The sequence below is a fragment of the Streptomyces sp. NBC_01171 genome, assembly GCF_045039805.1.
GTDB lineage: Bacteria > Actinomycetota > Actinomycetes > Streptomycetales > Streptomycetaceae > Streptomyces.
The window spans coordinates 1,882,386-2,343,758 of record NZ_CP108609.1 but is presented as its reverse complement, the minus strand read 5'-3'; the positions used below and the strand labels follow the sequence as shown (position 1 = coordinate 2,343,758).

The following is a 461,373-nucleotide window of genomic DNA, read 5'->3' as shown; positions in this document are numbered from 1 at the left end:
CACCCAGGAGGTCTTCGTCCGGGTCTTCCGCTCGCTGTCGACGTACTCGCCGGGCACCTTCGAGGGCTGGCTGCACCGCATCACCACCAACCTGTTCCTGGACATGGTCCGCCGCAAGCAGCGCATCCGCTTCGACGCCCTGGGCGACGACGCGGCCGAGCGCCTGCCCAGCCGCGAGCCGTCCCCGCAGCAGGTCTTCAACGACGCCCACTTCGACGCCGACGTCCAGCAGGCGCTGGACACCCTGGCGCCGGAGTTCCGCGCGGCCGTGGTGCTGTGCGACATCGAGGGGCTGTCGTACGAGGAGATCGCCGCGACCCTCGGGGTCAAGCTGGGCACCGTCCGCTCCCGTATCCACCGGGGCCGTTCGCAGCTCCGCAAGGCCCTCGCCCACCGTTCTCCCGAGGCCCGCAAGGCCGAGCGCCGCTCGTTCATGCCTCGGGTGCCCGCGCTGGGGGGAGGGGGCACGCCCGCGTGAGTGGAACCGGACCCAACCCCGCGGAGGCGCACCTCGCGGAACAGCATCTGGGAGACCGGCTCTCCGCCCTGGTGGACGGAGAACTGGGTCATGACTCGCGCGACCGCGTCCTCGCCCACCTGGCCACCTGTTGCCGGTGCCGGGCGGAGGCCGACGCGCAGCGCCGGCTGAAGAACGTGTTCGCGGAGGCCGCACCGCCGCCGCCCTCCGAGTCCTTCCTCGCCCGTCTCCAGGGCCTCCCCGGCGGCGACGCCGACGGGCCCGGCGAGCGGTTCGCCTTCAGCTACGTCCCGGCCGACTCCGTGCACGCCTCCGAGCAGCGCGGCTTCCGCGTCCATCCCGTCGCCGACCGGCCCTCCTCGCGCGGGCTGCGGTTCGCGGCCGCCGCCGCCGGAGCGGTGTCCCTCGCGGCCGTCGCCCTCGGCGGAGTCACCACCGCCCTCCCGGGCGACCTCGCGGCCGACGCCCGCAGTGGTCCGGGCAACGGGAGCAACGTGGCGCCGTCGCGCTCGGCGGGTACGGGTACGGCCGCCCCGGACACCCAGCGGCGCCGTTCGGCCGCCCCGCTGCTCGCGCCGGGCGGGGGCGCGCTCAACCGCACCCCGGCCGCGCAGGTCTCCGCCTCCGCGCCGCTGCTGCCGGGCATCCCGGCGCCGGTCGACGCCCGGGTCCAGGACACCGCGCGGGACCTCGCCATGCCGGTGATGGCCGGCGCGGCCGCTGTCTCCCCCCTGATACGCCCCCTCGGCGAGACCACCCCCTTCTCCCTGGACTCCTGGCCCCTGGCACCCCCCTCCGCCGAAACCACCACGGCGGCCGCCCCCACCAACTCCCCCTCATCCTCGGCCCCCTGACCCCCCGATCCCTGGTTGAATCCTGTAAGGCCGTCCCCGCACGGCCTCCACACCGCGACTGGGGAGAGCATGAACGAGGGTCACCCGAACCCGGCCGGCCCGAACGACGACTTCGAACTGGCCAAGCCGGCGGCTGCCGCCGGTCTTGACGGCTCCGGCCCGGACCGCGCGGCCGAGGCCGGCGACCGGGGCCCTGTCGGCGGCGACCGCCCCGCCGCGCGAGACGCTGCCCCGTCCGTGACCACGCCGGGGCGTGGGGACGGGGACGCCGACCGCCCGGCCGCGCCCATCAGCGGCGGCAGCGCTCCGGAGCCGCCGCACGGGGACGGCTCCGACGGCGTGCCGTCGATCCCTTCGACGGCTGGGCACGCGCCCGGCGATGACAGCCCTGCCGAGCCGCCGCACAGCAACACCCCGGGTCCTCGGGACGAGACGTCAGGCGGGCTGTCCCGCGAGACCGCCGACGCCCGCCCAGCCGACCCGCGTACGGGCGACGCCGTCACCGCCCGCCCCAAGCCGTTGCACGACCCCGACCCCTACAGCACCCCTCCCTACGGCGGGCCGGGTCCCTGGGCCCCCGCGCCGCCCGTTCAGCACCCCATGGCGACCCCGGCCCACGGCACGGCCGTGACGGCCCCGCCGAGCCCGCACGGAGCCGTATCCCCGGTCGAGCCGAGCGTCTCCGCCCATCAGGACCCGGCGCCCTATCAGGGCGCCCCGGTGCCGCCCCACGGCGAGCCGGGCCCCTGGGCCTCCGCCCCGTCCGTCCAGCACCCGACGGCGACCCCGGCCGACAGCGCGCCCCAGGCGGACGCGCCCGCGTCGGCCCCCACCGTCCCGGCGCCCACTCAGTCCCCGGAAGCCGCCCCCGGCCGGAACCCCGCCCCCCGCTACGACCCCTGGAACCCCGCACTCCCCTCCCACCAGGCCGCCCCCCTCCAGCACTCCGGTGCGCCCCTCGCCGACATGCAGCGGAAGTGGCCGGGATGGAAAAAGGTCATCGGGGTCTTCCTGGGCGTCACACTGCTGGCCGGTGGCGTCGGCGGGTTCGTCGGGGCCTGGGTCGAGCGGGAGGGCACGACCACCGTGACGTTGCCGGAGGCCGGGGCGGTGCCCGGTGGGCGGGAGCGGGACAGTGTGGCGGGGATAGCCGCGCGGGCGCTCCCCGGGGTCGTGACGTTGCATGTGCGGGGTGGGGACGAGGCCGGGACCGGGACGGGGTTCGTGCTGGACGGGCGGGGGCACATCCTCACCAACAACCACGTCGTGGCACCCGCGTCCGACGGTGGCGACATCACCGTGACGTTCAGCAGCGGCGAGACCGCCGAGGCGGAGGTCGTCGGGCGGGACAGCGGTTACGACCTGGCCGTCGTCCAGGTGAAGGGCGTGCGGGGGCTCACCCCGCTGACCCTCGGCGACTCCGACGGCGTACGTGTAGGGGACCCGGTCGTGGCGATCGGCGCCCCCTTCGACCTGGCCAACACCGTCACCTCCGGCATCGTCAGCGCCAAGGACCGCCCCATCACGGCGGGCGGCGAGAAGGGCGACGGCACCGACGTCAGCTATGTCGACGCGCTCCAGACCGACGCGCCGATCAACCCCGGCAACTCCGGCGGCCCCCTCCTCGACGCCCACGCCCGCGTGATCGGCGTCAACTCCGCCATCCGCTCCGCCGACCGGGACTCCGACTCCACCGAGAGCCGGTCCGGCTCGATCGGCCTCGGCTTCGCCATCCCGGCCAACCAGGCCCGCCGGGTCGCCGAGGAACTGATCAACACCGGGCACGCCACCCACCCCGTGATCGGCGTGACCCTCGACATGGACTACGCCGGAGACGGCGCCCGTATCGACACCGAGGGCGGCGCGGGCGGCCCGGCTGTGCTGAAGGGTGGACCGGGTGACCGGGCCGGACTGAAGCCCGGCGACCTGATCACCGGGGTCGACGGGCACCCCGTCCACTCGGGTGAGGAGCTGATCGTCAAGATCCGCGCCCACCGCCCCGGCGACCGCCTCCGGCTGACCGTGGGACGCCCCGGCGCCGGGCGGACCGTCACGCTGCGGCTGGGGGCGTCCGGCCGGAACTGACGCAAGTCTCACCTCGGGGCGGTACCGGTCCGGCGGGTGCGCCGGGTACCGTGGGGCGACCGAGGACACGCAAGGAGCTTTCAGGTGTTCAATGACATAGGGCCGCTTGAGCTGGTCACGCTCATCGTCCTCGCCGTGCTCGTCTTCGGTCCGGACAAGCTCCCCAAGTTCATCCAGGACGTCATGCGTACGCTCCGGAAGATCCGGGAGTTCTCGGACAACGCCAAGAACGACATCCGCAGCGAGCTGGGCCCGGAGTTCAAGGACTTCGAGTTCGAGGACCTCAACCCCAAGGCGTTCCTGCGCAAGCAGCTCGACAACGACGAGCTGGGGCTCAAGGACATCCGCAGCACCTTCGACCTGAAGCGCGAGATGGCCGAGCTGACGGACTCCGTGAACGGCCACGACACCGCCTCCGCGCTGCCCGCGCCCACCTCCTCGGCCCCCACCTCCTCCGCCGCGTCCGGCGGCCGGGTCGACATGACGAAGAAGCCCGAGGCCCCGAAGGACGACCGCCCGCCCTTCGACGCCGACGCCACCTGACGCCCCGACCGGACGGCATCACCCGGTCGGCCCCGCGCCCCCCGAACAGATCACGACACGCCACGAAACCCGCCTCACCGGGCGGGTTTCCTCGCGTGTACCAGCCGGACATCCCGCGTTCGGCCGTCCCCGGGGTCCCATGCGCCCGCCGCATTCCGGGCAGTCCTCAGCGGTGTGGATATGCTGCCGAGTTGTTGTGCGGACCGGGCGCGTACGCCCGAAGGGGGGCGGGCACTTGTCCCGGTCCGACGAGAACGAGGAGGCGTCCGGGCAGATGGAGACCACAAGTCGGGTAAGCGCGCAGACGCCGGCCACCGAGAGCGGCCGGCGGGGCCACCTCGGCGGCCGGACGGTCGACGGCTATCTGCGCGCGCCCTTCCCCTGGTACGGCCTCGACGAGGCGTTCACGGGCCACCGCTGGCTGCTCCAGGTCGGCCTGGCCGCCGACGGCGCGGTGGAGCACGGTTCGATCGGACACGGCGACGAGCCCTCCGTGCGCAACGAGCACAGCGCGAACTCCTCGGACGAGCCGAGGGAGAAGTTCGCCGTCGTCGTCACCGTGCCGGTGAACCCCTCCCGCCGCAGCGCGGACGGTACCGGGCTGCTGGAGGCCACCTCGGTCTCCTCGGCGGCCTGGCTGGCCGGGGTGGGCCTGCTGTCCGTCACCTGGCCCGGCCAGATGGACCACACCCTGCGCGACGACTGGCTGGACCAGCAGACCGAGACCGCCTGGGCGCTGGCCGACGATCTCGACGGGTCGGAGTGGGCGAAGCTCTCCCTCCCGGTGGACGGTGTGGCCACGCCCTTCCACTACCGGGAGTCGGAGTTCGGCTGGGTGCTCGCCGGCGCCACCGAGGCGGGCGTCCACGTCGGCGCGTACGGCCGGGGCATGAGCGCCTACGGGCTCGGCTTCGCCGCCGTCAAGGACATCGGCGCCTACGCCTGACACACGACGAGAGGGGGCGCCGGCGGAATCCGCCGGCGCCCCCTCTCGTCGTGTGCGGGCTCAGAACTTGTTGCGCGGGGTGATGCCCAGCGACAGCCCCGACAGGCCGCGCTGACGGCCGCCCAGCTTGCCCGCGATGGCACGCAGGGCCGAGCCGGCCGGGGAGTCCGGGTCGGTCAGCACGACCGGCTTGCCCTCGTCGCCGCCCTCGCGCAGCCGTACATCGATCGGGATGCTGCCCAGCACCGGGACGGTCGTACCCGTGGTGCGGGTCAGGCCGTCCGCGACGAGCTGGCCGCCGCCGGTGCCGAAGATGTCCACCATCTCGTCGCAGTGCGGGCAGGGCATGCCCGACATGTTCTCGACCACGCCGACGATCTTCTGGTGGGTCTGCACCGCGATCGAGCCCGCGCGCTCGGCGACCTCGGCCGCGGCCTGCTGCGGGGTGGTGACGACCAGGATCTCCGCGTTCGGGACCAACTGGGCCACCGAGATGGCGATGTCACCGGTGCCCGGCGGCAGGTCCAGCAGCAGCACGTCCAGGTCGCCCCAGTACACGTCCGCCAGGAACTGCTGGAGCGCCCGGTGCAGCATCGGGCCGCGCCAGACGACCGGCGCGTTGCCCGGGGTGAACATGCCGATGGAGATGACCTTCACGCCGTTCGCCGACGGCGGCATGATCATGTTCTCGACCTGGGTGGGCTTGCCGTCCGCGCCCAGCATGCGCGGCACGCTGTGCCCGTAGATGTCGGCGTCCACCACACCGACCTTCAGGCCGTCGGCGGCCAGCGCGGCCGCCAGGTTCACCGTCACCGAGGACTTGCCGACGCCGCCCTTGCCGGAGGCGACCGCGTAGACGCGGGTGAGGCTGCCGGGCTTGGCGAACGGGACCTCGCGCTCGGCCTGCCCGCCGCGCAGCGCGTTGGCCAGCTCCTTGCGCTGCTCGTCGCTCATCACGTCCAGCGTGACGTCCACCCGGGTGACGCCCTCGACGCGGGAGACCGCGTCGGTCACCCGCTGGGTGATCGTCTCGCGCATGGGGCAGCCGGAGACCGTCAGGTAGACCGTGACCGCGACCGCTCCGTCCGCGCCGATCTCCACCGATTTGACCATCCCGAGTTCGGTGATGGGGCGGTTGATCTCGGGGTCGTTCACCGTCGCCAGTGCCTCGCGCACCGCGTCTTCCGTAGCCATAAGGACGATGGTACGGCGCCGCCGGGGGCCTTCGGGTAGCCCCTCAGCGGTCGTCTGCGTCACGCCCCGGCGGGCGGTTCGCGCGTTCCGCCGGGAATGCGTACTGCCCGGGCCGGCCCGCGCCGTCCTGGCGCCGCTCCAGCTCCAGCTCCCGGACGAGATCCTGCAGCTCCGACCTGATCCAGTCGCGGGTGGCGACCTCGCCTAGACCCGCGCGCAGGGCGGCGATCTCGCGGGTCAGGTACTCGGTGTCCGCGATGGAGCGCTCGTTCTGCTTGCGGTCCTGCTCCAGGTTCACCCGGTCGCGGTCGTCCTGCCGGTTCTGCGCGAGCAGGATCAGCGGAGCCGCGTAGGACGCCTGGAGGGACAGCATCAGGGTCAGGAAGATGAACGGGTAGGAGTCGAACCGCACCACGTCCGGCGCGGCGATGTTCCACACCACCCACACGATGATGACGACCGTCATCCAGACGATGAAGCGTCCCGTGCCCAGGAACCGGGCGATCTTCTCCGACAGCCGGCCGAACGCCTCCGGGTCCCACTCCGGCAGCACCCTGCGGCGCGGCGGGCGCGGCTGGTCCAGCCGGAATCCGCGCGGCCGGGACGCCGTGGCGCCCGCGGGGGAAGAACGGTCGCGGCCCTCGCGGCCGCCCTCGCGCTCAGCCATGCGTGCCCGCTTCGCGCCCCGCGCCGGTCTCCGGCAGCTCGTCCAGGTGGAACTCCGTCTCGCGCCAGTCGTCGGGCAGCATGTGGTCCAGGACGTCGTCCACGGTCACCGCGCCCAGCAGCGACCCGGACTCGTCCACCACGGGGGCCGCGACCATGTCGTACGTGGCGAAGAACCCGGCGATGACGGGCAGCGTGGCGTCCGGGGCGAGCGGCAGCAGGTCGTCGTCGACCAGCGAGCTGACCAGGGTGTACGGCGGGTCGCGCAGCAGCCGCTGGAAGTGCACGGTGCCCAGGTACTTGCCCGTCGGCGTCTCGTCCGGCGGGCGGCAGACGTAGACCTGGGCGGCGAGTGCGGGGGAGAGGTCGGGGTTGCGGACCCGGGCGAGCGCGTCGGCGACCGTGGCGTCCGGGCGCAGCACGATCGGCTCGGTGGTCATCAGCCCGCCCGCGGTGTGCTCCTCGTACGACATCAGGCGCCGCATGTCGGCCGCGTCCTCGGGCTCCATCAGGCTCAGCAGGCGTTCCTTGTCGTCCTCCGGCAGCTCGCTCAGCAGGTCGGCGGCGTCGTCGGGGTCCATGGCCTCCAGGACGTCGGCGGCGCGCTCCTCCTTCAGCTTGCCGAGGATCTCGATCTGGTCGTCCTCCGGCAGCTCCTCCAGCACGTCCGCGAGCCGGTCGTCGTCCAGGGCGGCGGCCACCTCCGCGCGCCGCTTGGGGGAGAGGTGGTGGAGGACGTTGGCGAGGTCGGCGGGGCGCAATTGCTCGAAGGTGGCGAGCAGGTTCTCCGCGCCCTGCCCGTGCTCCTCCAGGGAGAACCCGGTGACGGCCGACCACTCCACGGTCAGGGTCTCGCCCTTGGCCCGCCGGAAGGCGCCGCCCTTCCTGCCCTTGCGGACGTAGACCCGGTCCACCTCCCACTCACGGCGCGCGGGCAACTGCTGAAGGGAGAGGTCGAGGACCGTGACCTCCTCGCCGGTCTCCACCAGCGTCACCCGGCGGTCCAGCAGCTCCCCGAAGACCAGGCGCTCGGTGGGCCGCTGCTCGAAGCGGCGGACGTTGACCACACCGGTGGAGATGACCTGGCCGGAGTCGATGCCGGTCACGCGGGTCATCGGCAGGAAGATGCGGCGCCGGGTGGACAGCTCCACGACCAGCCCGAGCACGCGGGGCGGGCGGCGGCCGACGCGCAGCATGACGACGATGTCGCGGACCCGGCCTACCTGGTCGCCCGCCGGGTCGAAGACGGGGACCCCGGCGAGGTGCGAGACGAAGATCCGGGGGACACCGGCTGCCATCTGTGCTTCCTTTGCCGTGCTCGGGACGCGTACGGATTGGTGCATATTCGCTCTTATATGTCCACGCTTGTGCGCTTCAGGCTAGCCCGTACCGATCGGAAACGCCCCGGTGGGGGGTCCGGACGGACGGGCTCCGCTGGGGGCGCGTGCCCCCGGTACGCTGCCGTACGCCCATTCGGCACCGGCAGAGAGGCAGCCCCACCTGTGACTGCGATTCCCCAGGCACGCATCCGGAGAACCGCGCGGGTGACCGCGCTGTGCGTGCTGGCCGTGTCGGCGCTGACGATGCTGACGGGATGCGGCGAGGAGGACCCGGACGCCGGGACCAACGGGGTGGGCAGACTGCCCGCGCAGAAGATCCAGACACAGAGCCGGGCGGCGGCCGACGCGGCACCGGCGGTGCACCTGGCCGGGACCGTCGTCACCGGCGGCGTCGCCTTCAAGCTGGACATGCGGCTGAAGTCCGGCGGCGGCAGCGGCTCGGTGACCTCCAAGGGCTCCACCTTCCAACTGCTGCGCGTCGGCGACGAGCTGTACGTGAAGGCCGACGCCGCCTTCTGGAACCACGGCGGGGACACCTCCGCCGCGGGCAAGCTGGACGGCAAGTACGTGAAGGTCCCCCAGAAGGACCCGGCGTACCAGAAGTTCAGCGGCCTCACCGAGAAGGACGTACTGCTGCCCGCCCTGCTCACCCTGCACGGCAAGCTCGCCACGGCCGGCCACCACCAGCAGGCCGGCACCCGCACGATCCGGGTCACCGGCGACGGCGGCCCCGGCGGCACCCTCGACGTCTCCCTGGAGGGCAAGCCGTACCCGCTGCGCCTGGTGCGCGGCGGCGGCGCCGGCACGCTCACCTTCTCCGAGTGGGGCAAGGACTTCCCCGCCGCCGAGCCCGCCAAGTCCGAGACGGTCGACTACGGCGGCCAACTGCCCGACTCCTGAAGCCGGTTGCCCTAGCCCCGCTTGCGCCGCCGGGCCAGCAGCCTGGGCAGCGCGGCCGGTACGGGGACGCGGGTGGTCGCCGGGGTGGGCAGCGGGGGCTCGGCCAGGCTGCCGGTGGGCGGCGGCTCCACCGCCCCGGTCGGGACCAGGCGCAGCACCGTGCAGTCGCGGGCCCAGCGGGCCGGGATCTCCTCGGCGCCGGGGGCGTTGAGCCGCTTGCCCTTCAACTCCGCGACGGCCGACTCCCATTCGGGCGAGGCCGGGTCCAGCCGGTGCGCGGTGGCCCGCCAGGTGACGAGCCGGCCGCCCTTGTCCTTGCTGCGCACCGCGACCTCGGCCGCGCCGCCGTCGGTGAGACCGGGCAGCGGCTGCTCGCCGGGACCGTCACCGACCAGCAGGGCCGCTCCCTCGTGCCAGACGTGCCACAACGGGCGCGCGGCGGGCGCGTCCGCGCCCCGGACCCAGATCAGGCCGGACTTCTTGGTGGCCTCCTCGATGAGGGCCTGGTCGAAAAGGGCCCGGGCGGGCGGCTCGCTGGTCATGCGCCCAGCCTATCCAGCGGCGCTCAGAGCCAGCCGTTGCGCTTCAGCGTGCGGTGGATGCCCAGACAGAGGGCGACCGTGACGCACATGATCACCGGGTAGCCGTACTTCCAGTGCAGCTCGGGCATGTGGTCGAAGTTCATGCCGTAGACCCCGCACACCATGGTGGGCACGGCGATGATCGCGGCCCAGGCGGTGATCTTGCGCATGTCCTCGTTCTGTGCGACGGATGCCTGCGCCAGGTTGGCCTGCAGGATGGAGTTCAGCAGCTCGTCGAAGCCCATGACCTGCTCGTGCACCCGGGCCACGTGGTCGGCGACGTCGCGGAAGTACTTCTGGATGTCCGGGTCGACCAGCCGCATCGGCCGCTCGCTCAGCAACTGCATCGGGCGCAGCAGCGGGGCGACCGCGCGCTTGAACTCCAGTACCTCGCGCTTGAGCTGGTAGATCCGGGCCGAGTCGACACCGCGCGAGACACCGCCGTTGCGGCCGGGGGAGAAGACCTCGGTCTCCACCTCGTCGATGTCGTCCTGCACCGAGTCCGCGACCGCGATGTAGCCGTCCACCACATGGTCGGCGATGGCGTGCAGCACCGCCGAGGGGCCCTTGGCGAGCAGCTCGGGGTCCTCCTGGAGCCGGTGGCGCAGCGCCCTGAGCGAACCCTGGCCGCCGTGCCGGACGGTGATGAAGAAGTCCCGGCCGGTGAAGCACATGACCTCGCCGGTGTCGATGACCTCGCTGTTGGCGGTGAGCTGGTCGTGCTCGACGTAGTGGACGGTCTTGAACACGGTGAACAGCGAGTCGTCGTACCGCTCCAGCTTCGGTCGCTGGTGGGCCTGGACCGCGTCCTCCACGGCCAGCGGGTGCAGTCCGAAGGCGCTCGCGATACCGGCGAACTCGGCCTCGGTCGGCTCGTGCAGGCCGATCCAGACGAAGCCGCCGTCCCGGCGCACCTCGCGCATCGCTTCCTGCGGGCTGAGGGGGCGTCCGTTCTGCACCCGGGCGCCGTCACGGTAGACGGCGCAGTCGACCACGGCCGAGGACGTGGTGGTGTCGGGCTCGAAGGGAGCGGCCGCCTCCTTGTGCGGGACCGGGCGGGCGGACGGTCGGACCACGGCTCGCAGGTCGCGGATCATCGACATGGGCAGGCTCCTTCGCGGGCGGGCAACGAGAGTGCGCCTGCGACGGGTGGAACTACCCGGAATGGGGACGTTCGGACTGCATACGTTTGGCACGTCCACAAAGCGGGGAGCACCGCACCGTCGCGGTGGCGACTTCGCTACTGATGCAGGACTGAGTCAGATCAGGCAGATCAGGCAAAGCGAAACGAAGTGCTCTTCCGGACGGCGAAGCGAACGAAAAGGTGGCGGTCAGCCAGGAATGACATCAACAGCCGGAAGAGCGAGTGGTACTGCACGGTCGACTTCGATCCATGACAGCCCCACCTCCTCCGGCCGGTCCCTCGTAAGGGAGTCTCATCGGCGTCGGGGACTCGACGGCGAGCATGTGCACGCGGCCCCGAACCACCGGCTCAGCGTAGCAGCAGCCCATCGTGTCAAGGTGCAGCTTTGCCTGCCGCTGACGAGTTCTATGCTCACCACATGGTTGATGTTCTTCCTCTGGTCGAGGCGCGGCTGAACTCGGCGCTCGGTGAACCGGACGCGCGTGCCTCGGTCACCTTCCTCGGCGCCGACCGCATCGAGGTGCTGCGCTTCCAGGAGGGGGACGTGGTCCGCTACGCCACGCTGGGTATGTCGGCGCACCCCATGAGCGACCCCACGGCCATGGTCGCCGACCCCATCGAGGGGCCGCGTGCCGAGCTGGTCCTCTCCGTCCGCGCGGGCATCACCGACACCGGCCCCGTGCTCCGGCCGCTCGCCGTGCTCGCCGCGTCCCCGCAGGTCGAGGGCGTGGTCGTGGCACCCGGTGCCTCGCTGGACGTGGGGGAGCCGCTGTGGCCCGGCGCGCCCTTCACCTCGGTACTGGTGGGGGAGCCGGGCGGGCTGGTGGAGGACCTGGAGCTGGACGCCCCGCTGGACCCGGTGCGCTTCCTGCCACTGCTGCCGATGACGCCCAACGAGGCCGCGTGGAAGCGGGTGCACGGTGCGGGGGCGCTCCAGGAGAGGTGGCTCAGCCACGGTACGGATCTGCGCGACCCGAACCGTGCCTCTGTTCCGCTGGGGCCGGCGCCGGAGTGAGGCCGGGGTGAGGCCGGGGTGAGCAAGCTCACCAAGTGCCTTGTGGCGGCGCGGAGTTGGCCGCACCTCGGAATCGGGCCGGGGCCGTACGGGTGATCGTCCTTGACGTGCGGCGGCCGGGGTAGGACCGTGGGGCTCTATGAGGGGCGAACCCAGTTGCCCGAGGTGTGGTGGCCGGGTCCGGGCTCCCGGCCTATTCGCCGATACGTGGCAGTGCGACGCGCACGGCGCGGTGTACCCGCTGCAGCCCGTGATCCCGCCCAGCGTCGAGGCCCTCACCGCCGTGGTGCAGCGCACGCGGGTCCCGCTGTGGATGCCGTGGCCGCTGCCGGTCGGCTGGCTGTTCACCGGCGTCGCCTACGCGGGCGACGCCCCCGGCGGCGGCCGGGCCACCGTCGTGGCGTGCTCGGGACCCGGCCCGCTCGGCGGTCCGGGCGAGCTGATCCTCGTCGCCGAGGAACTGGGCGTCGGCCTCGGCGCGCGGTACGCGGGCCTCGACGGTCCCGACCCCGGCCCCTACCTGGACGTGGAGAAACCCCCGCAGGTCAAGGTGCTGGCCGCCGGCCGCCCCACCCCGCTCTGGCACGTCGACGGCACCCCGGACGACCGCGCCGTCTTCGCAGGCGAGGCGCTCGGCGTCTGGCTGTGGGCGGTCACCTGGCCCGCGCAGTCCGGTCTGCTGATGTACGACGAGCTGGTGCTGACCGACCTGCGGGACGCCGGCCCCGAGGTGGACCTGGTGCCCTGCGGGGCGCTCTCGCCCCGGCTGATGCGGCCCGACCTGTAGGGGGTGCCTCCGGGGAGCGGGGGTGACAGGGCATGCGGTTCGCGCGGCTATCCTTAGGTGTCCTCACCGTCCCCCGAGCCGTCCGGAGCAGCCGTGCGCATCGACCTGCACTGCCACTCCACCGCCTCCGACGGCACGGACACCCCGGCCGAGCTGATGCGCGCGGCCGCCGGTGCCGGACTGGACGTGGTCGCGCTGACCGACCACGACACCACCCGCGGGTACGCGGAGGCGCTGGCCGCGCTGGCCGCACTGCCTGAGGGATTCACCCTCGTCACCGGCGCCGAACTCTCCTGCCGGATCGACGGCGTCTCCCTGCATCTGCTGGCCTACCTCTTCGACCCCGAGGAGCCCGCCCTGCTCGCCGAGCGTGAGCTGGTCCGGGACGACCGGGTGCCACGCGCCCACGCGATGATCGCCAAGCTGAACGCGCTCGGCGTACCGGTCACCTGGGAGCAGGTCGAGCGGATCGCCGCCGGAGGCACGGTGGGCCGGCCGCACCTGGCGTCCGCGCTGGTGGAGCTGGGTGTCGTCCCGACCGTGAGCGACGCGTTCACGGCCGACTGGCTGGCCGACGGCGGGCGGGCCTTCGTCGACAAGCACGAGACCGATCCGCTGGAGGCGATCCGGCTGGTGAAGAGCGCGGGCGGCGTGACCGTCCTCGCCCACCCGGCCGCCGCCAAGCGCGGCCGCACGGTGCCGCCGGACGCGATCGCCGCGATGGCCGCCGCCGGACTCGACGGGCTCGAAGCCGACCACACCGAGCACGACCAGGCCACCCGGACCCGGCTGCGCGGCCTCGCCGGGGACCTGGACCTGCTGGTCACCGGCTCCTCGGACTACCACGGCACCCGCAAGACCGTCGCGCTCGGTGAGAACACCACCGACCCCGAGGTCTACGGGGAGATCATCCGCCGGGCGACCGGCGCGTTCCCCGTTCCGGGGACCGGCGGGGCCTGAGCCCCTCAGCGCCACCCTTCTGCTTTCCCCTCACCCGATCACCCGCACGTCCGCCGTGCGCGCCTTCGCTTCCTGCCCCTAGGGGGCTCAGGGCGTCCTCGGCGGTGGCTCCATCATGCAAGGCACACGATGTTCGACCTCGCCGTCTTCGGCTCCCTGTTCCTGACCCTCTTCGTCATCATGGACCCGCCGGGGATCACCCCGATCTTCCTCGCCCTCACCGCGGGGCGGCCCGCCAAGGTCCAGAAGCGTATGGCCTTCCAGGCCGTCTGTGTGGCGGGCGGGGTCATCGCCGTCTTCGGCGTCCTCGGCCACCAGATCCTCGACTACCTGCACGTCTCGGTCCCGGCGCTGATGATCGCGGGCGGACTGCTGCTCCTGCTGATCGCGCTCGATCTGCTCACCGGCAAGACCGACGAGCCCAAGCAGACCAAGGACGTCAATGTCGCCCTGGTTCCGCTGGGCATGCCGCTGCTCGCCGGGCCCGGCGCGATCGTCTCGGTGATCCTGGCCGTACAGAAGGCCGGAAGTGTCGCCACGCAGGTCTCGGTGTGGGCGGCGATCCTCGCCATCCATGTCGTGCTGTGGCTGGTGATGCGTTACTCGCTGCTGGTCATCAAGGTCATCAAGGACGGCGGTGTCGTCCTGGTGACACGGCTCGCGGGCATGATGCTCTCCGCGATCGCCGTGCAGCAGATCATCAACGGGGTCACTCAGGTGATCCGGGGGAGCTGAGACTCGGTCTCGGCTCCCCCGGAAAGCTTGAGTGTGTCGTGCGCCCTACGAGGCCGGGCAGCCTTCTGCGGGGCGGATCCACAGGCGCTGGCCGATGGCGGCCGCCTGTTGCACGATCCGGTTGACGGAGGCGGCGTCCACGACGGTGCTGTCCACGGTGCTGCCGTCGACCTCGTCGAGTCGCCTGATTTCGAAGCGCATGAAGGCTTCTCCCTTCGTCTGGTCATCCTCCAGTGGAGAACTACTGGTGTGCGACGTGTTGTCGCGGTGTCACATGTCTAGACAACGAACGGCCCACCGCAAACATTCCCTACGCTAAGGAAATTTTTTCACGGGCTAATTACTGTCCGGTAAAAACACTTCGCCACGGGACTGACGGGGACCGGTTGTGTTCGCAGCGTGACGGCCGGGACAATGGACTCGATGAACGAAGACCTGGCGGCTCTGGGTGCCCGCATCGACCACACCAACGAACTGCTACAACGCATGCTCGCTGAGGTGGCGAAAACACCCTCCACCCACGCGATCTTCGTCGACGCGGGCTATCTCTACGCGGCCGCCGGCCGGCTGGTGGCCGGCACCGAGGACCGCCGCGCCTTCGACCTGGACGCCGAGGGCCTGATCGACGCGCTCATCGACAAGGCCCGCTCGATCTTCGCCGACAGCCGCCTGCTGCGCGTGTACTGGTACGACGGCGCCCGGCGCCGCATCCACACCGCCGAGCAGCAGTCGATCGCCGAACTGCCCGACGTCAAGGTCCGCCTCGGCAACCTCAACGCCCACAACCAGCAGAAGGGCGTCGACTCCCTGATCCGCTCCGACCTGGAGTCCCTCGCCCGCCACCGCGCCATCAGCGACGCGGCACTCCTCGGCGGCGACGAGGACCTGGTCTCGGCGGTCGAGGCGGCGCAGGGGTACGGCGCGCGGGTCCACCTGTGGGGCATCGAGGCGCCCGAGGGCCGCAACCAGGCCGAGCCGCTGCTGTGGGAGGTCGACAGCCAGCGCACCTTCGACCTGGAGTTCTGCAAGCCGTACGTCTCCCGCCGCACGGCCGCCGCCTACGAGGCCACGGGCAACCGGCCCACCCGCGAGGACGTGCGCTTCGTCGGCGCCCAGATCGCGGCGAAGTGGCTGGTCTCGCGGGGCCGGGACAGCCTGATGGAACTCCTCCCCGGCCACCCGTACCTGCCCGGCTCGGTCGACCAGGACCTCCTGGTGGAGGCGGAGGGCCTGCTCCAGTACTCCCTGCGCGGCCAGGCCGACCTCCGCCGGTCCCTGCGGGACGGCTTCTGGGAGCACCTGCAGACGCAGTACTGACATCAGTGAGGCCCGGCCCCTTCGACAGGGGCCGGGCCTCACTTGGTGGTGCTTACGCGTCGCTGGGCTCCACGGCCGCGACCTTGCGGGTACGGCGGCGCGGCTTGGCCTCCGGCTCCTCGGTCGCCTGCGCCGGGATCTCCGACGCGACGGCCTTGGTGGCGGCGGTCTTGCGCGTGCGGCGGGGCTTGGTCTCGGCCTCGGGGGCGTCGACCGGCTCCGTGGCGGCGGCCTTGCGGGTCCGGCGCGGCTTGGCCTCCGCGACCTCGGCCGTCTCGACGGCCTTGGTGGCGGCGGTCTTCCGCGTACGGCGGGGCTTGGTCTCGGCCTCGGCCGCCTCGACCGGCTCCGTGGCGGCGGCCTTGCGGGTGCGCCGCGGCTTGGCCTCCGCGACCTCGGCCGTCTCGACGGCCTTGGTGGCGGCGGTCTTGCGAGTGCGGCGCGGCTTGGTCTCGGCCTCGGGGGCCTCGACGGTGTCCACGACGGCCTCGGCGGCGACAGCCGCCTTGCGGGTGCGGCGCTTCGGCGCCTCGGCGACCGGCGCCTCGGCGACGGCCTCGGCCACCGGAGCCGCCTCCGCGCGCTTGCGGGTGCGGCGACGCGGCTGCTCCGGGGCGTCGAGCACGGCGGCTTCGGCCACCGGCGCCTCCACCACGGCCTCGGCCACCGGCGCCTCCACCACGGCCTCGGCCGCGGGAGCCGCCTCGGCGCGCTTGCGGGTGCGGCGACGCGGCTGGGCCGGAGCCTCCAGTGCCTCGGCGTCCTGGACGACGGCCTCCGGCGTCACCACCGTCTCCACGGCGGCGGCCGCCGCCGCCTCGCCCGACGACCCGCCGCGCGTACGGCGACGGCGACGCGGGGTGCGGGGAGCCTGCGGCTCCTCGACGGCACCGGCCTCCACCGGGGCGGCACCGGCCTCCACCGGGGCGGCACCGGCCTCCACCGGGGCGGCACCGGCCTCCACCGGGGCACCGCCGCGCATACGGCGGCGACGACGCGGAGTGCGCTCGGCATGCTCCGAGCGCTCCGAGCGCTCCCGATCCGGCGCGGCCTCGGGACGGCCGCCACGGCCGGACCGGCCGCCACCGCGCGCACCACGGCCGCCGGTCTCGCCGAGGTCCTCCACGTCCTCCGCGTCCAGACCGGCGCGCGTGCGCTCCGAGCGCGGCAGGACACCCTTGGTGCCCGCCGGGATGTTGAGGTCGGAGAAGAGGTGCGGGGACGTCGAGTACGTCTCCACCGGCTCGTGGAAGTCCAGCTCCAGCGCCTTGTTGATGAGCTGCCAGCGCGGGATGTCGTCCCAGTCGACGAACGTGACGGCCGTGCCCTTGTTGCCGGCGCGGCCGGTGCGGCCGACGCGGTGCAGGTAGGTCTTCTCGTCCTCGGGGGACTGGTAGTTGATGACGTGGGTCACGCCACTGACGTCGATGCCGCGCGCGGCCACGTCGGTGCAGACCAGCACGTCTACCTTGCCGTTGCGGAAGGCGCGCAGCGCCTGCTCGCGGGCGCCCTGGCCGAGGTCGCCGTGGACCGCGCCGGAGGCGAAGCCGCGCTTCTGGAGCTGCTCGGCGATGTCGGCGGCGGTGCGCTTGGTGCGGCAGAAGATCATCGCGAGACCGCGGCCCTCGGCCTGCAGTATGCGCGCGATCATCTCCGGCTTGTCCATGGAGTGGCCGCGGTAGATGAACTGCTTGATGTTGGCGACCGTGGCGCCCTCGTCGTCCGGCGCGGTGGCGCGGATGTGCGTGGGGCGGGACATGTAGCGGCGGGCGAGACCGATGACCGCGCCCGGCATGGTGGCCGAGAACAGCATGGTCTGGCGCTTGGCCGGCAACATGTTGACGATCTTCTCGACGTCGGGCAGGAAGCCCAGGTCGAGCATCTCGTCGGCCTCGTCCAGCACCAGGCACTTGACGTGGCTGAGGTCCAGCTTCTTCTGGCCCGCGAGGTCCAGCAGCCGGCCGGGGGTGCCGACGACCACGTCGACGCCCTTGTTCAGGGCCTCGACCTGCGGCTCGTAGGCACGGCCGCCGTAGATGGCGAGGACGCGCACGTTGCGCACCTTGCCGGCGGTCAGCAGGTCGTTGGTGACCTGGGTGCACAGCTCGCGGGTGGGCACGACGATGAGCGCCTGCGGCGCGCTGGTCAGCGCCTCCGGGGCGGCACGGCCGGCCTCGACGTCCGCGGGGACGACGACGCGTTCCAGCAGCGGCAGGCCGAAACCGAGGGTCTTGCCCGTGCCGGTCTTGGCCTGGCCGATGACGTCGTTGCCCGCGAGGGCGACCGGGAGCGTCAGCTCCTGGATCGGAAAGGGGTTGATGATGCCGACGGCTTCCAGCGCCTCGGCGGTCTCGGAAAGAATGCCGAGGTCACGAAATGTCGTAGTCAGGGTTTTGCCTCTTCTTGTGTGTGCGGCGCGAGGCGAGCGCGGGGATCATGTCTGACCGTGCCGGGCACGTCGGCCGCCGTACAGGCGAACCAACTGGGGCAAGCCGTAAGACACGGGACCTCTGCCGACGCTCTAGCGCTCGAACCGCTAAGGATGTCCCTCCGCTCGCCGTACGCGCGGTGCCGTACGGCCCAGGAGGGCTGTCAGGTCGGAGCCGATCGGGCCACCGACCGGGCATCCTCATACGTGCGCCACTGCCAGAAGGCGCCGAACACACCGAACACCGTCGGCGCACTCAGCGGGCGCAATACCACCATACCCCGGATTGCCGCACACGCGATGGCCGAATTGGTCACGTAGTCGTGGTCACAGTGGTTGACCAGGGGCTTCCAGGAGGGGGTGAGCGGGCTATTGTGCGCCTCATGACTAGCTCTGACAAGCCTGAGAACCCCGAGAACGCAGGCGCCGCCACCGGTGTCGCCGCCCAGGACTGGGCGACGGCCGCGGCGGACCCGCAGTACCGCGCCGCGGTCGTGGACCTGCTCGGCGCGCTCGCGTACGGCGAGCTGGCCGCGTTCGAGCGGCTCGCGGAGGACGCCAAGCTGGCGCCGACCCTCGCGGACAAGGCGGAGCTGGCCAAGATGGCCTCGGCGGAGTTCCACCACTTCGAGCGACTGCGCAACCGGCTGACCGAGATCGGCGCCGAGCCCACCGCCGCGATGGACCCCTTCGTCGCCGCACTGGAGAGCTTCCACAAGCAGACGGCGCCCTCGGACTGGCTGGAGGGCCTGGTCAAGGCGTACGTCGGCGACTCGATCGCCAGCGACTTCTACCGCGAGGTCGCGGCCCGCCTCGACGCCGACACCCGCGAACTCGTCCTCGCCGTGCTGGACGACACCGGGCACGCGGAGTTCGCGGTGGAGAAGGTCCGCGCGGCCATCGACGCCGACCCCCGCGTGGGCGGGCGGCTCGCGCTGTGGGCGCGGCGGCTGATGGGCGAGGCGCTGTCGCAGTCGCAGCGGGTCGTCGCGGACCGGGACGCGCTGTCCACCATGCTGGTCGGCGGGGTCGCGGACGGCTTCGATCTCGCGGAGGTCGGCCGGATGTTCACCCGGATCACCGAGGCGCACACCAAGCGGATGGCCGCACTGGGCCTCGCGGCCTGACCGTCCGTCAGGGGCGGCTACGCGGGCGCGGATCGCCGGCGGAGCCGCCCGGCCGGGCGCAACAGCAGCGACAGGGACGCGGCGGACACGACGGCCGCGCCGAGCAGGCTGAGCAGAACCGGGGCCGGGCCCAGGGCGCTGTGTGTGACGAAGTCCCCGAAGAGCGCACCCGCCACCGCAGTGGCGAAGACCAGCGGGCGGGTGGGCAGCCGGTGCGGCAGGCGGTGCGCCGCCGCGAAGGCGAGGACGAGTCCGAGCGCAGCCGAACCGAGCACTTCCAGGATCATCGAGGGGTCCCTCCCACGTCTGCGTGCTCATGCGGTCACAGCCCGACATACCCGTGACCTGCGCGTTGCAATCCTCCCCTGTGGCCGTGGTGTGCGCGAGCTGTGCGCGCCGGGCACAGCCGGCGGACAGCGAAAAGGGCCCGGTGGCGAGTGCCACCGGGCCCTTCACGGGTGTCGCGCCTACAGCGTGCCGAAACCGACCTTGCGCGCGGTCGGCGCGCCGATCTCGACGTACGCCAGACGGTCCGCGGGGATTACGACCTTGCGGCCGCGCTCGTCCTCCAGGCTCAGCAGCGGCGACTTGCCGGCCAGGGCGTCGGCCACGACGCGCTCGACCTCCTCGGCGCTCTGACCGCTCTCCAGAACGATCTCGCGGGGCGCGTGCTGCACGCCGATCTTGACCTCCACGGCTATGTCCCTCCGACGGTCAGTGATGTGCGCGTTCTGCCGCGCCGTACGCAGCACACATTAGCCCGGTGAGGGGACGCGCATGCTTCTGGCGGGAACGCCATCAGCGAACACGCCCCGCCGCGCGTCAGTGGTGGTCGGTGCCGTGCAGCGGGAAACCGGCGATGCCGCGCCACGCCAGCGAGGCGAGCAACTGCACCGCCTGGTCGCGGGGCACGCTGCGGTCGCTGTGCAGCCAGGAACGCGCCACCACCTGGGCGAGGCCGCCGAGCCCGGAGGCCAGCAGCATCGACTCCGCGCGGGACAGGCCGGTGTCCTCCGCGATGACCTCGCAGATCGCCTCGGCGCACTCGGTGGTTACCTTGTCGACGCGCTCGCGCACGGCCGGCTCGTTCGTCAGGTCCGACTCGAAGACCAGACGGAAGGCGCCGCCGTCGTGCTCGATGTACGCGAAATAGGCGTCCATGGTCGCCCGTACGCGCTGCTTGTTGTCGGTCGTCGAGGCGAGCGCGGCGCGCACGGCCTGGATCAGCGCCTCGCAGTGCTGGTCCAGCAGGGCCAGGTAGAGGTCGAGCTTGCCGGGGAAGTGCTGGTAGAGCACCGGCTTGCTGACTCCGGCGCGCTCGGCGATGTCGTCCATCGCGGCCGCGTGATAGCCCTGGGCGACGAATACCTCCTGGGCAGCGCCCAGCAACTGGTTGCGCCGGGCTCGGCGCGGCAGACGGGTGCCGCGCGGGCGTGCTGCCTCTGTTTGCTCGATGGCTGTCACGCCGCCTCCCAATGTCGTCCTCATGCGGGTGTCGGCCGCGCGGCCATCGTACTTTTCGGTAACCCTGGCGTGCGCGGTGCGAGCGCAGAATTTCACGTACCGGACGACGGCGAAAGCCGTGGCCTCGGCCCCGGTGCGCGCTCGGTCAGCGGTAGTCCTCCTCGTCGATCTCGACCACGCGGGCCTGCTCGATGAGATCGCCCTCGCTGCCCCGGTCCGGGTCCACCTCGGTCAGCGGCTCGTCCCGCTCCTCCGTGAGGGGGGTGCGCTGCTCGGCGGCGTCGTGCTCGGGGGCCTCGACGTCGACGGTCCCGGACTCGGTGTCGTCGTGGCTCTCGATCTCGTCCGGCTCGGTGGGGTCGTGGGCCATGACGGCCTCCCTTTCTTCAAGCTTCCGTCCGGAAATCTCTTCCGGACCCTCCGGCTCGGGCGGGTACCCCGCGGCTGCGCTGTCATACGAGCCTAGGAGACCGCCCACGGCCACGCCACGCCGTCGGCGATACCGGACCGGGGCCTGGGGGCCCCTCTCTGTGAGGGCGAACACACGAGGTGCGGTGTGATCGTCTCGTAACATTGCCGCATGTCTTCGACCGAGTCACCTTCCGTGCCGGCCGCGAGCGTGCTCCCCCGGGTCGCACCCGTAAGGGTGGGCGAGGGCGAGCGGATGAGGTCGGTGCGGCTGCCGGGGGTCACCCTGACGGTGCGGTCCCGGCCGCCCGCGCGGGAGGGTCTGGAGCCCGCGCTGTTCGTGCACGGGCTCGGCGGTTCCTCGCAGAACTGGTCTCTGCTGATGGCCGAGTTGGACGGTGTCGTCGACTCCGAGGCCGTCGACCTGCCGGGCTTCGGCGACTCCCCGCCGCCGGACGACGGCGACTACTCCGTCACCGGGCACGCGCGCGCGGTCATCCGCCACCTGGACGCGGCCGGACGCGGCCCGGTCCACCTTTTGGGCAACTCGCTCGGCGGCGCGGTCTCCACGCGCGTGGCCGCCGTCCGCCCGGACCTGGTGCGCACCCTGACGCTGGTCTCGCCCGCCCTGCCGGAGCTGCGCATCCAGCGCAGCGCGGTCCCCACCGCCCTGCTGGGCGTGCCCGGCGTGGCCACGCTGTTCACCCGGTTCACCCGGGAGTGGACCGCCGAGCAGCGGGTGCGCGGAGTGACGGCCCTCTGCTACGGCGATCCCGCGAGCGTGTCGCCGGAGGCGTTCGGGTACGCGGTGGAGGAGCTGGAACGGCGCCTGAGGCTCCCCTACTTCTGGGACGCGATGACCCGCTCCGCGCGCGGGATCGTGGACGCGTACACCCTGGGCGGGCAGCAGGGGCTGTGGCGGCAGGCCGAGCGGGTACTCGCGCCGACCCTCCTGGTCTACGGTGGCCGTGACCAACTCGTCGGCTTCCGTATGGCCGCCAAGGCCGCCCGCTCCTTCAGGGACTCCCGTCTGCTGTCCCTGCCGGACGCCGGGCACGTGGCGATGATGGAATACCCGGAGCTGGTGGCCAGGGCGTTCCGCGAACTTCTCGCGGAGAGCGCCGCATCGGGCGCCACGGACGCGGAGAACTGAGGGCAGGGGTGGGACGACACAGTCGCCGAGGACCGGCTCCCAAGGGGGACGCCTCGGCCATAGAGGGCACCGACCCGGCGGCCGGGGGCATCGAGGGCGTCACCGGGACGGGTGACTTCGCCGCACGCCCGCGTCCACGGGGCGGTGAGTCTTGGGGTGCCGGATCCCAGGGCGCCTCCGGCGCGACCGTCAGCGGGGCCGGGCGCCATGTCCCGTCGGACCGGGGTGAGGGTGACCGGGCGCCGGGTGCCTTCGGGCCGGCGCGTGGCGGTCACCCCGAGCAGCGTGAAGTGGGCGGCGGCTGGGGGGAGTTCGAGAACCGGCGCGCCACCCCGACCCCCTTCCCCCGGCAGCGGCGCGCGGAGCCGGCGGACGCGGGTCCCGGCCCGCGCCGGGAGTACCTGGACGCCTTCGCCGAGGGCGCCGCACCCCAGGCGCCCCGGCGGGCCGAGGTGCCCGAGCCGAGGAGCGCGCCGGGCGAGGGCGGGGCGCCTCCGGCGGCCGTGCCCGCGGCCCGGCACGGCGGCAAGGGGCGGGCCTTCACCGGGGTCGCGGCCGCCGCCGTGACCACCGTGCTCGCCATCGTCGTCGCCGGGCAGGTGGCCGACGGCCGTGCCCAGGGCGAGTCGCGGGCCCAGGCCGCCGGCGGCGGGCTGCCGCCCGGTGCCCAGGCCGTCCCCTCCAGCGCGCCGAGCGCCGTCCCGCTGACGTACGCCCAGAAGATGGGCCGGCTCTATCCCCTGGGGGCGACCCTCAAGGGTTCCGGCAAGTTCGACACCGTGCCCGGCTCGGCCAAGGCGCCCGGCAAGGGTCCCAAGATGACCTACCGGGTCGACGTCGAGCAGGGCCTCGGCCTGGACGGGGCGCTGTTCGCCGACGCCGTGCAGCGCACCCTCAACGACGACCGGAGCTGGGCGCACGGCGGGGAGCGCACCTTCGAGCGGGTCTCCACCGGCAAGCCGGACTTCGTGATCACGCTGGCCAGCCCCGGCACGACCGCCGAGTGGTGCGCCAAGTCGGGCCTGGACACCACCGAGGACAACGTCTCCTGCGACTCGGCGGCCACCGAGCGCGTGATGATCAACGCCTACCGCTGGGCGCAGGGCAGCGTCACCTACGGGGACGCCGAGATCTACGCCTACCGCCAGATGCTGATCAACCACGAGGTCGGCCACCGGCTCGGGCACGGGCACGTCACCTGCCAGAAGGACGGCGCGATCGCCCCGGTGATGCAGCAGCAGACCAAGTTCCTCGACCACGACGGAATCCACTGCCTGCCCAACGCCTGGCCGTATCCCAAGAGTTGACGCAGCAGACGCCGCAGGAGTCGACGGGGGCCGACTCATGTCACATTGACATGAGTCGCAAGTTCGTTCATATTTCTGCGCATGTGGTCCCGTCACGCCGTCTTCCGCAGCGCCGCCATCGAGCTGGCGCTCATCGGTGTGACCGCCCTCTGCGTGGCCGACATCGACTGTCGCTGACGCCGCCCTCCTGGCGTCCGCGTCGATGCGTGCCCTTTTCTCCCTGCCGCCCGTGACCTTCCTCGCGGGATCTCTCGACGACTGACGCCGGGGCCGGCACCTGTCCGCAGGTGTCTCATTTCTCGTTCCCATGTCTCACCCCTCGGACAATCCGGGGGGTTCCCCCGAGAGGTCGTCAATTCCGATGCGTCAACCGTCCGTCATAGCGCGCCGCGTGGCAGCGGCATCCGTCAGCCTGGTCGTGGCAGCGGGCGCCGCCGCCTGCGGCCCGGAGGACAACGATGCCAAGGGCGCCGGTGGCGACTCCACGCCCCACAAGGGCGGCACCCTCACCGTGCTGAACGCCGAGGCCCAGACCGACTTCGACCCGGCCCGCCTCTACACCTCGGGCGGCGGCAACGTCCCCTCGCTGGTCTTCCGCACCCTCACCACGCGCAACCGCGAGAACGGCGCCGAGGGCGCCAAGGTGGTCCCCGACCTCGCCACCGACACCGGCCGCCCCAACAAGGACGCGACCGTGTGGACGTACACCCTGAAGAAGGGGCTGAAGTACGAGGACGGCACGCCGATCACCTCGGCCGACATCAAGTACGGCATCGAGCGGTCCTTCGCCCCCGAACTCTCCGGTGGCGCGCCCTACTTGCGGGACTGGCTGAGCGGCGCCGCCGACTACCAGGGCCCGTACAAGGACAAGAAGGGCCTCTCCGCGATCGGGACGCCGGACGACCGCACGATCGTCTTCCATCTGAACAAGCCCGAGGGCGAGTTCCCGTTCCTCGCCACCCAGACGCAGTTCGCGCCGGTGCCGAAGAGCAAGGACACCGGCACCAAGTACGAGCAGCACCCGGTCTCCTCCGGCCCGTACAAGGTGGTCAAGAACCAGAACGACGGCGAGCGCGTGCTGCTGGAGCGCAACCCGCACTGGAGCGGTGACGACGAGCGCAAGGCGTACCCGGACAAGGTCGACGTGCGCTCCGGGCTCGACTCCTCCGTCATCAACCAGCGGCTCGCCGCCTCACAGGGCGCCGACAAGGCCGCCGTCACCACCGACACCAACCTCGGCCCGGCCGAACTCGCCCGCGTCAGCGGCGACAAGAGCCTCGCCGCCCGCGTCGGCACCGGCCACTTCGGCTACACGGACTACATCGCCTTCAACCCGAAGGTGAAGCCGTTCGACGACCCCAAGGTGCGCCAGGCGATCTCGTACGCCGTCGACCGCTCCTCGGTGATCAACGCGGCCGGCGGTTCCGCGCTCGCCGAGCCCGCCACCACCTTCCTGCCCGACCAGAAGTCCTTCGGGTACACCCCGCACGACCTCTTCCCGGCGGGCAGGTCCGGCAACGCGGCCAAGGCGAGGGAACTGCTCAAGGAGGCCGGGCACCCGAACGGGCTGACCGTCACCCTCACGCATTCCAACAGCAAGGACTTCGAGACCAGCCCGGAGATCGCCACCGCCCTCCAGGACGCCCTCAAGAAGGCCGGGATCACGGTCAAGCTCCAGGGCCTCGAGGACAACGACTACCGGGACAAGATCCACAGCATCAAGACCGAGCCCGGCTTCTTCCTCGCCCACTGGGGTGCCGACTGGCCCTCCGGCGGTCCCTTCCTCGCCCCGATCTTCGACGGCCGCCAGATCGTCAGGGACGGCGCGAACTTCAACACCGGCCTGCTGGACGACAAGTCGGTCAACACCGAGATCGACGCCATCAACAAGCTCACCGACCTGAACGCCGCCGCGAAGCGCTGGGGCGCCCTGGACAAGAAGATCGCCGGACAGGCCCTCGTCGTCCCGCTGTTCCACCCCGTCTACAAGCGCCTGTACGGCTCGGACGTCAAGAACATCGTGATCAGCGACTGGACCGGCGTGCTGGACATCTCCCAGGTCGCGGTGAAGTGACCCGGTGAGCGAAGCACTCGTCGCCGTCGAGGCCGCCGGGGCGGACATCACCGCCCCGGCGGCCTCGGGGGCCCGTCAGTTCTGGCGGCGGCTGCGCGCGCAGCGGGCCGCCCTGGTCGCCGCGGCCGTCGTCGCGCTCCTCGTCCTGGTCGCGCTCGCCGCGCCGCTCCTCACCGCCATCGAGGGCCAGGACCCCACCACGTACCACCCCGGCCTCGTCGACTCCGCGCGCGGCGGCGTGCCCATTGGATCGCTCGGCGGGATCAGCGCCGAGCACTGGCTGGGCGTCGAACCGCAGACCGGCCGCGACCTGTTCGCCCGGCTGGTGGAGGGCGCCCGCGTCTCGCTGGGCGTCGCCTTCGCGGCCACGCTCATCCAGGTGCTCATCGGCGTCACCGTCGGCGTGGCCGCCGCCATGGGCAGCCGCTGGCTGGACCAGGTCCTCAGCCGGATCACCGACATCATCGTGGCGCTGCCGCTCATGATCATGGCGCTGGCGCTGCTGGCCATCGTGCCCGCGAGCTTCCCTCGCCCGGTGCTGGTCGCGCTCGTCATCGGGCTGATCGCCTGGGGCAACGTCGCCAAGATCGTGCGCGCCCAGACCCTCACCCTCAAGGGGCTCGACTACGTGGCCGCCGCCCGGCTCAGCGGATGGGGCGCCGTGCGGGTGGCCCGCCGCGAGCTGCTGCCCGGCCTCGCCGCGCCCGTCATCACCTACGCCGCGCTGCTGGTGCCCACCAACATCTCCGCCGAGGCCGCCCTGTCCTTCCTCGGCGTCGGGGTGAAGCCGCCGACGCCCTCGTGGGGGCAGATGATCACCGCCGCCGACGTCTGGTACCAGGCCGCGCCGCAGTACCTGCTGTTCCCGGCCGGCGCCCTGTTCACCACCGTGCTCGCCCTCACCGTCCTCGGCGACGGCGTACGCACCGCACTCGACCCCCGCGCCGCCTCCCGGCTGCGCATCGGGACCGGCCGCGCCCGGAAGGAGGACGCCGCGTGAACGGCTTCGGCGGATTCCTGCTGCGCCGCGCGGCGGGCACGCTCATCACCCTGCTCGCCGTCTCGGTTCTCGTCTACGTGGTCTTCTACGCCACCCCCGGCAACGTCGCCCAGATCACCTGCGGCCCGCGCTGCTCCCCGGAGCAGGTGCACCAGGTCGCGGCCCAGCTCCGGCTCGACGACCCGCTGTACCTGCGCTACCTCCACTTCCTCCAGGGCCTGTTCGTGGGCCAGGACTACTCCACCGGCACCTCGGTCGAGCACTGCGCGGCACCCTGCCTCGGGCTCTCCTACCAGAGCGACCAGCAGGTGCTCACGCTGCTGCTCGCCAAGCTGCCGGTCAGCCTCTCGCTGGTGGCCGGCGCGATGGTGCTCTGGCTGGTCATCGGCGTCGGCACCGGCGTCCTCTCCGCCTGGCGGCGCGGCCGGCTCTCCGAGCGGGTGCTCACCGTGCTCACCCTGGCCGGCTGGGCCACGCCCGTGTTCGTGCTCGGTCTGGTGCTGATGATCGTGGTCTGCGGCGAGCTCCGACTACTGCCCTTCCCGCAGTACGTGCGCTTCGCCGACGACCCCGAGCAGTGGGCGTGGAACCTGCTGCTGCCCTGGCTGTCGCTGGCCCTGATCGAGGCGGCCGCGTTCGCCCGGCTCACCCGCTCGGCCATGCTGGAGACCCTCGCCGAGGATCACATCCGCACCTTCCGCGCCTACGGGGTCGGCGAGCGGGCCATCGTCGGACGGCACGCCCTGCGCGGCGCGCTCGCCCCCGTCATCGCCCTCAACGCCAACAACGTCGGCTCCGCCATCGGCGGCGCGGTCCTCACCGAGACGCTGTTCGGGCTGCCCGGCATCGGCCAGGAGCTGGTGCACGCGGTCAAGGTCGTGGACCTGCCCGTGGTCGTCGGCATGGTCCTGGTCGTCGCCTTCTTCGTCGTCATCGCCAACGCCGTCGCGGACATCCTGTACGCGCTGGCCGACCGCCGGGTGGTCCTCGCATGAGCCTGGTCGAAGTCACCGATCTCACCGTCGAGTTCGGCGCCCTGCGCGCCGTGGACGGACTCTCCTTCACGCTGGAGAAGGGGGCCGCGCTGGCCCTCGTGGGGGAGTCCGGCTCCGGCAAGTCCACCGTCGCCGGCGCCCTGCTGGGCCTGCACCGGGACACCGGGGCACGGGTCGGCGGCTCGGTCCTGGTGGCCGGCACCGACGTGGCCGCCGCCTCCGACGCCGAACTGCGGAAGCTGCGTGGGGCCAAGGCCGCCATGGTCTTCCAGGACCCGCTCTCCTCCCTCGACCCGTACTACGCGGTGGGCGACCAGATCGCCGAGGTGTATCGCGTGCACACCCGCGCGGCCCGGCGGGCCGCACGCGCGCGTGCCGTCGAGGTGCTGGACCGGGTCGGCATCCCGGACGCCGCCCGCCGGGCCCGGTCCCGGCCGCACGAGTTCAGCGGCGGCATGCGCCAACGCGCGCTGATCGCCATGGCGTTGGCGTGCGAGCCCGAGCTGCTCATCGCTGACGAGCCGACCACCGCGCTCGACGTCACCGTGCAGGCCCAGATCCTCGACCTGCTGCACACCCTGCGCCAGGAGAACGGGCTCGGCCTGCTGCTCGTCACCCATGACGTGGGCGTCGCCGCCGAGAGCGCCGACGACGTGCTCGTCATGCGGCACGGCCGCGCCGTCGAACACGGTTCGCTGCGGCAGGTGTTGGCCGCTCCCGAGCAGCCGTACACCCGTGAACTCCTCGCCGCCGTGCCGCGCGTGGACGCGGCCCGTACCGCGCCCGCCGAGGAGGCGGGGGAGACCGTGCTCGAAGCGGCCGGGCTGCGGCGGGAGTTCGGGCGCGGACGAGGGGCGTTCACCGCCGTGGACGACGTCTCGCTGACCCTGCGCCGGGGCGAGACCCTGGGGATCGTGGGGGAGAGTGGCAGCGGCAAGACAACCCTGGGCCGCATGCTGGTCGGCCTGCTGGAGCCCACCGCGGGCACCATCCGGTACGCCGGACGCGCGCACAGCGGGGTCGACCCGGCCGTGCAGATGGTGTTCCAGGACCCGGCCTCCTCCCTCAACCCCCGCCGCACAGTGGGCGACTCGATCGCCGACCCGCTGCGCGCGAAGGGGATGGGGGTCCCCCCGCTCGAGCGAAGCCGAGGGTGGGGGAGGGACGACAAGGCCGTCCGGGAGCGCGTGACCGGACTGCTGGAGCGGGTCGGGCTGGAAGCGGCCCACCACGACCGCTACCCGCACGAGTTCAGCGGGGGCCAGCGCCAGCGCATCGGCATCGCGCGGGCCCTCGCGGCGGATCCGCGCGTCATCGTCTGCGACGAACCGGTCTCCGCGCTCGACGTCACCACGCAGGCCCAAGTGGTCGCGTTGCTGGACGAGTTGCGCCGGGAACTCGGGCTCGCGCTCGTCTTCATCGCGCACGACCTCGCCGTGGTCCGCCAGGTCAGCGACCGGGTCGCCGTCATGCGCCGGGGACAGGTCGTCGAGACCGGCCCGGCCGACGAGGTGTACGAGAACCCGCGCGACCCGTACACCCGCCAACTCCTGGCCGCCGTACCGGCGCTGGACCCGGAGGTGGCCGCCCGGCGCCGAGCGGCCCGGCGGGAGCCCGCTCCGGCGTGACGTGTCGCGTGCGGAACGTCACCGCACGGTCTCTTAGCGTGTCGGAACGCGGCTCGCCCGCGAAAGTTACGACTCTTCACCCCTTTTGGTGGTGCGACGGACAACCGTCCGTCGCGCCACCGCCCCCTCCGCGTACGTTCGTCCCGCTGCGAGCCGCCGGGACGACGGCGGCTCCCACACACGGGAGATCGGGGGTGCACGCGTGCGCATCGGACTGCTTACCGAGAGTGGCTATCCGTATGTCGGCGGTGACACCGGGCTCTGGTGCGACCGGCTCGTGCGCGGGCTCGGGCAGCACGAGTTCGACGTCTACGCGCTCAGCCGCGGCCGACGGCAGGAGGCCGACGGCTGGATGCCGATCCCGCCGCAGGTCAGGCGGGTGCGCACCGCCGCGCTCTGGGCGGCCGGGGACGACGGCGCCGAGCTGGGCCGCCGCGCCCGCAAGCGGTTCACCGAGCACTACGGCGAGCTGCTCGGCGCGGTCTGCGCCCCGCAGAAAGGCTCCGCCGCCGAAGTGGCGGACCGTTTCGGCAACGCGCTGTACGGCCTCGCCGAACTCGCCCGCGACACCGGCGCCCTGACCGGAGCCCTCCGCTCCGACCACGCCGTGACCGCCCTGGAGCGCGCCTGCCGGGCCCCCGGCGCGCCGCGCGCGGCGCACGAAGCGCGCGTCCCCGACCTGCTGGCCGTCGCCGACCACTTCGCCCGTGCCCTGCGCCCCCTCTCCCTCGACTGGTACGGCGAGGACGCGCTCGCCGCCGTCGATCTCTGCCACGCCACCTCCGGCGGCTCCGCCGCCCTGCCCGGCCTGCTCGCCCGGCACTTCTCCGGCGTGCCCCTGCTGGTCACCGAGTACGGCGTCCAGCTCCGCGCGCACTACCTCGCGCTCGGTCCCGACAGCGCCGCCCCGGCCGTCCGCGCGCTGCTCGCCGCCTTCCACGGCCGGCTCGCCGCTGAGGTCTACCGCCGCGCCGAGATCCTCACCCCCGGCAGCAGCCACGCCCGCCGCTGGCAGGAGCGGTGCGGCGCGGACCGGTCCCGCATCCGCACCGTCCATCCGGGCATGGACGCCGACCGGTTCGCCGAGGTCGGCGAGGCGCCCGACCGCGCCGACGCCGACACGCTGGTGTGGGTCGGCCGGATCGAGCCCGGCCGGGACCTGGTCTCGCTGCTGCACGCCTTCGCCGAGGTCCGCAAGGAGGAGCCGCACGCGCGGCTGCGCATCGTGGGCGTGCCCGTGGGGGCCGAGGGGGAGGCGTACCTCGCGCAGTGCCGGGCGCTGGCCGCCCAGCTCTTCCCGGACGAGGCGGAGGGGCTGCACGCCGTGGGGGACAACCCCGTGTCGTTCACCGAGGTGGGGGCGCCCGAGGCGCCGACGCTGCCCGAGGCGTACGCCGCCGGGGCCGTGGTCGTGCTGTCCAGCGTGGTCGAGGGGTTCCCGGTCAGCCTCGCCGAGGCGATGTTCTGCGGCCGGGCCACGGTGTCCACGGACGTGGGCGCGGTGGTGGAGGTCATCGGGGGCACCGGGCTCGTCGTACCGCCGCGCAACCCGCGGGCGCTCGCGGAGGCGTGCGTGGCGCTGCTGCGCGACCCCGAGCGCCGGGCGCGGCTGGGGGCGGCGGCCCGGGCGCGGGCGCTGGAGCTGTTCGGCGTCGAACAGAACATCACGGCATTTCACGGCATTTACCTGGAGATCATGTCGCACTGTCCGGTGCGGCGGGCCGCCGTCGACGAGGCGGGCGAGCCCCTGCCGTTCGCCGTCCCCGCCGAGGCCCACGTAGCCGGTCGCTGGACCGTCCCCACCGTGCTGCGGGGCTCACCGGCGCCGGTCCGCGCCGGGGCGGAGGGGGCGCGATGAGGGGCGTGGACAGGACGGGGCCGGGTGCGGTGGCGGCGTCCGGGGCCGACGCCGCCCCCCGCAGGGGTGCCGTCGACCCGGTGAAGGCCCTGCTGCACCAGCACCGGGAGCTGTGCGAGCGGGCCGTGGACCCGCTGGAGATCGCGGCCGGGCTGGAGTCGCACGGCTTCACCGACCGCTCCGCCGCCCGCTACCGGCACCGGGACGTGTTCTCGCTCGCCGAGGAGCTGTACGCGCGCGTCCCCCGCGACGCCGACCCGGCCCCCGAGCCCACGCCCGGCCCCGCCCCGCGCATCCGCACCGGCTGGGTACTGCTCAGCCTGCTGCCCGGCGCGGTCGCCTCCGGCACCGTGGCGGGGCTGCGGCTCGGCCACGGCACCGCCCGCCCCCTGGTGGCCCTCGGCGGCCTCCTCGCGGTGGCCCTCGCCGTCCGCGTCGCCCTCGGCCGGGGCCCCCTCGCGGCCCGCCCCGGCGCGGCCCCCAGGCCCTCCGCCCCCCTGTGGACCGTCTGCCTGCTCGGGTACGCCCTCCTCGGCGACGGCCTGCTGGACGCCGTGGTGAGCGGCGGCCCCGACGCGCTGCCCACCGGCGCCCCGGACGGCCCCTGGCCCGCCGCCACCGCGCCCGTACTGGCCCTCGCCCTGGCCTGCGCCCCCGCCGCCTGGTGCGCCCACCTGCTCGACCTCGGCGCTCGCCGACGGCTCGCCGGCAGCCGGGGACTGGAGGACTTCACCTCCGGCGCGCGCCCCCTGCTGCTCGGCGTCCTCGCGCTGTACCTGGCCGCCCTGACCGGCCTGCTCGCCCTGACCGGCGCCGTACTGGACGAGGACCCGGCCTACCCGCAGGCCCTCACCCTGGGCGCCCTGCTGTTCCTCGCCCGCCTCCTCACCGCCCACCGGCACCGGCACGCGCCGGCCGTGATCCTGGGCGCGGCGGCGGCCGCCGAGGTGGCCGCCCCGGCGCTGGTGCTGAGCGGGCGGCTCCCCGACTGCGGGTTCCTCGCCGTGCCGGTGACCGCGCTGGTCGATCCCCTGGGGGTGGCGGTGATCCCGACCCTGAGCTGTGGCTGCGCGGCCCTGATCCTCCTGGCCCACGCCCTGCGCACCCTCACGCGCGCCTCGGCCCACGCGCCCGTGGGGGGCCCGGAGTGAGGCACGCGCGCCCCGGCACCCCCGCCTTTCCCCCACGGCACCGGCGCCCCACCGCCGTCCCGCTCTCTCCCCCCTCCATCCCTGAGACCTTCATCCCTGAGAAGGAGAACACCAGATGACCACCTCCCGACACGGAGTCACCCAAGTGGCCGGGTCCGTGGGAGCAGCCGCGGCGCACACCTCGGGGGCCGCCCTATGAGGGTCCTGCTGATCGGAGCCAACGGGTACATCGGCCGCTTCGTCGCCGACCGCCTCCTCGCCGACCCCGCCGTGCAGCTCACCGCGCTCGGCCGGGGCGACGACGCCGACGTCCGCTTCGACCTCGCCACCGGCAGCCCCGGCGCGCTCACCAGGTTCCTGGACGCCGTGCACCCCGGTGTCGTCGTCAACTGCGCCGGTGCCACCCGGGGCGGCGCCCGCGATCTCACCCGGCACAACACCGTCGCCGTGGCCACCGTCTGCGAGGCGCTGCGCCGCAGCGGCTGCGGGGCCCGGCTGGTGCAGATCGGCTGCGGCTCCGAGTACGGGCCGAGCCAGCCCGGCTCCTCCACGGCCGAGGACGCCGTACCCCGGCCGGGCGGCCCCTACGGGGTCAGCAAGCTCGCCGCGACCGAACTGGTCCTCGGCTCCGGGCTGGACGCGGTGGTGCTGCGGGTCTTCTCGCCCGCCGGGCCCGGTACCCCGGCAGGGTCACCCCTGGGGAGACTGGCGGAGGCCATGCGCCGGGCCATGCAGGCGGGCGACGGCGAACTCAAGCTCGCCGGGCTCGGCGTCCAGCGCGACTTCGTCGACGTACGCGACGTCGCCCGTGCCGTGCACGCCGCCTCGCTGTCCGCCGCGCAGGGCGTGATCAACATCGGCTCCGGCCGTGCCGTACGCCTGCGTGACGCCGCCACCGTCCTCGCGCGGGTCGCCGGGTACGGCGGGGCGCTCAACGAACTCGACGCGCCGCCCGGCCCGTTGCGCGGGCCGATCGGGCATCCACGCGGCGATCTGGACCACGCGGTGCCGGTCGCGTACCCCTACCCGGACGGCTGCGGAAGCTGGCAGCAGGCCGACGTGCGCACCGCCCGCGACCGGCTCGGCTGGCGGCCCCGGATCAACCTCGAGGAGTCTCTCGCGGACATCTGGATGGAGGCGGCATGCCGCATCTGACCAGCGCGCCTGCCATCACCGGCATACGCACCGCGATCGGCGTCCCCGACTACGCGCACCCCCTGACCGCTCCCGCCCAGTGGGCCGAACTGACGCGCCCGGGAACGCCGTTGGACTGGGTGGTGCTCAATGTCGCCGCCGGACCGGGCACCCGTCCCGACCCGCACTGCCTGGAGGCGGCGGGCCGGCTGCGGGACGGCGGGGTCCGCGTGCTGGGCCACCTGGACCTCGCGCACGGCATGCGCCCCTTCGCCGACCTGGTCACCGACGCGCACCGCCACCTCGACTGGTACCGCGTCGACGGCTTCCTGCTGGAACGCTGTCCCGGTGACCGGACGGAACTGCCCGAGGTCCGCCGGGTGATCACCACGCTCCGCGCGCTCGCCGGGGACACCCACATCGTGCTCGGCCACGGGGACCACCCCTGTCCGGGGTACGCGGAGAACGCCGACCAGTTGGTGACCTTCCGCGGCTCCTGGGCCGACTACCGCTGGTCGCAGGTGGCCGAGTGGACCGCCGACTATCCGGCCGACCGCTTCTGCCACTTCGTGCACGGGGTGCCGCGCGGCCATCTGGAGGAGGCGCTGCGCATCGCGCGCTGGCAGGGCGCCGGGACGATCTACTTCACCGACCGCACGGACCACGGCGGCCGGGCCAACCCCTGGGAGACCATGCCCGGCCACTGGGACGAATTCGTCTCGCGGGTCGGAACGGGTGTCTCGGAATGAAGAAGGCCGTGGCAGTGTTACGGGAAGAACAACCCGTAGTGATCGACCGACCAACGGAGTCCCCGTGTCGCTGCCACCCCTGGTCGAGCCCGCTTCCGAGCTCACCGTAGACGAGGTCCGCCGGTACTCCCGCCACCTGATCATCCCGGATGTGGGGATGGAAGGGCAGAAGCGGCTGAAGAACGCCAAGGTGCTCTGTGTGGGCGCCGGCGGGCTGGGTTCACCCGCGCTGATGTACCTCGCGGCGGCCGGTGTCGGCACGCTCGGCATCGTGGAGTTCGACGAGGTCGACGAGTCCAACCTCCAGCGGCAGATCATCCACAGCCAGGCGGACATCGGCCGCTCGAAGGCCGAGTCCGCGCGGGACACGGTCAAGGGCATCAACCCGTACGTGGACGTGGTCCTGCACGAGGAACGGCTCGAGGCCGAGAACGTGATGGAGATCTTCGGCCAGTACGACCTGATCGTCGACGGCACGGACAACTTCGCCACCCGGTACCTGGTCAACGACGCGTGCGTGCTGCTGAACAAGCCGTACGTGTGGGGCTCGATCTACCGCTTCGACGGCCAGGCGTCCGTCTTCTGGTCCGAGCACGGCCCCTGCTACCGCTGCCTCTACCCGGAGCCCCCGCCGCCCGGCATGGTCCCCTCCTGCGCCGAGGGCGGCGTGCTCGGCGTGCTGTGCGCCTCGATCGGCTCGATCCAGGTCAACGAGGCGATCAAGCTGCTCGCGGGCATCGGTGACCCGCTGGTCGGCCGCCTGATGATCTACGACGCCCTGGAGATGCAGTACCGCCAGGTCAAGGTCCGCAAGGACCCCGACTGCGCGGTGTGCGGCGAGAACCCCACGGTCACGGAGCTCATCGACTACGAGGCGTTCTGCGGCGTCGTCTCCGAGGAGGCCCAGGAGGCCGCGGCCGGCTCCACGATCACTCCCAAGCAGCTCAAGGAGTGGATCGACGACGGCGAGAACATCGAGATCATCGACGTCCGCGAGCCGAACGAGTACGAGATCGTCTCCATCCCCGGCGCCAAGCTCATCCCCAAGAACGACTTCCTCATGGGCACCGCCCTCGAATCCCTCCCCCACGACAAGCGCATCGTCCTGCACTGCAAGACGGGCGTCCGCAGCGCGGAGGTCCTGGCGGTCCTGAAGGCGGCGGGCTTCGCGGACGCGGTCCACGTGGGCGGCGGCGTGATCGGCTGGGTCAACCAGATCGAGCCGAGCAAGCCGGTGTACTGAGCCCTTCCGGCCCCGGAGGCCCACCGCGCCGCTTCGCGTCGGCGCGGTGGGCCTCCGTCGTTTGCTGGTGACGGCGGGTGGGCAGCCCTGGACCGGCGTTGTCGGGCGAGTGGGGGAGCTTCGCGGTGGACGGTGAGAGTACGTCGGTCGTCATCTCGGTTGCCGCTGTGGTCATCAGTGTGCTGTCCGCTCTATGTGGCCCGTCGGAAGGACCGCAGGGACGCCCTGCTCAAGCTGCATGAGTCGCTGATCAGTCCTGAGCTGCAGCACGGCAGGCGGACGGTGTTCCTGATGCGGGAGCGGGGGGTGCGGGTGGAGGAGTGGAGCGGGGAGGAGTACGCCGTCTCTACTGCCACAAGGGGTACGTGAGCGAGAAGGACGTCCTTGAGCTGTCGGCGGTGCCGCTGGTCAGGCTGAAGTACGCCGGCGGGGCGTTCCTCGAGTACCGGGATTCGCAGGTGGCGGGAATCCCGACCTGGCCGCGCTTTCGGCGGCTGGCCGACCATGCGGAGGCGTATCTGCGGGCGCGGGGTGTCGACGTCGCCCGGCTCACCGGGGCCACGCCGGCCGTGCCGGAGAGCCGTAGCGAGCCGTCGTAGGCCGCCCGTCAGGTGCACACCGTGTTCGGCACAGGGGTCCTGCCGGTCAACAGGTAGTCGTTGACCGCCTTCTGGACGCACCTGTTCCTGCTGTCGTACGCCCCGTGCCCCTGACCCTTGTAGGTGAGTTCGACGGCTACTCCCTTGCCGAGGGCGTCGACCATGGCGCGGGCGCCTTCGTAGGGGGTCGCGGGGTCGCCGGTGTTGCCGACGACGAGGATGGGGGCGGAACCGGGGGCGTGGACGTCGGGGTGGTCGGCGGCGCCGGGGACGGCCCAGTCGGTGCAGCCGGCCATGCCCCAGGCGAGGTAGTCGCCGAAGACGGGGGAGGCCCCGCGGAAGTCGGGGAGCTTGGACTGGATGTAGGCCGGGGAGTAACGGGGCTTCTCGTCCGAGCAGTTGATGGCGATGTTGGCCGGGGTGATGTTGCTGTACTCGCCGTTCTGGCTACGTCCGTTCATCGAGTCGGACAGCAGCATCAGCACCCTGCCGTCCCCGTCGTACGCCTGCTCCAGACCCTCGGTGAGGTACTCCCAGAAGTCCTTGGAGTACAGCGACTGCGCGATGCCGTTGGTCGCCGCGGTCTGTGTCAACTGGCGTGGATAGATACCGGGGATGGGCTTCTTCTCCAGGTCCTTCAGCAGCTTGGCGATACGGTTCTTCACGTCGTCCGCGGTGTCCCCGAGGGGGCAGTCCTCAACCTTGGACGTGCAGTCCTCGGCGAAGTTGTCCAGCGCGAGCTGGAACCCGCGCGCCTGGCTGAGCGCCCCCTCCTCCGGCGTCTGGGTGGGGTCCACCACCGCGTCGAAGACGGCCCGCCCCACGTGCCCCGGGAACAAGTGCGCGTACACACCGCCGAGTTCGGTGCCGTACGAGATGCCGAAGTAGTGCAGCTTGGCGTCACCGAGCACCTGCCGCATCAGGTCCATGTCGCGGGCCGCGTCGGTGGTGCGCACATGGGGCAGGATCTTCTTGGAGCGCTGCTCGCACGCGTCGTTGAACTTCTCGGTGCGGGCGATGAGTTGCCTCTGCTCGGCGGTGTTCTCGGGCGTCGCGTCCTGCTGGAAGAACGTGTCGAGCTGGGAGTCGCTCTCACACAGCACGGGCGCGCTGCGGCCGACCCCGCGCGGGTCGAAGCTGACCAGGTCGTACCGGGTGCGCAGTGCCGCGTAGTCCTCGGCGAAGGCGGGCAGCGTGGTGACACCGCTGCCGCCGGGCCCGCCGAAGTTGAACACCAGCGAGCCGATCCGGTCCTTCGCCGGCCCGTCCGCCTTGGCGCGGATCAGGGCGATGCCGATGGTGTCGCCCTTGGGCCTGGCCCAGTCCAGCGGCGCCAGCATGGTGGCGCAACTCCACTTCGCGCCGCCGGGCAGCGGGGACGGTGACGGGCCGCCGCCCTCCGCCTCGGACGGGGCCGGACAGTCCTTCCACTCCAGCTTCTGCTTCGTCAGGTCCCCGTGCCCCGAACCGCCGCCGCAGCCGGCCAGCAGGGCTGCCATCAGCACGGCACTGGTCGTCAGGGCGGCGGCGCGCGGCCGGGAAGGGTTCGGCATACAGCCATCCTCACGGCGCGCCCGTGACTCCGCGCGGGGCACGGGCCGTAAGGAGTACGGGGGCGACAGCCCTTACGGGGTCCCGTAAGGGCGCGCCGACCGGCCCAGCGCTCCCTACAGGGCTCCCTTACGGGTCAGATGATTGAACGCCAGCCACCCCGGCAGCACCGGCAGCCACAGCGTCAGCAGCCGGAACAGCAGCACCGCCGGAGCCGCCACCTCCTTGGGCAGCCCGACCGCGATCAGACCCACGGTCAGCGTCGCCTCCACGGCCCCGACCCCACCCGGCGTCGGCGCGGCGGAGCCGAGCGCGTTGCCCGCGAGGAAGACGACCGCGACGCTGGCGATGCTGATGTGCGCCGACTCGTCGCCGAACGCCCGGATCGAGGCGTCCAGGCACATCACGAAGCACCCGGTGAGCAGCAGCATGCCGCCGATGCCGGTGACCAGCTTCTGCGGCCGCTGGAGCACGTCCAGCATGCGCGGCACCACCCCGGCGAACAGCGACCGCACGCGCGTGACGACGAACTTCCGCAGCAGCGGCACCGACGTCACCACCAGCACCAGCACCGCGACCGTCAGCAGACCCGCGATGACCGTCCGGGACGGCGACAGCGACGGCGTCTTCTCGGTGCCGGTGAGGTAGCCGAAGGACAGCAGCATCAGGATGTGGCAGCCCAGGCCGAACAACTGCGACGCGCCGACACTCGCCACCGCGAGCCCCGGCCGCACCCCCTGCCGCTGGAGGAACCGCGTGTTCAGCGCGACACCGCCGACCGCCGCCGGAGCGACGATCTTCACGAAGGACCCGGCGACCTGCGCCGCCACCGTCCGCACGAACGGCACCCGCTCCGGCACGAACCCGAGCAGCGCCATCGCGGCGGCCACGTAACTGAGCGCGGAGAACGCCACGGCGGCCGCCACCCAGCCCCACTGGGCCTGTGCGAACAGCGTGCCGAACTCGATGTGGGTGAGCTGGGTGAGCAGGAAGTACCCGCCGATCGCGCCCGCGATGAAGCTGATCAGGGTGCGCGGCCGGATGCGCTCCAGCCGGGCCGGCTCCACCGGGGCCTGCGGCCTGATCCGCAGCACCTGGTGCCGGATCTGGGTGAGCAGGTCCTCCTCGCGGGCCTCGTCGATCGCCTCGTCGATGGCCCGTTTCTCGGCCCGCTGCTCGGCGCGGACGGTCTTCTTGTCGGGCTTGCCCGGAGGGGCCGCGCCCTCCTCGGAGGCCGCCTCCAGCCGGGCCTGCTTGGCCAGCCGGGACGACTCCAGCACCGCCTCCCGCTCCCGCTCCGCGCGCTCGCGGCCCAGCTTGCGCAGGGTGGAGCGGGTGGAGCGGGTCAGCGCGATGGGCTGGAGCATCGGCAGGCAGTCGGCCACCGCGTCCGGGCCGAGCACCGCGACCGCCGTGGCCACGGCCCGCTCGGCGCCGACCCGCAGGCCGAGCGTGGTGAGCATCTGGGCCACGTCCATGCGCAGCAGCAGATCGCCCGCCGCGATCTCCCCGCCGCGCAGCTCGGCGAGGATCACCTTGCCGGAACGATCCACCAGTACGGCGTCGCCCGCGAGCCTGCGGTGCGCGATGCGCCGGGACTGCAGCGCGCGCACCTGGTGCCAGACCTTGTGCAGCAGCTCGTCGGTGATCTCGTCGTCGTCCAGCGAGTCCAGCGTGCGGCCGCCGGTGTGCTCGTAGACCAGCATGACGGCGTCCGGACCCAGCTCGGAGGTGGCGATCAGCTTGGGGGCGTTGGCACCGGCCGCGATGGCCGCGTACGCGAGGAGCGCCTCCTGCTCCAGGGCCTGTCTGAGCGACTGGAGGCTGGAGCGGGTGGCGAAGCCGCGCAGGGTGAGGTTGCGCCAGGCCCGGTAGAAGAAGCCTTGGGCCTGCTGCTCCCGGTCGACGACGGTCACGTCCAGCGGTGGACCGTCCTCCAGGGTGACGAAGTAACGCCGCCCCCGGTCGCCGTTCTCCGCCTCCGGGCCCTCCTCGCGGACCGCGCTGACCGGGTGGAAGCCGACGTGGCGCAGGCCCGCCATCAGGGTGCGGCCGGTGGGGCGGACATTGGGGGAACCGACGGCGTAGAGGGTGCCGTAGGCGATGGTCCAGCCGATGAGCACCGTCAGGATGATGGCGAACGGCGTGGTGTAGCCGGTGACCAGCATGGAGAACGCGTCGAGCAGCAGCACGATCCACAGCACCGCGCGCCAGCGGGGTCTGCGGGACATGCCGACGGCCGTCATATAGGCGATGACGGGCGCCAGATAGCCGTGCACCGGGTCGGTCAGCGCGTGGATGTCGCCGGGCGCGGGCTGGGTCAGCGCCTCCTGGATGGAGTCGGGCGCCGCGCGGGCGACCCAGAGGTCCGTGGCGAGCGTGACGCCGTGCGCGAGGACAGCGGCGAGGACGCCGTCCGCGATGCGGAGCCCGTCGCGTTTGATCAGCCGCTCGATGGCGAACGCGACCGGGACCAGCAGGATGGCGATGCTGGACGCCAGCCCCGCGATCTTGATCAGCAGGTCGGGTGCCTGGCCGGTGCCCTTGTTGATGTCCTGTTCGAGCCCCGAGGTGGTGCCGTGCGCGAACGCGGCGATGGCGAGCAGCAGTGCGATCGCCAGCACGCCCACCAGGAGCCGCATGAGGTCGGAGGGGCGGTGCACGCGCGCGGGGAGCAGCGGTTCGTCGCCCTCGACCTCGTCCAGGACGTCGTCGGACGGACGCCTGGGGGCGTACGCCCGCGCGGGGACGCCCGCTTCGCCGCCCTCACGCGCGCGTGGGCCCGCGTTCTTGGCGGGGCCGTCGGTGGCTTCGCGGGAGGCGCCGGGGCGCGCGGACGCGCCGGAGGTGCCCTCCGCGTCGTCGGGGTGCACACCCTGCTGCTTCATGATCTCTTCTTGGTCTCGTATCACCAGTCACCGCCCGCACGATGGTGGCACGACTGAGGGGCACGAGGGGGCATCAGGGTGCGGATGGGGTGCGAAAAGTGCGATTGGGCGGAGTGCGGGCCCGTCCGGACACCCCTGGCCGGCCTCGTCCCATTGTCGTAGGCGTACGGCAGGATGGGGTGGATGAGCGAGCAGAGCCCTGCCGGGGAGGGGCGCCCGGACGAACTTCCGGAGTACGCCGAGCGCGTGCTCGACGTGACCGAGCGGATTCCTCCGGGCCGGGTGATGACCTACGGCGATGTCGCGGAGTGGCTGGAGGAGGGCGGCCCGCGCCAGGTGGGCCGGGTGATGGCGCTGTACGGGGGTGCGGTGCCGTGGTGGCGCGTGGTGCGGGCCGACGGGGCGCTGCTGCCCGGCCATGAGCTGCGCGCCCTCGACCGGTACCGGGCCGAGGGCACCCCGCTGAAGCAGGCGTCCCGCAGCGCGGACGGGCATCTGCCGCGTCTCGACATGAGACGGGCCCGCTGGGACGGGGGCCCGGCGGACCATAGCTGAGGGCCTCCGGCAAGGGGGCGCGGCTCAGATCCGCTCGTACGGGGGACACCGGGCACGTCCTCGACATGACGTACGTTCGTCGGGACGGGAAGCCCCCGAGGCGCCCGCCTCTGTACACCCCTACGACCACCCCGCACCACCACCAGGACCGGCGAACCACGTGAGCACCACCTCCTCCACCGGACGCCTGCCGCACCCCCCGGGTCGGCAGGCGCCTCGGGGTGCCTACCGGCTGCTCCGCACCCCGCCTGTCCAGGCGCCGCCGCCCCGCCCGGACGCCGCCCAGCGCGCGGTGATCGAGCACGAAAGCGGCCCGCTGCTCGTCCTGGCGGGGCCCGGCACCGGCAAGACCACGACCCTGGTGGAGTCCGTCGCCGCGCGCGTGGCGCGGGGCGGCGACCCCGAGCGCATCCTGGTGCTGACCTTCAGCCGCAAGGCCGCCGTCGAGCTGCGCGACCGGATGGCCCGGCGCATGGGCGCCGCCCGCGCGCCCCGCGCCACCACCTTCCACTCCTACTGCTACGCCCTGGTCCGTGCCCACCAGGACAGCGACCGCTTCGCCGAGCCGCTGCGGCTGCTCTCCGGCCCCGAGCAGGACGTCACCGTGCGCGAGCTGCTCGCCGGGCAGCCCGAACTGGAGCGGCTCGGGCTCACGCACGTGCGCTGGCCCGACGACCTGCGCGCCTGCCTGACCACGCGCGGCTTCGCCGACGAGGTCCGCGCGGTCCTGGCGCGCAGCCGCGAGCTGGGGCTCGCGCCCGGCGCGCTGGACGCCTTCGCGCGCCGCATCGGGCGCCCCGACTGGCGCGCGGCCGCCGCCTTCCTCGCCGAGTACCTCGACGTGATCGACCTCCAGGGCGTCATCGACTACGCCGAACTCGTGCACCGCGCGGTGCTCCTCGCCCACCGTCCCGAGGTCGCCGAGCGCCTCGCCGCGTCCTACGACGCCGTGTACGTCGACGAGTACCAGGACACCGACCCCGCGCAGGTACGGCTGCTGCACGCGCTCGCCGGGGGCGGGCGCACCCTGGTCGCCCTCGGCGACCCCGACCAGTCGATCTACACCTTCCGGGGCGCCGACGTGAACGGCATCCTCGACTTCCCGGCCGCCTTCCCGCGCGCGGACGGCCGCCCCGCACCCGTCGAGGTGCTGCGCACCTCCCGCCGCTCCGGGTCGGATCTGCTGGCCGCGACCCGCCGGATCACCCAGCGGATGCCGCTGTCCCAGCTCCCCGCCGAGAAACTCCGCGTCCACCGCGAGCCGGCGGCGGTCCGCGACGGCGGCCAGGTGGAGGTGTACACCTACCCGACCCCGGGCACCGAGCTGGACAACATCGCCGACATCGTCCGCCGCGCCCACCTCGAGGACGGCGTTCCGTGGAACGAGATGGCGATCCTCGTCCGCGCGGGCTCCCTCACCATCCCGACCCTCCGCCGCGCCCTCACGGCTGCGGGCGTCCCCCTGGACATCGACGGCGACGACCTGCCCCTGCGCCACGAACCGGCCGTCGCGCCCCTGCTGACGGCGCTGCGGGCGGTGGCACTGGCGGAGGCGGGAGCTGCTGGGGAAGCCGACGACGCTGAAGGCCCGGAAACTCCCTGGCTGGACGCCGAGACCGCCATAACGCTCCTCTCCTCCCCCCTCGGCGGCATGGACGCCGCCGACCTCCGCAGGCTCGGCCGGGCCCTGCGCGAGGAGGAGCGGGCCGCGGGTGAGGCGCTGCCCGCCCCCTCCGACGTGCTGCTCGCCCGGGCGCTCGCGGAGCCCGAGCGGCTCGTCGCGCACGACCCGGCGTACGCGCGCGGGGCGCAGCGGCTGGGGGCGCTGCTGCGGAAGGCGCGCGCGTGCCTGGCCGAGGGCGGCACCGCCGAGGAGGCGCTGTGGGCGCTGTGGAACGGCACCCCCTGGCCCAGCAGGCTGGAGCGGTCCGCGCGGCGCGGGGGAGCGGCGGGCCGTAACGCCGACCGCGACCTGGACGCCGTCTGCGCGCTGTTCGCCACCGCCGCCCGCGCGGAGGAGCGCACCGGCGGACGCGGCACCCTGAACTTCCTGGAGGAGATCGACGCCGAGGACATCGCCGCCGACACCCTCACCCGCCGCGCCGTACGCCCCGACGCCGTGCGCCTGATGACCGCGCACCGCTCCAAGGGACTGGAGTGGCGGCTGGTCGTCGTCGCGGGCGTGCAGGAGGGGCTCTGGCCCGACCTGCGCCGCCGGGGCTCCCTCCTGGAGGCCGACCGGATCGGCCGGGACGGCCTCGCCGAGCCGCTGACCCCGGGCGCCCTGCTCGCGGAGGAGCGCAGGCTGTTCTACGTGGCCGCCACGCGCGCGCGGGACCGGCTCGTCGTCACCGCCGTGAAGGCACCGGCCGACGACGGCGACCAGCCGTCCCGCTTCCTGACCGAGCTGGGCGTCGAGCCCCGCGACGTCACCGGCCGCCCGCGCCGCCCGCTGGCGGTCGCCGCGCTCGTGGCGGAGCTGCGCGCCACGACCGTCGACCCGGCCGTCTCGGAGGGGCTGCGGGACGCGGCCGCGCGCCGGCTGGCCCGGCTCGCCGCGCTCGCCGACGAGGACGGCCGCCCGCTGGTGCCCGCCGCCCACCCCGACCGCTGGTGGGGGATCTACGAGCCCACCGCGAGCAAGGTGCCGCTGCGCGACCGAGACCAGCCCGTGGTGCTCTCCGGCAGCGCGCTGGACCAGCTCGCCAACACCTGCGCCCTCCAGTGGTTCCTGGGCCGCGAGGTGAAGGCCGACGCGCCCGCCACGGCCGCCCAGGGCTTCGGCAACGTCGTCCACGTCCTGGCCGACGAGGTCGCCTCCGGCCGTACCCCCGCCGACCTCGACGTCCTGATGGAGCGCCTGGACTCGGTGTGGAACGCACTCGCCTTCGACGCGCCCTGGAAGTCCGCCCAGGAGAAGGAGACCGCCCGCGCGGCGCTCGAACGCTTCCTGAACTGGCACGTCCTGGACCGCGCCACCCGTACGCCCATAGCCAGCGAGCGGGACTTCGACGTGACCCTGGAGGCCGGCGAGTACCAGGTGCGCATCCGGGGCCAGATGGACCGCGTCGAGACGGACGGCGACGGCCGGGCCTACGTCGTGGACTTCAAGACCGGCAAGAACGCCCCCACCGCCGCCGAGGTGGCCCGCCACCCCCAGCTCGCCGTCTACCAGCTCGCGGTGGCCGAGGGCGCGGTGGACGACGCCTTCGACGGCGAGCGCCTGCGGCCCGGCGGCGCCGAACTCGTCCAGCTCCGGCAGGGCGCGGCGAAGAAGGACGGCGGCGAGGCGCTGCCCAAGGTGCAGGCCCAGGAACCGCTGGACGGGGAGTGGGTCGGGGACCTGCTGGCCACCGCGGCCGGAAAGGTGCTGGACGAGCGGTTCACCCCCACCACCGGCCAGCACTGCACGCACTGCTCCTTCCGCGCCTCCTGCAGCGCCCGCCCCGAGGGACGGCACGTGGTCGAGTGACGTGCGGCACCACAGCACCCCGCTGACCTGCGCTTTCCACAGCCTGGGCGCCCGCTTGTCGGCGGTCGCCGCTAGCCTTCCCCGCATGCCCGCGCACCTCACCGACCCCGAGCAGCTCAAAGAGCTGCTCGGCATCCCGTTCACCCCGGAGCAGACGGCCTGCATCATCGCGCCGCCCGCGCCGCAGGTGATCGTGGCCGGAGCCGGTTCGGGCAAGACCACCGTGATGGCCGCGCGCGTGGTCTGGCTGGTCGGCACCGGCCAGGTCGCCCCCGAGCAGGTGCTCGGCCTGACCTTCACCAACAAGGCGGCCGGCGAACTCGCCGAACGTGTCCGCAAGGCGCTGATCAAGGCCGGGATCACCGACCCGGACGCGATCGACCCGGACAACCCGCCCGGCGAGCCCGTCATCTCGACGTACCACGCCTTCGCCGGACGGCTGCTCACCGACCACGGTCTGCGCCTCGGTCTGGAGCCCAGTTCCCGGCTGCTCGCGGACGCCACCCGCTTCCAGCTCGCCGCCCGGGTGCTGCGCGAGGCGCCGGGCCCGTACCCGGCGCTGACCCGCTCCTTCGCGGACCTCGTCACCGACCTGCTCGCGCTCGACTCCGAGCTGTCCGAGCACCTGGTCGACCCCGAGGAACTGCGGGTCTGGGACGCCGACCTGCTGACCACCCTCGACGGCGTCAAGCTCAGCAACGCCGACCTGCGCAAGGTCCCGGAGACGCTCGCCGCGCGCGGGGAACTCGCCGGGCTCGTCCAGCGCTACCGGGCCGCCAAACGCGCCCGCGACCTGCTCGACTTCGGCGACCAGATCGCCCTGTCGGCCCGCCTCGCCCGCATCCCCGAGGTGGGCCGCCTGCTGCGCGAGGAGTTCCGGGTCGTCCTGCTGGACGAGTACCAGGACACCTCCGTCGCCCAGCGCGTCCTGCTCGCGGGCCTCTTCGGGCACGGCACCGGCCACCCCGTCACCGCCGTGGGCGACCCCTGCCAGGCCATCTACGGCTGGCGCGGCGCGTCCGTCGCCAACCTGGACGACTTCCCCGACCACTTCGCCCGCCCCGACGGCAGCCCCGCCACCCGGCAGGCGCTCAGCGAGAACCGGCGCAGCGGCGGCCGCCTCCTCGACCTCGCCAACGGCCTCGCGGAGCCCCTGCGCGCCATGCACGCGGGCGTGGAGGCGCTGCGCCCCGCCCCCGGCGCCGAACGCGACGGCCTGGTCCGCTGCGCCCTGCTGCCCACCCACGCCGAGGAGATCGACTGGCTGGCCGACTCCCTCGCCCACCTGGTGCGCACCGGCACCCCGCCCGGCGAGATCGCCGTCCTGTGCCGCACCGCGACCGACTTCGCCGAGATCCAGGGCGCGCTGGTCGCCCGGGACGTGCCCGTGGAGGTCGTCGGACTGTCCGGGCTGCTGCACCTGCCCGAGGTCGCTGACCTCGTCGCCGTCTGCGAGGTGCTCCAGGACCCCGGCGCGAACGCCTCCCTGGTCCGGCTGCTCACCGGCCCGCGCTGGCGCATCGGCCCGCGCGACCTGGCCCTGCTCGGCCGCCGCGCCCGGCTGCTCGTCGCCCACGCGCGCGTGGACGCCGCCGACGACCCCGACCGCAGGCTCGCCGAGGCCGTCGAGGGCGTCGACCCCTCCGAGGTCACCTCGCTGGCGGACGCCCTGGACACCTTCCTGGAGACCTCCTTCGGCACCGAGGGCTACGAGGACGACCTGCCGTTCTCCCCGGACGCGCGCGTGCGCTTCGCCCGCCTCGCCGCCGAACTGCGCGACCTGCGCCGCAGCCTCTCCGACCCGCTGATGGACGTGCTGCACCGGGTGCTCGCCGTCACCGGCCTGGAGGTCGAGCTGTCGGCGTCCCCGCACGCGCTGGCCGCCCGCCGCCGCGAGACCCTGTCCAACTTCCTCGACGTGGCCGCGTCCTTCGCGGCCGGCGACGGGGAGGCCACCCTGCTCGCCTTCCTCGCCTTCCTGCGCACCGCCGCCCAGTACGAGAAGGGCCTCGACAACGCGCTGCCCGGCGGCGAGAACACCGTCAAGGTGCTCACCGCGCACAAGTCCAAGGGGCTGGAGTGGGACGTGGTCGCCGTCCCCGGCCTGGTCAAGGGCACGTTCCCCAGCGCCCAGGGGCGCGAGAAGTGGACCGCGCAGGCCAAGGTGCTCCCACACGCCCTGCGCGGCGACACCGCCACCCTGCCGGACGTGGACTCCTGGGACGCCAAGGGCATCAAGGGCTTCCACGAGGCCATGAAGGAGCACCAGCACACCGAGGAACTCCGCCTCGGCTACGTCACCTTCACCCGCCCCCGCTCCCTCCTGCTCGGCTCCGGCCACTGGTGGGGGCCCAGCCAGAAGAAGCCGCGCGGGCCCTCCGACTTCCTCCTGGCCCTGCACGACCACTGCGCCGCCGGGTACGGCGAGACCGAGGTGTGGGCGGAGGCCCCCGAGGAGGGTGACGAGAACCCCGCCCTGCACACCGCCGGCGCCGACCAGGCATGGCCGCTGCCCCTGGACGCCACCGCCTTCGAACGCCGCCGGCGGGCCGCCCACACCGTCCGCGCCCACCTCCAGGCGCCGTCCACCGCCGCCCCGGTCCCGTACGACGACCCCGAGTGGCCCACCGTGCCACCGGAGGACGAGGAGCCGTACGACGCCTTCGAGGAGCTGGAGCCCTTCGACGAGCCCGGCGACTGGGACTCCTGGAGCGACGACCGCCCCGCCCTCCCCGTCCCGCACCAGGCGTCCGCCCCCGAGGCGCAGCCCCGCCTCACCCCGGAGGAGGCCCGCGCGGTCGCCTCCTGGGACCGCGACCTGGACGCGCTCACCGGGGAGCTGATGCGCGCCCGGCGCGGTGTCATCGACGTACCGCTGCCCGCCGTCCTCACCGCCACCCAGATGCTCCGGCTGGCCGAGGATCCCGACGGGCTCGCGCAGGAACTCGCGCGCCCCATGCCGCGCCCCCCGCAGCCCGCCGCGCGCCGGGGCACCCGCTTCCACGCCTGGGTCGAGTCCCGCTACGAGGAGCTGATGCTGCCCCTGCTGGAACCGGACGACCTGCCCGGCAGCGACGCCGAGATCGCCGACGAGGCCGACCTCGAAGCGCTCAAGGAAGCCTTCGAACGCACCGAGTACGCCCGGCGCACGCCGTACCGCGTCGAGGTCCCCGTACAGCTCACCCTCGCCGGCCGGGTCGTACGCGGCCGGATCGACGCCGTCTACAAGGAGGGCGAGGGCGCGGACGCCACGTACGAGATCCTCGACTGGAAGACCGGCCGCACGCGCGGCGCCGACCCGCTCCAGCTCGCCGTCTACCGGCTGGCCTGGGCGGAGCAGCAGGGCATCCCGCCCGAATCGGTCACGGCGGCGTTCCTGTACGTGCGCACCGGCGAGGTCGACCGTCCGGACCCGCTGCCCGGCCGGGAGGAGCTGGCGCGACTGCTCGAAGGGGAGCGAACCGGGGCGACGGGGACGCCCGAGTGTGACGAACCGCCCGCCGAGGATGTCCGTGCGGGCCGATAGGCTCGTGAGCATGAGCCAGACCCCGGACAGCGCCGTCCACGCGTACATCGAACGACACCGCGCCGCCTTCCTCGACGACCTCGCCGCGTGGCTGCGCATCCCGTCCGTGTCCGCCCAGCCGGAACACGCCTCCGATGTCCGCCGCAGCGCCGACTGGCTCGCCGTGAAACTCACCGGGACGGGCTTCCCGGTGGCCGAGGTCTGGCCCACCGCCGGTGCCCCGGCCGTCTACGCCGAATGGCCCTCGGACGACCCCGAGGCCCCCACCGTGCTGGTCTACGGCCACCACGACGTCCAGCCCGCCGCCCGCGAGGACGGCTGGGACACCGACCCCTTCGAGCCCGTCGTACGCGGCGACCGGCTCCACGCCCGCGGTGCCGCCGATGACAAGGGCCAGGTGTTCTTCCACACACTCGGCGTCCGCGCCCACCTCGCCGCGACCGGCCGTACCGCGCCGGCCGTCAACCTCAAGCTGCTGATCGAGGGCGAGGAGGAGTCCGGCTCCCCGAACTTCCGCGCCCTTGTCGAGGAGCACGCCGACCGGCTCGCCGCCGACGCCGTGATCGTCTCCGACACCGGCATGTGGTCCGAGGACACCCCCACGGTGTGCACGGGCATGCGCGGTCTCGCCGAGTGCGAGATCCGGCTGTACGGCCCCGACCAGGACATCCACTCCGGCTCCTTCGGCGGCGCCGTGCCCAACCCGGCCACCGCCGCCGCCCGCCTGGTCGCCGCCCTGCACGACGAGCACGGGCGCGTGGCCGTCCCCGGCTTCTACGACGGCGTCGTGGAGCTGACCGAGCGCGAGCGCGCACTCTTCGCCGAGCTGCCCTTCGACGAGGCCGAGTGGCTGCGCACCGCCAAGTCGCACGCGGCGCACGGCGAGGCCGGATACAGCACCCTGGAGCGCATCTGGGCCCGCCCGACCGCCGAGGTCAACGGCATCGGCGGTGGCTACCAGGGCGCCGGCAGCAAGACGATCATCCCTTCCTCGGCCGTGGTGAAGCTGTCCTTCCGGCTGGTCGCCGGGCAGGACCTCGGCGCCGTCGAGAAGGCCGTGCACGACTGGGCCGAGCGGCAGGCGCCCGCCGGAATCCGGCTGGAGATCGAGTTCAGCCCGGGTACGCGCCCGTGCCTCACCCCGCTCGACCACCCCGCCCTTCAGTCCGTCGCCCGCGCGATGGGCCGCGCCTTCCAGAAGCCGGTGCGGTTCACCCGGGAAGGCGGCTCCGGCCCCGCCGCCGACCTCCAGGAGGTGCTCGGCGCCCCGGTCCTCTTCCTCGGCATCTCCGTCCCCTCCGACGGCTGGCACGCCCCGAACGAGAAGGTCGAGCTGGACCTGCTCTTCAAGGGCGTCGAGACCAGCGCCCACCTGTGGAGCGACCTCGCCGAGAACTGGCGCCCCGCCCCCTGACGCCCGCTGCCGAGAAGCCGTCGTTGGGGAACGGCACCGCGCGCCGGGCACACTGGAAGGACCGCCCGGCCCGGCCGCCCCCGCCCGGCCGCGGTGCCCCTGACCCGTGTCCCACCGAACCGCCCGCCGAACCGACCGTTCCATTGGGGGAGTTGGAAGCACCAGTGACCACCCGGACCGACCACACCGCTGACCGACCCATCTCGCTCACCGCCCCGAGCGGCATCGACCGAGCCGCCCACCACCGGCTCGACGAAGCCTGGCTCGCGGCGGCGTGGAGCCACCCCACGACCCGCTGCTTCGTGGTCTCCGGCGGCCAGGTGCTCATCGACGAGACGCCCGACGGGCGCACCGAACTCGTCATGACCCCCTCCTTCGAGGCCCCCCTCACCGAGGCCCACCGCTACTTCCTGGGCGAGGACGAGGACGGCGTCAGCTACTTCGCGCTCCAGAAGGACTCCCTGCCCGGCCGCATCGACCAGTCCGCACGCCCCGCCGGACTGCGCGAGGCGGGCCTGCTGCTCTCCCCGCGCGACGCCGGGCTGATGGTGCACGCGGTCGGCCTGGAGAACTGGCAGCGCACCCACCGCTTCTGCTCCCGCTGCGGCGAGCGCACCGTCATCGCCGCCGCCGGGCACATCCGGCGCTGCCCGGCCTGCGGCGCCGAGCACTACCCGCGCACCGACCCGGCGGTGATCATGGCGGTCACCGACGGGCAGGACCGCATCCTGCTCGGCCGCCAGGTGCACTGGCCCGAGGGCCGCTTCTCCACGCTGGCCGGCTTCGTCGAGCCCGGCGAGTCCATCGAGCAGTCGGTGCGCCGCGAGGTCTTCGAGGAGGCGGGCATCACGGTCGGCGAGGTCGAGTACGTCGCCAGCCAGCCCTGGCCGTTCCCGTCCAGTCTGATGCTGGGCTTCTTCGCCCACGCCACCTCCACCGAGATCGACGCCGACGGTGAGGAGATCGAGGAGGCCCGCTGGTTCTCCCGCGACGAGTTGGGCGCCGCCTTCGAGTCCGGCGAGGTGCTGCCGCCCTACGGCATCTCCATCGCCGCCCGGCTGATCGAGATGTGGTACGGCAAGCCGCTGCCGACCCGGAGCGCCTTCTAGACGCCGAACCCGGCCGTGGACGCGAGAACCCCGGCCGCCCTGTTCACGGGCGGCCGGGGTTCCGGCGGTTCTGGGGGTCAGGCGCCGAGCGCCTGCTTCACCTGGGCGAGGCTCGGGTTGGTCATGACGACCTCGGAGCCACCCGTGGCGGGCACGACGCGGACGGTCGGCACCGTCTGGTTGCCCTCGTTCGCCTTCTCCACGAACGCGGCGGACTCCGGGTCGTGCTCGATGTTGATCTCGGTGAAGGGGATGCCCTCCCGGTCGAGCTGGCCCTTCAGCCGGCGGCAGTAACCGCACCAAGTCGTGCTGTACATCGTCACAGTGCCCTGCATGTCTCGCGCTCCTCAGGCGGCCGGGGGTACGTCCTACGTCGTGCACAGGGCAAACGTGCGGAGCCCGGCATGCATTCCCGCGGGTGTGACGCCGGTGTGACCCCCGCCGCACCGGCCGCTGTGACACCCGCCGCATTAAAACGACTATCGGGGCCCGCCTGTGGACAACCGACGCGATGGTCCCGGCCGACCTGGCAGCATGGCCATGTGACAGCAGCAACGCCCTCCCCTCTCTTCCCGCGGACCCCGGACTCGGCCGACGCGGTGCTCGAAGGGCTCGACCCCGAGCAGCGCGAGGTCGCCACCGCCCTGCACGGGCCGGTGTGCGTCCTGGCCGGAGCGGGCACGGGCAAGACCCGCGCGATCACCCACCGCATCGCGTACGGGGTGCGCTCAGGCCTCCTGACGCCCTCCAGCGTGCTCGCCGTCACCTTCACCAACCGCGCCGCGGGTGAGATGCGCGGCCGGCTCCGCCAGCTCGGCGCCCAGGGCGTGCAGGCCCGCACCTTCCACTCCGCCGCGCTCCGCCAGCTCCAGTACTTCTGGCCGAAAGCGATCGGCGGCGGGCTGCCCCGGCTGGTCGACCGCAAGATCCAGTTGGTCGCCGACGCGGCCGCCGCCTGCGGTCTCCGCCTGGACCGGGGTGAGCTGCGGGACGCCACCGCCGAGATCGAGTGGTGCAAGGTCACCCAGACCGTTCCCGCCGACTACCCGTACGCGGCCGTGAAGGCGGGCCGCGAGACCCCGCGCGACCCGGCCGAGATCTCCCACATCTACGCGGCCTACGAGAACCTCAAGCGCGACCGCGCCGTCATCGACTTCGAGGACGTGCTGCTGCTCACCGTCGCCGTCCTCCAGGACCGGCAGGACATCGCCGACCAGGTGCGCGCCCAGTACCAGCACTTCGTCGTGGACGAGTACCAGGACGTCAGCCCGCTCCAGCAGCGGCTGCTCGAACTCTGGCTCGGCGACCGCGACAGCCTGTGCGTCGTCGGAGACGCCAGCCAGACCATCTACTCGTTCACGGGCGCAACCCCCGACCATCTCCTCGACTTCCGGCTCCGTCACCCCGGCGCCACCGTGGTCAAGCTGGTCCGGGACTACCGCTCCACCCCCCAGGTGGTCCGCCTCGCCAACGGCCTGCTCGCCCAGGCCCACGGCCGCGCCGCCGACCACCGGCTGGAACTGGTCTCCCAGCGCGCCCAGGGCCCCGAACCCGTCTACACCGAGTACACCGACGAGCCCGCCGAGGCAGAGGGCGCGGCCCGCCGCATCCGCGAGCTGATCGCCGCCGGGACCCCGGCCTCCGAGATCGCCGTCCTGTTCCGCACCAACTCCCAGTCCGAGACCTATGAACAGGCGCTCGCCGACGCCGGCGTCCCCTACCAGTTGCGCGGCGCCGAGCGCTTCTTCGACCGGCCCGAGGTGCGCAAGGCGGGCATCGCCCTGCGGGCCGCCGCCCGCTTCGGCGGCAACGACTCCCTGCTGGACGAGGCGGTCGACCTCCCCTCCCAGGTCCGCGCGGTGCTCTCCGGCGAGGGCTGGAGCAGCGAGCCCCCGGCGGGCTCCGGCGCCGTCCGCGAACGCTGGGAGTCGCTGGCCGCGCTGGTCGCCCTCGCCCACGACTTCGCAGCCGTCCACCCCGAGGCCACCCTGAGCGACCTGGTCGCGGAACTGGACGAGCGGGCCACCGCCCAGCACGCCCCGACCGTGCAGGGCGTCACCCTCGCCTCGCTGCACGCCGCCAAGGGCCTGGAGTGGGACGCCGTCTTCCTGGTCGGCGTCGCCGAGGGCATGCTGCCGATCACCTACGCCAAGACCGACGAACAGATCGAGGAGGAGCGCCGCCTCCTCTACGTCGGCGTCACCCGCGCGCGGGAACGGCTCCACCTCTCCTGGTCGCTCGCCCGCTCGCCCGGCGGACGGGCGGGCCGCAAGCCGAGCCGCTTCCTCGACGGACTGCGTCCCGGCTCCACCGCCACCGTGGGCCGCGCCGCGACCGGCACCGGCGGCGTCGAGCGCGGCACCCTGGGCGGCCTTCCTGCGGCGCCTCGGCGCGCCCAGCGCACCCCGGCCCGCTGCCGGGTCTGCGGGCGCACCCTCACCGACGCCGGCGAGATGAAACTGATGCGCTGCGAGGACTGCCCCTCCGACATGGACGAGGGCCTGTACGAGCGGCTGCGGGAGTGGCGGGCGGTGGAGGCGGGACAGAGCGGCCAGCCGGACTTCTGCGTCTTCACCGACCGCACCCTGATGGCCATCGCCGAGACCCGCCCCGACTGCGCGACCGAACTCTCCCGCATCCCTGGCGTCCTGGACCGCAAGCTGCGCCGCTACGGCACCGATGTACTGGCCATCTGCGCAGGCCAGGAGGTCGGCACCGACCCCGCGAACGCGGCTTCGACAACTGATCGGAACTCGTCGCAAAAATAGTTTGCGCCCGCGCCAGGAATCCCCATAGGTTCTAGGCACGGAAACGGCGGCCTTCTCGAAGGCTGTGATTCCGTGCTGTACTTCCATATCCGAGGACCGATTCACACCGGTCCCCAAGACGCCGAGAGGAGGCGAGCCCAATGATCAGCATCGAGACCATCATCACCAGCCCGGTCAAACTGACCGATCGTCCGGCCGTCTCCCTGTGCACTCTCGGCGCGCCCTCCCAGGGCACCGGTCTGTCCGGCATTCGTGCCGCCCGTCCGGCCTCCTCGCTGCTCTCCGCGGACCTCCCTGTCCGCGAGCGCAATGAGCGACCGACCAAGGCACTGGCAGCGGTAGAGGCACAGGCGCAGGGCGCCTATGCCTTCTCGGCGGCCGGTGCCGGATTCCGGAACCAGACGCAGCACCACCAGATGTGGGCCTTCCGTGGGCCAGAACCCTGGAGTGATCCAGCCTGATCGACGATCAGGCAGGCGCCTTCAGGGCCGCGGAACCCCATCCGGGAACCGCGGCCCTTCTGTTTTCCCCGAACAGGGAGAACACCCCCGAAGGCGCCTCGGGACAACAAAAGAACCCGGTACCCAGCCGACACCCGGCCCACCGGCCGGAACGACCAGACGAGGAAAACACCCCGTGCAACTCGAAGCGCACGCCCCGTCAGTACCGCCTTCACAAGCGATCACTCAGCTCGGCTCCACGGAGGACCCCGCCTTGCTCCCCCTCACCGCGCTCACCGCGCTCGACGACGCCATCGAGAACCTCGGCGTGCCCGTCCCCTGCCGTTCCTACGACCCGGAGGTCTTCTTCGCCGAGTCGCCGGCCGATGTCGAGTACGCCAAGTCGCTCTGCCGCACCTGCCCGCTGGTCGAGGCATGCCTCGCCGGGGCCAAGGAGCGCCGGGAGCCCTGGGGCGTCTGGGGCGGGGAGCTGTTCGTCCAGGGCGTCGTCGTCGCCCGGAAGCGGCCCCGCGGCCGCCCGCGCAAGAACCCGGTCACGGCATGAACGTCGCACGCACGCACATCGCAGGAACGATCGACCGTCCCCTCACGCACGACCCCAAGAAGCAGGCCCCGATGAAGCCGTCCACCAGCGAGCCCACCGGCTCGGCGACCCCAGACCTCGATACCCGTGGCGTGACAGGCTCGCGCCAGACGAACAGGACCCGCGAAATGCAACTCATCCCAGAAGCCCTGGCTCGTGCGCATATGCACGAGCGCCTGCACGACGCCCAGCGGGAGCGCCGGGCCATGAGCCTGGCCACCGCCCGGCGGATGCAGCGCCGGGCGGAGCGCGCCTCCCTGCGTGCCCGCCGTGCGCTCGCCGTCGCCGTCATGCAGTAGGCGCCGCCCTCGACGCGCACTGAGCGCACCCACCCGAAGCGGTGGCCTCCCGGCTCCGGGAGGCGAAGTCTTCCCCTCGGGGGCCGGTCCGGCCGAAACGGACCGGCCCCCGAGGCATGTCCGCCCCCGCCGGACCTACGCCTCTGCGCGACCTACGCCTCCGCCGCGGGCACCTCCGGCAGGTCCTCCTCCGCTTCCTCGGTCTCCAGCGCCTCGGGCTCCAGCTCCGGGTCCGGGCCGAAGCCGGGCAGCCACTCCTCCAGCTCCTCCCGGAGCCGTACCGTCGCGCCCAACTGGCACAGCACCCCGATGGTGCTCAGCGTGACCCGGTGGATCAGCAGATAGGACGGCGGCAGATTGAGCTGCTTGCCGAGCTGGTACGCGGGGGAGCGCGGGTCGGCGACCCGGGCCGCCTGGCCGCGCATCCACGACCGGGTGAAGGTGAAGGTGTCCACCTGCGCGGGCTCGATGATCGGCAGCAGGTAGTCGAGGACCGCGTCGGGGTCGAGGTCCATGGACTCCTTGATGAACCCCTCCTCGCACAGCATCTCGTAGACCGGCTCGGCGTCCCCGTCCAGCGTCATCCGCAGCGCCACCCCGATGGTCGGGGGCAGTCCGCCGGGGAGCCGGTCGACCGTGCCGAAGTCCAGCACGCCCAGGCGCCAGCCGTCCTCACCGTCGGGGCCCACCGGCAGCAGCCGGAAATTGCCCGGATGCGGGTCGGCGTGCAGCAGACCGGTGCGGGCCGGGCCGGAGAAGAGGAAACGCGCCAGCAGTTGCCCGGCCCGGTCCCGCTGCTCGTCGGTGCCGCCGGAGATGATCTCCGACAGCGGGATGCCGTCGATCCACTCGGTCACCAGCACCTGGTCGCACTGGTGCACCACCGCCGGGACCAGTACGTCCGGGTCGTCCGCGAACTCCGCAGCGTGCGCGGCCTGCGCCTGCGCCTCCAGCTCGTAGTCCAGCTCCTCGGAGACCCGGTCCTTCAACTCCGCGATCAGCGGCTTGATGTCCATGCCGGGGATCAGCGGGCCCAACAAGCGCACGAAGCGGCTCAGTTGACCGAGGTCCGAGAGCAGTGCCTCGCCGGCGCCCGGGTACTGGACCTTGACCGCCACCTCCCGGCCGTCGTGCCACACCGCCCGGTGCACCTGGCCGATCGAGGCTGCCGCCGACGGCTTGTCCTCGAACTCCAGGAACAGCTCCCGCCAGTCCTCGCCCATCCGCTCCTCCAGCACGGCGTGCACCGTGCGGGTCGGCATCGGGGGCGCCGCTTCCTGGAGCTTGGTCAGCGCGGCACGGTAGGGCCCGGCGACCTCCTCGGGGAGCGCGGACTCGAAGACGGACAGGGCCTGCCCGAACTTCATCGCACCGCCCTTCAGCTCACCGAGGACCTTGAAGAGCTGCTCGGCCGTCCGCTGCTGAAGCTCCCGCCCCACGAGCTCGGCCGACTCGCCCACGATCCGCTTGCCCAGCCCCCAGGTGGCCCGGCCGGCAAAGCCGAGCGGGAGCGCGGCGAGCTTCGCGGTCCGGGTGACCGCCTTCCGGGGAAGATCAGACATGCGCCCTCCAAGTCCCTGCCGGCCGCGCCGCGCCGGTCTCGCGTCGCCGCTCGGCCGACGGCCGTTGCACCGCCATTGTCGCGCGTGGCAGCCCTCGCGTTGAGGAGTGCTCCCCCTCGGCTTTCTCCCCGGCCCGCGCCGGGGTGCTTCCCCTCCTCCTCTCCTTCGCCCCGCAACCGCATGCCGGATGCGGAGCGATGGGATGAGCGTCCCAGGTCAGAGCGGGTAGGGCTGCCTCCCAGCGGGTGCCGGTGGCCGCCGGCTCGGCCCCGTCGAGGAAGCTCAGGGCGTGCGCCGCGGCGAGCCCCGCGACCGCCGTGGCGAGGGTCAGATCACACGCGCCCACCCGGCGCGCCCGGCCCGAACGCCACTGGGTGATCAGCCGGGGCCACGCCGCGTCCTCGTCGGTGCGGTGCTGCTGGAGACAGCCCGCACACCCCGTCCGGCCCGGCAGCACCAGCGGTCCGACGACACCGGTGCCCTCCACCACACCCGCGTAGAGATGCGGAGTGCCGGAGATCATGAGCGGCTCGGCGAGGAACGGGTCCGGGGCGTGCACCGCCACCTCGTCGCGTGGAGCGAGGACCACCAGTGACAGTCCTGGCTCGTCCTCCGGGCCGGGACCGGAGAGCCTGCCGTGGCGGGTCCGGCGCGGTGGGCGGTCCGGTGCCGCACGGCGCACCGCTGTTCTCGCGGCCTCGTCCCGCCGCTCGCCCACGGCTTCCGCAGGCAGTCCGCCCGGCGCCACGTCCCACGGCTGCACCCGGCCCACGTCGCGCACGTCGACCTCCCCGACCCCCGCCCCGGACAGCAGCGCCGCCAGCACGGACCCCACCCGGCCCGCACCCAGCACCCGCACGCGCAGGGCACGCCGGGCGGCGAGGCGGGTGAGCGCGCCGCCCGGCTCCGCCGTGGTCAGCGACAGCGAGGCGAGGTCGGGACGCAGCCGTTCCAGCGCCTCCCCTCTCTCCCGCAGCGCGGTCGCGGCCGGGGAGCAGTCCCGCGTGTCGTCGAGCAGCCCCGCCCGGCCCAGCCGGCCGACCAGCCGGTCGGCATGGCCGTCGGGCAGGTCCATCCGCCGGGCCTCCTCCCGTAGTAACGCCACGTCACGGGTGCCGTCGAGCAGTTCCAGGAAGCTGCCCGTGGCCAGGTCCACCGGACCCAGAGTGATCGCGTGCGCGGGAGTCATCCCGAACTGCACGGTGCCGAGATCGCGCCAGCCTCGCCGCAGCGCCGGCTTCACCATCGGATGCATGACGGGCCCCCGTCTCCCAGGTCTCGCGCACACCCCGGCCGGGCGTGCGTCCTTCTGCCTCTCGTACGTCGGCCGAGCCGGTCCTGCTCGCTCCGACGACTGCCAGCATGGCCGGGCTCCGGAATCTGTGCCGAAAGTTGTCCACAGGCACGGGGTGATCGTCGTACAAGCTGTTCACGAGCGGGTTTCGCTGTCCACAGGCCCGGCCCGCTGTCCGCGCCGACGGGTACCTTCGAGACGTGCCCACCGAACCGACCGAACAGCAGCCGCCCGCCGCACACGGCCCCGTCGAGGTCAGGCGGAGCGACCGGCGCCGCCGGACCGTCTCCGCCTACCGCGAGGGCGACCGCACCATCGTGCTGATCCCCGCCCGCATGTCCAAGGCGGAGGAGCGGCGCTGGGTCACCGCCATGCTCGACCGGCTCGCCGCCAAGGAGGCGAGGCGGAGCGTGCCCGGCGGTGACGCCGAACTGGCCGAGCGAGCCGGGCGGCTGTCGGAGCAATACTTCGCGGGCCGGGCGCGGCCCAGTTCGGTGCGCTGGGTGACCAACCAGAACACCCGCTGGGGCTCATGCACCCCGGCGGAGGGCACCATCCGGCTCTCGCACCGGCTGCGGGGGATGCCGGAGTACGTGGTCGACTACGTGCTCTGCCACGAGCTGGCGCATCTGCTGGTGCCCGGTCACGGTCCGGACTTCTGGCGGCTGTTGGAGTCGTACCCGCGCACCGAGCGGGCGCGAGGCTATCTGGAGGGCGTGGCCGCCGCCGCGCGGCGGCCGGACGTGCCGCCGGACGTCACGGACGACGAGGAGGTGTGAGGTCCGGGCCGCGGTTCTGTACCGGGTCTGTACCGGCTGAGGCCGATGTCGGTATTTGCGGTTAGCCTGACGCGACGTACTAGCTTTCGGGACGGGGGACGGACGTAACGCATGTCCAGGGAATTCCAACGCGGCCACAAGGCCCGGATCAGTGACCTCACCGCGGGTACGGATCTGTACGTGGGCGTGCAGATCTCCGCTCCCGGACTGACCTTCGACATAAGCTGCTTCGGCCTCGACGCCGACGAACGGCTCTCCGACGACAGGTACTTCGTCTTCTTCAACCAGCCGAAGTCGCCCGAGGAGTCCATCCAACTGCTGGGCTCCCAGGCGGGCGACACCGAGTCGTTCCGGGTCACGCTGGACCGGATTCCGGCCGGCATCCACAAGCTGTCCTTCACCGCGACCATCGACGGCGACGGGCAGATGTCCCGGATCGCGCCCGGCTATCTGCGGATCGTGGCAGGCGGTGAGGAGGTCGCGCGGTATTCCTTCACGGGCGCGGAGTTCACCACCGAGCGCGCCGTCATGCTCGGCGACCTCTATCTCAAGGACGTCTGGCGGTTCGCCGCGGTCGGGCAGGGCTTCGACGGCGGTCTGGAGGCGCTGCTGAAGAACTTCGGCGGCGAGGTCGCCGAGGAGGAGGCGCCCGCCCCGGCCCAGCCGGAGACCGCCGCGCCGCCCGCCGCCCCCGGCTTCGCCCCGCCCGCCTTCTCCGTTCCCGCGGGACCGGCCACACCTCCCGCGTCCCAGGCGTTCACCCCGCCCCCGGCGCCCCGGCCGGATGTGCACGCGGCTCCCACCCTGGTCGAACCCCTGACCCCGCCCCACGGCACCGTCCCGCCGCCCGGCCCGGCCCCCGCCGCCTTCGGCCACCCCGCCCCGCCGAGCGCGCCCCTGCCACCGGGCTACGGCCAGGCACCGGCCGCGCCGGCCCCGCCCGGCTACGGCCAGGCCCCGGGCCAGCCCCCGTCGGCCCCCGCACCCCCCGGCTACAACTCCCCGCCCTCCCACGGCGGCCAGCCGACCGCCCCCATGCCCCCCGGCTACGGCCAGGTCCCCGGCCAGGGCACCCCCTCCTACGGCGTCCCGCAAGGCGCGCCCCAGGGAGCGGCCGGAGTCGGCGCCGCGCTCCAGAAGTTCAAGGAAGCGCCCACCGGGCAGCGCTGGACCCAGCAGAACCACAAGCTGATCCGTGTCGACCTCGGCGCCGGCGGCCAGCCGGTACTGGCCCGGCAGGGCAGCATGGTGCTCTATCAGGGCAAGGTCGACTTCAACTACAAGGGCGCCGGATTCGCCGGCCGGCTCGCGGGCAACGCCACCGGCCAGGAGATGCAGTTGATGCGCTGCACCGGCCAGGGCCAGGTGTTCCTCGCCGACAACTCCACCCACCTCCACCCGATAGAGCTGCAGGGCGACGCGATCTGCGTCTCCGCCGAGAACGTGCTCGCCTTCGACGAGAGCCTCCAGTACGAGGTCCGCCGTATCGAGGGCCACGGCATTCCCGGCGGCGCGCTGTTCACCATGCAGTTCCAGGGCACCGGCACGCTCGTCGTCAAGACGCACGGCACGCCCGTCGTCCTGCCGGTGACGCCGACGACCTTCGCCGACTGCCACGCGGTGGTCGCCTGGTCGGCCGCCTCGCAGGTGATCGTCTCCAGCCAGGTCCGGATGCGCCGCAACGCCTACGCGGGCGACACGGGGGAGAGCGTGAACCTCCAGTTCCGGGGCGCGCCCGGCAACTTCATCGTCGTCCAGCCGTACGAGGTCTGAGGGAGCCCGTCATGAACCAGCCGCTCGCGGGCTTCGCCCCCGCACCCGTCACCGCCCGCATGGAGAACCACGGCAGCCACATGCTGAAGGTCGCCATGCAGACCGGCAACGACCTCCTCGCGCGCGTGGGCTCGATGATCGCCTACGAGGGCTTCATCCAGTACGAGCCCAACCCGCCCGCCGTCCGCCAGATCGCCCGCGACTGGATGACCGGCGAGGGCGCCCCGCTGATGAAGTGCTCCGGCGACGGCCTGCTCTACCTCGCCGACTACGGCGCCGACGTGGTCGTGATCAACCTGAACGGCGACGGCATCTCCGTCAACGCCACCAACCTGCTCGCCTTCGACGCGGGCCTCACCTGGGGCGTGGAACGGGTGAAGGGGCTCGCCAAGTTCGCCGGGCAGGGCCTGTGGAACACCAAGATCTCCGGACAGGGCTGGGTCGCGCTGACCTCGCGCGGCACCCCGATCGTGGTGGACTGCGGGGGCGGCGAGGACGAGACGTACGTCGACCCGGACGCGCTCGTGGCGTGGTCCCCGAACCTCAAGGTGAAGGGCAAGCGCAGCTTCAAGGCGCAGTCGCTGATCGGCCGGGGCAGCGGCGAGGCGTACCAGATGGCCTTCTCCGGGCAGGGCATCGTCGTCGTCCAGCCCAGCGAGGACAGCACCGACCGCCTCCGGTTCCGGGGCTGAGGGGGAGCACAGACACCATGCAGAGCCCGCTTTTCGCGCACAACGACCTCCAGACGCAGGAGCGTTGGAGCCTGCAGAACGCGCAGATGCTCCGCGTCAGCCTGGAGGGCCACGACGACCTGCTGGCCCGCAAGGGCGCCATGGTCGCCTACCAGGGCATGGTCGAGTTCGACGCCGAGTACCGCAGCCAGGGCCAGCGCCGGGCGCGCGCCCACACCGGCGAGGGCCTGGACCTGATGCGCTGTCACGGCCAGGGCACCGTCTACCTCGCCAACCTCGCCCAGCATGTCCACCTGCTGGACGTGGAGCAGGAGGGCCTGACCGTCGACAGTTCCTACGTCCTCGCCATGGACTCCTCGCTGCACCACGAGGTCATCGCGGTGGACAGCCTCTACGGCATCTCCGGCTCCGGGAAATACCAGCTCAACATCACCGGCCGCGGCAAGGTCGCCCTGATGACCTCCGGTACGCCCCTGCTGATGCAGGTCACGCCGGACAGGTACGTCAACTGCGACGCGGACGCCATCGTCGCCTGGTCCACCTCGCTGCGGGTGCAGATGCAGGCCCAGACCCACTCCTCCGGGGTCTGGCGGCGGCGCGGCAGTACCGGGGAGGGCTGGGAGCTGAGCTTCATGGGTTCCGGCTTCGCCCTGGTCCAGCCCAGCGAACTGCTGCCGCCCCAGCATGCGCAGATAGGCGGCGGGGTCGCGGCCCAGTTCGGCATGGGCCAGCAGGGCGCGCGCGGACAGAACCAGGGCAACGTCTGGAGCTGACGGCGCGTGCGGCGGACGTAACACGGCGGACGTAGCAAGGCGAACGTAAGGGGCGCCCACAGTTGGCGGGCGCCCCTTACACGTTCAGAGCCGGACCACGTGCGGCGCCGGACCCCGTTCAGATCCGGGTCATCCGCACCGCACCCCGCCTCACAGCCGCGCCCGTGTCGCCTCCAGCAGCCGTACGACCGACTCGTCCGCCACGGACGCGACCTCGTCGTAGCCGAACCAGCGCAGGTCCAGCGACTCGTCGCTGATCGCCTGTTCGGCGCCGCGCGGAGCCAGTACCGCGTACTGCACGTCGAGGTGCCAGTGGCAGGGAGCAGGGATCGGGTGCCGGTCCAGGCGGACCGGGCCGCCGGGGAGCAGGGTCAGCCCGGCGATGCCGGACTCCTCCGTCGCCTCGCGCAGGGCCGCGCCCGCCATGGAGATGTCGCCCGGCTCGCAGTGGCCGCCCATCTGGAGCCACATCCGCAGCTTCTTGTGCAGGGTGAGCAGCACACGGCCGTGCTCCGGGTCGATCACCAGGGCGCTGGCCGTGAGGTGACCCGCCTCGCAGGACCGCCAGATGCCGTCCGGGTGGGCCGCCAGGTGGGCCTGGTAGGCGTCACGCAGCTCGGGCTGGCCCTCGTACCCCTTGAGCACGAGGACCGCGTCGTCGTACAGGCTCACTCGCTCTTGTCGCCCTTGCCCTCGTCGCCCTTGTCGCCCTCGTCCTTCTTCAGGTCGGGCTTCTGCGCGCCGCCGCCCGCGGCCTCGCCGAGCATCTTGTCCAGCTCGGAGAAGTCCATCTGCTCGCGGTGGACGAAGCCGTCCGGGTCGTCCAGGTCGGTGGCCGTCGGCAGCATGTCCGGGTGATGCCACAGGTCGTCCCGGCCGTCGACCCCGCGCGCGTCGGTGAGCGAGGCCCACAGGCGGGAGGCGTCGCGCAGCCGGCGCGGGCGCAGCTCCAGACCGATCAGCGTGGCGAAGGTCTGCTCCGCCGGACCGCCGCTCGCGCGACGGCGGCGCAGCGTCTCGCGCAGCGCGTCGGCGGAGGACAGGCGCGGCTTCGCGGCCGCGTGGACCACGGCGTCCACCCAGCCCTCGACCAGCGCGAGCGCGGTCTCCAGCCGGGCCAGGGCCGCCTTCTGCTCGGGCGTGTCCTCGGGCTGGAACATGCCCTGCTGAAGCGCGTCCTGAAGCTGCTCGGGGTTCTGCGGGTCGAACTGGCCGACCACGTCCTCGAGCTTGGCGGTGTCGACCTTGATGCCGCGCGCGTACCCCTCGACCGCCCCGAACAGGTGCGAGCGCAGCCACGGCACGTGGGCGAAGAGGCGCTGGTGGGCCGCCTCGCGCAGAGCGAGGTACAGCCGCACCTCCTCCATGGGGACGCCCAGGTCCTTGCCGAACGCCTCCATGTTGATCGGGAGCAGCGCGGCCTTGCCCGCCGGGCCCAGCGGCAGGCCGATGTCGGTGGAGCCGACGACCTCGCCCGCGAGCACGCCGACGGCCTGCCCGATCTGGGTGCCGAACATGGCGCCGCCCATCGAGCGCATCATGCCGATCAGCGGGCCCGCCATGGCCTGCATCTCCTCCGGCAGGACATCGCCCATGGCCGCGCCGACCCGCTCGGCGACCGGGTCGACCAGTTCCTTCCAGGCCGGGAGCGTCGCCTCGACCCACTCCGCGCGCGACCAGGCCACGGAGGTGTTGGCGCCGGAGGGCAGCGAGGTGGCGTCGTCCAGCCACAGGTCGGCCAGGCGCACGGCCTCCTGGACCGCGGAGCGCTCGGCCGGGCCGACGCTCGCGTCCTTGACGCCGTCCTGGGTGCCCTGGGCGACCGTCTGGCGGGCGATCTGCTTGGCCATGTCCCAGTTCACCGGGCCGCCCTCGTAGGAGAGCATCTGGCCGAGCTGCTGGAACGCCGCGCCCAGGTCGTTGGGGTTCAGGGAGCCGAACATCGCGGCGAGCGGATTGTCGGCACCGGGACCGCCGAAGCCCCCGGCTCCCGGCAGACCGCCGAACCCGAAGGGGTCCGGTCCCTGCCCACCGCCGCTCTGCTGGTCCTTCTTCTTGCCCTCGTCGCCGTCGTCCGGCTCCTCCGGCGGAAGGCCGAATCCGAATGGGGTGTCACTCACGGGGTTCCTCGGCTGGTAAGGCCACCGGTTCTCTCCGGCGGCGCGGCTGCCCGACTTCACCACCCAGCGTAGACACCCGGACCGGATAGGGCCTCGGTGCTTCGCCCACAGATGGGCTGCGGCAGGATGGATGCACCTGGTACGGGCGCGTCGTCCGCGCTCGTACTGAAGACAACCGCTGGAGACGCCCGGTGAGTTCCCCAGATCCGCAGGTTCGCGCAGCGCGAAACCCCTCATCTCCGCCCGCATCGCCCTCGCCCGCCGTGCGCGGGCCCGTCGTCGCGGTCACCGGCGCCGCCGGCGGGATCGGCGCGCTGCTCACCGAGCGGCTCGCGGCCTCCGAGGAGATCCGGCAGGTCGTGGCCATCGACGAGCGGCGCGGGGAGTGCGCCGAGGCCGAGTGGCACATCCTCGACGTGCGGGACCCGGCCATCGCGGAGAAGCTGCGCGGCGCCGACGTCGTCGTGCACCTCGCGCTCGACCTGGACCTGGGCAGCGACGCGGCCGCGCGCACCGCCTACAACGTGCGCGGCACCCAGACCGTGCTCACCGCAGCGGCCGCCGCCGGGGTGCACCGGGTCGTGCTGTGCACGTCGGCGATGGTCTACGGTGCGCTGCCCGACAACGAGCTGCCCCTGTCGGAGGACGCCGAGCTGCGTGCCACCGCCGAGGCCACCGGGGTCGCCGACCTGCTGGAGATCGAGCGCCTGGCCCGCCGCGCGCCCCGCGCGCACCCCGGCCTGAACGTCACCGTGGTGCGCCCCGCCCTGCTGGTCGGCGGCACGGACACCGCGCTGACCCGGTACTTCGAGTCGCCCCGGCTGCTCGTGGTCGCGGACTCCCGCCCCGCCTGGCAGTTCTGCCACGTCGACGACCTGTGCACGGCGCTGGAGTACGCCGTGCTGGAGAAGGTCGACGGGGAACTCGCCGTCGGCTGCGACGGCTGGCTGGAGCAGGAGGAGGTCGAGGAGCTGAGCGGTATCCGGCGCATGGAGCTGCCCTCCGCGGTCGCTCTCGGCGCCGCCGCCCGGCTGCACCGGATCGGGCTCACCCCGTCCCCGGCGGGCGACCTGGCGTACACGATGTACCCCTGGGTGGTCAGCGGGAGCCGGTTGCACTCGGCCGGGTGGCGGCCCCGCTGGACGAACGAGGAAGTCCTCGCGGAGCTGTTGGCGGAGGTCTCCGGCCGGCACACCGTCGCCGGGCGCAGGCTCGGCCGCAAGGACGCCACGGCGGCCGGCGCGGCGGGCGCGACGGTGGCTCTGCTCGGCGCGGCCGCGGTGGTCCGCCGGGCCCGCAAGGCACGGCGCCGCATCTGAGCCGTCCAGCCCGGCACGGCCACCCGGCCGAACGTCGCATTCCGCGTCCCGGGCGGTGTGCGGCACCATGGAGACATGGCACTCACGAGCGAACACCCCGGTGAGCAGGCGGCTCCCAGCCCCATCCGGCTGATCGGCATCCGGGACACGCCCCTCTCGGTGGACGAGGTGTTCGCCGCGCTCGGGGACGAGGCGGCGGGCGGGATCTCGCTGTTCGTGGGCACCGTGCGCAACCACGACGGGGGCGCGGACGTCGACGCCCTCGGCTACTCCTGCCACCCCTCCGCCGCCGACGAGATGCGGCGGGTCGCGGAGAAGGTCGTCGCGGAGTACCCGGTGCGGGCCCTGGCGGCCGTCCACCGGGTGGGTGACCTGGCCGTGGGCGACCTCGCCGTCGTCGTCGGCGTGTCGTGCCCGCACCGGGCCGAGGCGTTCGCGGCCTGCCGGAAGCTCATCGACGACATCAAGCACGAGGTGCCGGTCTGGAAGCACCAGCGCTTCTCCGACGGCACCGAGGAATGGGTCGGCGCCTGCTGAAGGGCGTGACGTTCGGCCCATCGGGTGCTCCGGTTGCGTAACCGCCCCCCGCGCGTGAGCGTTGTCCCTGCGAATGGTTAATCTGCTGATCACTCAGTTCGCAGCGGACACTCATGGGGTTGGGAGGTCGGCATGGCGGTGCTCGTCTGGTTGCTGATTCCGTTCATCGCCGCGGTCGCGGCCGGTCTGTGGGGAAGCTGGGCCAACCGGACCCGCCGAACCCGCGGGGACGGGCCGGAACTCGACGGTTACGCGCGCTTCCGCGAGGCCATGGAGAAGTCCCACACGGGCGCTCCCGGCGCCTGACGGGGGTGCCCTGACGGGGCGCTGACACACGTGTCCCGTACTGTCGTGCCATGCCACGCCGTACCGCGACGATGCTCGCGTCCACCCTGATGCTGATCGCGCTGCTCTGCGCGGGAGTGCTCATCCCCGTGCCGTACGCGGAGATGTCGCCGGGGCCGACCGTGAACACGCTCGGGGAGCACGACGGCGAGCCGGTGCTCCAGGTGTCGGGCCACCGCACCTATCCGGCCGACGGGCACCTGAACATGACCACCGTCCGGGTGACCAGCGCGGACTTCCGGATGAACCTGGTCGAGGCGGTCTACGGCTGGCTGGCGCACGACACCAAGGTCGTCCCGCACGACACGCTCTACCCGGACGGCAAGACCGAGGAACAGTCCACCCAGGAGAACGCCGAGGAGTTCAGCCAGTCCCAGGAGAGCGCCAAGGTCGCCGCCCTGAAGGAGCTGCACATCCCGGTGACGTCCTGGGTGATCGTCTCCACGGTGATCAAGGACTCCCCGGCCGAGGGCCGGCTGCACGCGGGCGACGTGATCAAGGCCGTGGACGGCACACCGGTCAAGCAGCCCTCCGACGTGGCCAAGCTGGTGACCAAGCACAAGCCGGGCCAGAAGGTCGTCTTCACCGTCGTCCCCGCCAAGGAGCAGGCGGCCGCCGAGAAGGCGCACCGGACGGCGACCAGGACCCAGGACGTGACGATCACGACCACCGACTCCGACGACAAGGGTGCCCACCGGGCCATCGTCGGGATCTCCGCAGGGACCGACCACACCTTCCCGTTCACCGTCGACATCAAGCTCGCCGACGTCGGCGGCCCCAGCGCCGGCCTGATGTTCTCGCTCGGCATCTACGACAAGCTCACCCCGGGCAGCCTCACCGGCGGCAAGTTCATCGCGGGCACCGGCACCATCGACGACGACGGCACGGTCGGCCCCATCGGCGGCATCGAGATGAAGACGGTCGGCGCGCGCGCCAAGGGCGCCCAGTACTTCCTGACCCCGGCCGACAACTGCGCCTCCGCCGCCAAGGACACCCCGAGCGGCCTTACCCTGGTCAAGGTGAAGAAGATCGGCGACGCCCTGGACGCCCTCAAGGACATCCGCGAGGGCCGCACCGCCGACCTGCCGAAGTGCACCACCAAGGGCTGAGACACCCACCGACACACCCGCTCACGCGCGCGGGGGCGCCCCCGGAGATCCAGTGGGCGCCCCCGCGCGCGTGAGCGGTACGAAGGTCAGTCGTCGAAGGTCGCCGCCAGCGCCTCGGCCAGCCCCGGCACCAGGTCGGGACCGGTCAGCACCTCGGTCGCCGCGTCCTTCTCCCGCAGCCTGATCGCCGACTCGCGGTTGCCGTCGCGCAGCACCGCCACCGTCATCCGCACCTCCTGGCGCTCCGGGCGCGCGGCCACCCACTTGGCCAGCTCGGCGTCGCTGAGCCCCTGCGGGACCTGCGTGTCGACGGACGAGGGCAGCATCAGGCGCTCCACGGTGAGCGCGCAGCCGACCACCGCGTCCGGCCAGGCGATGGTGGCGAGGAACTCGTCGAGCGCCTTGTCGGCAGGCACCTCGTCCTGCTCGATCGGGGTGAAGCCGGTGGCACCGGTCTCCTCGTCCAGGCCGAGCTGGGCCGCGAGGGAGGGTTCCTGGGTGCGCAGACGCGCGGTGTCGACGAGGGCGAAGAGGCGGGCCGGCTGGTCCCAGCCGAGGCCGGACGCGTACTCGTCGATCTCGAGTACGGCCCGGGTGAGCGGGCTCGCCGCCATGGGAGTGTTGGACATGGTCACAATCCTGCCTCGTTCCTGGCCGAAATCGGGAACCGAGTAAACCGTGAGTAAGTTGCATAGGTGGGGGCCCGCGATCACAGGGGGCCACCAAGGGCCCGCGAACACGAGGGTCTGACGGATCGACAGCGACTTCGAGGTGCGCACCTTGGCTTTCCAGATGCCGGACCGCGGCGGAGGCCCGACGGGGCCACGGATCAGGGCGGGCCGTCCGTCCCGGCGGGTGAGGACCCTGCTCGTGACCCTGGGCGTCCTGGCCGCCCTCGGTATGGCCTTCACCATGTTCGCCGGCTTCTGGACGGACTGGCTCTGGTACCGGTCGGTGCACTACTCGTCGGTCTTCACCACCACCCTGTGGACGAAGATCGGGCTGTTCTTCGTCTTCGGTCTGCTGATGGCCCTCGCGGTGGGCTTCAACATCTGGCTCGCGCACCGGATGCGGCCCCCGCTGAGCGCCATGTCGATGGAGCAGCAGAGCCTCGACCGGTACCGGATGGGGATCGCGCCGTACAAGACCTGGCTGCTGCTCGCCGTCACCGCGCTGGTCGGCCTCATCGCCGGCGCCTCGGCGGCCGGCCAGTGGCGGGTCTGGCTGATGTGGGTCAACGGCGTGCCGTTCCACCAGAAGGACCCCCAGTTCCACCGGGACGTCTCCTTCTACGCCTTCGACCTGCCCTGGTACCGCTTCCTGCTGGCCTTCGGCTTCGCCACGGCCATCCTGTCGCTGATCGCCGCCGCGCTCACCCACTACCTGTACGGCGGACTGCGCGTCACCAGCCCCGGCTCGCGCGCCTCGGCCGCCGCGACCGGCCATCTCTCGGTGCTGCTCGGCGTCTTCGTCTCCCTGAAGGCCGTCGCCTACTGGCTCGACCGGTACGGCCTCGCGGTGAAGTCCAGCGACTTCCGGGCGACCGGCAACTGGACGGGTCTGCGCTATGTGGACGCCAACGCCTATCTGCCCGCCAAGAACATCCTGTTCTTCATCGCCGTCATCTGCGCGCTGCTGTTCTTCGCCACCCTGTGGCGGCGCACCTGGCAGCTCCCCGTCATCGGCTTCGGCCTGATGGTGCTCTCCGCGGTCCTGATCGGCGGCCTCTACCCGGCCATCGTGCAGAAGTTCCAGGTCCAGCCCAACGAGCAGGCCAAGGAAGCCCCGTACGTCCAGAAGAACCTCAAGGCGACCCGCGAGGCGTACGGCATCGACCACACCCAGGTCAGCGAGTACTCCGGCAAGGCCACGACGGACGACAAGACCAAGCTGCGCGACCAGGTCGGCCAGACCGCCAGCATCCGCATCATGGACCCGAACGTGGTCTCGCCCACCTTCCAGCAGCTCCAGCAGATCCGGAACTACTACGGCTTCCCGACCAACCTGGACGTCGACCGGTACCCCACCAAGGACGGCAAGGAGCAGGACACCGTCCTCGGCCTGCGTGAGCTGAACCTCGACGGCATCCCGAAGAACAACTGGATCAACGACCACTTCCGCTACACCCACGGCTACGGCGTGGTCGCCGCCAAGGGCACCGAGTCCGACGACAAGGGCCGCCCGGTCTTCACCGAGAAGAACCTGCCCTCCAAGGGCGACCTCGGCGAGTATCAGCAGCAGGTGTACTACGGCGAGAAGACCACCACGTACTCCATCGTCGGTGGTCCCCAGAAGGAGATCGACTACTCCGACGACGAGGGTGAGAAGACCACCAGCTACCAGGGCAAGAGCGGCGTCAACCTCGACAACCCGCTCAACCGGGCCGCGTACGCGGTGGCGTTCAACGAGCCGCAGATCCTCTACTCCGGGGCGATCGGCGACGGTTCGCGCATCCTGTACAACCGCACCCCCAAGGACCGCGTCGAGGCCGTCGCGCCCTGGCTGACCATCGACGGCGACGCCTACCCGGCCGTGGTGGACGGGCGCATCCAGTGGATCGTCGACGCCTACACGACCAGCAACGGCTACCCGTACGCCTCGCGCACCACGCTCGGGGACACCACGGCCGACTCGCTGACCGCGACCAACAACTCCCGTGCGGTGGTGGCCCAGCAGAACCAGGTCAACTACATCCGCAACTCCGTCAAGGCGACCGTCGACGCCTACACCGGTGACGTCAAGCTCTACCAGTGGGACTCGGCCGACCCGGTGCTCAAGACGTGGATGAAGGCGTTCCCGCACACGGTGAAGCCCCGCGCGGAGATCAGCCCGGAGCTGATGGCCCATCTGCGGTACCCGCAGGACCTGTTCAAGGTCCAGCGTGAGCTGCTCACCCGCTACCACGTGACCAACGCGCAGACCTTCCTCAGCGGCAGCGAGGTGTGGCAGGTACCGGACGACCCGTCCAACGACTCCCGCGACTCGGTCCCGCCGTACTACCTGAGCATGAAGATGCCGGACCAGAAGCAGCAGGTCTTCTCGCTGACGACGACCTTCACGCCGAACGGCCGGGACAACCTGAGCGCGTTCATGGCCGTCGACTCCGATCCGCGCGCCAGCGACTACGGCAAGATCAGAATCCTGAAGCTGCCGACGAGCACCACGGTCGACGGCCCCAAGCAGGTGCAGAGCCAGTTCAACTCCGAACCGTCCATCGCGGAGACGATCAGCCTGCTGAGCCGGGGTCACTCCCAGGTGGAGTACGGCAACCTGCTCACCGTCCCGCTGGACGGCGGCCTGCTGTACGCGGAGCCGGTGTACGTGCGCGGCGGCACGCTGAAGTACCCGCTGCTGCGCAAGGTGCTGGTGACCTACGAGGGCCGGACCGCCTTCGAGAACACCCTGGACCAGGCGCTGGACAAGGTCTTCGGGGTCAAGGGCGCCGAGCCGCCGGAGTCCGGCACCACCGAACCGCCGGCATCCACCAACCCGACGGTCCGCCAGGCGCTTCAGGACGCCCAGAAGGCGTACGACGCGGGCCAGGAGGCCCTGAAGTCCGGCCCGGACTGGGACGCCTACGCCAAGGCGCAGAAGGACCTCCAGGAGGCCCTCCGGAAGGCCGAGGACGCCCAGTCCAAGACCGACAAGCCCCGGACCAGCGGCGACTGACCGGACCTGCCCCCGCGCCGTGCTAGAGTTGTGAACACAACGGCGCGGGGTGGAGCAGCTCGGTAGCTCGCTGGGCTCATAACCCAGAGGTCGCAGGTTCAAATCCTGTCCCCGCTACTGAAAACGAAGGCCCGGATCTCATCGAGATCCGGGCCTTCGTGATGTGCGAACTCATGTGCTGGGTGTTTCATCGGCCGCGCCGCCGCCCGGAGTTGGGCCAACTGTGTTTGACTTGTCTCTCTGTGGGCATGTCGACAAAACGCTGAAGTGACCTCACGGGCTGCGGTACACCGGGTGTACCCAGGTTGCAGGTGGTGCGACGATGGACGTTATGGGGGACAAGGCAACTCTGTTCGAGACAGGGCGATTTGTGCAGCCTTCGGGTGAGGAACCGTCCCGCGACGTGGACGAGATGGGGGAGGACGCCGAGGAGGTGCGCCTCGGGATGGCGGCGCGCACCGGCGACGCCGAGGCCGCCAGCGTCCTCGGGGCCATGCTGCTGCGCCGCGGCGACCTCGACGCGGCCGAACCCCAGCTCCGTGCCGCCGCGTCCGCCGGTGACCGGCCCGCCGCCAACAACCTGGGCGTCCTGCTGCACCAGCGCGGGTACGCCGACGAGGCCGCCGACTGGTGGCGGATCGCCGCCGTCGCCGGCTCGGCCGCCGCCGCGCACGCGCTCGGCCGCCACCACCGCGAGCGCGGCGACGAACCCGCCGCCGAGTACTGGCTGCGCCAGTCCGCCGAGCAGGGCCATGTGCTCGGCGCCTACGCCCTCGCCGACCTGCTGGAGCACCGCGGCGACTCCCGCTCCGCCTACTGGATGCGCGCCGCCGCCGAGCGCGGCCACCGCGAGGCCGCCTACCGGCTCGCCCGCTCCCTGGACGGAGGCGACCCCGAGCCCGGCGCGGGGCGCGAGGAGGAGCCCGGCACCACGGAGGCGTCGGCCGAGGCCGAGCAGTGGTACCGCCAGGCCGCCGCACGCGGCCACCGCCGGGCCGCGCTGCACCTCGGCGCCATCCTGGAGAAGCGCGGCGAGCTGAAGGAGGCCGGGCGCTGGTATCTCACCTCGGCCAAGGACGGCGAGGCCCGCGCCGCCTGCGCCCTCGGCTTCCTGTTGCGCGATGCCGGGGACACCGAGAGCGCCGCCGTGTGGTGGCTGCGCGCCGCCCAGGACGGCGACGGCAACGCGGCCAACGCGCTGGGCGCCCTGCACGCCGAGCGCGGCGAGACCCAGACCGCCGAGCGCTGGTACCGGGCCGCGCTGGACGCCGGGGACGACAACGGCGCGTACAACCTCGGGCTGCTCTGCGCCGAGCAGGGCCGCACCGCCCAGGCCGAGCAGTGGTACCGGCGCGCCGCCTACGCCGGACACCGGGAGGCGGCGAACGCGCTGGCCATCCTGCTGCTGCGGGGCGGCGACACCAGCGGCGCCGAGCCCTGGTTCTCCAAGGCCGCCGAGGCCGGCAGCGTGGACGCCGCGTTCAACCTCGGCATCCTGCACGCGGGCCGCGACACCGAGCGGGACGCCGAGGCCGCGGTGCGCTGGTACGAGCGGGCGGCCGCCGCCGGGCACACCGAGGCCGCCCTCCAGGTCGGCATCGCCCGGCTGCGTGAGGGCGACGAGCAGACCGCCGAGCGCCACCTGCGGTGCGCGGCCGGCGGCGGCAGCGCGGAGGCCGCGTACCGGCTGGCCACCGTGCTGGACGCGCGCCGCCCGCCGGAGCCCGCGCACGAGCTGGGCGAGAGCGCGCACGACAAGACCGAGTGCGAGGAGTGGTACGAGCGCGCGGCCGGCCAGGGCCACCGGCGCGCGCAGGTGCGGGTCGGCATGCTCGCGGCGGCGCGCGGCGACGTGGTCGAGGCGGCGCGCTGGTACCGGGCGGCCGCGGAGGCCGGGTCCCGCAACGGCGCCTTCAACCTGGGGCTGCTGCTGGCCCGCGAGGGCAGCGAGCCCGAGGCCGCCGTGTGGTGGACCCGTGCCGCCGACGCCGGGCACGGTCGGGCCGCGCTGCGCCTGGCCCTGGTGTACGCGCGCCGGGGCGAGCTGGCCGAGGGGCAGCGCTGGGCGGCCCGCGCGGTGGAGCTGGGTCCGAAGGAGGTCGGCGAGCGGGCGGCGCGGCTGCGGGACGCGCTGCGCGAGGAGCTGTCGGCCTGAGCTGGGCCGATGGGGCGCGGAGGAACGGATTTGCCTCCGTGGCCTTAGGTCCCGTAGTGTCGTGTTCACCGACGCGGGGTGGAGCAGCTCGGTAGCTCGCTGGGCTCATAACCCAGAGGTCGCAGGTTCAAATCCTGTCCCCGCTACTGAAGGCCGAGGGCCGGAATCCGATGGGATTCCGGCCCTCAGTCGTATGCGGGCGCTTTCCTCAGGCGGCGGCGCACTCCGGGCACAGGCCCCGGTAGGTCACCTCGACATCCGAGACGGCGAAGCCGAAGCGCTCGGTGTCGGGGAGGTCGGTGAGCGGGTCGCCGGTGGGGTGCACGTCACGGATCGCTCCGCAGCGGGAGCAGACCAGGTGATGGTGCGGGTGGTGTGCGTTCGGGTCGTACCGCTTGGCGCGGTGGTCCGTGCTGACTTCCAGCACCTCGCCGAGCGAGACGAGCTCACCCAGGGTGTTGTAGACGGTCGCGCGCGAGATCTCGGGCAGCTTCACCACGGCGCGCGCGTGGACCTCGTCGGCCGTGAGGTGGACGTGCTCGCCGTCCAGCACCTCGGCCACCACTCGGCGCTGCGAGGTCAGTCGCCATCCGCGTCCACGCAGCCGGTCCAGAAGGTCACTCATGGCAGCCAGCGTAACAGCAGGCTGAACAGATCCCGAACGGGTGTGACTTTGGAATCGAAGCAGGGTTGGACTCAGTCCAACCCTGCTGAAGAGGTCAGACGACCGGTTCGGGGGCGCGGTCCGGGGCCCAGCAGCGGATGATGTCGCGGACCGAGACGATGCCCGCGGGCTCGCCCCGGTCCAGCACGACCAGGTGCCGGAAGCCGCCGTGCGTCATGGCGCTCGCGGCCTCGCGCAGGGTCCAGGCCGGGGCGGCGAAGACCACGGACGTGGTGGTGTGGGCCTGGGCGGACTCCGCGTCCGGGTCCTGGCCGAGGCCGACGGAGTTGAGGATGTCCCGTTCGGTGAGGATGCCGATGCCGCCCGCGTCCGGGTCGAGCACCACGGCGGCGCCGACCCGGCGGGCGGACATCAGGGCGGCGGCCTGGCGGAGGGTGTGGGCGGGGCCGATGGTGAGGACCACCGTGCTCATGGCGTCTCGGACGAGCGTGGGGGGTGATGCGGGGGCGGGAACGAGCATGGGCTTCAGCCACCTCCTGCGGAACCCGCGCCGCACAAGCACGGATTCACGAATTCACAAATGAGGGAGGCTTCAGAGTGACAGGTAAAAGGGAGGTCAACAAGGGGGCGCGCGAGGCGGGTTGAGGGCGCGCGGGCCGGACGGGTGCGCTCAGTCGCCGAGGCGCCCCAGCAGCGCGTCGTGCAGCAGGCCGTTGGAGGCCGCCGCGTTGCCGCTGTGCGGGCCGGGACGGCCGTCGAGGCCGGTGAAGGTGCCGCCCGCCTCGGTGACGATGATCGCGTTGGCCGCCATGTCCCACAGCGACAGCTCCGGTTCCGCGCACATGTCCACCGAGCCCTCCGCCACCATCATGTAGGGCCAGAAGTCGCCGTACGCACGCGTGCGCCACACCTCGCGGGACAGTTCCAGGAAGCCGTCGAGCCGGTCCCGTTCCTCCCAGCCGGTGAGCGAGGAGTAGGCGAAGGACGCGTCGGCCAGGTCGCTCACCCCGGAGGCGTGGATACGGTTCGCCGAGGTCAGGCTGCGGCCGGTGAAGGCGCCGTGGTCCTTCGCGGCCCACCAGCGGCGGCCCAGCGCGGGCGCCGAGACCAGGCCCACGACCGGGTGGAACCCGCCCGGGCCCGCCTCCATCAGCGAGATCAGGGTCGCCCACACCGGGACCCCGCGCACGTAGTTCTTGGTGCCGTCGATCGGGTCGATGACCCAGCGGCGCGGGCCGGAGCCCTCGGCGCCGTACTCCTCGCCGAGCACCGAGTCACGGGGGCGGGCGCGCTGGAGGTGGTTGCGGATCAGCTCCTCGGCGGCCTTGTCCGCCTCGCTGACCGGCGTCATGTCCGGTTTCGTCTCGACCTTCAGGTCGAGGGCCTTGAAGCGCTCCATGGTGGTCGCGTCGGCGGCGTCCGCGAGGACATGGGCGAGGCGCAGATCGTCGAGATAGTCCGGCATGTGACGACCGTATCGGCCACGGGCGTCCGGAAGCCACCAGGGGGAGCGCGGGCGCGGCGCACGGCGCGCCGGACGAACCACGCCCCCGGCACGCTCCCGGACCCTTGACAGCGCCGGTGCGCGAGTCAAATCTAAGCGCCACAGCTCGCCCCAGGGAGGCGAAGATGCCCGCAGCCCGCGAATCGCTGCTGGACGCCGCAGGCAGAGCGCTCGCCCACCGGCCGTGGTCGACGGTACGGATGGTCGACGTGGCCGCGGCCGCCGGAGTGTCCCGGCAGACGCTCTACAACGAGTTCGGCAGCAAGGACGGCCTGGCCAGGGCCCTGATGCGGCGCGAGGCCGACGGCTACCTCGCCGGGGTGGAACGCGCCCTCGCCACCCACGCCGACCCCCGCGACCGGCTCGCCGCCACCGCCGAGTGGACCGCCACCGCCGCCCGCGGCAACGCGCTGGTACGGGCCATGCTCACCGGAAGCTGGACCGAGCGGCTCCCCGAGCCCGCCCGCCCCGGTCTGCCCTCCACCTCCACCGTGCCCGCGCAGCGGCGGGCCGACGGGCCACTGCCCGCACCCGGGGACTTCCTGCGGATGGTGCGCGACCGGGCCGTGGCCGTCCTCGCCGCACCCGGCACCCCCGCGTCCGACACCGCGAGGCTGGCCTTCGCCTGCGAACTCGCCCTCCGCCTCGGCCTGTCCTGCGTGGCGGCACCGGCGGGCGAGGGCGGCACGGCGGCGCTGGTCCACCACGCCCTGCACCGGGAGCAGCTCTGACGGTCCGGCAACTCGGAGCAGCTCAGTGCGCCGACCCCGAGAGCTGGAGGCCGATCACCCCGACGATCACCAGGGAGATGGAGACGATCTTCAGGGTGGAGACCAGGTCACCGAGGAAGACCATGCCGTAGATCGCCGTGCCCGCCGCGCCGATGCCGGTCCACACCGCGTAGGCCGGACCGACGTCGAGCTTCCTCAGGGCCAGGGTCAGCAGGCCGAAGCTGCCGAGCGCGAAGGAGGCGAAGGCGATGGTCGGCCAGAGCCGGGTGAACCCGTGGGACAGCTTCAGGCACACGGCGAAACCGGTCTCCAGAAGCCCGGCGACGATGACCAGCAGCCACGCCATGCGCTGTCCTCCCGTAGGTCCGGATCCCCGGCTCGGTGCGATTATGCACTTACCGAGCCCGCGCCCCGGCAAACCACGCGAGCCTCAGTCGCCCTCCCGGCGCTCCCTCGTCGCCAGCAGCCGCCGCAGCGAGTACAGCCGGGCCTGGCGCGCGTGCCCCTCGGCCACCCAGGCGTCCAGCGCGCAGTCCGGCTCGTCGTGGCTGCACGCGCGCGGGCAGTCGGCCGTCCCCGGCACCAGGTCCGGGAAGGCGTTGATCACCCGCGAGGGGTCGATGTGCGCCAGCCCGAAGGACCGTACGCCCGGTGTGTCGACCACCCAGCCGGTGCCGTCGCCGAGGGGGAGCGCCAGCGCGGAGGTCGTGGTGTGCCGGCCCCGGCCGGTCACCGCGTTGACGTGTCCCGTCGTACGCCGGAGGTCCTTCGGCACCAGCGCGTTGACCAGGGTGGTCTTGCCGACGCCGGAGTGGCCGACGAACGCCGTTATCTTCCCGTCCAGTTGCTCGCGGACCCGGTCGGCCGCGTCGCCGTTCTCCAGCTCCTCGCGGCTGGTCACCACGTAGGGGATGTCCAGGTCGCCGTACAGCTCCAGCAGCTTGTCCGGGGAGGCCAGGTCCGACTTGGTCATGACCAGCAGGGGTTCCAGGCCGCCGTCGAAGGCCGCGACCAGGCAGCGGTCGATCAGCCGGGGGCGGGGCTCGGGGTCCGCCAGGGCGGTCACGATGGCGAGCTGGTCGGCGTTGGCCACCACGACCCGCTCGTAGGGGTCGTCGTCGTCGGCGGTGCGGCGCAGCAGGGAGGAGCGCTCCCCGATACGCACGATCCGCGCGAGGGTGTCCTTCTGGCCCGACAGGTCACCGACGATCGAGACCCGGTCGCCCACCACGGCCGCCTTGCGGCCCAGCTCGCGGGCCTTCATCGCGGTGATGGTCCGCCCGTCGACCAGGCAGGTCAGCCGGCCCCGGTCGACGGTGAGGACCATGCCCTCCGTCGCGTCCTCGTGCTTGGGCCGGATGTTGGTCCGCGGCCGGTTGCCCTTGCGGTTGGGACGCGTGCGGATGTCGTCCTCATCGGTGTGCTTGCCATAGCGGCGCATGATCGTCAGTCCGCCCGTCAGTTTCCGAGCATCCCGGCCCACAGCTCGGGGAAGTCCGGGAGGGTCTTCGCCGTCGTCGCCACGTTCTCGATCCGCACCCCCGGCACGGCCAGGCCGATGATCGCGCCCGCCGTCGCCATCCGGTGGTCGTCGTAGGTGTGGAACACGCCGCCGCGCAGCGGGCGCGGACGGATGTGCAGGCCGTCGGCGGTCTCGGTGACGTCGCCGCCGAGTTCGTTGATCTCCTTGGTGAGCGCGGCCAGCCGGTCCGTCTCGTGCAGCCGGAGGTGGGCCACGCCCCGCAGGGTCGACGGGGAGTCGGCGAGAGCCGCGACCGCGGCGATGCCGGGGGTCAGCTCGCCCACGTCACCCAGGTCCACGTCGATGCCGTGCACCGCGCCGGAACCGGAGAAGACCAGCCCGTACTCGGTCAGCTCGCAGGAGCCACCCATCTCGGTGAAGATCTCCCGCAGCCGGTCACCCGGCTGGGTGGTGCGCTCCGGCCAGTCCGGGATCGTCACCTTGCCGCCGGTGACCAGGGCGGCCGCCAGGAACGGCTGGGCGTTGGACAGGTCCGGCTCGATCGTCAGGTCCCGGCCCAGCAGCGCGCCCGGCGTCACCCGCCACACGTTCGGCTCACCGCCCGACTCCGGGGTGTCCACCTGGGCGCCGACCGCGCGCAGCATGTCCACCGTCATCCGGATGTGGGGGAGCGAGGGCAGGGTCGCGCCGGTGTGGCGGACCTCCACGCCCTGGTTGAAGCGCGGCGCGGACAGCAGCAGCGCGGAGACGAACTGGGACGACGAGGACGCGTCGACCGCCACCGGCCCGCCCTCAAGCGCCCCGCCCCCGTGCACGGTCAGCGGGAGCGCGCCCCGGCCGTCGTCGTCGATCCGGGCGCCCAGCACGCGCAGCGCGTCGATCACGCCGTGCAGCGGGCGCTCGTAGGAGCGGGGGTCGCCGTCGAAGCGGACCGGGCCGTCGGCCAGCGCGGCGACCGGCGGCAGGAAGCGCATGACCGTGCCCGCGTTGCCGACGTCCACCGTGGCCGGACCGCGCAGCCCCGTCGGCAGCACCCGCCACGCCTCGCCGGAGCCGTCCGGGCCGACGCCCTCCTCGATCTCCACGCCCATCGCGCGCAGCGCCCCGGCCATCAGCAAGGTGTCCCGCGACCGCAGCGGACGGCGCAGCCAGCCCGGCTCGGAGGCGAGGGTGGCGAGCACCAGGGCCCGGTTGGTGACCGATTTGGAACCGGGCACGTGGACCGTCGCGTCGACGGCTCCGGTCGCGTGCGGGGCGGGCCAGAGGGCGGTATGAGCGGGGTTCACGGTCATGCGCCCCACTTTAGTGGCTGGGACCGCACCCAGATCTTGATCGAACCCGCCCGAGGCGGCTCAGAGCCGCAGCAGCCACTGCCCGCCGCCGATCAGCGAGCACAGCGACACCGCGTGGAACAGGAACAGCCACAGCCCGGCCGGCACATGGGTGAGCCGGGACAACTGGTCCGCGTCCGAGTCCCCGGCGCCGCCGCGCCTGCGCTTGGCCTGCAGCTCGAAGGGCGGACGCACCCCGCCCAGCAGCAGGAACCACACCACCGCGTACGCGAACGCCGCCTGCACCTGCGGTCCCGCCAGCCAGGACACCAGCAGGAAGGCCCCGCCGGTCAGCACCACGGTCAGCACCCCGTACGCGTTGCGGATCATCACCAGCATCGCCAGCAGCAGGGCGGTCGCCACCCACAGCAGCAGGGTGATGCGCCCGGCGGCCAGCAGCGCGGCCCCGCCGAGCCCGAGCAGCGAGGGCGCGGTGTAGCCCGCGGCGGCCGTCAGGATCATGCCGAGCCCGTACGGCTTGCCCCGGCTGACCGTGAGGCCGCTGGTGTCGGAGTGCAGCCGTATCCCGGTCAGCTTCCGGCCGGTCACGAGCGCGATCAGCCCGTGGCCGCCCTCGTGCGCGATGGTGATCGCGTTCCGGGCCACCCGCCACACCGGGTGCGGGGCGACCACGGCGAGCGCGGCGGCCAGGGTGGCGAGGACCACCCACAGGTCGGGACCGGGCTGGGTGCCGCTGAGCCGGCCCCAGAGGTCGGGCAGCGCGGTGGTCGTGTTGCTGTCCATGTCTGCGGGTGGCTCCCTGTCGTCGGACGGACTCTGGCACTGTGGCTGGTATGTGCGGACGGTATGCGGCCAGTCGTAGCCCAGAGGATCTCGCGGGAGTCTTCGGGATCGAGGTGGGGGTCCCCCCTGCCCCGGCGGAAGGGGGCGACCGGGCCCCGGAACCCGAGGAGACCCTGGCGCCGGACTACAACGTGGCCCCGACCAAGGAGGTCTACGCGGTCCTGGACCGTCCGCTGAAAGACGCCGCCGACCGACGTCCGGTTCGCCAGTTGCGCCGGCTGAAATGGGGACTGGTGCCGTCCTGGGCCAAGACCCCCGAGGGCGCCGCCCGGATGATCAACGCCCGCGCCGAGACCGTGCACGAGAAGCCGGCCTACCGCCGCGCCTTCGCCGCCCGCCGCTGCATCCTGCCCGCCGACGGCTACTACGAGTGGGTCACCGGCGAGCAGGAGCGCGACCTGGAGGTCGAGGGCAAGAAGAAGCGGCCGCGCAAGCAGCCGTACTTCGTGCTCCCCGCCGACGGCTCGGTGTTCGCCATGGCCGGGCTGTACGAGTTCTGGCGCGACCGCACCCTGCCCGACGACCACCCCGGCGCCTGGTGGGCGACCTGCTCGGTGATCACCACCGAGGCCGAGCAGGGCCCGCTGGCCGTCGCCCCCGCCGAGGGCCCCGGCTCGCTCGCCGACATCCACCCCCGGATGCCCCTGATGCTCACCCCGGACCGCTGGGACGCCTGGCTGGACCCCGCGCGCACCGACCCCGAGGAGCTGCGGGAGCTGCTGGCCCCGCCGCCCGAGGGCCTGATGCGGGCCTACCCGGTGCCGACGGCAGTCAGCAACGTCCGCAACAACGGACCGGAGCTGCTGAAGGAGCTGGAGGGGCCCGAGGAGGGCACACTGTTCTGACGTGACCTCCAGCATGATCGAGACCGTCGAGACCGAGGCCGGGACCGCCCGCGTCACCTGGCACCCCGCCGAGAACCCCCGCCTGGTCCTGGCCGTGAGCCACGGTGCCGGAGGCGGCATCGATGCCCGCGACCTCCAGGCGCTCGCCGCCGCCCTGCCCGCGCACGGGGTGAGCGTCGCCCTGGTCGAACAGCCCTGGCGGGTGGCCGGGCGCAAGGTCGCCCCCGCGCCGAAGACGCTGGACACCGGCTGGCGGGGGCTGTGGCCGGCGCTGACCCGGCCCGGCCTGCCGGTGATCTCCGGCGGCCGCAGCGCGGGCGCCCGTGTCGCCTGCCGCACCGCCACCGAACTCGGCGCCCGGGCGGTGCTCGCGCTGAGCTTCCCGCTGCACCCGCCGGGCAAGCCCGAGAAGTCCCGGGCCGCCGAGCTGCTCGGCGCCGGGGTGCCCACACTCGTCGTCCAGGGCGGGAACGACCCCTTCGGCCGTCCCGGGGAGTTCCCCGAGGACGGCTTCGAACTCGTCGAGGTGCCCTACGGCGACCACTCCTTCGCGGTGCCCAAGCGGGCCGCCGTGACCCAGGAGGCCGCGCTTCGGACCGTGACGGACGCCGTCACCAGGTGGGCCGCGTCACTCGGGTGACCCTCGGGAATGCCGGACGGGGCACCGCTGTTGTGGCGGACAGAAGTACTGGAGCGCCGGGAGGCGTCGTCGCGGGAGAGGAAGTCAGCCGCATGGGTTCGACCGCATGTCCGAGTCGCAGCAGCCGTACTGACCTGGACTGGACGGTGCTGCACGCGGCCAAGACCGCTCCGATTCGAGCGGCGGCGGGTACGGGTCGTGTTCTATCCTCCGAAACGAGTGGGGCCGGTTTCGGCCTCGCGCGGGAACTTGAGGAGGTGGGTCCGGTCACTGGGACCGACGCAGGGGCCGGCAGCGGCCAGGCGGAGCAGCCCGAGGGCCAGGGCGCGAGCGCGGGGACGGGCGCTGAGAGCAGCACGGAGCGCAGCGCGCGCTTCGAGCGGGACGCGCTCGAATTCCTCGACCAGATGTATTCGGCCGCGCTGCGCATGACGCGCAACCCGGCCGACGCCGAGGACCTGGTGCAGGAGACGTATGCCAAGGCGTACGCCTCGTTCCACCAGTTCCGTGAAGGCACCAACCTCAAGGCGTGGCTGTACCGGATTCTCACCAACACCTTCATCAACTCGTACCGCAAGAAGCAGCGCGAACCCCAGCGCAGCGCGGCCGAGGAGATCGAGGACTGGCAGCTCGCGCGTGCCGAGTCGCACATGTCGACGGGGCTGCGCTCCGCCGAGTCCCAGGCGCTGGACCACCTGCCGGACTCGGACGTGAAGTCGGCGCTCCAGTCGATCCCCGAGGAGTTCCGCATCGCCGTCTACCTCGCGGACGTAGAGGGCTTTGCGTACAAGGAGATCGCGGACATCATGGGGACACCCATCGGTACGGTGATGTCCCGGCTGCACCGGGGCCGCCGTCAACTGCGCGGCATGCTGGAGGACTACGCGCGCGAGCGCGGACTGGTCCCCGCGGGCGCCGGAGAGTCGAACGAAGCGAAAGGCTCGGGCTCATGAGCTGCGGAGAGCCGCACGAGACGGACTGCAGTGAGGTCCTCGACCATCTGTACGAGTTCCTCGACAGCGAGATGCCGGACGTCGACCGCGACAAGTTCCAGCACCACTTCGAGGAATGCCACCCGTGCCTGGAGAAGTACGGTCTGGAGCAGGCCGTCAAGAAGCTGGTCAAGCGGTGCTGCGGACATGACGACGTCCCCGCCGACCTGCGTGCCAAGGTCATGGGCCGGATCGAGCTGATCCGCTCCGGCGGTACCGTCCCCGAGCATGACGTGACCGCGGCCGCCCGCGAGAGCTGACCGCCGCTTCCGTCACCCGAACGTGCTAATCCCACCGGACCAGCCCCCGCTCTCCCCGTGTCCCGTCCTACGCTCCACCCGGACGGGGCACGGTCGGGGAGGGCGTCATGGAGGCGGTTCCGGCAAGGGCACGGGTCTGTGTGGCCGGCGCCGCCCTGCTCGCCGCGCTCTGCGCACTGCCCGCCCTCACCGGCCACACGACGTGGGGCGCCCTCGGACTCGTCGCGGCGCTCTACGCGCTCTGTGACCAGGTCGTCCGCCGCCGGTTCGGCGGCACCTTCTACCCCGTCCTGCTCGCCGGCGCCTTCCTGCTGACCCCGGCCGCCGCAGCGCTGGTCCCGCTGCCCGCCGCCCTGCTCTCCCCGGTCGAGCACGCGCCGTCCCTCCCGCGCCGCGTCTGGCGCGCCGCCCGGCCCGCGCTCGCCGTCTGGGCCGCCGCCCAGGTGCACCACGCGCTCGACGGCAGCGCCGCCGTCGCCGCCTCCGTCTTCCCGTACGCGCTGCTGCCCGCCGGGGCCGCCGTGCTCGCCTTCTGCCTGGTGCTCACCCTGCTCGACGGCGCCATGCACGCCGCCGCCGACCGCGTCCCGCTGCGCCGGGCCTGGCGCGGGCTGTTCACCCGCTCCCTCGCCCCCGTCGCCGTGCACGGCCTGGCCGGACTGATGACCGCCGTGCTGTGGCGCAGCCCCTACGGGCCGGTCGCCGCCCTGCTGGTGCTGCTGCCGATGGGCGTCTCCTGCTGGGTGTTCGCCCAGTACCACCGCGAACGCGCCGCCCACCAGGCCACCATCCGCGCCCTCGTCCAGGCCGTCGACATCAAGGACGGCTACACCCGGGGCCACAGCGAGCGCGTCGGGCGGGCGTCGGTGATGATCGCCCGGCAGCTCGGCCTGGACGACGAGCGCGTGGAGGTGCTGCGCTTCGCGGGCATCCTGCACGACGTCGGCAAGCTCGGCGTCCCCACCCGGCTGCTGCGCAAGGACGGCCCGCTCACCCCCGAGGAACGCCGGATCATCGAACTCCACCCCGAGTACGGCCACGAGATGACGCGCGGCATCTCCTTCCTCGGGGAGGCCCGCGCGGCGATCCTGCACCACCACGAACGCCTCGACGGCAGCGGCTACCCCTACGGGCTCGCCGGTACCCAGATCCCCGAGTGCGCCCGCGTGGTCGCCGTCGCCGACGCCTTCGACGCCATGACCTCCACCCGCTCCTACAGCCGGGCCCGCCCGGTCGAGGTCGCCGTCGCCGAGCTGGAGCGGTGCGCGGGCGCCCAGTTCGACCCCCGGATGGTCGGCGCGCTCGCCGCCGCCCTGCGCCTCCACGGCTGGCGGCCCGAGGTCACCGCCGACGAACCCGCCCCCGGCGCCCCGCCCCGCCAGCGCACCCACGGCCGCACCACCGGAGCCCATCGGTGACCGCCCGCCGCCTGATCCACGGCGCCGCCGCCCTCGTCGCCGTGATCGCGTTCGGCGCCACCCTCTGGACCGGCGTCGACGGCCGGGGCACCGCGCTCGCCTTCGGTGTCCTCATAGCCGTCGGCGAACTCACCCGCTGGAAGGGCGGCGGCTCCCGCCGCGCCGCACCGCTCGGCACCGCGGGCTCCCTCTCGTACGCCCTGCTCGGCGCCGACGCCGGACACCCCGCCCGGCACGGCGCCGGCCAGATCGTCACCGTGGTGCTCGTCGCCTCCCTGCTCGGTGGCGTTCCCCACATCTGGCGCGGAAGCAGCCCCACGCTCGACCACCTCGCCCGCCGCGTCCTCACCGTCGGCTTCGCCGCCGTCTGCTTCCAGCCCCTGTACAGCCGGGGCGTGTTCGAGCAGTGGGACGGCTCCGCCTACGCCCTGCTGCTCGTCGCGCTGCTCGTCCTGACCGCGCTGTGCGACGCCGTACTGGCCGCCGCGCTCGCCCGCTCCCGCACCGCCTGGCCCTTCGGCCCGCTGCTGCGCGAGGAGCTGCGCGGGCTGCTCGGCATCGGCTCCGCCGTCTGCGCCACCGGCGCGGTGATGGCGCTCGCGGTCGCCGTCGCCGGCCTCTGGGCGCTGCCGGTGTTCTGCCTCCCGCTGCTGCTCACCCAGTTGTCGCTGCGCCGGTACGCGGCCGTGCGCGCCACCTACCGGCAGACCATCACCTCCCTGGCCCGCGCCACCGAGATCGCCGGGTACACCCCGGCCGGCCACGCTCGCCGGGTCGCCGCCCTCAGCCTCGCGGTGGGCCGGGACCTCGGGCTCACCGGCACCGAGCTGACCGTGCTGGAGCACGCGGCGCTGATGCACGACATCGGCCAGCTCAGCCTGGTCGACCCGGTCCACGCGGGCGCCACCGCCGGGCTGCCCGGCGAGGAGCAGCGCCGCATCGCCCTGCTCGGCGGGGCCGTGGTCCGGCAGACCGGGGTGGCCGCCGCCGTCGCCGTGGTCGTGGAGCGGCAGGCCGACCCCTACCGGGACCAGCCGGTCGCCGCCCGCATCGTGCGCGCGGTCAACGCCTACGAGGAGAAGTCCCGCGACGCCGGGGTCGAGGGCCCGCTGCGCGCGCTGGAGGAACTGCGGCTGGCCACGGCCGGGGACTACGCCCCCGAGGTGGTGGAATCACTGGCGCGGGTGCTGTCCCGCGACTGTCTGACCTTGCCGGTTGCTGGGTAACCGATGGGTAATGAGCGCCTCTCCCACGTGACGTGGTTGGATGCGAGGGAGAGGCAGTCCGGGGGCAAAAGCCAGCCCACTGAGCGGAACGGAACTGGCAGGCGGGAATCGTGAGGATCTTCGGCAAGGTACGGAACCGGCCCTCCGCCTCCTGGCGGCAGGCCACCGACCGGGCGTTCACGCTCATCGGCGACGGCCGGTACGAGGACGCGGGCGAACTGCTGACCCGCGCCGCCGATCTGGAGCCCTGGCTCGCCGAGTCCTGGTTCAACCTGGCCCTGCTGCACAAGTTCCGGCACGACTGGGAACAGGCCCGCGCCGCCGGGCTGCGCGCGGTGGCCCTGCTGGACCGGGAGACCGGCGCGCCCGACTGGTGGAACGTCGGCATCGCCGCCACCGCCCTCCAGGACTGGCCGCTGGCCCGTCGTGCCTGGCAGGCGTACGGGCTGAAGGTGCCCGGCGGCGCCACCGCGCTCGGCGAGCCGCTCGGCATGGAGCTGGGCAGCGCCGCCGTACGGCTTTCGCCGGAGGGCGAGGCCGAGGTGGTCTGGGGCCGTCGGCTGGACCCGGCGCGGATCGAGGTGCTGTCCATCCCGCTGCCCTCCTCCGGGCGGCGCTGGGGCGAGGTCGTCCTGCACGACGGGGTCCCGCACGGCGAGCGCACCACGTCCACCGGGCACTCCTATCCGGTCTTCGACGAGATCGAGCTGTGGGCGCCCTCACCCGTGCCGACCTGGGTGGTGCTGCTGGAGGCGGCGACCGAGGCGGACCGGGACGCGCTGGAGCAGTTGGCCGCCGACGCGGGGTTCGCGGCGGAGGACTGGTCCTCTTCCGTGCGGCTGCTGTGCCGGATGTGTTCGGAGTCGCGGATGCCGTCCGACGAGGGGGAGGGTGTGCATCTCGATCCCCACGATCACAGTGAGCCCGGTCATCCCGGTCCGCTGGGGCACCGGACGGACGGGCAGCTCTGGGTGCCCGAGCGGGAGTGCGGGATCGCCGCGCCGGCTTCGCTGGTCCGGGGGTTGCTGGACGGGTGGGTCGCCGACAGCCCGGACTCGCGGGACTGGCGGGATCTCGAAGAGGTGTGTTGATCGCCGCTGACCGGTGCCGGCCCGTCGTGGCTGGTCGTGCCCACGCGCGGCGGAGCCGCATGAAGGACACGGACCCGCGCCCCTACAGGGCGCGCCCACGTACCCTGTATCCGCTAGTCCCCCCATGTTTGTTTTGAGGAAGGCGTCACTCGGTCATGGCTCAGCAGGACACCGATCAGCAGCACGTGGGCGTGCTCCCCGTCGATGACGAGGGCTATGTCGTCGACACGGAGGACTGCGAGGAGCGCGAGACCGGCTGGCGCGAGCGCGGGACCTCGCGGCCGATCACGGTCGTCGGGAACCCGGTGCTGCACAAGGAGTGCGCGGACGTCACCGAGTTCGGCCCCGAGCTGGAGCGACTGGTCGCGGACATGTTCGCCAGCCAGCGCACCGCCGAGGGTGTGGGCCTGGCCGCCAACCAGATCGGCGTGAGCCAGAAGGTCTTCGTCTACGACTGCCCGGACGACGACGGCGTGCGCCACACCGGCGTGGTCTGCAACCCCAAGCTGGTCGAACTGCCCGCCGCCGCCCGCCGCCTGGACGACAGCAACGAGGGCTGCCTGTCCGTGCCCACCGCGTACGCGCCGCTCGCGCGCCCCGATTACGCCGAGGTGACCGGGCAGGACGAGAAGGGCAACCCCATCAAGGTGCGCGGCACCGGCTACTTCGCCCGCTGCCTCCAGCACGAGACCGACCACCTGTACGGCTACCTCTACATCGACCGCCTCTCCAAGCGGGACCGCAAGGACGCGCTGCGGCAGATGGCCGAGAACGAACCGCGCTACGACGTGGTCGCCAACGACTGACGGGCCCGCGCGGAACCAGCGCCACCGCACCGAACAGCCACGACGCCCGGCCGGAGACCATTCCGGCCGGGCGTCGTGGCTGTTCGTTCATCTGTTCGCCGAAAGAATCCCGGCGACTTGGGGTAGTGAAAGGAGCAAATCCGTTCCCCAGACGGTCAGTTGTAGTGCTGAATAGGGGTGCGGGGATACGCAACGGCGCACGCCCGGCACGGCAAGGAGGGGCGTGTGCTCCTGGCGGTCGAGAGGGGACTGTTCGTGCATGCTTTCTCACGCGGCACCACATCGGCGACAGCGGTCGCGGTTCCACCGTCCCTCGCGCTCCCGGTGATCGAGGACGCCTTTCCCCGGCGGCTGCACCCGTATTGGCCGAGGCTCCAGGAGAACACCCGGCGGTGGCTGCTGGAAAAACGGCTGATGTCCCCGGACAAGGTCCGCGAGTACGCCGACAACCTGTGCTACACGGATCTGATGGCCGGCTACTACCTGGGCGCCCCCGACGACGTCCTCCAGGCCATAGCCGACTACAGCGCGTGGTTCTTCGTCTGGGACGACCGGCACGACCGTGACATCGTGCACGGCCGGCCCGGGGACTGGCGGCGGCTGCGGCAGCGTCTCCATACGGCGCTCGACGCACCCGAGGACCATCTGCACCACCCGGACGCGCTGGTGGCCGCTTTCGCGGACAGCGTGCTGCGGCTCTACGCGTTCCTGCCGCCCGCCTGGAACCAGCGGTTCGCCCGGCACTTCCACGAGGTGATCGAGGCGTACGACCGTGAGTTCTGCAACCGTGTGGCGGGCCGGGTGCCCGGTGTCGAGGAGTACCTCGCGCTCAGGCGGCTCACCTTCGCGCACTGGATATGGACCGACCTCCTGGAACCGAGTGCCGGATGCCAACTCCCGGACGCGGTAAGGAAGAACCCGGCATTTCGGCGCGCGGCTCTGCTGAGCCAGGAATTCGCCGCCTGGTACAACGACCTGTGCTCGCTGCCGAAGGAGATAGCGGGCGACGAGGTGCACAATCTCGGAATAAGTCTCATCACCCATTCCGGGCTCACCCTCGAAGAAGCCGTCGAGGAACTCAGGCGGCGCATCGAGAAATGCATCGCTGAATTCATCGAAGCCGAGCGCGAGGCAATGGACTTCGCCGGAGAACTCGACGACGGCACCGTGCGCGGAAAGGAACTGAGCGCCGCCGTGCGGACCTGCGTCGGCAATATGCGGAACTGGTTCAGCACCGTCTACTGGTTCCACCACGAGTCAGGCCGCTACATGGTCGACACCTGGGAGGACCGGTCCACACCCCCGTACGTCAACAACGAAGCGGCAGGTGAGAAATGACCGTCGACGCCGTCAATCCCGAGACGCGGGAAGTGGCCGATCTGGAGGAGCCGCCCCTAGCCGGGGGCGGCGTTCCGGTGCTCGGGCACGGCCTGAAACTGGCCCGCGACCCGCTCGCGTTCATGTCCCAACTGCGCGACCACGGCGACGTGGTGCGCCTGAAGCTCGGCCCCAAGACGGTGTACGCCGTCACCGCGCCGGCGCTCACCGGCGCACTCGCGCTGAGCCCCGACTACAAGATCGACGGACCGGTGTGGGAGTCGCTGGAGGGGCTCCTCGGCAAGCAGGGCGTGGCCACCGCCAACGGCCCGCTGCACCGGCGGCAGCGGCGCACCATCCAGCCCGCGTTCCGGCTCGCCGCGATCCCCGCCTACGGGCCGATCATGGAGGAGGAGGCGCACGCCCTCACCGAGCGCTGGCGGCCCGGCGAGCCCATCGACGCCACCTCCGAGTCCTTCCGGGTCGCGGTGCGCATCGCGGCCCGCTGCCTGCTGCGCGGCCAGTACATGGACGAGTGCGCGGAACGGCTCAGCACCGACCTCGCCACCGTCTTCCGGGGCATGTACCGGCGCATGGTGCTGCCGCTGGGACCGCTGTACCGGCTGCCGTTCCCGTCCAACCGCGAATTCAACCGGGCACTGGCCGATCTGCATCTGCTGGTGGACGAGATCGTCACCGAGCGGAGGGCATCCGGTCAAAAGCCGGACGATTTGCTGACGGCTTTGCTGGAGGCGAAGGACGACAATGGCGACCCCATCAGCGAACAGGAGATCCACGACCAGGTCGTCGCCATACTCACCCCCGGAAGCGAGACAATCGCCTCCACGATCATGTGGCTCCTGCAGATCCTCGCGGACCATCCCGAGCACGCGGAGAAGGTGCGCGCGGAAGTTGAATCGGTAACCGGCGGCGCGCCGATCGCATTCGAGCACGTGCGCAAGCTGAGTCACACCAACAATGTCGTCGTCGAGGCCCTCCGACTGCGCCCCGCCGTATGGATATTGACGCGCCGCGCGCTCACCGACACGGCACTCGGCGCCTATCGCATTCCGGCCGGGGCGGACATCATCTACAGCCCCTACGCGATTCAGCGCGATGCCCGCTCCTACGCCCGCCACCTCGACTTCGACCCCGACCGGTGGCTGCCGGAGCGGGCCGAGGAGGTGCCGAAATACGCCATGAGCCCCTTCAGCGTCGGCAACCGCAAATGCCCCAGTGATCACTTCTCCATGGCCCAACTGAGCCTGATCGTGGCGGCGATATCCGCGAAGTACCGGTTCCGTCAGGTCGAGGACTCGGACGCGGCCACCCGCGTGGGCATCACCCTGCGCCCGCACCGGCTGCTGGTCGAGCCCCTGGAGTGGTGAGGAGCAGCGTGCCCGGACCGGCGTGCGTTCAGGCGGCCTGCGGGCCCCGGAACGCGCGCCGGTAGGCGTTCGGGGTGGTGCCGAGCGCCCGGACGAACTGGTGGCGCAGCGCGGCCGCGTTGCCGAACCCGGTCCGCCAGGCGATCGAGTCCACCGTCTCGTCCGTCCCCTCCAGCAACCGCTGGGCCAGCAGCACCCGTTGGCGCAGAATCCAGCGGTACGGGGTGGTGCCGGTCTCCTGCTGGAAGCGGCGGGCGAAGGTGCGCGGGGACATGTGGGCGCGGGCGGCGAGCTGCTCGACGGTGACCTCCTGGTCGAGGTGCTCCTCCATCCACACCAGCACCTCGCCCACGGTGTCGCAGGGGCCCTTGGGCAACGGGCGCTCGATGTACTGGGCCTGGCCGCCGTCCCGGTGCGGGGGCACCACCATCCGGCGGGCGATCTTGTTGGCGACCTCGGGGCCCTGCTCCTTGCGGACCAGGTGCAGACAGGCGTCGATACCGGCCGCCGTACCGGCTGAGGTGATCACCGGGTCCTCGTCGATGTAGAGCACGTCCGGCTCGACCGTGACGCCCGGATGGCGCCGGCTCAGCTCCTCGGCGTTGTGCCAGTGCACCGTGCACCGGCGCCCGTCCAGCAGCCCGGCCTCGGCCAGCACGAACACCCCCGTGCACACGCTGAGTACCCGCGCGCCGCGGGCCACGGCCCGGCGCAGGGCGTCCAGCAGTTCGGGGGGATAGTCGCGGGAGGCGTAGGACTCGCCGGCCGGGACGGCGATCAGATCGGCCTCCTCCAGCCGCTCCAGACCGTGCGGGGTGGAGACGGTGAAGCCGCAGTGGGTGCGCAGGGTGGGACCCTCCGCCGAAGCCACCGCGAAGTCGTACACCGGGAGCCCGTCCTCGCTGCGGTCGATGCCGAACACCTCGCACACCACCCCCAGCTCGAAGGGGTGCACCCCGTCCAGCAGGACCGCGACCACGTTCTTCAGCATGCTGCCAGTGTGCCTCGATGCTGGCAGGAATTCGAGGGCCCACGGCAGTCCTGCCAGTGTTCGACAGGAGCGTTCAGCGCGAGGCTGATGACATGAACGGAAACCAGATCGAAGGTCTCATCGGAATGGTCGCCACCCTCGGCATCCTGGTCCTCCTGGTCCTGCCCTCGGTGATCGGCATCGTGCGCGACCGGCGCGTCGACCGACAGCTCGGGCAGGCCCAGAAGGACCGCGGACGTCAGGGTTCAGCCAGGGAGAAGGAGGCTCGGAAGACTCAGAAGTCTTCGTCCAGGTCCACGGTGCCCTCCACCGCGACCTGGTACGCCGACGGGCGGCGCTCGAAGAAGTTCGTCAGCTCCTGAACACCCTGCAGCTCCATGAAGGAGAACGGGTTCTCCGAGCCGTACACCGGGGCGAAGCCGAGGCGCGTGAGGCGCTGGTCGGCGACGCACTCCAGGTACTGCCGCATCGACTCGGTGTTCATGCCCGGCAGGCCGTCACCGCACAGGTCGCGCGCGAACTGCAGCTCGGCCTCGACGGCCTCCCGGAGCATGTCCGTGACCTGCTGCTCGAGCTGGTCGTCGAAGAGCTCCGGCTCCTCCTTGCGGACGGTGTCGACCACGTCGAAGGCGAACGACATGTGCATCGTCTCGTCGCGGAACACCCAGTTGGTGCCGGTCGCAAGGCCGTGCAGCAGGCCACGGCTGCGGAACCAGTAGACGTACGCGAAGGCGCCGTAGAAGAACAGGCCCTCGATGCACGCGGCGAAGCAGATCAGGTTCAGCAGGAACTTGCGGCGGTCCGCCTTGGTCTCCAGCCGGTCCAGCTTGTCGACCGAGTCGATCCACTTGAAGCAGAACTCGGCCTTCTCGCGGATGGAGGGGATGTTCTCCACCGCCGCGAACGCGGCCGTGCGGTCCTCCGGGTCGGGCAGGTAGGTGTCGAGCAGCGTCAGATAGAACTGGACGTGCACGGCCTCCTCGAAGAGCTGCCGGCTCAGGTAGAGCCGCGCCTCGGGGGAGTTGATGTGCTTGTACAGCGTCAGCACCAAGTTGTTCGCCACGATCGAGTCACCCGTGGCGAAGAACGCCACCAGGCGGCCGATCAGGTGCTGCTCCTCGGGGGAGAGCTTCGCGAGGTCGGCGACGTCCGAGTGGAGGTCGACCTCCTCGACGGTCCAGGTGTTCTTGATCGCGTCCCGGTAGCGCTCGTAGAAGTCCGGGTAGCGCATCGGACGCAGGGTCAGCTCGAAGCCGGGGTCCAGAAGGTTCTTGTCGGTCATTACTGGCAGGCCTCGCAGGACTCGGGGTTCTCAAGGGAGCAGGCGACGGCGTCGGGGTCGGCCGCCTGCTGGACGGGGATGGTCTTGGGCTCCTGGGCGCGGCCCTGGGCGGCACGGGCGATCCGGGTCGCCGGGCGCGAACGCAGGTAGTACGTGGTCTTCAGACCCGACTTCCAGGCGTAGGAGTACATCGAGGAGAGCTTGCCGATGGTCGGCGTCTCCAGGAACAGGTTCAGCGACTGCGCCTGGTCGAGGAACGGGGTACGGGCGGCGGCCATGTCGATCAGACCGCGCTGCGGGATCTCCCACGCCGTGCGGTACAGCTTCCGCACGTCCTCGGGAATCCAGGCGAAGCCCTGCACCGAGCCGTTGGCCTCGCGCAGCTCCTCACGGGTGCGGGCGTCCCACACGCCGAGGTTCTTCAGCTCCTGCACCAGGTACGCGTTGACCTGGAGGAACTCGCCCGACAGCGTCTCGCGCTTGAACAGGTTGGACACCTGCGGCTCGATGCACTCGTACACGCCCGCGATGGAGGCGATGGTGGCCGTCGGCGCGATCGCCAGCAGCAGCGAGTTGCGCATGCCGACCTCGGCGATCCGGGCGCGCAGCGCGGCCCAGCGCTCCGGCCAGGTCAGCTCGACACCATAGTGGTCGGGGTGCAGCACGCCCTGCGCGGTACGGGTCTGCTCCCAGGCGGGGAGCGGGCCGTTGCGCTCGGCGAGGTCGGCGGACGCCTCGTAGGAAGCCAGCATGATCCGCTCGGCGATCCGCGTGGACAGCGCCTTCGCCTCGGGGGAGTCGAAGGGGATGCGCAGCTTGAAGAAGACGTCCTGGAGGCCCATCGCGCCCAGGCCCACCGGGCGCCACTTGGCGTTGGAGCGGCCCGCCTGCTCGGTCGGGTAGAAGTTGATGTCCACGACCCGGTCGAGGAAGGTCACGGCCGTGCGGACGGTCTCGTCCAGCCGCGCCCAGTCGATGTCACCGTCCACCACGAAGGCGCCCAGGTTCACCGAGCCGAGGTTGCAGACCGCGGTCTCCCCGTCGTCGGTGACCTCCAGGATCTCCGTGCACAGGTTGGAGGAGTGGACCACGTTGCCCGGCAGCGCCGTCTGGTTGGCGGTGCGGTTGGCGGCGTCCTTGAAGGTCATCCAGCCGTTGCCGGTCTGCGCGAGGGTGCGCATCATGCGGCCGTACAGCTCGCGGGCCGGCATGGACTTCTTGGCCAGGCCCGCCTCCTCGGCCTTGCGGTAGGCCGCGTCGAACTCCGGGCCCCACAGGTCGACCAGCTCGGGCACGTCCGCCGGGGAGAACAGCGACCAGGGCTCGTCGGCGTTGACCCGGCGCATGAACTCGTCCGGAATCCAGTGCGCGAGGTTCAGGTTGTGCGTACGGCGCGCGTCCTCACCGGTGTTGTCGCGCAGCTCCAGGAACTCCTCGATGTCGGAGTGCCAGGTCTCCAGGTACACCGCGGCCGCGCCCTTGCGCCGCCCGCCCTGGTTCACCGCGGCCACCGAGGCGTCCAGCGTCTTCAGGAACGGCACGATGCCGTTGGAGTGCCCGTTGGTGCCCCGGATCAGCGAACCCCGGCTGCGGATGCGGGAGTAGGACAGGCCGATGCCGCCGGCGTGCTTGGAGAGACGGGCGACCTGGTGGTAGCGGTCGTAGATCGAGTCCAGCTCGTCCAGCGGGGAGTCCAGCAGGTAGCAGGACGACATCTGGGGGTGCCGTGTACCGGAGTTGAACAGGGTGGGGGAGGACGGCAGGTAGTCCAGGCGGCTCATCAGGCCGTACAGCGCGGCGACCTCGTCCACGGCCGGGGCGCTGTCGTTCTCCGCCAGGCCGCTCGCCACGCGCAGCATGAAGTGCTGGGGGGTCTCGATCACCTTGCGGGTGATGGGGTGGCGCAGCAGGTAGCGGCTGTGCAGCGTGCGCAGGCCGAAGTAGCCGAACCGGTCGTCGGCGCCGGTGTCGATCAGGGCGTCCAGCCGGGCGGCGTGCAGCGCCACGAAGTCGGCGGTGCGGTCGGCGACCAGGCCCTCGCGGTGGCCCACGGTCACCGACTCGGTGAAGCAGGTCACGCCCTGCGAGGCGGCCTCGGCGCGGATGGAGAGCGTGAGCAGCCGGGCGGCCAGCCGGGAGTACGCGGGGTCCTCCGAGATCAGACCGGCGGCGGCCTCGGTGGCCAGCTCGCGCAGCTCCGCCTCGTCGGCGCGCGCCGACCGGCCGCGCAGCGCGGCGGCCGCGACCCGGCCGGGGTCCGCGTCGGGGAGGTCGGCGGTCAGCTCGGTCAGGGTCCGCAGCAGCGCGGCACCGGGGCCGTCGTTCTCCACAGGGGCCTCGGTCGCCGGGGTGGCTGAAGCCGGATCGGCAGGCGCGATGGTCACGTGGGGCTCTCCCTCGCTGGGCACGGGGGCCTGGCGGAGGGTAGGGGGAGGCACGAGCGCACACGGCGTCGCGTCCACCGGCCCACTCCACGAGGCCCGGACGTCTTCGAGCACCCGGACCGGACGGCCGGGCGCCGCTGTCGACAGGTCCTCGGACTGACGCTGGCGTGCACGAAGCACGCGAGTACACCGTTGCGGGACAGTTCCGGATTCGCACCGGATTCCCCTGCGACGACAGCGAGCACGAGCATACATCTAGTGCCGCCCTGTCACGTCACCCCCAGATGTTGTGTCTGTTGTGTGTCGCGGCGGCTTCAGAGGGTCAACTCGTAGGTGAGCAGAGTGAGGTCCAGGACGCCCGGCAGGGGGTTCCAGTCGCGGTGCGGGGTGCGGTGGAAACCGAGGCGTTCGTAGACGCGATGGGCGGCGTGCATCGTGGGCTGGGTGGAGAGGACGAGGCTGTGGCAGCCCGCCAGGGCCCGTGCCCGGTCCGCACAGGTCCGTACGAGCGCTTCCCCGGCTCCCTGGCCCCGGCCGGTCCGGGCGACCGCCAGCATCCGGATCTCGGCCTCGCCGGGGCCCGCGATGTCGGCCATGGGGCCGCCGGCCGGGACGAAGGTGACCCCGCCCAGGAGGACACCCCCGCGCACGGCCACCAGGATCTCCGCGTCCGCCGCCCGCCGGGCCACGTCCCGCAGCTCACCCAGGTACGCGTCGCTCTCGCCGAAGTCCAGCAGCCCGTCCTGGAGATACGCCTGCGCGGTGATCTCGCCCAGGGCGGTGTACTCGGCCGGTTCGGCGGCTCTGATGAGGAGGTCCATGCCCGGCAGTGTGTACGACGACGGGCCGCCGTCGCTCTCGCTTTACGGCGGCCCGCGGCCGGATTCACACAGGGACGGCTAGTGGGTGCTGCCCGCCGTCGCCGGGGGGAGTTCGACCTCGACGCCGGGGTCGCCCGCGTCGGCCGTGTAGTCGCCGGGATTGGTCTCGTCGATGCCGTCGGGGGCCTTCAGGGCCTTGAGGACGAAGGTGAGGACCACGGTGACCACGACGTTCAGGACGAAGGCCGTCAGGCCGATGTAGCCGATCTCGCCGATGCCGGGGATCTCCTTGGCGGAGCCGCCGAAGTGCTTCTGGGTGGGGGAGGCGACCCCGTAGGCGGCGAGGGTGCCGTAGACCATGCCGACCGCCCAGCCGGCCAGCAGGGCCCAGCGGTGGAACCAGCGGGTGAACAGGCCGCCGACCAGGGCCGGGAAGGTCTGGAGAATCCAGATGCCGCCCAGGAGCTGGAAGTTGATGGCCACCGTCTTGTCCATGGTGAGGACGAAGACCAGCGCGCCCACCTTCACCAGCAGCGAGACCAGCTTGGAGATCTTGGTCTCCTGCTCGGGCGTCGCGTCGGGCTTGATGAAGTCCTTGTAGATGTTGCGGGTGAAGAGGTTCGCGGCCGCGATGGACATGATCGCCGCAGGGACGAGGGCCCCGATACCGATCGCCGCGAAGGCCACGCCCGCGAACCAGTCCGGGAACATGTCCTCGAACAACTGCGGGATGGCGAGCTGCCCGTTGGTGACCTTCACCCCGGCCGCGATCGCCATGAAGCCCAGCAGTGCCAACAGCCCGAGCATCAGGGAGTACAGCGGCAGGATCGTGGTGTTGCGCCGGATGACCTCGCGGCTCTTGGAGGACAGCGTCGCGGTGATCGAGTGCGGGTACATGAAGAGCGCGAGCGCCGATCCCAACGCCAGCGTGGCGTACGTCCACTGGCCCGCCGGGGCCGGGACGAGTCCACCCGCACCGGCGGCGGTGTACTTGTCGCCCGCCTTGGCGAAGATCTCGTCGAACCCGCCCAGCTTGATCGGGATGTAGATGATCGCCACCGCGATGACGATGTAGATCAGTGCGTCCTTCACGAACGCGATCATCGCGGGCGCGCGTAGACCCGAGGAATACGTGTACGCCGCCAGCACGCCGAAGGCGATCAGCAGCGGCAGGTCCTTCACGAACCAGTTGGTGTCCTCACCGCCGCCCACGCCCATCACGTCCAGCACCGCCTGGATGCCGACCAGTTGGAGCGCGATGTACGGCATCGTCGCCAGGATTCCGGTGACCGCCACCGCCAGCGACAGGCCCTTGGAGCCGAACCGCCCGCGCACGAAGTCGGAGGTCGTGACGTACCCGTGCCGGTGCGAGACCGACCACAGCCGGGGCAGGAAGGTGAAGATCAGCGGGTACACCAGGATCGTGTACGGCACCGCGAAGAACCCGGAAGCGCCGGCCGCGTAGATGGCCGCCGGCACCGCGACGAAGGTGTACGCCGTGTACAGGTCGCCGCCGAGCAGGAACCAGGTGATCCAGGTGCCGAACGACCGGCCGCCCAGGCCCCATTCGTCCAGCGAGTGCTCGTTCTCGGCCTTGCGCCAGCGCGAGGCGAGGAAGCCCAGGACCGTGACCGCGAGGAAGAAGAAGACGAAGACGCCGAGCGCCACGCCGTTGACGCCGTCGTTCACCGGGACGCACCCCCGCTCCGGGTCTTGCGGGAGCGCTGGTCGCGCTGCCAGAGCTGGTACGCGGTCATGGTGAGCGAGGTGGAGACCAGCACCCACAGCATCTGGTACCAGTAGAAGAACGGGATGCCGATGAACGTGGGGTCCACCTTGGAGAACGAACCCACCCACAGCATCGCCACGAACGGCGCCACGAGACACAGCCCGATGACCACACGGACCGGTGTCACCACCGGTTGCCTCACTTCAGAATCTTCGGGCATGCCGGACTCCGTCCCCTCGTTGATCACTGCGTAATGCGCACGCAATCTAGGTGACGGTACGGCGGAGCGGAAGCCCTCGTCCGGGTATCGATATGGCGATGTGAGCTGGTGGGGCGGTGGAAACGGAGCCGGTCAGTCCTGCGGACGCCTGAGCCGCGCCACGAACTTGTACCGGTCGCCCCGGTACACCGAGCGCACCCACTCCACCGGGCGGCCCTCCCGGTCCACCGAGTGCCGGGACAGCAGCAGCATCGGCAGGCCCACGTCGGTGCCGAGCAGGCTCGCCTCGCGCGGGGTGGCCAGCGACGTCTCGATGGTCTCCTCGGCCTCGGCCAGGTGGACGTCGTAGACCTCGGCGAGCGCGGTGTACAGCGAGGTGTACTTCACCAGCGAACGGCGCAGCGCGGGAAAGCGCTTGGCGGAGAGGTGGGTGGTCTCTATGGCCATCGGCTCGGCGTTGGCCATGCGCAGCCGCTCGATGCGCAGCACCCGGCCCCCGGCGCTTATGTCCAGCAGCCCGGCCAGCCGGTCGTCGGCCGTGATGTAGCCGATGTCCAGCAGTTGCGAGGTGGGTTCGAGCCCCTGGGCCCGCATGTCCTCGGTGTAGGAAGTGAGTTGGAGCGCCTGGGCGACCTTGGGCTTGGCGACGAAGGTGCCCTTGCCCTGGATGCGCTCCAGCCGCCCCTCGACCACCAGCTCCTGGAGGGCCTGGCGGACGGTGGTGCGGGAGGTGTCGAACTCCGCGGCCAGCGTGCGCTCGGGCGGCACCGGCGTGCCCGGCGGAAGCGTCTCCGTCATCTCCTGGAGGTGCTTCTTCAGGCGGTAGTACTTCGGCACGCGCGCGGTACGGACGGTCGCGCCGGCCTCGTTCTCCGCCCTGCTGACGTCGGTGCTCATGGCTGCCTTCCCGGCTCCGGATGCCGATGGCGACCGACATCGCCATCGGTCACGGCTCACATCGTGGCACGGCCGCGCGCGGCCGGTTCACCCGCACGCTCCGTGATCTCCCTGTATACCGCCGCACCCCCGGTTGGTCTAGTCCACCCGTGCGGAGCGGGCCAGTGGTCCACCGGAACTGGTCCGTCCGATCTGTCGGTTGCGCAATGAAAGTTCCCTGCATATCTCGGTCGCGTCACGGACGCCCGGACCCCACCTGAACACCCTTGACAGCCCTTTTGGTCTGGGCCAAGCTCCCCGTGCTGGTCTACACCATTGGTCCAGTCCCGGCTCCGAGGGCGGTACGACGCGCAAGTGTGACACCGCGGGGAGGCAGGGGGGTTGTGGGCATCCCTGAGGAGGATGGCGTGAAGCGCAGACTGATAGCCGCGATCGGCGTCGCGGGCATGATCGTCTCCATCGCCGCGTGCGGCAGCGACGACGGCGAGGGCAAGGGGGGCGACAGTGACGCGCTGACCGTCTGGCTCACCGTCGACGCGCAGAACAACTGGCCGAACCTGGTCAAGGCCGCCGACGCCGCCGTGGTGAAGAAGCACCCGGGCCTGAAGATCAAGCACGAGTACTACGGCTGGCCGGACAAGAACACCAAGCTGGACGCCGTCCTCGCCACCGACAAGGCCCCCGACGTGGTCGAGATGGGCAACACCGAGATGCTCGGCTACATGGTCAAGGGCGCCTTCGCCCCCCTGGAGCCCGGCAAGTTCGAGGGCTCGGACGCCTGGCTCGACGGCCTCAAGGCATCGGTCACCTACGACGGCAAGACCTACGGGGTGCCGTACTACGCCGGTGGCCGCGTCGCCAACTGGCGCAAGGACGTGGCCGCTTCGGTCGGCGTCAAGACCCCGCCGAAGACCTACCCCGAGCTGACCTCCGCGCTGGACAAGATCCAGAAGAAGGAGGGCGACAAGTTCAACGCCTGGTACCAGCCCACCCGTGACTGGTACGCGGCCATGTCCTTCGTCTACGACGCGGGCGGCGCCATCGCCAAGGAGGAGGGCGGCCAGTGGAAGGCGACCCTCTCCTCCCCGGAGTCGGTCAAGGGCCTCACCGCCTTCAAGCAGGTCGTCGACAAGTACATGCACGGCGACAAGACCAAGGACGAGTCCGACCGTTACCTCGTGTACGGCCAGGGCAAGTCGGCCATGATCTTCGGCGCGGCCTGGGAGGGCGCGACCTCCGCCGACCCGAAGAACGACAAGACCGGCAAGCTCAAGGACAACCTCGAGAACTTCGTGATGCCCGGTCCGTCCGGCAAGAACATGCCGGTGTTCCTGGGCGGTTCCGACCTCGCCGTGCCGGTGAAGTCGCACAACCAGGACATCGCCGCCGAGTGGATCAACGCCTTCACCGGTCCCGGGGGCCAGAAGGGCCTGATCGCCAAGGGCAACCTGCCCAACAACAAGACCGACCTCGCCACCCTGAAGAACGACCCGGCGACCGCAGTGCCGGCCACCGCGGCCGAGTCCAACTGGTTCGTGCCGATGGCGCCCGGCTGGGGCCAGGTGGAGAAGGCACAGGTCCTCCAGACCATGCTCCAGCAGATCGGCACCGGCAAGAAGTCGGTCCAGGACGCCGCCAAGGAGGCGGACGCCGCGATCGACAAGGTCATCAACACCAAGTGACCCCGGTGCGCCGCGCGGGCTTCCCGGCCCGCGCGGCGCCCGCCGTACCGCTCGCACAGGACTTCAGGGATCGCCGAGGAGCGCGATGAGTGCCGCAGACACGACCACGCCTGCAAAGGTGCCGCCGCAGCGGCAGGCGCCCCCGCCCGGCCCACCGCCCCGGCCCCGCCGCCCGGCCTCCGCCAAGGGCGGCGCCACCACTCCCTGGCTGCTGCTCGCGCCCTGTCTGCTGATCCTCGCCGGTGTCATGGGTTACCCCCTGGTCCGGCTGGTCACCCTGTCCTTCCAGAAGTTCGGCCAGTCCCAGCTCTGGGGCTTCCAGGAGCCCGAGTCCGTCGGCTTCGACAACTTCTCCAAGGTGCTGAGCGACGGCGACTTCTGGCAGGTCGTGCTGCGCACCATCGGCTTCACCGCCGGCGCCGTCGTCTTCACGATGGTCCTCGGCATGCTGATCGCCCTGCTGCTCCAGCGGGTCTCCGGCTGGGTGAAGACCCTGATCAACATCGCGCTGGTGGCGAGCTGGGGCATGCCCGTCATCGTCGCCACCACCGTCTTCAAGTGGCTCTTCGACGCCGACTACGGCATCCTCAACGCCCTCATCAGCAAGCTGCCCGGCGTCGACCTGATCGGCCACAACTGGTTCGCCAGCGGTCCCGAGGGCCTCGCGGTGATCATGCTGCTGGTGGTCTGGGGCGCGGTGCCGTTCGTGGTCATCACCCTCAGCGCCGGACTCACCCAGGTCCCCGCCGAGCTGGAGGAGGCCGCCCGGCTGGACGGCGCGGGCTCCTGGGGCGTCTTCCGGTACGTCACCCTGCCGGTGCTCAAGCCGGTGATCGTCATGCTGACGACCCTCTCGGTCATCTGGGACATGGGTGTCTTCCCGCAGGTCTTCGTGATGCGCAACGGCCATCCCGAGGCCCAGTTCCAGCTCCTCACCACCTACTCCTACGACCGCGCCTTCGTGGTCAACGACTACGCCCAGGGCTCCGCCATCGCCCTCATCACCGTGGTGCTGCTGCTCGGCGTCGTCGCCGTCTACATGCGCCAGATGCTCAAGATCGGAGAGGTCGAGTGACCAGCACGGCTTCCCCCGCCCGCCGGACCTCCAAGGCCGGCTGGAACATCCTCGGCCTCCTCGTCTTCGTCACCGCGGGCTTCCCCGTCTACTGGATGCTCGACACCGCGATCAAGCCGGCCAAGGACGCCATCGACCCCGACCCGAGCCTGCTGCCCACCGGCTTCACCCTGGACAACTTCAGCCGGGCCTTCGACATCGCCGACTTCTGGGGGCCGGTCGGCCGCAGCCTGGTCGTCTCGCTGTCCGTCGTCCTCATCGGTGTCGTCGTCGGCATGCTCGCCGCGCTCGCCATCTCCCGGTTCGCCTTCCGGGGCCGGAAGATCGTGATCGTCGGCATCCTCGCGGTGCAGATGGTCCCACTCGTCGCCATGATCATCCCGGTCTTCCTGCTGCTGAACGACCTGCATCAGTACGACAAGCTCACCGGGCTGATCATCACCTATCTGACCTTCATCCTGCCGTTCACGGTGTGGACCCTGCGCGGCTTCATCGTCAACATCCCGCGCGAGCTGGAGGAGGCGGCCATGGTCGACGGCTGCTCCCGCACCGGCGCCTTCATCCGCGTGGTCTTCCCGCTGCTCGCCCCCGGCATGGTCGCCACCTCCGTCTACGGCTTCATCCAGGCGTGGAACGAGTACCTCTACGCGCTGATGCTGCTCAGCCAGGAGAACCAGACGGCCACCGTCTGGCTCGGCAACTTCACCACCAAGCACGGCACCGAATACGCCCCGATGATGGCCGGCGCCACCATGATGGCCGTGCCGATCGTCGTGCTGTTCCTCCTCGTCCAGCGCAAGATGGCCGCGGGGCTGACCGCGGGCGCCGTGAAGGGATAACGCCACCCGATGACGACAATCGCCCGCGGTACGGACACCCTGACGCGCGACGCGCTCACCGTCCTCCAGCCCGGCTTCACCGGCACCACCGCCCCCGACTGGCTGCTGCGCCGGCTCGGCGAGGGCCTCGCCTCGGTCGGCCTGTTCGGCCGCAACATCGTCTCGCCCGAACAACTGGCCGCGCTCACCGCCCAGTTGCGCGCCGAGCGCCCCGACGTGCTGGTGGCCATAGACGAGGAGGGCGGCGACGTCACCCGCCTGGAGGCCCGTACCGGCTCCTCCTTCCCCGGCAACCACGCCCTCGGCGCGGTGGACGACGTGGAGCTGACCCACGCGGTCGCCCGGGAACTCGGCCGGCGTCTCGCCGCCTGCGGGGTGCACCTCAACTGGGCGCCGTCCGCCGACGTCAACTCCAACCCCGACAACCCGGTCATCGGTGTCCGCTCCTTCGGCGCCGACACCGACCTGGTCGCCCGGCACACCGCCGCCTATGTCACCGGCCTGCAGTCCGCCGGGGTGGCGGCCTGCACCAAGCACTTCCCGGGCCACGGCGACACCGCCGTCGACTCCCACCACGCGCTGCCCCGCATCGACGTGGCCGCCGACGTGCTCCAGGCCCGCGAACTCGCGCCCTTCCGGGCCGCGCTCGCGGCGGGCACCCGCGCGGTGATGAGCGCCCACATCCTGGTCCCCGCCCTGGACCCGGACCGCCCCGCGACCCTCTCCCGGCCGGTCCTCACCGACCTGCTGCGCGGTGAACTCGGCTACCAGGGGCTGATCGTCACCGACGGCATGGAGATGCGCGCCGTCTCCGGCACCTACGGCATCGAGCACGGCAGCGTCCTGGCCGTCGCGGCCGGCGCCGACGCGATCTGCGTGGGCGGCGGCCTCGCCGACGACGAGACGGTACGGCGGCTGCGCGACGCCCTGGTGGCCGCCGTGCGCTCCGGCGAACTGCCCGAGGAACGCCTCGCGGACGCGGCCCGCCGGGTGCGCGAACTGGCCGCCTGGACGGCGAACGGCACCACCGGGGACACCGTCCCCGACACCGAGGCCGGTCTCCGCGCCGCCCGCCGGGCCCTGACGGTGACCGGCGGCGAGTCCTTCACCCCGCTCACCGAGGCGCCCTATGTCGCCGCCTTCACCCCGGTCGCCAACATCGCGGTGGGCGACGAGACCCCCTGGGGCGTCGCCGCCGAGCTGTCGGCGCTGCTGCCGGGCACGCTCACGGGAAGCTTCACCGGCGACTCGGCCGGCTCCGACGCCCTCACGGCGGCGGGGGAGCGCCGGGTGGTCGCGGTGGTCCGGGACGAACACCGGCACCCCTGGATGGCCAAGGCCCTGACCACCCTCCTGACCGCCCGCCCGGACACCGTGGTCGTCGAGATGGGCGTCCCCCAGTCCCCGCCCCGCGGCCACCTCCACCTGGCCACCCATGGCGCGGCCCGCGTCTGCGGCCGGGCTGCGGCGGAGGTCATCGCGGGGGCGTGAGCCCACGCTCGGTCCCCGTGGTGCGCCCGCGGGGACCGAGACGTCTCTACAGGCCCTGCCACTCCGGCTTGTGGGTGTAGGTGTGACGGAAGTAGTCCGCGAGCTTCAGCTTGGAGGCGGCGGCCTCATCGGCGACCACCGTGGCGTGCGGGTGGAGCTGGAGGGCGGAGGCGGGGCAGATCGCCGCGACCGGGCCCTCGACGGTGGCCGCGACCGCGTCCGCCTTGCCCTCGCCGGTGGCGAGCAGCACCAGGTGCCGGGCCTCCAGGATGGTGCCGATGCCCTGGGTGATCACGTGGTGCGGGACCTGGTCGATGTCGCCGTCGAAGAAGCGGGCGTTGTCGATCCGGGTCTGCTCGGTCAGCGTCTTGATCCGGGTGCGCGAGGCGAGCGAGGAGCACGGTTCGTTGAACCCGATGTGCCCGTCGGTGCCGATGCCGAGGAGCTGGAGGTCCACGCCCCCGGCCGCGGCGAGCGCCCGGTCGTACTCCTCGCACGCCGCCTGGACGTCGTCGGCGGTGCCGTCCGGGCCGGTGAACGCGTCCATGGGGATGCCGAGCGGCTCCAGCACCTCGCGGCGCAGCACCGAGCGGTAGGACTCGGGGTGGTCGGCGGGCAGTCCCACGTACTCGTCGAGCTGGGCGATCCTGGCCCGCTGGGTGTCCATCGCGCCCGCGCGCACCTTGGCCGCGAGGGCCTGGTAGACGGGCAGCGGGGTGGAGCCGGTGGCCACCCCCAGCAGGGCGTCGGGTTTGCGGCGAAGCAACTGGGCCATGGATTCGGCTATCAGCTCGCCGCCCGCCGCGGCGTCCGGGACGATGACAACTTCCACGCTGGGCCTGCCGATCTGGAAGAGGGCCGACGGTCGCTGGGGACCGGAGGAGCGTTGGCTATGTGGTTTAGACCAATCTAGCAGAGCGGCCCCCGCCGTACGTGGTGGAAATCGCCAGGCGGACGACCCCCACGCGCCCGCCCGCCGGGCTAGGCTGCCGGTACGGTGCGGCGCCGCCGCCCACGGGTTCAGGCCCCCCGGGCCATGGACACGCCCGCGTGGTCTAGTCCAGAATGCGGGAGAGGCTCCACGCAGGACGACAAGCTGACAAGCCTCCGTCTTCCCCGCACAGGAAGGCGGATCGAGGAACCGGCGCTCTCTGCCCTGACTGCTCCGGCTCCTCGGCCTTCGGCCGACCGGGACCGCACACCCCACGGCCGATGATGCTCCGGGCTGCGGCGCGGGGAGGGCTGAGGGTCCCTCTCAGGCGCCGCGGCCCGCGGGTGTCTTTTCGGCCAGTGACGCGCCCCCGGTACGCTCGCAGCGTGCCCTCCATGAACGAACTCGTCCGCCAGCACACCGCCCTCGGGGACACCGACCTCGAGTGGCTCCATCTGCTGGTCTCGGAGTGGCAACTGCTCTCCGACCTCTCCTTCGCCGACCTCGTCCTGTGGGTCCCCACCAGCGACGGCACCCGGTACGTCTCGGTCGCCCAGATGCGCCCGAACACCGGCCCGACCTCCTACCAGGACGACATGGTCGGCCACCTGGTCCCGCGCGGCCGCCGCCCCATGCTGGACGCGGCCCTGGACGAGGGCCGGATCGTGCGCGAGGGCGACCCGGAATGGCGCGAAGAGGTCCCCGTACGGGTCGAGTCCATCCCCGTACGGCGGGAGGGCCGCGTCCTCGGGGTGATCGCCCGCAACACCAACCTGCTGACCGTGCGCACCCCGAGCCGGCTGGAACTCACCTACCTCCAGAGCGCCTCGGACCTCGCGCAGATGATCGCGGCCGGTTCCTTCCCCTTCCCCGACCAGCAGGTCGACATGGACGCCTCCCCGCGCGCGGGCGACGGCCTGATCCGGGTGGACGCCGACGGCATCGTCCAGTACGCCTCCCCGAACGCGCTCTCCGCCTACCACCGCCTCGGTCTCGCCGCCGACCTGGTCGGCCACCACCTCGGCCGCACCACCGCCGAGCTCGCCCCGACGAGGGGCCCGGTGGACGAGGCGCTCGCCAAGGCGGCCAGCGGCTACGCGCCCCGCGAGTTCGAGATCGAGGCGAACGACGGGGTCATCCAGTTCCGGTCCATCCCGCTCAAGCCCAAGGGCACGCGCATCGGTTCCCTGGTGCTCTGCCGGGACGTCACCGAACTCCGGCGCCGTGAGCGGGAGTTGATTACCAAGGACGCCACCATCCGGGAGATCCACCACCGGGTGAAGAACAACCTCCAGACCGTGGCCGCCCTGCTGCGGCTCCAGGCCCGCCGCATCGACTCCGAGCGCGGCCGGGAGGCGCTGGAGGAGGCGGTGCGCCGGGTCGGCTCCATCGCCATCGTGCACGAGACGCTGTCTCAGAACCTGGACGAGCGCGTGGAGTTCGACGACATCGCCGACCGGGTGCTGGCGATGGTCGCGGAGATCTCGCCGGGCAAGGTGACCGGCCGGCGCAGTGGCCGCTTCGGCTGGCTGGACGCCGAGGTCGCCACCCCGCTGTCGATGGTGCTGACCGAAGTGCTGCAGAACGCCCTGGAACACGGCTTCCGCGAGGGCGACACCGGCACGGTCGAGGTCTCGGCGGTGCGCGGCGGCACCACCAAGGAGGCCCGGCTGCTGGTCACCGTCCAGGACGACGGGGTCGGTCTGCCCGAGGGCTTCGACCCGCACACCGCGGGCAACCTCGGCCTCCAGATCGTGCGGACCCTGGTCGAGGGGGAGTTGGGCGGCACCTTCGACATGGTCCCGGCACCGGAGCGCGGCACCCGGGTCATTCTCGACATCCCGGTGCGCCCGCAGAAGTGAAGCCGGCCCAGGTGGGGGTGGGCAAGGTGGGGCGGGCAAGCGAAAAGCCCCGGACCGGTGAAGGTCCGAGGCTGGTGCTCGTTGCTGAGCTGCTCCGCTTTAGGCGGAGCCCCCCGGGTCCGGCAGGGCCGGGACCTGGGGAAAGCATCGGGGGTACTGCGCGCTGCGGCTCGGGGGCGGGAGAAGCGTGGTGCCCGGTACGGGAGTTCCCGTCGGGCCCACGCGCCGCCAAGCTCAGGCTGTCAGCAGGGGTGGCTCGTCAGGCAGAAGCCTGGCGAGCACGGTTGCGGGCGGCGCGGCGCTTCATCGCGCGACGCTCGTCCTCGCTCAGACCACCCCAGACGCCGGAGTCCTGACCGGACTCGAGCGCCCACTGCAGACACTGCTCGATCACCGGGCAGCGACGGCAGACGGCCTTGGCTTCCTCGATCTGCAGCAGCGCGGGACCGGTGTTGCCGATGGGGAAGAACAGCTCGGGGTCTTCCTCGCGGCAAACGGCGTTGTGACGCCAGTCCATGGCTGCTACCTCTCCTTGGTATTACGTGCAGATTGCTTGTGAATGTGAACGCTTTCACGAGTCCCTCAACAAGTGAAGGGCCGATCACCGGGTCTCCCCGGCGTGGACCTGTGTTTGAAGAGGGGTTCTGGCGATCAATGGAAGCCGGTCTTGCGGGCCGTCCCGATCGCCATGTAGAGACTCGCAAACCTCGGCGACGGATACAACCCCTTCCCGAAGATTTTTTTTGATTCCTCGGTGTCGACTAGGTCACAGCCGTACTTCCATGGGGTGGACAGTGGCCTAAACGTTCGAGTGAAAGGACTTTGGCCCGTTCCGCTCACACAATCACACGCAGTGCACGGCGAACGCCTGTGAACGTCACGCTCGTCCGCAGCCCCAGGTGGTCACCGTCCATCTGAAGGGGTAGAGGGACCTTCGAATGCAAGGTGAAGCGGTCCAGGTCGTGCAGCGAGACCGCGTGTCTCCCATGGGGTCCACGCTCGGGGGACGAAGTGAGCAACTGGGTCGCATACCGGGCAACCGCGGCCGTGGAGAGCCGCTTCAGCCCGAGCACGTCGATGCCTTTATCGAACGACGCCTTAGGTGATGTGTACATCGGGCGATTGCCGAGATACGTCCACGGCGATGTGTTCGAGACTATGGCCACGGCGAGATCCGACACCGGTTCCGCACCCGGCCGTTCCAGGGTGACGGTGCCGTGTCTGCGATTCGGTTCTCCCATGAACTGCCTTGCTACTTGGCGGACATAGAGCGCGTGCGTCGACTTCTTGCCGCGCTCCCGTTCCCTTTCCACCCTGCCCACGACTCCGGCATCGAAGCCGAGTCCGGCATTGAAAGTGAACCAGCGTTCCGGCACCGCCTCGTCCGCCGTACCCGGCGTACCCGAGGTGAGTCCGAGGCCCACCACGCGTTCCCGGCGCTCGCGCAGCGCGTCCAGCAGGGCGCCCGTCGCCTCGACGGGATCGTTGGGCAGGCCGAGCGCGCGGGCGAAGACATTGGTCGAGCCGCCGGGGACCACCGCGAGACCGGGCAGCCGCTCGGGGTTCGGGCCGGCGTGCAGCAGGCCGTTGACCACCTCGTTCACGGTGCCGTCGCCGCCAAGGGCCACCACCATGTCGATGTCGTCACTCTCCGCAGCCGACCGCCCCAGATCGCGCGCGTGACCGCGGTACTCGGTGTTGACGACCTCCAGCTTCATCTCGCTGGCGAGCGCGTGGATCAGTACGTCGCGTCTGCGGGCGCTTGTGGTGGTTGCCGCCGGATTGACCACGAGAAGTGCACGCATGCATCGAAGCGTACCTACTGGGGGGTATCCGGCCCAGGGAGAGCCGGAGATCCATGGACGAGGAGGGCGTGAGCCTCACCACGCGGCCTCCGGGGCCCGTCACACACGGGGCTACCCTTCTCGGGTGAGCAGTGAGCAGACCCCCGCGCAGACCTCCGTGCCGGAGAGCGCCGACACCGCCCCGGCCGCCGGAGAGCGCCCGCGCCGCCTGACGTACGCCGCCGCGCTGGCCGCGCTGGAGGGGATCGCCCTCGTCGTGGCGGGCGGCTGGATTCTCGCGCTCGGTCTGGCCGGCACCCCCGACGACCGCCAGCAGGCCGTCACCGGGGGGATCACCCTGCTGGTGCTCGCCCTGCTGCCGCTGCTCGCCGCGCGCGGGCTGTGGCGGGTGCGCCGCTGGAGCCGGGGCCCCGCCGTCATCACCCAGATCCTCGCGCTGCCGGTCGCCTACAACCTGCTCCAGGCCGACAGCATCGCCATCGGGGCGGGCATCGCCCTCGCGGTCGTCTCGGTGGCCGCGCTGTTCCTGCTGGTCAACCCGGCCACGACCCGCGCCCTCGGGATCACCGGGCCGGGCCGCGCCGAATAACGCCCCGCTCGGGCGGTCCTACTCCTCCACCAGGAGCTTCTCCCGCAACTGGGCCAGGGTGCGGGCCAGCAGCCGGGAGACGTGCATCTGCGAGATGCCGACCTCCTGCGCGATCTGCGACTGGGTCATGTTGCCGAAGAACCGCAGCAGCAGGATGCGCTTCTCGCGCGGCGGGAGGTCCTCCAGCAGCGGCTTGAGCGACTCCCGGTACTCCACCCCCTCCAGCGCCTCGTCCTCCGCGCCGAGGGTGTCGGCGACCGCCGGGGACTCGTCGTCGGTGTCGGGGACGTCCAGCGACAGCGTGGAGTACGCGTTCGCCGACTCCAGCCCCTCCAGCACCTCCTCCTCGGAGATCGCCAGCTTCTGGGCCAGCTCGTGCACCGTGGGGGAGCGGCCGTGCAACTGCGACAGCTCGGCCGTCGCCGTGGTCAGCGCGAGCCGCAGCTCCTGGAGCCGGCGAGGCACCCGGACCGCCCAGCCCTTGTCGCGGAAGTGCCGCTTGATCTCGCCGACGACCGTGGGAGTGGCGTACGTGGAGAACTCCACGCCCCGCTCCGGGTCGAACCGGTCCACCGACTTGATCAGACCGATCGTGGCGACCTGGGTGAGGTCGTCCAGCGGCTCGCCCCGGTTGCGGAAGCGGCGCGCCAGATGTTCGACGAGCGGCAGATGCATGCGGACCAGCCGGTTGCGCAGCTCCGCGTACTCCGGGCTGCCGTCCTTCAGGCCGCGCAGCTCCACGAAGAGCGCCCGCGCCCCGCTGCGGTCGTGCGGGTCGTGCCGTGCCGCCCGGACGGTCTCCGCGCCCGGCGCGGTGTCCTCGGCGTATCGCTCGTGCTCGCTCATCGTCCCGCCCGTAGCCCTTCCCCGAGCCCTCGCCCCCGCGCGGTCGGCGGTCTGCTCACCGCCGCGCTCCCCCGGAGGCGCGCTCCGCACGGCACCCTCGCCGCCGGCCTGCGCGGAGTCGTCCTCCGGGTGGGGCCGGGCCTGCTCGGGGATGCCGTCGACGCCGTCGGCCATGTGCCGGGGGCCGTCCTGGGGGACCGCCCGCAGGCTCTCGGCCTTCTTGGCCGGCAGTTCTCGCGCGCCGCGCTCTTCGTCCCGCACCGGACCGTCCCCGTTCCTCACGCCGGGCCGGGGCCCGCGCCGCGCTGTTTGTAGAGACTGATCGACACGGTCCGGTCCTCGTCGACGGCGGAGGACACCTTGCCCGCCAGGGCCGACAGCACGGTCCAGGCGAACGTGTCGCGCGACGGGGCGTGGCCGTCGGTGGTCGGAGCCGACACCGTGACCTCCAGCGAGTCGTCGACGAGGCGGAAGACGCAGCTCAGCACGGAGCCCGGCACGGCCTGCTGGAGCAGGATCGCGCAAGCCTCGTCGACCGCGATGCGCAGGTCCTCGATCTCGTCCAGGGTGAAGTCCAAGCGGGCCGCCAGACCGGCCGTGGCCGTCCGCAGCACCGACAGGTAGGCACCCGCAGCCGGAAGCCGGACTTCCACGAAGTCCTGGTTCGCCGTGGGCTCGCCTGCGATCTGGGACACCCTCACCTCCATGGTGGTACAAGCTTCACGGGGCCGAGGGTCGCCCCCCGGGGTAACGCGTACGTGGTTCCGCGGTGACGCTATCGCGCCCGGAACGTTCCTGTCCCCGCGCCCCCGGCCCCCTGGCGTTACTCACAGTAAAGCTCCGTATACGCTCCGTGTCTAGGGGGTGGGGCGGATTCAAATGGGAAGAGCGCGCGCCGGGTTGACGTACCCAGGCATCGGGCCCTCGAACCACCGGGAACACCGCCGTGCCGTCCACTCTCACACGAGTACGTGGTCCACGAAACACCACCGCCAGTCGTCTCCGGGTTCGAACGTCCGCATCACCGGATGACCCGAGTCCGCGTGGTGCTTCGTCGCGTGCCGGTTCGGCGAGGAGTCGCAGCAGGCGACATGGCCACAGCTGAGGCAGAGCCGCAACTGCACCGGGTCGGTCCCCTCCGCGAGACACTCCAGGCACGTCTCGCTCTGCGGGCCGGGTTCCGGGAGCGGCAGCGCGCCAACGTGCGTGCACTGTTTCATGATTGCCAGATTACGTCGGTTGCGCGGAGATCCGCGCGGAGAACGAGGGTGGGCTGACATGGACGTGATGCCGCTCCTGCTGCTGGTCGCGGGGAGCGCCGCTGTCGCGGGGATCGCCCGGCGCGGGCCGGTGCCCGCGCCACTGCTGCTGGTCGGTGTCGGCCTGGTCGCGTCCTACGTGCCCGGCGTGCCCGACTACACCCTCGACCCCGAGGTCGTCCTCCCGCTGCTGCTGCCCCCGCTGCTGTACACCTCGGCGAGCGACAGCTCGTATCTCGACCTGCGCGCCCAGATGCGGCCGGTGGCACTGCTGTCGGTCGGGTACGTCCTCTTCGCCACCGTCGTGGTCGGCTGGGTCGCGCATCTGATCATCCCCGGCCTGCCGCTGACCGCCGCGCTGGTGCTCGGCGCGGTGGTGGCGCCGCCCGACGCGGTCGCGGCCACCGCGGTCGCCCGCCGGCTCGGGCTGCCGTCCCGGATCACCACGATCCTCCAGGGCGAGTCCCTCCTGAACGACGCCACCGCCATCACGGCGTACAAGGTCGCGCTCGCCGCCGCCATCGGGGAGGGCGCCACCTGGGCGGGCGGGCTGCTGGAATTCCTCATCGCCGCGGTCGGTGGCGTCGGTGTCGGCCTGGTCCTGATGGCACCCCTGCACTGGCTGCGTACCCATCTGCGTGAGCCCCTGCTCCTGAACACCCTGTCCCTGCTCATCCCGTTCGTCGCGTACAGCGTCGCCGAGCAGTTCCACGCCTCCGGGGTGCTCGCGGTCGTGGTCGTCGCGCTCTACCTCGGGCACCGCGCGTGGGAGGTCGATTTCGCCACCCGGCTCCAGGAGGAGGCGGTGTGGAAGATGGTCGCCTTCATCCTGGAGTCCGCCGTCTTCGCCCTGATCGGCCTCCAGCTCCGCGTCGTCGTGGAGGGGCTCGGCGCGATCGATGGCGCGCGGGCCGCCGGGTACGCCGCGATCATCTTCGCGGTCGTCGTCGTCGCCCGGCTCGTCTGGGTCTACCCGGCCGCCTTCCTGCCCCGCCTGCTCTCCGCCCGCATCCGGGAACGTGAGGAGAACCCCACCTGGCGGGGCGCCCTGGTCACCGGCTGGGCCGGGATGCGCGGCGTGGTCTCGCTCGCCATCGCCTTCTCCATCCCGCTCACCGTGCACGGCGGGCACCCCTTCCCGCAGCGCAACCTGATCCTCTTCCTGACCTTCACCACCGTCATCGGCACCCTGGTCATCCAGGGCCTGAGCCTGCCCCCGCTGATCCGTGCCCTGCGCTTCCCGGGCCGCGACCCGCGTGCGGACACCCTCGCCGAGGCCAACGCCCAGGCCCAGGCGTCCCGCGCGGCCGAGAGCCGGCTCGACGAACTCCTCACCGACGAGCGCAACGCCCTGCCCACCCCGCTCGCCGACCGGCTCCGCGCGGTCATGGAGCGCCGCCGCGACGCCGTCTGGGAGCGCCTCGGCCAGGCGAACCCGGTCACCGGCGAGTCCGTGGACGACACCTACCGCCGGCTGTCCCGCGAGATGATCAGCGCCGAGCGCGATGTCTTCGTACGCCTGCGCGACCACCGCTACATCGACGACGAGATGCTCCGCGCCCTGCTGCGCCGGCTCGACCTGGAGGAGGCGGCCGCGTACCGGGAAGTGGCCTAAAACGTACTGTCCGGGAAGGGCCGCCCGGTGATCACCGCGGCCACGGCGGTCCCGCGCGGGAACGCGCCCTCCTCGGCCAGCGCGGTGAGCGCGTACAGCAACTTGGCGACATACAGCCGCTCCACGGGCACCCCGTGCCGGTCCTCGAACTCCGCCGCGAAGGCGTCCAGTTCGGGGGTCGTACGGGCGTAGCCGCCGAAGTGGAAGCGCTCCTCCAGCGACCAGTCGCCGGTGCGGGCGCCGAAGGCCCGCTCCTGGAGCGCGCGTACCTCGGCCTCCAGGAAGCCGCCCTTGAGCACGGGCACGCCGAGCGCGCGCTGTCCGGGGGCGAGTCCGGCGGCCAGTCCGGCGAGCGTGCCACCGGTGCCGCAGGCCACCGCGACGACCTCCGCGCGGCCCGCCAGCTCTTCGCCCAGCGCCACGCAGCCGCGTACCGCCTCGGCGTTGCTGCCGCCCTCCGGGACGACGTACGCGCCCTCCGCGCGGGCCGCGCGCAGAAGTGCGGCCAGGGTCTCCGGCTCGCCCTTGCGCCGGTACGCCGCCCGGTCGGTGAAGTGCAGCCGCATGCCGTCGGCCGCGCATCTGGCCAGGGACGGGTTCAGCGGGCGGCCGGCCAGTTCGTCGCCGCGCACCACGCCGATGGTGGGCAGCCCGAGCAGTCGTCCGGCGGCCGCGGTGGCGCGCAGATGATTGGAGTACGCGCCACCGAAGGTGACCAGTGCCCGGCCCCGTGCCGCCTCGATGTTGGGCACGAGCTTGCGCCACTTGTTGCCGATCAGCTCCGGGTGGACCAGATCGTCCCGCTTGAGCAGCAGCCGTACGCCGTGCCGGGAGAAACGGTTGTCCCGCACCTCCGCGAGGGGGGAGGGGAGTGCCGGGGCGAGGGGGTCGGCGCTGGTCATCCGGCCATTGTCGCCCGGCCCCGGCCCGTCGTGGCGGGTGGCTAGCCCTTCAGTTGCGCCTTGATCCGCGCACGCAGCGACGCCATGGTGAATCCGCGCGGGTCCACCTTGCCGGGCTGCCATTCGAGGTGGCCGATGACCGAACGTTCCGTCCAGCCGTGGTGGCGGCAGATCGCGGCGGCGGCCCGCACGATCGCCTCCATCTGGGCCTCCGGCCAAGGGTCCTTGCCGTCGCCGAGGTTCTCGCACTCGAAGCCGTAGAAGTACCGGTTGCCGTCGGTGTTGGCCTCGTTGTCGGGCGGCAGGCCCTTCTCCGCGATGACCGCGCGCAGTACCTCGTCGTCACCGAGACCGGCGTGGTTGGCGCGGCCGTAGCCGACCAGATGGACCTTGCCGTCCTTGGTGATCACGCCGTGGCAGAGCGGGCCGGGAAGCTCGTCGTAGCCCTCGCGGCACAGCTCCACGGTGCGGGCGCTGCCGCTGGTCACCGTGTGGTGGATCATGACGCCGTGCATCGGGCCCCAGGGGCCCTTGTGGTTGCGGTTGTGGGTCCGCCAACTGCCGACCTCCACGACCTTGAGGCCCTCGGCCTTCAGCGCGCTCAGAAAACCGCTCGCGGACATGGGTGGGGACATGGCCGCCTCCTTCGTGCCGTTGGGGAAGTTTTGGACGGACCGGCCGTCTCGGCCCACCCGTCACGGTGCTTGTACCGACGCAGGGGGGTGGGAACCACATCGTCCGCTCGGTGTGCGAGTCGATTCGGCCATTTCCCGGCCGGGATCGTGCCGTTCGGGTGGCGGCGGGCGACCGCGGGGTCGACAAGGTCGCCCGGTCTGCCCAGTAGTCCGATGATCCATTCCCCTTCTTTCGGGTAATGGTGCGGGCACGCTCCGTGATGAAAGGCTCAGCCGTGAGATCGGTGCCCGGCGAGATTCGACACGGGCATTCATGGGAGGGCAATTCCTTATGTCGGTAGGCGAAGAGGTCCGTACGGAACAGGGCAAGCCGCAACAGTCCCTGGGCACGGCGGCCGCGCGGAACCTGGCCACCACCACCAAGTCCGTACCCCAGATGCAGGAGATCAGCTCCCGCTGGCTGCTGCGCAACCTGCCCTGGGTGGACGTCCAGGGCGGCGCGTACCGGGTGAACCGGAGGCTGACGTACGCCGTGGGGGACGGCCGCATCACCTTCGTGAAGACGGGGGACCAGGTCGAGGTCATCCCGGCCGAGCTGGGCGAACTGCCCGCGCTGCGCTCGTACGAGGACGAAGAGGTGCTCACCGAGCTGGCCCGGCGCTGCCGGCAGCGTGACATCGCCGCGGGCGAGGTGATCAGCTCCTTCGGCACCCGCACCAAGGAGGTCTACCTGCTCGCCCACGGCCGCGTCGAGAAGGTCGGCACGGGCCCGTACGGGGACGACGCGGTACTCGAAGTCCTCGCCGACGGCGCCTACTTCGGGGAGGCGGCGCTGCTCGACCCCGACGCCATCTGGGAGTACACCGCCCGTGCCGCCACCGCGTGCACGGTGCTCGTGCTCAGCCGCTCGGACTTCGAGCAGGTCGCCGAGCGCTCCGACTCCCTGAGCGAGCACGTCGGCCGGCTGCGCGCGCTCCCGGACCAGCGGACCAACAAGTACGGCGAGAAGGAGGTCGAGCTGGCGGCCGGCCACTCCGGCGAGCCCGACATCCCGCACACGTTCGTCGACTACGAGGCGCGTCCGCGCGAGTACGAACTCAGCATCGCCCAGACCGTGCTGCGCATCCACTCCCGTGTGGCCGACCTCTACAACCAGCCGATGAACCAGACCGAGCAGCAGTTGCGGCTCACGGTCGAGGCGCTGAAGGAGCGCCAGGAGCACGAGCTGGTCAACAACCGCGAGTTCGGCCTCCTGCACAACTGCGAGTACGACCAGCGGCTCCAGCCGCACGACGGCGTCCCCGGCCCGGACGACCTGGACGAGCTGCTCAGCCGCCGCCGGGGCACCAAGTTCCTGCTCGCCCACCCGCGCGCCATCGCGGCGATCGGGCGCGAGCTGAACAAGCGCGGACTGGTCCCGGAGACCATCGACGTGGGCGGCAACCGCATCCCCACCTGGCGCGGGGTGCCGATCTACCCGTGCAACAAGATCCCGGTCAGCGAGGCCCGGACCACCTCGATCATCGCGCTGCGCACCGGCGAGGCCGAGCAGGGCGTGATCGGCCTCCGCCAGTCCGGCCTCCCGGACGAGATCGAGCCCAGCCTGTCGGTGCGCTTCATGGGCATCAACGAGCAGGCCGTCATCAACTACCTGGTGACCGCCTACTACTCGGCCGCCGTGCTGGTGCCGGACGCGCTGGGCGTACTGGAGAACGTGGAGATCGGCCGGTGGCGGTGACCCGATCACCTGCTTCCCGTCCCGGCGTTCGACGCCGGGGCGGGGGTCCCACCGTGTTCGCCGGCGAGGGGGAACCATGAGCGAATCCATCGTGGAGACCGGGGCGTGTCCGGCGCCGGTCTCGTCGGACGGGGTGCCCAGGCCGCGACAGGCGGCGGACGATACGCCGGGGCACGAGGCGGTCGTCCTGCTGGAGCGCACACGGGGCGTCGTGGACCCCGAACTGCGCGCCGCCGTCGAGTCGTTGCCGGTGCAGTTGCGCCGGATCGCGCTCTACCACTTCGGCTGGAGCCACGCGGACGGCACCCCGGCGGCGGGCAACGCGGGCAAGGCGATCCGGCCGGCCCTCGTCCTCGCGGCGGCGTCCGCGCTGGGCGGCGCGGAGGCGCGGGCGGCGGCCGTGCGGGCCGCGGCGGCGGTCGAACTGGTCCACAACTTCACGCTGTTGCACGACGACGTGATGGACCGCGACACCACCCGCAGACACCGCCCCACTGCCTGGACCGTGTTCGGCGACCCCGACGCGATCCTCGCCGGGGACGCCCTCCAAGCCCTGGCGCTGCGACTGCTCGCCGACGACCGGCACCCGGCCTCGGGCCGGGCGGCGGCCCGGCTCGCGGAGTGCGTGATCGAACTGTGCGCCGGACAGCAGACCGACACGGCCCTGGAACACCGCGCACCCGGCGAGGTCGCCCTCGACGAGGTGCTCGCCATGGCCGAGGCGAAGACCGGCGCCCTGCTGGGCTGTGCCTGCGCCCTGGGCGCGCTGTACGCGGGCGCGGAGGACGAGGTGGTGGCGGCGCTGGACACCTTCGGCCGGCAGGCCGGGCTGGCGTTCCAGCTCATCGACGACGTGATCGGCATATGGGGCGACCCCCGCCGGACGGGCAAGCCGGCCGGTGCCGACCTCGCCGTCCGCAAGAAATCCCTGCCCGTGGTCGCCGCGCTGACCTCCGGCACCCCGGCGGGTGCCGAACTGGCCACGCTGTACGCCCGCCCGCACACGGCGGGCGACAGCGCCGAGATCACCCGGGCGACGGTCGCGGTGGAGCAGGCGGGGGGCCGGGACTGGGCCCAGGCGGAGGCGGCGGACCGGATGGCCCGCGCGGTCCAGGAACTGGCCCGGGCGGTCCCGGCCCCGGAGGCGGCGGGCGGCCTGCTGGCCCTGGCGGAGTTCGTCACCCGGCGCAGTAGCTGAGCCCCCTTGCCCCTTTGGGCCCCGCGCAGCCCCACGGTGCGCGGGGCCCACCCGTCCTATTCTGGGCATATGGACAGGGAAGCCCACGTCTGCCCCACCTGCGGCCGGTCCGTCGACACGGTCGTCGGCCGCCGCAAGACCCTGGGCGCGTGGGTCCCGGTATGGAAGCCGGGCCCGTGCCACAACCCGGCGTGCGCCTCGGCCCCGGCCCGTACCGTGACCCCCATGCCCCAGCAGCCCGAGGCCCAGCACGCCGAGATCCTCCACCTCACCGAACGCGCCCTCTGGGACGCGGCCCGCGAACACGGCTCGTACGAGATCTCCACCCGAGGCCGCACCCTCCAGGAGGTCGGCTACATCCACTTCTCCACCCGCGCCCAACTTCCGCGCGTGGCCGCCTTCCTGTACGGCGAGGACCCCGACCGGGACGACCTGGTGGTCCTGGTGGTCGATCCGGCACTGCTGGACGCCCCACTGAGGTACGAGGCGATGCCACCGGCGGGGGAGGAGTTCCCGCATGTGTACGGGGCGGTACCGGTGTCGGCGGTGGTGGACGTGGAGCAGTGGAAGGCGCCCCGCTAAGGCCCGCGGGTCAGGCCCCGAGGCGCTTGCGGTCCTCCTCGTCCCACGTGCGGGTGTCGCGGGGCTCGACGTAGGGCTCCTCGTCGGCCGGGTGACCGCCGGCGATGGCGCGGTGGCGGCTCATCTCCGCGTCGAACTCCAGGCCGAGCAGGATGGCCAGGTTGGTGAGCCACAGCCACACCAGGAAGACGATCACGCCCGCGATGGCGCCGTAGGTCTTGTTGTAGGAGGAGAAGTTCGCCACGTACAGCGCGAAGGCCGCCGAGGCGATCAGCCAGACGACCAGGGCGAGAAAGCTGCCCGGGGTGATCCAGCGGATGCTGCGGATCTTGGCGTTCGGGGTCGCCCAGAACAGGATCGCGATCATGATCGTGACCAGTACGGCGAGCACGGGCCACTTGGCGATCGACCACACCTTCAGGAACGTGTCGCCGATGCCCAGCGTGGTGCCCACCTGCCGGGCCACACTGCCGGTGAGGACGACGATCAGCGCGCTGATCACGGCGATGACCATGAGCATCACGGTCACCCCGAGCCGTACCGGCAGCAGCTTCCACACCGGACGCCCCTCGGGCACGTCGTACACGGCGTTCGCGCTTCGGATGAAGGCGGCCACGTAACCGGAGGCCGACCACACGGCGAGCGCCAGACCCACGAGCGCCATGACCGAGCCGATCCCGCCCTTGCCCTGCATCTGCTGCACCGCGGCGCGCAGGACGTCGCGGGCGGGGCCGGGGGCGAGCTGCTGGATGTTGGTCAGCACCTTCTGGGTCGTCGACCGGCCGGCGAGACCCAGCAAGGAGACCAGCGCCAGCAGCGCCGGGAACAGCGCCAGGACGCCGTAGTAGGTCAGCGACGCCGCCCGGTCGACCAGCTCGTCCTTCTGGAATTCCTTCAGGGTGCCCTTCAGCACCGCACCCCAGGAATGCGCGGGCAGATCCGTCGGCGAGGCCGGCGCACGCCGCTCCACCTGCTCCGACGGACCGACGCCCGTGTCCTGCCCGGCCGACGCGTCTTCGTCGCGGGCCCCGAATCCCCTCAGCGATTTCTCCATGCCTGCCGGATGTCCCGTGAGCGGCCGCCTATGTCGACGCCGTCCATGTCCCCGGCCGGGGCACCCGGACCCCCCAAAAGACCGCACCCGGCTCCTCGAAGGCGCCGGGTGCGGTCGGGGACGCTGCAAAATCAGGCAAGTTGCAGGTCGGAAGGGATGACCCAGGGGATCAAGCCTTCTTCGTCTCCCAGAAGATCTTGTCGATCTGGGCGATGTAGTCCAGGGCCTTCTGGCCCGTCGCCGGGTCCGTGGAGGCCTTGGCGGCGGAGAGGGACTTGACGGCCTCGTTGATGAGGGTGTGCAGCTCGGGGTAGCTCTCGAAGTGCGGCGGCTTGAAGTAGTCGCTCCAGAGCACGTCCAGGTGGTGCTTGGCCAGCTCGGCGCGCTGCTCCTTGATCACCGTGGCACGGATCTGGAAGTGCAGATCGTCGTTGGCGGCCATCTTCTCCTGGATGGCCTTGACCGACTCCGCCTCGATGCGGGCCTGAGCCGGGTCGTACACACCGCAGGGCAGGTCGCAGTGGGCGCTGACCTTGACCTTGGGGGCAAACAGGCGGGAAAGCATGGAGCGTTCCTTCCTCGTGATCGTCTTCTCAGGTGGGACATTACTCCCTGAGGGACTGGTTTTCCCGAGTGCCCCCCAGGGCTTAGGACAAAAGTCCGGGGTCAAACTGGGACTGTGGAGGAACGGACCGGGGAGGTGCCGGGGATGCCGGAGCTGTCGCAGGAGACCGAGCGGGGCAGAGCGCTGCCGCCCTTCGGTATCGCCGAGGTCACGGGCCCCTCCATGGTGCCCACGCTCCACCACGGGGACCGCCTGCTGCTGCGGTACGGCGCTCCGGTCCGGCCGGGCGAGATCATCGTCCTGCGCCACCCCTTCCAGCAGGACCTGCTGGTCGTCAAACGTGCGGTGGAGCAACGCGAGGGCGGCTGGTGGGTGCTCGGCGACAATCCGTACGCCGGCGGGGACAGCACCGACTACGGGGTCGTGCCCGACGAACTGATCCTCGGGCGGGCCTGGCTGCGCTACCGCCCGCTGGCCGGCCGGCGCTCGCCGCTGGCGGTGGTGCGCTGGGCGCTCTGCGCGGCCAGACCGCTGCTGTCGGACCGGTCGGCGGCCAGGCGTTTCCGGGCGCGGTAGGCGGCGACGTTCGCCCGGGTCGCGCAGCGGTCGGAGCAGTAGCGGCGGGAGCGGTTGGTGGAGGTGTCCAGGTAGGCGTTCCGGCAGGGGGCGGCCTGGCACAGGCCCAGCCGGTCGACGCCGTACTCGGTCAGATGGAACGCCAGCCCCATCGCGGCGATGGCCGCGTAGCCCGCGGTCGCGTTCGACGGGTGGTCGGCCAGGTGCATGTGCCACAGCGGGCGGCCGTCGTCGTCGCGGAAGTCGTGGCCCGAGATCTGCGGGCTGACCGGGAACTCCAGCAGCAGGGAGTTCAGCAGGTCAACCGCCAGCGTCTCGTCCCCCTCGTCCGCCGCCTCGAACACCGCGCGCAGTCTGCCGCGGACCGAACGGAAGCGGGTGACATCGGCGTCGGTGGCGCGGCGGGCCGCCGACGCGTTCACGCCGAAGAGGTCGCGTACGGCCTCCACCGAGGTCAGGGAGTCCTTGCCCTGGCCCGGCTCCTCGCTGTTGACGAGGCGTACGGCGTAGTCCGAGTAATGGGCCAGTTCCACTTGTAGTCCTTACGGGGGCGCTCTATGGTCGTGTCTGCGGTCGGGGTAACAGCCGGGCGCGCTTCCAGGGTATTACGCGGGCGCGGAAGGGGATGGGGATTCGTGACCACCATAGGTACGGGGACGGACTGGGCCGCCTGGCAGGAGAGCTGGGACCGGCAGCAGGAGTGGTACATGCCCGACCGCGAGGAGCGGTTCCGGGTCATGCTCGACATGGTGGAGGCGTTCGCCGGTACGGCCCCGCGCGTGCTCGACCTCGCGTGCGGCACGGGCACGATCACCGCGCGGCTGCTGGCGCGGTTCCCGGAGGCGACCAGTACCGGGGTCGACCTCGATCCGGCCCTGCTCGCCATCGCGCGCGGCACTTTCGCGGGCGACGACCGGGTGACCTTCGTGGAGGCCGACCTCAAGGACGCCGGCTGGCCGGCGGCGCTGCCGTACGACTCCTACGACGCCGTTCTCACGGCGACCGCCCTGCACTGGCTGCACACCGAGCCGCTCACCGCGCTGTACGGGCAGCTCGCGGGGCTGGTGCGGGAGGGCGGGGTGTTCATGAACGCCGACCACATGACCGACGAGTCCACGCCCCGGATCAACGCCGCCGAGCGCGCGCAGCGGCACGCCCAGATGGACCGGGCCAAGCGGGACGGCGCGCTCGACTGGGCCGAGTGGTGGCAGCTCGCCGCCCAGGACCCGGTGCTCGCCGGCCCCACCGCCCGCCGCTTCGAGATCTACGGCGAACACGCCGACGGCGACACCCCGTCCGCCTCCTGGCACGCGTCCGCCCTCTGCGAGAAGGGGTTCGGGGAGGCGCGCGCGGTGTGGTGCTCGCCCTCGGACACGCTGCTGCTCGCGCTGAAGTGACGCACGGACGAGGGGCGGTACGGGGTCACCCCGTACCGCCCCTCGGTCTGTCCGCCTACAGCACCTTCGACAGGAACGACTGGGTGCGTTCGTGCTGGGGGTTGGTGAGGACGTCGCGGGGGTGGCCGGATTCGACGACCACTCCGCCGTCCATGAAGACCAGGCTGTCGCCCACCTCGCGGGCGAAGCCCATCTCGTGGGTGACGACGACCATCGTCATGCCGGACTCGGCGAGGTCACGCATGACGTCGAGGACGTCACCGACCAGCTCCGGGTCGAGCGCCGACGTCGGCTCGTCGAACAGCATCAGCTTGGGCTCCATGGCGAGCGCCCGCGCGATCGCCACGCGCTGCTGCTGGCCGCCGGAGAGCTGCGAGGGGTAGTTGCCCGCCTTGTCGCCGAGGCCCACCCGCTCCAGGAGCTGCATCGCCTGCTCCTGCGCCGCTCGCCTGGAGACGCCCTTGACCTGCACGGGTGCCTCGGCGACGTTCTCCGCGGCCGTCATGTGCGGGAAGAGGTTGAAGCGCTGGAAGACCATGCCGATGTCCCGGCGCTTCAGCGCGACCTCGCTGTCCCGCAGCTCGTACAGCTTGTCGCCCTTCTGGCGGTAGCCGACCAGCTCACCGTCGACGTACAGGCGGCCCGCGTTGACCTTCTCCAGGTGGTTGATGCACCGGAGGAACGTCGACTTGCCGGAACCGGAGGGGCCGATGAGGCAGAACACCTCGCCCGGCTTCACCTCCAGGTCGATGCCCTTGAGGACCTCCACCGCGCCGAAGGACTTGTGCACGCCCTCGGACTTCACCATCGGCACGATCGCCTTCGGCGGGGTGTCGTTCTTGCTCAGCTTGTCGCTCATGCCGTGCCTCCCTTCGGACGGCCCAGGGAGAACACGTTCGCCTTAACCTTCTGCCAGGGAGTGGCGGGCAGTTGACGGCTGGAGCCTCGGGCGTAGTAGCGCTCGATGTAGTACTGGCCGACGCTCAGGATCGAGGTCATGATCAGGTACCAGGCGGCGGCGAGGAAGTACATCTCCACCGGTGCGCCGGAGTTCTGGCCGATGTCCTGGGCGTAGCGGAAGAGTTCGGGATACTGGACGGCCGCCACGAGCGAGGTCGTCTTCAGCATGTTGATCACTTCGTTGCCCGTGGGCGGCACGATCACGCGCATCGCCTGCGGGATCACGACCCGGCGCAGCGTCTTGGCGTGGCTCATGCCCAGCGCGTGGGACGCCTCGGTCTGGCCCTCGTCCACCGCGAGCAGACCGGCGCGGCAGATCTCCGCCATGTACGCGGCCTCGTTGAGGCCGAGGCCGAGCAGCGCCGTCAGCAGCGGCGTCATGAAGTCCGACCAGTAGTTCTTGTAGATCGGGCCCAGGTTGATGTACTCGAAGACGAGGCCCAGGTTGAACCACAGGAACAACTGCACCAGCACCGGGGTGCCGCGGAAGAACCAGATGTAGAACCAGGCGATGGACGAGGTCACCGGGTTCTTCGACAGCCGCATCACCGCGAGGACGATGCCGCCCACGATGCCGATCACCATCGACAGGACCGTCAACAGCAGTGTCTTGCCGACGCCGGTCAGGATGCGGTCGTCGAAGAAGTAGTCGGGGATCGCATGCCAGTTGATCTTGCCCTGGCTGAAGGCGTACACGATCGCCGCGAGCAGGGCGATGGCGATGACGGCGGACACGTAACGTCCGTAGTGCTTGACCGGGATGGCCTTGATGGCCTCCGGCGCGGCCGGGGGAGCGCCCTTGCCCCCGGCCGTCTTCTCGATGTCAGTCACAGGTATTGCCTCTCGGTGGCCGCTGAGGTTCCGCGGATCACTTGCCGCCGTTGATCGCGGCTTCCTTGACGGCGCCGTCCTGCGCGCCCCACTTCTGGAGGATCTTCGCGTACTCGCCGTTCTTGATGATCGCGTTCAGCGCGGCCTTGAGGGCGTCACGCAACTGCGTGTCCTTCTTGGCGACGGCGATGCCGTACGGGGCCGCCTCGACCTGGTTGCCCACGACCTCGAAGTCCTTGCCGCCGCCGGAGGTCTTCACCGCGTAGGCGGCGACCGGGAAGTCGGAGGAGGCGGCGTCCACACCGCCGGAGCGCAGCCGGGTCTGGGACTGCTGGTCGTCGTCGAACGGCTCGATGCTGATCTTCTTGCCGGCCGGGCACTTCTTGGTCTCCTGCTTGGCCAGGTCCTCGGAGACCGTGCCGCGCTGGACGGCGAGCTTCTTGCCGCACAGGTCCGACCAGTCGGTGATGCCCTTGGTGTCGCCCTTGCGCGTGTAGATGGAGACGCCGGCCGTCAGGTAGTCGACGAAGTCGACGCCCTCGCCGACCTTCTTGCCCGTGTCGGGGTCGACGCCCTCCTGGCGGTTCTTGTTGTCCGTCATCGCGGACATGGCCATCTGGAAGCGGCCGGAACGCAGACCGGTGAGCAGACCGTCGAACGTGCCGTCCTCGAAGCTGAACTTCACGCCGAGCTGGTCGCCGAGGGCCGTGGCGAGGTCCGGGTCGATGCCGACGACCTTGCCGGAGGAGTCCTTGAACTCGACCGGGGCGTAGTGGATGTCGGAGCCGACCTTGATCTCGCCCTTGTCCCGGATGTCACCGGGGAGCAGGTTGGCGAGGGGGGCGCTGCTGTCGGAGGCGCTGCCGGAGTCCTTGCCCTTGGTCTGGTCGCCGCAGCCGGTGAGGAGCAGGGTGCCTGCGACCGCGATCGCACCGGCCGCTGCGATCCGGGACCGTGCGGTCGTACGACGGGTGGAGCTTGCGGTCATCGTGGTTCCTCCGGCGGATGGGAAGAGAAGACGTACCGATGGGGTCGACGAGAACACACACCTTCGGGTGCCGCGACCTCGTGGGTTTACGGCATCCTGCCATTCGGACTACGCCATTCAGGCCCGTCACAATGTCAAAATCGGATAACGGGTGAGCGAGAACCGCATCAGGTCGGTACATCCGCGCTCCATTCGCGCCGGACGATCTGCGGAAATACGCTGTTCACACCGGAAGATCCACAGCGGGTCTCACGATCCGGACGGGCGGTGTGCGGGGTTTCAGGGGATTCGCGGGGCGTTTGAGGTTCCTCTGAGGTGCGCCCGCGGGCCCTCCGTGCGAGGGGTGCGGGGAGGGCCGGGAGGGCCGGCCGGCATTCCGGGGCGACATGTGACCTTGCGCCTAATGGACTCGTGGTCCGCCCGTCCGTCCGGTATGAAGGTTCTTTACACCCCTCATCCGGGGCTCAGGGCGCGTGTGCGGCGCGCCCGTCGCGTATGTGCTCGTACGTATCCGTCAATCGAGCCGTGCGCGGTGCCCGCCCACTCCTCACCCGGAGTGGTCGACCCTCAACCATGCATACCTAAGGGGTAAGACAAAGTGGCAGCGGAGATCGTCAATCCTCGCAGCGACAGCGGTGCCGGACCGGAGGGCGGGGCCGAGCCCCTGGACTCCTTCGACCCCGCTTTCGCGCTGCACCGCGGCGGCAAGATGGCCGTGCGGGCCACCGTGCCGATCCGGGACACGGAAGACCTTTCCCTCGCGTACACCCCCGGCGTCGCGCGCGTGTGCACCGCGATCGCGGAAACGCCGGAGCTGGTCAACGACTACACCTGGAAGTCCTCGGTCGTCGCCGTCGTCACCGACGGCACGGCCGTGCTCGGTCTCGGGGACATCGGTCCCGAGGCGTCCCTCCCCGTGATGGAGGGCAAGGCGATCCTGTTCAAGCAGTTCGGCGGGGTCGACGCGGTGCCGATCGCCCTCGACTGCACCGGAGTCGACGAGATCGTGGAGACCGTCGTCCGGCTCGCCCCCTCCTTCGGCGGGGTGAACCTGGAGGACATCTCCGCGCCGCGCTGCTTCGAGATCGAGCGGCGCCTCCAGGAGCGGCTGGACATCCCGGTCTTCCATGACGACCAGCACGGCACCGCCGTCGTCACGCTGGCGGCGCTGCGCAACGCGGCCCGGCTCAGCGGGCGGCACATCGGGCAGCTCCGTGTCGTCATCTCCGGCGCCGGGGCGGCCGGGGTCGCCATCGCCCGGATGCTGATCGAGGCCGGTATCGGGGACGTGGCGGTCGCCGACCGCAAGGGCGTCGTCTCCGCCGACCGGACCGACCTGACCGACGTCAAGCGGGAGTTGGCCTCCTTCACCAACAAGGCGAAGCTCACCGGCACGCTGGAGGACGCCCTGGCCGGCGCCGACGTGTTCATCGGTGTCTCCGGCGGCACGGTCGCGGAGGAGGCGGTCGCCTCCATGGCTAAGGGCGCCTTCGTCTTCGCCATGGCCAACCCGAACCCCGAGGTGCACCCGGAGGTCGCGCACAAGTACGCGGCCGTCGTCGCCACCGGGCGCTCCGACTTCCCGAACCAGATCAACAACGTGCTCGCCTTCCCCGGCATCTTCGCCGGTGCGCTCCAGGTGCGGGCCTCCCGGATCACCGAGGGCATGAAGATCGCCGCGGCCGAGGCGCTCGCCGCCGTCGTCGGCGACGACCTCTCCGCCGACTACGTGATCCCCTCCCCGTTCGACGAGCGCGTCGCCCCCGCGGTCACGGCCGCCGTGGCGGCCGCGGCCCGTGCGGAGGGCGTCGCCCGGCGCTGACGCCCGCGCGCAAGCGTTCGACGGGAACGGCCTCGCCCCTTGAGGGGCGGGGCCGTTCGTGTGTCCCGTGGGCTCGTCCCGCTGGGCTCGGTGAGTGGTCTCGCGCAAGAGGGTGTGTGTCACACCGGTGGGCGGTTCCGTCCGGGCGGGGCGGAATCTATCGTCGACGGCATGTTCGCCGCCTATGCCGCCCGGATCGACCGTGATCAGCCGCTCACCGGCCTGGAGTTGGGGGAGCGTCCGGCCCCTGAGGCCCGGCCCGGCTGGAGCACCGTCGATGTCCGCGCCGCCTCCCTCAACCACCACGACCTCTGGTCCCTGCGGGGCGTCGGACTCCCCGAGGACCGGCTGCCGATGATCCTCGGCTGTGACGCCGCCGGGATCGACGAGGACGGCAACGAGGTCGTCCTGCACTCCGTCATCGGCCAGAGCGGCCACGGGGTCGGCCCCCGCGAGCCCCGCTCCATCCTCACCGAGCGCTATCAGGGCACCTTCGCCGAACAGGTCGCCGTGCCCACCTGGAACGTGCTGCCCAAGCCGAAGGAACTCTCCTTCGCCGAGGCCGCCTGTCTGCCCACCGCCTGGCTGACCGCGTACCGGATGCTGTTCACCAACGCCGGGGTACGGCCCGGTGACTCGGTGCTGGTGCAGGGCGCGGGCGGGGGCGTCGCCACGGCCGCCATCGTGCTCGGCCGGGCCGCCGGGCTGCGGGTCTTCGCGACCAGCCGGGACGAGGCCAAGCGGAAGCGAGCGCTGGAACTGGGTGCCGTCGAGGCCGTGGAGCCGGGGGCGAGGCTGCCGCAGCGGGTGGACGCCGTCATCGAGACCGTGGGCGCCGCGACCTGGTCGCACTCCATCAAGTCCCTGCGTCCCGGTGGCACCGTCGTGATCTCCGGCGCCACCAGCGGCGACCGGCCCTCGCACGCCGAGCTGACCCGGATCTTCTTCCTCGAACTCAAGGTCGTCGGCTCCACCATGGGCACCAAGGACGAGCTGGAGGACCTGCTCGCCTTCTGTGCCACGACCGGGGTACGTCCCGTCATCGACGAGATTCTCCCGCTGGACCGCGCTCGCGAGGGCTTCCAACGGCTGGAGTCCGGCGAGCACTTCGGGAAGATCGTGCTCAGCAACTCCTGAACTCCCTTGTAAAGCAGGCGGGTCCGGGGTGCCGGGCCCGCCTTTTCTTGCACCCTCTTGTCAACCTAGGTTGACATGAAGCGAGCGTCAACCTAGGTTGACACCATGACGGATGCAACGGATCTCGCCCAGCGGGCCGGTGACCGCGATCCGCGGGTCGGGCTGCGGGCCGTGGCCGCACTGCGCAGGCTGCTGGAGCAGTTGGAGGCGGTGCAGGTGCGCGGGGCGCGCAATCAGGGCTGGTCGTGGCAGGAGATCGCCGCTGAGCTGGGTGTCAGCAGGCAGGCCGTGCACAAGAAATACGGGAGGCAGTGATGTTCGAACGCTTCACCAAGGACGCCCGTGAGGTCGTCCAGGGCGCGGTCGCGCACGCGGAACGGGCGGGCGTACGGTCCATCGGCGCCGAACATCTGCTGCTCGCCCTCCTCGACCGCGAGGGCAGCCGGGCCTCCTTCGCCTTCGCCGCGCTCGGCCTCGCCGAACGCAAGGACTCCCTGCGCGAGGCGCTGGCCGAGGCGCGGCGCCGGGCGGGCCTGACCCGCGCGGACGCGGACGCCCTCGCCGGACTCGGGATCGACGTCACGGAGATCGTCGCGAAGGTCGAGGAGGCGCACGGTGCCGGTGCCCTGTCCGGCGACCGCCGTGACACGGGCGGCTGGTCGGGGCGCCGGACCTTCGAGCAGGACGCCAAGGACGTGCTGGAGGGGGCGCTGCGCGCCGCCGTCGGCCGCCGTGGCCGACGCATCGGCGACGAGCACCTCCTGCTCGCCCTCACCGTGCGGCCCGGAGTCCCCGCCGAGGTGCTCGCCGACCACGGAGTGACCCAGGAGTCGCTGCGACGGGTCCTCTACGGCGAGGGGACCGCGCAGGCGGGCTGACGCGAAGCCCTCTTCCCTTGCCCTGGGCGGCTCAGACCTTCGGGCCGTCGAGTATCGCGCCGATGCGGGCCGCCGCCGTCGACAGATGGCGGCGGACGTCCTGGAGCTGGTCCTCGGTGACGCCGTGGTCGCGGGCCGCGTCCCGGACGCCGTCCCGGAAGCGGTCCAGCAGACGGTCCAGGTCGCGGGCCGGGTCGCCGGTGGGGGGCTCGTGGGTCCAGGCCGGCTCGTACTCCATCGGGAAGTCCGGTGGGGTGTCGGAGTACTCCGGGCCGGTCTCGGCCTTGGCGCTGCCGGCGCCCGCCGTGCCCGTCCGCCTGGCGTGCTCCGTGCCGAAGTCGCCGAAGTTGCCGAACTCCCGCGCCAGTTCGGCCAGGCCCTCGCGGACACCGGTCGGCCAGTCGCCGCGGGTGAAGTGGTCCTGCACCCGCTCCTGGACCCGGCCGGCGAGGCGGCGCATCTCCTCCTGGGCCTGGGCGTTGGCGCGCGACTGCGCCTCCTGGGCCTGGCGCCGGGCCTGCTGGGCGTCCTCGCGGGCGCGGCGGCTCTCGTCCTTGGCGCGCCGGGCCTGCTCCTTCCACTCCTGCTTGGCGCGGCGCATCTCCTCCTTGGCGGTCCGCCACGCCTCGGCGTCACTCCGGGCGCCCGGCTCGTCGTAGGGACCCGGGCCGGTGGTGCCCGCCTTGCCGGCGCGGGTACGGGAGGCGGCCGCGCGCATCTCGCGCCGCAGGTCGCCCGCGGCGCCACGGACGTCGGCCTTGATCTCGGCGGCGAGTTCCGCGACGGACTCGCGGATCTCCAGCTCCAGGTCGGCCAGTTCACCGCTGCGGTCGGCCAGTTCGGCGCGACCCGCGTCGGTGATCGAGTAGACCTTGCGGCCGCCCTCGGTGGTGTGGGTGACCAGGCCCTCCGCCTCCAGCTTGGCCAGGCGCGGGTAGACCGTGCCGGCCGAGGGGGCGTACAGGCCCTGGAAGCGTTCTTCGAGGAGCCGGATCACCTCGTAGCCGTGGCGCGGGGCCTCGTCGAGCAGTTTGAGGAGGTACAGGCGGAGGCGGCCGTGGGCGAAGACGGGGGGCATGTCAGAGCACCTTCTTGTCGGTCGTGCCGTCCGTGGGGGAGGCGGAGGCGGGGCCGGACTCCCAGGCGGTGTCGTCGTCCTCCTCGGCCGGGCGGCGCAGCAGGGCGATCGAGCCGGAGACGGTGGTGGCCCGGAGCTTGCCGCTGCCCGAGCCGAGGCGGCCGGTGATCTTGTGGGCGCCCCACTGACCCTGGACGCGCAGGCCGTCGAAGGCGTTGGAGATCGAGCCGCTCGCGGTGTTCGCCTCCACGTCGGTGTCCGCCGGGTGCGGGAGCCGTATGGCGATCTCGCCGGAGACGCTGGTCAGCCGTACGTCGGTGGGGCCCTCCGGGTCCAGGTCGATGATCATGGAGCCGCTGACCGAGTCGGCGCGGACGGAGGGGCCCGCCCCCTCGACCACCGTCAGGTCGCCGGAGACCGACTTGAACCGCAGGTCACCGCTGACGGCCTGGGCCTCCACGCTGCCCGAGACGGTGTCCGCGCGGACCGGGCCGGAGACCCCGACCAGGGTGGTGTCGCCGGTGACGCCCTTGACCACGGACGGACCCCGTACACCGGAGACGACCGCGGCGGCGCCCACGACTCCCACCTCGACGCGGGTGCTCGCGGGGACGGCCAGGGTGACCACCGCGCTGCGGCGCCAGCCCTCGCGGTCCAGCCACTTCAGGAAGCCCTTCCAGGGCAGGTCCTCGTACGCCACCGTCAGGGTGCCGTGCCGGTGCGTGACGATCAGGGGTGGGCCCTCGATGTCCGAGATCTCCAGGCGGGCGGAACTCTCCTCGGTGCCCACGACGTTCACCGTGCCGTTGACCACGCGGACGTTCAGCTCGGTCACGGGGGCGTCGAAGCTCAGCTTCTGGGGTTCGGCGACGGTCCACTCGGACACGGGTCCTCCTCGGGCGGGACGCGGGCAAGTAGGCGGAGCGGGGCGATGCGCGGTGGGCGAGCACGCCCACCCGTCACGCCATATCGCGTCTCCTCCCATTCACGATATATCGTGGCCGTCGGAAGTCAAGACACCCTTTCGAGGGACGAGTGCCGGGCGGTGTCCGGGCATGGCGGTGCGGGCCCTGCCCCTCTGGGCGGGCCCGCGGTCGAAGTGGGCGAGGGCGGCCGACGGCCCCCAGGAATGCCGCGAGTGCCTACTCGTCGTCCTCGTCGTCCAGGCGCGCCAGCCAGGTGGCCAGGCGTTCCACCGGGACCTCGAAGTCGGGGTTCAGGTCGACGAACGTGCGCAGTTGCTCGGCGAGCCACTCGAAGGTGACCTCTTCCTCGCCGCGCCGCTTCTCCAGTTCTTCGATGCCTCGGTCGGTGAAGTACATGGATGACGCTCCGTCGGTCGGTGCAGGGGTAGGGCCGGTCCCGGGCGGGAAGAACCCCCATTCGCGGACGTGACCGCGAGGGAAGAGGGCGCCGCCTGTTCCGGCTGGGGAGCCGGGAGAGGACAGGAAAAGCATAGGCAGCCCCCGGGCACGGTGGGCAGCCGGTGCCGTGCGGGCGCCGGTCACGGCCGGTGACGGGGGACGAGTGGGGAGAGGACGGGGGTCCGATGAACGGGGACTCGACGCGGGTGGCGCGGATCGAGCTGCCGGACGGTACACCGGTGTGGGCCCGGATCTCGGGCGCGGAGGAGCTGGCGTACGCGGAGGAGCTGTCGTACACCGACACCGGCTTCCACGACCGGGTGGAGGCCAGCGTGGAGAGCCTGCACTCGCTGATCACCGGGGTCGCGCGCTCGCTCTCCGGCCCACTGAGCGCGGTACGGCCCGACGAGGTCAGCGTGGAGTTCGGCATCGAGCTGACCGCGAAGGCCGGCAAGGTCGTCGGTCTCCTCGCGGACGGCGAGGCCAAGGCGGCGCTCACGGTCACGCTGACCTGGAGCGGAGGGCCGTCGGAGCCGGGTCCCGTGCCGGGGGCTGCGCCGGGCGGAGGTGGGCCGGAGGCGGGGCCCCTGCCCGGCGGGCCTGCTCCGGGGCCGCCGAGAGCGGGGTCCGGCCCCGCCTCAGGGATACCGGCACCCGGTCCTCGGACGGGGCCCGGCGGTGCGCCTGATGCGGGGCTCGTACGGAGTGGCGCAGTGACGGGAGTACGAGCCGCCGACCCCATGCGTGCTCCCGAGCCAGGGATACCGGCGCCCGGTCGCCACGCGGGGCCCGGCCACGTACCGGCCGCCGCACCAGCACCGGGGCCGGAGCCTTCGTCCCGCTCCGCGCCCGACGGGCCGACCGCCGGTGCGCACCCGGAATCGGGCCCCCGCACGCCCCCGCCGCAGGCACCCCCTCCGCCCGCACCCGAACCTTCCCCGACCCCCCGACCCGAAGCGTTGCTCGGCGTGTGGGGGCATCCGGGATGAGCGCGGGGTACGGCGGGGGCGCACCGGAGGGGGACGGTGCTGCGGAGCTTGCGCTGCGTGACCTCGTTCTGGGGGCCACCGTGCGCATTCATCGCGCGGGGGCCGGGTATGCCCACGACGAGCCCGTCAGCTTCCTCGGCAGTGGTTTCTTCGTCGCGCCGAACTGGGTTCTGACCTGCGCACACGTGGTTCACGCCGGGGAGGGGGGCGAGGTCACCGTGGTGTACCGGAACAGCCCCTACGACGACCCGCGCCCGGTGCCCGGACGGGTGGCCGCGATGCTCCCGGAGCAGACCGGGCGCCCGGTGCCGGGCAGTTGGCCCGCGCCCGACCTCGCCCTGGTCCGGCTGCGCGAACCGGTCGGCCACACCTGTGTGTACGTGTCGGAGCGCCCCAACCCGCACTTCGGCGGCACCAGCGTGTTCTACGCGGGCTGGACCGCCCCTCGGGGCAGGCTCCAGATCCTGGACGGCCGGCTCACCGTGCAGGGCACCATCAGCGCCTGGTCGCCCGAGGAGCAGGTCCGGCTCGGCCGGAACGACCTGCCCCCCGGCGTCTCCGGCGGGCCCGTGGTCGACCCCGTACGCGGAGAGGTCGTCGGCGTGCTCAAGTCCCGCGCCGACCACGGGGGCGGCGGCACCTCCATCGGCGTGGAGCGCCTGCGCACGCTGCGGCTCCCCGCCGACGGCGACGACGTCTACCAGTCCGTCTTCCACGCCCACGACCGCTACCACCGCGACCGCCAGCAGAGCGCCGACTCGCCCGACCCCACCTGGGCCGACATCCAGGGCGAACTCGGCGCCCGCCCCGGCCGCACCCTCACCCCGCAGCAGCGGAGCGAGTTGCTCGGGCTGCTCGCCGACCTGCCCCCGCCGGTGAGCACCCGGGGCCTGCTCGACGTCCTCCGCGCGCTGCCCGACTTCCGCGTACCGACGCTGGTGCCCGCCCCGCGCGGCTGGCGGGACGGGCTCGGGCTGCTCTACGAACACGCCCGGCAGGACGGCGCCCTGAAGCTGGTGCTCGACTACGCGATGGGTGTGCTCGCCGCCGAACGCCCGCCCGCCCCCAGCGCCCTCGCCGCCGAACGCGCCCTGTGGGAGTGGGTGCGGCACACGGCGACCGGCCTGGACAGCGGTTACCGGCACGCCCTGGCTCAGCGGCGCACCGAGCTGCTCGGCCGGGCCCAAGCGGCTCACCGGCAGGCCGCGTTCGGCGGCACCGGCCGGGACACGGCGGTACCGGAGCCGGTGCGCCCCCTGCTCACCACGTACCCCGAACCCTCCGTGCTGCTGGTGGTGCTGCGCCGGGGCTGGGAGCCGGACCACTGCGACTGGTCGGTCTCCGTGGGTGGCGGCCCCGACCAGGAGCCGGCCCGGCTGTACGAGGGCGAACGCGCCCCGCTGGACGGCCTGGCCGACCACGTGGCCGCGCCCCTCGCCGAGGCGTTCCGGCACTGTGACGAGCCCGGCCGGCCCGCCACCCTGTACGCGGCCCTGCCGCATCTGCACCTCGGCCTGCCCGTGGACGACTGGCGCCTCGCCCCCGACGGCCTCCCCCTCGGCGCCGAACGCCCGGTCCTGGTCCGCTGCTCGGACCGCGACCAGCTCCCCGACGAGACACCGGCCTGGGAGGCGTACGAGGACCCGGACGCCGAGCGCCGGGACCGCTGGCGGCGGCTGCATCTGCGCCCTGCGCACGCCGAGGTGCTGGACTGCGACGACGGCGTGCGCAGACCCGTACCGGACATGGCGGTGCTGCGCGGGCTCGCGCAGCAGACCGTGCCGGTGCTGTGCCGCCCCGGCGATCCGCGTTCGCCGGACGGGCCCGCCGCGCTCGGCCGGGTGGTGCGGGCCGGGTTCGGGGTGGTGCTGTGGCGGCGGCGGCCGGACGGCGTGTGCGGGGAGTTCCACCGGGGCGTGAAGACGGCCGTGGACGACGGCGAGGGCGCCCTGTCCCTGCCCGGCGTGCTGCACACCCTGCGCGAGCAGGTGCACGCCGGGCTCACCGAGTCGTACTGGGCGCACGGCACGACCCTGCTGTACGACGATCCGCACCGCCCCCTGCCCGGCATCGGAGACCTGCTGGAGGCCCCGTGATCCGGGGCCCCGGTTCCTCCCTGATCCCCTTACCAGGCGTCCGGCGGGTCGATACCGTGAGGGACGTCCACGGCTGCCCCTGGCGACGAGTGACGAGCGACGAGGACCGGACATGACCGAATCCAGCGAGTGGCTCATCTACCGAGGTGCCGGGGAACCCCACGACGGGATGAGCCGGCTGCCCCCGCCCCCGCCCTGGCGCGACTTCTCCGCACGCGGCGCCGAGACCTCCTCCGGGCCGGGCGAGGACGGCGACGGTTCCCGCGACCGCAGGCTCGGCGCGCACCGGCACCTGGCCGAACTGCACCGGCCCGGCGCCGAGGAGCTGGAGATGATCAACGCGGCGCTGTATCTGCGCCGTCCGCTCCTGGTCACCGGCAGCCCCGGCGCGGGCAAGAGCACGCTCGCGCACTCGGTGGCGTACGAACTGGGGCTGGGCGAGGTGCTGCGCTGGTCCATCGTGAGCCGTTCGGCCCTCCAGGACGGGCTCTACCACTACGACGCCATCGCCCGCCTCCAGGACGTGCAGATCGCCGCGCAGGGCGGGTACGGCAGCGCGGCCGGGAGCCCAGGTTCCGTCGAGGCCATCGGCGGCTACATCCGGCTCGGCCCGCTCGGCACCGCCCTGCTGCCCTCGGACACCCCGCGCGTGCTGCTCATCGACGAACTCGACAAGAGCGACATCGACCTGCCCAACGACCTGCTGAACGTGCTGGAGGAGGGCGAGTTCGAGATACCCGAGCTGCGCCGCCTCGCCGACCGCCTGCCGGACGGCGAGGCCGAGGTGCTCACCGCCGACGGCACCAAGGTGCGGGTGCGCGACGGCCGGGTGCGCTGCACCTCCTTCCCGTTCGTGGTGCTCACCAGCAACGGCGAACGGGACTTCCCCGCCCCGCTGATGCGCCGCTGCATCCACCTGGAGCTGGGCCGCCCCGACCACAACCGGCTCGCCACCTTCGTCCGCGCCCACCTCGGGGACGAGGCCGCGCGGGCCGGTGACGATCTCATCGCCCGCTTCCTGGAGCGCTCGCGCAGCGAACTCCTCGCCACCGACCAGTTGTTGAACGCCCTCTACCTCACCGACGCGGCCGCCCCGCCGAGCCGGGAGCGCCTGGCCGACCTGCTCATCCAGCGACTCGACCGCCCGAGGTGAGGAGCCGATGCCCGACGCACCGGCACGACACGGCCCCGACACCCCCGACCCGCTCGCCGAGCTCGTGCTCCAGTTGCGGGGGGCCGGCCTCGAACCGGACGTGGAGGGGCTGAGCGACGCCCTGTGGCTGGCCCGGTGGACGGGCGAACGCGAGCCGACCGGCGCGGTCGAGCGGGCCCGTGAGATCCCTCCGCCTCCGCCTGTCTCCCCGCCCAAACCTCAACTCCCGCCCGCACCGAAGGAACCCGAGGTCCCGACCCCCGGCCCCGACCGGAGCGTCCCCCTCTACCCGGCACCCCGCGACGGCCGGACCCGCGTCGGGACCGGCGCACAGCTCACCGCACTTCCGGTCGGCGTCCCGGCCGCGCCCGCGCTGCCCTCCACCCTCGAACTCCAGCGCGCTCTCAGGCCCTTGCAGACCTATCGCAGCGCGGCGCCCCCGCTCCACCGCGAGCTGGACGAGACCGCTACCGCCGAACTCAGCGCCCAGGCAGGGGGTTTGATCCTCCCCGTGTACCGCGAGGTGCGGCGCGGGGACGCCCGGCTGCAACTGGTGCTGGACGCCGCGCCCTCGATGCGGGTGTGGGACCGCCTCTTCGTCGAACTGCAAGAGATGTTCACGCAGTTGGGTGCCTTCGGGGACATCCGGATCGCCCATCTGCACACCGGTCCCGACGGTGAGGCCACGGTCAGCGCCAGCGCCGATCCGAGCGGGGCGCCGCAGCACACCGTGGACCGGCTCAGTGACCCCACCGGGCGCCGGATCACCCTGCTGGTCAGCGACTGCGCGGGCCCGCTGTGGCGGTCCGGCGGCGCGCACCGGCTGCTGCACCGGCTGGCCCGGCTCGCCCCCGTCGCCGTGCTCCAGCCGCTCCCGCAGCGCCTGTGGAGCCGCACCCGGCTGCCGGTCACGTACGGCGAACTGACCCGCGGTGACACCCCAGGCGGCACCGCGCTGCGCGTCCGCACCCCCGACGGCGCGCCCCTCGTGCCGCCGCCGGGCGTGCTGCCCGTGCCGGTGCTGCCACCCGAACCCGTGGCGCTCGGGGCGTGGGCGCGGCTGCTCGCCGGGGCCGGTGCCGGGCCGGTGCCCGGCGCGGTGGGCTGGGTGCGGGCCGACCAGCCGGCCGTACCGCCGGCGCGCGGTGGGCGCAGGGTGACCCCGGTGGAGCGGGTCAGCCGGTTCCGCTCCGCCGCCTCACCGGCCGCGGGACGCCTCGCCGTCTACCTCGCCGCGGCCCCGCTCTGCCTGCCGGTGATGCGGCTGGTGCAGCGCACCATGCTGCCCGGCTCCGGCCCCGCCGAACTCGCCGAGGTGCTGCTCGGGGGCCTCGTCCAGCGGGCGGGGGAGGACCACGGGCCGGACGCCGGGCAGTGGTACGAGATGGAGCCGGAGGTGCGGGAGGCACTGCTGTCCACGCTCGGCCGGGACGAGGCCCTGCTCGTTCTCAAGCACTGCTCCGAGTACATCGAGCAGCGCTTCGGCAAGGGCGGCGCCAACTTCCCGGCCCTCGCCCTCGCCCAGCTCGGCGGCACCGCCCACCCGGCGCGCGGGGAGGAAGGCCCGGCGGGCGCCCGCCTGTTCGGCGCGTACCCCGGTGACAGCGGTGACGCCACCCTCGTCCCCCAGCCCTTCGCCGAGGTCGCCGCGCGGGTGCTGGAGCGCTTCATGCCGCTGCCGGAACAGTTCCGGCTCTACGGCACCCGGCCCGGCACCGCCGCCGGACCGAGGCCCACGCATCCGGCGGTGGTCCGGGCCCGCACGCTGCTCGCCCGGTTCGACGCCGACGGCATGGTGCAGGACGTGATCGACGCCGTACAACTGCTGCGCGGCGCCACCGAGAACGAGCGGCCCGCCGGGGCCGACCCGGGACTGTGGGCCGAGTACGCGCACGCCACGCTGCGGCTGTGGGAGGTGCAGGGCGGTTCCGCGCTGCTTGCCGAGGCGGAGGCCGCCGCCGAGCGGGCGGTGGCGCACCCGCACGCCCAGCGGGAGCGGGCCGCGCTGGCCCGGGTGCTGCGCGCGGCCGCCACCGACCGCAGACGGCGCGGCGACCGGCCCGCCGCGCTGGACCTGCTGCGCCGCGCCGACCGGGAGTACGCCGTCGCCTGCGCCGCCCCCGACCTGGAGCCCGCGCAGGCGCTGCGGCTGACGCTGGAGCGGGTCGGCGCGCTGGAGGCGCAGTGGCGGCTCGGCGGGGACAGCGCGCTGCTCCAGGGCGCGGTCGGCATGCTGGAGGCGTTCGCCGACCTCTGGCCCGACCGCCGGCACCGCCCGCCCGAACTTCCCCTCGCCCACGGCAGACTGCTGCTGCGCCTGGCCGACGCCACCAACGACCCCGTACAGGCGCGGGGTTACGCGGCACAGGCGGCCGGCTCGCTGCGTGACGCGCTGGCGGCCGGCGAGGACGGGGGACGTGAACTCGTCCTCATCCGGCTGGACCTGGTCGATGCCCTCCTCCGGTCCGGCGGTGATCTCGCCGAGGCCCAGGAACGGGTCGACGCCGCGCTCGCCGCGACCACCGGACGCGCCCTGCGCGCCCAACTCCACGTCAGGGCGGGCCGGATCGGGGTCGCCCGGTACGCCGAGACGGGTGACCCGCGCGAACTCCGCGATGCGGCAGAGGCGTTCGCCCGCGCCGCCGCCGACACCTCCAGGGAAGCCGCCGATTACCCCGACGTCCTCGCCGAGTGGGGCGAGGTACTGCTGCGCCGGGCGGACGCCGAGAGCGGGGAGCGGGCCTGGGAGGCCCTGGCTCACGCGATCCGCGTCCTGCGGGACTGCCGACGCGAGACCCACACCGGCAGCCCGCACACCGCGCACCGCCTGCTGATGCTGGGCCGCGCCCTGATCCGGCGCTACCGGCTGCGCGGCGACCGGGTGGACCTGCGCGAGGCGGAGCACCTCTTCGGGCTGGCGGCGGCCGAGGCGGACGACCCGCTGCTGGCGGCGCGCTGCTCGCTGGAACTGGGGCAGGCGCAGTACGAGGCGTACCGGAGCCTGGCCCGGCCGACCCGGCTGGACGACGCCGTGGACGCCTTCCGGGCGGCGGCCGAGTCGGCGCGGGAGGCCGAGGCGGCGGCCGAGTCGGACCGCGACCGCCGGATCGCCGTCGAACTGGGCGCGCAGGCGCACCACTGGCGGGGTATGTCCTATGAGGCGGCGTCCCGGCCGCGCGCGGCCCGGGACGCGTACCGCGCGGCCCGCGCCGAGTGGGCGCGGCTGCCCGAGGACAGCCTCGGCACCGGCGCCCCGACCGCCGAGGACACCGCCGGCCGGCTCGCCGGACTCGGCTGACCGGCACCGCATCCAGGAACACGGCACCGCACCGAGGAACACCACGGGAGGCAGCGATGACGAGCGCGGGGGACGAGACGGCCGTACCGGAGCACGGCGACCCGCTACCGGACCTGCTCACACTCGACCTGGAGGAACTGCGCACCCTGGACCACCCCGTGCTGCGCGAGGTCCTGGACACCCTCACCGAACGCGCCGGGAAACCCGCCGAGATGCTCTGGGGCTTCAACAACTGCCTCTGATCCGCTGGCTCTTGGTCACCCGACGGCGGAAACCGGCAAGTTCCGCCGCCTTGCGTTTGGCTCCGGGCCGCGACCGGGAACGCACCCGCACACACGGGCGAACGAGCCGCGCCCGCATCGCGGTACGGGGGTACGGGATGTCCGGGACGACCGCCGCCCCGACGCGGGCGCGACCGCGCCCCTTCCGCCAGTTCATCGTCAAGGCGCACGGCCGCTGCAACCTCGCCTGCCGCTACTGCTACCTCTACGAGGGCCCCGACCACACCTGGCGCACCCGTCCCGCCGCCGCCCCCGCCGAGGTGCTCGACCGCACCGCCGACCGCATCGCCCGGCACGCCCGCGACCACGCCCTGACCGCGCTCTCCCTCGTCCTGCACGGCGGCGAACCCCTGCTGGCCGGCGCCGACACCCTGACGCGCTTCACCGACACCGTCCGCACCCGCGTGCCCGACGGCTGCGCCGTCCACGCCACCGTGCAGACCAACGCCACCCTGCTCACCCAGGACCGGGTGGCCCTCCTGGCCCGGCACGGCATCCGCATCGGCATCAGCCTCGACGGCGGCAGCGCCGCGCTCAACCACCGGCGCGTCGACCATGCCGGACGCCCCTCCTGGCCCGCCGCCGCGCGCGGCGCCCGCCTGGTCGCCGACCACTTCCCCGAGGCGTACGCGGGCGTCCTCACCGTCGTCGACCCCACCACCGACCCCGTCGGAACGTACGAGTCCCTGCTCACCCTCCGCCCGCCCGCGCTCGACCTGCTGCTGCCCCACGCCAACTGGTCGGCCCCGCCCCCGCACCGGGGCGAGGAGCGGTACGGCGACTGGCTGTGCCGCGTCTTCGACCGGTGGTGGTCGGCCGGGCGGCGCGAGACGCGGGTGCGGCTCTTCGAGGAGTGCCTCGCCCTGCTGCTCGGCCTGCCCGCCGCCACCGAGTCCCTCGGGCTCGCCCCCTTCGACGCCGTCGTCATCGAGACCGACGGCTCCATCGAACAGGTCGACTCGCTGAAATCGGCGTACGACGGCGCCGCCGAGACCGGGCTCGACGTGTTCCGGCACGACTTCGACGAGGCCCTCGCCCACCCCGGCGTCGCCGCCCGGCAGGCCGGGCTCGCGGGGCTGGCCGGGCGCTGCCGGGCCTGCCCGTTGGTCGCGGTGTGCGGGGGCGGCCATTACGCGCACCGGTACCGCGCCGGACACGGCTTCCGCAATCCGTCGGTGTACTGCGCCGACCTGCAGCGCTTCATCCGGCACGTGGCCGCACGGCTCGCCGAAGAAGGAGGCACCCCGTGACGGCACCGCTGGACCGCGCCCTCGCCGAACTCAGCCGCACCGAGGGCGGCCCCGACACCCTCGCCCTCCTCGTCCACGACCAGGACACCCGGCGCATGCTGCTGCTGCGCACCGTCCTCGACGCCGCCGAGGGGGCCGCCCCCGCCGACTGCCCGCCCGCCGCCAAGCGCCGGCTGCGCGAGGACTGGGCCCTGCTGGCGGCGGCCGACCGGGCCACCGACGGACCCCGCTCGCCCGCCCGGACCCGGCTCACCTACCCCTTCACCGGCCCCTGGGCCCGCCGCTGCCTGACCGCGCTCACCGCACCCGATGGCACCGGTGAACTCCCGCTGGAACTGGCCTACTTCAGCGCCCTCGCCGCAGCCGCCGCCGCCCGCGCGGGCCTGCCGTTCACCACCGAACTCACCGCCCGCGACGGCCTGCTCTGCCTGCCCTCCCTCGGCGTCCTGCGCACCGGCCGTACCGGCTCCGCCGCGATCGAGGTGCGGCACAAGAACGGCCGCCTGACCCTGCGCCGACGCGGCGCCTCCGACGTGCACGTCCGGCTGGAGCAGGGCGTCGGCGCCTGGTCCGGCGCCCCCGCGTGGACCCCCGCCCACGCCCTGCCCGGCCTGCTGCCCGGCACCGCCCCCGTCCCGCTGGACGACCTCGACCCGTACCGCACCCCGCCCCGCGACCCCGGACGGTTCGCGTTCAGCGGGCCCAGCGGGCCCGACCACGCCGAGCGCAAGCACTGGCTGCACGCCTGGTCCGGCACGGCGCAGGCACTGCGCACCGGCGGCGAACAGCGGCTCACCGAGACGATCGCCCTGCTGCGCTGCCTCGTCCCGCTCGCGCCCCCGCCCGGCTCGGACGGCCGGGGCAGCTCCAGCGGTACCCGGCGCGAGGCGTTCGGCGCCCTGCTCAGCACCACCCCCGCCACCCCGACCGCGCTGGCCGCGACCCTCGTCCACGAGATGCAGCACACCAAGCTCGCCGCCCTCGGCGAACTGGTGGAACTGCACCGTGCCGGACCCGAGGCCCGCTACTTCGCCCCCTGGCGCCCCGACCCCCGCCCCTACGACGGGCTCCTGCACGGCACCTACGCCCATCTCGCCCTGGCCGACCACTTCCAGCGCACCGCCCTCGCCGAACCCGCCCGCCGCGAGACAGCCTGGGCCGAACACGCCCGCTACCACGCCCAGGTCGCCGCCGCCCTGCCCGCGCTGGTCGCCTCACCCGACCTCACCCCGGCCGGACGCCGCTTCGTCGACGGTATGGCCGCCGCCCACGAACGGCTCTCCGCCCGCCCCGCACCACGGGGGCACACGGCGCGCGCGCAGGCGTACGTCAAGGCGGTGCGCACCCTCTGGGCGCAGCGGCAGCCCCCGGCACCGCCGATCCCGAACCGGTGAAATGCCGACTTCGCACCCCGCGCTGCGCGAAGATCGGCGCACCGAGGCGTTGGTCTCCGGCGGTCGCCGTACTCCCCAGAGCCGCGCCGAGGTTCTACGATTTCCTGTCTACGTGCTGGAGGCCGCCGCATGTCTGAAGCCCGTACGCCGGCACCGAACGGGAACGGGGCCGCGAGGCAGACCGTCACCATCAGCTTCGCCGGGTTCAACCGGGCCTGGGCGGCCTGGATCGGGGACCGGCTGGAGCGGCGCGGCCTCAGAGTGGTCTACCTGCGCTGGGACGCGCCCCCGGACCAGTCCCTCACCGACCTGCTGCGCGACCTGACCCTCGCCGAGGGCCGCACCCTGATCGTGGTCAGCGAGTGGTACTTCCAGCTCGGCCCGCGCGGCCACGACGAGTGGAACGCGGCCCTGCGCGAGGTCGTCGGCGCCGACCCCGGCCGGTTCGCCGCCGTCTCCGTCACCAACGCCTCGCTGCCCTCCGCCGTCGCCGCGCTCGCCCCCGTCGACCTCACCAACATGGGCGCCGACGAGGCCGAACGCCGCCTGCTGGACCGCCTCGACCTGCCCCACGACGCCCGCCCGGCCGACGACCCGGCCCGCCCCGCGCCCCGCTTCCCGGCCGCCATGCCCGACGTGTGGGGCGGGGTGCCGCGCCGCAACACCCGCTTCACCGGCCGCGAACCGCTGCTCAACGACGCCTATCACCTGCTCCAGGGCAGCGACCCCGGCGCGGGCGTCCTCACCCTGCACGGCATGTCCGGCGTCGGCAAGACCCAGCTCGCCGCCGAGTACGTCTACCGCTTCGGCTCCGAGTACGACGTGGTGTGGTGGGTCAACGCCGAGAAACGCGTCAGCTACCGCCGCCTCCTCGCCGAACTCGCCCCCAAACTCGGCCTGTCCACCGGCGCCGAGTACGGCGAGCGGCTGCGCGCGGTCCGGGACGCGCTGCGCCGGGGCACCCCGTACTCCCGCTGGCTGCTCGTGCTGGACGGCGCCGACGAACCCGACCAGATCTGGGACCTCGTCCCCACCGGCCCCGGCCACGTCCTCATCACCTCCCGCAACCCCGAGTGGGGGGAGCACAACAGCAAGCTCCTCGAAGTCCCCGTCTACAGCCGCGACGAGTCGGTCGCCTTCATCCGCCGCCGCGCGCCCCGGCTCACCGAGCCCGACGCCGACCAGCTCGCCCAGGCGCTGGAGAACCTGCCGCTGCTGCTCGACCAGACCGCGGGCTGGCTCAACGACTCCGACCTCTCGGTGGAGGAGTACATCGCCCTGCTGGACGGCGGGATCGACCAGGACGTGGTCAAGGTGTCCGCGGACTTCCCGCTCGCCTTCCAGACCGCCTGGTCGATACTGCTGAACAAGCTCCGCGAGACCGTCCCCGAGTCCGTCGACCTGCTGAGGCTGTGCACCTTCTTCGCCCCCGGCTTCATCCCGGTCAGGCTGCTGAAGGAGATGAACCACGACGACCTGCCCGAACAGCTCGCCGGGCTGCTGGACGACCCGCTGCTGTGGAACAAGGCCGTCAACCAGTTGCGCCAGTACTCCGTGGTCCGGCTGGAGTCGCACGAGGCCATGCTGGACGAGGCCGTCGCATCCGGCGAGTCGGTCTACCTGCACCGGATGGTCCACCAGATCGTGCACAAGGACATGCCCGAGGCCGACCGGAGAGAGTTCATCGAGGTGGTCCGCCGCGCCCTCGCCGAGGCCGACCCCGGCCGCCCCACCGACACCCGCAACTGGGACGCGTACGCCGAGATCGTCCCGCACCTCAAGTACGCCGACGTGCTGCGCAGCAAGGACCGCCGGGTGCAGGGGCTGGTGCTCAACTGCCTGCGGTACATGCTGTTCGCGGGGGAGTACACCGCCGGCGTCAACCTCGGCGGCCGCGCCCTCGCCACCTGGCGCGAGCTGCTCGGCGAGTCCCACCCCCGGGTCTGGGAGGTGACCTACCACTACGCCAACCTGCTGCGCTCGGCCGGCCGCTTCCAGGAGACCGAGGCCATCGACCGGGCGGCCCGCGAGCAACTGCTCGCCGAACGCGGTGAACACGACCTCGACCACCTCAGGATGGCCGGCGGACTCGCCGCCGACCTGCGCGAACTCGGTCAGTACGACGCCGCCCTCGAACTCGACGAATGGCTCTACCCCACCTACCGCGAGCTGTTCGGCGAGCACGACTCGCGCACCCTCAACGCCCAGAACAACCTCGGCTTCACCCTGCGCCTCCTCGGCCGGTACGAGCAGGCCCGCGGCTTCGACACCCGCACCCTGGAGGCCCGCCGCCAGCTCCTCAAGGGCCGTCACCCCTGGACCCTGTTCTCCGAGGTCTCCTACGCGGTCGACCTGCGCCTGCTGGGCCGCTACTCCGAGGCCGAGTCCATCCAGACCAAGAACGTCCGCGAGTACCGCATCGTCATGGGCCCGGACAACCAGAACACCCTGCGCGCCGAGCACAACCTCGCCCTGTGCCGGCTGCGCGGCGGCGACCGGGCCGGGGCGGGCGAACTGCTCACCCGCGTACTGGAGGGGCTGGAGCGCAAGCTCGGGGACAGCCACACGCACACCCTGGCCGCCGCCGTCAGCCAGAGCTGCTTCGCCCGCGAGCACGGCGACATCGACCAGGCCCGCGAGGCCAGCGAATCGGTCCTCGCCCGCTACGAACTGCTGCTGCCCGAGGGCCACCCCTTCATCATCGGCGCCCGCGCCAACCACGCCCTGGTGCTGCGCAGCGTCGGCGAACGCGACCACGCCCACGTACTGATCGAGCAGAGCCTCGCCGACATGACCGCAGCGCTGGGGGAGACCCACCCGTATGCGCTGGGCTGCGCCGTCAACGCGGCCGCGCTGCGCAACCTCGTCGGGGACACCGAGTCCGCCGCCGACCTCAGCCAGATCACCATCCTGCGCGCCACCGACACCCTCGGCCGCACCCACCCCCTCACCCTGACCGCGCGCGTCGCCTACGCGGCCGACCTGCGCGCCCTGCGCGACCGCCAGCAGGCGGAGAAGGTCGAACAGGAGGCCCTGGCCGACCTCGCCGCCACCCTCGGCCCCCAGCACGTCCACACCATCTCCGCCCGCTCCCGCAACAGGCCCTACTGGGACTTCGAGCCGCAGGCGAGCTGAGGCGCTCCGCGCGGGGCGGGGCCACGGGCGGAGCGGTGCCCCGGCCCGGAAGCGGTGCCACTTCCGGGCCGGGGCGAGCACGACGGCGAGATGGGTCGAGCCGCTGCCCGCCCGCGGCCGTGGCAGGGCGAGAGGTGGCTGGGCGCCGCCGGGACAGCGAAGGGCCCGGCCCTCCGGATCAGATCCAGAGGGCCGGGCCCTTGTGCACTGCTCAGCGGGCGGAGGTCACGCCTCGAAGACCTCGTTCACCAACTGCTCCTGCTCCGCCTGGTGGCGCTTGGCGGAGCCCACCGCCGGGGAGGAACCGTGCGCGCGCGAGATGCGGCGCAGGCGCTCGCCAGCCGGGACGTCGGCACCGACGGCCAGGTCCAGGTGGTCGATCAGGTTGAGCGCGATGAACGGCCACGCACCCTGGTTCGCCGGCTCCTCCTGCACCCACAGGTACTTCTCGGCGTTCGGGTACTTGTTGACCTCGGCCTGGACCTCGGCGCCGGGCAGCGGGTACAGCCGCTCGATGCGGATGATCGCCGTGTCCGTGGCGCCGCGCTTCTGCCGGCCGGCCTCCAGGTCGTAGTAGACCTTGCCGGAGCAGAACACGACCTTGCGGACGGCGGCCGGGTCGACCGTGTCGTCGCCGATGACCGGGCGGAACTCGCCGGAGGTGAACTCCTCCGCCTTCGAGGCCGCCGCCTTCAGACGCAGCATCGACTTCGGGGTGAAGACGATCAGCGGCTTGTGGTCCGGGTTGTGGACCTGCCAGCGCAGCAGGTGGAAGTAGTTCGCCGGCGAGGTCGGCATGGCGACCGTCATGTTGTTCTGCGCGCAGAGCTGCAGGAACCGCTCCGGACGGGCCGAGGAGTGGTCCGGGCCCTGGCCCTCGTAACCGTGCGGCAGCAGCAGGACCACACCGGAGGTCTGGTTCCACTTCTGCTCGGCCGAGGAGATGAACTCGTCGACGACCGTCTGCGCGCCGTTGACGAAGTCGCCGAACTGCGCCTCCCACATCACCAGCGCGTCCGGGCGGGCCAGCGAGTAGCCGTACTCGAAGCCCATGGCCGCGTACTCGGAGAGCAGGGAGTTGTAGACGTTCAGCCGCGCCTGGTCCTCGGAGAGGTACTGCAGCGGGGTGTACTCCTCGCCGGTCTCCCGGTCGATGAGCACCGCGTGGCGCTGGCCGAAGGTGCCGCGCTGGGAGTCCTGGCCCGCGAGACGGACCGGGGTGCCCTCCAGCAGCAGCGAGCCGACGGCCAGGGTCTCGCCCATGCCCCAGTCGATCGTGCCGTCCTCGACCATCGCCGCGCGGCGCTGGAGCTGCGGCTGGAGCCGCGGGTGGACGGTGATGTTGTCCGGGACGTTGACCTGGGACTCGGCGATCCGCTTGACGACCTCCGCGGAGATCGCGGTCGGGACCGCCGCCGGGAAGCCGTCCTTGGGCGGCTGGGACTCGCCCTGCGCCGGCTGCGAGGTGACCTCGCGGACCTCGGTGAAGACCTTCTCGAGCTGGCCCTGGTAGTCCTGGAGCGCCTGCTCGGCCTCCTCCAGGGTGATGTCACCGCGACCGATCAGGGACTCGGTGTACAGCTTGCGCACCGAGCGCTTCTTGTCGATCAGGTCGTACATCAGCGGCTGGGTGAAGGCCGGGTTGTCCGACTCGTTGTGACCGCGGCGGCGGTAGCAGATGAGGTCGATCACCACGTCCTTGTTGAACGCCTGGCGGAACTCGAAGGCGAGCCGCGCCACGCGCACGACGGCCTCCGGGTCGTCGCCGTTCACGTGGAAGATCGGGGCCTCGATCATGCGGGCCACGTCGGTGGCGTACATCGAGGAGCGCGAGGACTCGGGCGCCGCGGTGAAGCCGACCTGGTTGTTGATGACGATGTGGACCGTGCCGCCGGTGCGGTAGCCGCGGAGCTGCGACATGTTCAGGGTCTCGGCCACCACGCCCTGGCCCGCGAAGGCCGCGTCGCCGTGGATCGCCACCGGCAGCACGGTGAAGTCCGTGCCGCCCTTGTTGATGATGTCCTGCTTGGCGCGGGCGACGCCCTCCAGGACCGGGTCGACCGCCTCCAGGTGCGAGGGGTTGGCGACCAGGGAGACCGCGATCTGCTCGCCGTCCAGCCCGGTGAAGGTGCCCTCGGCGCCCAGGTGGTACTTCACGTCACCGGAGCCGTGCATCGACTTCGGGTCGAGGTTGCCCTCGAACTCCCGGAAGATCTGCGCGTACGACTTGCCGACGATGTTGGCGAGCACGTTCAGCCGGCCGCGGTGGGCCATGCCGATGACGACCTCGTCCAGGCGCGACTCGGCGGCCGAGTCGATGACCGCGTCCAGCAGCGGGATGACGGACTCGCCGCCCTCCAGGGAGAACCGCTTCTGGCCGACGTACTTGGTCTGCAGGAACGTCTCGAACGCCTCGGCGGCGTTCAGGCGGCGCAGGATGCGAAGCTGCTCCTCGCGCTCCGGCTTGGAGTGCGGGCGCTCGACGCGGTCCTGGATCCACTTGCGCTGCTTGGGGTCCTGGATGTGCATGAACTCGATGCCGGTGGTGCGGCAGTACGAGTCGCGCAGCACGCCCAGGATGTCGCGCAGCTTCATCATCGACTTGCCGGCGAAGCCGCCGACGGCGAACTCGCGCTCCAGGTCCCACAGGGTGAGCCCGTGCTCGGTGATGTCCAGGTCGGGGTGCTTGCGCTGCTGGTACTCCAGCGGGTCGGTGTCGGCCATGACGTGGCCGCGGACCCGGTAGGAGTGGATCAGCTCGAAGACACGGGCGGCCTTGGTGACGTCGTCGTCGTGGCTGGCGTCGATGTCCTTGAGCCAGCGGACCGGCTCGTAGGGGATGCGCAGCGCCTCGAAGATGTCGTCGTAGAAGCCGTTCTCGCCGAGGAGCAGGTTGGCGACCTGGCGCAGGAACTCGCCGGAGGCGGCGCCCTGGATGACCCGGTGGTCGTAGGTCGACGTGAGCGTCATGACCTTGGAGACGCCGAGCTTGTTCAGGGTGTCCTGGCTGGTGCCCTGGAACTCCGCCGGGTAGTCCATGGAGCCGACGCCCATGATCACGGACTGGCCGGGCATCAGGCGCGGCACGGAGTGCACGGTGCCGAGGCCGCCGGGGTTGGTCAGGGAGACCGTGACACCGGTGAAGTCGTCCATCGTGAGCTTGCCCTCGCGGGCGCGGCGGACGATGTCCTCGTAGGCCTGCCAGAACTCGAAGAAGTTCAGCGTCTCGGCCTTCTTGATGGCCGCGACGACGAGCTGGCGGTCGCCGTTGGGCTTCACCAGGTCGATGGCCAGACCGAGGTTCACGTGCGGCGGCTTGACCAGGGTCGGCTTGCCGTCCTTCTCGCCGAACGAGTAGTTCATCGCCGGCATGGCCTTGATGGCCTGCACCATGGCGAACCCGATGAGGTGCGTGAAGGAGATCTTCCCGCCGCGGGCGCGCTTGAGGTGGTTGTTGATGACGATGCGGTTGTCGAACAGCAGCTTCACCGGGACCGCGCGGACCGAGGTGGCGGTCGGCAGCTCCAGCGAGGCGTTCATGTTCTTCACCACGGCGGCGGACGGACCGCGCAGCGTCACGTACTCGGGGCCCTCGGGGGCCTCCGTGGCGGGCGCGGCGGCGGCCTTCGGCTTGGCGGCGGGCGCCGGGGCCGGCTTCGCCGGGGCCTGCGCGGCCGGGGCGGCCTTGGCCGCGGGTGCCTGCGCCGGTGCCTGGGCGGGCTTGGCGGCCGGAGCCGGGGCCTGCGCCGGTGCCTGGGCGGGCGCGGCCGGAGCCGGTGCGGCCTGGGCAGGGGGAGCGGTGGGGGTGGTGCCCGCGGCCCCCGCGGCCGCGGTACCCGCCGGAGCCGAGGCGGCGGGCGCCCCCGGCTTGTAATCGGCGAAGAAGTCCCACCAGGCACGGTCTACCGAATTCGGGTCCTGGAGGTACTGCTGATAGATCTCGTCGACGAGCCACTCGTTCGGGCCGAACGCCGCAGCGGCGTTCTTCCCGGCTTGGTCGTCGGTGGAGACGTTCGAGTTACTGGGGGACTGTGGCGACACGGCGGTAACCGCCCTCTTCCGCTTCACAAGGTGATGGACAGCGGGAATAAAGGCTACGCCTCCCGGAGGGGGAAGGTCAGGTCGGGCCCGTTCATCGTCGTGCAAGTCACATCGGGAACCGCGTTTCGGGCTGCGAAATGGCGGGAAACAAGCGGGGTTCCGGATACGGGTGGGGAGTCGCGGGCACGCCTGATCGGGGCCCTGAGCGTCCTCGCTCGGCGCATCGCGCTGGCCCGTGCCTGATCACACGTGTCCGCCTCGGCGAACGTATGTGATCTTGATCATTCGACTGAACCCCATGCGGGCCCGGAGCGTCAACTCGACGCCGGAGCGACTCCCGGAAGGGTGACGATGATCCGGCAGCCCCGCTCGGATTCGGCCACACCGATCCGGCCGCCGTGCAGATCCACCGCCCAGCGGGCGATGGCCAGCCCCAGACCGGTGCCGCCGTCGCTGCCCGGACCGTGCGGGCGGGTCACCTGGCCCCGGTTGAACCGTTCGAACACGCGGTGCCACTCCGAGCGGGGGATGCCCGGACCCTCGTCCAGCACCTCCAGCTCCAGCGACTCCGGACGCGGGCCGCGCCGGGCCTTCACCGTCACCCGGCCGTGCGGCGGGCTGTGCTTGACCGCGTTGTCTATGAGGTTCGCCACGACCTGGTGGATGCGCTCCGGGTCGGCGTGCGCGGTCAGCTCCGGCGGGGACACGTCCAGGTGCAGATGCACGTCGGTACGGGTGTGGCTGCCGGAGCCGGAGGCGATGCCGGCGCGCGCGGAGGCGACCATGTTGGCCTCCTTGAGCACCCCGGACAGGTACGGCCAGACCTCGAAGCGGCGGGCCTTCAGCGGGACCACGCCGTTGTCGAGGCGGGAGAGGTCGAGCAGGGTCTCCACCAGCCGGCCGAGCCGGTCGGTCTGGCGCAGCGCGGTGCGCATGGTCTCCGGGTCGGCCTCGGTGACTCCGTCGACGATGTTCTCCAGCACGGCGCGCAGGCCCGCGATGGGGGTGCGCAGCTCGTGCGAGACGTTCGCCACCAGCTCCTTGCGCTGGAGGTCCTGTGCCTCCAGCTCGTCCGCCATGACGTTGATCGTCACGGCGAGGTCGCCGAGTTCGTCGCGGCGGCCCTCGCTCACCCGGCGCGTGTAGTCGCCGTGCGAGATGGAGCGGGCCACCGCGTTCATCTCGTCCAGCGGCGCGGTGAGCGAGTGGGCCACGAACTGGGTGATCAGCAGCGTGGCGATCATCGAGAAGACCGTGATGAAGCGCAGCTCGGTCTTGGTGTGCACCGCGATCATGGAGAGACCGGTGGTGATCAGCACCGAGATGACGACCAGCGCGCCCAGCTTGGTCTTGATCGAGAAGGGGCGTACGCCGCCCCAGGGTCCGTCCCCGGAGTGCCGGCGCCCCGTTTCCCGTCCGAGGCTCACGGCGTCGGCGTCTCCAGCGCGTAACCGACCCCGTGCACCGTGCGGATGCGCTCGGCGCCGATCTTCCGGCGCAGGGCCTTGATGTGGCTGTCCACGGTCCGGGTGCCGGAGGCGTCGGCCCAGTCCCAGACCTCGGCGAGCAGTTGCTCGCGGGAGAGCACCGCGCGCGGGGTGTTGGCCAGGCACACCAGCAGGTCGAACTCGGTGGGCGTCAGGTGGACGTCGTCCGACTTCACCCGCACCCGGCGCTGGGCGTGGTCGATCTCCAGCTCACCGAGGCGGAGTATCCCGGAGCGGGGCGTGGTCGCGGCGAGCGCGGCGCGCTCCATGCGGCGCAACAGGACGTGCACGCGCGCGGCCAGCTCCCGCATGGAGAACGGCTTGGTCATGTAGTCGTCGGCGCCGACCCCGAGACCCACCAGCATGTCGGTCTCGTCGTCGCGCGCGGTGAGCATCATCACCGGCACCGGGCGGGACGCCTGCACGCGGCGGCAGACCTCCAGGCCGTCGAAGCCGGGCAGCATGATGTCGAGGATCAGCAGGTCGGGCTGCCAGGCCTCGGCCGTGTCCACCGCCGACGGACCGTCACCGGCGGTCTGCACGAGGAATCCCTCGGCGCGGAGCCGGGCCGCGATGGCGTCGACGATCGTGGGGTCGTCCTCGACGACCAGTACCCGGCGCTGCGCGCCCTGTGACGTCGTCGCCGCACCGGTCTGGGAGGTGTGTGTCTGCTCCATCGCCCGCCCCTGTTGCTTTCCGGAATCCGTGGGGTGATCCCATGACTGCGATTGACGCTTGAATGATCCGCGTCACGCTGCACATTACGGGGACACGCCGGGCCGTCGCTATCCAGGTCGGACGGCGAGATGGACCACGTCGGGAACGCCACGGGCAACGGGGACCTCTTCGGTACGCACCTGTCGGAACCCGGCATTCCGCAAGGTTCCTTCAAATTCCGGAGAGGGTTGCGCCGACCACGTCGCCAGTACCCCGCCGGGCCTCAACACCCTTGCGCACGCGGCGAGTCCGCGTGGTGTGTAGAGCCCTTCGTTGCCCTCCGTGACGGTCCAGCCGGGACCGTTGTCGATGTCGAGGCACACCGCGTCGAACGTGTCGGATGTCTCATTGACGAAATCGACGAGATCCGCCTCCACGACGCGCGTGCGCGGGTCGGCCAGTGCCTCGGCGGAGATCTCGGCCAGCGGGCCGGTGCGGTGCCAGTCGATGACGGCGGGCTCGCGCTCGATCACGGTGATGCGTCCCCAGCGGGGGTCGGCGGCCGCGTGCGCCAGGGAGAAGCCGACGCCGAGCCCGCCGATCAGCACCTCCGGCGCCGGGCGGTCGTCCAGCGCGTCCCGCGCCGCGTCCACCAGCAGCCGCTCCGAGCGGCCGTCGGAGGTGTCCATCAGGAAGCACCCGTTGGCGATGATCTGGAGCAGCGCCCCGCTGCGGCGCAGCGCCACCTCCCCGTACGGTCCCTCGCGCCGGTCCAGGACCACCGTGTCCGCGGCGCTGTCGTGCGTGGCAGTCATGCCCGACATCCTGCCCCGCCCGTCCGGCGAGTCTTCGTTCGCCCAGAGCGAACGACGTTCGGGGAACATTGAACCACTCAGGAGCATTGAGTCAGTGTTACTCAAGTTGACTGCCGAAGGGGAGATCATGGCTGCTGAGTCGGGTGAGTCCATGGAGTTCACGCTCGTCCTGCCCGTGCTGCCGCTCGACGGTGAGGTCGTGCTGCCCGGCATGGTCGTTCCGCTGGATCTGAGCGACGCCGAGATCCGGGCCGCCGTGGAGGCCGCCCAGTCCGCCGCGCGTGCGGAGTCCGGCAAGCCCAAGGTGCTGCTGGTCCCGCGCATCGACGGCACCTACGCGAAGACCGGCGTGCTCGGCACCGTCGAGCAGGTCGGCAGACTCGCCGACGGCGACCCCGGCGCCCTGGTCAAGGGCCGCCACCGGGTGCGCATCGGCGCGGGCACCACCGGCCCCGGCGCCGCGCTGTGGGTCGAGGGCGCCCAGGTCGAGGAGACGGTGCCCGACCCGCTGCCCGGCCAGGTGACCGACCTGGTCAAGGAGTACAAGGCGCTGGCCACCACCTGGCTCCGCAAGCGCGGCGCCTGGCAGGTCGTGGACCGGGTCCAGGCCATCGACGACGTCTCCGCGCTCGCCGACAACTCCGGTTACTCGCCGTTCCTCACCACCGACCAGAAGACCGAGCTGCTGGAGACCACCGACCCGGTGGCCCGCCTGAAGCTGGCCACCCAGCAGCTCCGCGACCACCTCGCCGAGCAGGACGTGGCCGAGACCATCGCCAAGGACGTCCAGGAGGGCGTCGACAAGCAGCAGCGCGAGTTCCTGCTGCGCCGCCAGCTCGAGGCGGTCCGCAAGGAGCTGCGCGAGCTGAACGGCGACGGCCCGGACGCGGCCGAGGAGTCCGACGACTACCGCGCCCGCGTGGAGTCCGCCGACCTGCCCGAACACGTCCGCGAGGCCGCGCTCAAGGAAGTGGAGAAGCTGGAGCGCTCCTCCGACCAGTCGCCCGAGGGCTCCTGGATCCGCACCTGGCTGGACACCGTCCTGGAGATGCCGTGGAACGAGCGGACCGAGGACGCGTACGACATCCAGGGCGCCAAGGAGATCCTGGACGCCGAGCACGCCGGTCTGGACGACGTGAAGGCGCGCATCACCGAGTACCTCGCGGTGCGCAAGCGACGCGGTGAGCGCGGCCTCGGTGTGATCGGCGGACGGCGCGGCGGTGCCGTGCTGGCGCTGGTCGGGCCGCCCGGTGTCGGAAAGACGAGCCTTGGCGAATCGGTGGCGCACGCGATGGGCCGCAAGTTCGTCCGGGTCGCCCTCGGCGGTGTCCGCGACGAGGCGGAGATCCGGGGCCACCGGCGCACCTACGTCGGCGCTCTGCCCGGCCGTATCGTCCGCGCGGTCAAGGAGGCCGGGTCGATGAACCCGGTCGTGCTGCTCGACGAGATCGACAAGGTCGGCTCGGACTTCCGGGGCGACCCGGCCGCGGCCCTGCTCGAAGTGCTGGACCCGGCACAGAACCACACCTTCCGGGACCACTACCTGGAGGTCGAACTCGACCTGTCCGACGTGGTCTTCCTCGCCACCGCCAATGTGCTGGAGGCGATCCCGGAGGCGCTGGCCGACCGGATGGAGATCGTCCGGCTCGACGGCTACACCGAGGACGAGAAGGTCGTCATCGCCCGCGACCACCTGCTCCCGCGCCAGTTGGAGCGGGCCGGTCTCACCGGCGACGAGGTCGCGCTGGAGGAGGGCGCGCTGCGCAAGCTCGCCGGGGAGTACACCCGCGAGGCGGGCGTGCGCACCCTGGAGCGGACCGTGGCGCGGCTGCTGCGCAAGGTCGCGGCCCAGCACGAACTGGGCGAGCGGGAACTGCCGTTCACCGTCCGCGAGGAGGACCTGCGCGCTCTGGTGGGCCGTCCGCACCACGTGCCCGAGTCCGCGCAGGACCCGGCCGAGCGCCGTACCGCCGTGCCTGGTGTGGCGACCGGGCTCGCGGTCACCGGCGCCGGCGGCGACGTGCTGTACGTCGAGGCGTCGCTCGCCGACCCGGAGACGGGCGCGGCGGGGCTGACCCTGACCGGTCAGCTCGGTGACGTGATGAAGGAGTCGGCGCAGATCGCGCTGAGCTTCCTGCGCAGCCGGGGCGCCGAGCTGGAGCTGCCGGTGGCCGACCTGAAGGACCGGGGTGTGCACATCCACTTCCCGGCGGGTGCGGTCCCCAAGGACGGGCCGAGCGCGGGCGTCACCATGACCACCGCGCTGGCCTCCCTGCTCTCCGGCCGGCTGGTCCGCACGGACGTGGCGATGACCGGCGAGGTCTCGCTCACCGGGCGGGTGCTGCCGATCGGCGGGGTGAAGCAGAAGCTGCTCGCCGCGCACCGCGCCGGGGTGACCACCGTGATCATCCCCAAGCGCAACGAGGCCGACCTGGACGACGTCCCGGCCGAGGTGCTGGAGAAGCTCGACGTGCACGCGGTGACCGACGTCCGCCAGGTGCTGGAGCTGGCCCTCGCGCCCGCCGGCGTGGCGGAGGTGCCGGTCGCGGCCTGAGAAGGGCGAAGGCCCGAGTCCCCTGTGCGAAGGGGGCTCGGGCCTTTCGCGTGCGCGGAGGGCTCAGCCGTTGGCCAGCGCCTGCACCCGGTCCAGGGCGCCGTTGAACTTGTCGTGGTCCCCGACCGTCGGGCCGGAGGAGGTGTACTGCCACATCGTCTGCACGCCCCAGCCGGCGGGCAGCGTGCCCGGCGCGGTGGCGTACCGGGCGATCCACAGCGGGTTGACCGCGCCGAAGGCGGGGGTGTTGCCCGTGCACTGGGTCCACCAGCTCGTCGCCGTGTAGATCACCGCGTCGCGGCCGGTGCGCGCCCGGTAGGTGTTGAGGAAATCCGCGATCCAGTTGGTCATCGCGGCCCCGGCCATGCCGTAGCAGGCGTCGCCGTACGGGTTCCACTCGATGTCCAGCACGCCGGGCAGCGTCCGCCCGTCCCGCGACCAGCCGCCGCCGTGGTCCACGAAGTAGTTCGCCTGCACCGCGCCGCTCGTGGTGTCCGGGGTGGCGAAGTGGTACGCGCCCCGGATCATGCCCACGTTGTACGAGCCGTTGTACTGCTGGGCGAAGTACGGGTTGGTGTAGTACGTGCCCTCCGTGGCCTTGGTGTAGGCCCAGCGGACTCCGCTGTTCCACAGCGTGGCCCAGTCGACGTTGCCCTGGTGGCCGGAGACGTCGACGCCCTCGGTCTGGGCGACCCTGGTGCCGGCCGGGGTGCCGGAGCGGCCGTCGTGGGAGAGGACGCCCATGCCGAGGTAGGCGTCGCCGCGGTGGGGCGCGGCCTGGGCGGGGGCGGCGCCGAGGACGCCGAGGACGAGGCTGAGCGCGCCGAGCAGGGCCGTGACCAGGACGGCGGACGTGCGCGGGCGGGCGGGACCGGGTCTGTGCACGGGCATGGCGTGGCCTTTCGGGGTGAAAGTGGGGGACCGGAAATGACCGACGAGCCTGTTGCGCCGGGCCGCCGCGAGGGGCCCGTCCAAGAAGCTACGCACGTAGATGCGGGGGTGGGAAGAGGGTCCGGATGCCGCCGTTGGTCTACGCCTGCGAAATACTGACGGAGCTGCGGCGATGACGGGGTCCGGCAGAAAATTTCAGACGGCGAAACCGGGCAGGGGTACTGAGGTGCACGAGGACGGGAACAACGGTACGGGCGAGGGCACCGCACCCGTGGCGCCGCGCTGTGTCGACCAGGAATTCCTGGCACTGGAGCGTGAACTGACCGTGCTGCTGCGGCGGGCGCGGGCCAATCAGGGGGAGATGGCGCGCGAGGTCCACCCCGACCTGGAACCGGCCGCGTACGGGCTGCTCATCCGGCTCGACGAGCAGGGCGCCCAGCGGGCCACCGATCTGGCCGCCTACATCGGCGTCGGCAAGGCCACCATGTCCCGCCAGTTGCGCGCCCTGGAGGACCTCGGCCTGATCGCCCGCGAGCCCGACCCGGCCGACGGCCGCGCCTGGCTGGTCACCCTCACCGGCGACGGCCGGGGCCGGGTGGGCCAGGTCAGGGAGGCCCGCCGTGCCCGCTACGTCAGCCAGCTCGCCCACTGGGACCGCCGCGAGGTCGCCGAACTCGCACGGCTGCTGCACGAGTTGAACGGCATCGCGGAGAAGTAGCCGTTTGTCCGGCGGCCCTTCACAGCTCCACGTGGACGGCCGTCGCGTCGTCGTGGGTCTTGCTGCGGCCCAGGAACGCCCGATCCTCGCGGTCCGCCAGCTCCAGTTCCCGCACCCGGTCCACCAGGGCACGGGTGCCCTCCTTGGCGACCAGGTCGAACAGGGCCGTCCAGTCGCCCTCGTGGAACTTCTCCGTCCAGCGGGCCGCGCCGTCCGTCAGCGCCACCAGCGAACGCACCGAGTCGCGCGGCACCGTGCCGGTGACCGCGTGCCGGGCCACGGCGGGGTCGGCGGCGGCCGTGAAGAAGCCGCCCTCCTTGTTGCGCAGCTCGGCGTCCACCCGTTCCGCGCTCGCCAGCGCCCCGCGCGGCAGCCTGGCCAGCCGGTCGTCCAGCACCGGGGTCACGGTGCCGTCCGGGGCGCGCAGCAGCAGCGCGGAGTCCGAGAGCACCAGGTACTCGACCGTCCGTGCCGACCAGCGGACCAGCACCACCGTCGCCTGGGGCGTACGCGGGTGAGAAAGGTCACAGGTGGTCAGATGGGCCTTCGATGTTTGGGTGATCGCCCGGCCGAGAATCTCGACCAGCGTCAGATCTCGGTGGGAAACGGTCAGTTCGGTCAGCGCGCCACCCAGCCGGGCGGTGAACCAGGGCACCGGGTGCGAGCAGCCCGGCGCGTACGGAGGCGGTGTCACTCCGTCCAGCAAGATCACGCAACCGCCCTGACCGCAGGCGGGTAGTCCGACCCCCGCGAAGTCCTCGTTGGGCCGGCCGGCGGTGCCGGGTTCCGAGACGAGATCAGTACGCACCCCGCCAGTCTGCACGAACCCTTCACGAGACGGGGCAACGGCCGGAGTGCGCACCCGGATCGGCGTGACCGCCCAGCTCAGACGCCGGAATTGGCGGCAATTGGCATGGTCCGGGAATGCGTGGCGGCGAATATTGCCAAAGCCTGCTTCCCGCGTCCAACCGGCCCGCCGCGCAAGGGCGTCCGGCGCGCCGTCACGACTTGCCCGCCAACTCCCCTCCGATGTTCACTCCTTCGGGTGGCGGGTCAGGTGATGCGCGGCCACTGCCCACCGGCGCTGGGAGGGTCGGGAACCACGAACCGGGTGTCCGCACCACTTGGCACCGAGACGAGGGGGCGCCGCCCGGCCCTTCCGTAGACGAGTTCAGGATTGCGAGCACCGGTGCAGATGAAGCGGCCTCGGCGCACAGGCAGGCAGACGGCCCCCGAGGGGACCGCCGAGCAGAACCCCGTGGGCGCTGGACGCCCCACCCATGTGCGCAACCGGCTGATCGTCGCCGTGGCCGTGGTGGCCGCCGCCATAGCCGCGGCAGGCGCCCCCGCCCTGCTCACCGCCTCCGGGGACCTCCATGAGTCCCAGAAGCTGGTGACGCTCGCGGACGAGACGCAGGACGCCCTCGCGCTCGCCCACTCGCTGGCCGACGAGCGCGACGAGGTCACCTCCTACGTGGCCGCCGGACGCCCCAAGACCAAGGCGCCCTCCGAGCAGCGCGGCACCCGCGTCGACCGCCAGGTCGAGGACCTGCGCACGGACACCGACCTGCCGTCCCGGCTGCGTACCGCGCTGGACGGCATCGCCACCGTCCGCCGCGCGGCCCTGACCGGCAAGACCGACGCGCTGCGCACCCACCAGGCGTACTCGGCCACCATCACCGAGCTGCACCGGCTCGCCGAGGAGCTGGCCGACCGGACGCCCCCGCGCGCGGGCTCCGGGGCCTACGCGCTCGCCGGTCTGGACACCGCCGTCCAGCAGTCCGCCGCCGCGCGCGGTCTGCTGCTGGCCGCGCTGAGCGTCCCGTCCACACCCAGCACCTCGATCAGCCCGGTCACCGGCCTGCCCGTCACCACCAGTGGCAGCTCCCAGGCCGACACCGCCCGCCGCGACGCGCTCACCGCCGCCGCCCAGCGGGCCCGGCTGCGCGCCGACGCCGGCCTCGCCACCTTCCGCGAGACCGCGCCCCAGGCGGCCGTCACCTCCTACGACTCCACGGTCACCGGCCCGGAGGTCAACTCCGCCGACAAGTACCTGGACTTCCTCACCGGCCAGCCCACCTTCGGCGACCGGCAGCTCGCCGTCAGCCCCAAGAAGCTGGACGCCGCGCTCTCCGCCCGCGTCGACCTGATGCGCGGCGCCGAGTCCGCCCTCTACGAGCGCCAGGGGCAGAGCCTCGCCACCCTGCGGGACGACGACGTCACCGGCCTGGAGATCCGGATCGCGGTGCTCGGCGCCCTGATGCTGGTCGCCGTCGGCGTCGCCACCGCCATGGCCCGCACCCTGACCCGCCCGCTCTCCGTGCTGCGCCGGGGCTCGGCCCGCCTGGCCGGCGCCGAGGACCCCGCCGGGCAGGAGCCGATCGCCTTCACCGGGCGCAACGACGAGTTCGCCCAGGTCGTCCGCTCCGTGAACGCCCTGCACGCGCACGCCGTCGCCCTGCACGAGCGCGTCGCCACCCTGGAGGCCGACCGCAAGCACCTGGTCGGCCAGCGCCAGAAGATGGCCGACGCCCGCGAGGAGCTGCGCGCCGAACTGAGCGAATCCAGCGCCCAGCTGGAGCGGCTGCGGGAGAGCATCGGCGGCACCTTCGTCAACCTCGCGCTGCGCACCCTCGGCCTGGTCGAGCGCCAGCTCTCCGTGATCGAGGGGCTGGAGGAGCGTGAGCAGGACCCGGAGCGCCTGGCCACCCTGTTCAAGCTGGACCACTTCGCCACGGTCATGCGGCGCCACAGCGAGAACCTCCTGGTCCTCTCCGGCACCGAGCACATCCAGCCCGCGCACGGCCCGGTCCCGCTGGTCGACGTGGTCCGCGCGGCCGTCAGCGAGATCGAGCGGTACGAGCGCGTCCGTATCGCCGCGCTGCCCCCGCACGCCCATGTGGCCGGCTTCGCCGCCGACGACCTCTCCCACCTGCTGGCGGAACTGATGGAGAACGCCAGCTCGTTCTCCCCGCCCGACCTGCCCGTCGAGGTCTCCGCCTGGCTGCTGGAGTCCGGCGAGGTCATGCTGTCGGTGCAGGACGAGGGCATCGGCATGGCCGCCGAGCGCATGGAGCGGCTCAACGGCCGCCTCGCCGACTTCGACCCCGAGTCGCCGTACGAGCAGGAGGGCGAGGACGGTCTCGGCCTCGGGCTGTACGTCGTCGCCCGGCTCGCCCACCGGCACGGCATCCGCGTCCAGTTGCGCGAGCAGAAGCAGGGCGGGGTCGCCGCCGTCGTCGTGCTGCCGCAGTCGCTGCTCACGGAGACCCCGGCCGGCGCGGTCCCGCACCACGCCACCCGTACCGACGCCACGCAGAGCTTCTCCCTGCCCGGCGCCGACGCCGAGGCCAACTCCAACGTGCTGCGCGGCCGTCCCAAGGGCACCGACCCGCTCGTCGCCCTCGCCGAGAAGGCCGTGGCGGACAACGCCGCTTCCGGGAAGGCCGAGAAGACCGACGCCGACGCGGTGATCCCGCGCCAGGCCACCCGCGAACTGCCGCCCGAGACGGTGCCCGCCGCACCGCCGGAGTCGGCCCCCGAGACCACGATGGAGCTGCTGCTCCCGCCGGCCGCCCCCGCCGACGGGAACACGGCCGCCACCCCCGAGCCCGCAGCCACTCTCCCCGCCGAGGCCACGCACGACCGCGCCCCGGACGAGACGGAGGAGAAGCTGACGAGCAAGGGCCTGCCCAAGCGCACCCCGAAGATCACCGCGCCCGAGGCCCCGGTCCGCCCGCGCGCCACCGGCGTCGACGCCGAAGCCCTGCGCCGCAGGCTCGGCGGCTTCCGCCAGGGCGCGCAGGCCGGGTACCGCGACGTCGAAGCGGAGATCGCCGAGCACACGGCGCAGAACCAGCGGCCCGCCACCAGCGCGAACGCCGAAGAGTCCACGGGGGGACACGCCGAGGAGGCAAGCAGTTGACCACGCCCAGTACCTACGGACTGAGCAGTGAAGCCCGCAACCTGCATTGGCTGCTGACCAACCTGGTCGAGGAAGTACCCGGTATCCAGTCGGTCGCGGTCGTCTCCTCCGACGGCCTGCTCCTGCTGTCGTCCGACCCGAGCCGCGCCGAGGCGGAGCGGCAGGACCGGCCGGTCACCAAGGGCCCCCGGGGCTCGGCCGCCGACCTCGCCACCATCGTCTCCGGCATCGGCAGCCTCACCGTGGGCGCCGCCAAGCTGATGGACTACGGCTCGGTCAAGCACACCATGGTCGCCATGGACGAGGGCAGCCTCTTCGTCATGTCGATCAGTGACGGCTCGCTGCTCGGTGTGCACGGCTCCGCCGAGTGCGACATGAGCGTGATCGCGTACCACATGGCGCTCTTCGTCGGCCGGGCCGGGCACGTGCTCACCCCGGAGCTCCGCAGCGAGCTGCGGAAATCCATGGAGTCCGAACCGAGCGGGAGCGTCCGATGAGCGCCATCGCCAAGAAGACGCAGCTCCCCACGCGCGGCGGCGACCGCAAGGCCGCCCGCGTGCGCCCCTACTCGCTCACCGGCGGCCGCACCCGCTTCGGCCACGTCCTCCTGGTGGAGACGTTCGTGGCCAGCACCGCGGCGCTCGACGCCCCGGAGGAGCGCAAGGAACTGGCGAACGGCCCCGCTCCGCGCGTCATGCCGGAGATGGTCGCCATCGTCGAACTGTGCCGCCGTATGCGCACGGTGGCCGAGATCGCCGCGCTGCTGAGAATGCCGCTCGGCGTGGTCCGGGTGCTCCTCAGTGACCTCGCGGACCAGGGAAAGATCCGTGTTTACGGCACCGGGACCGGTCACGGCACCGGCCGTCCGGACCGCGCGCTGCTGGAAAGGGTGCTGAGTGGACTCCGCCGTCTCTGACGCGACCGCCCCCGTCGGGAATCCCCTCGTCGACGGCCCGGCCGAGCCCGTCGAGGAACTGAAGTCCTGGCAGCAGGACCGCAGCCGGGCACCCGTCGCCACGAAGATCGTGGTGGCGGGCGGCTTCGGCGTCGGCAAGACCACCCTGGTCACCGCGGTCTCGGAGATCACCCCGCTCCAGACCGAGGCGCTGATGACCCAGGCGAGCGAGGAGACCGACGACCTCACCGCCACGCCGGACAAGACCTCCACGACCGTGGCCATGGACTTCGGCCGCATCACGCTCGACGACGACCTGGTGCTCTACCTGTTCGGCACGCCGGGCCAGCAGCGGTTCTGGTTCATGTGGGACGACCTGGTGCGCGGCGCGATAGGCGCCGTGGTCCTGGCCGACACCCGCCGGCTCAAGGACTGCTTCCCGGCGCTGGACTACTTCGAGAGCTGCGGCCTGCCCTACGTGGTCGCGGTCAACCACTTCGACGGCAGCGAGATGTTCGGGCCGGAGGACGTGCGGGAGGCACTGACCATACCGGCACACATCCCTGTCATGATCATGGATGCGCGGCGCCGGATCTCAGCGATCGAGACCCTCTTGGCCCTGGTGGGCCACGCGCTCGACGTAACCCCCGAGTAGCCCAGAGCCCCCCGTAGGAGACACCCCCGCATGCGGAAGATACTCGTCGTCGGAGCCGGCCAGTCCGGTCTCCAGCTCGCCCTCGGCCTCCAGTCGCACGGCTACGAGGTCACCCTGATGTCCAACCGGACCGCGGACGAGATCCGTTCCGGCCGGGTCATGTCGACGCAGTGCATGTTCGACACCGCCCTCCAGCACGAGCGTGACCTCCAGCTCAACTTCTGGGAGTCCCAGGCCCCGAAGATCGAGGGGCTCGGCGTCTCGGTCGCCGCCCCCGGCTCCTTCGACCCCGGCCCCTCCCAGCGGGCCATCGACTGGGTCGGCAGGCTGGACGGCTACGCGCAGTCGGTGGACCAGCGGGTCAAGATGGCCGGCTGGATGGAGACCTTCGCCCAGCGCGGCGGCCAGCTCGTCATCCACGGCGCGGCCGTCGGTGACCTCGACTACTTCTCCCGCACCTACGACCTGGTGCTGGTCTCGGCCGGCAAGGGCGAGCTGGTGTCGATGTTCGCCCGCGACCCGGAGCGCTCCCCGTACACCGAGCCGCAGCGCGCGCTCGCGGTGGCGTACGTGCACGGGCTCGGCCCGCGGCCGGAGCACCCGGAGTTCGACGCGGTCCGCTGCAACCTGGTGCCCGGTGTCGGCGAGATGTTCGTGATGCCGACCCTGACCACCTCCGGCCGCGCCGACATCCTGTTCTGGGAGGGCATACCCGGCGGCCCGCTGGACGTGTTCAACGGCGTCAAGGACCCCGCCGAGCACCTCTCCCTGACCCTGGAACTCATGGAGAAGTTCCTGCCCTGGGAGTACGCGCGCGCCACCAAGGTCGAACTCACCGACGCCGGCGGCACCCTGGCGGGCCGCTACGCGCCGACCGTGCGCAACCCCATCGGCCGGCTCCCCGGCGGCGGCCTGGTCCTCGGCGTGGCCGACGTGGTCGTGGCCAACGACCCGATCACCGGCCAGGGCTCCAACTCGGCGTCCAAGTGCGCCGCCGCCTACCTCGCCTCCATCCTGGAGCGCGGCGACCAGCCCTTCGACGAGGACTGGATGAAGGCCACCTTCGACCGCTACTGGGACACCGCCCAGCACGTCACCAAGTGGACCAACGCCATGCTCGCCCCGCCGCCGGAGCACATCCTCAACCTCATCGGCGCCGCCGGCCAGCTCCAGCCGGTCGCCGACCGCTTCGCCAACGGCTTCAACGACCCGGCCGACTTCGAGAACTTCTTCTACGACCCCGCGAAGACGGAGGCGTACGTCGGCTCGGTGGCCGCCGGCGCCTGACGCGCTCGAGTCCCGACGACCCCCGGCCCCGTGCCCGCCTGTCACAGGCGGCGCGGGGCCGCGTCGGGTCGTACGGCGCCCAGGACCGGGTTGGCCGCGATGGGGGAGATCTTGATCGTCTCGCCGGTCCGGGGTGCCTGGACCACCTTGCCGTCGCCGAGGTAGAGGGCGACGTGGGTGGCCTCGGGGAAGTAGATCACCAGGTCGCCGGGGCGCAGGGAGTTCAGCGGGACGTGGGGGAGCCGGGCCCACTGTTCCTGGCTGGTGCGGGGGATCGGGGTGCCCGCGCGGGCCCAGGCGCGGGAGGTCAGGCCCGAGCAGTCGAAGGACGCCGGGCCCACCGCGCCCCAGCGGTACGGCTTGCCGATCTGGGCCAGGGCGTAGCGGACCGCCTGGCCGCCCTCCACCGAGGCGGGCCGGTCGTCGTCCCCGAGGGTGCCGGCGTCGGTGAGGCGCCGCTGTGCCTCGGCCACCCCGTCCTGCTCCAGTCGGGACAACTCGGTCTGCTGCTCCGGGGTGAGCGAGGCGAGCAGACGCTCCACCTCGGACAGGCGCTTCATCACGTCGTCGCGCTGCTTCTTCTGCCGCTCGGCCAGGGTGAGCTGGGTGTCCAGCGCCTTGCGGGCCGCTCTGGCGAGCGTGTCCGCGCGCTTCTCGGCGCCGGTCAGCCGGTCCAGGGTGGCGGCGCGTTCACCGGCGACGCGGCCGATGACATGGCCCTCGTCGAGCGCCTGCTGCGGGTCTCGGGCGAGGAGCACGCGGACGTATACGGAGAAGTTCGAGCTGTTCTGGTACTGCTGGCGGGCCAGCCGTCCGGCGTCACTCCGGCTGCCTTGCAACGCCAGCCTGGCGCTTGCCAGTTCACGGTCCAGCCGCTTCACCTCGGCGCGCTGCGCGGTCAGCTTCTCGGCGGTGGCGTTGTAGGTCTCGGTGGCCTGCTCGGTCTGGCGGTACAACCCCTGAAGGTCCGTCAGGAGTTTGGACACTGAGCGTCCCGGTTCCGGCGCGGCCGCCGCCGACGTGGGGGCGAGGGCGACCTGCGCCGCCATCGTTGCCGTACAGGCCAGGCGCAGCAGCCTTCCTGACATGTCATCACCTCCGGTGCGGGGCGGCGGGGACCTCCCGCCTGCCTCCGTACCGTGAGCTTGTGACCTGTCCTGCCTGGTGCGCACGCCCACTGTGGGCGGTCCGGCGCAACCTTGTCACCCGGCCGGGTCGTCCGGCTTGCCGTCCGGCGTGGTGTCTGGATCGCTCCCCGCGGCGGGCTTCGGCCTCGCCTTCGACCAGGGCCAGCGGAGCCGGTCGGCGTCGCCGAGGCCCTCGGGGTCGTGCACGTACTTCCACCCGCGCACCAGCCCCAGCCGTCTGGTGTGCCCGCGGGGGGTGCGGCGGTAGACCAGCACGGTGGGCGGGCCGCCGGCCGCGTCGGGGACGGGGATGCGGTACGTCTTCGGGGGGTGGCCGGTCGGGCCGAGCAGCACGGGCAGCACCCGGCCGTCCATCGGTCCGCCCTCGAAGGGGGTGTCCTGACTCTTCACACGCTCAAGTCTCGGTCATCCCCGCTGATCGCGGCGACGACCGCCGCCGTCTGCGGGTCGCGCCCGGCGGTCACCACCAGGACGGCGGTGAACTGCTCGACCAGCCAGTCCCGCAGCTCGTCCCTGGGCGGCCGCTTGTCCTCGTCCAGCCAGATCAGCGACGACGCCTCGACCGCCGCGATCCACATGCGCACCGTCATCCGCAGCCGTGGCCCCGGGTCGGCCACCCCGAGGTGGCTGTAGAGGTGCTCGGCGGCGGCCCGGCGCACCCCGTCCACGATGGCCGTGGTCCGGGAGGTCCCCACCACGCTGCCGCCCTGGAGCAGGGCGCTGAACCCGGTGTCGTGCTCGTCCACGAAGGCCAGGTAGCGGTCCAGGACCCGGGCGAGCCGCGCCGCCGTCGGCCCCTCGTGGGGCTCGTCGAAACAGAGCCGCAGCGCCTCGGCGGCCGACGTCAGCGCGGCCTCGTAGAGCTGCTGCTTGCCGCCGGGGAAGTAGCGGTAGACCAGCGGGCGGGAGACCCCGGCCGCCTCCGCCACGTCGTCCAGCGAGACGTCCTCGGGGGCGCGGTGCGCGAAGAGGGCCAGCGCCGATTCCAGAAGCTGGCTGCGGCGCTGTTCCACGCTGAGGCGTCGATAGGCGGGGGTGGCGGCCTGCGGGGTCATGACTGGCAGCGTAATCGCTTCCCTCCAGGCCGCCCCCTCCCGGTGGCCCTCCGCTACGCCAGCAGTCCCGACGCCTTCCACAGCCGCCGTCCGGCACCGCGCAGGACGCCGATCTCGTCCAGGAAGTCGGTGAGCCTGCTCGCGCCGGTCTGCATCACCTCGCGCCGGTGCCCGCTGGCCTTCACCTGGGCCAGCGCCTCGCGCTTGTCGAGGCCGACGTTGGTGTACACCTCCGGGTTGATGAAGGCGATGGAGAAGATCCGCGCGAACTCGCCGGAGGTGACGCGGGTGAACTCCCGCGACCACTTCGGCGCCGTCACCATCTGGCGGCGCAGCTCCTCACGGGCGTACCGGACGTGCCGGGCCTCCTCCACCACGTGGATGCGCGTGACGCCCCGGATCAGGGGCTGCACCCGCTCGTCGGGGAAGGTGAGCCGCTGCATCCAGTCCAGCACCTCCTCGCCGAGCAGGGTGGCGGTGAAGGAACCGGGCGTGGTGGAGATGGTCTTGAACAGCCGCCCGAGGTTCTGGTGGGCCCGGCTCACCGGGTACCAGGGGGTGCCGCCGCGAGTGACCACGCGGGCGAACATCTTGGAGTGCCGGCACTCGTCCTCGATCTCGGTGAGCGCGTACCGCACATGGGCGCTGGTGGCCGGCTTGTCGTAGATGTGCCGGACCAGCAACTGCATCAGGATCAGCTCGAACCAGATGCCCAGCGAGGCGAGCGCGGCCGCCTCGTGCCGGGAGAGGTCGATGCGCTGCTCCTCGCTCATCCTGTGCCACAGCGGCGTGCCGTACAGCGACACCAGCTCCGGGGGCCAGAACCACTTGCCCTCCTCGAAGGGGGCGTCCCAGTCCAGCTCCTTGTCCGGGTCGAAGGAGTGCTTGGCGGAGGAGACGAGCAGTCGCTCGGCCACCTGCTCCCGGTCCTTGAGCGCGCCCAGCGCGTCGCGCAGTCCGTCGAGCGCGTCCGGTTCCGTCAGGGTCGTCATGGCCTCTAGTCACCTCGTCCAGCCAGGGGTACGTCGTCGTCCGCCTCTTATGAGACTGCGTGTCAGCAAGGGCGTCAATCCCTCGCGCACGACTTTTACCGACGAGGAACCCCCTTTCCGCCGCGCGGGGTTCAGGACCCGAGCACCGCCCGCATCACGTCACGGGCGATCGGCGCCGCGTCCCCGCCCCCGCTGATCTCCCCCCGGTCCGCCGAGGCGTCCTCCACGACCACCGCGACCGCCACCGCCGGCTCCGGCGCGCCGTCCGCCTGCGCCCAGGAGACGAACCAGGCGTACGGCAGCCCGGTGTTGCCGACCCCGTGCTGCGCGGTGCCCGTCTTGCCGCCGACCGTGGCACCCCGGATCGCCGCGTTGCCGCCGGTGCCGCGCTCCACCGCGTCCCGCATCAGCTCCTTCAGCCGGGACGCCGTCGACGACCGCATGACCTGCGTCAGCGGATGCGCGCCCCCGCCCGCGACCGTCTCGCCCCCGGACCGGGTGGTCCGCTCCACCAGGTACGGCGCCCGCGCCTGCCCGCCGTTCGCCACCGCCGCCGACACCATCGCCATCTGGAGCGGGGTGGCCCGCGTGTTGTACTGCCCGATGGAGGACAGCCCGAGCTGCGCCTTGTCCACCACCGTGTCGAAGGTGGACTCCGCCACCGCGAACGGCACCCGCAGCTTCGTGTCGTTGAAGCCGAAGGCCCCCGCGGTCGCCGCCATGTCCCTGAGCCCCACGTCCACGCCCAGCTTGGCGAACACCGTGTTGCAGGACCACGCGAACGCCTCCCGCAGCGAGGCGTCCCGGCACCCGTCGGCCTCGTTGGTCAGCCGGGTCGTGGTGCCCGGCAGCCGATACGGGTCGGGGGAGTCGGTGGGCGCGTCCAGGTCCGTGATCACCCCGGCGTCCAGCGCGGCCGCCGCCGTGACCACCTTGAACGTCGACCCCGGCGGATACGTCTGCCGCACCGCCCGGTTGAGCATCGGCTTGTCCGGATCGGCGTTCAGCCGCTCCCACGCCGCCGACGTGCCCGTACCGTTCCCCGACAGCCGCGCCGGGTCGTACGACGGGGTCGACACCAGCGCCAGCACCTTGCCCGTGGCCGGCTCGATCGCGGCCACCGCCCCCTTGCGGCCGCCCAGTCCCCGGAACGCGGCCCGCTGCGCCTTCGCGTTCAGCGTGGTGACGACGTTCCCGCCGGGCGCGGCCTCGCTCGCCGAGTCGTGCCACACCGGGAACGCCGACAGCAGCGGATCGGTGCCGGACAGCAGCCGGTCCTCCGCGTGCTCCAGGAACGTCGAGCCGAACCGCTGCGAGGCGAAGCCGGTCACCGGGGCGTACAACGGGCCGTCCAGGTAGGTGCGTTCGTAGCGCAACTGCTCCCCGGTGTCGCGGGAGCCGGTCACCGGCGCCCCGCCGACCAGGATGTTCCCGCGCGGCTGCTGGTAACGGGCGATGGCCGAGCGCCGGTTGGCCGGGTTGTCGCCGTACGCGCCCGCCTCGACCACCTGCACCCGGGCCGCGTTCGCCAGCAGCGCCAGCAGGAGGAGGCCGCAGAAGACCAGGGCGTGCCGGATGTACGGGGCCATCGGGCGATTGGCGGGGGTGTCGCCGTACTCGCCGGGTCCGCTCACGGGGCCTCCTCGCCGTCGTACTGGCTGCGCGCCGAGTCGCTCACCCGGATCAGCAGGGCCACGATCGCCCAGTTGGTGACCACCGAGGAGCCGCCCTGGGCGAGGAACGGCATCGCCATGCCGGTCAGCGGGATCAGCCCGGTCACCCCGCCCGCGATCACGAACACCTGGAGCGCCAGGATCGACGCCAGACCCACCGCCAGCAGCCGCCCGAACGGCTCCCGCAGGGCGAGCGCGGCCCGGAAACCCCGCTCCACCAGCAGGGCGTACAGCAGGAAGACGGCCGCGAGTCCGGCGAGGCCCAGTTCCTCACCGGCCGTCGCCAGGATGAAGTCCGACTTGGTGGCGAAGCCGATCAGCGTGGAGTGGCCGAGCCCCAGCCCGGTGCCGGTCATGCCGCCCGCCGCGAAGGCGAACAGCGACTGGGCGAGCTGGTTGGGTCCCTGCCCCGCGTCGATGGTGGCGAAGGGGTGCAGCCAGTCCTCGATCCGGCCGTGCACATGCGGCTCCAGATGCCCCACCGCCCACGCGCCGAGCACCGCCAGCACCAGCCCCACCGCGATCCAGCCGGTCCGCCCGGTCGCCACGTACAGCAGCACCACGAACAGGCCGAAGAACAGCAGCGAGGTGCCGAGGTCCCGCTCCAGCACCAGCACGCCGACGCTCAGCAGCCAGATCGTCACGATCGGCCCGAGCACCCGCCCGGTCGGGAACTGCAGGCGCCAGAGCCGGCGCCCGGTGTACGCGAGCGCGCTGCGGTTGGCGGCCAGGTACGCAGCGAAGAACACCGCGAGGAGCACCTTGGCGAACTCGCCCGGCTGGATGGAGAACCCGGCGATCCTGATCCAGATCCGGGCGCCGTTGACCGCCGGGAACAGGATCGGCAGCAGCAACAGCACCAGCGCCGCCGCCACGCACACGTACGAGTACCGCTGGAGCAACCGGTGGTCGCGCAGCACCAGCACCACCACGATGAACAGCCCCACCCCGAGCGTCGACCACACCAACTGCGCCGGGGCCGCCCGGTCGGCCGGGGTCTGGAGGTCCAGGCGGTAGATCAGCACCAGCCCGAGCCCGTTCAGCAGCACCGCGATGGGCAGCGGCAGCGGATCGGCGTACGGCGCCCGCAGCCGCACCGCGAGATGCGCGAGCAGCGCCAGACCGCCGAGCCCGGCCCCGTACCCCGCCGCGCCGGGCGGTACGGCGCCGGTGCGGGCCAGACCGACCGCGCAGTAGCCGTACACCGACAGCAGCACGGCCAGCACGATCAGGGCCAGCTCGACCCCGCGCCGCCGGGGCAGCCGGGGGCGCGGGGTGGCGGTGCGGGAGGCGGGCGGCGCGGTCCCGGCCTGGGTCATCGGCGGGTGTTCCGCTGGCGGGATCTCAGCACCAGCGGGGGACGGGCCCCACGTTGCCGATGTACCGGGCCGAGGCCCACGCCCAGGTGCCGTCGGTGAGCAGGTACCAGAGGGGGTTGCCGCCCACCCGGTCGCCGTTCACCTTGCAGTAGATGGACACGTGCTCGCCCTGCTCCGCGAAGCGGACGCGGCGGGTGCCGCGGTCGGGGCGGTCGTGCAGCCAGATGCCGCCCTTGGCGGTGACCACGCCTTCGTACCGGCGCGGGTCGCGGTCGCCCCGGCCGCCCGCGTGCCCGTCGGGGCCCCCGGCGCCGTCCTCCGCCTGAGCGGCCGGCGCACCCCCGGCCGGGCCGTCCGCGGCACCGGCGGGCACGGCCCCGCCGAGCAGTACGCCCGTCACGGCCGCCAGAGCCAGGCCGTGGAAGAGGACGGAACGCAGGGACATGGAAGACCTCCGAAAGCGGGCGTAATTGACTAACCGCCACATTAGGAGTCCCGGGGTGCGTCTGCGCGCCGCAGTGGGCCATCGGGGAGGGCGTGCTTGCTCCCTTCGTGGGGGGCTGGTCCCATGGGTGGGGGTGATGGTGCGATGAGCGGACTGCGGGTGGTGCCGAGCCGGGGGCGGCTGTACGTGTGCGACGCGGGCGGGGGCGGTGTCGCCTGGTACGACCGGGGGAGCGGCCGGGTCAGCCTGCTCGTCGCGGAGCGCGAGCGGGACGTGCTGGACGTGCTGAAGCCCTTCCTCACCGGCCCGGTGACCCTCGGCCCGCCCCCGGTCCCCGACGCCGCCGAACTCGCCCGGCTGACCCTGCCCCCGGACGACGATCTCGCCCCGAACCGCCCCGGCGAAGCCCTGCTGGTCGCCCTCGACCGCGACCCCGCCCCCAGGTTCCGTGCCGACCCGCGCCGCCGCGCCCTCCTCGCGGAACAGACCGTCGGTGCCGCCCTGGACCGGCTGGAGGAGGCGGGCTGTCACACCCTGCACTCCGTACCGCTCCCCGGCGGCGGCCGCATCCCGCACCTGCTCATCGGCCCCGCCGGCCTCTTCGTCCTCGGCGCGCTGTACGCCCGCGGGCGGCGGGTACGGGTCTCCGGCCCGCTGGCCGCGATCGGCCGCCGCCCGCCCGAGCCGCTCCCGCGCCGGCTGCGCGCCGACGCCGACCGGGCCACGTACGCCCTGACGGCCGGGGTACGCCCGGTGCTGGTCCTGGTCGACCCGGCCGAGGTGAGCGTCGAGGCCGCGCCCGGTCTGAGGGTGCTGCGGGACACGGAACTGCCGGGACTCGCCCGGCCGGGTGCCGTGCTGCGCCCGGCGGACGTGGAGGCGTTGTACGCGCGGGCCCGGGACCGGCGGACGTGGGTGTGAGCCTCAGGGCAGCCGGGCCGCCCGCTCGGGGTCCAGCAGGCCCGCGAGGAGATCCCCGTACCGCTCCACCCGGGGCGCGACGTCCTCGGCGAGGAACGTCAGCTCGGCCGGTGCGCGGCAGTTCTCGACCTCGTCCCAGGTGATGGGCGTGGAGACGGTGGGGGTGCTGCGGGCACGCACGGTGTAGGGGGCGGCGGTGGTCTTGCGGGCGGCGTTCTGGCTCCAGTCGACGAACACCTTGCCGGGCCGGAGGCTGCGCGTCATCCGGTGCAGCACCAGCCCCGGCATCGCCCGTTCCGCCTCCACCGCGAGCGCCTTGGCGTACTCGCTCGCCTCCGCCGAGGACCCGCCCCGCACCGGCGCCAGCAGGTGCAGCCCCTTGGACCCGGCGGTCTTGGCGTACGCCTCGATCCCGTCCGCCGCGAGCCGCTCCCGCAGCCACAGGGCGACCTCGCAGCAGTGGACGACCGTCGCGGGCGCGCCGGGGTCGAGGTCGAACACCAGCCGGTCGGCCTCGTCCGGGGTCTGGACCAGCCACTGGTGGGTGTGGAACTCGGTCACCAGGTTCGCCGCCCACATCAGGCTCGGCAGGTCCTGGACCACCACCATCCGGGCCGCGCCCGCCGAACGGGGGACCTCGGCGGTCGTGACCCAGTCGGGGGTACCCGGCGGCACGTTCTTGGCGAAGAACACCTCACCGTCGGGGCCGTCCGGATAGCGCAGGAAGGACACCGCCCGGTCCCGCAGATGCGGCAGCAGCACCCTCGCGGCGGTGGCGTAGTAGTGCAGCAGCTCGCCCTTGGTGAAGCCGGTCTCCGGGTACAGCACCTTCTCCAGATTGCTGAGCGAGACCCGCCGCCCCTCCACCTCCGTCACTGGCGTCATAGGATGACAATCGCAGAAACGGGACGAATCGGATAAATCGAAACCGTACGGAAGGGACCCGGCACGTGCGATCCATCTGGAACGGCGCCATCTCCTTCGGCCTCGTCAGCATCCCCATCAAGCTGGTGAACGCCACCGAGAGCCACGCGGTCTCCTTCCGCCAGGTCCACACCGAGGACAACGGCCGCATCCGCTACCGCAAGGTCTGCGAACTGGAGGACCGCGAGGTCACCCAGTCCGAGATCGGCAAGGCGTACGAGGGCGCCGACGGCGAGATGATCCCGATCACCGAGGAGGACCTCTCCCACCTCCCGCTGCCCACCGCCCGCACGATCGAGATCGTCGCCTTCGTACCGGCCGAACGCATCGACCCGCTCCAGATGGACGCGGCGTACTACATCGCCGCCGCCGGAGCGCCGGCCGCCAAGCCGTACACCCTGCTGCGCGAGGCCCTCAAGCGCAGCCACAAGGTCGCCATCGCCAAGTTCGCGCTGCGCGGGCGGGAGCGGCTGGGGATGCTGCGCGTGGTCGGCGACGTCATCGTCCTGCACGGCCTGCTCTGGCCGGACGAGGTACGCGCCCCCGAGGGCGTCGCCCCCGACGTGGACGTCACCGTCCGCGACAAGGAGCTGGACCTCGCCGACGCCCTCATGGACACCCTCGGCGAGGTCGACCTCGCCGACCTGCACGACGAGTACCGCGAGGCCGTGGAGGAGGTCATCGCCGCCAAGGCCGCCGGCGAGACCCCGCCCGAGACCCCCGCCCCGGCCGACGGCGGCAAGGTCCTCGACCTCATGGCGGCCCTCGAGAAGAGCGTCCGCGAGGCCCGCGAGTCGCGGGGCGCGGAGGGCGCGGGGGAGGTCCGCAACCTCCACGGCCGCGGCACCCCCAAGGAGACGGGCGCGAAGAAGTCGACGTCCACCACGGGGAAGACGGCGGCGAAGAAGACGGCGAGCGCGCGGAAGTCGACGTCCAAGGCGGAGGAGCCGAAGGGGGCCGCGAAGAAGGCGACGGCGAAGTCGACGTCCAAGGCGGGGGAGAAGAAGGCTGCGGCGGCGAAGAAGGCGCCGGCGAAGAAGAAGGCGGCTTCGGGGAAGCGGTCGGCTTGAGGGGCGGGGCTGGGGTTGGTGGTGCGGGTGGGGGTGGAGGCGAGGACGTCGTCCCATGCCAGCCCGTGCCGCATGAGGTAGGGCAGTGGGCCTGACCTGGAGCGGTGGCCTGGGACGGCCAGGACCAGCGTCAGCCACGTACGCCGGGTCACCGCCCGCGCACGCCCTCGCGTCCCGTACCTCGGATTCCCCTCCCCGAACGCCGCGCACTCAGGCACGATGAACAGGTGACATACGTGGTGACCGTGGCGATGGCCCCGCCCCAGGGGGCTCCGGAACTCGACGCGCTGCGCCGGGAGGGAGTGGTCTTCCTGCTGCGCAAGGGCTTCGACTCGCTGGAGGCGGTCGAGGGCCCGGACGGCATGGAGGTCGACCTGCTGGACGACGTGATAGCCGCCCACCCCGGCGGGGCCCTGCTGAAGCTGTTCGTGGACGCCCCGGCGCTGGAGTTCGCGGAGGACGCGGCGCGGGAGGTGGTGACGGAGCTGATGGAACGTACCGAGGCGCTGTCCGACTGGCGCCTGACCCGCTGCGCGGTGGAGCTGAACTCCGAGCTGCTCCAGGAGAGCCTGGACGCGGCCGACGGCCCGGACGCCCCGCCGTCCGACCCGGCGGAACGGGCCCGGCGCCACGCGGCGGGCACGACCCCCGCGCCCCCGGACACCCCCGGCCACTCCGAGAGCCAGGCGATGCGGACGAGGCTGCGCGAACTGGCGCCGAGCCTCACGGCGTTCACCCTGGAGGCGTTCGGCCACGACGAGTCGGTGCCGGAGTGCGAGGTCGGCAGAGAGGCGGCGGAGATAGCGGCGGGCGCCGTGGTCTACGCGATCGACCTCCTGGTGGACGAACTCTTCACCGACCTGGCCGCCTTGGAGGACGACGGCCCCACGGTCGCCCGCAGCAACGCCACGTTCATGATTCTGGACGACCTGCCCCCGCACCTGGCGGACGCCTACACGGTCCTCTTCACCCGTCGCCTCACGGTCACCGCGATCACCCTGACGGGCCGCCTCACCCGCCCCCCGTTCGACCACCCCACCTGCCTGGCCGAGGAACTCCTCCTGAAGTCGTTGTTGAACCAGGCCGAGGTAACAGCCGACCTCTACAGTCTGTTGTCGGACGAGGTGACCCAGGCCCTGGAAACCTTCGCCACGACCCTCCACCCCCCGACCTCCCCCCACCCGGCGACCCCGGAGGACCCGGACACGTGGTTCACCCCGTACACACCGGTCTCGCCTGTGCATCCGTACGCGGCGAATGAGAACGAGGAGACGGTGGTGGAGTTGCCGGAGTGACGGCGACCGGCGCACGTGCGGCCTGGCTCCGTGGCGAACGCGAGCGGCTGCATGGGTAGTTGAGAGTTGAATTATCACAACTCGGTCACCGTCTTCACGAGTTCCTCACGCGCGACGTGCCGGCGTAGATAGCTTCATCCCTCACGTACTCGCACGGGGGGATCTCTTATGAGCTACTACCAGCCTCAGCCGCCGTTCCAGCCTCCGCCCGGACCGCCGCCGGCCCGTCTCGCACCCAAGTGGGCCCGCAAGCGCTTCGTGCTGCCCGCCCTGGGCCTCGCGTTCATCCTGGGCATAGGCAGCGCCGGCGCCGACGGCCAGAACCCGAACACGACGAAGTCGGTGGCCAACACCAAGGCCCTCCCGACGGCCACGGCCACGGTCACCGCGACAGCCACGGCAACGGCAACGGCGACGGAGACCGCGAAGCCGGAGCCCGCGCCGACGGTGACCAAGACGGTCAAGGTCAAGGTCCGGGTGACGGTCACCGCCCACGCGGCCGCGGCGGGGTCGGGAAGTTCGACGTCGGGCGGCTCGTCGTCCGGCGGCGGTTCCAGCTCGTCCGGCGGATCGAGTTCGTCAGGGGGCTCCAGCTCGGGGGGCGGCGGCGCGACGGCCCTGTGCAACGACGGCTCGTATTCGTATGCCGCTCACCACCAGGGGGCTTGCTCGCATCATGGGGGCGTCGCCGTCTTTTATCGGTAGTCCTCGTATTGGGTGGGTGCTTCGGCGCCTGTTCCGGGCCACCCACTCGCTCATATACGAAACCTGGGTCTCGCACTTCTGGTGTCGACGGGACCTCTGGGCATCTCGCGGTGGGTGCCGCCAACAGGACCCGCACCTGTACACGCGGCTCCGGAGACACCCTGCGAATCGCCTATTACTCCTGGTCAGCGGGTTGTACGGCTCCTCACTAGCCGTCCTTGTCCACGTATAGTCCGCAGTCCGCAAGAAGTGGTCGAACTGTGTCCTCTTCCGTCGGCCTACGGCCCGCTTCGTGTCCAGGGCCGCTGTGTGTGGAAATTGGGAAGGTGGCGTGTACCTTCAGGGCGCTATCGTCGGCCTATGAGATCAACCACCCGTCACCGCCTGTCCGTTCGCATGGGCACGGCTCCTGTGCCTGCTCTCATGGAGGGCATGCCAGCGTCCCTCGAACCTGCGCTCCGCGCTTGGATCCAGGAGACGGCGGCACTGGATCCCGACGAGGCACACCATGTGACGGTGCGGTTGGATCTCGTCCTACCGCAGGCGGATTGGGATAGATACGAACGCCAGCTGCGAAACCGCGAGTTGGAGCAGGCACGGCTCGACCGGCGCTGGGAGGCGGAGCAGGCAACGAGGACGGAGACCACTCGTGCCGTCCTAGCGCCAGTTGTGCCACTGCCTCCTGACCCATACGTGCTCTTCCTGGCCTGGGGAACGGAGCGGGAAGTCCTTTGGGACGTCGTTGACGACTTGCTCTGCTTGCTGTGCACCGAACCGCCGGCCCCGGAGAAGTCGCCGTTTGTTACCTGGTTCAGCGGCAGTGTCAGACGGACCAAGCGTATTGTCGAGCCGCTGAACCGCTTGCTGGTTGAGTCACGGTCGGTATACGAGGTGACCCCGGATCAGCGCGGCCTCCAACGGAGGATGGAGGCGGGTCTCAGCGAGGCGCTGGGCGTGGCAGCGAATGCCGCTGAGAGCAGCGGCTACCTTGCGGCTCGGCAGTACCTTGAGCGGGCGCGCGACAAGCTGATGGCGGTGCACACCGACCCCAGCGGTGCCTACGTTGACTTGATCCGCGCGGTTGAGGCTGTTGCTTGTCCGATGTTCCTGCCACGTGACCAGCTGCCCACGCTCGGCAAGGTCCGCGATCACCTCCGGAACGCGGACGCGAGGTACGAATACGTGCTGACGGACAAGTCCGGGAAGCCGGGCAACACCGGCGGGGTGGTCGCCATGCTTACGGACCTGTGGGAAGGACACAGTGACCGGCACGCAGGCGGTCCGCAGGAGGTCCCCGTGTCCCAGGAGGCGGCCGAGGCCGCGCTGACAACCGCCACCGCCTTGGTGACCCTGTTGAGTAGGAGGGCGGTGCGGCCGCGTATCAACGCACCGGCACAGCGCCAGGAGGCCCGATGACGCTGAAGATCCCGGCGGTCTTGTGGGATCGGCAATACGTTGCTGGCCTGCTGCGTCGTTACTGGGCGGTCCTCCCCAACGGTGCGCCGGCTTATACCGGTGCGCGGTTCGAGCGGTTGACAGGCGGCGGAGACCAGCCGGAGGATGCCACTTCACGCTGGCGGACTTCATTGCCGTTGCCACGTTGAGTGTTGACGTGCCAGTACGGGCAGTCCTCCAGGTGCTAGAGCCGACGGGTCGCAACCCTTATGGCCGTCTACTCTCACAGATTCCCGTGGACCTTGAGCTCGCGGCAGCGGAGGAGCGGCACGTTGCCATGGACAGTCCAGCGTGGAACCTGTGGCAGAGCCTGCGCGATGTTGACGGCATAGGCTCAGTCGGCGCTGGGAAACTACTTGCTCGCAAGCGCCCTCGCTTGCTGCCTGTCTACGATTCGGTGATCAAGAAGGTCTTCGAGCGCCCCCCAACTGACTTGAGCTTTTGGTCTGACGTGCGCCGCGCACTTCGCGCTGACGACCGCACGTTGGTAGCCCATCTCGAAGACGTCCGCGGCCTGGCAGGCATCGGTGAGGACATCGGTGTGCTTAGGGTCCTCGACACAGCTGCATGGCTCCATGGCAGGGACGAGCAGTTCAGCTGAGAGGCAGCTTCTGTGCGGCCCGACGCTATGGCAGCCCCGACAGACACCGCCTACACAATCGGATAGCGTGCCTGAAAGATGAAGAGATCTTCCTGGAGGACTGCGACGGGCGCGTCCTCCCTCGGACCAAGCCGCAGGGAGCACCCGCACCACTGACGACCGGCAGGGTGCAGTTCGGTCAAGCTATGCGGGTGGTTGCTAGACGCCGCAGAGGATTGACTCCCTCTGTACCGCGTCCTCCGTACTGCGCAGGAGGAGGCGCGAAGCCGGCTGCGCTGATTGCGCAGCCCAACCTGACCGCGACCAGCCGCTGACAGTCCTGAGTCCCGAGTCCTGGCACGGCGAGCGCGCCGCCCGCTACGAGACCCAGTGCGACCGGGAGACTGCCCCCGTGCCGCAGCGAGCGCGATGCTCTTCGCTATGCCGCATGCCGTGAGTCGTTCCGTGATCCGGTGGGTGGGAACGGGGGCGCACAAGGGGCGCACTGCCTCGGTGGTGTGCCCCACTGGTCTACGCCGATTCGGCAAAACTGCTTCCGCTTCCTGAGCGGTTCCTGAAAGCTTGAACAGCGCACAAACGCGTGGATTTGTGAAGATCGATTCATGCGCCACCGAGGTGTGGCGCTAGGAAGCGGTCGCCGTTGAGGCGGGCCGGTTGGGTCGGTCGAGGCGGCTCCGGGTGTGAGGCATTTTGCCTGGCAGGCAGACTTCCTGATGGCGTGACGTCTCTGTCGTGGCGCACCGGATGTCGCACGTAGATTGCGAATCGGTAACAGGGGTTCCCTGTCGTGACGTTTTATTGAACGCTTAAGCTCCATGAATGAGGGGGACTCGTGAGGGTTGTTGAGTATGCCTGGCGGGGGGCCAGGCGGTGGGCTCGGGCGCTGCATTGACCCCGCAGTCACACACGAGGAGACCCGGCTGCACCCCGCTGGGGCTGGCAGTGCCACTCCCGCAGCGCGGTGCACCCAGGGTCGATGTCGAAGGCTTCCGCTTTCAGGGCAGTCGGCCGTGCCTCAGCGGCTTCAGGTCTGGGTCCACCCTGAATATCGGTGCGTTGGGGCAGGGATACGCCCGGCTGATCCCGGCAACGAATGTGCGATGCCAGCCTGCAACCCCGATCGCTGGCATCGGGATGCGCTGGTTGCAGAGAAAGTTAGGGCCCTAACTCCGCCGACTCGCTGCAAGTTGGGCGTTCGAACGCCGGATGACCACGGCTCGTCCGCCACGGCCACAAAAACCGACCTGATACAGGTGGCTGTTCTTACTGTCCGCAGCAGGTCCGGCAGTGTGCGATTTACGCATGAGTGAAAAACAGGGCGATCGTAGTTCAGGAGCCACGTAGATGCGGGGCTGTCAGCCTGCGTCGTGGTGACAGCAGTTGAGGCGGTGTAGTCGTGATGAACAAACGTGCCGATTGGGTCCCCGACGCCGGGTTGGTCCGGGAGGTTGATGACCTCTTCGGGCGGGCGATTGATTCGTATCGTGCGAATCCGAACCTGATCACGGAGCACGCCAACCAGGAGGAGTCCATCCGGGTCGGGGGCTACTCGAACCGCACGCTTCTGGAACTCGTGCAGAACGCGGCTGACGCCATGTCGGGGGCTGCCGAACACGAGGAGGGAGCGGGGCGGGTCGAGATCGTCCTCGACCTTGACCGCCAGACACTGTACTGCGCGAACGCCGGCCGTCCGTTCTCCCGAAGCGGCCTCACCACGCTCGCCCATGCGCATCTCAGTGGTAAACGAGGCGACGAGATCGGGCGGTTCGGGCTCGGTTTCAAGTCGGTGCTCGCGGTCACCGACACTCCACAGGTGTTCAGCCGATCGGTCGCCTTCGAGTTCAACTCGTCGAAGGCGAAGGCGGCGATCGCGACGATCGCGCCCGCCTCCAAGAGACTCCCGGTCCTGAGGACCCTGACCCGGATCGACGCGGAGGCCGAGTTCGTCAAAGACGCGATCCTGGCCGAGCTGGCGGAGTGGGCGGTGACGATAGTCAGATTGCCGCATGCGACGAGGCTGGAAAATCTCAAGAAGGAGATCGAGGAATTCCGATCCGAGTTCCTCCTCTTCGTCAACTCGGTGCGTGAGATCCGGCTCCGGGTAATCGGAGCCGACGCGAACTTCGTGACGAGTCACGTGTCGTGGGAGCTGGGCGACGGCAGGTTTCGGATCGAGCGTCCAGACGGTGACCACGAAGAGTGGTACGTCGACAACCGAATGCATGCACCCAGCCCCGAGGCTCGGATCGAAGTCGGCGAAGCGGTGTCTCGTGACCGAATGAAGGTCACGGTCGCGATGCCGGCACGCTTCGCACAACTGAGGACGGGCGAGTTCTGGTCGTATTTCCCGCTCCAGGACAGGACATCGGCATCCGCCCTTTTCAACGCCCCCTGGAGCGTCAACGACGACCGCACCACCCTGCTTTCGAACACGTACAACCGAGAGATCCTCGTGACTCTCTCGGGGATGTTCCTGGACATGCTGCCGAAGGTGTCGTCCGTCGACGATCCGGCAGCACACCTGGACTACATGCCGGCGCGTGGCCGTGAAACCCATTCGTTCGGCGACGAGATTCTCTGCGCCCATGTTCCGCAGCTCGGCTGTGAGAAGGCTCTGATCCCCGACGCGACCGGCGTGCTACGCACGCCGCTAGAGCTCCGCCCCCTCGACTTCGGCGTCAGTGAGGCGTCCGAACGTGACCACGAAGAGTGGATCAAATCGCCCCACACCGAGGACGCCGTGCCGCACTGGCGTTGTTACGCCAACGGTCAGCAGCGTGTGACTCGCTTGAGGGCGCTCTACGTGTGCAGCGTCTCCACCGCCTTCGCCGACTCACGCCCCAGAGATGATTTGAAGGCGTTGGAGAAGATCTCCAAGAGAGGTGTCCTGTCTTGGCTGCGTGAGTGGACGGAGGGGCCGGATGTGGCCTCTGCAGCGAAGGCGCTCGATTTCGTGCTGCGCAATCCCAACGGCTTCGGTCCTGCGAAGGTCATACCGACGACCGGCGGCATGTTGTCCATCAAGGACCGTGACCGGGTCTTCCTACATCGTGCGGAGGATGTCGACATCGAAGGAGCGTGCTTCGTCGATCCGGACTTCCTGGCTGTTCCCGGCGTCGAGAAGAAGCTCGGGGACAGAGGCTTTCGGGATCTCGATCCTCTCTCGATGTTCGAGGCCAGGATGGCCAGGCTGTCGCCCGAGGCCGAGGCCGATGAACTCCCGAAGTTCTGGGACGCTGCCACCGATGTGCCGATGGCACAGGCACAGAAGGTCGTGGCGGGCAACAAGGCAGGTGCTCTCAAGGTTCCGACACGCGACGGTGGTTGGGCTCCACCCACGTACGTGCTGGACATCGACGGTCTTGGCGACAGCGCACCCGATCGAGTTCTGGACCGGACGAAGTGTGTTCCCCAGCTCGCACACGCGGCAGGCGTCATCACCGAGCCGGTCGGCTCGTACTCGCTCGAGGACGAGGTCCACTTCGATGACTACTGCCAGTACGTGCTGGACGAGGTGAACCGGAGGCTCGGGCCCGGAGAACGCCCCGTCGAGCAGGTGGAGTTCGACAGGGGGGACGGTCCCGGCCCGTTCTCGGTACTCCTGATGTTGGAAGACGCGGGCGCGTCCGAACTCGTACGCGAGCGGTGGACGGAAGGACTGCTCAGACTCGACCAGGCAGGTCACTGGCTCTGCACGGACATCGACACAGGGCTCAGCCACAGGGTTCGGTCTCCTGTTCGATGGGCGGCTGGCCGAGCCGGCCTGCTGAAGTCGGCTCGCGGCTACCGGACTCCCGACCGCGTAGTCTCCGCGTCGCTCGTCGAGTACGAGGCCCTGCTGCCTCTCTTCCGAGGACCGCGCCACGTCGAGGACGCCCTGCAGCTGCCCAAGGACCTGGGCGAAGTCCCTGCAGAGGTCCTGCGTGAAGCGCTCGATGCGGAGGCCACCTCGCAGATCAGCAACGTGGCCCTGACGGGTTTCGTCCTCACCGCGAGTCGGTTCGCATTCCCGGAGGGGCATCCCAGGTTCATCCCCGCCCGGGTGGGCCGCGTCATCGAGAGGAGGCGGCCCGATGCGGTGTACTTGGCGACGACCGAAGAGGAACGCGAGTTCCTCAACCTGAGGCAGAAGCCGTACCTCAAGGTGGATGAGGACGAAGCGGACGAGTTCGTCGACCTGGTCGGATGCCGACGGTTCGAGGACAGTTTCTCCTTCTCGCTCCTGGTCGACGGTCGGCAGGTCGAGGAGCGCGTCCTCGATTTGTACACCGGACTGCGTTCGACGTTCGTCGAGGACAAGGTCACGAACGCGACCGTGGCGAAGGCCGTCCAGATCACGAAGCGTGTGACCACGGAGGACGGCGTCGAGGACCAGTCGCTCGAGTGGCACCGCCAGGGAATGACCCTCGTGGTGCAGGCAGAACTCGACGAGCGTCGTGTCCTGCAGATAGTCAACGAAGCGTTCGACATGCGCCTGTCGAATGCCGAGTTGAGCGACATCCTCCAGGCACGCGTCGATCAACACCTGGAGATGCAACGGCAAGACGCCCGGGCCGCGTCCAGTGACGTGGAGCGGCTGGCGATCTACATCGGTGACGACACGCTGATGGAGAACCTGCCTAAAGGACTTTGGCAGGCACTTGAGGGCCAAGGTTTGGTGGATGGCTCCACGTCCGTCGCTGAGCTCTTCCTGACCGTCTACGGCAGCGATTCGATCAAGCTTCTCGCAGAGGAGTTCAGCGCCGAGGGGTACACGGACGTTCCCGAGAAGTGGGCGGGGGGAGCGTTGACCGTCGCCTGGCTTCGCAAGATGGGATTCGGCGCCAAGTACGCCGGGCGTCGCACCCGACACCAGGACGATGAGTTCGTCGTGCCCGGTGCCGTAAAGCTCAAGCCCTTGCACGACTTCCAGGAGAAGATCAGGGAGGAACTGGAGGAGGTCCTGACGTCCCGGGGCCGGGACGGTCGTGCGCTCAAGGGCATGGTGGAGCTCCCGACGGGAGCCGGGAAGACCCGGGTGGCCACCGAAACCGTGCTGCGGCTGTTCGTCGAGGGCGAGATGAGCGGAACCGTGCTTTGGATCGCGCAGTCGGAGGAGCTCTGCGAGCAGGCGGTGCAAACGTTCGGCACCGTCTGGCGTTGGCTCGGGGACGAGCGTCCGTTGACGATCGGCCGGCTCTGGAACACCAATGTCGTCCACGAACCGGACACCGAGTTCAGTGTGGTCGTGGCCACCGACGCCAAGCTCGACCGGTTGGCCGACACTCCTGAGTACGAGTGGCTGAGCAGGGCCTCCGCGGTGTTCATCGACGAGGCGCACCGGGCCGGCGGGTCGAAGATGTACACGAAGATCCTCAGATGGCTCGGGGTCGACGGTCGCAGCTGGGAACGGCCTCTGGTGGGCATTTCGGCGACGCCGTTCAAGGGCAGCGGCGACGTCACCGAGCCGACGAAGGAACTGGCGGCCCGCTTCGGTCACCACAAGATGAGCGCCTTCGACGGCAACGCCTACCCGGAGCTGTCGAAGAGAGGTGTCCTCGCCAGGGTCCGACATGAAGTGCTGAAAGGTGTACAGGTCGCGCTGGGGCCGGATGAACTCGCACAAGTGCGTTCCCTGCGCAAACTCGAACCCCAGGTCCTCGACCGCATCGGTCGGGACCAAGCCCGCATGAAGATCCTCGTGGACGACATTCTGAAGCGGGATCCGGAATGGCCGATCCTCGTGTTCACGCCGAACGTCCTGTCCGCCCAGGTCCTCGCCGCGACACTGCGTTACCGGAATGTCGCGGCCGAGGCGGTCAGCGGCCAGACCGGACGGCAGACGCGCCGTGACGTCATCGAGAGGTTCAAGAGGAACGAGATCAGGGTTCTGGCCAACTGCGACCTGCTGATCCAGGGATTCGACGCGCCCGGCGTCCGGGCGCTGTACATCGCGAGGCCCACGTTCAGTCCCAGCGCCTACATCCAGATGGCCGGCCGCGGTCTGCGTGGTCCTGAGAACGGCGGCAAGGAGGAGTGCCTCATCGTGGACGTCGCCGACAACTTCGGCGCGGTCAGCGACTTCCTCGGATTCCGTGCCTACGAGGGCCTCTGGCGAAAGCAGGGATCATGATCCTCATACCGGATCTCGCCGACATCGAGGCGACCACCACCAGCAACGCCGAACGGCGGGTGGCCCGACTGCTGCGAGCGATCGACGGTCCCCCCGACGCCGTCGCCTTCCACTCTGTGAAGCTGCGGAGCCACGCGGTCAAGCAGCAGGGGGAAGCGGACTTCGTCGTGCTCTGGAACGGCGTAGTTATCATCGTCGAGGTCAAGGGCGGGGGCGTCAGGAAGTACGACGGTGTCTGGTACTCCATCGACCGCCACGGTGACTGGAAGAAGCTGCGCGAGTCGCCGATGGACCAGGCGCAGTCGGCGATGTACGCGCTGCGCGACATCCTCCAGGAGGAAGGCGTCGGTTGGTTCGCGACCGAGGCCGTTGCCCTCACTCCCGACATTGACGCGCCTCCGGCAGCCGTGGAGTGGAAGGGGAGCCACTGGTGGGCCAAGGAGCAGATGAGCATTGCCGCATTGACGGAAGCCTTCGAGAAGGTCGCCGGCGAAGCGAGGACCGCTCCCCACGGAATCAGAGTCGCCCGGTCCGAGACGCTCCGGGCGCGTCTCTTCGGTGAGTTCACCAGGATGCCCGTCATCGACGCGCAGCGTGGCGCCGTGCTGGAGGAGCAGAATCGAGCGACCGAGGGCCAGGCCAGGGTCTTGGCCGCGCTCTCCCGGAACCCGAGGATGCTCGTCTTCGGTGGCGCGGGCACCGGGAAATCCCTGGTGCTGGCGGAGGGCGCGAAGCAGGAGGCGGGCGAAGGGAAGTCGGTGCTCATCACCTTCCACTCGCCCGCCCTGGTCGATTTCTTCGGCCCGCGGATCGAGGGCAGAGACATCGATCTCCTTCCGTTCGCGGACCTGTCCGGTGACAAGCAGTACGACGTCGTCTTCGTCGACGAGGCACAGGACCTCATGAACGCCGGCGGCATGGACGCCTTGGACGCCGTGATCCGCGGGGGTCGAGAAGGCGGCCGGTGGAGGATGTTCCTCGACCCCAACAACCAGGCACGCGTCGACGGCGAATTCGACCCGGAGGTCTGCGAGTTGGTCCAGCAGGAGGCGCTCCAGTACGACCTGGACCGGAACGTGCGCAACACCCGTGCGATCGTCCATGTCGTGCAGGAGTACCTAGGCGCCGACGTCGGGGACCCGGGCATCGTCCATGGCGACCGAGTGGAATGGCGGTGGTCCGACGGGACGGCCGGTGTCTCCGCGGCCGAGACCGTGGCTCGCGACCTCGTCGCGAACGGGGCCCGCCGCCAGGACATCTGGATCATCAGTGTGTCCGAGGACGCCGAGCCGCGCAGGAGCGAGGCCGGATTCCTTGTGACCAACCCCCGCTACGCCAAGGGGCTGGAGGCAGAGCACGTCATCGTCTGCGACCTGCCCCAGGAATACAACGACCGGGGACTCGCCGCCTTCTACGTGGCCGTCACGCGGGCGCGGGTCACGCTCCACGTGGTCGCATCCAAGCACGACAAGAAGCGGCTCCAGGATCTTCTTCGAAAGCAGGTTAGGAAGTGAACCTCACAGCAGCCCAGAAGGAGGCCCTTCACCATCTCCGATCCTCCTACGTGGGGCCCGAGGCCGGAGACGAGGAGGTCACGGCGAACCTGCCTCACCGGCAGTACGCCGTCGGCATGCTGTTCCCGGTCGAAGCCGAGGCACGAGGCTCTCACGGGGACGGCAACACGGACGAAGAGGTATCGGCGGATGTCCCCGATGGTGAGGTCGAGGAGAGCGGGGCCGCTGTCCCTCTGGCCGAGGACTGGAAGCCCTCATCCGTCGCGCTCTCCTTCGTCACCGACGGCGACTCCGTCGACGTCGACTTCTCGTGCGGTACGTACGCCGCTGTCGCGGGAGACGGGCCGCCCAGGTGGCGGCGTACCCCGTTCTCCGTCAACGGCCTCGACCTCCGGCGGGACAAGGGGCCCGAGCGCCTTTCCGTGGGTGGAGTCTCGGTCGAGATCGGCTCGCGTTGGCGCGACTTCCAGGGCGACTCGTTGGTCACCGTCCACGTACGGGTCCTGACCGAATCAACAGGCGACGACCGACACGACATCCCTCGGACGCTGTTCCAGGTCCACCTGGCCGCCGCTCCCTCCGCCGGGGCGGAGATCCTGGAGTACGACACGACGCGCTCGATCGACACCGACCCGGAAGCCGCTGAGCTGCGCCTGCGATATCGCAACCGAAGGGTCTACGCGGTCGGGCATGGAATGGCCGCGGACTGGGAGTTCGCGGAGGGCCGTTGTGCCAAGGTCTTCCTCGAGCCCGTGCCGGCCTTCGTGGTGCCCGCCGTCGAGACCACGGGTTTCGACGAAGGGACGGCCGAAGCCGAGGCCTTGGAGCTGGGGCACCTCCAGCAGATCGACAAGGATCCCGAAGCGGTCCTTCGATCGTTGGACGCCTTCCTCGAGGCGTTCGCCGACTGGGCCTCCCGCCAGATGGAACGGGCGGAGGCGTTCAGCGACGAGAGGGCCGTGGCCGTCCGCATCGCCGGGCGTTCGCAGGACGCCGTCGACAGGATGAGGGAAGGCATAGACCTCCTCCGGGCGCCGGGACAACAGGACCTTCGAACGGCCTTCTCACTCGGCATGGCCGCCATGCGTCTTCAGATGCGGCAGGCGTCCATCAACCACGGGAAGCCGGAGGAGCAGGTGCCGGAGCCGCGGTGGCGGCCCTTCCAGCTCGGCTTCCTACTCGTGTCGCTGGCCTCCACCGTCGATGAGGGGCACAAGGATCGGGACCTCGTCGACCTCATCTGGTTCCCGACCGGTGGCGGCAAGACCGAGGCCTACCTGGGTCTCGCCGCGATCGAGGTGTTCCGCCGACGGCTCGCTCACGGCACGGCCGGCGGGGGAACCGCCGTCATCACCCGCTACACCCTGCGGCTCCTGACCTCTCAACAGTTCCAACGGGCCGCGGCACTGGTCTGCGCGATGGAGCGGCTGCGGGCCACGGACGACCGCGCGAAGGGCATGGCGCCGTTCTCGATCGGTCTGTGGGTGGGCAACGAAGTCACCCCCGGCACGCGAGTCGAGGCGCGTGAAGCACTCAAGCGGCTTCAGAAGGCCGCGCGCCCGGAAGAGGCGAACGAATTCCAGGTCGAGAGCTGCCCATGGTGTCTGACGCCCTTGGTGCCGAGACTCAGGAGCGACAAGCCAGAGGACTACGGCATGCGCCTGGACGGCGTGGACGTCGTGCTCCACTGTGTCGACGCGTCGTGCGACTTCGCCGGCGAGCTCCCGCTCGCGGTCGTCGACGAGGTGCTGTACAAGGAACCGCCCACCATCCTCCTTGCCACCGTCGACAAGTTCGCGCGTCTGCAGTTCAAGCCGGAAGCGGGCAGGCTGCTCGGTCTCGGGACCACCTTCAGACAACCATCCGTGATCATCCAGGACGAGCTGCACCTGCTCTCCGGGCCGCTCGGAACCACCGTCGCCGTCTTCGACGCGGTGATCCAGCTCCTGGTGAGCCGGTCGGGCTCCAGTCCCAAGATCGTGGCCTCGACAGCCACCATCCGCGCGTCCGAGGAGCAGGTGGAGGGACTGTACGGGCGTGAGGTCGCCCTGTATCCGCCATCGGGACTCGACGACGACCGGACCTTCTTCTCCCGCCCGGTGGAAAACGGAGAAGGACGTCTCTACATCGGCCTGATGCCACAGTCGGTCTCGCAGCCGTCGGCCGTCATCGCAGCCGTCACCCCCATGGTGGAGATGCCGGAGGCGCTGGCCGCCCGCGCCCCGTCCGCCGCGTCACGGGACGCGTACTGGACGCTGGTCATGTACCACAACAGTCTTCGTGAGCTCGGACGTACCGGGACGCTGGTCGTCGACGACGTCAACGGTCGTCTGGAGCCCCGAGCCGAGAGGCTCGGCTTCCCCCTGCGGCCCGTCAGAGCGGGGAAGGTCCTGGAACTGACGAGCCGTCGCGGAGCCGAGGAACTGCCGAACGATCTCCGCGCGCTCAGGGTCAGGGCTGACGAGTCGCCGGAGGCTGTCGACGTGGTCCTCTCGTCGAACATGCTCTCCGTGGGCATCGATATTCCGCGGCTCGCGCTGATGCTCATGGTGGGGCAGCCGAAGACCACGGCCGAGTACGTCCAGGCCACGAGCCGTGTCGGACGTGGAGACACGAAGGGCGTCGTCGTCACGCTGTTCCGGTCGGGAAGGGCCCGTGATCGCTCGCACTTCGAGACCTTCCGTGGCTACCACGAGGCCCTCTACCGGAGCGTGGAGCCCACCAGCGTCACACCGTGGTCGCTGGCCTCGCGCGAGCGATCGCTCGCCGGCGCGCTCGTGGCACTGCTGCGGCAGTCGTTCACTGCTCTCGCCCCGAACGAAGCGGCGGGTCGGTTCGACCTCGGGGACGACAGGATCCGCGAAGCGGTCGATCGACTCGTGGAACGGTTCCTCGGCTACGTGACGCGCGCCGACGGCCTCGAAGCCCCGGAAACACGCTCCGCCGTATGGGGCCTCCTGAGGGACTGGGACCGACGGGCAGGCCAGGCACGGGAGTCGGGCGAGCCTCTGTACTACCAGCGGACGAAGAAAGACCAGGCAGCTTTGTTGAAGAAGTTCGGCCAGCCCGGCGAAGGGTGGCTCGTCGCAGACTCGATGAGGTCCGTGGAGCCCAACGTGGCGGTCGAGGTCCAGGAACCGCAGGAGGAGGTGCACCATGGAGAAGATCAGGCATGACCTGCGCCTCTCCGAGACGATCTCACCGTTCGGTGTGGGAGCGATCGTCGACGTGCGAGGCGAGTCGCTCATGGCGCCGGACACGTCCTGGTGGGACAAGAAGTTCGCTCATGAGATCAGCTGTGAGCGTCTGATGGCCCGCCTCGGTGCCGGTGTCCTGAGACAACCGCCGGCACACGCGAGCCGAGCCGCAAAGGAAACCCCCGCGTTGCCGTACTGGCGCTTTCCCGCTTGGCGGTTTTGCGAGCGTTGCGACAAGCTCTCGAAGCTGACCGGTAGGAAAAAAGGCAAGTGGAGCAACACCTGTGACTGCGGCGGCGCGCTCGTACCGATGCGATATGTCGCAGTCTGCGAAAAAGGCAGCCACATACAGGACATCAACTGGTTCCAGTGGGCACACCGTGGGCGCGCGGCGAGCGTCAACGAAGCGGTCCGCTTCTGCCGTGACTACAAGGCGCTCAGGTTCCGCAAGCTGGCCACTCGTGGCGAAGGCCTCGCGGCCCTCGTGGTGAAGTGCCACGGGTGCGGGAATGAGCGCAGTCTCGCTGAACTCGTGACGACGGGGGCCCTGCACCGCGACGGGATTCGTTGCGCGGGACGGCAGCCCTGGGAGCCGGAGGCCTCCGTCAAGAAGCTTTGCCCGTACGAGCTGGTTGCGGTGCAGCGTGGTGCCACGGGCAACTACATCGTCGAGAGGATCTCGGCTCTCGACATCCCGGAGGAACGCCCGCAGTCCGCGGAGACGGCCGACAAGATCCGTGGTCACGTGCTCTTCGGGAAAGTCGTGACCGACAACGGCGGACCCCAGTCGGAAGTGTTGGCGCAGCTGATCGCCGACGATCTCGGAGTGACGGCGGAAACCGTCCTCGGCGTCGCGGCGGGGGAGGAAAACCCCGCAGGCGAGCTGCTGCTAGACCTGAAGGACGGTGAGTGGGCGGCGTTCCTGAAGAAACTCGACGAAGGACGCGACCGCACGGGAAGCGACTTCGTCGTCGACGGGAGAAGCCTCGAAGAGCTCGCGGGACCGCAGAGCCTCCTCGCCAAGATCAGCGGCATCGGGCAGGTATGCCGGGTGCGGGAGGTCCGTGCCCTGCGGGGGTTCCGACGCCACGACGCGGAAGCGGCACTGATCAACGCCGATCTGGGGGCTGACAAGTCGTATCGGCCCACCTACCCGGCGATCGAACTGTTCGGGGAAGGCATCTTCCTGCGGTTTGACGAGGAGAAGCTCGCCGCATGGGAGGCACAGCCGGAGGTGCAGGCACGCGCCGGCATCCTCAAGACGCGAAGGGCCGACTCTCCTTGGGCCGGTCGCCTCGACGTGCCGGAACCCAGGTACATCGCCCTGCACACGCTGGCGCACCTGCTCATCCGGCGGCTGGCGTTCGCCAGCGGCTACGCGTCTGCCTCGCTGCAGGAAAGGATTTACGCGAACTCCGACCGCACGGACAAGACCGCCGGGATCCTGATCTATACCGCGGCAGGGGACGCTCAGGGGACTCTCGGCGGTCTCGTTAGGCTCGGGGATCCCAAAAAGCTGATCCCACTCCTGGTGGAAGCCCTGGACGACGCGGACTTCTGCTCCAACGACCCGGTCTGCATCGAAAGCGACCGTCAGGGAGCCTCACAGCTGAACCTCTCGGCCTGCCACGGGTGTTCCCTGGTAAGTGAGACCTCCTGCGAGACCGGAAACCGGCTGCTGGATCGACAGCTGGTCCTGGGCGGAAGCGACGTGAGAGGACTGTTGGACGACGTTCTGACGGACGTCCGACGACCCAGGTGACTACCCTGCGGCCCCGTAGCTGCATGCTTGGGGCCGTAGAGCAGCCATCCTCGGTCACTGCCGGGCGGGATCTGTAACCGTCGCTCCGGACCTCGAGGTGCCGATCAGCCTGTCCACGGCGGACTCTATGGATTTCGCCGGCCGACGGGTTCGGATCTGCTGCGCTGCACTGCTGCGACAGCTCCGGAGGCCCCTTGCGGACTGAACAATGCGGCAGGTCACGGCCCCAACCGCAGTTGATCGGGCGGGCCCAGTCCACGGGTAGTCCACGGGTTGCTGAACATCGCTTAGATGTGAGACGTCAGGCATGGGACTGACTGATGCCGACCCTTGCATCTGGGCTGCGACCCTGTGATATGCGCGGTGGATCTATGGCTCAGGACTCGTCAAGACCGTGCAGCCCTTTGCTCTGGCGCTTGCCGCAGTGGAGTCACTTCGTACGAGCGAAGTGGCCTCAGATGAGGCCCAACTGCTGCCAGTGGTTCATAACTCGGATCCTGGACTCCTGGGCGGTGTACTGGCTGGGCTTCGGCATCCTCTCCGGGGTCGACCACGAGCGCCCAGGGTGAAGATCGTCCCACGGAGGTCGCGCCTGGCTAGTCCGGCCACTACCCGGTGCATGGTTCCCGAAGCCGTCAACAATGGCGTTCCACACGGGTCTGAACTGCCGAAGCATGAGCTGCTCGGCGAGGGAGACGAAGAAGTCAACGGCGACCAGGTACCTCACTCGGAAGTCCGCCACGTCGAGATCGTAAGCTTGTTCGATGGAACGTCGATGGTCTCGGAGGCGATCCCACAGGGCGTCCTCATCGTCAGCGGCTCCAGGCCCAGTCCCCTTACGTCCACCCTCCGGAGTGGCCTTACCCACATAGATGGGGGTCTGGCAGTACGGCTCCGCGATGGGCGCGTACAGCTCATGGGAGCCGACGTAGTAGAGAGCGTAGATTCCGGCTCCTATCATCAGAGGCACGTCGGTGAGCGGGGCTGGCTCCATCTCCAGCATCCGCATCTCGATGCTGCGCCCGAGGTTCTCCAGCGTCAGGGGGTCGTAAGGATCCGGACGAAGCGCTGTTTCACGCCAGTTGCGCGACCTGCGGCCGCCATTCATAGGTGATGCCTCCGACATGTGGTGCAGTCCCCCTCCTTGATCGATGCCTGCCGATGCGGCGATCACTCTAGTCGTGCGTTCCCCCTGGTGAATCAGTACTTTCGTAGGTCTCTGCCCATGATCAACAGCTCCGCGGTACGCTTTGGTCATGTCTGATCAGGAGAAACACAAGTCCACCGACAGGACGTCTGTTGAGCTATTCGCGGGCGGAGGCGGCCTGGCGATGGCCGTGCACAACGCGGGCTTTCGGCCACTCCTGGTCAACGAGTTCGCCAAACGGGCCTTGGAGACGCTGACTGAGAACGGGGCGCTTCCCCGGGACCCCGACGACGCGTCCATGCCCGAGCCGGGGAAGGGCCACCCTGGGCGGCGTGCCGCCGGCTGGCCTTTGGTACCCGGGGACGTACGGCAGATCCCGTCCTTCGAGTTCCTGCGGGATGCGGAGGTAGACGTCCTTGCTGGTGGGCCGCCCTGCCAGCCGTTCAGTCTCGGAGGGGTGGCCAAGGGCACCGAGGACGAGCGGAACATGTTCCCCGAAATGTTCCGAGCGATTCGCGAAATGCGCCCCAAGGCCGTGATCTGCGAGAACGTACGCGGCCTGCTCAGGAAATCATTCGCCCCGTATTTTGAGTACATCATTCGGGAAATGAGCCTTCCTTTCGTCCAGCGGGCCGAAGGCGCCACATGGGATGAACACGACGAGGTTCTTCGGAAGGTGCTGCGGGATGGGGCCGGCGATCCGTCGGAGCGCTACGACGTCACGTATATGCCAGTCAACGCTGCAGACTACGGTGTCCCTCAGATCCGGCAACGCGTCATCATCGTCGCCTTCCGCTCGGACCTGGGGGTGACCTGGGACAGGTTCAGGCCCGAGCCCGAGTATTCCGAGGCCGCACTGATTCACTCCATGCATGACGGGACGTACTGGAAACGGTACAACGACGTTCCGGGCATCGATGAAGTACGCGGGAAAGTCATGGCAAACCTGCCGCCAATGTCCCTCATGCCGGATGGTAAGAAGCCGTGGCGCACGCTCCGTGACGCCATCACGGGTATTGATGAAAACGAAGGAAAGCCACTGCCTCCGGTACCACTGGAGGCTGTCCACGGCAGACTCATGGTCGAGGAAATCCCTGATCACACCGGCTGGCCCGGTGCCCGTATCTATGCTGGTCATACTCCCAACGAACTTGACCGCCCTGCCAAGACGGTCAAGGCCGGTGTGCACGGTGTTCCCGGCGGTGAGTCCGTAGTGCGCCTAGATGATCCCACCTTCGATGGCACTGGGTGCCGATACATGACTGTCCGCGAGACTGCGCGAGTGATGACTTTCCCTGATGACTGGGTCCTTGCCGGCCCTCGCGGTGAGCGGATGCGCCAGCTCGGCAACGCTGTTCCTGTCAGGTTGGGAGAAGTTTTCGCTACCGCTGTGCGTGCGGCACTGGACGATGCTGAGGGGCGGGTGTGACCCAACGCGGCTGGAGCGACCAACTTCCCCCGGACCGGGCCTGGAAGCCACGTCCGGGGATGCCCCGCGCAGCTCGCTCAGGGGAGCAGGATCGTGCGGCTGGGGGCCGGCATCGCCGTGTTGTTGTCCTAGACGATGACAAGCGAGCCACGGGTTCCGTTGCCCTACGGGTTTATCGTCGAACGCGTCGTGTCCGCGCCTATCTTCGATGGTCTGAGGGGGGACGCACTCGCGAGAAATACATAGGTGAAGTCGACGCTGCTACTCGAGCGGCCAATCTGCTTCAAGCTTGGGCGATGGCCCGTGCGGCGGGCCTGGCCCGAGACGAAGTCTTGCCCAGTGACTCCAAGGCATCCTCGACAGCTGTTCGCGCTGTGATGAGCGCGAACAGGAGTCGCGATACCAAGCCGGAACGTCAGCTTCGATCACTGCTCCACCGGCAAGGGCTACGCTACCGAGTCGATACTCGGCCGATTCCAACTCTCCGTCGCACGGCGGATCTTGTATTCCCCAAGGCGCGTGTCGCCGTATTCGTGGACGGTTGCTACTGGCATGGCTGCCCCGAGCACTACCGCCCAGCTGTGAAACGCTCGCGCTGGTGGCAAGACAAGATCGAAGGAAACCGGGCACGCGATACCGATACCAACGCGCGTCTTCGCGAGCAGGGCTGGACAGTTGTCCGCGTCTGGGAGCACGAGGCTCCTGAGGTGGCGGCTGCGAAGGTCATCTCCGTACTCGAACGTTGCTCGGCTACATCCGGGAGTTCCGCTACGACAGGCTCGCCGAAAGCTTCGGGAGCTGGCCTCTAGCCGTGCTTAGCACCGGTGAGTCACGGTTAAGCCCGGCGCAGCCAGACAAGCAACGGTCGCAGTTGAGCGGTATGCCGGGTCGGAACTCTGGGCCCAAGGCGGCGCTGAGTTCTGCCGTCGTCCCCGCCGGGATGCTGGCGAACCTGGTGACCAGCTGCCGCGGTGGGCCACGATGGCCACGGCCGTTGCCTGGGCTTTGGTGATGACGCTCATACACTCTCGGCCGTCGTACATCTCACCAGGCAGGTGATCGCGGTCCTCCGGGTCGAGGTTGCAGATCGAACACCCGGACTCCAGCACTCGTATCTAAGGGCTGAGGCCACTCGCAGATGGGCGAGATCCACCGAACACTCGCGGTAGTAGACGCCGTCACGGTAGGGCAAAGTGCAGGATTCGGAGTAGTGACGACGGAGAAGCGTTCAGACCTCATTCACGAGTTCATGGGCTGACTCGAAGAGGGCTGGATCGCGGAATTCCAAGCGATCCATGACCTCCTGGAACTGGCTACGCACGAGCAGGGCCGCCTTAGAAGTCATCTCATTTGGCGGCTCCGTGTGGGGAATCTGCGACAAGTCGAGCCATCTCGTGCAGGCGGTGCCAGTACTCAGGGTCGTCCGCATCGCTGAGTACAGGTATGACGCGGTCCAGGCGGGCGATGCAGCGAAGCAGACCGCTTCGACCTCGCACTTCGAGCTCGCCGCCGTTCTTGATCCAGATGGAAACCCAGGCTGCGGTTATCCGAGTCCAGCATCACCAGGTCGAAGCCAGCCCGGTCCGCGCCACCCAATCTGGGAGGAAAGGGCAACTTCATAAACTCTTGGTACAGGCGTGACACGGTGTCAAACGCAGTTTCTTCGCTCACATGGGCCATCATGGCCAGCTTTCACAGCGCATGGAGCCGTCTTGAGTCTGCGGTAGCAGATGAAGGTGCACGCGAGGCTGGTGAAGGCGAGGAAGTGCTCAGCCTTGCGTTCGTAGCGGCGGTGGAGTCGGCGGCAGCCGGCGAGCCAGGCCATGGTCCGTTCGATGGTCCAGCGGTGTCGTCCGAGCCGCTGTGACGTCTCAACGCCCTTGCGGGCGATGCGATGCCGGATCCCTCGCTGCGCAAGCCATTGCCGCAGATGGCGGTAGTCGTAGCCCTTGTCGGCGTGGAGCTTGCCGGGCTTGCGTCGGCGAGGTCCTCGGCGGGACCGGATCGGAGCTATGCCCTTCACGAGCGGGATCAGGGCCTGGCTGTCGTGGACGTTGGCGCCGGAGATGCCGACAGACAGGGGCAGACCGGTCCGCTCGGTGATCAGATGGATCTTCGAGCCGTATTTGCCCCGGTCGACAGGATTCGGACCTGCCAGGTCCCCCTTTTCAGGGCCCGCATGTTCACCGAGTCGATCGCGCAACGGGACCAGTCCAGGTCGCCGTGGGCACCGAGTTCGTCGAGGACCAGGCGGTGGAGCTTGGCCCACACCCTGGCCTTCGTCCACTCGGTGAACCGGCGGTGGGCCGTCGCGCCGGACGGCCCGAACGACGCCGCAGGCAGCTGCTGCCACGTGCAGCCTGACGTCGCTACGAACACGATCGCCGCCAGAACCTCCCGATCGCCATGCCGACGTCGCCCACCACCCTGCGGCCGCGACGGCGCCTCCGGCACCACCCGCTGGAACAACTCCCATAATTCGTCGGGCACCAGCCGCTCAACAATCCCTACCACGGCGAACAGCCTACCCAGCCAAATGAGATGACCTCTTAGCTACTGCATCGGGATGTTGAGCTGTCCGCGCGTTTCCCAGGTTGGCGACACAGCGCTCGTACAGTTCCTGCTCAGTCCCCGGAGAACTGACCACGCTCGTTCCCTCTGTGCCAGTCGATCTCCTCGATCGCCTTCAGGACGGCCTCGGGCGGTCCGTCGAGCCACAGGTTGGTCCGGTCGCCTTCCCTGATGACCTCAAGGTGCAGGATTACCAGCGGAGGAGTGACCTCCTCGGGGAGCTGGTGGGTTGGCCCCGTCCTGTCGCTTCAAGATGTAGCGGGTGATCATCGCAGTCACTGTTGCGACGACCAGGTCCTTGCCTACATCCATGGCGAACTCGGTGACGGGCAACCAGATGTCCGCCGAGTCGTGGGTGTGGTAATCCCGCTCCGGCTTAAGCGTCTTCGAACTCGACAGTCATGCCAGCAGCCCGAAGGACCTTGGCCACGGTGATTGCCTCGTACGGGTAATTCCCTCGGTCACCCTGGCGGGGAACGCTTGGAAGCATCGAGATCCCCCGTCTGATCAGTACATCGGCCATCATGACCCCTCCCATTATCATCGCTGAGAGTCATGCTCGCATGGCGCTGGGTGGCCGTGATCGCGGCTGCTTAGCCGACAGGTCGCGCCTAGGCCTCAATCGCCGGTCGCCAGGTTGCCTCTCCTACTTGTGCCGGCCAACCTGAAGCCCTGTGGAACCCTGGCCGCCTGTCCGCAGGGCCGCAGACGTGACCCTCCTTGGACACGAGGGGGCCTACACCGGCTTCGTCAGCTTGCGGAACGTGGTTGGGCGGCAGGGGGGCCAACGCCCTGGCGGACTGAAGTAGAACGATGAGGGCCGAAAGGCCTGCGCATGAGGCTTGTGCACCGCTAGCATAATCGGGCCTGAGGAGACCCCGGGCCTCGATAGATGTCAGGAGTTTGCTTAAGTGGCCAACTTTCGTACCTCGGCCCGGACCGTTGACATGCTCGGCCGGCAACAGATTGCGGGTATCCCCACGGCAATCAACGAGCTGTTCAAAAATTCCTATGATGCTTACGCGAAAACCGTCGTTGTTGATTGGCTAAAGGACCGAAACGTACTGATTCTTCGTGATGACGGTGTTGGAATGAGCCTGGAAGACTTTTCGGAGCGATGGCTCACGATTGGCACCGACAGTAAGGCGTCCGGCGGGAGTCTTGCACCACCGCCAATCCCTCAAGGTTTTGTTAGACGTCCGGTCATGGGAGAGAAGGGAATCGGACGTCTTGCTATCGCTGCGCTAGGACCTCTGGCCCTCATCCTGACGCGACAACGTCCCCAGCAATTGGTTGAGGAGAACTCGGCACCCGTTGTCGCCGCTTTGGTGCCGTGGACTCTCTTCAGTACACCTGGCGTAACACTGGAGGACATTGACGTCCCCGTGCTGTCGGTCGACGGCACCGTTGACCGATCGGTGATCGAATCCCTTGCTGGGAAGATTCGCATGAATCTTCACCGCATTTCTCACCGGCTAGATGACGCGACAGTAGTAACCATTCGCGACCAACTGGAGAAACTGGAGCTAATTGACCCCAGTATTCTTGAGCGGCTTCCCGGCCCGCATATCACCAGTCGCGCCGGCTTCGGCACAGCTTTTGTCGTCACACCTGTGGATGACTCGCTGCAGGGAGAAGTTGAGGGCGACAGTGCAAATAAGGGGCAAGCGTCCCGCCTATTCAAGCTGCTTGCTGGCTTTTCGAATACGATGGCCACAGATGCCCGAGAGCCCGAGATGAGGACATCGTTCGTGGTCCGCACCGATGACGGTGTTGCCACGAACATCCTCGATGGAGATGAGTTCTTCGACCGGTCCGACTTTAAGAAGGCAGATCACGAGTTCTCTGGAACATTCGATGAGTATGGGACGTTTCATGGGCAGGTCTCTATCTATCGAGCAGATCCCATAGACCACGTTATTCCTTGGAAGGCGGGGCGAGGCGCTCCAACGCAATGTGGTCCATTTAGGATTCACTTCGGCTACGTCCACGCTAGCCCGTCACAGAGCAGCCTCACGCCTCAGGAGCACGCCGAGATCTCTGCGAAGTTGCAGAGAATCGCGGGGCTGTATGTATACAAAGACGGCATTAGGATGCTCCCCTACGGGCAGAGTGACGTTGACTACCTTCAAATCGAGGAGCGACGCAGTCGGAATCAAGGTTACTACTTCTTCTCGTATCGAAGGATGTTCGGGGCAATTGAGCTGTCCTCCACGCTAAACCCTGCTCTACAGGAGAAGGCCGGACGAGAAGGCTTTCGCGAGAACATCGCGTATCGACAAATGAGAAACATCCTCGAGAACTTCCTGGTTCAGCTTGCTGCCGACTTTTTTAGAGCCAGCAGTCAGCAAGGTCAGGAATTTCAAACAAAACGCGATGAGCTTGAGCGAACGGAAAAAGTCCGACGTGCGCGTGCTCGTACTACGGATGGGCAACGCGATAACTTCCGTATCCAACTGCAACGAGTCATCGGTGACTTTTCGGAGGCGCGACCAGTTTCTCTGGTCGAGAAAACTATTATCCGCGTCGAACGCGAACTAGCCAGTATCAGTGACGCGGCGCCTGATGCTCTGGAAGCCGCGCTCGAGTTGGATGAAGCAGCTCGGCGAGATCTGGAAAATGTGATTCGCCATTACACGGTACATAAGCCTGCGGGGGTGGGCCTTGATCGAGAAACAAGCAGAGATTGGAACCTGTACGAGAAACTCCGCGATGAATTGGTAAGCTCCGTTGTTCCTGGGGCAGCCGTCAGGATTAGTGAGATGACGGCTCATAGGGCCAGTCGTTTGGCGCCGATGGCACTCCTGCATGAACGAATCCGGGAAGATTTCGAGGAGTCTGCTAGTCGGGAGCTTGACGACTGGTCCCGAGACGTCAATAAGATTCGTGCGCGATCCGAGCAAATCGCTGACGACGTCTCAGGACGCGTTCGTTCGGCTGTGCAAAGTTCTTCAGACTTCGCCAGGGCTCTCACGCGCCGGCTCACGGACCTTCCGTCATCGTCCACCGAGGATGATCTTTTTGACTTGCGGCGACAACTGCTAGAGGAACTCGAAGAAGAGCTCCAACGCCAAAAAGAATCGCTGGAACCGATCCGACGATTCTTGGCTGGCTTTGAAAGTGTTTCCGGTGGCCTGGGCTTGGAGGACCAACTCGAGGCTGTGGAAGAGGAAGTGATTGCACTTCGAGCGCAGGTTGACACGGACCTTGAACTCACTCAGCTAGGCCGAGCCGTAGAACTTATCAACCATGAGTTCTCTTCGAGCATTAAGACGGTGAGGAGGAACTTGCGTGCCTTGCGTCCGTGGGGTCAACGTAATGAGAAACTGGGCAACATCGAGCGGGAACTCGCAACCGCATTTGAACACCTGGACAATTACCTGACATTGTTCACGCCGCTCCAGAGGAGGTTGTACCGGAAGCCTGCCAACATCAGAGGTGCTCAGGTAGCGCAATTCATCAGTGACCTTTTCGGGGAGCGTTTTCGGCGCCATTCTGTCGATCTACAGGTAACTTCGGCATTCGAGGATTTCTCGTTCGTAGGTTACCCTTCTACTTTCTATCCTGTATTTGTGAACCTGGTGGATAATGCGATCTTTTGGCTGTCGGACAGGCCAACTCCGCGGATAATTCGGTTGAGTCAGCGGAACGGGGTATTGTTTGTGGAAGACAATGGCCCTGGTATCTCGCTGCGAGACCGTGAGGCAATTTTTGAGCATGGGTTCTCTCGGAAGCCGGGAGGTAGGGGACTCGGCTTGAAAATCAGTAGAGACGTGCTGCAGAGGAGCGGATGGTCGCTGGATGTCGTCCCTGATGGCGGTCTGCCATGGCCGGACGCTGCGGCGTCCTTGCCAGTTTCCGGGGGGCAGGGGGTTGGCGCGTGCTTCTCGATCAACCCGCCAAGTGAAAACGAAGAACATGAGCTGGGGGAAGCGGAATGACTGGGGAGCTCGAAAACTGGTCTGTAGGTGCGGCCAGGCATTATCTACAAACTGTGGTCGTCGTCGATGACCAGGTGGCCATCGAATCATCGGAGGATGCGGCAGCTCCAGAAGCTGACGAAGTTCTGAGGGACATCGACCCGTTCGCGGTTGCCGCAGAACCGGAATCAGGACCAGCGGGCGAGCATGCGCCTTTGGGGACCCTCCCTAGGGGTAGGAAAGCGAGGGTCGAACCAGACCTGGACGGCGCTGCTCTTTCTGAGGCGTTCGCGGGCTACGGGCTGGTCTGCGGGTACTTGCGCCCGACCACCGTCGAGCAGCTGAATGCACTCACTCAAGGTACCTACGACCGTCTGTTCATGCGCTCCGATGTCCTTGTGCTTGATTGGTCGTTGAACGGTGACACAGGTCAAACAACGTCCCGACTTGTTTCTCGACTGGTGCGAACTGAGCAAGGCAAGCTTGGCCGGCTGCGCCTAATTTGCATCTATACCAACGATCCCGACCTGTACGGTGTTCGGGACGTTATTGGGCGCATGTTGCGCAATGAAGGTCATGACCTGCACGATTCCGAAAATGGTGACGGGCTGGGTCTAGCGGCGCGGGACTTCCGCATTTCGGTTCTAGGGAAAGCTGGGGTGAGTCGTCCTTCGGTCACTGAAGCGCTGTCAGTTCCCGTAGCGGATCTTCCCGAAAGGATTGTTAGGGAATTTGCCCAAGCTGTCCATGGAATCCTGCCGGGCTTTGCTTTGAAGAGTCTGAGCTTGTTGCGTGATAACGCGCCAACACTCTTGCAGAGGTTCCGGAGCGACTTGGATCCAGCGTTCGTGAGTCACGATCTCCTCACTGGTGAAGGAAGACGTTTCGCCATTCAGCTAATAGCGCGCGAGGTTCAGTCGCTCCTGGAATCGGCTGGTGCGGGGGACATGATTTCCCGTGAGCGCATTGAATCGTGGGCGAAAGGACAGCTCTCTGACACTTCGTTCGTACCAACTGTGCAGGGTAAAAAGTCCGCCATCAAAAACGTGTCTCCTGACAGTGTTGCGGAACTCTTGTCGCAGGATCCCATCGACTTTTCCAATCTTCTCGATGAGAATGGCGGGAAGCTGGGAGTAAGTAACATGGCTACTGTGGCGTCGCTCTTCACCACTCCTGAGCGAGCTCAAGCCTCGGAGGAGGAATTGGGGCGGCTATCATGCCTTTCAAGGGACCTCCACAGTGGGTACAGCTCGGAGCTTGAACCCACTCTGCAGCTTGGGACTATATTGGTGCGCGGTGAGGGGGTGTCTGCGGAGGAATCTGCTGATGATCTGCTGGAGGAGTTTGAGCGGGGGGATTCTATGCATGAATTCTTGCTCTGTCTGCAGCCGCTCTGTGACTCCGAAAGATTGGATATGAATAAGCCTCGCGGGTTCCCCATGATCCCTCTCTCCGAGGTGAGCCTGGGAAAGGAGTTTCACTTTCTTGCGCTTGACCACCGTAAGAGAAAGCGTGTCCTCGCCAGCAAGGCCAAGCCGTACGACATGATCATGGTGCCGTTCCGTAGAACGGGTGAGGAGAGGGTGGTAAGGGCCGTTAAGAGACGTGGCGTCCCAAGCTTCACCAGCGACACTGGTGAGGAGTTCTTGTGGATAGGCGAGCTCCGTCCCGAACATGCGTTGCGGGTATCTCATGAAATGGGTCGCCTGATCAGTCGAGTGGGTCTGGACGAATCTGAGTGGCTAAGGAATGACGGTCTCAACCGGTAGTCCCCTGACGGAATTACAGCCGTCAGGTCGGTAAAGCGGCTTTGGGCTGGAGTTTCAATGACCGAGTCAAGGGTGCGGCCGCCCTCCACCCTGGACGGCGGCCCCTCGTCCCGGAGGTCGTCTGTGCCTCAGCCGACGAAAGTCAGCCACGACGGCGGGCGCGCCGACCGAGCAGGTGCGCGTGTGTCTCGCTGCAGCCCCGCCGGCCCCAGCCGCGCTGCCGGCTTTGTGGCCCTGCTCAAGCCGTCTGCGCGATGGGCCGGTGTGGGGGGTGAAGTCCCGGTCGTCGCGTAGGAGAGCCCACAACACACTGGTGCGGCGTCGTGCGAGGGCGATCACGGCCTGGACGTGTTTGCAGCCCTCACCGCGCTTCTTGAGGTAGTACTCCCGGTTGCGAGCGCGGCACGGGCGCCGGCCGGGCTGGAGCGGGGCGAAGACAGGAGCGCAGGCCCGGCCGGGGGCCGGGCCGCGCGCGGGGAGCGGAGCGAGCCGCCTTGAACCCGTGAAGAAGGTTGTTACTCAGTCGGATGCCTGGGGCGCCCGGGCTTTGAATGCGTACGCGCAGGCTGGTAGTTCAGCGTTCTGGCGATGTGCGAGCGGCAGGAAGATCACTGGTCGGATCATCCATGTGATGCGGGTCTGCTCGTGGGTGACTGACACCGTGCTGGGCTCGGAGCGCAAGAGGGCTCGTCTGGTCTCGATGCGGCCGTCGTAGAGCCCCTCCCATGCTGCGTCCGAAGCATCCGGGTCGAGAGCCGGGGAGATTGTGCGGAGCGCGACTGAGACCCATCGGTCTGCCTGGGGCGCTGTGTAGGCATTGAACGACGCCAAGAGCGCTGGCTGTTGCTGCCTGGTGAGATCTTCTGTCCAGCACTCGCACCAGTAGCCGCGGCGAGAACCCTTCATCAGCACGGGTGACCTCCCTGGTGGCCGACTGTGTGGAGCTCCGCAGTGACCGTGCGGCCGGAGTCGTCGCCCTGGACGGTGACGCTGTGTGCGAGGGCGGCCACCATGCCGAGTCCCCGGCCGTGCGTGGCATTAAGGGGCAGGTGTTGGATGGCGGGGGTGGTCTTGGCGTGCCCGGAGTCGGTCACCGCGATCGTGGTGGTGAGCTCGGAGACGGTGAGCGTGACGTGGAAAGTGCCGGCGCCGCATCCGCTGGCCGTGTAGGTGAGGGCGTTGGTGCCGAGTTCCGTGACGATCAGCGCGGCGTCGTCGGAGTGGGGGTGACCATTCAGGGCGGCGTGGATCCAGTTGCGCGCGCTGTGGAGCGCTCGGGGGTCCCCGGGGAACGTGCGTTGGTGAGTGCGCATGGTGTCCTCCATGGCGGTGACCTGCTGCTTTCTGTGTCCGCCAGACGGACCGGCTGACACGGACCATGTAGAGCCGTACAATTAATACTAGCACCGTACCGAATGTGCGCGTACCAGGAGTGCGGGTTCGCACTTTTCGTGCGGGCGGGTGGGCGCATAGCGTTCGCCGCATGGTCTGGTGCTGACCTGATGCCGAGAGAGGAAGGACTCCGCATGTTCGGGCTGTTTGTGCGCTTCACGTGCAAGGACGACGTGGCGGCGGCTGCGTTCGATGACCTGGTGGCGCGGACAGGGGAGCTGATCCGGGCGAACGAACCCGGAACGGTGGTCTACGCCGTGCACCGCGTTGACGGGCGTCCGCTGGAGCGCGTCTTCTATGAGCTCTACCGGGACAAGGAGGCCTTCGAAGAGCACGAGTCGAAGGACTACGTGCGCGCTTTCCTCTCCCAGCGGGATCAGTACCTGTCCGCCGTCGAGGTGGACCGCTTGGACTTCGTGTCCGGCAAGGGCGTGGACGTTGAGCGCTGAGTATCAGAAGGCGCTTGGTCGCAAGATCGCCTTCAACCGCAAACGCCGGGGGTTGTCGCAGAAGGAGTTCGCCGGCCTTCTGGGGCGCTCGGAAGCCTGGGTCTCCCAGGTCGAGCGGGGCGTACGGCGCATCGACCGAATGACCGTGCTCGAGAAAGTCGCCGACGTCCTGGAAGTGCCGATCGCTGAGCTGGCAGCAGAGGCACCGCTCGTCGCGTCGGTGACCGAAGGAGAGCCGCCTGGTGCGAGTCGCCTGCGGATGGTGCTGAGCGCGGCTCATTCACTCAAAGCGGTCCTCGGTCGGCAGGACGCTTCCCCTGACGTGCCGGCACTGCGCGCCGAAGTCGACGAGGCCTGGTCGCTCACCCACCAGGGGAACTATGCCGACCTCGCCGAACTGCTCGAAGGGCTGGTGCCCCGGCTGGAGTCGGCTACCCGGTCAGTCTCCGAGTCGGAACGGCCCGAGATGTTCCGGCTCCTGGCAGTCATGTACCACACGTGCAGCGGCGCCCTGGCGAACATGGGTGAGCCGGAAGCGGCGTGGATCGCCGTGGACCGGGCCGTGGTTGCTGCCGAGCGGGCGAATGATCCGCTGCTGATGGCGGCCGGTGAGTTCCGTCTGTCGCTGGTCTTCCTTGGCGCGCGTCATTTCGATCAGGCGGCCCAGGTGTCCGGGAGCGCGGCTGATGCCTTGCGGCCCCTGGCCGAGTCCGGGCAGGTTGAGGCAGTCGCCCTGCGCGGTGCGCTGACCTTGCAACGCGCGGTGGCCGCGGCTCGATTGAACCTTGCCGATGACGCTTACGGGTACCTCCGTGAGGCCCGAGATTTGGGCGAACAGGTTGGTGACGGGCGCAACGACTACAACACCGAGTTCGGGCCCACTAATGTCGCCTTGCATGAGGTGGCCGTCGCGGTAGATCTAGGGGATGCCGGAGTCGCCCTGCGGGCTGCGCAGACCGTCGATGCCTCCGGGCTGTCGGCGGAACGGCAGACGCGCTTCCAAATCGACCTTGCCCGGGCGTATGCCCAGCGGCGCCAGGTCGCTGACGCCGTTTCAGCGCTGCAGGCGGCCCGTGAGCTGTCACCGGAGCTGGTGCGGGCCTTGCCGATGGTGAAGCAGCTCATCGCCGATCTGCTGACAATGAGCCAGCCGCCCTCTGAGGAACTGCGCGCCCTGGCGGGAGAGCTGGGCGTACACGAAGTGCGGACTGGTACCTGAAGTAATAGACAGTACTTCGAGTACGGATTACTGTGGTTCTTGTCGGCACGCCCCTTCGCGTCCAGCGGAGTTGGTGATGCGGGCATGCGAACGCGCCGGAGCAGGAAGGCAGACCTGCGCCGGCACGTGAGCGGATAAGGCCACGGGAAGCAGATGTGGCCTGAGCGGGAGGCAGCCCACTCAGGCCGGGTGCGTCGTTGGCATCAACGCTCTTGGAGCGTATCGCGCCCAGTCGGTATGCGGTCAACCTCCCGTTGCGTAGTCATTCCTCACTAATTGCACCGTCGTGCATGCGTGCGGTGCGGCGCAAGGGAGATCAGTTCTGTGCGTGTAATCCGTCTGGAAACCTCGTCGGCCACCGTCCTCCTGACCGAGGCACCGGAACCGAAGGTTCGGGACCGGCAGACCGGGGAGATCGCCAAGGACGCCAACAGCGGCGAAGCGCTGATGACGATCGGCGTCGTCTACATCGAGGACGGCGAGTCCTCGCTAATCAAGGTCACTGTTCCGGAAAGCGGCGTCACCGAAGGTCTGACGCTGGGCGCTCCGGTCTCGCTGGTGGGCCTGGTGGCACGGCCTTGGGAGAGCGTGTTCAACGGCCAGCAGCGGCATGGCATCGCCTTCCGCGCCGCTGCGGTCGCGCCGGCCGCCTTCCCGGCCGCCGTCGGGGCATCGGCCTGATGTCGGACTGGATGACACTGCTGGAGGTGGGTGGTCCCCTCGCCGCGTTCGGCGGCGGGGCCGCCTACACCCGGGCTCGTCACCCGGGCGTCTACTGGTCCACGGTCGGACTGCCGTTATCGACGGTCCGGCTCCTGGGCTCGTACGGCTCCGTGATGGAAGCATGCGGCCTGACGGTGCAGCCTTCCCGGCTGCGCGCTTTCGCCGTCAAGGCGACGACTCGACGTGGGGTCCGGCCGGTTCCCCCGCGGCGGGGCATCATCCGGCCCACCTCGACCGGCCTGCGGCTTCGGCTGCGCCTCGCTCCTGGGCAGGAACCGGCGGACGTCGCCGCCTCAGCCGAGCGGCTGCGGCATGCCTGGGGCGTCCACGCCGTGTACGTGAAGGACGTGAAGCCGGGAGTGGTCGAGCTGCGGCTCGTCGGCTTCGACGTGCTGCGCAACGTGCGGATGCCAAGGAAAGCGGGCGGTGGACTCCTCAAGGTGCCAGTGGCGCTGAGGGAGGACGCGACGGCCTTCATCCGGGACTATCGCGCCGTACCGCATCAGCTCACACTCGGCGCCACGCTGTCGGGCAAGTCGATGTACTTGCGGCACCTGGTCACCGGACTGGCGCGGCAACCGCTCGCACTGGTCGGGATCGACTGCAAACGGGGAGTGGAGCTGGCGCCGTTCGCCCCACGTCTGCCGGCACTGGCGACCGATCCGCAGCAGGCGGCCGAACTGCTGCCGGTCCTCATACGCGAGATGGAAGACCGGTACGACCTGATCAAGGCCCGGCAGGGCATCGCCCCCGGTACCCCCGACGAGGAAATCACCTCCGATATCTGGGGGCTGCCGGAGCACCAACGGCCCGTACCCGTCGTGCTGTTCGTTGATGAGGTCGCCGAGCTCTTCCTCGTCGCCACGAAGAAGGACGAGGAGCGGCGGGACGAGATGGTCACCCAGCTCATCCGGCTCGCCCAGCTCGGCCGTGCGGCCGGCATCTACCTGGAGGTATGTGGGCAGCGCTTCGGCGCCGAGCTGGGCAAGGGCGCCACCATGCTCCGTGCTCAGCTGACCGGCCGGGTCTGTCACAGAGTGAACGACGAAGCCTCCGCCAAGATGGCGCTCGGCGACATCGCCCCCGAAGCGGTCGACGCCGCCTGCGCCATCGCCCCCGAACTACCTGGTCTCGCCGTGGCTGGAGACACGTCGGGCGGCTGGTCCCGCATTCGCACCCCGTTCCTGTCCCTCGCCGACGCGGCCGCGGTCTGCCGAGAGTCGGCGCACATGGTCCCCGACCTGCCCGCACTCGCACCGATCCGGCCCGCAGTCCCGGTCCAGCCGGTCGAGGGACCGGCATCACCGCTCAACCCGGTACCGGTCACCGAGTAGGTCACTCACCGCCCCAACGCCCGGCATGTCCGCATCGTGCCGAGTCCTTACCCCGGCACGCCCAGAAACCGAGGGAGCCCTCTGTGTCTCGCCCATCCATTTCCGAAATCAGCTCGCTCCTGGCCGACTTGGTCGACCACCGCAAGTTCGGAGTCGGCGACTACGCCGACCTGATGTGCCGTAAGGCCGATCTGCTGGAACGCATCGCGGCCGACCGGCCTGACGACAGGGAAACGGCCGATGTCGCCGCCCTCGCCCGCGCACGGGCCGACGTACTCAAGCCCACCGACTGACCGCACCGGAAGGAACCCGACCGTGCGCGCCCACCTGGTCCGCGTCGACGCGGTGCTCGTTCAGGCGGTCATCGCCGCCGCGCTGTCCTTCGCCCATCTGCACGACCTTGCCGTGGCCGCCGGTCAGGACGGGTGGAAGGCATGGGCCTACCCGGTCTCCGTCGACCTGTTGTTGGTGGCGGCCTGGCGGCGGCTGCGCTCCGGCGGCCCCAAGGCGGCTGGGTGGTGCTGGTTCCTCGTCGCGCTGACCGCGTCGCTCGGCGCCAACGTCGCCACCGCCGGCCTCCTCGACCTCGGAGCCGTACCCGCCTGGCTGCGCATCCTCGTCGCCGGATGGCCTGCCGTCGCCTTCCTCGGCGGCACCCTCCTCGCCCACACCAGACACGAGACGGCCGAAGAGTCCGCACCGGCAGCTCCGGAACAGACCGCGACGGCCCCGGAGCCCGAACAGCGACCGGCCGTCGCCCCTCGCCCGGTACCGGTCCCGGCCGCGCTCGTCGCTCACGCCCGCAAGGTCGCCGACGAACACCACGCCCGGACCGGATCGGCCATCGACGCCTCAACCCTTCGCGCTCGGCTCGGCGTCCCCGCACCACTGGCCGAAGCCATCGCCGCACAGCTCTGAGAGGAGCACACATGCCTGCCAACCGCCGATTCCGTCGAGTCATCCGCATCGGTCCCGTCCAGGTCGGCACGTACTACGACGGCCGGGGCCGTGAGAAGCACGCCGCCGTCTGTACAGCCCCGCGCTGCGGCTTCTCCGCCGACTACGACGGCCGTGCAGCCGCCGAACTGGCTGCCCGCACCCATCGCTGCCACGTCCGCTGATCCGCCCAGGGAGCTCCCGTGACCGTCTCTCTGCCGCTCGTCTTCGTCCTGGGCGTCATCGCTTGGGCCGCGATCAAGTTTCTCGGCGTCCGGCTTTGGGTCGCCGTAGTGATCGCGCTGTTCGGCTTCTTGCTCTCGCACACCGTCCTCGCTCCCGCCATCGAATCCGGCACCCGTTCCGGGGTCGGCGTCGTCAATGGCACCCACAAGTGAGAAGGAGGCCCGCAGTGTTCCGTCCCAAGCTGGCCGACATCCCGACTCTGCCGACGACAGCCGTCACGCCTCAGCAGACGCAGTCTCCGGTTCCCTCGGCCGGTCGTCCGGTCGCTCCGTACGTGGGCATCGGTGCCAGCGCGGTCGCCGCCGTGGTCGTCGTCGTGATCGTGCTCACCGCCCTCCTGGCGGCGGTCGCCGTCGCGGCCGTGTCCGTGGCCGTCGCCGCCGTGGTCCTGCGCTCCCTCCTCAGCAGCGCGCACAAGCGCTGACCGGCCGCCGGGGCGGCAAACGCCGCCAAGCATCCCGCCGCCCCGGGGCCGTCCCTTCCGAACTGTCACGACAGCCGAAAGGAACTGCCATCATTACCCGGCAGACTTCGCCCCCGCTGGCGGAACTCTCGATGCTGGCCTCCCTCGGCACTATGCCCGAGCTGGCTCACTGTCCGGCCTGGGCGGCTGCACCCGCCCGGTCCGCCTCGACGGCCACCGCACCGAATACGCGGTGGACCAGGCGACCGGCGAGATCGGCCGCGTCCTACACCACCTGGACTCCTCGGCTCTGCCCGCCGGTCAGCTCCTCGTCCGCTGCAACAACCGCCGCGCCACCCGGTGCGCGGCCTGCGCCGAGACATACCGTCGCGACACCTACCACTTGATCACCGCCGGACTCCGTGGCGGCAAAGGCACCCCTGAGAGGGTCGGCACACACCCGCGCATCTTCGCCACCTTCACCGCCCCGAGCTTCGGCCCGGTCCACAACCGACCCTCTGGCGGCCGGAACTGCCGTTGCAGCGTCCGGCACGAGGAAGGTGACGCTGTCCTGGGGACGCCCCTCGACCCGGACTCCTACGACTATGAAGCGGCCGTCCTGTGGAACGCGCACGCTGGGGCGTTGTGGCGGCGCTTCTCGATCTATCTCCGCCGCGAGGTCGCCAAGCGGGCCGGCCTCACTCAGCGAGCATTCCGGCACCACGCCCGGATCTCCTTCGCGAAGGTGGGCGAGTACCAGAAGCGGGGTGCCGTCCACTTCCACGCAGTGATCCGCCTCGACGGCCCCGAGGGTGGCGACTCCGCTCCTCCCTCCTGGGCCACCGCCGAGTTGCTGACCGATGCTGTTCGGGCAGCTGCCACTGCGGCGCGTGTCGGCGGACCGGTGATCGACGGGCGGCCCCACACCTTCGTTTTCGGTCGTCAGCTCGACGTCCGCACGATCCGATCCGCTGACTTCGACGACGGCCAGGAGCTGACCGAGCGGGCCGTAGCCGCGTACATCGCCAAGTACGCCACCAAGGGAGCAGAGACCGCGACCGGCACCCTGGACCGGCCTATCAAGTTCCTCGCCGAACTGGCACAGGTCCAGATCAGCGAACACGCCCGGCGCATGATCCGCACCGCCTGGACCCTGGGCGCCCGTGCCGAACTGGCAGACCTCCGCCTGCGGGCCTGGGCGCACATGCTCGGCTTCCGCGGCCACTTCTCCACCAAGTCCCGCCGCTACTCCACCACCCTGGGCGCCCTCCGTGACGCTCGCGCCGATTGGCGCCGGGCCCAAACCGCGCCGCCCGTCCCGCAGGACGGTGAGACCACGCTCGTCCTCGCTCACTGGATCTTCGCCGGCACCGGCCTGTCGAGCGCTGAAGCCTGGCTTGCCCAGACCCTCGAACCCGCTCCGGGAACGGAAGGAGAACCGACATGGACGCCCGCCGCGACGAACTGATGACTGTTCGCCAAGTCCTGGCCGAGCTGGGCGGCGTTTCCCGACGGACGTTTTACCGCTGGCGCGAGCTGGGACAGGGGCCGGCCGCGTTCAAGCTCCCCAACGGCGAGCTTCGGGTCTGGCGTAGTGACTTCGCCTCGTGGCTCCGGAAGCTGGAGGAGGCTGCGTGAAATCTCTCGACGTCAAGGTCTGGGGCGTGCGTAAGCGGGACACCAAGACACCCTCGTACGGGGTGCGCTGGTCCGTCGCGGGCAACGTCTTCTCTGACTCGTTCCGCACCAAGGCACTCGCCGATCACTACCGCGCGAACCTCATGAGTGCTATGCGGGGCGGCGAAGAATTCGATACGGAGACTGGTCTTCCGGCTTCGATGGAACAGAAGAAGTCGCCCTTGTCCTGGTACGACTTCGCCCTCAAGTACCTCGCAATAAAGTGGCCCCACGCTGCGCCCAATACGCGCGACGGCATCAACGAATCTCTTACGAGCGTGACTATGGAACTCCTCCTGGAGCGGCCAGGGCGGCCGTCCGACGAGGAGATCCGTAAGGCCTTACGCAACTGGGCATTCGTGCTGCCAGGGCCCAACGAGCGGGAGGTCCCGGATAACGTTCGGAACGTTCTGCACTGGGTGGCAAAGGCCTGCCGACCGCTTGCGGATCTCGCTGAACCGGCAACGGCACGTGCGGTGCTCGACGGGCTGAAGCTGAAGCTCGACGGCACTGCGGCGGCGGCCGAGACCGTGCGGCGGAAGCGGCGGACTCTCGTCAACGCCGCTAACTACGCGGTCGACCTGGGGGAGCTGCGCGAGAATCCGATCACGGTGGTTCGCTGGCAGAAGCCGAAGGTCTCGAACCAGGTAGATCCGCGCGTTGTTGCCAACCCGGAGCAGGCACGCAACCTCCTGGCGGCGGTGTCCTACGTGGGCGGCTACCGGCGGGCTCGCGGCCGGCGCCTCGTCGGGTTGTTCGCGGCGATGTACTTCGGTGGCCTCCGGCCCGCTGAGGCGGTCGGCCTGGTCGAGACTGACCTCGTCCTGCCCGAGCAAGGCTGGGGATCGGCGCTGCTCCACCGAACCCGTCCTTCGGTCGGCAAGCAGTGGACGGACTCGGGGGAGACCCACGACGACCGTGGACTCAAGAATCGACCGGCCGAGGACGTTCGGCGTGTGCCCATCCCGCCCCAGCTCGTCGCCGTGCTGCGCGAGCACCTGGCCACGTTCGGCACGGCGGAAGACGGGCGGCTCTTCTTCAGTGAGAAGGGCTCAGTCGTCCCGTCCTCGACCTACTACCGCGTGTGGCAAGAGGCTCGGCTCCTGGCGCTTCCGCCGACCGTCGCGGCCACGCTGCTCGCGAGTAGACCGTACGACCTCCGGCACTCGGCGCTGTCGACGTGGCTGAATGCGGGTGTGGACCCGACGGAGGTAGCCGAGCGCGCCGGCAACAGTGTTGAGGTCCTGCTGACCCGCTACGCGAAGTGCCTCGATGGACGGCAAGACGTCGCCAACCGACGCATCGAGGATCTACTCCGAGAGTACGACTGAAACCACCAGACTGTGTTCGAGGCTCCTGGCATCGTGTCCAGGGGCCTCGTCGTTTTCCAGAAGGCGCGCACCGCTCGACTGCCTTAGTTTTCGGTAGCTTTTGTGGGTGCTCGGGATGACGAACTGGCGACGGTTTCAGTTCTATATCCCGCTCCGATATATGTACGACACTGCGGTTAGGCTTTCATCGTCGATGAACCAAGGGGATATGCACTCAAGTGTGCCACCTGTAGCCACGGCTGGCTCCACTGTCCGGTCAAGGGTAATCGAGTGAACGATCACCAAGGCGTTGCTAGGGGCGAATTCTCGCTGATGTTCTACCTCCGATCGGGTCAAGATGACCTGGGACCCGTCCGACGTTGTTCCCTTGACCTCGACCCGCAAGGTCTCTTGACCTCGACACAAATGGAGATCATATGGTCTTTTGGCTCCTACGTCCTGGACCGACCATCCTTGAGCCTTGAAGTACTCACTGGCCATGTACACGCTGCGGGCCTCGACAGCACGACGTTCGTCAACAGCGAGAAGAAAACCTTGATTAGGGTAACGGGCGCAGCGCCGGCCGGCCGCTTTGGCCGCGCTGTGCTCGGCCTCCACAACCTCTGGGGCAATGTCATCGGTCAAATAAGGCGCTGCGCTCTCGGCCCTATACACGGTGTCCAGCAATGAAGCCATGTAGAGCAGGTCCTCGCCCAGCACCTCCGGGTCCGGCAACGCCTCTCGCGTGTACTCGATGGCCGTGACGTTGCCTAGCGGATAGCTTCGTCCCACCTTCGTGTGCGCATTGAGTTTGATCTCGCTTTTCAGGTGCTCACGTCCCGCTGTTTGTGTTGCAATTAGGGAATGAGCCCAGTCGACGCGCCTCTTGAGTACCGCCGGCTCCCGGGGCTTGAACTCGCCGCCGTTCCAGATCCTCGTTGCTTGGTTGAGCGAGAGGTAGACGCGATCTCCTGAAGCGCTGAAAAGGTAAACGATGTACCAGCCTTGCGTCGACTTTGGAGACTGGTCGAAGGAGTACACCCGCGCCCATGGGATCCGAGAATAGCGTCCGGTGGCATTTCGACCTTCTATCCCAACCTTTTCAGGTGAGAGGCCGAGGGCCTGAGCTACGGCCTCTCGGTACACCCCCAGCCAGCCAGGGATGTCGCTGCAGATGAGCTCGCCTCGACGCTCCATCTCTTCGCTGTCATGACTCCGCCAAACCTTCTGGAGGTCGAGCACCTCCCCCAAGAGTTCTCTCACGCCCGCAGCGTAGCCACCACCGTGCACAGCGTCGCACTTGGTCGTCACGTCCGCTGACAGAAGCTAGTCGACGATCCGCGGGAACAGATAGCTCATGAGGTCAGTAGGCCTGAGTGACTGCGGGTCGCAACGGCGGCTCAGCTTCGAGGCCACCAGCTGACCAGTCGCTCCTGCGGCTTCTCGCGGAGATACGCACCGAGGGGCCTGAGCGGGCCAGTAACGGTGTCGAGGCGCTGCTGACTTGCTAGGTGAAGTGTCCCTGCGGGGCCACGCAGTCGCTGGCCGACGCGTCGAGCACGTAACCCCGCGAGGACAAGTCGCGTACTCGGCTGGCCCAGACGGTGCCGGCGGAGCATCGGTGGATCGAGCTCTCCGACGGTCGCGTCACCGTCTGCGGCGTGTGTCCCCCAGATCCCTTTCAACGGTGCCGTATCGAGCACCGGCTGGCCTCCTCGGCACAACGGCTACCGGACCGTTGGCCGTGGTTGACGATGCTGCGAGGGGAGAACGGTCGGCACGCGAAGCGGCAGTTGCAGGCGGACCCGGAACTGCCGGAGTCTCCGGAGGAATGGCCAGATGCGGAGTAACGGTCACTTGGGGCGGACGTGCAGCTGGCGGGCATCGACTTCCAGGTGCCCCCAGCCTCTCGTCGTGTGACCCCCTCAGGTCAAAACTGTCCGCGCTTCCATAAAACAGCTCATCGAGCGGGGAAGGTGAGACGCAGAACGATCTCGCCGTCGTCGATTTCCCCGGTGGGCTCGAACCCGAACTTCTGGTAGAAGGGCCACGGCTCGCCGTCGCCGGGCTCGTAGCTGGTCAGCAGCTCGGTGGCGCCGTCCGCGCGCACCAGGGTGGCGACCTGCGTGAGCGCTTCTCGGCCGATCCCTCGCCCCTGGTAGCGCTTGTCGACGAGGAGGCGCCAGAGGAAGTGACGCCCCTTGTAAGGACCGGCCGGCGGTTTCCACGACAGCATCACGAAGCCGACTGGCTCATCGCCGCGGTACCAGGGATTGGCCTCCGGTTTCTTCGCCGCCTCCTTGAGGGAGTGGGACACGGAGGCGACGAACTGCTTCTGGTCACGCCGGACGCGGAGGGCACGGACGGCATCCCGGTCGTCGTCGGTGATCTCCCGTAGGTGCACGCTCGGGGATCTCATGCCACGCCCCTTCCGCATTCGGCAGCTGTGCCGTCCCGGCCTACGTGAAGAGCCGCTACCGGGCGGCATTCCCGCGCATCTGCGTTGTCGAGGCCGCCAGGTCGGACATCTTCGCAGCGTATTCGGCACAGGCGATCTGGAGCGGGACTGGCACGCCGCTGTGACCGCGCTCAAGGCGGCTGCTAGGAGAGCAGCCTGGCCTGACGCGGCCATGCGCATGCGCAGGCCCCTTCGTCAGTCAGATGGGCTGACCTGGGTAATCGCTCGCCCGCGACCGGCTCCCCGTCGACCTGCGGACAAGCCGGGTGTCGCAGTCGCAGGTGATCGCGAGAGGTTTTCTTCGAAACTTACCGAAAGACTATTGACTTATGGCGCCTAGTGAGCATCGTAGTTAGTAGCCCATAACACCGAAAGAGTTGCAAAGTCGATCAAGACGTCTAGTCGGCGAAGTGACTTGGACAGGATATGGTTCAGGCCCCCAGCAAGCCGGCGCGATACCGAGACGACAGTGACGACTGAAGTTTCAGGACACGCGCAGTACTACTGGGGACTGTTTTTTGCCCTCAGGGCGCGGCCACTGCACTGTGCTCTACCGCGACGGTCGGCCGATCGAGATCGGCTACGGCAGGGCACCGCCGATGAACCGATCGTCAGGCCCCTGGCCTTGTCCGGGGGCCTTGCCGTTTGCCGGCGCTGACCTGGGCAGACGCGTCAAGATCCCGTCCACGCCTCGTCCACAGACCCTGGCATACGGCCGCTCCGGGCGGCACACGCCTGCACATACGCGAAGACCCCGGCCTCAGCGTTTCCGCTGGTGACGGGGTCTTGGGCGCACTTACACAGTGTGCCCCCGGCAGGATTCGAACCTGCGCACACGGCTCCGGAGGCCGTTGCTCTATCCCCTGAGCTACGGGGGCGTGTCGGGCGTTGCGCTGGGCGCTTGCGGCGACGGGTAGAACCCTAGCAGGTCTTGCGGGGTGATCAGGAACGGGTTTGCCCAGGCGGGGTCGGCTTGCGGGGGCCACCGTGGGGAGGGTTCTTTTCTGGAGCTTGGTCGGAGCCCGGCTGCGTGCGAGATGTACGTCCGGCACCCGTGGTTCAGCAGGGTTTCCCCGCTGCGTCTCTCCGTATCCACAGGTTCGCCCCAGGGCTGGTCCGGCCGCCGCCGTGGCTGGTCTCCATTCGAGACTCACCGTGTCCGTGGTCTGGTCCCGGCCTGGCCCCGGCCGGCATCCACCCCTACGGCGTCCCACCGTGTCCGTGGTCCCCGCCCCGCACCCACCCCCCCACAGCGGAGCGACCCCGCGTCCACCCAAATCCCACCACCACCCGTCAGAGCGAGAACTCCGGAAAACCGGGACGCCACCCCCCGCCCCGACCTACTCTCGAGTTGTGTCAGGCGCGTCCGGCCGGGTGCTTGTTGTGGATGACAGCAAGGGCATCCGGCAGCTGATCAAGGTCAACCTCGAGCTGGAAGGGCTTGAGGTGGTGACCGCGGTCGATGGTGCCGAGTGTCTCGACGTGGTGCACCATGTGCGCCCCCACGTGATCACGCTCGACGTCGTCATGCCCCGTCTCGACGGGCTCAGTACCGCCGCCCGCCTCCGGGCCGACCCCCGTACCCGCGACCTCCCGCTCGCCATCATCAGCGCGTGCACGCAGTACGAGGTGGAGAGCGGGCTCGACGCCGGCGTCGACGCGTTCCTGCCCAAGCCCTTCGAGCCCGACGAGCTGGTTCGCCTGGTCAAGGGGCTGCTGGAGCGGAGCGACCGGCGCGACGGGGTCTGCTTCGGCGGCTAGCCACCCGTCTCCGCCCGCCGTCCCGCCTCCCCTAGGCTTGTCCCGTGACCCCCGCCGAGCTGTCCCGTACCGTCCTGGACGCGGTGTGCCGTGCCGTGGACGCGGGGGAGCTGGACGTGGCTCCGCCGGAGCGGGTCACCCTCACCGAGCCCGGCCCCGGCGGCTGCGGTGACTTCGCCACCAACGTCGCCCTCCGCCTCGCCCGCCCCGCCGCCCAGCCCCCGCTGCGCGTCGCCGACATCCTGCGCGCGCGGCTCCTCGGCGCCGAGGGGGTACGCGACGTCGTCGTCACCGGGCCGGGGTTCCTCAACATCAGCCTCCGTGCCCGCGACGACCTGCTCACCGGGCTCGTCCGCGAGATCCGCGCGCGCGGTACGGAGTACGGGCACGGGGACGCCCTCGCCGGGCAGACCGTCGTACTGCGCGTGCCGTACGAGGTGCGCGCCGAGGTCGTCGCCGACGCCGTCGCGCGGATCGTCGCCACCCAGGGCGGCCGGGCGGAGATCGAGCACGGCGAGCCCGTCACGCTGCGGCCCGTGCCCGTGCCCGCGCCCGAGGACCCCGCGCCGCTCGGTCCCGACGCCGCCCGCTGGGCCCTGCTCCACCCCGCCCCGCACGACCGGCCGCGGATCACCGCCGACCACCTCGTCCAGCGCGAGATCAACCCCCTCTTCCGTATCCGTTACGCCCACGCCCGCGTACGCGCCCTCGTCCGCAACGCCCACGACCTGGGCTTCACGGCGGAACCGGGGGAGCTGGGCCCGGCCGGACACGTGGGTACGGCGAGTTCCGGTGCCCACGACCCGAGCCGCCCCCACCCCCTCCAGACCCCCCTGGCCGACCACCCCCGCATCCTCCGAGCCGCCGCCACCACCCACGCCCCCGACCGCCTCGCCCGGCACCTCCTCACCGTCGCCGACGCGCTCCTCCCCCTCCTGCCGGAGGTTCTCCCCGTCGGGGAGGAGAAACCCACGGCCGCCCATCGCGCCCGGCTGGCGCTTGCCGAAGCCGCCGGAGTGGTGCTTGCCGGTGGCCTGTCCCTGCTCGGCATCGACGCACCCGAACACCTCTGAGAACAGAGAGCCACTCATGAGCCGTTCCGCCCACCCCGCCGGGCCCCGTCACGCCGATGTGCTGCCCGAGGGGCACTACTCGGCCCCGCCGGCCGACCTCAACGCCCTCGACCCCAAGGTGTGGGCCCGGACCGTGAACCGGGACGGGGACGGTGTCCTCACCGTCGGCGGCCGCACCGTGACCGAGCTCGCGGAGGAGTTCGGCACGCCCGCGTACATCCTCGACGAGTCCGACTTCCGGGCCCGGGCCCGCGCCTGGCGCACCGCGTTCGGCAGCGACGCCGACGTGTTCTACGCGGGCAAGGCGTTCCTCTCCCGCGCCGTCGTGCGCTGGCTCGACGAGGAGGGGCTCAACCTCGACGTCTGCTCCGGCGGCGAACTGGCCACCGCGCTGTCCGCCGGGATGGACCCCGCCCGCATCGCCTTCCACGGCAACAACAAGTCCGTCGAGGAGATCACCCGCGCCGTCGAGGCCGGCGTCGGCCGGATCGTGCTCGACTCCTTCCAGGAGATCGCCCGTGTCGCGCACATCGCGCAGGGGCTCGGCAAGCGGCAGAAGGCGCAGATCCGCATCACCGTCGGCGTCGAGGCGCACACCCACGAGTTCATCGCCACCGCGCACGAGGACCAGAAGTTCGGCATCCCGCTCGCGGGCGGCCAGGCCGCGGAGGCCGTACGGCGCGCCCTCACCCTCGACGGGCTCGAACTCATCGGCATCCACAGCCACATCGGCTCGCAGATCTTCGACATGTCCGGCTTCGAGGTCGCCGCGCACCGCGTGGTCGGCCTGCTGAAGGACATCCGCGACGAGCACGGAGTCGAGCTGCCCGAGATCGACCTCGGCGGCGGCCTCGGCATCGCCTACACCAGCTCCGACGACCCCCGCGAGCCGCACGAGATCGCCAAGTCGCTCACCGAGATCGTCACCCGTGAGTGCGAGGCGGCCCGGCTGCGCGTCCCCCGTATCTCCGTCGAGCCCGGCCGCGCCATCGTGGGACCGACCGCGTTCACGCTGTACGAGGTCGGCACCGTCAAGCCGCTCGACGGGCTGCGCACCTACGTCTCCGTGGACGGCGGGATGTCGGACAACATCCGCACCGCGCTGTACGACGCCGAGTACAGCGTCGCCCTCGTCTCGCGGACCAGCGACGCCGAGCCCATGCTCACCCGCGTCGTCGGCAAGCACTGCGAGAGCGGGGACATCGTGGTCAAGGACGCCTTCCTCCCCGCCGACCTGGCGCCGGGCGACCTGATCGCCGTACCGGCCACGGGCGCCTACTGCCGGTCCATGGCGAGCAACTACAACCACGTCCTGCGTCCGCCGGTCGTCGCGGTCGGCGACGGCGAGGCGCGGGTGATCGTCCGGCGCGAGACGGAGGAGGACCTGCTCCGGCTCGACGTCGGCTGAGCCCCGCGGGGCCGCCCGCGGCCCCGTTCCGGGAACACGAAACAGATGTCTCACGATCCGGACGAAAGGCGGAAAGCCCCATCCGGTGAGTGAGACTGGTCAGACCGTAGACGGTGAGAGGAAACGAGGTCGGATGATGCGTACGCGTCCGCTGAAGGTGGCGCTGCTGGGCTGTGGAGTGGTCGGCTCCGAGGTGGCGCGCATCATGACGACGCACGCCGACGACCTCGCCGCCCGCATCGGCGCCCCGGTCGAACTGGCCGGGGTCGCCGTACGGCGCCCCTCGAAGGTGCGCGCCGGGATCGACCCCGCGCTCGTCACCACCGACGCGACCGCCCTGGTCAAACGCGGTGACATCGACGTGGTGGTGGAGGTCATCGGCGGCATCGAGCCCGCCCGCACCCTCATCACCACCGCGCTGGAGCACGGCGCGTCCGTCGTCTCGGCCAACAAGGCCCTGCTCGCCCAGGACGGCGCCGCCCTGCACGCCGCCGCCGAGGAGCACGGCCGGGACCTCTACTACGAGGCCGCCGTCGCCGGTGCCATCCCGCTGATCCGCCCGCTGCGCGAGTCCCTCGCCGGCGACAAGGTCAACCGCGTGCTCGGCATCGTCAACGGCACCACCAACTTCATCCTCGACAAGATGGACTCCACCGGCGCCGGCTACCAGGAGGCCCTGGACGAGGCCACCGTGCTCGGGTACGCCGAGGCCGACCCCACCGCCGACGTCGAGGGCTTCGACGCCGCCGCCAAGGCCGCCATCCTGGCCGGGATCGCCTTCCACACCCGCGTCCGCCTCGACGACGTGCACCGCGAGGGCATGACCGAGGTCACCGCGTCCGACTTCCGCTCGGCGCGGGAGATGGGCTGCACCATCAAGCTGCTCGCCATCTGCGAGCGGGCCAAGGACGGCGCCTCGGTCACCGCCCGCGTCCACCCCGCGATGATCCCGCTGAGCCACCCGCTGGCCTCGGTGCGCGGCGCGTACAACGCGGTGTTCGTGGAGTCCGACGCGGCCGGGCAGCTCATGTTCTACGGCCCCGGCGCCGGTGGCGCGCCCACCGCCTCCGCGGTCCTCGGCGACCTCGTCGCCGTGTGCCGCAACCGCCTGGGCGGCGCGACGGGGCCCGGCGAATCGGCGTACGCGGCGCTGCCCGTCTCGCCGATGGGGGACGTCGTCACGCGGTACCACATCAGCCTCGACGTCGCCGACAAACCGGGTGTCCTCGCCCAGGTCGCCACGGTCTTCGCCGAGCACGGGGTGTCCATCGATACGGTCAGGCAGCAGGGGAAGGACGGCGAGGCGTCTCTCGTCGTCGTCACCCACCGGGCCTCCGACGCGTCCCTCACCGGGACCGTGGAGGCGCTGCGCAAGCTCGACACCGTGCGGGGTGTCGCCAGCATCATGCGGGTTGAAGGGGAGTAAGCGGCAATGACCCACCAGTGGCGCGGAATCATCGAGGAGTACCGGGACCGGCTGCCGGTCACCGACAGCACGCCGGTCGTGTCGCTCCGCGAGGGCGGCACGCCTCTCGTGCCCGCGCAGGTGCTCTCCGAGCGCACGGGCTGCGCGGTCCACCTCAAGGTGGAGGGGGCCAACCCCACCGGCTCCTTCAAGGACCGGGGCATGACCATGGCCATCACGCGGGCCAAGGAGGAGGGCGCCAAGGCGGTCATCTGCGCCTCCACCGGCAACACCTCCGCCTCGGCCGCCGCCTACGCGGTGCGCGCGGGCATGGTCTCGGCGGTGCTCGTCCCGCAGGGCAAGATCGCGCTCGGCAAGATGGGCCAGGCCCTCGTGCACGGCGCGAAGATCCTCCAGGTCGCCGGGAACTTCGACGACTGTCTCGACCTCGCGCGTGCCCTGAGCGACAACTACCCGGTGGCGCTGGTCAATTCGGTCAACCCGGTGCGCATCGAGGGCCAGAAGACGGCCGCCTTCGAGATCGTGGACATGCTGGGCGACGCCCCCGACATCCACGTCCTCCCGGTCGGCAACGCGGGCAACATCACGGCCTACTGGAAGGGCTACCGGGAGTACGCCGCCGACGGCCCGGCCACCCGTACCCCGCGCATGTGGGGCTACCAGGCGTCGGGCAGCGCGCCCATCGTGCGCGGCGAGATCGTCAAGGACCCCTCCACCGTGGCCACCGCCATCCGGATCGGCAACCCCGCCTCCTGGAGCTACGCGCTGGCCGCGCGGGACGAATCCGGCGGTCACATCGACGAGGTGACGGACCGTGAGATCCTGCGCGCCTACCGGCTGTTGGCCGCGCAGGAGGGCGTCTTCGTGGAGCCCGCCTCCGCCGCCTCGGTGGCCGGACTGCTCAAGGCCGCCGAGCAGGGCAAGGTCGACCCCGGCCAGACCATCGTGTGCACCGTCACCGGCAACGGCCTGAAGGACCCCGACTGGGCCGTGGCCGGCGCCCCGCAGCCGGTCACCGTGCCGGTCGACTCGGCCGTCGCGGCCGAGCGGCTCGGCCTCGCCTGACGCCCGGCCCGAGAGGGTGCACAGGGGGCTTGCGACACGCATCGTGCGCCTCCTGTGCGCCCTATGTCGCGGCGGAACCTTCCTTCGATAGGCTGGGGGCAACCCGCCCACCGCACATGCCCACGCGTGTGGCACGGTGCCGCCGACTCAGGCGGCCCGACGGGTTTCCGTACGTCATCGAGTGTCCGCACCGGATGCCCCTCGCGGGCCATTCGGCAGTCACGTCCGTCACGCAGCTCAAGGAGAGACTTCGAGCGATGGCCGGTCCCGCCTTCCGCGCCGCCGCCGTCCGGGTGCGCACCCCCGCCACCAGCGCCAACCTCGGTCCGGGCTTCGACGCCCTGGGCCTCGCGCTGGGGCTGTACGACGACGTGGTCGTCCGGGTCGCCGACTCCGGGCTGCACATCGACATCGCCGGTGAGGGCGGCGAGACACTCCCGCGCGACGAGCGCCATCTGCTCGTACGCGCCCTGCGCACCGCCTTCGACCTGCTGGGCGGACAGCCGCGCGGGCTGGAGATCGTCTGCGCCAACCGCATCCCGCACGGCCGGGGCCTCGGTTCGTCGTCCGCCGCCATCTGCGCCGGGATCGTCGCCGCGCGCGCGGTGACCATAGGCGGCGAGTCCCGCCTCGACGACACCGCGCTGCTGGAGCTGGCCACCGAGATCGAGGGCCACCCGGACAACGTCGCGGCCTGTCTGCTCGGCGGATTCACCTTGTCCTGGCTGGAGTCGGGCGCCGCCCGCGCCATCCGGACGGAGCCCCACCCCTCCATCGTCCCGGTGGTCTTCGTGCCCGCGAAGCCCGTGCTCACCGAGACCGCGCGCGGACTGCTCCCGCGCACCGTCCCGCACGTCGACGCCGCCGCCAACGCGGGCCGTGCCGCACTGCTCGTCGAGGCCCTCACCCGGCGCCCCGAGCTGCTGCTGCCCGCCACCGAGGACCGGCTGCACCAGGAGTACCGCGCCCCCGCCATGCCGGAGAGCGCCGCACTGGTGGAGCGGCTGCGCGCGGACGGCGTGGCCGCCGTCATCTCCGGTGCCGGGCCCACCGTCATGGCGCTCACCGACGAGGCCACCGCCGACAAGGTGCAGGCCCTCGCGGGCGCCGACTGGGCGGCCAACCGGCTGAGCCTCGACACACAGGGAGCGAGCGTGCTGCCGCTTGCGCCCTGACACCCGGTTGCCGGATTTGGAGAGGGGGAATGTTTGTTGCATCCGGTAGTGTTAATCTCAAGTCTGCACCCGACCCCACCATGGCGCGGTGCTTCGTGTCCCCGTCAGGGACAGACATTCTTCCGGGAGCCTCCCAAGCCACTCCGTGTTCCGTGCGCCGTACCTGGGCAGTACGTCGTGGGGCAGCACTGAGCGAGTCAGCGGGCACGCTCCGGAATCGGCGCCGCCGCGCCATGTGACACCAGGTGTCACGGCTCGCGGGAGCGCCATCACCAGAAATCCTCTTCCGCCGCTTCATGGCGGACCACCGCCCCGGCTCGGTACTTCCGAATGGCACCGATGCCGGACAGCACAACCGGTCGCCGAGCCAGACAGGCCGACGTCCGCTCCAGGGAAGGACCCTTCGTGAGCGACACCACCGATCTGATGGGCGCACGTGTCGAGGAGACCGCTGCCGCGCCCGCCACGGACTCCGCGCCTGCCACCGGTGCCGGCTCCCGGCGGCGCCGTGGTACCGGCCTCGAGGGCATGGTGCTGGCCGAGCTCCAGCAGGTCGCCTCGGGCCTCGGCATCAGGGGCACCGCGCGGATGCGCAAGAGCCAGTTGATCGAGGTCATCAAGGAGGCCCAGGCCGGGGGAAGCGCCCCCAAGGCCGAGGCCGCCGAGGAGACCAAGCCCAAGCGCCGCGCCACCTCCAAGGCCCGTACGGGTGAGGCCGCCGGTGAGGCGAAGGCGGAGAAGGCCGCGCAGCCGGCCGCCGAGAAGGCCGCCCAGATCGACATCCCCGGCCAGCCGGCCGGCGGCCCCGCCCGCTCGGGCGAGGGCGAGCGCGAGGACGCGCCGAACGAGCGCCGCCGCCGTCGTGCCACCGCCGACGCGGGCAGCCCGGCCGCCGCCGAGTCCACCGAGACCAAGGTCGAGAAGAGCGAGCCGAAGGGCGACGCCCAGCAGCAGCCGCAGGCCGACGGCAAGGCCGACGACGTCGAGGGCCGCGGTCGCCGCGACCGCCGGGACCGCGACCGTGACCGGGGCGGCCGTGACCGCGACCGCCGTGGCAAGGGCGACGACCAGCAGGGCGGCGGTCGTCAGGACCGCCAGCAGGGCCAGCAGCAGGGCGGTCGCCAGGACCGGCAGGACCGCGACCGTCAGCAGCAGGACGACGACGACTTCGAGGGCGGCCGCCGGGGCCGTCGCGGCCGCTACCGCGACCGCCGGGGCCGCCGTGGCCGCGACGAGATCGCCGAGCCGCAGGTCAACGAGGACGACGTCCTGATCCCCGTCGCGGGCATCCTGGACATCCTCGACAGCTACGCGTTCATCCGCACCTCCGGCTACCTGCCGGGCCCGAACGACGTGTACGTCTCCCTCGCCCAGGTCCGCAAGAACGGTCTGCGCAAGGGCGACCACATCACCGGCGCGGTCCGCCAGCCGAAGGAGGGTGAGCGCCGCGAGAAGTTCAACGCGCTGGTCCGCCTCGACTCCGTCAACGGCATGGCGCCCGAACACGGCCGTGGGCGGCCGGAGTTCAACAAGCTGACGCCGCTGTACCCGCAGGACCGGCTCCGTCTGGAGTCCGAGTCCGGCGTGCTGACAACCCGGATCATCGACCTCGTGTCGCCGATCGGCAAGGGCCAGCGCGGTCTGATCGTGGCCCCGCCGAAGACCGGTAAGACCATGATCATGCAGGCGGTCGCCAACGCGATCACGCACAACAACCCCGAGTGCCACCTGATGGTCGTCCTGGTCGACGAGCGTCCGGAAGAGGTCACCGACATGCAGCGGTCGGTGAAGGGCGAGGTCATCTCCTCCACCTTCGACCGCCCGGCCGAGGACCACACCACCGTCGCCGAGCTGGCCATCGAGCGCGCCAAGCGCCTGGTGGAGCTGGGTCACGACGTGGTCGTGCTGCTCGACTCGATCACGCGTCTGGGCCGTGCGTACAACCTCGCCGCCCCGGCGTCGGGCCGCATCCTCTCCGGTGGTGTCGACTCCACGGCGCTCTACCCGCCCAAGCGCTTCTTCGGTGCCGCGCGCAACATCGAGGACGGCGGCTCGCTGACCATCCTCGCCACCGCGCTCGTCGACACCGGGTCCCGCATGGACGAGGTGATCTTCGAGGAGTTCAAGGGCACCGGCAACATGGAGCTCAAGCTCGACCGGAAGCTCGCCGACAAGCGCATCTTCCCGGCGGTGGACGTCGACGCGTCCGGTACCCGTAAGGAAGAGATCCTGCTCGGCAGCGAGGAGCTGGCGATCACCTGGAAGCTGCGTCGCGTGCTGCACGCGCTCGACCAGCAGCAGGCGATCGAGCTGCTGCTCGACAAGATGAAGCAGACCAAGTCGAACATCGAGTTCCTCACCCAGATCCAGAAGACGACGCCGGCTCCCGGCAACGGTGACTGAGCCCCGCTGAGCCACCCGCTTCGGACCTTCGGGCCGCCCCCGCCGCACACGCGACGGGGGCGGCCCCTTTTGCGCGCCGATTGCGCGCCGGGCACTCCCGCGAGACCTTTGCCACAGGTGTGACGTTCGGTACCGACTTGGCGTGGTACGGCCCCTTACGAGAAAGCGCAGGTGAACGGGGAGACGGCCCGGTGTCTCGATGACGGAGGGTGACCACTGCCCCACCAGGCGGCGCAGCGCTTTGTGCGAGCCTGTCCCGAGTTTCCCTGTCCTACCAGGTGGAGCGACGATGGAGTGGTGATGACCGCTCCCGACCCTGAACGCAGGGGGTAACCGAACGGACGAGACCTAGGAGCGCAGTGTCCACCGAGAGCACGCCGGAGCCCGGCATACCGGAGACCGGAGACGGCCCCCGTCCCCGGGGCAAGGGGCGCCGCCGCAAGCCCCGCAGCACGGGCCGCAAGGCCCTGCTCGCCACGGCATGGACGGCCGCGGGCGTGGTCGTGCTGGCCGGTGCCGGCGCCGGGTACGTCTACTTCAAGCTGAACGGCAACATCCGCAGCATCGACATCAACCAGGTCCTCGGCCGCGACCGGCCCGCCAAGGCCGACAACGGCTCCCAGAACATTCTGGTCCTCGGCTCCGACACCCGGGACGGCGCCAACCGGAAGATCGGCGGCGGCGCGGCCGACAGCGGCGCCCGCTCCGACACCGCGATGATCGTCCACCTCTACAAGGGCCACAAGAAGGCGTCCGTGGTCTCCATTCCGCGCGACACCCTCATCGACCGCCCCGCCTGCGCCGACACCAAGGGTCACACGTATCCGGCGGCGAAGAACGTCATGTTCAACTCGGCCTACGCCACCGGCGGCGCGCCCTGCGCGGTCAGAACCGTCGAGTCGCTCAGCGGCATCCGCATGGACCACTACCTGGAGGTCGACTTCGCGGGCTTCCAGCGCCTCGTCGACGACCTCGGCGGCGTACGCGTCACCACCACCCGCGCCATCAAGGACCCGGACAGCCATCTGAACCTGACGGCCGGCACGCACACCCTCGACGGCGCGCAGGCGCTCGGCCTGGTGCGCACCCGGCACGGCGTCGGCGACGGCTCCGACCTCGGCCGCATCCAGCTCCAGCAGGCGTTCGTGAAGGCCCTCATCGCCCAGACCAAGCAGGTCGGCGCGCTGAGCAACCCCAAGAAGCTGTACGACCTCGCCGACACCGCGACCCGGACCGTCACCACCGACTCCGACCTCGGCTCGGTCAACTCCCTCGCGGACTTCGCGGGCGGCCTCAAGGGCATCAGCGCCTCCGGGATGCACATGGTCACCATGCCCGTGCAGTACGACCCCGCCGACCCCAACCGGGTGCTGCTGGAGCGGAGCAAGGCCCGGCAGATCTGGACGGCGCTGAAGAACGACCAGCCGGTCCCGGACTCCGCGACCGCGGACTCGGCCACCGGCGGAGCCAAGGGCATCGTCGCCCCCTGAAGCCACCCTGCGGGCTCATGGGAATAGAACAGCCCCACCCCCGGTTTTGGGGGATGGCGCCAGTCCTGGCAGACTGGTACGTCGGCTCCGGTTCACGCACCCGCATTCCCGCGGTGGCGACCCGGCGCCCTCCCGGAACCTAGGAGACACCTTGAAGCGCGACATCCACCCCGAGTACTTCGAGACCCAGGTGAGCTGCACCTGTGGCGCCTCGTTCACCACGCGGAGCACCATCGACTCCGGCACCATCCGTGCCGAGGTCTGCTCCGAGTGCCACCCGTTCTACACGGGCAAGCAGAAGATCCTCGACACCGGTGGCCGCGTGGCCCGCTTCGAGGCCCGCTTCGGCAAGGCTTCCGGCTCCAAGAAGTAGCGAGCCCCCGAACCGCCGGTCCACGGTCGCGCCCCGCGAGGGGCGTGACCACGGACCGGCGTTTTTGGTCGCCCGCCAGCCCTTCACCCGCAGTACAGGAGCCGAAAGATGTTCGAGGCAGTCGAGGAACTCGTCGCCGAGCACGCCGATCTGGAGCACAAGCTCGCCGACCCGTCGGTCCACGCCGACCAGGCACACGCCCGCAAGCTGAACAAGCGCTATGCCGAGCTGTCCCCGATCGTGGCCACCTTCCGCTCCTGGAAGCAGTCCGGGGACGACATCGAGACCGCCCGTGAACTGGCGGCCGACGACCCCGACTTCGTCGCCGAGGTCAAGGAGCTGGAGAAGCAGCGCGAGGAGCTCACCGAGAAGCTCCGGCTGCTGCTGGTCCCGCGCGACCCGAACGACGACAAGGACGTCATCCTGGAGATCAAGGCCGGCGCGGGCGGCGACGAGTCCGCCCTGTTCGCCGGTGACCTCCTGCGCATGTACCTGCGCTACGCCGAGCGGGTCGGCTGGAAGACCGAGATCATCGACGCCACCGAGTCCGAGCTGGGCGGCTACAAGGACGTCCAGGTCGCCGTGAAGACCAAGGGTGGCCAGGGCGCGACCGAGCCCGGCCAGGGCGTGTGGGCCCGTCTGAAGTACGAGGGCGGGGTGCACCGCGTGCAGCGCGTGCCCGCCACCGAGTCCCAGGGCCGCATCCACACCTCCGCCGCCGGTGTCCTCGTCACCCCCGAGGCCGAGGAGGTCGACGTCGAGATCAACCCCAGCGACCTGCGGATCGACGTCTACCGGTCCTCCGGCCCCGGCGGTCAGTCGGTCAACACCACCGACTCCGCCGTGCGCATCACCCACCTGCCCACCGGTGTGGTCGCCTCCTGCCAGAACGAGAAGAGCCAGCTCCAGAACAAGGAGCAGGCCCTGCGCATCCTGCGCTCCCGGCTGCTCGCCGCCGCCCAGGAGAAGGCCGAGGCGGAGGCCGCCGACGCCCGCCGCAGCCAGGTGCGCACCGTGGACCGCTCCGAGAAGATCCGCACGTACAACTTCCCGGAGAACCGCATCTCCGACCACCGCGTCGGCTTCAAGGCGTACAACTTGGACCAGGTGCTCGACGGCGAGCTGAGCGCGCTGATCCAGGCGTGCGTCGACGCCGACTCGGCGGCGAAGCTCGCGAACGCGTAGGACGCGTCAGCAAGCGGCACCGCCCAGCAAGGCCAGGCAGGACCACGCACGAGGACCGGAGGAGAAGCGTGCAGCAAGACTTCGGGGGGCGACCCCCGAGCCCCCGCAGCGTGCTGCTCGCGGAGGTGGCCCAGGCCACCCAGCGGCTGGCCGACGCCGGAGTGCCCTCCCCGCGCACCGACGCCGAGGAGCTGGCCGCCTTCGTGCACGCCGTCAAGCGCGGCGCCCTGCACACCGTGAAGGACTCCGACTTCGACGCCCGGTACTGGGAGGTCATCGCCCGCCGCGAGCAGCGCGAGCCGCTCCAGCACATCACCGGGCGGGCCTACTTCCGCTATCTGGAGCTCCAGGTGGGCCCCGGGGTCTTCGTGCCCCGGCCGGAGACCGAGTCGGTGGTCGGCTGGGCGATAGACGCGGTACGCGCCATGGACGTCGTCGAGCCCAGCATCGTCGACCTGTGCACCGGCTCCGGCGCCATCGCGCTGGCCCTCGCCCAGGAGGTGCCGCGCTCGCGGGTGCACGCCGTGGAGCTGTCCGAGGACGCCCTGCGGTGGACCCGCAAGAACGTCGAGGGCTCCCGCGTCGACCTGCGCCAGGGCGACGCCCTGTCCGCCTTCCCGGACCTGGACGGCCAGGTCGACCTGGTCATCTCCAACCCGCCGTACATCCCGCTCACCGAGTGGGAGTACGTCGCGCCCGAGGCCCGCGACTACGACCCCGAGCTGGCGCTGTTCTCCGGCGAGGACGGGCTCGACCTGATCCGGGGCATCGAGCGCACCGCGCACCGGCTGCTGCGCCCCGGGGGGGTCGTCGTCATCGAGCACGCCGACACCCAGGGCGGCCAGGTGCCGTGGATCTTCACCGAGGAGCGGGGCTGGGCCGACGCGGCCGACCACCCCGACCTCAACAACCGCCCCCGGTTCGCCACGGCCCGCAAGGCGACGCTGTGACCACCGCGCAGAACCACTTCCAGAGTTACGTGTACGAGGAGGCCCGCTAGACATGGCACGGCGATACGACACCAATGACGCCACCGACCGCGTGACGGGCCTGCGCGAGGCAGCCGCCGCCGTGCGCCGGGGCGAACTGGTGGTGCTGCCGACCGACACGGTCTACGGCATCGGCGCCGACGCGTTCTCCTCGGAAGCCGTCGCCGACCTGCTCGCCGCCAAGGGCCGGGGCCGCAACATGCCCACCCCCGTGCTCATCGGCTCCCCGAACACCCTGCACGGCCTGGTCACCGACTTCTCCGAGCTGGCCTGGGAACTCGTCGACGCCTTCTGGCCCGGCGCCCTCACCCTGGTCGCCCGGCACCAGCCGTCCCTCCAGTGGGACCTCGGCGACACCCGCGGCACGGTCGCCGTGCGCATGCCGCTGCACCCGGTCGCCATCGAGCTGCTCACCGAGGTCGGCCCGATGGCCGTCTCCTCCGGCAACCTCACCGGCCACCCCGCCCCGGAGACCTGCGACGACGCCCAGGGCATGCTCGGCGACTCCGTCTCCGTCTACCTCGACGGCGGCCCCACCCCGGGCAACGTGCCCTCGTCCATCGTGGACGTCTCCGGCCCGGTGCCGGTGCTGCTGCGCCAGGGCGCCATCTCCCCGGAGGAGCTGCGCAAGGTCGTACCCGACCTCGAGGTGGCGAATTGACGGCCCCCGACCGGTACGTCCCGCCCGAGCGCTCCGGGCAGGGGGTCACCCCATGCGCGGCATAGGCGGCGCGGACCGCCCGGCGGAGCAGACCACGACGTTCGGGTTCCCGCGCGACACCTTCCGCATCCTCCACGTCAGCACCGGCAACGTCTGCCGCTCGCCCATCACCGAGCGGCTGACCCGGCATTTCGTGGCGGAACGGCTGGGTGTGCTCGGCGGCGGCCTGATCGTGGAGAGCGCCGGCACCTGGGGCCACGAGGGCGCCCGGATGGAGGAGAACGCGGAGACCGTGCTCTCCGAGTTCGGCGCGGACGCGGCCGGGTTCACCGGCCGGGAGCTGCTGGACGAGCACGTCATCATGGCCGACCTGGTGCTGACCGCCACCCGCGACCACCGCGCCCAGGTCATCTCCATGGGCCACTCGGCGGGCCTGCGTACCTTCACCCTGAAGGAGTTCACCCGCCTGGTCCGCGCGATAGACCCGGCGACCCTGCCGCCCCTGGAGGACGGCGTGGTGCTGCGCGCCCGCGCCCTGGTCCGCGCGGCCGCCGCGCTGCGCGGCTGGCTGCTCGCCCCCACCGCCGAGGCGGACGAGGTGTACGACCCCTACGGGGCCCCGCTGCCCTTCTTCCGTTCCATCGGCGACGAGATACGCGACGCCCTCGACCCGGTCGTCACCGCGCTGACGGGCGTGCCCGCCCGCATGTGACGCGCGCCGGGCTCCGGCGTCGGGACGGGTCCGGCGGCCGCGCGGCCGCCCCCGGCACGGCCTACATTGGAGACTTGGGGCCTCTCCCCACGTCGCCGTCGACCGTCCGGAGCCCGTCATGTCGGTCACACCCGTGCTGGAAGCGGACGCACTGAGCCGGCAGGACCCGGAGCTGGCCGAGATCCTGCGTGGGGAGCTGGACCGGCAGTCGACGACCCTCCAGCTCACCGCGGCCGAGAACTTCGCCTCGCCCGCCGTGCTCGCCACCCTCGGCTCCGCGCTGGCGAACAAGTACGCCGAGGGCTACCCCGGCTCCCGGTACCACGGGGGCTGCGCGCTGGCCGACACCGCCGAACGCATCGCTGTCGAGCGCGCCAAGGCGCTGTTCGGCGCCGAACACGCCAACGTCCAGCCCACGACCGGCTCCTCGGCCATCCTGGCCGCCTACGCGGCCGTGCTGCGCCCCGGTGACACCGTCCTCGCCCTGAGCCTCGACGACGGCGGCCATCTCACCCACGGCTCGCCCGCGAACTTCTCCGGCCGCTGGTTCGACTTCACCGGCTACGGCCTGGACCCGGAGACCGGACTGGTCGACCACGACGAGGTGCGCCGGCTGGCACGCGAGCACCGGCCCAAGGCGATCGTGTGCGGCTCCATCGCCTACCCCCGCCACTTCGACCACGCCTTCTTCCGCGAGATCGCCGACGAGGTCGGGGCGTATCTCATCGTGACCCTCACCCACTCCGCCGGGCTGGTCGCCGGGGGAGCGGCGCCGAATCCGGTGCCGTACGCCGACCTCGTGTGCGCCACCACGCACAAGACGCTGCGGGGGCCGCGCGGCGGGCTGATCCTGTGTGGGGCCGAGCTGGCCCAGCGGGTCGACCGGGCGGTGTTCCCCTTCACCCAGGGCGGCGCCCAGATGAACAGCGTCGCCGCCAAGGCCGTCGCGTTCGGCGAGGCGGCCACCCCCGCGTTCGCGGCCTACGCCCACCAGACGGTCGCCAACGCGCACGCGCTCGCCGGGTACCTGGCCGACGCCGGGTTCACGGTCTCCACCGGCGGCACCGACACCGCCCTCATCGTGGCCGACCCCGCCCCCCTCGGCATGGACGGCCGCACCGCGCGCGGCCGGCTCGCGGCCGCCGGACTGGTCCTGGACTGCTGTGCGCTTGCGCACACCGGCGGCCGGGCGCTGCGGCTCGGCACCGCCGCCGTCACCACCCAGGGCATGGGGGAGCCGGCCATGGCCCGGATCGCCGCACTGCTGGTCGGCGTGGTCGGCGGCGCCCTGGATCCGGCGACCGCGCGGGCCGAGGTGCGCGAGCTGACCGCCGACTTTCCGCCGTACCCGGAGTGAGAAGGGGTGGCATACGGGTACGGAACGCCCCCGTCGGAACCATCCCCGTCCCCCGCCGGTCCTTAACCGTACGTGTCCCTCGCTAGGGTGTGGGGCTGTGATGGCCAGCGAACTCTGTGGGGATGCCCGTGCGTGAATACCTGCTGACGCTTCTCATCACGGCCGCGGTGACGTACCTGCTGACAGGACCGGTACGGAAATTCGCGATCGTGGCGGGAGCGATGCCGGAGATCCGGGCACGGGACGTGCACCGGGAGCCCACTCCGCGGCTCGGCGGTATCGCCATGTTCTTCGGACTGTGCGCGGGCCTGCTCGTCGCGGACCACCTGGAGAACCTCAACGAGGTCTTCGCCAAGTCCAACGAGCCCCGCGCCCTGCTGTCCGGGGCCGCGCTGATCTGGCTGATCGGCGTGCTGGACGACAAGTTCGAGATCGACGCCCTGATCAAGCTGGGCGGCCAGATGATCGCCGCCGGTGTGATGGTGGTGCAGGGTCTGACGATCCTGTGGCTGCCGGTGCCCGGTGTTGGCCTGGTCGCCGTCACCCAGTGGCAGGGCACCCTGCTGACCGTCGCCCTGGTCGTCATCACCATCAACGCGGTCAACTTCGTCGACGGCCTCGACGGTCTCGCCGCCGGCATGGTCTGCATCGCCACCGCCGCGTTCTTCATGTACGCCTACCGCATCTGGTACGGCTACGGCATCGAGGCGGCCGCGCCCGCGACCCTGTTCGCGGCGATCCTGATGGGCATGTGTCTGGGCTTCCTGCCGCACAACATGCATCCGGCGCGCATCTTCATGGGCGACTCCGGCTCGATGCTGATCGGCCTGGTGCTGGCCGGCAGCGCCATCTCCGTCACCGGCCAGATCGACCCGGACCGGCTGAACCTGTTCTCCGGTTCCGAGCGCAGCACCGTCCACCAGATGGTGCCCGCGTACATCCCGCTGCTGCTGCCGCTGTCGATCATCGCCATCCCGGCCGCCGACCTCGTGCTGGCCATCGTGCGGCGCACCTGGCGCGGCCAGTCGCCGTTCGCGGCGGACCGCGGGCATCTGCACCACCGGCTGCTGGAGATCGGGCACTCGCACAGCCGGGCGGTGCTCATCATGTACTTCTGGTCGGCGCTCATCGGCTTCGGCGTGCTCGCCTACTCGGTCAACTCGGCGTCGATGTGGATCGTGCTCGGGGTGGTCTTCCTCAGCGCCATCGGTCTGGTGATGCTCCTCCTGCCCCGCTTCACCCCCCACGCCCCGCGCTGGGCCCAGCACTTCGTACCGCCGCGCTACCGCCGCTATGCGGAACCGTCGGAAGACGGTGAGAACGGCGAGCACGAGCCCGGCGAGGCAGCCACCGCGGCCCTGGCCGAGCCGGCGCCCGTGGCGGCCGTGCCGGGGGTCAACGGGGCGACCGCGATCGGCGCCCGTACGCGTTCCACCAAGGGCCGCAAGGTAAGAATCTGACTAGAGCATTGCCCATTCATGGGGGAGCCGTGGGGGAGTGGGGTGGGGGCAAAGTCCCCCAATACCAGACAACTGGGCGCGGCTTCGGCACAGACGCGCACCGTCACCCTCATGTGTGACAGCAGGCACACCCGGCAGGTAAAGACCTCATCAAATAGTTTGTGATACGGTTCACGAGAACCCCGGACAGAGCCGAAGGGCCCTAGTGCAACGGTCCATTGGTGCGCGGTAACGATCACCCGGTCCGGGACTACGCTCGTCCATGACGACACCTGCCCCCTGTGAAAGCGGAGTTGCCGCCATGCCGTCCAATGACGTCCGGATTCTTGCCCAGGCCGCGGTGCCCACGGCTGCCGTCGGCGCGATCGCTGCCGTCGTCAGCGGTGTGGTCGCCGGCGGCAAGGGCGCGATCGGGGCCGTCGTGGGCACACTGATCGTCATCCTCTTCATGGGGATCGGTCTTTACGTCCTGCAGCGCACCGCCAGGTCGTTCCCGCAGCTCTTCCAGATGATGGGCCTCATGCTCTACGCGGCCCAACTCCTGCTGCTGGTCGTCTTCGTGGCCGTGTTCAAGAACACGAACCTGTTCAATCCCCGTGCCTTCGCCATCGTCTTGGTCGTCACCACTCTGACGTGGATCGCCGCCCAGGCGCGCGCCCACATGAAGGCCAAGATCCTCTACGTCGATCCCGATACTCCGTCGAAGGAAGACAAGTCCCACAAGACGGACCGTTCGTCGTGAGGGGTAGGGCCGGGATAAAGGCACGGGGAAGATCCTGCTATCGTCCGGTGCCAACTGCGGCATCGCGGGCGCGGGCATCCGAGCTGACGCCTGTTCCACTGCGAGGCGAGATGCCCCTCAGCCGCCCCCACATCCGTAACACCAGTCCCGTGCCGAACCGCGGCCGCACGCCGCGCCGACACAACGAGGTTGCCGTACCCATGCGCCACGATGAAGGAGCCCGCGGTGAGTGCTGACCCGACGCAGACGCTCGCTTTCGACACGAGCTGTCACCTGTTCACCGGGTGCGGCTTCCCGGCTCCGGGCCTGCACTCGTTCCTGTTCAAGCCCCTCTGGGGCGACGCGGACAGCAACCTGTACTTCAACAAGACGATGCTGCTGGCCCTGATCGGCTCCATCGTCGTCGTGGCCTTCTTCTGGGCCGCCTTCGCGCGCCCGAAGGTCGTCCCCGGCAAGCTCCAGATGATCGCCGAGTCCGGCTACGACTTCATCCGGCGCGGCGTCGTCTACGAGACCATCGGCAAGAAGGAGGGCGAGAAGTACGTACCTCTGGTCGTCTCGCTGTTCTTCTTCGTCTGGATGATGAACCTCTGGTCGATCATCCCGGTCGCGCAGTTCCCGGTGACGGCGATCATTTCGTACCCGGCCATCCTGGCCGCGATCGTCTACGTCCTCTGGGTCGGTCTGACCTTCAAGCGCCAGGGCTTCGTCGGCGCCTTCAAGAACTTCACCGGTTACGACAAGTCGCTCGGCGCGGTGCTCCCGCTGTCGATGACGATCGAACTGTTCTCGAACCTGCTGGTGCGGCCGTTCACGCACGCCGTGCGACTGTTCGCCAACATGTTCGCCGGTCACACGCTGCTGCTGCTCTTCACGATCGCCAGCTGGTACATGCTGAACGGCATCGGCATCGCCTACTCCGGTGTCTCGTTCGTCATGGTCATCGTGATGACCGCCTTCGAGCTCTTCATCCAGGCTGTCCAGGCGTACGTCTTCGTGCTCCTCACGTGCAGCTTCATCCAGGGCGCGCTCGCCGAGCACCACTGAGCCCGCTCAGCCACACCCATCCAGACATCCGGTGGCCATCCCCCACCGGTCATTGAAAGAGAAGGAAGAACCGGCATGTCCGCTCTCGAAACCCTTGCCGCCGGTGTCCAGATCAAGGGCAACCTCGGCTCCATCGGTTACGGTCTCGCCGCCATCGGTCCGGGCGTCGGCGTCGGCATCATCTTCGGTAACGGCACGCAGGCCCTCGCCCGCCAGCCCGAGGCGGCCGGCCTGATCCGCGCCAACCAGATCCTCGGCTTCGCCTTCTGTGAGGCGCTCGCCCTCATCGGTCTGGTCATGCCGTTCGTCTACCCGGCCTCCTGACCCGACCGCCGCGTTACCCATAGACGAAAGGCACTGATATGAGCCCCCTGGTTCAGCTTGCGGCTGAGGAGGCCGAGAACCCCCTCATCCCGCCGATCCCAGAGCTCGTCATCGGCCTGATCGCCTTTGTCATCGTCTTCGGCTTCCTCGCCTGGAAGCTCCTCCCGAACATCAACAAGGTTCTGGAGGAGCGCCGCGAAGCGATCGAGGGCGGGATCGAGAAGGCCGAGGCCGCGCAGACCGAGGCGCAGAGCGTCCTCGAGCAGTACAAGGCGCAGCTCGCCGAGGCTCGTCACGAGGCCGCCCGGCTTCGCCAGGAGGCTCAGGAGCAGGGTGCGACGCTCATCGCGGAGATGCGGGCCGAAGGCCAGCGTCAGCGCGAGGAGATCGTCGCCGCCGGTCACGCCCAGATCGCGGCCGACCGCAAGGCCGCTTCGGCCTCGCTCCGCCAGGACGTCGGCAAGCTCGCCACCGAACTGGCCGGCAAGCTCGTCGGTGAGTCCCTCGAGGACCACGCCCGGCAGAGCCGTGTGATCGACCGCTTCCTCGACGAGCTCGACGAGAAGGCCGAGGCCACGCGATGAACGGAGCGAGCCGCGAGGCCCTGGCAGCCGCACGGGAGCGTCTCGACGCGCTGACGGACTCCACCCCGGTGGATGCCGCGCAGCTCGCCGACGAGCTGGCGGCCGTCACCGCGCTGCTCGACCGCGAGGCCGGCCTGCGCCGGGTCCTCACCGACCCGGCGCAGCCCGCCGAGGCCAAGGCCGAGCTGGTGCAGCGCCTGATCGGCGGCCAGGTGAGCGGTCCGACCGCCGACCTGGTGGCCGGACTCGCCCGGTCCCGCTGGTCGCAGCCCCGCGACCTGGTGGACGCGCTGGAGGAGCTGGCGGACATCGCCGACCTCACCGCCGCGGAGAAGTCGGGCACGCTGGACGACGTCGAGGACGAGCTGTTCCGGTTCGGCCGGATCGTCGCCTCCGACCCGGCCCTGCGGGCCGCGCTGACCGACCGGTCGGCGTCCACCGCGGCCAAGACCGAGCTGGTGCACCGGCTGCTGGGCGGACGGGCCAAGCCCGTCACCGAGCGTCTGGTCACCCGGCTGGTCACCGCGCCGCGTGGACGTAGCCTGGAAGCGGGACTCGAGTCCCTGTCCAAGCTGGCCGCCGAGCGCCGGGACCGGCTGGTGGCGACCGTCACCTCGGCGGTGCCGCTGAGCGAAGCGCAGAAGCGTCGCCTGGGTGACGCCCTGGCGAAGCTCTACGGCCGCCGGATGCACCTCAACCTGGACGTGGACCCCGATGTGATCGGCGGAATCCGGGTGCAGGTCGGCGACGAGGTCATCAACGGCTCCCTGGCGGACCGGCTGGACGACGTCGCCCGCCGCATGGCGAGCTAGAACTCAACACGTAGTACGTAATTACGGCCCTGGTTGGGCCGTGCAGAGGATTCACCTCGTTCAGGGGGGAGTCCGGAGTCAGACATCCCCCCAAAGTGAAACTTCGGGCCCAACAAGGAGAGCAGGGAACCCAGATGGCGGAGCTCACGATCCGGCCGGAGGAGATCCGGGACGCACTGGAGAACTTCGTCCAGTCGTACAAGCCGGACGCGGCCTCGCGCGAGGAGGTCGGTACGGTCACCGTCGCCGGCGACGGCGTCGCGAAGGTCGAGGGTCTGCCCTCGGCCATGGCCAACGAGCTGCTGAAGTTCGAGGACGGCACCCTCGGTCTCGCCCTCAACCTCGAGGAGCGCGAGATCGGTGCCATCGTTCTCGGTGAATTCAGCGGCATCGAGGAGGGCCAGCCGGTGCACCGCACCGGAGAGGTCCTCTCGGTCGCCGTCGGCGACGGCTACCTCGGCCGTGTCGTCGACCCGCTGGGCCAGCCGATCGACGGCCTCGGCGAGGTCGAGACCGACGGCCGCCGCGCCCTCGAACTGCAGGCCCCCACGGTCATGGAGCGCCAGTCGGTGCACCAGCCGATGGAGACGGGCTACATGGCGGTCGACGCCATGACCCCGATCGGCCGCGGCCAGCGCCAGCTCATCATCGGTGACCGCCAGACCGGCAAGACCGCCCTGGCCGTCGACACGATCATCAACCAGCGCGACAACTGGCGCACCGGTGACCCGAACAAGCAGGTTCGCTGCATCTACGTCGCCATCGGCCAGAAGGGCTCCACCATCGCCGGCGTGCGCCGCGCGCTGGAGGAGAACGGCGCGCTGGAGTACACGACCATCGTCGCCGCCCCGGCGTCGGACCCGGCCGGCTTCAAGTACCTGGCGCCGTACACCGGTTCCGCCATCGGTCAGCACTGGATGTACCAGGGCAAGCACGTCCTGATCGTCTTCGACGACCTGTCGAAGCAGGCCGACGCCTACCGCGCCGTGTCCCTGCTGCTGCGCCGTCCGCCGGGCCGCGAGGCGTACCCCGGTGACGTCTTCTACCTGCACTCCCGTCTGCTGGAGCGCTGCGCGAAGCTCTCCGACGACATGGGCGCCGGCTCGATGACCGGTCTGCCGATCGTCGAGACGAAGGCCAACGACGTCTCGGCGTTCATCCCGACCAACGTCATCTCCATCACCGACGGCCAGTGCTTCCTGGAGTCGGACCTCTTCAACGCCGGTCAGCGTCCCGCGCTGAACGTCGGTATCTCCGTCTCCCGAGTCGGTGGTTCCGCCCAGCACAAGGCGATGAAGCAGGTCTCCGGCCGACTGCGCGTGGACCTCGCCCAGTTCCGTGAGCTGGAGGCGTTCGCCGCCTTCGGTTCCGACCTGGACCAGGCGTCCAAGAACCAGCTCGACCGCGGTCAGCGGATGACCGAGCTGCTGAAGCAGAACCAGTACCAGCCGATGTCCACCGAGGACCAGGTCGTCTCGATCTGGGCCGGTGGTACGGGCCGCATGGACGACGTGCCGGTCGAGGACGTCCGTCGCTTCGACAAGGAGCTGCTGGAGTTCCTGCACCGCAAGCACCAGGGCCTGATGACCTCCATCCGGGAGGGCGGCAAGATGTCGGACGACACCCTGCAGGCCATCGGTGACGCTATCGCGGAGTTCAAGAAGCAGTTCGAGACCTCGGACGGCAAGCTCCTCGGCGACGACACCCCGGCCTCTCCCGCCAAGTGACGTAAGGAAGGGACCTGACTCATGGGAGCCCAGCTCCGGGTCTACAAGCGTCGCATCCGATCCGTCACCGCGACCAAGAAGATCACCAAGGCGATGGAGATGATCGCCGCCTCGCGTGTCGTCAAGGCGCAGCGCAAGGTGACGGCCTCCAAGCCGTACGCGGACGAGCTGACCCGCGCGGTCAAGTCGGTCGCCACCGGCTCGAACACCAAGCATCCGCTCACCACGGAGGCCGAGAACCCGACCCGTGCCGCGGTCCTGCTCCTCACGAGCGACCGCGGTCTGGCCGGCGCCTTCAACTCCAACGCCATCAAGGCGGGCGAGCAGCTCACCGAGCGCCTCGAGCGCGAGGGCAAGCAGGTGGAGACGTTCATCGTCGGCCGCCGCGGTGTCGCGCACTACAACTTCCGTGAGCGCAAGATCGCGGAGTCGTACACGGGCTTCACCGACGAGCCGACGTACGCGGACGCCAAGAAGGTCGCGGCGCCCCTGATCGAGGCCATCGAGACGCCCGACACCGACGGCGGCGTGGACGAGCTGTACATCGTCTTCACCGAGTTCGTCTCGATGATGACGCAGACGGCGGTCGCCGAGCGGCTGCTCCCGCTGCGCCTCGAGGAGGTGGCGGAGGAGAAGACCGGCGACGGTGAGATCCTTCCGCTGTACGACTTCGAGCCCTCGGCGGAGGACGTCCTGGACGCCCTGCTGCCGCGGTACGTCGAGAGCCGGATCTACAACGCGCTGCTCCAGTCGGCCGCTTCGAAGCACGCCGCCACGCGGCGCGCGATGAAGTCGGCCACCGACAACGCGGGCGAGCTGATCAACACGCTCTCCCGTCTTGCCAACGCGGCCCGCCAGGCCGAAATCACCCAGGAAATCAGCGAGATCGTCGGTGGCGCCAGCGCCCTGGCCGACGCGACCGCGGGGAGTGACCGATAAATGACCACCACTGTTGAGACCGCGGCGGCCACGGGTCGCGTCGCCCGCGTCATCGGCCCGGTCGTCGACGTGGAGTTCCCCGTCGACGCGATGCCGGAGATCTACAACGCCCTGACCGTCGAGGTCTCCGACCCGGCGAAGCAGGGCGAGAAGAAGACGCTGACCCTGGAGGTCGCCCAGCACCTGGGTGACGGCCTGGTCCGCACCATCTCCATGCAGCCCACCGACGGTCTGGTCCGCCAGTCCGTCGTGACGGACAGCGGCGCCGCCATCTCCGTCCCGGTCGGCGACTTCACCAAGGGCAAGGTGTTCAACACCCTCGGCGAGGTGCTGAACGTCGACGAGAAGCACACCGGTGAGCGCTGGCCGATCCACCGCAAGGCCCCGAACTTCGACGAGCTCGAGTCGAAGACCGAGATGTTCGAGACGGGCGTCAAGGTCATCGACCTGCTCACCCCGTACGTCAAGGGCGGCAAGATCGGCCTGTTCGGCGGTGCCGGTGTCGGCAAGACGGTGCTCATCCAGGAGATGATCTACCGCGTCGCCAACAACCACGACGGTGTCTCCGTGTTCGCCGGTGTCGGTGAGCGCACGCGTGAGGGCAACGACCTCATCGCGGAGATGACCGAGTCGGGCGTCATCGACAAGACCGCGCTCGTCTTCGGTCAGATGGACGAGCCGCCGGGCACCCGTCTGCGCGTCGCGCTGGCCGGCCTCACCATGGCCGAGTACTTCCGTGACGTCCAGAAGCAGGACGTGCTGTTCTTCATCGACAACATCTTCCGCTTCACGCAGGCCGGTTCCGAGGTCTCCACGCTGCTCGGCCGCATGCCGTCCGCCGTGGGTTACCAGCCGAACCTGGCCGACGAGATGGGCCTCCTCCAGGAGCGCATCACCTCGACGCGCGGTCACTCGATCACCTCGATGCAGGCGATCTACGTCCCCGCGGACGACCTGACCGACCCGGCCCCGGCCACCACGTTCGCCCACCTCGACGCGACGACGGTTCTGTCCCGTCCGATCTCGGAGAAGGGCATCTACCCGGCCGTGGACCCGCTGGACTCCACGTCCCGCATCCTGGACCCGCGGTACATCGCGCAGGACCACTACGACTGCGCCATGCGCGTCAAGAACATCCTGCAGAAGTACAAGGACCTCCAGGACATCATCGCGATCCTCGGTATCGACGAGCTGGGCGAGGAGGACAAGCTCGTCGTCCACCGTGCCCGTCGCGTGGAGCGCTTCCTGTCCCAGAACACCCACGTCGCCAAGCAGTTCACCGGCGTGGACGGTTCGGACGTTCCGGTGGAGGAGACCATCGCCGCGTTCAACGCGATCTGCGACGGTGAGTACGACCACTTCCCGGAGCAGGCGTTCTTCATGTGCGGTGGTATCGAGGACCTGAAGAAGAACGCGAAGGAGCTGGGCGTCTCCTGACACCCGCGCTCCTGGCCGGGGGGCGGGCACGCCCCGCCCCCTCGGCCACGCCCCCTAGAATTGACCCCAACACCCGGCACAACGGCCGGGTGGTGATCCGAGGAGCCAACCTTGGCTGCTGAGCTGCACGTCGAGCTGGTCGCCGCCGACCGCCAGGTCTGGTCCGGCGAGGCCACCCTGGTCGTCGCGCGCACCACGTCCGGCGACATCGGCGTCATGCCCGGTCACCAGCCGCTGCTCGGTGTGCTGGAGTCGGGCCCCGTGACCATCCGCACCAGCGACGGCGGGACCGTCATCGCCGCGGTGCACGGCGGTTTCATCTCGTTCGCGGACGACAAGCTGTCGCTGCTGGCCGAGGTCGCCGAGCTGGCGGAGGAGATCGACGTCCAGCGCGTCGAGCGCGAGCTGGAGCGAGCGAAGGCGGAGGACGACGAGGACGCCCAGCGTCGCGCCGACGTCCGTCTGCGGGCGGCGACCTCCGCGCGCTGATCCATCGCGCCGTGTGACCCATCATTCAGCCGCGGCCGGCCCGGAACATTCCGGTGCCGGTCGCGGCTGAGGTGAATCCGGGTGTTTTTCCGGTTCCATTACCTGGCTCTGCGGTTTCATTACCCTGAGCCGAAAGCAGTTCCACTACTGGGAGACGAGGAGGTCGGTGTCGATGGTCCTCGCTCTGACTGTGTGCGGAATCGTGGTCGCGCTCGTGGTGGTGGGTCTGTTCCTGTTCGGCCTGCGCCGCAGGCTGATCCAGCGTTCCGGCGGCACCTTCGACTGTTCGCTGCGCTGGGACGTGGCCGAGCACGGCGACCAGGCGAGCGTGAACGGCAAGGGCTGGAGCTACGGCGTGGCCCGCTACAACGGCGACCGCATCGAGTGGTTCCGGGTGTTCTCCTACGCCCTGCGCCCGCGCCGGGTGCTGGAGCGCTCGCGGATCGAGGTGGCCGGCCGCCGGCTGCCCGAGGGCGAGGAGGAACTGGCGCTGCTGTCCGACGCGGTGATCCTCGCCTGTGTCCACCAGGGCACGCGCCTCGAACTCGCCATGAGCGAAGACGCGCTGACCGGATTTCTCGCGTGGCTGGAAGCAGCCCCGCCCGGTCAGCGAGTGAATGTGGCGTAGCCACATTCACTCGCCGGGTGGGGGTCCCCCGGACGAAGTCCGGGGGAGTGTCAACGTCGCTCAGGGGCTAGGCCCCTCGAATTCTCTTACGACAGGCCGTTGCTGAGGGCCGTCACGAGTTCACCGTTGCTGGTGTCCCCGGTGAAGTCCCAGAAGAACGCGCCGCCCAGGCCCTGGTTCTTGGCCCAGCTCATCTTGCCGGCGATGGTCGACGGGGTGTCGTAGGACCACCAGTTGCTGCCGCAGTGGGCGTACGCGGTGCCCGCGACGGTGCCGGTGACCGGGCAGGAGCCCTTGAGCACCTTGTAGTCCTCGATGCCCGCCTCGTAGGTGCCCGGAGCGGCTCCGGTGGCGGTGCCGCCGGGGGCGTCCTGGGTGACACCGGTCCAGCCGCGGCCGTAGAAGCCGATGCCGATGAGCAGCTTGTTCGCCGGGACGCCGACCGCCTTGTACTTGGCCATCGCGTCGGCGGTGGTGAAGCCCGCCTTCGGGATGCCGCTGTACGAGGTGAGCGGGGAGTGCGGGGCGGTCGGACCCTTGGCGTCGAAGGCGCCGAAGAAGTCGTACGTCATCACGTTGTACCAGTTGAGGTACTGCGACGCGCCCGCGTAGTCGGCGGCCTCGATCTTGCCGCCGCCGGAGCCGTCCGCGGTGACCGCGGCGGTGACCAGGTAGTTGGCACCGAACTTGGCACGCAGCGCGGAGGCCACGTTCTTGAAGGCCGCGGAGCCGCTGGTGTCGCAGGACAGACCGCAGGCGTTGGGGTACTCCCAGTCGATGTCGATGCCGTCGAAGACATCGGCCCAGCGGGGGTCCTCCACCAGGTCGTAGCAGGACTGGGCGAACGCGGCCGGGTTCTTGGCCGCCTCGCCGAAGCCGCCGGACCACGTCCAGCCGCCGAAGGACCACAGCACCTTGATGTTCGGGTACTTGGCCTTGAGCTGGCGGAGCTGGTTGAAGTTGCCGCGCAGCGGCTGGTCCCAGGTGTCGGCGGCGCCGCTGACGGACTGGTCGGCGGTGAACGCCTTGTCGTAGTCGGCGTAGGAGTCGCCGATCGCGCACTTGCCGCCGGTGACGTTGCCGAAGGCGTAGTTGATGTGCGTGATCTTGGAGGCGGAGCCGGACGTCACGATGTTCTTGACGTTGTAGTTCCGGCCGTAGATGCCCCACTCGGTGAAGTAGCCGAGCTTGACCTTGTCGCCGGTGGCGGGCGGCGGGTTGGTGCCGCCACCGGTGGTGTGCACGGCCGTCGAGGCGCTGGCCGGACCGGTCTGGTCGGCGGTGTCCCGGGCGCGCACGCTGTAGGAGTAGTCGGTGCCGGCGGTGAGACCGGTGTCCGTGTACGTGGTGGTGGTGACGGTGGCGACCTTGGCGCCGTCGCGCAGGACGTCGTAGTTCTTGACGCCCTTGTCGTCGGTGGCGGCCGACCAGCTCAGCTTGACCGAGGTGTCGGTCACGGAGGAGGCGGTGGGCTTGCCGGGGGCGGAGGGCGCCGCGTCACCGGGGACCGTGGTGCCGTCACAACTGTCGCCGTTCAGCTTGCAGTTGCTCGGGGAGCCGGAGCCCGCGCCGTTGAAGGCGAAGGAGATGGAGGAGCCGGGGGCGACCGAGCCGTTGTACGACTTGTTCTTCGCCGTCCAGTGGGTGCCGGAGGAGGTGACGTCGGCGTCCCACGCGGAGGAGACGGACGTGCCCGAGGGGAAGTCCCACTCGATCGTCCACGAGCTGATGGCGGTGGTGCCGGTGTTCTTGACGGTCCACTTGCCTTCGAAACCGCTGCCCCAGTCCTGGGACTTCACATAGGTCGCGGTGACGTCGGTGGCGGCCTGGGCGGGAGCGGCCAGGCCGACGAGGCCGGCCAGGGGGAGCAGCAGGGTCACGGCACCCGCCGCGACTCTGTGTCTGAAGCGCATGTGCGCCTCCCTCGATGTCGGGGGGAACTTCCAGAGGCATGGGGGGCATGACTGAGCCTTCACGCCCATGCTGCCGCGAGAATAGGAAAGGTCTGGACCAGAGGTCAATAGGTCTGGACCATTTGTTCCGCAATTCGACTTAACCTCAACTCCTCTGCTGCGGTAGGGGTTTGACGGCCCGCGAGGAGGACGCGTGAGTGACTCGGCAAGCCCCGGAACCGTCCTGGTGGTGGACGACGACGCGGCGATCCGCCGCTCCCTGGAGCGCGGCCTGAGGCTGAACGGCTTCACGGTGCGCACCGCCGCCGACGGGGACGAGGCGCTCGCCGCCCTCGGCCAGGAGCCGCCGGACGTGCTGGTGCTGGACGTGTCGATGCCCGGCCTCACCGGCATCCAGGTGTGCGCCCGGCTGCGCGAGGAGGGTCGCGAGCTGCCCGTGCTGATGCTGTCCGCGCTGGACGAGACCGCCGACCGGATCGCCGGGCTCCAGGCGGGCGGCGACGACTACCTCGTCAAGCCCTTCGCCCTCCAGGAACTCGTGCTGCGGCTGCGCGCCCTGCTGCGCCGCAGCCCGCCCACCGGCCGGGAGGTGCTGCGCGAGGCCGGGGTCGAGATCGACCCCGGTGCCCGCACCGCCCTGCGCGACGGCCGCGTACTCGACCTGACCCGGCGGGAGTTCCAGCTCCTGGAGGTGCTGATGCGCAACGCCGGGCTCGTCCTCACCCGCGACCAGCTCCTGGAACGCGTCTGGGGCTACGACTTCGAGGTCCGCACCGACGCCGTCGACACCTTCGTCAGCTATCTGCGCCGGAAACTGGAGGCGGACGGCGCCCCGAGGCTGGTCCACACCGTGCGTGGAGTCGGCTTCGTGTTCCGGGAGGCGCGGTGAGGCTCTCCGCCCGCGTCGGCCTCGCCGTCGGCTGCACCGTCCCGCTGCTGGTGCTGGCCTCCGGCTGGCTGCTGACCCACCTGATCGCCCGCGACCTGCACCGGGCCGGCGACCAGCACCTGCGCGAGCGCGCCGCCGCCATCGCCCCGGACGCCCGCGCCCTGCTGCGCGCCTCGGCGGGCAATCACCCCCGCGTCGCCGACCAGCGCGAACGGCACCTGTTCAGCGCCGCCCTCGACGTCGGCGTACGCGTCCAGGGGCCGGGCGGCGTCTTCAGCGGTGGCCCGCAGCCCGGCCCCTCGGCCCGGCTGCCCGAGCGGACCACCGGGCCGGTGACCATCCGCGACGGCGCCCGGAGCTGGCGCGGGCTGGCCCGGCCGGTGCGCGGCGGCACCCTGTGGGTCTTCGCCCCCGACACCGCCGACCGGGCCCAAGTCCTGCTGGTCCGGCGCCGGGTCGTGTTCACCGCGCTGCTCGCCGCGCCCGCCTCCGGCGCCCTCGCGTGGGCGCTGGCCGCCGGCGCGAGCGCCCCGCTGCGCCGCCTCACCCGGCGCACCGCCGGTCTCGACCCGCGCACCAGCGGCGTACGGCTGGAGCCGGAGCGGACCGGGGTCACCGAGGTCGACGAACTCAGCTCCACCCTGCGCACCGTCCTCGCCCGCTACGACGAGCAGGCCGCCCGCACCGCCGAGGCGCTCGACACCGCCCGCTCCTTCTCCTCGGCCGCCGCGCACGAACTGCGCACCCCGCTGATGAGCATGGGCACCAACCTGGACGTCCTCGGCCTCCCCGGCCTGCCCGACCCGGACCGGGACGAGGCACTGGCCGACCTGCGGCTCGAACACGCCCGGCTGCTCCACCTGCTGGTGATGCTCCGGGAGCTGGGCCGGGGTGACCTGGTGGAGGCCGAGACCTTCGCCGCCGTGGACCTGGCGGACCTCGCCGACGCCGCCGTGGCCGAGGTACGGCGCCGGGACCGGGGCGCCGACATCGCCCTGGACGCCGAGCCGGGGGTCACCGTGCCGGGCTGGGAGCCGGGGTTGCGGCTGCTGCTGGACAACCTGCTGGCCAACGCGCTCGCCCACGGCCGCGATCCGGCGGGCGTCGCGCGGATACGGGTGGCCGTGCGGTGCGCCGGTGAGCAGGCGGTCCTGGTCGTGGCCGACCAGGGGCCCGGCATACCGCCCGCGTCCCGGCAGCGGCTCTTCGAGCGGTTCCAGCGGGGCCCGCACAGCACCGGCTCGGGGCTCGGGCTCACCCTCGTCGCCCAGCAGGCCGCGCTGCACCGGGGCAGCGTCGGCGTCACCGACGGCCCGCACGGCACCGGGGCCCGCTTCGAGGTGCGCCTGCCGCTGGACGGCACCGGGGCGCCGGGACGGCGGGACTGGCTGATCGGGACGGCCGGGGCGAAGCGGTCACAGAGTTTCCCCAAGGACGCCTCCTAGCCTCCGGGACGACGGACGGGCACCGACGGCCCGTCCCGGACGTGAACGGAGACGCACATGGACGCACGACGAAGCACCCGCACCCTCCTCGCGGGCCTCGCCACCGCGGCGCTGCTGGCGGGCTCGGCCGGTGCCGCGTCCGCCGCCGACGCCTCTCCCGGCGCGAAGCCCGCCGGGGACGGTGCGCGGGCCCTGTGCAAGCGGGCGCCGAAGATCGACCAGCGCATCGACCGCGCCCTGAAGCGACTCGACGCGGGCAAGGCCCGGCGCGGCTCCGTGGCCCGGCTCCAGCAGCGCGTGGACCACGCCAAGAAGGCCGGCCACACCGAGATCGCCACCTTCCTCCAGGGCCGCCTCGACACCCGCGAGTCGCTGAAGAGGGACCTGGAGCAGCGCAAGAAGGACCTCGCCGGGGTCAAGACCTGGTGCGCGAAGAACGACGGCGGCAAGGCGGACAAGTGATGCGCGGTCCCTGGCGCGCGGCGGCGGCCGTCACCCTGGCCGCCCTCGCGGCCCTCACCACGGCCTGCGGCCACGACAAGGCCGCCACCCCCTCCAGCACCCCTTCGGGCTACGCGGACATGAAGAAGAAGGTCGACGCGGCGGAGTCGGCGGCCGCCGCGGCCGACCGCGACGCCAGGAGCGACGCGGACCGGTAGGGGAGGGGGCGTCTCGCGGAGGCGCCCCCCACTCCTGTGTCCGGGCTAGCGCTCGCCGCCCGGCACCCACAGCACGTCGCCGGTCTCCTTGTTCGCGGTGCGGGCCAGGATGAAGAGCAGGTCGGAGAGGCGGTTGAGGTAGGTCGCGGTGAGCGGGTTCATCGTCTCGCCATGCACCTCCAACGCCGCCCAGGTGGAGCGCTCGGCCCGCCGGACCACCGTGCACGCCTGGTGCAGCAGGGCCGCGCCGGGGGTGCCGCCGGGCAGGATGAACGAGCGCAGCTTCTCCAGCCGCTCGTTGAACCGGTCGCAGTCCGCCTCCAGTCGGTCCACGTAGAACTGCTCGACCCTCAGCGGCGGGTACTCCGGGTTCTCCACCACCGGCGTCGACAGGTCGGCGCCCACGTCGAAGAGGTCGTTCTGCACCCGGGTGAGGACCGTGACGACCTCCTCCGCCAGGCCGCCCAGCGCGACGGCGGTGCCGATCACCGCGTTCGCCTCGTTGGCGTCCGCGTACGCGGAGATCCTCAGGTCGGTCTTGGCGGTCCGGCTCATGTCGCCGAGGGCGGTGGTGCCCTGGTCGCCGGTCCTGGTGTAGATGCGCGTCAGATTGACCATGCGGCCAGCGTAGTTGCCCCAAAGGGCGCGAAGCGGTGCGGATTTGACGGACCGGAGCGACGGAACCGGAACGTGACGGGTGTCTCACGCCCTGAGACCGTGACACGCATTACTTACGGTCCTCAACGCGTCGCCCGAGCGCTAATGTCCGCCGAGAGGAACCATAAACAGCGCGTAAGGGGAGTCGGAGTGGCAGGGAAGCTCGCCGTCATCGGGGCCGGTCTCATGGGGTCCGGCATCGCCCAGGTCGCCGCACAGGCCGGCTGGGACGTGGTCCTGCGCGACGTCACCGACGAGGCGCTGAAGCGCGGTACCGACGGCATCCGGGCCTCCTACGACAAGTTCGTCGCCAAGGGCAAGCTGGACGCGGCCGACGCCGAGGCCGCCCTCGCCCGGATCACCCCGACCACCGACCTGGACGACGTCGCGGACGCGGACATCGTGATCGAGGCCGTCTTCGAGAAGCTGGAGGTCAAGCACGAGATCTTCCGCGCGCTCGACAAGATCGTGCGCCCGGACGCCGTGCTCGCCTCCAACACCTCCGCCATCCCGATCACCAAGATCGCGGCCGTCACCGAGCATCCCGAGCGCGTGGTCGGCGTGCACTTCTTCTCGCCGGTGCCGATGATGCAGCTCGTCGAGCTGGTCCGGGGTTACAAGACCAGCGACGAAACCCTCGCCACCGCGCGGGAGTTCGCCGAGTCGGTCGGCAAGACGTGCATCGTCGTCAACCGCGATGTCGCCGGCTTCGTCACCACGCGCCTGATCTCGGCCCTCGTGGTCGAGGCCACCAAGCTCTACGAGTCGGGCGTGGCCACCGCCGAGGACATCGACCTCGCCTGCAAGCTGGGCTTCGGGCACGCCATGGGCCCGCTGGCCACCGCCGACCTCACCGGGGTCGACATCCTGCTGCACGCCACCGGCAACATCTACACCGAGAGCCAGGACGAGAAGTTCGCCCCGCCGGAGCTGATGCGCCGGATGGTGGACGCCGGTGACATCGGCCGCAAGAGCGGGCAGGGCTTCTACACGTACTGATCGCGTCCGGGTCACACGCCGATCCCGTGCGCGTCCGTACAACCGCTCAGGGGGATCACCCCCGCGGGTGAATTCGGTATCGGTTCGCTTACAACCAGCAACCGGACCGACACCCACACAGTCAGACGTTGCACAGCACCGTCACGGAGAACGCCACTCGCACTCAACGGGGAGCGCATATGTACATCAGGGGCGACCACGCCGAGCTGGTCGTCGGGGGGCGCCTCGACGTCCGCAGCGCGGCGGACGCCCGTACGGCCCTCCACGCGGCGGTCGACGACGGGATCGGCGATCTGGTGCTGGACCTGTCCGAACTGGACTCCTGGGACGCCACCGGACTCGGCGTCATCATGGGCGCACACCGGCGCGCGGGCCGCTGCGGGCGGCGCCTGGTGCTGCGCCGGGTGCCGCCGCAGATGCAGCGACTGCTCGTGGCCACCCGGCTGCACCGCATTCTCGCCATCGAGGGCGGAGTCGGCGTGGAGTCGCTGCCCCGCGTGTGAGGTTCCGGAGTCGGGGCAGGCTCCAAGTCGTCCTGAACGGCGCGTCGCGCGCATACCTCACCGGAAGGTGATCTCCCGGATCTCTCGGGCCGTCCGGCACCCCGCCCTGTCGTGGACCCCGGCCGACGGTTTAGGGTTCGGTCGCCCGCCGCCTCGTGTATTTCGCGAGCGGGCCCGGACCAGAAGCGACAGCGCGACGTGCGGCAGGCCGGGAGGGGTCGAGATCGGCACACGACGCTTTTGGGGGCTTTGAACCCATGGACCCGATACTTCCGGGAACCGAGGACCACGGTCAGGCACTGAGCCGCCGTCCGCCGCGGGACCCCCTCACCGCCGACTTCGCCCCGAGCGGCCCCGTGCCCGCCCGCACCACCCGGCTGGTCTGCGGCGACTTCCTGCTCACCGTCAACCCCGTCGACGGCAGCGAGATAGAACCCTGCCCGCCGCACCAGCGCCCGGACGCCCCCGCCAAGCGCACCCCCGCCGCCCGTGCCGAGTACGAGCGGGCCGCCCTGCCGCCCGCCCCGCCCGGACACCGGGTGCCGGAGAACGAGCTGCTGGAGCGTCAGGAGATACGCGAGCGGCTGGTCCGGCTGCTCACCCACGGCCGTACCGTCCGCCTCACCGGCCCCGGCGGCTCCGGCCGCACCGCCCTGCTCGACCTCGTAGCGGAGGACTGCGCCGACCTCGCCCCCGACGGCGTGGTCCGGCTCGACGGCCTCCACCGCACCCCCGACGACCTGCTGCGCGACCTCTTCCACACCGTCTACGACGCCCCCCGCCACCGCCTCCAGCAGGACGAACTGCGCGAGACCGTCAAGGAGATCGGCGCGGTCGTCCTGATCGACGACCTGGAGTTCGGCGGCGCCGCCCTCACCGAACTGCTCGAAGCCGCCCCCGAGTGCGCCTTCCTCCTCGCCGCCACCCCGGACACCCCCGCGGCCGCCGGTGACATCGAGGACGTCGACCTGCCCGGACTCGACCGCGCCGCCGGGGTGGAGATCCTGGAGCGGTCGGTGGGCCGCGACCTCACCGAGGAGGAGGCCGTCTGGGCGGGCGACCTCTGGTTCGAGTCCGAGGGCCTGCCGCTGCGCTTCGTCCAGGCCGGCGCCCTGCTCCGGCAGCGCGAGCAACTGCGGGCCAGCGGCGGTGTGGTGGACGAGTACGGCGTCTTCGAGGACGTACGCGTCCCCGCCGACGCGGTGCTCGACCTGCCGCTGGAGGACGAGGAGGCCGAGGAGGTGCCGCTGCCCTCCCTCGCGGAGGCCGCCGCGCCCGCCCCGCTGCTCGCCTCCCGCCTCAGCACCTCCGCCCGCGCCGCCCTGCGCATCGCCGTCGCCCTGGACGGCGAGTTGCCGCACCCGGCGCATCTGCCGGCCCTGGTCGGCGACACCCACGCCGACGCCGCGCTCGGCGAACTCCTCGGTTGCGGGCTGGTCTCCCCGGCCGGCCCCCGCTACCGCCTCGCGGCCGGGGTGCGCGCCCAGTTGGAGGCCGCCGGATACGGCGAGGACGCCCCCGCCGAGGCCCGTACCGCCGCCCGGCACTACGCCTGGTGGGCCGCCCACCCCTCCGTCACCCCGGGGCGGGTGTGCGCGGAGGCCGCGGCGGTGCTGACCGCGCTGGAGACCGTCCTGCCCGGCACCGAGCCGGCCGCCGAGGGCGAGGACGAGCAGGCGACCGCCGTCCGGCTCGCCCACGCGGCCGCCGCCGCCTTCGCCGCCGGACTGCACTGGACCGCGTGGGAACAGGCCCTGCACGCCGGGTCCGAGGCCGCCCGCCTCGCCCAGGACGTCCCGGAGCGCGCCTACTTCCACCACGAGCTGGGCATCCTCGCCCTGATCGACGGCCAACTGGACCGCGCGCGCTCGGAGTTGGAGGTCTCGCACGGGATGCGCACCGCGCTCTCCGACATGCGGGGCACCGTCGCGGGCCGCCGCGCGCTCGCCCTGGTCGCGGACCGCAGCGGCGATCTGCCGGGCCTCGCCGCCCTGATGGCCGAGGAACCCCCGGCCGCCCGGACGGCACCGCTCGCCCCGGCCCCGGCCGCGTTCACCCCGTCGTACGGCTACGGCCAGGAGACCGTCGTCGCCCGGCAGCCCGGCGCGGCGAAGGGGCGCGGCGGGGTACGGGCCATCGCCCGGCGCAATCTGGTGGCCGCCGGGTCCGGCGCGCTGCTGGTCGCGGTGCTCGGCACCGTCGTCACCCTCGGCATGACCTCCGACGAGGGCGCCGGACGCAACCCGGCGAGCAATGGGGGCGGCAACCCGACCGCTACCCAGGACCTGGACGACGGCACGCTGGGCGCGGTCCCGAAGCGGGACGAACCGGCGCCCGCCCGTGCCACCACCATGCGCCCCGTGGGCCCCGGCCCGGACGGCACCCCCGGCACCTCGGACGACCCCACGCCGTCCGCCACCACCGGCAGCCCGAGCGCCGACCCGACGGGCACGCAGGGCACCGGCGGCGAGACGAGCCCCGAGCCGACACACGGCGGCGGCGGCTCCACCGGGCCCACGGGCAAGCCGACCAAGACGGGCAAGCCGTCGACGCCCCCGAGCGGCACCGACGAACCGACGACCCCAGGAGAGCCGACCGACACCGGCGAGCCGAGCACGCCCGACGACCCCACCACGCCCCCGACGACCTCGACCTCGGCCGGCGGCCCGGCCGACGGCGCCACGGCGTCCGCGTCCACCTCCGGCGAGACCACGGAGAGCGCGAGCACCGAACCGCCGGTGATCTGAGGGTCGAGGAGACTCAGAACAGGCGCAGCTTGTCGTCCTCGATGCCGCGCATGGCGTCGTAGTCGAGGACCTGGCAGCCGATGCCCCGGTCCGTGGCCAGCACGCGGGCCTGGGGCTTGATCTCCTGGGCCGCGAACACCCCGCGCACCGGGGCGAGATGGGGATCGCGGTTGAGCAGCTCCAGATAGCGGGTGAGCTGCTCCACGCCGTCGATCTCGCCGCGCCGCTTGATCTCGACGGCGACCGTGCCGCCGTTGGCGTCCCGGCACAGGATGTCGACCGGGCCGATCGCCGTCATGTACTCGCGGCGGATCAGGGTGTAGCCCTCGCCGAGCGTCTCGATGCGGTCGGCGAGCAGCTCCTGGAGGTGCGCTTCCACGCCGTCCTTGATCAGACCGGGGTCCACGCCCAGTTCGTGGGACGAGTCGTGGAGGACTTCCTCCATCGTGATGATCAGTTTCTCGCCCGCTTTGTTGATGACGGTCCACACGCCCGCCTCGTCACCCACGCCCTCCTTCAGGGTGCAGGGCGGCGACATCCAGTTGAGGGGCTTGTAGGCCCGGTCGTCCGCGTGGATGGAGACGCTGCCGTCCGCCTTGACCAGGATCAGGCGGGGGGCCGAGGGCAGGTGGGCGGTGAGCCGGCCGGCGTAGTCGACCGAGCACCGGGCAATGACGAGACGCATGGTCGGCAACGCTACTCGACGCGCACCCGTGCACGCGATTCGCCCGCTCCCCACCACCTGCCCGCCGCCCCGCCCGTCCGGCGGGCCACCCCAATTGTCCCTGGAAACTCTTGTTCATCCCTGGCCGATTGTGACCGCAGGACGACCGTTCCATATACGCATTCTGCTGGTGTGGTCACCGACGGTTGCCTACCGTAGGAGCAGGGAGGCCGCGTGGGGGTACGGAGCGTCTCCGCTGTCGCGCACTCCCTTATCTGTCCGGCAACCCCTGTCCATCGGGGGTGCGAGAGGAGAACCCATGTCGCTCGACGTCTCACCGGCCCTACTGGAACAGGCCGAGCGAGGCGAGGTCGACGAAGCAGAATTCGTCGACTGCGTCCGGACCTCCCTGCCCTTTGCGTGGGAGATGATCAGCTCCCTGGTGGCCCAGCTGAAGGTGGACGGCGGACCCTTCGCCGACAACCAGACGCCCCCGCCGGACGAGCAGGCGCGCGGCCAGTTGCTGCGCGCGCTCGCCAGTGACGCCATACGCGGCGCACTCCAGCGCCACTTCGGCGTACGCCTGGCCTTCCAGAACTGCCACCGGGTGGCGGTGTTCCCGCTGGACTCGTCGGTGGACGAGAGGCTGGCCCGCTTCACCTCGGTGCGCGCCCAGCTCCTCAACCAGTCCCCGGAGCTGCGGGACTGCTGACGCACACGCGCGACGCCGGCTCCGGCGGTCAGCGCAACTGGGGCAGCACCTCGGCGCCCAGGCGCCGCAGGTTCTCCTCGGTCGCGTCCAGATCGCCGGAGCCCTCGACCAGCAGGGCGAAGCGGGAGATCCCGGTGCGCTCCGCGGTGGCCGCGAGACGATCCGCGGCCAACCGGGGCGTGCCCACCGGGTGCAGCCCGCAGAGCAGTTCGGTGTAGGCGTACGGGTCGCGCATCGCGCGCGCCCGGCCGTCCACCGTCACATGCGCCTCCAGGCCCCATTTCAGCCAGCCCGGCATCGCCTTCAGCAGCGTCTCCACCGCGTCGCTGCGGCCGTCCGCGAGCTGGCACACTCCGGCCGAGACATGGCCGGCGGCCGCGACCTCCTCGGGCGAGCGGCCCGACTCGCGGGCGTGGCGCCGCCAGAGAGCGACCATCTCGGCCTTCTCCTCGTCCCCGACGTGCATCCCCAGCAGCATCGGCAGACCCCGCTCCGCCGCCAGCCGCACGCTCCCCGGCGAGGTGCAGGCCACCACCACCTCCGGGCCCGGCGTCTCGGTCAGCGCGTCCGCCGGGCGCGGCACCACCGGCACCTCGCGGAACGCGTACCGCTCGCCCGAGGCGCCGACCGACGGCTCCCGCAGCCAGCGCAGCAGCAGGTCCAGCGACTCCGGGAAGCCCCGCTCGTACGCCCCGAGCCCGGCGCCGAACACCTCCAGGTCCACCCAGGGCCCGCCCCGGCCCACGCCCAGGGTGAACCGGCCGCCGCTGGTGACGTGCAGCAGCGCGGCCTGCTCGCCGAGTGCCACCGGGTGGGCGGTGGGCAGCACGCTGACCGCGGTGCCGACCCGGACGCGGCGGGTGCGGCCCAGCAGCAGGGCGGCCAGGGTGACGGCCGACGGACAGGTGCCGTACGGCACGAAGTGGTGCTCGGCCAGCCACACCGTGTCCAGGCCGGCCTCGTCGGCCACCTCGGCGGAGCGCACCGCCCGGTGCAGGGCCTCTCCGGCGCCCTGGCCCGGATACTGGGCCGCCAGCACAAAACTTCCAACGCGCATCGCATTTCCCGCTTCCTTGGCTCCGACCGGGAGCTCCCCCGACCGGCATAACCACATGACACGTGCCCAGGACACGGCTTGGTGGAGGGATTTGCGGATTGTCTGCAGAATGGTCGCTTCTCTGCTGGAATGGATCGGCCTGGAAGGGGACTTGTACGGGTTGGCGCCCTACGTGTACCCCGGCCGGTGCCGCGTACGCTGGACGCGGCCCGCGCTCCCTGTATAGCCCCAAGAGGTGTCCCGTGTCCCCGCGTCGCAACCGACCCAAGGCGGCAGACTCGTCCGGCCGAGGCGCCGAGGACGACCGGTCGGGCCGGTACGGCGGCTGGCAGTCCACCGAGAGCTGGCAGGGCGAGGAGTGGAGCGTCCGCCATGTCGCCGGGGCGAGCGCCGACGGCAAGACCTACCGCTGCCCCGGCTGCGACCAGCTGATCCCCTCCGGTGTCCCGCACGTGGTGGCCTGGCCGGAGCACGCGGGCGTCGACGACCGGCGGCACTGGCACAAGGCGTGCTGGAACGCACGGGACCGCCGCACCACACGGGTACGGCGGTCCGGAAACGCGCCCAGGTTCTGAAAAGCCGGTGCGCGGGGTTACACGTCCCGGCTCTGCAGCAGCGCGTACGCCCCGGCGAACGCCGCCGCCGTCACGCCCAGCATGATCCACAGCGGCTCCCAGCCCGAGGGCCCGGAGTGGCTGAGGGTGTTGTCGTAGAACACGCCCATCTGGCTCGGGATCGAGTACTCCAGCAGCGCCTGCTGCACCTTCTCCAGCGAGCCGGCGTTCATGAACAGCGCGATCACCAGCGGCGCCAGTACCGCGCCGATCATGATGGTGATGGCCCCGGCGGAGTGCCGGATCATCGAGCCCACCAGCAGCGACAGCAGGCCGAGCAGCGCGATGTAGAGGCTGATGCCGAGCGTGGCCTTCAGCCATTCCGCGCCGGACGGGGTCCGGGTGCCGTTGCCCTCCAGCATCGAGGTCTGGATCAGCGCCACCAGGGACACCGTCGCCAGCGTCACCACGAAGGCGACCACGAAGAACACGATCGACTTGGCCGCCAGCACCCGGCCCCGGCTCGGGCACGCGGTCATCGTCGTACGGATCATGCCCGTGCCGTACTCCGACGCCGTGGTCAGCACGCCCAGCGTCATCACGCACATCATGCCGAGCAGCAGCCCGAAGAAGCCGAGGGTCAGCGGGTTCTGGCCGTCCAGCTCACCGGCGCTCCGGACCGCCACCGCGGCCAGCAGGCCGATGCCGACCACGAGAGCCACGAACACGCCGAGCGTCCACACCGTGGAGCGCACCGACTTCATCTTCGTCCACTCCGAGGCCAGCGCGTGCCCGAGGTGCGTGGGCGTGACCGGGATCGGTGAGCTGTAGCCGGGCTGGAGACCGCCGGACGCGTGGGGCGCCTCGGGCATCGGGGGCTGCTTGGTGCTCATCGGGAGTCCTCGGGCTTCGTCGGTTCGGCGGGCGCGGCGTACGGGTTCGGGGTCCCCGGGCCGGGAGCGGTCGGCGCCGGCGGGGCGTACGGGACGCCCGGCTGGGGCGGCGGCGGGGCGTACCAGCCCGGCTGGCCCTGGCCCGGCACCGGCATCGGAGGCTGCACACCGGGCGGCAGCGGCTGCTGGAGCCCGGAGCGCTGGTCCACGGTGGAGCGGTAGTCGACGACGCCCTGCGTCATCCGCATGTACGCCTCCTCCAGCGACGCCTGGTGCGGCGACAGCTCCCACAGCCGTACGTCGGCCTCGTGCGCCAGGTCGCTGATGCGGGGGAGCGCCAGCCCGGTCACCCGGAGCGCGCCGTCCAGCTCGGGCAGCACATGGCCGCCCGCCTCGGTCAGCGCCGAGGTCAGCTTCTCCCGCTGCTGCGGCTCGGTGTCCGGGGTGCGCACCCGCGCGAAGTCGGCGGAGTTGGCGGAGATGAAGTCGGTCACGCTCATGTCGGCGAGCAACTGACCCCGCCCGATCACGATCAGATGGTCGGCGGTCAGCGCCATCTCGCTCATCAGGTGCGAGGAGACGAAGACCGTACGGCCCTCCGCGGCGAGCGCCTTCATCAGGTTGCGGACCCAGAGGATGCCCTCGGGGTCGAGGCCGTTGACCGGCTCGTCGAACAGCAGCACCTGTGGGTCGCCCAGCAGGGCGGCGGCGATGCCGAGGCGCTGGCCCATGCCGAGCGAGAAGCCCTTGGAACGCTTGCGGGCCACTTCCTGCAGGCCCACGACCCCGAGCACCTCGTCCACCCGGCGGGCCGGGATGCCGGAGAGCTGGGCGAGGCTCAGCAGATGGTTGCGGGCACTGCGGCCGCCGTGCACCGCCTTGGCGTCGAGCAGCGCGCCGACCTGACGGGGCGCGTTGGGCAGCTTGCGGTACGGGAACCCGCCGATGGTCACCGAGCCCGAGGTGGGGTTGTCCAGCCCGAGGATCATCCGCATGGTCGTCGACTTGCCGGAGCCGTTGGGCCCGAGGAAGCCGGTCACCGCCCCGGGGCGCACCTGGAAGGAGAGGTCGTGCACGGCGGTCTTGTCGCCGTACCGCTTGGTCAGGCCAACAGCCTCGATCATGCTCCGCACCCATCGGAAGGTTCAGGACAGCGGGGCACGTGCCCCCGTAAGGGTTAGGAGGATAACCGGGCCGGAGCGGTTCCGCTCAAGAGAAAGTAAAGCCAAAGGCTGACGGCGCGTGTCCGATCACCGTCGAGAGCGGCCGAAGCCCCCTGCCGCGCCGGCGGCAGAGGGCTTCGCCCGCGCTCAGCGGGAACGCGCCCGTGGCGTTACCGGGTCTGCTGCGCCGGCACGCCGCGGGTGGCCGTCTCGTCCTCCACCGGGGAACCGGCGGCGGCGACCGCGGCACCCGTCAGCGTGGCGAGCATCTCGCGGACGTTGGTGAGCTGGGCGTTGATGCTGTCGCGGCGGTTGGTCAGCGCCGCCAGCTCCCGCTCGGACTCCGAACGGATGCGGTCCGCCTTGGCGTTGGCGTCGGCCACGATGTCCTCGGCCTGACGCTGCGCCGTCTCCACCGTCTGGCGCGCACGGCGGTCGGCGTCGGTGCGCAGCTTCTCCGCCTCCAGGCGGAGCTGCTCGGCGCGGTGCTCGATCTCCGCGAGCCGCTTCTCCGCCTTCTGCTGACGCGACGCCAGGTCCCGCTCGGACTGCTCGCGGCGCTTGGCGAGGTTGGTCTCGAAGTCGGCGGCGGCCTGCGCGGCCTTGGCGCGGGTCTCCTCGAAGAGGGCGTCCGCCTCCTCGCGCTTGGACTGCGCGTCCTTCTGCGCGTCAGCGCGGAGCTGCGACGCCTCGCCCTTGGCCTTCTCGACGATCCGGACGCCCTCGTCCTCGGACTTCGCCTTGCGCTCGGCGGCGAACGACTCCGCGTCGTTGCGCACCTGCTGGGCGGCCGACTCGGCCAGCTCACGGTGCTGTTCGGAGGCGCGCCGCGCCTCCTCGCGCAGGTCCTTCGCCTCCTCCTCGGCAAGGCGCAGGATCTTCTCGACCCGCGCGCCCAGACCCGCGTACGACGGCTCGGCGTCGGTGATCTGGGCCTGGGCGTTCTGCGTTTCGAGGTGGAGCTCCTCGATGCGCTTCTCCAGAGCGGTGATCCGGGAGAGCGCGCTGTCACGGTCGGAGACGAGCTTGGAGATGCGTTCGTCCACCTGAGCGCGGTCGTATCCACGCCGCACTAGCTCGAAGCCGTAGGGGGAAGTGTCGCTCATGGGGTTCCTGTCGAATGAGACCGGTGAGGTGATAGAGGGAATCCTAGGCGCCGAAGCGGTGTGTCATCGAGCGGATACGTGTTTGGTCTGGAGAATGACACCTCTTTCGGGTGGCTGACCGCCCGACAGCTTGCCATGCACCGGTCCCTAACCGTCGGAGTTCTTGCCACCCGACCGGGGCGGACCCACCGTCGCTCCCGCCTTCACACCGCTGTCCTTGCCCGCCGGACCCTCGAACGACTCCAACGCCTCCAGCACGTCCTGGACGCGCGAGATCTCGGTGTTGATGTCCTCGCGGCGGCGCACCAGGATCTCCAGCTCCCGCTTGCCCTCCTCGACCGTGCGCCGCGCCTCGCGGATCGCCTCGGCCTTCAGGTCCTCGGCCTCCTTGACGAGTCTGGTCTTCTTCTGCTCGGCCTCCTTGAGCAGACCCTCCGCCTTCTTCACGGCGGCGATCCGCACCTTGCCCGCCTCGGAGTTGGCCTCCGACACCAGCTCCTTGGCCTTCGCCTGCGCCTCGGCCAACTGCTCCTCGGCCGCCTTGATCAGCGCGTCGCAGCGGTCGCCCGTCGACTTCATCGTCTCGGCCGCCTCCCGGCGGGCCCGCTCGTGCAGCTCCTCGATCTCCGAGGTGACCCGCTCGCGCAGCTCCTCCGCCCGCTCCCGGATCGCGGTCGCGTCCCGGCGCGCGCCGACCAGCAGCTCGTCGGCGTCCGTACGGGCCTTCTCCACACGGGAGTTGCCCTGCACCGTCGCCTCGGACACGATCCGCTCGGCCTCGGTGCGGGCCGCGCCCACCATCGAGTCGGCCTGGCCCTCCGCGTCCGCGGTGGTCTTCTGCGCCTGCTGCCGCGCCTCCGCGAGCAGCTTGTCCGCCTCGGCCGCCGTCTCCGAGATCAGGGTGTCGACCTGCTCGGCCGCCTCCGAGCGCCGCTTGTTGGCCTCGCTGCGCGCCTCGTCCAGCGTCCGGTCGGCCTCCGCGCGCGCGGAGTTGGCCAGCCGCTCGGCCTCCGCCTCCGCCTCGGACCGCACCCGGTCGGCCTCGGCGCGCATCCGCTCCGCGTGCCGCTGCGCCGTACCGACCGTCTCTGCCGCCTCGGCCCGCAGCCGCTCGGCGTCGTCGGTCGCGTCCGCGATCAACTGCTCGGCGTTGGCCACCGCTTCGGCACGGACCCGCTCCGCCTCCGCGGCCGTCTCGTTCTGGAGCCGCTCCGCCTCGGAACTCGCCTCGGTGATCAGGGTGTCGGCCTGCGTCGCCGCGTCCGACCGGATGCGGTTGGCGTCCTCGCGGGCGTCCGCCCGGGTCCGGGACGCGGCCTGGTCGGCCTCCGCCAGCTTGTCCGACGCCTCGGTGCGCACCCGCTGCGCGTACTCGGCGGCGTCCGAGCGCAGCCGCTCCGACTCCTCGGCCGCCTCGGCGACCGTGTGCTCCGCGAGCGCCTTGGCCGCCTCGGACTCCTCGTTGGCCTGCCGGCGCAGCCGCGTCGCGTCCTCGCTGGCCCGCTCCCGCTCGGCGTAGGCGTCGGTGCGGACCCGGTCCGCCTCCTCCTCGGCCTCGCGCCGGGTACGGTCCGCCGCGTGCTCGGCGGCCGAACGCAGCCCGGCGATCTCCTCCTGCGCCTGCTCGTGCAGCCCGCTGACGGAGTCCCGTACCTGCGCCGCGTGGGTCTCGGCGGCGGACACCATCTCGGTGGCCCGGCGGTCCGCCTCCTCCACCAGCCGGGTCGCCTCGGCCTGCGCCTCCTCCACGCGGGTGCGCGCCGAGGCCAGCAGCTCCTCGCTCTGCTCGCGGGCCCGCTCGCGCTCCTGGTCCGCCTCCTCGCGGGCGGCACCGAGCAGCTCCTCCGCCTCGCGGCGGCGCCGGGCGGCCTCCTCCTGGGCGGCGGCCAGCGTCTCGGACGCCTCCGTGCCCAGCCGCTCGGCGGCGGCCTGCGCCTCCGCGCGGACCCGGTCGGCACTCTCCTGCGCCTCGGTCTTGAGCCGCTCGGCCTCGGCCGCGGCCTCCGACCGGAGCCGCACGGCCACCGACTCGCCCTCGGCACGCGAGGCGGACGCGTCCGCCGCCGCCTCGTCGCGCAGCCGCTCGGCCTCGGTCGTGGCCTGCTGCTGGAGCGTACGGATGCGCTCGGCGGCCTCCGAACGCAGCCGCTCGGCCTCCTCACCGGCCTCGCGCCGGATACGGGACGCCTCCTCGCGGGCCTCGGTCAGCGCCTGCTCCGCCGCGTCGAGCCGCTCCTGGGCCTCGGTCTGGAGCCGGGTCAGCTCACCGGCGGCCTCCTCGCGGCGGGCCTCGGCGGCCTTCTCGGCCTCCTCGCGCAGCTCACGCGCGGCCTTCTCGGCGTCCGCGCCGACCGTCTCCGCCCGCTCCTCGGCCTCGGCCTTGAGCCGCTCGGCCTCCTTGCGGGTGCGCTCCAGCGTCTCCTCGGCCTGCCGGCGCAGCGCGGTCGCGCGCTCGATGGCCTCGGTGCGGACCTTCTCGCTGTCGGTGGTGGCGGTCTTGCGCAGCTCGTCCGCGTCCGCCTTGGCCTTGGCGAGGAGTTCCTCGGCGGACTTGGCCGCCTCCTCGATCTGGGTGACCGCCTCCCGGCGGGCCTCGGCGCGGATGGAGTCGCCCTCGGCGACCGCGTCGGCGCGGAGCTGCTCGGCCTCGCCGCGCAGGCGCCGGGCCTCCTCCTGCAGCTCGACCGTCTTGGCCCGGTACTCCTTGGTGTCGTCCTTCGCCGTGCCCTTGAGCTCCTCGGCGATGTCGTGCGCCTCGGCACGCAGCCGGTCCGCCTCCGCCTCGGCCTCCGAGCGGATGCGCTCGGCCTCCTCGGTGGCGGCCTTGGTGGTCTTGCGGGCGTCCTCGGCGGCCTTGTTCAGGACTTCCTCGGCCGTCCGGGCCGCCTTGGAGAGCTGGCTCGCGGTCTCCTCGGCGGTGGCGCTGCGGGCGTTCTCCCCGGCCTCGGCGAGGATCTTCTCCGCCTCGGCGCGGGCGTCCGCGACGAGTTGCTCGGCGTCCGCCTTGGTGGTCTCGGCCTCCTTGGTCGCCTCGCTGACCAGCCGGGCGACCTGCTCCTTGGCGGTGCGCGTCCGGGTCTCGTTGGCGGCCTCGGCGCCTGCCAGCGCCTTGGCGGCGGCCTCCTTCGCCTCGGTGACCAGCTTCTCCGCCTCGGACCGGGCGCTGCGCAGGGCGCGCTCGGCCTCCGCCATCCGCTCCTCGGCGGTGCGGCTCAGCTCGGCGGCCTGCCGGCGCGCGGCGTCCGACTCGCTGGCGGTGGAGGTACGGAGCTGCTCGGCGTGGTCGGTGGCCTCCTGCGCCTGGGAGGAGGCGGCGTTCAGCAGCCGCTCGGCGTCGGCGCGGGCCCGGCGCAGGATCTGCTCGGCCTCGCTGCGGGCCGCCTCCGCGTCGGTGCGCAGCCGCTCACGGGCCTCGTGGGTCAGCCGCTCGGCCTCCGCGCGGGCGGCGGCCATGGCCTGCTCGGCCTCGGCGCGCGACTCGTCCAGCAGCCGGCGGGCCTGCTGCTCGGTACGGGCGCGGAGCTGCTCGGCCCAGGCCACGTTCTCGTTGACGTGGGACTCGACGGTCTGGCGGCGCTCGGCCAGCTCCTGGTCCAACTGCTGGCGGCGGGTGACCGCCTCCTGGTGCAGCTCCGCCTGGAGCCGGGCGGAGTGCTCGGCGTGCTCCTGGAGGATGCGCTGGGTCTGCGCGCGGGCCTGGCTCAGCTCGCGCTCGGCGTCCTGCCGCAACTGGTCGGCCTGCACCTGGGCGTTGCGGAGCAACTGTTCGGCCTGGTAGCCGATGTCACCGCCGTCGTAGGCGGGACGGGTCATCAGGGTGCGGCGCGCCTCGTGCAGCTTGGCGCGCAGCACCTCGACCTGGTAGCCGAGGTCCTCGGCGTGCTGGATCGCCTTTTCCCGCTCGGTCTTCAGCCGCTTCATCTCGGCCTCGAACCGAGAGAGGTGGTCGACGTCAGCCGCCGGCTCTCGCTCCTGGCTCTCGTAGCCCCGCACTGCGCGGTCCCATCCGTCCCCTGGTGAATTTCTCCGACGAGCACCGTCCATCCGCCGGACGGGGCCCTCCGGGGAATGGTGTCAGATCAACGGCGGAGCACGGGCTGCTGCCCCGACGCTCGTCCCCCGAAACCCGGACCCCGGCATCGGTCGTCCCCCGTGTTCGGGGACGACCGCCCCCAACCCTACCGGCCCTTATGTACGAGGGTCAGTGCTCAGGTGACTCAACTGCCGCCGAAGTGACCAGTTCTGTCAGGACTCCATGGCAATCCTTGGGGTGCAGGAAGGTGATCCGGGACCCCATGGAACCGACTCGGGGCTCGTCGTACAGCACGCGTACGCCCTTGTCGCGGATGTCCGCGGCGTCCGCGTCCACGTCCGCGGTGCCGAAGGCGATGTGGTGGACGCCCTCGCCGTTCTTGGCCAGCCATTTGCCGACCGCGGAGTCCTCCCGCGTCGGCTCCAGCAACTGGAGGTAGGAGGCGCCGCCGTCCGAGGTCTCGTTGATCTTGAGCATGGCCTCCCGCACGCCCTGCTCCTCGTTCACCTCGGTGTGGAACACCTCGAAGCCGTAGGTCGTCCGGTAGAACTCGACGGTGGTGTCGAGGTCGTGGCAGGCGATCCCGATGTGGTCGATTCGCGTCAGCATGTTTTCAGTGCAGCGCTCCGGCGGTGGTTACGCAACGTGCGCGCGATCACACCGTAAGGGCGATGACGCGCTCCGGTACCGGTCAGTACATTCGAAGTAAACCCTCGTTCACTCCTCGGCTGTGCAGGCCGGTAAGGGGATCGCAGCTCATGTCTTCTGGAAAGACCACCTCTGTGATCGTCGCGGGCGCGCGGACGCCCATGGGACGGTTGCTCGGTTCGCTGAAGTCCTTCTCGGGTGCCGACCTGGGCGGCTTCGCCATCAAGGCGGCCCTCGACCGCGCCGGGATCAGCGGCGACCAGGTCCAGTACGTGATCATGGGCCAGGTGCTCCAGGCGGGTGCCGGTCAGATCCCGGCCCGCCAGGCGGCGGTCAAGGCCGGCATCCCCATGAACGTCCCGGCGCTCACGATCAACAAGGTCTGCCTCTCCGGCCTCGACGCGATCGCGCTGGCCGACCAGCTCATCCGTGCGGGTGAGTTCGACATCGTGGTCGCGGGCGGCCAGGAGTCGATGACCAACGCCCCGCACCTGCTGCCGAAGTCCCGCGAGGGCTTCAAGTACGGCGCGATCGAGATGCTGGACTCGATGGCCCACGACGGGCTGACCGACTCCTTCGAGAACATCGCCATGGGCGAGTCCACGGAGAAGCACAACACCCGCCTCGGCATCGGCCGGGCGGCGCAGGACGAGATCGCCGCGCTGTCCCACCAGCGGGCCGCCGCCGCGCAGAAGAACGGCCTGTTCGAGGCCGAGATCACCCCGGTGGAGATCCCGCAGCGCAAGGGCGACCCGGTGCTGTTCAGCAAGGACGAGGGCATCCGCGGGGACACCACCGCCGAGTCGCTCGGCCGGCTCCGGCCCGCCTTCACCAAGGACGGCACCATCACCGCCGGGTCCTCCTCGCAGATCTCCGACGGCGCGGCCGCGGTGGTCGTGATGAGCAAGGCCAAGGCCGAGGAACTGGGCCTTCAGTGGCTGGCGGAGATCGGCGCGCACGGCAATGTCGCAGGTCCCGACAACTCCCTCCAGTCGCAGCCGTCCAACGCCATCCAGCACGCGCTCGGCAAGGAGGGGCTCGAGGTCTCCGACCTGGACCTCATCGAGATCAACGAGGCGTTCGCGGCGGTCGCCGTGCAGTCAATGGGCGACCTCGGGGTGTCCACGGAAAAGGTGAACGTCAACGGCGGTGCCATCGCCCTCGGCCACCCGATCGGCATGTCCGGCGCCCGGCTGGTGCTGCACCTGGCGCTGGAGCTGAAGCGCCGGGGCGGCGGGGTGGGCGCGGCCGCCCTGTGCGGTGGCGGCGGCCAGGGTGACGCGCTGATCGTGCGGGTACCCAAGGGCTGAGATCTGCTTTTCCGGCGGTGTGAGTGAGTGGTGCGAGTGAACGGAGCTGTTTGATGCGGGACGTCTCCTCTCTGGTGGCCGAGGCCAGGGAAGGCCGGCCTCGGGCCGTGGCCCGGCTGATCTCCCTGGTCGAGGGGGCGTCCCCGCAGCTCCGGGAGGTGATGGCGGCGCTGGCCCCGCTGACCGGCAACGCCTACGTGGTCGGTCTGACCGGCTCGCCCGGCGTCGGCAAGTCCACCTCCACCTCCGCGCTGGTCACCGCGTACCGCAAGCAGGGCAAGCGGGTCGGCGTCCTCGCCGTCGACCCGTCCTCGCCGTTCTCCGGGGGCGCGCTCCTCGGGGACCGGGTCCGGATGTCCGACCACGCCTCCGACCCCGGCGTCTACATCCGCTCCATGGCCACCCGTGGCCACCTGGGCGGGCTCGCCTGGGCCGCGCCGCAGGCGATCCGGGTGCTGGACGCGGCCGGCTGCGACGTGATCCTGGTCGAGACGGTCGGCGTCGGCCAGTCCGAGGTGGAGATCGCCTCCCAGGCCGACACCAGCGTGGTCCTGCTCGCGCCGGGCATGGGCGACGGCATCCAGGCGGCCAAGGCCGGAATCCTGGAGATCGGTGACGTCTACGTCGTCAACAAGGCCGACCGCGACGGCGCCGACGCCACCGCCCGCGAGCTGAACCACATGCTCGGCCTCGGCGAGGCCCGCGGTCCCGGCGACTGGCGCCCCCCGATCGTCAAGACGGTCGCCGCCCGCGCCGAGGGCATCGACGAGGTCGTGGAAGCCCTGGAAAAGCACCGGGCCTGGATGGAAGAACACGCCGTCCTCACCGAACGCCGCCGAGCCCGAGCGGCCCGTGAGGTGGAGACCATCGCGGTCACCACCCTCCGAGAACGCATCGGCGACCTCCACGGCGACCGCCGCCTCTCCGCCCTGGCCGACCGCATCGTCACGGGCGACCTGGACCCGTACCGCGCGGCGGACGAACTGGTCGAGGGGCTTACCCAGGGCTGAGGCCCGCTGCTAACTTGACCGGCATGTTCCTCCTCATGGCATAGAGAGCACCCCTCGCGCCCGCGCGGCCGTCCGGCTCCTCGCCGGGGCCCCGTGTGGCGCACCGGTGCCCTCGTCCCGCCTCCCGTGAGGAACCCCGCGCATGTCCGCGCCCGCTTCCGCGCGCCCCGCCGCGCCGTCCTACGCCGCCGTCCTCCGCGTCCCGCACGCCCGCCGCACCTTCACCACCGCCCTGGTGGGCCGCCTGTCCTACGGGGCGGTCCCGCTGTCCCTGCTGCTCGCCACCCAGCGGGCGACGGGCTCGTACACGGCCTCCGGCGCCGTGCTTTCCCTGTACGGCGCCGCCGTGGTCTTCCTGACCCCGACGCGCGCCTCCCTGGTGGACCGGCACGGCGCCCGGCGCGCCCTGCTGCCGCTGGCCGTCGCCCACGGGAGCCTGCTCTGCGCGCTCGCGGCCCTCACCTGGCGGCCCGGCGCACCGGTGCCACTGATCGGAGGCGCCGCCGTTCTCGCGGGCGCCTGTGCTCCGCCGCTGGGGCCGAGCATGCGCGCGGTGTGGTCCGAACTCCTCGCCGACCGGGATCTGCTGCGGCGGGCTTACAGCCTCGACGGGGTCGCCGAGGAGCTGCTGTTCGTGTCCGGTCCCGCTCTGGTGGGCGTTCTTGTCGCCTGGACCGTCCCGGCCTCCGGGTTGCTGCTCGGGGCGCTGCTCATGGTCGGGGGGACCGCTGCCTTCGTCACCTCCCCGGCGATGACGAGGCCCCGGCCCCGGACCGAGGGCGGTGGCCGTCGGGGCGGCGTCCGGGGGCTCTTGGCGCCGGTCGCGGTGGCGGCCGGGACGGGGCTCGCCATCAGCGGGGTGGAGCTGCTGGTGCTGGCCCATGTCGGCGGAGACTCCGGCGACACCGACCTCGTCCCCTGGGTGCTGGGCGCCCTCTCGGTGGGCAGCGCGCTGGGCGGGCTGGCCAACGGGGCGATCGACTGGCGCGGACCCGCCCGGTCCCGTCTCACCGGCTTCGCGGTGGCCCTCGGTCTGACGATCGCGGTGGCGGGACTGGCGCCCGGCGTGCTGACGCTCACGGTGGCCATGACCTGTGCGGGTGCCTTCATCGCCCCGGCGCTCACCACGGCCTACCTGCTGGCGGACGAGTCGGCCCCCGCGAGCGACCGCACCCGTGCCGGCGCCTGGGTGAACATGGCGGTCAACGCGGGCAGTTCGGCCGGCGGCCTGACCACCGGCGCCCTCCTCGCCCACCTCTCCCTGCCCCTGTGCTTCGCCCTGACGGGAGCCACCGCGCTGGCGTCGGCCGGGGTGGCCCTGGTGAGCGGGCGGCAGAGGGAGCCCGCGCGGGTGTGAGCCGCGGATGCCTCTCCGCGACCCCGGACAGCAGAGCGCCCCACCCTCCCTCGCGCCTGTGCGGTGCGTCGGGTGGGCGGGGCGTCCGGCCTCAGGGGTGGCCGAGGCGCAGGCTCGGGCTGCGCCCGGCGCGGGGTTGCCGCTCGGCGGGCGCGGAACCGCTAAGTACCCGTGGAGCCGACCGGGCTACGGGCGGCCGCGTTGGTCTCTGAGGTGTTCTGCGATGGGCTTGAGGGACTTGTCCAGGTCCTGGAGGGCGTCGGGGGAGAGGAGGTCGATGAAGTGGCGGCGGACGGAGGCCACGTGGTGCGGGGCCACCTTCCGCATCGTCTCCAGCCCGTGCTCGGTCAGAACGGCGAAGAGGCCGCGCCGGTCCGACTCGCAGTTCTCCCGGCGGACCAGGTCCGCGTTCTCCATGCGCGTGATCTGATGCGAGAGGCGGCTCTTGGACTGCATGGTCGCGCCCGCCAGGTCGCTCATCCGCATCCGCATGTCTTCCGACTCGGACAGATTGACGAGGATCTCGTAGTCGTTCATCGTCAGGCCGAACGGCTGTAGATCCTTTTCTAGCTGGTACGTCAACAGCCTGTTGACCTCCAGGTGGGTGCGCCAGGCGCACTGCTCCGCATCGGTCAGCCAGTGCGTGGCCGTCTCGGTCTCCATGAATGAAGTCTACCTAAGAAGTTGAATGGCGAACTACTCTGGGTGATGTGACTGTGCGCACGCGTTCGACGTCACACTCCGCAGACTACCGCTCACAGCCCGAAGCGACGCTGGAGGTCTCCCAGCTGTCCGGGAAGGCGCGGTACCCCGGAAGCCCCCGTTCCGGGCCCCATCGGCCCGGCTGCGCCCCCTCCGGGTACCCCTTGCTCGGGCGGAACAGCACCCGTGGACCGCTCGGGCATCAGGGTCTCGCTGGACTGGAGCAGCACCGTCCCCGCGCCCGTGAACTCGAACTGGTGCTCCTCGCCGGAAGCCCCGCCGATCCCTGTCATCGCACGTAGGCCGCCCATCACGCCGGTGAGGTAGGAGTGGTCGTAATGGTGGCAGGGGGAGGGGCAGTCGGCCCAGCCGACCAGCGCCTGCGGGTCCGCCCGGATCGGCGGTTCCATGAAGACCACCGGCCCGTTGGAAGCGGCGACGAACTTTCCGGTTCCGATGAGGGTCAGAAAGCCCGGCACGATCGACTGTTTGAGTGCCAAGCTTGGCTGAAAAGCGATCAAGTTGCCCGCGCGAACGGTCAGGTTCCCCTGATCCAGGTCGTACGAATTCACATCGAAGGCCCGGTCCGCGAGGAGCATCTTGCCCGAGCCCTCCGCCACCACCCAGTCGCTCGCGTGCAGTGGCGAATGGAAGGAAGTACGCACCAACCGGTCCAGGCGGCCGTGCCCGATGCCGTTGAAGTCGATCGACCCGTAGTAGGCGATCATCTTCCCCTTCTGCAGGAACCACTGGCTCCCCTTGAGCTCCACGCAGAAGGTGTACGGGTTCACGTTGTCGTCGGCGGGGAGCGTCACCGGGTCGAAGACCACCGGCCCGCCCGCGCTCGCGTAACCACTCACAGCTTCTCCTCCGACGCCTGGACGTACACCGTGCCGTTGCCGCTCAGCTCCAGTTGGAACGCCTCGCCGGAGCCGCGCCCCACCATGTCGCGCCAGCCCAGCGCGGTGGACAGCTTGTTGCGCACCTCGCCGTGATGGGCGACGTACGCCTGGGGGTCCACGTGGACCGGGCGCTGCGGGGTGATCGGCAACTCGAAGATCCCGCCGTGCGCCATCACCGCGACCGCGCCATGGCCCTGGAGGGTGGTGGTGAACAGGCCCTGCCCGGTCGCCTGGCCGCGCACCAGCCCCATCACCCCGCCCTGCGAGCCGAGGAACATCGTGCCCTGCCGGAGCGAGCCCTCGAAGGCGAGCAGCCGGTCCGCCTCCACGTACAGGGTGTCGCCGGTGAGGGTGATGACATGGACGTGATGGCCGCCGTGCCCGAACAGGACCGTGCCGCTGCCTTCCACCGTCATCAGCGGAGCCGCCTCCCCGGCGACCCGGCGCCCGAGCATCGACATCACCCCGCCCTGGCCGCTCTGCATGTTCGGGGTGAAGGACACCTCGCCGGTGTACGCCAGCATCGCCCCGCGCTGGCTGAACAGCCGCTGCCCCGGCGCCACCCGGGCCTCGACCATCTTGGAGTTGATCTCCCGGAAGCTCATCTCACAGATCCCCCGCGATCGTGTTCCGCTCGCTGGGCTGCACATAGACCAGCCCGTCGCCCTCGAAGCGGATCTGGAACGCCTCCCCGCCGCCCTCGCCCATCAGGGTGCGGAAGGTGACGCCGGACTGGAAGGACTGCCGCACATTCCCCTGGTGCGCGATGTAGGCGCCCGGGTCGACGGTCAGCGGGTACTGCGGGCTGACCCGGAGCACCACCGCCGGGCCGTCGGACAGGATCGCGGCCTGGCCGGTGCCCTCCACGGTCGTGGTGAACAGCCCGTTGCCCTGCGAGGCACCGCGCAGCCCGGTGAAGGTGGTGCCCGTGCGCAGCCCCGCGTCGGTCGCCAGCAGGTTGCTCGACTCCACGTACAGCGTGTCGCCGCGCAGGGCGACGAGATTGATCTCGGACGCCCGGTCGGCGAACCAGCAGGTCCCCTGTCCTCTCACCTCCATCACCGTCATCTGCTCGCCGGTGATGCGCCGCGTCACCATCCCGCGCAGCCCCTCACCGCCGCCGCTCAGCTTCTTGAAGGCCATCTGCCCGTCGTACGCGACCATCGAGCCGTTCTTCGCCTTCACGGCGTCCCCGGTCACGTCGACGGCGAGGACCTTGCTTCCCTGCAGTCGGAACATCGCCACACCGCGAAAGTAGCCGCCGGCCGGGTGGAGAGAACAGGGCCCACGGGTGGAGAGCGACCCTGAGCACGCCCCTAGGGGCGTCGTTTGCCACAATGGGGGGACGCTTGTGCTTCCGTTCACAAAGCGGATCACGGCCCGGCCCCTCCACCGGCCGGACCCCGCACCCCAGCACCCCCGCCCAAGTTCCCCCGAAGGTGACCCGTGGACCTCAAGACCGCATCCGCCATCCGCCGCCTCCGCCTGGTCTCGGCGCCGGAGGCCGTGTCCTTCCTCGTCCTGCTGCTGTGCTCGGTGCTGAAGCGGACCACGGACTTCAACGCGGTCCCCGTGATGGGCGCGATCCACGGCGTGCTCTTCGTCCTGTACGTGATCTTCTGGCTGGACGCCTGGAACCGCACCAAGTGGAGCTTCGGCACCGCCGCCCTCTACTTCGTCCTCTCGGTCCTGCCCACCGGCGGCTTCTTCGCCGAGCGCAAGCTGCGCCGGGAGTCCGAGAACGCCGTCATCGCGGCCCGCGCCCGCGAGGAAGGAATCGTGAACGCATGATCGTCGCCTTCTCCGTGACGCCCCTGGGCGTCGGCGAGGACGTGGGGGAGTACGTCGCCGACGCCGTCCGCGTGGTCCGCGAGTCCGGGCTGCCCAACCGCACCGACGCCATGTTCACCTCCGTCGAGGGCGAGTGGGACGAGGTCATGGACGTCGTCAAGCGCGCCGTCGCCGCCGTCGAGGCCCGCGCGCCGCGCGTCTCCCTGGTCCTCAAGGCCGACATCCGCCCCGGCGTCACCGACGGCCTCACCTCCAAGGTCGAGACCGTGGAACGGCACCTGGGCGCCTAGCCGCCCCGCAACTCGCCCGCACCCCGGCCCCGTTGGGTCCGGGGTGCGGGTGTGCCCGGCGGTTGAGCGGTCGCGCGCGGCCGGTGTACCTTCCCTCCCGGATCTTTGAGCGTCGCTCAGAAACCACTCCGACCTGGGAGAACGCCATGGGTCTCGTCATCGAGACGCATATCCGCGCCGATCTTGACGAGCTGTGGGCGCGCACCCAGGACCCCGCCCGGCGCCAGCGCTGGGACGCGCGCTTCACCCGGCTCCACCACCTGCCGGGGCCGCCCGGCGAGGCCGCCGTGCCGTTCCGCTACGCCACCCGCGTGCTCCCCTTCCTCACCGTCCTCGGTACCGGGGTCACCGCCGCCGAACCCGAGCGCCCCGACGGCACCCGCGCCGCCGCCCACCGATTCGCCGCCTCGCACCCGCTCTGCCCGTTCGCCGAGACCACCTGCCACTGGCGCTACCTGCCCGACGCGCACGGCGTACGCCTCCGCGTCCGCTACGACCACCGGCACCGTGGGGGCGCGCCCGGCGCCCTCGCGGACCGGCTGCTGGTGCGGCCGCTCGCGGGCTGGGCCGCCGCCTGGTCGGTGGACCGGCTGCGGCTCTGGCTGGAGCACGGCATCACCCCCGAGCGGGCCCGGCGCACCTGGCTCACCGAGCTGGCCGTCCGCGCGCTGGTCCTGCTCTGCTGTCTGCTCGGCCTCGGCCTGGAACCGTTCGCCGGACTGGGCCCGCTCTCGGCGGCGGGCGCCTTCCTGTGCCCGCTGCTGCTCCTGGCCGTGGCCTCGGCCGCGCTGTTCAAGACCCCCTCGCGCGGAGCCCCCGCCGCCCGGCGTTGCGTCCGCACCCCGCTCGCCGTCACCGGCACGCCCCGGCTGCTGGACAGCCTTCCGTCAGCCCCCTGAGGCCAGCGCCATCCCCAACGGCGTTCGTTCGTAGAGCACTTGGTGCCCGTACCGGCGGGCCGTCAGCAGGCCGCTCTCTCGCAGGACGGACAGGTGGGACGAGACCGAGGACGCGGCGAGGCCGAGGCGGTGGGCCAGGGCGGTGGTGGACGCCGGGTCGTCCAGCGCCGCCAGCACGGCCGCGCGGTTGCGGCCCAGCAGGCGCACCAGCGCCTCCGGGGTCCGGGTGCCCGGCTCGGCCCACAGACCGCCGACACCGCGCGCCGGATAGACGAGGGTGGGCTGCCACGGCGGGTCGAAGCCGGTGACCACGTCCGGCCAGCAGAACACGCTCGGCATCAGCACCAGCCCCCGCCCGCCGAGCCGGCGCTCGTACACCCCACCCGGCAGGGTCAGTGTGCGGCCGTCCCAGCTCAGCCGGGGGTCCAGCTCGGGCAGCAGGGTGCCGAGCCCGACCTCGGCCAGGCGGCGCGAGTGGAAGGCCACGTCCGCCTCCAGCAGCGCCCGCAGCCGGGGCCACTCCGGTTCCACCAGCACCCGCCAGGCCAGTTCCAGGGCGTCCGCCAGCTCCCGCACCATCCGCACCGGGTTCGCCAGCCAGGTCCGGCCCTGCTCCGAGGTGAGCGCGCCCGGAGTGCAGGCCAGTGAGCGGGCGGTGTCCTCGCGGGCCGCCTCCGGATCGGCCGCCCGTACCGCCGCGATCTCCTCCTCGAAGGTGGCCGCCGGGCCGATCGGCGGCGCCCCGAGCCAGTCCGGGGAGTGGCCCCGGCGGGGCATCAGCAGCCACAGCGGCGCGAGGTCGAGACCGGCCGCCGCCGTACGGATGCGGCGCAGCCACGGCACGTGGTAGCCCTGGCGGTCCGGGCGCCGCAGCGTGCGCACCGCGTCCTGCGTCTCCCACAGCGGGGAGACGGCGAACCGGCAGTTCAGGAAGTCGTCCTCACCGAAGTGCAGGTGCGAGGCCACGGCTGCTCCCCCTGACATTCGGCTGGAGCCGAAACTCTACGTCGCCCGGCACGGCCCCCGGCAGGCTGCCCGGCATGTCCGCACCGCCCACGGCCCCCGTGGCTCCCCGTACCGGATACCGCCACGTCCTCGCCGTCCCCGAGTTCCGCGCCCTCTTCGCCGCCCATGTGCTGTCGCTGCTCGGGACGGTCGTCAGCGAGATCGCGCTGTCCGTCCTGGTCTACGACCTCACCGCGTCGCCCCTGATGAGCGCGCTCGCCTTCGCGGTCGGCTTCCTTCCCTACGCCCTCGGCGGCGCCCTGCTCGCCCCGGTCGCCGACCGTTTCCCGGCCCGGCGGGTGCTGGTGGTCTGCGATCTGGTGTGCGCCGCGTGCGTGGCGGCGATGGTGGTGCCGGGGACGGGCGTCGCGGTGCTGCTGGTGCTGCGCTGCGCGGTCGCCGTCGTCTCGCCGGTGTTCTCCGGTACCCGGATGGCGACGCTCGCGGACGTCCTCGGGGACGGGGACGCCTTCGTGCTCGGGCGGTCCCTGATCCGGATCGTCTCGCAGAGCGCGCTGCTCGTCGGGTACGGGACCGGTGGGTTGCTGCTGACCGTCGTCAGCCCCCGGCACGCGCTGCTGATCACGGTCGGCACTTTCCTCGCCTCGGCCACGCTGCTGCGCTTCGGCACCCGGCGCCGGCCGGCCCGGAGGCGGCCGGAGCGGGCGCAGGGGGGCGGCGGGACCCGCGCACTCCTGGGCAACCGGCGGGTGCTGGTGCTGCTGCTCGTGTTCTGGGTGCCCGCGATGTTCTGCGTCTTCCCCGAGGCGCTCGCCGCCCCCTACTCCCACACGCTCGGTTCGGGCTCCGCCGGGCTCGGGCTGCTGATGTGCGCGCTGCCCGTCGGCACGATCGCCGGTGAGCTGTTCGCGGGGGCGCGGCTCGGGCAGGCGACGCGTGAGCGGATCGTGCTGCCGCTGCTCTGCCTCGCCGTGGTGCCGTACCTCGGTTACGCCCTCGCCCCCGGACTCTGGCCGTCGCTGCTGCTCCTGGTGCTCGCCGGTGCGTGCTCGGCGTACACCCTCGGGCTCGACCAGTGGTTCGTGCGGGCGGTGCCGGAGGAACTGCGGGGGCGGGCGATGACGCTGCTGAGCGCCGGGCTGATGACGATCCAGGGGGTCGGCATGGCGCTGGCGGGGGTGGTGGCCGAGGTCATGGGCGTGCGGGCGGCCGTGGTGGCCGCCGGGGTGGCGGGCACGGTGTGCTGTGCGGCGCTCGCCCTGGCGTGCCGGGTGACCGAAAGCCGAGACAGGGCTGCCCGCGATATGACCGGCCGGTAGGGTCTGATGACGTGCCCAAGCCTCTCAGTCTCCCCTTCGACCCCATCGCCCGTGCGGACGAGCTCTGGAAGCAGCGCTGGGGAAGCGTGCCCTCGATGGCCGCGATCACCTCGATCATGCGGGCCCAGCAGATCCTGCTGGCCGAGGTCGACGCCGTGGTCAAACCGTACGGGCTGACCTTCGCGCGCTACGAGGCGCTGGTGCTGCTCACCTTCTCCAAGGAGGGGGAGCTGCCCATGTCCAAGATCGGCGAACGGCTGATGGTCCACCCCACCTCGGTCACCAACACCGTCGACCGCCTGGTCAGGACCGGCCTGGTCGCCAAACGCCCCAACCCCAAGGACGGCCGCGGCACCCTCGCCGTCATCACCGACAAGGGCCGCGAGGTCGTCGACGCCGCCACCCGCGACCTGATGGCCATGGACTTCGGCCTCGGCGCCTACGACGCGGAGAGCTGCGGCGACATCTTCACCCTGCTGCGGCCCCTGCGGGTGGCGGCCGGGGACTTCGAGGACGCCTGACCTGCTGGTCCCTACGGGAGCCACCCTGGGGCAAGATCTCCCGGAACGCGTGGTTACGCTCTTACCCATGAAGAAGAGCGTGCTGACCCGCTACCGGGTGATGTCCTACGTCACCGGTGTGCTGCTGGTCCTGCTGACCCTGGGCGTGATCGCCAAGTACCTGCTCCACCTGGACGGCGCCGGCGACTTCACCCGGATCATCGGCATCGCCCACGGGTGGCTGTACGTGGTCTACCTGGTCTTCGCCTTCGACCTGGGCTCCAAGGCGAAGTGGCCGGTCGGCAAGCAGCTCTGGGTACTGATCGCGGGCACCATCCCGACCGCCGCCTTCTTCGTCGAGCGGAAGATCAGCCACGAGCTGGAGGCCAAGGTCGCGCAGCCGTCCCCGACGGTCGTCAAGGCGTAACCGGAACCGCCGTACGCACCCGTACGGCGGTTTCCCATCGACATTTACTAGGACGTCCAAGTAAATTCGATGGTATGGACGCTCACGCGATCGAAGAAGGCCGCCGACGGTGGCAGGACCGGTATGACCGCGCGCGAAAGCGCGACGCGGATTTCACCACGTTGTCCGGGGATGCGGTCGAGCCGGTGTACGGGCCCCGGGACGGGGACGTGTACGAGGGGTTCGAGCGGATCGGGTGGCCGGGGGAGTACCCGTTCACGCGGGGGCTGCACGCGACCGGGTACCGGGGACGGACCTGGACCATCCGCCAGTTCGCCGGGTTCGGTAACGCGGAGCAGACCAACGAGCGGTACAAGATGATCCTCGCGGCGGGCGGCGGCGGCCTGTCCGTGGCGTTCGACATGCCGACCCTGATGGGCCGCGACTCCGACGACCCGCGCGCGCTGGGCGAGGTCGGCCACTGTGGGGTGGCCATCGACTCGGCCGCCGACATGGAGGTCCTGTTCGGGGACATCCCGCTCGGCGACGTCACCACCTCGATGACGATCAGCGGCCCCGCCGTCCCCGTCTTCTGCATGTACCTGGTCGCCGCCGAGCGCCAGGGCGTCGACCCGGCGGTGCTGAACGGCACGCTCCAGACCGACATCTTCAAGGAGTACATCGCCCAGAAGGAGTGGCTCTTCCAGCCCGAGCCGCACCTGCGCCTCATCGGCGACCTGATGGAGCACTGCGCGGCCGGCATCCCCGCGTACAAGCCGCTCTCCGTCTCCGGTTACCACATCCGCGAGGCCGGGGCCACGGCCGCGCAGGAGCTGGCGTACACCCTCGCGGACGGCTTCGGGTACGTCGAGCTGGGCCTCTCCCGCGGCCTCGACGTGGACGTCTTCGCGCCCGGCCTCAGCTTCTTCTTCGACGCCCATGTGGACTTCTTCGAGGAGATCGCCAAGTTCCGCGCCGCCCGCCGCATCTGGGCCCGCTGGATGCGGGAGGTGTACGGGGCGAAGACCGACAAGGCGCAGTGGCTCCGCTTCCACACCCAGACCGCCGGGGTCTCGCTGACGGCGCAGCAGCCGTACAACAACGTCGTCCGCACCGCCGTGGAGGCGCTCGCGGCCGTGCTCGGCGGCACCAACTCGCTGCACACCAACGCCCTGGACGAGACCCTCGCCCTGCCCAGCGAGCAGGCGGCGGAGATCGCGCTGCGCACGCAGCAGGTGCTGATGGAGGAGACCGGCGTCGCCAACGTCGCGGACCCGCTGGGCGGTTCCTGGTACATCGAGCAGCTCACCGACCGCATCGAGGCGGACGCCGAGAAGATCTTCGAGCAGATCAGGGAGCGGGGCCTCAGGGCCCACCCCGACGGGCAGCACCCCATCGGCCCCATCACCTCCGGCATCCTGCGCGGCATCGAGGACGGCTGGTTCACCGGCGAGATCGCCGAGTCCGCCTTCCGCTACCAGCAGTCGCTGGAGAAGGGGGAGAAGCGGGTCGTCGGCGTCAACGTCGCCACCGGTTCCGTCACCGGCGACCTGGAGATCCTCCGGGTCAGCCACGAGGTCGAGCGCGAGCAGGTCCGCGTCCTGGCCGACCGCAAGGCCGCCCGCGACGACACGGCCGTGCGCAAGGCGCTGGACGCCATGCTGGGCGCTGCCCGCTCCGGCGCCAACATGATCGAGCCGATGCTGGAGGCGGTACGCGCGGAGGCCACCCTCGGCGAGATCTGCGGGGTGCTGCGCGACGAGTGGGGGGTGTACACCGAGCCGGCCGGGTTCTAGGGCTCGTCGGGAAAACGCCGGGCCGCGTCAACTCACCGGTTCACCCGGCGGGGTGAGGTTCGGGGCCGGGGTGGTGAGGCCCAGCAGGAGGATGTGGGTGAAGCCCCGCGCCCACTCCTCGTCCGCCGGTTTGCCGCTGACCAGGGTGCGGTGCACCACCGCGCCCGCCGCCATGTCGAAGATCAGGTCGACCATGCGCGCGGACTCCTCCGGGTCGGCCTCCGCCGGGAGTTCGCCCCGCTCCTGGGCCCGCGCCCGCCCGGCCAGCACCAGCCGCTTCTGCCGCTCCACGATCGAGGTGCGCACCCGCTCGCGCAGCGCGTCGTCGCGCGTCGACTCCGCGACCACGCCCATCAGTCCGCACTTGGCCTCCGGGCGGTCGAGGATCGCCGCGAACTGGAGCACCACGCCCTCGATGTCGGCCGCCAGCGAGCCCCGGTCGGGCAGCACCAGCTCGTCGAACAGCTCCGCCACCGCGTCCACCACCAGCTCGTGCTTGCCCGACCAGCGGCGGTAGAGCGTCGTCTTCGCCACCCCGGCCCGCGCGGCCACGTCCGACAAGGTGAGCCCGGACCAGCCCAGTTCCACCAGCCCCTCCCGCGTCGCGGCCAGGATCGCGGCATCCGCGGCGGCGCTGCGCGGGCGCCCGGTACGGCTGGCGGGGGTGCGGGTCTGCATGAACACGACCCTAGCCGGGCACCTCGACATGTCGTGAGGGAGATCACCGGAAAGCGGTGTCGCTCAGTGGGGTGCTGGTATTACGCTACGACTCGTAGCGAAAGCTCGTGACGGACGTACACGGGCGACGACCACTGGCGCGGGTGGGGACCCGGCGCCGACCGCGATCGCCGACCACGATCGTTTTTTTCCTTCATGCGCCGGAACGGGGGAGGATAGACGCATGCAGCCACGGAACATGTCCATGAGCGGCGTCGTCGACCTCGCCGCGGTGAAGGCGGCCCAGGAGGCCAAGGCCAAGGCGGAGCAGGCGCGCGCCGAAGCCGCCCGCCACGGCGGCGCGGGCGCGGTGTCGCCGGCCGACCTCGTCATCGACGTCGATGAGGCGGGCTTCGAGCGCGAAGTCCTCCAGCGCTCCGCCGAAGTCCCGGTCGTCATCGACTTCTGGGCCGAATGGTGTCAGCCCTGCAAGCAGCTCAGCCCGCTGCTGGAGCGGCTGGCCGTCGAGTACAACGGGCGCTTCCTGCTCGCCAAGATCGACGTCGACGCCAACCAGATGCTGATGCAGCAGTTCGGGGTCCAGGGGATTCCCGCCGTCTTCGCGGTCGTCGCGGGACAGGCGCTGCCCCTCTTCCAGGGCGCGGCCGACGAGCAGCAGATCCGGGAGACCCTCGACCAGTTGATCCAGGTCGCCGAGCAGCGCTTCGGCCTGACCGGTCTGACCGTCGACCCGGACGCCGCTGCGGGTGCCGCCCCCGCCGCCGAGGTGCCGGAGGGGCCGTACGACGCCCTGCTGGCCGCCGCGGTGGAGGCGCTGGACGCGGGCGACCTCGGCGGCGCCGTCCAGGCGTACCGCAATGTGCTGACCGACGACCCGGCCAACACCGAGGCCAAACTCGGTCTCGCGCAGGCCGAGTTGCTCCAGCGCGTGCAGGACATGGACCCGCAGCGGGTGCGCAAGGACGCGGCCGAGAAGCCCGGTGACGCGGAGGCCCAGATCGCCGCCGCCGACCTGGATCTGGTGGGCGGTCATGTCGAGGACGCCTTCGGCCGGCTCACCGACACCGTGAGCCGTACCGCCGGCGACGACCGGGACGCGGTGCGCCGCCGGCTGCTGGAGCTCTTCGAGGTCGTGGGCGCCGACGACCCGAGGGTGGTGGCCGCGCGCAGGGCCCTGGCACGGGCGCTGTTCTGACGGCGCGTCGGGGCGCGGGGTGCGTGATGACGGGCTCGCCGGATGGCCGATCTGATGCATGAGTGATCACGCTTTACCAAAACTTGGTAAACCTGCCTGCTGTTACTGCGAGTAAGTCACAGCCGTTGATCTGTCCGGCTTCGCCCGGGGATCAACGGCTTTGCTCTGCCCACTGATGGCACGGTCTGTCGCGCTCCGAGACCACTGGGTCGTTGTTCGGTTATCGCGCCGTTACTAGCCGGTAACGGCGCCCCTTGTGCGGGCGGCGAGAATGCACCACGATCGGCCACGCTCGGTCCATTTCCGCACCCCGGCAGCCGGCCGGGAAGCGGAGACTCTGGGTCCCCACCGAGCAGAGCCGGCGGCAGTGGCGCCGGCTCTGGGACAGGGGGGTCTTCACCTTCCGGTGGAGCCTGTCCCGAAGGTTGTGCGTGATGTGCGTCAGGCGCGACCAGTGGTTGTCGCTCGGGGGTGAACGCCGGTTGTTCGGGCGCGGGTTCGTGCCGTCGAGCGCGGGCGCTCCCCTTCCCGAGGACGTAGCACTTCTCCCATCCCTGCCCGGCCGAGCCGCCCGATGGGGCGATTCCGGGACAGGAGATGTACGTCCGAGAAGGAGGAAATATGGAGTCCCAGGTGCGTGGCGGGACCAGATGGAAGCGCTTCGCTGTGGTCATGGTGCCCAGCGTCGCCGCTACGGCCGTGATAGGCGTCGCCCTCGCGCAGGGTGCTCTCGCCGCGTCGTTCAGCGTCTCCGGTCAGTCGTTCAAGGTGACCGCCAAGTCGCTCAACGGCACCGGCTTCTCGCAGTACGGCGCGATCGACTCGGGTTACACCCTGACCGGCGAGAAGACGGCGCATCCGGTGGCGGTCTCGGCGTTCTCCAACGCCAAGATCAACAAGATGTGCCAGTCGGTCGTCACCCCCGGCATCCCGGGGATCGGCTCCGTCACGCTGCGGCTGACGGCGGGCGACAGCAGCGACCCGAACAAGCAGGTCGCCGCCGAGAACCTGTACATCGACGTCGAGGACCTGGGCGCCGACGCCACGTTCCACGACATCAACATCGGTGTCGCGGGCAAGGACCTGAAGGGTCCTGGCATCAAGAGCGGCGAGATCGCCAACAAGCAGGTCAACCCTTACGGGTTCGCCCAGGAGGCGTCCTCGGCCGAGCTGACCGACGTGAAGCAGACGGCGTGGGCCACCACCGCCGGAACCTTCAAGCTCAACGGTCTGCACATGGCCCTGTCCACGGGCACCAAGGCCGAGTGCTACTAGGCACTGCCTGATGGGCGGGGGAGTGAAGGCTCCCCCGCCCGTCCACTCTCCGGTCGCTGCTTCACCCGCGGCCCACATCTCCACCACAGCAATGCCGCACCAGGGAGCTGTTTTCCATGAGCGCCGAGACTCCTGCCGCCGCACCCGGCCAGTTCACCCGCCGGAGGCTGCAGTTCCGCGCCTGGCGGGGCGCCCGGCCTTTCTGGGCCGGTCTGTTCGTCTTGCTCGGCGGCTTTCCGATCATGTACTTCCCGTACGCCCATCTTCAGATCGGTCATCTGACGGTGGCGATGGCCACCACCGCCGGAGCCGGTTCGCTGATCATCGGCGTGCTGCTCATCGTGCTGGGCATCAGCCTCTGGTTCCAGAAGCATGTACGGGTGTTCGCGGGCGTCGCGGCGATCCTGCTCGCGCTGGTGTCCATCCCCGTGTCCAACTTCGGCGGTTTCGTCATCGGCTTCCTCCTCTCCATGGTGGGCGGCGCGATGGGCATCGCCTGGTCGCCCGGTCCGGCGGCGAAGGCGGAAGGGTCCGGCCGGTACGGCGTCCAGGCCCCGCGCGGCGAGGAGCCGGTGAGCGCGCCGATGGACCTGTCAGGAACAAGCCCGGCCAACGAGGCGAACGGGAGGCACAGTGCCGGCTGACGAGGTGACCCACGGGCCCGATGTGGACGGGTCCCGTGCGAGAACCGGGCCCCGCCACGCGGCCCCCAAGAAACTGCTGTTCACCCGGCTCCACATGCCGGCCGGGAAGGCCATCGCCTCCGTGGCGATGCCGACGGCGGTACTGATGGGCATGGGCTTCACGTCCACGCTCGCCATCGCCGACAGCGGCGGCGGCACCCCGGCCTCCAACAGCCAGAAGGCGGCCGACTACAAGGACTGTGTCGAGGCGCTGGGCGGCAAGGTGGACGGCACCTCCGCGAGCCCCTCGCCCTCCGCAGGTGAGACCACCGGCTCGCCCACGCCCAGCACCTCGGCGTCCGCCGGGGACAAGGCCGGCGAGGGTGACGGCAAGGCGTCCTCGCCGGATTCAGGTTCCGGCGACGACGACAAGGGCGGTACCCCCGCCACCGGTTCCTCCTCGTCCGCCTCGAAGCCCGCGGCCGCGCCCTCCGCGCAGCCGCCGGCCGCCGAGGACACCCCCGCCGACACCCCCTCGCCCTCGGCGAGTTCGAAGGGTGCCGACGGCGGGCTGCTCGGGACGATCGGGGACGCCCTCGGGGACGTCCTCACCGGTGGCAAGCAGGCCGGTACGCCGTCCGCGACTGCGACGCCCTCCGCGACCGGGCCCGCGCCGTCCGCCTCCAGCACGCCCGCGCCTTCCGCGTCCTCCTCGGCCCCCACCAAGGGCGACGAGGACAAGACGGCCGACACCCCGGCGGCGGGCGCCGCCAACAGCTCGGCGAAGGCCGGTGAGAAGGCCGAGGAGACCCCCGAGCCGAGCACCTCCACCTCCGCGAGCCCCAGCCCCTCCGCGAGCGCCTCCGACGCCGCCGAGGACTGCGAGAAGGCCACGGACGACGTCGGCGGCATCGACAACAAGCAGCTCCTCGCCGACGACCCCTGGTACCTCAACGCCAGCTCGCTGCTGCTCAAGGGCGCCGACTACCAGGGCGTCGTCCAGGTACGGACCGCGAGCGGCAAGGTCAAGAAGGTGCTGAAGTACGTCATCTCCGACGGCACCGACATCGGGGACCTGCACCAGACGGTGAAGGACAAGGCGTCCGGCAAGACGTACCACGTCCAGGCCGGCAAGGGCACGATGTCCACGATCCGCGGTGGCGACACCACCATGTACACCGAGAGCATCTCGGGCAAGCTGTTCGGTCTGATCCCGATCACCTTCAGCCCGGACAGCCCGCCTCCGCTGAACATCCCGCTGATCTACTTCACGGACGTCACCGTCCAGCAGGCCGCCCAGTTCGGCGGCACGCTGACCATCCCCAAGCTCCACCAGTACGCCGACTGAGCCGCACCACGAGCCCGTTCGGGAGCCGCACAACACCGTGGCCCGGTCCCCCTCCAGCCGAGGGGGACCGGGCCACGGTCATGTCGCGGGGAACGTCAGTTGCGGTCGCCGCCGCCGACGTGGTGCACCCGGACCATGTTGGTGGTGCCGGGGACCCCGGGGGGCGAACCCGCGGTGATGACGACCGTGTCGCCGTTGTTGAAGCGGCCCAGCTTGGCCAGCTCCTGGTCGACCATGTCGACCATCTCGTCCGTGGTGTTCACGAACGGCACCACGTGCGACTCCACGCCCCAGCTCAGCGTGAGCTGGTTGCGGGTGCCCTCGTCCGTGGTGAAGGCCAGGATCGGCTGGGCCGCGCGGTAGCGGGACAGACGGCGGGCGGTGTCACCGGACTTGGTGAAGGCGATCAGGCCCTTGCCGTCCAGGAAGTCGGCGATCTCGGCCGCCGCGCGGGCCACCGAACCACCCTGCGTACGCGGCTTCTTGCCCGGCACCAGCGGCTGCAGGCCCTTGGAGAGCAGCTCCTCCTCGGCCGCCTTGACGATCTTCGACATCGTCTTGACGGTCTCCACCGGGTACGCGCCCACGCTGGACTCGGCCGACAGCATGACCGCGTCCGCGCCGTCCAGGATCGCGTTGGCCACGTCGGACGCCTCGGCGCGCGTCGGCCGGGAGTTGGTGATCATCGACTCCATCATCTGGGTCGCGACGATCACCGGCTTGGCGTTGCGCCGGCACAGCTCGATCAGGCGCTTCTGCACCATGGGGACCTTCTCGAGCGGGTACTCGACGGCGAGGTCGCCACGGGCGACCATCACACCGTCGAACGCCATCACGACGTCCTCCATGTTCTCGACCGCCTGCGGCTTCTCCACCTTGGCGATCACCGGGACCCGGCGGCCCTCCTCGTCCATCACCTTGTGGACGTCCTGCACGTCCTTGGCGTCGCGGACGAAGGACAGCGCGACCATGTCGCAGCCCATGCGCAGCGCGAAGCGCAGGTCCTCGACGTCCTTCTCGGACAGCGCGGGCACGTTGACGGCCGCGCCGGGCAGGTTGATGCCCTTGTGGTCGGAGACGACACCGCCCTCGATGACGATCGTCTTGACCTGCGGACCCTCGACGTCCACGACCTTCAGCTCGACGTTGCCGTCGTTGATCAGGATCTGGTCACCGCGCGAGACGTCGCCCGGCAGGCCCTTGTACGTCGTGCCGCAGATGTGCTTGTCGCCCGGCACGTCCTCGGTCGTGATGACGAACTCGTCACCGCGCTCCAGCTCCACCGGACCCTCGGCGAAGGTCTCCAGCCGGATCTTCGGGCCCTGGAGGTCGGCCAGGACGCCGATGGCGCGCCCGGTCTCCTTGGCGGCGGCCCGGACGCGGTCGTACCGCGCCTGGTGCTCGGCGTGGGTGCCGTGACTGAAGTTGAACCGGGCCACATTCATGCCCGCCTCGATCATGGCGACGAGCTTGTCGTGGGAGTCGACCGCGGGGCCGAGAGTACAGACGATTTTCGAACGGCGCATGAGGCGATCCTATCGGTTTGTTTCACTGCGGAATATTCCGGCCGGCGGAAGATACAAATGGGCGGACAGGCGCTCAGGCGTGTTACTCCGGTGTAATGCTCAGCCGTCCTTTCCGGTTGCCGGACCGACCAGCGCATAGGTCTGCTCGGCGATCTCCAGTTCCTCGTCGGTCGGCACCACCGCGACCGCCACACGGGCGTCCGCGGGCGAGATCAGGCGCGGCTCACCGCCCCGTACGGCGTTCAGTTCCTCGTCCACGGCCAGGCCCAGGCCCGTCAGGCCCGCGACCGCCGCCGAACGCACCGCCGCCGCGTTCTCCCCGACCCCGGCCGTGAACGCCACCGCGTCCACCTGACCGAGTACGGCGTAATAAGCGCCGATGTACTTCTTGATGCGATGAATGTAAATATCGAAGGCGAGGGCCGCCGCTTCGTCGCCCTCGTCGACGCGGCGCCGGATCTCCCGCATGTCATTGTCCCCGCACAGACCGAACAGACCGCTCCTCTTGTTGAGAAGAGTGTCGATCTCGTCCATGGACATTCCACCGACGCGGGCCAAATGGAAGATGACCGCCGGGTCCAGATCACCGGACCGGGTACCCATCACCAGCCCCTCCAGCGGGGTCAGCCCCATCGAGGTGTCCACGCACCGGCCGCGCTCCACCGCGGAGGCGGACGCGCCGTTGCCCAGGTGCAGCACGATCACGTTCACCTCGTGAGGCGCCTTGCCGAGCAGCCGCGCGGTCTCCCGCGACACATAGGCATGCGAGGTGCCGTGGAAGCCGTAGCGGCGGATGCGGTACCGGTCGGCGATCTTCGGGTCGATCGCGTACCGCGCCGCGGACTCCGGCATCGAGGTGTGGAACGCGGTGTCGAAGACGGCGACCTGGGGCAGGTCCGGGCGCAGCGCCATGGCGGTACGGATGCCGGTCAGGTTGGCCGGGTTGTGCAGCGGGGCGACCGGGATCAGCCGCTCGATCTCGGTGAGCATCGAGTCGTCGATGACGGTGGGCTCGGTGAAGAACATGCCGCCGTGCACCACCCGGTGCCCGATCGCGGCCAGCTCCGGCGAGTCCAGGCCCAGACCGTCGCGGGCCAGCTCCTCGGCGACCGACTTCAGCGCGGTCTCGTGGTCGGCGATCGGCCCGCTCTGCTCGCGGGTCGCGCCGGTGGCCAGCGGGGTGTGGCACAGCCGGGAGGTCTGCTCACCGATCCGCTCCACCAGGCCCACCGCGAGACGGCTGCCGTCCCGCATGTCCAGGAGCTGGTACTTCAGCGAGGACGAGCCGGAGTTGAGGACGAGTACACGGGTGGGGGTCACTGCTGGAAAGCCCTTTCGGTCGGCGCCTGCGCCTGGATCGCGGTGATGGCGACCGTGGTGACGATGTCCTGCACCAGCGCGCCGCGCGAGAGGTCGTTGACCGGCTTGCGCAGGCCCTGGAGGACCGGACCGACCGCGATCGCCCCGGCCGAGCGCTGGACGGCCTTGTAGGTGTTGTTGCCCGTGTTGAGGTCCGGGAAGATCAGCACGCTGGCCTGGCCGGCCACCTCCGAGCCGGGCAGCTTGGTCGCGGCCACGGCGGCGTCCACGGCCGCGTCGTACTGGATCGGGCCCTCGATCTTCAGGTCGGGCCGGTGCTCGCGGGCCAGCTCGGTCGCCTCGCGCACCTTGTCCACGTCGGCGCCGGAGCCGGAGGTGCCGGTGGAGTACGACAGCATGGCGATCCTCGGCTCCACGCCGAACTGGGCGGCCGTCGCCGCCGACTCCACCGCGATGTCCGCGAGCTGCTCGGCGTCGGGGTCGGGGTTGACCGCGCAGTCGCCGTAGACCAGCACCTTGTCGGTCAGGCACATGAAGAAGACCGAGGAGACGATCGCGGAGTCCGGCTTGGTCTTGATGATCTCGAAGGCCGGACGGATGGTGGCCGCGGTGGAGTGCACCGAGCCGGAGACCATGCCGTCGGCCAGGCCCTCCTGCACCATCAGGGTGCCGAAGTAGTTCACGTCGGAGACCACGTCGTAGGCCAGCTCCACCGTGACGCCCTTGTGGGCGCGCAGGGCGGCGTACTTCTCCGCGAAGGAGTCGCGCAGCTCGGAGGTGGCCGGGTCGATCAACTGGCAGTCGCCCAGGTCGATGCCGAGGTCGGCGGCCTTCTTGCGGATCTGGTCCACCGGCCCGAGCAGGGTGAGGTCGCACACGCCCCGGCGCAGCAGCACCTCCGCCGCGTGCAGCACCCGCTCCTCGGTGCCCTCGGGCAGGACGACCCGGCGCTTGTCGGAGCGGGCCTGCTCCAGCAGCTTGTGCTCGAACATCATCGGGGTGACCCGGCCGCCGCTGGGCGCGGAGACCCGGCGGGCCAGGTCGGCGGTGTCCACGTACCGCTCGAACAGGCCGAGGGCGGTCTCCGCCTTGCGCGGGGTGGCGGCCGTCATCCGGCCCTCCAGCGAGAACAACTGCCCGGCGGTGGGGAAGCTGGTGCCGGCCACCGAGAGCACCGGGGTGCCGGGGGCGAGGCGGGCGGCCAGGGTGAGGATCTCCTCGCTCGGCACCTCGTTCAGGGTGAGCAGCACGCCGGCGATGGGCGGGGTGCCGGCGCTGTGCGCGGCCAGCGAGCCGACGACCAGGTCGGCGCGGTCGCCCGGGGTCACGACCAGGCAGCCGGGGGTCAGGGCGGCGAGGAAGTTGGGCAGCATGGCGCCGCCGAAGACGAAGTCCAGCGCGTCGCGGGAGAGGCCGGAGTCGTCGCCGAGCAGCACCTTGGCGCCCAGCGCGTGCCCGATCTGCGAGACGGTCGGCGCGGACAGGGCGGGCTCGTCGGGCAGCACGTAGCAGGGGACCGGCATGCGGTCGGAGAGCCGGCCGGCGATCTCGTCGCGGTCCTCGCGGGCGGCGCGGTTGGCGACCATGGCGAGGACGTCGCAGCCGAGGCCGGCATAGGCGCGGTAGGCGTTGCGGGTCTCGGCGAGCACCGACTCGGCGGACTGCTTGCGGGCGCCGACCACCGGGATCACGGACGCGCCGAACTCGTTGGCGAGGCGGGCGTTGAGGGACAGCTCGTCGGGGAGCTGGGTGTCGGCGAAGTCGGTGCCGAGGACGAGGACCACGTCGTAGTCGCGGGCGACCAGGTGGAAGCGGTCGACCAGGGCGGAGACGAGTTCGTCGGTGCCGCGCTCGGCCTGGAGCGTGGACGCCTCCTGGTAGCCCATGCCGTAGACGGTGGCGGGGTCCTGGTTCAGGCGGTAGCGGGACCGCAGCAGTTCGAAGAGGCGGTCGGGGCCGTCGTGGACGAGGGGGCGGAACACCCCGACCCGGTCGACCTGCCGGGTCAGCAGTTCCATGACGCCCAGGTCGACGACCTGCCGGCCGTCGCCCCGGTCGATCCCGGTCACGTACACGCTGCGTGTCACGCGTGCTCTCCGATCCTTGCTCTCACAAAAATCGCCCACCCGAGGTGAGCGGAACCCTCTTGACAATACCTCCGGGCCTGGATAAGGCGCCCGTCAGCTCGGTGGGGGTCCGAACGTGCTGGTGGGGGCGGTGGTCGTCGGCCGTTCGACGGCCGTGAAAGAATCGGAGCGGCTCACCGGTACCCACAGCGAGCAGGAGACACAGCACGATGCGCATCGGAGTTCTCACCGCAGGCGGCGACTGCCCCGGCCTGAACGCCGTGATCCGGTCGGTCGTGCACCGCGCCGTGGCGCACTACGGCGACGAGGTCATCGGCTTCGAGGACGGCTACCGGGGGCTGCTGGACAGCCACTACCGCACCCTCGACCTGGACGCGGTCAGCGGCATCCTGGCGCTCGGCGGCACCATCCTCGGCTCCTCCCGCCTGGAGCGGGACCGGCTGCGCGAGGCGTGCGAGCGGGCGACCGACATGGCCGAGGAGTTCGGCATCGACGCGCTGATCCCGATCGGCGGCGAGGGCACGCTGACGGCGGCCCGGATGCTGTCCGACGCCGGCCTGCCGGTCGTCGGGGTGCCGAAGACCATCGACAACGACATCTCCGGCACCGACCGCACCTTCGGCTTCGACACCGCGGTGGGCGTGGCCACGGAGGCGATGGACCGCCTGAAGACCACGGCCGAGTCCCACCAGCGGGTGATGGTCGTCGAGGTCATGGGCCGGCACGCGGGCTGGATCGCGCTGGAGTCCGGCATGGCCGCCGGCGCGCACGGCATCTGCCTGCCCGAGCGGCCCTTCGACCCGGCCGACCTGGTCAAGATGGTCGAGGAGCGGTTCGCGCGCGGCAAGAAGTTCGCCGTGATCTGCGTCGCCGAGGGCGCCCACCCGCTCGACGGCACGATGGACTACGGCAAGGGCGACATCGACCAGTTCGGCCACGAGCGCTTCCAGGGCATCGGCACCGCCCTCGCCTACGAACTCGAGCGCCGCCTCGGCAAGGAGGCCCGCCCGGTCATCCTCGGCCACATCCAGCGCGGCGGCACCCCCACGGCCTACGACCGCGTCCTCGCCACCCGCTTCGGCTGGCACGCCGTGGAAGCCGCCCACCGAGGCGAGTTCGGCGGCATGACCGCCCTGCGCGGCACGGACATCGCCATGGTCCCTCTGGCGGAAGCGGTGACCGAACTGAAGACGGTCCCGGTCTCCCGCATGGACGAGGCGGAGTCGGTCTTCTAGCAGGGCCCTGTCAGCGGCCCCTTCCCTCTTCCTCCGACAGCCAGCGGTAGATCAGTTCCGGGCGGCCCACCTGGCCGTACTGGGGGCTTCGGGTTGCTCTGGTGGTGGTCACCAGGTGCTCCAGGTAGCGGCGGGCCGTGATGCGGGAGATGCCCACCGATTCGGCGACGCCCGCGGCTGTCAGGCCGGTGGGGGAGTCCCGTAGGACCGCTGTGACGCGTTGCAGGGTCGGCGCGCTCAGGCCCTTCGGGAGGGCGGCCGGAGTGGGGGTGCGGAGGGTGGCCAGGGCCTGGTCCACCTCGTCCTGGCCGCTCGCCTCGCCCGCTGCGGCGTGGTACTCGGCGTAGCGGAGGAGGCGGTCGCGGAGGGTGGCGAAGGTGAAGGGCTTCAGGACGTACTGGACCACGCCCAGGGAGACGCCCTCGCGGACCACCGCCAGGTCGCGGGCCGAGGTGACCGCGATGACGTCCGCCTGGTGGCCCGCCGCGCGCAAGGAGCGGGCGAGCTGGAGGCCGTGCACGTCGGGGAGGTGCAGGTCGAGCAGGAGGAGGTCGACCGGGGTGCGTTCCAGGGCCCGGCGGGCGGCGGCCCCGGTCCCGGCCTGGCCGACGGCCACGAACCCCGGCACCCTGCCGACGTAGAGGACGTGCGCGTCGGCGGCCACGGGGTCGTCCTCGACGACGAGGACGCGGATCGGCTCCCCTGAACTCATGCCTCGCCCTTCGATGTCACAGCGGTACGCAGCGGCAGCCGGGCCTCGAACGCCGCGCCGCCGCCCTCCGCCCCGGTCACCGTCAGTGTGCCGGTGAGCCGGGTGACCGTCTGCCGGGCCAGCGCCAGCCCGAGGCCCCGGCCGCCCGGACCCGCGGGCTTGGTGGTGAAGCCGCGCCGGAAGACCAGGTCCGCGTGGGCCGGGTCGACGCCCGGACCGGTGTCCGCCACCCGCAGCAGCAGCGCCTCCCCGGCCGCGTACGCCGTCACCGTGACCCGCGCCCCCGCGCTGCCCTGCGCCGCGTCCACCGCGTTGTCGATCAGGTTGCCCAGGATGGTGACCAGGTCGCGCACCGCGAGGTCCGGCGGGAGTACGCCGTCGTCGAGCCGGCTCTCGGGCGAGACGACCAGCTCCACGCCCCGCTCGTGCGCCTGCGCCGTCTTGCCCAGCAGCAGCGCGGCCAGCACCGGCTCGCCCACCGCCGCGACCACCTGATCGGTGAGCGTCTGGGCCAGCTCCAGCTCGGCCGTGGCGAACTCCACCGCTTCCTCGGCCCGCCCCAGCTCGATCAGCGAGACCACGGTGTGCAGCCGGTTCGCCGCCTCGTGCGCCTGCGACCGCAACGCCTGGCTGAACCCGCGCTCGGAGTCCAACTCGCCCATCAGCGACTGGAGTTCGGTCACGTCCCGGAGTGTGACGACCGTCCCCCGGTGCTCCCCGCCGGACACCGGCGAGGTGTTGACCACCAGCACGCGCGACGCGGTCAGATGCACCTCGTCCACCCGGGGCTCCGAGGACAGCAACGCCCCGGTGAGCGGCCCCGGCAGCCCCACCTCCGCGACCGAGAGACCGACCACCTCACCGCCGACCCCGAGCAGCTCCCGCCCGCCGTCGTTGATCAGTGCCACCCGGTACCGCCCGTCCAGCATCAGCAGCCCCTCGCGCACCGCGTGCAGCGCGGCCTGGTGGTAGTCGTGCATCCGGCTCAGCTCGGCCGCGTTCATCCCGTGGGTGTGCCGCCGCAGCCGCGCGTTGATCACGTACGTACCCACCGCGCCCAGCAGCAGCGCCGCCCCCGCCACCCCGAGCAGGGCCGTCACCTGGTCCTGGACCCGCGCGCTGATCGCCTCCACCTTGATCCCGGCGCTGACCAGCCCCACCACCCGGCCCCCGTCCGTCACCGGCGTCACCGCGCGCACGGACGGGCCCAGCGTCCCGGTGTACGTCTCGGTGAAGGTGTGCCCCCGCAGGGCGGGCCCGGTGCGGCCGAGGAAGCGCCGGCCTATCTCGTCCCGCGTCGGATGGGTCCAGCGGATGCCCCGCGGGTCCATGATCGTGACGAAGTCGACGTCGGCGTCCCGCATCACCTGGAGCGCGTACGGCTCCAGCTCGGCGGAGGGGTCCGGGGTGCGGATCGCCGCCCGCACCGAGGGGGCGTCCGCGATGGACCGGGCCACCGCCGTGACCTGGCGTACCGCCGCGTCCCGCGCCTGGCGCTGGTCGCTGACGTAGGTGAACAGCGCGTACCCGGCCACCACCACCGCGACCAGCACCGCCTGCATGGCGAAGAGCTGGCCCGCCAGGCTGCGGGGTCGGGGGAGGGCGGGGGCACGCATGTCAGCAGTGTGCCTGTCCGTCCGGGCGTGAACTAAATGAACGGAAGGGTGACCGCCCTCACACGGCGGGAGATAGTCACCGCGATCCCCTGCAACGCCCGGACGTGAGCCGCACGCCGGTCATGCCGACGAAGACGTCAAGGAGAGCAGTCGTGGCCGCCAGCACCCCCGGTACGGCACCAGCCGCCCCCGCCGTGAAGCGGGACCGTACCCATTACCTGTACATCGCCGTCATCGTGGCGGTCGCGCTCGGCATCGCCGTGGGCCTCATCTGGCCCGACGCCGGGGTGGAGCTGAAGCCGCTCGGCACCGGCTTCGTGAACCTGATCAAGATGATGATCTCGCCGGTCATCTTCTGCACGATCGTGCTCGGGATCGGCTCCGTACGGAAGGCCGCGAAGGTCGGCGCGGTCGGCGGCATCGCGCTCGGCTACTTCACCGTGATGTCGCTGGTGGCGCTCGCCATCGGCCTGGTCGTCGGCAACGTGCTCCACCCCGGCGAGGGCCTGCACCTGACCGCCGCGCTCCGCCAGAGCGGCCACGCGCAGGTGTCCGCCGACGCCCTGCCCCCGGTCGACTTCGTCCTGTCGATCATCCCGGTCACCTTCGTGTCCGCCTTCACCGAGGGCCAGGTCCTCCAGGCCCTGCTGGTCGCGCTGCTCACCGGGTTCGCGCTCCAGGCGCTGGGCCCGGCCGGGCAGCCCGTGCTGCGTGGCATCGAGCACATCCAGCGGCTGGTCTTCCGCATCCTGGCCATGGTCATGTGGGCCGCGCCGATCGGCGCGTTCGGCGCCATCGCGGCCGTCGTCGGCTCGTCGGGCGTGGACGCGCTCAAGAGCCTCGCCGTGCTGATGTTCGGCTTCTACGTCACCTGCGTGCTGTTCGTCTTCGTGGTGCTCGGCACGCTGCTGCGCATAGTCTCCGGGCTGAACATCTTCCTCCTGCTGAAGTACCTCGCCCGTGAGTTCCTGCTGATCCTGTCGACCTCGTCCTCGGAGTCCGCGCTGCCGAGGCTCATCGCCAAGCTGGAACACCTCGGCGTCAGCAAGGCGGTCGTCGGCATCACCGTGCCGACCGGGTACTCCTTCAACCTCGACGGCACCATGATCTACATGACCATGGCGTCCCTCTACATCGCGGACGCGCTCGGCACCCCGATGTCCCTCGGCGAGCAGATCCCGCTGCTGCTCTTCCTGCTGCTGGCCTCCAAGGGCGCGGCGGGCGTCAGCGGCGCCGGGCTCGCCACCCTCGCGGGCGGCCTCCAGTCGCACAAGCCCGCGCTGGTGGACGGCATCGGCCTGGTGGTCGGCATCGACCGGTTCATGAGCGAGGCACGGGCGCTGACCAACTTCGCGGGCAACTCGGTCGCCACGGTGCTGATCGGGACGTGGACGAAGGAGATCGACTCGGAACGGGTGCGGCGGGTGCTCGCGGGGGAGCTGCCGTTCGACGAGACGACGCTGCTGGACGAGGGGCGCGACGAGGAGCGGCCCTCGCCCTCGACCGAGGAGGAGGGCGGGAAGGAACTCGCCAAGGCGTGAGGGATTTTCTCACGCCCGCTTGAAGGGGGCGCCTGCTTGAGGCGCCTTCCGGGGCCCGCCTGAGGGGCCTTCTGCCGCCGGCCGCCCGACCCCGCCTGAACCGGGGCCGGGCGGCCGGTCTTTCATGCCGCGTCGCTCGCGCGGGCCACCAAGTCCGTCGCCGTATCGCTCGGTACGCCCGCCGCCGTGAGCGCCGTGACCGCCGCCGCGTGCCCCGCCTCCTCGGGCGGGAGCAGGCCCTCGTTCACCGCCTCCATGACCGCGAAGAGGAGCTGCTCATGCACGAGGGCCAGCGCGGCGGCGGGCAGCGGTGAGCTGAACACCCCTTCGTCCAGGCCGCGTTGGAGCACCCGCGTCTTCTCCTCGCGCAAGGGGGCGAGGCGGTCGCGGATGCCCTGGACGGTGACCGTGCGCTGGGCCAGGGCGATCAGCAGGCGGTAGCGGTCGGCGATCTCCCAGATCCCCAGCACGGCGCGGGCCACTGCCTGGGCCGGGTCGCTCACCCCCGCACGGGCGCTCGCGTCGGCGTCGGTGAGCGCCTGCACCGCCTCGTCGGTGAGCGTGCCGATCAACGCCTCCCGGCTGGGGAAATGCCCGTACACCGTGCGCCGTACGACACCGGCGGCGCGCGCGATCTGGTCCATCGAGGCGTCGGGGTCGCGCAGCAGCTCGGCGAGGGCGACGTCGAGGATGCGGCGCCTGTTGGTGTCGGCGCGGCTGGTGTTACCCGTGGTCATGGCAGTCATTGTGCACACCTTCTCGACTTGCACGGCACTGTGCAAGGTCGTACATTGCACATGGTTGTGCAATTGCACGCCACTGTGCAAGTTGTAAGTCTCCGTAGTCGAGGAAGGTCAGCCGCTGTCATGCGACTCGTCATGAACGAACCGGTCGAGAGGATGGAGCGCCCCTACGCCCGGCGCTGGTGGGCGCTGCTCGTGCTCTGCCTCAGCCTGCTGATCATCGTGATGGCCAACACCGCCCTCACGGTCGCCGCGCCCGACATGACCCGCGACCTCGGGCTGTCCAGCGCGGACCTCCAGTGGGTCATCGACGGCTACACCGTTCCGTACGCGGCGCTGATGCTGCTGCTCGGCGCGATCGGCGACAAGTACAGCCGGCGCGGGGCGCTCGTCCTCGGCCTCGTCGTCTTCGGCGGCGGCGCGGTGTTCGGCAACCTCGCGGACTCGTCCGCCACGGTCATCGCGGCCCGCGCGGTGATGGGCGTCGGGGCGGCGCTGATCATGCCCGCGACGCTCTCGCTGCTCGCGGCGACCTTCCCGCGCGCCGAGCGGGTCAAGGCGATCACCCTGTGGACCGCCACCGCGGGCCTCGCCATCGCGGCCGGCCCTGTCGTCGCGGGCGCGCTGCTGCGGGACCACGGCTGGGCCTCGACCTTCCTGATCAACGTGCCGGTCGCCGCCGTGGCGATCGTCGGCACGCTGGTGCTCGTACCGCCGTCCAAGGCCGGCCACCACGAGCGCATCGACTACGTCGGCGGGCTGCTGTCCGTGCTGTGGATCGCCGCGCTGGTCTACATGATCATCGAGGGGCCGCACTTCGGGTGGGGCGTCAAGGCGGTGACGGCGGCGGTCGTCGCGGGCGTCGGCCTGATCGCCTTCGTCGGCTGGGAACTGCGCCACCCGCGCCCGGTGCTGGACGTACGCCGCTTCACCGACCGCCGCTTCGCGGGCTCCAACCTCGCGGTCGCCCTCTTCTTCCTGGCCGTCTTCGGCGCGTTCTACTACCTCACCCAGCACCTCCAGTTCGTCCTCGGCTACGACGCCCTGGAGACCGGCGTCCGCATGCTCCCCCTGGCCGGCGCGGTCTTCGCCGGCTCCGCCCTGACCGGCTACCTCACCCCGCGCGTCGGCATGCGCTGGACGGTCGGCGCGGGCATGGTCGCCGGCACGGTGGCGCTCGCGCTGCTGACCCGGGTCGACGCGGGCTCGACGTACGCCGACTTCGTCCCGTCCCTGGTGATCCTGGGCCTCGCCATCGGCCTCGCCCTGTCCCCCTGCACCGACGCGATCATGGGTGCCTTCCCCGAGTCCGAGCTGGGCGTGGGCGGCGCGGTGAACGACACCTCCCTCGAACTGGGCGGCTCCCTGGGCATCGCGATCCTGGGCTCGCTGCTGGCCACGTCCTACGACGACCACCTGACGTCGGCGACGAAGGGCAGCGGCCTCCCCGCGCAGGCTCTCGCCACGGCGCAGGACTCGGTCGGCGCGGGCTACGCGGTGGCCCAGTCCATCGGCGAGAAGGCCCACTCACTGGCCGCGAAGGCGGCCGGGGCGGGGGACCCGCAGCAGGCGGCCCAACTGAAGCAGCAGGCGTCGTCGTTGGCTGCGGGGGCGCATCGGATGGCGGAGGCGGTGGGGGCGTCGTTCTCGGACGCGGTCGCCCACACGAGCTTGATCGGGGCGGTCATCCTGGGCGTGGGCACGGTCGTGGTGGCTGTGCTGCTGCCGGGCCGGGAGAAGCGGGGGGCGGCTGAGGCGGTCGAGACCGCTGAAGCAACCGCAGTCGCGGAGCCGGACTCCAAGCAGGAGCTCACGCCGGAATCGGCCCGCGAGGCCGCCGACAGCACTGCCACCTGACCCCCCCGTCCCTCCGAGCGTGCCGTGCCACAACCGCGATTCCGCGGGACCGGCACGGCACGCGCACAGGAGACACGGGGGATGGAGAACGGCTTCAGTGGAGCCTGCCCCCCGACCCTGGACTCGCTATGGCTGCCTGAGCGAGCCGATACTCTGCCAGACGCTCCCGGGACCACACTGTCCAAGGGTGGGACGCGCCCAACACGCGAGTTCGTGCGTCCGCCACAGTCCCCACCTCTTCGATCGCCTCGGCATACCGGCCGAGTTCCGCCAGGACGGTGCTCAGCAACGACCTCGCGGCCAACGTGATCGGGTACTCGGCTCCGTAGCGCTCTTCGTGCGCCGCAAGAGCTCTGCGGGCACACGGGAGCGCTTCGGCGGTTCGCCCTGCCCGACGGAGGAGATCCGCCTGATCGAGTTCGGCCATCAAGGTGATCGGGTGCTGCTCGCCTACTGTGCGGTAGCAATCCGCAATGAGGCTCTGCCCGTAAGCGACTTCCTCGTGCAGCTCTGGTCCTGGCGCCACTTCCAAGATCAACGCTCGCGCGATGAGCGTCAACGGGTGGACCGGCCCGAGTATGTCGGTCCTGCCCGCGATGATCCGCCGGATCAAAGGCATCGCTTCAGGCTCGCGTCCCAGTTGCCACAGCGACCGCGCCAGTCCAAGGCAGCTCTCGAGGGTGTCCAGCGCTGCGGAACCGAAGGAGCGCTCACACGCGTCGAGCACCTGGCGTTGCAGTGCCTCGGCTTCCTCGAATCGACCGAGCCGGTACACCGCCCGACCGGCACGTTGACGCAACCTGATAACCAGTGGGTGCTCTTCGGACAGACGTTGCTTGGCGAGTTCGCCAGCTCTGTCGGCGACGGCCAATGCCGAGGAATAGTCGCCATCACGATGAAGCGCGACCACGAGCCGCAACGAGCACTCGGTGGCCTCTTCCACGACCGATGGGTCGACCGGCCAGTCCACGACCCTTCGTAGCAGCGCCAGTACATGAGGGGCGAGCATGTTCATTCGAGGGTCGTGCGTTGCGCGTTCCGGACTCTCCGGCAGCGCGACTTTGAGTTGTCGAGCGGCTGTTGCGGCGAGCTGCTCCCTCTGGTCGGAGGGAATGGTCCGGGCCACGCTGTCGAGCAACACACCGTGGGTGCGCAGGCACCGCACACCACCGGGCAACAACTCTGTGAGGGACTGGTCGAGCAGCCCCCGAAGGGCTGACTCGATACGGAACGCTGGTAGGGCGGAGCCGACTTCGGCGCCTGCGAGCAGCGTCAGGGGCAGCGGGTCGTTCGCCCAGCAGGCGAGTAGCCGCAGCAGACTGTTGGCTTCGGGCAACCCCTGTCCGGCAAGGGCGTCGAGGGAGAGCTGCCAGGTGCGGCTGAGCAGGTGACGTGAGTCGTTGGCGCCGAAAGCGCCTTGATCGATCAGCTCGATCGGATCGCGCCCGTCCCCGCCGTCGAGCTGTTGGCCGTAGTCGGCCATGGTCCAGGGGTCGATGACCTGGTGGGCCAAGAAGCCGCCGGCGAGTGTGAGTGCGAGCGGCAGCCGACCGAGACGGTCGGCGATCGCCGCCGCGTCATCAACCGTTCCGGCGTGGGGTGCGAGATCGCGCAGCACGAGAGCGGCTTCGTCGCGCGGGAGTACGCCGAACTGAAGGAGTTCGGCGCCGGGCCACCAGTGGGCTGCTGCCTGTCGACTCGTGACGATGACGATGCCGGCCGGGCTGGTGCGCAGCCAGCCGCCTTCGCGAAGGATCGCGGGGTCGTCGGCGTTGTCGAGGACCAGCAGCCAGGGTTGGTCGGAATGATCGAGGCGCTGCCAGACGAGGTCGGCCGCTGGACGCAGTCCACTGCGTGCGCCCATCAGTTCGCCGTCGGTGGCACCGCGTTCGGCGGCGACCGCGAGCATCCCGGCCCGAAGGGAGGTGGGGTCGGAGGCATTGACCCATAGGCCGATCCGGCCGGCATGGTGGGTGGCGTGGTCGAAGAGTGTGTAGGCGACGGCGGTTTTCCCACAGCCGCCGAGGCCGTGTAGGACGTAAACGCGGTTGCCGACGCCGGGTTCGACAGCGGCGCGCAGCCGGCTCATCTCTTCGGTTCGGTCACGGAGCACCACCGGGGCACGGCCGACCGCGGGGTGGCGAACCGAGGCCGGGCCACTCCAGTCGGGGCTGTGGTGATGATGTTCGGTGATGTGCTGGTCGCCGGATGCCTGGTAGACGCGGCCCTGGCCGTCGGCGCGGGCGTCGTTGTGGCCGGTCACCGCTCGGTGAAGTTCTGGTCTCGGCCTGCCTGGTAGACCCGTGCCTGCCCGGAGGCGGTGGCGTGCTGCGTCACCGACGGAGTCACAGCAGCCGCCGGGGTCAGTTCTGCGAGCAACGAACGCAGGTCGTCGGCGGTCTCCGGATGGGCCACGAGCAGCCGCCGGATACGGCCCTGCCACTCTGCACCCAGCTCTTCCGGCGTGCCCCCATCGCCGCCGTCCCGCGCGGCCATCAGGTCGACGCGGGTCGTGTCGAGCTCCGTGGTGATGGCATCGGCCCGCTCCGGCTGACTGCGCCGCCACAATGAGGCGATACCGTCCCTGGCTCGCTGCCACACCTCGGTCGTCAACGAAGACACCAGGGTTGTCCCTGCGGTTGCCGCCAGCGCAGCCAGCTCCGGATCCACGAATCCGCCCCCTCGTATCGGCCTTGACGTGAGATCTCAGATTACTCAGTCCGGGCTCGCCCGGTCCGGTGATCCTGACCAGTTGCCCTGACGCCCACGTCACCCCCTACCGTCGAAGCCATGCGAATCGGTGAGCTGGCCGAGCGCGCCGGGACGACAGTGCGGGCGCTGCGGTACTACGAGACGCGGGGGCTGCTGCCCGCGCGGCGGGACGCCAACGGGCATCGGCGGTACGACGAGCGGGATCTCGTGCTGCTCCGGCAGATCCGGACGCTCAGGGACTTCGGGTTCGAGTTGGAGGAGACGCGGCCGTTCGTGGAGTGTCTGCGGGCCGGGCACCCGGAGGGGGACGCGTGTCCGGCGTCGCGGGACGTGTACCGGCGGAAGCTGGATGAGCTGGACGGGCTCATCGGGGAGCTGGTGGCGGTGCGGGAGACGGTCGCGGGGCAGTTGCGGCGGGCCGAGGAGGCGCGGGCCGGGCTGGCCGCCGAGGCGTTGGTTCCGGGGGGTCCGGAACCCGTGTGCGAGCTGGGAGGGCGAAAGGCATGAGTGTCGTCAGCGGTCTTGACGAGGTCACGGACGCGAATTTCGAGACGGAGGTACTCGGCTCCGATCTGCCGGTGCTGGTGCAGTTCACCGCCGACTGGTGCGGGCCCTGCCGGCAGCTCGCGCCGGTGCTGAAGGACATCGCCTTCGCGGAGGGCGACCGGCTGAAGGTGGTCCAGCTCGACGTGGACCGCAACCCCGGCACCACCATCGCCTACCAGGTGCTCTCCACCCCCACCCTCCTGGTCTTCCAGGGTGGTGAGCCGGTGCGCTCCATGGTCGGCGCCCGACCCAGGCGCAAGCTGCTGGAGGAGCTGGCCGACCTGCTCTGAACAAGGCACCCGCAAGCAAAGAAATCCCCCGGGCATTGGCGCCCGGGGGATTTCTTTCGGTATATTGGACCGTTCACGACTTCTTTATGAGAGGTCATGCGGAAGCTTGATGAGCACAGTATATGCGGGCGGGAGTGGAATTGTCAAACACCGAATTTCCGGACGATGAATTGCGGTTCGAGCAGGAATTCATCGACGGACTCTACGAGCGCGTGGACGAGCTGCGCGGCGACGCCGAGACCGGCGTCAAGGACGCCCTCGCGCAGGGCGACAAGCCCCAGCAGGCACGGCTGGAGCGGGACATCCTGGTCGCCGAGCGCTCCGGGCTGCTCGCCGCGCTGAACTCCGTCGACGGCTCGCTCTGCTTCGGCCGGATCGACCTCGCCGACGGCACCACCCACCACATCGGCCGTATCGGCCTGCGCCGCGAGGACACCGAGCGCACCCCCGTCCTCATCGACTGGCGCGCCGACGTCGCCCGACCCTTCTACGTGGCCACCGGCCACACCCCGATGGGCCTGCGTCGCCGCCGGCATATCACCAGCGAGGGCCGTACCGTCACCGCGCTGCACGACGAGATCCTCGACCTCGGAGACGACACCCGCACCGGCCACGAGGACCCCACCGGCGACGCCGTCCTGCTCGCCGCGCTGAACACCGCCCGCACCGGCCGCATGAACGACATCGTGCAGACCATCCAGGCCGAGCAGGACGACATCATCCGGGCCCCCCACCGGGGCGTCATGGTGGTCGAGGGCGGTCCCGGCACCGGCAAGACCGCGGTCGCCCTGCACCGCGCCGCCTACCTGCTCTACGAGCACCGCGAACTGCTCGCCCGCCGCGCGGTGCTCATCGTCGGCCCCAACCCCGCCTTCCTCGGCTACATCGGCGAGGTCCTCCCCTCGCTCGGGGAGACCGGCGTCCTGCTGGCCACGGTCGGGGAACTGTTCCCCGGCGTGAAGGCCACCGCGGCCGACACCCCGGAGGCGGCCGTGGTCAAGGGCCGCGCGGAGATGGCCGACGTGCTCGCCGCCGTCGTGGCCGAGCGGCAGGCGCTGCCGGACCCGGTGATCGCCGTCGAGCACGACCGCGAGGTGCTCATGCTCGACGAGGGCCTGGTCGCCACCGCCCGCGCACGCACCCGCGCGGCCAAGCTGCCGCACAACGCGGCCCGCGAGCACTTCGAGGGCCACATCCTCAACACCCTCACCGACCTGTACGCCGAGCGCGTGGGCACCGACCCCTACGACGGCAGCAGCCTGCTCGACCCCTCCGACATCACCCAGATCCGCGACGAACTCGCCGAGAACCCCGAAGTCTGGGCCGCCATCGACCAGTTGTGGCCCCGGATCACCCCGCGCCGGCTGGTCGCGGACTTCCTCGCCGAGCCCGACGCCCACCTCTCGCCGAAGGACGCCGACGCGGTACGCCGTCCCGTCACCCGCGCCTGGACCGTCGCGGACGTGCCCCTGCTGGACGAGGCCGCCGAACTCCTCGGCGAGGACGACCGGCTGGCCCGCGCCCGCGCCGACCGGGAGCGGGAGACACAGATCGCGTACGCACAGGGCGTGCTGGACGTGTCGTACGCGTCCCGGACCTACGAGTTCGACGACAAGGAGGAGGACGACCCGGAGTCCTCCGAGGTGCTCTCCGCGCACGACATCATCGACGCCGAGCGGTTCGCGGAGCGGCACGAGGAGGACGACCACCGCAGCGCCGCCGAGCGGGCGGCCGCCGACCGTACCTGGGCGTTCGGGCACATCATCGTGGACGAGGCGCAGGAGCTGTCCCCGATGGCGTGGCGGCTGCTGATGCGGCGCAGCCCGACCCGCTCCATGACCCTGGTCGGGGACCCCGCGCAGACCGCCGAGGCGGCCGGGGTCGGCTCCTGGTCCAAGATCCTCGAGCCGTACGTCGAGGACCGCTGGGAGCACACCCGGCTGGGGGTCAACTACCGCACCCCGTCCGAGCTCATGGACCTGGCCGCCGCCGTGGTCCGCGCCGAGCAGCCGGACTTCGAGCCGCCCAGCTCGGTGCGCTCCACCGGCGTACGCCCCTGGGTGCGCGACGCCTCCGGCGACCTGCCCGGCGCGGTCGCGGCGGCCGTGGCCGAGCTGACCCCGGCCGAGGGACGGCTCGCGATCATCGCGCCGCGTGCCCTGCACGACACCCTCGCCGCCGGACTGGACGGCGTCACGGCGGGCGGCGAGCCCGACCTGACCCGGAACATCGTCCTGCTCGACCCCCGCCAGTCCAAGGGCCTGGAATTCGACTCGGTCCTGGTCGTCGACCCGGCCGCCTACGGCACCAGCGACCTGTACGTGGCCCTCACCCGCGCCACCCAGCGCCTCGGCGTGCTGCACACCGGGGAGCTCCCGGTCGCGCTGGCCGAAGCGGTGTGACGGCGGGCCGTCCGGGGGCCTGCCGACAGGCCCCCGGACGGTCGCGCACTCAGGCCGGCCGCAGCCACACCGTCGCCAGTGGGGGCAGGGTCAGGCGGATGCTGGCCGGGCGGCCGTGCCAGGGCTGGGGTTCGGGCTTGACCGTGCCCTGGTTGGCGACGTCCCCGCCGCCGTAGCGGGTGAGGTCGGTGTTGAGGGTCTCGTGCCAGGCGGGGACGTCGTCGGGGACGCCGAGGCGGTAGTCGTGCCGGGCCAGGGGGGAGAGGTTGGCGACGCACAGCAGCGGGCCGCCCTCGGCGTCGCGGCGCAGGAAGGCGAAGACGTTGTCCTCCGCCGCGTCCCCGACGATCCACTCGAACCCCGCCGGATCGGTGTCCCGCTCCCACAGGGCCGGGGTCGCGCGGTACGCGGTGTTCAGGTCGCGGACCAGCTCGCGCACGCCCCGGTGCTCGGACTCGGCGCCGTAGGCCGGGTCCAGCAGCCACCAGTCCGGGCCGTGCGCCTCGGACCACTCGGTGCCCTGCGCGAACTCCTGCCCCATGAAGAGGAGTTGCTTGCCGGGGTGGGCCCACATGAAGGCAAGGTAGGCCCGGAGGTTGGCGCGCTGCTGCCACCAGTCGCCGGGCATCTTGGAGACCAGCGACCGCTTGCCGTGCACCACCTCGTCGTGCGAGATGGGGAGCACGTAGTTCTCGCTGTACGCGTACACCATCGAGAAGGTCATCTCGTGGTGGTGGTACTTGCGGTGCACCGGCTCGTGGCTCATGTACGCCAGCGAGTCGTGCATCCAGCCCATGTTCCACTTCAGCCCGAAACCCAGCCCGCCGAAGCCGCTCGGGCCCCGGTGGTGGGTCGGCCGGGTCACGCCGTCCCAGGCGGTGGACTCCTCGGCGATGGTGACCACGCCGGGGCAGCGCCGGTAGACGGTGGCGTTCATCTCCTGCAGGAAGGCGACCGCGTCCAGGTTCTCCCGCCCGCCGAACTCGTTCGGCGTCCACTGGCCCGCCTCGCGCGAGTAGTCGAGGTAGAGCATCGAGGCGACCGCGTCCACGCGGAGCCCGTCGATGTGGAACTCCTCGCACCAGTACACGGCGTTGGCGACCAGGAAGTTCCGCACCTCGCGCCGGCCGAAGTCGAACTCCAGCGTGCCCCAGTCCGGATGGGCGGCCCGCAGCGGATCGCCGTGCTCGTACAGCGGACGCCCGTCGAACTCGGCCAACGCCCACTCGTCGCGCGGGAAGTGGGCGGGCACCCAGTCCATCAGCACCCCGATGCCCGCCTGATGCAGCTTGTCCACCAGGTACTTGAAGTCGTCGGGCGTACCGAGCCGGGCCGTCGGGGCGTAGAACCCGGTGACCTGGTAGCCCCAGGAACCCCCGAAGGGATGCTCGGCAACCGGCATCAACTCGACGTGCGTGAAGCCGAGATCACCGACGTACGCGGGAAGCTGCTCGGCGAGCTGACGGTAGGTCAGCCCCGGCCGCCAGGACGGCAGGTGCACCTCGTACACCGAGAAGGGTGCCTCGTGCACCGGGCGGTCCGCGCGGTGGGCCATCCACTCCGCGTCACCCCACTCGTGGTGGGAGACGTCCACGATCGAGGACGTGGCCGGCGGCACCTCCGTACGGCGGGCCATCGGGTCCGCGCGCAGGGTGCGCGAGCCGTCCGGGCGGGTGATCTCGTACTTGTACAGCTCACCCTCCCCGACCCCCGGCACGAACAGCTCCCACACCCCGGACGACCCCAGCGAGCGCATCGGGAAGCCGGTCGCGTCCCAGAAGTCGAAGCCGCCCGCGACCCGCACCCCGAGCGCGTTCGGTGCCCAGACCGCGAACCGGGTCCCGGTCACGCCCTGTTGGGTCAGCACCCGCGCACCGAGCGCCTGCCACAGCTCCTCGTGCCGCCCCTCGCCCAGCAGATGCAGGTCCAGCTCGCCGAGCGTGGGCAGGAACCGGTACGGGTCCTCGGTCTCGTGCACCGTGCCGTCGTACGACACCAGCAGCCGGTACGCCGGGACCTCGGTCAGCGGGAGCAGGCCGGAGAAGAAGCCCTCCCCGTCGTCGCGCAGCTCCGCCCGCGTGTCCTCGAAGACGACGGTGACCGCCTCCGCGTACGGGCGGAACACCCGGAAGGCGACCCCTCCGGGCACCGCGTGCGCGCCCAGCACGGTGTGCGGGTCGTGATGCGTGCCCGCGAGCAGCCGCTCACGGTCGGCCCGGTCCAGGGCGGGGGAGACGGCGGGCACCTCAGGTACCGGGGGCACCTCTGGCGTACGTGCCTTCGGGATCGCGGGCGCGTTCTCCGGCGAGTCCGCCTGCCTGCCGGGTTTCGCCCGGACCTGTTTCACCGGTGCCGCCTGCGAGGACTTGGCCTGCTTCTTGCCGGACTTGCTCTTCGGGCCGGCTGGCTTCTTGGACGTCACGGACGAGTCTCCCGGTCGGGGTCAGGTCGGGGTCAAGACAGGTCGGGCGTGGCCAGGCGGCGCACCGCCGACATCGGGACCGCCAGCCACTCGGGCCGGTGCCGGGCCTCGTAGACGACCTCGTAGATCGCCTTGTCGGTCTCGTACGCGCGCAGCATCACCGGGTCGGTACGGGGGTCGCGGCCGGTGACCTCGGCATACCCGGTGCAGTAGGCGGCCCGGCAGGCGTGCGCCCAGTCGGGCGCCGGGGTAGTGGCGGAGTGGGCCGCGTAGTCGAAGGAGCGCAGCATGCCCGCGATGTCGCGCACCGCGGGCTGCGGCATGCGCCGCTCGGCCAGCGGGCGGGACGGCTCGCCCTCGAAGTCGATCAGCGACCAGCCGTCGCCCGGCGAGCGCAGGCACTGCCCGAGGTGCAGATCGCCGTGCACCCGCTGCGCGGTCCAGGTCTGGCCCTCGCGGGCCAGGTCGGCCAGCGCCTCGAACGCCGAGCGCAGCCCGGTCTCGTACGGCCGCAGGGCGGGCACCGCCTGTACGGCGACGGCCAGCCGCTCGGTCATCCCGCCTGCCAGCAGCTCCAGCTGGGCATGGCCGAGGGTGACGGTCGGCAGGGCGCGGGCGAGGGCGGTGTGCACCTCGGCGGTGGCCCGGCCGAGCGCCCGCGCCTCCCGGGTGAAGTCCTCGCCCTTGGCCAGCTCGCGCAGGGCCAGCTCCCAGCCGTCGGTCGCGCCGTTCATGAAGGGCTGGAGCACCGCGAGGACGTACGGCTCGGTGTCCAGGTCGGCGCGCAGCCAGGCCACCGGCGCGGGCACCCGCGCGCAGCCCTCGCGGGCCAGCGCGAGCGGCAGCTCCAGGTCGGGGTTGACGCCGGCGGTGACCCGGCGCAACAGCTTGAGGATGAAGGTGTCTCCGTACACCACGGAGGAGTTGGACTGCTCGGCGGTCATCAGCCGGGCCACCAACTGGTCCCGGATCTCGTGCGCCGGGTCCCGCTCGAAGCGCAGCGCGCCGACGCGGGCGCCGGTGCGCAGGGCCTCCAGCAGCACCTCGGCGGGCCGGGGGTCGTACAGGGCGTCGTAGACCGTGCGCCCGTCGAGCGGGCCGTCCACGACATGGCCGATCAGCGCGGGCGCCAGCCGGGGTGGCAGCGCCTCGCGCACGCCTATCAGCAACTGGTAGCAGTCACCGGGCTGCGGGGGAGCGCCCGGCACCGGTGGCTGGTGGACGCGCAGGAGTATGTGGTACAGGCCCAACCTCCCCTCGGGAGGCAGGAGTTCGGTGGCGGCCACCAGGTCGAAACCGGTGACCGCGCGCCCCTTCCCGGCGAACCAGCGCTGCCGGGGCAGCCATTCGCGCAACAGGGGATCGAGCGATTCGAGCAGCTCGGCTGTGGTACCTGACGTGCTGGAGGGGGTGACCGTTTCCGCCATGGGCGTCACGTCCTTTCCCCGGGTCGTCGGGGTGTTACTGAACGGTGCCCCGAGCGGGGCGGCGGAAACCGGTGGCCGCCCCGCTCGATCGCAACTACGCGGCGTCCTGGCGCAGTCGGAACCAGTAGAAGCCGTGTCCGGCCAGCGTCAGCAGGTACGGCAGCTCGCCGACGGCCGGGAAGCGCACCCCGCCGAACAGCTCCACCGGGTGCCGCCCGGCGAATTCGCGCAGATCCAGCTCGGTGGGCTGCGCGAACCGGGAGAAGTTGTGCACGCAGACCACGATGTCGTCCTCGTACACCCGCAGGAACGCGAGCACCGCCGGGTTGGAGGAGATCAGCTCGGTGTAGGACCCCAGTCCGAAGGCGGGGTTCTGCTTGCGGATCTCGATCATGCGGCGGGTCCAGTGCAGGAGGCTGGACGGGGAGGACATGGAGGCTTCGACGTTGGTGACCTGGTAGCCGTGGACCGGGTCCATGATCGTGGGCAGGAAGAGGCGGCCGGGGTCGCAGGAGGAGAAGCCCGCGTTGCGGTCGGGGGTCCACTGCATGGGGGTGCGGACGGCGTCGCGGTCGCCGAGCCAGATGTTGTCGCCCATGCCGATCTCGTCGCCGTAGTAGAGGATCGGCGAGCCGGGCAGGGAGAGCAGGAGGGCGGTGAACAGCTCGATCTGGTTGCGGTCGTTGTCGAGCAGGGGCGCGAGCCGCCTGCGGATGCCGATGTTGGCGCGCATACGCGGGTCTTTCGCGTACTCGGCCCACATGTAGTCGCGTTCCTCGTCGGTGACCATTTCGAGGGTCAGCTCGTCGTGGTTGCGCAGGAAGATGCCCCACTGGCAGTTGGTGGGGATCGCGGGGGTCTTGGCGAGGATTTCCGAGACCGGGTAGCGGGACTCACGGCGGACGGCCATGAAGATGCGGGGCATGACCGGGAAGTGGAAGGCCATGTGGCATTCGTCGCCGCCGGTGGAGTAGTCGCCGAAGTAGTCGACCACGTCCTCGGGCCACTGATTCGCCTCCGCCAGCACGACCTTGTCGGCGTACTGCTCGTCGACCTCCTTGCGGACCCGCTTCAGGAAGTCATGGGTCTCGGGGAGGTTCTCGCAGTTGGTGCCCTCGCGCTGGTAGAGGTACGGCACCGCGTCCAGCCGGAACCCGTCGATGCCGAGGTCCAGCCAGAACTTCAGCGCCGAGATCATCTCCTCCTGCACGGCCGGGTTGTCGTAGTTCAGGTCCGGCTGGTGCGAGAAGAAGCGGTGCCAGTAGTACTGCTTGCGCACCGGGTCGTACGTCCAGTTCGACGCCTCGGTGTCGACGAAGATGATCCGCGCGTCCTGGAACTGCTTGTCGTCGTCGGCCCAGACGTAGTAATCCCCGTACGGCCCCTCGGGGTTGTTGCGGGACTCCTGGAACCACGGATGCTGATCACTGGTGTGGTTCATGACGAAGTCGATGATGACCCGCATGCCCCGCTGGTGGGCCGCGTCCACGAACTCCACGAAGTCCGCGAGGTCCCCGAACTCGGGGAGCACGGCCGTGTAGTCCGAGACGTCGTAACCGCCGTCGCGCAGTGGTGACTTGAAGAACGGCGGGAGCCAGAGGCAGTCCACGCCGAGCCATTGCAGATAGTCGAGCTTGGCGGTCAGACCCTTGAGGTCACCGACACCGTCGCCGTTGCTGTCCTGGAAGGAGCGGACCAGGACCTCGTAGAAGACGGCACGTTTGAACCACTCGGGGTCCCGGTCCTTGGCCGGAGTGTCCTCGAAGGTGTCGGGAACGGGCTCGTTGACGATCATATGGCGGGTGACCCTCCGATCCGCGGGTTGGACGGTCGCAGAACCGAGAACACATGCGCGGGTCGACGACCCGGTTCGAGTCGCACATAGTTGGCCCTGCCCCAGTGATAGGACTCGCCGGTGAGCAGGTCGCGCACCGGCACCGACTCGTGCCAGTCGAGGCCGAGTTGCGGCATGTCCAACGAGACCGTGGCCTCCTGGGTGTGGTGCGGGTCGAGGTTGGCGACCACCAGAACCGTGTTCGAACCGCTGCGCTTGGAGTAGACGATCACTCCGTCCTGGTCCGCGTGGTGGAAGTGGATGTCCCTGAGCTGGTGCAGGGCCGGGTTCTCCCGGCGGATCTCGTTGAGCCGGGTGATGAGCGGGGCGATGGTGCGGCCCTCGCGGGCGGCCGCCTCCCAGTCCCTCGGCTTGAGCTGGTACTTCTCCGAGTCCCAGTACTCCTCGCTGCCCGCCTTCAACGGCTCGTTCTCGCAGAGTTCGTAGCCGCTGTAGATGCCCCAGGTGGGGGAGAGGGTCGCCGCGAGGATCGCGCGCACCTCGAAGGCGGTGCGCCCGCCCTGCTGGAGGTAGGCGTGCAGGATGTCCGGGGTGTTGGCGAAGAAGTTGGGCCGCATGTAGGCGGCCGCCTCCCCCGAGAGTTCGGTGAGGTACTCCGTCAACTCCTGCTTGCTGTTGCGCCAGGTGAAGTAGGTGTACGACTGCTGGAAGCCGACCTGGGCGAGGGTGTGCATCATCGCCGGGCGGGTGAACGCCTCCGCCAGGAAGATGACGTCGGGATCGGCACGGTTGATCTCACCGATCACGCGCTCCCAGAACACCACCGGCTTGGTGTGCGGGTTGTCGACGCGGAAGATGCGGACGCCGTGCTCCATCCAGTGCCGCAGCACCCGTACGGTCTCGGTCACCAGGCCGTCCATGTCGGCGTCGAAGGCGATCGGGTAGATGTCCTGGTACTTCTTCGGCGGGTTCTCCGCGTACGCGATCGTGCCGTCCGGGCGGTGGTGGAACCACTGGGGGTACTTCTCCACCCACGGGTGGTCGGGGGAGCACTGCAACGCGAAGTCCAGGGCCACCTCCAGCCCCAACTCCCGTGCGCGCTCCACGAAGTGGTCAAAGTCGTCCAGGGTGCCGAGGTCCGGGTGGACGGCGTCGTGACCGCCCTCCGGTGAGCCGATCGCCCAGGGGACACCGACGTCGTCCGGGGTCGCGGTCAGGGTGTTGTTGCGGCCCTTGCGGTGTGTGGTCCCGATGGGGTGGATCGGCGGGAGGTAGACCACGTCGAAGCCCATCTCCGCGATGGCCTCCAGCCGCTTCGCCGCCGTACGGAACGTGCCGTGGGGCTCGTCCAGCGTCCCCTCCGAGCGCGGGAAGAACTCGTACCAGGAGCCGTACAGCGCCCGTTGGCGCTCCACCAGCAGGGGCAGCGGGTCGGAGGCCGTCACCAGTTCGCGCAAGGGGTGGCGGGCCAGGACCTCGGAGACCTCCGGGGCCAGGGCCGAGGCCAGGCGCCAGGCGGCCGGGCGGTCCTCGTCGCGCAGGGCCGTGACGACGTCCAGTACGGCGTCCCGGTGCTTCGCCGGGACCCCGGCGGCCGCGCGCTCGTACAGCCGCGCGCCCTCCTCCAGCACGGCCTCGGTGTCGATGCCGGCCGGGATCTTGATCTCGGCCGTGTGCCGCCAGGTGGCGATCGGGTCGGACCACGCCTCCACCGAGTAGGTCCAGTTGCCGGGCCGGTCCGCGCTGACCGTGGCGCCCCAGCGGTCGGTGCCGGGAGCGAGTTCGCGCATCGGGGTGAACGGGCCGGGGCGGCCGTCCGGGTCGCGCAGCACGACATCGGCGGCGACGGCGTCATGCCCCTCGCGGAACACGGTGGCCGACACCTCGAAGACCTCGCCGGGCACCGCCTTCGCGGGCCTGCGCCCGCCCTGGACCACCGGTCGCACGTCCAGGACCGGGATACGGCCCGTCACGGGCTGTACCGCCGGGGGCTCGGCCGGGGCGGTCGGGGCCGCCTCCGGCGGTGGCGCCTTGTGGGCCGGCCGGGCCGGTTTTCTGCCGGCCGCCTTGCCGGGGGTCACCGGTGCTGACGAGTGGTGCGTGGCGGGCATGACCGCTCCTGTCCGCGTCGACATGGGTGTGGGCCGGGTGTGCGGGCGACGGTTCCTGCTGCGGTGCTGTGGTGCCTGGTGCGTCCTACCGGGGGAGCCTTCCCACCCGGTTCGGGTGGGCAATCCGGAACTTTGGTTAACTACTCGCGCGTATAGCTGCGTACGAGCCCGGCCTTACGTCTCCCGGATTCCCGCCCGGCGTGCCTTGACTCCCCCCGGTACGGCGGGGTTCGGCCAATTCCCTGCGCTTCCCGGCACTTCAGCACCCCGCGCCCCTCGTCCGCGCTCCGTTCCCCTGCGTACCGGATGTGCCGTATTCGGGCCGCTTCACCCGGATGCGTCCCCGGTGACGCCCCGGTAACCACTACCGTCGACAATGACGACGAGACGTACAGCGCCGTGCGTCTCACCATGCGACGCGTCCGAGGTGGAATGTGAAGGCGATCCGTCGGTTCACCGTCCGTCCAGTTCTCCCCGAACCCCTCCGGCCGCTCAGCGACCTGGCGCGCAACCTGCGCTGGTCCTGGCATGCGGAGACGCGCGACCTGTTCCAGTCCGTCGACCCCGAGCACTGGGCCGCCGCCGAGGGCGACCCGGTGCGGCTGCTGGGCCGGGTGAGCCCCGCGCGGCTCGCCGAGCTGGCGGAGGACCGGCGCTTCCTGCGCCGGCTGACCGCGGTCGCCGACGACCTGGACGACTACGTGACCGGTGACCGCTGGTACCAGCAGCAGGGTGACGGGCTGCCCGCCGCGGTCGCGTACTTCTCGCCCGAGTTCGGCATCACCGCCGCCCTGCCGCAGTACTCCGGCGGCCTCGGCATCCTGGCCGGCGACCACCTCAAGGCAGCCAGCGACCTGGGCGCCCCGCTGATCGGCGTCGGACTGCTCTACCGGCACGGCTACTTCCGCCAGACCCTCTCCCGCGACGGCTGGCAGCAGGAGCACTACCCCGTGCTCGACCCCAACGAGCTGCCCCTCACCCAGCTCAAGGAGGACGACGGCACCCCTGCCCGCGTCTCCCTCGCGCTGCCCGGCGGCCGGGCCCTGCACGCCCGGATCTGGGTCGCGCAGGTCGGCCGGGTACCGCTGCTGCTGCTCGACTCCGACGTGGAGGAGAACGACCCCGCCGAACGCGGCGTCACCGACCGGCTCTACGGGGGTGGCAGCGAGCACCGGCTGCTCCAGGAGATGCTGCTCGGCATAGGAGGTGTCCGCGCGGTGCGGACCTACTGCCGGCTCGCCGGGCACGCCGAGCCGGAGGTGTTCCACACCAACGAGGGGCACGCCGGGTTCCTCGGCCTGGAGCGCATCGCCGAATTGGGCAGGCTGGGGCTGGACTTCGACGCGGCGCTGGAGACCGTACGGGCCGGGACGGTGTTCACCACGCACACCCCCGTCCCCGCCGGGATCGACCGCTTCGACCGGGACCTGGTCGCCCGGCACTTCGGGCCCGACGCCGAGCTGTCCGGCCTCGACCCGCGCCGGGTGCTGGCGCTGGGCACCGAGACCTACCCGGGTGGTGAGCCCGGCCTCTTCAACATGGCCGTGATGGGGCTGCGCCTCGCCCAGCGGGCCAACGGGGTGTCCCTGCTGCACGGGCAGGTCAGCCGGGAGATGTTCGCCGGGCTCTGGCCGGGGTTCGACGCCGAGGAGGTGCCGATCACCTCGGTCACCAACGGCGTCCACGCACCGACCTGGGTCGCGCCCGAGGTACTGCGGCTCGGCTCCCGGCAGCTCGGCGTGCAGCGGGCCGAGGACGCGCTGACCGTCGGCGGCTCCGAGCGCTGGGACGCGGTCGCGGAGATCCCGGACCAGGAGATCTGGGAGCTCCGCCGCACCCTGCGCGAACAGCTCGTACTGGAGGTCCGGTCCCGGCTGCGCGCCTCCTGGCGGCAGCGCGGGGCGGCCGACGCCGAGCTGGGCTGGATCGACGGGGTGCTCGATCCCGACGTGCTCACCATCGGCTTCGCCCGGCGCGTGCCCTCGTACAAGCGGCTCACCCTGATGCTGCGGGACAAGGAGCGGCTGACCGAGCTGCTGCTGCATCCGCAGCGGCCGGTGCAGATCGTGGTGGCGGGCAAGGCGCACCCGGCGGACGACGGGGGCAAGAAGCTCGTCCAGGAGCTGGTGCGGTTCGCGGACGACCCGCGGGTGCGGCACCGGATCGTGTTCCTGCCCGACTACGGCATGGGGATGGCGCAGAAGCTCTACCCCGGCTGCGACATCTGGCTGAACAACCCGCTGCGCCCGCTGGAGGCGTGCGGCACCTCCGGGATGAAGGCCGCACTCAACGGCTGTCTCAACCTGTCGGTGCTGGACGGCTGGTGGGACGAATGGTTCCAGCCCGACTTCGGCTGGGCCATCCCCACGGCGGACGGCGCGGCCACCGACCACGAGCGGCGGGACGACATCGAGGCCGCCGCGCTGTACGAGCTACTGGAGGGCCGGGTCACCGCGCGCTTCTACGAGCGCGGCCGGGCCTCGCTGCCCGACCGGTGGATCGAGATGGTCCGCCAGACCCTCACCCTGCTCGGCCCGAAGGTGCTGGCCGGCCGCATGGTCCGCGAGTACGTCGAGCGGCTCTACGCCCCGGCCGCGCAGGCCCACCGCGCGCTCGCCCCGGACACCGCGCGCGAACTGGCCGACTGGAAGGCGCGGGTGCGGTCCGCGTGGCCGGGTGTCAGCGTGGACCACGTGGAGACCACCGCGCCCACCGCCACGGCGGAACTGGGCTCCAGCGTCGGGCTGCGGGTGCGGGTGGGGCTCGGTGAGCTGACCCCGGACGACGTGGAGGTGCAGGTGGTGTCCGGCCGGGTCGACTCCGGCGACCGCATCACCGACGCGAGCACGGTCCCGCTGAAGCCGGTCGGCAACCCCGACCTGGAGGGCCGCTGGCTCTACGAGGGCCCCCTCTTCCTCGACCGCACCGGCCCCTTCGGCTACACCGTCCGCATCCTCCCCGCCCACCGTCTCCTCGCCTCCACGGCGGAGACGGGCCTGGTGACCGCACCTTCGGGGGAGGCGGTGGAGTCGGCGGGGGTGCTGCTGCGCTGAGGGTTCGCTGTCGGAGGGTGGGCCGTTCCGGTCACCCTCCGACCACGGAAGCCCTGCTGGAGGAGGCCGCCGTCTAACCCTCGTCCTCGTCCGCGCACAGCCGCTTCAGGGTCGCTCCGCATCTGCGGGCGTAGGCGTGCTGGAGGGCTCGGGCGACGGGGCCGGCGGTGCGGGTGTACCACTTGGCGGGGCGGCTGTAGGCGGCGACCGTGAGCCAGACCGTGCCGTCCCCGGTGCGCTCGACGACGAAGGCTTCCTCGCCGTCCTCGGGGTGGCCGGGCAGCGTGCCGTAGGCCCAGCCCGCGCGGCGGGGCTCGTCGGCGGCCCAGACGACCCGGCAGGGAGCCTTGATCACGCCAGCGAGGTTGACCGTGACCTCGGTGCCCGGGGTCGCGCGCTCGGCGGTGGTCTCCATGCCGACGCCCATCGCGCGGTGCATCTCCCAGGTGAGGACCGCCTCGGTGGCCCGGCGGAACACGCCCGGCCCCTCGCCGATCCGGGTGCGGGAGAAGAGGTGGTGGAAGCCGGGCGGGCAGACGGCGAGATCGTCGCGGGTCGCGCCGACCGGCTCGTAGGTGAAGGGCGCCGAGGACATGGGCACCAGACTAGGGCGCCCCCCGGAAGATCACCTTCCCAGGGGGCGCCCAGTCTCAACTACTGGGACTTCAGTTGACGTTGACGCCCGACCAGGCCGCCGCCACCGCGTTGTACTCGGTGCTGCCGGAGCCGTAGAGCGCGGAGGCCGCGTTCAGGGTGGCCGTGCGGGCCGCCTTGTAGTTGGTGGTGGAGGTCATGTACGTGGTCAGCGCCTTGTACCAGATCTGGAGCGCCTTGGCGCGCCCGATGCCGGTGACCGTGGAGCCGTTGTAGGTGGGGGAGTTGTACGAGACCCCGTTGATCGTCTTCGCGCCGCTGCCCTCGGACAGCAGGTAGAAGAAGTGGTTGGCGACGCCGGACGAGTAGTGCACGTCCTTGCCGCCGACCGAGGAGGACCAGTAGTCGGCGGAGCCGCCGTCCTTGCTGGGCTTGTCCATGTAGCGCAGCGGGGTGCCGTCGCCGTTGATGTTGATCTTCTCGCCGATGAGGTAGTCACCGGGGTCGGAGGCGTTGTTCGCGTAGAACTCCACGCCCGTGCCGAAGATGTCCGAGGTGGCCTCGTTCAGGCCGCCGGACTCACCCGAGTAGTTCAGGCCGGCGGTGTTGGAGGTGACACCGTGGCTCATCTCGTGGCCCGCGACGTCCAGCGAGGTCAGCGGGTCGACGTTGCCGGAACCGTCGCCGTAGGTCATGCAGAAGCAGCTGTCGTCCCAGAACGCGTTCACGTAGGCGTTGCCGTAGTGGACGCGGGAGTAGGCGCCGACGCCGTTGTTCTTGATGCCGTTGCGGCCGAAGGTGTTCTTGTAGAAGTCCCAGGTCTCCGCCGCGCCGTAGGCGGCGTCGGCGGCCGCGGTCTGGTCGGAGGAGGAGCTGGAGGCGGTGCCGGTGCCGAAGACGTTGGTGGTGCTGGACACCAGCGTGCCCGTGCCGGACGTCTTGCGGGCCAGGTTGTAGGTCTTGTGGTTGCCCCGGGCGCTGTCGGTGAGCTGGTACGTCGAGCCCGACTGCACGGAGTTGAGGGTGACCGTGCCGGAGTACAGCGTCTTGCCGGTCGCGTTCTCGACGCCCTGGTACTCGTAGAGCTTCTTGCCGGTGGCGGCGTCGGTGATGACGTGGAGCTGGTTCGGGGTGCCGTCGTCCTGGAGACCGCCGACGATCGTCTCGTAGGCGAGGACGGGCTTGCCGGAGCCGGCCCAGATGACCTTGCGGGCGCCGTCCGACTCGGTCTTGGCGGAGCCGAGCGTCTTCGCGGCGCCGACGGCCTGCTTCTCCGCCTTGGCCGGGGTGATCTGCGGCTTCAGCGAGGCCACCTTGATGGCCGACTTGGTGGCCTTGGTGACGCCCTCGGCCTTGCCGGACTTGGCGGTGTGCACCACGAGGTCGCCGCCGAGGACCGGCAGGCCCGCGTAGGTGCGCTCGTAGCGGGTGTGGACGGTGCCGTCGACGTCCTTGACGACGTCTCTGACCACCAGCTTCTCCTTGGCGCCGAGACCTATGCGCTGGGCGGTCCCGGCAGCGTCGGACTGCGCCTGCTGGATCAGCGAGGTGCGGGCCGAGGCCGAGAGCAGCGTCGGGGCACCGGCCAGGGACTTGGTCTCGGCGCTCGCGCTGGAGGAGAGGCCCGTGGAGAGCAGGGCACCGGCGGCGACGGCGGTGGCGATGACGAGCGAGGTGCGCTTGTGACGCGCGTAGAGGGGGCTCACAGTAGCTCCTTGACGTGGGGGCGTCGGCCAGCGTGGGGTCACTGGCCGGGTGGTGCGTACTGAAGTCGCTGTGCTGCGGCGGGTGGGGAGAGCGTGGCACCAGGGACGCGTACATGTCATGACCCTGGGGTGATGTTGGCCGAAACCTTGCGTCTTGATGTTGTTGCGGGCGTGTGAACGGGGGCCGTCCGGTGGGCTGTTCACCCTCCCGACGGCGCCCGTTCACCGGCCGCGAGGGGCGGCGGAAGGGTGGTCTAGGGGAAGGTGACCTTCCAGCCGTTGAGCGTGCCCTTGTCCTGCGCCGCCTGGTCCTGGACCCTCAATTTCCAAGTCCCGTTGGCGGGTTCGGCCGCTGCGTTGACGGTGTAGCTCTCGTCCACGTCGTCCCCGGAGTCCGAGGAGCTGAAGTTCTTCAGCCGGTACGAGGTGCCCGACGGGCCGACCAGATCGATCACCAGATCACCGCGCCAGGTGTGGGTGATGTTCACGGCCACGCGCAAGTTGCTTGGCGCGTTTCCGCTCCTGCCGGAGACCGTGATGTCCGAGGTGATCGCGGGACCGTTGTCCGGGATCGCCACCGGCGTGGTGGATTCGTACGAGGTGCCCGTGTCGCCGCCGGGCCGGGTGCCGACCCCGACGCCCGCCCAGGCGTCCTGCACGGCCGCGTACTCGGCGCTGGTGGTGCCGTACAGCTCACCGGCGGCGGCCAGGGTGCCGGTGCGGGCGCCCGAGTAGTTGGTGGTGGAGGTCCACTTGGTGGTGAGCGCCCGGTACCAGATCTGGAGGGCCTTGTCCCGGCCGATGCCGGTGACCGGGAGGCCGTCGGCGGTGGGGGAGTCGTAGGACACCCCGTCGATCACCTTGGTGCCGCTGCCCTCGCTCAGCAGGTAGAAGAAGTGGTTCGCCGGGCCGGAGGAGTAGTGCACGTCGATGCCGCCGATACCGGAGTACCAACTGTCCTTGGACGCGCCGTCCTTGCTCGGCTTGTCCAGGTAGCGCAGCGGGGTGCCGTCGCCGTTGATGTCGATCTTCTCGCCGATGAGGTAGTCACCGGGGTCGGAGGCGTTGTTCGCGGAGAACTCCACGCCGGTACCGAAGATGTCGGACGTGGCCTCGTTCAACCCGCCCGACTCGCCCGAGTAGTTGAGGCCGGCGGTGTTGGAGGTGACGCCGTGGCTCATCTCGTGCCCGGCGACGTCCAGGGCGGTCAGCGGGTCGGCGTTGCCCGAGCCGTCGCCGTAGGTCATGCAGAAGCAGGAGTCGCTCCAGAAGGCGTTCACGTACGAATTGCCGTAGTGCACACGGGAGTAGGCGCCGACACCGTTGTTCTTGATGCCGCTGCGGCCGAACGTGTTCTTGTAGAAGTCCCAGGTGACCGCCGCCCCGTAGTGCGCGTCCGCGCCCGCTGTCGCCGGGTCCGAGACGGTGCCGTTGCCCCAGGTGTCGCTTCCCTGCGAGAACAGGGTGCCGGTGCCGGAGGTGCCCCGGTTGAGGTTGTACGTCTTGTGCCCGCCCCGGTCCCCGTCGGTCAGGTTGTACGTGGAGCCGGACTGGGTGGTGGTGAGCGGGACCTGGCCGCTGTACTGGGTGTTGCCGACGCCGGTGTGGACGCCCTGGTACTCGTAGAGCTTCTTGCCGGTGGTGGCGTCGGTGATGACGTGCAGCTCGTTCGGGGTGCCGTCGTCCTGGAGGCCACCGACCACCGTCTCGTGGGCGAGGACCGGCCTGCCGGTGGCGGCCCAGATCACCGTGCGCACGCTGTCGGCGGCCGACTTGGTGCCGCCGAGCGCCTTCGCGCGCGCCACCGCCTGCCGCTCCGCCGCGGCCTTCGGTACGGCCGGGGTGAGGCCGGTGACCTTGAGCACAGCGCCGGACGCCTTCACCACGCGCTTGGTCGCGCCCGAGGGCGCGGTGTCCACGATCAGGTCGCCGCCGAGCACGGGCAGGCCCGCGTAGGTGCGCTCGTAGCGGGTGTGCAGGGTGCCGTCGCCGTCCTTGACGACATCGCGGGCGACGAGCTTCTCCTTGGCGCCCAGGCCGATCGAGCGGGCCGTGTCGGCCCGGCCGGCGTCGGCGTCCCGGATCAGCCCGGCGCGCTGGGCGGTGGTGAGGCGTACGGAGCTGTGGGCGGGGTCGGCCTTGCCCGGCCGGGGTCCCGCCGGGGCCGCGGTCGCCGCTCCGGACTGGACGGCGGCGGCGATGAGCGCGGCGACACCGGCCAGGGCGACGGTGGCGGTGCGGCGGCGAGGGGAGACGCGTCTGCGGGAGGGGTTGCTGGAGGGGCTGCTGCTCAACACTGACTCCTTCTGCGTGGCCGCCGGTCGCGCGGCCGAGGGAGACCGGACGGTGGGATGGGGCGTCCGGGGCAGAACAGGGCGGTGCGCGGTGCGTGCTGCGCGTGCGGGCGCGGGTGGCGCGGGACGCGTGAGCGCTGTGCGGTCGCTGTGAGTCGGTCGTGGGAAGAGTGACAGGGCGGCGGGGGGCCTGTCAGGAGCGCGTCGGGAAGTTGGCCGGAAGGCGTGCCTCCCGTGCCAACTCCCCTCTATTACGGGCGTGTTGAGACGATGTGTGGATGGCGCTCAGGCCGTGCTGCCGTCACCGTGCCACGTGCGCCACAGCGCCGCGTACGCGCCGTTCGCGGCCACCAGTTCGTCGTGCGTGCCCAGCTCGGTGACGAGGCCGTCCTCCATCACCGCGACCCGGTCCGCGTCGTGCGCGGTGTGCAGCCGGTGCGCGATGGCGATCACCGTGCGGCCCGCGAGCACCGCCGCCAGCCCGCGCTCGGTGTGCCGGGCGGTGGCCGGGTCGAGCAGGGCGGTCGCCTCGTCCAGGATCAGCGTGTGCGGGTCGGCCAGCACCACCCGGGCCAGCGCGAGCTGCTGCGCCTGGGAGCCGTCGGTCACCCGGCCGCCCTGGCCGAGCCCGGTGTCCAGCCCCTCGGGCAGCTCCCGCACCCAGCCGTCGGCACCCACGGCCACCAGCGCCCGCCACAACTCCTCGTCCGTGGCGTCGGGTTCGGCGATCAGCAGGTTGTCCCGCACCGAGCCGAGGAACACATGGTGCTCCTGGGTGACCAGCACCACCTGGCGGCGCAGCCGCGCGGGCTCCAGCTCCGCGACCGGGACCCCGCCCACCGTGACCGAGCCGGACGCGGGGGCGTCGACACCGGCCAGCAGCCTGCTCAGCGTGGTCTTGCCCGCACCGGACGCCCCCACCACCGCCAGCCGCTCACCGGGCCGGACCGTCAGGTCCACCCCGCGCAGCACCTCACCGCCCCGCTCGTACGCGTACCGCACCCCGCGCACCTCGATCCGGTCGTCCGCCGGGGTCCGCGTGGTGTCCACCGGGGCGCGCGGTGCCTCGGCGATGCCCTCCACGCGGGCGAACGAGGCGCCGCTGGACTGGAGTTGTTCCAGCCGCATCAGCACCATGTCCAGCGGGTCGGTGAACTGCCGCATGTACAGCGCCCCGGCCACCACCGCGCCCAGCCCGATCAGCCCGCGCCCGTGCAGCCAGCCCCCGACCAGCAGCACCCCGGCCACCGGGATCGTGTACGAGATCTCGACGGAGGGGAAGAACACGGTCCGCAGGCCGAGCGTGCGGTAGCGGCTGCGGCGGGAGAGCTCCAGCGCCTCCCGGCTCGCCGCCGTACGCGCCTTCTCCAGGCGGAACGCCTCCACGGTCCGGGCGCCCGCCGCCGTGGCCGCCACGATCTCCGCGACCGCCGAGGTCGCCGCGCCCTCGGCCAGATAGGCGTCCCGCGCCCGCCGCAGGTACCAGCGCACCGCCAGCCACACCGGGGTCAGGCCGAGCAGCCCGAACAGGCCGAGCCAGGGGTCGAGCGCGAACACCGCGCCGAGCACGAACAGCGCCTGCACCGCGTACACCAGCAGCTCGGGGCCGATGTCCCGCAGCGTGGTGCCGACCGTGGCCACGTCCGCCGTGCCGCGCGCCGTCAGGTCGCCGGTGCCGGCCCGCTCGACCACCGACGCGGGCAGCCCCAGCAGCCGTTCGACGAAGGTCTCGCGCACCCGCGCCAGCGTCCGCTCCCCGAACCGGTGCGCCACGTACCGCGCCCAGCGGGCCAGCACCAACTGGGCCAGCGCGCACAGCAGAATCCACAGCGCGAGCCGGTCCACCGCGCCTGCACCGCGCCCGGCCCGGACCTCGTCCACGATCCGGCCGACCAGCCAGGGGCCCACGATGCCCGCACCGGCCGCCAGCGCGTTCAGGGCCAGCGCGGCCGCGAAGGCCCGCCCGTCGGCGCGGACCAACCGGGCCGCCGCCCGCCGTACCGTGCCCCGGTCCGCGACCGGCAGCGCTCCCGTGTCCGTCGTCACCGCAGGGCCTCCCCGTCACCCAAGTCCCGTGCCACCAGAGCCCGGTAGCCCTTCTCGCGGTCCAGCAGCAGCCGGTGCGGGCCGCTCGCGGCCACCTTGCCGTCGACCAGGAACAGCACCGTGTCCGCCACGTCCAGCAGCAGCGGCGAGGTCGACGTCACCACCGTCGTACGGCCCTCCCGCGCCTCGCGCAGCCGGTGCGCGACCGCCGACTCGGTGTGCGCGTCCAGCGCCGAGGTCGGCTCGACGGCGAGCAGCACCTCCGGGTCGGCCAGCAGCGCCCGTGCCAGCCGGACCCGCTGCCGCTGGCCCCCGGAGAGGCTGCGGCCCTGCCCGGACACCACCGTGTCCAGTCCGTCGGGCAGTCCCCGTACGACGTCCTCGGCGACCGCTGCCCGTACCGCCCGGCGCACCGCGGCCTCGTCCGCCGGGCGCCCGGCGGACACGGTCTCCAGCAGGGGCCCGGCGAAGAGGTCGGCCTCGTTGTCCGCGACCAGCACCCGAGAGCGCACCTCGGCCAGCGGCACCGCGTCCAGGCGTACGCCGCCCCACAGAGCCTCGGTCGGCCCGTACCGGCCGAGCCGGTCCATCACGGCGGCGGTGTCGGCGGAGCGGGCCGCGACCACTGCGGTCAGCCGGCCCGGCGCCACTCGTACGCCCGACGCCGGGTCGTGCAGCTCGGCCGGGCCCTCAGGGGCGGTGAGCGTGCCGTCGTCCGGTTCGGGCTCCAGCCGGAGCAGGGCCACCACCCGGCGGGCGGCCACCACCGCGCGGTTCAGGTCGTAGTTCATCTCCACGAAGAAGGCGACCGGGCCGATCAGCACCGCCGCGTACCCGTACACCGACACCAGCTCGCCCACCGTGATCGCGCCCTCGGCGGCCAGCCGGGCCGCCAGCCAGGTCACCGCGGCGAGGAACAGCGTCGGCAGGCCGAGACCGAGCGCCTGCACCCAGCTCGTCACCGCGCCCACCCGGTACCCCTGCTCCCGCAACCGCCCGGAGTCCCTGGCGAAGGCGTCCGCGAACAGCGACTTGCCGCCGAGTCCGCCCAGGACGCGCAGGCCCCCCGCGAGGTCACCGATGCGGGCCGTGAGGATGCCCTGGCGCTCCCGGTACTCGGTCTCGGTGCCCTGCAGGCGGCGGGTCAGCGGGCCGGTGAGCAGCGCGATGACCGGCACGCCCAGCAGCACCACGGCGGCCACCGAGCCGGAGATGGTGAGCAGTTGCGCGGCCACCACCGAGTAGACGACGACCGAGCCGACGCCCGGCCCCATCACGGTCAGCGCCTGCGCGAGGGTCTGCACATCGCCGACCCCGACGGTGACGACCTCACCGGCCCCCACCCGGCGCGGCAGCGCGGCGCCCAGCCGAGCCGCGTGCTCCACCACCAGCTTCACCGTGCGGAAGTTGGCGTCCATCCGCACCCGGGTCATGGTGCGGTGCCGCATGATGCTCAGCCACGCGCACCCCACCCCGGCCGCGAACATGGCGCCGGTCCAGGCGGCCAGCACCCCGAGCCGCCCCGGCACCAGCCCGTCGTCCACCGCCCGCGAGAGCAGGTACGGCTGGGCCGCCATCAGCACCAGCCAGGCCGAGCCGAACACCGCGCCGGCCAGCGAACGCCCCGGCTGGCGCAGGGCCAGCCACCACAAGTAGCGCCAGCCGCCGCGCGTATCAGGTATGCCGGGATCTCCATACGCGTCGATCATCCTGCCCCCGTTCCACCGGCCGTCACTGAGCCAGACTGTCCCGCCACGCCTTGTGCAGCTCGGAGAACCTACCGGAACCGGCGATCAGTTGGTCCGGGCGGCCGTCCTCGACGATCCGGCCGTGCTCCATCACCAGCACCCGGTCGGCGATCTCCACCGTGGACAGCCGGTGCGCGATCACCACCGCCGTACGGCCGCGCAGCACGGTCGTCATCGCCCGCTGCACCGCACGCTCACCCGGCACGTCCAGCGAGCTGGTCGCCTCGTCCAGGATCAGCACCGCCGGGTCGGCGAGCAATGCCCGCGCGAACGCCACCAGTTGGCGCTGGCCTGCGGAGATGCGGCCGCCGCGCTTGCGTACGTCGGTGTCGTAGCCGTCGGGCAGGGCGCTGATGAACTCGTACGCGCCGATGGCCTTCGCCGCGTGCTCGATCTCCTCCCGGGTGGCCTCGGGGCGGCCGATGGCGATGTTCTCCGCCACCGTGCCGGAGAACAGGAACGCCTCCTGGGTCACCATCACCACCCCGCGCCGCAGTTCCGGCAGCGCCAGCTCGCGCAGGTCCACCCCGTCGAGCAGGACGGCGCCCTCGGTGGGGTCGTAGAAGCGGGCCAGCAGCTTGGCCAGCGTCGACTTGCCCGCGCCCGTGGAGCCGACCACGGCGACCGTCTGCCCGGCCGGCAGCGTCAGGTCGAAGCGGGGGAGCACCTCGCCGCCGGTGCGGTAGGCGAACCGGACCCCGTCGAAGACCACCTCGCGGCCGGGGAAATCGCTCTTCAACGGCGGGAGTTCGCGGGACTCGGCGGGCTCCGGCACGGACGGGGTCTGAGCCAGCAGACCGGCGATCTTCTCCAGGGACGCGCCCGCCGACTGGTAGGAGTTGAGGAACATGCCGAGCCGGTCGATCGGGTCGTACAGCCGCCGCAGATACAGCACCGCCGCCGCCAGCACACCGAGCGCCAGGGTGTCGGAGGCCACCCGGTAGGCGCCCCACAGCACGATCCCGGCGACGGCGGTGTTGGCCACCAGCCGGGAGCCGACCACGTACTGCGCCATCTCCAGCAGCGAGTCGCCGTTGCTGCGCTCGTGGCGCCGGTTCAGCGTGGCGAACTCGGCGTCGTTGGCCGCCTCGCGGCGAAAGGCGCGCACCGGGCGGATGCCGTTCATCGTCTCCACGAACTTCACGATCAGCGCCGCGATGGCCGTGGAGCGCGCGGCGAAGACCCGCTGCGCGCGCCGCTGATAGCGCCGCACCAGCAGGTACAGCGGCACGAACGAGGCGACCGCGACCGCGCCGAGGCCCAGGTCGAGCCAGAGCAGCAGGGCGGAGATGTAGACGAAGGACAGCACCACCGTGACCAGCTCCTGGAGCCCCTCGTCGAGGAGTTCGCGCAGCGCCTCCACGTCCGTGGTGGAGCGGGAGATCAGCCGGCCGGAGGTGTAGCGCTCGTGGAAGTCCACGCTGAGCGCCTGCGCGTGCCGGAAGATCCGGCCGCGCAGGTCCAGCAGCACGTCCTGGTTGACCCACGCGGACGCCCGGATGAACGCGTACTGGAGCCCGCCGGAAGCCAGCGCGCACAGCGCGTACCCCGCCGCCACGGCGAGCAGCGGCCCGTGGTCGTGCCGGCGCACGGCCGGTACGGCGGTGTCGATGGCGTACGCCACCAGCAGCGGGCCGGTCTGCGCCGCCGCCTGCTGGAGCAGCAGCAGGAGCACGGTGAGCGCGACGCGGGCCCGGCGCGGGGCGAGCAGCGAGCGCAGCAGGGCGGCGGTGGCACCGGGCGGGGTGGGCAGGACGTCCCGGTCGAATGGGTCGCCGGAGTCCTGCGGGAGATTCGGATCGGGTAGGTCGTCGTCCGTGGTGGGGGCGGCGGACGTCGTGGTGGTCATCGGGAATCCTCGGGTTCCTCGGGAGCCTCGCGCGGGCCGCCGGACATCAGATGGGCGTACTCGGCGTTGGTGCGCAGCAGTTCGTGGTGGGTGCCGACGGCGGTGATCCGGCCGTCGGAGAGCAGGGCGACCCGGTCGGCCAGCAGCACGGTGGACGGGCGGTGGGCCACGATCAGCGCGGTGGTGTCGGCCAGCACCCGGCGCAGCGCCGCCTCCACGGCCGCCTCGGTGTGCACGTCGAGCGCGGACAGCGGGTCGTCCAGCACCAGGAACTCCGGCCGCCCGGCCACCGCGCGGGCCAGCGCGAGGCGCTGGCGCTGGCCGCCGGACAGACTCAGGCCCTGTTCGCCGACCCGGGTGTCCGGGCCCTCGGGCAGCGCGTGCGCGAAGTCGGCGTGCGCCACGGCGAGCGCCCGCTCCAGCTCGTCCCGGCCCGCGCCCTCCCCGGCGCCCATGAGGACGTTCTCCGCCACGCTCGTGGAGAACAGGGTCGGCTCCTCGAAGGCGACGGCGACCCGGGCGCGCAGTTCCTCGCGGGGGAGGGCGGTGATGTCGACGCCGTTGAGGGTGATGCGGCCCGAGGTGGCGTCGTGCAGGCGGGGGACCAGCGAGGTCAGGGTGGTCTTGCCGCTGCCGGTCGCGCCGACCAGCGCCATCGACTCGCCGGGGCGGATGTGCAGGTCGACCCCGTCCAGCACCGGCCGGGTGCCGGGGGCCGCGTCGGCGTGGCGGAAACCCACGCCCTCGAAACGGAGGCCGCGCTCGCCGGGCTCGGGGACGGCGGCTGCGGCATACGTCTCGGCGTCGCCTTCCGGACGCTCGTCGAGCACCTCGAAGTAGCGTTCCGTGGCCGTCGCCGCCTCCTGGCACATCGCCAGCAGGAAGCCGATGGACTCCACCGGCCAGCGCAGCGCCAGCGCCGTGCTCAGGAACGCGACCAGCGTGCCCGCCGACAGCGAGCCGTCCGCCACCCGCAGCACGCCCAGCACCAGCGCGGCCCCGATCGCCACCTCCGGCAGCGTCACGATGACCGCCCAGATGACGGCCAGCAGCCGCGCCTTGCCGATCTCGGTGTCCCGCAGCATCACCGCCGTACGCCGGAACGCGCGCGCCTGGCTGCGGTGGCGCCCGAAGCCCTTGACGACCCGGATGCCGAGCACGCTCTCCTCGACCAGGGTGGTCAGGTCGCCGACCTGGTCCTGCGCCTGCCGGGCCGCGTGCGCGTACCGCTGCTCCACGACCACGCAGACCCACAGCAGCGGCACGGCGGGACCGAGGACGACCAGGCCGAGCACCCAGTCCTGCACCAGCATGATCCCTAGCCCCAGGACGATCGTCACGCCGTTGACCAGCAGGAAGGTCAGCGGGAAGGCGAGGAACATCCGCACCAGCATCAGGTCGCCGGTGCCCCGCGACAGCAACTGGCCCGAGGGCCAGCGGTCGTGGAAGGCCACCGGGAGCCGCTGGAGCCGCCGGTAGAGGTCGGCACGCATGCCCGCCTCCACGCCCGCCAGCGGACGGGCCACCAGCCAGCGCCTTATGCCGAACAGCAGCGCCTCCGCCACGCCGATCAGCAGCAGGTACAGCGCGCCCAGCCACACCCCGGCCGGATCGCGCGCGGCCACCGGGCCGTCGACCATCCACTTCAGGACGAGCGGGATCACCAGGCCGAGACAGGAGGCGACGACGGCGATGATGGCGGCCGCGAACCAGCGTGCGCGCACCGGGCGTACGTAGGGCCACAGCCGCAGCAGGGTGCGGGCGGCGGAGCGGCGCCGGGCGGGGGGAGAGTTGGTGGACACCGGTGTCAGCGTACGGACCGGCCCCCGTCCCGCCCACCGAGTTTTCCAGCCCCTCCGCCCCCCTCAGACGACCCGTAGCAGCAGCACCGTCCGCGCGGGCACGGTGATTTCGGTGTCCGCGTCGAGCGCGGTGTCCGGCGCCCGGTGCTGTTCCTCGCCCGAGGTGTCCACCACCACCTCGTAGCCCGTCGCCCAGGGTGCGCCCGGAAGAGTGAAGCCGGTCGGCTCGTGCCCGGCGTGCAGCACGGCGAGGAAGCTGTCGTCCACCACCGCCGCACCCCGCTCGTCCCGCCCCGGAATGTCCCGGCCGGACAGATACATGCCAAGCGTGGCGGCGGGTGCGTACCAGTCGCCCTCGGTCATCTCCGCGCCCCTGGCGGTGAACCATGCCAGGTCGCGCAGGCCGTCCGCCGAGTGCGCCCGGCCCGAGAAGAAAGCCCGGCGGTGCAGCACCGGGTGCCGGTGGCGCAGCGCGATCAGCCGGCAGGTCAGGTCGAACAGGGGCCGCCAGTCCGGGTCGTCCAACAGGGACCAGTCCAGCCAGCTCAGCTCGCCGTCCTGGCAGTAGGCGTTGTTGTTGCCGCCCTGGGTGCGGCCCAGCTCGTCGCCCGCGACCAGCATCGGCACCCCGGTGGACAGCAACAGCGTGGTCAGCAGGTTCCGCAACTGCCGCCTGCGCAGGGCCCGTACGCCCGCGTCATCCGTCTCGCCCTCGGCGCCGCAGTTCCAGGAACGGTTGTCGTCGGTGCCGTCCCGGTTGTCCTCGCCGTTGGCCTCGTTGTGCTTGCCGTGGTACGAGACCAGGTCCCGCAGGGTGAAACCGTCGTGCGCGGTGACGAAGTTGACCGAGGCGTACGGGCGGCGGCCGCCCCAGGCGTACAGGTCGCTGGAGCCCGACAGCCGGTAGCCCATCTCGCGGACGTCCGGGAGCGCGTGCCGCCAGAAGTCGCGCACCGTGTCGCGGTAGCGGTCGTTCCACTCCGTCCACAACGGCGGGAAGGCGCCCACCTGGTAGCCGCCGGAGCCGATGTCCCACGGCTCGGCGATCAGCTTCACCCGGCGCAGCACCGGGTCCTGGGCGATGACGGCCAGAAAGGGCGACAGCATGTCGACGTCGTGCATCGAGCGGGCCAGTGCCGCCGCCAGGTCGAAGCGGAAGCCGTCCACACCCATCTCGGTGACCCAGTAGCGCAGCGAGTCCGTGATCAGCCGGAGCACCTGGGGCTGGACCACGTGCAGGGTGTTGCCGCAGCCGGTGTAGTCGGCGTAACGGCGGGCGTCGGACTGGAGGCGGTAGTAGCCCCGGTTGTCGATGCCCTTCAGGGAGAGTGTGGGGCCGAGTTCACCCGCCTCGGCGGTGTGGTTGTAGACCACGTCGAGGATCACCTCGATGCCGGCCGCGTGCAGCGCGCGCACCATCCGCTTGAACTCGCCGACCTGCTGGCCGGTGGTGCCGGAGGCCGCGTAGGCCGCGTGCGGGGCGAAGTAGCCGATGGAGTTGTAGCCCCAGTAGTTCTTCAGGCCCCGGCGCAGCAGATGGTCCTCGTGCGCGAACTGGTGGACGGGGAGCAGCTCCACCGCCGTCACGCCCAGTTTCACCAGGTGCTCGATCGCCGCCGGGTGTGCGAGACCGGCGTAGGTGCCGCGCAGTTCCTCCGGGATGCCGGGGTGGAGCTTGGTGAAGCCCTTGACGTGCAGTTCGTAGATGACCGAGTCCGCCCACGGCGTCTTGGGGCGGCGGTCGTCGGACCAGTCGTCGTCGTCGTGCACCACCACGCCCTTGGGCACGAAGGGCGCCGAGTCCCGCTCGTCCCGCACGGTGTCCGCGTAAGCCTGCTCCGGCCAGTCCCGCACATGCCCGTACACCTCCGGCGGCAGCGCGAACTCACCGTCCACCGCGCGGGCGTACGGGTCCAGCAGCAGCTTCGCCGGGTTCCAGCGGGCGCCGGCCCACGGGTCCCAGCGGCCCTCCACCCGGTAGCCGTAGCGCCGGCCGGGTAGCACGCCGGGCACGAAGCCGTGCCAGATCTCGTGCGTCAGCTCGGTGAGGCGGACCTGGGTCTCCCGGCCCCGCTCGTCGAACAGGCACAGCCGCACCGCCTCCGCGCCGCCCGCCCACAGCGCGAAGTTGGTGCCCGCCACCCCGTCCGGGCCGGTACGGAACCGGGCCCCCAGCGGGGTCGGCGTCCCCGGCCACGCGGGCGGCGCGGCGCGCCGGGCACCGCGCACCGGGGAAGTGGCGGTCCCGCTCTGGGCGGGCGGTTCCCCGGCCCGTGCCCGCTGCTCGGCTGCGCTCGTCACCAGTCGGCCCCTCTTTCAGTGGCTCGGCCTTCCGGGGCACGACCGCCCGCGCCGAAGGGCCGACCGCACCCCGCGGGCTCTTTTCGAGGCCCCGGGCACGCTCGGCCGACCGGTACGGCAGCGCCCCGACGGCTCCGGCGCGGGCGCGGCGGCTCCCCTTCGCGTCGTCCTTCCCTCTGTTCTGCCCACCTGCGGGGTCGCACTCACGTTTCCCCGGAGCGTGCCGCGTCGTTGTGTCGGCGTGAGGCACCTACAAGGACGCGCGCGGCGCGCGCTGGCCGCACTGGCCACGGCACTTTCATGGGCGGGACTGCTGGCCGGGGCCGCCGGCTGCACCGCGGACGGCTCCGGCCCCCTGGGCATCGGCGGCCCGCCGGGCAGACCCCCGGCCGTCGAGGACGTCATCCGGGTGACCCCGGACGACGGCGGCAAGGGGGTGCGCCCCGGCGAGCGGCTGCGGGTGAAGGTGCCCGAAGGGCGGCTGGAGAAGGTCACGGTGACCCGCTCCCAGGACGCGCAGGACACCGCCGTCACCGGGCGCATCGCCAAGGATGGCCGTACCTGGAAACCGGACGACGACAAGCTGGCCCTCGCCGCCCGCTACACCGTGGACGCGGTCGCCGTGGACGGCGACGGCCGCCGCTCGGCCCGGCACACCACGTTCACCACCTACGTCCCCGACCAGCGGTTCATCGGCTACGTCACCCCGGAGAACCGTTCCACGGTGGGCACCGGGATGATCGTCTCCCTCGCCTTCAACCGGGACATCACCGACCGGGCCGCCGTGGAGAAGGCCGTACGCGTCACCGCGAAACCGGCCGTCGACATCCGCGCCCACTGGTTCGGCAAGAACCGGCTGGACTTCCGCCCCGAGCGTTACTGGAAGCCCGGCACCGAGGTCACCGTCGACCTCGCCCTGCGCGACGTGGAGGGGGCGCCCGGCGTCTACGGGCTCCAGCGCAAGACCATCTCCTTCACCGTCGGCCGCAGCCAGGTCTCCCTGGTCGACGCGGCCGCGCACACCATGGAGGTGCGCCGGGACGGCGAACTCCTGGCCACCGTGCCGATCACCGCGGGCGCCCCCAAGACGCCCACGTACAACGGCAAGATGGTGGTGATGGACATGCTGGAGGTGACCCGCATGAACAGCCAGACGGTCGGCTTCGGCGGGGAGTACGACATCCCGGACGTGCCGCACGCCATGAAGCTCACCGACTCCGGCACCTTCCTGCACGGCAACTACTGGTCGCCCGAGTCGCCGGGCGAAGTCAACGTCAGCCACGGATGCGTGGGACTGAGGGACGTCAAGGGCGGCGGCGCGGACACCCCGGCGGGCTGGTTCTTCGACCGCAGCCTCGTCGGCGACGTCATCGAGGTCGTCCACAGCAAGGACAAGACGGTCTCCCCGGACAACGGCCTCAGCGGGTGGAACATGGCATGGAAGCAGTGGAAGGCGGGCAGCGTGCTCCAGTGACCCGGTGAGCTGCGGGATTCCGGGTCTCGGCGACTCGTTGAAGTTGCGACTGAACGGTGACATTCGACGGACACCGAGCCCGGAAACCGGCGGCTAGCATGCCCAGATGAGCGCGGGACGCGCCGGGGTGTGGACCTGTGACCAGGTCCGGGAGGGGAGAACGACTTGAACGTGCGGCCGATATCGGGGGCTTCGGCAGGAACTCGGCACAGGGGTCGTAAGGGGCTGGCGCTCATGGCGGGGGCGCTCGTGCTGTCGCTGGCCGCCTGCGGCGGCGGCGAGACCACGGGGAGCGGGTCCGGCAACGCCAAGAACAAGGACGGCCAGGACAAGCAGTCCTCGGCCGCCGTCACCATCGCGCCCAAGTCCGGCGCCCAGGCCGTGGACACCAGCGGCGCGCTGAACGTGAAGGTCGCCGGGGGCCGGCTGACCAGCGTGGTCGTCAAGGACAGCAAGGGCACCGAGGTCGACGGCACGCTCGCCAAGGGCGGCGCCGCCTGGACCCCGACCCGGCACCTGGCCGCCGCCACCAAGTACACGGTGCACGCGGTCGCCGAGGACTCGCGGGGCCGCAAGGCCGCCGAGGACTCCAGCTTCACCACGCTGACGCCCAAGAACACCTTCATGGGTACCTTCACCCCGGAGGACGGCTCCACCGTCGGTGTCGGCATGCCGTTCTCGCTGCGCTTCACGCGGGGCATCACCGACCCGGCCGCGGTGGAGAAGGCCATCCGGATCAAGACCGAGCCCGCGGTGGACGTCGCGGGCCACTGGTTCGGCAACGACCGCCTGGACTTCCGCCCGGAGAGCTACTGGAAGCCCGGCACCAAGGTCACCGTCGACCTCGACCTGGACGGCGTCGAGGGCCGCGACGGGGTCTACGGCAAGCAGCGCAAGACGGTGAAGTTCACCATCGGCCGCAGCCAGATCTCCTACGTCGACGCGAAGAAGCACACCATGAAGGTCGTGCGGGACGGCAAGACCCTCAAGACCCTCCCGGTCACCACCGGCAAGCCCGGTTACGAGACCTGGAACGGCAAGATGGTCATGACCGAGAAGCTCTCCGTGACCCGGATGAACGGCGAGACGGTCGGCTACGGCGGCGAGTACGACATCAAGGACGTGCCGCACGCCATCCGCCTCACCGACTCCGGCACCTTCATCCACGGCAACTACTGGGGCGGCGGCGCCTTCGGCAACTACAACGCCAGCCACGGCTGCGTGGGCCTGCGCGACGTGCGCGGCGGCTACGACGGCGGGGTCCCGGCGGCCTGGTTCTTCAACCGGTCCATGGTCGGTGACGTGGTCGTCGTGAAGAACTCCCACGACCGCACGGTCGCCCCGGAGAACGGCCTCAACGGCTGGAACATGAGCTGGGCCGACTGGAAGAAGTAGGACCGAGTGGACGGCGGGCCCGGTGCTGTGAGGAACGGCACCGGGCCCGTCGGCGTTAGTGGCCGTTAACCTGCTGCGCATGACCGTGAATCTCGAAGTCGCCGAAGGCGTCGGCACGCTGCGCCTGGACCGGCCGCCGATGAACGCGCTGGACGTCGCCACGCAGGACCGGCTGAAGGAACTCGCTGAGGAGGCCACGCGCCGCGAGGACGTGCGCGCCGTTGTGATCTACGGCGGGGAGAAGGTGTTCGCGGCGGGCGCGGACATCAAGGAGATGCAGGCGATGGACCACACCGCGATGGTCCTGCGCGCCCGCGCCCTCCAGGACGCCTTCACCGCCGTCGCCCGCATCCCCAAGCCCGTCGTCGCCGCCGTCACCGGGTACGCGCTCGGTGGCGGCTGCGAGCTGGCACTCTGCGCGGACTACCGGATCGCCGGGGAGAACGCCAAGCTGGGCCAGCCCGAGATCCTGCTCGGTCTGATCCCCGGCGCGGGCGGCACCCAGCGGCTGCCCCGGCTGATCGGCCCCTCCAAGGCGAAGGACCTCATCTTCACCGGCCGCATGGTCAAGGCCGAGGAGGCCCTCGCCCTCGGCCTGGTGGACCGGGTCGTCCCCGCCGACGAGGTGTACGAGCAGGCGCACGCCTGGGCCGCCCGGCTCGCCCAGGGCCCGGCGCTCGCGCTGCGCGCCGCGAAGGAGGCGGTCGACGCCGGCCTGGAGACCGACATCGACACCGGGCTGACGGTGGAGCGGAACTGGTTCGCGGGGCTGTTCGCCACCGAGGACCGCGAGCGGGGGATGCGCAGCTTCGTGGAGGAGGGGCCGGGCAAGGCCAAGTTCCTCTGAGGGGCCGAGAAGAACCCCCGCGGCCCTTGCAATTGACGCGTCGTCTGATTCGGTTCTCTCGGCGGGCAGCTTTATGGGAGCCTTAACCGCACCTTAAGCCTGCCTCGCCGAGGGAGCCGCACGATTGCCCGGAACCGAGCCGTCGCCGCAGGTCGACCGGGCCACCGTCGACCCTCACCTGCCCCTGGCATATGCCGAGAGAATGGAGCAGACCGGGGGCGCACGGGGGGCGTATTCCTCCGGATCGGCCCCGGAGGCCCGCCGCGACGGCCATCATGGGGCCATGGCGGGGCTGGATGGCATCGATCAGCCACGGGGACACAGCCGTGCTGCCGCGGCGCGTTGGTCGCCCGCGGTCGAGGACGAACAAGGGCTCAGAGCGCTCGAACTCTTCGGCAACCCCGCGGAGGGGGAGGTTCCGCTCCCGTCGCGTCCCGAGTCCGCCGCCACCGCGCGCAGACTCGCCCAGATCGTCATCCTGCGGCACTGGGGGCTCACCCCCAAGCTGACCGAGGACGCGGTCTTACTCGTCTCCGAACTCGTGGGAAACGCCGTACGCCACACCGGCGCCCGCGTGTTCGGACTGCGGATGCGCCGCCGGCGCGGCTGGGTCCGCGTCGAGGTGCGCGACCCCTCGCGGGGGCTGCCCTGCCTGATGCCGGTGCAGGAGATGGACATCAGCGGGCGGGGGCTGTTCCTCGTCGACAAGCTCGCGGACCGCTGGGGCGTCGACCTGCTGCCCCGGGGCAAGACCACCTGGTTCGAGATGCGGGTCTCCGACCGCTAGGAACAGCTGACTTGAGGCCGGCGGACACGCCCCCGATGGGGTGATGATCCACCGAACGTCCCGGCCGGACCGCCATCGTGCTGGGCATGATCACAACTCGTCTGCGGCGCAGCGTCACCGCTGCCGCCCTCTCCCTCGGCGCCGTCCTCGCCACCACGGCCGCCACGCCCGCCGCCGCTCCGGCGGACCTGAAGACCCGCGCCGCCGCGCCCTCCTGTCCGCAGTTCCAGGACAAGGTGCACGCCGCCGCCGACCGCCGGGTGGACGTCGACCGGATCACCCCGGACCCGGTGTGGCGCACCGGCTGCGGCACCCTCTACCGCAGCGACAGCCGCGGCCCGGCCGTCGTCTTCGAGGAGGGCTTCCTGCCCAAGGACACGGTGAACGGCCAGTACGACGTGGAGCAGTACGTCCTCGTCAACCAGCCCTCGCCGTACGTCTCCACGACCTACGACCACGACCTGTACAAGACCTGGTACAAGTCGGGCTACAACTACTACATCGACGCCCCCGGCGGGGTGGACGTCAACAAGACCATCGGCGACACCCACAAGTGGGCCGACCAGGTCGAGGTCGCCTTCCCCGGCGGCATCCAGCGCCAGTACGTCATCGGCGTCTGCCCGGTCGACAAGGCCACCAAGACCGAGATCATGAGCAACTGCCAGAGCAACCCGTACTACCGCCCCTGGCACTGAAACAACACCTCGGCCCCGACGGGCCGGTACCCCGCCGACAGGAACGCCCGCGTGCTCCGGGCGTTCCCCGGCGAAATCTGCGCCCACACGGGCCCGCTGGCCAACTGTCGCGCGGAGGTGGCCAGGGCGCGCCCCAGCCCCGCGCCCCCGCCGTCCACCTCCAGTGCCACCTCCAGCCGCCCACCCACCCCGCGCCCGGTGACCAGCAGCCCGCCGTCCGCCGCCCACACCCGCACGGCGTCCCGGCGGCGATGCGCGCGGACCACGCGGGGATGGCCGGTGTCCGCGATCTCCCGCAGCGGCAGTGCGGGCGGGCCCGGCAGGGGAGTGCCGACCCAGAGCGCGTCGACGGTCTCCGCCGTGCGGCCGGTGCGGTCCATGAGGGCGGTGAGGAAGCGGGGGTGCATGGGGGCGGCGAGGGGGTCGCAGTCCACGGCGGCCAGGGTGGCGCGTACCCAGGCGGGGTCCTCGTCGGTGACGACGAGGGTGTGCGCGGTGAACGCCAGTACGCCGGCGTCCCGTTGGCAGAGCTGGGGGAGGACGGTCACCGTGCCGTCCGAGGGCAGGAAACGGTCGTCGGCCACCGCGTCGAGCAGATCCGGCAACGTCTCCATCGTGCCCGCCTCTCGGTCCGGGGGAACCGCTGGTGGTGGGGAGCGTTAATCTGACCAGCGGCAGTACGCCGACACGGTATGAGAAGTACGAGCACAGAGGGGCGGATCGGTGGCGGACATCGAGGAAGCACGCAAGCAGTTCCAGCGGATAGACGCGGACGGCGACGGGTTCATCACCGCGGCCGAGTTCAAGTCCGCGCTCGCCCAGCAGGGCGACTTCAACGTCACCGAGACGGTCGCCGAGGCGGTCATCAAGACCCGTGACATCGACGGCGACAAGGTGCTGACGTTCGACGAGTTCTGGGCCTACCTGAACAAGTGACGCACCCGGCGGGGGTGTCCGCGCCGCGCGGGCACCCCTCCCGTCACCTCCCGGTCGCCCACTGCTTGAGCGCGGCCTTGCTGGAGAAGTCCGCCACGTTCTTGTCGTGCGGCTCCGAGGTGTACTGGTGGAACTTCCAGTCCGCCTTGATCCGGGGCTTTCCGGCGCTCACGTAGTCGGCGATCCACAGCCCGTCGCCCGCGTACGACGTGGTGTCGATGTTCAGCCAGTAGTCCCGGTTGGTGTACAGCACCACCCGGTTGTCGGGCCGCAGACTGCGCAGCTTGCGGATGAAGGTGTCCTTCTCCGCGTTGCTCGCGTGCGTACCGTCACCGGTGACCTCCCAGTCGACGGCCAGGATGTCGCCCGGCCGGTCGGGGGCGTGGCTGAGGAAGTACTCGGCCTGGGCGGTCAGGTTGCCCGGCCACAGGAAGTGGTAGAAGCCCGTGACCAGACCCGCGTCCCGCGCCGTCTTCGTCTGGGCCGCGAGTCTCGAGTTGACGTACGAACGACCCTCCGTCGCCTTTATGAAGGCGAACGAGAGTCCGTCGGTCTCGTACGACGAGGACTGATACGCGCTGACGTCGATGCCATGGAGCATGAAGGTCTTGTGCCCCCGGCGCCGTCGCTCGGAACATCTCGCTCCGAGCGTGTTCACGACCCAACGGAGGAACCTTCATGCAGCGCACCGCGATGACGTCCGAGGGCCCGGTCACCGTGCCGTCCCCCGACCACGAGTGGACCGTGCTGTTCTTCATCACCGAACCCGGCATCGGGGAGCGCGTGCCCGAACTCGGCGGCTGCACCACGGGGTTGTGCTCCGCGCGGGACGCGGCGGCGAGGTTCGCCCGTGCCGGGGCCCGGGTGCTCGGGGTGAGTGCGCATGCCCCCGGTCACCTGGCGGAGTTCGCGGCCGGCCGCGGACTCGGCTACCCCTTGATCGGGGACGAGGACCTCTCCCTCGGGCGGGAGTTGGGCGTTCCCGAGGTACGGGCCGAGGGCCGCGCGCTGTTCGAGCGGGCCGGGGTCGTGCTGGACCGCACGGGTGCCGTGCGGTCGCTGATCCACCCCGTCCCCGATCCCGCCCGGCACGCGGAGTCGGTGCTGACCGAGCTGGACCGGCTCGCTAGCGCGACCTGAGCAGGTACGCCGCGAGGCCGGCGGCCAGGGCGGCGGCGGCCACCGCGTAGGCGGTGCGCCTGTGCCGGTGGGGGGCCTGGAGGGGCGCGCGGGAGATGACCGGAGTCGCGGAGGCTCCGCCCTGGACGACGTCGGCCACCACGACGGACACGTTGTCCCTGCCGCCCGCGCCGAGCGCCAGCTCCACCAGCCGGTCGGCGGCCTCGTCCCGGCCGGACAGGCAGAGCGCCGCGGCGAGTTCGGACTCGGGGACGAGGTCGGAGAGGCCGTCGGAGCAGAGCAGGAAGCGGTCGCCGGGCAGGGTCTCCAGGCGGAACAGGGTCGGGCTGAGCGACTCCCCGCCGACCAGCGCCTTCGTCACCATGGACCGCTGGGGATGCGCGAGCGCCTCGGCGGGCGTGATCCGACCGTCGTCCAGCAGGGTCTGCACGAGGGAGTCGTCACGGGTCAGCAGCACCAGCTCACCGGCGCGCATCAGATACGTACGGGAGTCCCCGACGTTGGCCACGACGAACTGGTCGCTGTCGGCCTCCATCAGCACCGCCGTGAGCGTGGTCCCCATCCCCTCCAGCTCGGGCGAGGTCCGCACCGCCTCGGCGATGGCCCGGTTCCCGGCGAGTATCGCCCCGCGCAACGCCTCCATGGGCTCCGCCCGCGTCCGCTCCGGCCCCAGCTCGGCCATGTGCGAGATCACCACGGAACTGGCCACCTCACCCGCGGCGTGCCCGCCCATCCCGTCCGCCACCACCAGCAGATGCGGGGCCGCGTACACCGAGTCCTCATTGACTTCCCGGACCAGGCCCTTGTCACTGCGGACCGTGAACCGAAGGCTCAGAGACATGCGTTCTCCTGGCAGGCGAACCCGCCCCGGCGAGGACATCGCCACCGCTGCGGGACGGAGAAGTAGGGGGAGTTGGAACTACAGACACCATGCCCGGGCACACCGCACCGGACGCCTGTGAGTTACCTCTACCTCTCTGGCCGCGTTCTGGGAGACGGTCTTGCCGGACTCGGCACCGCCGTACCCGGTCATGCGGGGCCGGCTCTGATTGCGGGCCGGTCCCGCCTGTGAAACGTTCGCTGGGAGGTACTTTGCTCCCGATGATTGTGGCGCCGACATGACTACTCCGCGCGTTCCGCTGTCGATCCTCGACCTCGTACCCGTGGCCTCGGGCACCGATACGCCCACCGCGCTCAACCAGTCCGTCGAGCTGGTGCGGCTCGCGGACGCGCTCGGCTACCACCGGTACTGGTACGCCGAGCACCACAACGTCCTCACCTTCGCCTCCTCCGCGACCGCCCTGCTCATCGGCCGGGCCGCCGAGCACAGCGAACGCATCCGGCTCGGCTCGGGCGGCGTCATGCTGCCCAACCACAGCCCGCTGATGGTCGCGGAGTACTACGGCACCCTCGCCGAGATGTACGGCCACCGCATCGACCTCGGCCTCGGTCGCGCACCGGGCACCGACCCGACGACGGCCGCCGCGCTGCGCCGGGGCGGCGCGGCCACCGACACGTTCGTCCAGGACGTCGTCGACCTGCACCGCTACCTCAGCTCCCGCGACGGGGAGAGGCCCGAGGTGAAGGCGGTGCCGGGCCAGGGCACCGAGGTCCCGCTGTGGATGCTGGGGTCCAGCCTGGACGGCGCGGCCGTCGCCGCCTACCTCGGGCTGCCGTACGCCTTCGCCTCGCACTTCGCCCCGCAGATGCGGCACCAGGCGCTGGAGCTGTACCGCTCGCGCTTCTCGAGGGAGTTCGAGACCGCCGAGATCGAGCGGCCCTACGCCATGGTCGGCGTCAATGTCCTCGTCGCCCCCACCGACGAGGAGGCGCACTACCTGTTCACCACCGCCCAGCAGATGGCCGCCGGCATCTACGCCGGCTACCGCGGCCCGCTGCGGCCCCCGGTACGGGACCTGGGGACCGTGATCAGCCCCGAGATCGCTCGCTTCGTGGACGACTTCCAGCAGGTGCGCGCGGTGGGCTCCCCGGAGACGGTCGTCACCGAGCTGGAGGCGCTCGTCGCGGACCTGGCGGCCGACGAACTCATCATCACGACCTACACCCACGACCCCGCACACCGCGCCCGCTCCTTCTCGCTGCTCGCCGACGCCTGGGGACTGGACGGCGGCTGAGCGGCCGGGAGCCCTCACCTCAATTCGTACGACTGGGCCCCGACCCCGGCGAGATTTCCCGCGTCGATGACGAGATATTCCTCGCAGATAGGCCGCCCCTCGAAATAGCACTGAAGGATGTCGAGCGTTCCGGCGGCATAGCGGGCCTGTGCGGAAAGCGTCGTCCCGGAAATGTGCGGCGTCATTCCGTTGAACGGCATCGTGCGCCAGGGATGGTCGATCGGCGTCGGCTGCGGATACCAGACGTCTCCCGCGTATCCGGCGATTTGGCCGGAATGCAGCGCCTCCACTACCGCGTCCCGGTCGACGAGCTGCGCCCGCCCGCAATTGATGACGTACGTTCCGCGCTTCATCATGCCGAAGGTCTCCGCGTTCAGCATGTTCTTTGTCTACGGGTAAAGCGGCAATTGCAGGCTCAGGATGTCGATGTCGGTGATCATCGATTCCAGATCCGGATGGTAGATGAGGCCCAGTTCTCTCTCGGTCTCCGGATCGAGTTGATGCCGCTGGTGATAATGCAGCTCCAGACCGAACGGCCTGAGCCGCCGCAGTACGGCCAGCCCGATACGGCCCGCCCCGACCGGCCCCGTACTTCATGCCCTGGATGTCGTAGCCGCGCTCCACGCAGTCCGCGACGTTCCAGACGCCGTTGGCGGAAATCCCGTGCGAGGGAAGGTAGTTGCGGACCTGGGCCAGGATCATCATGACCGTGTGCTCGGCCACGCTGACGCTGTTGGAGCCGGTGACCTCGGCGACGGTGACCCCGGCCTGTGCCGCGGCGTCCAAGTCGACATGGTCCGAGCCGATCCCCGCGGTGAGCGCCAGCTTCAGCTTGGACGCCTTCGCCAGGCGCTCCTTCGTCAGATACGCCGGCCAGAACGGCTGCGAGATGACGACCTCGGCCTCGGGGAGATACCTGTCGAACTCGGCCTGCTCCCCGTCCTTGTCGCTGGTGACGATGAGCCGGTGGCCGTTGTTCTCCAGATAGCTCCGCAGCCCGAGTTCACCCGATACGCACCCGACCAGTTCGCCCGCTTTGAATCCGAGCGGGCCTTTGGGTGCGGGGGCGGGGCGACCGTTGACATTCCACCCGATGTCCGGGATTTCGTCCCGCGCGTATACCGGCGGATATCCCGCTTGCGGGTCGGGATAGAGCACGCACAGAACGGTCGACATCAGCAACCCCTTCACGAAAGGTGAGCAATCGGGCGCTGATTCGAGCCTACCCCCCTTACCGGTGCTGCGGCGCGGTGAGCAATATCTTGCCGATGTGGCCGCTGTCCAGCGCGCGGTGCGCCTCGGCGGCGTCGGACATCGGCAGCTCGCGGTCGATGACCGGGCGGACCCGCCCCGAGTCGATCAGCGGTCAGACGTGCTCGCGCACCCCGGCGACGATCGCGGCCTTCTCCCGCAGCGGCCGGGCCCGCAGCGAGGTCGCCATGACGGCGCCCTCCTTGCCCAGCAGGGCGGCGATGTCCAGCTCGCCCGTGGTGCCGCCCTGGAGGCCGGTGATCACCAGCCGGCCGTTGGTGGCGAGGGCCTGGACGTTGCGGTCGAGGTAGTCGCCGCCGCCCTGCACGAGCAGCGCCTCGCCGGGGCGCAGGTGCGCCACCATGAAGACGCTGGACCAGACCGTGCACACCACTTCGGGCAGCGCCGCGGCCCGGTCGGCGACGCGGTGTGCGCCCTGCTTACCGGCCGCTGCATGATGTCGGCGCGGTTAACGGCGGCCGCCACGTCGACCAGCACTTCGCCCGGCCCGGCACCGGGTCGGGGACCTCGCTCCAGTTCAGCTTCTCGGGGCCGCCGGGTCGGTCACAGTGATCGCGTGCATGCGCGCGACGCTACCTGCGTGCAAGTCGCGTAACCGGCAGGACCGCTCGAAACGGCGGCCGAGGGGGACTCAGCTCCGCTCGCCCTGCTGCCAGTCGCGCCAGCGGATGCGGGGCTTCTCCAGCACCTCGCCGAGCGTCCCCCACTCGTCGCGGCCCAGCCGGGACAGCGGGCGCAGCCGCTCGATGTCCGGGAGCCCGTCCTTCGCGAGCGCCTCCTCGCTGACGACCGCGTGGACCACCCGGCCGAACACCACCGTGGAGTCGCCCAGCGTCAGCAGGCTGTGCAGCTCGCACTCCAGCGCCGCCGGGGAGGCCGCGACCCGAGGCGGCCTGACCCGCAGGGAGGGCTCGGGCTCCAGCCCCACCGCCTCGAACTCGCTGACCTCGGACGGGAAGTCGGTCCCGGTGTCGTTGATCTCCCGGAACAACCCCTCCGGCGCGAGGTTCACCACGAACTCGCCGGTCTCCTCCACGTTCCGCAGCGAGTCCTTGCGGGTCACCGAGGTGAACTGCACGATCGGCGGCTGCACGCAGGAGACCGAGAAGAACGAGTGCGGCGCGAGGTTCGGCCGGTCCGGGTGGTCCCTGGGGACCGTGGAGACCCACGCGATCGGCCGCGGCACCACCACCGAGGTGAGGAGCCGGTAGAAGGCGTGGGGGGCCATGGCCGAGGGATCGAAGTCGGTGCGCATGATCCCCAGTATTCAGGCCCCCCGGCTTCTCACCCTCGACGCCTCTAACACTCGATGATGTTCACCGCGAGCCCGCCGCGCGCCGTCTCCTTGTACTTGACGCTCATGTCCGCGCCCGTCTCCTTCATGGTCTTGATGACCTTGTCGAGGGAGACCTTGTGGGAGCCGTCGCCGCGCATCGCCATCTTCGCGGCGGTGACCGCCTTCACCGAGGCCATGCCGTTGCGCTCGATGCACGGGATCTGGACCAGGCCGCCCACGGGGTCGCAGGTCAGGCCCAGGTTGTGCTCCATGCCGATCTCGGCCGCGTTCTCCACCTGCTCGGGGGAGCCGCCGAGCACCTCGGCGAGCGCGCCCGCCGCCATGGAGCAGGCGGAGCCCACCTCGCCCTGGCAGCCGACCTCGGCGCCGGAGATGGAGGCGTTCTCCTTGAAGAGCATGCCGATCGCGCCGGCCGCCAGCAGGAAGCGGACCACGCCCTCCTCGTCGGCGCCGGGCACGAAGTCCATGTAGTAGTGCAGCACCGCCGGGATGATGCCGGCCGCGCCGTTGGTGGGCGCGGTGACCACCCGGCCGCCCGCCGCGTTCTCCTCGTTCACCGCCATCGCGTAGAGGGTGATCCACTCCATGGCGTGCGCGAGGGCGTTGCCCTCGGCGCGGAGCTGGCGGGCGGAGACGGCGGCGCGGCGGCGCACCTTCAGGCCGCCCGGCAGGATGCCCTCGCGGGACATGCCCCGGGCCACGCACTCGCGCATCACCCGCCAGATCTCCAGCAGGCCCGCCCGGATCTCCTCCTCGGTGCGCCAGGCCCGCTCGTTCTCCAGCATCAGCGCGGAGATCGACAGACCGGTCTCCTTGGTGAGCCGCAGCAGCTCGTCACCGGTGCGGAAGGGGTACTTCAGCACCGTGTCGTCCAGCTTGATCCGGTCCGCGCCGACCGCCTCCTCGTCCACGACGAAGCCGCCGCCGACCGAGTAGTACGTCTTGGTCAGCAGCTCCTCGCCCGCGGCGTCGTACGCCCAGAGCGTCATGCCGTTGGCGTGGTACGGCAGGGTCTCGCGGCGGTGCAGGACGAGGTCGTCGTCGTAGGAGAAGGCGATCTCGTGCTCGCCGAGCAGGCTGAGCCGGCCCGCCTTCCGGATGGCCTCGACCCGGTCGTCGGCGCCCTCCACGTCCACCGTGCGGGGGGAGGCGCCCTCCAGGCCCAGCAGCACCGCCTTCGGGGTGCCGTGGCCGTGGCCGGTGGCGCCGAGCGAGCCGTACAGCTCGCAGCGGACGGCGGTGACGGGGTCCAGCAGGCCCTCGTTGCGCAGCCGGCGGGCGAACATGCGCGCCGCCCGCATCGGGCCGACCGTGTGGGAGCTGGACGGGCCGATGCCGATCGAGAACAGGTCGAAGACCGAGACGGCCACGGTGACTCCTCAATACGAACAGGTACAAAATGGTGGTGCGGACACAGCACGGGTGCCCCGCCCACCGGCAGTGGGCGGGGCACCCGGACAGAAACTGCGGGGTACTACTCGCCCAGCGTCGGATACAGCGGGTGCTTGTCCGCCAGCACCCGCACACGGGCCGCGAGCGCCTTGGCGTCGGCCTCCCCGAAGGGGGACGGCGCCTTCAGCGTCTCCGCGATCACGTCCGCCACCTCGGCGAAGTCCTCGGCGGTGAAGCCGCGGGTGGCGAGGGCGGGCGTGCCGATCCTGAGGCCGGAGGTGACCATCGGCGGCCGCGGGTCGTTCGGGACCGCGTTGCGGTTGACCGTGATACCGACCTCGTGGAGACGGTCCTCCGCCTGCTGCCCGTCCAGCTCCGACTCACGCAGGTCCACCAGGATCAGGTGCACGTCCGTGCCGCCGGAGAGCACGTTCACCCCGGCTTCGCGGGCGTCCGGCGCGGTCAGTCGCTCGGCCAGGATGCGGGCACCCTCCACCGTACGACGCTGGCGCTCCTTGAAGTCCCCCGAGGCCGCGACCTTGAAGGAGACCGCCTTGGCGGCGATCACGTGCTCCAGCGGGCCGCCCTGGAAGCCGGGGAAGACCGAGGAGTTCAGCTTCTTGGCGAAGTCCTTCTTGGCCAGGATGATGCCGCCGCGCGGGCCGCCGAGCGTCTTGTGCGTGGTGGAGGTCACCACGTCCGCGTGCTCGACCGGGTTCGGGTGCAGCCCCGCCGCGACCAGACCGGCGAAGTGCGCCATGTCCACCCACAGGTACGCCCCGGCCTCGTCCGCGATCCGCCGGAACTCCGCGAAGTCGAGCTGCCGGGGGTACGCCGACCAGCCCGCGATGATCACCTTCGGGCGGTGCTCCTTGGCCAGCCGCTCGACCTCGGCCATGTCGACCAGGCCGGTCTCCCCGTCCACGTGGTACGCGACCACGTCGAACTGCTTGCCGGAGAAGTTCAGCCGCATCCCGTGGGTGAGGTGGCCGCCGTGCGCCAGGTCGAGCCCGAGGATGGTGTCACCGGGCTGGGCCAGCGCGAACAGCGCCGCCTGGTTCGCGGAGGCGCCCGAGTGCGGCTGGACGTTGGCGTACTCGGCGCCGAACAGCTCCTTCACCCGGTCGATGGCGATCTGCTCGGCCACGTCGACGTGCTCGCAGCCGCCGTAGTAGCGGCGGCCCGGATAGCCCTCGGCGTACTTGTTGGTCAGGACCGACCCCTGCGCCTCCATCACCGCGAGCGGTGCGAAGTTCTCGGAGGCGATCATCTCCAGGGTCGACTGCTGGCGGCGCAGCTCGGCGTCGACCGCGGCGGCGATCTCCGGGTCCAGCTCGTGCAGGGGCGTGTTCAGGACGTCAGTCATACGGCTTCTGGCTCCTCAGCCGGCGGTGTAAGCGGTGTACTCGTCGGCGGTCAGCAGGTCGGCGGGCTGCTCCGCGACGCGCACCTTGAACAGCCAGCCACCCTCGAAGGGCGCGGAGTTCACCAGCGACGGGTCGTCCACGACGTCCTGGTTGACCTCGGTGATCTCACCGGAGACGGGCGAGTACAGCTCGGAGACCGACTTGGTGGACTCCAGCTCGCCGCAGGACTCGCCCGCGGTGACCTGGTCGCCGACCTCGGGAAGCTGCACGAAGACCACATCGCCGAGCGCGTTGGCCGCGTGCTCGGTGATGCCGACCGTCGACGCGCCGCCCTCGGCGGCCGACAGCCACTCGTGCTCCTTGCTGTAGCTCAACTGCTGCGGGTTGCTCATGACCTGAATTCTCCTGTACGCGAGGACGTGCTCGTCGGGGGAAAAGGGCTCGAACCGCTGAAGCGCGGGTGAAATGTGCGCAGGGTCACGCCGGGGACGGCCGGACCCGGGCGCCAGTGTCTACTTGGCGCGCTTGTAGAAGGGCAGCGCCACGACCTCGTACGGCTCGTGGCTGCCCCGGATGTCCACGCCCACACCGGTGCTGCCGGGGGCGGCGTGCGCGGCGTCGACGTAGGCGATGGCCAGCGGCTTGCCGAGGGTGGGGGAGGGGGCGCCGGAGGTGACCTCGCCGATCACCGCGCCGTCCGCGACGACGGCGTACCCGGCGCGCGGCACCCGGCGGCCCTCGGCGACCAGACCGACCAGGACGCGCGGCGGCTGGACCTCGGCGCGCTCGGCGGCCTCGGCGAGCGCCTCGCGGCCGACGAAGTCGCCCTCCTTGCCGAACTTGACCACGCGGCCGAGACCGGCGTCGAACGGGGTCAGTTCCGTGGTCAGCTCGTGCCCGTACAGCGGCATGCCCGCCTCCAGGCGCAGGGTGTCCCGGCAGGACAGCCCGCACGGCACCAGACCGGCGGCGGAGCCGGCCTCCAGCAGGGCCTCCCAGAGCCGCACGGCGTGCTCGGGCTTCACGAACAGCTCGAAGCCGTCCTCGCCGGTGTAGCCGGTACGGGCGATCAGCGCGGGGACGCCCGCGACGGTGCCGGGCAGTCCGGCGTAGTACTTCAGGCCGTCGAGGTCGGCGTCGGTGACCGCCTTGAGGATGCCGGGGGACTCCGGGCCCTGGACGGCGAGCAGCGCGTAGGCGTCGCGGTCGTCGCGGACCTCGGCGTCGAAGCCGGCCGCGCGCTCGGTCAGCGCGTCCAGCACGACCTGGGCGTTGGAGGCGTTGGCCACGACCATGTACTCGTGCTCGGCGAGCCGGTAGACGATCAGGTCGTCCAGGATGCCGCCGTCGGCGCGGCAGATCATGGTGTAGCGGGCGCGGCCCACGCCGACCGAGGCGAGGTCGCCGACGAGGGCGTAGTTCAGCAGGGCGGCGGCCTCGGGGCCGGTCACCGTGATCTCACCCATGTGCGAGAGGTCGAACAGCCCGGCCCGCGTGCGCACCGCCTGGTGCTCGTCGCGTTCGGAGCCGTAGCGCAGGGGCATGTCCCAGCCGGCGAAGTCGGTCATCGTCGCGCCGAGCGAGCGGTGCACGGCGTCGAGCGCGGTATGGCGCGGGGCGTTGGGGTCTGTGCTACTCATCGGTCGTCTCCCAGGGCAACGGGGGATGGGGCGAGGAACGTTCCTCCCCATCTGTCATCGGAACCTGAGAGGTTCGCCATGACCGTCACGGGTCACTGGCTTGCACCTTGGGTGGAGCCACTGCGACAGCGGCCCGCTTTTCAGATGTGCCTCGCCCGCGCGGTAACGGTGCCTGAGAGATTCAAGGGAGGGACTTGCTCCTTCGGCGCCCCGGATGGGGACTCTCCCGCGCGGATTCAAACGGCCGGTATGCAGTTGGCGGGCACATCATCGCACGGCGGGGCCCGGCCCTGAAGGGGCCACCGGCTGTGACATGCCTGTAGCCGTTCCGGGACCCGTGCGGCGACCTCGCGCATTACCTTCTCTTTACATGAGTTGGGCAGGGGATGACCTGAGCCCACTGGGGGAGGGACGATCACGGTGAACAGGACCACGGTGTATGCCACGACCACCGGCATCCCGGTGTCGCAGCAGCCCTGCGCGCCCGCCCGCGAACACCGGGCCCCGCCTCCTGCGCCGGTCGTCCGCGACCTGCGCGACCGTCCCGGCGGCGGCCCCCGCACCCTCCGCTTCGGCCCCCGCGACCTCGCCGTCGTCACCGGCCTGCCCGGCAGCGGCAAGTCCACCCTGATGCGCCGTACGGTCCCCGGCCGCCGCGTCGACTCCCAGGACGCCCGCGACCGCTGGGCCGCCCGCCTCCCCACCGCGCTGCCCTACGGGCTCTACCGTCCGCTGGTCCGCCTCGCCCACTACGCCGGGCTGCGCCGCGCGCTGGCCTCCGGCGAGGGCGTCGTGGTGCACGACTGCGGCACCCAGCCCTGGGTGCGCGCCTGGCTCGCCCGCGAGGCGCGCCGCAGAGGCGGCACCCTGCACCTGATCCTGCTCGACGTGCCCGCCGACACCGCCCGGCGCGGCCAGCACGAGCGCGGCCGGGGCGTCTCCCGGTACGCCTTCCACCGCCACCGCTCCGCCACCGCCCGCCTGCTGGACGCCGTGGAGAGCGGCGAGAGCCCCGCCGGATGCGGCTCGGTCGTCCTGCTGGACCGCGCCTCGGCGGACGGCCTGAAGCGGATCGAGTTCGCCGAGTGAGCGCCCGCATCCGTACCGGATAGCCTTCTGCACCACAGCATGACTCCCAGCAGGCGGTAGGCACATGGACTTCCCGGCGGACCTTCCCGCGGACTTCCCGGCACAGGCACACCCCCACCCGCACGGCGGTTGGCCCGGCAACGAACTGGAGGAGGTCCTCTCCGCCTCCCTCGGCATACCCGCGGCCGGCGCCCGCGTCATCGAGGTGCTGGCCCGCGGGTTCGTCTGGATACCCCTGCCCAACGGCGGCGGCCCGCACAGCGGTCCGCTCGACCTGCCCACCGTCGAGATCGACGGCCAGGTGTACGTCCCGGTGTTCAGCTCCGAGGAGCAGTTCCGGCAGTCGCCCGGCGGACACCTCCCGCACACCGTCGCCCCCGCCGTGGAGTTCGCGCGCGGTCTGCCGCCGCAGGCGGGCATCGTCATCAACCCCGGTGGCGTGGTCGGACTCCCGCTGCCGCCCGACGCGGTGGCCGCGCTGTGCCGGGCCGGGGGCTCCCCGCTGGACGGTCCGGCCTCCGGCGGCCGGGTGCGGCTCTTCGAGCCCGACTGGCAGGAGGACCCGGTGGACTTCCTGGCCGCCGCCTCCGCCGAGTTCGCCGCGACCGGGGTGGTCGTCAGCGCCCGGCGCTGCCTCGCCGTCATCGAGACCGCCGACCCGGTGCTCTTCGTCGGCGTCGAACTCGCCCACTGGGAGGGCGACGCACGGGCCCTCCCGCTGGACGCCCTCGGCAAGGCGCTCGGCCGCGCCCCGGCCCCCTGGCCCGTCAACCTGGTCCTCCTGGACGCCACCCAGGACCCGGTGGCCGACTGGCTGAGGATCAACGTGCGCCCCTTCTACAGCCACGGCCACTAGAAACCGGGCCCGGGGAGACCGGCCTGAAGGGGGCGCGGGGCTGTGCTCGATCTGCGGCTCCGCCGCGCGGGTGCGACGAGACGCGACGGCCCCGCACCCGAACCAGCACAAGTCCCCACCCCGGTGGGCGCTTAAGCTGTCACCACACGCGGGGAACTTGTAATGAAGGGGCGGTAGGACAGGTGAGCGCGAGCCCAAGCGGCAGCGTCGAGCACATGCTGCGCCAGGTCACTCCCGGACGCTACGACGCCTACGAGGCACTGCTCCGCGCCCTCGCCACCCCTTCGTCCGGCCAGATCTGGATGCTCCTGTGGCACGGCCAGTCCGGCTCCCCGGACGCGCAGTACGGGAAGATGGAGGTCGGCGGCTTCGGTTACGCGCCCTGCGTGACCTCCGCCCAGGAACTCTCCGCCAGCGGCTGGAGCCGGTCCTACGAGGTGGTCGACAGCCTCGACGTCGCCCGCACCCTCTACCCGGAGCACTACGGCCTGTGGCTCAACCCGCATGCCCCCGGCGGCGGCGTCGGTATCCCCTGGCTCGACCTGCGCCGCATCGCCACGGGCCTGGACCGCCAGCCGGCCGGCCCTCTGCGGTTGTCCGAACCCGCCATCGAGGTACCGCAGTTCTACGCCCTGCTGGCGCAGAACGCCCACCGCACCCCGGCCCTGCGCTCCCTGCGCCGCGCCTGGGTCCAGCCCGCCCTCGGCGCCCCCTACCTCGCCCTCGGCCTCGACGTGTACGACACCACCCCGGCCGCGGTCGACTCCGTCCGCGCGATGATGCAGCAGTCGGTCGGCGCGGTCCCCGAGGGCCTGCCGGTCTCCACGGTCGCCATGACCGACGACTTCGACCCCGTCGTCCTCTGGATGCGCGCCAACTCCCGCCCGTTCTACGACCGCGAGGCCCACGGGGCGGTGGCTCCGGTGGGCGGGGCGTACTGATTCCGGGGCGCGCACCCCGTCACCGCCCTTTCCTCTTTTTGCCCTTTACCTTTTCCTGGTAATTCCGCGTTCCGGAATCCCGTATTTCACGGGCCCCTCCGGCATTTCCGCATGTCCGCGATCCCGTGGGGGAGGTCGGCCGCGGCGATCCGGAACATCTGTGTGAACCGAGTGTTCGTCACGCCCTGTTCCGGGTAGGTCACGTGGAGGTCCGGTGTTGCGGTGGTGTGAACTCCCCTGCCATTAGGACGTGTTCAGGCGTACATGGCTGTGAATGACGCTCTTTGGCTCGCGTCGTCCCGAATTCACCTGTGTCCTACCGCTGTTACCCGTCGTTCGGATATCGGAACGTGCCAGCTTGCATCACGTTTAGGCATCCATTCATCGTCAAGTCTGGAAACGGATCGCCCAGCCGTTGAAGACTCCCGGTCCAGGGGTGTTCACCCCCGTGTACGACAGTCTTCGAAGCCGCTCGCGCGGCAAGTGTGGGCCGGCTCAGGCCGGTTGAGAGGGGTCCCTGTCAGAATGACGGCACCATTGCACGAGCCGACCGCTGACGCGGCCCCGAACGCGCTCGAGGAAGCGGAGGTGGCGAGCGCCAAGGCGAAGGACGTCCAGGGACGTTCGCTGGGGCGCATCGCCTGGGAGCGGCTGAAGCGGGACAAGCTCGCCCTGACCGGCGGCACCGTCGTCGTCCTGCTCATCGTGGTCGCCCTGCTGGCGCCGGTGCTCACCCACTTGATCGGGCAGGACCCGGACGCCTACCACGAGAACCTGATCGACCCGCTGTTCGGCACCCCCAAGGGTTCCCTCGGCGGTCTCGGCGGCGATCACCTGCTGGGCGTCGAGCCGGTCAACGGCCGCGACATCCTCGCCCGCATCCTCTACGGCGCGCAGATCTCGCTCCTGGTCGGCTTCCTGTCGGCCGTGGTGGCCGTCGCCCTCGGCACCGTGCTCGGCATCCTCGCCGGGTTCTTCGGCGGCTGGGTCGACTCCGTGATCAGCCGGGTGATGGACGGACTGCTCGCCTTCCCGCAGTTGCTGTTCATCATCGCGCTCGTCTCCGTGATGCCCAACACCATGCTGGGGCTGAGCGGTTCGGCCGTACGCGTCTTCGTGATGATCCTGGTCATCGGCTTCTTCGGCTGGCCCTACATCGGCCGCGTGGTGCGCGGCCAGACTCTCTCGCTGCGTGAGCGCGAGTACGTCGACGCGGCCCGCTCGCTGGGCGCCGGACGGTTCTACATCCTGTTCAAGGAGCTGCTGCCCAACCTGGTCGCGCCGATCATCGTCTACTCCACGATGATGATCCCGACCAACATCCTCACCGAGGCGGCCCTGAGCTTCCTGGGCGTGGGCGTCAAGCCGCCCACCGCCTCCTGGGGTCAGATGCTCTCGAACGCGATCGACTACTACGACTCGGACCCCATGTACATGGTGGTCCCCGGTGTGGCGATCTTCATCACCGTTCTTGCCTTCAACCTGTTCGGCGACGGCGTCCGGGATGCCCTGGACCCCAAGGCTTCCCGCTGACCACGCCGTACCCCCAAGCGACCCGTGGAACCAGCACGGGGTCTCTCATCAATTCCGGAGGAACCGAGATCGTGACTACCCAGCGCACCTCAGGGCGGGCCAAGCGGACCGCGGCCGCTGCCGCCGTGGTCGCCGCACTGCTGACCACGGCCGCGTGCGGCGGCGGCGACGACGGCGGTTCGAAGAACGGTGCGGCCGGCTTCGACGCGGCCAACAACAAGGTCGCCCAGGCGTCCGAGGCCAAGAAGGGCGGCACCCTGCGCTTCGGGTCCGTCCAGGACGCCGACTCGTGGGACACCACGCGTGGCTACTACGGCTTCATGTGGAACTTCTCCCGCTACTACAGCCGCCAGCTCGTCACGAACAAGACCGAGGCGGGCGCCGCGGGTGCCGAGATCACCCCGGACCTCGCCACCGGTGTCGCCAAGGTCACCGACGACGGCAAGACCTACACGTACACCCTGCGTGACGGTGTGACGTGGGAGGACGGCAAGCCGATCACCTCCAAGGACGTCAAGTACGGCATCGAGCGCGTGTGGGCGCAGGACGTGCTGTCCGGCGGTCCGACCTACCTGAAGGAGGTCCTGGACCCCAAGGGTGAGTACAAGGGCCCCTACAAGGACAAGGCCAAGGACCACCTGGGCCTGAAGTCCATCGACACCCCGGACGACAAGACCATCGTCTTCCACCTCCCGCAGGCCAACTCGGACTTCGAGGAGATGCTGGCGCTGACCTCGGGTTCCCCGGTCCGCCAGGACAAGGACACCAAGTCCAAGTACGGTCTGCACCCGTTCTCCTCGGGCCCGTACAAGTTCGCGTCCTACAGCCCCGGCAAGGACCTCAAGCTGGTCCGCAACGCCAACTGGAAGGCGTCCTCGGACCCCGTCCGCAAGGCGTACCCGGACGCGATCACCATCAAGTTCTTCTCCAACGCCAATGACCTGGACCAGCGTCTGATCAACGGCGACCTGGACATCGACCTGGCCCAGACCGGCATGTCGCCCCAGGGCCGCACGGTCGCCCTCAAGAAGCACAAGGGCAACCTCGACAACCCGGTCTCCGGCTACGTCCGTTACGCCGTCTTCCCGCAGAGCGTGAAGCCGTTCGACAACGAGCACTGCCGCAAGGCCGTGATCTACGGCGCCGACCACGTCTCGCTCCAGACCGCCCGTGGCGGCCCGGTCGCCGGCGGCGACATCGGCACCAACATGCTCCCGCCGTCGGTCCCCGGCGCCGAGGGCCAGAAGTACGACCCGTACGGGATCGCGGGTGCCAACAAGTCCGGCAACGTCGCCAAGGCCAAGGAAGAGCTGAAGGCCTGCGGCAAGCCGAAGGGCTTCAGCACCACCATCGCGGTGCGCAACAACAAGCCCGTCGAGGTGGCCACCGCCCAGTCGATGCAGGCGGCGCTGAAGAAGATCGGCGTCAACGTCCAGATCGACCAGTACGACGGCGCCCAGACCCCCGGCATCATCGGCAGCCCCTCGAACGTGAAGAAGAAGGGCTACGGCATCATCATCATGGGCTGGGGCCCGGACTTCCCGTCCGTGCAGGGCTACGGTCTCCCGCTGTGGAACAGCAAGTACATCCTCGAGAGCGGCAACAACAACTACGCGCTCATCAAGGACAAGAAGATCGACGGTCTCTTCACCGACTACGTCAAGACGCTGGACGACAGCGGCAAGACCAAGATCGCCACTGAGATCAACCACAAGGTCATGGAGGGCGCGTACTACCTGCCCTTCACCTTCGAGAAGTTCCTGAACTGGCGCTCGGACCGGGTGGCGAACATCTACACGTCGAACGGCTACAGCGGCATGTACGACTTCGTCAACCTCGGTCTGAAGTCCTCGAAGTAACCCCGGCACACCCGCCGAACGGCACGAAAGGCAGGTGAAGGCCGGCGCGGCGAGACCGTGAACCGCCGGATGATCTCCGGCGGTTCACGGTCCGCGGCGGGCCGTAAGCTGTGCTCGCTTACCTCATCAGGCGGCTCTTCGCCGCCGCAGTGATGCTCGTGGTCATCGTCATGGTGGTCTTCGGCATCTTCTTCCTCGTCCCCAAGTGGGCGGGGGTCGACGTCGCCACGAGTTTCGTGGGCAAGCAGGCCGACCCCGCGGCAGTCGAGGCGATCCGGGAGAAGCTCGGTCTGAGCGACCCGATCTTCCAGCAGGTGTGGGAGTTCTTCAAGGGCATCTTCGTGGGCCGCACGTACGCGGCCGGCGGCGATGTCACCCACTGTGCTGCGCCGTGCTTCGGTTACTCGTTCCGCAGCGAACAGGCCATCTGGCCGGTGCTGACGGACCGTTTCCCGGTCACGCTGTCCCTCGCGCTCGGCGCGGCGGTCCTGTGGCTGGTCTTCGGTGTCGCGGCGGGTGTCCTCTCCGCGCTCAAGCGGGGCACCATGTGGGACCGCACCGCCATGGTGGTGGCGCTGGGCGGCGTCTCGCTCCCCATCTACTTCACCGGTCTGCTCTCCCTGGCGATCTTCTCCTACGGGCTCGGTCTCATCGACGCGCAGTACGTGCCCCTGGAGGACAGCTTCAGCGGCTGGTTCGGCGGCATGATCCTTCCCTGGATCACCCTGGCCTTCCTGTACGCGGCGATGTACGCCCGGATCACCCGCGCCACCATGCTGGAGATCCTCGGCGAGGACTACATCCGCACCGCGCGCGCCAAGGGCCTCAAGGAGCAGACGGTCATCGGCAAGCACGCCATGCGCTCCACGATGACCCCCATCCTGACCATGCTCGGCATGGACCTCGGCGCCCTCATCGGCGGCGCGATCCTGACCGAGACGACGTTCAGCCTGCCCGGCCTCGGCCAGGCCGTCCTCAACGCCATCAAGAATCAGGACCTGCCCGTCATCCTGGGCGTCACCCTGATCACCTCGGTGGCGGTGCTGATAGCCAACCTCCTGGTGGACATCCTGTACGCCGTGATCGACCCGCGCGTGAGGCTCTCATGACCGAACTCAGCAAGACCGGAGCCGCGGTGGGCGAGCCCACCGACCCCAAGACCGCCGGCAAGGCGTTCCTGGACGTGCGCGACCTGAAGGTGCACTTCCCGACCGACGACGGCCTGGTCAAGTCCGTCGACGGACTGACCTTCACGCTGGAGAAGGGCAAGACCCTCGGCATCGTGGGCGAGTCCGGCTCCGGCAAGTCGGTCACCTCGCTCGGCATCATGGGTCTGCACACGGCCGGCCAGTACGGCAAGCAGAAGGCCCGCATCTCCGGCGAGATCTGGCTGAACGGCACCGAGTTGCTGTCGGCCGACCCCGACCAGGTGCGCCGGATGCGCGGCCGCGAGATGGCGATGATCTTCCAGGACCCGCTGTCCGCGCTGCACCCGTACTACACGATCGGTCAGCAGATCGTGGAGGCGTACCGCATTCACCACAAGGTCGACAAGAAGACCGCGCGCAAGCGTGCGATCGAGATGCTCGACCGGGTGGGCATCCCGCAGCCGGACAAGCGGGTGGACAGCTACCCGCACGAGTTCTCCGGCGGTATGCGCCAGCGCGCCATGATCGCCATGTCGCTGGTGAACAACCCCGAGCTGCTCATCGCCGACGAGCCGACGACCGCCCTGGACGTGACCGTCCAGGCGCAGATCCTCGACCTCATCCGCGACCTCCAGAAGGAGTTCGGCTCCGCGGTCATCGTCATCACCCACGACCTGGGCGTCGTCGCCGAACTCGCCGACGACATCCTGGTGATGTACGGCGGCCGCTGTGTCGAGCGGGGCCCGGCGGAGAAGGTGTTCTACGAGCCCCGGCACCCCTACACCTGGGGCCTGCTCGGTTCGATGCCGCGGCTCGACCGCGAGCAGCAGGACCGCCTGATCCCGGTGAAGGGCTCCCCGCCCTCCCTGATCAACATCCCGTCCGGCTGCGCCTTCAACCCGCGCTGCCCGTACGCCGACCTCCCCAAGGACAACGTGACCCGCACGGTCCGCCCCGAGCTGACCCAGGTCGGCAGCACGCACTGGGCCGCCTGCCACATGAGCACGGAGCAGCGGGAGCGGATCTGGACCGAAGAGATTGCGCCGAAGCTGTGAGCGACGAGAAAGCAGTGACGATCCCCGCGCAGGCCAAACGCGCCGACAGCGCGGACGGCGAGATCCTGCTGAAGGTCAGCGGCCTGAAGAAGCACTTCCCCATCAAGAAGGGGCTGCTCCAGCGCCAGGTCGGCGCGGTGCACGCGGTCGACGGCATCGACTTCGAGGTGCGCGCCGGTGAAACCCTCGGCGTCGTGGGCGAGTCGGGCTGCGGCAAGTCCACGATGGGCCGGCTGATCACCCGGCTGGACGAGCCGACCGCGGGCACCATCGAGTTCGAGGGCAAGGACATCACGCACCTCGGGGTCTCGGGCATGCGCCCGATGCGCCGCGACGTGCAGATGGTCTTCCAGGACCCGTACTCCTCGCTGAACCCCCGGCACACCATCGGCACCATCGTCGGGGCCCCCTTCCGGCTCCAGGGTGTCGAGCCCGAGGGCGGCATCAAGAAGGAGGTCCAGCGGCTGCTGTCGGTCGTGGGTCTCAACCCCGAGCACTACAACCGCTACCCCCACGAGTTCTCCGGCGGCCAGCGCCAGCGCATCGGTATCGCCCGGGCGCTCGCGCTGAAGCCGAAGCTGGTCGTGGCGGACGAGCCGGTGTCCGCGCTGGACGTGTCGATCCAGGCCCAGGTCGTCAACCTCATGGACGACCTCCAGGAGGAACTGGGTCTGACGTACGTGATCATCGCGCACGACCTCTCGGTCGTCCGGCACGTGTCGGACCGGATCGCGGTGATGTACCTCGGCAAGATGGTCGAGATCGCGGACCGCACCTCGCTGTACGAGGCGCCGATGCACCCGTACACCAAGGCGCTGATGTCGGCCGTGCCGGTGCCGGACCCCAAGCGCCGGGGCGCCAAGAGCGAGCGCATCCTGCTCCGCGGTGACGTGCCCTCGCCGATCTCGCCGCCGTCGGGCTGCCGGTTCCACACCCGGTGCTGGAAGGCGACGGAGATCTGCAAGACCACCGAGCCCCAGCTCCTGGAGCTGCGGCCGGGTCAGCGGGTCGCCTGCCACCACCCGGAGAACTTCGCCGACCAGGCCCCGCAGGACACCGTCCTGCTGACGGCGGCGAAGGAAGCCTCCGAGCTGGTGCCGGACGCGGTGCTGGAGGAGTCGGCGGAGACGTCGGCCGCCGTCGCGGCGGAGGTCGCGGAGACCGTCGCCACCAAGGAGCCGGAGGCGGAGAAGCCTTCCGTCACCAAGGTCGAGAAGGTCGAGAAGACCGACACGGTTGCCAAGGTCGAGAAGACCGAGACGGTCGACACGGCTGCCAAGGTCGATACGGCCGACACGGTCGAGAAGGCCGACACGGCTGCCAAGGTCGACACGGCCGACACGGTCGAGAAGACCGACGCGGCTGCCAAGACCGACAAGGTCGACACGGCCGGCACGGCTGCCAAGGTCGAGAAGACCGACGCGGCTGCCAAGACCGACAAGGTCGACACGGAGAAGGCTGCCGACGAGAAGTGAGCCGGCGGCCGCCGTTTCCGCGGCGGCCGCCCCTCCCGCCTTGCTTCGCAAGGTCCGCACCCCGCGACAGGTCAGAATGTGCGGGTGCAGCTCGATCAGATCTTCAGTCCCTCCGTCCAGCACACGCTCGATGTCATCGGCATCTTCGTGTTCGCCATCTCCGGCGCCCTGCTGGCCGTCCGCAAGAACTTCGACGTCTTCGGCATGGCCGTGCTCGCCGAGGTGACCGCGCTGGGCGGGGGGCTCATCCGTGACCTGATCATCGGGGCCGTGCCCCCGGCCGCCTTCACCGATCTCGGGTTCTTCGTCACCCCGTTGCTCGCCACCGTCGTGGTCTTCTTCCTCCACCCGCACGTGGAGCGCATCCAGGCGGCGGTACTCGTCTTCGACGCGGCCGGACTCGGCCTGTTCTGCGTCACCGGCACCACCAAGGCGTACAGCCACGGGCTCGGCCTGACCGCCTCCGCCACCCTGGGCCTGGCCACCGCCGTCGGCGGCGGCGTACTGCGCGACGTGCTCGCCAACGAGGTGCCCTCGCTGCTGCGCTGGGACCGCGACCTGTACGCGGTGCCCGCGATGGCCGGCGCCACGATGGTGGTGCTGTGCATCCGCTTCGACGCGCTGACCTCCCTCACCAGCGGGCTCGCCGCGGCCGCCGCGTTCGTCCTGCGGCTGCTGGCCATGAAGTTCCACTGGCGGGCGCCGCGCGCCTGGAACCGGCGGTCCACGGTCATGGAGGAGTGAGCCGCCTGGCCTGCCCACGGTTGTTCATGTGACCGAAACGCGAAAAGCTACCGCTTAGTAATGCACTGTTGTACCGTTCACCCATGCCAGAAGCAGCCTCCGCCCCCGCCACTCGAGCCCTGATCGGCGACAGCGAGTTCGACCGTGACACCGAGGTCGTCCGGCGCGCGCCCGGCGTCTACGACATCGACCTCTCGGCCGGCTGGACCATCATCAGCGCCGTCAACGGCGGCTATCTGCTGGCCGTGCTCGGCCGGGCCCTCGCGGACACCCTTCCGCATCCGGACCCGTTCACCATCTCCGCGCACTATCTGACGGCGTCCCAGCCCGGCCCCGCGGTCATCCGCACCGAGACCGTGCGCACCGGCCGCACCCTCTCCACCGGCCAGGCGTCGCTCTTCCAGTACGACGCGGAGGGCAACGAGGTGGAGCGCATCCGCGTCCTCGCCTCGTACGGCGACCTCGCCGCGCTCCCGGACGACGTGCGGACGACTGCCGTACCGCCCGCGATCCCGCCCCTGGAGCGTTGCCTCGGCCCGGCCGACGGTCCGGCGCCGGTGGACGGCAGTTCGGCCATCACCGAGCGGCTGATGCTCAAGCTGGACCCGGCCACCGTCGGCTGGGCGGTTGGCGCGCCCTCCGGCAAGGGGGAGATGCGGGCCTGGTTCGGACTGGCCGACGGCCGGGACGCGGACCCGTTCTCGCTGCTGCTCGCGGTGGACGCCCTGCCGCCGACCGCGTTCGAGATCGGGCTGACCGGCTGGGTGCCGACCGTCGAACTGACCGTGCATGTACGGCACCGGCCCGCGCCGGGTCCGCTGCGGGTGTCCATCACCACCCGCAATCTGGCCGGCGGCTTCCTGGAGGAGGACGCCGAGGTCTGGGACAGCGAGGACCGGCTGGTCGCCCAGTCCCGCCAGCTCGCCCGCGTCCGCCTGGGCTGAACCGGCCCCGTCCTACGGCCCGGAGGGCGTCTCCTGGTCCATCCAGTGCCTGCTGCCGAGCGTGATCAGGCGCAGTTGCCGGATGGCCAGCCGGGTCACCCGCTCCCACTCGCCCTGCGGGGCCTCCAGCGCCTCCAGGAAGAGCTGGGCCGTGATGAGCATCTGGTCGACGTAGAGATGCGCGAGCATCGTCAGGTCGTCGTCCCCCCAGCCCTCCGACTCGCGGTCCTCGGCCAGTTCGGCCTTCACCTCCTCGGTGAAGCGCGCGAGCTGGTCCCGGATCGCCTCGCGCACCGGCTGCACCCCGCCGTGCCGCTCACGGGCGATGAAGCGGACGTGCGCCGGGAAGGCCCGTACGTGCTGGTCGATCAACTCGACGGCGCGGCCGATGCGTTCCTCCGAGTCGTTCGCCGCCGACACCGTCGGTCCCACCATCGGGTGCAGGCTGCCCAACGCCTCGTCGACCAGGGCCACCCCGAGATCCGCGGTGGAGCGGAAGTGCCGGTAGAACGCGGTCGGCGCCACCCCCACGGCGCGGGTCACCTCGCGCAGCCCCAGACTGCTCAGGCTCTGCTCCTCCAGCAACACCAGGGCCGCGTCCAGGAACGCCTGACGGGTCTTCTGCTTCTGGGCCTGCCGGATGCCGAGGGTGTGACTCATGTCATCCAGTTAACAACTGTTCTCTGGAATTGAAAAGCCGTGCGGAGGGTTAGACTCGGAGTCAGTGAACAAGTGTTACTACAACTGTTCACCGAAGCGACCCTGAGGGGGGATCGAAACCATGCTGTTCCTCGTTGCCGCACTCATGCTGCTCGGTGTCGCGCTCGGCACCGTGGCGCACGTACCGGTGGGCGTCAGCGTCGCCGTCGCCGCCTTCATCGGTGTCTGGCTCGTCGTCTTCGCCGTCCGTGAGCGCCACGGCCGACGCCGCACCACCACCCACTGACCCGTCCGCCCGCACCGACCATCAGGAGCTGAGCACCATGCATCTCACCGCACCTGCCACCGGTCAGGTCGAGGCGAAGCCGCGGCCTCGCGACGCCGACGGCATGGCCGTCGCGTCCTTCATCCTCGGGCTGCTCGGACTGCTCGTCCTCAACCTCTTCCTGGGCCCCGTCGCCATCGTCCTCGCGGGCGTCTCGCTGTGGCGCGGCACGCACCGCCGGGGCCGCGCCTACCTCGGCATGGCGCTCGGTGTGGCCGACCTCGTGGTCCTGTTCGTCACCATGCAGTTCACCGACACGGTGTCCTGGAGCCTGTGACCCACCGGCGCGGGGCTGAGACCGGCTCCGCGCCCGTAGAATCGGCGTCACCATGGCTTACCTCGACCACGCGGCCACCACGCCGATGCTTCCCGAGGCGGCGCGGGAGCTGACCGACCGGCTCGGCGTCACCGGCAACGCGTCCTCCCTGCACGCCTCCGGCCGCCGGGCCCGCCGCACCGTCGAGGAGTCCCGCGAAACCCTCGCCGAGGCCCTCGGCGCCCGCCCCAGCGAGGTGGTCTTCACCTCCGGCGGCACCGAGGCCGACAACCTCGCCGTCAAGGGCCTGTACTGGTCCCGCCGCGCCGCCGACCCGAACCGGGTCCGGGTGCTGGCCAGCCCCGTCGAGCACCACGCCGTGCTGGACGCCGTGCACTGGCTGGGCGAGCACGAGGGCGCCACCGTCGAGTACCTCCCCGTCGACGCGCACGGCCGCGTTCACCCCGAGGTGCTGCGCGAGGCCATCGCCCGCAACCCCGACGACGTCGCGCTGGCCACCGTGATGTGGGCCAACAACGAGATCGGCACCCTGATGCCGGCCCGTGAACTCAGCGACGTGGCCGCCGAGTTCGGGGTGCCGCTGCACGCCGACGCGGTGCAGGCGTTCGGCCAGGTGCCGCTCGACTTCGCCACCTCCGGGCTCGCCGCGATGACCGTCTCCGGCCACAAGATCGGCGGCCCCTACGGCATCGGCGCCCTGCTGCTCGGCCGCGAGTACAGCCCGGTGCCGGTGCTGCACGGCGGCGGCCAGGAGCGCCATGTCCGCTCCGGCACGCTGGACGTGCCCGCCATCGCCTCCTTCGCGGTCGCCGGACGCCTCGCCGCCGAACGGCAGGAGTGGTTCGCCCGCGAGATCGGCACCCTCCGCGACCGCCTGGTGCAGGCCGTACGGACCGCCGTCCCGGACGCCCTGCTCGGCGGCGACCCGGCACCCGGCGGCCGGCTGCCCGCCAACGCGCACTTCACCTTCCCCGGCTGCGAGGGCGACTCCCTGCTCCTGCTGCTGGACGCCCAGGGCATCGAGTGCTCCACCGGCTCCGCCTGCACCGCGGGCGTCGCCCAGCCCAGCCACGTCCTGCTCGCCACCGGCACCGACCCCGACCTGGCGCGCGGCACCCTGCGCTTCTCACTGGGCCACACCTCGACCCAGGACGACGTCGACGCCGTCGCCAAGACCATCGGCCCCGCCGTGGAGCGCGCCCGCGCGGCCGGGCTGGTCTAGGCCGGGGTCTTTTCGAGCGTCGTGCGCGCTTTCCGCGCCAGGCGTATGTAGCGGTCCCAGTCCCAGTGCGGGCCGGGGTCCGTGTGGTCCGTGCCCGGCACCTGGACGTGCCCGATGACGTGCTCCCGGTCCACCGGCATGCCGTACCGCGCGCATATGGCGGCCGTCAGGCGGGCCGAGGCGGCGTACATCGCGTCCGTGAAGGACGCCGGGTCGTCCACGAAGCCGACGTGCTCGATGCCGACACTGCGCTCGTTGAAGGACCGGTTGCCCGCGTGGAAGGCCACGTCCAGCTCCCGGATGAGCTGGGTGACGCGGCCGTCCGCGCGCACGATGTAGTGCGCCGCCGCCTGGTGCGCCGGGTCCTGGAACACCTTCACCGCCGACGCGTACCCGCCCTGGGTGACATGGACGACCACCCGGTCCACCGGGTAGTCGTCCGGGCGGTCCGCGTGCCGGTAGTTGGCGGGGGAGGCCGCCACCCAGCGCGCGCCCGCGAAGTCCACCGCGCCCGGCACCCGCTGCCGCTCCACCCCCGGCAGCCGCCAGTACAGCCGCGCCAGCTCCTCGTGCGCCAGCGCGGCCGCCCCCGCGGCGGCCACCCCACCGCCGATGAGCAGCGCGCGCCGGCCCAGCCTGCGATCCCCGTCGTCCATCTCCACCCCGTACGCCCCGATTCCGCCGAACCCCTCCTGATCACCAACGCACACCCGGCGTCCCCGGTTCCCGCCGCCCCGTACCCTGGAAGGGCTATGACTGAGACCTCGCCGCGCCCCCTCCGCGTCCTCGCCGCCATGTCCGGTGGCGTGGACTCCGCCGTCGCCGCCGCGCGTGCCGCGGAAGCCGGTCACGACGTGACCGGTGTCCACCTCGCGCTCTCCGCGAATCCGCAATCGTTCCGGACCGGCGCACGGGGCTGCTGCACCATCGAGGACTCCCGCGACGCCCGCCGCGCAGCCGACGTCATCGGCATCCCGTTCTACGTCTGGGACCTCGCCGACCGCTTCCGCGAGGACGTGGTCGAGGACTTCGTCGCCGAGTACGAGGCCGGCCGCACCCCCAACCCCTGTCTGCGCTGCAACGAGAAGATCAAGTTCGCCGCGCTGCTGGACAAGGCGCTCGCGCTCGGCTTCGACGCGGTCTGCACCGGCCACTACGCCAAGGTGCTCGTGGACGAGGACGGCAACCGCGAGCTGCACCGCGCCTCCGACATGGCCAAGGACCAGTCCTACGTGCTCGGCGTGCTGGACGACCGCCAGCTCGCGCACGCCCTGTTCCCGCTCGGGGACACCGTCACCACCAAGGACGAGATCCGCGCCGAGGCGGAGCGCCGGGGCCTGGCCGTGGCCAAGAAGCCCGACTCGCACGACATCTGCTTCATCGCCGACGGCGACACCCAGGGCTTCCTCGCCGACCGGCTCGGCAAGGCCGAGGGCGACATCGTGGACGAGGACGGCAACCGCCTCGGCACCCACGAGGGCGCCTACGGCTACACCATCGGCCAGCGCAAGGGCCTGCGCCTGGGCACCCCCGCCCCCGACGGCAAGCCGCGCTACGTCCTGGACATCTCCCCGGTCACCAACACCGTCACCGTCGGCCCGGCCGCCGCCCTCGACGTCACCGCGCTCACCGCGATCAAGCCCCGCTGGTGCGGCACCGCCCCCGAGGGCCCTGGCACCTACACCGCCCAGCTCCGCGCCCACGGCGGCGAGACCGAGGTCGACGCCGAGCTGGTCGACGGCGAACTGCGCGTCACCTTCACCGAGCCCGTCCGGGGCGTCGCCCCCGGCCAGGCGATCGTGCTGTACGACGGCACGCGCGTGGTCGGCTCGGCGACCATCGCCACCACCACGCGGGCCACGGCTGCCGCGCTCTGATCCCGGTACACGGCCGGGCTCAGCCTGTTACGAAGTCGGCCAGCACCGGTGCGAGGAACGCCGGCTCGACCGCGTGGGTCTGCCCCTCCAGCACCGCGTACGCGCCGTCCGGTACCGCCTCCGCGACCGCCCGGGCGCCCGCGCGCAGCCACTGCGGGCTCAGGCTGCCCGCCAGCGACAGCACCGGCACCGGGACGCGGGCCAGCATCTCCGCCGGGAGCAGCCCGTCGCCCATCAGGGCCGCGTCGTAGGCGAGGCTCGGCGCGAGCTGCTCCAGGCCGGGCCACATGGGGGACTGGCGGGCCCGCTGGATCATCTCCTCGCCCAGCCCGGTCAGTCGCAGGAACAGCTCCGCCGCCCCGCTCCGGTCGCCCGCCGCCAGCGCCACGTCCAGGGCCGCCGCGTACGCCACCTGCCGCTCCGGGCCCTCCGGCAGGAAGTCGTTGAACGGCACCTCGTACACCGCCGCCCGGGCCACCGGCAGGCCGCTGGCAGCCGCCAGCAGCACCAGCGCGCCGCCCGACGACAGCCCGAAGAGCGCCGCCTCGCCGCCCACCGCCGCCATGAGCGCCGCCAGGTCCTCCACCTCGCGCTCGACCGCGTACGGCGCCGTGTCCCCGCTCGCGCCCCGGCCCCGGCGGTCGTAGACGACGGCCCGGCAGCGGTCCGCGAGCGCCGCCGCCAGCGGGGAGAGCGTGAGCCCGGTGGACATCGCGCCGCTCACCAGGATCACCGTGGGCCCCTCACCGGTCACGCGGTACGCGAGCGAGGTCCCGTCGACGGAAGTCGTCTTCTTGTCCATGCCCGTGGAGACTGCCGTACGGGTGCCGGAGTCGCCGGTCACGACACGGCGGCGCGCCGCGAGCTCATGCCACTTCGGGGGCGTAGAAGCAGTAGTGGTCCTTGATCCGGGCCACCTCCGGCTTCGGGTCCGGGTACGCCCACACCAGGTCGGGCGCGTCCGGCAGCGACCAGTAGGACGCCGTGCCCTTGAAGGGGCAGTCGGTGTGGGTGTCCGACGGGGTCAGCAGATCGAGCCGGACGTCCTCGGCGGGGAGGTAGTACCGGGGCGGACAGCCCGTCTCGTGCAGGACGAGGGGGCGGTCGGTCTCCGCGAGCACCTGGCCGTCGTGTACGACGCGCACATGCTGCTCGCCCTCTTCGATGGTGATCGTGTGTCCGTGTGCCATACCCGGACAGCACGGGCGGGGCCGCCGATGTTCCCGCGTACCGTGGGCGGCATGAATATCTGCGTCTTCCTCTCCGCCGCCGACCTCGACGAGCGTTACACGCGCCCCGCGCGGGAGTTCGGGGAACTGATCGGCAAGGGCGGCCACACGCTCGTCTGGGGCGGCTCGGACTCCGGCCTGATGAAGGTCGTCGCGGACGGCGTGCAGGAGGCCGGAGGCAGGCTCGTGGGCGTCTCGGTGGAGTTCCTGTCGGCGGTCGCCCGGCCCGGCGCCGACGAGATGGTGGTCGCGGCCGACCTCGCCGAGCGCAAGCGGCTGCTGCTGGAGAAGGCCGACGCCGTGGTCATCATGGTCGGCGGCACCGGCACCCTGGACGAGGCCACCGAGATCCTGGAGCTGAAGAAGCACGGCCGCACCACCAAGCCCGTGGTGCTGCTCAACACCGCCGGCTTCTACGACGGCCTGGAGCAGCAGTTCCGCCGCATGGAGGCCGAGGGCTTCCTGCCCCGCCCGCTGTCGGAGCTGATGTACTTCGCCGACGGGCCGGCCGCCGCCCTGGCCCACCTGGAGGAGTCCCTCGCCGCGGGCTGATGCGACCATGGCGGGCATGGCTACTCATGTGATCACCGGCGCCGGTTCCGGCATCGGCGCCGCCGTCGCCCGCCGTCTGCACGCGCGCGGGGACGACCTCGTGCTGCACGCGCGCGACGCGGCCCGCGCCAAGGAGCTGGCAGCCGAGTTCCCCGGCGCCGCGACCCTGGTGGGCGACCTCGCGGACCCCGACAAGCTGTCCTGGGCCTTCTCCCACCAGTCGCTGCCGGACCGCGTGGACTCGCTGCTGCACATCGCCGGGGTCGTCGACCTCGGTGACGTCGGGGACCTCACCCCCAAGTCCTGGCGCCATCAGCTCAACGTCAACCTGATCGCGCCCGCCGAGCTGACCCGGCACTTCCTGCCCCAGCTCCGTGCCGCCCGCGGCCAGGTGCTCTTCGTCAACTCCGGCGCCGGACTCAACGCCCACGCCGGCTGGTCCGCGTACGCCGCCTCCAAGCACGGGCTGAAGGCCCTCGCGGACTCGCTGCGCCAGGAGGAGCACGGCAACGGCGTCCGGGTCAGCTCCGTCTACCCTGGCCGCACCGCCAGCCCCATGCAGGCCAAGGTGCACCAGCAGGAGGGCAAGGAGTACGACCCCGCGCGGTTCATCGACCCCGAGTCGGTCGCGGACACCGTGCTGCTCGCCCTGGACCTGCCGAGGGACGCCGAGATCAACGACCTGACCGTGCGCCCCGGCCGCTGACGCGCCCGCCCGCCGTACGGCATACCCTGCCGGGGTGAGTGAGAACACCCAGGTCACCTTCCCCGCGGCCACCGGCGTCGGCTCGATGCCCGGCGAGGACGCGCGCGAGACCGCCAAGACCGTCACCGGCAGCCTGGAGGACTTCCCGTACCTCGCCGAGCTGCCCGCGCGCGGCCCCGGCGCCGACATGATCGGCCGCACCGCCGGGATGCTCGTCGAGCTGTACGCGCGCGTGGAGCCCAGCGGCTGGCGGCTGTCCGACCGGCCAGGACGCGACACCCGGCGCGCACACGCGTGGCTGCGCCAGGACCTCGACGCCCTGGAGGAGTTCACCCAGGGCTACGAGGGCGACGTCAAGGTGCAGGCGGTCGGCCCCTGGACGCTCGCCGCCGCGCTGGAACTGCGCAACGGCGAGGCGGTGCTGTCCGACCCCGGCGCCTGCCGCGACCTCACCGCCTCGCTCGCCGAGGGCCTGCGCGTGCACCTGGCCGACGTCCGCCGCCGCATCCCCGGCGCCCGCGTGGTGCTCCAGCTCGACGAGCCCTCCCTCACCGCCGTGCTGCGCGGGCAGATCCGCACCGCCAGCGGCTACCGCACCCACCGGGCCGTGGACCGGCAGGTCGTGGAGTCCGGGCTGCGCGAGGTGCTCGGCGCGAGCGGCCCCGGCCCCACCGTCGTCCACTCCTGCGCCCCCGACGTGCCGTTCGCGCTACTGCGCCGCGCGGGTACCGACGCCGTCTCCTTCGACTTCGACCTGCTCACCGAGCGTGACGACGACGTGATCGGGGAAGCCGTCGAGGGCGGTACCCGGCTGTTCGCCGGTGTCGTGCCGGGGACGGACGGGGCATTGTCAGACCCTGCCGGTAGCGTCATGGGTGTCAGGACGCTGTGGCGCAGGCTGGGGCTGCGGCCGGGGCTGCTCGCGGAGGCGGTCACGGTCACGCCCACGTGCGGTCTCGCGGGTGCTTCCCCCGCCTACGCCCGCCAGGCGCTCGCCCACTGCGTCCGGGCGGCGAGATCCCTCGCGGACAACCCTGAGTAACGGGAGGACACTACGGTGGCCGGCGACAAGCAAGCGGCGACGACGGCGGTGCCCGCCGAGGCGCGCGAGAGGCACGGGCGGCTCGCGGAGCAGGTCGAGGAGCACCGCTTCCGGTACTACGTGAAGGACGCTCCCGTCATCAGCGACGCGGAGTTCGACAAGCTCCTGAAGTCCCTGGAGGCGCTGGAGGAGGAGTTCCCGGAGCTGCGCACCCCGGACTCGCCCACCCAGAAGGTCGCCGGGTCCTACGAGACCGAGTTCACCGCGGTCGCGCACCGCGAGCGGATGCTGTCCCTGGACAACACCTTCAACGACGAGGAACTCGCCGCCTGGGCCGACCGCGTCGCCCGCGAACTCGGCGACCAGACCTACCACTTCCTGTGCGAGCTGAAGGTCGACGGACTCGCCGTCAACCTCACCTACGAGCACGGCCGCCTCACCCGCGCCGCCACCCGGGGCGACGGCCGCACCGGTGAGGACATCACGCCCAACGTCCGCACCATCACCGACATCCCCGACCGCCTGCGGGGCGACAAGGTGCCCGACCTCGTGGAGATCCGCGGCGAGGTCTACTTCCCGATGGACAAGTTCCTGGAGCTGAACGAGCGGCTGGTCGCCGCCGGGGAGAAGCCCTTCGCCAACCCCCGCAACGCGGCCGCCGGTTCGCTCCGCCAGAAGGACCCCCGCGTCACCGCGAGCCGCCCGCTGCACATGGTCGTCCACGGCATCGGCGCCCACGAGGGCTTCAGCGGCCTGACCCGGCTGTCCGAGGCGTACGACCTGCTCGGCTCCTGGGGCCTGCCCACCTCCCCGCACAACCGCGTGGTCGACGGCCTCGACGGCGTACGGGAGTTCATCGCGTACTACGGCGAGCACCGGCACTCCGTGGACCACGAGATCGACGGTGTCGTGGTCAAGCTCGACGAGATCCGCCTCCAGGGCCGGCTCGGTTCCACCGCGCGCGCCCCGCGCTGGGCCATCGCGTACAAGTACGCGCCGGAGGAGGTCAACACCAAGCTGATCGACATCAAGGTGGGCGTCGGCCGCACCGGCCGCGTCACCCCGTACGCCCAGGTGGAGCCGGTCACGGTCGCGGGCAGCGAGGTCGAGTTCGCCACCCTGCACAACCAGGGGGTCGTCAAGGCCAAGGGCGTGCTCATCGGGGACACCGTGGTGCTGCGCAAGGCCGGTGACGTCATCCCGGAGATCCTCGGGCCCGTCGCCGACCTGCGGGACGGCAGCGAGCGGGAGTTCGTGATGCCGAGCGAGTGCCCCGAGTGCGGCACCCCGCTCCGGCCCATGAAGCAGGGCGACATCGACCTCCGCTGCCCCAACGCCCGTGCCTGTCCGGCGCAGTTGCGAGAGCGGGTCGCCTACCTCGCGGGGCGCGAGTGCCTGGACATCGAGCACTTCGGCGGGGTCGCCGCGGCCGCGCTCACCCGGCCGCTGGAGCCCGCCGACCCGCCGCTGGTGGACGAGGGCGACCTGTTCGACCTCACGGTGGAGAAGCTGCTGCCCATCAAGGCTCATGTGCTGGACCCCGACAGCGGCCTGCCCAAGCGCGACCCGAAGACCGGCGAGGAGAAGGTCGTCACCGTCTTCGCCAACCAGAAGGGCGAGCCGAAGAAGAACACCCTCTCCCTGCTGGAGCACATCGAGGCGGCCAAGCAGCGCCCGCTCGCCCGGTTCATCAACGGCCTCTCCATCCGGCACGTCGGCCCCGTCGCCGCCCAGGCGCTCGCCCGCGAGTTCCGGTCGATCGACCGCATCGAAGCGGCCACGGAGGAGGAGCTGGCCGCGACCGACGGCGTGGGCCCGATCATCGCGGCCGCGCTCAAGGAGTGGTTCGCCGAGGACTGGCACCGCGAGATCGTGCGCAAGTGGAAGGCGGCCGGCGTGCCGCTGGAGGAGGAGGCCGGCGGCGAGGACGAGGGCCCGCGCCCGCTGGAGGGGATGACCGTCGTCGTCACCGGCACGCTGGAGAACTTCACCCGTGACGGCGCCAAGGACGCGCTCCAGAGCCGGGGCGCGAAGGTGACCGGTTCCGTCTCCAAGAAGACCTCCTTCGTGGTCGTCGGCGACAACCCCGGCTCCAAGTACGACAAGGCGATGCAGCTCAAGGTGCCGGTGCTGGACGAGGACGGGTTCGCCGTCCTGCTGGAGCGCGGACCCGAGGCGGCGGCCGAAGTCGCGCTTCCGACCGGGGAGTAGCGGTTGAAGGCCACCCGTACGGCGCATATCAGATGCATACGGGTGGCCCGTACGCATTCGGGCGACCGTCCACGACCGCTGCCCTAGGAAGCCCTCCGCGGCCTACTGTTGAGGGGTGCGCCCGCCGTGCCCAGCCGCGGCCGGTGCATCCTCGTGCCCGACAGCCGGCACGGGGAAGGGCTTTCCACCGCCGAGCCGCTGAGGGTCCTCGGGGCCAGGGTCGCGTGGCGTGGGCACCGCCGGCTGTGAGAGGGACGGGAATGGAACCGACCGAGAGCGCCGCCCCCGGCTCGCGGCTGCGCCTGCGCCGCCGTGCGGCCGCATGGCGGGGGAACCGGTGGACCGGGCACGGCAAGGGCCACGCGGGGCCGAACTCCGGCGCCGACGGCGTCGATCCGCGCGTGGCGGTGGTCCTGGCCGCCGACCTGGCCCCGCCCCCGGACGGCCAACGGCGCGCGCGGATACCCACGTTGCCCGCCGCACTCGCCGGGGCGGCCGCGCTCGCCCTCGGCGCCGGGCTCTACGGCGCCTTCAGCGGCGGCCACGCGCTCTTCCCCGCCGGTACGGCCGGGTGGGCGCTGGCGCTGCTCACCGGCCTCGTCGTCGGCCATCTCGTCATGCTGGGCCGGGCCCGCTGGAGCGGCGGCACCGCCTCCGGCGCAGCCCTCACCCTCGCCACCCTGCTGCTGTACGGCTGGGTCCCGGCCGGACTGGTCAGCCTCACCGTCGTCGTGCTGGTCGGCATCGCCCGGCGCAACTGCCGCCGCGAGGGCCTGCTGCACGGCGCGGTGGACATCCTCGCCATCGGCGCCGGCGCCCTGGTGCTCGGCGCCTTCGGCCGGGTCGGCAGCGTGGAGGAGCCCTGGCGGCCCGGCAGTTGGGGACTGGGCACCGTCCCCGAGGTGGTGCTCGCCGCAGGCGCGTATCTCGTGGTCAGCCGGGGGTTGCTCTGGTACCTGCACGCCCCGCGTGGGGGCGGAGTGCCCACCATCGCCCGGACCGCGCTGGTCCGGCAGGGGCTCGTCGCCGTCGCGCTGCTCGGCATCGCGCCGCTGGTGTGCGTGGTCGCGGACGCCCGGCCGGTGCTGCTGCCGCTGTTCGTCATCCCGCTGATCGCGCTGGACTCCACGCTGTGGATGGCGCGGGCCCGCGCGGAGGAGCAGTTGCGCGACCCGCTGACCGGGCTGCCCAACCGGCAGTGGCTGCTGGAGCGCATCTGGACCGCGCTGGACGACGCCGAACGCATCGGCGCCCGCTCGGCGTTGATGGTGATAGACCTCGACCGCTTCCGGTCGGTCAACGACACCCTGGGCCATCTCGCCGGTGACCGGCTGCTGTTGCAGATCGCGGACCGGCTCCAGAACGCCCTGCCGGACGGAGCGGAGGCCGCGCGCCTCGGCGGTGACGAGTTCGCCGTCTTACTGCCGGTGGCCGACTCGACCACGTCGGCCACACGGGTCGCACGCGGGCTGGTCACCGCGCTCGGCTCGCCCCTCGACCTCGACGGACTCACGCTCGTGCTGGAGGCCAGCGCGGGCGTCGCCGTCTTCCCCGACCACGCGCTGGACGCCGAGGGCATGCTGCGCCGCGCGGACGTGGCGATGTACCAGGCCAAGCGGGACCGCTCCGGCGTGGAGGCGTACGAGTCCAAGCGGGACTCCAACACCCCCGACCGGCTCGCCCTCCTCGGCGATCTGCGCCGGGCGCTGGACGCGCACGAGGTCCAGTTGCACTACCAGCCCAAGGTCCGCTTCGACGGCCAGGTGGCCGGCCTGGAGGCCCTGGTGCGCTGGGTGCACCCGGAGCGGGGCAAGGTCCCGCCGGACGAGTTCATAGCGATAGCCGAGTCCTCCGGGCTGATGCCGCACCTCACCGAGTACGTGCTGGAGACCGCCCTCGCGCAGGTCGCCCGCTGGCGCGAGCAGGGTCTCCGGGTGCCGGTCGCGGTGAACGTCTCCCCGCGTGACGTGCACACCCCCGGCTTCGCCGGTTCCGTCGCCGCCCGGCTGGCCCGGCACGGGGTCCCGGCGGGGGCGCTGCAACTGGAGATCACCGAGCACGTGCTGCTGGAGGACCCGCAGCGGGCCGCCGACACCCTGGCCGCGCTCGCCGGACACGGCGTGAAGATGTCCCTGGACGACTTCGGCACCGGTTACTCCTCCCTGGTCCACCTGCGGCGGCTGCCGGTCAGCGAACTGAAGATCGACCGCTCCTTCGTGGCCCGGCTGGCGGTGGACGCCGAGGACGCGGCGATCGTCCGCTGCACGGTCGACCTCGCGCACTCCCTGGGCCTGGTGGTCGTCGCCGAGGGCGTCGAGGACGACGAGACCTGGGAACACCTGCGCGACCTGCGCTGCGACGCCGTACAGGGGTGGCTGGTGGCCGCCGCGATGCCCCCCGAGGAGACCACGGCCTGGCTGAAGGCACGCGGCTCCCGCGGCTGGCAGCGGCCCCGCGCGGCGCTGCCCGCGGGGGAGTGAGCCCCGGTCGGCACAGCGGTAACGTTTCACCCTCCGCCCCGGTACCGGGCCCCGCTCCGGGGTCAGGTGAAGGAGCGGCGGTACGCGTGGGGGCTGACCCCGGTGGTGCGCTTGAAGCGGTCGCGGAAGGCCGTGGGTGAGCCGAATCCGACCTGGGCGCCGATGCGTTCCACGGACTGCCGGGTGGTCTCCAGCAGATGCTGGGCCTGGCGGACACGGGCGCGGTGGAGCCACTGCAACGGCGTGCTGCCGGTCTCTTCGCGGAAGCGGCGGATCAGGGTGCGCGTGCTGGTTCCGGCGTGGGCGGCGATGTCCGCGAGCGTGAGGTCGGAGCCCAGATTGTCCCGCAGCCAGTCGAGCAGGGGCTCGAACGCGGAGCCGTGCGGCGTGGGCGCGTGGTCGTGGACGATGAACTGCGCCTGACCGCCCTCGCGTTCCAGGGGCATGACGGAGAGCCGGGCGGCGTCGGCGGCGACGGCCGAGCCGTAGTCGCGGCGGATCATGTGCAGACACAGGTCCAGGCCCGCGGCGGCGCCGGCCGAGGTCAGGATCTGGCCGTTGTCGACGTACAGCACGTCCGGGTCCACCTCGATGGCCGGGTGGGCGTCGGCCAGCAGACCCGCCGCGGCCCAGTGGGTGGTGGCCCGCAGCCCGTCCAGGAGCCCGGCGGCGGCCAGGACGAAGGTGCCCGAACAGATGGAGGCGATACGGGTGCCGTTCCCGGCGGCTGCCCGCAGCGCGTCGTGGACGGCGGGCGCGAGCGGGGCGGCGGGGTCGGCGGTACCGGGCACGACGACCGTGTCCGCGCCCGCGAGTCCCTCGAGCCCCCAGGGCGCGCGCAGGGCGAACGCGCCCGCGTCGGTCTCCGGATACTCCGCGCACACCCGGATGCGGTAGCCGGGGCGTCCGTCCGGCAGACGGGTGCGGGTGAAGACCTCGATCGGGGTGGACAGGTCGAACGGGATCACCTGGTCCAGGGCGAGGACGGCGACGGTGTGCATGGCACGAACATACCCGCCCACAGGATTCCGTGCGTCGGGAAATTCTGGCTTTCTCCCAGCTCAGAGGCTCTTTGAGCGAGTTGGCGCTATCCCGTCGAAGAGTGTCACTAACGCCACTCGCCCGGGGGCCGGGCGGCTGGTTGGCTCGGAGCGAACCCGGCGCGGACCGGACCCCACCCATCCGAAGGACCCCCTCCATGCACGCCCAGATCGTCCTGTTCGACGGCTTCGATCCGCTCGATGTGATCGCCCCCTACGAGGTGCTCCACGCCGGTGGCCTCGCCTGCGACGGCGGGGTGAGCGTCGAGCTGGTCTCCGCCGAGGGGCCCCGCGAGGTGGTCAGCGGCACCGGCGGCCTGACCCTGCGGGCCACGGCCCCGCTCGACCCCGCGCGGGCGGGGCTGGTCCTCGTCCCCGGCGCCTCGGGCCGGGTGGGCGAGCCCGGCCGGACCCCGGCCCAGGACCCCGGTGCCGGGGAGTGGCGGCAGGACGAGCTGATCCCGGTACTCCTGGGCCGCACGCTGACCACCGGGCTGCCCGCGCTGCTCGCGGCGGCGATGGAGAACCCACGGGTGACGGTCGGCGCGGTGTGCGGCGGCACGCTCGTGCTGGCCATGGCCGGTCTGCTGAAGGGCCGCCACGCCACCACGAATCACCTGGGCCTGGACCTGCTCGACGCCGCCGGCGTCCACGCGGTGCGCGCCCGCGTCGTCGACGACGGCGACCTCGTCACCGGCGCCGGCGTCACCTCCGGCCTCGACCTCGCCCTCCACCTCCTGGAACGCGAGAAGGGCCCCCGCATCGCGCACGCCGTCGAGGAGCTGTTCGCCCACGAACGCCGGGGCACCGTCTGGCGCCACCGGGGCACGGCTCCCGTGAGCGTCTGACATGACGAAACTGCTTCTCTCCATCCATGTACTGGCCGCCGTGCTGGCGATCGGGCCGGTCGCCGTCGCCGCGAGCATCTTCCCGAGGGCGCTGCGCGGCGCCCACCGCGATCCCGGTGACCGGGAGGCTCTCGCGGGCCCCAGGATGCTGCACCGCATCTGCCGGGTCTACGCGGCGGTCGGCGTGGCCGTCCCCGTGTTCGGGTTCGCCACGGCGCGCGCCATGGGCGTGCTCGGCAGCGGGTGGCTGATCACCTCGATCGTCCTGACCGTGGCGGCGGCCGCGGTGCTGGGCCTGCTGATCCTGCCCGCCCAGGAAGCCGCGCTGGACGCCGCCCCCGGGGCGGCGGACCCCGGCGCCCGCCTGGCCATGCTCACCGGCGTCTTCAACCTGCTGTGGGCGGCGGTCACCGTCCTGATGATCGTCCGCCCCGGCTCCACCACCGGGGCCTGAGCCGTCTCCGGGCGCGGGTACGGACGGCTGCGCAGCGAAACCGTTTACCGGGCAGCGGTCCCGGCCCCATAGGATTGGGCCCAAACCACACTCACTCACCCCAGAGGATCGCTGCATGCCTGGCATCACGCGCGAGGAGGTCGCCCACCTCGCCCGGCTGGCGCGTCTGGAGCTGAAGCCCGAAGAGCTCGACCACTTCGCCGGCCAGCTCGACGACATCATCGGCGCGGTCGCCCGCGTCAGCGAGGTCGCCGACCAAGACGTACCCCCGACCTCGCACCCGCTCCCGCTGACGAACGTCATGCGGGCGGACGAGGTCCGTCCCTCGCTCACCCCCGCGCAGGCGCTCTCCGGCGCCCCCGCCCAGGAGCAGCAGCGTTTCAAGGTGCCGCAGATCCTGGGGGAGGACTAAGAAGTCATGACCGACATCATCAAGCTCACGGCCGCCGAGACCGCCGAGAAGATCGCCTCCGGCGAGCTGACGGCCGTCGAGGTCGCCGAGGCACATCTGGCGCGCATCGAAGCCGTCGACGAGAAGGTGCACGCCTTCCTGCACGTCGACCGCGAGGGCGCCCTCGCCCAGGCGCGCGCGGTGGACGCCAAGCGCGCCCGCGGCGAGAAGCTCGGCCCGCTGGCCGGCGTCCCGCTCGCGCTCAAGGACATCTTCACCACCGAGGGCGTGCCGACCACGGTCGGCTCGAAGATCCTCGAGGGCTGGATCCCGCCGTACGACGCGACGCTCACCAAGCGGCTGAAGGCCGCCGACGTCGTCATCCTCGGCAAGACCAACATGGACGAGTTCGCCATGGGGTCCTCCACCGAGAGCAGCGCCTACGGCCCGACCGGCAACCCCTGGGACCTCACCAAGATCCCCGGCGGCTCCGGAGGCGGCTCCGCCGCCGCGCTCGCCGCCTACGAGGCCCCGCTCGCCATCGGCACCGACACCGGCGGCTCCATCCGCCAGCCGGCCGCCGTCACCGGCACCGTGGGCGTCAAGCCGACCTACGGCTCGGTCTCCCGCTACGGCATGGTCGCCTTCTCCTCCTCCCTGGACCAGGGCGGCCCCTGTGCCCGCACGGTGCTGGACACGGCCCTGCTGCACGAGGTCATCGCGGGCCACGATCCGCTGGACTCCACCTCCATCGACGCCCCCGTACCGCCGGTCGTCGAGGCCGCGCGCAACGGCTCGGTGGCGGGCATGCGGGTCGGCGTCGTCAAGCAGTTCCGCGGCGAGGGCTACCAGGCCGGTGTCCTCCAGCGCTTCGACGAGTCCGTCGAGCTGCTGAAGGAGCTGGGCGCCGAGATCGTCGAGCTGGACTGCCCGTCCTTCGACCTCGCGCTGTCGGCGTACTACCTGATCGCGCCGTCCGAGTGCTCGTCCAACCTCGCCCGCTTCGACGGCCTGCGCTACGGCCGCCGCGTCGGCGACGACGGCACCCACTCGGCCGAGGAGGTCACCTCCCTCACCCGTGAGGCCGGCTTCGGCGCCGAGGTCAAGCGCCGCATCATGCTCGGCACGTACGCCCTCTCCAGCGGCTACTACGACGCCTACTACGGCTCCGCGCAGAAGGTTCGCACCCTCATCACGCAGGAGTTCGAGAAGGCGTTCGAGAAGGTCGACGTGATCGTCTCCCCGACGACACCGACCACCGCCTTCCCGATCGGCGAGCGCGCCGACGACCCGATGGCGATGTACCTCGCGGACCTGTGCACCATCCCGACGAACCTCGCGGGCAACGCGGCCATGTCGCTGCCGTGCGGTCTCGCCCCGGAGGACAACCTCCCCGTCGGCCTCCAGATCATCGCCCCGGCGCTGAAGGACGACAGGCTGTACAAGGTCGGCGCCGCCGTCGAGGCCGCCTTCGTGGAAAAGTGGGGTCACCCGTTGATCGAGGAGGCACCGTCGCTGTGAGCGCACTGAACAAGGCCAAGGGCTTCAAGCAGTCGAGGTCCGGCACGTACCTGTCCATGGCCGGCACCGCGTTCAGCGCGGTCGGTGTGGCCAAGCAGATCAAGAAGGCCCGGTCGGAGCAGGACACGCTGCGCCTGATCGACGCCGCCGTGTCCGCCGTCGCCATCGTCACCGGCCTCGCCATCCTCTACCGCGAGCTGAAGCGGCTGGGCGACGACGACGTCCTGCTGGGCTGAGAGGGAAGTTTTCACCGTGACCACCACGACCGACCTGGTGTCGTACGAGGACGCGCTGTCGTCGTACGACCCCGTCATGGGCCTCGAGGTCCATGTCGAACTCGGCACCAACACCAAGATGTTCTGCGGCTGTTCGACCGAACTGGGTGCCGAGCCCAACTCGCAGACCTGCCCGGTCTGCCTCGGCCTGCCCGGCGCGCTCCCGGTCGTCAACGCGACCGGCGTCGAGTCCGCCATCAAGATCGGCCTCGCGCTGAACTGCTCGATCGCCGAGTGGTGCCGCTTCGCCCGGAAGAACTACTTCTATCCGGACATGCCGAAGAACTTCCAGACCTCCCAGTACGACGAGCCGATCGCCTTCGACGGTTACCTCGACGTGCAGTTGGAGGACGGCGAGACCTTCCGCGTGGAGATCGAGCGGGCCCACATGGAGGAGGACACCGGCAAGTCGACGCACGTCGGCGGCGCCACCGGCCGTATCCACGGCGCGTCCCACTCCCTGCTGGACTACAACCGCGCGGGCATCCCGCTCATCGAGATCGTCACCAAGCCCATCGAGGGCGCGGGCGAGCGGGCCCCCGAGGTCGCGCGCGCCTACGTCCGCGAGCTGCGCGAGGTCATCCGGGCCCTCGGTGTCTCCGAGGCGCGGATGGAGATGGGCCAGATGCGCTGCGACGTGAACCTGTCGCTGCGCCCGCACGGCCGGGAGAAGTTCGGCACGCGCTCCGAGACGAAGAACGTCAACTCGCTGCGCTCGGTCGAGCGTGCCGCCCGCTTCGAGATCATGCGCCACGCGGCCGTGCTCGACGGCGGCGGCACGATCATCCAGGAGACCCGCCACTTCCACGAGGACACCGGGTCCACGACCTCGGGCCGCGTGAAGGAGGAGGCCGAGGACTACCGGTACTTCCCGGAGCCCGACCTCGTCCCGGTGGCGCCCTCGCGCGAGTGGGTCGAGAAGATCCGCGCCGCGCTGCCCGAGCTGCCGCTGGCCCGCCGTACCCGTCTGCTGGCGGAGTGGGGCATCTCGGCCACCGACATGCAGTCGATCACCAACGCCGGTGCGCTGGACCTGATCGTCGCCACCATCGACGCCGGCGCCGACGCGGCCTCCGCCCGCAAGTGGTGGATGGGCGAGCTGGCGCGCAGCGCCAACGAGTCGGGCACGTCGCTGGACGAGCTGGCGATCACGCCGGTGCAGGTCGCGCGGGTCACCGAGCTGGTGAACTCCGGCGACCTGAACGACAAGCTGGCCCGCCAGGTCATCGAGGGCGTCCTCGCCGGTGAGGGCACGCCGGACGAGGTCGTCGAGAAGCGCGGTCTGAAGGTCGTCTCCGACGAGGGTGCGCTGACCACCGCCGTCGACGAGGCCATCGCCGGCAACCCGGCCATCGCGGACAAGATCCGCGGCGGCAAGGTGGCGGCGGCCGGCGCGCTGGTCGGTGCGGTCATGAAGGCCACCCGTGGCCAGGCCGACGCCGCCCGCGTCAAGGAGCTGATCCTGGACCGGCTGGGCGTGAGCGAGGGCTGAGTCCCGCGCTGAACGTGGCCCCGGAGGGAAGTCCTCCGGGGCCACGTTCGATTTCCGGGGGCCGCGACGAGGCACCCGAGGTGGAGGCGCTACGCTCGCCCGCCATGAGTGGACGTACCGATTCCGTCGCCGGACCCGCCGAGGCCGAGGAGGCGGAACGGGCGGAGCCCGTCATACGGCACGAAGAGGACGCCGAGTTCTACGACGAGGCCCGCCGCGCTCGCTGGCTCGCCACCGGCACCGGCGCCCTCCTCACTCTCGCCGGTGTCGCCGCCGCCCTGCTCCGTCTCGTCGGTCCCGCCCCCGCCCTGGTCCCCGCCGCGTACGCCACCGGCGCCGCCGTCTGCGCGGCCGCCGCCGTCCTCGGCGCCCGTGGCCGCACCCGCCGCGCCCTCTGGCTGCTGATAGCCGGGACGATGATCATGGCCCTCGGTGACCAGTTCGACTGAGCCCGTGAAAGGCTCGGCCGGCCGGGCACTGCGGAAGGAACCACAGCACGATGTACGCGACACCACTGGGCGTGGACGGCGCCGAACTGCGCCCGATGGAGGTCTGGCACGCGCCGGAGTTCTTCGCCAACATCGACGGCCACCGCGAGTTCATCGGACGCCACGTCGGCCTGCCGGACGTGGTGCCCGACCTGGACGGCGCCCGCGCCTTCCTGAAGCGGTACGCCGACAAGCGCGCCACCGACACCGGCAGCCTGCACGGCATCTGGCTGGACGGCACCCTGGTCGGCGGCCTGATGTTCCGGCTGTGGGACAACGAGACCGGGGTCGCCGAGGCGGGCTGCTGGCTCGTCCCCGGAGCGAGCGGGCGCGGGCTCGTCACGCGGGGCATGGAAATCCTGCTGGACTGGGCCTTCGGCGAGCGCGGCATGCACCGCGTCGAGTGGCACGCGGCCTCCGCCAACCGGCCCAGCGTCAATGTGGCCCGGCGCCTGGGCATGAGCCGCGAGGGCGTGCTCCGCGAGAACTACCCGCACCGGGGCGTACGCACCGACACCGAGGTCTGGGCGGTCCTGGCCCCCGAGTGGCGCGCGGCCCGCGAAGCCGCAGCGCACAGCGGGCGTTAAGACGCCTCTCAGACTCCGTCCGTACGGTGCCGGGCATGGCTACGAAGACAGCGGAAGGCGCCGGGACCGAGACCGGCGCACAGCACGACGAGACGGTGGCGGAGACCGCCGTGACCGAGGAAGCCCAGGCACCCGAGCAGCGGGAGACCGGCGAGGAGACGGCCGCCGCCGAGCCGCGCCGCGCGTCCGGGGTCGGCCAGGGCGCCGGTGCCGTGGTGTCCGCCGCGCTCGGCCTGGTCTCGCTCAATGGCGGCTGGGTCGGCACCGTCGCCTCGGCCCGCGCCCAGCTCATGGGCCAGCTCAAGACCTCCTCCCAGGCGAACGTCGCCCAGCAGATCAAGGCGGTCTACGGCGACGCCTGGCACGCCACCGCCCTGTGGGCCGGCCTCTTCGCGGTGGCCGCGCTCGTCGTGGGCGTGGCCGTGCTCGCCCGGCCCGCGTTCGGCGCGCCGGGCCGGCCGCAGGCCCCGTGGATCAAGTCGGTCGCGTGGGGCGGTGTCGCGCTCGGCGTCGTCGGCCTGCTGCTGGCCGCGCTGAAGTACTCCGACGCGCTGCTCGGCCTGCCCTCGGTGGGCTGACCGCACGGGCGGGGGCGGTGCCGCACCGCCCCCGTCAGCGGACCCGCAGCTCCAGCAGCCGGTCGTCGCCCTTCGTGGGGTCACCGCGGCCGTCGGTGTTGCTGGTCAGCAGCCACAGCCGGCCCTGCCCGGCCGGGGCCACCGTGCGCAGCCGGCCGTACTCGCCGTCCAGGAACGGCTGCGGCGGGGCCGACGCCGAGGTCGAGCGCAGCGGGATGCGCCACAGGCGCTCGCCCCGGAGCCCGGCCATCCAGATCACGCCGTCCACGTAGGCGATACCGCTCGGGGACGCGTCGTCGGTGTGCCACTGGGCCAGGGGGTTCTGGAAGCGCGCGTCGGTGCCCTTGCCCTCGGTGCCGGGCCAGCCGTAGTCGCCGCCGGGCTTGATCGCGTTCAGCTCGTCCCAGGTGTCCTGCCCGAACTCCGAGGCGAACAGCCGCTGTCGGGCATTCCAGGCCAGACCCTGCACATTGCGGTGGCCGTAGGAGTACACCGGGGAGCGGCCGAAGGGGTTGCCCGGCGCGGGCTCGCCCTCCGGGGTGATCCGGAGGATCTTGCCGCCCAGGGACTTCTTGTCGGGGGCCAGCCCGCTGCTGCCGCTCTCGCCGGTGCCGACGTACAGCATGCCGTCCGGGCCGAAGGCGATCCGGCCGCCGTTGTGGATGTGACCCTTGGGGATGCCCTTGAACACCGTGTCCGGGGCGCCCAGTTGATCACCGGGCGCCCGCTTCTCGTCGTACCGGACACGGACGACGCGGTTGTCGGAGGCGGAGGTGAAGTAGGCGTAGACCATGTGGTCCGAGGCGAAGCCGGGGGAGAGGGCGATGCCCAGGAGGCCGCCCTCACCGGCGGGCTCGACCCCGGAGACGCGGCCCGTCACCGTCTTCTTGCCGGTCTTGGCGTCGATCCGGGTGAGGGTGGCGTCGTCGCGGGAGGAGACCAGCAGGTTCCCGTCGGGCAGCGGGGCCAGCCCCCACGGGCTCTTCAGGCCCTCGGCCACCGTGCGCAGCGCCTTCGCCGAGCCCCTGGCGGGCGGCGCGGTCTCGGAGGGGGACTGGGCGCTCGCCGTCACGGTGCCCCCGGAGGGTGATCCCCGCCCGTCACCCCCGTCCGAGGAGCAGCCCGCGGCCAGCAGCAGCGTGGTCGCGGCGAGTAGGGCGGGCACGGTTCGGCTTCGCACGGTCAAGGTCCCTTCGAAGGGGTCGCACCGACACTGCTACCCCACCGGACGGACGCGCACCGTGCGCGTCCCCGGTTCAGTCCCACGATCCCAGCGCGGCGGGCAGCGCGGCCACCTCAGCGAGGTCCTCGGGGGTCAGCCGCAGCGCGGCCGCCGCCGCGTTCTCCCGCGCCCAGCGCTCCCGTTTCGTGCCGGGCAGCGCGATGACCTGCGGCCCCTGCGCCAGCACCCACGCCAGCGCCACCTGTGCCGGGGTGACGTCCTCGCCGTGCCGCCGCGCGATACGCCGGAGTCCGGCCACGACGGGCTGGTTGGCCGCCATCATCTCGGCCGTGAAACGGGGGTGGCGGGCGCGCAGGTCGTCCGGTTCGAAGCCCTCGCCGGGGGTGAGCGTCCCGGTGAGGAAACCATTCCCCAGGGGCATCGCCGCGAGGAAGCCGATGCCCCGCTCCGCGCACCAGGGCAGCAGCGTGGTCAGCGCCTCCGGCGACCACACCGACAGCTCCGCCTGCACCGCGCTCACCGGGAACACCTGCTGCACCCGCCGCAACTGGCGCAGCGTGCCGTCGTACAGCCCGGACCCCGGGCGGCGTCCGCCGCGCGCGCCGACCGCGCACAGGCCCAGCGCCCGGACCTTCCCGGCCCCCACCAGGTCCGCCATCGCGCCCCAGGTCTCCTCGACCGGGACCTCCGGGTCGGCGCGGTGCAGTTGGTACAGGTCGATGACATCGGTCTGCAGGCGGCGCAGCGAGGCGTCGCAGGCCCGCTTCACATAGCCGGGGCGCCCGTTGGCCACGATGTGCTGATCACCCACCAGCAGCCCGGCCTTGGTCGACACGAAGGCGTCCGCGCGCCGCTCCTTCAGCACCCGGCCCAGCAGCAGCTCATTGGTGAACGGGCCGTACATGTCGGCCGTGTCCAGCAAGTCCGAACCGAGGTCCAGCGCCCGGTGCACGGCCCTGAGCGACTCCTCGCCCCGCTGCCGTGACCCGCTGTACGCCCAGCTCATCGGCATGCACCCGAGCCCCACGGCCCCCACCGAGAGCGCCCCCGTGCCGATCGTCCTGCGCTCCACCTGCCGCGAACCTCCCTCGCCGAGACCACCAACCTAACCGTTGCGCCCCGGCTGCCTGAACTAGCCTCCTGACCATGACCCAAGACGTCTGGCTGCCGATCCCGCCCGAGGAGATCAAGGGCCTCCCCGCGGGCCCGAACTACCTGTTCTGGGACGGCGAGCAGGAGGAGTTCCCCGGTGATCCGGCGGAGTGCGCGGTGTACGTGGTGCCGTACATGCGGCGCGAGCCGGTGAAGGTGCGCCCGTTGAAGGCGATGACCGGCCTGCGAGTGATCCAGACGCTCACCGCGGGCGTGGACGACATCACCGCGAACCTCTCCCTGATCGTCCCCGGCGTCCAGCTCTGCAACGCCCGCGGAGTCCACGACACCAGCACCGCCGAGCTGGCCCTCACCCTCACGCTGGCCTCGCTGCGCGGGATTCCGGGGTTCGTGCGGGCGCAGGACGAGGGGCGCTGGCAAGGGGAGTTCCGGCCCGCCCTGGCCGACCGGAACGTGCTCATCCTCGGCTACGGCGCCATCGGTTCGGCCATCGAGGACCGGCTCGCGCCCTTCGAGGTGGAGCGCGTGACCCGGGTGGCGCGCTCCGGGCGCACCACCGTGCGCGGGGTCGTGCATCCGCTCACCGAACTTCCTCAACTGCTCCCGGACGCGGATGTGGTGATCGTCGCGACGCCCCTCACCGACGAGACGCGGGGCCTGGTGGACGCCGCCTTCCTCGCCCGCATGAAGGACGGCGCCCTGCTGGTGAACATCGCGCGCGGTCCCGTGGTCGACACCGATGCCCTGCTCAGCGAGCTGGAGAGCGGGCGCCTCACCGCCGCGCTGGACGTGACCGACCCCGAACCGCTGCCGCCGGGCCACCCGTTGTGGCGGGCGCCGGGCGTGCTGATCACCCCGCATGTGGGCGGCCCGAGTTCGGCGTTCCGGCCGCGCGCCGAGCGGCTTCTGGTGGACCAGTTGACCCGGTTCGTGAACCATGAGCCACTGCGCCACGTGGTCCTCACCACCGGGGCGTGAGCCGCTCGTCGGCACCCTCCGCGACCCTCCGGGCGCGGTGTGTGCCCGCATAGTCGCTGGTCGTCACGGAGAGTAGAGAAGCTATGTCCCTGAGTGACGATCCTGGTGTATCGTCCCGACAGGGGTGCGCCGCCGACCTATCGGCGCCGGGGACGAACATTTCAGCTCTGTGAGGGGGGCGACGGGCGATGCACGGCCTATGGACGAACGATCCGACGCGGCGGAGCCGCCGACGGCGACCCTGGCGCACGACCGCGCGCAGGCGCGAGCGGCCGATGAGCCGGCATGCCCTGCACCCCCGGCCGGGCGCCCGGCGGAGGCATCCGCACCGGCCCCCGAGGGGTACCGGCGCGACCCGCAGCGGGAGGGCGCGGTGAGCGCGCCGCCGGTGACCACGACCGCGCTCGACGGGGCGCCCCGCGCGCCACAGCAGCCCGTCCGCACGCCCCCCACCCGGCCACCGGCAGCAGTCGGCGACGGATCGCGGCTCACCCAGCAGCTCACCCTCGCCCTGGTCTGCGCGGCCTACGCCGTCGGCTCCGCCTTCGACTGGGGCAACCAGCAACTCGCGCTCTTCATGGGCGACTTCGGGCTCAGCGCGGCGGCCGGCACCGCCGCCGTCTCCTGCTTCCTCTACGCCCGCAGCCGCCGCGTCCGCTTCCGCCCCGCCTGGCTGCTCTTCGCCCTCTCCTCCGCGATGGCCGCCCTGGGCAACGCGGTCTGGGGGTGGTACGAGGTCGTCCTCGACCGCACCGTGCCCAGCCCGAGCTACGCCGACCTGTTCTTCCTCTGCTTCGCGCCGCCCGCCATCGTGGGCCTGCTGGTCCTCGCCAAACGCCCGGTGAGCCGGGCCGGCTGGATCTGTCTCACGCTGGACGCCTGGCTCATCGGCGGCTCGCTGCTCACCCTCTCCTGGAGCCTGGCGCTCGCCCAGACCGCCCGGATCGACGGACCGAGCGTCGAGCACACCGCCCTCTCGCTGGCCTACCCGCTGCTCGACATCGTGCTGGTCAGCATGGTGCTCGCGCTGCACTTCCGGCGCAGTCCGGGCAACCGCACCGCCGTCAACACCGCGATCGGCGCCCTGGCGCTCACCGTGATGTGCGACGCGCTCTTCACCTCCCCGCTGCTGCACAGCAGTTACCGCTCCGGGCAACTGCTGGACGCGGGCTGGTTCGCCGGCTCCCTGCTGCTCGCCTACGCCCCCTGGGCCGCCCCCAGGGGGCGCGAGGGCGACAGGGGCGCGTCCGAGACCCGTGTCGTGCACGAGCACGTGCCGGGCCAGCGCGGCCCGGTCACCGCGCAGCCGCACCCGCCGGGCACCGAGGGCCACCGGTACCCGTCCGGACGGCCGCTCACCGGCTCGCTGGCCGCCCTCACCCCGTACCTCGCCGCCGCCGTCTGCACGCTGGGCATCCTGTACAACGTGCTCAACGGGCGCCGGCCCGACCACCTGGTGCTGATCACCGCGGGCGCGGTGGTGCTGGCGCTCGTCATCCGCCAGGGCATCATGCTGCTGGACAACATCACCCTCACCCAGGAACTGGCGCAGAAGGAGAACCACTTCCGCTCCCTGGTGCAGGGCTCCAGCGACGTCATCATGATCGCCGCGCCCAACGGCGTCCTGCGCTACGTCTCCCCGGCCGCCGCCGGGGTCTACGGCAGCAGCGCCGAGGCCCTGATCGGCATGGAGCTGGCGGCCCTCATCCACCCCGAGGACCTGGACTGCGTGGTGTACGAGGTGCGCCGCTTCCTCGCCGCCGACCCGCTGGCCGAACCCACCACCCGCATCGAGTGCCGCTTCCGCTCCGGCCGGGGAGGCTGGCTCAACGTGGAGTCCACCGTCAACCGGCACCACGGCGGGCTGATCTTCAACAGCCGGGACGTGACCGAGCGGGTCCGGCTCCAGGCCCAGCTCCAGCACAACGCCGAGCACGACCCGCTCACCGACCTGCCCAACCGCGCGCTGTTCACCCGGCGCGTCCAGCAGGCCCTGTCCGGGCGCCGGGCCACCGACCGGGGCGCCGCCCTGCGTGGCACCGCCGTGCTCTTCATCGACCTCGACGGCTTCAAGGCCGTCAACGACACCATCGGCCACCAGGCCGGGGACGAGCTGCTGATCCAGGCCGCGCGCAGACTCCAGGACTCCGTGCGCCAGGGGGACACCGCCTCCCGGCTCGGCGGGGACGAGTTCGCGGCCCTGATCACCGGCGACGGCACCCGCGACCGCGCCGCCCGTGAGCGGCACATCCTGGAACTGGCCGACCGGCTCCGGCTCACCCTCTCCCAGCCGTACGCCATCGACGGCAACGATGTCCGGGTCAACGCCTCCATCGGCGTCGCCTTCGCCGAGCCCGGCCTCGGCGCGGGAGAGTTGCTGCGCAACGCCGACCTGGCGATGTACCGGGCCAAGGCCGGCGGCAAGGGCCGGGTGGAGCTGTACAAGCCGCAGATGCAGCAGGACGTGGTCCGCAAGGCCGAGCTGGCCGGGCGGCTGCGCGCCGCGCTGCACGAGGGCGAGTTCGCGCTGCTGCACCAGCCGGTGGTGAGCCTCAGCGGCGGCCGGATCGCCTCGGTCGCCACCCACGCGCGCTGGCGCTCGGCCCAGGGGGTGCTGTTCACCCCGGCGGAGTTCCTGCGGGTGAGCGAGGACGGCGACCGTACGGCCGAACTGGAGCGTTGGATACTCCAGGAAGCCGTCGAGCAGGCCGCCGAGCGGGCCGCGGGCGGCCTCGTCGTCCCGGTGTCCGTGCGGATGAGCGCCCGGCGGCTGCTGGACCGCTCACTGCCGCTCGGCTCCATCGAGGCGCTGCTGACCCGGCACGGGCTGCCGCCCGGCGCACTGATCATCGAGCTGTCCGGCACCGACCCGCGGATCTCCCAGGACGAGCTGGAGCGCCGCCTGACCGCGCTCAGCCGCCTCGGGGTACGGATCGCGCTCGACGGCTTCGGCAGCGGCCACGCGGCCATCACGGCGCTGCGCAGGCTTCCCGTGGACATCCTCAAGCTCGACCGCGGGCTGATCGAGGGCGTCGTGGAGTCCGCCCGGCTGCACAAGATCACCAGCGGGCTGCTGCGCATCGCGGGCGATCTCGGCCTCCAGACCGTCGCCGAGGGCGTGGACCTGCCGGAACAGGTGGTCGCGCTGCGCGCCATGGGCTGCACCCACGGCCAGGGCATGGCGTTCGCCGGGCCGGTCGACGAGTACCGGCTGCGCCGGGCGCTCGCCTCCGGCCGCTTCCCGGTGCCGCACGCCCCCGCCGAGCCGGTCTTCGCCGGGAAGGGCGCAGGGCTCTACTCCGGGACCATGTCCACCGTCTTCGGCGGGACGGCCCTGCGCTCACATGATGAGACGGCTGTCCCACCCACTTGACACATGGTGCGCGCCAGGGGGAGGGTCAGAGCCATGCGCACCCGAATTCTCGTACTTGGAAAGCGCGTCGGCTGAGCTGGGGCTCGACCGGACACCGTCCGGAAATCCCAGCACCTTCACCGACGCGCTCCCCTCGCTTGCCTAGCGGCACGAGGGGTTTTTTGTTGCACGAGTGACCCTCGTGCGGCCCCCCGCTCCGCACCCGCACCGACCGAACCTCGCAAACCCTCAAGCTCGAGAAGAGAATGACGATGACCGAGCAGGCCACCGGGGCCCACCATCCGCAGCCGCGGCCCCGATCCGGAGGACAGCACTCCGCCCCCGTCGAGCACGTCACGGGTGCGCAGTCCCTCATCCGCTCGCTCGAGGAGGTCGGGGTCGACACCGTATTCGGCATTCCCGGGGGCACGATCCTTCCCGCGTACGACCCGCTGATGGACTCCACCCGGGTGCGCCATGTGCTGGTCCGGCACGAGCAGGGCGCGGGGCACGCGGCCACCGGGTACGCGCAGGCCACCGGCAAGGTCGGCGTCTGCATGGCGACTTCGGGCCCCGGCGCCACCAACCTGGTCACGCCGATCGCCGACGCGAACATGGACTCGGTGCCGCTGGTCGCGATCACCGGCCAGGTCGTCTCCAAGGCGATCGGTACGGACGCCTTCCAGGAGGCGGACATCGTCGGCATCTCCATGCCGATCACCAAGCACAGCTTCCTGGTGACCAGGGCCGAGGACATCCCGAGGACGATCGCCGAGGCGTTCCACATCGCCTCCACCGGCCGCCCCGGCCCGGTCCTCGTCGACATCCCGAAGGACATCCTCCAGACGCGGACCACCTTCTCCTGGCCGCCCGTGACGGACCTGCCCGGCTACCGCCCGGTGACCAAGCCGCACGCCAAGCAGATCCGCGAGGCCGCCAAGCTCATCACCAGCGCCCGCCGTCCCGTCCTCTACGTCGGCGGCGGCGTGCTCAAGGCCGGCGCCACCGCCGAGCTGAAGGTCCTCGCCGAGCTGACCGGCGCCCCCGTCACCACCACCCTGATGGCACTCGGCGCCTTCCCCGACAGCCACCCGCAGCATGTCGGCATGCCCGGCATGCACGGCTCGGTCACCGCCGTCACCGCGCTCCAGAAGGCCGACCTCATCGTCGCCCTCGGCGCCCGCTTCGACGACCGCGTCACCGGCAAGCTGGACAGCTTCGCGCCGTACGCCAAGATCGTGCACGCCGACATCGACCCGGCCGAGATCGGCAAGAACCGCGAGGCCGACGTGCCGATCGTGGGCGACGCCCGCGAGGTGCTCGCCGACCTGATCCAGGCCGTGCAGAAGGAGCACAGCGAGGGCCACCGGGGCGACCACACCGCCTGGTGGAGCGACCTCAACCGCTGGCGGGAGACCTACCCGCTCGGCTACGAGACGCCCGAGGACGGCTCGCTCTCCCCGCAGGCGGTCATCGAGCGCATCGGACAGCTCGCCCCCGACGACACGATCTTCACGGCGGGTGTCGGCCAGCACCAGATGTGGGCCGCCCACTTCATCCAGTACGAGCAGCCCGCGACCTGGCTCAACTCCGGCGGCGCCGGAACCATGGGGTACGCGGTCCCGGCCGCGATGGGCGCCAAGGCCGGACAGCCCGGCCGTACGGTCTGGGCGATCGACGGCGACGGCTGTTTCCAGATGACCAATCAGGAACTCACCACCTGCGCCCTGAACAACATCCCGATCAAGGTCGCCATCATCAACAACGGCGCCCTCGGCATGGTCCGCCAGTGGCAGACGCTGTTCTACAACCAGCGCTACTCCAACACCGTGCTGCACTCCGGCCCCGACGGACCCACGGGCCCCAGCGCCGGCACCCGCGTCCCCGACTTCGTGAAGCTGGCCGAGGCGATGGGCTGCCACGCCATCCGCTGCGAGCGCCCCGAGGACCTGGACAAGGTCATCGAGGAGGCCAACGCGATCAACGACCGTCCGGTCGTCGTCGACTTCATCGTCCACGAGGACGCGATGGTGTGGCCGATGGTCGCCGCCGGGACCTCCAACGACGAGGTCATGGCCGCGCGGGGCGTCCGTCCCGACTTCGGCGACAGCGACCAGGACTGATCAAGAGGATTCGAGCGAGAGAGACCACGACCCATGTCCAAGCACACGCTCTCCGTCCTGGTGGAGAACACACCGGGCATCCTCGCCCGCATCGCCGCCCTCTTCTCCCGGCGCGGCTTCAACATCGACTCCCTCGCGGTGGGTGTCACCGAGCACGCCGACATCTCCCGCATCACCATCGTGGTGAACGTCGAGGACCTGCCGCTGGAGCAGGTGACCAAGCAGCTCAACAAGCTCGTCAACGTGCTGAAGATCGTCGAACTGGAACCCGGACAGGCCGTCCAGCGTGAACTCGTTCTGGTGAAGGTCCGCGCGGACAACGAGACCCGGTCGCAGATCGTGGAGATCGTCCAGTTGTTCCGCGCCAAGACCGTCGACGTCTCCCCGGAGGCCGTCACCATCGAGGCCACCGGCTCCGGCGACAAGCTGTCCGCGATGCTGAAGATGCTGGAGCCCTTCGGTATCAAGGAGCTGGTGCAGTCCGGCACCATCGCCATCGGACGCGGCGCCCGCTCCATCACCGACCGCTCCCTGCGCGCCCTCGACCGCACCGCGTGACCCCCGGCCCGGCCGCCCCCGGGGGCGACCGGATGCCGAGACCCCGAAACCTTCCGTCCCCCCACCGCAATACGGTGGGGCGCAGCACCCGCACCTCAAGGAGAGAACCAGTGGCCGAGCTGTTCTACGACGCCGACGCCGACCTGTCCATCATCCAGGGCCGCAAGGTCGCGGTCATCGGCTACGGCAGCCAGGGCCACGCCCACGCCCTGTCGCTGCGGGACTCGGGCGTCGACGTCCGCGTCGGTCTGCCCGAGGCGTCCAAGTCCCGTGCCAAGGCCGAGGAGCAGGGCCTGCGCGTGGTCACCGCGGCCGAGGCCGCCGCCGAGGCCGACGTCATCATGATCCTGGTCCCGGACCCGCTCCAGGCCCAGGTCTACGAGGAGTCCATCGCCCCGAACCTGAAGGACGGCGACGCGCTGTTCTTCGGCCACGGCTTCAACATCCGCTTCGGCTTCATCAAGCCCCCGGCCGAGGTCGACGTCTGCATGGTCGCCCCCAAGGGCCCCGGCCACCTGGTCCGCCGCCAGTACGAGGAGGGGCGCGGCGTGCCCTGCATCGTCGCGGTCGAGCAGGACGCCTCGGGCAACGCCTTCCCGCTGGCCCTGTCGTACGCCAAGGCCATCGGCGGCACCCGGGCCGGCGTCATCAAGACCACCTTCACCGAGGAGACCGAGACCGACCTGTTCGGTGAGCAGGCCGTGCTCTGCGGCGGCACCGCCGCCCTGGTCAAGGCGGGCTTCGAGACGCTGACCGAGGCCGGGTACCAGCCGGAGATCGCCTACTTCGAGTGTCTGCACGAGCTGAAGCTGATCGTCGACCTCATGTACGAGGGCGGCCTGGAGAAGATGCGCTGGTCCATCTCCGAGACCGCCGAGTGGGGCGACTACGTCACCGGCCCGCGCATCGTCACCGACGCCACCAAGGCCGAGATGAAGAAGGTCCTCGCCGAGATCCAGGACGGCTCCTTCGCCAAGAACTGGATGGACGAGTACCACGGCGGCCTGAAGAAGTACGACGAGTACAAGAAGCAGGACTCCGAGCACCTGCTGGAGACCACCGGCAAGAAGCTGCGCAAGCTGATGTCCTGGGTCGACGAAGAGGCGTGAGCCTCAAGGCGGCCGGCGGCGCCCCCTGGCGGGGTGCCGCCCGCCCGGCCGCCGCGCCACTACACTGCTGCACAACAAACGCGTCAGGCCCACAGTGTCGTGCGTCTTCCACGCGGCTAGCACCCCTCCACCGCCAGCGGCCGTCGGGACGGCCGTCCGCATTGGACTTGTGAGGACTCACGTGAGCTCGTACCCCACTCGAAAAGCCACGGTACTCATCGCAGAAGAGCTGTCGCCCGCCACCGTGGACGCACTCGGGCCGGACTTCGAGATCCGGCACTGCAACGGAGCCGACCGCGCCGAACTGCTCCCCGCCATCGCCGACGTGGACGCGATCCTCGTCCGCTCCGCGACCAAGGTCGACGCCGAGGCGATCGCCGCGGCCAAGAATCTGAAGGTCGTCGCACGAGCCGGCGTCGGCCTGGACAACGTCGACGTCTCCGCCGCCACCAAGGCCGGCGTGATGGTCGTCAACGCCCCTACCTCCAACATCGTCACCGCCGCCGAGCTGGCCTGCGGTCTGCTCGTGGCCAGCGCGCGCAACATCCCGCAGGCCAACACCGCCCTGAAGAACGGCGAGTGGAAGCGCAGCAAGTACACCGGCGTCGAGCTGGCCGAGAAGACCCTCGGCGTGGTCGGCCTCGGCCGCATCGGCGCCCTGGTCGCCCAGCGGATGTCCGCCTTCGGCATGAAGGTCGTCGCCTACGACCCCTACGTACAGCCCGCGCGGGCCGCGCAGATGGGCGTCAAGGTGCTGTCGCTGGACGAGCTGCTTGAGGTCTCCGACTTCATCACCGTCCACCTGCCCAAGACCCCCGAGACCCTCGGCCTGATCGGCGACGAGGCGCTGCGCAAGGTCAAGCCGACCGTGCGCATCGTCAACGCCGCGCGCGGCGGCATCGTCGACGAGGCCGCGCTGTACGCGGCGCTGAAGGAGGGCCGGGTCGCCGGCGCCGGGCTCGACGTGTACGCGAAGGAGCCGTGCACCGACTCCCCGCTGTTCGAGCTGGACCAGGTGGTCTGCACCCCCCACCTCGGCGCCTCCACCGACGAGGCCCAGGAGAAGGCCGGTATCGCGGTGGCGCGCTCGGTGCGCCTCGCCCTCGCCGGTGAGCTGGTGCCGGACGCGGTGAACGTCCAGGGCGGTGTCATCGCCGAGGACGTCAAGCCCGGTCTGCCGCTGGCCGAGCGCCTCGGCCGCATCTTCACCGCCCTGGCGGGCGAGGTCGCGGTCCGCCTCGACGTCGAGGTGTACGGCGAGATCACCCAGCACGATGTGAAGGTGCTCGAACTCTCCGCGCTCAAGGGCGTGTTCGAGGACGTGGTGGACGAGACCGTCTCCTACGTCAACGCCCCGTTGTTCGCGCAGGAGCGCGGTGTCGAGGTCCGCCTCACCACCAGCTCGGAGTCGGCCGACCACCGCAACGTGGTCACCGTGCGCGGCACCCTCGCGGGCGGCGAGGAGGTGTCGGTCTCCGGCACGCTCGCCGGCCCCAAGCACGTCCAGAAGATCGTCGCGGTCGGCGACTACGACGTGGACCTCGCGCTCACCGAGCACATGGTCGTCCTGAGCTACGAGGACCGTCCCGGTGTCGTCGGCACTGTCGGCCGGGTCCTCGGCGAGGCGGGCATCAACATCGCCGGCATGCAGGTGGCCCGTTCCACCGCCGGCGGCGAGGCGCTGGCCGTGCTGACGGTGGACGACACGGTCAACCCGGCCACGCTGACCGAGCTGGCCGAGGAGATCGGGGCGACCTCCGCCCGGTCGGTCAACCTGGTCTGAGCCGTATCCGAAACGCCGGAGCGCCGGACGGACCCCTTGCGGGCCGCCCGGCGCTTTGGCGTTCAGGGCTGCTTCGCGGCCCGTCCGCGCAGCGTCAGCGCGGCGCCGATCGCGGCCAGTACCAGCACGCCCGCCCCGGCGAGGGCCGCCGCGTGCATCCCGGAGGTGAACGCCTCCCGCGCCGAGGCCAGCAGCGCCTCACCGGACCGGCCGGGCAGCCGGGACGCGGTGACCAGCGCGCCGCCGAGCGTCTCGCGGGCCTCCGCCGGGGCGCCGGACGGCACCCGATGCCGGTAGACGGCCGCGCCGATCGAGCCCAGTACCGCCATGCCCAGCGCGCCGCCGAACTCCGTGGCCGTCTCCAGCAGTGACGAGGCGGTGCCCGCCCGCTCCGCCGGGGCGCCGCCCATGGCCAGATCGGTGAGCTGGGACAGCACCATCACCGCACCGCAGGCCAGCACCCCGGCCGCGGCCAGCAGCAGCCACAGCGACCCGGTGCCGGTCAGCGCGAGCAGCCCGTACCCGGCCGCCGAGACCGCGAACCCGGCGGCGACCACCCGGCCCCGGTCCACGCCCCGGGCGACCAGCGCGGCGGTGACCGGCCCGGCGACCCCGATCAGCACCGAGGGCACCAGGCTCCACAGCGCCGCCGACAGCGGGCTCTTGCCCAGCACGGACTGGAGGTACTGCGTGGTGAAGATCGCCGAGCCCAGCATGCCGAAGGCGGACACCAGGGTCAGCACCAGGGCCGGGGTGAAGCCCCGGTTCCGCAGCAGCGCGGGCGGTACCAGCGGGGAGGCGGCGGTGCGCTGGCGGTGGACGAAGAGGGCGGCGAAGAGCAGGCCGACCGTCACCGACAGCACGTACCGCACGTGCCAGCCCTCGGACGGGATCTCCTTCAGGCCGTAGATCACCGGGAGCACGGCGGCCAGCGAGAGCGGGACGCTGATCCAGTCGAAGCGGCCGGGGGAGGGGTTGCGGGACTCGGGGAGCAGGAACGGGCCGAGGACCAGGAGCAGGAGCATCGCGGGCAGGTTGACCAGGAAGACCGAGCCCCACCAGAAGTGCTCCACCAGCACCCCGCTCATCACGGAGCCCAGTGCGATGCCGCCGGTCATCACCCCGGACCACAGCCCGATCGCCTTCGCCCGCTCGGCGGGGTCGGTGAACATCGTGCGCAGCAGCGCCATGGTGGACGGCATCAGGGTGGCCCCGCCGACGCCGAGGACCGCGCGGGCCGCGATCAGGGTGGTGGCGCTGTCGGCGTAGGCGGCGAGGACCGAGGCGGCGCCGAAGGCGGCGGCCCCCGCCAGCAGGAGCCGGCGGCTGCCGACGCGGTCGCCGAGGGAGCCCATCGTCATCAGCAGCCCGGCGAGGACGAAGCCGTAGATGTCGAAGATCCAGAGCTGCTGGGTGCCGGTCGGGCGGAGGTCCGCGCTGATCGCCGGGGCGGCGAAGTACAGCACGGACACGTCCATCGAGACCAGCAGCAGCGGCAGCATCAGCACGCCCAGCGCGGTCCACTCGCGCCGGCCGGCACGAACGGGCTGTTCCTGCACGGGAGTTGGGGTGGTGCTCGTCGTGCTCGTCGGGTTCACCATGCCGAGGAATGTACGCGCGTATTAAACGCTTGTCTAGAACGAGTGTGTAAGTCATGCGTATAGGACGCTTGTATGGACCGGGGTACGCTGACCGGCATGGGACACCGTGAGGATCTGCTCGAAGGCGCCAAGCGCTGCCTGCTGGCGAAGGGGTTCGCCCGGACCACCGCGCGCGACATCGTGAAGGAGTCGGGCACCAACCTGGCCTCCATCGGCTACCACTACGGCTCCAAGGACGCCCTCCTCGCGCAGGCGTACGTGGCGCTGGTGGAGGAGGCGGGGGACACCTTCGGCGGGGCGGAGCCGAAGGGGGAACCCGGCTCGCTGGAGCGCTTCCACTGGGTGTGGTCCAACGTCATCTCCGCGATGCGCGAGCCCGGTTCGGTCTTCCGGCTCAGCATGGAGGTCATGACCATCGAACTCCCCGAGGTCCGCGCGTACCTGGGCCGCGAGCAGCGCGAGGGCGGACGCGGACTGGTCGCGCTGCTCACGGGCGTACCGGAGGAGGAGGTCACCGACGAGACCGCCGACACCCTCGGCGGCTTCTACCTCACCCTGATGACCGGCCTCATCGGCCAGTGGACCTTCGACCCCGAGTCCGCCCCCGACGCGGACGCCCTCACCGCCGGCCTCCGCCAGGTCGTCGAGGGCGTGCGGAAGAGCTGAGCCCTCAGCCCAGCCGGGCCCGCTTGAGCGCCATGTGCAGCAGCAGCCGGTCCTCGCCGTCGTCCAGGTCCAGCCCGGTCAGCCGCTCCACCCGGCCCAGCCGGTAGTACAGCGTCTGCCGGTGGATACCCAGCTCGGCCGCCGCCCGGCCGGCCTGGCCCGCGCAGTCGAGGTAGACCTCGGCGGTGCGGGCCAGCTCCTGGTGGGCGGGGGAGAGCAGCTCCGCCGCCACCGGGTCCAGGGCCGACCTCGGCGGCAGCGCGGACAGCAGCCGGTACGGGCCGATGCCCCGCCACTCGGCCACCGGCGCGAACCTCGGCTCGGCCAGCGCGGCCCGCGCCGCCGCCGACGCCTCCTGCCACACCGTGCCCAACTCGGCCAGCCCCGCGCGGGGTTCACCGACCCCCACCCCGACGACGGCGCCCTCCGCCTCCTTGATCAGCCGCGCGGCCGCCACCAGCGCCGGGGCCGTCACCTCCGTGCTGCGCAGCCGCACCAGCACCGCGAGGCTCTGCGCGGTCGCGCCCCACGGCACCGTGCACAGCGCGGTGGCGTGCGGGACGGTGCGCACCGAGGGGGCGTCGTCGGGGTCGGCGGAGAACCAGGGGGCGACACAGACCACGGTGTGCGGCCCGTCCGCGCGCGGGCCCAGCGCGGTGCGCAGGTCGGTGACGGCCATGTCCCGCTGCCAGCCGTCCTCCGCCGTGAGTACCGCCCGCAGCTCCCGGCCGAGCCCGGCCCCCGCCCGCGCCTCGTCGGCCAGCAGCGCGCCGATCCGCCCGGTCACCGGCATGGCGGCGGCGAGCTGGGCGTCGCTCGGGCCGGGATCGTCGTCCAGGAGCCACACGTAGCCGAGCACGACACCCCGATGGCGTACCGGCAGGCAGATCCGGCCCCGGTAGACGCCCGCCTCCGGGGTGGGCGGGATGCGGACCGGCTCCGTCGCACGGGTGATGCCGAAGCCCTCGAACCACGCCCGCACCGCCGAGGTCGAGCGCCGGGTCAGGATCGAGCGGGCCCGCACCGGGTCCAGCGCGGTGGGGTCCAGCTCGCCCTCGCTGTCGTACGCGCCGAAGGCGATCAGCTCGAAGTCCCGGTTCTCCAGGGTCGCCGGGGCGCCCAGCAGCTCGGAGATCTCGTCCACCAGCTCCTGGTAGTCATCTCTGTAATCGGCTGCCACCCGGGCATTCTGCCGCATATCCGAGCCCGCTTCATACATCTGTCTGAGAACCGGTGATCGGATGCGTGACGTCTGTCGATGGCCCACCATCGAAGAGATCCCTAGGTTTCACGGTGGTTCTCCGTGCCGTCCCCGAATCGTCGGGTCCCGGCCGTTTCGGTGCTTTTGTTGTGGAGGTGCCCCGTGCTGGGTCCCGTGATTCTCGCCGCGTCGCGCAGCGACCGGATGCGTCGCCTGATCTCGGCCGCCCCGGTGACCAAGCAGGTCGTCGACCGGTTCATCCCCGGCGAGACCGTGGACGACATCGTCCCGATCATCGCGGAGCTGACCGCCAAGGGCCTCCAGCTCACCATGGACGTCGTCGGCGAGGACATCACCACCCCCGAGCAGGCCGCCGCCGCCCGCGACGCCTACCTCGCGCTGGTCGACCACCTCAAGGACCTCGACCTGGGCGAGCGGGTCGAGATGTCGGTGAAGCTCTCCATGTTCGGCCAAGCGCTGGAAGGCGGTCACGAGCTGGCCCTCGCCAACGTCCGCCCGGTCGTCGAGGCCGCGGCCGCCATCGGCACCACGGTCACGCTGGACGCCGAGGACCACACCACCCTCGACTCGATGTTCGCCATCCACGAGGAGCTGCGGAAGGACTTCCCGCAGACCGGCTGTGTCATCCAGGCGTACCTGTTCCGCACCGAGGCCGACGCCCGCCGCCTGGCCGCCGCCGGCAGCCGGGTCCGCCTGGTGAAGGGCGCCTACAAGGAGCCCGCCGAGGTCGCGTACCAGCAGAAGCACGAGATCGACAAGGCGTACGTCCGCGTCCTGAAGACGCTGATGGAGGGCGACGGGTACCCGATGATCGGGTCCCACGACCCCCGCCTCATCTCCATCGCCCAGGAACTCGCGCACCGCGCGGGTCGTAAGCTCGACGAGTACGAGTTCCAGATGCTCTACGGCATCCGGGGCGACGAGCACCTGCGGCTGGCCGCCGAGGGGCACCGCATGCGTGTCTACACCGCCTACGGCACCGACTGGTACGGCTATTTCATGCGCCGTCTCGCCGAGAAGCCGGCGAACCTCCAGTTCTTCGTACGCAGCATGATCACCAAGGGCTGAGCCCGAACACCCGCTCAACGTAAAGGAGTTACGGATCTCATGGACGCTGTGACCCAGGTCCCCACCCCCGTCAACGAGCCGGTGCACGGCTACGCCCCCGGCAGCCCCGAGCGCGCCCGGCTGGAGGCCAAGCTGAAGGAGCTGGCCGAGAACCCGGTCGACCTGCCGATGACCATCGGCGGCGAGAAGCGGATGGGCGGCGGCGAGGCCTTCCAGGTGGTCCAGCCGCACAACCACAAGGCCGTCCTCGGCACCCTGCGCAACGCCACCCGCGAGGACGCCCAGGACGCGATCGACGCCGCCCTGGCCGCCGCCCCGGCCTGGCGCGCGATGTCCTTCGACGACCGTGCCGCGATCATCCTGCGCGCCGCCGAGCTGCTCTCCGGCCCCTGGCGCGAGACCATCGCCGCCTCCACCATGCTGGGTCAGTCCAAGACCGCCCAGCAGGCCGAGATCGACAGCCCCTGCGAGCTGGTCGACTTCTGGCGCTTCAACGTGCACTACGCCCGCCAGATCCTGGCCGAGCAGCCCCCGGCCAACTCCCCGGGCGTGTGGAACCGCATGGACCACCGCCCGCTGGAGGGCTTCGTCTACGCGATCACGCCGTTCAACTTCTCGGCCATCGCCGCCAACCTGCCCACCGCGCCCGCCCTCATGGGCAACGTGGTGGTCTGGAAGCCGTCCCCGACGCAGACCCACGCCGCCGTGCTGCTGATGAAGCTGCTGGAGGAGGCCGGGCTGCCCAAGGGCGTCATCAACCTGGTCACCGGCGACGGCATCGCCGTCTCCGAGGTCGCCCTGGAGCACCGCGACCTCGCCGGCATCCACTTCACCGGCTCGACCAAGACCTTCCAGTACCTGTGGAAGACGGTCGGCAACAACATCGAGAAGTACCGCGCCTACCCGCGCCTGGTCGGCGAGACCGGCGGCAAGGACTTCGTGGTCGCGCACCCCTCCGCCGACCGCGCCGTGCTGAAGACCGCGCTGACCCGCGGTGCCTTCGAGTACCAGGGCCAGAAGTGCTCGGCGACCTCCCGCGCCTACATCCCGGCCTCCATCTGGAACTCCGGCTTCAAGGAGGAGTTCGCGGCCGAGATCGACGGCATCACCATGGGTGACGTCACCGACCTGTCGAACTTCATCGGCGCGGTCATCGACGAGCGCTCCTTCGCCAAGAACAAGGCCGCCATCGACCGCGCCGCCGAGGACGCCACCTGCACGATCGTCGCGGGCGGCTCCTACGACGACTCGGTGGGCTACTTCGTCCGCCCGACCGTCATCGAGTGCACCGACCCCGACAACGAGGTCTTCCGCACCGAGTACTTCGGCCCGATCCTCGCCGTGCACGTCTACGAGGACGACAAGTACGACGAGATGCTGACCCAGATGGAGTCGGTCTCGGACTACGCCCTCACCGGCTCGGTCATCTCCAACGACCGCGCCGCGGCGGCGTACACGATGGACAAGCTCCGCTACGCGGCGGGCAACTTCTACATCAACGACAAGTCCACCGGCGCCGTCGTCGGCCAGCAGCCCTTCGGTGGCGGCCGCGCCTCCGGCACCGACGACAAGGCCGGCGCCCCGCAGAACCTGATGCGCTGGACCCTGACCCGCGCCATCAAGGAGACGCTGGTCCCGCCGACCGAGTACGGCTACCCGCACATGGGCTGACCGCCCTCACGATCCGGCCCGGCGAGCCCGCCCTGAACGGGCTCGCCGGGCCGCCGTGCGTCCGGCCGCTGTAGCGTGCGCCCATGGACGGCGTGGACGGCGTGGACGGCATGGACGGCTTCTCCCTCTCCTGGTCGGCCCTGCGGGCGGCGGTGGCGGACCTCGCCGCCGACGACTTCGGCCGGCCCTCAGGCTGCGCGGGCTGGCTCGTCCGGGACCTGGTGTGCCACCTCGTCATCGACGCCCAGGACGTCCTGATCACCCTCGCCACCCCCGCCCGCACCGAACCGACCCGCGACGCGGCGACGTACTGGACCGTCACCCACACCCCGCCGACCGGCGAGGACCCCCTGGACGCCCTGACCGTCCGGCTGGCGGCGGCCTACGAGGACCCGGCCCTGCTGCAGTTCCACCTGGACGACGTGGGCGCGGCCGCCGGCCGCGCGGCCCGGCTCGCGGACCCGGCCGCGCGGGTCGGCACCCAGGGTGAGGTCCTCACCGCCGGGGACTACCTCTCCGCGTACGTCCTGGAGTGGACCCTCCACCACCTGGACCTGATCGCCCACGTGCCGGACGCCCCGGCCCCGCCGCCCGGGACCCTGGCCGTGGCCCGCGCCCTGCTGGAGCGGATCGCCGGGACGCCGTTCCCCGGCGCACTGTCCGACACGGACGCCCTCCTCCTCGGCACCGGCCGCCGCACACCGGCATCCGCGGAGCGGGCCCTGCTCGGGCCCCTGGCCGACCGGGTGCCCTTCGTCATCGGCTGAGGGCGCTCCGGTAAAAGCGCAGGTCAGTCGGCTCGCCGTCTCAGATAGTAGGAAGTCCGAGTAATCATGCAGACAGGCGCGGCCCGTTCCCTTAGCTTGGGATGAGCCGAACGAATCGCTCCATCCAGCGAGTGGCGGTCGTGAGCCGCGCCCCGCGCAGGCAATCCCTGCGGCGTGCGCTCTCCGCCCCTTCCGGCGTCTCACAGCTCACCGCTGCCGTGCAACCACTCTGTCGAAGGAGTCGATTTCCCATGGCCGAGACGACCGTCCGCCGCCGCGTGCGCCACGCCTCCCGTTCGAACGACACCGACCGCGCCCAGGCCGCGGCCGCCCTCCAGCGCGCCCTCGACCGCCGGGACAACGGCGGCGAGACCGGCCACTGAGCCGAGCCGCCCCCGACGGACCGTCCGCTGTCCGCATCGCGGACGGTCCGTGTCATCCCGTGGGACGCGGAGTAGGGTGCCGGACATGTCCCGCAGCATCGATCTCGCAGTGATCCCCGGCGACGGCATCGGCCAGGAGGTCGTGACCGAGGGTCTCAAGGTCCTCTCCGCCGTCCTGCCCCAGGACGTGAAGCTGGAGACCAAGGAGTACGACTTCGGCGCCCGGCGCTACCACGCCACCGGTGAGACCCTCACCGACGCCGACCTCGACGCCCTCAAGGCCCACGACGCCATCCTGCTCGGCGCCATCGGTGATCCGTCGGTGCCGTCCGGCGTGCTGGAGCGCGGCTTCCTGCTGAAGCTCCGGTTCGCCTTCGACCACCACGTCAACCTGCGCCCCTCCAAGCTGCTCCCCGGCGTCGCCACCCCGCTCGCCGGCCAGCCGGAGATCGACTTCGTGGTGGTCCGCGAGGGCACCGAGGGCCCCTACACGGGCAACGGCGGCACCATCCGCACCGGCACCGAGCACGAGGTCGCCACCGAGGTCTCGGTGAACACCGCCTACGGTGTCGAGCGCGTCGTCCGCGACGCCTTCGCCCGCGCCCAGGGCCGCCCCCGCAAGAAGCTCACCCTGGTCCACAAGAACAACGTGCTCACCTTCGCCGGGCACCTGTGGACCAACATCTTCAACAAGGTGGCCGAGGAGTACCCCGAGGTCACCACCGAGTACATCCACGTCGACGCGGCCACCATCTACCTGGTGACCGATCCCGAGCGCTTCGACGTGATCGTCACCGACAACCTCTTCGGCGACATCATCACCGACCTCGCCGCGGCCGTCTCCGGCGGCATCGGCGTGGCCGCGTCGGGCAACATCAACCCGGCCCGTACGTACCCGTCCATGTTCGAGCCGGTGCACGGCTCCGCTCCGGACATCGCCGGACAGGGCAAGGCCGACCCCACCGCCACGGTCCTCTCCGTCGCCCTGCTGCTGCGCCATCTCGGGTACGGCGCCGAGGCCGACCGCGTGGACGCGGCCGTGGCCGCCGACCTCACCGAGCGCGTGGACCTGCCGCCGCGCACCACCGCCGAGATCGGCGACGCGCTCGTAGGCCGGGTGACCGGCTGACCCGCAAGGCCCCGTAAAGGGCCGCCGGGTCGCTTCAGGCGCCCGGCGGCCCTTTGCCGTGCCCGCGCCGGGTGCCACCATCGAGCCCTGGGTCGTATTCACCCCGATTCCTTCCGGCGTCCCCGCCGCGCGATAATCGAACGCGGAGCCGCGATATGAGGGAATGCCCGGACGGCGTGAGCGCGGCCCGCCACCACCGGTACCGCGCCTTGCCGGGGGTGACCTCAAGGAACCGGCCGCCCCGCCGGAGCCGCCCGTCCCACGCCAGGAAGAGAAGGACTGCCGCCCATGACGACGCCCACGATCGAGCTCAAGCCCTCCGCCCATCCGCTCGCCGCCGCGGAGCGCGAGGCGATCCTCACCAGCCCCGGCTTCGGCCGCAGCTTCACCGACCACATGGTGACGATCAAGTGGACCGAGGGCCGCGGCTGGCACGACGGCCAGCTCGTCCCGTACGCGCCGATCCCGCTCGACCCGGCCACCAACGTCCTGCACTACGCCCAGGAGATCTTCGAGGGCCTGAAGGCGTACCGCCAGCCCGACGGCACGGTCGCCACCTTCCGTCCTGAGCAGAACGCCCTGCGCTTCCAGCGCTCCGCGCACCGCCTGGGCATGCCCGAGCTGCCGGTGGAGACCTTCATCGAGGCGTGCGACGCGCTGATCGCCCAGGACATCGACTGGGTGCCCGCGCACGGCGGCGAGGACTCCCTCTACCTGCGCCCCTTCATGATCGGCACCGAGGTCGGCCTGGGCGTGAAGCCGTCCAACGAGTACCTCTTCATCGTCATCGCCTCCCCGGCCGGCGCCTACTTCCAGGGCGGCGTGAAGCCGGTGTCGATCTGGGTCTCCGAGGACCGCGTCCGCGCCGTCCCCGGCGGCATGGGCGACGCCAAGACCGGCGGCAACTACGCGGCCTCCCTGCTCGCCCAGGCCGAGGCCGCCACCAAGGGCTGCGACCAGGTCTGCTACCTCGACGCGGTCGAGCACCAGTGGGTCGAGGAACTGGGCGGCATGAACCTCTGCTTCGTCTACGGGGACAAGATCGTCACCCCCACCCTGACCGGCTCCATCCTGGAGGGCGTCACCCGTGACTCCCTGCTGGCCGTCGCCCGCGACCTCGGCTACGAGGCCGAGGAGGGCCGCATCTCGGTCGACCAGTGGCAGCGCGACACCGAGAACGGCACCCTCACCGAGGTCTTCGCCTGTGGCACCGCCGCCGTGATCACCCCGGTCGGCACCGTCAAGCGGGCCGGCGCCGAGTGGAAGCAGAGCGGCGGCGAGCCCGGCGAGGTCACCCTCCGCCTCCGCAAGGCCCTGCTCGACATCCAGCGCGGCACGACCGAGGACCAGCACGGCTGGATGCACCGCATCGGCTAGTCACTCTTCCGTGGGACCGCCCTGGAGGCTCCGGGGCGGTCCCTGTGGACAGCGCGGCCCGCATGGTGAGACACCTCGTGGGACGGCGGACGTTCTGTGCCAGACTTCCCCCGTGCTCTCGCTCACCATGATTATGGGCAGCAGGCGCGCCGGTCCGCAGTGACCACCTCGCACGACCAGATGCGGGTGGCACCGTCGTCCTCGACCCGCGCGCAGACCTCTCGCACCCGCGAGGGGTTTTTTCGTTTTCCGGCCCAACCGCAGCCGGACGCGGAGCGCGAGGGACCATGGGGGGAACGGTGGAGCCGGTCATTTCCGGTAAGACCGACATTCACAACAGGAGCCTTCAGACCATGACCGCAACCAGCGAGCTCGACGATTCGTTCCACGTCTTCGACACCACGCTGCGCGACGGCGCGCAGCGCGAGGGCATCAACCTCACCGTCGCGGACAAGCTGGCCATCGCACGGCACCTGGACGACTTCGGCGTGGGCTTCATCGAGGGCGGCTGGCCCGGCGCCAACCCGCGCGACACCGAGTTCTTCGCCCGCGCCCGCGAGGAGCTGCGGCTCAAGAACGCGGTGCTCGTCGCCTTCGGCGCCACTCGCCGCCCCGGCGCCAAAGCCGCCGACGATCCGCAGGTCAGAGCGCTGCTGGAGTCCGGCGCCCCCGTCATCACGCTGGTCGCCAAGGCCCACGACCGGCATGTGGAGCTGGCGCTGCGCACCACGCTCGACGAGAACCTGGAGATGATCCGGGACACCGTCGCCCACCTCCGCGCCGAGGGCCGCCGGGTCTTCGTCGACTGCGAGCACTTCTTCGACGGCTACCGCGCCAACCCCGCCTACGCCAAGGCAGTCGTCCGTACCGCCTCCGAGGCCGGGGCCGACGTGGTCGTCCTGTGCGACACCAACGGCGGCATGCTCCCGGCGCAGATCAGCGCCGTCGTCGGCACCGTCCTCGCCGACACCGGCGCCCGGCTCGGCATCCACACCCAGGACGACACCGGCTGCGCCGTCGCCAACACCCTCGCCGCCGTGGACGCGGGCGCCACCCACGTCCAGTGCACGGCCAACGGCTACGGCGAGCGGGTCGGCAACGCCAACCTCTTCCCGGTGGTCGCCGCGCTGGAGCTGAAGTACGGCAAGAAGGTCCTCCCCGACGGGCACCTGCGCGAGACCACCCGGATCTCGCACGCCATCGCCGAGGTCGTCAACCTCACGCCCTCCACCCACCAGCCCTACGTGGGTGTCTCCGCCTTCGCCCACAAGGCCGGCCTGCACGCCTCCGCGATCAAGGTCGACCCGGACCTCTACCAGCACATCGACCCCGAGCGGGTCGGCAACACCATGCGGATGCTCGTCTCCGACATGGCCGGACGCGCCTCGATCGAGCTGAAGGGCCGGGAACTCGGCGTCGACCTCGGCGGCGACCGCGCCCTGGTCGGCCGGGTCGTCGAGCGCGTCAAGGAACGCGAGCTGAAGGGCTACACGTACGAGGCCGCCGACGCCTCCTTCGAGCTGCTGCTGCGCGCCGAGGCCCAGGGCGCGCCGCTGAAGTACTTCGAGGTGGAGTCCTGGCGGGCCATCGTGGAGGACCGCCCCGACGGCACCCACGCCAACGAGGCCACGGTGAAGGTATGGGCCAAGGGCGAGCGCATCGTCGCCACCGCCGAGGGCAACGGCCCGGTCAACGCCCTCGACCAGGCACTGCGGGTGGCACTGGAGAAGATCTACCCGCAGCTCGCCAAGCTGGAGCTGGTGGACTACAAGGTCCGCATCCTGGAGGGCGCCTCCGGCACCCGGTCCACCACCCGCGTGCTGATCTCCACCAGCGACGGCGCGGGGGAGTGGTCCACGGTCGGCGTCGCGGAGAACGTCATCGCCGCCTCCTGGCAGGCGCTGGAGGACGCCTGCACCTACGGGCTGCTGCGCGCGGGCGTCGAACCGGCCGAGTAGCGGGCGCCGGCGGCGGTCAGGGGGCGCGCCAGACGTTGTCGAACGCGTCCTCCTCGATCCGCCGCCGCTGCCGCACCCCCTCCAGCTCGGTCAGCGCGTCGCCGAGCGCGGCGAGGACGACCGCCACCCGGTCGTCCTCGACGCTCGGGGCCGCGCCCTCGTGCTCGGGCTCCTCGATGCCGAGGGCGGCGGCGAGGCCCACGAGGAGCGGCTCGTGCCGGGCCCACCGGTCGGCCGCGTGCCGCCGGGCGTCGGAGTCGATCCGGTCCACCGACCGGTCCGCCCGCCGGAACAACTGCCGCAGACCGGAGCCCGAGGGCTCCGAGTGCTCCAGCTCGTCGCGGTAGGCGGCGGAGAGCCCGTCCCCGCGCCGCCACAGCCAGTCCTCCGCGCTCTCGTACGGCTCCGCGCGGATCAGCGACGCGGCCGCCTTGTCCAGCATCGGGTCGCCGGTGAGATGGCCCGAGACGGGGACGATCCGGTCGTCCCGCAGGGTGACCACCTGGGCGGTGAGCAGGTCGAACAGCTCCGCCGCGGCCAGCGCCAGCGACAGATCCCCCTGTTCCACGGGGCGGTCGGCGGGCACGTCCAACGCGACGAACAGCAGATCCTGCGATGTGGTCATCTCTGGCTCCCCGGTCACGGTCGGTACGGCGCGGGTACCACCATCACCCGCGCCGGAAACCCGGGCCGTCCTACCTCAGCGTCCACTTCTGGTTGGCCGCCCCGGTGCACGACCATATCTGGGCCCGCGCCCCGTTGGCCGAGGAGTTGTCCGTGACGTCCAGGCACTTGTCGGCCGCGGTGTTCACCACGTCCCCGGTGGCCGCGTTGTACGACCAGCGCTGGGCGCCGGTGCCGTTGCAGTCGTAGAGCTGGACCTTGGCGCCGTTCGCGGTCGACGCCGAGACCACGTCCAGGCACTTGCCGAGCGCCCTGACCGAGCCGTCCGCGGCGACCGTCCACTGCTGGGCGGTGCTGCCGTTGCAGTCGTAGAGCTGCACCGCCGTGCCGTTGGCGCTCGAACCGCCCGCCACGTCCAGGCACCTGCCCGCGAGCCCGGCGAAGGCACCGGTGCGGGAGCTGTCGCCGGACTGGCCGCCGGACCAGGTGAAGGTGGCCGAGGTGCGGGCGGGCAGTGTGTAAGTGGCGTGCTGCGCACCCCAGTTGATCGTCACCTGCCTGGCCGAGGAGGCGCCGTTGTACGCGATCAGCGCCTTGCTGCCGTCCGGGTTGCGCCAGGCCACGTTGGGCACGGCGGAGGACGCCGTCGAGGCGATGCGCTGGGCGCCGGGGCGGACGAACTTGGTGAGGTGGCCCATGTCGTAGTACTCGACGGTGTAGTCCACGCTCCCGCTGCGGCCGTCGCCGTTGTGCACGGTGATCAGGCCGGTGCAGGTGCCGCAGCCGCCGTTGTGCGGGCCCATGTTCTGGTCCACCGCGAGGGACCACTTGGTCACCGACTTCGCCCAGTTGCGGGTGTAGTTGATGATGTCGGACAGGTCCTCGCGCTGCTGGTCGGCGATCCAGGTGCCCCCGGAGTGCTCGGTGGCGAAGGCGTCCAGCGCGGGGTACTGGTTGTGCACGGCCGTCTGCTTGTTGACGTCCCCGCCGTAGCCGTGCCAGGCGATGCCGCCGAAGTTCGGGTGGCTGCGCACGGCCGCGTCGTCCACGGTCTGGGCGGCGTAGGAGTCGTAGGTGTCCCAGTTCCAGTCGTGCGCCAGCACCTTGGTGGCGAGCCCGGCCTGCTGGAGCTTGGGCAGCAGCTCGCTCTTGGTGAAGTAGGCCAGCCCGCCGGCGTTCCAGCTCATCGAGGGGTAGCCCGAGCAGCAGGTCGGCTCGTTCTGCGCGGTGACGTAGGAGACGGGCACGCCTTGGTCCCGGTACCCCTGGAGGTACTTGACGAAGTACGAGGCGTAGGCGCCGTAGTCCTCCGCCTTCAGCCAGCCGCCGTTGAGCGAGCCGCTGTCCTTCATCCACGCCGGGGCCGTCCACGGGGACGCCATCACCGTGAGATCGGGGTTCAGTTGACGGGCCTGCTTGGTGAGCGGGAGGACGTCCGCGAGGTCGTGGGCCAGGGAGAACTTGGCCAGCGAGGGGTCGGTCTGCCCGGCCGGCACGTCGTCGTAGGTGTAGCCGGAGCGGGCCAGGTCGGAGGCGCCCATCGGGTTGCGCAGGAAGGACAGGCCGATGCCGTCCGTGGGCGAGAACAGCTTGCGCATGGTGGCGTCGCGTGTCGCCTGGGACAGGGCGCCGCTGCTGTTCATCAGCCAGGCGGCGGTGTCGGTGAAGGAGGCTCCGCCGCCGGTGAAGGTCTGGTAGCGGGTGTTCTCGTCCACCGTGATGTTCTCGCCGCCGCCTGAGGTGCCGGCCGAGAAGGCGAACGGCGTCTGCGGCTCCAGGCCGCGGACGACATGCCGTCCGGCGGAGTCGTCGGTGGTGGTCAGCCAGGCCGTGACCGGCTCGCCGGCCGCGTGCGCGGCGGGGGTGGCGAGCGTGGTGATCCCGGCCGTCGTCAGCAGCGCGGCCAGCAGCAGCCGGGCCGGACGCAGGGGTCGTCTCATGGGGCGCCGCCCTTCAGAGGTGGGGGGATGAGGGAACAGCGGCGTGCGAGCCGTGAGTAAATGACGGCTCCCGGGCCGCGTCAAGGGGTCGCGTATTCAGAAGGCGAACACACAACCTCAGTGATGCGGAGTGAAGTTGACGGAACGTCATGTCACGTGCGAAGGGTTGACGGGGTCCAGGGGACCCCAGTTCACTCAAGCCGTGAGCTAAGTCATGAGTGAACCAAGAGCCGAGGGAAGGTCCATGCGCAGAACCGCCCTGCTCGTCTCCACCGCTCTGCTGACCGCACTGCTCCCGCTGGCGGGAGGCATCGCCACCGCGTCCGGTGCCGACGGTCCCGACCCGGCCCCCGCGCCGGTCGACCGCTTCGAGGGCGAGGTGCCCTTCGCCGCCCAGCCCGCCGAGGGCATCTTCACCTGGGGCGGCGACAGCGACGACCCGCCCACCCTGGCGCTGACCGCCCGCGCCGACGCCCCCGAGGGCGCCAAGGTGCTCACCGGAAGCTACGACATCAGCGGCTACGGCGGCTTCACCCACGACTACGCCGCCACCGCCCCCGCCCACGACTGGTCCGCCCACCGGGGGGTGCGCCTGTGGTGGGAGGGACAGAACAGCGGCAAGAAGATCACGTTCGAGATCAAGGACGGTGGTGCGCACGGCGAGGCGTCCGAGCTGTGGACGACCTCCTTCACCGACGACTTCACCGGCTGGAAGCGGATCGAGCTGCCGTTCTCCGCGTTCACCTATCGCACGGACTACCAGCCGGTCGGCGGCATCGACCACGTCCTCGGCCTCACCCGGATGTGGGGCTACGCCGTCACCCTCCCGACCGGCGTCAAGGGCCGCTTCGCCATGGACGGCGTCGAGCTGTACGGCGCCGCCGACCCGGCGCTGCGCGCCTCCGTCACCACCGACGCGGCCGTCCGCCCGGTGAAGGAAGGCGGCACGGCGAGCGTCCGCGTCACCCTGGCCACCACCGACGCGGGGCCCGTCACCTCCCCGGTGACCGTCGGCTACGCCACCGGCGAGGGCACCGCCCGCCCCGGCAAGGACTACACCCCCGCCTCCGGCACCCTCACCTTCCCGGCCGGCACCCCCTCCGGGACCTCCCGGACGGTCAAGGTCGCCACCCTGAAGGACCGCACCGCCGAGGCCGCCGAGACCGTACCGCTGAAGCTCACGGTCACCGGTGCCAAGGCCCCGGCGGAGAACCCGCAGGTCGTCATCGACGCCCACGGACTGCCCTACCTGGACGCCAAGTTGCCGGTGCGCAAGCGCGTCGCCGACCTGCTCGGGCGGATGTCGCTCGCGGAGAAGGCCGGGCAGATGACCCAGGCCGAGCGCGGCGCCGTCTCCGACCAGAACGACATCGCCGCCTACGACCTGGGCTCACTGCTCTCCGGCGGCGGCTCCACGCCCACCCCGAACACCCCGGCCGCGTGGGCGAAGATGATCGACGGCTTCCAGCTCCGCGCCCAGGCCACCCGCTTCCAGATCCCGCTGATCTACGGCGTCGACGCGGTCCACGGCCACAACAACCTCACCGGCGCCACCGTCCTGCCGCACAACGTCGGCCTCGGCGCCACCCGTGACCCCCAACTCGCCCAGCGCGCCGGGGCGGTGACCGCCGCCGAGGTCCGCGCCACCGGCATCCCCTGGGACTTCGCGCCCTGCCTGTGCGTCAGCCGCGACGAACGCTGGGGCCGCTCCTACGAGTCCTTCGGTGAGGACCCGGCGCTGGTGAAGTCCATGGAGACCGTGATCCAGGGCCTCCAGGGCCGCGCCGACGGCCGCGATCTCGCCCGCGCCGACAAGGTGCTGGCCACCGCCAAGCACTTCGTCGCCGACGGCGGCACCGCCTACGGCTCCTCCACCACCGGCACCTACACCGTCGACCAGGGCGTCTCCACCCTCACCCGGCAGCAGTTGGAGGCCGTGCACCTCGCGCCCTACCAGGACGCGGTGGACCGGGGCGTCGGCACCGTGATGCCCTCGTACTCCTCGCTCGACGTGATCGGCGACGGACGCGGCCCGGTCAAGATGCACGCCCGCGCCGACATGATCAACGGCGTGCTCAAGGGCCGCATGGGCTTCGACGGGTTCGTCATCAGCGACTGGAACGCCGTGGACCAGCTACCCGGCGACTACGCGACCCAGGTCCGCACCTCGGTCAACGCGGGCGTCGACATGATGATGGTCCCCTACAGCTACAAGGAGTTCAGCGCGGCCCTGACCGCCGAGGTGAAGGCGGGCAGGATCACCGAGCGGCGGATCGACGACGCCGTCTCCCGCATCCTCACCCAGAAGTTCCGCCTCGGCCTCTTCGAGCACCCCTACGCCGACACCTCCGGCGCCGCCGCCATCGGCTCCCCGGCCCACCGGGCCGTCGCCCGCGAGGCCGTCGCCAAGTCCCAGGTGCTGCTGAAGAACGACGGTGACCTGCTGCCGCTGCGCAGGAGCCAGAAGGTGTACGTCGCCGGGTCCAACGCCGACGACGTCGGCAACCAGTCCGGCGGCTGGACCATCACCTGGCAGGGTTCCTCCGGGAACATCACCCAGGGCACCACCATCCTGGCGGGCATCCGCGAGGCGGGCGGGAAGGTCACCTACTCCAAGGACGCCTCCGCGCCGACCGCCGGGAACGACGTGGGCGTGGTCGTCGTGGGGGAGACCCCCTACGCCGAGGGCGTCGGGGACGTGGGCAACGGCCATGAGCTGACCCTGTCCGCCGCCGACCGGGCCACCGTGGACAAGGTGTGCGGCGCCCTGAAGTGCGTGGTGCTCACCGTGTCCGGCCGCCCGCTGCTGGTGGGGGACAGGCTCAGGAAGATCGACGCCCTGGTGGCGTCCTGGCTGCCCGGCACCGAGGGCGGCGGCGTCGCCGACGTGCTCTACGGCAAGCGGCCCTTCACCGGGCAGCTCCCCGTCACCTGGCCGCGCGGCGAGGCCCAGTTGCCGATCAACGTGGGCGACAGCGCGTACGACCCGCAGTACCCCTACGGGTGGGGCCTGACCACACGAGTCGCGGTCAAGGGCAGTGCGCTGGCCACCCTCGGCAAGGCGGCAGCGACCGCCGAGCGCCGGCACGACGACCGCCGGGGGCGTGAGCTGGTGAACCAGGCCCGGCTGATCGTCCAGCACAAGGTGGGTCAGCGGATCACGGCGGCCGTGTCGAAGCCCTTCGCCGAGGCCGACCACGCGCTGCTGACCGGACGGTACGGACAGGCACTGCTGAAGCTGCTCCAGGCGTACCGGGCGGCCCGCTGACCAGCATCGAAAGTCCGTACACCTGACCGGATGGGGGAGGCTTCGGGTAGCGTCGGAAGCATGAAGGCCGTGCTCCCGACCCGCGCCCGAAGCCTCCCCGCACTCATGCTCGCGGCGCTGGCGATGGCCCTGGTGTCCCTGTTCGCGTTCGCACCCGGCGCCAGTGCCGTCACCAGCGCCTCCACCATCGGCCAGGCCCTGCGCAAGAGCCCGGTCTACGTCGACCCGGCCGCCTCCGGGCAGCTCTCCCGCGCCGATGCCGACGCCCTCGCCAAGAAGATCAAGGACGCCGGCAAGCCGGTGTTCGTCGTGGTCCTGCCCGCGGACTACCCGACCAAGAGCGTCCTGCGCGACGTCCGTGCGGCCACCGGCATCACCGGTCTGTACGGCATCCGCGTCGGCGACCGCTTCGCCGCCGGCGCCGACCCCTCGGTCATCTCCGCCACCGCCCGCCAGAACCTGGTCTCCAGCGTGCAGGGCGAGGGCGCCAAGGCCCAGCTCACCGACTTCACCGACCGCGCGCTCAACACCGTACGCGGCCACGCCCCCTCCACCTGGGGCTCCTCCGACAACGGCGGCGGGGTCTCCACCACCGCGCTGATCGTCGCCGGGGCTGTCGTGGTGGCGGGCGGCGCCGGGGTCTACACCCTCAGCCACCGCAACCGGCGCCGCCGTGAGGCGGAGCAGCAGGCCGCGCTGGAGCGGCTGCGGGTCGTCGTGGACGAGGACATCACCGCCTTCGGTGAGGAACTCGACCGCCTGGACTTCCAGCCCGGCGAGCCCGGCGCGGACGACATGATGCGCACCGACTACGAGAACGCGCTCAACGCCTACGACGACGCCAAGCGCCGCATGGGCGAGGCGCGGAAGCCGGAGGACGTGCGCGGGGTCACCGAGGCGCTGGAGAACGGCCGGTACTCCCTCGCCGTGCTCGCCGCCCGCCGTGAGAGGCGCCCGCTGCCCGATCGGCGCCCGCCCTGCTTCTTCGACCCCCGGCACGGCCCCTCCGTCACCGACGCCACCTGGACCCCGTCCGGTGGCAGCACCCGCGAGGTGCCGGTGTGCGCGGCCGACGCCACCCGGCTCGCCGACGGCCGCGAACCGGCCACCCGCGAGGTGGACACCGAGTACGGCCGCCGCCCCTACTGGGACGCGGGCCCCGCCTACGGCCCCTGGGCGGGCGGCTACTTCGGCGGCGGCCTGCTGCCCGGCCTGCTCGCGGGCACTCTGCTCGGCAGCATGATGGCCACCCCGTCCTACGCGGCCGACTTCGGCGGCGGATACGGCGACTTCGGGGACCAGGGCGGTTTCCAGGGCGGCGACATGTCCGGCACCGACTTCGACCCCGGCGGCTTCAGCGACGGCTTCGGCGGCGGGGACTTCGGCGGTGGTGGCGACTTCGGGGGCGGCGGGGACTTCGGCGGCGGAGGCTTCTGACACCCCGGACCGACCTCGTACACGCGTGAGCGCCCCGTCCCCTCTTCGGGGGGAGCGGGGCGCTCGCGTGTGGTGCGGACGGACCGCCGTGGGCTCACGCGTTCTTGATGGCCGACACGTCGAAGCTGAGCTTGATCTTGTCGGAGATCAGCACGCCGCCCGTCTCCAGGGCCGCGTTCCAGGTGAGGCCCCACTCCGAGCGCAGCAGCTCGGCCTTGCCCTCGAAGCCGACGCGCTGGTTGCCGAACGGGTCGGTGGCGGCGCCGCTGAACTCCAGGTCGATGGTGATCGGCCGGGTCACGCCGAGGATGGAGAGGTCACCGGTGATGCGGTAGTCGTCGCCACCGAGGGACTCCGCGCCCGTGGAGCGGAAGGTCATCGTCGGGAACTCGTCCGTCTTGAAGAAGTCGGCGGACTTCAGGTGGGTGTCGCGGTCGCCGTTGCCGGTGTCGATGCTGTCCATCACCACGTCCAGCGTCGCGGTGGACTTCGCCGGCTCGTCGCCGTCCAGGTGCAGCGAGCCGGTGAACTCCGTGAAGCTGCCCTTGACGTTGGTGACCATGGCGTGCCGCGCGGTGAAGCCGATCGAGGTGTGCGCGGGGTCGATGGTGTAGTCGCCGGTCAGCGCGGCGAGGCCGGTGCCCGCGCCGGAGACCGTGGCGGTGGCCTGGGGGGTGCTGTCCTTGCGGCTGAAGATGCCCATGGCGTGCTCCTTGGGAGAGTCTGTTTAACGTTCAACGAACCCGACGTGTGCCACCGTAGACCCATTCAGTTCAGTTTTCAACATCTTTCACTGTGTGTTTCCGTCCTGACCCACAGTTATCGGGTACGCCCTCTGGCGGACGCGCGTAGAACTCGGGCACCATCTGTCTGCACCACCTGCACAGCCGCCCCACAGCAAGCACGGCCAACCGCAGGAAGGGTCATTCATGAAGGTCCGCTCCGTCCTGACCGCGCTCGCCCTCGTCGTCGCCCCGGGCGTCGCCGTGGTCGGCACCGCATCCGACGCCTTCGCCGTCACCAAGATCAGCCACGCCACCGCCACCCAGATGTTCCGCGACGTCGGCATCACCTGGTCGTCCTCCGGCGGCTGCTCCGACCGCCAGAACTCCACCTGTACGTCGTTCGACCAGCTCAACCTCGCGACCGCCCAGGGTGCCCAGACCCTGAAGCGGGCCACCGGCTGCGCGCTCAACATCACCGGCGGTACCGAGGTCGGCCACGCGTCCGGCACCTACTCGCACTACAACGGCTACAAGCTCGACTACGGCAAGAACACCTGCGTCACCTCGTACATCAAGAACACCTTCAGCTACATCGGGCTGCGCGGGGACGGTGCGCCGCAGTACCAGTCCGGGTCGGGCAACATCTACGCCGACGAGGGCAACCACTGGGACGTCCTGTACTACAACTGCGGCGGCTGCTGAGCCGACGCGCGCCGGACGGCGGAAGGTAGGGTTGCCAAGACGCCCCGTTCCGCCGTCCGGGTGTCCCCGTGTCACTCCGGGGATGGCATGTCCCACCCAGGAATCCGGGGGCCTGTGACACCCCCCACTTTGTGGCAGCTCTACAAAGACGGCGCCCTCTGAGCAGTCGGAACGCCTGCATTGCGGCCCGGTTCTGTTCGGTCGCACCAGGAAAACGCTCCGGAGACTGTACGGAGTCGACGGCCCGGTTTCCTCGAGGTCCTTCGTATGGTCACTACATGACCGTTTTGGAAGAGACGACGGGTGAGCCGACGGACGCGCGCGGGCGGGTCGCCGAGCTGCACGTGATCCGGGCGCAGGCCCTGGCGGGCCCCAGCGAGAAGGCGACCGAGGCGCAGCACGCCAAGGGCAAGCTGACCGCCCGGGAGCGCATCGAGCTGCTCCTCGACCCGGACTCCTTCCAGGAGGTCGAGCAGCTCCGCCGGCACCGCGCCACCGGCTTCGGCCTGGAGGCCAAGAAGCCGTACACCGACGGTGTCATCACCGGCTGGGGCACGGTGGAGGGCCGTACGGTCTTCGTCTACGCCCATGACTTCCGCATCTTCGGCGGCGCGCTGGGCGAGGCCCACGCCACCAAGATCCACAAGATCATGGACATGGCCATCGCGGCCGGTGCCCCCCTGGTCTCGCTGAACGACGGCGCCGGCGCCCGAATCCAGGAGGGCGTCTCCGCGCTCGCCGGCTACGGCGGCATCTTCCAGCGCAACACCAAGGCGTCCGGCGTCATCCCGCAGATCTCGGTGATGCTCGGCCCGTGCGCGGGCGGCGCGGCCTACAGCCCCGCCCTCACCGACTTCGTCTTCATGGTCCGCGAGACCTCGCAGATGTTCATCACCGGCCCGGACGTCGTCAAGGCGGTCACCGGCGAGGAGATCACCCAGAACGGCCTGGGCGGCGCCGACGTGCACGCCGAGACCTCCGGCGTCTGCCACTTCGCGTACGACGACGAGGAGACCTGCATCGCGGAGGTGCGCTACCTCCTCTCGCTGCTCCCGCAGAACAACCGCGAGAACCCGCCCCGCGTGGAGTCCTCCGACCCCGCCGACCGGCGTGGCGACGTCCTGCTCGACCTGGTCCCGGCCGACGGCAACCGGCCCTACGACATGACCAAGGTCATCGAGGAGCTCGTCGACGACGGCGACTACCTGGAGGTCCACGAGCGCTGGGCCCGCAACATCATCTGCGCGCTCGGCCGCCTCGACGGCCAGGTGGTCGGCATCATCGCCAACCAGCCGCAGGTGCTGGCCGGTGTGCTGGACATCGAGGCGAGTGAAAAAGCTGCGCGCTTCGTGCAGATGTGTGACGCTTTCAATATCCCGATCATCACGCTGCTGGACGTACCGGGCTTCCTGCCCGGTGTCGACCAGGAGCACGGCGGAATCATCCGGCACGGCGCGAAGCTGCTGTACGCCTACTGCAACGCGACCGTGCCGAGGATCTCGCTCATCCTGCGCAAGGCTTACGGCGGCGCGTACATCGTGATGGACAGTCAGTCCATCGGCGCCGACCTCACCTACGCCTGGCCCACCAACGAGATCGCCGTGATGGGTGCCGAGGGCGCGGCCAACGTCATCTTCCGCCGCCAGATCGCCGACGCCGAGGACCCCGAGGCGATGCGGCAGAAGATGGTCAAGGAATACAAGGCCGAGCTGATGCACCCGTACTACGCGGCGGAGCGCGGCCTGGTCGACGACGTGATCGACCCCGCCGAGACCCGCGAAGTGCTGATCAGGTCCCTGTCGATGCTGCAGACCAAGCACGCCGACCTGCCCTCCCGCAAGCACGGCAACCCCCCGCAGTGACCGAGACCCCGGAGACCATCACCATGACCAGTGCCGACATCCGCGTCGAAAAGGGCCTCGCCGACCCCGAGGAGGTCGCCGCCATAACGGCAGTCCTCCTCGCCCGAGCCGCCGCCCGCCCGGCCACCACCCCGACCCACCGCACCCGCCCGCGCGCGGGCTGGCGCCGCCTGGAACGCGAGGGCGGCTTCCGCGCCCCGCACAGCTGGCACTGAGCTCGAACCGACGCTGCGGCCCCGTCTCTCCCTTGCGGGAGGGCGGGGCCGCTGACGTTCTCGCGTCAGCGGATCAATATCTCCAGGTCCGCCGTGCGCAGCGTCGCCGGATCCTCGGGGAGCACGCAATGGGCCAGGGCAACGACCCCCTTGTGTGACGGGAACCGTGTGACTGCCGACAGGTCCATGTTGGCGAGGTCCAGGTAAGCCAGCTCGGGCAGCGTGGACAGAGCCTGGAAGCCGGCGGGAAGGCATGGGTCGTCGGCGTTCAGGTACACGTAGTGAATGCAAGGGTGATCGGCGACGAAAGATATGTCGGTGTCGGGCCGGGCGCCGAACATGGACAGAGCGACCAGCGTGGGGGCAAGGGGCAGACCTTCGAGAACAGGGATGTCCTCGAGAACGAACCTCAGACTGATCAGCCCTTTGAGACGCTCCAGGACGCCTTGCCCCTTCAGGGGGCCGAGAGACATGAGACTGAGTATGGACAGGGTGTCCTGCGCAGCCAACGGGGAGAGATCAGCACCACGGCGCACGTCCTCCACGTCGAGTTCGGTGAGCGGGGGAAGCCGTTCCAGCTCCTTGAACTCCGCGAAGGGGTAGGTGATCCCCAGCCTGGAGACAGGTAGCCGGGACGCCGCACGCAATTGTCCGGAGTGCGAAATGCTGAGCATGTGTGTTTCGAGAGGAAACGCCGAGAGAACCGCGTCGGCGTACGCGTCGGCATCGAAGTAACTCCACGCTGAGATCAGTGCCCTTCGGACCTCGTGACGCTCGTCGTCGGAGTACTCGGTCAGCAGTCCCAGTGCCTCGGGACCGCCGATCAACGATGCCGTCCGGATCGTCTGCACCGCTTGCTTCTCCGTCAGCTCCCCGAGTGACCGCGGTAGCTTGCGCAAAAGGCTTGTTCCCACCGCCGCCAGCCCGGCCGGGTCCGTAGTCCGGCGCGGTGGCAGGAGTGCGGAGACCGCCGCGTCCACGCGCTCGGCCAGTGGTTCGGACAGCTCCGGCAGGGTCTCCTGGCAGGACGCCGCCAGCAGACGCAGCTTTCGCCCGTGTCGGGGCTCTGCGGCCGCCCGGTCCAGGATTCCGCCCAGGAGTTCCTCCCGCTGCGGCCGGTTCGTGTGGCCCGCCGCCATGATGATCGTCTCGCGCCACAGGTCCAGGTGGGCTCGTTCGACCAGGTTGCCGATGCGGTCCTCCTCCGCTGCCTCCTCCGCCGCCAGGTACTCCTGGAACGTGCGGTGGACGAAGTCCAGGCGGCCGAGGGTGGGGGAGCGGAGGATGCCGGAGCGGTCGCGGAGGCTTTCCAGGACTGTGGTGCCGTCCTGGAGGGAGTCCAGGTGCCGCATGCCCGCCAGCTTCCGGCCGACGTGGACGGCCGCCTGCTCCAGGGAGATCTCGCTGCGGTTGTTGTCCGACAGCCGCCACGCGAGGTCCCGCAGCAGAACCACCTTGTCGCCCAGACTCAGCCCGCTGTCCACCGCGCTCGGCACGTTCCGGTCCGCGTCCCGCTCGTGGACCAGCGTGTGGAGGGCGTTGCGGTACAACTCCATGCGGTCGCGCGGAAGCTGACTGCCCCGGGTGAGGTGCATCGCGCACAGCATGGCCGCCAGCAACGGCGTACCCGCCAGCGACTGGAGATGCGGTCGGTCCTTGAGGCTGTTCAGCAACGACTGTTCGTAGCGCGGGAGTTCCTCCACCGGACAGGGCAGCTCCTCGCCCAGCTCCCGCACCGCCTGATGCCACTGCCGGACGAACGCCGCCAGGTCGGGCGGCGTCATCCGGTCCAGGTGCAGCGCGGTGAACTTCTCCCGGCGCAGCCAGTCCGCGCCGGCCGCCGCCGGACGCGAGGTCACCACCATCCGCACCTCGGGATACGCGGCCAGCAGCTTGCGCACCCACTCCCGCACGCCCCGCCGCTCGGCGTCCAGGAGTTCGTCCACCCCGTCGATCAGCAGCAGCGCCCGCCCGTCGGCCAACTGGCGCTCCACCCACGCCTTCGGCATCACCCCGGTGATCTGCCCGGCCACCGAGTCGAGCATCGCCTCCGGCGCCGGCAGTGCCCGTCCGCTGTACTCCCGCAGCTTCACGAAGACCGGCGTCAGACCGTTCCAGTCGGCCAGTTCCCCGGTGAACGCGCCCCGCGCGGCCGTGACCGCCAGCCACCGCAGCAGCGTGGTCTTCCCGGACCCCGCCTCACCCCGGAGCAGCACCCGCGAAGGCCCGCCGAGCGCGGCCTCCACCCGCATCCCGGCGCTCTCGCCCCCGCTGTTCTCCCAGTCGCTCATGTCCGGCCGGAGCAGCGGAAAGCGCACGCCTCGCCCCCTCCCGCCGCGCCCGTATCTCGTCCCCCGTCGCCCGCAGGCTGACGTACGCCACCGAGAGCCGCACCTGCGCCCCGGCCCGGTCGGAGGTGCGCCGGAACAGCTCCACCTCGTCCAGGGTCGTGCTGACCAGCTCCAGATACCGGCGCCTGAACTCGCCGTCCCGGTCCGTGCCCTCTGGGGCGAACAGCGAACGGTCGGGCAGCCGTTGCAGCACCCGCGCGATCTCCGCGCCCAACGACGTGGTGCGCGCGAGGAGTTCACTCAGGGCCCGCTCCTCGAAGACGGGCAGCCCCCGTACGATCCGCACGTAGTACTCGACGCACTCCGCGAAGAGCACTTCGTACAGCCGGGTCTCCGCCTCGCCGAGGCCGACCGGGGGGCGTGCCGCCCCTGTCAGCCGCCGCACGATCTCCGCGGGCCTCGCGTCCGCCGCCAGGATCGCCTCGTCGGAGAGGTCCGCCGCCGCGAAGGTGTCACACACGGCGTCGATCACGGCCTGGCGGCTGTTCTCCTCCAGGCCGGGGAACTCACGCTCCAGGAACGGGGCCAGCCGGTCGTAGACCGCGTCGGCCATCTCGTCGAACTGCCGCTCCACTCCCCGCTGGAAGCGCAGCCCGGACACGCGCACCCGGATCAGCTCGGCCATCTCCATGCGGCGTTCCTGCTCGCGGCGCTTGCCCCCGAGCCACATCTGGGCGGCCGCCTTCGCCACGGTCGAACCCAGCCGCAGCGCCGCTGTCTCGCCCACCATCGCATCCCCCTCCATGCCACAGAAGGACCAGTGTGGCAGCGGGGTACGACAAAGGGGCCCCTTCCGGTGTGGAAAGGGCCCCCTCGGCGTGGACCAGTTACCGCAGGCGGGCCATGAGGGCGTGCTCGACCAGGGTGATCAGCGCGCTCTTGGCGTCCGCGCGGTGGCGGGCGTCCGTGGTGATGATGGGGGCGTCCGGTCCGATCTGGAGCGCCTCGCGGACCTCGTCGGGGTTGTAGGGCTGGTTGCCGTCGAAGCCGTTGAGGGCGATGACGAACGGCAGGCCCGAGTTCTCGAAGTAGTCGACCGCCGGGAAGCAGTCGGCCAGGCGCCGGGTGTCGACCAGCACGATGGCGCCGATGGCACCACGTACGAGGTCGTCCCACATGAACCAGAAGCGGTCCTGACCGGGCGTACCGAAGAGGTACAGGATCAGGTCCTGGTCCAGGGTGATGCGGCCGAAGTCCATGGCCACCGTGGTGGTGGTCTTGTCCCCGGTGTGGGTGAGGTCGTCGATGCCCGCCGACGCGGACGTCATGACGGCCTCGGTACGCAGCGGGTTGATCTCCGAGACGGCCCCCACGAACGTGGTCTTGCCCACGCCGAAGCCGCCCGCCACCACGATCTTCGCGGAGGTGGTGGAGCGGGAAGGACCGCCGCTAGAGCTTGCGAAGTCCACTGAGCACCCTTTCGAGCAGTGTCACGTCTGGCTGGCCGCCGGCGTTCTCGTCGCCGCCGGGCTGATGGATGGCGACCAGGCCCGCCTCCGCCAAGTCGGCGACGAGAATCCTGGCCACGCCGAGGGGGATCGTCAGCAGGGCCGAGACTTCGGCCACCGACTTGATCTCCCGGCACAGGTTGCAGATCCGCTGATGCTCGGGCAACTGGCCCTGCATCTGGTGCGGTGCTGCGGTGGTGTGCACCAGCGCCTCGATGGCGAGCTGGTAGCGCGGGCGGGTCCGGCCGCCGGTCATGGCGTACGGACGCACCAAGGGGTTGCTGGCGCCGGACGGGGCCGCCGCGGGCTCCTGGCGACGCGGCGGCTGGACCGGCTGGATGCGCGGGGCCGACGGCTGGTCGTACGGCGAAGGGCCGGGGCCCTGCGGTGCGTACGGCTGCCGGTGGTCCGGGACGGAGGGAAAGTCGTACCCGTTCGCCGAGCCGCCGTCCTGTCCCTGGGCGGGACCGTACGACCAGTTGCCCGAAGACGGACCGCCTGGGGGTGTTGCCACTTTCTCCTCCTCCGACTGTGCCGGGCACCATCGCTGTGGAGCCGCGTCCCAAGACCTTACGGCCCCGGGACGCGAACGCGCACCGTCCGCTTGTTAGTTGAGAAGGCTGCCCTGGAGTTCCGCCCGGAGATCCGGGGTCAGGACCGTGCCCGCCCGGTCCACCAGAAGGGCCATCTCGTACCCGATGAGGCCGATGTCCGCCTCCGGGTGGGCCAGGACCGCCAGCGACGAACCGTCGGATACGGACATGATGAAGAGGAATCCCCGCTCCATCTCCACAACCGTCTGGTTCACGCTGCCCCCCTCGAAGATGCGGGAGGCGCCTGCCGTCAGGGACGTCAGACCGGATGCGACGGCCGCGAGCTGGTCGGCGCGGTCGCGGGGGAAGCCTTCGGACATCGCCAGAAGGAGTCCGTCGGCGGAGACCACCACGGTGTGGGACACACCCGGAGTGTTGTCCACGAAGTTGGTGATCAACCAGTTAAGGTTCTGTGCCGCCTGGCTCATCGGGCTCACACTAACGCTCCTGGTCGTAGGTGCTGTCAGGACCACCGTGCTGATTGGTGGTGGCCTGGCCGTTCGTTTCACTGCCTGCGCTGCGTCCGCGCTGGACGCCTCGACGCAGGTTGCTCAGCCTGCCCCGGACATCCTCCGGGGCGCGGGAGACCTGTGGGCCCCCCTGAGGGGTGCTCTCGGCGGTGCCCTCGACCAGGTTGGCCTTGGGTACCCGCCGCGGCAGACCGGAGGACGTGACCCCGCCCGCCTTGGGCTTGCGAAGCTGCGAAGCCTGCTGCCAGCGCTCGTCGTTCGCCGAACGCCAGTCGTCGTTCCCGCCGCCCGTCGTCGCCGGGGCCGCAGCCTCCTGGCGGCCGTGGGACGCGCCGTTCGCACCACCGGAGCCGTTCAGCCCGCCCGAACCGTTCAGTCCGTTGGGACCGTGCAGCCCGTTCGAGGCGAGACCGCTGGAACCGAGCCCGCCCGAACCGTTCACGTTCAGACCGCCGGCATTGCCCAGCGGGGCCGAGCCGTTGGCACCGCCACGGCGGGGCAGGCCCGAGTTGGTCATGCCGCCCGCGGCCGGACCGCCCGGCGCCGGACGCTCGAAGCCGCCGTGACCGCCAGGGCCGCCGTGGCCGTTGGAGCCCAGGTCACCGGGGTCGGCGGCCTGCGCCGGCTCCGACTCCGCAGCGTACTGGGCCGGGTAGCCGTTCTGGAAACCGTTCTGCTGGGGCCAGTCGTCCTGGAAGGACTGCTGCTGCCCGTCGTACGAGCCGCCGAAGCCGTCGCCGGCCGGGCTGTTCTGGCCCTGCGCGGGGTAACCGGACTGCGGGTAACCGCCGTTCGCGGGGAAACCGTCGTTCCGCGGGACGGAACCGTCCTGCCCGAAGTACTGCTCGTCGTAGGCGGGCTGCTGCTGCTCCTGGTACGCCTGCTGCTCCTGGAAGGCGTCCGCCTGCGGCTGCCGCTGCTCGGGGAAGCCCGCGCCGTTCGCCGGGTAGCCGCCGGGTGCCTGGTCGAAGCCGTCCTGGTAGCCGGGCCGGCCGCCCTCGGCGCCGTCCTGCGGGCCGTGCGTCTGGGCCTCCAGCGCCGCCCGGCGCTCCTCGCGCTCCAGGGAGCGGCCGACCGGGTCCAGACCGCGGGGGTCGTCGGGCACCTCGGTGTAGCGGCTGTCGTCGAAGCCCAGCTCCGCCGCCGTGCGCATCGGCTGCGCCTGCGCCTGCGGCTGCGGGTTGAAGCTCTCACCGGCGAACTGCTGCTCCGGGATGATCTGCGAGACCGTGAACTCCTCGCGGTCGAGCTGGGTCTCGCCGCCACCACCGTGGGTGATCGCGTCGGGCAGCATGACCAGGGAGGTCGTACCGGCCTGCTCGCCCGAGGGGCGGAGCTGGACGCGGATGCCGTGCCGGTCGGACAGCCGGCCGACCACGAACAGACCCATGCGCTGGGAGATCGCGGCGTCCACGGTCGGCGGGTTGGCCAGCTTGTGGTTGATGTCCGCGAAGTCCTCGGCGGTGAGGCCGATGCCCTTGTCGTGGATCTCGACCATCACGCGGCCGTCGGGGAGACGGGTCGCGGTGACGCGGACCTTGGTCTGCGGGGAGGAGAACGTGGTGGCGTTCTCCAGCAGCTCGGCGAGCAGGTGCACGAGGTCGGTGACCGCGCGGCCGTGGATCTCGGCCTCCGGGACGCCGGACAGCTCGATGCGCTCGTACTGCTCCACCTCGGAGGAGGCGGCGCGCAGCACGTCGACCAGCGGGACCGGCTGGTCCCAGCGGCGGCCGGGCTCCTCGCCGGCGAGGACCAGCAGGTTCTCGCCGTTGCGGCGCATACGGGTGGCCAGGTGGTCCAGCTTGAAGAGGTTCTCGAGCTGGTCCGGGTCGGCCTCGTTGTTCTCCAGGTCGGTGATCAGGGTCAACTGGCCCTCGATCAGAGACTGGTTGCGGCGCGACAGGTTGGTGAAGATCGCGTTGATGTTGCCCCGCAGCAGCGCCTGCTCGGAGGCGAGCCGCACCGCCTCGCGGTGGACCTGGTCGAAGGCGCGGGCGACCTCGCCGATCTCGTCCTTGGTGTGGATCGGGATCGGGGCGACCCGGGTGTCGACCCGGCCGGGGTCGGTACGGGAGAGCTGGTCGACCAGCATCGGCAGGCGCTGTTCGGCGATGCTGAAGGCGGCGTTGCGGAGCTGGCGCATCGCGCGGCTCATCTGGCGGGCGACCGTACCGGCCAGGATGAAGGCCAGCAGCAGGACCAGGACGACGGCGACACCGGTGATGATCGCGGAGGTCTTGGCGTCGTCGGCGATGCCGGACGCCTCGCTCACCGCCTTGTCGGCCATGTCCGACTCGATGGAGCGGTACGCCTTGAACTTCAGCGTGTTGACCGCCCACCAGTTGGCGGGGGTGATGCCCTGCACCGCGAGCTGCTGACGCTCCAGCGGGTCGGTCGAGTTGAGCTGGGCCAGCGCCGCGACCATCTTCTGCGGGTCGGACGGCGGCGCCTTGTAGGACGGGTCCTTCCCCTTGGCCTCGGCGGCCAGCGCGGCACCCTGGTTCTGGATGTCCCGCTTCTCCTGCTCCAGCCGGTCCGCGTCGGCCTGGGTGCCACCGCCGAGGTACTCCTCGACGGCGATGCCCTCCAGGTAGGCGTAGGTGGAGAGGGCCACGCGCTGGGTCGCCAGGTTCGGCGCGTCCGGGCCGGGCTTGACCAGCATGTGCATGCCGATCGAGCGCTCCAGCGACAGCGCGGCCTTGGTCAGCGAGATGGCGTAGACGGTACGTCCGTAGGACGTGATGTTTCCGGTGCCCAGGCCCAGCTCGTTGGCGAACTCCATGAGCGGGTGGGCGACCTTGATGTAGCCCTCTTCGGTCTGGACGCCGGTGAACTTCGGGCCGTAGGCACCCGCGCGCAGCGTCTGGAGGAAGGGCTCGGTCTCGCGGAACAGCTTGAGGCGGCGCTCCAGACCGGGCTTGGCCGGCATGTTCTGGGCGGCCCGGCTGAAGGCGGCGGCGGCCTGGTCGGTGTTCTTGCGGGCCGCGTCGACCGTGGCCTTGTCCTGGGCCGTGGCCGCCCTGCCCTTGAGCAGGGGAGCGGCGCTGAGGTCACGCTCGTTGTACAGCGCGTCGGCGTAGGACAGGGACGTCTGCACCAGGATCGCGGTGTTCTCCGCGTCCTCGGCGTCCTGCCAGGTGTCGATCGAGTTCTTCACCTGGAAGCCGCCCATGACGAGGGCGACCAGCACAGGTATGAGCAGGATCGCGTTCAGCCTGGTCGGCACACGCCAGTTGCGCGGGGAGAAGCGGCCCCCGCTGGACGCGGGAGCGGCCTCCGGCTCCGGTCCGGCCACCGCTGGGGTGGGCGCCGCAGCGCGCGGCGGCGGGGTGAAGTTGCCCCGTGCCGACGGCTCGGGACCGTTCTTGCTTCGCCTCACTCGACCAACAACCTCTCGGCGGGTCGGCACCTGTCGTGCCGCAGTCTCTCAGAGCCCGGTTCCTCTTCGACCGCTCAGTACGTCTTTGACCCCTGGGCAGTTCAGGCATTCCAGCATGTCGACCTGGGCAGTAACAAACGGGGGCGGCGGCGTTGTAAACAGCAGATAAAACGGGTCATTACCGAGCGAGCCCCGCAAAAGGCAAGGACTTTGTGAGCGCAGCGGTACCGGTCGACCGCGTCGCGTGGCGAACTACGGGATTTCCTCTGCCGAACTGTTATGAACACCGGAGCCGACCGTGTCAAAGGCCACAGCCGGCTCCGGGGCGCGCTACGACAACTGCCCTACGGCAGATCGCACTTGAGCCCTACCGCAGGCGGGCCATCAGCGCGTGCTCGACCAGGGTGATCAGCGCACTCTTGGCGTCCGAGCGGTGCCGGGCGTCGGTCGTGATGATCGGCGCGTCGGGTCCGATCTGGAGCGCCTCGCGGACCTCGTCCGGGTTGTACGGCTGCTGGCCGTCGAAGCCGTTGAGGGCGACGACGAACGGCAGGCCCGAGTTCTCGAAGTAGTCCACGGCCGGGAAGCAGTCCGCGAGCCGGCGCGTGTCCACGAGCACCACCGCGCCGATGGCGCCGCGCACCAGGTCGTCCCACATGAACCAGAAGCGGTCCTGACCGGGCGTACCGAAGAGGTACAGGATCAGGTCCTGGTCGAGGGTGATGCGGCCGAAGTCCATGGCGACGGTGGTCGTCGTCTTGTCCCCGGTGTGGGTGAGGTCGTCGATGCCCGCGGACGCGGACGTCATGACGGCCTCGGTGCGCAGGGGGTTGATCTCCGAGACGGCGCCCACGAACGTGGTCTTGCCCACGCCGAAGCCGCCCGCCACCACGATCTTGGCGGAGGTCGTGGCCCGCCCCGAGTCAGAGCTTGCGAAGTCCACTGAGCACCCTTTCGAGCAGCGTCACATCGGGAGCGCCGCCGTTGTTCTCGTCGCCGCCCGGCTGGTGAACGGCGACCATGCCGGCCTCGGCGAGGTCGGCCACCAGAATGCGGGCCACGCCGAGGGGCATGGCCAGGAGCGCGGAGACCTCCGCGACCGACTTGACCTCCCGGCAGAGGTGGCAGATGCGCTGGTGCTCAGGGAGCATTCCCATCAGCGCTGCCGGGTCGGCCGTGGTGCTGATCAGCGCCTCGATGGCGAGCTGGTAGCGCGGCCGGGTCCGGCCACCGGTCATCGCGTAAGGACGTACCAGTGGCTGGTCGCCCTCATCGCCGTACGGTTCCGCGTACGGATCATGAGAGGCGTTGGGCGGGGTCATGAATCCTCCGGGCGGGACAGCAAGTTGGTCAGTCGTGCCGTCTGACGGGGCCGGTGGGGGGATTGTGGCGGCCGGACGGTTGTTTCGTGTGGTGGGTGGTGCCGGGGTGGGTCAGTGGAGCAGACTGCCTTGTAGTTCGGCGCGCAGGTCCGGGGTGAGTACCGCACCCGCCCGGTCGACGAGCAGGGTCATCTCGTAGCCCACGAGGCCGATGTCGCACTCGGGGTGCGCGAGGACCGCGAGGGACGACCCGTCCGAGACGGACATGAGGAACAGGAAGCCGCGTTCCATCTCGACGACGGTCTGCGCCACGCTGCCACCCTCGAAGATCCGGGACGCCCCGGCCGTGAGAGAGGTCAGGCCGGACGCGACGGCCGCCAACTGGTCCGCGCGGTCCCTCGGGAAGCCTTCGGACATCGCCAGCAGAAGGCCGTCGGCGGAGACCACCACCGTGTGGGACACCCCTGGGGTGTTGTCCACGAAGTTGGTGATCAACCAGTTCAGGTTCTGTGCCGCCTGGCTCATCGGACTCAACTAACGCTCCTGCTGGTGAGTGGGGCTCGGGAAGCTGCCGGTCTGGCCGCCCCCGGCCTGACGGCCCTGAGCGATACCCCGACGGAGATTGGTCAGCCGGCCGCGTACGTCGTCAGGCGCACGGGAGACCTGCGGACCGCTGTGGTGCTGTTGCTGCTGTGCCGTGCCCGGGACGAGGTTCGCCTTGGGCACACGGCGCGGCAGACCGGAGGTGGTGACACCGCCCGCCGCGGGCTGTCGTACGCGCTCCGCCTGCCGGACGAGTTCGTCGTTCGGGGAGGTGCGCCACGAGCCGGTGGTGGACGACGACTGCTGCGGGGCCGGCGTGGGGGCCTGCGCCTGCGGCTGCTGAGGGGCGGCCGGAGCGGACTCCGACTGCTGCTGCTGTTCCTGCTGGAACCAGTTGGTCTCCAGCGTGTCGTACAGCGGGGTACGGCCGTCCCCGGCGTTGCCGGCCGGGGCCGGGGGCAGCGCCCAGTTGTCGGCCGGCGCCTGACGCGCCGGACGCTGCGGGGCGGCGGGCCGCTGCTGCTCGAACTGGCCGGTGTTGCCGGCCTGGTTCGGGTTCTGCGCGGCCTGGTTGCCGTTCTGGTGCTGCGCCGGGCGGGCGGGCAGCGCGTGCTGGCCGGTGTTGCCGGCCTGGTACGCGTCGTAGCCCTGCTGGACCGGGAACTGGCCGGTGTGCTGCGGGGTCTGGGGGTTCTGCTGGCCCTGCTGCTGACCCTGGGGACCGCCGAACAGGTCGGGGCGGGTGTACTCGTCGCCGCCCTGCTGACGGCCGTAGCCGCCCGCCTGCTGGGCGCCGGGCTGCTGGTACTGGCCCATGTTCTGCGGGTCGTTGGCACCCGGACGCTGGAACTGACCCGTGTGCTGCGCCCCGTTGGCGCCGGGCCGGGCGAACTGCCCGGTGTGCTGCTGCTGGTCGCCCGCGCCGTAGAGGTCCTGGCGGGGGAAGCCACCGGTCTGCGACGGGTCCTGCGCGTCGATGCGGGGCATCTCGGCGGTGCCGCCCATGCCCTGCCGGTCGTCGATGCGCGGCATCCGCGCGGTCTGCGACGGGTCCTGCTCGTCGTGGCCGCGCGGCACGTCCAGCGAGGCACGCGAGGCCGGGTTGCCGCCGGGCAGTTCGGCACGCGGGCCGCCACGCGGCGGCAACTGCGGCTGCCGGCCCTGTTCGGAACCGGCGCCACCGCGCTGCTGCTGGGCCGGCCCACGGCCGCCGAAGGCGTCCTGCTGCGGGCCGCCGGGGTTCGCGGTGTGCATGCCCTGCGGGGCACCCGAACCCTGGCCTGCGGGGGCCGGACGGGTCTGCTGGTTCTGCTGGTTCTGCTGGAAGGCACCGGGACCCTGCGGGCCGCGGGTGCCACCGGGACGGCCGCCGTTCTGACCGTTGCCGGGAAGCGCCGCGCGCGGACCCTGGCCCGCGCCGACCTGGCCGCGCTGACCGGGGCCGCCGGTCAGGCGTCCGCCACCGGCCGGGCCGCCGCCGAGGGCACCGCCACCGCCACCACCGTTGTTCCGGCGCGCCGCCGCGGCACCGGCCGCGGCCTGCGCGGCGGCGGGACCGCCACCGGAGCCCGGACCGCCGGCCTTGCCGGGAGCGGGCTTCTTGCCCCCCTGGGCGACGTCGACGGGCAGCATGACCAGCGCGGTCGTACCACCGGAGTCGGAGGGACGGAGCTGGATGCGGATGCCGTGGCGCTGCGACAGACGGCCGACCACGAACAGACCCATGCGGCGGGAGACGGAGACGTCCACGGTGGGCGGCGCGGCGAGGCGCTCGTTGATCGCGGCGAGGTCCTCGGGGGAGAGGCCGATGCCGGTGTCGTGGATCTCGATCAGCACGCGGCCGTCGGGCAGCGCGTGACCGGTGACCTTGACCTTGGTCTGCGGGGAGGAGAACGAGGTGGCGTTCTCCAGCAGCTCGGCGAGGAGGTGCACGAGGTCGTTGACGACGCGGCCGGCGACCTCGGTGCTCGGCACCGACGCCAGCTCGATGCGCTCGTACTGCTCCACCTCGGATGCGGCGGCGCGGAGCACGTCGACCAGCGGGACCGGGCGGGTCCAGCGGCGGCCGGGCTCCTCACCGGCGAGGACGAGGAGGTTCTCGCCGTTACGGCGCATGCGGGTCGCGAGGTGGTCGAGCTTGAACAGCGAGGAGAGCTGGTCCGGGTCGGCCTCGCGGGACTCCAGCTCGGAGATGAGCGAGAGCTGACGCTGGATAAGACCCTGGGAGCGGCGCGAGAGGTTGGTGAACATCGCGTTGACGTTGCCTCGCAGCAGCGCCTGCTCGGCGGCGAGTCGGACCGCCTCGTGGTGCACCTCGTCGAAGGCCGCGGCCACCTTGCCGATCTCGTCCCGCGAGTGCACACCGACCGACTCCACGGACGTGTCCACGTCCTGCGGGTCGGACTCGGAGAGCTGCTTGACCAGCTCGGGCAGGCGGTCCTGGGCGACCTTGGTGGCGGTGTCCTGGAGGCGGCGCAGCGAGCGGATCATGGACCGGGCCACGACGAACGCGCCGACCAGCGAGACGCCGAGCACGAGCAGGATCAGCACACCCGAGATGATCGCCTCCTGCTCGGAGGTCGCCTTCAGCTCGCGGGCCTTCTGCTCCATGCTGTCGAGCAGCTCGTGCTCGATCTTCTTCATCTGCTGGATCTTGGTGGAGCTGTCGTCCACCCAGTCCAGGTACGAGCGCGCCGGCTGTCCGGCCAGGCCGTCGCGGGACTCGAAGACCCGCTTGGCGTAGAGGTCGGCAGCCTGGATCGTCGGGTTGTTCTCGTCGATGGGCTTGAGGATCTCCTCGGCGCCCTGGCTCGCGTAGACCTTGCGGAAGATGTTGAGCTCGGAGCCTTCGCTGTCGTACGCGGCCTCGCCGTACAGGCGGTCGTTGGTCGACAGCTCGCCCTTGGTGGCGTTGCTGGCGGGCAGGGCGGCCGCGATGACGGCTCGCTGCACCGACGCGTACTCCTTGGCCGTGGAGAACGCGGCCAGGGCGCGGGTGCGCTGGATCATCTCCGGGTTGCTCGACGCCTCGGCCATGTCCTGGGAGAGGTCGATGAGCTGGGTGATCAGCCGGTGGTACGCCTCGACGGTCTGGGTCGAGTTGCCCTCGGAGGAGTACGCGTCCCGGCGGATCTTGCCCAGCGCGTCGAGCTGGGAGACCAGGCCGACCAGGGTGTCGCGGACACCCTGGAGGTTGCCGTCCTTGCTCGCCGCGTCGATGTCCTCGGCGGAGTCCTCGAAGGTCTTCTTGGCGTTGTCCGTCTTGTCGCGGAAGCCCTTGACCGTGTAGTCGGACGACTTGAGACCGTGTGCCAGGGGACCTGCGGACTGGTCGCGCTCCTCCTGGAGGGCGGCGGCCAGCTCGGTCGCGCGCTGGGTCATCTCGGTCAGCAGCTTCATGTTGTCGAGCTGCTTGATGTCGTCCATCGAGTCGCCGATGCGCAGACCACCGAGCGTGGTGGCCGCGACCACCGGCAGCGCGAGCAGCGACACCAGACGCGTGGAGATGCGCCAGTTGCGCAGCGCCATGCGCGAGCCGGTGCTGGGCGTGCTCTTCGCGGTCTTCGCGGCGGGGGCCGCGGGCTTGGTGCCGGACGCGCCGGCCGGGGCGGACGCGCCGGGGCGTCCCCCGCGCTCGCCGTTGTCGCCGGAAGGTGCCTTGCCGGCGCTCTGGGCGTGCTGGTGCGAGGAGCCGCCGGCCATGGGGGCAGTCCCGCCGTGCGGCTCCGGCTCGGCCGAAGCGCTGCCATCCCTCTTGAAACGTCCCTGCACTAGCGTCGCAACCTCTGGACCAGGCGCCCCTCCGCGCGAACGGCGGGACACGGTGTCGGCGTCATGAAGGGCGCCCTGAATACGCCCCCCGTGTGGTCTTGAGTGACCGGCGCTGGATTCCCCCCTGTCTCACCGCCACTCGGCGCGGCGTCGCGCCCCCTGCGCCGGCTCGTTCCTGCGGCGGTCCGTGGCATTCCAGCACAGTGCCGGATCTCCAACAAGGGACGCACCCCGACCTGTGACCTACGTGACGGCGCGTGATCCAGGGGTCACGACGGGTGGAACCGGATCACCCGTATAGGCGGGCAATTCCGGCGAGTCGATCGCCTGTGCGGGACGCTCGAACGGTGTCCCAGTCGCCATGATCAGGAGCGGAATGGTGGGTTCAGGCGACCAATGTCCGTTTCGTTACGCAGAGCCGGGGGTCTGAATTGACCCGTTTGCGTGGCTCGTAGTGAGCAAACTCACACACCGATCACGGGTGGTTCACGTGAGTGACGGGGATTCGCATGTTTAGCCTGACGCTTTACAGGATGAGCGGCTCTGCCCATTCCCACCCGATCACGAGGCCACAGGACGACAACGGTGAAGACGACGATGATGTTCCAGACGACGGCGAACCCGCGACGCACGACGCTGGCGCACCTGAACGACGTCGGCGAACTGCGGATCGCCGAGCTGCCCGAGCACCCCACCGACCTCCCTGACCGGACCGCCAACCCCCGGCGCACCATTCTGATGGAGCTGCCGGCCTCCGCCGTGGTCGAGGTCGGCGTCTGACCGCACCACGCCCGCCCGAGCGCGGCCCGGCGGCCCGTCCACCCGTGACGGCCCACCGGGCCGCGCTCGCTTTTTCCCACTCGACGGATTACCGGCCCGGCGAGGGATATCCGCCCTCCGCTAATCCCGCCCCCGGACGCCCACGCGAATTTCCCCGCACCGGCCGTCGGTAATACCCGTATTGCGGACCCCACCCGTACCCCGTGCCTCCCGGCCCGCGCCACCACTGGGCCGCCGCCCCGCCGGGCGATTACGGAGCCGCCGCGGAAATCCGGAATTAATCCGCCCCTGTTTCCGCGCCGCATAACCGCCGCCCGCGCCACCGGCCGAACGCCGGACGCGCGGACCGGTTAACCTGGGACGTCAGTACGCCGGTTCTCAGTGAGAGGCGCCAGAATCCCGTGCGCATCGCCAGGTTCTCCATCGACGGGAACGTAGCCTTCGGCGCGGTCGAGGGCGACAAGCAGGACGAGCTCGTCCTCGACATCATCAAGGGCATCCCCTTCGCCGACCACGAGCTGTCCGGCACCAAGGTGCCCCTCAGCAAGGTCAGGCTGCTCCCGCCCGTGCTCCCCAACAAGGTCGTGGCCTTCGGCCGCAACTACGCCGAGCACGCCAGGGAACTGGGCAGCGAGGTGCCCGACGTCCCGTTCGCCTTCTTCAAGCCCTCCACCTCGGTGATCGGCCCCGGCGACGACATCCAGTACCCGTCCTTCACCAAGGAACTGCACTACGAGGCCGAGCTGGCCGTGGTCATCGGCCGCATGTGCCGCGAGGTCCCGCGCGAGCGCGTCAAGGACGTCATCTTCGGCTACACCTGCGCCAACGACGTCACCGCCCGCGATGTGCAGCGCGCCGAGAAGCAGTGGGCCCGCGCCAAGGGCTTCGACTCCTCCTGCCCGCTCGGCCCCTGGGTGGAGACGGACATCGACCTCGCCCGCGCGAACGACCTCACCGTCCAGCTCACCCTCAACGGCGAACAGCGCCAGCTCGGGCGCACCAGCGAGATGGTCCACCCCATCGAGGACCTGATCGTCAACATCTCCGAGGCCATGACGCTGCTCCCCGGCGACGTGATCCTCACCGGCACCCCCGCGGGTGTCGGCTCCATGAGCGTCGGCGACGAGGTCGCCGTCACCATCGAAGGCATCGGCACTCTCACCAACAAGGTTGTCAAGCGTGGCTAGCGCACCTGTACGCGTCCGTTTCTGTCCGTCGCCCACCGGTAACCCCCATGTGGGCCTGGTGCGCACCGCCCTGTTCAACTGGGCGTTCGCCCGCCACCACGAGGGCACGCTGGTCTTCCGGATCGAGGACACCGACGCGGCCCGTGACTCCGAGGAGTCGTACCACCAGCTCCTGGACGCCATGCGCTGGCTCGGCTTCGACTGGGACGAGGGCCCCGAGGTCGGCGGCCCGCACGCGCCGTACCGTCAGTCGCAGCGGATGGACATCTACAAGGACGTCGCGCAGAAGCTCCTGGACGCGGGCCACGCGTACTACTGCTACTGCTCCCAGGACGAGCTGGACACCCGCCGCGAGGCCGCCCGCGCCGCCGGCAAGCCCTCCGGGTACGACGGCCACTGCCGCGAGCTGAGCGAGGCGCAGGTCGAGGAGTTCACGGCACAGGGCCGCGAGCCGATCGTCCGCTTCCGGATGCCGGACGAGGCGATCACGTTCGACGACCTGGTGCGCGGCGAGATCACCTACCTCCCGGAGAACGTCCCGGACTACGGCATCGTGCGCGCCAACGGCGCCCCGCTGTACACCCTGGTGAACCCGGTCGACGACGCGCTGATGGACATCACCCACGTCCTGCGCGGCGAGGACCTGCTCTCCTCCACCCCGCGCCAGATCGCCCTGTACAAGGCGCTCATGGAGCTGGGTATCGCGAAGCAGATCCCGGCCTTCGGCCACCTGCCGTACGTGATGGGCGAGGGCAACAAGAAGCTCTCCAAGCGCGACCCCCAGGCCTCGCTCAACCTCTACCGCGAGCGCGGCTTCCTGCCCGAGGGCCTGCTCAACTACCTGTCCCTGCTGGGCTGGTCGCTCTCGGCGGACCAGGACATCTTCTCCATCGCGGAGATGGTGGCCGCCTTCGACATCTCGGACGTGAACCCCAACCCGGCGCGCTTCGACCTGAAGAAGTGCGAGGCGATCAACGCCGACCACATCCGGCTGCTCGACGTGAAGGACTTCACCGAGCGCTGCGCCCCGTGGCTGAAGGCCCCGTTCGCGCCCTGGGCGCCGGAGGACTTCGACGAGGCCAAGTGGCAGGCGATCGCCCCGCACGCCCAGACCCGGCTCAAGGTGCTCTCCGAGATCACCGACAACGTCGACTTCCTCTTCCTGCCCGAGCCGGTCTTCGACGAGGCTTCGTGGACCAAGGCCATGAAGGAAGGCTCGGACGCGCTCCTGCGCACCGCCCGGGAGAAGCTGGAGTCCGCCGACTGGACCTCGGCCGAATCCCTCAAGGAGGCCGTGCTGGCCGCCGGCAAGGCCCACGGCCTCAAGCTCGGCAAGGCCCAGGCCCCGGTCCGCGTGGCCGTGACCGGCCGCACCGTCGGCCTCCCCCTGTTCGAGTCCCTGGAGGTACTCGGCAAGGACCAGACGCTGGCCCGCATCGACGCGGCGCTTTCGAGGCTCGCGGCGTAACGAACGCCACACCGCCAGGGGCGGCATCCGGCCACCGGATGCCGCCCTTCGGCGTTCCGGCGCGCTGCCGCGGGGGTGGGCGCCCGTTACCGTCGGCCCATGAGCATCCGAGCCGTGGTCTGGGACGTGGACGACACCCTTTTCGACTACACCACCGCCGACCGTGAGGGCATGCGGGCGCACCTCCTGGCGGAGGGGCTGCTCGCCCGGTTCGAGACGCCGGAGCAGGCGCTCGCGGCGTGGCGGTCGGCGACCGAGGCGCACTGGGCGCGGCACGCGGCGGGGGAGGCCACGTTCGAGGGGCAGCGGCTGGACCGGGTGCGGGCGTTCCTGGGGGCGGAACTGAGCGACGCCGAAGCTGAGGAATGGTTTCTGCGCTACGTCGGGCACTACCAGGCGGCCTGGAAGGTCTTCCCGGACGTGCTGCCCGCCCTGGACGCCCTCCCGGAGCACCGGCACGCGGTGCTGTCCAACTCCAGCCTGACCGTCCAGGAGCACAAGCTGCGCGCCCTGGGCCTGCGGGACCGGTTCGAGTCCGTGCTGTGCGCCGTCGAGCTGGGGGTGTCCAAGCCGGCCGCCGGGGCCTTCCTGGCCGCCTGCGAGGGGCTGGGGCTGCCCCCGCACGAGGTGGCGTACGTCGGGGACCATCCGGAGATCGACGGGCGGGGCGCGGCGGAGGCCGGGATGATGTCCGTATGGATCGACCGGGGCGGCCCGCACGCGCGGGCGGCCGGGACGGTCCTGGCCCACCGGATCACCACCCTCGCCGAACTCCCGGCGCTGGTCCGCTCGGATACCCGTTTTGGAGCCCCGTCCACCTTCGGGTAATGTTCTTCCTGCGCCGAGGGGAACGGGCCGAAAGGCCGGGCCCCAGGCGCATCTGCTAGAACAAGATCCCCACTCGGGGCTTGCGTTCCAGTGGCCTATGGTGTAATTGGCAGCACGACTGATTCTGGTTCAGTTAGTCTTGGTTCGAGTCCAGGTAGGCCAGCTCGCAGAGCTCATCTGCACCCGCGGATCTTGTCCGCGAGCCCCCGTTGTGTAGCGGCCTAGCACGCTGCCCTCTCAAGGCAGTAGCGCCGGTTCGAATCCGGTCGGGGGTACTGGTTCCGATCACTCGGAATCGCTAGGGCCCCCGTTGTGTAGCGGCCTAGCACGCCGCCCTCTCAAGGCGGTAGCGCCGGTTCGAATCCGGTCGGGGGTACTGACTGGTCTAAACCATCATTGGTCTATGGTGTAATTGGCAGCACGACTGATTCTGGTTCAGTTAGTCTTGGTTCGAGTCCAGGTAGACCAGCTCGGACCTGCGGAAACGCAGTGTCCAGGCCCCCGTTGTGTAGCGGCCTAGCACGCCGCCCTCTCAAGGCGGTAGCGCCGGTTCGAATCCGGTCGGGGGTACAGAAAGAAGGCTCCTCGCACAGGCGAGGGGCCTTCGCTGTTTTCCGGGCCCGGGCCCAACAGCCGTACGCCGAAGCCTCGTTGGGTCAGACAGGTCGGGCGGGAGCGGGCCGCGGCGTTGGGGCCCGCTCCCGCCCGGTGGAAGCGTGGAGCGAAGAGATGGGCGCGGGACGGCTCAGCCGGAGCGGCGCAGCGCCTCGGACAGCCGGGCCGCCGCGTCGATCACCGCCTGGGCGTGCATCCGGCCCGGGTGCCGGCTCAGCCGCTCGATCGGTCCGGAGACCGAGACGGCGGCCACCACGCGGTTGGACGGCCCGCGCACCGGCGCCGAGACCGAGGCCACGCCAGGCTCCCGCTCACCGATCGACTGCGCCCAGCCCCGGCGGCGTACCCCGGACAGCGCCGTCGCCGTGAAGCGCGCCCCCTGCAGGCCCCGGTGCAGCCGCTCGGGCTCCTCCCAGGCCATGAGGATCTGCGCCGAGGAACCCGCCTTCATCGTGAGCGTCGAGCCCACCGGCACCGTGTCCCGCAGTCCGGACAGCCGCTCCGCGGCCGCCACACAGATCCGCATGTCGCCCTGGCGCCGGTAGAGCTGCGCGCTCTCGCCCGTCACGTCCCGCAGATGCGTGAGCACCGGGCCGGCCGTCGCCAGCAGCCGGTCCTCGCCGGCCGCCGCGGCCAGCTCCGACAGGCGCGGGCCGAGGATGAACCGGCCCTGCATGTCCCGTGCCACCAGCCGGTGGTGCTCCAGAGCCACGGCCAGCCGGTGGGCCGTGGGTCGTGCCAGTCCGGTGGCCCCGACCAGACCCGCGAGGGTGGCCGGACCGGACTCCAGAGCGCTCAGGACAAGGGCCGCCTTGTCCAGAACGCCGACGCCGCTACTGTTGTCCATGCAACGATACTCCCGTCTCACTCTGTGAAACGCAAGTTCAATTTTCTCCGGAACGCGCCACTCTTGAAGCACACGGCGGCCCGCGTACGGCGGGCGCGGTGCCGGACGCCCGTACGCACCGAGATCACGGCGCGGGCGTCGCTTCCTCAGGTTCTCTAGATGTGTCGGCGGAACCGTGGCCGGCCGGAGGGAAAGCGATGGGTAGGACACTCGCGGAGAAGGTCTGGGACGACCATGTCGTCCGGCGCGCCGAGGGCGAGCCCGACCTTCTCTACATCGATCTGCACCTGCTGCACGAGGTGACCAGCCCGCAGGCGTTCGACGGCCTCCGCAAGAGCAATCGCACGGTCCGCCGCCTCGATCTGACCATCGCCACCGAGGACCACAACACCCCGACCCTCGACATCGACAAGCCGATCGCCGACCCGGTCTCCCGCGTCCAGTTGGAGACGCTGCGCAAGAACTGCGCGGATTTCGGGGTGCGGCTGCACCCGCTGGGCGACGTCGAGCAGGGCGTGGTCCACGTGGTGGGCCCGCAGCTCGGGCTGACGCAGCCCGGCACGACCGTGGTCTGCGGTGACTCACACACCTCCACGCACGGCGCGTTCGGCGCGCTGGCCTTCGGCATCGGCACCTCCCAGGTCGAGCACGTGCTGGCGACGCAGACGCTGCCGATGGCCCGCCCGAAGACCATGGCGATCACCGTCGAGGGTGAACTGCCCGAGGGCGTCACCGCCAAGGACCTGATCCTGGCGATCATCGCCCGTATCGGCACCGGCGGCGGCCAGGGCTACGTCCTGGAGTACCGGGGGTCCGCCATCGAGAAGCTGTCGATGGAGGCGCGGATGACCATCTGCAACATGTCCATCGAGGCCGGCGCCCGTGCGGGCATGATCGCCCCCGACGAGACCACCTTCGCCTACCTGCAGGGCCGCCCGCACGCCCCCGAGGGTGCCGACTGGGACGCGGCCGTGGAGTACTGGAGGACGCTGCGCACCGACGACGACGCGGTCTTCGACGCCGAGGTCGTCATCGACGCCACCGCGCTCTCCCCGTTCGTCACCTGGGGCACCAACCCCGGCCAGGGCGCGCCGCTTTCGGCGAACGTCCCCGACCCGGCTTCGTACGAAGACGCATCGGAGCGGTTCGCCGCCGAAAAGGCCCTGGAATACATGGGGTTGACCGCCGGGCAGCGGCTGCGGGACATCGCCGTGGACACCGTCTTCGTAGGCTCCTGCACCAACGGCCGCATCGAGGACCTGCGCTCCGTCGCCGAGATCCTCCGGGACCGCAAAGTCGCCGACGGCGTGCGGATGCTGGTCGTCCCCGGCTCCGCGCGGGTCGGTCTCCAGGCCGTCTCCGAGGGGCTGGACGTGGTCTTCAAGGAGGCCGGTGCCGAATGGCGGTACGCGGGCTGCTCGATGTGCCTGGGCATGAACCCCGACCAGCTCGCGCCGGGGGAGCGCTCCGCGTCCACCTCCAACCGCAACTTCGAGGGCAGGCAGGGCAAGGGCGGCCGTACCCACCTGGTCTCGCCGCAGGTCGCCGCCGCCACCGCCGTCCTCGGCCACCTCGGCTCGCCCGCCGACCTGTCCGACACCCCCGTGCCCGCTGGAGTGCGATAACGATGGAAGCCTTCACCACCCACACCGGCCGGGCCGTGCCGCTGCGCCGCAGCAACGTCGACACCGACCAGATCATCCCCGCCCACTGGCTCAAGAAGGTCACCCGCGACGGCTTCGAGGACGGCCTCTTCGAGGCGTGGCGCAAGGACGACACCTTCGTCCTCAACCGCCCCGAGCGGCAGGGCGCCACGGTCCTGGTGGCCGGTCCCGACTTCGGCACCGGCTCCTCCCGCGAGCACGCCGTCTGGGCGCTGCAGAACTACGGCTTCAAGGCCGTGATCTCCGCCCGCTTCGCCGACATCTTCCGGGGCAACTCGCTGAAGAACGGCCTGCTCACGGTGGTGCTGGAGCAGAAGGTCGTGGACGCGCTGTGGGAGCTGACCGAACGCGATCCCGAGGCTGTGATCACGGTCGACCTCGAAGCCCGCGAGGTGCGCGCCGAGGGCATCACCGCCCCCTTCGAGCTGGACGAGAACTCCCGCTGGCGGCTGCTGAACGGCCTGGACGACATCTCCCTCACCCTGCGCGACGAGGACGACATCGCCGCCTTCGAGAACGCCCGCCCCCCGCACAAGCCCCGCACCCTGACGAGCTGAGCAACCGCTCGCGACGATAAGGTTTCGGCCACCTCGACGGCCGCCGCGTACCCCCGATCGCCACGATTGGGGGTACGCGCATGTCCGGGTCCGGACACCTCGGAGCTCGCCCCGCGTGCCCCCCAACTCCCCTTCACAGCAACGAAGTTGCAGGTCCGGGCGGCCTCGGGCGACACCCCCTCCCCGAGCCCCGAAACGGCGCGCGGAGGCGGCAGTTGCCCCCTGCGCAGGCGACAACTCGCCCCAGATGGCACAATCTGTGCATGGAACACGACGGCCAACTCCAGCTCTATGCGGCAGTCGCGGACCAACTCAAACAAGCGCACGCAACCGTGCGCACACTGCAAGTCCCGGAGGGCGTACGGATGGCGCTGACCCGGAAGCTGCTGGTCATTACGGCCGCGGCCAAACACGATCTCGCCGGCGCGGCAACGCGTCTCGAACGATTCACCGCGGACCTCGAAGCGGGCCGGATGCCCGAAGAGGACCGCTGAATCCGTCCGGGGCCGCCGAACCCGATGCGGCACAAGGGTGAGAAGCCCGTTTCGTGTTTGATTTGCGGTATATATCTGCCTAACGTGCGAAAAAGCTTGAACACTTTCGTTCTGGCGATGTCTCCGAAGGGGAAGACGTGAACAAGGCGCAGCTCGTAGAAGCGATTGCCGACAAGATGGGTGGCCGCCAGCAGGCCGCCGATGCTGTCGACGCGGTCCTGGACGCCATCGTCCGCGCCGTCGTCGCGGGGGACCGGGTCTCGGTCACCGGCTTCGGGTCCTTCGAGAAGGTGGACCGCCCCGCTCGCTACGCCCGTAACCCCCAGACGGGCGAGCGTGTTCGGGTCAAGAAGACCTCGGTCCCGCGCTTCCGCGCCGGCCAGGGCTTCAAGGACCTGGTGAGCGGTTCGAAGAAGCTTCCCCGTGGTGGCGAGGTCTCCGTGAAGAAGGCGCCCAAGGGCAGCCTGACCGGCGGCGCTTCCGCGACCGTGAAGAAGGCCGCGGCCAAGAAGGCCACCAAGGCCGCCGCGAAGAAGACCACCGCCAAGAAGGCGGCGCCGGCGAAGAAGACCACGGCGACCGCCAAGAAGGCCGCCGCGAAGCAGGCCCCGGCCAAGAAGGCCACCGGCACCACCGCGGCCGCCAAGAAGACCACCGCGAAGAAGGCTCCCGCGAAGAAGGTCACTGCCAAGAAGGCGCCCGCCAAGAAGTCGACGGCACGCAAGACCACCGCGAAGAAGACCACCGCCCGCTAGAGGCACGGCCTTCCACGGCACCCGGTCCCTCAGGGCTCACACGCGCCGGGCCGGACTCCCACGGGGAGTCCGGCCCGCGGTGCGTTCACAAGGCGGCCGAGGGCCCGATCAGTGCCTGTTCAGCGCCCGTTCAGAAGGTCTGCAGGGTCACCAGCGTGATCCGCAGCCCCTCGCCCCGCCCCTCGGTCTCGATCCGCACCCGCTGACCGGGCCGCAGCAACCGCAGGCCGCCCGCGTCGAAAGCGGCCGCGTCGAAGGGCACCGGGGTGCCGTCGTCGAGCAGCACCTGCCCGCTGCGGCTCTCGGGGTCGTAGGTGTAAGCGGTGGCCTGCATGTCCGCAGCCTACTGCCCGGACAACGGCACCGGTGCGGTCCACGAGGCGCTCGCCGCCGCCGTGTACGGGCCCACGCCCAGTTCCAGTGCCACCCGCAGGTCGTCGCCCGTGTCCACGTCCCGCCGTACCGATTCCACGCTCCCCGGCGCCAGTTCCGCCGCGCCCGAGGCGCGGTGCCGGGCGCGCGAGGCGCCACCGAAGGCCGGGGCCAGCTCCCGGCCGGGCGTCGCCGCCAGCAGGGTCGTGCCCCAGGCGGCCGCGTCCGCCAGGAAGGCGCGCGGGAATTCGGCTGCCGCCGTGAGCACCCGTGCCAGTTCCGCCGGGCGCAGCGCGGGCAGATCGGCGTTGAGCGCGGCGACGGCCGCCTCCGGGCGGGCCGCGCGCACCGCCGAGGCGCCGTGCGCCAGCGCGGCGTTCAGCCCGCCGGCCGGCTCGTCCGGCACGATCCGGGCGCCCAGCGCGGCCAGCGCCCGCCCGGCCACCAGGTCGTCCGTGACGACCGCCACATCCGCGACCTCGGGACACTCCAGCACGGCGGCCACCGTGTCCTGTGCGAACGCCAGCACCAGCCCCGGCCGGGCCCCTTCGGCAACGGCGTCCGCGAGCCTGCTTTTCGCCCGTGCCAAGGGCTTCAGGGGGATGACCAAGCTCCACTGCACCGGCGTACCGTCCCTCTCTGCTCGCGCTCATTGTCCCCCGCTCCCACCAGGCGGCCCGAGCCGCCCCGAGGTGTGGGGGAATGCTGTGAAGGCCAGTCCGGGGGCGGTCGCCGCAGACATGCGGGCGTACGGTGTTCTCGACAGACCGGCGGCCCGGAGTCACACTTGTGCGGCCCCCGGCCGAGGTGAAGGCCCTCAGAGGCCATGGAGGAAGGTGTCCGCGTGTCCCGCCGCAGAATCGGCTTCTGGTACCGCTTCGCCGCGGTGATCTGCAAACCGCCGCTGGCGGTTCTGATCAAGCGGGACTGGCGAGGAATGGAGCACATTCCGGCCGACGGCGGATTTATCACCGCGGTGAACCACAATTCCCACGTGGACCCCTTCGCGTACGCGCACTATCAGTACAACACCGGACGGGTTCCGCGATTCCTGGCGAAGAGCGGCCTTTTCAAGAAGGGATTCGTCGGCGCCGCGATGCGCGGTACCGGACAGATCCCCGTCTACCGCGAGAGCACCGACGCGTTGAGCGCATTCCGTGCCGCGATCGAGGCGGTGGAGAAGGGCGAGTGCGTCGCCTTCTACCCCGAGGGCACCCTGACCCGCGACCCCGACGGCTGGCCCATGACGGCCAAGACAGGCGCCGCCCGCGTGGCCCTGCAGACCAAGTGCCCGGTCGTGCCGGTCGCCCAGTGGGGCGTCAACGAACTCCTGCCCCCCTACGCGAAGAAGCCGCGCCTCTTCCCGCGCAAGACCCACCATGTCCTCGCCGGCCCGCCGGTGGACCTTTCCCGGTTCTACGACCGGGAGATGACCGCCGACGTGCTCAGGGAGGCCACCGAGGTCATCATGGCGGCCATCACCCGCCAGCTCGAGGAGATCCGCGGCGAGAAGGCGCCGGCCGTGCCCTACGACCCGCGCCGCGAGCGGATCGAGCAGCGCCGCCGCACCCGCGCCCAGTCCGGCCAGGCCGCCCCGTCCGGCCACTCGATCCAGTTGGACCGGGGCCAGGTCCAGGACACGGTGCCCGCGCCCGCCGCCGAGGCCACGCCCACCGCCACCGAAGGGGGAAGCGGCAAGTGAGCACGCCTGTCCGGGTCGCCGTCATGGGCACCGGCTCCTGGGGCACCGCGTTCGCCGTGGTCCTCGCCGACGCGGGCTGCGAGGTCACCCTCTGGGCCCGCCGCGCCGAAGTGGCCGACGCGGTCAACTCCACACGCACCAACCCCGGCTACCTGCCCGGCGTCGAGCTTCCCCCGGGCGTGCGCGCCACCTCCGACGCCGCCGAGGCGCTGGGGGACGCCGACTTCGTCGTCCTGGCGATCCCGTCGCAGACCCTGCGCGCCAACCTCGCGGAGTGGGCCCCGCTGCTCGCCCCGGACTCCGTGCTCGTCTCCCTGATGAAGGGCGTCGAACTCGGCTCCGCCATGCGGATGAGCGAGGTCATCGAGGACGTCGCCAAGGTCGCCCCCGAGCGGATCGCCGTGGTCACCGGGCCCAACCTGGCCCGTGAGATCGCCGCCCGGATGCCCGCCGCCGCCGTGGTCGCCTGCACCGACGAGGCGGTCGCCCAGCGGCTCCAGGCGGCCTGCCACACCCCTTACTTCCGGCCGTACACCAACACCGACGTCATCGGCTGCGAACTCGGCGGCGCGGTCAAGAACGTCATCGGTCTCGCCGTCGGCATCGCGGACGGCATGGGACTCGGCGACAACGCCAAGGGCTCGCTCATCACGCGCGGCCTCGCCGAGACCACCCGGCTCGGCATGGCGCTCGGCGCCGACCCGCTGACGTTCTCCGGACTCGCCGGACTCGGGGACCTGGTGGCGACCTGCTCCTCGCCGCTGTCCCGCAACCACACCTTCGGCACCAACCTCGGCAAGGGCATGACGCTTCAGGAGACCATCGCGGTCACCAAGCAGACCGCCGAGGGCGTCAAGTCCAGCGAGTCCGTGCTGGACCTGGCCCGCAGGCACGGTGTCGACATGCCGATCACCGAGACGGTCGTCGGAATCGTGCACGACGCCAAGCCGCCCGTGGTGGCTCTCAAGGAGCTGATGTCGCGCAGCGCGAAGCCCGAGCGACGCTGAGCGAAAGCGCCGGGTCGACGCTGTCCGGAGGCACTACCAACGGGTACTCTCAACGCGATATGAGCACCGAGAACCTCCCCCAGAGCCCTGCAGCTCAGCCCCGCAAGCCGCGTGTGGCCGTCGTGTTCGGCGGCCGCTCCTCCGAACACGGGATCTCCACGGTCACCGCGGGTGCCGTCCTGGGCGCCATCGACCGGACCAAGTACGACGTCTTGCCGATCGGCATCACCCGTGACGGTCGCTGGGTGCTGACGGCCGACGAGCCGCAGCGGATGGCCATCACGGACCGCCGCACCCCGGAGGTCCTGGACGTGGCGGAGTCCACCGAGGGCGGAGTGGTGCTCCCGGTCGACCCGGCCAACCGCGAGGTCGTCTACAGCGAGCCCGGCGCGGTGCCCAAGGCGCTCGGCGAGGTCGACGTCGTCTTCCCGGTGCTGCACGGCCCCTTCGGGGAGGACGGCACCCTCCAGGGTCTGCTGGAGCTGTCCGGTGTGCCCTACGTCGGCTCGGGCGTGCTCGCCTCGGCCGTCGGCCAGGACAAGGACTACATGAAGCGGGTGTTCACCTCCTTCGGGCTCAAGGTCGGCCCGTACATGGTGATCCGGCCCCGTGAGTGGCAGCAGGACGAGTCCGCCGCCCGCAAGCGGATCGTGGACTTCGCCGGTGAGCACGGCTGGCCGCTGTTCGTGAAGCCCGCCCGCGCCGGCTCCTCCATCGGCATCACGAAGGTCGACGGCCTCGCCGGGCTGGACGAGGCCATCGCCGAGGCCCAGCGCCACGACCCGAAGATCATCGTGGAGGCCGCGCTGACCGGCCGCGAGATCGAGTGCGGTGTGCTGGAGTTCGAGGACGGCCCGCGCGCCTCGGTCCCCGCCGAGATCCCGCCGCCGAGTGCGCACGCGTACTACGACTTCGACGCCAAGTACATCGACTCCACGCCCGGTGTCGTCCCGGCCCCGCTCACCGACGAGCAGACCGCCGAGATCCAGCGGCTCGCGGTCGAGGCGTTCGAGGCGGCGTCCTGCGAGGGTCTGGTCCGCGCGGACTTCTTCCTCACCGACGACGGCGAGTTCGTCATCAACGAGATCAACACCCTGCCCGGCTTCACCCCCATCTCGATGTACCCCAAGATGTGGGAGGCGTCCGGCATCGGCTACGCGGAGCTGGTGGACCGCCTGGTCCAGGCGGCACTGCGCCGCCCGACCGGGCTGCGCTGAACCCTCACGACATCACCGCATGGAGGCGATCCCCTCGGGGATCGCCTTCTTCACGGCCGGGGCCAGGTCGACCAGGACCGCCGTCGAGTCGTCCGGGCCGGACAGTTCCTCGGGCAGCGTGACCTCCACATAGGCGCGGCGGTTGGCGGTGGTGAAGCGCGAGGAACCATCGTCCCGCTTCTCCATCAGCCAGTCCACGCCGTCCACCCCGCCGGCCAGCGCCGCGGGGTCGTGGCCCTGGGCGACCTTGGGGTCGGTCATCTTCGGCGGCCGGACCACCCCGCAGCGCAGTATGATCGCCGGGCCCGACCAGCCCGCCGTATAGGCGGAAGCGGGCCGTGGGTCGTCGCGGTGCCGGCCGTCCACCTTCTCGGGCAGCGCCTCGTCCAGACGCCGGCACAGGGGGGCGGTCCGTGCGTCGGGGCGGGGAGCCGCGACCGTGGTGCCGTCGTCCGCCGTGGAACAGCCCGCGACCGCGATCAGCAGCGCGGGCGCGAGCAGGCCGAGGGGCCGGTGACGGAAGAAGTTCACCGGCCAAGCGTAGACGGGGGCTACAGATGCACGACCGGGCAGGTCAGGGTGCGTGTGATGCCGTCCACTTGCTGGACCTTGGCGACCACCATGCGACCCAGCTCGTCGACAGTGTCGGACTGGGCGCGGACGATGACGTCATAGGGTCCCGTCACGTCCTCGGCCTGGATCACTCCAGGAATCCTGCCGATCGTCTCGGCGACGGTCGACGCCTTGCCGACCTCGGTCTGGATCAGGATGTACGCCTGTACCACGGAACCTCCAGGGCGGCCACGAGGATCATGTGGGGAAGAGGAACGCCACGGTATCGCGTCGCCGCTCTCCGAGGGGAGACCCTGGGGAACGGAGCACGCGTGCCGGGGTGCGGGCACGACGGAAGTTGACGGTCACCTCGACCGTATCGGGGACACTGATGACGCGCGACCGGGCACGGGACAGGTACAGAAGGGGCTTGAGGCCATGAAGGGCACAGTGGGTGAGCTTGGTGAGTTCGGGCTCATCCGGGAGCTGACCTCCCGTCTCACCACCACCCCGGCGGTCCGGGTCGGCCCCGGTGACGACGCCGCCGTGGTCGCCGCCCCGGACCGCCGGGTGGTGGCGAGCACCGACATCCTGCTGGAGGGCCGGCACTTCCGCCGCGACTGGTCCACGGCGTACGACGTGGGCCGCAAGGCCGCCGCCCAGAACCTCGCCGACATCGCCGCGATGGGCGCCGTGCCCACCGCGCTGCTGCTCGGCCTGGTCGTCCCCGCCGAGCTCCCGGTGACCTGGCCGACCGAGCTGATGGACGGTCTGCGCGACGAGTGCCAGGTCGCGGGCGCCTCCGTGGTCGGCGGCGACGTCGTACGTGGTGACACGATCATGGTGTCCATCACCGCGCTCGGTGATCTGCGCAACCAGGAGCCGGTGACCCGCGGGGGCGCGCAGCCCGGCGACCTGGTGGCCGTCACGGGCTGGCTGGGCTGGTCCGCGGCCGGGTACGCGGTGCTCTCGCGGGGCTTCCGTTCGCCGCGCGCCTTCGTGGAGGCCCACCGCCGCCCCGAGCCGCCCTACCACGCGGGCCCGGCGGCCGCAGCGCTCGGCGCGACCGCGATGTGCGACGTCAGCGACGGACTGATCGCGGACCTCGGGCACATCGCGGACGCCAGCAAGGTCCGGATCGACATCCGCTCCGGCGCGATCGACATCCCCACCCAGATGAACGACATCGGCCAGGCGGTCGGGGTGGACCCGCTGCAGTGGGTGCTCACCGGGGGAGAGGATCACGCGATCGTGGCCACCTTCCCGCCTGACACCAAGCTCCCGGCCCGCTGGAAGGTGATCGGCGAGGTGCTCAACCCCTCGGCGCTGCCCCAGGTGACCGTGGACGGGGCGCCCTGGACCGCCACCGGCGGCTGGGACCACTTCGGGGACCCCGAGTGAGGCCCGCCGGGCAGGCGCCGCCGCGCGTCCTCACCGTGGCCGGCTCGGACTCCGGCGGCGGAGCGGGCATCCAGGCCGACCTGAAGACGATGCTGGCGCTGGGCGTGCACGGGATGAGCGTGATCACCGCCGTGACCGCGCAGAACTCCCTCGGCGTGCAGGGCGCCTGGGAACTGCCGGTGGAGGCGGTACGGGCGCAGTACCGCAGCGTGGTGGACGACATCGGCGTACAGGCCGTGAAGACCGGGATGCTGGCCTCGGCGGAACTGGTCGAGGCGGTCGCGGAGTTGATCTCCGGCACGGACGCGCCCGTGGTGGTGGACCCGGTGGGCGTCTCCAAGCACGGCGACCCCCTGCTCGCCGCCTCCGCCCTGGACTCGGTGCGCACCCGGCTGCTGCCGGTGGCGACCGTGGCCACCCCGAACCTCGACGAAGTGGCCCAGCTCACAGGATTCCGGGTCACTTCGGAGGCCGATCTGCGCCCGGCGGCGGAAGCCGTACTGGCCTACGGGCCCCAGTGGGTGCTGATCAAGGGCGGTCATCTCACCGGCGAGGCGGTGGATCTGCTCACCGACGGCGAACAGGAGTTCCGGCTGCGCGCCCCGCGCCACGACAACCGGCACACCCACGGCACCGGCTGCACCCTGGCCTCCGCGATCGCCTCGGGGCTGGCGAAGGGTCTTGCCGTGCCGGAGGCGGTCACGGCGGCCAAGGAGTACGTCACCGGGGCGATCGCCCATGGCTTCGCGCTCGGCGCCGGTATCGGCCCTGTGGACCACGGATGGCGCCTCGAACAGTGAACGGGCAACGCAATGAGCCGGCCCACACGAGGTGGACCGGCTCATTGCAGCAACCGACTATGGCCGCGCGCTTAGCTGTGCGTCAGCGCGAGACCTTGCCGGCCTTGATGCACGAGGTGCAAGCGTTCACGCGCTTCGGCGTCCCGCCGACCACGGTACGGACGCGCTGGATGTTCGGGTTCCAGCGACGGGGCGTACGGCGGTGAGAGTGCGAGATGTTGTTGCCGAAGCCCGGCCCCTTGCCGCAGACGTCGCAGTTGGCAGCCACGGGTCACTCCAAAGACTTCAGATGCTCTTACGGTTGATCCCGGCATGCCGGGATCGAGATCAGGAAAACCTGAGATCTTGAGTGGCGCTGCCAGGGGGAATGGCCCGACCGGGATCGGGCAACCGGAGCAGCATACAACGACTGCTTCCGTACAACGAAACTACCATGGTGGCCAGGCACCCCGTGCCCGGCCCTCCCGCGGTGGACGCCGTCCCACGGTCTACGCTGCGTCCCACGTCCAGCCACAGGGAGGCGCAGGTGGCGCAGGTGCCGCAGACATTCCTCGATGCTCTCGCGGTGCGCACCTGGTGCGGTCTGGCGCTGCGCTCGCTGGGTCGGGCGCGCGAGGAGATCGACGCGATCAACGTCTATCCCGTGGCCGACGGGGACACCGGCACCAATCTGTATCTGACCGTGGAATCCGCGACGGCGGCCGTCGAAGCGGTGTTCGCCGGGTACGAGCAGGGCGGGCCCTCTCTCGCGGACGCCCTGCGCGCAATGGCCCACGGCGCCCTGATCGGCGCCCGCGGCAACTCCGGCACGATCCTCGCCCAGCTCCTGCGCGGGATGACCCAGGTGCTCACCGCGGGTGACGCGTCTCACGTCGACGGCACCGTTCTGCGGCTGGCGCTGCGCCGGGCCGCCGACGCCGCCCGCGAGGCCGTCGCCCACCCGGTCGAGGGCACCGTCCTCACCGTCGCCTCGGCCGCCGCCGACGCGGCCGAGGGGGCCGAGGGCGACTGCGGGACGGTCGTCCTGGCCGCCTACGAGGGAGCGCGCGCCGCCCTCGCCGCCACCCCCCGCCAACTGGCCGTGCTCGGCCGCGCCGGGGTCGTCGACGCGGGCGGACGCGGCCTGGTGACCGTGCTGGCGGCCCTGCTGGAGGCGGTCACGGGGGAGGCGGTGCCGGAGGAGACGTACGCCGGGGTGGCTGGGGCCGAGATCTGCCCGGAGGCACCGGAGCACGCGGGGGAGGGCGGGCCCGCCTACGAGGTCATCTACCTGCTGGAGGCAGACGACGCGGCCGTGGCCCGGCTCCGGGAACGGCTCGACGCCCTCGGTGACTCCTTGGTCGTGGTCGGCGGCGACGGGCTGTGGAACGTCCATGTGCACGTGGACGACGCCGGGGCCGCCGTGGAGGCGGGCGTCGAGGCCGGGCGGCCGTACCGGATCAGGATCACCCACTTCGCCGTCGGGGACGTGCACACGGGCGGTGAGCGGCCGCCGCGCGAACCGGCGCAGCGGGCCGTGGTCGCCGTGGTGCCCGGCGAGGGACTGGCCGGGCTGTACGCCGAGGCGGGCGCCACCACCGTCCTCGCCCGCCCCGGCGAGCCGCCCGCCAGCGGGGAGCTGGCCCAGGCGCTCCGGCGCGCGCACGCCCGCGAGGTCGTCCTGCTGCCCAACGACGCCGACCTGCGCCACACGGCCGCCGCGGCCGCCGAACAGGTCCGCGCCGAGGGCGTCCGGGTCGCCCTGATCCCGACCCGCTCGGCGGTCCAGGGCATCGCCGCGCTCGCCGTGCACGAACCGGAGCGCCGGTTCGACGAGGACGTGGTCCAGATGACCTCGGCCGCCGGTGCCACCCGGTACGCCGAGGTCCTCGTCGCCGAGCGCCAGTCGTGGACGACGGCCGGGATCTGCCAGGCCGGGGACGTGCTCGGGCTGATCGACGGCGACGTGGCCGTGATCGGCCCCGACCTCACCGGCACCGCCGAGACCGTCCTCGACCGCATGCTCCAGGCGGGCGGCGAACTGGTCACCCTGGTCGTCGGCGACGACGCCCCCGAGGAGGTCGCCGACCGCCTCGAAGCCCGCGTCCGCGAGTCCTACCTCGCGGTCGACACCGTGGTCTACCAGGGCGGCCGGCAGGGTGCGCTGCTGCTCATCGGCGTGGAGTGAGGGACCGGGGTCACTCCCCGTCCAGCAGACGGGACGCCGTCTCGCGCCGGAGGCGGACCGTGTCGTCCGTGGCGTCGGCGCCCTCGTAGGCCGCGAGCACGGCACGCGCGCGTGCCTTCGCCTCAGCCGTCCGGCCCAGCTCGCTCTCCAGCGCGGCGGCGGCCAGTTCGGCGCCGGTGCGGCCGTGCAGACCGTCCGTGCCGAGCGTGGCGAACAGCGCGGCCGACCGCTCCAGCTCCGCCAGCACCTCCTCGCCCCGCTCCTCCGCGACCGTGATGAGCAGCTCGCCGAACTGGCGGTGCGTGTGCGCGAGTTCGGTGGTCAGCCGGGCCTCCTCCAGCGGGTCGTCCGCCTCCGCCAGCGCCTCCCCGCACACCCGCACCGCCCGCGCCATGAGCGCCCGCGCGCCCGGCACCCCCGCGTCCAGCCGGGGCGCCAGCCAGGCGCGGGCCCGCAGCGCGCGCACGGTGAAGTACGGGTTGCCCAGCGCCTCCCACAGCTCGCCGGCCCGTACGTACGCCCGGTCCGCCTCCGCAGGGAGGTCCGCCTCGGCCATGGACTCGCCGGCCAGGTGGGCCAGCGTGGCGTGGTCCTGCTGCTCCGGCCAGTGCTCGGCGATGCCGGCCGCCAGCAGCCGGTGTTCGGCGGCCTGCCGGTGCTCGCCCAGCTCGCTCAGGCAGTCCCCGAGCCACCAACGGGTCTGGACCAGCGCGCCGTCCCCGTGCACCTCGGCCGACAGCTCGGCGAGCGCCGACTCCAGCACCTCGGCCGCCTCCGTCCAGCGCCCCTGGCGCAGCAGCAGCCCGCCCAGCAGGTGCCGGCCCCAGGCGCCGAAGGTGCCGCTCTCGCCCGCCTCGTCCGCCCAGCGCGCGGCCTGGAGGGCATGCCCGGCCGCCTCCTCGGTGCCGCCCCGCGCCCCGATCAGCTCGGCGAGCTGGAGGTGGAGCTGGGCCCGCCCGGTCGACTCCAGATACGCCCCGCCGTGCTCCAGCGCCGACCGCAGCGCCCGCTCGGCCTCGGCCGGCTCCCCGAGGTGCTGGGACAGCGCCCCCACCCGCGCCTCGTACTCCACGGCGAACCAGGGCAGCCCCGCGCCGGTGTACTCGGCCGCCGCCCGCCGAAAGAGGTCGGCCGCGCGCGGCAGGTCCCCGCCCAGCTCGGCCAGTTCCGCCAGCATGGCCCGCGCCTCGGCGCCGCGCGCCACCAGCCGTACGTCGTCCCCGGTGCGGCCGCCGACGAACGCCAGCACCTCCCGCGCGGCCCGCTCCGCCTCCTCCGCCGGGGCGCCCTCGTGGACGCACCGCATCAGCACCCGGGCCCGGCTGATCAGCACCCCCGCCGTCTGGCGGGGGCCGGTCGCCTCCTCCGCGTACAGCGCGAGCACCTGGTCGTACAGCCCGTCGGCCGTCTTCCGGGCGGCCTCCGTCTCGCCGGTCAGGGCGCGTACGTACGCGCCACGCGCGCGGGCCGCCAATGCCTCGCCGGGGTCGCCCGCCTCCGTATAGAGGGCGGCGGCCTCCTCGAAGACCGGGGTGCCCTCGGGGCCCAGGGACATCGCCTCGTTGTCGGCCAGCTCGGCACGCGCGCGTGCGTCGAGCCCGGCGCCGTCGGCGGCCCGCGCGAGGGCGGCCCATGCCTGCGGGGCGTCCGGCTGGAGGGTCTCCGAGAGCCGCCGCGCCCGCGCCAGCAGCTCGGGCACCTCCGGCTCCGCGTCCGGGATCGCCTCGGCCACGGGGGGCGGTGCCGGAGCCGTCCGTACGCCCAGCGGGAGGCGCTCCGCCAGCGGCTGGCCCGCCATCGTGGCGCGGGTCAGGTCACCGACGTGCGAGGTGCCGTTGCGCGCGTCGAACCGCGCGGCCAGCTCCAGCGCCTCCACGCGCGCGTGCCCGGCCAGCTCCCGCGCGGTCCATGTCCGTCCGGCAGGACCCGGCACCTCCCGGGCGCCCAGGCCGAGCGCGGTCAGCCGGTCCATCAGCAGCGTCACCACGGCCAGGAACTCCAGCAGGCTGCGCGGATGCCCCGTGTCCGTGAAGTACGCCGGCCGCTCCGCCAGCAGCTCCAGAGCGCGCGCCTCGTTCCCGCTCAGCGCGCAGAACTCCACATGGGCGGCGTACGCGTCCCGCATGCTCTCCATCGGCCGCACCAGCCGGATGCCCCGCAGATGGTGGGCGCGCGCCTCCTCCACCCGGCCCAGCCGCAGCAGCGGCACCAGCGACCGGGCCAGCACCCCGTGCGGCTCGTGCGCACACGCGAACTCGCCCTCCAGCACCGGCGCCCACAGCTCCAGAGCCTCCGCGTCCCGGCCCGACCGCACCTGCCAGCCGCCCTGCCCGTGCAGCTCACAGGCGTGGCAGTCGGCCATCTCGTCCCGGTCGGCGGCCAGCCACGCCGCGTACGCCCGCTCGGCCCGCGCCCGGTCCCCGATGTGCGAGGCGATGCCGAACTCGGCCGCGCGCACGGCCCGTTCGGAGTACCCGGCGACCCGGTAGCGGCGCTCCATCTCACCGAGCCAGTTCTCCACCGACGCCAGCGGGATGTGCGGCTGGCCCAGCATGCCCGCGGTCATCCACTTGAACGTCCAGTGCAGCGCGTGCGCCTCGTACGCGTCGAAGTCCTCCGGCCGCTCGTCCCACATCCGCAGCAGCCGCGCGAACGGCACGAACACCCGGTCCTTCTCCGAGCTGTAGTTGAAGACCTTCACCTGATGGCCGAGCGCCTCGATCACCGCGAGCGGGATCTCCAACTTCTCGGCCTCGGTGAGGAGTTCCTCCGCACGCGCGTTGCGTGCCGGGCCCTCCGGCCGCTCCGCGTTCTCCGCCATGGCCTGCCGCAGCGCCTCGAAGTCCATGATCCGGCTCATCGTCCCTCGCCCTCCCCGAGCGTCGCCCACTCCAGCAGTCCGGCGAACGCCCGGTTCACCAACGTCGCATCGGCCGGCCGCAGCGGGCGGCGCGCCAGCAGCAGCGCCTGCCCGTACAGCGCCTCGGCCGCCGTGCCCGTCAGCTCCGGGTCGGTCAGCGAACCGACGCGCCGGACCAGCGGGTTGAGATGGTTCAGCACCAGCCGGGCGCGCGGCGCGGTGCCGCGCAGTGAGCCCAGGATGCCCGCCCACAGGTCGTCCGCCCGCTCCTCGGCGTCCGCCCGCGCCCGCTCGTGCCGCGCCGACCGGTCGTCCAGATGCAGCGCGGGCACCGACACCGGGTGGAACGCCCGCAGCTCCACGTCGCAGCCCAGCGGGTCGAGCCTGGCGCGCGCGGCGGCCAGGAAGCCGGACAGCGCCCGCTCGGCCGCCGGGTCCACCGCGTCCAGGTGCGCGGTCACCGTGTCCGCGTCCAGCTCCGCGACCACCGTGCCCGGCCGCACCGACGGCAGCGCCTCCACCAGCTCGCTGTCGTAGGTGTAACCCCCGTTCACCACCCCGACGCCCTGCGCGGCGGCGATCGACGCGACCTGCCGGAACTCCTCGACGCTCCGGGTGAAGTGCACCACCGGGTGCCGCCGCGCGAACTCCTCCAGCGACAGCTCCCCGTCACTGGTCTCGAACGGCAGCCACGGCAGCATGACCCGCAGCATCTCCCCGTCGTGCCGGGCCAGCGCCCGCACCCCGAGATGGTGCACGGCCAGGAACGCCGCCAGCCGCTCCGGGTCACCCGCCGCGAGCCCCGTCAGCCAGTCCCGCACCCGCTCGCCCAGCGCCTCGCGCACCCCGGCCAGCGTCTCGTCCTCGTACAGCGCCTCGCGCGAGGCGGTCGGCCGCAGCGTGTCCGTGTCCAGCACACAGCGCACGAAGAACGCCCAGTCCGGCAGGAGCTGTTCGGCCCGCTCGGTGAGCAGCATGCCCTTCAGGTGCACCCGGTGCGTGGCCCGCTGCGCCGGGCTCACCGCAGAGGGGAGGACGTACGCCACCCCGCGCACCCCGGCCAACGGCACGTCCAGCGGGATCGCGTCCAGCGGGGTGAAGCCGAACAGCTCCCGGCAGTGCGCCTCCAGCGCCGCCCGCCGCTCCACCGGGCTGGGCCAGGAGCGGTCCCAGGGCGCCGGGAGATCGGTGACCGGCTCGTCGTCCACCCGCACGTCGTACGGCAGCAGCGAACCGAAGTCCCGCGCCAGGGAGCGCACCCGCGCCGGCGCCAGCCACTCGCCCGCACCCGGGCGCGCCACCAGGTGCACGGTCGTGCCCGGCTCCGGCCGCGCCGAGTCCGGCAGGGTGCGCACGGTGTACGAGCCGTCGTCGGCGGCCGTCCACTCCACCGGCGGAGCGCCGGGCGTACGGGCGCTGCGGCTGACCACGCGGATGCGCTCGGCGACCACGAAGCAGGCCAGCAGACCGATGCCGAACCGGCCCAGGAACCCGGAGCGGGTCTCCTCCAGGCCCTCCGCACGCTTGGAACTGCGGCCGATGGTCGCCAGCAGGCTGTGCACGTCCGACTCGGTGAGCCCGATGCCGCTGTCCTCCACCCGCAGCCCGCCCCGCCCGTCCGGGTACAGCCGCACCCGCGCCGGGGCGCCGGGCTCCGCCGCCCGCCGGGCGGTGACGGCGTCCACCGCGTTCTGGAGCAGCTCGCGCAGGTAGACCTTGGGACTGGAGTACAGGTGCTGGGAGAGCAGGTCCACCAGACCACGCAGGTCGACCTGGAAGGTGTGCGGCGGGGCGGGCTCGGAGGCCGGGGATGACTGGGAGGTCTGGGAGTCCATCGTCACGGCGCCGGTGGGAGGAGCTTCGCGCGGCGCGGGGTCGGGCGGTCGTGTGCCGTGGGGGCGGTGACCGCGGGGGATGGCCGGAGCGCGTCATCCTAGGCCCGAAGGCCCGAGCTGACCAGGGATTTCGGGGATCTGTCCGGGACCGGGCGGAGTCACCTGTACGGCGATGTCGGTGGTGTGGTGTGCAATGGATCTCGTGCCCGCACTGCGAGAACCCCTGAAGAAGGTGCTCGGTCCCGCCACCGCGAAGGTGATGGCCGAGAACCTCGGCCTGCACACCGTCGGCGACCTCCTGCACCACTACCCCCGCAGATACGAGGAGCGCGGCCAGCTCACCCACCTCGCCGACCTCCCCATGGACGAGCACGTCACCGTGGTCGCCCAGGTCGCCGACGCCCGGCTGCACACCTTCGCGTCCTCCCGCGCCCCGCGCGGCAAGGGCCAGCGGCTCGAGGTCACCATCACCGACGGCAGCGGCCGCCTCCAACTGGTCTTCTTCGGCAACGGCGTGCACAAGCCGCACAAGGAACTGCTGCCCGGCACCCGCGCGATGTTCTCCGGCAAGGTCTCCGTCTTCAACCGCCGCCTCCAACTCGCGCACCCCGCGTACGAATTGCTGGACAAGGACGCCGAGGACGGCGACGAGGCCGTGGAGAGCTGGGCGGGCTCCCTCATCCCGATCTACCCCGCCACCGCCAAACTGGAGTCCTGGAAGATCGGCAAGGCGGTGCAGACCGTGCTGCCCAGCGTCCAGGAGGCCGTCGACCCGCTCCCGGAGTCACTGCGCGAGGGCCGTGGCCTGGTCGAGCTGCCCGAGGCCCTGGTCAAGATCCACCGTCCCGCCACCAAGGCCGACATCGCCGACGCCCGCGCCCGCCTCAAGTGGGACGAGGCGTTCGTCCTCCAAGTCGCCCTCGCCCGCCGCCGCTACGCCGACACCCAGCTCCCCGCCGTCCCCCGCCGCCCCCTGGACGACGGCCTCCTCACCACCTTCGACGCCCGCCTCCCCTTCACCCTCACCGAAGGCCAGCAACGCGTCTCCCAGGAGATCTTCACCGACCTCGCCACAGCCCACCCGATGCACCGGCTGCTCCAGGGGGAGGTGGGAAGCGGAAAGACCATGGTGGCCCTGCGGGCCATGCTCGCCGTGGTGGATGCCGGGGGGCAGGCGGCGATGCTGGCGCCCACCGAGGTGCTGGCTCAGCAGCATCACCGGTCGATCACCGAGATGATGGGGGAGCTGGCCGAGGGGGGCATGCTGGGCGGGTCGGAGCACGGGACCAAGGTGGTGCTGCTGACCGGGTCGATGGGGGCGGCCGCACGCCGGCAGGCACTCCTGGACATCGTCACCGGCGAGGCCGGGATCGTCATCGGCACCCACGCGCTCATCGAGGACAAGGTCCAGTTCCACGACCTGGGCCTGGTCGTCGTGGACGAACAGCACCGCTTCGGCGTCGAGCAGCGCGACGCCCTGCGCGGCAAGGGCAAGCAGCCCCCGCACCTGCTCGTCATGACGGCCACCCCGATCCCGCGCACGGTCGCGATGACGGTCTTCGGCGACCTGGAGACCTCTGTCCTGGACCAGCTCCCGGCCGGCCGTTCCCCGATCGCCACCCATGTCGTCCCGGCCGCCGACAAGCCCCACTTCCTCGCCCGCGCCTGGGAACGCGTCCGCGAGGAGGTCGAGGGCGGCCACCAGGCGTACGTCGTCTGCCCCCGCATCGGCGACGAGGACGAGAGCGCCGCCGAGAAGAAGGCCGCCGAGGGCGACAAACGGCCCCCGCTCGCCGTGCTCGACATCGCCGACCAGCTCGCCCGGGGCCCGCTCCAGGGCCTCAAGGTCGAGGTGCTGCACGGCAGGATGCACCCCGACGACAAGGACGCCGTGATGCGCCGCTTCGCCGCCGGGGAGACGGACGTCCTGGTCGCCACCACGGTCATCGAGGTCGGCGTCAACGTCCCCAACGCCACCGCGATGGTCATCATGGACGCCGACCGCTTCGGCGTCTCCCAGCTCCACCAGTTGCGCGGCCGCGTCGGCCGGGGCTCGGCGCCCGGCCTCTGCCTGCTGGTCAGCGAGATGCCCGAGGCCAGCCCCGCCCGCCAGCGGCTCAACGCCGTCGCCTCCACCCTCGACGGCTTCGAACTCTCCCGCATCGACCTGGAACAGCGCCGCGAGGGCGACGTCCTCGGCCAGGCCCAGTCCGGCGCCCGCACCAGCCTCCGGGTCCTGGAGGTCATCGAGGACGAGGAGATCATCGCGGAGGCGAGGGAGGAAGCGGCAGCGGTGGTCGCGGCGGACCCGGAACTGGAGCACATCCCCGGCCTACGCACCGCCCTGCAAGCCCTCTTGGACGAGGAGAGGGAGCAGTACCTGGAGAAGGGCTGAGGTGCACACCCACGCCACCCCCACCACCTGCGAAAATAAAAGAACGCACCCGCAGAAGAAGGACCCCACATGACCCGCGTGATCGCCGGTACGGCAGGCGGACGGCGCCTCTCCGTGCCGCCCGGCACAGGAACCCGGCCCACATCCGACCGCGCACGCGAAGCCCTCTTCTCCACCTGGCAGTCCCTCCTCGGCACCCCCCTGAACGGCGAACGGGTCCTCGACCTCTACGCGGGCTCCGGCGCCGTCGGCCTGGAGGCACTGTCCCGGGGCGCCGCCCACGCCCTCCTCGTCGAGGCCGACGCCCGCGCCGCCAGGACCGTCCGCGACAACGTCCGCAACCTGGGCCTGCCCGGCGCCGAAGTGCGGGCGGGCAAAGCGGAACAAGTCATCCGTACCGCACCCCCCGCCGACCCCTACGACCTGGTCTTCCTCGACCCCCCGTACGCCGTCTCCGACGACGATCTCCGCGAGATCCTCCTCACACTCCGCTCCGGGGGCTGGCTGACCGGCGAAGCGCTCGTCACCGTGGAGCGCAGCACCAGAGGGGGCGAGTTCCACTGGCCGGAGGGGTTCGAGCCGATCCGGTCCCGTCGTTACGGCGAGGGAACGTTTTGGTACGGTCGCGCCGCCTCACCGTGCGAAGACGCACGATGACCGGACCCGAGAGCGAGGGATCTCCCGTGCGCCGCGCCGTCTGTCCCGGATCGTTCGACCCGATCACCAACGGACATCTCGACATCATCGCCCGCGCCTCCCGCCTGTACGACGAGGTGTTCGTCGCGGTGATGATCAACACCTCCAAGAAGGGCCTGTTCGACGTGGACGAGCGGATCGGCCTGATCCGCGAGGTCACCGCCGAGTACGCCAACGTCCGCGTCGAGGCCCACCACGGCCTGCTCGTCGACTTCTGCAAGCAGCGCGAGATCCCCGCCATCGTCAAGGGCCTGCGCGCGGTGAGCGACTTCGACTACGAACTCCAGATGGCCCAGATGAACAACGGCCTCACCGGTGTCGAGACGCTGTTCGTGCCCACCAACCCCACCTACAGCTTCCTCTCCTCCTCCCTGGTCAAGGAGGTCGCGGCCTGGGGCGGCGACGTCTCCCACCTGGTGCCCCCGCAGGTGCTCGCGGCCCTCGGCGACCGGCTCCGGAAGGACTGACGTCCCGGGACGCGACCGGGGCAGGTGACAACGCGTCACCCGGTGTCGGGCGGCCGCCCCGTGGCCGTACAGTCGTCCCGTCCGTCTCCAACACAGCAGTAGAGAGTGGCGAGCCAGGTGGACGTCCAGAACAAGCTCGACGAGATCGTCTCGGCGGTCTCCGGTGCCCGGTCCATGCCCATGTCGGCCTCCTGCGTGGTCAACCGCGCCGAACTGCTCGCGCTGCTCGAAGAGGTCCGCCAGGCCCTGCCCGGCTCCCTCGAACAGGCCCAGGAGCTGATCGGGGGCCGCGAGCAGATGGTCGAGCAGGCCCGCCAGGAGGCCGAGCGGATCATCGAGACCGCGCACGCCGAGCGCGGCAGCCTGATCGCCGGCACCGAGGTCGCCCGCCACTCCCAGGCCGAGGCCGACCGCATCCTGGCCGAGGCCCGCGCCGAGGCCGAGCAGATCCGCGCGGACGCCGACGACTACGTCGACTCCAAGCTCGCCAACTTCGAGGTCGTCCTCACCAAGACCCTCGGGTCGGTCGGCCGTGGCCGGGAGAAGCTGCTCGGCACCGGACCCGGTCTGGACGAGCACGGCTACGAGGACGAGGACGCCCCCGAGCGCAGCCAGGACCCGGAGACCCTGCGCCACGACGCGGACGCCTACGTCGACGTCAAGCTCGGCGCCTTCGAGGCGGTGCTCGCCAAGACCCTGGAGGCCGTCCACCGCGGCCGGCAGAAGCTGCACGGCCGGATCGCCACCGACGACCTCGGCGCCCTCGCGGACGACACCACGACCTTCCAGCACTCCAGCGACGCCGACTACCTGGCCGACCTGGCCGCCCTCGCCGACGTCCCGCCCGCCCCGGCGCAGCGCGCCCCGGCCCCGCCACCGGCCCCGGCGCCGGCGCAGGAACCGGTGTACGAGCCGCAGGAGGCGTACGGCTACCAGCAGCCCGACGCCTACCCGGCGGCCTACCCCCCGCAGCCCGGCTACGCCCCGCAGGAGGCGTACGGCTACCAGCAGGACCCGTACGCGGCTCCCAACGGCTACGCCCCGCAGGCCGAGGGCGCCTTCCACGGCTACGACGCCCAGCAGCCCGGCTACGACCCGAACCAGCAGCAGGGCGGGCAACAGGGCCAGCAGGGGCAGGCCCAGCAGGACTACGCCCTGGACGAGACCAGCCTCTTCGACACCGGCATGATCAGCGCGGAGCAGCTCCGCGCGTACGAACAGGGCCGCGGGCTGTAGTCGCGCGGGGACCCGATTGGGCCCTGAGCGAAAGGTCCAGTATCCTGGCTGTTCGGTCGCGTGTATCCCCGCGATCCGCGCTGCCCGGAACACCGTCGGGCCGCGTCCCTCCTAGCTCGGACCGAAAGCAGGAATGGCTTCCAACGCACGCCTCGACCACCGCAACCCCCTCGTGATCGATACCCACGAGCTGGGCCGGCGGCCTGGTGCGATGCAGCGCCTGACCCGCGAGGTCGACGCCCCCCGGGACCTCGGTATCGAGGGCGTCGTCGGAGTGCCGGAAGGCGCCCCGCTCGAGCTGGACCTCCGTCTGGAGTCGGTCATGGAAGGGGTGCTTGTCACAGGCACCGCCCGTGCATCGGCCAAGGGGGAGTGCGTAAGGTGTCTGGAGCCGGTCGGGCTGGAGCTCGAAGCGGACTTCCAGGAAATGTTCTCGTACCCTGACGCCGACGACCGTGGCCGCGTGATCGCGGAACCGGGCGACGACGCCGAGGACGACGAGGACAGGCAGTACATCGAGGACGGCTTGATCGACCTCGAACCTCTGCTGCGGGATGCGGTGGTGCTCGCACTGCCGATGCAGCCGGTGTGCCAGGACGACTGTCAGGGTCTGTGCTCCGAATGTGGAGCGCGGCTCACGGACGACCCGGACCACCACCATGACGCCGTCGACATCCGTTGGGCGGCATTGCAGGGACTCGCCGACACCATGTCGGACGGCGAGAAGGACGAGATGAGCGGCGACGTGCCTCGATCAGCACGTGCCGACGAGAAGCAGGAGAAGTAGCCGTGGCTGTTCCGAAGCGGAAGATGTCGCGCAGCAACACGCGCCACCGCCGGTCGCAGTGGAAGGCTGCGGTCCCCACCCTGGTTGCGTGCGAGCGCTGCCACGAGCCCAAGCAGCAGCACATCGCGTGCCCGTCTTGCGGCACCTACAACAAGCGCCAGGTCCTCGAGGTCTGAGCGGCCGGTGAGAGGCACTGTGTCCACTGCCAAGAAGGTGGAAGACGCCGAAGCCAACGCTTCCCGCCGACGCGGGAACGGCAAGGCGGAGAACATGGCCTCGTCCCACACGCTTCTGGAAGGGCGGCTCGGCTACCACGTCGAGTCCGCCCTTCTGGTGCGTGCGCTGACCCACCGTTCCTACGCGTACGAGAACGGCGGTCTGCCGACGAACGAGCGGCTGGAGTTCCTCGGGGACTCCGTGCTCGGTCTCGTCGTCACGGACACGCTGTACCGCATCCACCCCGACCTGCCCGAAGGCCAACTGGCCAAGCTGCGGGCCGCGGTGGTCAACTCGCGTGCGTTGGCGGAGGTCGGCCGTGGCCTCGACCTGGGTTCCTTCATCCGGCTCGGCCGTGGTGAAGAGGGCACGGGCGGCCGGGACAAGGCGTCCATCCTCGCCGACACCCTGGAAGCGGTGATCGGCGCGGTCTATCTCGATCAGGGCCTCGACGCGGCGTCCGAGCTGGTCCACCGGCTCTTCGACCCGCTGATCGAGAAGTCCTCGAACCTCGGAGCCGGCCTGGACTGGAAGACCAGTCTCCAGGAGCTCACCGCGATCGAGGGGCTCGGCGTGCCCGAGTACCTGGTCACGGAGACCGGCCCCGACCACGAGAAGACCTTCACTGCTGCTGCCCGCGTCGGGGGCGTCTCGTACGGCACCGGCACCGGCCGCAGCAAGAAGGAGGCGGAGCAGCAGGCCGCCGAGTCCGCCTGGCGGGCCATCAAGGCCGCCGCGGACGAGCGCGCCAAGGCGGCCGCCGAGGCCGTCGAGGCCGAGGCCGCCCCGGACGACGCACCGTCGTCCGCCACCGCCTGACCGAGCACATTCATCGAGCGCCCGCCCCCGTCCGACGGGGGCGGGCGCTCGGTTCTTCCACACCGGTTTTCCAACAAGGGGGTTGTCGATGCCCGAGTTGCCCGAGGTCGAGGTCGTCCGGCGGGGGCTGGAGCGATGGGTCGGCGGGCGTACCGTCGCCGAGGCCGAGGTGCTGCATCCGCGTGCGGTGCGGCGGCACCTGGCGGGGGCCGACGACTTCGCGCACCGGCTGAAGGGGCACCGGTTCGGGACGCCCAGCCGGCGCGGCAAGTACCTGTGGCTGCCGCTCGCGGACACCGGGCAGTCCGTCCTCGCCCACCTCGGGATGAGCGGCCAGTTGCTGGTGCAGCCGCACGCGACGCCGGACGAGAAGCATCTGCGGGTAAGGGTCCGGTTCGCCGACGAGCTGGACACCGAGCTGCGCTTCGTGGACCAGCGCACCTTCGGCGGGCTCTCGCTGCACGACAACACCGCCGAGGGCCTGCCCGACGTGATCGCGCACATCGCCCGCGACCCGCTGGACCCGGTCTTCGACGACGAGGTGTTCCACCAGGCCCTGCGGCGCAAGCGCACCACGATCAAGCGGGCCCTGCTGGACCAGTCGCTGATCAGCGGCGTCGGCAACATCTACGCGGACGAGGCGCTATGGCGCTCCCGCCTGCACTACGAGCGCCCGACGGCCACCTTCACCCGCCCGGTCACCGCCGAACTCCTCGGCCACGTACGGGACGTGATGAACGCGGCCCTCGAAGTCGGCGGCACCAGCTTCGACAGCCTCTACGTCAACGTCAACGGCGAGTCCGGCTACTTCGACCGCTCCCTGGACGCCTACGGCCGCGAGGGCCTGCCCTGCCGCCGCTGCGGTACGCCGATGCTGCGGCGCCCCTGGATGAACCGGTCCAGCTACTTCTGCCCGAAGTGTCAGCGGGCGCCGCGCGTCTCGTCGTAGCGGGCGCGGGCGGCCAGGACCTCGTCCATGGCGCCCTCCACGCAGTGGATGAGGGCGAGCAGCCGCTCGGCGACCCGGCGGCCGAGGTCGGTGAGTTCGTAGTCCACGCGGGGCGGGTTGACCGGCTGCGCCTCCCGGTGCACCAGCCCGTCCCGCTCCAGCGCCTGGAGCGTCTGGGACAGCATCTTCTCGCTGACGCCGTCCACCCGCCGCCGCAGCTCGTTGAACCGCAACGGCCCCTCGTACAACGCACCCAGCGCCAGCCCACCCCACCGCCCGGTGACATGCTCCAGCGTCCCCCGCGACGGACAGGCCCTGGCGAACACGTCGAAGTCGCACTCCGCGACCGACGGCTCCTGAATGCTCCCGCTCATGCCGTAAGGGTAGGCGAGCAGGACGCTAACCGCCAGGTTGCACTAACCCGGGGTTAGCGTCCAGCGATCCCCCAGACTGGTTTTGCCGCCTGCTTCAAGGGCACTCGACCAGTGAGACTCCGCGGAGGTGCTGAGATGAGTGCCGGAGAACGGGCCAAGGCGAAGGCCGAACAGGTGGTCGGAAAGACTGTGCGGCAGGCGGCCCACGCCATGCACAAAGGAACCCTCGAAGCAAAAGGCGCCGCTCTCGAAGCCCGGGGCATGATGCGCGGCGCGAAAGAACGGTCCAGAGGGTCCCTCAAGCACTGACAGGTCGCTGCTGCAGGACAGGTGGAAGGCTCGAAGGGCGGCTCAACCACGTAGCTGGAGTCGCAGACCATGCGGACCCACTGGGCGGCGCCGCCCCGGTCGGGCCACGTCACAGAAGCTGGAGCACCTCGGCCAGCGCGCCGGGACGCTGGTCAACAGGCAAAGGATCGACTAGGTGGATCCGGCACCCCAGCGCCGCAGCGCCGGAGTCCGCGACAGGCTCATCTCCCACCATGAGTGCATCGCCGGGCGCCACTCCGAGCTTGTCGCACGCCATCTGGAAGATCCGGGGATCGGGCTTCTTCACCCCGCACTCGAAGGAGAGGAAGTAGGCGCCCACGAGGTCATCGACACCGTGGTCGCGGAAGACACGGCGCATGTCCCAGCCGATGTTGCTGACGACAGCGACCGGGATGCCTCGCCCGCGCAGGGCGCGGAGGGTTTCCTCGGTGTCGGGATAAGGCAGCCATGCCCCGGATACTTGGGAACGTTCATACAGGGCCTCGGCCAGGTCGGCCGCAGGCAGCTTCGCTTCCCGGGAAAGGGCTGTGAAGGCAGCCCGGTGTCGTTCGGCGGTCAGATCGCGCTCCCGCCACAGTGCCTCCAGATGGGGCGGCACCTTGCGCGGAGGAATCCCTCCGGGCTGAGCCCCGAACTCTTCCAGCCGGCTGACGCACGCGTCGAGTTCACCCTCGGGCACGTCCAGACCGGCCTTCGTCGCGACCGCGCTCAGCCACTGCGCGGCCGATTCGATCCGGAAGAGGGTGCCGGAGAAGTCGAACATCACACCCTTGATCATGCAGCCGATCCTGGCGGTGCCGACGAGCCGGCCGCAAGCCCAAGACGATCAAGATCTGCAACCGGGGGGAAGCTGGGACATCGAGGCCGCGCGTGGCTGAGCGCCTGGCCGGCGCTTCGAGCCTCGGGTGTCGAGTCGGGCCGGACAACGGGATGCACGCGCTGCGGCACTTCTACGCCTCGGTGCTCCTGGACGCGGGCGAGAGCATCAAGGCTCTGAGTGAGTACCTGGGCCACCACGACCCCGGTTTCACGCTGCGGACGTCCACGCATCTCATGCCGTCGAGCGGTAGCCGGACTGGGGCCGCCGTGGACCGCATGTTCGCTGAAGCGGAACTAGAGGATGACGGCCCAAGACGGTGCGTAGCGCTCTGACCTGCGGCTTTCTCAGTAGCCGAAGTCCTGGGTCCACCAAGGGCCGCCCTGGGCCATGTGGACGCCTACGCCGAGGGTTTTGAAGTCGCAGTTGAGGATGTTGGCGCGGTGGCCGGGGCTGTTCATCCAGGCTTCCATCACGGCTGCCGCGTCGGACTGGCCGCGGGCTATGTTCTCGCCGCCGAGGCCCGTTATGCCGGCCTTCGCGGCGCGGTCCCAGGGGGTGGCGCCGTCGGGGTCGGTGTGGTCGAAGAAGCCGCGGGCGGCCATGTCGCCGCTGAACGCCTCGGCGAGTCCGGTGAGCGCCGAGCTGGCCGCGACCGGGGTGCAACCGACCTTCGCGCGCTCCACGTTGACCAGTCGCAGCACCTCCGCCTCGGCGGCCGCCTGCGCGGACACGGTGACCGGCGCCGAGGTCTTCGGGCCCTTCGGGCCCTTCGGTCCCTTCGGGGCCTTCTGTGCGGGGGCCGGGGCCTTGGTGTGCGACTCGTTCGGCTTCGGGTCGGGCTTGGGGTCGGCGGCAGGCTTCGAGGGGGCCGGCTTCGGGGCCGGGGCCTGCGAGGTGGGGCCCGACGCCGGGGCGGACGGGGCCGGGGACGCCGGGGTCGTGCTCTGCCGGCCGCCCGTGGAGGGGGAGCCGGGGGTGCTCGGGGTGTCCGCGCTGCCGGAGGCGCCGCCCTGCTCGCTGGCCGCGTTGCCGGGGGCGCCCACCGCCTGCACCGTCTCGCCGGGGCCGCTGCTGGTGCCGCCGCCGAGCCGGTAGTTCTGGAGACCGGGCACCGCGCCGGTGGCCACGGCCGCCGTGCCGAGGGCGACGGCGGCGGAGACGCCCAGCAGGCCCGTACGCACCGGGGTGGCGGCCTTCTTGGCGCGCCGGTGGCCACGCTGCTTCGTGCCGACCGTCGCGGCGAAGTCGGCCTCCAGGGCCCGGCGCTCGTCGTCGGTGGCGTACAGATAGTCCGTGCTGCGGGCGGTGGTCGCCGCGTACGCCTGCGGCCGCTGGTACGACGCGGTGCCCCTGGGTTCGTACGACTCCGGCCCCGTGGTCCCGGTGCCGGATCGTCGATGGCGTCCCATGCCCTGCCCCATTCCTCGTTCTCGCGGTCGGCCGACGCCGGGTCGCGGCGTATTCCCCCCGGCCGATCCAACTCACTCGTTCGAGTGAGTTTCAGATGAGAGTCATTGGACCGGGACGGTACCGCATGCCACTGGGGCAGGGTGTGCCTCGCGGGACATCAGGCGGTTAGGTTGCAGCCATGAGTGAGGAAGTGCGGCTGGTGGCCTGGGTGCGCGGACAGGTCCAGGGAGTGGGTTTCCGCTGGTTCACGCGTGCCAGGGCGCTGGAGATCGGCGGGCTGAGTGGTTTTGCTCTCAATCTGGCCGACGGACGGGTCCAAGTGGTCGCAGAGGGGCCCCGCGACGACTGCGAGGGGCTGCTCGACTGGCTCCAGGGTGCCGACACGCCCGGACGGGTCGATGGTGTCACCGAGATCTGGGACACACCCCGCGGCGGATACGACGGCTTCGCCATCCGCTGACCCGGCACCCCCGAGACCCCTCCGGACCCCCTCCACAGGAGGGCCGCGCGGGGGTCCCCGGAGCGGAAAGAGGCTGGTGGTTGCCAAGAACGGCTCCACATGGCAGGCTCCCGAGGTACAGCTGATCGTCACGCCCCGAGGGCCCCGTACAAGCAGCAGCGCCGCCGTCCACCGGCCGAGCGCCGCGGGTTCGCCCCCCAATACGGGGTGTGATCGTGTTGACCGTCAAACTTTTTGGTGAGACGCTGAAAGCCCCGCGCATCTTGGCTGTTTGGCATGACGAACGGCAGTGCAACACCAGCGTGTGCCAGGCATGCCGGGTGCGAATCCCTCACGACCCAACCGCTTCGGTCGGTCACTCAGTGTGGAGGACCATCCATCATGGCAAAGGCGCTTCTCGGTTACGTCGGCGGCTCCGACCCGCGACTCCTCGCCGAGATGCGACGGCTCCAGCAGCGCGTACAGGATCTGGAATCCGAGCTGACTCGGATCCAGTCGGAAAACGACGCGCTGACGGCTGCCGCTTCTCAGGACAGGATCATGGAGAGCATCGACGCACACCAGGCGGAGCCTGCGCTCACCTGATCGCTGCATCGCTCCACGACAGCAGTCGCTTCAAGCAGACCCGGACGGCGAGGCCCGCCTGTCCGAGTCCATAGGGACGCTTCGGCGTCCCTCAGTTCTTTCCCCCGCGCATCCTTTCAGGCTCTTCAACAAATGGTGTGCCCTTCGTGCACTTGGGCGAAACCGTGGGGTTGCGAGTGTTCATGGAGTGAGATACCGCCTGCCCGGTAAAGTCCGGATGCGTGCATCTCAAGGCCCTGACCCTCCGCGGCTTCAAGTCGTTCGCCTCCGCGACCACGCTCCGCTTCGAGCCGGGCATCACGTGCGTCGTCGGCCCGAACGGCTCGGGCAAGTCCAACGTCGTGGACGCGCTGAGCTGGGTCATGGGCGAGCAGGGCGCCAAGTCGCTGCGCGGCGGCAAGATGGAGGACGTCATCTTCGCCGGCACCACCGGCCGTCCGCCGCTGGGCCGCGCCGAGGTGTCCCTCACCATCGACAACTCCGACCGCGCGCTGCCCATCGAGTACGCCGAGGTCACCATCACGCGGACCATGTTCCGCAACGGCGGCAGCGAGTACCAGATCAACGGCGACACCTGCCGTCTGCTGGACATCCAGGAACTCCTCTCCGACTCCGGCATCGGCCGCGAGATGCACGTCATCGTCGGCCAGGGCCAGCTCGACTCCGTGCTGCACGCCGACCCCATGGGCCGCCGTGCCTTCATCGAGGAGGCCGCGGGCGTCCTCAAGCACCGCAAGCGCAAGGAGAAGGCGCTGCGGAAGCTGGACGCGATGAAGGCCAACCTCGCGCGCGTGCAGGACCTCACCGACGAACTCCGCCGCCAGCTCAAGCCCCTCGGCCGCCAGGCCGCCGTCGCCCGCCGCGCCGCCGTCATCCAGGCCGACCTGCGCGACGCCCGCCTCCGCCTCCTCGCCGACGACCTCGTACGGCTCCGCCAGGCGCTCGGCGCCGAGATCGCCGACGAGGCGGCGCTGAAGGAACGCAAGGACACGGCCGAACGCGAACTGCGCCAGGCCCTCCAGCGTGAGGCGCACCTGGAGGACGAGGTACGCCGGCTCGCGCCCCGCCTCCAGCGCGCCCAGCAGACGTTCTACGAGCTGTCCCAACTGGCCGAGCGGGTACGCGGGACCGTCTCGCTCGCCGAGGCCCGCGTCCGCAGCGCCACCTCCGCGCCGCCCGAGGAACGGCGCGGCCGCGACCCCGAGGACCTGGAGCGCGAGGCCGCGCGCGTCCGCGAGCAGGAGGCCGAGCTGGAAGCCGCCCTGGAGGCGGCCCGGCACGCCCTCGACGACACCGTGGCCCACCGCGCCGAACTCGAACGCGCGCTCACCGCCGAGGAACGGCGCCTGAAGGATGCCGCGCGGGCCATCGCCGACCGCCGCGAGGGCCTCGCCCGGCTGTCCGGCAAGGTCGGCGCCGCCCGCTCCCGCGCCGCCTCCGCCCAGGCCGAGATCGACCGCCTCGCCGCCAGCAGCGACGAGGCCCAGGAACGCGCGGTCCACGCCCAGGAGGAGTACGAGACCCTCAAGGCCGAGGTCGACGGGCTGGACGCCGACGACGCCGACCTCGCGGAACGGCACGAGGCGGCCAGGCTCCGGCTCGCCGAGGCGGAGGCCGCGCTCGGTGCCGCCCGCGACGCGGTCACCGGCGCCGAACGCGAACGGGCCGCGCTGCGCGCCCGGCACGACGCCCTCGCCCTGGGTCTGCGCCGCAAGGACGGCACCGGCGCCCTCCTGGACGCCCGCGACCGGCTCACCGGCATCCTCGGCCCCGCCGCCGAACTCCTCACCGTCACCCCCGGCCACGAGACGGCCCTCGCCGCAGCCCTCGCCACCTTCGCCGACGCCCTCGCCGTCACCACCCCCACCGCAGCGGCCGAAGCCATCCGCCATCTCCACAAGGAGGAGGCGGGCCGGGCTTCGCTGCTGGTCGCGGGGGGTCCGGAGGAGGGCGGCCTGATCGTGGGGGAGCGCGGGTCACTCGACTCCACCACGGGCGCGTCGGGACGTACTCCCGCCCCGGCTCCCGGCGGGCACCCCTTTGCCGCTGACCTCGTGCGAGCCCCCGTCGAGCTGATGACCGCCGTGCGGCGGCTGCTGCGGGGGGTCGTGGTGGTGGGGACCTTGGAGGAGGCGGAGGCGGTCGTGTACGCGCGGCCCGAGCTGGTCGCGGTGACCGCCGAGGGGGATCTGCTCGGCGCCCACTTCGCGCAGGGCGGTTCGGCCGGGGCGCCCAGTCTGCTGGAGGTGCGGGCGTCCGTGGACGAGGCGGCCGGCGCGCTGGCGGAACTGGCCGTGCGCTGCGAGGAACTGGAGCGGGCCCGGCAGACGGCCGCCGGGGAGCGGACCGCGAGCGCGGCGCTCGTGGAGGAGCTGGGGGAGCGGCGGCGGGCCGCCGACCGGGAGAAGTCGGCCGTGGCCCAGCAGCTCGGCCGGCTCGCCGGGCAGGCGCGCGGGGCCGCGGGGGAGGCCGAGCGGTCCGCGGCGGCCGCCGCGCGGGCGCAGGAGGCGCTGGAGCGGGCCGTGGCCGAGGCGGAGGAGCTGGCCGAGCGGCTGGCCGTCGCCGAGGAGATGCCGGCCGAGGAGGAGCCCGACACCTCCGTACGGGACCGGCTCTCCGCCGACGGGGCCAACGCGCGGCAGACCGAGATGGAGGCGCGCCTCCAGGTCCGTACGCACGAGGAGCGGGTCAAGGGGCTCGCCGGGCGGGCCGACTCGCTGGACCGGGCCGCCCAGGCTGAGCGCGAGGCACGCGCGCGTGCGGAGCGGCGGCGGGCCCGGCTGCGCCACGAGGCGGCGGTCGCCGGGGCGGTCGCGGACGGCGCCCGGCAACTGCTGGCCCACATCGAGGTGTCCCTCGCCCGCTCCCAGCACGAGCGTGACGCCGCCGACGCGGCGAAGGCCGTACGCGAACGGGAGTTGGCCGACGCGCGTGGCGCGGGACGAGAACTCAAGTCCGAACTCGACAAGTTGACGGACTCGGTGCACCGGGGCGAGGTGCTCGGCGCGGAGAAGCGGCTTCGGATCGAGCAGTTGGAGGCCAGGGCGCTGGACGAACTCGGCGTGGAGCCGGAGGGGCTCGTCGCGGAGTACGGCCCCCTCCAGCCGGTGCCGCCCTCGCTGCCGGCGGAGGGCGAGGAACTGCCGGAGGACCCCGAGCACCCCCGTAACCAGCCCCGCCCCTTCCACCGCGCCGAGCAGGAGAAGCGGCTGAAGACGGCCGAGCGGGCCTACCAGCAGCTCGGCAAGGTGAATCCGCTGGCGCTGGAGGAGTTTGCGGCGCTGGAAGAGCGGCACAAGTTCCTCAGTGAGCAACTGGAGGACCTGAAGAAGACGCGGACGGATCTGCTGAGGGTGGTGAAGGAGGTCGATGAACGGGTCGAGCAGGTCTTCACCGAGGCGTTCCGGGACACCGCCCGCGAGTTCGAGGGCGTCTTCTCCCGGCTCTTCCCCGGCGGGGAGGGGCGGCTGGTGCTGACCGACCCGGACGACATGCTGGCCACGGGCGTGGACGTGGAGGCGCGGCCGCCGGGGAAGAAGGTGAAGCGGCTGAGCCTGCTGTCCGGCGGGGAGCGGTCGCTGACGGCCGTCGCCATGCTGGTGGCGATCTTCAAGGCCCGCCCCAGCCCGTTCTACGTCATGGACGAGGTCGAGGCGGCCCTGGACGACACCAATCTCCAGCGGCTGATTGGGATCATGCGGGAGCTGCAGGAGAGCTCGCAGCTCGTGGTGATCACGCACCAGAAGCGCACCATGGAGGTGGCCGACGCGTTGTACGGCGTCTCGATGCAGGGTGACGGTGTGTCGAAGGTCATCTCGCAGCGGCTGCGCTAGCCGGTCTTCCAAGATCAAATACGTGTGCGTTTACTTCTTGAACAACTTGGGCGCATGCGTATCTCTTAAGTCACAGCCATCCAGGTATTGACTTCGAAACTTGAAGGCATAGTCTCTGCAACGTTGCTTTTACCTTCAGGTGTAAGTGGCGCCAAGGTGTGCGCCACTGGAACCTGGAAGGGCTCGCCCCCACCCGGCAGCGTTGCCGTGGCCCGAGGAGTTACACGTGACCAGCACAGCGCAGGCACCCCAGCCAGGAGCCGGGACGGCTCACCCCGAACATCTCGGGCACGTCATCTTCATCGCGGCCGCCGCCGCGATGGGTGGTTTCCTGTTCGGCTACGACAGCTCCGTGATCAACGGCGCCGTCGAGGCCATCCGTGACCGTTACGACGTGGGCTCCGCCGTCCTCGCCCAGGTCATCGCCATCGCGCTGATCGGCTGCGCCATCGGTGCCGCCACCGCCGGCCGCATAGCCGACCGGATCGGCCGTATCCGCTGCATGCAGATCGCCGCCGTGCTGTTCACCATCAGCGCCGTCGGTTCCGCATTGCCCTTCGCGCTGTGGGACCTCGCCTTCTGGCGCGTCATCGGCGGTTTCGCCATCGGTATGGCCTCGGTCATCGGCCCGGCCTACATCGCCGAGGTGTCCCCGCCCGCGTACCGCGGCCGGCTCGGCTCCTTCCAGCAGGCCGCGATCGTCATCGGCATCGCCGTCTCCCAGCTCGTCAACTGGGGCCTGCTCAACGCCGCCGGCGGCGACCAGCGCGGCAAGCTGATGGGCCTCGAGGTCTGGCAGGTCATGCTGGGCGTCATGGTCGTCCCGGCCGTCCTCTACGGCCTGCTCTCCTTCGCCATCCCCGAGTCCCCGCGCTTCCTGCTCTCCGTCGGCAAGCGTGAGCGCGCCCGCGAGATCCTGGCCGAGGTCGAGGGCAAGGGTGTCGACCTCGACGCCCGCGTGAACGAGATCGAGCACGCCATGAAGAGCGAGCACAAGTCCTCGTTCAAGGACCTGCTCGGTGGCAGCTTCTTCTTCAAGCCGATCGTCTGGGTCGGTATCGGCCTCTCGGTCTTCCAGCAGTTCGTCGGCATCAACGTCGCGTTCTACTACTCCTCGACGCTGTGGCAGTCGGTCGGTGTCGACCCGTCGGACTCGTTCCTCTACTCCTTCACGACGTCGATCATCAACATCGTCGGCACCGTGATCGCCATGATCTTCGTGGACCGGGTCGGCCGTAAGCCGCTGGCCCTCATCGGCTCGGTCGGCATGGTCGTCGGTCTCGCGCTGGAAGCCTGGGCGTTCTCCTACAACCTCGTCGACGGCAAGCTGCCCGCGACGCAGGGCTGGGTCGCGCTCATCGCCGCGCACGTCTTCGTCCTCTTCTTCGCCCTCTCCTGGGGCGTGGTGGTCTGGGTCTTCCTCGGCGAGATGTTCCCGAACCGGATTCGCGCCGCCGCGCTCGGTGTCGCCGCGTCCGCGCAGTGGATCGCCAACTGGGCCATCACCGCGAGCTTCCCGTCGCTGGCCGACTGGAACCTCTCCGGCACGTACGTGATCTACACGGTCTTCGCCGCCCTCTCCATCCCGTTCGTCCTGAAGTTCGTCAAGGAGACGAAGGGCAAGACCCTGGAAGAAATGGGCTGACCGCCCCCTCAGTACCCGAGGAGAAGGGCCAAGTCCCCGCTGCCCCTCTCCTCGCACCTCCACCGCCCCCACCCCGGCCACTGCCGGGGGTGGGGGCGGTGTTGTTTTCGGCCGGGGGGGGGGGCTGGCGGGCGATTGGATGGCCCCGCTCGGCAGGGCGGGGGTGTGCTTGCCCGTGGTTTCGCGTCGGGGCTTGGCCCAACCGTCCCCTGTGCTGAATGGGCCGGGGCTTGCCGCTCGCCCCGGGCGCGTCCCGGTTCGTTTTCTGCACCCCGGCGGGTCAGGGTTTTTGCCCGCGCCGTGCCCAAGCCCCATCGGCGCCCCCGCACTCGGTCGACGTATGGGGGGCAGTGCTCGGTTGAGCCGGGCGCGAGCCGACGCGTCGGGCTGAGTTGTGCCCACGGCTCCCGTCGCGAACACGGCCGGCGCGGTCGACGGAGCTTCCACGTCCCCATACCCGGAGCCAGCCCGAGAGGCATCCAGCCGGACGGGCAGCCGCGTCAGGCACGAGTCCGTACGGCCGGGAGTCACCCCAAGCCCGCGTACTCGGCCCCCGGCCCCTCCTCCGCCCCGCATGCCGAAGGCCCCCTCCGCCGAGGGGGCCTTCGGGGTTGTCGCTGGGGTCAGACCGTCGCCGGGATCTGCTCCTCGGCCGGAGCCGTGGCGGGCGTCGGCGAAGGGACTCGGGGCTTCGGGAGGGCCAGGTACAGCGCGGCGGAGATGACGATCGCCGCGATCCAGCCCAAGCCGTACTCGCCGATGGGGTTGTTCCTGGCGAGGGGGCCGGTGAACCAGTCGGAGGTGGTGAAGAGGAGGCCGGAGACGAGGCCGATCGCCCAGGCGGCCACGGCTGCGGGGGAGAAGCCGGCGCGGTACCAGTAGGCGCTGGTGGGGGTGGTGTCGGCCAGGGCGCGGGCGTCGTACTCCTTGCGGCGGAGCATGTCCGCGCCGAAGACGCCGGTCCAGGCGGAGAAGGCGACCGCGAGCATGGACAGGAAGGCGATGAAGGAGCCCATGAAGCTGGACGCCACCAGCATCAGCACCCCGCCCAGCGCCAGCGAGATCACCGCGTTGACGGAGACCGCCCAGTGGCGCGGAATCCGGAAGCCGAGCGTCTGCGCGGTGAAGCCGGCCGAGTACATCGACATCGAGTTGATCAGCAGCATGCCGACCACCGCGATCAGCAGATACGGCACGGCGATCCACAGCGGCAGGATCGTGCCGAGGAAGGACACCGGGTCGGCGGCCGAGGCCAGATCCGGCGTACCCACCGCCATCACCGCACCCATCAGCACCAGCGGCAGCACGACGATGCCCGCCCCGCCGACGGTCTGCCCGACGATCGCCCGCGAGGAGGCCGTACGCGGCAGATAGCGGGTGAAGTCCGGCGCGGACGGAATCCAGCTCACCCCGCCCGCGGCGATCATGCCGACCGCGGTGATCAGCGCCGCCGTCGACCCCGCGCCGCCGTGCATGACGCGCGACCAGTCGGTGTGCACGGCCAGATACGCCAGCACCAGCACCGAGAAGACGCCGAAGAGATACGTCGCGTACTTGCTGCACTTCTGCACCGCGTTGATCCCCAGCCCGGAGATCACGAACGTGGCGATCACGAAGAGCAGCAGCGTGACCATGTCCAGCACGCCGTTGGCCTTGATGCCGAGCGCGAGGTCCAGGATGGTGAGCAGCGCGTACGCGCCGGTCACCGCGTTGATCGTCTCCCAGCCCCAGCGCGCGACCCAGATCAGCGAACCGGGCAGCAGATTGCCGCGCTGGCCGAAGACCGCCCGGGACAGCGCCATGCCCGGCGCGGCACCCCGCTTGCCGGCGATACCGATCAGCCCGACCAGGCCGTAGGAGACGACGGGCGCGACGGCCGCGACGACCAGGGCCTGCCAGAAGTTCAGGTGGTACGCCACGACCAGGCTCGCGCCCATCGTGAGCAGCAGGACGCTGATGTTGGCCCCCACCCAGGTGGGGAAGAGCCCGCGGGTGCGCGCGGTGCGTTCGTGATCGGGGACCGGCTCGATGCCACGGGTTTCCAGCGCGCCCTCGCGCGCGGCCGTCTTGCTCATGAAGGGGGAGTGTCCTAGCGGTGGGGGACGAGGACGACAGGCTCGACGCGCGGAGCGGAGCCGAAAGTCATCGTAGTTTAATCGGACTCCACCACCCCTGTGGCATTTGTCTCCCGGAGGAAATGCCAGGAGCGTGGAAGCCCTTTCGTCGGATACCCCATGGCCGATACTGGTCGGGTTATGGAAACCATCATCCTTGCTGTAGTCATCGCCGTGGTCGTGCTCGGCGCGCTCGGCGGGCTCCTCATCACCAGCAGGCTCAAGAAGCCGCTGCCCCCGCCCCCGCCGTCGAAGCCCGACCTGACCGCGCCCCCGGCCGAACCGCACGTCGGTGACGAGGCCGAGACCCCGCGCGACGAACAACGCCGGACCATCGAGGAGGTGGACCTGCCGGGCGGCGGCGCCCCCACCACCGTCGAGGAGCCCCCCGCCGCCGAGAAGGCTCCCGAGATCGAGATCCCGGAGCCCAGCGCCGGACGTCTGATCCGGCTGCGCGCCCGCCTCTCCCGCTCCCAGAACGCCCTCGGCAAGGGCCTGCTCACGCTGCTGTCGCGCGAGCACCTGGACGAGGACACCTGGGAGGAGATCGAGGACACCCTCCTCACCGCCGACGTCGGCGTCCAGCCCACCCAGAAACTGGTCGAGCGGCTGCGTGAGCGCGTCAAGGTGCTCGGCACCCGCACCCCCGAGGAACTGCGCGGCCTGCTCCGCGAAGAGCTGCTCAAGCTCGTCGGCACCGACATGGACCGCGAGGTCAAGACCGAGCCGGAGAGCCGCAAGCCCGGCATCGTGATGGTCGTCGGCGTCAACGGCACCGGCAAGACCACCACCACCGGCAAGCTCGCCCGGGTCCTGGTCGCCGACGGCCGCACCGTCGTCCTCGGCGCCGCCGACACCTTCCGCGCCGCCGCCGCCGACCAGCTCCAGACCTGGGGCGAGCGTGTCGGCGCCTACACCGTGCGCGGCCCGGAGGCCGGAGACCCCGCCTCCGTCGCCTTCGACGCGGTGAAGGAGGGCAAGGACATGGGCGTCGACGTGGTGCTCATCGACACCGCCGGCCGTCTGCACACCAAGACCGGCCTCATGGACGAGCTGGGCAAGGTCAAGCGCGTCGTGGAGAAGCACGCCCCGCTGGACGAGGTGCTGCTCGTCCTCGACGCCACCACCGGCCAGAACGGCCTGGTGCAGGCCCGCGTCTTCTCCGAGGTCGTGGACATCACCGGCATCGTGCTCACCAAGCTCGACGGCACCGCCAAGGGCGGCATCGTCATCGCCGTGCAGAACGAGCTGGGCGTCCCGGTCAAGCTCATCGGCCTCGGCGAGGGGCCCGACGACCTGGCGCCGTTCGACCCGGAGGCGTTCGTCGACGCGCTCCTCGGTGACTGACCCCCGTCACCCCGCCCGCGACCACGCCGAAGCGCCCGCCCCCGCCAGAACCGGGGGACGGGCGCTTCGCCGTGATGGGAGTCTGCCGCGCTACGCCGGGGCCGCGGAGCGGTGCGCCACATAGGCCAGCGTGCCCAGCAGCAGCCGGGCCGCCGGAGGGCGCGTCGCCCCGTCCAGCACCGGCGGCCGGAGCCAGCGCACCGGGCCGAGGCCGCCCCGGTCGGAGGGTGGGGCGGTGATGTACGTACCCGGGCCGAGGCCGCGCAGGTCCAGTGCGGCGGGGGCGTCCCAGCCCATGCGGTACAGCAGGTGGGGCAGCTCGGCGGCGGTGCCGGGAGCGACCAGGAAGTGCGCGCGGCCCTCCGGGGTCGCGGTGACCGGACCGAGGGGCAGCCCCATCCGCTCCAGCCGCACCAGCGCCCGGCGCCCCGCGGCCTCCGCCACCTCGATCACGTCGAACGCCCGGCCCACCGGCAGCATCACCGAGGCGCCCGGCACCTCGGCCCACGCCCGGCTCGCCTCGTCCAGCGTGGCCCCAGCCGGCACCTGCGGCGCGAAGTCCAGCGGATGCGCGCCCGGCTCCGGGCAGTCGGCGCGCCCGCAGGAGCAGGCGCCGCCGGAGGCACGCGCCCCCGGCACCACGTCCCAGCCCCACAGGCCGGTGAACTCGGCGGCCGTGGTGCATTCCGGCGTGCGGCCGCGCCGACGCGTGCCGGAGCGGATCTCCCGGATGCCGCCGATCGTGAAGCCCATGCCCCCTCCAACGGGTCCAGCGCGCCGGTGGTTACGAAACGGAGCGAGAGGGATGCGGAACGTGACTCTTCGACTCCCGCTTTCCCCGCCCCTCCCGGGACAAGGCGGCGCATCGCGGCACGAACGGTGGTGAACGGGGCTTCGCGCGCCCCCATGCGCTTCCTTCCGCCCACCGTCGGTCGTCCGGTGTCAAGTGAAGCGCGCGGCGGTCATCCGGAGTTCATTCGAAGGGGTGGCGAATGGTGGCGTTTCAAGGATC

398 protein-coding genes, 8 tRNA genes, 6 pseudogenes and 2 riboswitches (1 of these 414 cut by a window edge) are annotated in these 461,373 nt (G+C 71.1%); of the genes and pseudogenes, 259 read left to right on the top strand and 153 right to left on the bottom strand.

Features of this window, described 5'->3' with window-relative positions:
* The 5 genes from sigE to OG448_RS10580 form a co-directional block, all read left to right on the top strand.
* Positions 1–478, top strand: the 3' portion of a protein-coding gene (gene sigE / locus OG448_RS10600; protein ID WP_405553042.1) for an RNA polymerase sigma factor SigE. Its footprint begins 221 nt before the window's first position; the window shows 478 of its 699 coding nt (coding positions 222–699); the start codon falls outside the window, past its left edge; it ends in the stop codon at positions 476–478.
* Positions 475–1,332: an anti-sigma factor family protein gene (locus tag OG448_RS10595; RefSeq protein WP_405553040.1), complete on the top strand. Its 858-nt coding sequence runs from the start codon at positions 475–477 to the stop codon at positions 1,330–1,332. The genes sigE and OG448_RS10595 overlap by 4 nt, the downstream gene beginning before the upstream one ends.
* Positions 1,333–1,401: 69 nt before the next feature.
* Positions 1,402–3,417 carry a trypsin-like peptidase domain-containing protein gene (locus OG448_RS10590; protein WP_405553038.1) on the top strand — a complete coding sequence of 672 codons (2,016 nt, stop codon included), beginning with the start codon at positions 1,402–1,404 and terminating at the stop codon, positions 3,415–3,417.
* An 84-nt stretch (positions 3,418–3,501) separates the two neighbouring features.
* Entirely contained in the window at positions 3,502–3,960 is a 459-nt protein-coding gene (locus OG448_RS10585) for a sec-independent translocase (protein ID WP_405553037.1), read from the top strand.
* A 274-nt stretch (positions 3,961–4,234) separates the two neighbouring features.
* Positions 4,235–4,906 carry a hypothetical protein gene (locus tag OG448_RS10580; protein ID WP_405553035.1) on the top strand — a complete coding sequence of 224 codons (672 nt, stop codon included), beginning with the start codon at positions 4,235–4,237 and terminating at the stop codon, positions 4,904–4,906.
* A gap of 60 nt (positions 4,907–4,966) precedes the next feature.
* Here the strand turns inward: OG448_RS10580 and OG448_RS10575 are convergent, their stop codons facing one another.
* From OG448_RS10575 to OG448_RS10565, 3 genes are read right to left on the bottom strand one after another with little or no spacing between them, the layout of a single operon-like run.
* Positions 4,967–6,100 carry an Mrp/NBP35 family ATP-binding protein gene (locus OG448_RS10575; RefSeq protein ID WP_405553033.1) on the bottom strand — a complete coding sequence of 378 codons (1,134 nt, stop codon included), beginning with the start codon at positions 6,098–6,100 and terminating at the stop codon, positions 4,967–4,969.
* 43 nt (positions 6,101–6,143) lie between these two features.
* Positions 6,144–6,767: a DUF1003 domain-containing protein gene (locus OG448_RS10570; protein WP_405553031.1), complete on the bottom strand. Its 624-nt coding sequence runs from the start codon at positions 6,765–6,767 to the stop codon at positions 6,144–6,146.
* Entirely contained in the window at positions 6,760–8,064 is a 1,305-nt protein-coding gene (locus OG448_RS10565; protein ID WP_391294675.1) for a magnesium transporter MgtE N-terminal domain-containing protein, read from the bottom strand. Before OG448_RS10565 ends, OG448_RS10570 begins: the two co-directional genes overlap by 8 nt.
* A 204-nt stretch (positions 8,065–8,268) precedes the next feature.
* Between OG448_RS10565 and OG448_RS10560 the strand changes: the two genes are divergently transcribed.
* Complete coding sequence (locus OG448_RS10560; protein ID WP_405553029.1) at positions 8,269–9,006, top strand: hypothetical protein; 738 nt, start codon at positions 8,269–8,271, stop codon at positions 9,004–9,006.
* An 11-nt stretch (positions 9,007–9,017) separates the two neighbouring features.
* Here the strand turns inward: OG448_RS10560 and OG448_RS10555 are convergent, their stop codons facing one another.
* Together OG448_RS10555 and OG448_RS10550 are read right to left on the bottom strand one after the other, a co-directional pair.
* On the bottom strand, positions 9,018–9,548 hold the full coding sequence (locus OG448_RS10555) for a hypothetical protein (RefSeq protein ID WP_405553027.1): 531 nt from the start codon (positions 9,546–9,548) through the stop codon (positions 9,018–9,020).
* A 23-nt stretch (positions 9,549–9,571) separates the two neighbouring features.
* The gene (locus tag OG448_RS10550) at positions 9,572–10,690 is read right to left on the bottom strand and encodes a magnesium and cobalt transport protein CorA (RefSeq protein ID WP_405553025.1); all 1,119 of its coding nucleotides are present in this window, start codon (positions 10,688–10,690) and stop codon (positions 9,572–9,574) included.
* A 459-nt stretch (positions 10,691–11,149) separates the two neighbouring features.
* Here OG448_RS10550 and OG448_RS10545 point away from each other — a divergent pair, with 459 nt between their 5' ends.
* From OG448_RS10545 to OG448_RS10530, 4 genes are all read left to right on the top strand, one after another.
* Positions 11,150–11,746, top strand: a complete 597-nt coding sequence (locus OG448_RS10545) for a suppressor of fused domain protein (RefSeq protein WP_405553023.1) — start codon at positions 11,150–11,152, stop codon at positions 11,744–11,746.
* Positions 11,747–11,885: 139 nt separating this feature from the next.
* On the top strand, positions 11,886–12,533 hold the full coding sequence (locus OG448_RS10540) for a DUF6758 family protein (RefSeq protein ID WP_405553021.1): 648 nt from the start codon (positions 11,886–11,888) through the stop codon (positions 12,531–12,533).
* A 93-nt stretch (positions 12,534–12,626) separates the two neighbouring features.
* A complete protein-coding gene (locus OG448_RS10535; RefSeq protein WP_405558754.1) occupies positions 12,627–13,493 on the top strand; it encodes a PHP domain-containing protein in 867 nt (288 codons plus the stop codon).
* 129 nt (positions 13,494–13,622) lie between these two features.
* On the top strand, positions 13,623–14,228 hold the full coding sequence (locus OG448_RS10530) for a MarC family protein (RefSeq protein ID WP_031181075.1): 606 nt from the start codon (positions 13,623–13,625) through the stop codon (positions 14,226–14,228).
* Positions 14,229–14,273: 45 nt separating this feature from the next.
* On the opposite strand, the gene OG448_RS10525 is transcribed toward OG448_RS10530, so the two are convergent.
* Positions 14,274–14,429, bottom strand: a complete 156-nt coding sequence (locus OG448_RS10525; protein WP_202460772.1) for a hypothetical protein — start codon at positions 14,427–14,429, stop codon at positions 14,274–14,276.
* A gap of 222 nt (positions 14,430–14,651) precedes the next feature.
* Here OG448_RS10525 and OG448_RS10520 point away from each other — a divergent pair, with 222 nt between their 5' ends.
* Positions 14,652–15,545 carry an NYN domain-containing protein gene (locus OG448_RS10520; protein ID WP_399566428.1) on the top strand — a complete coding sequence of 298 codons (894 nt, stop codon included), beginning with the start codon at positions 14,652–14,654 and terminating at the stop codon, positions 15,543–15,545.
* Between the two features lie 52 nt (positions 15,546–15,597).
* Here the strand turns inward: OG448_RS10520 and OG448_RS10515 are convergent, their stop codons facing one another.
* Positions 15,598–17,805 carry a DEAD/DEAH box helicase gene (locus OG448_RS10515; RefSeq protein ID WP_405558752.1) on the bottom strand — a complete coding sequence of 736 codons (2,208 nt, stop codon included), beginning with the start codon at positions 17,803–17,805 and terminating at the stop codon, positions 15,598–15,600.
* 551 nt (positions 17,806–18,356) lie between these two features.
* Here OG448_RS10515 and OG448_RS10510 point away from each other — a divergent pair.
* On the top strand, positions 18,357–19,100 hold the full coding sequence (locus OG448_RS10510) for a ferritin-like fold-containing protein (protein WP_405553018.1): 744 nt from the start codon (positions 18,357–18,359) through the stop codon (positions 19,098–19,100).
* Between the two features lie 17 nt (positions 19,101–19,117).
* Here OG448_RS10510 and OG448_RS10505 read toward each other — a convergent pair whose 3' ends face one another.
* The 4 genes from OG448_RS10505 to OG448_RS10490 form a co-directional block, all read right to left on the bottom strand.
* Positions 19,118–19,387 (bottom strand): hypothetical protein, encoded by a 270-nt coding sequence (locus OG448_RS10505; protein ID WP_391294660.1) that lies wholly within the window; start codon positions 19,385–19,387, stop codon positions 19,118–19,120.
* 180 nt (positions 19,388–19,567) lie between these two features.
* Positions 19,568–19,795: a DUF3107 domain-containing protein gene (locus OG448_RS10500; protein WP_405553016.1), complete on the bottom strand. Its 228-nt coding sequence runs from the start codon at positions 19,793–19,795 to the stop codon at positions 19,568–19,570.
* Positions 19,796–19,922: 127 nt separating this feature from the next.
* On the bottom strand, positions 19,923–20,564 hold the full coding sequence (locus OG448_RS10495) for a TetR/AcrR family transcriptional regulator (protein ID WP_030807272.1): 642 nt from the start codon (positions 20,562–20,564) through the stop codon (positions 19,923–19,925).
* A gap of 145 nt (positions 20,565–20,709) precedes the next feature.
* Positions 20,710–20,934, bottom strand: a complete 225-nt coding sequence (locus tag OG448_RS10490; RefSeq protein ID WP_405553014.1) for a hypothetical protein — start codon at positions 20,932–20,934, stop codon at positions 20,710–20,712.
* A gap of 210 nt (positions 20,935–21,144) precedes the next feature.
* On the opposite strand from OG448_RS10490, the gene OG448_RS10485 reads away from it, so the two are divergent.
* The 13 genes from OG448_RS10485 to OG448_RS10425 all read left to right on the top strand — a co-directional run bounded on the left by OG448_RS10485 (position 21,145) and on the right by OG448_RS10425 (position 35,863).
* The gene (locus OG448_RS10485; protein WP_405553012.1) at positions 21,145–22,125 is read left to right on the top strand and encodes an alpha/beta fold hydrolase; all 981 of its coding nucleotides are present in this window, start codon (positions 21,145–21,147) and stop codon (positions 22,123–22,125) included.
* A gap of 8 nt (positions 22,126–22,133) precedes the next feature.
* On the top strand, positions 22,134–23,432 hold the full coding sequence (locus OG448_RS10480) for a DUF3152 domain-containing protein (RefSeq protein ID WP_405553010.1): 1,299 nt from the start codon (positions 22,134–22,136) through the stop codon (positions 23,430–23,432).
* Positions 23,433–23,513: 81 nt separating this feature from the next.
* Positions 23,514–23,609, top strand: a complete 96-nt coding sequence (locus OG448_RS10475; protein ID WP_324608470.1) for an Ms4533A family Cys-rich leader peptide — start codon at positions 23,514–23,516, stop codon at positions 23,607–23,609.
* Positions 23,610–23,793: 184 nt separating this feature from the next.
* Entirely contained in the window at positions 23,794–25,506 is a 1,713-nt protein-coding gene (locus OG448_RS10470; protein ID WP_405553008.1) for an ABC transporter substrate-binding protein, read from the top strand.
* 4 nt (positions 25,507–25,510) lie between these two features.
* Positions 25,511–26,506 carry an ABC transporter permease gene (locus OG448_RS10465; protein WP_405553006.1) on the top strand — a complete coding sequence of 332 codons (996 nt, stop codon included), beginning with the start codon at positions 25,511–25,513 and terminating at the stop codon, positions 26,504–26,506.
* Positions 26,503–27,501 (top strand): ABC transporter permease, encoded by a 999-nt coding sequence (locus OG448_RS10460; protein ID WP_405553004.1) that lies wholly within the window; start codon positions 26,503–26,505, stop codon positions 27,499–27,501. The genes OG448_RS10465 and OG448_RS10460 overlap by 4 nt, the downstream gene beginning before the upstream one ends.
* On the top strand, positions 27,498–29,129 hold the full coding sequence (locus OG448_RS10455; protein WP_405553002.1) for a dipeptide ABC transporter ATP-binding protein: 1,632 nt from the start codon (positions 27,498–27,500) through the stop codon (positions 29,127–29,129). The genes OG448_RS10460 and OG448_RS10455 overlap by 4 nt, the downstream gene beginning before the upstream one ends.
* Before the next feature lie 202 nt (positions 29,130–29,331).
* Complete coding sequence (locus OG448_RS10450; protein ID WP_405553000.1) at positions 29,332–30,987, top strand: DUF3492 domain-containing protein; 1,656 nt, start codon at positions 29,332–29,334, stop codon at positions 30,985–30,987.
* Positions 30,984–32,138, top strand: coding sequence for a hypothetical protein (locus OG448_RS10445; RefSeq protein WP_405552999.1), 1,155 nt, complete (start codon positions 30,984–30,986; stop codon positions 32,136–32,138). Before OG448_RS10450 ends, OG448_RS10445 begins: the two co-directional genes overlap by 4 nt.
* Before the next feature lie 195 nt (positions 32,139–32,333).
* Positions 32,334–33,293, top strand: coding sequence for an NAD-dependent epimerase/dehydratase family protein (locus OG448_RS10440; RefSeq protein WP_391294638.1), 960 nt, complete (start codon positions 32,334–32,336; stop codon positions 33,291–33,293).
* Positions 33,281–34,021 carry a spherulation-specific family 4 protein gene (locus OG448_RS10435; RefSeq protein ID WP_405552997.1) on the top strand — a complete coding sequence of 247 codons (741 nt, stop codon included), beginning with the start codon at positions 33,281–33,283 and terminating at the stop codon, positions 34,019–34,021. The genes OG448_RS10440 and OG448_RS10435 overlap by 13 nt, the downstream gene beginning before the upstream one ends.
* A 64-nt stretch (positions 34,022–34,085) precedes the next feature.
* On the top strand, positions 34,086–35,264 hold the full coding sequence (gene moeZ / locus OG448_RS10430) for an adenylyltransferase/sulfurtransferase MoeZ (protein ID WP_405552995.1): 1,179 nt from the start codon (positions 34,086–34,088) through the stop codon (positions 35,262–35,264).
* 365 nt (positions 35,265–35,629) lie between these two features.
* On the top strand, positions 35,630–35,863 hold the full coding sequence (locus OG448_RS10425; protein WP_405552993.1) for a hypothetical protein: 234 nt from the start codon (positions 35,630–35,632) through the stop codon (positions 35,861–35,863).
* Positions 35,864–35,871: 8 nt separating this feature from the next.
* Here the strand turns inward: OG448_RS10425 and OG448_RS10420 are convergent, their stop codons facing one another.
* Together OG448_RS10420 and OG448_RS10415 are read right to left on the bottom strand one after the other, a co-directional pair.
* Positions 35,872–37,416 carry an alpha/beta hydrolase gene (locus tag OG448_RS10420; RefSeq protein WP_405552991.1) on the bottom strand — a complete coding sequence of 515 codons (1,545 nt, stop codon included), beginning with the start codon at positions 37,414–37,416 and terminating at the stop codon, positions 35,872–35,874.
* A gap of 114 nt (positions 37,417–37,530) precedes the next feature.
* Positions 37,531–40,302, bottom strand: a complete 2,772-nt coding sequence (locus OG448_RS10415) for a YbhN family protein (protein ID WP_405552990.1) — start codon at positions 40,300–40,302, stop codon at positions 37,531–37,533.
* A 183-nt stretch (positions 40,303–40,485) separates the two neighbouring features.
* On the opposite strand from OG448_RS10415, the gene OG448_RS10410 reads away from it, so the two are divergent.
* The 5 genes from OG448_RS10410 (at position 40,486) to nudC (ending at position 50,378) form a co-directional block, all read left to right on the top strand.
* Positions 40,486–40,857, top strand: a complete 372-nt coding sequence (locus OG448_RS10410) for an MGMT family protein (RefSeq protein WP_405552988.1) — start codon at positions 40,486–40,488, stop codon at positions 40,855–40,857.
* Between the two features lie 160 nt (positions 40,858–41,017).
* On the top strand, positions 41,018–44,329 hold the full coding sequence (locus OG448_RS10405; protein WP_405552987.1) for an ATP-dependent helicase: 3,312 nt from the start codon (positions 41,018–41,020) through the stop codon (positions 44,327–44,329).
* An 85-nt stretch (positions 44,330–44,414) separates the two neighbouring features.
* Complete coding sequence (locus OG448_RS10400) at positions 44,415–47,855, top strand: UvrD-helicase domain-containing protein (RefSeq protein ID WP_405552986.1); 3,441 nt, start codon at positions 44,415–44,417, stop codon at positions 47,853–47,855.
* A 10-nt stretch (positions 47,856–47,865) separates the two neighbouring features.
* Positions 47,866–49,269, top strand: coding sequence for a dipeptidase (locus OG448_RS10395; protein WP_405552985.1), 1,404 nt, complete (start codon positions 47,866–47,868; stop codon positions 49,267–49,269).
* A gap of 164 nt (positions 49,270–49,433) precedes the next feature.
* Positions 49,434–50,378: an NAD(+) diphosphatase gene (gene nudC / locus OG448_RS10390; protein WP_031181100.1), complete on the top strand. Its 945-nt coding sequence runs from the start codon at positions 49,434–49,436 to the stop codon at positions 50,376–50,378.
* A gap of 77 nt (positions 50,379–50,455) precedes the next feature.
* Here nudC and OG448_RS10385 read toward each other — a convergent pair whose 3' ends face one another.
* Positions 50,456–50,713: a mycoredoxin gene (locus OG448_RS10385; protein WP_405552984.1), complete on the bottom strand. Its 258-nt coding sequence runs from the start codon at positions 50,711–50,713 to the stop codon at positions 50,456–50,458.
* A gap of 69 nt (positions 50,714–50,782) precedes the next feature.
* Here OG448_RS10385 and OG448_RS10380 point away from each other — a divergent pair, with 69 nt between their 5' ends.
* The 4 genes from OG448_RS10380 to OG448_RS10365 all read left to right on the top strand — a co-directional run bounded on the left by OG448_RS10380 (position 50,783) and on the right by OG448_RS10365 (position 54,489).
* Positions 50,783–53,146, top strand: a complete 2,364-nt coding sequence (locus OG448_RS10380; protein ID WP_405552983.1) for an ATP-dependent DNA helicase UvrD2 — start codon at positions 50,783–50,785, stop codon at positions 53,144–53,146.
* A 140-nt stretch (positions 53,147–53,286) separates the two neighbouring features.
* Complete coding sequence (locus OG448_RS10375) at positions 53,287–53,607, top strand: hypothetical protein (RefSeq protein WP_405552982.1); 321 nt, start codon at positions 53,287–53,289, stop codon at positions 53,605–53,607.
* 175 nt (positions 53,608–53,782) lie between these two features.
* Complete coding sequence (locus tag OG448_RS10370; protein WP_030807350.1) at positions 53,783–54,151, top strand: WhiB family transcriptional regulator; 369 nt, start codon at positions 53,783–53,785, stop codon at positions 54,149–54,151.
* Complete coding sequence (locus tag OG448_RS10365; protein ID WP_405552981.1) at positions 54,148–54,489, top strand: hypothetical protein; 342 nt, start codon at positions 54,148–54,150, stop codon at positions 54,487–54,489. The genes OG448_RS10370 and OG448_RS10365 overlap by 4 nt, the downstream gene beginning before the upstream one ends.
* 152 nt (positions 54,490–54,641) lie before the next feature.
* On the opposite strand, the gene OG448_RS10360 is transcribed toward OG448_RS10365, so the two are convergent.
* Positions 54,642–56,051 carry an ABC1 kinase family protein gene (locus tag OG448_RS10360; protein ID WP_405552980.1) on the bottom strand — a complete coding sequence of 470 codons (1,410 nt, stop codon included), beginning with the start codon at positions 56,049–56,051 and terminating at the stop codon, positions 54,642–54,644.
* Positions 56,044–57,306: a TOMM precursor leader peptide-binding protein gene (locus tag OG448_RS10355; RefSeq protein ID WP_405552978.1), complete on the bottom strand. Its 1,263-nt coding sequence runs from the start codon at positions 57,304–57,306 to the stop codon at positions 56,044–56,046. The genes OG448_RS10360 and OG448_RS10355 overlap by 8 nt, the downstream gene beginning before the upstream one ends.
* Positions 57,307–57,545: 239 nt before the next feature.
* On the opposite strand from OG448_RS10355, the gene OG448_RS10350 reads away from it, so the two are divergent.
* From OG448_RS10350 to OG448_RS10335, 4 genes are all read left to right on the top strand, one after another.
* Entirely contained in the window at positions 57,546–58,124 is a 579-nt protein-coding gene (locus OG448_RS10350) for a M48 family metallopeptidase (protein WP_405552976.1), read from the top strand.
* Positions 58,125–58,235: 111 nt separating this feature from the next.
* On the top strand, positions 58,236–59,897 hold the full coding sequence (locus OG448_RS10345; RefSeq protein WP_405552974.1) for a TerD family protein: 1,662 nt from the start codon (positions 58,236–58,238) through the stop codon (positions 59,895–59,897).
* Between the two features lie 11 nt (positions 59,898–59,908).
* The gene (locus OG448_RS10340) at positions 59,909–60,589 is read left to right on the top strand and encodes an AIM24 family protein (protein ID WP_405552972.1); all 681 of its coding nucleotides are present in this window, start codon (positions 59,909–59,911) and stop codon (positions 60,587–60,589) included.
* A 17-nt stretch (positions 60,590–60,606) separates the two neighbouring features.
* Positions 60,607–61,362, top strand: a complete 756-nt coding sequence (locus OG448_RS10335) for an AIM24 family protein (RefSeq protein ID WP_405552971.1) — start codon at positions 60,607–60,609, stop codon at positions 61,360–61,362.
* A 150-nt stretch (positions 61,363–61,512) separates the two neighbouring features.
* Here OG448_RS10335 and OG448_RS10330 read toward each other — a convergent pair whose 3' ends face one another.
* Both OG448_RS10330 and OG448_RS10325 read right to left on the bottom strand, forming a co-directional pair.
* A complete protein-coding gene (locus tag OG448_RS10330; protein WP_405552969.1) occupies positions 61,513–62,034 on the bottom strand; it encodes an NUDIX hydrolase in 522 nt (173 codons plus the stop codon).
* Entirely contained in the window at positions 62,031–63,482 is a 1,452-nt protein-coding gene (locus OG448_RS10325; protein WP_405552968.1) for a zinc-dependent metalloprotease, read from the bottom strand. The genes OG448_RS10330 and OG448_RS10325 overlap by 4 nt, the downstream gene beginning before the upstream one ends.
* Positions 63,483–63,673: 191 nt before the next feature.
* On the opposite strand from OG448_RS10325, the gene OG448_RS10320 reads away from it, so the two are divergent.
* The 4 genes from OG448_RS10320 (at position 63,674) to OG448_RS10305 (ending at position 66,792) form a co-directional block, all read left to right on the top strand.
* Positions 63,674–64,801 carry an SDR family oxidoreductase gene (locus OG448_RS10320; RefSeq protein WP_405552966.1) on the top strand — a complete coding sequence of 376 codons (1,128 nt, stop codon included), beginning with the start codon at positions 63,674–63,676 and terminating at the stop codon, positions 64,799–64,801.
* Positions 64,802–64,876: 75 nt separating this feature from the next.
* Entirely contained in the window at positions 64,877–65,338 is a 462-nt protein-coding gene (locus OG448_RS10315; RefSeq protein WP_405552965.1) for a molybdenum cofactor biosynthesis protein MoaE, read from the top strand.
* Between the two features lie 132 nt (positions 65,339–65,470).
* Positions 65,471–65,644: a hypothetical protein gene (locus tag OG448_RS10310; RefSeq protein WP_165425490.1), complete on the top strand. Its 174-nt coding sequence runs from the start codon at positions 65,471–65,473 to the stop codon at positions 65,642–65,644.
* 50 nt (positions 65,645–65,694) lie between these two features.
* Complete coding sequence (locus OG448_RS10305) at positions 65,695–66,792, top strand: PDZ domain-containing protein (RefSeq protein WP_405552963.1); 1,098 nt, start codon at positions 65,695–65,697, stop codon at positions 66,790–66,792.
* An 86-nt stretch (positions 66,793–66,878) separates the two neighbouring features.
* Here the strand turns inward: OG448_RS10305 and OG448_RS10300 are convergent, their stop codons facing one another.
* Positions 66,879–67,427 (bottom strand): PPA1309 family protein, encoded by a 549-nt coding sequence (locus tag OG448_RS10300; protein WP_391294592.1) that lies wholly within the window; start codon positions 67,425–67,427, stop codon positions 66,879–66,881.
* Positions 67,428–67,584: 157 nt separating this feature from the next.
* On the opposite strand from OG448_RS10300, the gene OG448_RS10295 reads away from it, so the two are divergent.
* The 4 genes from OG448_RS10295 to OG448_RS10280 all read left to right on the top strand — a co-directional run bounded on the left by OG448_RS10295 (position 67,585) and on the right by OG448_RS10280 (position 72,762).
* Positions 67,585–70,461 (top strand): UPF0182 family protein, encoded by a 2,877-nt coding sequence (locus OG448_RS10295; protein WP_405558750.1) that lies wholly within the window; start codon positions 67,585–67,587, stop codon positions 70,459–70,461.
* Positions 70,462–70,504: 43 nt separating this feature from the next.
* Positions 70,505–70,578 (top strand) — tRNA-Met (locus tag OG448_RS10290).
* 205 nt (positions 70,579–70,783) lie between these two features.
* Positions 70,784–72,616: a tetratricopeptide repeat protein gene (locus OG448_RS10285; RefSeq protein ID WP_405552960.1), complete on the top strand. Its 1,833-nt coding sequence runs from the start codon at positions 70,784–70,786 to the stop codon at positions 72,614–72,616.
* Positions 72,617–72,688: 72 nt separating this feature from the next.
* Positions 72,689–72,762, top strand: a tRNA-Met gene (locus OG448_RS10280).
* Positions 72,763–72,824: 62 nt separating this feature from the next.
* Here OG448_RS10280 and OG448_RS10275 read toward each other — a convergent pair.
* The 3 genes from OG448_RS10275 to hisN all read right to left on the bottom strand — a co-directional run bounded on the left by OG448_RS10275 (position 72,825) and on the right by hisN (position 74,706).
* Complete coding sequence (locus OG448_RS10275) at positions 72,825–73,241, bottom strand: transcriptional repressor (RefSeq protein ID WP_355199177.1); 417 nt, start codon at positions 73,239–73,241, stop codon at positions 72,825–72,827.
* 94 nt (positions 73,242–73,335) lie between these two features.
* Positions 73,336–73,713 (bottom strand): cyclic nucleotide-binding/CBS domain-containing protein, encoded by a 378-nt coding sequence (locus OG448_RS10270; protein WP_405552958.1) that lies wholly within the window; start codon positions 73,711–73,713, stop codon positions 73,336–73,338.
* Positions 73,714–73,911: 198 nt separating this feature from the next.
* Positions 73,912–74,706, bottom strand: coding sequence for a histidinol-phosphatase (gene hisN / locus OG448_RS10265; protein ID WP_405552957.1), 795 nt, complete (start codon positions 74,704–74,706; stop codon positions 73,912–73,914).
* A 164-nt stretch (positions 74,707–74,870) separates the two neighbouring features.
* On the opposite strand from hisN, the gene OG448_RS10260 reads away from it, so the two are divergent.
* Positions 74,871–75,476, top strand: coding sequence for a TetR/AcrR family transcriptional regulator (locus OG448_RS10260; RefSeq protein WP_405552955.1), 606 nt, complete (start codon positions 74,871–74,873; stop codon positions 75,474–75,476).
* 22 nt (positions 75,477–75,498) lie between these two features.
* On the opposite strand, the gene OG448_RS10255 is transcribed toward OG448_RS10260, so the two are convergent.
* The 4 genes from OG448_RS10255 to OG448_RS10240 all read right to left on the bottom strand — a co-directional run bounded on the left by OG448_RS10255 (position 75,499) and on the right by OG448_RS10240 (position 79,034).
* Positions 75,499–75,822, bottom strand: a complete 324-nt coding sequence (locus tag OG448_RS10255) for a multidrug efflux SMR transporter (RefSeq protein ID WP_030807407.1) — start codon at positions 75,820–75,822, stop codon at positions 75,499–75,501.
* 84 nt (positions 75,823–75,906) lie between these two features.
* Entirely contained in the window at positions 75,907–76,917 is a 1,011-nt protein-coding gene (gene rsgA / locus OG448_RS10250) for a ribosome small subunit-dependent GTPase A (protein WP_391294580.1), read from the bottom strand.
* 17 nt (positions 76,918–76,934) lie between these two features.
* Complete coding sequence (aroA, locus tag OG448_RS10245) at positions 76,935–78,251, bottom strand: 3-phosphoshikimate 1-carboxyvinyltransferase (protein ID WP_405552952.1); 1,317 nt, start codon at positions 78,249–78,251, stop codon at positions 76,935–76,937.
* A 60-nt stretch (positions 78,252–78,311) separates the two neighbouring features.
* Entirely contained in the window at positions 78,312–79,034 is a 723-nt protein-coding gene (locus OG448_RS10240) for a M50 family metallopeptidase (protein WP_364814758.1), read from the bottom strand.
* A 50-nt stretch (positions 79,035–79,084) separates the two neighbouring features.
* Between OG448_RS10240 and OG448_RS10235 the strand changes: the two genes are divergently transcribed.
* The 10 genes from OG448_RS10235 to OG448_RS10190 all read left to right on the top strand — a co-directional run bounded on the left by OG448_RS10235 (position 79,085) and on the right by OG448_RS10190 (position 89,077).
* A complete protein-coding gene (locus OG448_RS10235) occupies positions 79,085–79,939 on the top strand; it encodes an SOS response-associated peptidase (protein WP_405552950.1) in 855 nt (284 codons plus the stop codon).
* 13 nt (positions 79,940–79,952) lie between these two features.
* A complete protein-coding gene (locus OG448_RS10230) occupies positions 79,953–80,579 on the top strand; it encodes an alpha/beta family hydrolase (protein WP_405558748.1) in 627 nt (208 codons plus the stop codon).
* 257 nt (positions 80,580–80,836) lie between these two features.
* The gene (gene sigR, locus OG448_RS10225; protein ID WP_401125347.1) at positions 80,837–81,532 is read left to right on the top strand and encodes an RNA polymerase sigma factor SigR; all 696 of its coding nucleotides are present in this window, start codon (positions 80,837–80,839) and stop codon (positions 81,530–81,532) included.
* The gene (gene rsrA, locus OG448_RS10220; RefSeq protein ID WP_030807430.1) at positions 81,529–81,831 is read left to right on the top strand and encodes a mycothiol system anti-sigma-R factor; all 303 of its coding nucleotides are present in this window, start codon (positions 81,529–81,531) and stop codon (positions 81,829–81,831) included. The genes sigR and rsrA overlap by 4 nt, the downstream gene beginning before the upstream one ends.
* A 107-nt stretch (positions 81,832–81,938) precedes the next feature.
* The gene (locus OG448_RS10215; RefSeq protein WP_405552947.1) at positions 81,939–83,249 is read left to right on the top strand and encodes an HD-GYP domain-containing protein; all 1,311 of its coding nucleotides are present in this window, start codon (positions 81,939–81,941) and stop codon (positions 83,247–83,249) included.
* Positions 83,246–84,475 (top strand): HD-GYP domain-containing protein, encoded by a 1,230-nt coding sequence (locus tag OG448_RS10210; RefSeq protein ID WP_405552945.1) that lies wholly within the window; start codon positions 83,246–83,248, stop codon positions 84,473–84,475. Before OG448_RS10215 ends, OG448_RS10210 begins: the two co-directional genes overlap by 4 nt.
* A gap of 110 nt (positions 84,476–84,585) precedes the next feature.
* Positions 84,586–85,566 (top strand): hypothetical protein, encoded by a 981-nt coding sequence (locus tag OG448_RS10205; protein WP_030807439.1) that lies wholly within the window; start codon positions 84,586–84,588, stop codon positions 85,564–85,566.
* Positions 85,567–85,721: 155 nt separating this feature from the next.
* On the top strand, positions 85,722–86,372 hold the full coding sequence (gene def, locus OG448_RS10200; protein ID WP_405552944.1) for a peptide deformylase: 651 nt from the start codon (positions 85,722–85,724) through the stop codon (positions 86,370–86,372).
* Positions 86,373–86,627: 255 nt separating this feature from the next.
* Entirely contained in the window at positions 86,628–87,710 is a 1,083-nt protein-coding gene (gene cyc1 / locus OG448_RS10195) for an epi-isozizaene synthase (RefSeq protein ID WP_405552942.1), read from the top strand.
* Positions 87,707–89,077: a cytochrome P450 gene (locus tag OG448_RS10190; protein WP_405552941.1), complete on the top strand. Its 1,371-nt coding sequence runs from the start codon at positions 87,707–87,709 to the stop codon at positions 89,075–89,077. The genes cyc1 and OG448_RS10190 overlap by 4 nt, the downstream gene beginning before the upstream one ends.
* A gap of 28 nt (positions 89,078–89,105) precedes the next feature.
* Here the strand turns inward: OG448_RS10190 and OG448_RS10185 are convergent, their stop codons facing one another.
* The 7 genes from OG448_RS10185 to OG448_RS10155 all read right to left on the bottom strand — a co-directional run bounded on the left by OG448_RS10185 (position 89,106) and on the right by OG448_RS10155 (position 97,401).
* The gene (locus OG448_RS10185; protein ID WP_391294562.1) at positions 89,106–90,068 is read right to left on the bottom strand and encodes a helix-turn-helix domain-containing protein; all 963 of its coding nucleotides are present in this window, start codon (positions 90,066–90,068) and stop codon (positions 89,106–89,108) included.
* Between the two features lie 274 nt (positions 90,069–90,342).
* A complete protein-coding gene (locus OG448_RS10180) occupies positions 90,343–91,350 on the bottom strand; it encodes a ribonucleotide-diphosphate reductase subunit beta (RefSeq protein WP_391294558.1) in 1,008 nt (335 codons plus the stop codon).
* Positions 91,350–93,734 (bottom strand): ribonucleoside-diphosphate reductase subunit alpha, encoded by a 2,385-nt coding sequence (locus tag OG448_RS10175; protein ID WP_391294556.1) that lies wholly within the window; start codon positions 93,732–93,734, stop codon positions 91,350–91,352. Before OG448_RS10175 ends, OG448_RS10180 begins: the two co-directional genes overlap by 1 nt.
* A 146-nt stretch (positions 93,735–93,880) precedes the next feature.
* Positions 93,881–93,960, bottom strand: a riboswitch (cobalamin riboswitch).
* Positions 93,961–94,048: 88 nt separating this feature from the next.
* Positions 94,049–94,555 (bottom strand): GNAT family N-acetyltransferase, encoded by a 507-nt coding sequence (locus OG448_RS10170; RefSeq protein WP_405552939.1) that lies wholly within the window; start codon positions 94,553–94,555, stop codon positions 94,049–94,051.
* A gap of 78 nt (positions 94,556–94,633) precedes the next feature.
* On the bottom strand, positions 94,634–96,244 hold the full coding sequence (gene mctP / locus OG448_RS10165; RefSeq protein WP_405552937.1) for a monocarboxylate uptake permease MctP: 1,611 nt from the start codon (positions 96,242–96,244) through the stop codon (positions 94,634–94,636).
* Positions 96,241–96,504: a DUF3311 domain-containing protein gene (locus tag OG448_RS10160; protein ID WP_405552935.1), complete on the bottom strand. Its 264-nt coding sequence runs from the start codon at positions 96,502–96,504 to the stop codon at positions 96,241–96,243. Before OG448_RS10160 ends, mctP begins: the two co-directional genes overlap by 4 nt.
* Before the next feature lie 132 nt (positions 96,505–96,636).
* Complete coding sequence (locus tag OG448_RS10155) at positions 96,637–97,401, bottom strand: GntR family transcriptional regulator (RefSeq protein ID WP_030807463.1); 765 nt, start codon at positions 97,399–97,401, stop codon at positions 96,637–96,639.
* A 407-nt stretch (positions 97,402–97,808) separates the two neighbouring features.
* Here OG448_RS10155 and OG448_RS10150 point away from each other — a divergent pair, with 407 nt between their 5' ends.
* The 4 genes from OG448_RS10150 to OG448_RS10135 all read left to right on the top strand — a co-directional run bounded on the left by OG448_RS10150 (position 97,809) and on the right by OG448_RS10135 (position 102,488).
* Positions 97,809–99,083, top strand: coding sequence for an extracellular solute-binding protein (locus tag OG448_RS10150; protein ID WP_405552933.1), 1,275 nt, complete (start codon positions 97,809–97,811; stop codon positions 99,081–99,083).
* 85 nt (positions 99,084–99,168) lie between these two features.
* The gene (locus OG448_RS10145) at positions 99,169–100,158 is read left to right on the top strand and encodes a carbohydrate ABC transporter permease (RefSeq protein WP_405552932.1); all 990 of its coding nucleotides are present in this window, start codon (positions 99,169–99,171) and stop codon (positions 100,156–100,158) included.
* A complete protein-coding gene (locus tag OG448_RS10140; protein ID WP_405552930.1) occupies positions 100,155–100,997 on the top strand; it encodes a carbohydrate ABC transporter permease in 843 nt (280 codons plus the stop codon). The genes OG448_RS10145 and OG448_RS10140 overlap by 4 nt, the downstream gene beginning before the upstream one ends.
* Before the next feature lie 9 nt (positions 100,998–101,006).
* Positions 101,007–102,488: a glycoside hydrolase family 3 protein gene (locus OG448_RS10135; protein WP_405552928.1), complete on the top strand. Its 1,482-nt coding sequence runs from the start codon at positions 101,007–101,009 to the stop codon at positions 102,486–102,488.
* A gap of 46 nt (positions 102,489–102,534) precedes the next feature.
* Here OG448_RS10135 and nagB read toward each other — a convergent pair whose 3' ends face one another.
* Positions 102,535–103,320, bottom strand: a complete 786-nt coding sequence (gene nagB / locus OG448_RS10130; RefSeq protein WP_405552926.1) for a glucosamine-6-phosphate deaminase — start codon at positions 103,318–103,320, stop codon at positions 102,535–102,537.
* A gap of 494 nt (positions 103,321–103,814) precedes the next feature.
* Here nagB and OG448_RS10125 point away from each other — a divergent pair, with 494 nt between their 5' ends.
* The gene (locus OG448_RS10125) at positions 103,815–105,281 is read left to right on the top strand and encodes a PAS domain-containing sensor histidine kinase (RefSeq protein WP_329019886.1); all 1,467 of its coding nucleotides are present in this window, start codon (positions 103,815–103,817) and stop codon (positions 105,279–105,281) included.
* A 259-nt stretch (positions 105,282–105,540) separates the two neighbouring features.
* On the opposite strand, the gene OG448_RS10120 is transcribed toward OG448_RS10125, so the two are convergent.
* Positions 105,541–105,798 carry a WhiB family transcriptional regulator gene (locus tag OG448_RS10120; protein ID WP_003992873.1) on the bottom strand — a complete coding sequence of 86 codons (258 nt, stop codon included), beginning with the start codon at positions 105,796–105,798 and terminating at the stop codon, positions 105,541–105,543.
* A 319-nt stretch (positions 105,799–106,117) separates the two neighbouring features.
* Positions 106,118–107,086 (bottom strand): diacylglycerol/lipid kinase family protein, encoded by a 969-nt coding sequence (locus OG448_RS10115; RefSeq protein WP_405552923.1) that lies wholly within the window; start codon positions 107,084–107,086, stop codon positions 106,118–106,120.
* A 124-nt stretch (positions 107,087–107,210) separates the two neighbouring features.
* Between OG448_RS10115 and OG448_RS10110 the strand changes: the two genes are divergently transcribed.
* The gene (locus OG448_RS10110) at positions 107,211–107,675 is read left to right on the top strand and encodes a hypothetical protein (RefSeq protein WP_405552922.1); all 465 of its coding nucleotides are present in this window, start codon (positions 107,211–107,213) and stop codon (positions 107,673–107,675) included.
* A gap of 18 nt (positions 107,676–107,693) precedes the next feature.
* Here OG448_RS10110 and OG448_RS10105 read toward each other — a convergent pair whose 3' ends face one another.
* The 3 genes from OG448_RS10105 to OG448_RS10095 form a co-directional block, all read right to left on the bottom strand.
* The gene (locus OG448_RS10105) at positions 107,694–108,803 is read right to left on the bottom strand and encodes a SigB/SigF/SigG family RNA polymerase sigma factor (RefSeq protein ID WP_391294532.1); all 1,110 of its coding nucleotides are present in this window, start codon (positions 108,801–108,803) and stop codon (positions 107,694–107,696) included.
* Positions 108,800–109,216 carry an anti-sigma regulatory factor gene (locus tag OG448_RS10100; protein WP_018544439.1) on the bottom strand — a complete coding sequence of 139 codons (417 nt, stop codon included), beginning with the start codon at positions 109,214–109,216 and terminating at the stop codon, positions 108,800–108,802. Before OG448_RS10100 ends, OG448_RS10105 begins: the two co-directional genes overlap by 4 nt.
* Positions 109,217–109,480: 264 nt before the next feature.
* The gene (locus tag OG448_RS10095; RefSeq protein ID WP_405552920.1) at positions 109,481–109,741 is read right to left on the bottom strand and encodes a UBP-type zinc finger domain-containing protein; all 261 of its coding nucleotides are present in this window, start codon (positions 109,739–109,741) and stop codon (positions 109,481–109,483) included.
* 58 nt (positions 109,742–109,799) lie between these two features.
* On the opposite strand from OG448_RS10095, the gene OG448_RS10090 reads away from it, so the two are divergent.
* Positions 109,800–111,395, top strand: a complete 1,596-nt coding sequence (locus OG448_RS10090) for a Na+/H+ antiporter (RefSeq protein WP_405552918.1) — start codon at positions 109,800–109,802, stop codon at positions 111,393–111,395.
* Here the strand turns inward: OG448_RS10090 and OG448_RS10085 are convergent.
* Both OG448_RS10085 and OG448_RS10080 read right to left on the bottom strand, forming a co-directional pair.
* On the bottom strand, positions 111,392–112,297 hold the full coding sequence (locus tag OG448_RS10085; protein WP_405552916.1) for a 1-aminocyclopropane-1-carboxylate deaminase/D-cysteine desulfhydrase: 906 nt from the start codon (positions 112,295–112,297) through the stop codon (positions 111,392–111,394). The two genes, OG448_RS10090 and OG448_RS10085, sit on opposite strands and share 4 nt — an antisense overlap.
* Positions 112,298–112,338: 41 nt before the next feature.
* The gene (locus OG448_RS10080; RefSeq protein WP_399566367.1) at positions 112,339–112,932 is read right to left on the bottom strand and encodes an N-acetylmuramoyl-L-alanine amidase; all 594 of its coding nucleotides are present in this window, start codon (positions 112,930–112,932) and stop codon (positions 112,339–112,341) included.
* A 331-nt stretch (positions 112,933–113,263) separates the two neighbouring features.
* Here OG448_RS10080 and OG448_RS10075 point away from each other — a divergent pair, with 331 nt between their 5' ends.
* The 3 genes from OG448_RS10075 (at position 113,264) to OG448_RS10065 (ending at position 116,450) form a co-directional block, all read left to right on the top strand.
* Entirely contained in the window at positions 113,264–114,670 is a 1,407-nt protein-coding gene (locus OG448_RS10075; protein WP_405552914.1) for a family 2B encapsulin nanocompartment shell protein, read from the top strand.
* Between the two features lie 76 nt (positions 114,671–114,746).
* Entirely contained in the window at positions 114,747–115,868 is a 1,122-nt protein-coding gene (locus tag OG448_RS10070; protein ID WP_405552912.1) for a family 2 encapsulin nanocompartment cargo protein polyprenyl transferase, read from the top strand.
* A gap of 225 nt (positions 115,869–116,093) precedes the next feature.
* Positions 116,094–116,450 carry a DUF952 domain-containing protein gene (locus OG448_RS10065; RefSeq protein WP_405558746.1) on the top strand — a complete coding sequence of 119 codons (357 nt, stop codon included), beginning with the start codon at positions 116,094–116,096 and terminating at the stop codon, positions 116,448–116,450.
* 10 nt (positions 116,451–116,460) lie between these two features.
* Here OG448_RS10065 and OG448_RS10060 read toward each other — a convergent pair whose 3' ends face one another.
* The gene (locus tag OG448_RS10060; RefSeq protein ID WP_405552910.1) at positions 116,461–117,504 is read right to left on the bottom strand and encodes a YihY/virulence factor BrkB family protein; all 1,044 of its coding nucleotides are present in this window, start codon (positions 117,502–117,504) and stop codon (positions 116,461–116,463) included.
* 169 nt (positions 117,505–117,673) lie between these two features.
* Positions 117,674–118,069, bottom strand: coding sequence for a superoxide dismutase, Ni (sodN, locus tag OG448_RS10055; protein ID WP_030807512.1), 396 nt, complete (start codon positions 118,067–118,069; stop codon positions 117,674–117,676).
* 144 nt (positions 118,070–118,213) lie between these two features.
* Here sodN and sodX point away from each other — a divergent pair, with 144 nt between their 5' ends.
* Complete coding sequence (gene sodX, locus OG448_RS10050; protein WP_405558745.1) at positions 118,214–118,645, top strand: nickel-type superoxide dismutase maturation protease; 432 nt, start codon at positions 118,214–118,216, stop codon at positions 118,643–118,645.
* Here sodX and OG448_RS10045 read toward each other — a convergent pair.
* Positions 118,531–119,178, bottom strand: coding sequence for a CGNR zinc finger domain-containing protein (locus OG448_RS10045; RefSeq protein WP_405552908.1), 648 nt, complete (start codon positions 119,176–119,178; stop codon positions 118,531–118,533). The two genes, sodX and OG448_RS10045, sit on opposite strands and share 115 nt — an antisense overlap.
* A gap of 102 nt (positions 119,179–119,280) precedes the next feature.
* Here OG448_RS10045 and OG448_RS10040 point away from each other — a divergent pair, with 102 nt between their 5' ends.
* The gene (locus OG448_RS10040) at positions 119,281–120,042 is read left to right on the top strand and encodes a class I SAM-dependent methyltransferase (RefSeq protein ID WP_405552906.1); all 762 of its coding nucleotides are present in this window, start codon (positions 119,281–119,283) and stop codon (positions 120,040–120,042) included.
* A 55-nt stretch (positions 120,043–120,097) separates the two neighbouring features.
* Here OG448_RS10040 and OG448_RS10035 read toward each other — a convergent pair whose 3' ends face one another.
* From OG448_RS10035 to OG448_RS10025, 3 genes are read right to left on the bottom strand one after another with little or no spacing between them, the layout of a single operon-like run.
* Complete coding sequence (locus OG448_RS10035) at positions 120,098–120,859, bottom strand: amino acid ABC transporter ATP-binding protein (protein ID WP_405558743.1); 762 nt, start codon at positions 120,857–120,859, stop codon at positions 120,098–120,100.
* A 38-nt stretch (positions 120,860–120,897) separates the two neighbouring features.
* Positions 120,898–121,833, bottom strand: a complete 936-nt coding sequence (locus tag OG448_RS10030; RefSeq protein WP_405552904.1) for an amino acid ABC transporter permease — start codon at positions 121,831–121,833, stop codon at positions 120,898–120,900.
* Between the two features lie 37 nt (positions 121,834–121,870).
* Positions 121,871–122,821, bottom strand: a complete 951-nt coding sequence (locus tag OG448_RS10025) for an ABC transporter substrate-binding protein (protein ID WP_405552902.1) — start codon at positions 122,819–122,821, stop codon at positions 121,871–121,873.
* Positions 122,822–123,419: 598 nt separating this feature from the next.
* On the opposite strand from OG448_RS10025, the gene OG448_RS10020 reads away from it, so the two are divergent.
* The 4 genes from OG448_RS10020 (at position 123,420) to OG448_RS10005 (ending at position 126,658) form a co-directional block, all read left to right on the top strand.
* Positions 123,420–124,643 (top strand): malic enzyme-like NAD(P)-binding protein, encoded by a 1,224-nt coding sequence (locus OG448_RS10020; protein WP_391294509.1) that lies wholly within the window; start codon positions 123,420–123,422, stop codon positions 124,641–124,643.
* A gap of 171 nt (positions 124,644–124,814) precedes the next feature.
* Positions 124,815–125,780 carry a zinc-binding dehydrogenase gene (locus OG448_RS10015; protein ID WP_405552899.1) on the top strand — a complete coding sequence of 322 codons (966 nt, stop codon included), beginning with the start codon at positions 124,815–124,817 and terminating at the stop codon, positions 125,778–125,780.
* Positions 125,781–125,885: 105 nt separating this feature from the next.
* On the top strand, positions 125,886–126,095 hold the full coding sequence (locus tag OG448_RS10010) for a helix-turn-helix domain-containing protein (protein ID WP_030807538.1): 210 nt from the start codon (positions 125,886–125,888) through the stop codon (positions 126,093–126,095).
* Positions 126,095–126,658 (top strand): Clp protease N-terminal domain-containing protein, encoded by a 564-nt coding sequence (locus tag OG448_RS10005; protein ID WP_405552897.1) that lies wholly within the window; start codon positions 126,095–126,097, stop codon positions 126,656–126,658. Before OG448_RS10010 ends, OG448_RS10005 begins: the two co-directional genes overlap by 1 nt.
* Positions 126,659–126,689: 31 nt before the next feature.
* On the opposite strand, the gene OG448_RS10000 is transcribed toward OG448_RS10005, so the two are convergent.
* The 3 genes from OG448_RS10000 to OG448_RS09990 all read right to left on the bottom strand — a co-directional run bounded on the left by OG448_RS10000 (position 126,690) and on the right by OG448_RS09990 (position 129,058).
* Positions 126,690–127,736, bottom strand: a complete 1,047-nt coding sequence (locus OG448_RS10000; RefSeq protein ID WP_405552895.1) for a helix-turn-helix transcriptional regulator — start codon at positions 127,734–127,736, stop codon at positions 126,690–126,692.
* A gap of 1 nt (position 127,737) precedes the next feature.
* On the bottom strand, positions 127,738–128,622 hold the full coding sequence (locus OG448_RS09995) for a DUF4097 family beta strand repeat-containing protein (RefSeq protein ID WP_405552893.1): 885 nt from the start codon (positions 128,620–128,622) through the stop codon (positions 127,738–127,740).
* A gap of 256 nt (positions 128,623–128,878) precedes the next feature.
* On the bottom strand, positions 128,879–129,058 hold the full coding sequence (locus OG448_RS09990) for a DUF6104 family protein (protein WP_003992906.1): 180 nt from the start codon (positions 129,056–129,058) through the stop codon (positions 128,879–128,881).
* Between the two features lie 227 nt (positions 129,059–129,285).
* On the opposite strand from OG448_RS09990, the pseudogene OG448_RS09985 reads away from it, so the two are divergent.
* From OG448_RS09985 to fxsT, 8 genes and pseudogenes are all read left to right on the top strand, one after another.
* Positions 129,286–129,780: pseudogene (locus OG448_RS09985) on the top strand (CU044_2847 family protein); the annotation flags it as partial.
* Positions 129,781–130,169: 389 nt separating this feature from the next.
* Positions 130,170–132,185 carry a trypsin-like peptidase domain-containing protein gene (locus OG448_RS09980; protein ID WP_405552892.1) on the top strand — a complete coding sequence of 672 codons (2,016 nt, stop codon included), beginning with the start codon at positions 130,170–130,172 and terminating at the stop codon, positions 132,183–132,185.
* Positions 132,186–132,297: 112 nt separating this feature from the next.
* Positions 132,298–133,338 (top strand): AAA family ATPase, encoded by a 1,041-nt coding sequence (locus OG448_RS09975; RefSeq protein ID WP_405552890.1) that lies wholly within the window; start codon positions 132,298–132,300, stop codon positions 133,336–133,338.
* 7 nt (positions 133,339–133,345) lie between these two features.
* Entirely contained in the window at positions 133,346–136,636 is a 3,291-nt protein-coding gene (locus OG448_RS09970; protein ID WP_405552888.1) for an SAV_2336 N-terminal domain-related protein, read from the top strand.
* Positions 136,637–136,692: 56 nt separating this feature from the next.
* Positions 136,693–136,878 (top strand): FxSxx-COOH cyclophane-containing RiPP peptide, encoded by a 186-nt coding sequence (gene fxsA, locus OG448_RS09965; RefSeq protein ID WP_405552886.1) that lies wholly within the window; start codon positions 136,693–136,695, stop codon positions 136,876–136,878.
* Positions 136,879–137,015: 137 nt separating this feature from the next.
* Positions 137,016–138,167, top strand: a complete 1,152-nt coding sequence (locus OG448_RS09960; protein WP_405552884.1) for an FxsB family cyclophane-forming radical SAM/SPASM peptide maturase — start codon at positions 137,016–137,018, stop codon at positions 138,165–138,167.
* A complete protein-coding gene (locus tag OG448_RS09955; RefSeq protein ID WP_405552882.1) occupies positions 138,164–139,561 on the top strand; it encodes an aKG-HExxH-type peptide beta-hydroxylase in 1,398 nt (465 codons plus the stop codon). The genes OG448_RS09960 and OG448_RS09955 overlap by 4 nt, the downstream gene beginning before the upstream one ends.
* Before the next feature lie 129 nt (positions 139,562–139,690).
* Complete coding sequence (fxsT, locus tag OG448_RS09950; protein WP_405552880.1) at positions 139,691–142,696, top strand: FxSxx-COOH system tetratricopeptide repeat protein; 3,006 nt, start codon at positions 139,691–139,693, stop codon at positions 142,694–142,696.
* A 225-nt stretch (positions 142,697–142,921) separates the two neighbouring features.
* Here fxsT and OG448_RS09945 read toward each other — a convergent pair whose 3' ends face one another.
* The 4 genes from OG448_RS09945 to OG448_RS09930 all read right to left on the bottom strand — a co-directional run bounded on the left by OG448_RS09945 (position 142,922) and on the right by OG448_RS09930 (position 149,696).
* Complete coding sequence (locus OG448_RS09945) at positions 142,922–146,737, bottom strand: multifunctional oxoglutarate decarboxylase/oxoglutarate dehydrogenase thiamine pyrophosphate-binding subunit/dihydrolipoyllysine-residue succinyltransferase subunit (protein ID WP_405552878.1); 3,816 nt, start codon at positions 146,735–146,737, stop codon at positions 142,922–142,924.
* A 314-nt stretch (positions 146,738–147,051) separates the two neighbouring features.
* Positions 147,052–148,164 (bottom strand): ATP-binding protein, encoded by a 1,113-nt coding sequence (locus OG448_RS09940; RefSeq protein ID WP_405552877.1) that lies wholly within the window; start codon positions 148,162–148,164, stop codon positions 147,052–147,054.
* Positions 148,161–148,901 (bottom strand): response regulator transcription factor, encoded by a 741-nt coding sequence (locus tag OG448_RS09935; RefSeq protein ID WP_030816749.1) that lies wholly within the window; start codon positions 148,899–148,901, stop codon positions 148,161–148,163. The genes OG448_RS09940 and OG448_RS09935 overlap by 4 nt, the downstream gene beginning before the upstream one ends.
* A 108-nt stretch (positions 148,902–149,009) precedes the next feature.
* Positions 149,010–149,696 carry a spermidine synthase gene (locus OG448_RS09930; RefSeq protein ID WP_405552875.1) on the bottom strand — a complete coding sequence of 229 codons (687 nt, stop codon included), beginning with the start codon at positions 149,694–149,696 and terminating at the stop codon, positions 149,010–149,012.
* A 127-nt stretch (positions 149,697–149,823) separates the two neighbouring features.
* Here OG448_RS09930 and lon point away from each other — a divergent pair, with 127 nt between their 5' ends.
* Complete coding sequence (lon, locus tag OG448_RS09925; RefSeq protein ID WP_405552873.1) at positions 149,824–152,250, top strand: endopeptidase La; 2,427 nt, start codon at positions 149,824–149,826, stop codon at positions 152,248–152,250.
* A 63-nt stretch (positions 152,251–152,313) separates the two neighbouring features.
* Here lon and OG448_RS09920 read toward each other — a convergent pair whose 3' ends face one another.
* Positions 152,314–153,141: a lysozyme gene (locus tag OG448_RS09920; protein ID WP_405552871.1), complete on the bottom strand. Its 828-nt coding sequence runs from the start codon at positions 153,139–153,141 to the stop codon at positions 152,314–152,316.
* A gap of 226 nt (positions 153,142–153,367) precedes the next feature.
* On the opposite strand from OG448_RS09920, the gene OG448_RS09915 reads away from it, so the two are divergent.
* Entirely contained in the window at positions 153,368–153,859 is a 492-nt protein-coding gene (locus OG448_RS09915; protein WP_405552870.1) for a MarR family winged helix-turn-helix transcriptional regulator, read from the top strand.
* 19 nt (positions 153,860–153,878) lie between these two features.
* On the opposite strand, the gene OG448_RS09910 is transcribed toward OG448_RS09915, so the two are convergent.
* Positions 153,879–154,667: a protein phosphatase 2C domain-containing protein gene (locus OG448_RS09910; protein WP_405552869.1), complete on the bottom strand. Its 789-nt coding sequence runs from the start codon at positions 154,665–154,667 to the stop codon at positions 153,879–153,881.
* A 381-nt stretch (positions 154,668–155,048) separates the two neighbouring features.
* On the opposite strand from OG448_RS09910, the gene OG448_RS09905 reads away from it, so the two are divergent.
* Genes OG448_RS09905 through OG448_RS09885 form a run of 5 tightly spaced genes read left to right on the top strand, consistent with a single transcriptional unit; the run spans position 155,049 to position 160,621 of the window.
* A complete protein-coding gene (locus OG448_RS09905; protein ID WP_405552867.1) occupies positions 155,049–157,784 on the top strand; it encodes a nitrate- and nitrite sensing domain-containing protein in 2,736 nt (911 codons plus the stop codon).
* Positions 157,781–158,281, top strand: a complete 501-nt coding sequence (locus OG448_RS09900; protein WP_405552865.1) for a roadblock/LC7 domain-containing protein — start codon at positions 157,781–157,783, stop codon at positions 158,279–158,281. Before OG448_RS09905 ends, OG448_RS09900 begins: the two co-directional genes overlap by 4 nt.
* Entirely contained in the window at positions 158,278–158,700 is a 423-nt protein-coding gene (locus OG448_RS09895) for a DUF742 domain-containing protein (RefSeq protein ID WP_086695167.1), read from the top strand. The genes OG448_RS09900 and OG448_RS09895 overlap by 4 nt, the downstream gene beginning before the upstream one ends.
* Positions 158,681–159,334 carry a GTP-binding protein gene (locus OG448_RS09890; RefSeq protein ID WP_405552863.1) on the top strand — a complete coding sequence of 218 codons (654 nt, stop codon included), beginning with the start codon at positions 158,681–158,683 and terminating at the stop codon, positions 159,332–159,334. The genes OG448_RS09895 and OG448_RS09890 overlap by 20 nt, the downstream gene beginning before the upstream one ends.
* 30 nt (positions 159,335–159,364) lie before the next feature.
* The gene (locus OG448_RS09885) at positions 159,365–160,621 is read left to right on the top strand and encodes a styrene monooxygenase/indole monooxygenase family protein (RefSeq protein ID WP_405552861.1); all 1,257 of its coding nucleotides are present in this window, start codon (positions 159,365–159,367) and stop codon (positions 160,619–160,621) included.
* Between the two features lie 41 nt (positions 160,622–160,662).
* Here OG448_RS09885 and OG448_RS09880 read toward each other — a convergent pair whose 3' ends face one another.
* The 7 genes from OG448_RS09880 to OG448_RS09850 all read right to left on the bottom strand — a co-directional run bounded on the left by OG448_RS09880 (position 160,663) and on the right by OG448_RS09850 (position 167,253).
* The gene (locus OG448_RS09880) at positions 160,663–161,709 is read right to left on the bottom strand and encodes an NlpC/P60 family protein (RefSeq protein ID WP_405552860.1); all 1,047 of its coding nucleotides are present in this window, start codon (positions 161,707–161,709) and stop codon (positions 160,663–160,665) included.
* Positions 161,710–161,823: 114 nt separating this feature from the next.
* A complete protein-coding gene (locus OG448_RS09875) occupies positions 161,824–162,159 on the bottom strand; it encodes a hypothetical protein (protein ID WP_391294464.1) in 336 nt (111 codons plus the stop codon).
* Entirely contained in the window at positions 162,156–162,824 is a 669-nt protein-coding gene (locus tag OG448_RS09870) for a TetR/AcrR family transcriptional regulator (protein ID WP_405552858.1), read from the bottom strand. Before OG448_RS09870 ends, OG448_RS09875 begins: the two co-directional genes overlap by 4 nt.
* 53 nt (positions 162,825–162,877) lie before the next feature.
* Positions 162,878–163,816, bottom strand: coding sequence for a diiron oxygenase (locus OG448_RS09865; protein WP_405552856.1), 939 nt, complete (start codon positions 163,814–163,816; stop codon positions 162,878–162,880).
* A 131-nt stretch (positions 163,817–163,947) separates the two neighbouring features.
* Entirely contained in the window at positions 163,948–165,405 is a 1,458-nt protein-coding gene (locus OG448_RS09860) for a penicillin-binding transpeptidase domain-containing protein (RefSeq protein WP_405558741.1), read from the bottom strand.
* Positions 165,406–165,446: 41 nt separating this feature from the next.
* The gene (locus OG448_RS09855) at positions 165,447–166,808 is read right to left on the bottom strand and encodes an FtsW/RodA/SpoVE family cell cycle protein (protein WP_405552854.1); all 1,362 of its coding nucleotides are present in this window, start codon (positions 166,806–166,808) and stop codon (positions 165,447–165,449) included.
* Between the two features lie 25 nt (positions 166,809–166,833).
* On the bottom strand, positions 166,834–167,253 hold the full coding sequence (locus OG448_RS09850; RefSeq protein ID WP_405552853.1) for an SH3 domain-containing protein: 420 nt from the start codon (positions 167,251–167,253) through the stop codon (positions 166,834–166,836).
* Between the two features lie 144 nt (positions 167,254–167,397).
* Between OG448_RS09850 and OG448_RS09845 the strand changes: the two genes are divergently transcribed.
* Entirely contained in the window at positions 167,398–168,174 is a 777-nt protein-coding gene (locus OG448_RS09845) for an NERD domain-containing protein (RefSeq protein WP_405552851.1), read from the top strand.
* Between the two features lie 3 nt (positions 168,175–168,177).
* Here OG448_RS09845 and ligD read toward each other — a convergent pair whose 3' ends face one another.
* Positions 168,178–169,059, bottom strand: a complete 882-nt coding sequence (gene ligD / locus OG448_RS09840) for a non-homologous end-joining DNA ligase (protein WP_405552849.1) — start codon at positions 169,057–169,059, stop codon at positions 168,178–168,180.
* Between the two features lie 65 nt (positions 169,060–169,124).
* Here ligD and OG448_RS09835 point away from each other — a divergent pair, with 65 nt between their 5' ends.
* From OG448_RS09835 to drmB, 10 genes are all read left to right on the top strand, one after another.
* Positions 169,125–170,168 (top strand): Ku protein, encoded by a 1,044-nt coding sequence (locus OG448_RS09835; protein ID WP_405552847.1) that lies wholly within the window; start codon positions 169,125–169,127, stop codon positions 170,166–170,168.
* A gap of 227 nt (positions 170,169–170,395) precedes the next feature.
* Positions 170,396–171,463 (top strand): hypothetical protein, encoded by a 1,068-nt coding sequence (locus OG448_RS09830; protein ID WP_405552846.1) that lies wholly within the window; start codon positions 170,396–170,398, stop codon positions 171,461–171,463.
* Between the two features lie 168 nt (positions 171,464–171,631).
* The gene (locus OG448_RS09825) at positions 171,632–172,168 is read left to right on the top strand and encodes a DUF3761 domain-containing protein (protein ID WP_405552844.1); all 537 of its coding nucleotides are present in this window, start codon (positions 171,632–171,634) and stop codon (positions 172,166–172,168) included.
* Between the two features lie 432 nt (positions 172,169–172,600).
* A complete protein-coding gene (locus OG448_RS09820; RefSeq protein ID WP_405552842.1) occupies positions 172,601–173,584 on the top strand; it encodes a hypothetical protein in 984 nt (327 codons plus the stop codon).
* On the top strand, positions 173,581–173,772 hold the full coding sequence (locus OG448_RS09815) for a hypothetical protein (RefSeq protein WP_405552840.1): 192 nt from the start codon (positions 173,581–173,583) through the stop codon (positions 173,770–173,772). Before OG448_RS09820 ends, OG448_RS09815 begins: the two co-directional genes overlap by 4 nt.
* Positions 173,769–174,224, top strand: coding sequence for a DUF6308 family protein (locus OG448_RS09810; protein WP_405552838.1), 456 nt, complete (start codon positions 173,769–173,771; stop codon positions 174,222–174,224). The genes OG448_RS09815 and OG448_RS09810 overlap by 4 nt, the downstream gene beginning before the upstream one ends.
* A gap of 1,399 nt (positions 174,225–175,623) precedes the next feature.
* Positions 175,624–180,336 carry a sacsin N-terminal ATP-binding-like domain-containing protein gene (locus tag OG448_RS09805; RefSeq protein ID WP_405552836.1) on the top strand — a complete coding sequence of 1,571 codons (4,713 nt, stop codon included), beginning with the start codon at positions 175,624–175,626 and terminating at the stop codon, positions 180,334–180,336.
* Complete coding sequence (locus OG448_RS09800) at positions 180,333–181,850, top strand: NERD domain-containing protein (RefSeq protein ID WP_405552834.1); 1,518 nt, start codon at positions 180,333–180,335, stop codon at positions 181,848–181,850. The genes OG448_RS09805 and OG448_RS09800 overlap by 4 nt, the downstream gene beginning before the upstream one ends.
* Complete coding sequence (locus tag OG448_RS09795; protein ID WP_405552832.1) at positions 181,847–185,026, top strand: helicase-related protein; 3,180 nt, start codon at positions 181,847–181,849, stop codon at positions 185,024–185,026. The genes OG448_RS09800 and OG448_RS09795 overlap by 4 nt, the downstream gene beginning before the upstream one ends.
* Complete coding sequence (gene drmB / locus OG448_RS09790; RefSeq protein WP_405552831.1) at positions 185,007–186,809, top strand: DrmB family protein; 1,803 nt, start codon at positions 185,007–185,009, stop codon at positions 186,807–186,809. Before OG448_RS09795 ends, drmB begins: the two co-directional genes overlap by 20 nt.
* A gap of 454 nt (positions 186,810–187,263) precedes the next feature.
* On the opposite strand, the gene OG448_RS09785 is transcribed toward drmB, so the two are convergent.
* On the bottom strand, positions 187,264–187,935 hold the full coding sequence (locus tag OG448_RS09785; protein ID WP_405552829.1) for an Eco29kI family restriction endonuclease: 672 nt from the start codon (positions 187,933–187,935) through the stop codon (positions 187,264–187,266).
* Positions 187,936–188,065: 130 nt separating this feature from the next.
* Between OG448_RS09785 and OG448_RS09780 the strand changes: the two genes are divergently transcribed.
* A complete protein-coding gene (locus OG448_RS09780; protein ID WP_405552827.1) occupies positions 188,066–189,385 on the top strand; it encodes a DNA cytosine methyltransferase in 1,320 nt (439 codons plus the stop codon).
* A gap of 59 nt (positions 189,386–189,444) precedes the next feature.
* Entirely contained in the window at positions 189,445–190,194 is a 750-nt protein-coding gene (locus OG448_RS09775; protein WP_405552825.1) for a very short patch repair endonuclease, read from the top strand.
* Between the two features lie 839 nt (positions 190,195–191,033).
* Here OG448_RS09775 and OG448_RS09770 read toward each other — a convergent pair.
* A protein-coding gene (locus OG448_RS09770; RefSeq protein WP_405552824.1) for an IS5 family transposase occupies positions 191,034–191,899 on the bottom strand; the annotation gives its coding sequence in 2 pieces (ribosomal slippage) (positions 191,034–191,552 and positions 191,555–191,899; 864 coding nt in all).
* A 968-nt stretch (positions 191,900–192,867) separates the two neighbouring features.
* On the opposite strand from OG448_RS09770, the gene OG448_RS09765 reads away from it, so the two are divergent.
* The gene (locus tag OG448_RS09765; RefSeq protein WP_405552822.1) at positions 192,868–195,897 is read left to right on the top strand and encodes an ATP-binding protein; all 3,030 of its coding nucleotides are present in this window, start codon (positions 192,868–192,870) and stop codon (positions 195,895–195,897) included.
* The gene (locus tag OG448_RS09760) at positions 195,894–197,645 is read left to right on the top strand and encodes a response regulator receiver domain (protein ID WP_405552820.1); all 1,752 of its coding nucleotides are present in this window, start codon (positions 195,894–195,896) and stop codon (positions 197,643–197,645) included. The genes OG448_RS09765 and OG448_RS09760 overlap by 4 nt, the downstream gene beginning before the upstream one ends.
* 273 nt (positions 197,646–197,918) lie before the next feature.
* On the opposite strand, the pseudogene OG448_RS09755 reads toward OG448_RS09760, so the two are convergent.
* The 3 genes and pseudogenes from OG448_RS09755 to OG448_RS09745 all read right to left on the bottom strand — a co-directional run.
* A pseudogene (locus OG448_RS09755) lies at positions 197,919–198,038 on the bottom strand (IS110 family transposase); the annotation flags it as partial.
* 126 nt (positions 198,039–198,164) lie between these two features.
* Positions 198,165–198,551 carry a hypothetical protein gene (locus OG448_RS09750; protein ID WP_405558740.1) on the bottom strand — a complete coding sequence of 129 codons (387 nt, stop codon included), beginning with the start codon at positions 198,549–198,551 and terminating at the stop codon, positions 198,165–198,167.
* A complete protein-coding gene (locus OG448_RS09745; protein ID WP_405552818.1) occupies positions 198,551–198,958 on the bottom strand; it encodes an ATP-binding protein in 408 nt (135 codons plus the stop codon). Before OG448_RS09745 ends, OG448_RS09750 begins: the two co-directional genes overlap by 1 nt.
* A gap of 213 nt (positions 198,959–199,171) precedes the next feature.
* Between OG448_RS09745 and OG448_RS09740 the strand changes: the two genes are divergently transcribed.
* The 12 genes and pseudogenes from OG448_RS09740 (at position 199,172) to OG448_RS09685 (ending at position 207,355) form a co-directional block, all read left to right on the top strand.
* Positions 199,172–199,486, top strand: coding sequence for a putative quinol monooxygenase (locus tag OG448_RS09740; protein WP_405552817.1), 315 nt, complete (start codon positions 199,172–199,174; stop codon positions 199,484–199,486).
* The gene (locus tag OG448_RS09735; protein WP_405552815.1) at positions 199,476–200,705 is read left to right on the top strand and encodes a helix-turn-helix domain-containing protein; all 1,230 of its coding nucleotides are present in this window, start codon (positions 199,476–199,478) and stop codon (positions 200,703–200,705) included. The genes OG448_RS09740 and OG448_RS09735 overlap by 11 nt, the downstream gene beginning before the upstream one ends.
* Positions 200,706–201,029: 324 nt before the next feature.
* Positions 201,030–201,386: a hypothetical protein gene (locus OG448_RS09730; protein WP_405552813.1), complete on the top strand. Its 357-nt coding sequence runs from the start codon at positions 201,030–201,032 to the stop codon at positions 201,384–201,386.
* Positions 201,386–202,762 (top strand): FtsK/SpoIIIE domain-containing protein, encoded by a 1,377-nt coding sequence (locus OG448_RS09725; RefSeq protein WP_405552811.1) that lies wholly within the window; start codon positions 201,386–201,388, stop codon positions 202,760–202,762. Before OG448_RS09730 ends, OG448_RS09725 begins: the two co-directional genes overlap by 1 nt.
* An 83-nt stretch (positions 202,763–202,845) precedes the next feature.
* Positions 202,846–203,055, top strand: coding sequence for a hypothetical protein (locus tag OG448_RS09720; protein ID WP_405552809.1), 210 nt, complete (start codon positions 202,846–202,848; stop codon positions 203,053–203,055).
* 22 nt (positions 203,056–203,077) lie between these two features.
* A complete protein-coding gene (locus OG448_RS09715; RefSeq protein ID WP_405552807.1) occupies positions 203,078–203,680 on the top strand; it encodes a DUF2637 domain-containing protein in 603 nt (200 codons plus the stop codon).
* A gap of 11 nt (positions 203,681–203,691) precedes the next feature.
* Positions 203,692–203,883 (top strand): mobile element transfer protein, encoded by a 192-nt coding sequence (locus tag OG448_RS09710; protein WP_405552806.1) that lies wholly within the window; start codon positions 203,692–203,694, stop codon positions 203,881–203,883.
* Positions 203,884–203,901: 18 nt separating this feature from the next.
* The gene (locus tag OG448_RS09705; protein ID WP_381092947.1) at positions 203,902–204,096 is read left to right on the top strand and encodes a hypothetical protein; all 195 of its coding nucleotides are present in this window, start codon (positions 203,902–203,904) and stop codon (positions 204,094–204,096) included.
* 14 nt (positions 204,097–204,110) lie between these two features.
* Positions 204,111–204,368 carry a SpdD protein gene (locus OG448_RS09700; protein ID WP_405552804.1) on the top strand — a complete coding sequence of 86 codons (258 nt, stop codon included), beginning with the start codon at positions 204,111–204,113 and terminating at the stop codon, positions 204,366–204,368.
* A 131-nt stretch (positions 204,369–204,499) separates the two neighbouring features.
* A pseudogene (locus OG448_RS09695) lies at positions 204,500–205,815 on the top strand (replication initiator).
* On the top strand, positions 205,791–205,985 hold the full coding sequence (locus tag OG448_RS09690) for a helix-turn-helix transcriptional regulator (protein ID WP_405552802.1): 195 nt from the start codon (positions 205,791–205,793) through the stop codon (positions 205,983–205,985). Before OG448_RS09695 ends, OG448_RS09690 begins: the two are co-directional and overlap by 25 nt.
* Complete coding sequence (locus tag OG448_RS09685; RefSeq protein ID WP_405552800.1) at positions 205,982–207,355, top strand: tyrosine-type recombinase/integrase; 1,374 nt, start codon at positions 205,982–205,984, stop codon at positions 207,353–207,355. The genes OG448_RS09690 and OG448_RS09685 overlap by 4 nt, the downstream gene beginning before the upstream one ends.
* 141 nt (positions 207,356–207,496) lie before the next feature.
* Here OG448_RS09685 and OG448_RS09680 read toward each other — a convergent pair whose 3' ends face one another.
* Positions 207,497–208,597, bottom strand: coding sequence for an MrcB family domain-containing protein (locus tag OG448_RS09680; protein WP_405552798.1), 1,101 nt, complete (start codon positions 208,595–208,597; stop codon positions 207,497–207,499).
* Between the two features lie 341 nt (positions 208,598–208,938).
* Here OG448_RS09680 and OG448_RS09675 point away from each other — a divergent pair, with 341 nt between their 5' ends.
* Positions 208,939–209,184: a DUF6083 domain-containing protein gene (locus tag OG448_RS09675; RefSeq protein ID WP_405552796.1), complete on the top strand. Its 246-nt coding sequence runs from the start codon at positions 208,939–208,941 to the stop codon at positions 209,182–209,184.
* Between the two features lie 110 nt (positions 209,185–209,294).
* Here the strand turns inward: OG448_RS09675 and OG448_RS09670 are convergent, their stop codons facing one another.
* On the bottom strand, positions 209,295–209,753 hold the full coding sequence (locus OG448_RS09670; protein ID WP_405552795.1) for a GNAT family N-acetyltransferase: 459 nt from the start codon (positions 209,751–209,753) through the stop codon (positions 209,295–209,297).
* Between the two features lie 845 nt (positions 209,754–210,598).
* Positions 210,599–210,670 (bottom strand) — tRNA-Arg (locus OG448_RS09665).
* A gap of 475 nt (positions 210,671–211,145) precedes the next feature.
* Here OG448_RS09665 and OG448_RS09660 point away from each other — a divergent pair.
* The 25 genes from OG448_RS09660 (at position 211,146) to OG448_RS09540 (ending at position 237,059) form a co-directional block, all read left to right on the top strand.
* On the top strand, positions 211,146–211,553 hold the full coding sequence (locus OG448_RS09660; RefSeq protein ID WP_405552793.1) for a response regulator: 408 nt from the start codon (positions 211,146–211,148) through the stop codon (positions 211,551–211,553).
* Positions 211,554–211,597: 44 nt separating this feature from the next.
* Positions 211,598–212,626 (top strand): ArgS-related anticodon-binding protein NrtL, encoded by a 1,029-nt coding sequence (nrtL, locus tag OG448_RS09655; RefSeq protein WP_405552791.1) that lies wholly within the window; start codon positions 211,598–211,600, stop codon positions 212,624–212,626.
* A gap of 16 nt (positions 212,627–212,642) precedes the next feature.
* Positions 212,643–214,034, top strand: a complete 1,392-nt coding sequence (gene lysA / locus OG448_RS09650; RefSeq protein ID WP_405552789.1) for a diaminopimelate decarboxylase — start codon at positions 212,643–212,645, stop codon at positions 214,032–214,034.
* Positions 214,035–214,167: 133 nt separating this feature from the next.
* The gene (locus OG448_RS09645) at positions 214,168–215,460 is read left to right on the top strand and encodes a homoserine dehydrogenase (RefSeq protein ID WP_405552787.1); all 1,293 of its coding nucleotides are present in this window, start codon (positions 214,168–214,170) and stop codon (positions 215,458–215,460) included.
* Positions 215,461–215,466: 6 nt separating this feature from the next.
* Complete coding sequence (thrC, locus tag OG448_RS09640; protein WP_391294409.1) at positions 215,467–216,525, top strand: threonine synthase; 1,059 nt, start codon at positions 215,467–215,469, stop codon at positions 216,523–216,525.
* A 257-nt stretch (positions 216,526–216,782) separates the two neighbouring features.
* Positions 216,783–217,700 (top strand): homoserine kinase, encoded by a 918-nt coding sequence (gene thrB, locus OG448_RS09635; RefSeq protein WP_405552785.1) that lies wholly within the window; start codon positions 216,783–216,785, stop codon positions 217,698–217,700.
* Positions 217,701–218,105: 405 nt separating this feature from the next.
* On the top strand, positions 218,106–220,103 hold the full coding sequence (rho, locus tag OG448_RS09630; RefSeq protein WP_405552783.1) for a transcription termination factor Rho: 1,998 nt from the start codon (positions 218,106–218,108) through the stop codon (positions 220,101–220,103).
* Between the two features lie 359 nt (positions 220,104–220,462).
* Positions 220,463–221,593, top strand: a complete 1,131-nt coding sequence (locus OG448_RS09625) for an LCP family protein (RefSeq protein WP_405552781.1) — start codon at positions 220,463–220,465, stop codon at positions 221,591–221,593.
* A gap of 151 nt (positions 221,594–221,744) precedes the next feature.
* On the top strand, positions 221,745–221,966 hold the full coding sequence (rpmE, locus tag OG448_RS09620; RefSeq protein WP_391294400.1) for a 50S ribosomal protein L31: 222 nt from the start codon (positions 221,745–221,747) through the stop codon (positions 221,964–221,966).
* Between the two features lie 108 nt (positions 221,967–222,074).
* Positions 222,075–223,151, top strand: a complete 1,077-nt coding sequence (gene prfA / locus OG448_RS09615; protein ID WP_405552779.1) for a peptide chain release factor 1 — start codon at positions 222,075–222,077, stop codon at positions 223,149–223,151.
* 110 nt (positions 223,152–223,261) lie between these two features.
* Positions 223,262–224,101 (top strand): peptide chain release factor N(5)-glutamine methyltransferase, encoded by an 840-nt coding sequence (gene prmC / locus OG448_RS09610; protein WP_030815940.1) that lies wholly within the window; start codon positions 223,262–223,264, stop codon positions 224,099–224,101.
* Positions 224,102–224,153: 52 nt separating this feature from the next.
* The gene (locus OG448_RS09605) at positions 224,154–224,801 is read left to right on the top strand and encodes an L-threonylcarbamoyladenylate synthase (protein ID WP_405552778.1); all 648 of its coding nucleotides are present in this window, start codon (positions 224,154–224,156) and stop codon (positions 224,799–224,801) included.
* Positions 224,802–224,853: 52 nt separating this feature from the next.
* Positions 224,854–225,513 (top strand): low molecular weight phosphatase family protein, encoded by a 660-nt coding sequence (locus tag OG448_RS09600; protein ID WP_030815947.1) that lies wholly within the window; start codon positions 224,854–224,856, stop codon positions 225,511–225,513.
* 118 nt (positions 225,514–225,631) lie between these two features.
* The gene (glyA, locus tag OG448_RS09595; protein WP_405552776.1) at positions 225,632–226,870 is read left to right on the top strand and encodes a serine hydroxymethyltransferase; all 1,239 of its coding nucleotides are present in this window, start codon (positions 225,632–225,634) and stop codon (positions 226,868–226,870) included.
* Positions 226,871–226,998: 128 nt separating this feature from the next.
* Positions 226,999–228,330 (top strand): MraY family glycosyltransferase, encoded by a 1,332-nt coding sequence (locus OG448_RS09590; protein ID WP_405558738.1) that lies wholly within the window; start codon positions 226,999–227,001, stop codon positions 228,328–228,330.
* Between the two features lie 301 nt (positions 228,331–228,631).
* Positions 228,632–229,072 (top strand): hypothetical protein, encoded by a 441-nt coding sequence (locus OG448_RS09585; RefSeq protein ID WP_405558736.1) that lies wholly within the window; start codon positions 228,632–228,634, stop codon positions 229,070–229,072.
* A 210-nt stretch (positions 229,073–229,282) separates the two neighbouring features.
* On the top strand, positions 229,283–230,119 hold the full coding sequence (gene atpB / locus OG448_RS09580) for a F0F1 ATP synthase subunit A (RefSeq protein ID WP_405552774.1): 837 nt from the start codon (positions 229,283–229,285) through the stop codon (positions 230,117–230,119).
* A gap of 75 nt (positions 230,120–230,194) precedes the next feature.
* On the top strand, positions 230,195–230,443 hold the full coding sequence (locus tag OG448_RS09575) for an ATP synthase subunit C (RefSeq protein WP_018544514.1): 249 nt from the start codon (positions 230,195–230,197) through the stop codon (positions 230,441–230,443).
* A 38-nt stretch (positions 230,444–230,481) separates the two neighbouring features.
* The gene (locus tag OG448_RS09570) at positions 230,482–231,027 is read left to right on the top strand and encodes a F0F1 ATP synthase subunit B (RefSeq protein ID WP_130332345.1); all 546 of its coding nucleotides are present in this window, start codon (positions 230,482–230,484) and stop codon (positions 231,025–231,027) included.
* Complete coding sequence (locus tag OG448_RS09565) at positions 231,024–231,839, top strand: F0F1 ATP synthase subunit delta (RefSeq protein ID WP_405552771.1); 816 nt, start codon at positions 231,024–231,026, stop codon at positions 231,837–231,839. Before OG448_RS09570 ends, OG448_RS09565 begins: the two co-directional genes overlap by 4 nt.
* 134 nt (positions 231,840–231,973) lie before the next feature.
* On the top strand, positions 231,974–233,566 hold the full coding sequence (atpA, locus tag OG448_RS09560; protein WP_405552769.1) for a F0F1 ATP synthase subunit alpha: 1,593 nt from the start codon (positions 231,974–231,976) through the stop codon (positions 233,564–233,566).
* A 21-nt stretch (positions 233,567–233,587) separates the two neighbouring features.
* Positions 233,588–234,505 (top strand): F0F1 ATP synthase subunit gamma, encoded by a 918-nt coding sequence (locus OG448_RS09555; RefSeq protein ID WP_405552767.1) that lies wholly within the window; start codon positions 233,588–233,590, stop codon positions 234,503–234,505.
* Complete coding sequence (gene atpD / locus OG448_RS09550; protein ID WP_405552765.1) at positions 234,506–235,942, top strand: F0F1 ATP synthase subunit beta; 1,437 nt, start codon at positions 234,506–234,508, stop codon at positions 235,940–235,942.
* 111 nt (positions 235,943–236,053) lie between these two features.
* Positions 236,054–236,431, top strand: coding sequence for a F0F1 ATP synthase subunit epsilon (locus OG448_RS09545; RefSeq protein ID WP_405552763.1), 378 nt, complete (start codon positions 236,054–236,056; stop codon positions 236,429–236,431).
* A gap of 172 nt (positions 236,432–236,603) precedes the next feature.
* A complete protein-coding gene (locus OG448_RS09540) occupies positions 236,604–237,059 on the top strand; it encodes a DUF2550 domain-containing protein (RefSeq protein WP_405552761.1) in 456 nt (151 codons plus the stop codon).
* Between the two features lie 86 nt (positions 237,060–237,145).
* On the opposite strand, the gene OG448_RS09535 is transcribed toward OG448_RS09540, so the two are convergent.
* Complete coding sequence (locus tag OG448_RS09535) at positions 237,146–238,972, bottom strand: glycosyl hydrolase family 18 protein (RefSeq protein WP_405552759.1); 1,827 nt, start codon at positions 238,970–238,972, stop codon at positions 237,146–237,148.
* 193 nt (positions 238,973–239,165) lie between these two features.
* Here OG448_RS09535 and OG448_RS09530 point away from each other — a divergent pair, with 193 nt between their 5' ends.
* Genes OG448_RS09530 through OG448_RS09515 form a run of 4 tightly spaced genes read left to right on the top strand, consistent with a single transcriptional unit; the run spans position 239,166 to position 241,965 of the window.
* A complete protein-coding gene (locus OG448_RS09530) occupies positions 239,166–239,861 on the top strand; it encodes a response regulator transcription factor (protein WP_405552758.1) in 696 nt (231 codons plus the stop codon).
* Complete coding sequence (locus tag OG448_RS09525; protein WP_405552756.1) at positions 239,858–241,306, top strand: sensor histidine kinase; 1,449 nt, start codon at positions 239,858–239,860, stop codon at positions 241,304–241,306. Before OG448_RS09530 ends, OG448_RS09525 begins: the two co-directional genes overlap by 4 nt.
* 57 nt (positions 241,307–241,363) lie before the next feature.
* Positions 241,364–241,768 carry a hypothetical protein gene (locus tag OG448_RS09520; protein ID WP_405552754.1) on the top strand — a complete coding sequence of 135 codons (405 nt, stop codon included), beginning with the start codon at positions 241,364–241,366 and terminating at the stop codon, positions 241,766–241,768.
* Positions 241,768–241,965: a hypothetical protein gene (locus OG448_RS09515; protein ID WP_405552752.1), complete on the top strand. Its 198-nt coding sequence runs from the start codon at positions 241,768–241,770 to the stop codon at positions 241,963–241,965. Before OG448_RS09520 ends, OG448_RS09515 begins: the two co-directional genes overlap by 1 nt.
* Before the next feature lie 45 nt (positions 241,966–242,010).
* On the opposite strand, the gene OG448_RS09510 is transcribed toward OG448_RS09515, so the two are convergent.
* Positions 242,011–242,583: a cob(I)yrinic acid a,c-diamide adenosyltransferase gene (locus OG448_RS09510; RefSeq protein WP_405552750.1), complete on the bottom strand. Its 573-nt coding sequence runs from the start codon at positions 242,581–242,583 to the stop codon at positions 242,011–242,013.
* Positions 242,584–242,772: 189 nt separating this feature from the next.
* On the opposite strand from OG448_RS09510, the gene OG448_RS09505 reads away from it, so the two are divergent.
* The 3 genes from OG448_RS09505 (at position 242,773) to OG448_RS09495 (ending at position 246,871) form a co-directional block, all read left to right on the top strand.
* On the top strand, positions 242,773–243,621 hold the full coding sequence (locus OG448_RS09505; protein WP_405552748.1) for a 3-hydroxyacyl-CoA dehydrogenase family protein: 849 nt from the start codon (positions 242,773–242,775) through the stop codon (positions 243,619–243,621).
* Positions 243,622–243,800: 179 nt separating this feature from the next.
* A complete protein-coding gene (locus tag OG448_RS09500) occupies positions 243,801–244,124 on the top strand; it encodes an STAS domain-containing protein (RefSeq protein ID WP_135789822.1) in 324 nt (107 codons plus the stop codon).
* 257 nt (positions 244,125–244,381) lie between these two features.
* Complete coding sequence (locus OG448_RS09495; RefSeq protein ID WP_405552746.1) at positions 244,382–246,871, top strand: ATP-binding protein; 2,490 nt, start codon at positions 244,382–244,384, stop codon at positions 246,869–246,871.
* Between the two features lie 13 nt (positions 246,872–246,884).
* Here the strand turns inward: OG448_RS09495 and nucS are convergent, their stop codons facing one another.
* Entirely contained in the window at positions 246,885–247,556 is a 672-nt protein-coding gene (nucS, locus tag OG448_RS09490; RefSeq protein WP_030815995.1) for an endonuclease NucS, read from the bottom strand.
* 298 nt (positions 247,557–247,854) lie between these two features.
* Between nucS and OG448_RS09485 the strand changes: the two genes are divergently transcribed.
* Positions 247,855–248,247: an SCO5389 family protein gene (locus tag OG448_RS09485; protein ID WP_164193293.1), complete on the top strand. Its 393-nt coding sequence runs from the start codon at positions 247,855–247,857 to the stop codon at positions 248,245–248,247.
* 28 nt (positions 248,248–248,275) lie between these two features.
* Here OG448_RS09485 and OG448_RS09480 read toward each other — a convergent pair whose 3' ends face one another.
* Positions 248,276–249,304, bottom strand: coding sequence for an LLM class flavin-dependent oxidoreductase (locus OG448_RS09480; protein ID WP_405552744.1), 1,029 nt, complete (start codon positions 249,302–249,304; stop codon positions 248,276–248,278).
* A gap of 242 nt (positions 249,305–249,546) precedes the next feature.
* On the opposite strand from OG448_RS09480, the gene OG448_RS09475 reads away from it, so the two are divergent.
* Positions 249,547–249,879: an ATP/GTP-binding protein gene (locus OG448_RS09475; RefSeq protein ID WP_405552742.1), complete on the top strand. Its 333-nt coding sequence runs from the start codon at positions 249,547–249,549 to the stop codon at positions 249,877–249,879.
* A gap of 17 nt (positions 249,880–249,896) precedes the next feature.
* Here OG448_RS09475 and OG448_RS09470 read toward each other — a convergent pair whose 3' ends face one another.
* The 5 genes from OG448_RS09470 to mce all read right to left on the bottom strand — a co-directional run bounded on the left by OG448_RS09470 (position 249,897) and on the right by mce (position 257,662).
* Complete coding sequence (locus OG448_RS09470; protein ID WP_405552740.1) at positions 249,897–250,751, bottom strand: ABC transporter permease; 855 nt, start codon at positions 250,749–250,751, stop codon at positions 249,897–249,899.
* Positions 250,748–251,875 (bottom strand): ABC transporter ATP-binding protein, encoded by a 1,128-nt coding sequence (locus OG448_RS09465; RefSeq protein ID WP_405552738.1) that lies wholly within the window; start codon positions 251,873–251,875, stop codon positions 250,748–250,750. The genes OG448_RS09470 and OG448_RS09465 overlap by 4 nt, the downstream gene beginning before the upstream one ends.
* 209 nt (positions 251,876–252,084) lie before the next feature.
* Positions 252,085–253,020: a cellulose-binding protein gene (locus tag OG448_RS09460; protein WP_030816007.1), complete on the bottom strand. Its 936-nt coding sequence runs from the start codon at positions 253,018–253,020 to the stop codon at positions 252,085–252,087.
* A 147-nt stretch (positions 253,021–253,167) separates the two neighbouring features.
* Positions 253,168–257,013 (bottom strand): polarized growth protein Scy, encoded by a 3,846-nt coding sequence (scy, locus tag OG448_RS09455; RefSeq protein WP_405552736.1) that lies wholly within the window; start codon positions 257,011–257,013, stop codon positions 253,168–253,170.
* Between the two features lie 208 nt (positions 257,014–257,221).
* Entirely contained in the window at positions 257,222–257,662 is a 441-nt protein-coding gene (gene mce, locus OG448_RS09450; RefSeq protein ID WP_086694978.1) for a methylmalonyl-CoA epimerase, read from the bottom strand.
* A 149-nt stretch (positions 257,663–257,811) separates the two neighbouring features.
* Here mce and OG448_RS09445 point away from each other — a divergent pair, with 149 nt between their 5' ends.
* The 3 genes from OG448_RS09445 (at position 257,812) to OG448_RS09435 (ending at position 261,378) form a co-directional block, all read left to right on the top strand.
* A complete protein-coding gene (locus tag OG448_RS09445; protein ID WP_405552733.1) occupies positions 257,812–259,011 on the top strand; it encodes an acetyl-CoA C-acetyltransferase in 1,200 nt (399 codons plus the stop codon).
* A 53-nt stretch (positions 259,012–259,064) separates the two neighbouring features.
* Positions 259,065–260,021, top strand: a complete 957-nt coding sequence (meaB, locus tag OG448_RS09440) for a methylmalonyl Co-A mutase-associated GTPase MeaB (RefSeq protein WP_030816012.1) — start codon at positions 259,065–259,067, stop codon at positions 260,019–260,021.
* Between the two features lie 142 nt (positions 260,022–260,163).
* On the top strand, positions 260,164–261,378 hold the full coding sequence (locus tag OG448_RS09435; RefSeq protein ID WP_405552731.1) for an MFS transporter: 1,215 nt from the start codon (positions 260,164–260,166) through the stop codon (positions 261,376–261,378).
* Positions 261,379–261,564: 186 nt separating this feature from the next.
* On the opposite strand, the gene OG448_RS09430 is transcribed toward OG448_RS09435, so the two are convergent.
* The 4 genes from OG448_RS09430 to OG448_RS09415 all read right to left on the bottom strand — a co-directional run bounded on the left by OG448_RS09430 (position 261,565) and on the right by OG448_RS09415 (position 264,221).
* Positions 261,565–262,041 (bottom strand): MarR family winged helix-turn-helix transcriptional regulator, encoded by a 477-nt coding sequence (locus OG448_RS09430; protein ID WP_086695678.1) that lies wholly within the window; start codon positions 262,039–262,041, stop codon positions 261,565–261,567.
* A gap of 92 nt (positions 262,042–262,133) precedes the next feature.
* A complete protein-coding gene (locus tag OG448_RS09425; protein WP_405552729.1) occupies positions 262,134–262,940 on the bottom strand; it encodes an AIM24 family protein in 807 nt (268 codons plus the stop codon).
* Positions 262,937–263,587, bottom strand: coding sequence for an AIM24 family protein (locus OG448_RS09420; protein ID WP_405552727.1), 651 nt, complete (start codon positions 263,585–263,587; stop codon positions 262,937–262,939). The genes OG448_RS09425 and OG448_RS09420 overlap by 4 nt, the downstream gene beginning before the upstream one ends.
* 1 nt (position 263,588) lies before the next feature.
* Entirely contained in the window at positions 263,589–264,221 is a 633-nt protein-coding gene (locus OG448_RS09415) for an AIM24 family protein (RefSeq protein ID WP_030816024.1), read from the bottom strand.
* 207 nt (positions 264,222–264,428) lie between these two features.
* Between OG448_RS09415 and OG448_RS09410 the strand changes: the two genes are divergently transcribed.
* The 3 genes from OG448_RS09410 (at position 264,429) to OG448_RS09400 (ending at position 265,962) form a co-directional block, all read left to right on the top strand.
* The gene (locus OG448_RS09410; protein ID WP_405552725.1) at positions 264,429–264,773 is read left to right on the top strand and encodes a DUF3817 domain-containing protein; all 345 of its coding nucleotides are present in this window, start codon (positions 264,429–264,431) and stop codon (positions 264,771–264,773) included.
* Positions 264,770–265,063: an MTH1187 family thiamine-binding protein gene (locus tag OG448_RS09405; RefSeq protein WP_093798987.1), complete on the top strand. Its 294-nt coding sequence runs from the start codon at positions 264,770–264,772 to the stop codon at positions 265,061–265,063. Before OG448_RS09410 ends, OG448_RS09405 begins: the two co-directional genes overlap by 4 nt.
* A 146-nt stretch (positions 265,064–265,209) precedes the next feature.
* Entirely contained in the window at positions 265,210–265,962 is a 753-nt protein-coding gene (locus OG448_RS09400; protein WP_405552723.1) for a hypothetical protein, read from the top strand.
* Here the strand turns inward: OG448_RS09400 and OG448_RS09395 are convergent.
* Complete coding sequence (locus OG448_RS09395; protein ID WP_405552722.1) at positions 265,951–266,928, bottom strand: DUF5937 family protein; 978 nt, start codon at positions 266,926–266,928, stop codon at positions 265,951–265,953. The two genes, OG448_RS09400 and OG448_RS09395, sit on opposite strands and share 12 nt — an antisense overlap.
* 74 nt (positions 266,929–267,002) lie before the next feature.
* Between OG448_RS09395 and OG448_RS09390 the strand changes: the two genes are divergently transcribed.
* The 4 genes from OG448_RS09390 (at position 267,003) to OG448_RS09375 (ending at position 270,949) form a co-directional block, all read left to right on the top strand.
* Positions 267,003–268,247: an MFS transporter gene (locus OG448_RS09390; RefSeq protein ID WP_405552720.1), complete on the top strand. Its 1,245-nt coding sequence runs from the start codon at positions 267,003–267,005 to the stop codon at positions 268,245–268,247.
* Between the two features lie 11 nt (positions 268,248–268,258).
* On the top strand, positions 268,259–268,768 hold the full coding sequence (locus OG448_RS09385; RefSeq protein WP_130332410.1) for a MarR family winged helix-turn-helix transcriptional regulator: 510 nt from the start codon (positions 268,259–268,261) through the stop codon (positions 268,766–268,768).
* A gap of 67 nt (positions 268,769–268,835) precedes the next feature.
* The gene (locus OG448_RS09380; protein WP_350899181.1) at positions 268,836–269,174 is read left to right on the top strand and encodes a DUF3817 domain-containing protein; all 339 of its coding nucleotides are present in this window, start codon (positions 268,836–268,838) and stop codon (positions 269,172–269,174) included.
* 74 nt (positions 269,175–269,248) lie between these two features.
* Complete coding sequence (locus tag OG448_RS09375) at positions 269,249–270,949, top strand: methylmalonyl-CoA mutase (RefSeq protein WP_405552717.1); 1,701 nt, start codon at positions 269,249–269,251, stop codon at positions 270,947–270,949.
* 27 nt (positions 270,950–270,976) lie between these two features.
* Here OG448_RS09375 and OG448_RS09370 read toward each other — a convergent pair whose 3' ends face one another.
* On the bottom strand, positions 270,977–271,627 hold the full coding sequence (locus OG448_RS09370) for a TetR/AcrR family transcriptional regulator (protein WP_405552715.1): 651 nt from the start codon (positions 271,625–271,627) through the stop codon (positions 270,977–270,979).
* A 223-nt stretch (positions 271,628–271,850) separates the two neighbouring features.
* Between OG448_RS09370 and OG448_RS09365 the strand changes: the two genes are divergently transcribed.
* The 4 genes from OG448_RS09365 to OG448_RS09350 all read left to right on the top strand — a co-directional run bounded on the left by OG448_RS09365 (position 271,851) and on the right by OG448_RS09350 (position 276,068).
* Complete coding sequence (locus OG448_RS09365) at positions 271,851–272,822, top strand: tetratricopeptide repeat protein (RefSeq protein WP_405552713.1); 972 nt, start codon at positions 271,851–271,853, stop codon at positions 272,820–272,822.
* Positions 272,823–273,443: 621 nt separating this feature from the next.
* Complete coding sequence (locus tag OG448_RS09360; protein ID WP_405552711.1) at positions 273,444–274,097, top strand: DUF6230 family protein; 654 nt, start codon at positions 273,444–273,446, stop codon at positions 274,095–274,097.
* Between the two features lie 116 nt (positions 274,098–274,213).
* Positions 274,214–274,741, top strand: a complete 528-nt coding sequence (locus OG448_RS09355; protein WP_405552709.1) for a DUF6114 domain-containing protein — start codon at positions 274,214–274,216, stop codon at positions 274,739–274,741.
* On the top strand, positions 274,731–276,068 hold the full coding sequence (locus OG448_RS09350) for a hypothetical protein (RefSeq protein WP_405552708.1): 1,338 nt from the start codon (positions 274,731–274,733) through the stop codon (positions 276,066–276,068). The genes OG448_RS09355 and OG448_RS09350 overlap by 11 nt, the downstream gene beginning before the upstream one ends.
* A 95-nt stretch (positions 276,069–276,163) precedes the next feature.
* Here the strand turns inward: OG448_RS09350 and pyk are convergent, their stop codons facing one another.
* The 3 genes from pyk to pta all read right to left on the bottom strand — a co-directional run bounded on the left by pyk (position 276,164) and on the right by pta (position 281,001).
* On the bottom strand, positions 276,164–277,594 hold the full coding sequence (gene pyk, locus OG448_RS09345; protein ID WP_405552707.1) for a pyruvate kinase: 1,431 nt from the start codon (positions 277,592–277,594) through the stop codon (positions 276,164–276,166).
* Positions 277,595–277,693: 99 nt separating this feature from the next.
* On the bottom strand, positions 277,694–278,914 hold the full coding sequence (locus tag OG448_RS09340) for an acetate kinase (RefSeq protein ID WP_405552705.1): 1,221 nt from the start codon (positions 278,912–278,914) through the stop codon (positions 277,694–277,696).
* The gene (gene pta, locus OG448_RS09335) at positions 278,911–281,001 is read right to left on the bottom strand and encodes a phosphate acetyltransferase (protein ID WP_405552704.1); all 2,091 of its coding nucleotides are present in this window, start codon (positions 280,999–281,001) and stop codon (positions 278,911–278,913) included. Before pta ends, OG448_RS09340 begins: the two co-directional genes overlap by 4 nt.
* Positions 281,002–281,210: 209 nt before the next feature.
* Here pta and OG448_RS09330 point away from each other — a divergent pair, with 209 nt between their 5' ends.
* Positions 281,211–282,236: an ATP-dependent 6-phosphofructokinase gene (locus tag OG448_RS09330; protein ID WP_030816069.1), complete on the top strand. Its 1,026-nt coding sequence runs from the start codon at positions 281,211–281,213 to the stop codon at positions 282,234–282,236.
* 10 nt (positions 282,237–282,246) lie between these two features.
* Here the strand turns inward: OG448_RS09330 and OG448_RS09325 are convergent, their stop codons facing one another.
* Together OG448_RS09325 and OG448_RS09320 are read right to left on the bottom strand one after the other, a co-directional pair.
* Positions 282,247–282,948 (bottom strand): response regulator, encoded by a 702-nt coding sequence (locus OG448_RS09325; RefSeq protein WP_405552703.1) that lies wholly within the window; start codon positions 282,946–282,948, stop codon positions 282,247–282,249.
* Positions 282,945–284,564 carry an ATP-binding protein gene (locus OG448_RS09320; protein ID WP_405552701.1) on the bottom strand — a complete coding sequence of 540 codons (1,620 nt, stop codon included), beginning with the start codon at positions 284,562–284,564 and terminating at the stop codon, positions 282,945–282,947. Before OG448_RS09320 ends, OG448_RS09325 begins: the two co-directional genes overlap by 4 nt.
* Before the next feature lie 152 nt (positions 284,565–284,716).
* Between OG448_RS09320 and OG448_RS09315 the strand changes: the two genes are divergently transcribed.
* Positions 284,717–286,105 carry a cation:dicarboxylate symporter family transporter gene (locus OG448_RS09315; RefSeq protein ID WP_405552699.1) on the top strand — a complete coding sequence of 463 codons (1,389 nt, stop codon included), beginning with the start codon at positions 284,717–284,719 and terminating at the stop codon, positions 286,103–286,105.
* Positions 286,106–286,227: 122 nt separating this feature from the next.
* Here the strand turns inward: OG448_RS09315 and OG448_RS09310 are convergent, their stop codons facing one another.
* Positions 286,228–286,842, bottom strand: a complete 615-nt coding sequence (locus OG448_RS09310) for a TetR/AcrR family transcriptional regulator (RefSeq protein WP_405552697.1) — start codon at positions 286,840–286,842, stop codon at positions 286,228–286,230.
* A gap of 129 nt (positions 286,843–286,971) precedes the next feature.
* On the opposite strand from OG448_RS09310, the gene OG448_RS09305 reads away from it, so the two are divergent.
* Positions 286,972–288,705, top strand: coding sequence for an MFS transporter (locus OG448_RS09305; protein WP_405552695.1), 1,734 nt, complete (start codon positions 286,972–286,974; stop codon positions 288,703–288,705).
* Between the two features lie 94 nt (positions 288,706–288,799).
* Here OG448_RS09305 and OG448_RS09300 read toward each other — a convergent pair whose 3' ends face one another.
* Positions 288,800–290,968, bottom strand: coding sequence for a tetratricopeptide repeat protein (locus OG448_RS09300; RefSeq protein WP_405552693.1), 2,169 nt, complete (start codon positions 290,966–290,968; stop codon positions 288,800–288,802).
* The gene (locus OG448_RS09295; protein WP_405552691.1) at positions 290,965–291,375 is read right to left on the bottom strand and encodes a hypothetical protein; all 411 of its coding nucleotides are present in this window, start codon (positions 291,373–291,375) and stop codon (positions 290,965–290,967) included. The genes OG448_RS09300 and OG448_RS09295 overlap by 4 nt, the downstream gene beginning before the upstream one ends.
* 120 nt (positions 291,376–291,495) lie before the next feature.
* On the opposite strand from OG448_RS09295, the gene OG448_RS09290 reads away from it, so the two are divergent.
* The 3 genes from OG448_RS09290 to OG448_RS09280 all read left to right on the top strand — a co-directional run bounded on the left by OG448_RS09290 (position 291,496) and on the right by OG448_RS09280 (position 294,655).
* The gene (locus OG448_RS09290; protein ID WP_391294295.1) at positions 291,496–291,924 is read left to right on the top strand and encodes a MerR family transcriptional regulator; all 429 of its coding nucleotides are present in this window, start codon (positions 291,496–291,498) and stop codon (positions 291,922–291,924) included.
* Positions 291,921–292,253: a thioredoxin domain-containing protein gene (locus tag OG448_RS09285; protein WP_391294293.1), complete on the top strand. Its 333-nt coding sequence runs from the start codon at positions 291,921–291,923 to the stop codon at positions 292,251–292,253. The genes OG448_RS09290 and OG448_RS09285 overlap by 4 nt, the downstream gene beginning before the upstream one ends.
* Before the next feature lie 122 nt (positions 292,254–292,375).
* Positions 292,376–294,655 (top strand): HelD family protein, encoded by a 2,280-nt coding sequence (locus tag OG448_RS09280; protein ID WP_405552689.1) that lies wholly within the window; start codon positions 292,376–292,378, stop codon positions 294,653–294,655.
* Between the two features lie 49 nt (positions 294,656–294,704).
* On the opposite strand, the gene glgB is transcribed toward OG448_RS09280, so the two are convergent.
* The 4 genes from glgB to OG448_RS09260 all read right to left on the bottom strand — a co-directional run bounded on the left by glgB (position 294,705) and on the right by OG448_RS09260 (position 302,410).
* Positions 294,705–297,077 carry a 1,4-alpha-glucan branching enzyme gene (glgB, locus tag OG448_RS09275; RefSeq protein WP_405552687.1) on the bottom strand — a complete coding sequence of 791 codons (2,373 nt, stop codon included), beginning with the start codon at positions 297,075–297,077 and terminating at the stop codon, positions 294,705–294,707.
* A gap of 32 nt (positions 297,078–297,109) precedes the next feature.
* Entirely contained in the window at positions 297,110–298,504 is a 1,395-nt protein-coding gene (locus OG448_RS09270) for a maltokinase N-terminal cap-like domain-containing protein (RefSeq protein WP_405552686.1), read from the bottom strand.
* A 94-nt stretch (positions 298,505–298,598) separates the two neighbouring features.
* Positions 298,599–300,299, bottom strand: coding sequence for a maltose alpha-D-glucosyltransferase (gene treS, locus OG448_RS09265; RefSeq protein ID WP_405552684.1), 1,701 nt, complete (start codon positions 300,297–300,299; stop codon positions 298,599–298,601).
* Positions 300,296–302,410, bottom strand: a complete 2,115-nt coding sequence (locus OG448_RS09260; RefSeq protein ID WP_405552682.1) for an alpha-1,4-glucan--maltose-1-phosphate maltosyltransferase — start codon at positions 302,408–302,410, stop codon at positions 300,296–300,298. The genes treS and OG448_RS09260 overlap by 4 nt, the downstream gene beginning before the upstream one ends.
* 434 nt (positions 302,411–302,844) lie before the next feature.
* On the opposite strand from OG448_RS09260, the gene OG448_RS09255 reads away from it, so the two are divergent.
* On the top strand, positions 302,845–305,463 hold the full coding sequence (locus OG448_RS09255; RefSeq protein WP_405552680.1) for a glycosyltransferase family 1 protein: 2,619 nt from the start codon (positions 302,845–302,847) through the stop codon (positions 305,461–305,463).
* A 73-nt stretch (positions 305,464–305,536) separates the two neighbouring features.
* Here the strand turns inward: OG448_RS09255 and OG448_RS09250 are convergent, their stop codons facing one another.
* The 8 genes from OG448_RS09250 to glgX form a co-directional block, all read right to left on the bottom strand.
* A complete protein-coding gene (locus OG448_RS09250; RefSeq protein WP_405552678.1) occupies positions 305,537–306,058 on the bottom strand; it encodes a DUF1990 family protein in 522 nt (173 codons plus the stop codon).
* A gap of 70 nt (positions 306,059–306,128) precedes the next feature.
* Positions 306,129–307,763, bottom strand: a complete 1,635-nt coding sequence (locus OG448_RS09245; protein ID WP_405552676.1) for a M4 family metallopeptidase — start codon at positions 307,761–307,763, stop codon at positions 306,129–306,131.
* A 254-nt stretch (positions 307,764–308,017) separates the two neighbouring features.
* Positions 308,018–310,057 carry a M4 family metallopeptidase gene (locus OG448_RS09240; protein ID WP_405552675.1) on the bottom strand — a complete coding sequence of 680 codons (2,040 nt, stop codon included), beginning with the start codon at positions 310,055–310,057 and terminating at the stop codon, positions 308,018–308,020.
* 285 nt (positions 310,058–310,342) lie between these two features.
* The gene (locus OG448_RS09235; protein ID WP_405552673.1) at positions 310,343–312,103 is read right to left on the bottom strand and encodes an ABC transporter ATP-binding protein; all 1,761 of its coding nucleotides are present in this window, start codon (positions 312,101–312,103) and stop codon (positions 310,343–310,345) included.
* Positions 312,100–313,812, bottom strand: coding sequence for an ABC transporter transmembrane domain-containing protein (locus OG448_RS09230; RefSeq protein WP_405552671.1), 1,713 nt, complete (start codon positions 313,810–313,812; stop codon positions 312,100–312,102). Before OG448_RS09230 ends, OG448_RS09235 begins: the two co-directional genes overlap by 4 nt.
* Before the next feature lie 22 nt (positions 313,813–313,834).
* Positions 313,835–315,700, bottom strand: a complete 1,866-nt coding sequence (locus OG448_RS09225; protein ID WP_405552669.1) for an ABC transporter ATP-binding protein — start codon at positions 315,698–315,700, stop codon at positions 313,835–313,837.
* Entirely contained in the window at positions 315,697–317,502 is a 1,806-nt protein-coding gene (locus OG448_RS09220) for an ABC transporter ATP-binding protein (protein ID WP_405552667.1), read from the bottom strand. The genes OG448_RS09225 and OG448_RS09220 overlap by 4 nt, the downstream gene beginning before the upstream one ends.
* 63 nt (positions 317,503–317,565) lie before the next feature.
* Positions 317,566–319,803, bottom strand: coding sequence for a glycogen debranching protein GlgX (gene glgX / locus OG448_RS09215; protein ID WP_405552665.1), 2,238 nt, complete (start codon positions 319,801–319,803; stop codon positions 317,566–317,568).
* Between the two features lie 241 nt (positions 319,804–320,044).
* On the opposite strand from glgX, the gene OG448_RS09210 reads away from it, so the two are divergent.
* The 5 genes from OG448_RS09210 to OG448_RS09190 all read left to right on the top strand — a co-directional run bounded on the left by OG448_RS09210 (position 320,045) and on the right by OG448_RS09190 (position 325,001).
* Positions 320,045–321,277: an Ig-like domain-containing protein gene (locus OG448_RS09210; RefSeq protein WP_405552663.1), complete on the top strand. Its 1,233-nt coding sequence runs from the start codon at positions 320,045–320,047 to the stop codon at positions 321,275–321,277.
* 165 nt (positions 321,278–321,442) lie between these two features.
* Positions 321,443–322,672 carry an Ig-like domain-containing protein gene (locus tag OG448_RS09205; RefSeq protein ID WP_405552661.1) on the top strand — a complete coding sequence of 410 codons (1,230 nt, stop codon included), beginning with the start codon at positions 321,443–321,445 and terminating at the stop codon, positions 322,670–322,672.
* Between the two features lie 79 nt (positions 322,673–322,751).
* Entirely contained in the window at positions 322,752–323,519 is a 768-nt protein-coding gene (locus tag OG448_RS09200) for an enoyl-CoA hydratase/isomerase family protein (RefSeq protein WP_405552659.1), read from the top strand.
* Positions 323,520–323,802: 283 nt separating this feature from the next.
* Positions 323,803–324,306 (top strand): ATP-binding protein, encoded by a 504-nt coding sequence (locus OG448_RS09195; protein WP_405552658.1) that lies wholly within the window; start codon positions 323,803–323,805, stop codon positions 324,304–324,306.
* Positions 324,307–324,392: 86 nt separating this feature from the next.
* A complete protein-coding gene (locus OG448_RS09190; RefSeq protein ID WP_405552656.1) occupies positions 324,393–325,001 on the top strand; it encodes an ADP-ribosyltransferase in 609 nt (202 codons plus the stop codon).
* Here OG448_RS09190 and OG448_RS09185 read toward each other — a convergent pair.
* Complete coding sequence (locus OG448_RS09185; RefSeq protein WP_405552655.1) at positions 324,983–325,615, bottom strand: GNAT family N-acetyltransferase; 633 nt, start codon at positions 325,613–325,615, stop codon at positions 324,983–324,985. The genes OG448_RS09190 and OG448_RS09185 overlap by 19 nt on opposite strands.
* Positions 325,616–325,724: 109 nt before the next feature.
* On the opposite strand from OG448_RS09185, the gene OG448_RS09180 reads away from it, so the two are divergent.
* Entirely contained in the window at positions 325,725–325,937 is a 213-nt protein-coding gene (locus OG448_RS09180; protein ID WP_135789875.1) for an EF-hand domain-containing protein, read from the top strand.
* 43 nt (positions 325,938–325,980) lie between these two features.
* Here OG448_RS09180 and OG448_RS09175 read toward each other — a convergent pair whose 3' ends face one another.
* Positions 325,981–326,538 (bottom strand): GH25 family lysozyme, encoded by a 558-nt coding sequence (locus OG448_RS09175; protein WP_405552653.1) that lies wholly within the window; start codon positions 326,536–326,538, stop codon positions 325,981–325,983.
* Positions 326,539–326,615: 77 nt separating this feature from the next.
* On the opposite strand from OG448_RS09175, the gene OG448_RS09170 reads away from it, so the two are divergent.
* On the top strand, positions 326,616–327,077 hold the full coding sequence (locus tag OG448_RS09170; RefSeq protein ID WP_405552652.1) for a redoxin domain-containing protein: 462 nt from the start codon (positions 326,616–326,618) through the stop codon (positions 327,075–327,077).
* On the opposite strand, the gene OG448_RS09165 is transcribed toward OG448_RS09170, so the two are convergent.
* Entirely contained in the window at positions 327,064–327,918 is an 855-nt protein-coding gene (locus OG448_RS09165) for a PP2C family protein-serine/threonine phosphatase (protein WP_405552651.1), read from the bottom strand. The genes OG448_RS09170 and OG448_RS09165 overlap by 14 nt on opposite strands.
* Positions 327,919–328,195: 277 nt before the next feature.
* Here OG448_RS09165 and OG448_RS09160 point away from each other — a divergent pair, with 277 nt between their 5' ends.
* Positions 328,196–329,212, top strand: a complete 1,017-nt coding sequence (locus tag OG448_RS09160) for an LLM class flavin-dependent oxidoreductase (RefSeq protein ID WP_405552649.1) — start codon at positions 328,196–328,198, stop codon at positions 329,210–329,212.
* A gap of 14 nt (positions 329,213–329,226) precedes the next feature.
* Here OG448_RS09160 and OG448_RS09155 read toward each other — a convergent pair.
* The 8 genes and pseudogenes from OG448_RS09155 to gcvT form a co-directional block, all read right to left on the bottom strand.
* Positions 329,227–329,739, bottom strand: a pseudogene (locus OG448_RS09155) (NAD(P)-dependent oxidoreductase).
* A 49-nt stretch (positions 329,740–329,788) separates the two neighbouring features.
* Positions 329,789–330,388: pseudogene (locus tag OG448_RS09150) on the bottom strand (NAD-dependent formate dehydrogenase); the annotation flags it as partial.
* 55 nt (positions 330,389–330,443) lie between these two features.
* Positions 330,444–331,046, bottom strand: a pseudogene (locus OG448_RS09145) (zinc-binding dehydrogenase).
* Positions 331,047–331,115: 69 nt separating this feature from the next.
* Positions 331,116–331,739, bottom strand: a complete 624-nt coding sequence (locus tag OG448_RS09140) for a flavin reductase (protein ID WP_391300301.1) — start codon at positions 331,737–331,739, stop codon at positions 331,116–331,118.
* Between the two features lie 44 nt (positions 331,740–331,783).
* Positions 331,784–333,151, bottom strand: coding sequence for an L-serine ammonia-lyase (locus tag OG448_RS09135; protein WP_405552648.1), 1,368 nt, complete (start codon positions 333,149–333,151; stop codon positions 331,784–331,786).
* A 104-nt stretch (positions 333,152–333,255) separates the two neighbouring features.
* On the bottom strand, positions 333,256–334,539 hold the full coding sequence (gene glyA / locus OG448_RS09130; protein ID WP_405552646.1) for a serine hydroxymethyltransferase: 1,284 nt from the start codon (positions 334,537–334,539) through the stop codon (positions 333,256–333,258).
* A gap of 15 nt (positions 334,540–334,554) precedes the next feature.
* The gene (gene gcvH, locus OG448_RS09125) at positions 334,555–334,932 is read right to left on the bottom strand and encodes a glycine cleavage system protein GcvH (protein WP_405552644.1); all 378 of its coding nucleotides are present in this window, start codon (positions 334,930–334,932) and stop codon (positions 334,555–334,557) included.
* A gap of 120 nt (positions 334,933–335,052) precedes the next feature.
* Positions 335,053–336,180, bottom strand: a complete 1,128-nt coding sequence (gene gcvT, locus OG448_RS09120) for a glycine cleavage system aminomethyltransferase GcvT (RefSeq protein WP_405552642.1) — start codon at positions 336,178–336,180, stop codon at positions 335,053–335,055.
* Positions 336,181–336,330: 150 nt separating this feature from the next.
* Positions 336,331–336,419: riboswitch (glycine riboswitch) on the bottom strand.
* Positions 336,420–336,600: 181 nt separating this feature from the next.
* On the opposite strand from gcvT, the gene OG448_RS09115 reads away from it, so the two are divergent.
* The 10 genes from OG448_RS09115 to OG448_RS09070 all read left to right on the top strand — a co-directional run bounded on the left by OG448_RS09115 (position 336,601) and on the right by OG448_RS09070 (position 347,824).
* Positions 336,601–337,269: an AAA family ATPase gene (locus tag OG448_RS09115; protein WP_405552640.1), complete on the top strand. Its 669-nt coding sequence runs from the start codon at positions 336,601–336,603 to the stop codon at positions 337,267–337,269.
* A 64-nt stretch (positions 337,270–337,333) separates the two neighbouring features.
* A complete protein-coding gene (locus OG448_RS09110; RefSeq protein ID WP_405552638.1) occupies positions 337,334–338,125 on the top strand; it encodes an enhanced serine sensitivity protein SseB in 792 nt (263 codons plus the stop codon).
* Between the two features lie 182 nt (positions 338,126–338,307).
* Complete coding sequence (locus OG448_RS09105) at positions 338,308–339,066, top strand: enhanced serine sensitivity protein SseB C-terminal domain-containing protein (protein ID WP_391300316.1); 759 nt, start codon at positions 338,308–338,310, stop codon at positions 339,064–339,066.
* Positions 339,067–339,591: 525 nt separating this feature from the next.
* A complete protein-coding gene (locus OG448_RS09100) occupies positions 339,592–340,599 on the top strand; it encodes an ABC transporter permease (RefSeq protein ID WP_405552636.1) in 1,008 nt (335 codons plus the stop codon).
* Between the two features lie 71 nt (positions 340,600–340,670).
* A complete protein-coding gene (locus tag OG448_RS09095) occupies positions 340,671–342,458 on the top strand; it encodes an ABC transporter substrate-binding protein (RefSeq protein WP_405552634.1) in 1,788 nt (595 codons plus the stop codon).
* Positions 342,459–342,568: 110 nt separating this feature from the next.
* Positions 342,569–343,567: an ABC transporter permease gene (locus OG448_RS09090; protein WP_405552632.1), complete on the top strand. Its 999-nt coding sequence runs from the start codon at positions 342,569–342,571 to the stop codon at positions 343,565–343,567.
* On the top strand, positions 343,564–344,661 hold the full coding sequence (locus OG448_RS09085; RefSeq protein ID WP_355196460.1) for an ABC transporter ATP-binding protein: 1,098 nt from the start codon (positions 343,564–343,566) through the stop codon (positions 344,659–344,661). The genes OG448_RS09090 and OG448_RS09085 overlap by 4 nt, the downstream gene beginning before the upstream one ends.
* A gap of 14 nt (positions 344,662–344,675) precedes the next feature.
* A complete protein-coding gene (locus tag OG448_RS09080) occupies positions 344,676–346,136 on the top strand; it encodes a dipeptide ABC transporter ATP-binding protein (RefSeq protein ID WP_405552630.1) in 1,461 nt (486 codons plus the stop codon).
* An 84-nt stretch (positions 346,137–346,220) separates the two neighbouring features.
* Positions 346,221–346,880 carry a trimeric intracellular cation channel family protein gene (locus tag OG448_RS09075; protein WP_405552628.1) on the top strand — a complete coding sequence of 220 codons (660 nt, stop codon included), beginning with the start codon at positions 346,221–346,223 and terminating at the stop codon, positions 346,878–346,880.
* 83 nt (positions 346,881–346,963) lie between these two features.
* Positions 346,964–347,824 (top strand): thioesterase family protein, encoded by an 861-nt coding sequence (locus OG448_RS09070; protein ID WP_405552626.1) that lies wholly within the window; start codon positions 346,964–346,966, stop codon positions 347,822–347,824.
* A 12-nt stretch (positions 347,825–347,836) separates the two neighbouring features.
* Here OG448_RS09070 and OG448_RS09065 read toward each other — a convergent pair whose 3' ends face one another.
* Entirely contained in the window at positions 347,837–348,484 is a 648-nt protein-coding gene (locus OG448_RS09065; RefSeq protein ID WP_391300329.1) for a TetR family transcriptional regulator, read from the bottom strand.
* 121 nt (positions 348,485–348,605) lie between these two features.
* On the opposite strand from OG448_RS09065, the gene OG448_RS09060 reads away from it, so the two are divergent.
* Genes OG448_RS09060 through OG448_RS09050 form a run of 3 tightly spaced genes read left to right on the top strand, consistent with a single transcriptional unit; the run spans position 348,606 to position 350,308 of the window.
* Positions 348,606–348,770 carry a hypothetical protein gene (locus OG448_RS09060; RefSeq protein ID WP_381096811.1) on the top strand — a complete coding sequence of 55 codons (165 nt, stop codon included), beginning with the start codon at positions 348,606–348,608 and terminating at the stop codon, positions 348,768–348,770.
* Positions 348,771–348,807: 37 nt separating this feature from the next.
* Entirely contained in the window at positions 348,808–349,086 is a 279-nt protein-coding gene (locus OG448_RS09055) for a DUF4190 domain-containing protein (protein WP_405552624.1), read from the top strand.
* Between the two features lie 52 nt (positions 349,087–349,138).
* Complete coding sequence (locus OG448_RS09050) at positions 349,139–350,308, top strand: cysteine desulfurase family protein (protein ID WP_405552622.1); 1,170 nt, start codon at positions 349,139–349,141, stop codon at positions 350,306–350,308.
* Here OG448_RS09050 and OG448_RS09045 read toward each other — a convergent pair.
* The gene (locus OG448_RS09045) at positions 350,305–350,964 is read right to left on the bottom strand and encodes an N-acetylmuramoyl-L-alanine amidase (protein WP_405552620.1); all 660 of its coding nucleotides are present in this window, start codon (positions 350,962–350,964) and stop codon (positions 350,305–350,307) included. The two genes, OG448_RS09050 and OG448_RS09045, sit on opposite strands and share 4 nt — an antisense overlap.
* 96 nt (positions 350,965–351,060) lie before the next feature.
* On the opposite strand from OG448_RS09045, the gene mnmA reads away from it, so the two are divergent.
* Positions 351,061–352,185 (top strand): tRNA 2-thiouridine(34) synthase MnmA, encoded by a 1,125-nt coding sequence (gene mnmA / locus OG448_RS09040; RefSeq protein ID WP_405552618.1) that lies wholly within the window; start codon positions 351,061–351,063, stop codon positions 352,183–352,185.
* Positions 352,186–352,204: 19 nt separating this feature from the next.
* Here the strand turns inward: mnmA and OG448_RS09035 are convergent, their stop codons facing one another.
* Positions 352,205–352,987: an alpha/beta fold hydrolase gene (locus OG448_RS09035; protein WP_405558734.1), complete on the bottom strand. Its 783-nt coding sequence runs from the start codon at positions 352,985–352,987 to the stop codon at positions 352,205–352,207.
* Positions 352,988–353,051: 64 nt separating this feature from the next.
* A complete protein-coding gene (locus tag OG448_RS09030) occupies positions 353,052–353,375 on the bottom strand; it encodes a DUF427 domain-containing protein (protein ID WP_399566228.1) in 324 nt (107 codons plus the stop codon).
* A gap of 51 nt (positions 353,376–353,426) precedes the next feature.
* On the opposite strand from OG448_RS09030, the gene OG448_RS09025 reads away from it, so the two are divergent.
* The 5 genes from OG448_RS09025 (at position 353,427) to OG448_RS09005 (ending at position 360,405) form a co-directional block, all read left to right on the top strand.
* Complete coding sequence (locus OG448_RS09025) at positions 353,427–353,966, top strand: TIGR00730 family Rossman fold protein (RefSeq protein WP_405552616.1); 540 nt, start codon at positions 353,427–353,429, stop codon at positions 353,964–353,966.
* Positions 353,967–353,982: 16 nt separating this feature from the next.
* Positions 353,983–354,672: an SDR family oxidoreductase gene (locus OG448_RS09020; protein ID WP_405552614.1), complete on the top strand. Its 690-nt coding sequence runs from the start codon at positions 353,983–353,985 to the stop codon at positions 354,670–354,672.
* 34 nt (positions 354,673–354,706) lie between these two features.
* Entirely contained in the window at positions 354,707–355,714 is a 1,008-nt protein-coding gene (locus OG448_RS09015) for a methionine synthase (protein WP_405552612.1), read from the top strand.
* A gap of 15 nt (positions 355,715–355,729) precedes the next feature.
* Positions 355,730–357,925 (top strand): NAD-dependent DNA ligase LigA, encoded by a 2,196-nt coding sequence (ligA, locus tag OG448_RS09010; RefSeq protein ID WP_405552610.1) that lies wholly within the window; start codon positions 355,730–355,732, stop codon positions 357,923–357,925.
* Between the two features lie 260 nt (positions 357,926–358,185).
* The gene (locus tag OG448_RS09005) at positions 358,186–360,405 is read left to right on the top strand and encodes a putative bifunctional diguanylate cyclase/phosphodiesterase (protein WP_405552608.1); all 2,220 of its coding nucleotides are present in this window, start codon (positions 358,186–358,188) and stop codon (positions 360,403–360,405) included.
* Between the two features lie 62 nt (positions 360,406–360,467).
* On the opposite strand, the gene OG448_RS09000 is transcribed toward OG448_RS09005, so the two are convergent.
* Positions 360,468–361,406, bottom strand: a complete 939-nt coding sequence (locus tag OG448_RS09000; protein WP_405552606.1) for a GlxA family transcriptional regulator — start codon at positions 361,404–361,406, stop codon at positions 360,468–360,470.
* A 197-nt stretch (positions 361,407–361,603) separates the two neighbouring features.
* Here OG448_RS09000 and OG448_RS08995 point away from each other — a divergent pair, with 197 nt between their 5' ends.
* The 9 genes from OG448_RS08995 to OG448_RS08955 all read left to right on the top strand — a co-directional run bounded on the left by OG448_RS08995 (position 361,604) and on the right by OG448_RS08955 (position 368,079).
* Positions 361,604–362,293: a DJ-1/PfpI family protein gene (locus tag OG448_RS08995; RefSeq protein ID WP_405552604.1), complete on the top strand. Its 690-nt coding sequence runs from the start codon at positions 361,604–361,606 to the stop codon at positions 362,291–362,293.
* Position 362,294: 1 nt separating this feature from the next.
* Positions 362,295–362,747 carry a hypothetical protein gene (locus OG448_RS08990; RefSeq protein WP_405552602.1) on the top strand — a complete coding sequence of 151 codons (453 nt, stop codon included), beginning with the start codon at positions 362,295–362,297 and terminating at the stop codon, positions 362,745–362,747.
* 115 nt (positions 362,748–362,862) lie between these two features.
* Positions 362,863–363,159 (top strand): Asp-tRNA(Asn)/Glu-tRNA(Gln) amidotransferase subunit GatC, encoded by a 297-nt coding sequence (gene gatC, locus OG448_RS08985; protein ID WP_018544665.1) that lies wholly within the window; start codon positions 362,863–362,865, stop codon positions 363,157–363,159.
* Between the two features lie 6 nt (positions 363,160–363,165).
* A complete protein-coding gene (gene gatA, locus OG448_RS08980) occupies positions 363,166–364,659 on the top strand; it encodes an Asp-tRNA(Asn)/Glu-tRNA(Gln) amidotransferase subunit GatA (RefSeq protein WP_405552600.1) in 1,494 nt (497 codons plus the stop codon).
* Positions 364,656–364,895: a hypothetical protein gene (locus OG448_RS08975; RefSeq protein ID WP_086696013.1), complete on the top strand. Its 240-nt coding sequence runs from the start codon at positions 364,656–364,658 to the stop codon at positions 364,893–364,895. The genes gatA and OG448_RS08975 overlap by 4 nt, the downstream gene beginning before the upstream one ends.
* Positions 364,896–364,911: 16 nt before the next feature.
* Positions 364,912–366,426 (top strand): Asp-tRNA(Asn)/Glu-tRNA(Gln) amidotransferase subunit GatB, encoded by a 1,515-nt coding sequence (gene gatB, locus OG448_RS08970; protein ID WP_405552598.1) that lies wholly within the window; start codon positions 364,912–364,914, stop codon positions 366,424–366,426.
* A gap of 104 nt (positions 366,427–366,530) precedes the next feature.
* Positions 366,531–366,875 (top strand): hypothetical protein, encoded by a 345-nt coding sequence (locus OG448_RS08965; RefSeq protein WP_405552596.1) that lies wholly within the window; start codon positions 366,531–366,533, stop codon positions 366,873–366,875.
* A gap of 50 nt (positions 366,876–366,925) precedes the next feature.
* Positions 366,926–367,501, top strand: coding sequence for a GNAT family N-acetyltransferase (locus OG448_RS08960; protein WP_405552594.1), 576 nt, complete (start codon positions 366,926–366,928; stop codon positions 367,499–367,501).
* A gap of 35 nt (positions 367,502–367,536) precedes the next feature.
* The gene (locus tag OG448_RS08955; RefSeq protein WP_391300367.1) at positions 367,537–368,079 is read left to right on the top strand and encodes a hypothetical protein; all 543 of its coding nucleotides are present in this window, start codon (positions 367,537–367,539) and stop codon (positions 368,077–368,079) included.
* Positions 368,080–368,113: 34 nt separating this feature from the next.
* Here the strand turns inward: OG448_RS08955 and OG448_RS08950 are convergent, their stop codons facing one another.
* Entirely contained in the window at positions 368,114–369,244 is a 1,131-nt protein-coding gene (locus OG448_RS08950) for a PQQ-dependent sugar dehydrogenase (RefSeq protein WP_405558732.1), read from the bottom strand.
* A gap of 91 nt (positions 369,245–369,335) precedes the next feature.
* Positions 369,336–370,334, bottom strand: coding sequence for an aldo/keto reductase (locus OG448_RS08945; RefSeq protein WP_405552592.1), 999 nt, complete (start codon positions 370,332–370,334; stop codon positions 369,336–369,338).
* Between the two features lie 74 nt (positions 370,335–370,408).
* Here OG448_RS08945 and OG448_RS08940 point away from each other — a divergent pair, with 74 nt between their 5' ends.
* The 6 genes from OG448_RS08940 to serA all read left to right on the top strand — a co-directional run bounded on the left by OG448_RS08940 (position 370,409) and on the right by serA (position 380,278).
* Positions 370,409–371,353 carry a 2-hydroxyacid dehydrogenase gene (locus OG448_RS08940; protein WP_405552590.1) on the top strand — a complete coding sequence of 315 codons (945 nt, stop codon included), beginning with the start codon at positions 370,409–370,411 and terminating at the stop codon, positions 371,351–371,353.
* A gap of 373 nt (positions 371,354–371,726) precedes the next feature.
* Positions 371,727–374,726 carry a putative bifunctional diguanylate cyclase/phosphodiesterase gene (locus OG448_RS08935; protein WP_405558731.1) on the top strand — a complete coding sequence of 1,000 codons (3,000 nt, stop codon included), beginning with the start codon at positions 371,727–371,729 and terminating at the stop codon, positions 374,724–374,726.
* Between the two features lie 251 nt (positions 374,727–374,977).
* Positions 374,978–376,828, top strand: a complete 1,851-nt coding sequence (locus OG448_RS08930) for an acetolactate synthase large subunit (protein WP_030808353.1) — start codon at positions 374,978–374,980, stop codon at positions 376,826–376,828.
* Positions 376,829–376,861: 33 nt separating this feature from the next.
* Positions 376,862–377,386: an acetolactate synthase small subunit gene (gene ilvN / locus OG448_RS08925; protein ID WP_030808356.1), complete on the top strand. Its 525-nt coding sequence runs from the start codon at positions 376,862–376,864 to the stop codon at positions 377,384–377,386.
* Positions 377,387–377,496: 110 nt separating this feature from the next.
* Positions 377,497–378,495 carry a ketol-acid reductoisomerase gene (ilvC, locus tag OG448_RS08920; RefSeq protein ID WP_086690498.1) on the top strand — a complete coding sequence of 333 codons (999 nt, stop codon included), beginning with the start codon at positions 377,497–377,499 and terminating at the stop codon, positions 378,493–378,495.
* 181 nt (positions 378,496–378,676) lie between these two features.
* A complete protein-coding gene (serA, locus tag OG448_RS08915) occupies positions 378,677–380,278 on the top strand; it encodes a phosphoglycerate dehydrogenase (RefSeq protein WP_405552587.1) in 1,602 nt (533 codons plus the stop codon).
* 62 nt (positions 380,279–380,340) lie between these two features.
* Here serA and OG448_RS08910 read toward each other — a convergent pair whose 3' ends face one another.
* On the bottom strand, positions 380,341–381,879 hold the full coding sequence (locus OG448_RS08910) for an MFS transporter (RefSeq protein WP_405552585.1): 1,539 nt from the start codon (positions 381,877–381,879) through the stop codon (positions 380,341–380,343).
* A 96-nt stretch (positions 381,880–381,975) separates the two neighbouring features.
* On the opposite strand from OG448_RS08910, the gene OG448_RS08905 reads away from it, so the two are divergent.
* On the top strand, positions 381,976–382,545 hold the full coding sequence (locus OG448_RS08905; protein ID WP_405552583.1) for a TetR/AcrR family transcriptional regulator: 570 nt from the start codon (positions 381,976–381,978) through the stop codon (positions 382,543–382,545).
* Between the two features lie 4 nt (positions 382,546–382,549).
* Here OG448_RS08905 and OG448_RS08900 read toward each other — a convergent pair whose 3' ends face one another.
* Positions 382,550–383,743, bottom strand: a complete 1,194-nt coding sequence (locus OG448_RS08900; protein WP_391300384.1) for a helix-turn-helix domain-containing protein — start codon at positions 383,741–383,743, stop codon at positions 382,550–382,552.
* Positions 383,744–383,908: 165 nt separating this feature from the next.
* Between OG448_RS08900 and OG448_RS08895 the strand changes: the two genes are divergently transcribed.
* The 7 genes from OG448_RS08895 to cimA all read left to right on the top strand — a co-directional run bounded on the left by OG448_RS08895 (position 383,909) and on the right by cimA (position 392,120).
* Complete coding sequence (locus tag OG448_RS08895) at positions 383,909–384,835, top strand: proline dehydrogenase family protein (protein WP_161191032.1); 927 nt, start codon at positions 383,909–383,911, stop codon at positions 384,833–384,835.
* Between the two features lie 39 nt (positions 384,836–384,874).
* Entirely contained in the window at positions 384,875–386,506 is a 1,632-nt protein-coding gene (gene pruA, locus OG448_RS08890; protein WP_405552580.1) for an L-glutamate gamma-semialdehyde dehydrogenase, read from the top strand.
* 110 nt (positions 386,507–386,616) lie between these two features.
* Entirely contained in the window at positions 386,617–387,273 is a 657-nt protein-coding gene (locus OG448_RS08885; RefSeq protein WP_405558729.1) for a maleylpyruvate isomerase N-terminal domain-containing protein, read from the top strand.
* Between the two features lie 251 nt (positions 387,274–387,524).
* Positions 387,525–387,656: a hypothetical protein gene (locus OG448_RS08880; RefSeq protein ID WP_086690483.1), complete on the top strand. Its 132-nt coding sequence runs from the start codon at positions 387,525–387,527 to the stop codon at positions 387,654–387,656.
* An 85-nt stretch (positions 387,657–387,741) separates the two neighbouring features.
* Positions 387,742–388,785, top strand: coding sequence for a 3-isopropylmalate dehydrogenase (locus OG448_RS08875; protein ID WP_405552578.1), 1,044 nt, complete (start codon positions 387,742–387,744; stop codon positions 388,783–388,785).
* A 288-nt stretch (positions 388,786–389,073) separates the two neighbouring features.
* On the top strand, positions 389,074–390,162 hold the full coding sequence (locus OG448_RS08870) for a branched-chain amino acid aminotransferase (protein ID WP_405552576.1): 1,089 nt from the start codon (positions 389,074–389,076) through the stop codon (positions 390,160–390,162).
* 353 nt (positions 390,163–390,515) lie between these two features.
* The gene (cimA, locus tag OG448_RS08865) at positions 390,516–392,120 is read left to right on the top strand and encodes a citramalate synthase (RefSeq protein WP_405552574.1); all 1,605 of its coding nucleotides are present in this window, start codon (positions 390,516–390,518) and stop codon (positions 392,118–392,120) included.
* A gap of 16 nt (positions 392,121–392,136) precedes the next feature.
* Here cimA and OG448_RS08860 read toward each other — a convergent pair whose 3' ends face one another.
* Positions 392,137–392,745, bottom strand: coding sequence for a GPP34 family phosphoprotein (locus OG448_RS08860; RefSeq protein ID WP_405552572.1), 609 nt, complete (start codon positions 392,743–392,745; stop codon positions 392,137–392,139).
* A 70-nt stretch (positions 392,746–392,815) separates the two neighbouring features.
* Positions 392,816–394,684 carry a ricin-type beta-trefoil lectin domain protein gene (locus tag OG448_RS08855; RefSeq protein ID WP_405552570.1) on the bottom strand — a complete coding sequence of 623 codons (1,869 nt, stop codon included), beginning with the start codon at positions 394,682–394,684 and terminating at the stop codon, positions 392,816–392,818.
* 244 nt (positions 394,685–394,928) lie between these two features.
* Here OG448_RS08855 and OG448_RS08850 point away from each other — a divergent pair, with 244 nt between their 5' ends.
* Together OG448_RS08850 and OG448_RS08845 are read left to right on the top strand one after the other, a co-directional pair.
* Entirely contained in the window at positions 394,929–397,952 is a 3,024-nt protein-coding gene (locus OG448_RS08850; protein WP_405552567.1) for a glycoside hydrolase family 3 protein, read from the top strand.
* 60 nt (positions 397,953–398,012) lie between these two features.
* Positions 398,013–399,389 (top strand): hypothetical protein, encoded by a 1,377-nt coding sequence (locus OG448_RS08845; protein WP_405552565.1) that lies wholly within the window; start codon positions 398,013–398,015, stop codon positions 399,387–399,389.
* Positions 399,390–399,483: 94 nt separating this feature from the next.
* Here the strand turns inward: OG448_RS08845 and OG448_RS08840 are convergent, their stop codons facing one another.
* The gene (locus OG448_RS08840; RefSeq protein WP_405552564.1) at positions 399,484–400,092 is read right to left on the bottom strand and encodes a YceI family protein; all 609 of its coding nucleotides are present in this window, start codon (positions 400,090–400,092) and stop codon (positions 399,484–399,486) included.
* Positions 400,093–400,318: 226 nt separating this feature from the next.
* Here OG448_RS08840 and OG448_RS08835 point away from each other — a divergent pair, with 226 nt between their 5' ends.
* The 3 genes from OG448_RS08835 (at position 400,319) to OG448_RS08825 (ending at position 402,893) form a co-directional block, all read left to right on the top strand.
* Positions 400,319–400,816 carry a hypothetical protein gene (locus tag OG448_RS08835; RefSeq protein WP_405552562.1) on the top strand — a complete coding sequence of 166 codons (498 nt, stop codon included), beginning with the start codon at positions 400,319–400,321 and terminating at the stop codon, positions 400,814–400,816.
* Positions 400,817–401,094: 278 nt separating this feature from the next.
* The gene (locus OG448_RS08830) at positions 401,095–402,678 is read left to right on the top strand and encodes an acyl-CoA carboxylase subunit beta (RefSeq protein WP_405552560.1); all 1,584 of its coding nucleotides are present in this window, start codon (positions 401,095–401,097) and stop codon (positions 402,676–402,678) included.
* A gap of 23 nt (positions 402,679–402,701) precedes the next feature.
* Entirely contained in the window at positions 402,702–402,893 is a 192-nt protein-coding gene (locus OG448_RS08825) for an acyl-CoA carboxylase subunit epsilon (protein ID WP_405558727.1), read from the top strand.
* A gap of 65 nt (positions 402,894–402,958) precedes the next feature.
* Here the strand turns inward: OG448_RS08825 and OG448_RS08820 are convergent, their stop codons facing one another.
* From OG448_RS08820 to OG448_RS08775, 10 genes are all read right to left on the bottom strand, one after another.
* Positions 402,959–405,184, bottom strand: a complete 2,226-nt coding sequence (locus OG448_RS08820) for an NACHT domain-containing protein (RefSeq protein ID WP_405552559.1) — start codon at positions 405,182–405,184, stop codon at positions 402,959–402,961.
* Positions 405,093–405,974 (bottom strand): hypothetical protein, encoded by an 882-nt coding sequence (locus tag OG448_RS08815; RefSeq protein ID WP_405552557.1) that lies wholly within the window; start codon positions 405,972–405,974, stop codon positions 405,093–405,095. The genes OG448_RS08820 and OG448_RS08815 overlap by 92 nt, the downstream gene beginning before the upstream one ends.
* Positions 405,975–406,071: 97 nt before the next feature.
* Positions 406,072–406,653, bottom strand: coding sequence for an ATP/GTP-binding protein (locus OG448_RS08810; RefSeq protein WP_030793786.1), 582 nt, complete (start codon positions 406,651–406,653; stop codon positions 406,072–406,074).
* Entirely contained in the window at positions 406,634–407,206 is a 573-nt protein-coding gene (locus tag OG448_RS08805) for a DUF742 domain-containing protein (protein ID WP_405552555.1), read from the bottom strand. Before OG448_RS08805 ends, OG448_RS08810 begins: the two co-directional genes overlap by 20 nt.
* A 93-nt stretch (positions 407,207–407,299) precedes the next feature.
* Positions 407,300–407,713, bottom strand: coding sequence for a roadblock/LC7 domain-containing protein (locus OG448_RS08800; RefSeq protein WP_005479603.1), 414 nt, complete (start codon positions 407,711–407,713; stop codon positions 407,300–407,302).
* Positions 407,714–407,723: 10 nt separating this feature from the next.
* Positions 407,724–411,134 (bottom strand): nitrate- and nitrite sensing domain-containing protein, encoded by a 3,411-nt coding sequence (locus tag OG448_RS08795; RefSeq protein ID WP_405552553.1) that lies wholly within the window; start codon positions 411,132–411,134, stop codon positions 407,724–407,726.
* Between the two features lie 367 nt (positions 411,135–411,501).
* Positions 411,502–412,077 carry an ATP/GTP-binding protein gene (locus tag OG448_RS08790; RefSeq protein WP_030808427.1) on the bottom strand — a complete coding sequence of 192 codons (576 nt, stop codon included), beginning with the start codon at positions 412,075–412,077 and terminating at the stop codon, positions 411,502–411,504.
* Positions 412,058–412,456, bottom strand: coding sequence for a DUF742 domain-containing protein (locus OG448_RS08785; protein ID WP_030808431.1), 399 nt, complete (start codon positions 412,454–412,456; stop codon positions 412,058–412,060). The genes OG448_RS08790 and OG448_RS08785 overlap by 20 nt, the downstream gene beginning before the upstream one ends.
* Positions 412,457–412,567: 111 nt before the next feature.
* Positions 412,568–412,981, bottom strand: coding sequence for a roadblock/LC7 domain-containing protein (locus OG448_RS08780; RefSeq protein WP_020128762.1), 414 nt, complete (start codon positions 412,979–412,981; stop codon positions 412,568–412,570).
* Between the two features lie 9 nt (positions 412,982–412,990).
* Entirely contained in the window at positions 412,991–416,770 is a 3,780-nt protein-coding gene (locus tag OG448_RS08775; RefSeq protein WP_405552551.1) for a nitrate- and nitrite sensing domain-containing protein, read from the bottom strand.
* A 585-nt stretch (positions 416,771–417,355) separates the two neighbouring features.
* Here OG448_RS08775 and OG448_RS08770 point away from each other — a divergent pair.
* The 9 genes from OG448_RS08770 (at position 417,356) to OG448_RS08730 (ending at position 421,603) form a co-directional block, all read left to right on the top strand.
* The gene (locus OG448_RS08770; protein ID WP_161187326.1) at positions 417,356–417,550 is read left to right on the top strand and encodes a hypothetical protein; all 195 of its coding nucleotides are present in this window, start codon (positions 417,356–417,358) and stop codon (positions 417,548–417,550) included.
* Between the two features lie 401 nt (positions 417,551–417,951).
* Positions 417,952–418,737, top strand: a complete 786-nt coding sequence (locus OG448_RS08765) for a fumarylacetoacetate hydrolase family protein (protein WP_030808439.1) — start codon at positions 417,952–417,954, stop codon at positions 418,735–418,737.
* Positions 418,721–420,205 (top strand): glutamate--tRNA ligase, encoded by a 1,485-nt coding sequence (gene gltX, locus OG448_RS08760; RefSeq protein ID WP_405552549.1) that lies wholly within the window; start codon positions 418,721–418,723, stop codon positions 420,203–420,205. The genes OG448_RS08765 and gltX overlap by 17 nt, the downstream gene beginning before the upstream one ends.
* 99 nt (positions 420,206–420,304) lie before the next feature.
* Positions 420,305–421,033, top strand: a complete 729-nt coding sequence (locus OG448_RS08755; RefSeq protein WP_391300423.1) for an HAD-IA family hydrolase — start codon at positions 420,305–420,307, stop codon at positions 421,031–421,033.
* Positions 421,034–421,124: 91 nt separating this feature from the next.
* A tRNA-Gln gene (locus tag OG448_RS08750) sits at positions 421,125–421,196 on the top strand.
* A gap of 39 nt (positions 421,197–421,235) precedes the next feature.
* A tRNA-Glu gene (locus OG448_RS08745) sits at positions 421,236–421,308 on the top strand.
* 28 nt (positions 421,309–421,336) lie between these two features.
* Positions 421,337–421,409 (top strand) — tRNA-Glu (locus OG448_RS08740).
* A 21-nt stretch (positions 421,410–421,430) separates the two neighbouring features.
* Positions 421,431–421,502: transfer RNA gene (locus tag OG448_RS08735), tRNA-Gln, on the top strand.
* A 28-nt stretch (positions 421,503–421,530) separates the two neighbouring features.
* Positions 421,531–421,603, top strand: a tRNA-Glu gene (locus tag OG448_RS08730).
* 175 nt (positions 421,604–421,778) lie between these two features.
* Here OG448_RS08730 and ndgR read toward each other — a convergent pair.
* Positions 421,779–422,495, bottom strand: a complete 717-nt coding sequence (ndgR, locus tag OG448_RS08725) for an IclR family transcriptional regulator NdgR (protein WP_405552547.1) — start codon at positions 422,493–422,495, stop codon at positions 421,779–421,781.
* A gap of 197 nt (positions 422,496–422,692) precedes the next feature.
* Here ndgR and leuC point away from each other — a divergent pair, with 197 nt between their 5' ends.
* The 4 genes from leuC to OG448_RS08705 all read left to right on the top strand — a co-directional run bounded on the left by leuC (position 422,693) and on the right by OG448_RS08705 (position 425,965).
* A complete protein-coding gene (gene leuC / locus OG448_RS08720) occupies positions 422,693–424,120 on the top strand; it encodes a 3-isopropylmalate dehydratase large subunit (protein ID WP_405552545.1) in 1,428 nt (475 codons plus the stop codon).
* A gap of 2 nt (positions 424,121–424,122) precedes the next feature.
* Positions 424,123–424,716: a 3-isopropylmalate dehydratase small subunit gene (gene leuD, locus OG448_RS08715; RefSeq protein ID WP_405552543.1), complete on the top strand. Its 594-nt coding sequence runs from the start codon at positions 424,123–424,125 to the stop codon at positions 424,714–424,716.
* Positions 424,717–424,979: 263 nt separating this feature from the next.
* Positions 424,980–425,210 (top strand): hypothetical protein, encoded by a 231-nt coding sequence (locus OG448_RS08710; RefSeq protein ID WP_030808451.1) that lies wholly within the window; start codon positions 424,980–424,982, stop codon positions 425,208–425,210.
* A 137-nt stretch (positions 425,211–425,347) separates the two neighbouring features.
* Positions 425,348–425,965 (top strand): HU family DNA-binding protein, encoded by a 618-nt coding sequence (locus OG448_RS08705; RefSeq protein WP_405552541.1) that lies wholly within the window; start codon positions 425,348–425,350, stop codon positions 425,963–425,965.
* A gap of 130 nt (positions 425,966–426,095) precedes the next feature.
* Here OG448_RS08705 and OG448_RS08700 read toward each other — a convergent pair whose 3' ends face one another.
* Both OG448_RS08700 and cofC read right to left on the bottom strand, forming a co-directional pair.
* The gene (locus OG448_RS08700) at positions 426,096–426,299 is read right to left on the bottom strand and encodes a hypothetical protein (RefSeq protein ID WP_031181780.1); all 204 of its coding nucleotides are present in this window, start codon (positions 426,297–426,299) and stop codon (positions 426,096–426,098) included.
* A gap of 9 nt (positions 426,300–426,308) precedes the next feature.
* Positions 426,309–426,959 carry a 2-phospho-L-lactate guanylyltransferase gene (gene cofC / locus OG448_RS08695; RefSeq protein ID WP_405552539.1) on the bottom strand — a complete coding sequence of 217 codons (651 nt, stop codon included), beginning with the start codon at positions 426,957–426,959 and terminating at the stop codon, positions 426,309–426,311.
* 222 nt (positions 426,960–427,181) lie between these two features.
* Here cofC and OG448_RS08690 point away from each other — a divergent pair, with 222 nt between their 5' ends.
* The 3 genes from OG448_RS08690 to OG448_RS08680 are packed head-to-tail and all read left to right on the top strand — an operon-like array spanning position 427,182 to position 430,263.
* On the top strand, positions 427,182–428,039 hold the full coding sequence (locus OG448_RS08690) for a lysophospholipid acyltransferase family protein (RefSeq protein WP_405552537.1): 858 nt from the start codon (positions 427,182–427,184) through the stop codon (positions 428,037–428,039).
* Positions 428,036–429,046, top strand: a complete 1,011-nt coding sequence (locus OG448_RS08685; protein WP_405552535.1) for an NAD(P)H-dependent glycerol-3-phosphate dehydrogenase — start codon at positions 428,036–428,038, stop codon at positions 429,044–429,046. Before OG448_RS08690 ends, OG448_RS08685 begins: the two co-directional genes overlap by 4 nt.
* A gap of 59 nt (positions 429,047–429,105) precedes the next feature.
* A complete protein-coding gene (locus OG448_RS08680) occupies positions 429,106–430,263 on the top strand; it encodes a D-alanine--D-alanine ligase family protein (protein ID WP_405552533.1) in 1,158 nt (385 codons plus the stop codon).
* 12 nt (positions 430,264–430,275) lie between these two features.
* On the opposite strand, the gene OG448_RS08675 is transcribed toward OG448_RS08680, so the two are convergent.
* Together OG448_RS08675 and OG448_RS08670 are read right to left on the bottom strand one after the other, a co-directional pair.
* On the bottom strand, positions 430,276–430,794 hold the full coding sequence (locus tag OG448_RS08675; RefSeq protein ID WP_391300440.1) for a DUF3515 family protein: 519 nt from the start codon (positions 430,792–430,794) through the stop codon (positions 430,276–430,278).
* Between the two features lie 20 nt (positions 430,795–430,814).
* Entirely contained in the window at positions 430,815–431,048 is a 234-nt protein-coding gene (locus OG448_RS08670; protein WP_030808468.1) for an Lrp/AsnC family transcriptional regulator, read from the bottom strand.
* Between the two features lie 205 nt (positions 431,049–431,253).
* Here OG448_RS08670 and OG448_RS08665 point away from each other — a divergent pair, with 205 nt between their 5' ends.
* Together OG448_RS08665 and thiD are read left to right on the top strand one after the other, a co-directional pair.
* Positions 431,254–432,216 (top strand): thiamine-phosphate kinase, encoded by a 963-nt coding sequence (locus OG448_RS08665; RefSeq protein ID WP_405552531.1) that lies wholly within the window; start codon positions 431,254–431,256, stop codon positions 432,214–432,216.
* Positions 432,213–433,016 carry a bifunctional hydroxymethylpyrimidine kinase/phosphomethylpyrimidine kinase gene (gene thiD / locus OG448_RS08660; protein ID WP_405552529.1) on the top strand — a complete coding sequence of 268 codons (804 nt, stop codon included), beginning with the start codon at positions 432,213–432,215 and terminating at the stop codon, positions 433,014–433,016. Before OG448_RS08665 ends, thiD begins: the two co-directional genes overlap by 4 nt.
* A gap of 82 nt (positions 433,017–433,098) precedes the next feature.
* Here thiD and rpmB read toward each other — a convergent pair whose 3' ends face one another.
* Positions 433,099–433,284 (bottom strand): 50S ribosomal protein L28, encoded by a 186-nt coding sequence (gene rpmB, locus OG448_RS08655; protein ID WP_004924906.1) that lies wholly within the window; start codon positions 433,282–433,284, stop codon positions 433,099–433,101.
* 258 nt (positions 433,285–433,542) lie between these two features.
* Between rpmB and OG448_RS08650 the strand changes: the two genes are divergently transcribed.
* Entirely contained in the window at positions 433,543–435,183 is a 1,641-nt protein-coding gene (locus tag OG448_RS08650) for a DAK2 domain-containing protein (RefSeq protein WP_405552527.1), read from the top strand.
* Positions 435,184–435,193: 10 nt separating this feature from the next.
* Here OG448_RS08650 and OG448_RS08645 read toward each other — a convergent pair whose 3' ends face one another.
* Positions 435,194–438,043: a tetratricopeptide repeat protein gene (locus OG448_RS08645; protein WP_405552526.1), complete on the bottom strand. Its 2,850-nt coding sequence runs from the start codon at positions 438,041–438,043 to the stop codon at positions 435,194–435,196.
* Positions 438,040–439,878 carry an HSP90 family protein gene (locus tag OG448_RS08640; RefSeq protein WP_405558725.1) on the bottom strand — a complete coding sequence of 613 codons (1,839 nt, stop codon included), beginning with the start codon at positions 439,876–439,878 and terminating at the stop codon, positions 438,040–438,042. Before OG448_RS08640 ends, OG448_RS08645 begins: the two co-directional genes overlap by 4 nt.
* A gap of 193 nt (positions 439,879–440,071) precedes the next feature.
* On the opposite strand from OG448_RS08640, the gene recG reads away from it, so the two are divergent.
* The 8 genes from recG to mutM all read left to right on the top strand — a co-directional run bounded on the left by recG (position 440,072) and on the right by mutM (position 447,443).
* Complete coding sequence (gene recG / locus OG448_RS08635) at positions 440,072–442,273, top strand: ATP-dependent DNA helicase RecG (protein WP_405552524.1); 2,202 nt, start codon at positions 440,072–440,074, stop codon at positions 442,271–442,273.
* 69 nt (positions 442,274–442,342) lie between these two features.
* Complete coding sequence (gene rsmD, locus OG448_RS08630) at positions 442,343–442,930, top strand: 16S rRNA (guanine(966)-N(2))-methyltransferase RsmD (RefSeq protein ID WP_405552523.1); 588 nt, start codon at positions 442,343–442,345, stop codon at positions 442,928–442,930.
* 26 nt (positions 442,931–442,956) lie between these two features.
* A complete protein-coding gene (coaD, locus tag OG448_RS08625; protein ID WP_391300701.1) occupies positions 442,957–443,436 on the top strand; it encodes a pantetheine-phosphate adenylyltransferase in 480 nt (159 codons plus the stop codon).
* 117 nt (positions 443,437–443,553) lie between these two features.
* Positions 443,554–444,672: a cell division initiation protein gene (locus OG448_RS08620; protein ID WP_405558723.1), complete on the top strand. Its 1,119-nt coding sequence runs from the start codon at positions 443,554–443,556 to the stop codon at positions 444,670–444,672.
* Between the two features lie 133 nt (positions 444,673–444,805).
* Positions 444,806–445,459 (top strand): DUF177 domain-containing protein, encoded by a 654-nt coding sequence (locus tag OG448_RS08615; RefSeq protein ID WP_086695411.1) that lies wholly within the window; start codon positions 444,806–444,808, stop codon positions 445,457–445,459.
* Between the two features lie 2 nt (positions 445,460–445,461).
* The gene (rpmF, locus tag OG448_RS08610; protein ID WP_003951102.1) at positions 445,462–445,635 is read left to right on the top strand and encodes a 50S ribosomal protein L32; all 174 of its coding nucleotides are present in this window, start codon (positions 445,462–445,464) and stop codon (positions 445,633–445,635) included.
* A 7-nt stretch (positions 445,636–445,642) separates the two neighbouring features.
* Positions 445,643–446,494, top strand: a complete 852-nt coding sequence (gene rnc / locus OG448_RS08605; protein ID WP_405552520.1) for a ribonuclease III — start codon at positions 445,643–445,645, stop codon at positions 446,492–446,494.
* A gap of 88 nt (positions 446,495–446,582) precedes the next feature.
* On the top strand, positions 446,583–447,443 hold the full coding sequence (gene mutM / locus OG448_RS08600) for a bifunctional DNA-formamidopyrimidine glycosylase/DNA-(apurinic or apyrimidinic site) lyase (RefSeq protein WP_405552518.1): 861 nt from the start codon (positions 446,583–446,585) through the stop codon (positions 447,441–447,443).
* Here mutM and OG448_RS08595 read toward each other — a convergent pair.
* Complete coding sequence (locus tag OG448_RS08595) at positions 447,416–447,817, bottom strand: winged helix-turn-helix transcriptional regulator (RefSeq protein WP_405552516.1); 402 nt, start codon at positions 447,815–447,817, stop codon at positions 447,416–447,418. The two genes, mutM and OG448_RS08595, sit on opposite strands and share 28 nt — an antisense overlap.
* 135 nt (positions 447,818–447,952) lie before the next feature.
* Here OG448_RS08595 and OG448_RS08590 point away from each other — a divergent pair, with 135 nt between their 5' ends.
* On the top strand, positions 447,953–448,126 hold the full coding sequence (locus tag OG448_RS08590) for a hypothetical protein (protein ID WP_405552514.1): 174 nt from the start codon (positions 447,953–447,955) through the stop codon (positions 448,124–448,126).
* 109 nt (positions 448,127–448,235) lie between these two features.
* Here the strand turns inward: OG448_RS08590 and OG448_RS08585 are convergent, their stop codons facing one another.
* On the bottom strand, positions 448,236–448,925 hold the full coding sequence (locus tag OG448_RS08585) for an HAD family hydrolase (RefSeq protein ID WP_405552512.1): 690 nt from the start codon (positions 448,923–448,925) through the stop codon (positions 448,236–448,238).
* 386 nt (positions 448,926–449,311) lie between these two features.
* Positions 449,312–450,376, bottom strand: a complete 1,065-nt coding sequence (locus OG448_RS08580) for a CAP domain-containing protein (RefSeq protein ID WP_405552511.1) — start codon at positions 450,374–450,376, stop codon at positions 449,312–449,314.
* A gap of 179 nt (positions 450,377–450,555) precedes the next feature.
* Here OG448_RS08580 and OG448_RS08575 point away from each other — a divergent pair, with 179 nt between their 5' ends.
* The 4 genes from OG448_RS08575 (at position 450,556) to OG448_RS08560 (ending at position 456,900) form a co-directional block, all read left to right on the top strand.
* A complete protein-coding gene (locus tag OG448_RS08575; protein WP_405552509.1) occupies positions 450,556–450,837 on the top strand; it encodes an acylphosphatase in 282 nt (93 codons plus the stop codon).
* Positions 450,838–451,218: 381 nt separating this feature from the next.
* On the top strand, positions 451,219–451,422 hold the full coding sequence (locus tag OG448_RS08570; RefSeq protein ID WP_030808525.1) for a hypothetical protein: 204 nt from the start codon (positions 451,219–451,221) through the stop codon (positions 451,420–451,422).
* Between the two features lie 221 nt (positions 451,423–451,643).
* Entirely contained in the window at positions 451,644–455,255 is a 3,612-nt protein-coding gene (gene smc, locus OG448_RS08565) for a chromosome segregation protein SMC (RefSeq protein WP_405552507.1), read from the top strand.
* A gap of 226 nt (positions 455,256–455,481) precedes the next feature.
* Entirely contained in the window at positions 455,482–456,900 is a 1,419-nt protein-coding gene (locus tag OG448_RS08560) for a sugar porter family MFS transporter (protein ID WP_405552505.1), read from the top strand.
* A gap of 623 nt (positions 456,901–457,523) precedes the next feature.
* On the opposite strand, the gene OG448_RS08555 is transcribed toward OG448_RS08560, so the two are convergent.
* Positions 457,524–458,975 carry a cytosine permease gene (locus tag OG448_RS08555; RefSeq protein WP_405552503.1) on the bottom strand — a complete coding sequence of 484 codons (1,452 nt, stop codon included), beginning with the start codon at positions 458,973–458,975 and terminating at the stop codon, positions 457,524–457,526.
* A gap of 180 nt (positions 458,976–459,155) precedes the next feature.
* On the opposite strand from OG448_RS08555, the gene ftsY reads away from it, so the two are divergent.
* A complete protein-coding gene (gene ftsY, locus OG448_RS08550; protein WP_405552501.1) occupies positions 459,156–460,361 on the top strand; it encodes a signal recognition particle-docking protein FtsY in 1,206 nt (401 codons plus the stop codon).
* 90 nt (positions 460,362–460,451) lie between these two features.
* On the opposite strand, the gene OG448_RS08545 is transcribed toward ftsY, so the two are convergent.
* A complete protein-coding gene (locus tag OG448_RS08545; protein ID WP_405552500.1) occupies positions 460,452–461,114 on the bottom strand; it encodes a bifunctional DNA primase/polymerase in 663 nt (220 codons plus the stop codon).
* Between the last annotated feature and the right edge of the window lie 259 nt (positions 461,115–461,373).

Bases quoted from the DNA above. Each gene is read 5' to 3' on its own strand.
- OG448_RS10590 (WP_405553038.1), top strand. From the start codon at position 1,402: ATGAACGAGGGTCACCCGAACCCGGCCGGCCCGAACGACGACTTCGAA.
- OG448_RS10580 (WP_405553035.1), top strand. From the start codon at position 4,235: ATGGAGACCACAAGTCGGGTAAGCGCGCAGACGCCGGCCACCGAGAGC.
- OG448_RS10575 (WP_405553033.1), bottom strand. From the start codon at position 6,100: ATGGCTACGGAAGACGCGGTGCGCGAGGCACTGGCGACGGTGAACGAC.
- OG448_RS10570 (WP_405553031.1), bottom strand. From the start codon at position 6,767: ATGGCTGAGCGCGAGGGCGGCCGCGAGGGCCGCGACCGTTCTTCCCCC.
- OG448_RS10565 (WP_391294675.1), bottom strand. From the start codon at position 8,064: ATGGCAGCCGGTGTCCCCCGGATCTTCGTCTCGCACCTCGCCGGGGTC.
- OG448_RS10555 (WP_405553027.1), bottom strand. From the start codon at position 9,548: ATGACCAGCGAGCCGCCCGCCCGGGCCCTTTTCGACCAGGCCCTCATC.
- OG448_RS10550 (WP_405553025.1), bottom strand. From the start codon at position 10,690: ATGTCGATGATCCGCGACCTGCGAGCCGTGGTCCGACCGTCCGCCCGC.
- OG448_RS10545 (WP_405553023.1), top strand. From the start codon at position 11,150: ATGGTTGATGTTCTTCCTCTGGTCGAGGCGCGGCTGAACTCGGCGCTC.
- OG448_RS10540 (WP_405553021.1), top strand. From the start codon at position 11,886: ATGAGGGGCGAACCCAGTTGCCCGAGGTGTGGTGGCCGGGTCCGGGCT.
- OG448_RS10530 (WP_031181075.1), top strand. From the start codon at position 13,623: ATGTTCGACCTCGCCGTCTTCGGCTCCCTGTTCCTGACCCTCTTCGTC.
- OG448_RS10525 (WP_202460772.1), bottom strand. From the start codon at position 14,429: ATGCGCTTCGAAATCAGGCGACTCGACGAGGTCGACGGCAGCACCGTG.
- OG448_RS10520 (WP_399566428.1), top strand. From the start codon at position 14,652: ATGAACGAAGACCTGGCGGCTCTGGGTGCCCGCATCGACCACACCAAC.
- OG448_RS10510 (WP_405553018.1), top strand. From the start codon at position 18,357: ATGACTAGCTCTGACAAGCCTGAGAACCCCGAGAACGCAGGCGCCGCC.
- OG448_RS10505 (WP_391294660.1), bottom strand. From the start codon at position 19,387: ATGATCCTGGAAGTGCTCGGTTCGGCTGCGCTCGGACTCGTCCTCGCC.
- OG448_RS10490 (WP_405553014.1), bottom strand. From the start codon at position 20,934: ATGGCCCACGACCCCACCGAGCCGGACGAGATCGAGAGCCACGACGAC.
- OG448_RS10485 (WP_405553012.1), top strand. From the start codon at position 21,145: ATGTCTTCGACCGAGTCACCTTCCGTGCCGGCCGCGAGCGTGCTCCCC.
- OG448_RS10475 (WP_324608470.1), top strand. From the start codon at position 23,514: ATGTGGTCCCGTCACGCCGTCTTCCGCAGCGCCGCCATCGAGCTGGCG.
- OG448_RS10470 (WP_405553008.1), top strand. From the start codon at position 23,794: ATGCGTCAACCGTCCGTCATAGCGCGCCGCGTGGCAGCGGCATCCGTC.
- OG448_RS10455 (WP_405553002.1), top strand. From the start codon at position 27,498: ATGAGCCTGGTCGAAGTCACCGATCTCACCGTCGAGTTCGGCGCCCTG.
- OG448_RS10445 (WP_405552999.1), top strand. From the start codon at position 30,984: ATGAGGGGCGTGGACAGGACGGGGCCGGGTGCGGTGGCGGCGTCCGGG.
- OG448_RS10440 (WP_391294638.1), top strand. From the start codon at position 32,334: ATGAGGGTCCTGCTGATCGGAGCCAACGGGTACATCGGCCGCTTCGTC.
- OG448_RS10435 (WP_405552997.1), top strand. From the start codon at position 33,281: ATGCCGCATCTGACCAGCGCGCCTGCCATCACCGGCATACGCACCGCG.
- OG448_RS10420 (WP_405552991.1), bottom strand. From the start codon at position 37,416: ATGCCGAACCCTTCCCGGCCGCGCGCCGCCGCCCTGACGACCAGTGCC.
- OG448_RS10415 (WP_405552990.1), bottom strand. From the start codon at position 40,302: ATGAAGCAGCAGGGTGTGCACCCCGACGACGCGGAGGGCACCTCCGGC.
- OG448_RS10410 (WP_405552988.1), top strand. From the start codon at position 40,486: ATGAGCGAGCAGAGCCCTGCCGGGGAGGGGCGCCCGGACGAACTTCCG.
- OG448_RS10400 (WP_405552986.1), top strand. From the start codon at position 44,415: ATGCCCGCGCACCTCACCGACCCCGAGCAGCTCAAAGAGCTGCTCGGC.
- OG448_RS10395 (WP_405552985.1), top strand. From the start codon at position 47,866: ATGAGCCAGACCCCGGACAGCGCCGTCCACGCGTACATCGAACGACAC.
- OG448_RS10385 (WP_405552984.1), bottom strand. From the start codon at position 50,713: ATGCAGGGCACTGTGACGATGTACAGCACGACTTGGTGCGGTTACTGC.
- OG448_RS10380 (WP_405552983.1), top strand. From the start codon at position 50,783: ATGCATTCCCGCGGGTGTGACGCCGGTGTGACCCCCGCCGCACCGGCC.
- OG448_RS10375 (WP_405552982.1), top strand. From the start codon at position 53,287: ATGATCAGCATCGAGACCATCATCACCAGCCCGGTCAAACTGACCGAT.
- OG448_RS10365 (WP_405552981.1), top strand. From the start codon at position 54,148: ATGAACGTCGCACGCACGCACATCGCAGGAACGATCGACCGTCCCCTC.
- OG448_RS10360 (WP_405552980.1), bottom strand. From the start codon at position 56,051: ATGTCTGATCTTCCCCGGAAGGCGGTCACCCGGACCGCGAAGCTCGCC.
- OG448_RS10355 (WP_405552978.1), bottom strand. From the start codon at position 57,306: ATGCATCCGATGGTGAAGCCGGCGCTGCGGCGAGGCTGGCGCGATCTC.
- OG448_RS10345 (WP_405552974.1), top strand. From the start codon at position 58,236: ATGTCCAGGGAATTCCAACGCGGCCACAAGGCCCGGATCAGTGACCTC.
- OG448_RS10340 (WP_405552972.1), top strand. From the start codon at position 59,909: ATGAACCAGCCGCTCGCGGGCTTCGCCCCCGCACCCGTCACCGCCCGC.
- OG448_RS10335 (WP_405552971.1), top strand. From the start codon at position 60,607: ATGCAGAGCCCGCTTTTCGCGCACAACGACCTCCAGACGCAGGAGCGT.
- OG448_RS10315 (WP_405552965.1), top strand. From the start codon at position 64,877: ATGGCACTCACGAGCGAACACCCCGGTGAGCAGGCGGCTCCCAGCCCC.
- OG448_RS10310 (WP_165425490.1), top strand. From the start codon at position 65,471: ATGGCGGTGCTCGTCTGGTTGCTGATTCCGTTCATCGCCGCGGTCGCG.
- OG448_RS10305 (WP_405552963.1), top strand. From the start codon at position 65,695: ATGCCACGCCGTACCGCGACGATGCTCGCGTCCACCCTGATGCTGATC.
- OG448_RS10295 (WP_405558750.1), top strand. From the start codon at position 67,585: ATGCCGGACCGCGGCGGAGGCCCGACGGGGCCACGGATCAGGGCGGGC.
- OG448_RS10285 (WP_405552960.1), top strand. From the start codon at position 70,784: ATGGACGTTATGGGGGACAAGGCAACTCTGTTCGAGACAGGGCGATTT.
- OG448_RS10275 (WP_355199177.1), bottom strand. From the start codon at position 73,241: ATGAGTGACCTTCTGGACCGGCTGCGTGGACGCGGATGGCGACTGACC.
- OG448_RS10270 (WP_405552958.1), bottom strand. From the start codon at position 73,713: ATGAGCACGGTGGTCCTCACCATCGGCCCCGCCCACACCCTCCGCCAG.
- hisN (WP_405552957.1), bottom strand. From the start codon at position 74,706: ATGCCGGACTATCTCGACGATCTGCGCCTCGCCCATGTCCTCGCGGAC.
- OG448_RS10260 (WP_405552955.1), top strand. From the start codon at position 74,871: ATGCCCGCAGCCCGCGAATCGCTGCTGGACGCCGCAGGCAGAGCGCTC.
- OG448_RS10255 (WP_030807407.1), bottom strand. From the start codon at position 75,822: ATGGCGTGGCTGCTGGTCATCGTCGCCGGGCTTCTGGAGACCGGTTTC.
- rsgA (WP_391294580.1), bottom strand. From the start codon at position 76,917: ATGCGCCGCTATGGCAAGCACACCGATGAGGACGACATCCGCACGCGT.
- aroA (WP_405552952.1), bottom strand. From the start codon at position 78,251: ATGACCGTGAACCCCGCTCATACCGCCCTCTGGCCCGCCCCGCACGCG.
- OG448_RS10240 (WP_364814758.1), bottom strand. From the start codon at position 79,034: ATGGACAGCAACACGACCACCGCGCTGCCCGACCTCTGGGGCCGGCTC.
- OG448_RS10235 (WP_405552950.1), top strand. From the start codon at position 79,085: ATGTGCGGACGGTATGCGGCCAGTCGTAGCCCAGAGGATCTCGCGGGA.
- OG448_RS10230 (WP_405558748.1), top strand. From the start codon at position 79,953: ATGATCGAGACCGTCGAGACCGAGGCCGGGACCGCCCGCGTCACCTGG.
- rsrA (WP_030807430.1), top strand. From the start codon at position 81,529: ATGAGCTGCGGAGAGCCGCACGAGACGGACTGCAGTGAGGTCCTCGAC.
- OG448_RS10215 (WP_405552947.1), top strand. From the start codon at position 81,939: ATGGAGGCGGTTCCGGCAAGGGCACGGGTCTGTGTGGCCGGCGCCGCC.
- def (WP_405552944.1), top strand. From the start codon at position 85,722: ATGGCTCAGCAGGACACCGATCAGCAGCACGTGGGCGTGCTCCCCGTC.
- OG448_RS10190 (WP_405552941.1), top strand. From the start codon at position 87,707: ATGACCGTCGACGCCGTCAATCCCGAGACGCGGGAAGTGGCCGATCTG.
- OG448_RS10185 (WP_391294562.1), bottom strand. From the start codon at position 90,068: ATGCTGAAGAACGTGGTCGCGGTCCTGCTGGACGGGGTGCACCCCTTC.
- OG448_RS10180 (WP_391294558.1), bottom strand. From the start codon at position 91,350: ATGACCGACAAGAACCTTCTGGACCCCGGCTTCGAGCTGACCCTGCGT.
- OG448_RS10170 (WP_405552939.1), bottom strand. From the start codon at position 94,555: ATGGACCTCCTCATCAGAGCCGCCGAACCGGCCGAGTACACCGCCCTG.
- OG448_RS10160 (WP_405552935.1), bottom strand. From the start codon at position 96,504: ATGCCCGAAGATTCTGAAGTGAGGCAACCGGTGGTGACACCGGTCCGT.
- OG448_RS10155 (WP_030807463.1), bottom strand. From the start codon at position 97,401: ATGAGCACCGACGTCAGCAGGGCGGAGAACGAGGCCGGCGCGACCGTC.
- OG448_RS10145 (WP_405552932.1), top strand. From the start codon at position 99,169: ATGAGTGCCGCAGACACGACCACGCCTGCAAAGGTGCCGCCGCAGCGG.
- OG448_RS10135 (WP_405552928.1), top strand. From the start codon at position 101,007: ATGACGACAATCGCCCGCGGTACGGACACCCTGACGCGCGACGCGCTC.
- OG448_RS10125 (WP_329019886.1), top strand. From the start codon at position 103,815: ATGAACGAACTCGTCCGCCAGCACACCGCCCTCGGGGACACCGACCTC.
- OG448_RS10120 (WP_003992873.1), bottom strand. From the start codon at position 105,798: ATGGACTGGCGTCACAACGCCGTTTGCCGCGAGGAAGACCCCGAGCTG.
- OG448_RS10115 (WP_405552923.1), bottom strand. From the start codon at position 107,086: ATGCGTGCACTTCTCGTGGTCAATCCGGCGGCAACCACCACAAGCGCC.
- OG448_RS10095 (WP_405552920.1), bottom strand. From the start codon at position 109,741: ATGAAACAGTGCACGCACGTTGGCGCGCTGCCGCTCCCGGAACCCGGC.
- OG448_RS10090 (WP_405552918.1), top strand. From the start codon at position 109,800: ATGGACGTGATGCCGCTCCTGCTGCTGGTCGCGGGGAGCGCCGCTGTC.
- OG448_RS10085 (WP_405552916.1), bottom strand. From the start codon at position 112,297: ATGACCAGCGCCGACCCCCTCGCCCCGGCACTCCCCTCCCCCCTCGCG.
- OG448_RS10080 (WP_399566367.1), bottom strand. From the start codon at position 112,932: ATGTCCCCACCCATGTCCGCGAGCGGTTTTCTGAGCGCGCTGAAGGCC.
- OG448_RS10075 (WP_405552914.1), top strand. From the start codon at position 113,264: ATGTCGGTAGGCGAAGAGGTCCGTACGGAACAGGGCAAGCCGCAACAG.
- OG448_RS10070 (WP_405552912.1), top strand. From the start codon at position 114,747: ATGAGCGAATCCATCGTGGAGACCGGGGCGTGTCCGGCGCCGGTCTCG.
- OG448_RS10065 (WP_405558746.1), top strand. From the start codon at position 116,094: ATGCCCCAGCAGCCCGAGGCCCAGCACGCCGAGATCCTCCACCTCACC.
- OG448_RS10060 (WP_405552910.1), bottom strand. From the start codon at position 117,504: ATGGAGAAATCGCTGAGGGGATTCGGGGCCCGCGACGAAGACGCGTCG.
- sodN (WP_030807512.1), bottom strand. From the start codon at position 118,069: ATGCTTTCCCGCCTGTTTGCCCCCAAGGTCAAGGTCAGCGCCCACTGC.
- sodX (WP_405558745.1), top strand. From the start codon at position 118,214: ATGCCGGAGCTGTCGCAGGAGACCGAGCGGGGCAGAGCGCTGCCGCCC.
- OG448_RS10025 (WP_405552902.1), bottom strand. From the start codon at position 122,821: ATGACCGCAAGCTCCACCCGTCGTACGACCGCACGGTCCCGGATCGCA.
- OG448_RS10015 (WP_405552899.1), top strand. From the start codon at position 124,815: ATGTTCGCCGCCTATGCCGCCCGGATCGACCGTGATCAGCCGCTCACC.
- OG448_RS10010 (WP_030807538.1), top strand. From the start codon at position 125,886: ATGACGGATGCAACGGATCTCGCCCAGCGGGCCGGTGACCGCGATCCG.
- OG448_RS10005 (WP_405552897.1), top strand. From the start codon at position 126,095: ATGTTCGAACGCTTCACCAAGGACGCCCGTGAGGTCGTCCAGGGCGCG.
- OG448_RS10000 (WP_405552895.1), bottom strand. From the start codon at position 127,736: ATGCCCCCCGTCTTCGCCCACGGCCGCCTCCGCCTGTACCTCCTCAAA.
- OG448_RS09990 (WP_003992906.1), bottom strand. From the start codon at position 129,058: ATGTACTTCACCGACCGAGGCATCGAAGAACTGGAGAAGCGGCGCGGC.
- OG448_RS09975 (WP_405552890.1), top strand. From the start codon at position 132,298: ATGACCGAATCCAGCGAGTGGCTCATCTACCGAGGTGCCGGGGAACCC.
- OG448_RS09970 (WP_405552888.1), top strand. From the start codon at position 133,346: ATGCCCGACGCACCGGCACGACACGGCCCCGACACCCCCGACCCGCTC.
- fxsA (WP_405552886.1), top strand. From the start codon at position 136,693: ATGACGAGCGCGGGGGACGAGACGGCCGTACCGGAGCACGGCGACCCG.
- OG448_RS09960 (WP_405552884.1), top strand. From the start codon at position 137,016: ATGTCCGGGACGACCGCCGCCCCGACGCGGGCGCGACCGCGCCCCTTC.
- fxsT (WP_405552880.1), top strand. From the start codon at position 139,691: ATGTCTGAAGCCCGTACGCCGGCACCGAACGGGAACGGGGCCGCGAGG.
- OG448_RS09935 (WP_030816749.1), bottom strand. From the start codon at position 148,901: ATGGAGCAGACACACACCTCCCAGACCGGTGCGGCGACGACGTCACAG.
- OG448_RS09930 (WP_405552875.1), bottom strand. From the start codon at position 149,696: ATGACTGCCACGCACGACAGCGCCGCGGACACGGTGGTCCTGGACCGG.
- lon (WP_405552873.1), top strand. From the start codon at position 149,824: ATGGCTGCTGAGTCGGGTGAGTCCATGGAGTTCACGCTCGTCCTGCCC.
- OG448_RS09920 (WP_405552871.1), bottom strand. From the start codon at position 153,141: ATGCCCGTGCACAGACCCGGTCCCGCCCGCCCGCGCACGTCCGCCGTC.
- OG448_RS09895 (WP_086695167.1), top strand. From the start codon at position 158,278: ATGAGCGCCATCGCCAAGAAGACGCAGCTCCCCACGCGCGGCGGCGAC.
- OG448_RS09885 (WP_405552861.1), top strand. From the start codon at position 159,365: ATGCGGAAGATACTCGTCGTCGGAGCCGGCCAGTCCGGTCTCCAGCTC.
- OG448_RS09880 (WP_405552860.1), bottom strand. From the start codon at position 161,709: ATGTCAGGAAGGCTGCTGCGCCTGGCCTGTACGGCAACGATGGCGGCG.
- OG448_RS09870 (WP_405552858.1), bottom strand. From the start codon at position 162,824: ATGACCCCGCAGGCCGCCACCCCCGCCTATCGACGCCTCAGCGTGGAA.
- OG448_RS09865 (WP_405552856.1), bottom strand. From the start codon at position 163,816: ATGACGACCCTGACGGAACCGGACGCGCTCGACGGACTGCGCGACGCG.
- OG448_RS09860 (WP_405558741.1), bottom strand. From the start codon at position 165,405: ATGGCCCCGTACATCCGGCACGCCCTGGTCTTCTGCGGCCTCCTCCTG.
- OG448_RS09855 (WP_405552854.1), bottom strand. From the start codon at position 166,808: ATGACCCAGGCCGGGACCGCGCCGCCCGCCTCCCGCACCGCCACCCCG.
- OG448_RS09850 (WP_405552853.1), bottom strand. From the start codon at position 167,253: ATGTCCCTGCGTTCCGTCCTCTTCCACGGCCTGGCTCTGGCGGCCGTG.
- OG448_RS09845 (WP_405552851.1), top strand. From the start codon at position 167,398: ATGAGCGGACTGCGGGTGGTGCCGAGCCGGGGGCGGCTGTACGTGTGC.
- ligD (WP_405552849.1), bottom strand. From the start codon at position 169,059: ATGACGCCAGTGACGGAGGTGGAGGGGCGGCGGGTCTCGCTCAGCAAT.
- OG448_RS09825 (WP_405552844.1), top strand. From the start codon at position 171,632: ATGAGCTACTACCAGCCTCAGCCGCCGTTCCAGCCTCCGCCCGGACCG.
- OG448_RS09820 (WP_405552842.1), top strand. From the start codon at position 172,601: ATGCCAGCGTCCCTCGAACCTGCGCTCCGCGCTTGGATCCAGGAGACG.
- OG448_RS09815 (WP_405552840.1), top strand. From the start codon at position 173,581: ATGACGCTGAAGATCCCGGCGGTCTTGTGGGATCGGCAATACGTTGCT.
- OG448_RS09805 (WP_405552836.1), top strand. From the start codon at position 175,624: ATGAACAAACGTGCCGATTGGGTCCCCGACGCCGGGTTGGTCCGGGAG.
- OG448_RS09800 (WP_405552834.1), top strand. From the start codon at position 180,333: ATGATCCTCATACCGGATCTCGCCGACATCGAGGCGACCACCACCAGC.
- drmB (WP_405552831.1), top strand. From the start codon at position 185,007: ATGGAGAAGATCAGGCATGACCTGCGCCTCTCCGAGACGATCTCACCG.
- OG448_RS09785 (WP_405552829.1), bottom strand. From the start codon at position 187,935: ATGTCGGAGGCATCACCTATGAATGGCGGCCGCAGGTCGCGCAACTGG.
- OG448_RS09780 (WP_405552827.1), top strand. From the start codon at position 188,066: ATGTCTGATCAGGAGAAACACAAGTCCACCGACAGGACGTCTGTTGAG.
- OG448_RS09775 (WP_405552825.1), top strand. From the start codon at position 189,445: ATGCCCCGCGCAGCTCGCTCAGGGGAGCAGGATCGTGCGGCTGGGGGC.
- OG448_RS09760 (WP_405552820.1), top strand. From the start codon at position 195,894: ATGACTGGGGAGCTCGAAAACTGGTCTGTAGGTGCGGCCAGGCATTAT.
- OG448_RS09750 (WP_405558740.1), bottom strand. From the start codon at position 198,551: ATGAAGGGTTCTCGCCGCGGCTACTGGTGCGAGTGCTGGACAGAAGAT.
- OG448_RS09745 (WP_405552818.1), bottom strand. From the start codon at position 198,958: ATGCGCACTCACCAACGCACGTTCCCCGGGGACCCCCGAGCGCTCCAC.
- OG448_RS09740 (WP_405552817.1), top strand. From the start codon at position 199,172: ATGTTCGGGCTGTTTGTGCGCTTCACGTGCAAGGACGACGTGGCGGCG.
- OG448_RS09725 (WP_405552811.1), top strand. From the start codon at position 201,386: ATGTCGGACTGGATGACACTGCTGGAGGTGGGTGGTCCCCTCGCCGCG.
- OG448_RS09710 (WP_405552806.1), top strand. From the start codon at position 203,692: ATGCCTGCCAACCGCCGATTCCGTCGAGTCATCCGCATCGGTCCCGTC.
- OG448_RS09690 (WP_405552802.1), top strand. From the start codon at position 205,791: ATGGACGCCCGCCGCGACGAACTGATGACTGTTCGCCAAGTCCTGGCC.
- OG448_RS09670 (WP_405552795.1), bottom strand. From the start codon at position 209,753: ATGAGATCCCCGAGCGTGCACCTACGGGAGATCACCGACGACGACCGG.
- lysA (WP_405552789.1), top strand. From the start codon at position 212,643: ATGAGCCGTTCCGCCCACCCCGCCGGGCCCCGTCACGCCGATGTGCTG.
- OG448_RS09645 (WP_405552787.1), top strand. From the start codon at position 214,168: ATGATGCGTACGCGTCCGCTGAAGGTGGCGCTGCTGGGCTGTGGAGTG.
- thrC (WP_391294409.1), top strand. From the start codon at position 215,467: ATGACCCACCAGTGGCGCGGAATCATCGAGGAGTACCGGGACCGGCTG.
- thrB (WP_405552785.1), top strand. From the start codon at position 216,783: ATGGCCGGTCCCGCCTTCCGCGCCGCCGCCGTCCGGGTGCGCACCCCC.
- prfA (WP_405552779.1), top strand. From the start codon at position 222,075: ATGTTCGAGGCAGTCGAGGAACTCGTCGCCGAGCACGCCGATCTGGAG.
- OG448_RS09605 (WP_405552778.1), top strand. From the start codon at position 224,154: ATGGCACGGCGATACGACACCAATGACGCCACCGACCGCGTGACGGGC.
- OG448_RS09600 (WP_030815947.1), top strand. From the start codon at position 224,854: ATGCGCGGCATAGGCGGCGCGGACCGCCCGGCGGAGCAGACCACGACG.
- glyA (WP_405552776.1), top strand. From the start codon at position 225,632: ATGTCGGTCACACCCGTGCTGGAAGCGGACGCACTGAGCCGGCAGGAC.
- OG448_RS09585 (WP_405558736.1), top strand. From the start codon at position 228,632: ATGCCGTCCAATGACGTCCGGATTCTTGCCCAGGCCGCGGTGCCCACG.
- atpB (WP_405552774.1), top strand. From the start codon at position 229,283: ATGAAGGAGCCCGCGGTGAGTGCTGACCCGACGCAGACGCTCGCTTTC.
- OG448_RS09575 (WP_018544514.1), top strand. From the start codon at position 230,195: ATGTCCGCTCTCGAAACCCTTGCCGCCGGTGTCCAGATCAAGGGCAAC.
- OG448_RS09570 (WP_130332345.1), top strand. From the start codon at position 230,482: ATGAGCCCCCTGGTTCAGCTTGCGGCTGAGGAGGCCGAGAACCCCCTC.
- OG448_RS09565 (WP_405552771.1), top strand. From the start codon at position 231,024: ATGAACGGAGCGAGCCGCGAGGCCCTGGCAGCCGCACGGGAGCGTCTC.
- atpA (WP_405552769.1), top strand. From the start codon at position 231,974: ATGGCGGAGCTCACGATCCGGCCGGAGGAGATCCGGGACGCACTGGAG.
- OG448_RS09555 (WP_405552767.1), top strand. From the start codon at position 233,588: ATGGGAGCCCAGCTCCGGGTCTACAAGCGTCGCATCCGATCCGTCACC.
- atpD (WP_405552765.1), top strand. From the start codon at position 234,506: ATGACCACCACTGTTGAGACCGCGGCGGCCACGGGTCGCGTCGCCCGC.
- OG448_RS09540 (WP_405552761.1), top strand. From the start codon at position 236,604: ATGGTCCTCGCTCTGACTGTGTGCGGAATCGTGGTCGCGCTCGTGGTG.
- OG448_RS09535 (WP_405552759.1), bottom strand. From the start codon at position 238,972: ATGCGCTTCAGACACAGAGTCGCGGCGGGTGCCGTGACCCTGCTGCTC.
- OG448_RS09520 (WP_405552754.1), top strand. From the start codon at position 241,364: ATGGACGCACGACGAAGCACCCGCACCCTCCTCGCGGGCCTCGCCACC.
- OG448_RS09515 (WP_405552752.1), top strand. From the start codon at position 241,768: ATGCGCGGTCCCTGGCGCGCGGCGGCGGCCGTCACCCTGGCCGCCCTC.
- OG448_RS09510 (WP_405552750.1), bottom strand. From the start codon at position 242,583: ATGGTCAATCTGACGCGCATCTACACCAGGACCGGCGACCAGGGCACC.
- OG448_RS09500 (WP_135789822.1), top strand. From the start codon at position 243,801: ATGTACATCAGGGGCGACCACGCCGAGCTGGTCGTCGGGGGGCGCCTC.
- OG448_RS09495 (WP_405552746.1), top strand. From the start codon at position 244,382: ATGGACCCGATACTTCCGGGAACCGAGGACCACGGTCAGGCACTGAGC.
- nucS (WP_030815995.1), bottom strand. From the start codon at position 247,556: ATGCGTCTCGTCATTGCCCGGTGCTCGGTCGACTACGCCGGCCGGCTC.
- OG448_RS09485 (WP_164193293.1), top strand. From the start codon at position 247,855: ATGTCGCTCGACGTCTCACCGGCCCTACTGGAACAGGCCGAGCGAGGC.
- OG448_RS09480 (WP_405552744.1), bottom strand. From the start codon at position 249,304: ATGCGCGTTGGAAGTTTTGTGCTGGCGGCCCAGTATCCGGGCCAGGGC.
- OG448_RS09470 (WP_405552740.1), bottom strand. From the start codon at position 250,751: ATGAGCACCAAGCAGCCCCCGATGCCCGAGGCGCCCCACGCGTCCGGC.
- OG448_RS09465 (WP_405552738.1), bottom strand. From the start codon at position 251,875: ATGATCGAGGCTGTTGGCCTGACCAAGCGGTACGGCGACAAGACCGCC.
- OG448_RS09460 (WP_030816007.1), bottom strand. From the start codon at position 253,020: ATGAGCGACACTTCCCCCTACGGCTTCGAGCTAGTGCGGCGTGGATAC.
- mce (WP_086694978.1), bottom strand. From the start codon at position 257,662: ATGCTGACGCGAATCGACCACATCGGGATCGCCTGCCACGACCTCGAC.
- OG448_RS09445 (WP_405552733.1), top strand. From the start codon at position 257,812: ATGTCTTCTGGAAAGACCACCTCTGTGATCGTCGCGGGCGCGCGGACG.
- meaB (WP_030816012.1), top strand. From the start codon at position 259,065: ATGCGGGACGTCTCCTCTCTGGTGGCCGAGGCCAGGGAAGGCCGGCCT.
- OG448_RS09435 (WP_405552731.1), top strand. From the start codon at position 260,164: ATGTCCGCGCCCGCTTCCGCGCGCCCCGCCGCGCCGTCCTACGCCGCC.
- OG448_RS09430 (WP_086695678.1), bottom strand. From the start codon at position 262,041: ATGGAGACCGAGACGGCCACGCACTGGCTGACCGATGCGGAGCAGTGC.
- OG448_RS09420 (WP_405552727.1), bottom strand. From the start codon at position 263,587: ATGAGCTTCCGGGAGATCAACTCCAAGATGGTCGAGGCCCGGGTGGCG.
- OG448_RS09415 (WP_030816024.1), bottom strand. From the start codon at position 264,221: ATGTTCCGACTGCAGGGAAGCAAGGTCCTCGCCGTCGACGTGACCGGG.
- OG448_RS09405 (WP_093798987.1), top strand. From the start codon at position 264,770: ATGATCGTCGCCTTCTCCGTGACGCCCCTGGGCGTCGGCGAGGACGTG.
- OG448_RS09400 (WP_405552723.1), top strand. From the start codon at position 265,210: ATGGGTCTCGTCATCGAGACGCATATCCGCGCCGATCTTGACGAGCTG.
- OG448_RS09390 (WP_405552720.1), top strand. From the start codon at position 267,003: ATGTCCGCACCGCCCACGGCCCCCGTGGCTCCCCGTACCGGATACCGC.
- OG448_RS09380 (WP_350899181.1), top strand. From the start codon at position 268,836: ATGAAGAAGAGCGTGCTGACCCGCTACCGGGTGATGTCCTACGTCACC.
- OG448_RS09375 (WP_405552717.1), top strand. From the start codon at position 269,249: ATGGACGCTCACGCGATCGAAGAAGGCCGCCGACGGTGGCAGGACCGG.
- OG448_RS09370 (WP_405552715.1), bottom strand. From the start codon at position 271,627: ATGCAGACCCGCACCCCCGCCAGCCGTACCGGGCGCCCGCGCAGCGCC.
- OG448_RS09365 (WP_405552713.1), top strand. From the start codon at position 271,851: ATGCAGCCACGGAACATGTCCATGAGCGGCGTCGTCGACCTCGCCGCG.
- OG448_RS09360 (WP_405552711.1), top strand. From the start codon at position 273,444: ATGGAGTCCCAGGTGCGTGGCGGGACCAGATGGAAGCGCTTCGCTGTG.
- OG448_RS09355 (WP_405552709.1), top strand. From the start codon at position 274,214: ATGAGCGCCGAGACTCCTGCCGCCGCACCCGGCCAGTTCACCCGCCGG.
- pyk (WP_405552707.1), bottom strand. From the start codon at position 277,594: ATGCGCCGTTCGAAAATCGTCTGTACTCTCGGCCCCGCGGTCGACTCC.
- OG448_RS09330 (WP_030816069.1), top strand. From the start codon at position 281,211: ATGCGCATCGGAGTTCTCACCGCAGGCGGCGACTGCCCCGGCCTGAAC.
- OG448_RS09325 (WP_405552703.1), bottom strand. From the start codon at position 282,948: ATGAGTTCAGGGGAGCCGATCCGCGTCCTCGTCGTCGAGGACGACCCC.
- OG448_RS09320 (WP_405552701.1), bottom strand. From the start codon at position 284,564: ATGCGTGCCCCCGCCCTCCCCCGACCCCGCAGCCTGGCGGGCCAGCTC.
- OG448_RS09310 (WP_405552697.1), bottom strand. From the start codon at position 286,842: ATGACCACGGGTAACACCAGCCGCGCCGACACCAACAGGCGCCGCATC.
- OG448_RS09305 (WP_405552695.1), top strand. From the start codon at position 286,972: ATGCGACTCGTCATGAACGAACCGGTCGAGAGGATGGAGCGCCCCTAC.
- OG448_RS09290 (WP_391294295.1), top strand. From the start codon at position 291,496: ATGCGAATCGGTGAGCTGGCCGAGCGCGCCGGGACGACAGTGCGGGCG.
- OG448_RS09285 (WP_391294293.1), top strand. From the start codon at position 291,921: ATGAGTGTCGTCAGCGGTCTTGACGAGGTCACGGACGCGAATTTCGAG.
- OG448_RS09280 (WP_405552689.1), top strand. From the start codon at position 292,376: ATGCGGGCGGGAGTGGAATTGTCAAACACCGAATTTCCGGACGATGAA.
- OG448_RS09270 (WP_405552686.1), bottom strand. From the start codon at position 298,504: ATGGCGGAAACGGTCACCCCCTCCAGCACGTCAGGTACCACAGCCGAG.
- treS (WP_405552684.1), bottom strand. From the start codon at position 300,299: ATGATCGTCAACGAGCCCGTTCCCGACACCTTCGAGGACACTCCGGCC.
- OG448_RS09260 (WP_405552682.1), bottom strand. From the start codon at position 302,410: ATGCCCGCCACGCACCACTCGTCAGCACCGGTGACCCCCGGCAAGGCG.
- OG448_RS09250 (WP_405552678.1), bottom strand. From the start codon at position 306,058: ATGTCCTCGGCGCCCTTCACCTACGAGCCGGTCGGCGCGACCCGCGAC.
- OG448_RS09230 (WP_405552671.1), bottom strand. From the start codon at position 313,812: ATGATCGACGCGTATGGAGATCCCGGCATACCTGATACGCGCGGCGGC.
- OG448_RS09225 (WP_405552669.1), bottom strand. From the start codon at position 315,700: ATGACCACCACGACGTCCGCCGCCCCCACCACGGACGACGACCTACCC.
- OG448_RS09200 (WP_405552659.1), top strand. From the start codon at position 322,752: ATGACCGTGAATCTCGAAGTCGCCGAAGGCGTCGGCACGCTGCGCCTG.
- OG448_RS09195 (WP_405552658.1), top strand. From the start codon at position 323,803: ATGGCGGGGCTGGATGGCATCGATCAGCCACGGGGACACAGCCGTGCT.
- OG448_RS09190 (WP_405552656.1), top strand. From the start codon at position 324,393: ATGATCACAACTCGTCTGCGGCGCAGCGTCACCGCTGCCGCCCTCTCC.
- OG448_RS09185 (WP_405552655.1), bottom strand. From the start codon at position 325,615: ATGGAGACGTTGCCGGATCTGCTCGACGCGGTGGCCGACGACCGTTTC.
- OG448_RS09175 (WP_405552653.1), bottom strand. From the start codon at position 326,538: ATGCTCCATGGCATCGACGTCAGCGCGTATCAGTCCTCGTCGTACGAG.
- OG448_RS09170 (WP_405552652.1), top strand. From the start codon at position 326,616: ATGCAGCGCACCGCGATGACGTCCGAGGGCCCGGTCACCGTGCCGTCC.
- OG448_RS09165 (WP_405552651.1), bottom strand. From the start codon at position 327,918: ATGTCTCTGAGCCTTCGGTTCACGGTCCGCAGTGACAAGGGCCTGGTC.
- OG448_RS09160 (WP_405552649.1), top strand. From the start codon at position 328,196: ATGACTACTCCGCGCGTTCCGCTGTCGATCCTCGACCTCGTACCCGTG.
- OG448_RS09140 (WP_391300301.1), bottom strand. From the start codon at position 331,739: ATGCGCACCGACTTCGATCCCTCGGCCATGGCCCCCCACGCCTTCTAC.
- glyA (WP_405552646.1), bottom strand. From the start codon at position 334,539: ATGACTGACGTCCTGAACACGCCCCTGCACGAGCTGGACCCGGAGATC.
- gcvH (WP_405552644.1), bottom strand. From the start codon at position 334,932: ATGAGCAACCCGCAGCAGTTGAGCTACAGCAAGGAGCACGAGTGGCTG.
- gcvT (WP_405552642.1), bottom strand. From the start codon at position 336,180: ATGAGTAGCACAGACCCCAACGCCCCGCGCCATACCGCGCTCGACGCC.
- OG448_RS09110 (WP_405552638.1), top strand. From the start codon at position 337,334: ATGGACTTCCCGGCGGACCTTCCCGCGGACTTCCCGGCACAGGCACAC.
- OG448_RS09100 (WP_405552636.1), top strand. From the start codon at position 339,592: ATGACGGCACCATTGCACGAGCCGACCGCTGACGCGGCCCCGAACGCG.
- OG448_RS09085 (WP_355196460.1), top strand. From the start codon at position 343,564: ATGACCGAACTCAGCAAGACCGGAGCCGCGGTGGGCGAGCCCACCGAC.
- OG448_RS09070 (WP_405552626.1), top strand. From the start codon at position 346,964: ATGCCAGAAGCAGCCTCCGCCCCCGCCACTCGAGCCCTGATCGGCGAC.
- OG448_RS09065 (WP_391300329.1), bottom strand. From the start codon at position 348,484: ATGAGTCACACCCTCGGCATCCGGCAGGCCCAGAAGCAGAAGACCCGT.
- OG448_RS09060 (WP_381096811.1), top strand. From the start codon at position 348,606: ATGCTGTTCCTCGTTGCCGCACTCATGCTGCTCGGTGTCGCGCTCGGC.
- OG448_RS09055 (WP_405552624.1), top strand. From the start codon at position 348,808: ATGCATCTCACCGCACCTGCCACCGGTCAGGTCGAGGCGAAGCCGCGG.
- OG448_RS09050 (WP_405552622.1), top strand. From the start codon at position 349,139: ATGGCTTACCTCGACCACGCGGCCACCACGCCGATGCTTCCCGAGGCG.
- OG448_RS09045 (WP_405552620.1), bottom strand. From the start codon at position 350,964: ATGGACGACGGGGATCGCAGGCTGGGCCGGCGCGCGCTGCTCATCGGC.
- mnmA (WP_405552618.1), top strand. From the start codon at position 351,061: ATGACTGAGACCTCGCCGCGCCCCCTCCGCGTCCTCGCCGCCATGTCC.
- OG448_RS09035 (WP_405558734.1), bottom strand. From the start codon at position 352,987: ATGGACAAGAAGACGACTTCCGTCGACGGGACCTCGCTCGCGTACCGC.
- OG448_RS09030 (WP_399566228.1), bottom strand. From the start codon at position 353,375: ATGGCACACGGACACACGATCACCATCGAAGAGGGCGAGCAGCATGTG.
- OG448_RS09025 (WP_405552616.1), top strand. From the start codon at position 353,427: ATGAATATCTGCGTCTTCCTCTCCGCCGCCGACCTCGACGAGCGTTAC.
- OG448_RS09020 (WP_405552614.1), top strand. From the start codon at position 353,983: ATGGCTACTCATGTGATCACCGGCGCCGGTTCCGGCATCGGCGCCGCC.
- OG448_RS09005 (WP_405552608.1), top strand. From the start codon at position 358,186: ATGGAACCGACCGAGAGCGCCGCCCCCGGCTCGCGGCTGCGCCTGCGC.
- OG448_RS09000 (WP_405552606.1), bottom strand. From the start codon at position 361,406: ATGCACACCGTCGCCGTCCTCGCCCTGGACCAGGTGATCCCGTTCGAC.
- OG448_RS08995 (WP_405552604.1), top strand. From the start codon at position 361,604: ATGCACGCCCAGATCGTCCTGTTCGACGGCTTCGATCCGCTCGATGTG.
- OG448_RS08990 (WP_405552602.1), top strand. From the start codon at position 362,295: ATGACGAAACTGCTTCTCTCCATCCATGTACTGGCCGCCGTGCTGGCG.
- gatC (WP_018544665.1), top strand. From the start codon at position 362,863: ATGCCTGGCATCACGCGCGAGGAGGTCGCCCACCTCGCCCGGCTGGCG.
- gatA (WP_405552600.1), top strand. From the start codon at position 363,166: ATGACCGACATCATCAAGCTCACGGCCGCCGAGACCGCCGAGAAGATC.
- OG448_RS08965 (WP_405552596.1), top strand. From the start codon at position 366,531: ATGAGTGGACGTACCGATTCCGTCGCCGGACCCGCCGAGGCCGAGGAG.
- OG448_RS08960 (WP_405552594.1), top strand. From the start codon at position 366,926: ATGTACGCGACACCACTGGGCGTGGACGGCGCCGAACTGCGCCCGATG.
- OG448_RS08955 (WP_391300367.1), top strand. From the start codon at position 367,537: ATGGCTACGAAGACAGCGGAAGGCGCCGGGACCGAGACCGGCGCACAG.
- OG448_RS08940 (WP_405552590.1), top strand. From the start codon at position 370,409: ATGACCCAAGACGTCTGGCTGCCGATCCCGCCCGAGGAGATCAAGGGC.
- OG448_RS08930 (WP_030808353.1), top strand. From the start codon at position 374,978: ATGACCGAGCAGGCCACCGGGGCCCACCATCCGCAGCCGCGGCCCCGA.
- ilvN (WP_030808356.1), top strand. From the start codon at position 376,862: ATGTCCAAGCACACGCTCTCCGTCCTGGTGGAGAACACACCGGGCATC.
- OG448_RS08910 (WP_405552585.1), bottom strand. From the start codon at position 381,879: ATGGTGAACCCGACGAGCACGACGAGCACCACCCCAACTCCCGTGCAG.
- OG448_RS08905 (WP_405552583.1), top strand. From the start codon at position 381,976: ATGGGACACCGTGAGGATCTGCTCGAAGGCGCCAAGCGCTGCCTGCTG.
- OG448_RS08900 (WP_391300384.1), bottom strand. From the start codon at position 383,743: ATGCGGCAGAATGCCCGGGTGGCAGCCGATTACAGAGATGACTACCAG.
- pruA (WP_405552580.1), top strand. From the start codon at position 384,875: ATGGACGCTGTGACCCAGGTCCCCACCCCCGTCAACGAGCCGGTGCAC.
- OG448_RS08885 (WP_405558729.1), top strand. From the start codon at position 386,617: ATGGACGGCTTCTCCCTCTCCTGGTCGGCCCTGCGGGCGGCGGTGGCG.
- OG448_RS08880 (WP_086690483.1), top strand. From the start codon at position 387,525: ATGGCCGAGACGACCGTCCGCCGCCGCGTGCGCCACGCCTCCCGTTCG.
- OG448_RS08875 (WP_405552578.1), top strand. From the start codon at position 387,742: ATGTCCCGCAGCATCGATCTCGCAGTGATCCCCGGCGACGGCATCGGC.
- OG448_RS08870 (WP_405552576.1), top strand. From the start codon at position 389,074: ATGACGACGCCCACGATCGAGCTCAAGCCCTCCGCCCATCCGCTCGCC.
- cimA (WP_405552574.1), top strand. From the start codon at position 390,516: ATGACCGCAACCAGCGAGCTCGACGATTCGTTCCACGTCTTCGACACC.
- OG448_RS08860 (WP_405552572.1), bottom strand. From the start codon at position 392,745: ATGACCACATCGCAGGATCTGCTGTTCGTCGCGTTGGACGTGCCCGCC.
- OG448_RS08855 (WP_405552570.1), bottom strand. From the start codon at position 394,684: ATGAGACGACCCCTGCGTCCGGCCCGGCTGCTGCTGGCCGCGCTGCTG.
- OG448_RS08850 (WP_405552567.1), top strand. From the start codon at position 394,929: ATGCGCAGAACCGCCCTGCTCGTCTCCACCGCTCTGCTGACCGCACTG.
- OG448_RS08845 (WP_405552565.1), top strand. From the start codon at position 398,013: ATGAAGGCCGTGCTCCCGACCCGCGCCCGAAGCCTCCCCGCACTCATG.
- OG448_RS08840 (WP_405552564.1), bottom strand. From the start codon at position 400,092: ATGGGCATCTTCAGCCGCAAGGACAGCACCCCCCAGGCCACCGCCACG.
- OG448_RS08835 (WP_405552562.1), top strand. From the start codon at position 400,319: ATGAAGGTCCGCTCCGTCCTGACCGCGCTCGCCCTCGTCGTCGCCCCG.
- OG448_RS08830 (WP_405552560.1), top strand. From the start codon at position 401,095: ATGACCGTTTTGGAAGAGACGACGGGTGAGCCGACGGACGCGCGCGGG.
- OG448_RS08825 (WP_405558727.1), top strand. From the start codon at position 402,702: ATGACCAGTGCCGACATCCGCGTCGAAAAGGGCCTCGCCGACCCCGAG.
- OG448_RS08820 (WP_405552559.1), bottom strand. From the start codon at position 405,184: ATGAGCGACTGGGAGAACAGCGGGGGCGAGAGCGCCGGGATGCGGGTG.
- OG448_RS08815 (WP_405552557.1), bottom strand. From the start codon at position 405,974: ATGGTGGGCGAGACAGCGGCGCTGCGGCTGGGTTCGACCGTGGCGAAG.
- OG448_RS08800 (WP_005479603.1), bottom strand. From the start codon at position 407,713: ATGAGCCAGGCGGCACAGAACCTTAACTGGTTGATCACCAACTTCGTG.
- OG448_RS08785 (WP_030808431.1), bottom strand. From the start codon at position 412,456: ATGACCCCGCCCAACGCCTCTCATGATCCGTACGCGGAACCGTACGGC.
- OG448_RS08780 (WP_020128762.1), bottom strand. From the start codon at position 412,981: ATGAGCCAGGCGGCACAGAACCTGAACTGGTTGATCACCAACTTCGTG.
- OG448_RS08755 (WP_391300423.1), top strand. From the start codon at position 420,305: ATGAGCATCCGAGCCGTGGTCTGGGACGTGGACGACACCCTTTTCGAC.
- ndgR (WP_405552547.1), bottom strand. From the start codon at position 422,495: ATGGACAACAGTAGCGGCGTCGGCGTTCTGGACAAGGCGGCCCTTGTC.
- leuC (WP_405552545.1), top strand. From the start codon at position 422,693: ATGGGTAGGACACTCGCGGAGAAGGTCTGGGACGACCATGTCGTCCGG.
- leuD (WP_405552543.1), top strand. From the start codon at position 424,123: ATGGAAGCCTTCACCACCCACACCGGCCGGGCCGTGCCGCTGCGCCGC.
- OG448_RS08710 (WP_030808451.1), top strand. From the start codon at position 424,980: ATGGAACACGACGGCCAACTCCAGCTCTATGCGGCAGTCGCGGACCAA.
- OG448_RS08700 (WP_031181780.1), bottom strand. From the start codon at position 426,299: ATGCAGGCCACCGCTTACACCTACGACCCCGAGAGCCGCAGCGGGCAG.
- OG448_RS08680 (WP_405552533.1), top strand. From the start codon at position 429,106: ATGAGCACCGAGAACCTCCCCCAGAGCCCTGCAGCTCAGCCCCGCAAG.
- OG448_RS08665 (WP_405552531.1), top strand. From the start codon at position 431,254: ATGAAGGGCACAGTGGGTGAGCTTGGTGAGTTCGGGCTCATCCGGGAG.
- OG448_RS08645 (WP_405552526.1), bottom strand. From the start codon at position 438,043: ATGAGCCGGATCATGGACTTCGAGGCGCTGCGGCAGGCCATGGCGGAG.
- OG448_RS08640 (WP_405558725.1), bottom strand. From the start codon at position 439,878: ATGGACTCCCAGACCTCCCAGTCATCCCCGGCCTCCGAGCCCGCCCCG.
- recG (WP_405552524.1), top strand. From the start codon at position 440,072: ATGGATCTCGTGCCCGCACTGCGAGAACCCCTGAAGAAGGTGCTCGGT.
- rsmD (WP_405552523.1), top strand. From the start codon at position 442,343: ATGACCCGCGTGATCGCCGGTACGGCAGGCGGACGGCGCCTCTCCGTG.
- OG448_RS08615 (WP_086695411.1), top strand. From the start codon at position 444,806: ATGGCTTCCAACGCACGCCTCGACCACCGCAACCCCCTCGTGATCGAT.
- mutM (WP_405552518.1), top strand. From the start codon at position 446,583: ATGCCCGAGTTGCCCGAGGTCGAGGTCGTCCGGCGGGGGCTGGAGCGA.
- OG448_RS08595 (WP_405552516.1), bottom strand. From the start codon at position 447,817: ATGAGCGGGAGCATTCAGGAGCCGTCGGTCGCGGAGTGCGACTTCGAC.
- OG448_RS08590 (WP_405552514.1), top strand. From the start codon at position 447,953: ATGAGTGCCGGAGAACGGGCCAAGGCGAAGGCCGAACAGGTGGTCGGA.
- OG448_RS08585 (WP_405552512.1), bottom strand. From the start codon at position 448,925: ATGATCAAGGGTGTGATGTTCGACTTCTCCGGCACCCTCTTCCGGATC.
- OG448_RS08580 (WP_405552511.1), bottom strand. From the start codon at position 450,376: ATGGGACGCCATCGACGATCCGGCACCGGGACCACGGGGCCGGAGTCG.
- OG448_RS08575 (WP_405552509.1), top strand. From the start codon at position 450,556: ATGAGTGAGGAAGTGCGGCTGGTGGCCTGGGTGCGCGGACAGGTCCAG.
- OG448_RS08570 (WP_030808525.1), top strand. From the start codon at position 451,219: ATGGCAAAGGCGCTTCTCGGTTACGTCGGCGGCTCCGACCCGCGACTC.
- OG448_RS08555 (WP_405552503.1), bottom strand. From the start codon at position 458,975: ATGAGCAAGACGGCCGCGCGCGAGGGCGCGCTGGAAACCCGTGGCATC.
- ftsY (WP_405552501.1), top strand. From the start codon at position 459,156: ATGGAAACCATCATCCTTGCTGTAGTCATCGCCGTGGTCGTGCTCGGC.
- OG448_RS08545 (WP_405552500.1), bottom strand. From the start codon at position 461,114: ATGGGCTTCACGATCGGCGGCATCCGGGAGATCCGCTCCGGCACGCGT.